The following is a 363,316-nucleotide window of genomic DNA, read 5'->3' as shown; positions in this document are numbered from 1 at the left end:
CCTCCGCCCGGGCCCCAGCCACCACCACCGGGACCCCATCCGCCGGGGCCCCAGCCGCCGGCAACCAGCGTGGGCGAAAGCTCGCCGGCCTTGGCCTGCGTGGCGGGCTGAAGCGCGACGACGCCAATGGCAAGGGCCGCCGCGGCAAGAACGAACCTGGTCTTCATGATCCATCTCCTGTCGGTTTGTGCGTCGGCCCGTTGCCGTCGCTATGTCCGTAGGTTGCGGGGGCGGGACAAAAGGTTCTGTGCGTCACGACACAATTGTGAATTCGGCGGTTCCCAGCGGCATCGGCGGCCTTGTTTCGCCCAGAGGCTTTTGCTACATGACGCGCCGCGCTGGCCGAGCCGGCGTTTGATTTTCGCGGTCGTGGCGGAACTGGTAGACGCGCAGCGTTGAGGTCGCTGTGGGGCAACCCGTGGAGGTTCGAGTCCTCTCGACCGCACCAATCGACAGAAGGGGCGGCTTCGTGCCGCCTTTTTTGTTGTCTTCCCGCAGGCACCTTCGCTGATCAGGCGGGCTCGCCCGGATCAGGTGCTCTGGACCCTCCCGGGCGCGCGACCTAAGGATGGCAGATGGAAACCGAGACACTCGAACGAGAGGTTGAGGAACCCGTCGACCTGGCGGTCCGCGACGAGGAAGGCTCGCTCAACGGCGCGTATGTCGCCGCTGTCGCGGCGGCCGTGGAGGCGCGCGACGGCGAGCGCCTGAGCGAGCTTGCGGGCGACCTGCACGAATCCGATCTCGGCGACATCCTGCAGGCGCTCGACCGGGAAGACCGCGAGCCTTTCATCGAGCTCCTCGGTTCCGATTTCGACTGGACGGCGCTGACCGAGGTCGACGAGGCCGTCCGCGACGAGATCCTGGAAGCCATTCCGAACGCGGCGATCGCGGAGGCCGTCCGCGAGCTCGATTCGGACGATGCCATCGGCATCCTGGAGGACATGGCGGAGGAGGACCGCGAGGAGATTCTCGCCGCCCTTCCGCTGGCCGAGCGCATCGCGCTGGAGCGTTCCTTCGACTACCCGGAAGAATCCGCCGGCCGGCGGATGACGACGCATTTCATTGCCGTGCCGCCCTTCTGGACCGTCGGCCAGACCATCGACTTCCTGCGCGAGGACGACCGGCTGCCGGACGATTTTACCGAAATCTTCGTCGTCGATCCGCGCTTCCGTTTCCTCGGCACCGTGCCGCTCGACCGGCTCCTGCGCACCAAGCGTCCCGTGCGCGTGGAAGAGGTGATGGGCGAGGTGACCCATTCGGTCTCCGCCACGGACGACCAGGAAGAGGTCGCCCGTCTCTTCGAGCGCTACAACCTTCTGTCCGTCGGCGTCGTCGACGAGAACGACCGACTCGTCGGCGTCATCACCATCGACGACATCGTCGACGTCATCGAGGAAGAGGCGGACGAGGACATCAAGCGCCTCGCCGGCGTCGGCGACGAAGAGATCTCCGACACCTTCGTTTCCGCCGTGCGTTCGCGCTTCATCTGGCTGCTGATCAATCTCGGCACGGCGGTGCTCGCCTCCGCCGTCATCGACATCTTCAACGGCACCATCCAGCAGATGGTGGCGCTGGCGGTGCTGATGCCGATCGTCGCCTCGATGGGCGGCAATGCCGGCACCCAGACGATGACGGTCGCCGTGCGCGCGCTGGCGACGCGCGAGATCGAGACGATCAACCCGTTGCGGTTCATCACCAGGGAAGCGCTGGTGGGCCTCGCCAACGGGGTGCTCTTCGCCATCATCATCGGCACCGTGGCGAGCCTGTGGTTCGGCGACTTCCAGCTCGGCGGCATCATCGCCACGGCGATGGTGATCAACATGGTGGCCGCCGGCCTCGCCGGCATCCTCATTCCGCTGACGCTGGAAAAGGTCGGCGCCGACCCGGCGATCGCCTCCTCGGTCTTCGTCACCACCGTCACCGACGTCGTCGGCTTCTTCGCCTTCCTCGGCATCGCCGCCTGGTGGTTCGCCATCTGAGCCGGCCGGCCGGCTCCTGCGCCGTTCGTGCAACGGGAAGGAGAATTCGCGGCGCCCCCCTCGCCATTAACTCCCCGGAAAGGCTAACGCTTCACCAATGGGGCGAACCCGGCACGGGCTTAGGTCATCATCCATATGCAGCGCGCAAACCCTTTTCTCCGCTTCGGCGCGGCCCTTTTGGCGGCCGCCCTTCTGGCCGGCTGCGGCGGGGGCGCGATCGACTATCTGCCGGATGTCGACCCGAATGCGGGGGTGGTGCGGGCGCATCAGATGCCGGTCCAGGGCATCGACATCTCCAAGTACCAGGGCGACATCGACTGGCGGCGCGTGAAGGCGTCGGGGATCCGCTTCGCCTACATCAAGGTCTCGGAAGGCGGGGACCACGTCGACGAGAAATTCTACCAGAACTGGGAAGCGGCGGCGCGGGCGGGCATGCCGCGCGGCGCCTACCATTTCATGTACTGGTGCCGGACGGCCGCCGAGCAGGCGCTGTGGTACCAGCTGGCGGTGCCGCAGGACAAATCCCAGCTTCCGCCGGTGCTCGACCTGGAATGGAACCACCAGTCGGCGACCTGCGGCCACAAGATCTCCAAGGAGGAGGCGCTCGCCAAGATCGACGTCATGCTGGCGGCGATGGAGGCCCATACCGGCAAGAAGCCGATCATCTATACCGACATCACCTTCCACAAGGACGTGCTGGAAGGCCGCTACCGGAACTATCCCTTCTGGCTGAGAAGCGTCGCCGCCGAGCCGAAGGAGCGCTTCAAGGACCGCCCGTTCCTGATCTGGCAGTTCACGGCGACGGGCCGCGTGGAAGGCATTTCCGGCAATGTCGACCGCAACGCCTTCAACGGCTCGGAGCGTGACTTCGAGCGCTGGCTGGCGCGCAGCACCGGAGGCTGAGCGGATGGCACCTGACGTCCGGCCGCTGGCGGAGGCCGACCGCGCTGCCTTCGCGCCTCTCTGGCAGGCCTATCTGGATTTTTACGGCACGCGTCTTGAGCCCGAGGTCACCGACACGACCTGGCGGCGGATCGTCGATCCCACCGGCCCGCTTTGCGCCTTCGGCGCCTTCCTGGAGGGCCGGCTGGCCGGCTTTGCCATCTATTTCTTCCATCCCGGTACATGGACGACGGCGGAGCGCTGCTATCTGGAGGATCTGTTCGTCGCCGCCGAGGCGAGAGGCTCCGGCGTCGGCCGCGCCCTGATGGAGGCGGTCTTCTCGGCCGCCGGCGCAGCGGGTGCGAGCGAGGTCTACTGGCAGACGGAGACGGACAACGCTGTTGCACGCGCCCTCTATGACAGGCTAGGCGAGCTCACCGAATACGTGAAGTACAGGCATACCCTATGAGCCCACGAATCGAAGGCATCCTTGAGACGGCCGTCTATGTCGACGACCTGGAAGCCTCGCACGCCTTCTACGGCGACGTGCTCGGCCTCGAGCGACTGACCGTCTCGCCGCGCATGATGACCTACGAGGCGGGGCCTTCGGAGGTGCTTCTGGTTTTCCGGCGCGGCGATACGACCGAGGATCTGAAGACGCCGGGCGGCGTCATTCCCGGTCACCATTCGGAAGGGCCGGCGCATTTTGCCTTCCGCATCGCCAAGGACGCCTACGGCACGTGGAAGCGGCACCTGCAGGCGCGCCAGATCGCGATCGTGGGTGAGGTGGCATGGCCGAAGGGCGGGCGCTCGATCTATTTCAACGACCCTTCCGGCAATGTCCTGGAAATGGCGACGCCGGGCCTCTGGCCGATCTACTGAGCGCCTGTCAGAGCCAGCGCCGCACGCGCGTCTTGTAGGCGCGGTAGGGCTCGCCGAACCGCGCCTCCAGGTGCTTTTCCTCGCCGCGCACAGCCAGCCTGTCGATCAAGACCAGGACGAAAGGGGCCGTCAGCGCCACCCAGATGCTGCCGAAGGCGAGGCCGAGGCCGAAGATGAGGGCGGTGTTGCCGATATAGATGGGGTTGCGCGAATAGCGGAACGGCCCGTCGGTCGCGAGCGCCGAGGCGGAGCGGTCCGGCCGGACGGTGGTCATGTGCCGCCGGAAGGTGAGGAAGGTCCAGAAGTCGAGCGAGACGGCGCAGCCCATCATCACGACGCCGATCGCGCGCAGAGCCTGTGCCAGGCCCGGTGCGAGCGGGATCGGGACGAGCCAGGAGAGCGCCGCGCCGATGAGAACCGCACCCCCCATGATAAGCGGCGGCCAGGGAATGTGGCTCGGTCGTGCATGGAAATCGGGGGATGGCGTCTGCATCGCTTCCTCTGCCTCCGCCGGGCATGAGCGCCCATGACATTCATGAAACGGAATGCCGAAAGCCGGGGCATGGCGCAATAGGGCTTGCGCTCGGCGCCCGCGCATCTTCTCCTGCGCGAAAGGAAACGCTCAAGGGAAAGCCCATGCTGGCCAACGACCTTCCCGCCCTCAACTTCCAGCTCGGCGAGACCGCCGACATGCTGCGCGACAGCGTGCGCTCCTATGCCGGAGACCGCATCGCGCCGCTCGCCGAGCGAATCGACCGCGAAGACTGGTTCCCGCGCGAGCTCTGGCCGGAAATGGGCGAGCTCGGCCTCCACGGCATCACCGTGGAGGAGGAATGGGGCGGCTCCGGTCTCGGCTATCTGGAGCATTGCGTGGCGATGGAGGAAGTCTCGCGCGCTTCCGGCTCCATCGGCCTTTCCTACGGCGCCCATTCCAATCTCTGCGTCAACCAGCTGCGCCGCTGGGGCACGGACGAGCAGAAGTCCCGCTATCTCGCGAAACTCGTCTCGGGCGAGCATCTCGGCGCTCTCGCCATGTCGGAATCGGGCGCGGGCTCGGACGTCGTTTCCATGAAGCTCTCCGCCGTGAAGAAGGGCGGGCGCTACATTCTCAACGGCTCCAAGATGTGGATCACCAACGGTCCGCAGGCCGATACGCTCATCGTCTACGCCAAGACCGATCCCGAGGCGGGGCCGCGCGGCATCTCCGCCTTCCTGATCGAGAAGGGCTTTGTCGGCTTTTCCGTCGCCCAGAAGCTCGACAAGCTCGGCATGCGCGGCTCGGAGACGGGGGAGCTCGTCTTCGCCGATTGCGAGGTGCCGGAGGAGAACCGGCTCGGAAAGGAAGGCGAGGGGGTGAAGATCCTCATGTCGGGGCTCGACTACGAGCGCGTCGTCCTTGCCGCCGGCCCGATCGGGCTGATGCAGGCGGCGCTCGACATCGTCGTGCCCTATCTTCACGAGCGCGAGCAGTTCGGCCAGCCGATCGGCTCCTTCCAGCTCATGCAGGGCAAGCTCGCGGACATGTATGTGACGATGAATGCGGCCCGCGCCTACGTCTATGCCGTGGCAAGGGCGGCTGATGCCGGACAGACGACCCGCCAGGATGCGGCCGGGGCGATCCTCTACGCCGCCGAGAAGGCGACGCAGGTGGCGCTCGACGCCATTCAGTGCCTTGGCGGCAACGGCTATATCAACGAATATCCGACCGGCCGTCTCCTGCGCGACGCCAAGCTCTATGAGATCGGCGCCGGTACCAGCGAGATCCGCCGGATGCTGATCGGGCGGGAGATCTTCCAGCGCACCGCCTGATTTTTCCGCCCCCAAGAAGAAGTCTCCCCGAAAGGAAAACTCCCCTCATGCTCAAGCTCTACGGCCGCCCGAATTCCATCAACGTGCAGAAGGCCCTCTTCTGCGTGGAGGATCTCGGCATCGAATACGAGCTCGTCCTCGCCGGGCGTGGCCATGGCGTCAGCGACACGCCGGAATTCCTGGCGATGAACCCGAACGGACTCGTCCCGGTGATCGACGACGACGGCTTCATCCTGTGGGAATCGAACGCCATCGTGCGCTACCTTTCGGCCAAACACGGGGCCGGCACGCTCTGGCCGGACGATCTTCCCACCCGCGCCAGCGCCGATCGCTGGATGGACTGGCAGACGACCGGTTTCTCGCCGGCCTACGGCCCGGCCTTCTACACCCTGATCCGTGTGCCGGAGCCGGAGCGCGATCCGGCACAGGTGGAAGCCGGCCGCAAGGCGGGCGAGGCGGCCGCGAAGATCCTCGATAGCTGGCTGGGCGACCATCGCTTCGTGGCGGGCGATACCTTCACCATGGGCGATATCGCCATCGGCGCCGCCGTGCACCGCTGGCTGAACCTGCCGCTCGAGCGCAAGCCGGCCGCCAACCTCGAACGCTACTACGGCGAGGTGATGGAGCGCGCCTCGGCGCAAAAAGCTCTTCCGCTGCCGGTGACGTGAGGTGCCGGCCGTAGCGTTGTGCGAAGAGCGCCCTAGTTTCCGAGCCATGACGATTCGTCCGGTGGAGACACCGTGCTCATAGATATTCGGGGGCTTTTGCGCCTCGAGCGCTGGCGACGGCGCTTCCAGGACATCCTGACAAGCTTCTGGTTCGTGCCGCTCGTCATCGGTGCTGGCGGCTGGGCCGTGGCGCTGGTGGCGCTCGAGCTCGACCAGTGGGAGGCCCTGCGCGATCTGCTCGGCCACACCTTCTTCCGCCGCATCGAGCCCGATACGGCGCGCTCGATCCTGGGCACGATCGCGGCGGCGACGATTTCGGCGACCTCGATCGTCTATTCGCTCTCCCTGTTGATCCGCAATCTCGCCGCCTCCACGCTGGGGCCGCGGCTGGTGCAGGACTTCCGCCAGGACCGGCTGACGCGGCTCGCCCTCGGCATGCAGCTCGCCACCTTCACCTATGCGCTGACGACGCTCTACTATCTCGGCACCTTCAACGAGACGCGGACCATCTCCATCGGCGTCGCCATCGGCTTCGTGCTGGTCGCGCTCTCCTTCCTGGTCGTCTTCGTCAACCACATCTCCGACCAGGTGAGTGTCGATCACATCGTTGCCCGGGTCGCCGGCAACCTGCAGGACGTGCTGCGGAGCAATGTTCGGGAGGCCGAGGAGAACCGGGAGCCGCGGCTGCCGGTGCTGTCGGCTCCGGACGGCGCGACGATCTTCGCCGAGAAGGACGGCTACGTCACTTTCATCAGCTATTCGGCGATCACCAACGGCGCCGATCCGGCGGTCCGCACCGTGGAGCTCCTGGTGCAGCCGGGTGATTTCGTCATCAAGCGCAAGCCGATCGCCCGCATCGATCTCGACGAGCCGCCGGAGGACTTCGCCGGCCTGGTGCGCGATGCCATCATGCTCGGCGCGGCGCGGACCTACTATCAGGACATTCCGGCCCGCTTCCAGCTGTTGGTGGAGATTGCGCTCCGGGCCTTGTCGCCCGGCGTCAACGACGTTTTCACGGCGGTGGCCTGCGCCAACCATATCGGCGCGGCGTTTGCGCTACTGGATGGACGCGACCTCACGCCCCCGATCATCTTCGACGAGAAGCGCGACATCGTTCTGGTGCCGAAGGTGCTGCGCTTCGACGATATCGCCGGCACGGTCTTCCATCCGCTACGCCAGGCGGGGGCGGATGTGCATACGATGAACATCGCGCTCCTCAGCGTGCTCGGCGACCTCGTCACCTCCTCACGCAGCGACAAGGCGCGCGCGGTCTACCTGGAGCATGCTCGCCTCGTCGTGGCCAGTGCCTGCCGCCGTCCCCTGGAGGAGGCGGACAAGGAAATTATCGACAAGCTCTTCGAGCGCGCGCGTGCCGGCATCGCCGAGGCAGGTGCGTTCGAGGAGGAAATGGACGTGGCGGAAGACGACGCGCCAGAAGACGACACGGCAAAAGATGACGCGGCGGAAAAGGACGGCGAAGAAAAGGCGGGCCGGTACGGGCCCTCCTGAGCGATCAGAACGGGATTTCGTCGTCGAGCTCGTCGCGGAAATTGCCGCCGCCGCCAGTATCGCCGCCGCCGCCGCTCCGCTCCATCGGGCCGGAGGAACCGAAATCGGAACGACCGCCGCGATCCGGGGCGTCGTAGCCGCCGCCACCGCCGCCGGCCCGCGTGTCGAGCATCGTCAGCGCCGAGTTGAAGCCCTGCAGCACGACCTCCGTCGTCCAGCGCTTCTGGCCGGACTGGTCCTCCCATTCGCGGGTCTGCAGCTGGCCTTCCAGATAGATCTTGGAGCCCTTCTTCAGATACTGCTCGGCGATCTTGGCGAGGCCCTCGTTGAAGATCACCACGCGGTGCCATTCGGTGCGCTCGCGGCGCTCGCCGGAATTGCGGTCGCGCCAGCTCTCGGAGGTCGCCACGCGCAGATTGACCACCGGCCGGCCGTCGTTCATCCGCCTGATTTCGGGATCGGCGCCGAGATTGCCGATCAGGATCACTTTGTTGACGCTGCCCGCCATCACACTCTCCCTTGTTCCATCTTCGCCGCGCCCCGGTGCCGGGAAGGCTCTCGTGCGCGGCCGAACTTGCGCCCCTTGTCCCCCAAGCGGGCCGCGCCTGCAAACCTCGCTTGCGACGAATTTATGTTCACTGTATGTTCGCCATCGCGACGATGCAAGGGAGCGGATGGATGGAACAGCGCATGAGCGCGGTAACGCTCGGGGTGGACGATCTTTCCCGGGCGCGCCGCTTCTACGAGGAGGGGCTCGGCTGGAAGCGGGGCAATACGGAGGAGGAGATCGCGTTCTACGCGCTCAACGGCCTCGTCTTCGCCCTCTATCCGCGCCACGCGCTGGCCGCCGATGTGGGCATCGACGTTCAGGGGAGCGGCTTTTCGGGGGTCACGCTCTCCTATAACGGGCGCTCGCGCGAGGAGGTGGACGCGGTCTTCGCCAAGGCCGAGGCGGCCGGGGCGCGGATCGTGAAGAAGCCGGAGGAGGTCTTCTGGGGTGGATATTCCGGCTATTTCGCCGATCCTGACGGGCATCTGTGGGAAGTCGCCTTCAATCCCTTCTGGCCGATCGACGCCGATGGCAATGTCAGCCTTTCGGACTGACGCGGAGCCTTTTGAACCTCGGCGCAAAGGCACTAGATAGGAGACCGGCGAGACATTCCGCCGCCATCACCACACGCAGCCGGCGCCACGGCGCCACATCCGGGACGGGCATGAGCGATCCCCTGAAGACGATTTCCGTGCGCGGGGCGCGCGAGCACAATCTGAAGAACGTCGATCTCGACCTGCCGCGCGACAGCCTGATCGTCATGACCGGGCTGTCGGGCTCGGGCAAATCCTCGCTCGCCTTCGACACGATCTATGCCGAGGGCCAGCGGCGCTACGTGGAATCGCTGTCGGCCTATGCGCGCCAGTTCCTGGAGATGATGCAAAAGCCCGATGTCGACCAGATCGACGGGCTGTCGCCGGCGATCTCCATCGAGCAGAAGACGACCTCGCGCAATCCGCGCTCGACGGTCGGCACCGTCACCGAGATCTACGACTACATGCGGCTCCTCTATGCCCGCATCGGCGTTCCCTATTCGCCGGCGACGGGCCTGCCGATCGAGAGCCAGACGGTCAGCCAGATGGTCGACCGCGTTCTCGCCCTGCCGGAGGGCACGCGGCTTTACCTGCTGGCGCCGGTGGTGCGCGGCAGGAAGGGCGAGTTCCGCAAGGACCTTGCCGAATGGATGAAGCGCGGCTTCCAGCGCGCGCGCATCGACGGGACCTTCACCGAGATCGTCGACGCGCCGGCGCTCGACAAGAAGTTCAAGCACGACATCGACATCGTCGTCGATCGTGTCGTGGTGCGCGCGGACGCGGCCTCGCGGCTCGCCGATTCGCTGGAGACGGCGCTGCAGCTCGCCGACGGCATCGCGGTCGCCGAATTCGCCGACAAGCCGGAGAGCAAGGACGCGCCGGACCGGCTCACCTTCTCGGAGAAATTCGCCTGTCCGGTCTCCGGCTTTACGATCTCGGAGATCGAACCGCGGCTGTTTTCCTTCAACAACCCCTTCGGCGCCTGCCCGACCTGCGACGGGCTCGGCTCCGAACTCGGCATCGATCCGGACCTCATCGTCCCCGATCCCGGCATCAGCCTTCGCCGCGGGGCGATCGATCCCTGGGCGAAATCGTCCTCGCCCTATTACCTGCAGACGCTGGAAGCGCTCGCGCGCCACTACGAGTTCAGCCTGACGGAGCCGTTCGAGAGTCTGCCGGAGGCGGCGAAGAAGGCCGTCCTCTACGGCACGGGCCGGGAGAAGATCGCCTTCGTCTACAATGACGGCCTCAGATCCTATCAGGCGAAGAAGACCTTCGAGGGCGTCATCCCGAACCTGGAGCGGCGCTGGAAGGAAACCGATTCGGCGTGGATGCGCGAGGAGATCGGCAAGTACATGTCGACCGCGCCGTGCACGGCCTGCGGCGGCTTTCGGCTGAAGCCGGAGGCGCTGGCGGTGAAGATCGCGGGGCTGCATATCGGCGAGATCTCGCAGTTCTCCATCCGCGAGGCGAACCGTTGGTTTGCCGAGCTGCCGGAAAAGCTCACCGACAAGCAGAGCGAGATCGCCGTGCGGATCCTCAAAGAGATCCGCGAGCGGCTGAAATTCCTCGACGATGTGGGCCTCGACTATCTGACCCTGTCGCGCGGCTCCGGCTCGCTGTCGGGCGGCGAGAGCCAGCGCATCCGGCTCGCCTCGCAGATCGGCTCGGGGCTGACGGGCGTGCTCTACGTGCTCGACGAGCCGTCGATCGGCCTTCACCAACGCGACAATGCCCGGCTCCTGGAAACGCTGAAGCATCTGAGGGACCTCGGCAACACGGTCATCGTCGTCGAGCATGACGAGGATGCGATCCTCGCCGCCGACCATGTCGTGGATGTCGGCCCCGGCGCGGGCATCCATGGCGGCGAGGTGATCGCCGAGGGCAAGCCCGCCGACATCATGGCAAGCCCTTCATCGCTCACCGGCAAGTATCTTTCGGGCGCGCTCGCCATCCCGGTGCCGGAAGAGCGGCGCAAGGCGCGCAAGGGCAAGTGGCTGAAGCTTGCGGGCGCCACCGGCAACAATCTGAAGAACGTCAAGGCGGAGATCCCGCTCGGCACCTTCACCTGCGTCACCGGCGTCTCCGGTGGCGGCAAGTCGACGCTTCTCGTCGACACGCTCTACAAGGCGGTGGCGCGGCGGCTGAACGGCGCGCGCGAGCAGTCGGCGCCCTTTGAGAGCCTCGCGGGGCTGGAACACCTCGACAAGGTGATCGATATCGACCAGTCGCCGATCGGGCGCACGCCGCGCTCCAACCCGGCGACCTATACCGGCGCCTTCACGCCGATCCGCGAATGGTTCGCCGGCCTGCCGGAATCGAAGGCGCGCGGCTACCAGCCGGGGCGTTTTTCCTTCAACGTCAAGGGCGGGCGCTGCGAGGCTTGCCAGGGCGACGGCCTGATCAAGATCGAGATGCACTTTCTGCCCGACGTCTACGTCACCTGCGACGTCTGCCACGGCAAGCGCTACAATCGCGAGACGCTGGAAGTCACCTTCAAGGGCAAGTCGATCGCCGACGTGCTCGACATGACGGTGGAGGAGGGGGTGGAGTTCTTCGCCGCCATCCCGGCGGTGCGCGACAAGATGAAGACGCTTTCGCGCGTCGGCCTCAATTACGTGCATATCGGCCAGCAGGCGACGACGCTCTCGGGCGGCGAGGCGCAGCGCGTCAAGCTCGCCAAGGAACTCTCCAAGCGCGCCACCGGCCGCACGCTCTACATTCTCGACGAGCCGACGACGGGCCTGCACTTCCACGACGTGGCGAAACTCCTGGAAGTGCTCCACGAGCTGGTCGAGCAGGGCAACACGGTGGTGGTGATCGAGCACAATCTCGACGTCATCAAGACGGCCGACCACATCCTCGATCTCGGCCCGGAAGGCGGCGACGGGGGCGGCGAGATTGTCGTTTCCGGCACGCCGGAAAAAGTGGTCGCCGAGCCGCGCTCCTATACCGGCCAGTTCCTGAAGCCGATCCTGGAGCGGGGCAAGACCGCGGCGAAAGAGGCGGCGGAGTAGGAGGCCGGCTGCCGCCGTCTCAGCGCATGCGGCGTCCGAAGCCGGCAGATTGGCCGCGGACGATCTCGCGGGGGCGGGCCGGGTCGTGCCAGGCGCGGTTCCGGTCGACCGTCTCCGGGCGAGGCCTGGCGTCTTCTTCGCCGCCAAGCGCCACTTCGGCCGCTTTCGTCCACATCACCACGCAGGCGAGGGCGACGAGGACGAGCCCGACGCCGATCATGCCGCCGGAATAGAGGTTTCGCAGGAATTCCAGCGTCAGTAGCGCTTGTGCCGGACCGGCGGCATCGGCGATGCTTGCCATCCTTTGCGCCCCGAAAATCTTTTCGGGCAGCCACCGGGAAAGAAGCACGAAGGGGATGCCGTAGAGCCAGGCGAGATTGAGGACGAGCCGGAACATGGCGAAGGGCCGGTCGAGGCCGGGCCGGAAGACCGGGACCTCTGCCGCCTCGTCGGCGCCGGAATGCATCAGCGTGTTGCGCACGGTGAAGATGCCGAGCTGTCCGAGGATCAGAAAGAGGGCGCCGATGACGAAGACGGCACCCAGCAGGCCGAGAGGCCCGCCGAAGGAGAGCGGCATCAGGAGGAGGGCAAGCGGCAGAGCGAGCACACCCTGTGGGCCGCCCTCGGCGACAAAGGCTCCCGAGACATGCAGCAGCCCCCATAGCGCGCCGAGAAGGGCGAAGACGATCCAGCTCGAGCGCAGGGCTACCGGCAGGAGAGGCGAGCGCATCGAGCTGGCGATGCCGCCAAGATAGCTGCCGCGCGCATCGGCGCGTTCCACGATGGCGCGGATCGTCATCACCACGATGACGACCGCAAGGCCCGCGATCAGGAGGTCGAGAAAGCGCTCGGAGGCAAAGCGCAGGAGAAGGCCGACATGCGCATACTTTGCGGCGCGCTCGACCAGCCGGCCCTCGTCGGCGGCCCAGAGGAGGGCGAAGGCCAGGATGAGAGGCATGGCGGCGAGACTCGCGGGCAGGAAGTAGCGCGCGAGATATGCCGCGCCGAGGCGGACGCAGCCGTTGACGAGCGAAGGACGGGCATTTGCCATGCGCCGAGCTTTGACGGCAGAGATTTAAGGGAGTTCTACCCAGGGTCGTGCTGCGCTGATTTGACTTCTTTCTTCGATCGGACCGACACTCGGATCCCATCGAAGTCGCTCGCCATGCCCCAACGCTCCGCCGGCATCGTGATGTTCCGCCGCCCTTCCGGGCGGATCGAGGTGCTGCTCGTGCATCCGGGCGGGCCGTACTGGGCGAGGAAGGACGAGGGCGCCTGGTCGATCCCCAAGGGCGTGGTGCAGCCGGGCGAGGAGCCGCTTGCGGCGGCAAGGCGCGAATTCTTCGAGGAGACCGGCTGCGCGCCCGAGGGCGAGGCGCTGCCGCTCGGTGTGTTTCGCCAGTCGAGCGCCAAGCTCGTCACCGCTTTTGCGGTGGAGGGCGATTTCGATCTCGCCGGCTTTGCCAGCAATGCCTTCGAGATGGAATGGCCGCCCCATTCGGGCGAGATGGCCGCTTTTCCGGAAGCCGACCGCGGGGGCTGGTTCACTCTCAAGGAAGCGCGCCGGAAAATCCTGCCCGGCCAGGCGCCGATCCTGGAGATGCTGGTTGAGCGGCTCGGGGACGATTCCGTGCCCTAGCTGTGCCCCGGCGCCGATCTGTGGCAAGTCTGGCCGATGAGCACCAAGGAGACTGGATCGGCCGCAACGCCCGCGGCCACCGCAGCCGGAGAGGCGCGACCGAAGGCAAGGCGAAGCCCGCCCAAGAAGCCGTCGGGCCTGCGCGCCAGGCTGCGCGCGCTCTATGAGGGCAATTCGGGGGGCGCGCACCGCTTCCGCTATGCGCTTCTCGCCTTCGACGTCTTCACCGTGCTCTTCATCATCGGCACATCCTTCATGCCGCGCTCGCAGACGATCGAATCCATCGACATTGTCTTCGGCGTCGTGATCCTCGCCGACTTCATCTCCCGGATTTACGCCTCCCATAAGCCTTTGCGGGAGTTCCTGCGCCTTTCCACCTGGGCGGATGTCATCTCGATCGTCTCCTTTCTCCTGCCGATCGTGGGCGAGGGGGCGGGCTTCCTCAGGATCCTGCGCACGCTGCGCCTCTTGAGGACCTACCAGCTGATGGAGAGGCTGAGGGCCGATAGCCGCGTCTTCCGCCGCAACGAGGAGCCGATCATCGCGATCGTCAATCTCGCCGTCTTCCTCTTCGTCATGACCGGCCTCGTCTACGAGACGCAGCACTGGCGCAACGAGGCGATCGGCAACTATGTCGATGCGCTCTATTTCACGGTCACGGCGCTGACGACGACGGGCTTTGGCGACATCACGCTCTCCGGCACCGTCGGGCGCCTGACGGCCGTCATCATCATGATCTTCGGCGTAACTTTATTCCTGCGCCTCGTGCAGGTGCTCCTGCAGCCGCGCAAGGTGCGCTTCACCTGCCCGACATGCGGTCTGAAGCGGCACGAAATCGATGCAGTCCACTGCAAGGCCTGCGGCACCGTGCTTGCGATTCCGGACGAAGGTCGCTTCTAGCGTGCAGTTTCCCGCCTGAGGCGAGCTTGATGTGTGAATAAATTGTGCAGGTTGCCCGCTTTTAAGGCATCCCAGCCATGCGTATTGTGCACTGCAAAATCCGCGCGCGCATGGCTATATCCGCCTCGTCAATAACGACACAGTCCGAACGACACTTCTGTCTGATCGAGGTTTATGATGCACACGTCCGCAAAGGGCCTTCTGGGTCGCTTTCGCCGTTGGCGCCGCTATCAGCGCACCGTGAAGGAGCTTCAGGGTCTTTCCGTGCGTGAACTGCATGATATCGGCATCACTCCCGGCGAGATCCGCCGCGTCGCCCGCGAAGCAGCTTTCTGATTTATCTGACTTCGCGGCCCGCAAGGCCGGTTCCAATTCGAAAGCCGCCGGCGGGGCACGCCCCTGCCGGCGGCTTTCGTTTGTCAGGGCATTTTTTGTCGGGGTCCCTTACGAACCGCCGCGCGCGGAAAGCCACTTTTCGAGCGGCATGATCACCGGCGGCTCGGCATTGGCGATCGGCCATGAATCGATGGCGAAGCGCCGCCCGCTCTCCACCTCGGCGACCACCGCCGTCGCATGCGGGTAGCGCCCGTCGAGGAAGAAGCCCCGCGCGACCGGGCTTTCCACGCTGTGGTGCTTGAGGATGCCGCGTTCGGCGAGAAGGATGAGAAGGCTCGTCGTGTTCGTCGCCTCGTCGATGCAGTCCATCTGCGTCGGGTCGCCCCCGCCGATTTTCTCAAATCCGCCCCGGTCGGCCGATGTGCCGATCCGGGCGCCGACGATCTCTTCGTAGATCTGGTCCGCTTTGGAGATCGCCTGGCGCTCCGCCTGCGGCGAGCCCGCGCGCCGGAAGGGCGCCGATATCCGCTTCAGCTCGGCCGGAGAGAAGGTGACCGGGCTCGTCCTCAGGCAGCCGAAGGCATGGCAGACATAGACCTTCTCTCCTTTTGGAGCGCGCGCGCCGCGCGCCGCGTACCAGTCCCCCCATGCGCCGTGCGTGGAGGAGGAATGCGTGGCGCATCCGGCGAGGAGCAAAGCGCCCAGAAAAAGCGGGAAAATCAGTCGCATGCCGTCACGATAGCTGAGCCGGCGAAAGGGAAAAAGACGGAACGTTCGCCGCCGGCCCTCCGTTAACAACCCAAGACAGACGGGCGGGCAATTCGAACAGAAGGAGATTTTCGATGCACGACATCACCGGCAAGAAAGTCGCCATCCTCGCCACCAATGGTTTTGAGCAGTCCGAGCTGGAGGAGCCCCTCAAGCAGCTGCGCGGCGCGGGCGCCGAGGTCCATGTCGTTTCGCCTGAGGAAGGCGCGATCCGTGGCTGGGACAAGAAGGACTGGGGCCGCGAGGTACCGGTCGATCGCAAGCTCGACGGCGTCAGCGCCGACGATTACGACGCGCTCGTGCTGCCGGGTGGCCAGATCAATCCGGATATCCTGCGCGCCAACGACAAGGCCTTGGCCTTCGTGCGCGCCTTCTTCGAGCAGAAGAAGCCGATCGGCGCCATCTGCCATGCCCCGTGGCTCCTGGTGGAGACGGGCATTGCCAAGGGCCGCGACATGACGAGCTACAAGTCGATCAAGACCGACGTCGTCAATGCCGGCGCCAACTGGCTCGACGAGGAAGTGGTCGTCGACGAGGGCATCGTGACGAGCCGCAATCCGGGCGATCTGCCGGCCTTCTGCGCCAAGATGGCCGAGGAGATTTCCGAGGGCCGCCATACGCAGCGCCACGCCGCGTAAGCCCTCAGGAACTGAATCAAGGAAAAGGCCGGCCGCCTTGAGCGGCCGGTCTTTTTTTGTGTCGGCCGCCTTGTGCGGCCGGCCTTTTTCATGCCGGGGCGTTGACGAAGGCGACGATGCCGTCCGCCACGTACTGCACGGCGAGGGCGGCGAGAATGACGCCCAGAAGCCGCGAGATCACCATGCGGCCGGTATCGCCGATCAGCTTCTCGATGCGCTCGCCGAGGGCGAAGACCCCGAAGGTGATGGCCAGGATGGCGGCGATGACGCCGACGAGCTCCGCCTTGCCGGCAAAGCCGGACATCTGTCCCGCCAGAAGGATGGTGGCGGAGATGGCGCCCGGGCCGGCCAGCAGCGGGATCGCCAGCGGAAACACTGCCAGATGGCTCATCTCGTCGGCCGACAGACGCGTCGTCGTCCGCTCGTGGCGCTCGGCGCGCTTTTCGAAAATCATCTCGAAGGCGATGACGAAGAGCAGCAGCCCGCCGGCGATGCGGAAGGCCGGCAGCGTGATGCCGAAAAGGGCGAGGATCGCCGTGCCGGCAAGCGCGAAGAGGACGAGGATGACGAAGGCGATGATCGCGGCCCTGAAGCCGACGCGGCGTCTCTCGCGCGCCTCCATGCCGCTGGTCAGGGCGATGAAAAGCGGTGCGAGCCCGGCCGGGTCGATGGTGACGAAGAGCGTCACGAAGGCGGTGATCAGCTGATCCATGGAGATGGCATACAGGCCGCGCGCGCCTCTGCAAACCGCGTCACGGCCCCGCTATTCGCCCGCAATCGCCCATCGGCGGCGCGTCGATCGCGGCAGCGATCGCGGCCGAATTCGCCTGCCCGGCGCGCCGTGCCGACACCGTTTCGCTAAACTTATCTGTAAGCCGTTGATTTCAAACGTGTATTGATCCCGCGCCTTGCTTGGCTTCGGCGCCGATTCCGGGTAAAACGGGGTTCAACTTCCACAGCAATCGATTCTTTCCTTGGCAGATCCGATTACCCCCTCCGACGGGCGCCGCGGCGGCGATATCCGTTCCATCTCCATCACCGAGGAGATGCGCACTTCCTATCTCGACTATGCGATGAGCGTCATCGTCAGCCGGGCGCTCCCCGATGTGCGCGACGGGCTGAAGCCGGTGCACCGGCGCATCCTGCATTCGATGAACGAGATGGGCATCGCCTCCAACCGGGCATACCGCAAATGCGCGGGCGTCGTCGGCGAGGTCATGGGCAACTACCATCCCCATGGCGACCAGGCGATCTATGACGCGCTCGTGCGGATGGCGCAGGATTTCTCCATGCGCCTGCCGCTCGTCGACGGGCAGGGCAATTTCGGCTCGCTCGACGGCGATCCGCCGGCCGCCATGCGGTACACGGAGTGCCGGCTCGACAAATCGGCCGAGACGATGCTCTCGGACCTCGACAAGAACACGGTCGACTTCCAGGAGAACTACGACGGGCGCAAGCGCGAGCCGGTCGTCCTGCCGGCCCGCTTCCCGAACATCCTCGTCAACGGCGCGGGCGGTATCGCCGTCGGCATGGCGACCAACATCCCGCCGCACAATCTCGGCGAGGTGATCGACGGCTGCGTGGCGCTGATCGAGGATCCGTCGCTGACCAGCATGGACCTGATGGAATATATCCCGGGTCCGGATTTTCCGACCGGCGGCGTCATCATCGGGCGCGGCGGCATCCGCTCGGCCTACGAGACCGGCCGCGGCTCGATCCTGATGCGCGGCAAGGTGGCGATCGAGACGAGCTCTCGCGACCGCGAAGTCATCATCGTCACCGAGGTGCCGTTCCAGGTGAACAAGGCGGCGATGATCGAGAAGATCGCCGAGCTGGTGCGCGAGAAGCGCATCGAGGGCATCAGCGACATCCGCGACGAATCCGACCGGCAGGGCGTGCGGGTCGTCATCGAGGTGAAGCGCGACGCCGTCGCCGACGTCGTTCTCAACCAGCTTTATCGCTTCACGCCGCTGCAGACGACGTTCGGCGGCAATTTCGTCGCCCTCAACGGCGGTCGGCCCGAGCAGCTCGGCCTGCGCGACATCATCGCCAGCTTCATCTTCTTCCGCGAGGAAGTCGTCGGCCGGCGCACCAAGTTCCTGCTCGGCAAGGCCCGCGACCGGGCCCATGTCCTCGTCGGTCTCGCCCTTGCCGTCGCCAATATCGACGAGGTCATCGCCCTCATCCGTTCCGCGCCCGACCCTCAGACGGCGCGCGAGCAGCTGATGGCGCGGGCATGGCCGGCAAAGGATGTCGCCCCGCTGGTGCGCCTCATCGCCGATCCGCGCCACCTGGTGCTGGAAGACGGGACGGTGCGGTTTTCCGAAGAGCAGGCGCGCGCCATCCTCGAGCTTCGCCTGCAGCGGCTGACGGCGCTCGGGCGCGACGAGATCGCCGACGAGCTCAACAAGCTCGCCGAGGAGATCAAGGAATACCTGGAGATTCTGGGCTCGCGCGCCCGCATCCTCGCCATCGTCAAGGAGGAGCTCAGCGCGATCAAGGAAGAGTTCGCCACGCCCCGAAAGACGCAGATCGAGGAAGGCGGCGCGGACCTTGAGGACGAAGACCTCATCCAGCGCGAGGACATGGTCGTCACCGTCTCCCATGCCGGCTACATCAAGCGCGTGCCTCTCGCGACCTACCGGGCGCAGCGGCGCGGCGGCAAGGGACGCTCCGGCATGTCCTTCCGCGAGGAGGATTTCGTCAACCGCCTGTTCGTGGCCAACACGCATACGGCGGTGCTGTTCTTTTCCTCGCGCGGCATCGTCTACAAGCTGAAGGTCTGGCGGCTGCCGCTCGCCGCGCCGCAGGCGCGCGGCAAGGCGCTCGTCAACATCCTGCCGCTGGAAGAAGGCGAGACGATCACGACGATCCTGCCGCTGCCGGACGACGAGAAGGAGTTCGAGCGCCTCGACCTCATGTTCGCCACCACGGGCGGCACGGTCCGGCGCAACTCGCTCGCCGACTTCGTCAACATCAACCGCAACGGCAAGATTGCGATGAAGCTGGAGGAGGGCGACGCGATCGTCGGCGTGTGGACCTGCTCGCAGGACGACGACTGCCTGCTGACCACCGCCTTCGGCCAGTCGATCCGCTTCCCGGTCACCGATGTGCGCGTCTTTGCCGGCCGTTCCTCCGTCGGCGTGCGCGGCATCAGCCTCGGCAAGGGCGACAGGGTCATCTCCATGTCGATCCTGCGGCACTTCTCGGCGACGCCCGAAGAGCGCAGCGCCTATCTGAAGATGCGCCGGGCCGTCGCCGGCGAGCTGGAGAACGGCGAGGCGGAAGATGTCGCCGAGGACGCCGAGGAGATGGCGGCCGAGCCGGGGGCGCTGTCGCCGGAACGCTATGCGCAGATGAGCGCGGCGGAGGAGTTCATCCTCACCGTCTCGCAGAACGGCTACGGCAAGCAGACCTCCTCGCACGAATACCGGATCTCCGGCCGCGGCGGCAAAGGCATCATCGCCATGGTCGTCAACGACCGGAACGGCCCGCTCGTGGCTTCCTTCCCGGTCGAGGACGGCGACCAGCTGATGCTCGTCACCAATGGCGGCCAGCTCATCCGCGTGCCGGTCGCCGGCATCCGCATCACCGGCCGGGCCGCGCAGGGCGTCATTGTCTTTTCGACCGCCAAGGGCGAAAAAGTCGTCTCGGTCGAGCGGATCACCGAGGCGAGCGCGCAGGACGAGATCGCCGAAGTGGACGGCGAGGACGAGGCCGGCCCTCAGGATGAGGCCGGCCCGCAGGACGGGGCCGATCCGCGAGAGGGCCCCGGCGGGCCCGACGAGGAGCCGCCGGCCGAATAGCCCCGTAAAGGAGGGGGCGTGGATGATCGAGCTTTCGACCTTTCTCACCTATCTCGCCGCCTGCATCGCGATCGTCATCGTGCCGGGCCCGACCGTCACGGTGATCATCGCCAATTCCATGCGCCACGGGGCGCGCGCCGGCCTCCTCAACGTCGCCGGCACCCAGGCCGGCCTCGCCATCATGGTGGCGATCCTCGCCTTCGGCCTGTCGGCGGTCGTCGTCTTTCTCGGCGAGGCCTTCTTCTGGCTGAAGCTGGCGGGCGCGGCCTATCTCATCTGGCTCGGCATCAAGCTGTGGCGCTCCGACGGCACGCTCGGCAGCGCCGACACGGCCAGGGCGACGCGCAATTTCTTCCTGCAGGGCTTCATCGTCATCTGGTCGAACCCGAAGGCGCTGTTCTTCTTCGGCGCCTTCATTCCCCAGTTCATCGACCCGGCCGGCAACACGGTCACGCAGATGATGCTTCTCGGCGCCATCTTCATGGCGGTCGCCACCTTCCTCGACAGCATGTATGCGCTCGCCGCCGGCCGCACCGGTCTTCTCCTGTCGCGCCGCAACGTGCGGCTGGTGGAGCTCTTCGGCGGCACCTGCCTCGTCGGCGGCGGCATCTGGATGGCGCTCAGCCGTCGCTGAGCGCCTTTCCGGCGTTGCGGATCGCGGCGCGGAACGATAAGCGAAACGGATGGCGCGCACAGGTCTTTATCCCGGCTCCTTCGACCCGCTCACCAACGGGCACATCGATATCCTGCGCGCGTGCTTCGCGCTGGTGGATCGGGTCGTCGTGGCGATCGGGCGGCATCCGACCAAGACGGGCCTTCTCGACCTCGACACGCGCATCGCCCTCATCCAGGAGGTGGCGGGCCCGCTCGCCGAAACGGAAGGCGTGGAACTGGTGGTCCGGAGCTTCGACAATCTCGTCGTCGATTTCGCCAGCGAGGTCGGGGCGACGATCCTCATTCGCGGCCTCAGGGACGGGACGGATCTCGATTACGAAATGCAGATGGTCGGCATGAACCTGACGATGGCGCACTGGCTGCAGACCGTCTTCGTGCCGGCGAGCCCGCATCACCGCCACATCACGGCCACGCTCGTGCGCCAGATCGCCTTCATGGGCGGCGATATCGGTCCTTTCGTGCCGGCCTCGGCGGCGGACGCGGTCCGCCAGGCCGTTGCGCGCCAGAAGGAATGAGCGCCGTCCGCGCCGAACCAACAAGGATTTTCCGAACATGCTGAAACGCCTCGCCGCGCTCACGCTTCTCGTGGTCGCCTTCTGCGCCGCGCCGCTCGCCGGTTCCGCCTTCGCCCAGAGCGCCGACCCGGAAAATACGCTGCTGCTGCAGCTGAAGGACGGCACCGTCACCGTCCGGCTGCGCCCCGACCTGGCGCCGAACCACGCGGAGCGGCTCAAGACGCTGGCGCGGCAGGGCTTTTACGACGGCGTGCCGTTCCACCGCGTCATCGACGGCTTCATGGCGCAGACCGGCGATCCGACCGGCACCGGCATGGGCGGCTCGGATCTGCCCGACCTCAAGGCAGAATTCTCCAGCGAGCCCTTCGTGCGCGGCGTGGTCGGCATGGCCCGCTCCAGCAATCCGGACAGCGCCAATTCGCAGTTCTTCATCATGTTCGCGCCCGCGCCGGGCCTCGACGGCCAGTACACCGTCGTCGGCGAGGTGGTCGACGGCATGGAATACGTGGACAATATCAAGAAGGGCAGCCGCTCGGCGAACGGCACGGTCGACAATCCCGACAAGCTGATCTCCATGCGCGTGGCGGCCGACCAGTAAATCCAGAAACACCGGGAGAGCGAAATGGCAGAACCAGAAAACACACTCGTCATGGAAACCAGCAAGGGGCAGATCACCATCGCCCTGCGGCCGGACCTTGCGCCGACCCATGTGTCGCGCATCAAGGAGCTGGTGCGCGACGGCTTCTACGACGGCGTCAAGTTCCACCGCGTCATCGACGGCTTCATGGCGCAGACCGGCTGCCCGAACGGCACCGGAACGGGCGGCTCCGGCCAGAAGCTGAAGGCGGAGTTTTCCAGCGAGAAGCACAAGCGCGGCACCGTCTCCATGGCGCGGGCGCAGAGCCCCGATTCCGGCGACAGCCAGTTCTTCATCTGCTTTGCCGAGGCCCCCTGGCTCGACCGCCAGTACACGGTCTGGGGCGAGGTGACGGACGGCATGGACGTCGTCGACCAGATCAACAAGGGCGAGCCGCCGCGCGATCCCGACACCATCACCTCGATGAAGGTCGCGGCCGACGCCTGACCTTCCGGCGCCCGGCCTTCGGCGCCTTTCCTGCCGGCGGCTTCGGGGCGCCCTCAGACGATGCGTGTAGATGCCTTTGACTTTGACCTGCCGGAGGAGCTCATCGCTCTCCGGCCGGCGCGCCCGCGCGATGCGGCGCGGCTGCTCTGCGTGCCCGCCGAAGGCCCTTTCGACGACCTTCAGGTGCGCGACCTGCCGGAGCTTCTGGAGCCCGGCGACCTTCTGATCCTCAACGATACGGCCGTGATTCCCGCAAGGCTCGCCGGGCGCCGGCTGGCGCGCGAAGAGGGCGGTCCGGAGGTGCGCGTGGAGGCGACGCTGATCGAGCGCCTCGACGGGGCACGGTGGCTGGCGCTCGCAAGGCCCGGACGCAAGCTCAGGGTCGGCGACCGGCTGCGCTTCGGCGGGGAGGGCGAAGCGTGCTTCCTCGACATGCTGGAGGCCAGCGTCGAGGCGAAAGGCGAGGGGGGCGCGATCACGCTCGCCTTCGCCTTCGAGGGCTCCGTTCTCGACGAGGCGATCCGGGCGCGCGGGGCGATGCCGCTGCCGCCCTACATCGCGGCAAAGCGCGCCCCGGACGGGGAAGACAGCACCGACTACCAGACGATCTATGCCGCGCATGCGGGGGCCGTCGCCGCCCCGACGGCGGGTCTGCATTTCACCGACGAACTCCTGGATCGCCTCGCCTCGCGCGGGATCGAACGCCGCTTCGTGACGCTGCATGTCGGCGCCGGCACCTTCCTGCCGGTCAAGGGCGAGACGACGGAGGCCCATGTCATGCACGCCGAATGGGGCGAGGTCAGCCCTGAGACGGCCGAGGCGATCAACGAGACGCGCCGGCGGGGCGGCCGGCTGGTCGCGGTCGGTACGACGGCGCTCAGGATCCTGGAGAGCGCGGCCGACGCGAGCGGCACCGTGCGGCCCTTTTCGGGCAAGACGGACATCTTCATCACGCCGGGCTACCGCTTCCGGGCCATCGACCGCCTCCTGACCAACTTTCACCTGCCGCGTTCGACGCTGTTCATGCTGGTCTCGGCCTTTTGCGGTCTGGAGCGCATGCAGGCGGCCTATGCCCATGCGATCGAAAAGCGGTACCGGTTCTACTCCTATGGCGACGCTTCGCTGCTGGCGCCGGCGACGCCTTCCCTGAGACCCGAATGAGCGGCTTTTCCTTTTCCATTCTGGCGCGCGAGGGCAATGCCCGCCGGGGCGTCATCGCGACCCCGCGCGGGGAGATCCGCACGCCCGCCTTCATGCCGGTCGGGACGCAGGCGACGGTGAAGGCGATGTATCCGGGCCAGGTGCGCGAGCTCGGCGCCGACATCGTCCTCGGCAACACCTACCATCTGATGCTGCGGCCGGGGGCTGAGCGTGTCGCCGATCTCGGCGGCCTGCACGATTTCATGCGCTGGCCGTTCCCGATCCTCACCGATTCCGGTGGCTTCCAGGTGATGTCGCTCGCCAAGCTGCGAAAGCTCGACGAGGACGGCGTCACCTTCGCCTCGCATATCGACGGCTCGACGCATCGCCTGACGCCGGAACGCTCGGTGGAAATCCAGCGGCTCCTGGGCGCCGACATCACAATGCAGTTCGACGAATGCCTCCGGCTTCCGGCCGAGGAAGCGGAGGTGAAGCGGGCGATGGAATTGTCGCTGCGCTGGGGCGAGCGCTCGAAGGCCGCCTTCGTGCCGGTCGACGGCAAGGCGATCTTCGGCATCGTGCAGGGTGGCGACATTGCCGAGCTCAGGCTCGCCTCGGCGCGCGGCCTGACGGAGATCGGCTTTGACGGCTATGCGGTCGGCGGTCTTGCCGTCGGCGAGCCGCAGGCGGTGATGTTGAAGGTGCTGGAGGAGACGCTGCCGGCGCTGCCGGAGGATCGTCCGCGCTACCTGATGGGCGTCGGCACGCCCGAGGACATCCTGGAATCGGTGCGGCGGGGCATCGACATGTTCGATTGCGTGATGCCGACGCGGGCAGGGCGGCACGGCCATGCCTTCACCCGTTTCGGCCGGGTGAACCTTCGCAACGCCAGGCACGCGGTCGATCCGCGCCCGCTCGACGCGCAAAGCGACTGCCCGGCGGCGCGCGACTATTCCCGCGCCTATCTTCACCATCTGGTGCGCACGCAGGAGACGCTCGGCGCCATGCTGCTCACCTGGGTGAATCTCGCCTATTACCAGAGCCTGATGGCCGGGGCGCGCGAGGCGATCGGCGAGGGCAGGTACGGCGACTATGTCGAGGGAGTTCGTGAGGGATGGCAAAAGGGCGACGGATGATCCGTCGCCCTTTCGCGAAAAGCCTTGGTCCTAGCGGACGAGCGAGCCGAGGTAGGTCGCGGCTGCGATCAGCGCGGTCATGACCCCGGTGGAGACGATCGCGTAGTGGAAATCACGGGCCTTCGCCTGCATGGCGACCGCCCGAGCGCGGCGTTCTTGCATCAGATCAACACTCCCGGAGCCAGAGACAGCTTGCAATCGACGATCTTCCAGTCGCCCGCATCGTCCTGATAGAGGGCGAAATCCGCTGCCCACTGGATGCCGATGCGATCGCGCACATAGGTGTTCACGCGGGTCAGCTCGCCGTCGGTAAAGACGCTGTCGATCTGGATACGCTTGGCGTGCACCAGCGGCGGATGGATCTTGGAGAAGAAGCTGTAGGCGGCCTCTTCGGTGCCGAAGCGGCTCTGCTCGAACTCGGTGGCGAAAGCCCAGACGACCTTCGGCTCCTTGTTGGACAGACCCCAGACGAAGGTCTCGACGGCGTTCTGCACGGCCGAGCGCTGGTCGTCGTTCAGGGAGGGGGTCTGAGGATGGTAGGAAACGAGGTCGAGCCGATCGGCCTTGGGAGCCGCCTGCGGCAGGTTGTGCGGAAGCGGAGCGTTCAGGGAGTTCACCTGCGCCGTGCCGACGAGCACCGTCGCGGCGAGGCCTGCAATGGCGATCGCTGCGTTGCGCCCCCAACCCCTCGTCAGACTGAACATTGCCTTCGCCTCCGGAAAGTACGCCGGGATAATTCGTTAACCCGGCAGTAAGTTCCGTGCGAAAACGCACAACCGCGAAATTCCCCGAAATGAAAGGTTTCGAAAGCGTAAAGGGCGAGCGGGACAGTTGCTTCAAACAGCTGTCATCGCAGAGGCTTCCGGCGCGTTTGTCGCCGCCGCCCAAGAACTCGTTCACGGATGCGTGTGCATCTCCGCCCCCCGGCGGCGCGCGACGACGAACGACTCGTCGTAGAACCAGAGGCCGCCATACTCGCTGAGGACATCGCGGGTCGCCTTCAGATAGGCCGTGCCGGAGATCGCCTCTTCCAGCCGCTCATCCTCGATCTGCGCCACATAGGTCGCCGCGTTCCAGGCGGCCAGCAGCGTCGAGGTGCCGATGCCGCTGCTCACCTCGCTCGGCAGCGTGTGCATGTCGTAGCGGAAGATCGACCGGCCGTCGGGGTAGGGGAGATATTCAAGGTCCGGATGCCTTTCGCCCAGCTCGGCGCGCAGCGTCGCAAGCAGGCCGTGCCGGGTGGAGCGGAACGGGTCCTCTCCCGGCCAGACGCGGCGGATGATCTCCAGCCCGGGATCGTGGCCATGCGAATGGATCGCCAGCAGCCTGCCGCCCGGCGCCAGCGCCCGTGTCAGCGGCGCGAGCACCTTCTCCACCTTGAAGTCGTCGGGCATGCGGGCGCGGTAGGGCTGCGAGGCGATGACGAGGTCGTAGTCCGCCCGCGCCTCCTCCCGGCGCGGCAGCGCCTGGTCGAGCACGAAACGCTGGTCCTGGCGGTAGAGGACGAGGACCGCCGGGGTGACGTAGACCGGATTGCCGGTCTTCGGGCTGGCCTTCGCCTGCCAGTTCGCCGCGAGCGTCGGCTGCAGGTCCTTGATCTGCTCGTGGAAATCGTGGGAGCTGTCGCCCGAAAGCGCCACCTCGATCCAGCTCAGTTCTTCCTTCGCCCTGTCGGAGCGCGGCGTCAGCCAGGGCGCGGCCGTGTAGGGGAGATTGGTCAGGACGAGGATCGTCGCCGGATGCTCGTGGAAGCGGTCGGGCATCTTTTCCAGGCCGAGCCGCACGTCCTCCAGCGAAATCTCCTTGGCGGCGATAAGGAACGGCACATGCCGGAAGCGGCGGTGCAGCTCGCGCATGACGCTCGTCAGCACGGTGCCGTCGCCCATGCCCGCATCGAAGAGGCGCAGGGCCGGCGGGCGCGGCTCGATATGGTCGATCTCCAGGCCGACCCGCTCCGCCACCGCCCATTTTTCCGAGCAGGTGGTGACGAACATCAGGTATTTCTGACGGTTGTCGTAGAAGCGGAATGCGCCCTGGCGCGCGGCCTCCGGCGCTCCGGGCGGGGCCGTGGAAGACGGAGCGGACCCGTCGATCATGGCCTCGACGCCTCCATTCAGCGAAATGGCCGGCCCGCATCCTTGAAGCGGCAACGTCAGGCAGCGCCGGCCGCGCTATTCTGACGCGCAATCTCAAACCGTCAAACGGAATGCGCGCGATCGGGCGCCATCGCCGCCGGCGCGCACATGCGGCGCGGGGCAGGCTTCCCCAGCGTTTCCAAGGGGTCACAACGGGGCTGTATCATTTTGATACGCATTTGCCCGTCGTGGTTTACCAATGGTGAACCAAATACTGGATTTCGCACGCAGCTTGGAGTGAATTGCCCTCGACACCGGAGGCGTGAGGCTTTGCCTCCGGCGGAAACCCCATGGATATGCTCAGGTCCGCCGCATCTCCTGGGTCCGTGGGGTCGGCCGGTCCGGCTGCGACACGTGGCCTCCTCGAATGTCGCGGCCGGCCGGCCACTCATCTTCCGCTCAAGAGAAGAGAGCGGGCACCAAGCCCAAAAATGAAGGCGCCCCTCGGGGCGCCTCTTTTTTGCTGGGGCCTTGATGCCCCGCAGGCGGTTGCCGCTATTTGATCTTCGCTTCCTTGAAGTTCACGTGCTTCTTCAGCTTCGGATCATATTTCCGCTTCACCATCTTGTCGGTCATGGTGCGGGCGTTCTTGTTGGTGACGTAGAAGGAACCGGTGCCTTCCTCGCTCACCAGGCGAATCTTGATTGTCGTGGCCTTGGCCATCGGTCTCGTCCTTGCATAAGCGCGGGAATTTGAAGGTCAAATGACCGCTTGAGGCTGCGAAGTCAAGGTGCCTCGGCCCAAGCCGCGCGCCTTCATGCCCTGGAGCGCACCAGCCGGGCGGCTGCGACGATGGCGTAAAGGGCGAAAGCGCCGCCGATCACCAGCGGATATCCGGCGGAGGGCATCCGGTCCATCGCCTCGCCGACGCTGAGGGGGCCGATCATCATGCCGAGCGCATAGCAGAAGACGAAGGCGGAATTGGCCGCCGCCAGATCGCCGCCGCGGAAGCGGGAAGCCAGATGCGCAAGGCCGACCGTATAGATGCCCGCCGAAGCGCCGCCCCAGACGAAGAGCACGAGGATGAGCCAGTACCAGCTGTCGGCGACGAAATAGGCAATCAGCATGCCGAAAGCGCCGAAGAGGCCGCAGGCGAGAAGGATGAGGCGCTTGTCCATGCGGTCCGAGACGAGGCCGAGCGGGATCTGCAGGGCGACGTTGCCGAGCGTCATGGCGGAGGCCAGCAGGGGCACGACGGCGGTCGAGTAGCCGAGATGCTGGCCCCATAGCGGCAGGAAGGCGAAGCCGGAGGATTCGGCCATGGCGAAGACGAAGACGCCGATCGTGGAGATCGGCACGGCGAAGATGTAGGAGACGAAGCCCCGCGTCGGGCTCTCGCTGAAATCGGGCGAGACGTCGCGCGCTTTCCAGGCGGGCAATGCGGCCAGAACGAAGAGCCCGGCGCCGATGAAGAAGGGCAGGGGCGTGCCGATGCCGGTCGCGGCGATGATGATCGGGCCGAGGGCGAAGCCGATCGAGAGCACCGTGGCGTAGATGCCCATGATGAGGCCGCGCTTGCCCTCGCGCGTCACCGCGTTGATCCAGAATTCGGAGAGCGCGAAGGAGACCGAAACGCACATGCCGTAGCCGAACAAAAGCACGAAGAGGACGTGCAGATCCGTCACGTAATAGGCGAAGGGAATGAGGCAGGCCGACAGCGGCAGCAGCGCGGCGATGGTGTTGGCCGTGCCGAAGCGCCTGGCGATATGCGGGGCGTAGGGTGTGGCGAAGAGGGCGGAGGCGGCCAGCGCGGCGATCAGAAGGCCGATGGTCCGCTCCGTGATGCCGCGCTCGGCGAGCGTCAGGGCGAGCAGCGGCGAAAGCAGGCTGATGGCGATGCCCACGGAGATCATCGTGGAGATCGCCGCGATCGAGCCCCGGGTCAGGCCCCATCTGACGAGCCGCCGTTTTATGGCGCCGTTGAGGGCCAACCTCCCGCTCCTACAGAATTGCGATTTTGCCCCGTCCGTAATGCATAAAATGGAAGGGAACGCTACCGCCCGGTGAGAGCTCGGGATCGCGTGAGAGGCGGCCGGCTAGATCGGCCAGGACGCGGCGGGTGATGAGGGGAAGATCCGCCTCGTCCACCTCGTCGAAGGTGAGCCATCTGGGATCGAGGAGTTCGCGGTCGGTCGTGGCCACGCGCTCCATGCCGCCATCGTCGAAAAGCACGAAGAAGCGCGCATCGAAGCGGCGCGGTCGCCCCGGCGGGGTGATCGCCCGCGCCACCAGCCGCACCGGCGCCAGATCGGGCAGGTAGCCCGCCTCGTGGAAGGCGCGCCAGGAGGGATGGCGCGAGCGCGGCCGCGCGGCGCGCGTCTTCTCGCCGATCAGATAGCCGGTCTCCTCAAAGGTCTCGCGAATCGCGGCCAGCGCCAGGGCGCGGCCGAGGCCCTCGCCGGCGCGCTTCGTGCCGAGCGCGAGCTTGGCCTCCACCTCTGGATCGAGCTCGCTTGCGGCGGGGGCGCGGTAGTCGGCGCGCTCCACCCGCCCGCCCGGAAAGACCAGCTTGCCCGGCATGAAGACATGGCGATCGGAGCGGCGGCCCATGAGGACGCGCATCGTCGCTCCCTCGCGGCGCAGCACGATCAGCGTTGCGGCGGGTTTGGGGCGGATTGCGCCGTTTCGCTTCTCGCCGACCGGCTCGGAGAAGGAAAAGGGCTTGGTCATTGCCAGGCGCCGTCGACCGACCTGTCGGAGGCTTCGGGTGAATCGGGATCGAAGCCATGCATGCGCAGCGCCCATTGCAGCCCGACCACGGCGCCCTTGAACGGACGCAGGAGGACAAGCGAGAGGAGGAGCGTCAGCGGCAGCCAGAGCACCATGTGCAGCCAGAGCGGGGGATGCATGGCAAGCTCCAGCGCGAGCGCGCCGGCGACGATGACATGGCCGACGACGAGCATGACGAAGTAGGGCGGCGCATCGTCGGCGCGATGATGGTGAAGCTCCTCGCCGCAATGGCTGCAGGCCTCGCGCACCTTGAGGAATCCGGTGAACATCGGTCCCCTGGTGCAGGCCGGGCAGCGTGTCGTCAGCCCCGCCAGGATGGCGGAAAAGACCGGCCGCTTGGTCTTGGTCGCTTCGATTGGCATTTCTATTTCCGTCCCCGTCTTCCGCCGCCCGGCGGGCGCCTTCGCATGGTCGGCCCGCGCACGCGCTTCCTGCCGCCGCCGCCTCCCTTGGTTCCTTCGCTCAGCATCTCCAGCTTCAGGTCGCCGGCAAAGGGCGTCGCCTCCACCAGGCGCACCTCGACCCGGTCGCCGAGACGGTACATCGTGCCGCTGTCGGCGCCGGTCAGGCGGTGCAGGCCCTCGTCGTAGATGAAGAACTCCGAACCGAGCGTGCCGATCGGCACGAAGCCGTCGGCGCCGGTCTCCTCCAGCTCGACGAAAAGGCCGGCGCGGGTGACGCCGCGGATGCGGCCCCAGAAGCGCGCACCGACCTTGTCGGAGAGCCAGGCGGCGACCAGCCGGTCGAGCGTGTCGCGCTCGGCGGCCATGGCGCGCCGCTCGGCCAGCGAGATGTCGGCCGCCACCTTTTCCATCGCCTTCTCGTCCATGTTGCCGAGCCCGCCATCGCCGAAGGAAAGGGCCGAAATGAGGGCCCGGTGGACGAGAAGGTCCGCATAGCGGCGGATCGGCGAGGTGAAATGGGCGTAGCGGCGCAGATTGAGGCCGAAATGGCCGATGTTCTGCGTGGAATAGAGCGCCTGGCTCTGCGAGCGCAGCACCACCTCGTTGACGAGCATGGAATGGGCCGTGTCGGCGACGGTCTTGAGGATGCGGTTGAACTCCGCCGGCTTCAGGGCGCCCTTCTTCGGCAGGTTGAGGTCGAGGGAGCCGAGAAAGTCGCGCAGCGCCTCCAGCTTGTCGAAGGAAGGCTCGTCGTGGATGCGGTAGACGAGCGGGGAGTTCTTGCCTTCCAGCTCCTCGGCGGCGGCGACGTTCGCCTGGATCATGAACTCCTCGATCAGCTTGTGCGCGTCGAGGCGTGGCGGGACGTAAACCCGGTCGATGGCGCCGCTTTCGTCGAGGACGACCTTGCGCTCCGGCACGTCGAGCTCCAGCGGTTCGCGGTCCTCGCGGCCGGCATGCAGCAGCGCATAGGCGTCCCAGAGCGGCTTCAGCACGTCCTGCAGCAGAGGGCCGGTGCGCTCGTTCGGCTCGCCGTCGATCGCCGCCTGCGTCTCCTCGTAGGAAAGGGCGGCGGCCGATCGCATCATCACGCGATGGAAGCGATGGCGCGTCTTGCGGCCCGCCTTGTCGAAATGCATGCGCACGGCGAGCGCCGGCCGGTCCTCGTTCTCGCGCAGCGAGCAGAGGTCGTTGGAGATCCGCTCCGGCAGCATCGGCACGACGCGGCCCGGAAAATAGACCGAATTGCCGCGCTTGAGGGCTTCCTTGTCCATCGCCGAGCCGGGCCGCACGTACCAGGCGACGTCGGCGATGGCGACGGTGACGATGAAGCCGCCCTCATGGTCGGGATCGGGGCGCGCATGGACCGCGTCGTCGTGGTCGCGCGCATCCGCCGGGTCGATGGTGAGGAGCGGCATGTCGCGCCAGTCCTCGCGATGCGCCATGCCGGCGGAGCTTGCCTCTTCCGCTTCGGCGAGGACGCGCTGCGGAAAGACATAGGGGATGTTGTTTTCTTCGAGCGCGATCAGGCTGATCGCCTTTTCGGAGGTCACGTTGCCGATCCGCTCGCTGACGCGGGCGGAGGCAAGGCCGAGCCGGCTTTTAGGCCTCGGCTCGATGGCGACGAGCTCGCCGTCCTCGGCGCCGTCGGCATCGGCCGGCGCGATGACGTATTCGCGCTGCTTGCGGTTGACCGGCACGATGCGGCCGCCGCCGCGCCCGCCCGGATCGGCCCGGAAGACGCCGACCGTTCGTTCGGGAACGCGCTCCAGGAGCTTCATCATCCGGCCCTGGTAGCCGCGCGTGCCCGCCGGCGGCTCGATGCGGGCGAGCACCCGGTCGCCGGGCCCCGGCGCCGGCTTGCCGGCGCGCTTGCCGACCGGCGGCAGGAGGAGGCGCACCCGCGGCGGATCGCCCTCCGCTTCGTCCCATTCTGTCGGCAGGGCGATGAGGTCGCCATCCTCGTCGACGTCGACGACGCGCAAGACCGTCACCGGCGGCAGCGTGCCGGAACGGCGGATCGCCTTTCTCGGCGATGCGATCAGGCCGTTCTCCGCCATGTCACGCAACATGCGCTTCAGGCCGATACGGTCGGCGCCGGTGATGCCGAAGGCGCGGGCGATCTCGCGCTTGCCGACCTTGGAGTCGGCGCTCTGGACGAAGTCGAGGATATCCTGCTGACTGGGCAGGCTGGAAGATGCCTTGGTCTGCTTCTTCTTCGTCAAGTTCAGCCTTCGGATTTGGTCCGGCTCTTGGCCGGCCCCGATTTCGCCTTCGTCGATGCCGACTTGGTCGACTTTGCCTTCGTCGGCTTTTTCGCCGTCGCAGCCTTCTTCGTCGTCGTCTTCTTCGCCGGCGTCTTGCCGCCCTTGGCCGCCTTCGCCTCGATGAGCTCCAGCGCCTCTTCCAGCGTCAGGTTCTGCGGATCCTTGCCCTTCGGCAGGGTGGCGTTGATCTTTCCGTGGTGGACGTAGGGCCCGTAGCGGCCTTCCATCACCTGGATGGCGCCGCCATCGGGATGCTCTCCGAGCCCCTTGATCTCCTTCGCCCCGGTGCGGCCCTTCTTCTTTTCGGCCAGCAGCGAGACGGCGCGGTTGGCGCCGACCGTGAACACCTCCTCGACATTGTCGAGGTTGGCGTATTTGCCCTCATGCGAGACGAAGGGACCGTAGCGGCCGATGCCGGCGGTGATCGGCTTGCCGGTCTCCGGATGCGGGGCGATCTCGCGGGGCAGGGAGAGGAGCTGCAGGGCCTTGTCGAGGTCCATCGCCTCCGGCTCCCAGCCGCGCGGCAGGCTGGTGCGCTTCGGCTTGTCGCCGCTTCCCAGCTGCACATACGGCCCGAAGCGGCCGGAGCGCAGCGTCACAGGCTCGCCCGTCGTCGGATCGTCGCCGAGCATGACGCCCTCGGCCGTCATCGCCTGCTGGCCCAGCGCGCTCTCCGGATCCGGCTCGGTCACCTGGCGGGTGTAGCGGCATTCGGGATAGTTCGAACAGCCGATGAAGGCGCCGTAGCGGCCAAGCTTCAGGGAGAGCTTGCCGTCGCCGCAGCTCGGGCAGATGCGCGGATCGCTGCCGTCCTCGCGCGATGGGAAGACGAAATCGCCGAGGATCTCGTTGAGCGCCTCCAGCACTTCGGAGACGCGCAGCTCCTTGATGTCGTCGAGGTTCGCCTGAAAGTCGCGCCAGAAATCGCGCAGCACCGCCTGCCAGGAAAGCTCGCCGGCGGAGATCATGTCGAGCTTCTCCTCAAGGTCCGCCGTGAAGTCGTACTCCACGTAGCGGCGGAAGAAGCTCTCCAGGAAGGCAGTGACCAGCCGGCCCTTGTCCTCCGGCATGAGGCGGCGCTTGTCGAGGCGGACATAGCCGCGGTCGCGCAGCACCGTCATGGTCTGCGCATAGGTGGAGGGGCGCCCGATGCCGAGCTCCTCCATCTTCTTGATCAGCGAGGCCTCGGTGTAGCGCGGCGGGGGCTCGGTGAAATGCTGGCTCGCCGAGACGGCCTTCTTGTCCAGCGCGTCCCTGGCCTTCACCGGCGGAAGGCGGCCGCCTTCCTCGTCCTCCGGCTCGTCGCGGCCCTCCTGATAGAGGGCGAGGAAGCCGTCGAAGCGCACGACGCTGCCGGTGGCCCTGAGGCCGAGCGTGGCGGCGCCGGAACGGGCCTCGACCTCGATCGTGGTGCGCTCCATCTCGGCGGAGGCCATCTGGCTCGCCATGGTGCGCTTCCAGATGAGCTCGTAGAGGCGGGCCTGGTCGCGGTCCAGCCGGCGCTCGACATCGGCGGGCAGGCGGGCGGGATCGGTCGGGCGAATCGCCTCGTGCGCCTCCTGGGCGTTCTTGGCCTTGGCGAAATAGCGCCGGGCCTGCTCGGGCAGATAGGGCGCGCCGAAATCCGACTGGATGAGGCCGCGCACGGCCGCGAGCGCTTCGGGCGCGATGTCGACGCCGTCGGTACGCATATAGGTGATGAGGCCGATCGTCTCGCCGCCGATATCGACGCCCTCATAGAGGCGCTGGGCGACCTGCATGGTGCGGCTGGCGTCGAAGCCGAGCTTGCGCTGCGCCTCCTGCTGCAGGGTCGAGGTGGTGAACGGCGGCTGCGGATTGCGGCTGTGCGGCTTCGATTCGACGTTTGCGACGGAATAGGAAGCGCCGTCGAGAAGCGTCTTCAGCCGGTTCGCATCGGCTTCGTCGCCGATGGAGAGCTTGGTGAGCTTCTTGCCGTCCTCGGCGACGAGCCGCGCGGTGAAGGTGTCGTGCGAAGGCGTCGCGAGCTCGGCGGCGAGCGACCAGTATTCCTGCGCGCGGAAGCGCTCGATCTCGCCTTCCCTGTCGCAGACGAGGCGCAGGGCCACCGACTGCACGCGGCCGGCCGAGCGGGCGCCCGGCAGCTTGCGCCACAGCACCGGCGAAAGGGAGAATCCGACGAGATAGTCGAGGGCGCGGCGGGCGAGATAGGCCTCCACCAGCGCCTCGTCGATCAGCCGCGGATTGGCCATCGCCTCCTGCACGGCGCTCTTGGTGATGGCGTTGAACACGACGCGCGCGACCGGCTTGTCCTTGAGGCCCTTCTTCGATCTCAGGACTTCCAGCACATGCCAGGAGATCGCCTCGCCCTCGCGGTCGGGGTCGGTGGCGAGCAGGATGCGGTCGGCGGACTTGGCCGCCTCGGCGATGTCGGCAAGGCGCTTCTTGGCCTTGTCGGCCACCTCCCAGGACATGGCGAAGTCCTCGTCCGGGCGGACGGAGCCGTCCTTGGAGGGAAGGTCACGCACATGCCCGTACGAGGCGAGGACCTGATAGTCCGAGCCGAGGTACTTATTGATCGTCTTCGCCTTTGCGGGCGATTCGACAATCACGAGATCCATTGAATGCTACTCCATTGGGCGGGGAAGGGGCGCCGTGCGGTTGCCTCACTTGGATTGCCGGAGCGGCCGGGTCAAGGCCGGCGATCCAAAGCGACGGCATGCGAGCGGCTCGCCGGCCGGCTATCGGCGCCTGCCGGATTCAACTAAAGGACGAGTGTATATACTGATACGCGTGTTACGTGTGCATATGCATGGGCGATTGCCGGGGGAGCGCATTGCGCCAGGAGGTTGCAGAGCGAATTGCCGTGGAGGCAAGTCAGTTGCGGCGGCTGGCTGACGAAGCGGAGCTGCCGTTTCTCAGCTATCTGATCGAGATGGTCGTTCTGGAAGCCTGGAGCGAGGCGACAGGCGAGAATGCCGCGTCGCAGACCGGGGAGAGGGACGAGGCGACAGGCTTCGATCGCTAGGATTTCGGCGCTGGGTCCCGGCAGAAAACCTGGATCCTCCTAGAAAAGCAGGGAGATCCGTCCGCCCGGATGACGCTCCAGCCGTCCCGCCAGTTCCAGTTCAAGCAGGATCACGCTGACGAGGCGGGCCGGCAGGCCGGTCTCCTGGATGACGTCGTCGACCGTGACCGGAACGGGGCCGAGCGCCTCCACGACCCTTGCCCGCTCGCCGCCTTCCGGTTCGACGGGCAGGGGCGGGGGCTTCTCGCCCGGAAGCTCGAAACCCTCCTCCTGCGGCGCCTCCAGCATCGGCGAGAGCGCCTCCAGAATGTCGGAGACCTCCGTCACCAGCCGTGCCCCCTGCTTGATGAGGCGATTGGCGCCGGCGGCGCGCGGATCGAGGGGGGAGCCCGGCACCGCCATCACCTCGCGGTTCTGCTCCAGCGCCAGGCGCGCGGTGATCAGCGAACCGGAGCGCTCGGCCGCCTCCACCACGATCGTGGCGACGCTGATGCCGGCGATGATGCGGTTGCGGCGGGGAAAATCGCGCGCCCGCGGCGTCCAGCCCATCGCCATTTCGCTGATCGCGGCGCCGCGCGCGGCGAAAATGCGCTCCAGCAGCGGCAGGTGCTCGGGCGGATAGACGATGTCGACGCCGCCGGCGAAGACGGCGACGGTTCCGGTGGAAAGAGCCGCCTCGTGTGCCGCCGCGTCGATGCCGCGCGCAAGGCCCGACACGATGGCAAAGCCCGCCTCTCCGAGCCCGTTCGCAAGGCGCGAGGCCATGCGCTTGCCGGCGATGGATGCGTTGCGCGATCCGACGATCGCGACCGCCGGGCGTTTCAGAATACCGGGATCGCCGCGCACGGCGATCAGGGGAGGGGGCTGGTCCGCCTCGCGCAGCCAGGGCGGATAGTCCGGCTCGCCGAGGCCGACGAATTGCGCGCCGGCGCGTGCGGCCGCCTCCAGTTCGCGGTCGACCTCCGCCTCGCTGGCGATGCGGATGGTGCGCCGTGCGCCGCCGCGCTCGGAAAGGCTCGGCAGTGCGGCGAGCGCGGCCGCGGCGGAGCCGAAATGATTGATCAGCGAGCGAAACGTCTGCGGGCCGACATTCTCGCTGCGGATGAGGCGCAGCCAGGCGCGCTTCTGCTCCGGCGTCAGCCGGATGCCGCCCCCATGACCCTCGCCCCCCGGCCCGGTCATTCTACCCGGCGCCCAGCCGGTGCCGGTCGCTCATCGCGGCGGCTCTGTCATTTCTGCCCGATCTTCGATTCGGCGCCTTTCAGGAGCCGGGCGAGATTGGCGCGGTGGCGCAGCCACAAAAGCGCGGTCAGAATCAGGAAAAGCTCGGCGAGCGCCAGATGCCCGGTGACGAAGAAGATGACCGGCACCAGCGCGCTCATCAAAAGGGCGGCCAGCGAGGAGTAGCGGGTGGCGAAGGCCGTGCCGATCCAGATCGCCGCGGCGACCAGCATCGTCGGCCAGGAAAGCCCGAGAAGCACGCCGAAATAGGTGGCGACGCCCTTGCCGCCCTTGAAGCCGAGCCAGACCGGGAAGCAATGGCCGAGAAAGGCGCCGAAGGCGGCCGCAAGGGCCGCCGCGTCGGAGCCGAAGCGCCGCGCCAGGACGATGGCGATCGTCGCCTTCAGCGCGTCGCCGAGAAGGGTGAGCGCGGCGAGCTTCTTGCTGCCGGTCCGCAGCACGTTCGTCGCCCCGATATTGCCGGAGCCGATCGAACGGATGTCGCCGAAGCCGGCGAGGCGCGAAAGGATCAGGCCGGTCGGAAAGGTGCCGAGCAGGTAGCCGAAGAGGAGGCCGGCGAGCGCCGTCCAGGACAGGACCATGTCGATCGGATCGGCCGTCACGGCTCGTCACCCCCGCTGGCGGCGGCGCGATTCGCCTACGTCGCCCGCCCCTCCGCATGTGCATAAGGATAGACGGTCTTTCCGGCAACCAGCGTGCGCTTGACCCGCCCCGAAAGCCGCGCCCCCTCGAAGCAGGTGTTCTTGGAGCGCGAATGCAGCGCGCCCTCCGTCACCACCCAGGGCTCGTCGAGGTCGACGATGGCGAGGTCGGCGAGGGCGCCGGGCTTCAGCGTGCCGCCGGGCAGGCCGAGGAGCGCCGCCGGCCGGGTCGACATCGCGTCCACGAGACGCATCAGGCCGACCTCGCCGGAATGGACGAGACGCAGGGCGACGGCGAGAAGGGTTTCAAGGCCCACCGCTCCGTCCGCCGCTTCGGCGAAGGGACGGCGCTTGCCTTCCACGTCCTGCGGATCGTGGGCCGAGACGACGATGTCGAGCGTGCCGTCGGCAAGACCGGCCACCATCGCCTGGCGCTGCTCCTCGCTTCGTAGCGGCGGCGACATCTTGAAGAAGGTCCGGTAGGAGCCGATGTCGCCCTCGTTGAGGGAAAGATGCGCGATCGCGGCGCCTGCCGTGACGCCGAGACCGCTCTGTTTGGCGCGGCGCATGGCGTTCAGCGAGGCTTCGCAGGAGAGCTGCGCGGCGTGATAGTTGCCCCGCGTCAGCCGCGCGAGCTGCAGATCGCGTTCAAGGACGATCGTCTCGGCCTCCTGCGGAATGCCGGGCAGGCCGAGGCGGGTGGCGATCTCGCCGGCATTCATCACCCCGGCGCTGGCAAGGTCGGCATCCTCGGTGTGATGGACGATGAGCGCATCGAAGTCGCGGGCATAGGTGAGGGCGTTGCGCATCACCTGCGCGCTACGCAGCGACTTGCGCCCCTCGGAGAAGGCGACGGCGCCGGCATCCTTCAACAGGCCGAACTCCGACAGCTCGTCGCCATGGAGCCCCTTGGAGATCGCCGCCATCGGATGGATGTTGACGAGCGCGGAATGGTGCGCCCGGCGCAGGATGAAATCGACGAGGGCGGGATCGTCGATGATGGGGTCGGTGTCGGGCATGGTCACCATGGTGGTGACGCCGCCGGCGGCGGCGGCCCGGCTCGCCGTCTCCAGCGTCTCCAGGTGCTCCGCGCCCGGCTCGCCGACGAAGACGCGCATGTCGACAAGACCGGGAAGGATCGCCTTGCCGCCGCAGTCGAAGACCTCCCAGCCCTCGGGAGAACCCTGATTGGCGGCCTCCGGGCCGGCGGCGACGATGCGTCCGTCGGAGATGACCACGGCGCCGTGGCTGTCGATGCCGCGGGACGGGTCGACGATGCGGGCATTGTCGAGAAGAAGGGGACGAGGCATCGAACGCCCTATCGGTTGGGCAGGTGCTGGGCGAGGGCCTCCAGCACGGCCATGCGTACGGCGACGCCCATTTCCACCTGCTCGCGGATGACGCTTTGCGGCCCGTCGGCGACGAGCGGGTCGATCTCCACGCCCCGGTTCATCGGGCCGGGATGCATGACGAGCGCGCCCGGCGCGGCGAGCGCCAGCTTCTCCTCGTCGAGGCCGTAATAGCGGAAATATTCCCGGATCGAAGGCACGTAGGCGGCGGTCATGCGCTCGCGCTGGAGGCGCAGCATCATGACGACATCGACATCGGCGAGGCCCTTGCGCATGTCGTTGTAGATCTCCACGCCGAAGCGCTCGATCGCCGTCGGCAGGAGCGTGGAGGGCGCGATCAGGCGGATCTGCGCGCCCATCGCCTGCAGCAGGATGATGTTGGAGCGGGCGACGCGCGAATGTCGGATATCGCCGCAGATCGCCACCTTCAGCCCCTGAAGGCTGCCCTTGTGGCGGCGGATGGTCAGCGCGTCGAGGAGCGCCTGGGTGGGGTGTTCATGCGCCCCGTCGCCGGCGTTGATGACCGAACACTCGACCTTCTGGGCAAGTAGCTCCACGGCGCCGGCCGAATGGTGGCGCACGACGAGGATGTCCGGCCGCATGGCGTTCAGCGTCATCGCCGTGTCGATCAGCGTCTCGCCCTTCTTCACCGAGGAGACGGCGACGGCCATGTTCATGACATCGGCACCGAGGCGCTTGCCGGCGAGCTCGAAGCTCGACTGCGTGCGGGTGGAGGCTTCGAAGAAAAGATTGATCTGGGTGCGGCCGCGAAGCGTCTGCTTCTTCTTCTCGATCTGCCTGGATACGGCGATCTCTTCCTCGGCCAGATCGAGGAGGGCTCCGATCTCCAAAGGCGACAGGCCTTCGATACCGAGAAGGTGCTGATGCGGAAAGGGGGGAACACCGGTCATTAAAGGGTGGGCTATAGGAGCAAACGCCAGGGGCGGCAACTCGGCTCACGCATTGGACACGAATTTTCCCCGGGATTGCGACGCACCGGCGAGACGGAGCCGCCGGGCTTGGTGCATGGTGGGTAAATTCGACCGTAAGCTGCCGGCATTGAAATGAAAGCTTGGATGAGATGGCCGACGACCTGAAGCCTGCACGGGAAGGCACGCATGCGGTGTTCAACCAGACGCCGCCGCGCGTGAACATCGACCTGTTCCAGTTGGACCCGCTGCTCGATCTGGAATGTTCCGGCTTTCCGGATGGCGTTCGGGAGGATCTTTCGCGCGTCGGGCGGTTCTGGGGCTCGGAGGAGGCGCGCGAATTCGCCCGGCTCGCCAACAAGGAGGCGCCCGTGCTGGAGCGCTTCGATCCGCAGGGGCGGCGAATCAATCAGGTCGCCTTCCATCCCGCCTATCACGCGGTGATGCGCCGCTCGGTCGCCTCGGGCCTGCATTGCTCGGTCTGGGAGCGCGGCGGCGAGGAGGAGCCGGTGCGTCACCGGGCCCGCGCCGCCCGCCTCTACATGACGGCCCAGACGGAATGCGGACATATCTGTCCGATGACGATGACGAACGCGGCGCTCGCCTCGCTTCGCCATTCGCCGGATCTCCTGACCGAATGGGGGCCGCGGCTTCTGTCGCGCACCTACGACCGCTCCTTCCGCAAGCCCTCCGACAAGCAGGGCATCACCATCGGCATGGGGATGACGGAAAAGCAGGGCGGCACGGATGTGCGCCAGAACCGCACGCAGGCCGAGGCGACCAATCAGGGGTTTTATCGGCTGACCGGCCATAAATGGTTCATGTCGGCGCCGATGTCGGACGCCTTCCTCGTCCTCGCGCAGACGGAAAAGGGGCTCTCCTGCTTCCTGATGCCGCGCATCCTGCCGGACGGATCGGAGAACGCCATCCGGCTCGAACGCCTCAAGGACAAGCTCGGCAATCGCTCCAACGCCTCATCCGAAGCCGAGTTCGAGGGGGCTCATGCCTGGCTCGTCGGCGAGGAGGGCAAGGGTGTCAGAACCATCATCGAGATGGTCACCTATACCCGCCTCGACTGCGCCACGGCCTCCACCGGGCTGATGCGCGCGGGTCTTGCCGAGGCGGTGCATCATTGCCGGCACCGGCACGTGATGGGCTCGGAGCTGATCGACAAGCCGCTGATGCAGCGCGTCCTTTGCGACCTCACGCTCGACCTTGCGGCTTCGGTGGCGCTGACTTTCCGCCTGGCCGAGGCCTTCGACATGCAGTCCGCCCGGCCCGAGGAGGCCGCCTATGCGAGGCTGATCACCCCGGTGGCGAAATACTGGATCTGCAAGAGCGCGCAGCCCTTCCTCGCCGAGACGATGGAATGCCTCGGCGGCAACGGCTACGTCGAGGAGAGCGTCATGCCGCGCCTGGTGCGCGAGGCGCCGGTCAACGCCATCTGGGAAGGCTCCGGCAACGTCATGGCGCTGGATGTCCTGCGCGTCCTGGAGCGCGATTCCGATTGTCTGCCTACGGTGCTTGAAAGCCTGCGAGAGGATCTCGGCCCGAACGGCCGCGCCGCCGTGGAAGTGCTCGCGGCGGCCGCGGACGTGTCGCGCGAGGACGAGGGCAGCGCCCGGATGCTGACGGAACAGCTCGCCCTGACGGCGGCGGCGGCGGCGCTCCGACGCGACTTCCCGCCGGTCTTTGCCGACGCCTTCATCGAATCGCGTCTCGGCCGGCCCTGGCGGGCGACCTACGGCATGCTCGACCGGCGCTTCAACATGAAGGCGCTGCTCGACTACGCTTTTCCCGAGCCGTGAGGGCCGAGCCGGAAGGCAACGCCCCGGTCGCCGGCTCGACATCGGAGACTGTCGTCATGCCAAGGCTCGACCTTGGCATCCATTCCGTTCCGCTACCGGCCCAGCTTGGCCTTGGCGGGCTGCCTTTCGGTCGAAAGGCGCTCGCCCGCTCGGGAGTGGATGGTCAGTAAAATCCGCCTGGGACGACAGTGAGGAGGTTTTCTCCGCTCAGCCGGCCGCCTTGCGACGGAGCATCGCCAGACGGTCGAGCGCGCCCTGCAGGATATAGGCGGCCGCCGCCGCGTCGATCCGCTCGGCGCGCTTGGCCCTTGAAAGATCGGCCGCGATCATCGCCCGCTCGACGGCCATGGTGGACATGCGCTCGTCCCACAGGGCGATCGGCATGTCGGCGAGCGGCTGGAGATTGCGGGCAAAGGCGCGCGTCGCCTGACAGCGCGGCCCTTCGGTCCCGTCCATGTTGACGGGCAGGCCGAGGACGAGCCCGCCGATCTTCTCCCTGGCGCACAGCTCCAGGAGCGCGGCGGCGTCCTTGCCGAACTTCACCCGCCGAATCGTCGTCACGGGGCTGGCGATCGTCTGGCCGGGGTCGGAAATGGCGACGCCGATGGTCTTGGTGCCGAGATCGAGCCCCGCAAGGCGGGTGCCGATGGGGGCGGCGGTGGAAAACTCCTCGATGTCGAGCTCTGGCGGCATGCGATTCGCCTAGCACGGGACGCTGCGATTGTCGCGGCGCCCGCGATCGGTCACATAGGTCCGCATGGGCAAGCAAGTGATTCCGCCTCCGGGCGGCGACGACGGAAACATCGTTCCCGTCAACCTGCGGGAAGCGCTCGAGGAGCGCTATCTCGCCTATGCGCTGTCGACCATCATGAACCGGGCGCTGCCGGATGTGCGTGACGGTCTGAAGCCGGTGCACCGGCGCATCCTGCATGCCATGCGGTTGATGCGGCTTCTGCCGGGCTCCGGCTTCAAGAAATCGGCCAAGGTCGTCGGCGAGGTGATGGGTAATTTCCACCCGCATGGCGACCAGGCGATCTACGACGCGATGGTGCGGCTCGCGCAGAGCTTCGCGGTCCGCTATCCGCTGGTCGACGGTCAGGGCAATTTCGGCAATATCGACGGCGATAACGCCGCGGCCATGCGCTACACCGAGGCGCGGCTGACGGAGGTCGCCAACCTCCTCCTGGAAGGCATCGACGAGGATGCCGTCGATTTCCGCCCGACCTATGACGGCGAGGACGAGGAGCCGGTCGTCCTGCCGGGCGCTTTTCCGAATCTTCTCGCCAACGGCGCCGCCGGCATCGCTGTCGGCATGGCGACCAACATCCCGCCGCACAACGCCGCCGAGCTCTGCGACGCGGCGCTGCATCTCATCAAGCATCCGAACGCCACGCCCGAAAAGCTGATCGAGCTGGTGCCGGGACCGGATTTCCCGACCGGCGGCGTCATCGTCTCGCCGGTCTCCGACCGGCTGGAGGCCTACAAGACCGGACGCGGCACGATGCGGGTGCGCGGTCGCTGGGAGAAGGAGGAAGGCGCGCGCGGCTCGTGGGTCGTCGTCGTCACCGAGATTCCCTACCAGGTGCAGAAGGGGCGGCTGATCGAGCAGATCGCCGGCCTGATCGAGGCGCGAAAGATCCCGCTCGTCGGCGATGTGCGCGACGAGAGCGCCGAGGATGTGCGGATCGTCATCGAGCCGAAGAGCCGCACGGTCGATCCCGACCTGATGATGGAATCGCTCTTCAAGCGCGCCGATCTGGAAGTGCGCTTCTCGCTCAACATGAACGTCATCTCGCAGGGGCGGGTGCCGAAGGTGATGAGCCTTCGCGAGGTGCTCGTGGAATGGCTCGGGCACCGCAAGGAAGTGCTCCAGCGCCGCACGCGCCACCGGCTGGGCAAGATCGCCCACCGGCTGGAGATCCTCGGCGGCTACCTCATCGCCTATCTCAACCTCGACGAGGTGATCCGCATCATCCGCGAGACCGACGAGCCGAAGCCCGAACTGATCAAGGCCTTCGATCTCACCGACGTGCAGGCGGAGGCGATCCTCAACATGCGCCTGAGGGCCCTCAGGAAGCTCGAGGAGTTCGAGATCCGCAAGGAGCACGAGGCGCTGACCGCCGAGCAGGCCGACCTGACGGGCCTGCTGGAATCGGAAGAGCGGCAGTGGAAATGCGTCTCCTTCGAGATCAGCCAGGTGCGCAAGACCTTCGGCCCCGACACCGAGCTCGGGCGGCGCCGCACCTCCTTCGCCGATGCGCCGGAGATCGACGTCGAAGAGATCCAGCAGGCGATGATCGAGCGCGAGCCGGTCACCGTCATCCTCTCCGAAAAGGGATGGCTGCGCACGATGCGCGGGCATCTGGCCGATTTCGGCTCGCTCACCTTCAAGGAGGGGGACCGGCTGAAGATCGCCTTCCCGGCCTACACCACCGACAAGATCGTGCTTTTCTCCACCGCCGGCAAAGCCTTCACGCTGGAAGCGGCCAAGCTGCCCGGCGGGCGCGGCCAGGGCGAGCCCGTGCGCCTGATGGTCGACATGGACAAGGACCAGGACATCGTCACCGTCTTCGTCCACGACCCGGCGGCCAAGCGCCTCGTCGTCTCCGCCTCGGGCAACGGCTTCGTCGTCGCCGAACCGGACATGGTGGCCAATACCCGCAAGGGCCGGCAGGTGCTCAACGTCTCCGGCGCCGACGAGGCGAAGATCTGCGTGCCGGCGGTCGGCGACCATGTCGCCGTCATCGGCCAGAACCGCAAGCTCCTCGTCTTCCCGGCGCGCCAGCTTCCGGAAATGAGCCGCGGCAAGGGCGTGCGGCTGCAACGCTACAAGGACGGCGAGATTTCTGACGTGCGCTTCTTCGAGGGCGAGGAGGGGCTCAGCTGGGAGGATTCGGCGGGCCGCATCCATTCCCGCTCCTTCGGCGACCTGTCGGAATGGCTGGGCGAGCGCGCCCAGGCGGGCCGCATGGCGCCGCAGGGCTTCCCGAAGTCGAACCGCTTCTCGCCAGCGACCTGACCTCGCCCGGCCTAGCGCGGCAGGGCGATCTCGCTGATGACGGGATAGTGGTCTGAGCCGATATAGGGGCCGCGGCGGATGTCGACGGCCCTGAGATCCGCGCCGAGAAACACATGATCGACCGGCATCACCGGGCCGAAAGCCGGCACGGTGGTGTGGCCGCGGAAGGTCGCCTTTTCGGACGGCCAGGTCGGCAGAGCGCGGGTCACGCGCTTCAGCGGCACGCTGGCATCGAAGCGGCGCATGGCGAAGGACCAGGGCGTGGAGTTGAAGTCGCCCGCAAGGATGGTGTTCGGGCCGGCATCGGCCAGCAGCTTCTCAAGGTTCGCGAATTCAAGCTCCTGGTGATAGGCCGGGAAAGGCCACGGCAGGTGGGTCACCCACAGGTCGATCGGCACGCCGTCCTTGACCACTTCGGTGTGGGCGAGCGAGGTCCATTGCATCACCTCCGGATCGTCCGGACCGGCCTGCCAGACAACCGGATCGTGGAGCGGCAACCGGCTCAAGATGGCGAGGTCGCAGCCGATCTTGCCGAAACAGTCGAAGCGGTAGGGCAGGAGCTTCTGAACTTCCTCGATGGTCCGGTTGGCGTTGGGCCAGGCCTCGACGAGGACGAGAAGGTCGGGCTGCTCGCGCTTGACCAGCCGCATGAGCTTGTCGGCGTCGGTGCGCCGGTCGAGCATGTTGAAGCTGATCATCCTGAGGGTCGGCCCCTGCGCGCTGGCGGTGGGCAGGGCGATGATCGGCGAGACCTCGTCGACGAGGTAGTAGGCCTGCACGCCCGCCAGGACGAGCGCGGCGAGCACGATCGGGCGCTGCCGTGCGAACCCCGCCGCAAGCGCCAGGAGCGCGGCGGCGGCGAAGATGAACGGGCGGAAGTGGTTGATGGCGTCGAGGTCGGGGGAGAAATAGCCTGCAAAGCTCAACGCCGACAGGCCTGCCGCGGCGAGGAGCCACAGCCAGATGAGAAACTTCAAGTATAGCGCTCCCAGCCCCGCATCGTCAGACGCTCCTGCGGCCGGAAGCGCGATTTGTACGACATCTTCTTGGATCCCTCGACCCAGTAGCCGAGGTACACATAGGGCTTTCCGAGCCGCTTTGCGCGCTCGATGTGGTCGAGGATGATGTAGGTTCCGAGCGAGCGCTCGCTCGCCTGCGGATCGAAGAAGGAATAGACCATCGAAAGTCCGTCGGCGAGCACGTCGGTCAGGGCGCAGGCGATCAGCTCGCCGTCGCCGCGCTTGCCCGCCGCCGTGTCCGGCGTGCGGCGCCGGTATTCCACCAGATGCGTCTGGGCGTGGCTGTCCTCCACCATCAGCGAATAGTCGAGCACGGTCATCTGCAGCATGCCGCCGCCCGAATGGCGCTCCTCGAGGTAGCGGTAGAAGAGCGAGTACTGGTCGGTGGTGGCCTCATTCTCCTTCCACTCGGAGACGAGGTCGCGGTTGCGCTCGCTCACCCGCTTCATGGAGCGCGTCGGCACGAAGAGGTCGGCGCAGACGCGCACCGACACGCAGGCCGCGCAGCGGTCGCAGGCCGGGCGATAGGCGATCGTCTGGCTGCGGCGGAAGCCGCCCTGGCTCAAAATATCGTTGAGCGCGCCGGCATGCGGGCCGGCGAGCTGGGTGAACACCTTCCGCTCCTGCCGGCCCGCCAGGTAGGGGCAAGGGTTCGGGGCGGTCAGATAGAATTGTTGGGCTTCGGCAACCGGCCGCGTCATGCATCGTCTCCTAGAACCCATAATACCATGGGGCAAAGAGCGAAAATACAATCCAGACAAGAACGGTTAGCGGTGCCCCGGCGAGGAAGAAATCGCGGAAGCTGTAGCCTCCCGGGCCCATGACCAGAAGGTTCGTCTGGTAGCCGATGGGCGTGGCGAAGGAGGCGTTGGCGGCAAAGATCACCGCCATGACGAAGGGCAGCGCCGGCGCGCCCGATTCGGCCGCCGCGGAAATCGCGATCGGGGTGAAGAGGACGGCGGTGGCGTTGTTGGAAAGCACGTTGGTCAGCACGGCCACCAGCGCGAAGAGGGCGGCCAGCAGAATGTGCGGCCCGCCCCCTGCCGTCAGGCGCACGAGTTCGGTGGCGAGGAAATCGGCGCCGCCGGTCTTTTCCATTGCGGCGGCAAGCGCGATCGAGGCACCGATCAGCATGAAGATGCGGCCGTCGAAGGCGCGCTTGGCCTGGCGGACGTTGAGGCAGCCGAGAACCAGCATCAGCAGCGCGGCCGTCAGCGCGGCGATGGCGATCGGCACATAGCCGCTGGCGGCCACGACGACGAGGCCGGCGAAGATCGCGATGGCGCGTGTCGCATCGCGCCGCGCCGGCAGGGGCGCGAAGGATTTTTCCAGCACCAGCAGGTCGCGATTTCCCCGCTGGCGGTCGAAGGCATCGTCGGTGCCGGAAAGAAGGAGAACGTCGCCTTCCTCAAGGCGAATCTCGGAAAAGGCCTGGCGCGACATGCGCCCGCGCCGTTCGACGGCGGCGACGCGCAGTCCCGTGCTCTGCTCGATGCCCGTCTCCTCGGGCGAGCGGCCGATCATGCGCGCGCCCGGGGCCAGGATCGCCTCGGCGAGCGAAAGCGTACCGCCGCCCTCGCCGCGTTCCGCGCCGATGATGCGCAGGCGGGCGAGATCGTCGCGAATGCCGCTCACCACTACCAGGTCGCCGACGCCGAGCGTCACGTCCTCGAAGGGAGGCAGATGCACGTCGTCGCCCCTTTTGACCAGACGGATATTGACGGCCTGCAGGCCGGGAAAGAGGCCCGCCACCGATTGCATGCCGACCAGCGGATGGTTCTCCGTCAGCACGATTTCGGAGATGAACTGCTTGCGGCTCAATGGCTTTTCCGTCTCGGCCGGCACGCCTGCGAACAGGCGCGGCACCACGAAGAGCACGTAGGGCAGGGCGAAGGCGGCGACGACCAGTCCGGGCACGGTCAGGTCGAAGAGATGCAGCTCGATGTCGGCGGAGCGGGCGACCTGCGCGGCGAGCAGGTTGGTGGAGGAGCCGATCAGGGTGGTGGTGCCGCCGACGATGGTGGCGAAGTTGAGCGCCATCAGCATTCTGGCCGGCGAGACGCGGCGCTCGCGCGCCAGCGACATCAGCACCGGGATCATCATCACCACGACAGGCGTGTTGTTGAGGAAGGCGGAGAGAAAGGCGGCGAACAGGATGAGCAGGGCGACGACCGCCCAGGGCTTCAGCCCGCTCACCCTGGCAAGGCCTCGGCTTGGGCGGTCGAGTGCGCCGGTCTGAAAGAGGGCCTGGCCGACGACGATGAGGCTGAGAACCGCGACGAGGGCTGGATTGGCGAATCCGAGGAGAAGATCGGGCAGGTCCAGCGGGCTCGGCACGCCCAGAAGTCCGGGCACCACCACAAAAATCAACGTCAGCGCGACCAGGGCGGCGAGCGCCACCGTTTCGATGGCCAGCCTCTCCAGCGAGAAGCCAATGATCGTCAGGGCAATCACCGCGAAGGTGAGCCACATCTGTAAGTTGGAAACGTCCATGCCACCCCTTTTCGCCGGCACATTAGGCGGGGGGCGGGAGGCTCACAATGCGTCCATTGGAGGGAGAGGCCTTGCGGGCCTCTCCGGATGATAACAGGTGCGGCTCAGACCATGTCGGAGCGCACGACGACGGTGCCGATCGCCATGTCGTGCAGCATCCGCTTCTTCGCCGAGAACAGCGAAACGAGCAGGATGAAGGGCGTCAGGATCGTCACGGAGAACCAGTACAGCGCGGCGTGCACGGCGGCGAGCAGGCTGTACATGCGACCGCCGTCCCATGTGCGCATCTCCACACCGGCCATGCGCATGCCGACGGTCGCCGAGCTCGGGCCGCCGAGCGTGAACATGTTGTAGAGGATCGGCACCACCGGCCAGACGATGGCATAGAGAATGAAGCCGAGGCCGAGGGTGAAGAGGCCGAGGAAGGTGATGACGACGAAGGCGAGCGTCATCAGGGCGAACATGATCACCGCATCGACGAAGAAGGCCAGGATCCGCCGCGTGCGAACATTGTCGTAGAGCTCGGGATGAAGGGCCGGATCGAGATTGGCCGGCCCGCCGGCATCGATGGTGTCGTAGGCTGCGGACATGAAGCGTTCCTCCTGCTGCAAATCAGGTGGGGAGCGCGCCGCGTGGCTTCAAGCTCCGAGCAATCGGCCTTTTCGCGAGAAGCGCCTCGGTCTGTGGGTGCACATCAAGGAAGGATCAGCCTGCCACCGACTCCGCCCGGAACTCTCCGGTCTCTTGGTCAAAGTGCGTGATCCGCATCCGTAATTGCTTTTGGGGAAAACACACCTTGATTGACCGAGGCTTTGCCTGTGGGTCTTCCGCCTCAACAATTACCGCTCGGACGACGCCTCCGAGGTGTTCCAGCGCCCAGCGAATGTTCTCCATTCTTTCCCGATTGCCCGCCTGACTGATCTGCTCTGGCTCCCAGCCAGTGTCGTCGTAGAAAGCCGAACCGGATGAATAGATGAGGGCGTCCTTCCAAAAGGTGAGGACCACCACGCTGCCATCTGGGCTGCGTGCTGACCAGCTCCAAACCGGGTTTGACGCGACCGCGCCAAACTCAGCGAAGGCCGCGGTCTTTGTCCATTCCATGGAGTTCTACTCCCGGCGGCTTGCAAGCTAGCCTAAATGCTAAGTTTCGGCTGAGGCTGTCAGAACTCACACGCGGTCCTTCAGACACTCTCTTTCAGGATCTCGGCGACGCGCGGAGCGAAGTAGGTGAGGATGGAATCGGCGCCGGCGCGCTTGAAGGAGATCAGCGTCTCCATCATGGCCCGGTTGCCGTCCAGCCATCCGTTCGCGGCCGCGGCCTCGATCATCGAATACTCGCCGGAGGTGTTGTAGGCGACCGTCGGCATGCCGAAGGTCTCTTTCAGGCGCGAAATGATGTCGAGATAGGGAAGGCCCGGCTTCACCATGATCATGTCGGCGCCCTCGGCGATGTCGAGCTCGGCCTCGCGCAGCGCCTCGTTCGTGTTCGCCGGGTCCATCTGATAGGTCTTCTTGTCGCCCGACAGCATCTTTCCGGAGCCGACGGCGTCGCGGAAGGGACCGTAGAAGGCGGAGGCGTATTTCGCGGTGTAGGCGACGATCTGCACATGCGTATAGCCGGCCGAATCCAGCGTCTCGCGGATGGCCCCAACGCGCCCGTCCATCATGTCCGAAGGGGCGACGATGTCGCTGCCTGCCTCGGCCTGGACGAGGGCCTGGCGTGCCAGCACCGAGACGCTCTCGTCGTTGACGATCTCCCCCTCGCGCAGCAGGCCGTCATGGCCGTGGCTCGTATAGGGGTCGAGTGCGACATCGGTCAGCAGCCCCACTTCCGGCACTTCCGCCTTGATGGCGCGGCAGGCGCGGCAGATCAGGTTGGCACTGTTCAGCGCCTCGCTGCCGTCATCGTCGCGCCGGCTCGGATCGGTGTTCGGGAAGAGCGCCACGACCGGAATGCCGAGGCTGCGGGCGCGCCTGGCCGCCTCGACCGCGAGATCGACCGAATAGCGCTCGACGCCCGGCATTGAGGGCACGGCCTCGCGCCGGTTCTCGCCCTCGATGACGAAGATCGGCCAGATGAGGTCGTCGGTCGTGAGCCGGTTCTCGCGGACGAGGCGGCGCGACCATTCGGTGCGGCGGTTGCGGCGCATGCGGCGGCGACCCGTGATGCGGTCGATGTCGGGCAGTGCGTCGCTGTGGAAAGAGACGTTCATCGGAACCCCCAGGTTCGGTTGGGCCGACCATAGACCTCGACGCATGTGCCGCCAAGGGAATGGCGGGGCTGTGCCGCGGGGGCGCTGATTGACGCTCATGGAAGCGCCCAATAAAGCTCGATCATGGATTTCGAGCTTTCCGAGGAGCAGCGCTCCTTTCTCGACCTTGCCGAAAGCTTCGGCCGCGACGAAATGGCGCCCCACGCGCGTCGCTGGGACGAGGAAGCGCATTTTCCGGACGATGTCCTCAGGCGAGCGGCCGGGCTCGGCTTCGGCGCCATCTATGCGCGCGAGGATGTCGGCGGCTCCGGGCTCGGTCGGCTCGACGCGGCGCTCATCTTCGAGGGGCTGTCCCGCGGCTGCGCATCGACGGCGGCCTTCATCTCCATCCATAACATGGCGACATGGATGATCGACGCCTTCGGGGCAGAGGCTCAGCGCCAGCGCTTCGTGCCGAAACTCGCGACGATGGAGCATTTCGCATCCTACTGCCTGACGGAGCCGCAGGCAGGCTCCGATGCCGGTTCGCTGCGCACCAGGGCGGTGCGCCAGGGCGAGGAATACGTTCTGAACGGCACGAAGTCCTTCATCTCCGGCGGCGGGCGCTCCGACATCTATGTCGTCATGGCGCGCACGGGCGAGGAGGGGCCTTCGGGCATTTCCTGCATCGTCGTGGAGAACGGCACGAAAGGCCTTTCCTTCGGTGCCCAGGAGGCCAAGCTCGGCTGGCACAGCCAGCCGACGGCGCAGGTGATCTTCGAGGATTGCCGCGTGCCGGCGGACAATCTCATCGGGGCGGAGGGCGACGGCTTCAAGATCGCCATGGCCGGGCTCGACGGCGGGCGCATCAACATCGCCGCCTGCTCGATCGGCGGGGCGGCCGCGTGCCTCGACCACAGCATCGCCTATCTGAAGGATCGCAGCCAGTTCGGCCGCAAACTCGCCGAGTTCCAGGCGCTGCAGTTCCGCCTCGCCGACATGGCGACGGAACTTGAAGCCTCGCGGCTGATGGTGCGGCAAGCGGCGGCCAAGCTCGATGCGAAGGCGCCGGACAGGACGGTCGCGGCGGCCATGGCAAAGCGCTTTGCCACGGATGCCTGCTTTGCCATCGCCAACGAGGCGCTGCAGCTGCATGGCGGCTACGGCTATCTGCGCGACTACCCGATCGAGCGCTTCATGCGCGACCTTCGCGTCCACCAGATTCTCGAAGGCACCAACGAAATCATGCGGGTCATCGTCGCCCGCTCCTTGCTGAAGGACTAGAATTGTCCGAACCCGACATTCATTGCGAGAAGCGCGGCCGTCTCGGCCTCGTCAGCCTCAACCGTGGCCATGCGCTCAACGCGCTCACCCACGACATGGTGCTGGCGATCGCCGCCGCGCTCGACGATTGGGCCAAGGACGATGAGGTCGCCCATGTCGCCATCCGCTCGCGCGACGAAAAGGCCTTTTCGGCGGGCGGCGACCTCAAGGGCCTCTACGATGCGGGGCTGGCGGCAAAGGCCGAGGGCAGGGCGCCGGCGGCTTCCTTCTTCACCGACGAGTACCGGCTCAACCACGCCATCCGCACCTACCCCAAGCCCTATATCGCCCTCATCGACGGCATCGTCATGGGCGGCGGGGTCGGCGTCTCCGTCAACGGCAGCCACCGTGTTGCGGGCGAGAGGATCAGCTTCGCCATGCCGGAGGTCGGGATCGGCTTCTTTCCCGATGTCGGCGGCACCTACATCCTGCCGCGCGTTCCCTGCTTCGCCGGCACCTGGCTGGCCCTGACGGGCGCGCGCATCGGACGTGCCGACTGCCTCTGGGCGGGGCTGGCGACGCAGGCGACGGCGGGCGCGCGCTTTGCCGAGCTGATCGAGGCCCTTTCGGCGGGCGGGGAAACCGACGACATCCTGGAGCGCTTCGCCGAAGACGGCGGGCCATCCGACCTGGAAGACGATGCGGCGCGCTTTGCCGAGGTCTTCTCGGCCGACAGCGTGGAGGAGATCGTGGAGCGGCTGAAAGCGCGGCCGGACTGGGAGCGCGGGCAGAAGGCGCTCGATGCCATCGGGACGAAATCGCCGACCAGCCTCAAGATCGCCCTTCGCCAGATGCAGCTTGGCGCGGAGGCCAATTTTGCCGAGACGATGCGGACGGAGTACCGCATCGTGCATCGGGTGCTCGGCGGCCACGACCTCTACGAGGGCATTCGCGCCCAGATCGTCGACAAGGACCGGGACCCGAAATGGGCCCCGCCGAGCCTTGCGGAGGTCGGCGAGGCCGATATCGACGCCTATTTCGCGCCGCTCGATGAAGAGCTGCCGCTGCCGGAGGCCATATGAGCGACGCCGTCGAATTCGTCAGCGAGAGCGCCTCTGTCGGCCGTGGCACGCGCTACTATCTGCGCTTCGTGGCGCTGATCCTGCTGGCGGCGGGCTTGATGCGCGCCGGCGAGCTGATGGGCGTCTCCTTCCAGGGCGGGCACTTCCTCGCCCTGGAGCCGGCCTGGCGTGTGGCGCTCGTCGTCCTTTGCATCCTCAACCTTCTCGCCGGCGTCGGCCTTTGGATCGGCGCCGTCTGGGGACCGGTGATCTGGGCGGTCGCGGCGATCGCCGAAATCTCCATGTACACGCTCTTTTCCGACATCTACGGCGCGCACCAGAACCGGGTGATCGTGCATCTGGCCTTCTTCGGCCTCTATCTCGTCTTCCTCTTCTCCGACTGGCGCCGCCGGCGCCGGGAGGAATAGCGGGAAAGGAAAGCGAGACCTGGCCGGGAGCACAACAAGACGGGAGGAAACAATGGCCACAATCGCATTTCTCGGCCTCGGCAACATGGGCGCGCCGATGGCCCGCAACCTCATCAAGGCCGGCCATCAGGTGACCGGCTACGATATCAGCGAGAAGGCGGTCGCCGCCTTCGCCGATGCCGGCGGCAGGGCGGCGGGCAGCATCGGCGAGGCCGTGAAGGCGGCCGAGATCGTCTTCACCATGCTGCCGGCCGGCCCGCATGTGGACGAGGCCTACCGGGGCGCCGGCGGCATCTTCGAGAACGCCGCCGCGGGCGCGCTCCTCATCGACTGCTCGACCATCGACGTCGCCACGGCCCGCGCCGTTTCGGCCGCCGCAGGCGAGGCGGGCTTTGCCATGCTCGACGCGCCGGTCTCCGGCGGCACGGTCGGCGCGGAGGCTGGAACGCTCACCTTCATGGTGGGCGGCGAGGCGGCCGCCTATGCGAGCGCCGAGCCGCTTTTTGCGGTGATGGGCAAGACCGTCGTGCATTGCGGCGATGCCGGCACCGGCCAGGCCGCCAAGATGTGCAACAACATGATCCTCGGCATTTCGATGATCGGTGTCTCGGAGGCCTTCGCGCTCGCCGACCGGCTCGGCCTCGACCGGCAGAAGCTCTTCGACGTCTCGTCCAAATCCTCCGGCCAGTGCTGGTCGCTAACCACCTACTGCCCGGTTCCGGGGCCGGTGCCGACCTCGCCGGCGAACCGCGACTACAGGCCGGGCTTTTCCGCGGCGATGATGCTGAAGGACCTCAAGCTCGCCCAGGCGGCGGCCAATCAGAGCGGCGCCTCGATCCCCCTCGGCTCGGGCGCTGCGGCGCTCTACAACCTGTTCTGCACGCAGGGCGGAGGCGATACCGACTTCTCCGGGATATTCGCCTACCTCTCGGGCCAAGTACCTAAACAAATGTGAAAATTTACCATTCTGCGATCAAGGTTTGATTCATCCTGACGCTTAAAGCTCCATTCAAATTGGGTCTCTATCCTGCAAGCAAGGGTGGCAAAAAGAAAACAGCCGCCAGGGAAGCTGACAACGGAGAGGCACCATGTTGCTTGCAGAGAGGACGGCGCTTGCTTACGAGCAGGGCGATGCCGAGCCGGAGGATCTTAAGACCCTCTATCTTGACGCGCTGACGCTGGTGGAGCGCCTGCATCGGCGCCTGCTCGACGTCATCAAGGACGAGTTCGACCGGATGGGGCGGTCGGACGTGAATTCGGTCCAGGCGCTGCTTCTGTTCAATATCGGCGATGCCGAGCTGACGGCGGGCGAATTGCGCACCCGCGGCTACTATCTCGGCTCGAACGTTTCCTACAACCTGAAGAAGCTGGTCGATGCCGGCTACATCTATCATGAGCGCTCGCGCGTCGACCGCCGCTCGGTGCGGGTGTCGCTGACGGAGAAGGGCAAGGACGTCGCCGATATCGTCAACCGGCTCTACGACCGCCACATCTCCTCCATCGAGAAGGTCGGGGGCGTCTCGGAGGACGACTTCAAGCTGCTCAACAAGACGCTGCACCGGCTGGAGCGCTTCTGGACCGACCAGATCCTCTATCGCCTGTAGAAGCGGTTTTCTTGCGGGGGCGGAGCCTCCAGGCCGCTCTCCCTTTCGTGATGGTCTTTTGAAGACGGCTTCGAGCGAAGGGCCCGGTCCGACCGGGCCTTTTGCCGTCTTCGGGGCCGCGCGCGGCGGCCCGCCACCATGGATTGGCCATAAAGCCATGAAAAGGAAGGGGAAGCTGCGGCTTGCCGCCAGTCCCATGAACGGCAGGGCGCCGATTCCGGGTGCTTGAGGGCCGCCACGCATTTGGTGCGGGCGGGCTCACATGGTAAACCGGGATACGGCTTGTTCGCGTTCCTTGCACGACCCGAATAGCGACCGACAAGAGGCACACTTTCCGAAATGAGCGCTTTTTCGCTTCTGCGACCCGTTCTCTGCGCCGCAGCGCTGATCTTTCCCGTGGCCGCCGCCGCGCAGACTTCCATGCCCGTCAACCAGTCGGAATGGGCTGACACCTTCGACAACGGCCCGCGCACCGCGCCGACCGTGGCCACGAACGTGCCGATCCTGTCGCCCTATACGCTGTCGGCCATGGATCAGGCGATCGAGTGGTATCAGGGGCTGGTCGATGCGGGCGGCTGGAATCAGGTTCCCTCCGACCCGGTGCTGAAGATCGGCATGCGCCATCCGAATGTCGTGGCGCTGCGCCAGCGGCTGGTCGCCTCGGGGGATCTCCGCCAGGTGACGGGCGCCAACGATGCCTTCGATTCCTACGTGCAGGCCGCCGTGGTGCGCTTCCAGGAGCGCAACGGCATTCCGGCGGACGGCGTCGTCGGCCCGAGCACTTTCGAGGCGCTCAACGTGCCGGCCTATGTGCGGCTGGGGCAGCTGAAGACGAATCGCGAGCGCATCGCGCAGATGAAGAGCCCGGCCGAGCGCTACCTGATGGTCAACGTGCCGGGCGCGCAGATCGAGGCCGTCGAGAACGGCGTGGTGATCTCGCGCCACACCGCGGTCGTCGGCAAGGTCGACCGGCAGACGCCGCTTCTTTCCAGCCGCATCTACCAGGTCAACTTCAATCCGTACTGGACGGTCCCGCGCTCGATCATCCGCAAGGACCTGATCCCGAAGATGCAGAAGGATCCGCAGTACCTGACGCGCAACCACATCCGCATCTTCAACCAGCAGGGCGAGGAGCTGCCGCCGACACAGGTCAACTGGCAGACGGACGAGGCGGTGAACTACATGTTCAAGCAGGATCCGGGCGATGACAATTCGCTGGGTTCGGTGCGCCTCAACTTCCACAATCCCTATCAGGTCTTCCTGCACGACACCCCGTCCAAGGGTCTTTTCGGCTCCGACTACCGCTTCGAATCCTCCGGCTGCGTGCGCGTCATGAATGTGCGCGAGGTGGTCGCCTGGATCCTGCGCGGCAATGGCTACGACCGCGCCCGGGTCGACCAGGTGATTCGTTCCGGCGAACGTCTCGACGTCGAGGTGGAAGACAAGCCGGCGCTCTATACGGTCTATTTCACCGCCTGGACGACCGGCGACGGCGTCGTCCACTTCCGTCCCGACATCTATAATTACGACCAGGTGACGGGCGACGTCGCCCTCAACCAGCCCTCCGAGCTGATCGGCTCGCCTCTGCCGCAATAAGCGGCACGGCTGGAAGGCGTTCTTTCAGGCCCCGGCGCGAGTGCATTGCGCCGGGGCCTTTCGTTTGCCTGCCGCCTTCCTGCATCCCGCCTTCTTGCGTGGCCTCGGCCGCGGATGTCATCGCGGTGTCGTCTGTCCTTCGCACAATGGTTCCGCTGCGGTTACGCCGCCCTTGCCGGCACCCGGCCCCATTCGTAGCCCCAATTCGTAGCGGAGACAGAATGCGCCTCTTCCTCTCGAGCAGCGTCATCGCGCTCGCCGCGGCCTGCAGCCTGCCGGCGGCAGCCCAGAGCACCGAAATGTTCAACCGGATCGCCACCTTTCCGGTGCTCGCCAACCTCCCGGCCGACCGCGACGCGAAGAAGGCGACCGTCGCGGAGATCATCGCGGCGAGCGAGGACGGCATGACGCTCGTCTATACCGACGCCGAGCAGGAGGCTGTCGGCATCATCGACATCTCCGATCCCGCCGCGCCGAAGCCGGCCGGTTTCGTGGCGCTCCCCGGCGAGCCGACCTCCGTCGCGGTCGCCGCGGGCAGGGCGCTCGTCGCCGTCGTCACGTCCAGGAGCTACACAGAGCCTTCCGGCGAACTCGCCGTCGTCGATATCGCCTCCGGGAAGATCGAGGCGACCTGCGCGCTGCCGGGCCAGCCCGATTCGGTGGCGATGACGGCCGATGGCACGAAGGTCGCCGTCGTCATCGAGAATGAGCGCGACGAGGAGCTTAATGACGGCGAGATCCCGCAGGCCCCGACCGGCCTTTTGGTCACCTTCCCGGTCCGGGACGGCGCGGCCGATTGCGACGGCATGCAGGAGATCGACCTCACGGGCATCTCGAAGATCGCGCCGGACGACGCGGAGCCGGAATTCGTCGACATCAACGAGGCGGGCGAGGCCGTCGTGACGCTGCAGGAGAACAACGCCATCGCCGTCGTCGACATCGCGAGCGGCAAGGTGCTGCGCGGCTATTCGGCCGGCACCGTCGACCTTGAGGGGATCGATACGGAGAAGGACGGGCTTATCCGCCCGGACGGGAATCTCGCCGGGCTCGCGCGCGAGCCGGACGGCGTGCAGTGGATCGACGAGGACCGCTTCGTCACCGCCAATGAGGGCGATTACAAGGGCGGCTCGCGCGGCTTCACCATCTTCGAGAAGGGCGGGGACGTGCTCTTCGATTCCGGCGATGCGATCGAACGGCTCGCCATGCGCATCGGCCATTACCCGGAAAAGCGCTCGGGAAAGAAGGGCACGGAGCCGGAGGGCGTCGAGGTCGGCACCTTCGGCAAGGACCGGCTCATCTTCGTCGGCACGGAGCGCTCCTCCTTCGTCGCCGTCTATCGCGACACCGGGGGCGATCCGGAATTCCTGCAGGTCCTGCCCTCGGGCATCGCGCCGGAAGGCCTTCTCGCCATTCCCTCCCGCAACCTCTTCGTCACGGCGAACGAGGCCGATCTTGTCGAGGATGGCGGGGCCCGCGCCAGCGTGATGATCTATCAGCGCGGCGGCGAGAGCGCCTCCTATCCGATGCTGACGGCCTCCGACGACATAAGGGGCTGGGGCGCCCTTTCAGGGCTTGCCGCCGATCCGGCCGAGGCCGGAAAGCTCTACGGCGTCTCCGACAGCTTCTACGGCGAAGGCCGGATCTTCACGATCGACGCCAACGCCAGGCCCGCCAAGATCGTCTCGGCCGTCACGGTGACGACGGGCGGCGCGCCGACCGAAAAGCTCGACCTTGAAGGCATCGCCGTGCGGCCCGAGGGCGGCTTCTGGCTCGCCTCGGAAGGCAATCCCGACAAGGAGAAGGCCAACCGCCTCCTGCGGGTCGCCGCCGATGGCAGCGTCGAGGCCGACATCGAGCTTCCGGACGCGCTCGCTTCGCAGGCGGTGCGCTTCGGCCTCGAAGGCGTCGCCGTCACCGGCGAGGGCGAGGCCGAGACCGTCTGGCTCGCCGTCCAGCGCGAATGGGGCGACGACGAAAAGGGCATGGTGAAGCTTCTCTCCTACAAGCCGGCGAGCGGGGAATGGGGCGTCGTCCACTACCCGCTCGACACGCCGGAAAAGGGATGGGTCGGCCTTTCGGAGATCACCGCCGCAGGCGCAGATCGCTTCCTCATCCTGGAGCGCGACAACCAGATCGGCGATGCGGCGCGGATCAAGCGGCTTTACGCCGTCTCGCTGGAAGGCATCGCGCCGGCCGCGCCCGGCGAAGCGCCTCCCGTGGTGACGAAGACGCTCGTGCGCGATCTTCTGCCCGATCTCAAATCCACCCATGGCTACGTGGTCGACAAGGTCGAGGGCTTCGCGCTCGACGGCGAGGGCAGGGGCTACATCGTCACCGACAATGACGGCGTCGATGATTCGAACGGCGAGACTCTCTTCATCGCCCTCGACGCGGCCGCGCTCACCCATTGAGGCTTTTTCGGAAGCAAGCCGCGGCGCGGGCGCGCTGCGGTTCCAGATACCGGCGGCCGGCTCTCCCATTGCTTGCGGGAGGGCCGGCCGTCGTGCTTTGCGTCCCCCGGCTTCTGTGTTAATCGCGCGGCCAAAGCCGGACCGGGGTGCGAGGCGCCGCCGGCCGCCGCCAGCCAACGGAAACTCGCCCATGCAAGATGCCGCCCGCGTGACCGCATTGCCGTCCCGCTTCTTCTCCGCTTCCCTTCGCGAGAGCGACCCGGCGATCGCCGATGCCATCAAGGCCGAACTCGGCCGCCAGCGGCACGAGATCGAGCTGATCGCGTCGGAAAACATCGTCTCGCGCGCCGTCCTTGAGGCGCAGGGCTCGGTGCTGACCAACAAATACGCGGAGGGCTATCCCGGCCGGCGCTATTATGGCGGCTGCGAGCATGTGGACGTGGTTGAGAATCTCGCCATCGAGCGCGTCAAGGAGCTCTTCGGTTGCGATTTTGCCAATGTGCAGCCCAATTCCGGCAGCCAGGCGAACCAGGCGGTGCTTCTGGCGCTTGCCGCTCCGGGCGACACCATCCTCGGCCTCAGCCTCGATGCGGGCGGGCACCTCACGCATGGCGCCAAGCCGAATCTTTCCGGCAAGTGGTTCAACGCCATTCAGTACGGCGTCAGGAAGCAGGACGGGCGCATCGACGAGGAACAGCTGGAAGAGCTCGCCGAGACGCACAAGCCGAAGGTCATCATCGCCGGCGGTTCGGCCTACAGCCGCGTCATCGATTTCGCGAAGTTCCGTGAGATTGCCGACCGGGTCGGCGCCTATCTTATGGTCGACATGGCGCATTTCGCCGGCCTCGTGGCCGGCGGGCAGCATCCGAGCCCGTTCCCGCACGCCCATGTCGTCACCTCCACGACCCACAAGACGCTGCGCGGGCCGCGCGGCGGCCTCGTGCTGACCAACGACGCGGACATCGCCAAGAAGATCAATTCGGCCGTCTTTCCGGGGCTCCAGGGCGGGCCGCTGATGCATGTCATCGCCGGCAAGGCGGTCGCCTTCGGCGAGGCGCTGAAGCCGGAGTTCAAGACCTATGCGAAGAACGTGGTCGATAATGCCCGCGTGCTCGCCGAGACGCTGGTGCGCGGCGGCTGCGACATCGTCTCGGGCGGCACGGACACGCATGTCCTGCTCGTGGACCTGCGCCCCAAGGGCCTGACCGGCAAGGCGACGGAAGCCGCGCTCGGGCGGGCCTGGATCACCTGCAACAAGAACGGCGTGCCGTTCGACCCGGAAAAGCCGACGATCACCTCCGGTATCCGTCTCGGCTCTCCGGCGGCCACCTCGCGCGGCTTCGGCACGGCCGAGTTCCAGGAGGTCGGCGATATGATCGTGGAGGTCCTGGACGGGCTGAAGGCGAACGGCGAGGAGGCGAACGGCGCCGTGGAGACGGCCGTGCGCGAGCGCGTTTCGGCGCTGACGGGACGTTTCCCGATCTATCAGGAATAAGGCCGACAGGCCGGACGGACACGGAAAGCGAGGCCCGATGCGCTGTCCCTATTGCGGGGCCGACAATTCGCAGGTGAAGGATTCGCGCCCCAGCGAGGACGGCAACGCCATTCGCAGGCGCCGCGTCTGCGGCGATTGCGGCGGCCGCTTCACCACCTTCGAGCGCGTGCAGCTGCGCGAGCTCACGGTCGTCAAGAAATCGGGCCGCAAGGTTCCGTTCGACCGGGACAAGCTGATGCGCTCCGTGCAGGTGGCGGTGCGCAAGCGCGATGTCGATCCGGACCGCGTCGAGCGCATGGTTTCCGGCATCGTGCGGCAGATGGAATCGCGCGGCGAGGCGGAGATCCCCTCCAGCGACATCGGCGTTCTCGTCATGGAGGGGCTGCGGCGTCTCGACGACGTCGCCTATGTCCGCTTTGCCTCCGTCTACCGCGATTTCCGCGAGGCGAAGGACTTCGAGGAGCTTCTGACGGAGATTTCCGGCCGGGTGCACGAGGAGCGCGATCTCGGCGCGCCGCCCCGCCCGCCGCTCGTCGAAGAGGACGATGTCTGACGGCCGGGAAACCGATTCCCGCTTCCTCGATGCCGCCATCCGTCTCGGCCGGCTCTCGCTTGGCGAGGCCCACCCCAATCCCGCCGTCGGCGCGATCATCGTCAGGGATGGCCGGGTGCTGGCGCGCGGGCGCACGGCGATCGGCGGCCGGCCGCATGCGGAAACGATCGCGATTGCAAAGGCCGGCGAGTGGGCCCGGGACGCGACCATCTACGTCTCGCTCGAGCCCTGCGCCCATCATGGCAGGACGCCGCCCTGCGCCGAGGCGATCGTCGCCGCGGGTCTTTCCCGCGCCGTCGTGGCGCTGGCGGATCCCGATCCGCGCGTTTCAGGTAACGGCATTGCGATTCTTGAAGGGGCGGGTCTTGCCGTGGCCTCGATCGAGACGGCCGAGGCCCGCGCCGCCCATCGCGGTCACGTCTCGCGCATCACGCGGCAAAGGCCTTTCGTTACCCTGAAGCTCGCCGTCTCTTCCGACGGCGCGATCGGCATTGCGGGCAGGGGGCAGGTCGCCGTGACCGGCGAGATCGCCCGCCGGCACGTCCATGCCCTGCGCTCGCGCGTCGATGCGATTCTCGTCGGGGCGGGCACGCTGCGCGCCGACGATCCCGAACTCACCTGCCGGTTGCCCGGGCTGGAGCACCGTTCGCCGCTGCGTCTCGTCCTCAGCGCTTCGGGCGACGTGCCGGCCGGGGCGAAGCTCTTCGGCGCGGGCCCTGCGACCTGGCTCCTCTCGCCGAAGGCGCCGGCGGGCGCGCTGGCCGCCCAAATGGCGCGGCGCGGCGATGCGCTACGCTGGATCGAGATCGAGCCCGGCGCGCACGCCATTCCTTCCGCTCTCGCCGCGCTCGCGCGCGAGGGAATCACCTCGCTCCTCGTCGAAGGCGGGGCGCGGACCGCCGCCTCCTTCCTCGATGCGGACGCCGTCGACGAGGCGCTGATCTTCAAGAGCGCCGCCGTTCTCGGCCCGCGCGGCATCCCGGCCCTTGCGGAGCGGCCGCTTTCGTCCATAACCGCAAGCGAGGCCTTTCTTCGCGCCGCGAGGCGCCGCTTCGGCCCCGACATCCTGACCCGCTACCAAAGAGCTGCCTGATGTTCACCGGCATCATCACCGATATCGGCGAAGTCGTTTCCGCCCACGACCTTGCGGCGGGCAAGCGCTTTCGCCTCGCCACCGCCTACGATCCGGAGACCGTTTCGATCGGCGCTTCGATCGCCTGCGGCGGACCCTGCCTGACCGTGGTGGAGAAGGGGGCGAACGGCAGGCCGTGGTTCGCGGTGGAAGCCTCCAGCGAAACGCTGGCGCGCACCACGATTGGCAGCTGGGAGCCGGGCACGCGCGTCAATCTGGAACGGGCGCTGCGCGCCGCCGACGAGCTCGGCGGCCATCTCGTCACCGGCCATATCGACGGGATCGCGGAAATCCTGGAGCGCCGCTCCGACGGCGACATGGCCGAATTCCGCTTCGCCGTGCCGGATCATCTTTCCCGCTTCATCGCGGAAAAGGGTTCGGTCGGCCTCGACGGCACCTCGCTGACGGTCAATTCCGTCGCGGGGGCCACCTTCACCGTGATGATCATTCCCCACACCCTCACCGTCACCACATGGGGCGAGCGCGTGGCCGGGGATGTCGTCAACCTTGAGATCGACCTCGTTGCGCGCTACCTCGACCGCCTGCGCGGTGGATGAGCGCCCGAACACGAACGGACAATGAGCCATTTTCTGATTATCGAGGCGCGGTTCTACCACGACCTCGCCGAAGAGCTTGCTCGCGGTGCCACCGCCGAGCTCGACAAGCGCGGCATCACATGGGACCGCGTGGCCGTGCCGGGCGTCCTGGAAATTCCGGGCGCGCTCGCCATGGCGCTGATCGCGACCGAGGAAGGAAGGCTGCACTATGACGGCTACGTGCTTCTCGGCTGCGTCATCCGCGGCGAGACCGGCCATTACGACATCGTCGCCGGCGAATCGGCGCGCGCGGTGATGGACCTCGTCACCGATCAAGGCCTGGCGCTCGGCAACGGCATCCTGACCGTGGAGAACGCGCTGCAGGCCTGGGCGCGGGCGGGCGTCGAATCGAAGAACAAGGGCGCCGATGCGGCCGCCGCCGCGGCCGAGATGGCCGAACTCAGAGGAAGGTGGGGCCTTGCCGGAAGCTGAGCCCACGAGCGTATCGAAGGCCGCCAACCAGCGCGGCGCCGCGCGGCTCGCCGCCGTGCAGGCGCTCTACCAGATGGATGTCGGCGGGGCGAGCCTGCCGCGCGTCGTGGCGGAGTTCGAGGCCTACCGCCTCGGCCAAGAGCTGGAGGGGGAGACGCTGAAGGCGGCGGATGCGGCCTTCTTCCGCCTTCTCGTCGCCGGCGTCGTCAAGGAGCAGGGCCTCATCGATCCGATCATCCATACGACGCTGCCCCAGAGCTGGCCGCTCGCCCGCCTCGACGTGACGCTGCGCGCGCTCCTGCGCTGCGGCGTCTACGAGCTGCGCTCGCGCCGCGACGTGCCGGCCCGCGTCGTCATTTCCGAATATCTCGACGTCGCCCATGCCTTCTTCGAGAAGGAGGAGCCGGGCCTCGTCAACGCCGTCCTCGACAAGGTGGCGCACGATCTGCGCCCGGAGGAGTTCGACCCGGCCCTTTCGAGCTAGCCGGCTTGGACGAGCTTTCCCTCATCGACCGCTATCTCCGTCCGCTCGCCGGAAGGGGCGCGCTCGGCCTCCTCGACGATGCCGGCTTTCTGGCGCCGGCGCCGGGCGAGGATCTGGTCCTCACCAAGGACATGATCTCGGAGGGGGTGCATTTCCTGCCCGGCGATCCGCCCGCCTCGGTGGCGCGGAAGGCGCTGCGGGTCAATCTCTCAGACCTTGCCGCCAAGGGGGCGCGGCCGGTCGGCTACCTCATGGGGCTGGCGGCGACCGGCGCCTGCGACGAGGCGTGGCTTGAAGCCTTCTGCGAAGGGCTGAAGGGCGACCAGGAGGCCTACGGCATCGACCTTGTCGGCGGCGACACCGTCGGCTCGCCCGACCGCATCACCGTCTCGGTCACCGCCATCGGGGCGGTTGCCAAAGGCACCATGGTCCATCGCTCCGGCGGCCATGCGGGCGATGCGCTCTACGTCTCCGGCACGATCGGCGGCTCCGCGGTGGGGCTCGCCCTTCTCACGGAACGGGCAAGCGGCGACCTTTCGGCCGAGGAGCGCGACCGGCTCGTCGCCCGCTACCGCGAACCGCTGCCGCGCACCGCGCTCGCCGAGGCCGTGCGCTGCCATGCGAGCGCTTCCATCGACATTTCCGACGGGCTTGCCGGCGACGCCGACAAGCTCGCCGCCGCGAGCGGCCTTGCCGCCACCATCGAGGCCGACGCGATTCCCCTCGATCCGGCCATCGAAAGGCTCGGCGGCTTTTCCTTCGAGGATGCGGTCACGGGCGGGGACGACTACGAGATCCTTGCCGCCATCCCCGCGGCGAAGGAAGAAGCCTTCCGCCGGGCGGCGCGGGAGGCGGGCGTTCCGGTGGCGCGCATCGGCGCGCTGGAACAGGGCGAGGGCAGGGCGCGCCTCGTGCGGGGCGGCGCCGAACTGGCGCTGACGCGCCGCGCCTTCGTGCATGGAGAAGCCTTGTGAGCCATTCGGCCGAGACGACGTCGATCGGGACCGAGGAGGCCGGCATCGGCCAGCCCGTCCTCGTGGACGACCGCACCGCCAAACGCAACGTCATCGTGCTGGCGACAGCCCAGGCGATCGCCGGCGCCGGCGGGCCGATCAATTTTTCGATCTCCTCGCTCGCCGCCCACATGCTGCTCGGCAGCGACAAGTCGCTCTCCACCCTGCCGCTGACGGCCTTCGTCGTCGGCACGGCCATCGGCACGGTGCCGGCGGCGCTGCTGCAGCGGACATTCGGGCGCCGGCTCGGCCTCATCGCCGGCATGCTGGTCGGCGCGGGCGGGGCGCTCCTGGAAGCGACCGCGATGGCCTTCGCCTCTTTCCCGCTTCTGTGCCTCGGCGCCTTCCTGATGGGCTTCACCGCCGCCTTCGTGCAGCAGTTCCGTTTCGCCGCCGCCGATACGGCCAGCCCCACCTTCCGGCCGAAGGCGATCTCGCTCGTGCTCATCGGCGGCATCTTCGCCGCCATCATCGGCCCGCAGACCGTCATCCATACCAAGAATGCCTGGCCGCTCGTGCCCTTCGCCGCGCCCTATCTCGCCGCGGCCGGGCTGATGATCCTGGCGGCCCTCGTGCTCACCACGCTGCATGCGCCGCGCCCCGCCGCCGGACACCGGCGCCATGGCGGGCGGCCGCTGACGGCGATCCTCGTCCAGCCCCGCTTCCTCGTCGCGGTCGCCTGCGCCATCATCTCTTATGCGCTGATGAACCTGATGATGACGGCCGCGCCGCTCGCCATGGTCTGGTGCGGCCTGCCGGAGGAGGCGGCGTTCCTCGGCATCCAGTGGCATGTCATTGCCATGTTCGCGCCGAGCTTCTTCACCGGCACGCTGATCGCGCGCTATGGCTCGGAGCGGGTCGTGGCGGCCGGTCTCATCCTTCTCCTCGTCTGCGCCGCCATCGCGCTGACGGGCATCGATCTCCTCCATTTCTGGGGCGCGCTCGTCGTCCTCGGCATCGGCTGGAATCTCGGCTTCCTCGGCGCCACGGCGCTGGTGGCGACCACCTACGAGCCGGAAGAACGCGAGCGTGTTCAAGGATTTAATGACCTTCTCGTCTTCGGGGCGGTGGCAGTTGCGTCGTTTTCCTCCGGCCGCATCCTGGTTGCGGGCGGCTGGTCGGCCGTCGCCTGGACGGTGATCCCCATTGCGGCCCTGCCTCTGGTCGGCCTGCTTATCCTTCTGGCGGTGCAGAAAAGACGCGCCGTTCGAAGCTAAAGCTGTCCTCCGGCTCAGCTTTCCAGCCCTTGACGGGGCCTGTTCTTTCGTCAATACCCCGCCGCGATAGGTGAGGCTCCAGCGCTTGGCGATGCCGATGTGCAAGGGGCCTCGATTCACGTCCGGCGCTCCGCCGGTCCGCCCTCGGGGGAAACTACATGATCTTGCTTTACGTCGTCATCGCCTGCGGCCTGCTATCCATTGTATATGCGGTCTGGGCGATCCAGTCGGTCATGTCGGCCGATACCGGCAATGCCCGCATGCAGGAAATCGCCGGCGCCATCCGCGAGGGTGCGCTCGCCTACCTGACCCGCCAGTACACCACCGTCGCCATCGTCGGCGTCGTCGTCTGCGCGCTCGCCTGGTACCTGCTGTCGCTCGAAGCGGCGATCGGCTTCGCCATCGGCGCCATCCTTTCCGGCGCGGCCGGCTTCATCGGCATGCTCGTCTCCGTGCGCGCCAATGTCCGCACCGCGCAGGCCGCCTCGATCTCGCTCGGCGGCGGCCTGGAGATCGCCTTCAAGTCGGGCGCCATCACCGGCCTTCTGGTGGCGGGCCTGGCGCTCCTCGGCGTCTCCGGCTACTTCACGGTTCTGACGCAGGTCCTCGGCCACGGCATCACCGACCGCATCGTGGTCGACGCGCTCGTCGCCCTCGGCTTCGGCGCCTCGCTGATCTCCATCTTCGCCCGTCTCGGCGGCGGCATCTTCACCAAGGGTGCGGATGTCGGCGGCGACCTCGTCGGCAAGGTGGAAGCGGGCATCCCCGAGGACGATCCGCGCAACCCGGCCACCATCGCCGACAATGTCGGCGACAATGTCGGCGACTGCGCCGGCATGGCCGCCGACCTCTTCGAGACCTACGTCGTCACCATCGTCGCCACGATGGTGCTCGGCTCCATCTACTTCTCCGGGGCCGACGCCGCGACGCTGATGACCTTCCCGCTCCTGATCGGGGCGAGCTGCGTCGTTACCTCCATCATCGGCACCTTCTTCGTGAAGCTCGGCGCCAACAATTCCATCATGGGCGCGCTCTACAAGGGCTTCATCGCCACCGCGGTCCTCTCGGCCGTGGCGCTTGCCGGCATCGTCATCCTGGTGATCGGCTGGGGCACGCAGTTCTCCACCCCCGCCGGGCTTTCCTTCACCGGCGGCGACCTCTTCTTCTGCGGCATCGTCGGCCTTGCCGTGACCGGCCTCATCATCTGGATCACGGAATACTACACCGGCACCAACTACCGCCCGGTGCAGTCCATCGCCGACGCCTCGGTCACCGGCCATGGCACCAACGTCATCCAGGGCCTGGCGATCTCGCTGGAATCGACGGCGCTGCCGGCGCTGGTGATCATCGGTGGCATCCTGTCGGCCTTCGCGCTCGCCGGCCTCTTCGGCATCGCGATTGCCGTCACCACGATGCTGGCGCTCGCCGGCGTGGTGGTCGCGCTCGACGCTTTCGGCCCGGTCACGGACAATGCCGGCGGCATTGCCGAGATGGCCGACCTGCCGGCCGAGGTGCGCAACACCACCGACGCGCTCGACGCCGTCGGCAACACGACGAAGGCCGTCACCAAGGGCTATGCCATCGGCTCGGCGGGTCTCGGCGCGCTGGTGCTCTTCGCCGCCTATACGGAAGATCTGGCCTTCTTCTCCGCCAATGCGGAGCCGGGCTCGTTCTTCGACGGCGTCTCGGTCAACTTCTCGCTCTCCAACCCGTATGTCGTGGTCGGCCTCCTCTTCGGCGGCCTCCTGCCATACCTCTTCGGCGGCATCGCCATGACGGCCGTCGGCCGTGCCGGTGGCGCCGTGGTGGAGGAAGTGCGTCGGCAGTTCCGCGAGAAGCCGGGCATCATGGAAGGCACGGAGAAGCCGGATTACGGCCGCGCCGTCGACATGCTCACCAAGGCCGCGATCAAGGAGATGATCATCCCCTCGCTGCTGCCGGTGCTGTCGCCGATCGTCTGCTTCTTCGCCATCTACCTGATCGCCGGCAAGTCGAACGGCTTCGCCTCGCTCGGCGCCATGCTCCTCGGCGTCATCGTCACGGGCATGTTCGTCGCCATCTCCATGACGACGGGCGGCGGCGCCTGGGACAACGCCAAGAAGTACATCGAGGACGGCAATCACGGCGGCAAGGGCTCTGAGGCCCACAAGGCCGCCGTCACCGGCGACACGGTCGGCGATCCCTACAAGGACACGGCCGGCCCGGCGGTGAACCCGATGATCAAGATCACCAACATCGTGGCTCTCCTGCTGCTCGCCGTTCTCGCCCACTGAGGACTCTTTTGGGAGATCGGAGCGGCGAAAGCCGCTCCGGCCTGAGAATCACAAACGCCGGTCGGGGAAACCCGGCCGGCGTTTTTTGTGTCTTCGGCGCAGAGGCTCTGAAAGCTCTTCCTCGGAATTCCGCCTGCTCGATCAATGGCGAATGGAGCGGTTGGTGTGGTGAAGATAACACCGGCCCTTGGCCGAGGCGACGAAGGACGAGAAGGGTAAGAGGGATCTGGCGAAGCTTCGGGTGCTGGCTGCGGCGAACGGCGTCTGGAGGCCGGAATACGCCAGTCCTCAATGCTTGGTAGCAGCGCATGACGGTCGGGGACCGAGCGAGGCCGGAAGCGAAGAGAGGAGATAAGCTAACGCGCTAGATGCAACTCACCCTCTATATACGCGACCTTGAACGCGGGCTTTCTTAAGCCGCCCCCCACTACCGTAAAGCGTGATCCAAAGGGCGTTCACGGGCATCCCAACCTGTTCGCTAAATTGACTTGAGCACTGAAGGAGGTGGGCGCTCCCTTCCCGCCTCACGACAAACCCGACTCAGAGACAGAAGAATAGTCGCCTTGGCGTGGTGAGGCCCTCAGCCGATCGGGCGAGGATGACTGAGAGTGTCTGGGAGGCTGAGAGTGCCCTGATTTCCGGGCTTCTAGGGTACTGGCGGAGGGATGGGCCTGATATCCAACCTTCTCCGCTCTAACTGACTGTAATGTTTGATGTTTATGCACAAATCATGGCTACCGGCAGACTCTCTCGAAAACTTCCATCAGTTCCTTGAACTTGCGACGCTGCGCGTCGGGATCTTGTGAGCGGATCGCATCGTCCACACAGGCATCCGCATGATCCTGCAGGATCAGAATTTCGACTTGCGAAAGGGCCGACCGGATCGCCAGGGACTGATTGAGAATGTCGATGCAGTAACGATCTTCTTCGATCATGCGGGCAACCCCACGCACCTGTCCTTCAAGGCGCGCCAGTCGTTGGATGGCTGCTTGCTTTCGATCTTTCATGTCGGACTGATCTCTTCCTGCGATACGGAAGAACCGGCTTGGGTCCGGGAGGGTTCCTCGGAACCTCACACGAAGGAGCGTGTTGAATCCATACCCCCTTGGGGTATCGGGCCGCGTTGCCGAACGCCTGCCAAGTTCTGCGTTTGCAGGTGCGGTCGCCCAGTTGCCCTCAAGCAGATTGCAGAGCGAGCAGGAAGTCGCGACATGTCCTACATCCGTTTCAGCCTGATGATACTCACCTCCACAGTGGTGATGTTCATCCTGATGTACCTCAACACCTACGCTTGGGAGCACGTCTTCTTCTCCGAGACGCGCACCTACATGGCGATCATGATGGGGGCGACGATGGCCGTCATCATGCTTGCCTACATGCTCGGCATGTACTCGAACAAAGCGCTCAACATCGCGATCTTCGCAGGCGCGGTCGTCGTCTTTGCCCTGACGCTCTGGCTGGTGCGCAGCCAGGTCACGGTGTCCGGCCCGAGCTACATGCGAGCGATGATCCCCCACCACTCGATCGCCATCATGACCTCTGAACGCGCGCAAATCCGCGACCCGCGCGTGCGCAAGCTCGCCGACGAGATCATTGAGGCGCAACGGCGCGAGATCGCCGAAATGAGATACCTGATCGCCGAGGTGTCGGACGGGAACGTGGTGGAGAGCATCTACCAGGACCCGCCGGCCGAGCCGGGCAGCGTCGAAGACGCGCTTTCGAATACCCTCGTCGGCACGCTCGACCTTGCGCCGATGCCGGAGGCGGAGGCCGACCGCGTGCTCGGGACGACCGCCCCCTGCACGTTCAACCGCAGCCCGGAGACCGACCCGATCCTCTGGGCCAGCGAAGGCGGCGCGGCCGCGATGAGGCTGAACGGAATCCTGATCTCGCTGGAGGCGGAGGGTGAGCCGCAGGGGGGTGCGGCGACGTTCTCGGCGCCTGGGACCACGATCACCGTGCAGCCTCTCGGCGAGGAGGCCGACTGGCGCCAGAACGCGGAGCTCGTCTTCGAACTCGATGAGGGGCTTAGCGTCGGCTACCGCGGCTTCTACAGTTGCGATGCGGGCTGAGCACCAAGTTGAACGTTTTCGCCGAAGGAGGCACCATGGCGTTGGACCAGAGCGGCAAGACCGCGATCCTCTACAGGATGGTCATGCCCGACCATCTCTGCCCCTACGGGCTGAAGTCGAAGGACCTGCTCGAGCGGCAGGGTTTCACGGTCGAGGACCATCACCTCGAAACGCGCGACGCGACAGAAGCGTTCAAGAAGGAGCACGGCGTCGACACGACGCCGCAGACCTTCATCGGCGGCGAGCGGATTGGCGGCTACGACGACCTCCGCGAGCATTTCGGTCAGGAGGTCAAGGACGAAGGCGAGAACAGCTACCAGCCCGTCATCGCGATCTTCTCCGTCGCCTTCCTCATGGCGCTCGCAGTCAGCTGGTATGCGTTCGGGACCGTGCTCAGCATCCGGGCCTTCGAGTGGTTCATTGCCATCAGCATGTGCCTCCTCGCAGTCCAGAAGCTGCAGGACCTCGAGAGCTTCTCGACGATGTTCCTGAACTACGACCTGCTGGCGCGCCGTTGGGTCCGGTACGGGTACGTCTATCCGTTCGGCGAGGCGCTGGCCGGCATCCTGATGATCGCGGGCACGCTGATCTGGATCGCGGCGCCGGTCGCGCTTGTCATCGGCACCGTCGGCGCGGCCTCGGTCTTCAAAGCCGTCTACATCGACAAGCGCGAACTCAAATGCGCCTGCGTCGGCGGGTCGAGCAACGTGCCGCTCGGCTTCGTCTCGCTGACCGAGAACCTGATGATGATCGCCATGGCGATCTGGATGCCAGCCCGGATGCTTTGGCTAGGATAGCTGTTCCCACTTCGCGTCGGACGGTCGTATTCAGCGGCGGCGTATTGTTTATGAAGGAAATGAGGAATGGCGCTTCTGCTCGGTTTCGTGCTGGTTGCCGCCTTCGGGATGGGCCACCACTACGGCCTTCTGGCCGTCCGCGCGATGAAACCGAACTCCAATGACAGGCCGCAGGCGGCGATCCTGGTTGCGTTTCTCGGTCTGCTGGAGAGCAAGGGATTCGAACCATCGAGACGGCTTTAGCCGTTTTGAGTTGCGCGCTATCTCGAATGGCGCGGAATTCGGCAGTTCAGTGGGCACGGCGAAGCGCCCCACCAAGCGCTAGCCCAGAGCCGCCTGACCGGCGTCTCTTGTAACGCCCAGTGTAGCCCCGAGCGGTGCGTGATGTGTGGAAGGTTGGCTCCCCGGGCCGGACTCGAACCAGCGACCCAGCGGTTAACAGCCGCTTGCTCTACCAACTGAGCTACCGGGGATCGGGGGGCGATATAGCAGATGAAGCGGCCATTGCAAGCGCCGGCGCGCATCCCATTTGTGGCAAAATGACAAACCAGCGATCACGGCCGCCGCGCGCCGGAAACGACAACCGCCGCAATGCCGGCCTGCACCTTTTCGGGCGCTCCGTGCCGCTGCCGCAGAGCCGGCTCCTGCGCGTCGGGCTCGGCGTGCTTCTCGTTCTCGGCGGCTGCCTCTGGTTCCTGCCGGTGGTCGGCTTCTGGATGCTGCCGCTCGGCCTTATCGTCCTTTCCATCGACATCCCGCTGGTGCGACGCTGGCGGCGGCGCTTCGCCGTCTGGTTCCACACCAATTATCCGGGGCTCGCGAGAAAGCTCGACGGGGCGACGCCGAAGGTCGGCCCGCGGCCTTCGCCTTCCGGCACGCAGGCGGCCGCGTCCGCCGCGGCGGGTGCCTCGAGCACCGGCCCCGGGTTCGGGCCGGAGCCAGGACCGGCAGAGCCGGCCTTGCGCCGGCGTGACGATTCGGCATAATTCAAAAATAGGCTCCGGTTCCCGATGACGGCGCAAAGCGCCCGGGGATCAAAAGGGAATGCGGTAGGGACGACCCAAGCAGGGGTCCTCAAACCGCAGCTGCCCCCGCAACTGTGAGCGGAGAGCCCACCCGCGATAGGCCACCGGCAACGGGAAGGCGCGGGCTGGGCGGTGACCCGCAAGCCAGGAGACCTGCCGGAGCAGGACACCAAGCGCCGTCGGTGGGACGGCAGGGAGGGACTATGAACAACACCCAGACGCTCCGCAGGACCGAGGCGGCCGCAGCCGCGCGCTCGGCCATGATGCCCGCGCTCGCCGCGCTCCTCGTGGGCGCCCTCATCGTCGGTACCGCCGGCTTCGCCTGGTCGAGTGTCCTGCACAATTCCACGCACGACACGCGCCACGCCTTCGCGCTTCCCTGCCACTGAGGCAGCCATGTTCCGCAACATCGTGCTGAGCGCGGCCGCGGCCGGGCTCCTCGCGGGGCTTGTGGCGGCGAGTTTCCAGTATTTCGTGTCGACCCCGCTCATCCTCGAAGCGGAGAAATACGAGACCGCTGCCGCCGCCCCCGGGCTTCCCGCCGCGCCCGACGGCGCCGCCGTCGCCATGTCCACGCATGGTGAGGGTGAGGCGCATGATCACGCCGGCGCCGCCTGGGCCCCCGAAGACGGGCTGGAGCGCACGCTCTATACGAGCGCGGCCTCCATCGTCCTTTCCATCGGCTATGCGCTGATGCTCCTCGGCGCCATGGCCGCCTCCGGCCGGCGCATCGAGGCGCGCGGCGCGCTGCTCTTCGGCCTCGGGGCGTTTGCGGCGACCGCGCTCGCCCCGGCGCTCGGCCTGCCGCCGGAACTGCCGGGCTCGGCCGCGGGCGAGCTCGCCGCGCGCCAGCTCTGGTGGGTGGCGACGGCCGCCGCCACGGCGATCGGCCTTGCGGCGATGTTCCTTTCCGGCAACTGGGCGATCCGCATCGTGGGCGTCGCCATCCTCATCGTGCCGCATGTCGTCGGCGCGCCGCCGGCGCCCGAACCGATGAGCGGCGTGCCGGCCGAGCTCGCCGGGCATTTCGCCGCCGTCTCGCTGGTGCTTTCGGCCATCACCTGGTCCGTCATCGGGCTTGCCGGCGGGGCCGTCTACCGGCGCCTTGCGGAAGGGCCATGAGCGCGGGCGCGACGCTCGTCCTCGGCGGCGCCCGCTCCGGCAAGAGCCTTTATGCGGAAAGGATGGTGACGGCGAGCGGCCTTGAGCCGGTCTACGTCGCCACCTACCGGCCCATGGGCGAGATGGGAGAGGATGCGGAGATGGAGGCGCGGATCGCCGCGCACCGGTCGCGCCGCGGCCCGCCCTGGCGCAACCTGGAAGCCCCCGTCGAGCTTGCCGCCACCATCCGGCGGGAAAGCGGCGAGGGCACCTATCTCCTCGTCGACTGCCTTACCCTGTGGCTCACCAACCTTCTCCTCGGCGGCGCCGATCTCGACGCGGCCGCCGTGGAGCTGACCCAGACGATCGGCGAGGCGGGCGGAAGCCTCGTCCTCGTCGCCAACGAGGTCGGCCTCGGCATCGTGCCGGAAAATGCGCTGGCGCGCCGCTTCCGCGATGCGCAGGGCCGCCTCAACCAGGATATCGCCGCCGTCGCGGACACCGTCGTCTTCATGGCGGCGGGCCTGCCGATGGCCTTCAAAGGAAAGCTACCATCATGAGTTCACCGGCCATGAGTTCACCGGCGCGCATCCCCGCCACCATCGTCACCGGCTTCCTCGGGGCCGGAAAGACGACGATCATCCGCCACATGCTGGAAAATGCCGGGGGGCGGAAGATCGCCCTCATCGTCAACGAATTCGGCGATACCGGCTTCGACGGCGGCATCCTTTCCGATTGCGGCAGCCCCGCCTGCGGGGAGGACGACATCGTCGAGCTCGCCAATGGCTGCATCTGCTGCACCGTCGCCGACGATTTCCTGCCCGCCATGGAGAGCCTCCTTTCGCGCGAGAGCCCGCCCGACCACATCGTCATCGAAACGTCCGGCCTTGCCCTGCCGCAGCCGCTGGTGAAGGCCTTCGCCTGGCCCTCCGTGCGCCACCGCGTCACCGTCGACGGCGTCGTCACCGTCGTCGATGCGGAGGCCGTCGCGGCCGGGCGCATGGCGAGCGACGAGGCGCGGGTGCAGGCGCAGCGCGAGGCGGACGCCTCGCTCGACCATGACGATCCGATCGAGGAGCTCTTCGAGGATCAGCTGCGCTGCGCCGACCTCATCATCCTTGCCAAAAGCGACCTCGTCGACGAGGCGGGGATCCTGAAGGTCGAGGCGCGCATCGGCGAGGACAAGCGCCAGCCGGCCTCCGTCATCCGTTCCTCGCGCGGCATCGTCCCGCCGGAGGTGCTGCTCGGCGTCGGCGCCGGCGCGGAGGACGACAGCCACAACCGCCTCAGCCACCACGAGATGGAGGGCGAGGAGCACGAGCACGACGATTTCGATTCCTTCAGCCTTTCCGTCACCGCCGCCGACAAGGGGGAGGCGGAGAGCCGCGTCCAGCAGGCGCTCGCCCTGCCGGGCGTCCTCAGGATCAAGGGGCGCATCGCCATCTCCGGCAAGCCGGCGCCGCTCGCCGTGCAGGCGGTCGGGCAGCGGCTGGAGACCTGGTTCGACAAGCCGAACGGCAATGCCGCGAGCCTTCCGAAACTCGTCGTGATCGGCCTTTCCGATCTCGATCAGGCCGCCGTTGCGGAGGCTCTGGGAGCCTGATTTGCATATCCTGAGGGGGCAGAGCCGCGGGCTCGACGCGGCGGCGGAGGCGGTCGATCTCGGCCAGTCGCCGGGCGACATCGTCGTCCTTTCCGCCGCCGATACGGAGATCGCCGGGCTCGCCGCGGCGGCGAACCGGCTGCCCGTCGATTTTCCGTCGATCCGGCTCGCCAACTGGATGGGCCTTGCCCATCCGTATTCGGTCGACCTCTACGTGGAGAGCGTGCTCGCGCACGCCAGGCTCGTCGTGCTTCGCCTTCTCGGCGGCATCGGCTACTGGCGCTACGGCGTCGAGGAGACGCTCAAAGCCGCGCGGGCGAGCGGCGCCAGGGTCGCGCTCCTGCCCGGCGAGGCGAAATGGGATTTCGAGCTTGCCGCCGCCGGCTCGCTCGGCGCGGACGAAAGCCGGCTCCTGTGGTCCTATCTCGCCGAGGGCGGGGCGGAGAATTTCGATAATTTCCTGCGCTTTGCCGGGCATCTCGCCGGCCATGGGGCGATGCCGAAGCCGCCTGAGGCGCTTCCTGCGTTTGGCCTCTACCGGCCGGAGACCATGCCGCGCGGCGATGGCCGCGCCGCCGCCATCGTCTTCTACCGGGCGCTCCTGCAATCGGGCCAGACGGCGCCGGTCGATGCGCTCGCCGCCGCACTCGCCGCGCGTGGGCTCGATCCCTTGCCCGTCTTCGTCTCCAGCCTCAAGCAGGAGGCCGATTCCCGCTTCGTCGCGGAGACATTTGCGGCCCGCGATCCGGCGCTCGTCATCAACGCCACGGCCTTCGCGCTCGGCAAGGCCGGCGATCCATCCGGCCGCACCGTCCTCGACGATGCCCGCCGGCCGGTGCTGCAGGCGACCTTCGCCGGCGTGCCGGAGGAAAAATGGCGCGAGCATCCGCGCGGCCTCTCTCCCTCCGACCTCACCATGAACGTCGTCCTGCCGGAAGTGGACGGGCGCCTCATCACCCGCGCCGTCTCCTTCAAGGAGGAGGGGGCCTTCGAGCCGCGCACCGAATGCCGGCCGATGACGCACCGCCCGCTCGCCGACCGGGTCGATTTCGTCGGCGATCTTGCCGCTGGCTGGGCAAGGCTGGCGGAGAAGCCGAACGCGGAGAAGCGCATCGGCATCGTCCTTTCCAACTATCCGAACAAGGATGGCCGGCTCGCCAACGGCGTCGGCCTCGACGCGCCGGCCTCCACGGCGAATCTCATTCGCGCCATGGCGGCGGAGGGGTTTGACGTCTCCGGCGCGCCGGAGAGCGGCGAGGCGCTGATGGAGATCATCCTTGCCGGGCCGACGAACGCGCTCGCGGCGATGGACGAGAAGGTCGGCGGCGAACGGCTTTCGCTCTCCGCCTACGAGGCCTTCTTCCAGAGCCTTCCGGCAGGGGTTCGGCGGCAGGTGAGCGAGGCCTGGGGCGCGCCGGAGGCGGATCCCTTCTTCTCATCGCAGGAGCGTGCCTTCCGCCTTGCGCTCCATCGCTTCGGCGGCCTTGCCATCGGCGTGCAGCCGGCGCGCGGCTACAACATTGACCCGAAGACCTCCTATCACGATCCGGCGCTCGTCCCGCCGCATGGCTATTTCGCCTTCTACGCCTGGCTCCGGCGGGAATTTCGCGCCGACGCGCTCGTCCATATGGGCAAGCACGGCAACCTGGAATGGCTGCCCGGCAAGGCGCTGGCACTCTCGGAAGAATGCTTCCCGGAGGCGGCGCTCGGGCCCACCCCGCTCGTCTATCCCTTCATCGTCAACGATCCAGGCGAGGGCGCGCAGGCCAAGCGCCGCGCCTCCGCCGTCATCGTCGACCATCTGATGCCGCCGATGACCCGCGCCGAAAGCCATGGCGCGGCGGCGGAGCTGGAATACCTCATCGACGAATACGCCGCCGCCGACCTTGCCGACCAGCGGCGCGCGAAGGAGGTCGCGGAGAATATCTCCGAGATTGCCGGAAGGCACGGTTTTCTGGAAGACCTCGGCCTCAGGCCCGACGCGGCGCGCGAGGAGATCATCCTGAAGCTCGACGAGCAGATCTGCGACCTCAAAGAGCTGCAGATCCGCGACGGGCTGCATATCCTCGGCGAGAGCCCGGAGGGACGCCTGAGGGCCGATACGCTGGTCGCGCTGGCGCGCGTGCCGCGCGCCAGTTCCGGCAAGTCCGGCGTGGCCGCGGAGGCTTCGCTCCTCAGGGCATTGTCGGACGATCTCGGCCTTTCCTTCGATCCTCTCGATTGCGCCTTCCACGAGGCCTGGGCGGGGCCGCGGCCCAAGGCTCTGGCGCGGCTCTCCGATGTCGTCTGGCGCACCACGGGCGACACGGTGGAGCGGCTGGAGCTTTTGGCGGCGGAGCTGGTGGCGGCCTTGCCAGAAGCTCAGGAGGGCACCCCTCCCCCTTGCGGGGAGGGGCTGGGGGAGGGGTCACTCGATCTTTCGGCGAGTAATCCAAATCCAGTCCCGGGCGACCCCCTGCCTAACCCTCGCCCGCAAGGGGGGAGGGAACAGGCCCTGCCGGTCGCGCAGCCCGGCCCGAAATCGGCTGCCGTCCTCAAAACCATCGCCGGGGACATCGCCCCGCGCCTCGACGCTTCCGGCTCGCGCGAGATCGAAGCGACGCTCGCTGCGCTCTCTGGGAAATTCATACCGCCGGGGCCGTCCGGCGCGCCGACGCGCGGGCGCGACGACTGTCTGCCGACCGGCCGCAACTTCTATTCCGTCGATGTGCGCGGCGTGCCCACCCGGGCGGCCTATGCGCTCGGCCGGCGCTCCGCCGATCTTCTCGCAGAGCGCTACTACGCCGACGAGGGCGAATGGCCGGCGGCGATGGCGCTGACGGTCTGGGGCACGTCGAACATGCGCACCGGCGGGGACGACATCGCCCAGGCGCTGGCGCTCCTCGGCGTGAAGCCGCAATGGGAGCCAGCTTCGGGCCGCGTCACCGGCATCGAGGTGATCCCGCTTAGCGAGCTGATGCGCCCGCGCATCGACGTGACGCTCAGGATCTCCGGCCTCTTTCGGGACGCCTTCCCGCACCAGATCGACCTCTTCCATCAGGCGGTGCTCGCCGTCGCCGAGCGCGACGAGCCGGCCGACGCCAATCCTGTTGCGGCGCGCATCCGCGAGGAGAGCGGCCGGCTTCAGGCCGATGGCCTTTCGCAGGAAGAGGCGCGCCGCGCCGCGGCTTTCCGCGTCTTCGGTTCCAGGCCGGGCGCCTATGGCGCCGGCCTGCAGGCGCTGATCGACGAGGGGATCTGGGAAAAGCGCGGCGACCTTGCCTCGGCCTTCCTGGAATGGTCGTCCTATGCCTATGGGGGCGGCGCGGAAGGCGAGGGCGGGCGCAGCCGCGGCCTTCTGGAGACGCGCCTGAAGGCCACCGACGCCATCGTCCAGAACCAGGACAACCGCGAGCACGACCTTCTCGATTCCGACGATTACTACCAGTTCGAGGGCGGGCTCTCCTCGGCCGTGGAAACGCTGAAGGGCAGCGCCCCGCGCGCCTACCACAACGACCATTCGCGGCCCGAGCGGCCCGTCATTCGCGGCCTCGACGAGGAACTCGCGCGCGTCGTGCGCGGGCGGGCGGCGAACCCGAAATGGATCGCCGGCGTCATGCGCCACGGCTACAAGGGTGCCTTCGAGATCGCCGCCACGGTCGATTATCTCTTCGCCTTCGCGGCGACGACGCCGGCGGTGAAGCACCACCATTTCGACCAGCTTTACGGCGCCTATCTGGAAGACGAGGATGTGCGCGACTTCCTCGCCGAGAACAATGCGCCGGCGCTGAAGGAGATCGCCCAGCGCTTTTCCGAGGCGATCGAGCGGGGCCTTTGGGTGCCGCACCGCAATTCCGTGCACAGGGAGCTGGCGCTTCTCGCCGGCGGGGAGAAACGATGACCAAGGCCGAATTGAGCGAGGAGGAACTGAACCTCCGGCACGCGGAGAAAATGCGCCGCAAAAAGGCCGCGCGCGACAAGATCATTGCCACGAAGACGGTCGAGAAGGGGCTTCTCATCGTCCATACCGGCAAGGGCAAGGGAAAATCGACCGCCGCCTTCGGCCTCGTCTTCCGCGCCCTCGGCAACGGCATGAAGGTCGGCATCGTCCAGTTCGTCAAAGGCAAATGGGAGACGGGCGAGCGTCAGGCGCTGGAAAAGTTCGCCGACCAGGTGACGATGGCGACGATGGGCGAGGGCTTTACCTGGGAGACGCAGGATCGCGGCCGCGACATCGCGGCGGCGCGCGGCGCCTGGGAGAAGGCGAAGGCCATGATCGCCGACGGCGAGCACGACCTCGTCCTCCTCGACGAGCTCAATATCGTGCTGCGATACGACTATCTCCCCGTCGAGGAAGTGCTTGATGCGCTTGCACAAAGGCCTGAGATGAAGCACGTCGTCATCACCGGGCGGAACGCCAAGGACGAACTTGTCGAGGCGGCCGACCTCGTCACCGACATGACCCAGGTGAAGCACCCGTTCCGCTCCGGCGTGAAGGCCCAGCGCGGAATCGAATTCTGAGCCGCAAGCCTCTGTTTTCCCGATGAAAAAGCCTCTCGCCGTGATGATCCAGGGCACCGGCTCGCATGTCGGCAAGTCGCTGATCGTCGCCGGGCTGTGCCGCGCGCTTTCCAATCGCGGCCTGACCGTGATGCCGTTCAAGCCGCAGAACATGTCGAACAATGCGGGCGTGACGGCCGATGGCGGCGAGATCGGCCGGGCGCAGATGACCCAGGCGATGGCGGCGCGTGTCGCCCCGTCGGTGCACATGAACCCGGTCCTGTTGAAGCCCGAGAGCGATATCGGCTCGCAGGTTATCGTGCAGGGAAAACGGATCGGCACGATGAAGGCGCGCGAATATACCGCCCGCAAGGCGGGGCTCCTCCCTCATGTGATGGATAGCTTCAACAGACTCGCAGAAGTTGCAGATATCGTTGTCGTCGAGGGCGCCGGATCGCCGGCCGAAATCAACCTTCGCGCAGGCGATATCGCCAATATGGGCTTTGCCGCGGAGGCGGGCGTGCCGGTCATTCTCGTCGGCGACATCGAGCGCGGCGGCGTGATCGCGAGCCTCGTCGGCACGCATGAAGTCCTCGATCCGGCCGACCGCGATCTCGTTGCTGGCTTCATCGTCAACCGCTTCCGGGGCGACGTTTCCCTGTTCGATGAGGGCGTCAGCGAGATCGAGCGGCGCACCGGCTGGAAGGGCCTCGGCGTCGTGCCGCATTTTGCCGATGCCGACAGGCTGCCGGCCGAGGACGTGCTCGGCCTTCAGGAGGGCCAGAAGGGCGAGGGGGCCTCGGTGAAAGTCGCGGTGCCGCGGCTCGGGCGCATCGCCAATTTCGACGATCTCGATCCGCTCAGGATGGAGCCGGAAGTCGATCTCGTCATCGTGGAGCCCGGCGAGGCGTTGCCGGGCGACGTTGATCTCGTGCTCCTGCCCGGCTCCAAATCCACCATCGCCGACCTTGCTGCCCTTCGCGAGACGGGCTGGGACATCGACCTTGCCGCGCATGTGCGCCGGGGCGGGGCCGTCCTCGGTGTCTGCGGCGGCTTCCAGATGCTCGGCCGGCTGATCGCCGATCCGGAAGGCATCGAGGGTCCGGCGCAGAATGTGCGCGGGCTCGGCCTCCTCGACGTGACGACGCGGCTGACGGCCGACAAGACGACTGTCCCCGTGACCGGCACGCATGCGCCGAGCGGGGCGGCCTTCTCGGGCTACGAGATCCATGTCGGCGCCACCACCGGGCCGGGGCTCGCCGAGCCCTTCGCGCGGCTCGACGGAAGGCCGGACGGGGCGGTGGGCTACGGGGGCAGGGTGATGGGCACCTATGTGCACGGCCTGTTCGGCTCGGACGATTTCCGCCGCGCCTTTCTCAAGGGCCTCGGGGCCGGCAGCGCGCTCTCCTACGAACAGGGTGTCGAGGACGCGCTGGAGACCCTTGCCGCCCATCTTGAGGCGCATCTGTCGATCGAGTTGATCCTGGAGATCGCCGCCGCGCGCTAGCGACCGAGGAGCGTTGCGGAGAAGGCGAGGATGGCCAGAAGGACGAGCCATGCCGCGTCGGCGAGGCGCATGCCGCGGCGGAGCTCTTCAAGCCCGACCTCCTTCTTTCCCTCACCATTGAGCCAGGCGCCGTCGACAATGAGGGTGCCGTAGCGGCGCGGGCCGCCGAAGGCGATGGCGAGCGCGCCGGCCATCGCCGCCTCGGGCCAGCCGGCATTGGGCGAGCGATGCGCGGCGGCGTCGCGGCGCGCCACCTTGAAGGCTTCGCGCGTGTTGCCGCCGACCAAAGGGGCGGCCAGGGCGATGAGGCCGGCCGCCAGCCGCGCCGGCAGGTAATTGGCGAAATCGTCGAGGCGGGCCGCTGCATAGCCGAAGGCCTCGTGGCGCTCGTTCCTGTGGCCGATCATGGAATCGGCCGTGTTCAGCATCTTGTAGGCGAACAGCCCCGGCAGGCCGGCGATCAGGTACCAGACGGCCGGGGCGACGAGGCCGTCGGAAAAGTTCTCCGCCAGCGATTCCAGCGCGGCGCGATTGACGCCCGAGCGGTCCAGCGCGCTGACGTCGCGTCCGACGATGCGCGAGACGGCAAGGCGCGCCGCCTCCAGCCCCTTCTCCTGGCCGGCCACGACGGCGCCGACGTGCTCCAGGAGCCCCTTCTGGGCGAGGAAGACGGAGACGAAGAAGGCCTCCAGCGCGAAGCCGAGCGGCAGGTTCGCGGCGAGCCGGTGGAGGAACCAGCCGGCGAAGAGCGCGATCGCCAGCAGAAGGGCGAGGGCGAGGATGCCCCGGCCGCGCCGCGCGCCGGGCGAGAGCCTCTCGTCGTTGAGGCCGGCATCGAGGCTGGCGATCAGCCGCCCGAACCAGGTGACGGGATGGCCGCTCGCCGCCCATAGCCGGTCCGGATCGCCGAGGATGCGGTCGGCGACGAGGCCGAGGACTAGGATCGCCAGATGGCTCATTTGCCCCTTCCGGCGAGCGCGTATTCCAGAGCCGCCTCGAAGCGGGCGAGCGCCGCCTCGTCGGGCGGCAGGCCGATGCGCAGGCTGTCGGGCCGCTCCTCGAAGCGCCGCGTCCACACGCCCTTCTGGGCAAGGCGGCGATGCAGCACCGTGGCGCCCGGATGGCGCACCAGCGTGAAGAGCGGGCAATTGCCGCGAAAGGCGACGCCCTGCCGCTTCAGCACGGCGCGCAGCATGCCGGCCTGTCCGGCGAGCCAGCCGCGCGTTTCCTGCCGCCACGCACCGTCGGCCAGCGCCGCCGCGCCGATGGCGATCGCCGCCTGCGAGACGGGCCAGTCTCCGAGCCGGCGCTTCAGCTCGCGGATCGGGCCGGCCGCGCCGATGACGAAGCCGAGGCGCAGGCCCGGCAGGCCGTAGAACTTTCCGAAGGAGCGCAGCACCAGAAGATTGGAAGCCGCGCCGGCGAGCGGCAGCACCGAGGAGCGCGGCGGCAGGGCGTCGCAATAGGCCTCGTCGACGACGACGGTGCGCTCCGGCCGCTCGGCGGCAAAGCCGGCGATGGCCTGCTGCGAGAGGAGCCGGCCGTCTGGATTGTTCGGATTGACGATGACGAGGCTTTCTTCCGCGGTGACGTCCGAAAGCTCCTTCACACGCCGCAGCGAGTCGCCATAGGCGGCCGAATAGGACGAATAGGAACTATCCATAAAAGCGACAGGATCGACGATGCCCGGGAGCTGCCGGATGGCGAGCTCGGAGCCCGCCACGGGCAGGATCTGCGCATCCTCGCCGAGGCGGTAGGCGCGCCGCGCCGCGGCGATCAGCGCGTTCGTCTCGCCCGCGGCCGGGAGCCGCTCCAGATCGATCGCTTCTGGGCGGACACGCTCGCGCCATGGCCAGGCGCGCGGATTGATTCCCGTCGAAAGATCGAGCCAGTCGCTGCGCGAAATGCCGTAAAGCGCTGCCCCGGCTGCCGGATCTCCACCGTGCCGCATCCGTCCTCCCATTGCTGCGCCCCCATAGCGCGAAGCGGCTCATTGCACGAGAGGGCCGTCCACCCAATGTGCTGTCCGACTTCCTGCCCAAATTTCACGCCAGCTTGTCGGCTCCCCAAACCTTTGCTACGGGAGCCGCGCCGGCCTCGTGGCGGAGTGGTGACGCAGCGGACTGCAAATCCGTATACCCCGGTTCGATTCCGGGCGAGGCCTCCAGACTTTCCGAAAATCCGTCAAAACCGGGCGCTTGCGCCCGATCGGCGGCGTGGCTGCCCGGCCGTCGCTTGTCTGACGGCGCTGCGGCCGCTAGAGCATCCCCACGAAGAGGCTCCAAGAGGTCGTCTTACGCATGACGGACAACGAAATCCTGCGGCAACGGATGGTGGACAGCCAGGTGCGGACCTGGGACGTGACCGATCGCCCCCTGATCGATGCGTTTCTGGAGATCCCGCGCGAGCGTTTCGTCACCGGCGCGCAACTCCCCTTCGCCTATTCCGACATGGAGCTTCCGATCGACGGCTCCGGGCGCACGCTCGTCGCGCCGGCGCTGCTCGCGCGCATGATCCAGGCCCTGGAGATCGCCAAGGACGAGGTGGTGATGGATCTCGGCTGCGGGCGCGGCTATTCGGCCGCCTTGCTCGGCCGCCTTGCCGAGGCGGTCGTCGCGGTCGAGCCGGACGATGATTTGCGCCATGCCGCCGAGACGAACATGGCGGCCCTCAAGATCGACAACGTCGCGGTCGTGGAAGGCTCCCTCACGGAAGGCTATCCGGCCGAAGGGCCCTACGATGCGATCCTCATCGCGGCCGGGGCGGAGATCGTGCCGTCGGCGCTCTTCGATCAGCTTGCCGAGGATGGCCGGCTCGCGGTGGTTGAGCGCAATGGCGAGTTCGGCCGCATGAAGGTTTTCACCCGCACGGGCGAGCATGTCAGCGGCAGGGCCGTGGTCGATGCGGCGGCGCCCGTCCTGCCGGGGTTCCAGCGCAAGCGCGAATTCGTCTTCTGAGCGGGTGCGGCGCACCCAGGGTGTTGCAGATGGGCCGCAACGCTTTTCAAATCGAATCGGATGCGCGGCAGGACCCACAAACAAAGTGCGGTGGATGCTAAAAGCCTTCACAATTCGATTGGCTAAACCGATTCTATTTATGGTAGACGACGTGCGCGCAAACTCGCTTCATCTCCTTGCCGGCTTGGCCGTCGCCGCCACCTTGGTGGCGCCCGCCGCGCGGGCTGAGAGCATCACCGAGGCGCTGGCCTCCGCCTATTGGAACAACCCGACGATCAACGCCCAGCGTGCCCAGACGCGCGCCACGGACGAAAACGTGCCGATCGCCAAGGGCGGCTATCGTCCGCAGATCTCCGCCTATTCGGAGATCGATCGCACCTATGCCGGCGCCCATTCCTTCGGAAGGCATCCGAGCGATACGACCTCCGACCTCGCGGTCGGCGTGCAGGTGCAGCAGAACCTCTTTCAGGGGTTCCGGGTCCGCAATGCCGTGAGCGGCGCCAAGGCCGGCGTTTACGCGTCCCGCTATGCCCTCGAGGCGACCGTGCAGGACGTGCTGCTCGATGCGGCCGAGGCCTACATGAATGTGCTGCGCGACCAGGCCCTCCTGGAACTGCGTCAGCAGAATCTCGACTTCCTCAACGAGCAGCTGAAGGCGGCACAGGACCGCTTCGACGTCGGCGAGAACACCCGCACGGACGTCGCGCAGACGCGCGCCTCGCTCAGCCTCGCCCAGTCGCAGCTCAGCTTGGCGCAGGCCAACCTCGTCGCCAGCAAGGCCACCTACCGGCAGGTCATCGGCCACGAGGCGGACGGCATCTTCCTGACCTTCCCGTTCCGCAAGGAGCTGCCGTCTTCGCTCGCCGAGGCGATCAATCTCGGGCAGTCGTCGCATCCTTCCATCATCGCGGCGCAGTACTCGATGGACGCCGCCTCCTATGATGTGAAGCAGGTCGAAGGCGAGTTGCTGCCGACGGTCAGCGTCACCGGTACGGCACAGAAGACGATCGGCCTTGGCCGCCCGGACAATTCGGAGGCCGCAGCGATCGTGGGCCGCGTTTCCGTACCGCTCTATCAGGGCGGCATCGTCTCGGCGCGCGTGCGTCAGGCGAAAGAGGTGCTCGGCCAGCGCCGCATCGAGGTGGACGTGGCTCGTGATCAGGTCCGCGCCTCGACCGTGGCGGCCTGGGGCACGCTGGAAGCCACGAATGCGGCGATCCTGGCCGCTACGGCGCAGGTGACCGCCTCCGACATCGCCCTTTCGGGGGTGATCGAGGAGCAGCGTGTCGGACAGCGCACGCAGCTCGACGTGCTGGATTCGCAGAGCACGCTCCTGGAGGCGAAGGTGACCCGCGTCGAAAGCCAGCGCGATCGCATCGTGGCAGCCTTCGCCGTGCTGGCGGCCGTCGGCCGGCTCGACGCCGACGCGCTCAACCTTCCGGTGCAGCGCTACCGCGCGGAGGCCCATTACGAGGCCGTCAAGGACAAGTGGTTCGGCCTGAGGACGCCTGACGGCCGCTGATACCGCCCGGCCCGGCACCCATCTCGGAAGCTCCATCGCGAATCCGCGGATGTACCGTCGGCGGCTGCGCAGGCGTGCTGCCGGTGGCGGCACGGCTTTCGTGCGCCGCCGCCCGGCCGGAAAGCGGCCGGGTGAGGCCCCTTCGCAAGGTTGTGGAGAGGCTGGGGAATTCGCGTGGGAAAGGCAGTTCTGAGGGTTTTCTTAACCCCTGGATGCTCATGTAGAATCCAAACGATTCGTGGTGCTGACGCACCGGCGGCAATCGCAGGGGACAAATAGGGTCATGGGCAATCCGAGTGCGGCGCACGAACCGACGATGGAGGAGATTCTCGCCTCTATCCGTCAGATCATCTCCGAGGACGGCGACAAGGGTCAGGTGAAGGCAGCGAAGTCCTTCCGCGTCCCGCCCGAGGAGGAGCAGGAGATGGCCGACGAAGCCGCTCCCGAAGCCTTTGCCGAACCCGCGCCGGAAGCCGTAGAGGAAGACGACGATTTTCCGGATTTCTCGATGGCCGGGCCGGCCGCCGAAGAGCCGGTCGCCGCCGAGCCTGCCGCTGACGAGCCTGCCCCCTACGAGCCTGTCGAGACGCCCGCGCCCCGGGACGACACCCCGACCAGCCATGCGGCTCCGGCGCAGCCGGAGGCTGCCGCAGTCGAGGATCACAAGGAGCCGGCGCCTGTCCACGACGAACCCGAGCCCGCCCGCGAAGAGCCGGCTCCGGCCTGGGAGCAGCCCGCGCCTCACGCGGGCTTTGCAGCCTTCGAGCAGCCCTCCCGCTCGCCCGAGGCCGCTTCCCATGCCACGGCCCGCGCCAGCGCCGGCGCACAGAATGCCAGCCCGGAAAGGGGCAGCCTCGCCGCCTATCAGGCGCAGCCCTCGCATGAGGATGAACGGCTCCTGTCGCCGGATTCGGACGAAGCCGTCGCGGGCGCCTTCTCCGCGCTCGCCAACACGATCCTTTCCAAGAACTCGCGCACGCTGGAAGACCTCGTCAGCGACATGCTGCGGCCGATGCTGCGCGACTGGCTCGACGAGAATCTGCCTCCGCTGGTGGAGCGGCTGGTGCGGGAAGAGATCGAACGGGTTTCGCGCGGCCGCCGCTGAGCGCCGCGACGATCCTTCACGGGCCGGACTTCCGGTCGCTTTTGGCTGCGGCAGCATGGCCGCTTGGCGCTCGGCCTTGTTGACAGGGGCGCACGGCCCCAGTTTAACCGCCCCGGTTCATGCGCCCGCGTTCGGGCTGACGGTGCGATTTTCCCATGTTGGACAAGACTTTCGACGCGCACAGCGTCGAGCCTCTCATTTCGCGGAAATGGCTTGACGCCGATGCCTTCCGCGCCGGTTCCGGCGCAAGGCCGGATGGCGGCACATTCACGATCGTCATTCCGCCGCCGAACGTGACCGGCTCGCTCCATATGGGGCATGCGCTCAACAACACCCTGCAGGATATCCTCGTGCGCCATGCCCGCATGTGCGGCAAGGACGTTCTGTGGCAGCCCGGCATGGACCATGCGGGCATCGCCACGCAGATGGTGGTCGAGCGCCAGATGATGGAGCGCCAGGAGCCGGGAAGGCGCGATATCGGCCGCGAGGCGTTCGTCGAGAAGGTCTGGCGCTGGAAAGACGAATCCGGCGGCATGATCATCAACCAGCTGAAGCGCCTCGGCGCCTCCTGCGACTGGTCGCGCGAGCGCTTCACCATGGACGAGGGCCTGTCGGCGGCCGTCCTCAAGGTCTTCGTGCAGCTCTACAAGGAAGGGCTGATCTACAAGGACAAGCGGCTGGTCAACTGGGACCCGAAGCTCCTGACCGCCATCTCGGACCTGGAGGTTCAGCAGGTCGAGATGAAGGGCCATCTGTGGCACTTCAAATACCCGATCGAAGGCGAGGAAGGCCGCTTCATCACCGTCGCGACGACCCGGCCGGAGACGATGCTCGGCGATAGCGGCGTGGCGGTCCATCCCGAGGACGAGCGCTACAAGGACCTCATCGGCAAGCATGTCGTCCTGCCGCTGGTCGGCCGGCGGATCCCGATCGTCGCCGACGACTATGCCGATCCGGAAGCCGGCTCCGGCGCGGTGAAGATCACGCCCGCGCACGACTTCAACGACTTCGAGGTCGGCAAGCGCAACGACCTCGCCAAGATCAACGTCATGGACGTCGAGGCGAACATCGTTCTTGAGGACAACGAGGATTTCCTCGCCGGCGTGCCCGAGAGCGCCGAGCTCGCGGCCACCGTCGCGGCGCTGCACGGCCTCGACCGCTTCACGGCGCGCGAGCGCGTCGTGGCGATGATGGACGAGCGGGGCCTCCTGGAGAAGGTCGAGGACCATCTCCATGTCGTGCCGCATGGCGATCGCGGCGGCGTGCCGATCGAGCCCTTCCTGACCGACCAGTGGTATGTCGATGCCGCGACGCTGGCCAAGCCCGCCATCGCCTCGGTGCGCGAGGGCCGCACCACCTTCGTGCCGAAGAACTGGGAAAAGACCTACTTCGACTGGATGGAGAACATCCAGCCTTGGTGCATCTCGCGTCAGCTCTGGTGGGGTCACCGGATTCCCGCCTGGTACGGGCCGGACGGAGAGGTCTTCGTGGAAGCCAGCGAGGAGGAGGCGGAAGCCGCCGCCTATCGCCACTACGACAGCCGCGTGAAGCTGACGCGCGACGAGGATGTGCTCGACACCTGGTTTTCCTCCGCGCTGTGGCCGTTCTCCACCCTCGGCTGGCCCGACGAGACGCCCGAGCTTGCCCGTTACTATCCGACGAGCGTCCTCGTCACCGGCTTCGACATCATCTTCTTCTGGGTCGCCCGGATGATGATGTTCGGCCTGCACTTCATGAAGGAAGAGCCGTTTTCCGACGTCTACATCCACGCCCTGGTGCGCGACGAGCACGGGGCGAAGATGTCGAAGTCGAAGGGCAACGTCATCGACCCGCTGGAACTGATCGACGAGTTCGGCGCCGATGCGCTGCGCTTCACGCTGGCGGCGATGGCGGCGCAGGGCCGCGACATCAAGCTCTCGCCGCAGCGTGTCGCCGGCTACCGCAACTTCGGCACCAAGCTGTGGAATGCCGCGCGCTTCTGCCAGATGAAGGAGTGCCGGCCGGATCCGTCCTTCGATCCGGCCTCGGCCAGGCTCGCCGTCAACCGCTGGATCCTCACGGAGGCCGGGCGGACCGTCACGGCGGTCGGGGAGGGGATTGCCTCCTATCGCTTCAACGACGCGGCGGCGGCGATCTACCACTTCGTCTGGGACACCTTCTGCGACTGGTATCTGGAGCTCATCAAGCCGGTGCTCGACGGCGATGACGGCGCGGCCGCCGCCGAGACGCGCGCCGTCGCGGCGCTCGTCCTTTCCGACATCCTGAAGCTCCTGCATCCCTTCAGCCCCTTCATCACCGAGACGCTGTGGGAAGATCTTGCCGGCGAGGAGGGGGGTCTCCTGGCGCTCTCCGCTTGGCCGCAGGCAAGGCTCTGCGACGAAGCCTCGGCGGAGGACATCAACTGGCTCGTCTCGTTGGTTTCCTCCATCCGCTCGGTGCGTTCGGAAATGAACGTGCCGGCAGGCGCCAAGACGCCGCTCGTCCTTTCGGGCGCCGGCCCGGCGAGCGAGGAGCGGCTGAAGCGCCATGAGACGGCGATCGCCCGCCTTGCGCGCGTGGAAGCCATGTCGCTCGCCGAGCATCCGCCGAAGAGTTCGGCGCAGTTCCTCATCGGCGAGGCGACGGCGGCTCTGCCGCTCGCCGGCATCATCGACTTCGACGCCGAGCGCAGCCGGCTGACGAAGGAGATCGCGCGGGTCGATCAGGAGATATCGCGGCTCGACAAGAAGCTCGGCAACGAGAAGTTCGTCGCCCGTGCCCCGGAAGAAGTGGTTGCCGCAGAGCGCGAGAAGCGCGGCGATTACGTCGCCGACCGCGAGCGGCTTGAGGCGGCTCTCGGCCGGATCGCCGAGACGGCCTGAGCCCCCGAAGCATCGTGTTTCATCCGCGCCTCCCGCGCCCGCGGGAGGCGGTTTTCATGTTGCAGTGCGATGCCGCGCTGCCACATTGTGACCGATCCGCAACAATGCCCGATGACTGGAATGCGTCGCGTTAACCGACGTTAACAGCGCCACGTTTCAGTCATAAACGGAGCGCAGGCGAGAAGTGTGCGGGGGCTCACAGTCTGGCTCCACAAAAGCTGTTCTCATCATGCGGAGAGCAGGGGCCAGCCCGGCGTAAGGTTCTGTTTCGGGATCGATGCCATGGTTTCGCCGGGAGACACGCAACGCATCAGCGTACGGGGCGCGAGAGAGCAGTGGACGCGAAGACTTTCGACCGATCGAAGCTTCCCAGCCGGCATGTGACGCAGGGTGCGTCGCGCGCGCCGCATCGCTCCTACTATTACGCCATGGGTCTTTCCCGCGAGGAGATCGACCAGCCCTTCGTCGGCGTCGCCACCTGCTGGAACGAGGCCGCTCCCTGCAACATCTCCCTGTCGCGTCAGGCGCAGGTGGTAAAGAAGGGCGTTGCGGCCGCGAGCGGCACGCCGCGCGAATTCACCACCATCACCGTCACCGACGGCATCGCCATGGGCCATGCCGGGATGAAGGCCTCGCTGGCCTCGCGCGAGGTGATCGCCGACAGCGTCGAGCTGACGATGCGCGGGCATTGCTACGACGCGCTCGTCGGCCTTGCCGGCTGCGACAAGTCCCTGCCGGGCATGATGATGGCGATGGTGCGCCTCAACGTGCCGTCGATCTTCATCTATGGCGGCACCATCCTGCCGGGTAGCTTCCGCGGCCGGGAGGTTACGGTGCTCGACGTCTTCGAGGGCGTCGGCAAGCATCTGACGGGCGAATATTCCGACGCCGACCTCGACGAACTGGAGCAGGTTGCCTGTCCCTCCGCAGGCGCCTGCGGAGCGCAGTTCACCGCCAATACAATGGCGACCGTCTCCGAAGCCATCGGCCTCGCCCTGCCGTATTCGGCTGGGGCGCCGGCGCCGTACGAATTTCGCGACCGCTTCTGTTTCGCGGCGGGCACGCAGATCATGGACCTCGTCGCCCGCCAGATCCGCCCGCGCGACATCGTCACGCGCAAGGCTCTGGAGAATGCCGCGACCGTCGTCGCCGCTTCGGGCGGCTCGACGAATGCCGGACTTCACCTGCCGGCGATCGCGCATGAATGCGGCATCGATTTCGATCTCTTCGAGGTCGCCAAGATCTTCAAGCGCACGCCCTATGTCGCCGACCTGAAACCCGGCGGCAAATACATCGCCAAGGACCTATTCGAGGCTGGCGGAATCCCGCTCCTCATGAAGACGCTGCTCGATCACGGCTATCTGCACGGCGATTGCATGACCGTTACCGGCCGCACAATTGCCGAAAATCTGGAACAGGTTTCCTTCAACACCGAGCAGGACGTGGTCCGGCCCGCAGACAATCCGATCAGCCCCACAGGCGGCGTGGTCGGCCTCTCCGGCAATCTCGCCCCCGACGGCGCGATCGTGAAGGTCGCGGGCATGTCCAAACTGCACTTCAGGGGTCCTGCGCGGTGCTTCGACACGGAAGAGGAGTGCTTTGCCGCCGTGAGCCGCCGTGAATACCGGGAAGGGGACGTGCTGGTGATCCGCTACGAGGGCCCGAAAGGCGGGCCCGGCATGCGCGAGATGCTCTCCACCACCTCGGCTCTCTACGGCCAGGGGATGGGCAACAAGGTGGCCCTCATCACCGACGGGCGCTTCTCCGGTGCGACCCGCGGTTTCTGCATAGGGCATGTCTCGCCCGAAGCCGCGGTCGGCGGGCCGATCGGCCTGTTGAAGGACGGCGACATCATCGAGATCGATGCGGTGGCGGGCACGATCGAGGTCGAACTGGACGAGGCGGAACTGAACCGGCGGCGCGAGGCGTGGACGCCGCGGCAAACGGACTATCAGTCCGGCGCTCTGTGGAAATACGCACAGACCGTCGGATCGGCGAGGAAAGGGGCCGTCACCCATCCGGGCGGAGCGGCCGAAACGGTGTGTTATGCGGACCAGTAGGGTTCTGTCTGCTGCATTTCTGGCCATGGCGATGACGTCGCCGGCGTTCGCCTTCGATCCTGACATGTCGGCGCGCGACGCGTTCCGCACCGGCTATCTCGCCTACAAGCAAGGCCAGACGGCCGCCGCCATCGAGGCGCTCTCCTACGCCGCCGACAAGGGCCATACGGCCGCTTTGTGGAAGCTTGGCCGCATCTACGCGACCGGAGACGGCGTCAAGGAAGACGACGCGCACGCCTTCCAGATCTTCTCCAAGATCGCCAACGAATATGCCGACGGCAATCCGCGCGGCTCCGATGCCCGCTTCGTGTCAGACGCTTTCGTTGCGCTCGCCGGCTATTTTCGCGATGGCATCGTCGGCAAGGTGGTGGCCGACGAGGGCAGGGCGCGCCGCTTCTACACTTACGCCGCCGCCTATTTCGCCGATCCCGAGGCGCAGTATCAGCTCGGCATGATGTATCTCGACGGCCGCGGGGGCGAGCGCAGCGATCGCCAGGCGGCCCGGTGGCTGAAGCTTGCCGCCGACAAGGGCCATGTTCTGGCGCAGGCCGAATTCGGGCGGCTGCTGTTTGAGGGCGTCGGCATTCGCCGCAATGCGGTGAAGGGCCTTATGTGGCTTTCGATCGCCCGCAACAGCATCCACGGGGACGACGAGATCCAGACGCTGCACGAGCAGGCTTTCGCTGCCGCAAGCGAGAACGATCGCCGGACGGCCATGGCGCTTGCCGAGGACTGGCTTTCCAAGAGCGAGCCCGCGCCGACCAAATAGGCCTCAAGCCTTCCCGGTTCTGCGGCGCTTCCGGGCGAAGGAAGGGCCTTTATCGCGGGTCGAGGTTCAGGCGGGCGCTTTGTACCGGGTGCGGCCAGGTGGCCGGCGAACCGTTCGACGCCGAGGGGCAGGGGGTGTTCAAAAACTTCCACGAGGTGTTGTTGAGCACCTTCTCGCAGCGGGCCATCTGCTGGCCGTTGGGCGTTGCGATGCAGATGGTATCGCCCTCGCGGGCGGTGACGCCGCCTTTCGCGCGACAGGTGCAGTCGCTGCCGGCATGCGCCGCCTCCGCCGCGAGAAGGGAAGCTGCAGACAGGCCAAGGGCGAGTACGAGGCGTTGCCGTGTCACCATGTCTCACCATAGCACGAATTGTGGCGAGCCGGTATCCGGCGGTTCGGTGAGGGGTCGCTGGCGCGCCCGCAAACCCTGACCTCAAAGATCACGTTTTCCATCTTGTGTTTTCGTCCGGGCGAGCCGAAAAGCAGGCTATGCGCTTCTTCCGGCGTCTCCAGGCAGATCGGCTTTCCGGCGGGCTCGTCGCGGCGATCGTTGTCTACACGCTTCTCTTTCAGGGCATCGTCGTTGCCACGGCACATGGCGCCATGGCGAACGGCGCGCCGGTGCCCGATTTCATCCTCTGCTCGCAGCATCGGGTGCAGGCCGACGAGGCAGATGCCGGACGCTCCCGGCTTCCCATCGGGGCTGATCGCTCCTGCTGCGATGCGCTCTGCCAGGCCGCCTGCGCGGTCGGCGCAGCGCTGGCGCCGCACAGTCCGTCCTTCGATGTGCCGTCGATGTCGCGGACACGGAGTGCGGCGCAGCGAATCGTCACGCCGGCCATGCCGGCCTCGCTCGGTCTTGCGGCCGACGCGACCGGGCCGCCCTCCATTCTCCTCTGACGCTCTCAACTCGCCCGCCGCTTGCGCAGCGGGCCTCAAGACATGCTCATTGGAGAAACGACATGCGTATTTTTTCGAAAGTCCTCGCGGCCGCGCTGATCGCCGCCGCCACCCCCGCCCTTGCCGCCGATTACAGCGTCGGCAAGATCGAGATCGACACGCCCTGGACGCGTGCGACGCCGCCCTCGGCCTCGGCCGGTGGCGGATTCCTCAAGATCACCAATACGGGCGATGAAGACGATCGCCTCGTCTCCGCCGCCTCTCCGATTGCCGGGCGGGCCGAGCTTCACACGATGGACATGACCGGCGGCGTGATGAAGATGCGGCAGATGAAGGACGGTATCCCCGTCCCCGCCGGCGAGACGGTCGAACTCAAGCCCGGCAGCCTGCACGTCATGTTCCTCGATCTCTCCGGCCCCATCGCGCAAGGCGCTCCGGTTCCGGTGACCTTGACCTTTGAGAAGGCCGGGCCGCTCGATGTGGAAATGGTCGTCGCTCCGGTCGGCGCGCCCGGTCCCGATGGGGCCTCTACCCACATGAAAATGAAGATGGACGGCTCCGGCGAGGGCATGGAGGCCGGGGGAGACACGAAGTGAGCCGCCTTCGCGTCATCGGCATTGCCGCCGCGCTTGGGGTTGCGATCGGGGCGGCGGGAGCCGTGGGCTTTGCCCTGCTCCAGCCCGGAGCGCCGGAGGGGTTGCGCCAGCAGATGGGGATCGCCGATATCGGCGGTCCCTTCACGCTGACGGACGAGGACGGCAAGACGGTCACGGAGGCCGATCTCCTCGGCAAGCCGACGGTGGTCTATTTCGGCTTCACCTATTGCCCGGACGTGTGTCCGACGACGCTCTACGAGCTGACCGGGCTGATAGAGCGGCTCGGCACGGAGGCCGACAAGCTGAACTTCGTCTTCGTCTCGGTCGACTGGGAGCGTGACAAGCCGGCGGATCTGAAGCGTTACACCTCCGCTTTCGACGCGCGCATCCGAGGCCTGTCGGGCACGGAGGAGCAGATCGAGCAGGTCGCCAAGGCCTACAAGATCTACTACCGGCGCGTGCCGACCGACGACGGCTACACCATCGACCACACGGCCTCAGTCTTCCTCATGGACAAGGACGGCAAGTTCGTCGGCACGCTCGCCTATGGCGAGGATGCCGATACGATGCTGAAGAAGCTGGAGAATCTCGCCGACAAGGCGTGAGGCCGGCTCAGTCGAGGTCGAGGGCGACCCAGACCGGAACGTGGTCGGAGGGCTTTTCCCAGGCGCGGACATGCTTGTCGATGCCCGCGCCCGCGAAGCGATCCGCCGCTTCCGGCGACATCAGCACATGGTCGATGCGGATGCCGTTGTTTTTCTGCCAGGCGCCGGCCTGATAGTCCCAGAAGGTGTAGAGGCCCGGATCGTCGCTGACGGACCGAATGGCGTCGGTCAGACCCGTCGCGAGAAGCTCGCGCCATGCGCGTCTGACTTCGGGCTGGAAGAGGGCATCGTCCGTCCAGCGCTCGGGATGGCGCGCATCCTCCGGCTCGGGGATGATGTTGTAGTCGCCCGCCAGCAGGAAGGGCTCTTCGAGTTCCATGCGCTCGTCGACCCAGAGGCGAAGCCGCTCCATCCAGGCGAGCTTGTAGGCGAATTTCTCGCCGCCGAGCGGATTGCCGTTCGGCATATAGGCGGAGGCGACGCGCAGGACGCCTGACTTCGTTGACACCACCGCTTCCAGGAAACGCGCCTGCTCGTCCGAATCGTCACCGGCGAGGCGGGGCGTCACATCTTCCAGCGGCCGCTTCGACAGGATGGCGACGCCGTTGAAGCCCTTCTGTCCGTGGGTCTGGAGATTGTAGCCGAGCGCCTCGATCGGTTCGCGCGGAAAGGCCTCGTCGACCGACTTGATCTCCTGGAGGCAGACAATGTCGGGAGAGGCCTCCGACAGCCAGGCGGTCAGCGCATCGAGCCGCGCCTTGACGCCATTGATGTTCCAGGTGGCGACCTTCAGCATGCCGGCGCGCCGGCAGCGGCCGGATTCATTTTCGAGGCCGACATCGTCAGAGGGCGAAACTGGTGCCGCAGCCGCAGGACGACGTGGCGTTCGGGTTCCGGATCTGGAAGGACTGGCCCATCAGATCGTCGACGAAATCGATCTCGGCTCCGTCGAGGAAGGGAATGGAAATCGGATCGATGAGCACCGTCGCGCCGTCGCGGGCAAGGACGAGGTCGTCCGCCGCCGGCTCTTCCTGGACGAGATCGTAGCGGTACTGGAAGCCGGAGCAGCCGCCGCCCTCGACGGCAATGCGGAGCGCGGTGCCTGCCGGCTCGGCACTCAGGATCTTGGCGACGCGTCTGGCCGCGCGCTCCGTCAGCACCACCGGGGCGCCGCCCGCAGCGGGCGCCGCGCTTTCCTCAATCGTCGTGTGCGCGTGTTCGGTCATGGCGAATGCCTTGCTCCTGTGCCTCACCGGTAGCTAAGAAGCCCCGGGGTACAAGTCAATTCTACGGACAGATGACGCGGGTTCTGCCGGAACATCTTCTGAGGGGCGGCGCGCGGTGGCGCGCGCCGTATGCGGCCGATCTGGAGGCCGGTGCGCGGCGCGTTCACGAGGAGGCCGCCGATCCGCTGCGCTCGCCCTTCCAGCGCGACCGCGACCGCATCGTGCATTCCACCGCTTTCCGGCGGCTGAAGCACAAGACGCAGGTCTTTGTGCGCCCGGAGGGAGACCATTTCCGCACCCGGCTGACGCACTCGCTGGAAGTGGCGCAGGTCGCGCGTTCCATCGCCCGTCCTTTGGGTCTCGACGAGGACCTGACGGAGGCGATCGCGCTTGCCCACGATCTCGGCCATTCGCCCTTCGGCCATGCCGGCGAAAGGGCGCTCGCCGAGGTGCTGGGGGCGCATGGCGGCTTCGATCACAACGTCCAGAGCATTCGCGTCGTCACCGAGCTGGAGCGCCGCTACCCGCGCTTCGACGGACTCAATCTGAGCCTCGGCACGCTCGACGGCCTGATCAAGCACAACGGCCCCTACCGAAACGACGAGCCGCCGGCCGTCGTCGCCGGGCTGCACACGGCGCTCGCGCTCGATCTCACCGCGCAGCCGCCGGGGGAGGCGCAGGTCGCGGCGATCGCCGACGATATCGCCTACGACGCGCACGATATCGACGACGGCCTGCGCGCGGGGCTTCTGGCGCTGGACGACCTTCGCGAGGTGGAGCTGACAGCCGGCATCCTCGCTGCGATCGAGGCGGAGTATCCCGACCTCGAGCCCTCGCGACAGGCCGCCGAGCTGGTTCGCCGCCTGATCACGGTGATGATCTTCGACGTGATCGCCGAGACCGCGACGAGACTGGAGGACGGAGCGGTCGGGACGCCGGAGGCGGTGGCCGCGGCGCCTTCCTTCCTTGTCGGCTTTTCGGCGGAGGTCGCCAGCAAAGAGAAGGAGCTGAAACGCTTCCTCTTTGCCCGGCTCTATCGCCACCCCGAAGTGATGGCGCGCGTCGAGGCCGGAGGCGAGGTGATCCGTTCGCTCTTTGCCCGCTTCACGAAGGCGCCGCAGCTTCTGCCGGCCGAGTGGCAGACGGGGCTCGGCGAAGGCGACGACCGCCGACTTTGCCGGCGCGTCGGCGACTACATCGCCGGCATGACCGACGGCTACGCACTTGCCGAGCATCGCCGCCTGTTTGACCGAACTCCCGATCTCGGCTAGGCCGCGCATCGACATTTTCGGCGAAAAGCCCGCCGTTCGCGCGGCGATGGAAAAGATCTCGCATGACCCTTTTTGATGATTTTGCGGCGCGGATCCGGTCCGCCCTCGGCAAGGCCGTTCCGGAAGCCGCCTCGCTTGCCGACGACATTCTGGCGCGGATCGTGGTCGAGCCGCCGCGCGATGCGGCGCATGGCGACCTTGCCTCCAACGCCGCGCTCATCCTCGCCAAGCCGCTCGGCATGAAGCCGCGCGATATCGCGACCCGTCTCGGCGCCGAGCTTGCGCACGACGCGGACGTGGAAAGCGCGGAGGTCGCCGGGCCGGGCTTTCTCAATCTGCGGCTGTCGCAGGCCTTCTGGGCGAACCAGCTGGTCGCCATCCTGAAGGCGGGGGATCGCTACGGCTATAGCGTGCCGGACAGCGGAGAGGCGGTGAACGTCGAATACGTTTCGGCAAACCCGACCGGGCCGCTGCATGTCGGCCATTGCCGCGGCGCCGTCGTCGGCGACGGCATCGCCAACCTTCTCGCCGCCACCGGCGAGAAGGTGACGCGCGAATATTACATCAACGATGCCGGCTCGCAGGTCGATGTGCTCGCCCGCTCGGTCTATCTGCGCTACCTGGAGGCGCTCGGCGAGGCCGTCGACGAGATACCGAAGGGGCTTTACCCGGGCGACTATCTCGTGCCGGTCGGCAAGGCGCTGGCGGAAAAATACGGCGAGGCGCTGAAGAGCCAGGACGAGGCCGAGTGGCTGCCGACGGTGCGCGCCTTCGCCATTGAGGCCATGCTGGAAGCGATCCGCGAGGACCTTGCCAGCCTCGACATCCGCCACGACGTCTTCTTTTCCGAGCGTTCGCTGACGGCGAACGGGCGCGACCGGGTGGCGGAGTTCATCGCCTGGCTGGAAGAGCGCGATCTCGTCTACTGGGGCACGCTGCCGCCGCCCAAGGGGCAGGAGGGCGACGACGAGGCCTGGGACGAGCGCGAGCAGCTCCTCTTCCGGGCGACCCAGTTCGGCGACGATGTCGACCGGGCGCTGAAGAAGGCGGATGGCGGCTACACCTACTTCGCCTCCGACATTGCCTACCATTTCGACAAATACGCGCGCGGCTTCAACCACATGATCGATGTGTGGGGCGCCGACCACGGCGGCTACGTCAAGCGCATGACGGCGGCAGTGAAGGCCGTGTCGGAAGGAAACGCGGCGCTGGAAGTGCAACTCTCCCAGCTCGTGCGCCTGTTCCGTGGCGGCGAGCCCGTGCGCATGTCGAAGCGTGCAGGCGACCTCGTCACGCTGCAGGAGGTCGTGGAGGAGGTCGGACGCGACGCCGTGCGCTTCATGATGCTGACGCGCAAGGCCGACGCGCCGCTCGACTTCGACTTCAAGGTCGTGACGGAACAGTCGAAAGACAATCCGGTTTTCTATGTGCAGTACGCGCATGCACGCACGGCTTCGGTGCGGCGGCAGTTCGGCGAGGAACTCCCCGATCTTGCCGGAGATGCCGCGTCGCTGGCGGCCGCCGACCTTTCAAGGCTCTCAGATCCGGGGGAACTTCAGCTGGTCAAGCTTCTGTGCGACTGGCCCCGTCTGCTGCGGGCGGCGGCACAGAGCAGGGAGCCGCATCGGGTCGCCTATTACCTCTACGATCTGGCCAGCGCCTTCCACGTTCACTGGAACAAAGGCAAGGAAGCGCCGCAATTACGCTTCATTAAGCCTGATGATGTAGAAACGTCATATGCCCGGCTCGCACTCGTGACTGCCGTTGGAATGGTGATCCGGGCCGGCCTCGCCGTTCTCGGGGTCGAAGCACCCGAGGAGATGCGCTAAATCCGGCGGGGCGCGACGTTACCGCAACAACGCGTAAGGTTTGCTCGATGGCGGATAATCGCCCGAAGTCTTCCGGAGGAAGCTCGGACCAGGTTTACGGGCCCGGCGAACACGACGAAGACGATCCCCTCGTTGAACTCGCCCGCATCGTCAGCGAGGACGGAGACTATTTCAGCCCGTCATCGAGGGGCAGGGAGCCCACCGCGCAGGAGCGGCGGGAACCGGGCTTCGACGCCTTTTCCTCCGAGCTCGAAGCGGAGCTGATGCGCGAATTCGAGCAGACGAACCGCGAGGAGCCCGCCGAAACGGGCAGGGAGCCTACCGGCCGGACCGAAGAGCGCGCATCCCATTTCGGCGCGCGACCTGAACAGCGCGAGGAGCCGCGGCCGGCGCCCGAGGAGCCGCGCTTCGTCTCCTGGCAGCCCGAAGAGCGGCATGTCATTCCGCCGGTCGAGCCGGAGCCCGAGGCGGCACCGTCCGCCACCTACGACCCACAGGACGCCGACATCCTGGCCGCGCTCGCCGACGAGCTGGAGCGTGACGCCGGCTATTCCACCTCGCGCCAGCCGGCCCCCGAGCCGCGGGTGAGCAGCCGCTACGGGCGGCAGAGCGGGGATGATTTCGAGGCGCTGCTGGGCGGCGGCCTCGGCAACGAGAATGTCGACTGGCACGGCCAGAGACAGCCGCAAGCCCCCGCGGTGCCCCCGACGGAATACGAGACCGCATACGAAGAAGAGACCTACCAGGCGGAAGCCTATGATCGCGAGGCGGACGCCTATGAGCCGGGCGCCTATGAGCCCGAGGCTTATGAGGCCTCACCCTACGAGGGCGAGGAAGCTGCCTATGAGCCGGAGCGCGAGCCCTATTTCGAAGCCGCCGATCCTGATTTCGACGAGCAAGACGACGAGCGCCGGGAGGCCGAGGCTCTTGGCGCCGAATTCCCGTTCCTGACCGACGAAGCGCTGGTGACTCCGGCAGATGCCGACGGCGATGGCTTCGATGGGCTCGCAGCCGAGGAGCGGCCGCACAAGAAGGGCAAACGCAAGGGACTGATGGCGCTTGCGGGCGTTCTCGGCGTCGTCGTCATCGGTGGCGGCGTGTTTGCCATGCTCGGAGGCCAGGAAAACGGCGAGCCCGGCTCCGTGCCGGTGATCAGCGCCGATGGCGAGCCGGTCAAGGTGGCGGTCGAGAATGCCGGAGACAGCGAGGGCGACCAGGTCGGCCAGGCCGTGTTCGACCGCGTCTCGGGCCGCGAGAGCAACACGGACGAACAGCTCGTCGACCGCAATGAAGAGCCGCGGGAAATCGCGCGCATCGTCCTGCCGAATGCGCAGGGCGGCGAGGATGACGGCAAGATCTCCGCGCGCATCTCCGACGACGCGCAGCAACCCGAACTCGGCCCGGAAGTGACTCCGATCGGGCCGAAGAAGGTGCGCACCGTCATCGTTCGCCCGGACGGCACCATCGTTCAGAATTCAGAGCAGCCGGCCGCGGCCGCGTCTTCCGAGCCGACGGAAATCGCCGGTCCGGCGCCCGCGGACGAACCGCAGCCCGTTCGCGTGCAGAGCGTGCGCGTCGGCTCCGACGCGGCGGTGGAATCCGGCAACACGCTCGGCTCCAGCCCGGCGCCGGTTCAGACCGGCAATGAGCTGATGGCGCCGACGCCGTCCGAGACGACGCAGGTCGCAAGCCTTCCCGCACCTCGGCCCACGCCGCCCGCGATGAGCGCGCCGGCTCCAACCACCACGACGACGGCTGCCGCGCCGACCGCCGCGACGCAGCCGCAGATGGCAGCGCCGCAGCCCGCCGCGGCGCCCGCCCAGCCGGCCGTTACGACGGCCGATCCTTCGGGCTGGAAGGTTCAGGTGAGCTCGCAGCGTACCGCCGATCAGGCGCGTTCGGCCTTTTCCAGCCTGCAGCGGCGCTTCCCCTCCCTGCTTGCCAATCAGGAGCCGCTGGTGCGCGAGGCCGATCTTGGCGACAAAGGCGTTTTCTACCGGGTGCAGATCGGGCCGATGGCCGACCGCAATGCGGCCATCTCCCTTTGCGAGAACCTGAAAAGCGCCGGCGGCTCGTGCTTCGTGACGCGCTGAGCCGCGCCGCGACTTTCGCCAGGACCTGAATGCCGGCAAAGGCCTTCATCTGCGGCCTCGCCGGCACGGTGCTCCTGCCCGAGGAGCGCGCCTTCCTCAAGGCCGAGCGGCCCTGGGGCGTCATTCTGTTCGGCCGGAACATCGCCGAGGCGGAGCAGATCCGGCGCCTGTGCGCGGATATCCGCGAAGCGCTCGACGATCCGTCCCTTGCGATCCTCATCGACCAGGAAGGTGGCCGGGTGCAGCGCATCCGGGAGCCGATCCTGCGGCGCTACCCGCCGGCCGCGACCTTCGGCGAGATCTTCGCGTGCGACGCGGAGGCCGGCCTGGAGGCTGCCCGTCTCGGCGCCCAGCTCATCGGGCTCGATCTTGCCGGGCTCGGCATCAATGTCGATTGCCTGCCGCTCCTCGACATTCCTCAGGCCGGCAGCAGCGGCGTCATCGGAGACCGCGCTTACGGGCGCAGCCCCGAGGTCGTGACGGCGCTCGGGCGTGCCGCGATCTGCGGATTGAAGGCGGCCGGCGTCGCTCCGGTCATCAAGCACCTGCCTGGCCACGGGCGCTCGACGCTCGATACGCATCTCGCCCTGCCGGAGGTGGACGCGGCCGTCGAGGAGCTTGCGGCCTTCGATTTCAAGCCTTTCACGGCGCTCGCAAGCGAGGCCGAACTCGGCATGACCGCCCATATCGTCTTCTCATCCGTGGATAGCGCGCGTCCGGCGACGCAATCGCCGGCGGTGATTGCTAGGATCATTCGCGAGCGAATCAGTTTCGACGGCCTTCTGATGACCGACGACATCTCCATGCACGCTCTCTCCGGAGGCTTTTCGGAGCGCTCCCGCCTGGCGCTTCAGGCGGGGTGCGATCTCGTTCTGCATTGCAATGGGGACATGGCGGAGATGCGGGACGTCGCCTGCGCCGCGCCGGAGCTCTCGGGCGCCTCCCTGGCGCGCGCAGCGCGCGCTGCCGAGGCGATGCGTCCGGCCGAGGCGGTCGACCGGGCGGCGCTGGAGGCGCGTTTCGAAGCCCTTCTGGCGATGGGGACCTCGTGAGCGGGAAAGCAGATTTCTTCGAGGAGGATGCCGCGCCCGCTCCCGGCGAGGACGAAGTCCTTCTCATTGATGTCGACGGCTTTGAAGGCCCGCTCGACCTTCTTCTGGCACTGGCACGCAATCAGAAAGTGGATCTCACCAAGATTTCCGTTCTGGCGCTTGCCGAACAGTACCTTGCCTTCATCGAGAGCGTGCGGAGCCTGCATCTCCAGGTCGCCGCCGACTATCTCGTCATGGCCGCATGGCTCGCCTACCTGAAGTCGCGCCTGCTCCTGCCGGATCCGGAGCCGCCGGACGAACCGACGGGCGAGGCGCTGGCCGCAAGGCTGGCGTTCCGGCTGAAACGGCTGCAGGCGATGCGCGAGGCCGCCGCCGAACTGACGGCGCGGGAAAAGCTCGGCCGCGAGTTCTTCGCGCGCGGCATGCCCGAGGCGCTCGCCGGGCCCGGCACGTCGGAGACGCGCTGGCAGGCGGGGCTCTACGATCTTCTCGCTGCCTATGCGGCCAAGCGCGCCCGGCATTTCGCCAGCAGCATCCAGTTGAAGAAGCGCACCGTCATCCCGCTCGCCGAAGCGCGCGAGCGGCTGATGCGCCTCATTGGGCCGAGCACCGCCTGGACGCCGATCGACCAGTATCTCGCCGAGTATCTCGCCCGGCCCGACATGCGCGCCACGGCCCGCGCCAGCGCCCTTTCGGCAAGCCTGGAACTGGTGCGCGAGGGCGAGATCGAGCTGATGCAGGCATCCACCTTCGCGCCGCTCTATATCCGCCGCAAATCGAAGGAGAAGGCGAGTGCCTGATCTCTTCGTCGCTTCCAGCAACGTCACCAGCCTTTCGCCAGAGGACCGGCGGCTGCATCTGCGCATGCTGGAGGCGATCCTCTTCGCCGCCGCCGCACCTCTGAGCGCGGCGGAGCTTGCGGCGAAGATGCCGGAGGGCGTGAAGATCGATGCGCTGCTGCACGAATTGCAGACGGCCTACGCAAGCCGCGGGGTGAACCTGAAACAGGCGGGCGAGGCCTGGGCGTTCCGCACCGCGCCTGATCTCGGCTTTCTCCTCGAGGAGCACCGGCAGGAAGAGAAGAAGCTGTCGCGCCCGGCCCTCGAGACGCTAGCCATCATCGCCTACCACCAGCCGGTGACGCGCGCGGAAATCGAGGAGGTGAGGGGCGTCTCCACCTCCAAGGGCACGCTCGACGTCCTTCTGGAGACCGGCTGGGTGCGGCCAAAAGGGCGGCGCCGCACGCCGGGACGGCCGCTCACCTTCGGCACGACGACGGAATTCCTCGATCATTTCGGCCTGTCGGCGATCAGCGATCTGCCGGGCCTTGCCGAATTGAAGGCGGCAGGGCTGCTCAACGCCACCATCCCGCCAGGCTTCGACGCGCAGCCGCCCTTCGGGGAGCCACCGACCGAAGACTTCCTGGACGAGGACGGGTGAGCACGCGCCGCGAATGACCGCGATGCTTGCGCGTCTGCCGGCAATTCCCTAATCCGGCCGGAATGTCCGCTCCCCAGCCGATGCCGGTCCGCCGCAGGCGCGCCGCCGCAACCATCGCTTCCTCCCTCGGCTTCGAGGGGGTGGAGCGGCATTACGGGCCCGTGACCGCGCTCGATTCGGTCGATCTTCAGATCGGGGCCGGGGAAGTCGTGTCGCTTCTCGGCCAGTCGGGTTGCGGCAAGACGACGCTTCTGCGCATCGCCGCTGGCGTGGAGGCGCCGAGCGCCGGGCGCGTGACCATCGACGGGCGCGAGGTCGCCTCGCCGGCCGATATGCTGCCGCCGGAAAAGCGAAGCGTCGGCCTCGTCTTTCAGGATTACGCGCTGTTTCCGCATCTGACGGTGCTGCACAACGTGATGTTCGGGCTGGCGGCCCTGTCACGCTCCGAGCGCGCCGCCGAAGCCGCCGCCGCGCTGACACGGGTCGGCCTCTCGCATCTCGCCAGGGCGTTTCCGCACGAGATTTCGGGGGGCGAGCAGCAGCGTGTCGCGCTCGCCCGAGCGGTTGCGCCAAGGCCGGGCATCCTATTGATGGACGAGCCTTTTTCCGGTCTCGACTCGCGCCTGCGGGAATCGGTGCGCAGCGAAACGCTGGCGGTGCTGAGGGAGGCGGGAGCCACCGCCCTCATCGTCACTCACGATCCGGAAGAGGCGATGGCGGTGTCCGACCGGATTGCGCTGATGCGGGCAGGCCGCATCGTCCAGGAGGGGCGGCCGGAAGACCTCTACCGGTCTCCGGAAACGCTATTCGCGGCGCGGTTCTTCTCCGCCCTCAACGAGATCGAGGCGACGGTTTCGGCGGGCGAGGCCGTGACCCCGGCCGGGCGCTTTCCTGCCCCCGGGCTCGCCGAAGGGACGAAGGCGGTGGTGGCCATCAGGCCGCAGGGCGTGCGGCTTCGCCCGGCCAACGGCGCGTCCGCCGGCGCGCGCGGCCGTATCGTCAGCCGCCGCTTTCTCGGCGAGGTTCAGCAATTCGATGTGGCGTTGCAGGAACTTGATGCCTATATCACGGCGCGGGCGCGTGTGGAGGAAACGCTGGCGGTTGGCGCCGAGGTGACGGTGGGCTTCGATGCACGGGACGCCCTGGTGTTCCCGCTAGAGGCTGAGCCCGTCGGTTGATGGCCCTACAGCGATTTGCGATAGTCCTTCGCAACCGACAGTGACGAGTTTCGAAAGGTTCAAGCCATGTCTGTAGGCTTCTGGCAGATCATGATCATCGCGGTGATCGTCGTGCTCCTCTTCGGGCGCGGCAAGATTTCCGAGTTGATGGGCGACGTCGCCAAGGGCATCAAAAGCTTCAAGGCCGGAATGGCCGAGGACGAGACGCCCGATCAGCACACGTCAAAGACGATCGAGCACAACGAGGCGTCGACCGTCGAGCCGGCCGAGAAAAAGCAGAACGTCGGCTGATTTCGGCGGCCGCAAGCGGCCTCGGTAGGTTCCATGTTCGATATCGGTTGGACGGAGATCGCAGTTATCGCCGGCGTGGCGATTATCGTGGTCGGTCCCAAGGATTTGCCAGGCATGCTGCGGACTGTCGGCCGCACCATGGGGCAGGTTCGACGGACCGCGAACGATTTCAAGCGCCAGTTCGACGACGCCTTGCGCGACGCCGAGCGACAGGCCGATCTTGAGGATACCAAGAAGACCCTTCAGTCGATCTCCAAGATGAACCCTCTCGCCGACCTGAAGAAGGACGTGGAGAGCGCGGTCAACACGCCTGCCGGCAAATCCGCGAAGCCGGCTGAGCCGCCCGTTCCTTCCGCGCTGACGGAAGCGCCCGAGGCGAGTGTGCCCGCCGCCGCTGCGCCCGAGCCGACTGCGAGCGGAGTGGAAGGCGAAGAGCCGGTCACGTCCGGTAGCGGACCGAAGAGCGACGCTGCATGAACGCCCAGAACCCGGCCGGACCCGGCGAAGACGACATCGAGGCTTCGCGCGCGCCGCTCATCGAGCATCTGATCGAGCTGAGGTCGCGCCTTCTGAAGGTGGTGATCGCGGTGGTGATCGCCTTCATTGTCTGCTTCTATTTCGCCGACACGATCTTCAACCTGTTGATTGTGCCTTATGAACGGGCGGCCGGGACGGAGCGCAACATCCGCCTCATCTATACGGCGCCGCAGGAATATTTCTTCACCCAGATGAAGCTCGCCTTCTTCGGCGCGGTGTTCATCTCCTTCCCGGTGATCGCCAACCAGCTCTACAAGTTCGTCGCGCCGGGCCTCTACAAGCACGAGCGGCAGGCCTTCTATCCCTATCTCATTGCGACCCCGATCCTTTTCCTGATCGGCGCGGCGCTCGTCTATTTCCTCGTCATGCCGCTGGCCCTCGGCTTCTTCCTGTCGATGGAACAGGCGGGCGGGCAGGGGAAGGCCTCGATCGAGCTCCTGCCCAAGGTGAACGAGTATCTCGGGCTCGTCATGACGCTGATCTTCGCCTTCGGCCTCGTGTTCCAGCTGCCGGTGGTGCTGACGCTTCTCGGCCGGGTCGGGATCGTCGATGCCAAGACGCTGAGGGCGAAGCGCAAATGGGCGATCATGCTGGCTTTCGTCGCGGCTGCGGTGCTGACGCCGCCCGATCCGATCAGCCAGATCGGCCTCGCCCTGCCGACGCTCATCCTCTACGAGATTTCGATCTGGGCCGTGCGCCGGGTCGAATTGAAGGGCGCCGCGACGCGCGAGGCGCAGGCGGAACTCTAGACCGCTCTTCGCGGCGAAGGGCGCCGGCCGGACCGCCGGCGCCCGGCGAGGCTTGACCCCGTCACCGGTTGCGTTAGGCCGTTCGCGGCCACACACGATATTTGGACCGTCCGATGGGCGGCCGACCGGAGGTTCCGCAGGACATGCTCGACATTTCGTGGATTCGAAAGGATCCGGAGGCGCTGGACCGCGCTCTCGCCGATCGCGGCGAGGAGCCGGCGGCGGAGCGCCTCATCGCCATGGACGACCGCCGCAAGGCGCATGTGCAGGAGCTGCAGAAGGCCCAGGCGGCCCGCAACGCCGCCTCCAAGGAGATCGGCAAGGCGAAGGCCTCCGGCGACGAGGCCGCGGCGCAGAAGCTGATCGACGAGGTCGCCAAGCTGAAGAGCTTTCTGCAGGAAGGCGAGGCCAAGGAGCGGGAGATCGCAGCCGAGCTTCAGGCCGTGCTCGCGACGATCCCCAACGTGCCGCTGGCCGACGTGCCCGTCGGGCCCGACGAAAGCGCCAATGTGGAACTCAGGCGCTTCGGCGAGCCTCAGGTCAACGCGGATGCGGCCGAGCATTTCGAGATCGGCGAGAAGCTCGGCCTGATGGATTTCGAGGCGGCGGCGACGCTTTCCGGCTCGCGCTTCGTGGTGCTGAAGGGCGAGCTTGCCCGGCTGGAGCGGGCGCTCGGCCAGTTCATGCTCGACCTGCATACTGGCGAGCATGGGTACACCGAGGTGGCGCCGCCCGTGCTGGTGCGCGACGAGGTTCTCTTCGGCACAGCGCAGCTGCCGAAATTCGCCGAGGATCTTTATGCCGTCTCCGCCGCCGAGGAGGGCGGGGCCGGCACGAGCGGGCTGTGGCTGATCCCGACCGCCGAGGTGCCGCTCACCAACCTCGTGCGCGAACGCATCCTTTCGCAAGAGGAGCTTCCGCTGCGCTTCACCGCGCTGACGCCGTGCTTCCGCTCCGAAGCGGGCTCGGCCGGGCGCGACACGCGCGGCATGCTGCGCCAGCACCAGTTCAACAAGGTGGAACTCGTCTCCATCACGACGCCCGAAAAGAGCGTGGAGGAGCACGAGCGGATGACGGCCTGCGCCGAGGCGGTGCTCAAGAAGCTCGGCCTGTCCTACCGCGTCATGGTGCTCTCGACCGGCGACATGGGCTTTGCCGCGCGGCGAACCTATGACCTTGAGGTGTGGCTGCCCGGCCAGAAGGCGTATCGGGAAATCTCCTCCTGCTCGGTCTGTGGCGACTTCCAGGCGCGGCGCATGGATGCGCGCTACCGCCCGGCGGGCGAGAAGCAGCCGGCCTTCGTCCATACGCTCAACGGCTCGGGCGTGGCTGTGGGGCGGGCGCTCATCGCGGTGATGGAGAATTACTGCAACCCGGACGGCACGATCACCGTGCCGGAAGTGCTGAGGCCCTATCTCGGCGGCAAGGAGCGGATCGGCGCATGAAGATCCTCGTCACCAACGACGACGGCATCCACGCCCCGGGGCTGGAAATCGCCGAAAAGATCGCCCGCTCGCTGTCCGACGACGTCTGGGTGGTGGCGCCGGAGACGGACCAGTCGGGCGTCGCCCATGCGCTGACGCTGAGCGACCCGCTCCGCCTGCGCCAGGTGGATGAACGGCATTTCGCCGTGCGCGGCACGCCGACGGATTGCGTCATCATGGGGCTGAAGCAGGTGCTCGGCGAAAAGCCCGATCTGGTCATCTCCGGCGTCAACCGCGGCCAGAACATCGCCGACGACGTCTCCTATTCCGGCACCGTCGCCGGGGCGATCGAGGGCACGCTTCTCGGCATCCGCTCCTTCGCGCTGTCGCAGGCCTTCGGGCGCGAGACGGTCGAGCATCCGCATTTCGACTGCGCGCTCGCCCATGGAGCCGACATCATCCGGCGGGCGCTCGAAGCCGACATCGCGCCGGACGTCCTGATGAACGTCAATTTTCCGGATCGGCCCGCGGGCGAGGTCGCCGGCGTCTCGGTGACGCGGCAGGGAAGGCGGGTGCCGGACTGGATCCGCATCGAGGAGAGGGCCGACGGGCGCGGCCGGCCCTACTACTGGATCGGCTTCAAGCATCAGATCATGGATCCGCCGCCCGAGACCGATCTTGCAGCGCTGGCCGAGGGGCGCATCTCGGTGACGCCGCTGTCGCTCGACATGACGCATGAGCGCACGCGCCAGGAGCTGCTCGACCATTTCGCCTCTCCGCCCGGCAACCGCGCGCAGGCGCCGGGCTCGTGAGCGACATCGTGCCGCCTGAACCGGATCCGGATGCCCGCATCCGGCTGGCGAGCATGATTCTCAAGCTGCGCGAGCTCGGGATCTCCAACAGGCGGGTTCTGGCGGCGATCGAGACGGTGCCGCGCGAAGTGTTCGTGCCGGAGCAATACCGGGGCGAGGCCTATCTCGACCGGCCGCTGCCGATCGCGTGCGGGCAGACGATCAGCGCCCCCTCGGTGGTGGCGATGATGACGGCGGCGCTGGAGGTGGAGGACCGCCACCACGTGCTGGAGATCGGCACGGGGTCGGGCTATCAGGCGGCAATCCTTGCCAAGCTCGCGCGGCGGGTGACGACGCTGGAGCGCTACCGGACGCTCCTGGAAAGCGCCGAGGCGCGCTGGCAGGAACTCGGCATCACCAACATCACCGGCGTCGTGTCGGATGGATCGAAGGGCTGGCCGGCGCAGGCGCCGTTCGACCGTATCCTGGTCACGGCGGCCGCGGCCGCCGCGCCGGCAAAACTCGTCGCCCAGCTCGTCGACGGCGGCATCCTGATTGCGCCGGTCGGGCCGGCCGATAGCGTCCAGCGCCTGACTTTCTTTCGCAAAGAGGGAACGACGGTCGAAACCCGCGATCTCGGCGCGGTGCGATTCGTGCCGTTGGTGGAAGGGGTTGCGCGCAATCTCTAGCTGTTGCGTCTGCCAGATTGCCCGCACTTTCGGTCGGCTCTTAACTCCTTTTCAATGTTAATGCTTTTTGATCGTGGCTGCATTCCATTGGAGTCGCGAGTTTCCTCAATGAGGCAGTATCCCCCGTCCGCCCGTCTTGTCTTCTGGTCCACCCGTATCAGTGCGCTTGCCCTGTTGGCAGGTCTCGGAGCGGGGTGCAGCGCCGACGCGGTGCGTCTGATGGAGCCGGTCTACACCGGCTCTACGGCCAATCAGCGCCAGGTCATCGCCAGCCAGCCGACACCCAGCTACCAGCCGACCCAGCTCGCCAGCGGGGGGGCAGTGCGGTCGCAGCCGCTGCCGCCGCCCTCAGGCTCCTACCAGACCGCCTACAATTACCAGGGGCCGAGCGGAGGCAGTGCGCCGACGCCCTATCCGCAGCAGCAGGCATCCGCACCGCGCGCCTACACGCCGCCGGAGCCCTACGCCCCAAGCGATATGCCCAAGCCTCTGGGAAGGCTGAAGGTCGACCAGAACGGCCGTCCGGTGCAGCGCAGCACCCAACCGGCGGCAAGCGCCCCCGCGGCTCGGCCAGCCGCGCCGCGCCAGCAGCCGGTGACGGCATCGGCCGGAAATTCGGCAGGCGGTTCCTACACGGTGCAGTCCGGCGATTCGCTTTGGACGATCGCCCATAATCACGGCCTGACCACGAGCGAACTCGCCCGCGCCAACAATCTCGACGACGGCGCGATCCGCCCGGGCCAGCGCCTGGTGATTCCGAACGGGGGCAGCACGCAGGTCGCCAGCGTCGATCCGCAGAGCAACCCGGCGCCTCAGGCCGAAGAGCCGCGCCGGCAGGAACAGCCGGCGAGCTATACGCCGCCTTCTTCCGATGCGGGCAATCGCCCGGCTGCGACGCCGGTCTCCACGAACCCGGCCAAACAGCAACCCGCCGCGACGGGCTTCCGCTGGCCGGTGCAGGGCCGCATCATCGCCGAGTTCGGTACCAAGCCGAACGGCGAGCGCAACGACGGCATCAACCTCGCCGTTCCGGAAGGCACGGCCGTCAAGGCGGCCGAGGACGGGACGGTCATCTATGCCGGCAACGAGTTGAAGAGCTACGGCAACCTCGTCCTCGTTCGCCACGAGGGCGGCTGGGTTTCGGCCTACGCGCATAACAGCGCCATCGAAGTGAAACGCGGCGATACGGTCCGCCGTGGCCAGATCATCGCCAAGTCCGGCATGACCGGAAACGTGACCAGCCCGCAGGTCCACTTCGAACTGCGCAAGGGAGCGACGCCGGTCAATCCGGTCGAGCACATGGCCTCGGCCTAGGGCCGAATTTCCATCCAGGGATCGAGACAGGGGCGGCTTCGGCCGCCCCTTTTCTTTGCGCGTTCTTTTTCGCGCTAGAGCCGCTTGCCGACGCGGCCGGCAAGATCCTGGATAAACTGCCAGGCGACCCGGCCCGAGCGCGCGCCACGCGTCGTCGCCCATTCCAGCGCCTGCGGCCGCCATTCCTCCTCCGCGACGCCGAGACCGAAATGCTCCACATAGGCCCGCACCATGGCGAGGTACTTGTCCTGGTCGCAATTGTGGAAGCCGAGCCAGAGGCCGAAGCGGTCCGATAGCGAGACCTTCTCCTGCACCGCCTCCGAAGGGTTGATGGCGGTCGAGCGCTCGTTCTCGATCATGTCGCGCGGCAGAAGGTGTCGCCGGTTGGAGGTGGCATAGAAGATGACATTGTCCGGACGGCCTTCGACGCCGCCCTCCAGAGCTGCCTTCAGCGATTTGTAGGAGGTGTCGTCGGCATCGAACGACAGATCGTCGCAGAAGAAGATGAAGCGCTCCGGTCGGCCGCGAATGAGGTTCATCAGTTCCGGCAGGGTGGCGATGTCCTCGCGATGGATCTCCACGAGCTTCAGGCGCGCTTGCGGGTGCTCGGAAGAAACCTGCGCGTGAGCCGACTTGACGAGCGAGGACTTGCCCATGCCGCGGGCACCCCAAAGGAGCGCATTGTTCGCGGCAAAGCCCTGCGCGAAACGGCGGGTGTTGTCGAGAAGCGTATCGCGGGAGCGATCGATCCCCTGCAACAGTCCGATCTCCAGCCGGTTGACCTTCGCTACCGGCTGGAGGCGCGGCGGCACCGGCTCCCAGACGAAGGCGTCCGCCGCGTCGAGATCGAGCGGTGGGACAGGGTCAGGGGCGAGGCGCTCCAGGGCACTGGCGATCCGCTCCAGGAGCGGGGCGAGCTTCTTCGATGTTTCCTTCGACACGGGACTCTTGCTCTTTCCTGAGAGCCCGTGCGGTTAGCATGTGCCTCGCCGCCGAGGAAGCCATGGCTGCCAGGCGCCAGAAACCGAGGTTCACAGGCGGTTGCAAAGGTGCGCGCCGAAGCTATAGTCCGCGCCGACTTGGACCCCCATCTAAGGGGCCGCAAACATAAAAACCCGAGGCCTTCATGTTTATCACTCCGGCCTATGCCCAGGGCGCAGGCGCCGGCGGCAGCGAGATGCTGATTTCGCTTCTGCCCTTCCTCCTGATCTTCGTGATCATGTACTTCCTCATCATCCGTCCGCAGCGCCAGCAGGCGAAGAAGCGGGAAGAGATGCTGAAGGCGATCCGGCGTGGCGACACGGTCGTCACCGGCGGCGGCCTCATCGGCAAGGTCACGAAAGTGGTCGACGACACCGAGCTGGAACTGCAGATCGCCGAGGGCGTGAAGGTGCGGGCGCAAAGAGGCCTCATTTATGAGGTTCGTGCCAAGTCGGAGCCGGTAGCCGGCTCTGATTCCTAAAGCCCGACACCTCCCGGGACGCCCCGCTTCATGCTTTATTTCGCCCGCTGGAAGGTCACGCTGATCGTCCTTGTCGTCCTTGCCGGCATCGTCATCGACCTTCCCAATCTCTTCCCTGCCTCGACCGTCCAGTCCTGGCCTTCCTTCCTGCAGCGGCAGATCGTGCTCGGCCTCGACCTTCGCGGCGGCGCGCATCTCCTTCTGCAGGTGGAGCGCGATTCGCTGATCAAGGACCGGCTGGAGACGCTGACCGGCGACATCCGGCAGACCCTTCGCGACGAGCGCATCGGCTACCGGAACCTGCGGGGGCGGGGCGAAAGCGTCTCCTTCACGCTGCGGGAGGCCTCCGACGGCGACCGCGTCATGCAGCTCCTGCAGCCGCTGACGCAGCCCATCCAGTCCGGCCTTTTCGGCCAGGGCTCCGTGAGCGAGGTCGATCTCAGCCGGAACGGGGAGACCATCACCGCGACCCTGACGGAAGCGGGCCTGGAAGAGCGCACGCGCTCGGCGGTGGAGCAGAGCCTTTCGGTTCTCAGCCGCCGCGTGAATGCGCTCGGCACGACCGAGCCGACCATCCAGCGCGAGGGAACGGACCGTATTCTCGTGCAGGTGCCGGGACTTGAAGACACGCGCCGGCTCAAGGACGTGTTGGGACAGACGGCGAAGATGACCTTCCATCTGGAATGCCCGGACGGTGACATCGTCTCCGCCGAGCAGGGCCGCCCGCCCGCCGGCTGCGAGATCGCCCAGCCCGCCGATCCGAGCGACGGGCCGATCCTCATCGAATCGCGGGCAAGGCTCTCCGGCGACGACCTTGTCGATGCCCAGCCGGCCTTCGACCAGCAGACCAATACGCCGATCGTCACCTTCCGGTTCAATTCGCGCGGCGGCTCCGTTTTCGGCCAGCTGACGCAGCAGAATGTCGGCAAGCGCTTCGCCGTGGTGCTCGACGACAAGGTGATCACCGCGCCGGTCATCCGCTCGCCGATTCTCGGAGGTTCGGGACAGATTGAGGGCAACTTCACTGTCGAGAGCGCCCAGAACCTGGCGGTCCTTCTGCGCGCCGGCGCGCTGCCGGCCGATCTGACCATCGTCGAAGAACGCACCGTCGGACCCAGTCTCGGCCGCGATTCCATCGCTGCCGGCGAGATGGCCGCGCTTATCGGCACGGCCGCGGTCATCGTGTTTATGGTGCTCGTCTACGGATTGTTCGGCGTGTTCGCCAACATCGCCCTTATCGCCAATATCGTCCTGCTCTTCGCGCTGCTTACGATCCTGCAGGCGACGCTGACGCTGCCTGGCATCGCCGGCATCGTGCTCACGGTCGGCATGGCGGTCGACGCCAATGTGCTCATCTTCGAGCGCATACGTGAGGAATCGCGGCTCGGCCGATCGGCCATCAACGCCATCGAGGCCGGCTTCAGCCGGGCTCTCGGTACCATCCTCGACGCCAACATCACCACGCTGATCGCGGCGTTCGCGCTCTTTGCCCTCGGCTCCGGCCCGATTCGCGGCTTCGCCGTGACGCTCGCCCTCGGCATCCTGACGACGATGTTCACCGCCTTCATCCTGACGCGCTTCATCGTGGCCGTCTGGGTGCGCAACCAGCGCCCTAAAACCGTGCCGATCTGAGCCCAGCCATGCCCATCCGTCTCATTCCCGACGACACAAAAGTCCCGTTCATGCGCTTTGCGCGGTGGGGTTTTCCCGCCTCGCTGATCGCCATGGCGGCCTCGCTTATTCTGTTCTTCGTCGTCGGCCTCAATCTCGGCATCGACTTCAAGGGGGGCACCCTCATTGAAGTCCAGAGCAAGTCGGCGGTCGCCGATATCGCCGACATCCGCTCCAAGCTCTCGCCGCTGGGCCTTGGTGATTTCGAGGTGCAGGGCTTCGGCACCCCCAATGACGTCCTGATCCATCTCGTCACCCAGCCGGGCGGCGAGGAGGCGCAGCAGGAGGCCGTTCGCAAGGTGCAGAACGTCCTGAGCGAGGACGAATATACCTATCGGCGGGTGGAAGTGGTCGGTCCGCGCGTTTCCGGCGAACTCGCCGAGACGGGCACGATCGCCGTGCTCGTCACCATGATCGGCGTGCTCTTCTACATCTGGTTCCGCTTCGAATGGCAATTCGCCGTCGGCGCCATCGCCTCGCTGGTGCATGACGTGGTCCTGACGATCGGCTTCTTCGCGGTCACGCAGATCGAGTTCAACCTCTCATCCATCGCGGCGATTCTCACGATCGTGGGCTATTCGCTGAACGATACGGTGGTGGTCTTCGACCGCGTTCGCGAGACGCTGCGCAAATTCAAGCAGATGGAGATCCACGATCTCATCGATCTGGCGATCAACCAGACGCTGTCGCGCACGCTGCTGACCTCCGCCACGACGCTGATCGCGCTCCTTGCGCTGTTCTTCTTCGGAGGGTCGGTCATCCGCTCCTTCACGGCGGCGATGATCTGGGGCGTCTTCATCGGCACCTATTCGTCGATCTTCATCGCGGCGCCGATCCTCATCTACTTCAACCTGCGCTCCGAGAAGGTCGGCAAGCCGGCGACCGCCGACGAGAGCGCCTCCGGCTGATGGCGGAGGAAGGGCAGGGCGGCGCTCAGCCAGGCGGCAAATTTCCGGGGCGCGCGCCGATCGACGCCTACGGCAATGGCGGCTTCCGTTTCGCCGGCATGTCGCATCGCGGCTCCATCCTGCTCCTGCCGAGCGCCATCCTCGCCTGGTCGGTCACCCGTCCCGAGGAGATCGATATCGGAACGCTGGATCCGCTGTTGCAGGAAGCGCGCGACATTGACGTCTTTCTCGTCGGCACCGGGCGCAACCCGGTGCCGCTCCCACCGGAGCTGAAGAAGCGGCTGATGGATTTCGGCCTTTCGCCCGAAGTGATGCCGACGGGGGCCGCAGCGCGGACCTTCAATATCCTGCTGCAGGAAAGCCGGGCCGTCGCAGCGGCGCTGATCGCCGTCGACGAAGCGTTCTGAGACGCTAGGTCGGCGTGATGGCCGAGCCCGATCCCAATCTCTCCGCACCCGTCAAGGAGCGCGATCTGCCGCGCTACTATTCGGTGCTTTTCGCCCCGGCGCACAAGCGCGAGGACCTTCTGGCGCTCTATGCCTTCGCGGTGGAGGCCGAGCGGGTCGCCGATATCGTCAAGGAGCCGGCGCTCGGGGAAATCCGACTCACCTGGTGGCGCGACGCGCTCGCGACGGGGATCTCCGGCGCGGCGAGCGGGGCGCCGATCATCGACCGGCTGGCGAGCGCCCTCAAGGCTTGCGACCTCGACGAACGGGCGCTTGCGGCGCTGACGGAGGCGCGCCAGGCCGATCTCTATGCCGATCCGCCGGCCGACCGGACGGAACTCGAAGGCCGGCTCGGGGAAACGCAATCGAGCCTCTTTCAGCTCGCCGGCCTGATGCTCGGGGGCGAGGCGAAGGCGCTTGCGGAGGCCGCCGGCCATGCCGGCATTGCCTACGGGCTCGCGACGGGATTGTGGAGGCTTTCGGCGGATCGGGCGCGGGGACGCCTGCTCATACCTCTCGACATGCTTGAAGGAGCCGGTCTTTCGGCGGAGGCGGCCTATCGGGCCGAGCCAGCCCGCCTAGCGGGGCCGATCGAGCAGTTGGCAGCGCTCGCCGAGGCGCACCGGCAGAAGGCTGTCTCAGCGCTTTCCGATGTCGGTCGCGAGGCACGGCCGGCCTTTCTGCCGCTCGCGGCGGCGAGGCTGCTGATTTCTCGGGAGCGGCAGAACCCTGCCGCGTTCGCCAAGGCCGTGCCGAGAGCCCCGGCGCTTGCCATCTTGAGCCGGATCGCGATCGCCGCCCTCAAAGGCTAAGCGGCCGCGGGGCCGAAAGGCCTCAGGCGACCTCTTTCAGGCCATTCCTCTCGATCCAGGCGGCGAAATCGGCAAGGGCGCGGCGGGCGAGGATGCGCTTGCGGGCAAAGCCCCGCTCCTTGCCCTTTATCTTCCTGCCCTCCGCATCGGCCTGCGGCGTCTCGATCTCCGGAAAAAGCCCGAAATTGACGTTCATCGGCTGGAAGTCGGCGTCCGGGTCGAGAAGGCTGCGCCCGGTGATATGGGCGAGGAGTGCGCCATGCGCGCTCGTCTCCGGCGGCAGCGCCGGCTCGGCGCCGCGTGCCTCGGCAACGGCGAAGCGGCCGGCCATCAGCCCGACCGCCGCCGATTCCACATAGCCCTCGCAGCCGGTGATCTGGCCGGCGAAGCGGATATGCGGGGCGGCCTTCATGCGCAGGGAGGCGTCGAGAATTTTTGGCGAGCGCAGAAAAGTGTTGCGGTGGATGCCGCCGAGGCGGGCGAATTCGGCGTTCTGAAGCCCCGGGATAAGCCGGAAGGCCTTCGCCTGCTCGCCGTATTTCATCTTGGTCTGGAAGCCGACCATGTTGAAGAGGCTGCCCTGCCGGTTGTCCTGGCGGAGCTGAACGACCGCCCAGGGCTTTTCGTCCGGCTTGTGGCGGTTGGTGAGGCCGACCGGTTTCATCGGACCGTAGCGCAGCGTCTCGCGGCCGCGGGCTGCCATCACCTCGATCGGCAGGCAGCCCTCGAAATAGGGCGTGTCCTTTTCCCAGTCCCGGAAATCGGCGGTTTCGGCGGCAAGCAGCGCGTCGATGAAGGCCTCGTATTGCGGCCGCGAAAGAGGGCAATTGAGATAGGCGGCGGTGTCGCCGCCTGGGCCCGGCTTGTCGTAGCGCGACTGGAACCAGGCGGTGTCCATGTCGACGCTGTCGCGATGGACGATCGGCGCGATGGCGTCGAAGAAGGCGAGCTGGTCTTCGCCGCTCGCCTCGCGGATCGCGGCCGAGAGCGAATCGCTCGTCAGCGGGCCCGTGGCGATGATGACGCTCTCGCCGGGAGCGGGCAGGGCGTTCACCTCGCCCCGCTCCACGGTAATGAGCGGGTGCGCGGCAATCGCCTGCGTGACGGCGGCGGAGAAGGCGTCGCGGTCGACGGCGAGGGCCGAGCCCGCCGGAAGCTGATGGCTGTCGGCGGATGCCATGACCAGCGAGCCGGCCAGGCGCATCTCCTGATGCAGGACGCCAACGGCGTTGTTCTCGGCATCGTCGGAGCGGAAGGAATTGGAGCAGACGAGCTCTGCCAGCCCGTCCGTCTTGTGGGCGGGCGTCCCGGTGAGCGGGCGCATCTCGGTGAGGATGACGGGAAGGCCTGCCGAGGCGATCTGCCAGGCGGCTTCAGAGCCGGCGAGGCCGCCGCCCACGACGCGGACCGGCTTCATCGCCCGTCTCCGGTGCGACACGTGAAAATGCAACGCTTCATGGTCGGGAATGTTGACGCTCGGGCCTCGGATCGCAAGAGGTGGCAGTCGCAGCACAGAAGGAAAAGCGAAATATGGCGTCGGGTTCGAACAAGGTCATCTATGCCGCGCTCGTGGGCAACGCGCTGATCGCGGTGACGAAGTTCGCGGCTGCGGCCTATACGGGCTCCTCCGCCATGCTCTCGGAAGGCATCCATTCGCTGGTCGATACCGGCAACCAGGGTCTCCTCCTTTACGGTATCCGGCGCTCGAAGCGGCCGGCCGACCGGGCGCATCCCTTCGGCTACGCATCGGAAATCTATTTCTGGGCCTTCGTCGTCGCGATCCTGATCTTCGCGGTCGGGGCGGGCGTTTCCATGTATGAGGGCGTGCAGAAGATCATCGATCCGCACGAGATCAGCAGCCCGATGGTGAACTACATCGTCCTCGTCCTGGCGATGGTGTTCGAGGGTGTCGCCTGGACGATCGCCTACAAGGAGTTCCAGAAGAGCCGCAACGGACGGAGTTTCCTTTCCGCGATTCGCCAGTCGAAGGACCCGACGGTCTTCACCGTGCTCTTCGAGGATACGGCGGCGATGCTCGGTCTTTTCGTTGCCCTGATCGGCGTGACGCTCGCCGCCTATCTGGAGATGCCCTGGCTCGACGGGGCAGCCTCGATCGGCATCGGCCTCATCCTCGGCATGACGGCGCTGCTTCTGGCCATCGAGACGAAAGGTCTCCTCATCGGCGAATCGGCCGATCCGGAGACCGTGCAGGCGATTCGCCAGATCATCGAAAAGCACCGCGCTGTCAGCGCGATCAACGAGATCCGCACGCTGCATCGCGGACCGAACGACATCCTTCTCGCGGTCTCGATCGATTTCGAGAACGACCTCACGGCGGGGGCGGTCGAAGAGGCGATCCACGATCTTGAGATCGAGATCAAGTCGCGCTTCCCGCGGATCCTGAGGCTCTTCATCGAGGTGCAGTCGGCGGAAGACCATCATGAGATGGAGGCGGCCGCTCTTGCCGCCGCCGAGGGGCATCAGAGCTAGTCTCAGTGCTGAAGGGCGTTTTCTGGATGCGACAGAATCGTCCTTCTAGTTTAGAATTGATCTAAGTCAAATCTGACGGCGAGCTGCGGCGCGAGACTTCGCACGCGACCTTGAGGCAATGAGAGGTCGCGAGGATCAGCGGGCGATATACTCCAAACCGCAGCGAAACGGTCGCCGATTCGCGGTTCGCTCGATGTTCTCGCGGCACTCCCTAACCATGGAGAGCGCGATGAACCGCTTGCTGGTCTCGCTCCTGATGGCTGCCGGTCTCGGCACGGCAGCGCAGGCTGCCGACGACCAATTGATGACCCAGGCCAACGAGATTTTCGATCCCATCCCGACGCTGGTCCAGGCGCCGGAACACAATGCGATTACCCGCGAGAAGGTAGAGCTCGGCAAGATGCTCTATTTTGACCCGCGGCTGTCCTCCAGTCACCTTCTGAGCTGCAATACCTGCCACAATCTCGGCCTCGGCGGCACCGATCTGCAGCCGACCTCCGTCGGACACGGCTGGCAGCGCGGCCCGCGCAATGCGCCGACCGTGCTCAACGCGGTCTTCAACATCGCCCAGTTCTGGGACGGGCGCGCGGAAGACCTGAAGGCGCAGGCCGTCGGCCCCATGCAGGCCGCGGTGGAGATGAACTCCACGCCGGAGCGGGTGCTCGAGGTCCTGAACAGCATGGAGGACTACAAGGACCTGTTCGACGTGGCCTTTCCCGGTGACGACGACCCGGTCAAGCTCGACAACGTCGCCAAGGCGATCGAGGCCTTCGAGGTGACCCTCGTCACTCCGGCCTCGCCCTTCGATCAATTCCTCGACGGCAACACGAACGCCATGACCGACCAGCAGAAGGAAGGCCTTGCCCTGTTCATGGACAAGGGCTGCGCCACCTGCCACTCGGGCGTCAATGTCGGTGGTCAGGCATACTTCCCGTTCGGCGTCGTCGAGCAGCCCGGCGCCGACATCCTGCCGCGCGCCGACAAGGGTCGCTTTGCCGTGACCCAGACGGCCTCGGACGAGTACGTCTTTCGTGCAGGTTCCCTGCGCAATGTCGCGCTGACCGCGCCCTACTTCCATTCCGGTCAGGTCTGGAGCCTGCGCCAGGCGGTGGAAGTGATGGCGACCGCCCAGCTGGGCACCGAGCTCTCCGAAGAGGAAGTCGACGCGATCGTCGCCTTCCTGCACGCTCTGACGGGCGAGCAGCCGCAGGTCGAATACCCGATCCTGCCGGCGAGCACGGACACCACGCCCCCGCCGGTGCTGACCCTGCCGGGCCAGGACGGCTGAGGAAACGATCCTTGCGGATGAGAACCGGAGCCGCCCTCGGGCGGCTCTTCCTTTTCCCCGCCGTCCGACCGGATGATGGAACCGCTCCCGCACCGCACCAGTTTTCCGGCCATCATCGGAAACGCCACGAAGGAGCAGCCATGACACTCACCGTATCGGCAAATGGCGCAGAGATCCCGGCCATCGGCTTCGGCACCTGGCGGCTGCGCGACGACGTATGCCGGCATATGGTGGAAGTCGCGCTCGACGCCGGATACCGGCATATCGATACCGCGGCGGCGTACGAGAACGAGGTGGCCGTCGGCGACGCGCTGAAGAATCACGTCACCCCGCGCGACGACATCTTCGTCACCACCAAGGTCTGGTACGACCAGCTGCGCGAGGGAGACTTCCAGCGCTCGGCCGAGGAGAGCCTGAAGCGCCTCGGCCTCGATCAGGTCGATCTCCTCCTCATTCACTGGCCGAGCCCGGACATTCCCTTCGACGAGCAGATCCGCTCGCTCTGCAAGGCGAAGAAGCAGGGGCTGGCAAGGCATGTCGGCGTATCCAATTTCACCGCGCCGCTGCTCGAGGCAGCGATGCGCCACGCCGACGAACCGCTCGTTGCCAACCAGGTCGAGCATCATCCCTATCTCGACCAGCGCGTCGTGCACGCGGCCTGCCGCAAGCATGGCCTTGCCATGACCGACTATGCGCCGATCGCGCGAGGCTCGGTGCTGGAGGAAAAGGTGGTCATGGAAATCGCCGAGGAGAAGGACAGGACCCCCGCGCAGGTCGTCCTGCGCTGGCACGTCCAGCAGGAGGGCGTCATTGCCATCCCGCGCTCTTCAAACGCGGAACGGGTGCGCGAGAACATCGATATCGAGGACTTCGCCCTGACGCCGGAGGAAATGGGCCGGATCTCGGGCCTCGCGCGGCCGGATGGGCGCGAGGTCGATCCCGACTGGGCTCCGCAATGGGACGAGGCGGCCTGAGGCCGCTTTGTCGCCGGTACCGGCCGCGCCGCTTGGCCGGCGCGGCTGAATCGGGCATCGCTTCTTCCCCGCGCGCTTTTTCGAAGGAAGAGCGATGTTCTTTATCGTCTCCAAGGTCGGCGGGTTCTTTCTCGCCCCTTCCAACGCTCTCCTCGTTCTCGCCCTCCTCGGCGGGGCGCTCCTTCTTCTGAGATTCAGGCTTTTCGGCGGGGCGGCGCTCACCACCTCGCTCGTTCTCCTTGCCGCCTGCGGCTGGGGACCGGTGGCAAACTGGCTGATCCTGCCGCTCGAGAATCGCTTCGAACGTCCCTCGGCCGATGCGCCGGCGCCGGACGGCATCATCATTCTTGGCGGCGCGCTCTCCGATCGTGTCAGCTCGTTGCGCGGTTCCGGTCTGGAGCTGACGGAAGCCGGTGACCGCGTGCTCGCGATGATCGAGCTGGCGCGTGCCTATCCGAAAGCGCGGATTGTCTTTTCAGGCGGGACGGGCCTCCTCGTCCTCGACAGCCCGGAATCTGAAGCGAGCCTCATCGGGTCGGTCGCGGAAGACCTCGGCCTTGCGCCGGGTCGCGTGGAGCTGGAGCCCGATTCCCGCAATACCGCGGAGAACGCCAGATTCTCCAAGAGGCTGGTGGAGCCGAAGCCGGACGAGACATGGTGGCTCGTGACCTCCGCCTACCACATGCCGCGCGCCATCGGCTGTTTCCGCGCGGCCGGTTTTCCCGTCACCGCCTATCCGGTCGACTACCGCGCTGCCGCCGATGACTGGCTGCTGCCGTTCTCGCGGATCGGCGCTGGCCTTGAGCGGACCGACATCGCTGCGCGCGAATGGGCGGGGCTTCTCGCCTATCGGCTAACCGGCCGCGTCAGCAGCCTTTTTCCGGGACCGCAGACCGATTAGCGGCCGCCCGTACTCCGGACGAGGGCGAGCCGGGCTGGATCGTCCCTGTCCGCAAGAACGTTAGAGTGTCTCGGTGCTCAAGGAGAGGTAGCGGCTGGTGGAGTGGTTCAAGGAAGCTGAGGTCGCGGCAATGCTCGGCGAGGCTGAGACGGCGCTCTTTCAGTGGATCGGCCTCCTCGTGCGTCCCTGGACGCTGATCCAGATCGCCATCATCGCCGCCGCCGTCGTCGGCAGCCTCCTCCTGGGCCGCATCGTGGAGCGGCGACTTGAGGGGCGGGTGCGCGCCATCAGAGGTCAGCCGCGCCTCCTTCGCTTCCTGGCGCTCGTCCTGAGGCGGACGCGCTGGATCGTCATGTCGCTCGTGCTGCTGGCGATCCTTGTCGTGATGCGCTCGCTTACCTGGCCGAGCCGCACCTACATGGTGGAGATCGCCGCCTCGCTCGTGGGCGCCTGGGTGGTCATCTCGATCGTCTCGCGGCTCATCCGCAACCGCATGCTGGCGCGCTTCGTGGCGGTCATTGCATGGATCTACGTGGCGCTGCGTATCACCGGCTTCCTCGACGAGGCGACCCTGCTTCTCGATTCGGCGGCGCTGCAGCTCGGCACCTTCCGGCTTTCGCTTCTCTTTCTCATCCAGGCCGCGCTGCTCCTCACAGGGCTTCTGTGGGCTGCCGTCGTTGCCGGCAATTTCCTCGAGCAACGGCTGGAGAAGGCGAACGATCTCACCCCCACGCTCAGGGTTCTCCTCGGCAAGGTGGTCAAGTTCAGCCTCGTCGTGGCGGCCGGCGCGACGGCGCTGACGGCGCTCGGAATCGACATCACGGCGCTCACCGTCTTCTCCGGCGCGCTCGGCGTCGGCATCGGCTTCGGCCTGCAGAAGGTCGTCTCCAACTTCATCTCTGGGATGATCATCCTGCTCGACAAGTCGATAAAGCCCGGCGACACGATCTCGCTCGGCGAGACCTTCGGCTGGATCCGCGAGCTTCGGGCGCGCTTCGTCTCGGTGGTGACGCGGGACGGCAAGGAGTTTTTGATTCCGAACGAGGATTTCATCACCCAGCAGGTGGTGAACTGGTCCTTCACCGACACGCTGATCCGGCTCGACGTCCATTTCGGCGTCGCCTACTCCTCCGACCCTCACGAAGTGCGCAAGCTTGCCATCGAGGCGGCCAAGAGCGTGGAGCGGGTGCAGCCGGGGCCGCCGCCCGTCTGCTGGTTGACGGGTTTTGGCGATTCCTCGCTGGATTTCATCCTGCGCTTCTGGATTCGCGACCCGCAGAACGGGCTCACCAATGTGCGCGGGCAGGTGCTGCTCGCCTGCTGGGACGCCTTCAAGGCGGCTGGCGTGTCGATCCCGTTCCCGCATCGCGAGGTGATCTTTCAGGGGCCCTTGCGCACCGAGCCGGCAGGATCCGCGCCCGGCGCGGGGGGAGGGCCGGGCGAGGGCGGCGAAAGTGCGACCGATTAACCTTCACAGGGCGTATCGGTCGGTTTCCGGTCTATCGTAAGCATATGAAATACAACGATATTTCAGGTATTCTTTGGAGGGATATCAGCTATGCCGCGAAGCTGTGGCTGAAGCGCGATCGGTGCTTGCGTTTTGCACTGCACATCGCCACATTCCCGCCGCCTCGGGGCCGCAAGCCTTAAGGCAATCCTACCGGCTCGATGGCGGCCGGCGTAAGCCTCGCATGGCGGTCCGTTCTGCCATGACGGATGTTCTTCACGGACGGATTTTTGTTTTCCCCCAGGCAATGCCTGTGATTCGGCGCTCTTTCGGAGACCGCAGAAATGGGAAACGGAAAGGGCTTTGAAGCGAGACGCAAGCTTCCGGCAAGGATGGGAGCTGAGGCTCAGGAGCCACAACTGGGCCGAATTGGGGCAAATACGCGTCAAAGTGTCTTGAAGGCGTCCGTAACAGTCTGTAATTTTTCGGGAGTTCCGGGGCGCTGAGGAGGCCCTGAACTTCCGGGGACAAAAGGGGATTTGCATGCCCGATTTGAACGAGCCGTCCTGCTGGCGGGCGGCTGTGGTCACTTTTGCGGTCTGTGCGGGACTGCTTCTGGTGATCTCGCTGATCGTCAGTGGTGGTGCTACGGCGGTCGCCGTAAGCTAACTCGTCTGGAAGGCTGTTGAACAAGGCGCGGGTCGCAAGATCCGCGCCTTTTGCTTTGCGGTGTGGGGCTCCGAGGGCAACCCCCGGCGAGTGCCTTTCCTTCGCCTTGCGCGCCGGGCTAATCTCCGCCGCAAAAGCGGGAGGACGCATGGCGCAGACGATCACCAAGGGCTACCGGCAGCTTCTTCAGGATGCCGAAACGTCGATCACCAACCTCACGCCGGAAGAGGCGATAGCGCGACGCGATGCGGGCGAGGTCGTTCTTATCGACCTGCGCGACATTCGCGAACTGAAGCGCGAGGGGACCATCCCGGGCGCCGAGCACTGCCCGCGCGGCATGCTGGAATTCTGGATCGATCCTGAGAGCCCCTATCACAAGCCGGTCTTCTCCGAGGACAAGACCTTCATCTTCTTCTGCGCAGCCGGCTGGCGGTCCGCGCTGGCGACCCGGACGGCGCAGGAGATGGGACTTTCGCCCGTCGCCCATATCGTCGGAGGTTTCGCCGCCTGGAAGGAGGCCGGCGGCGAGGTCGAAGCGCCCGCGCCGAAGCCGCAGAAGGGCGCAGGCGGCGGCGCATGAGCCTGCTGAAGGCGGGCCGACCGCCGGCGGATGCGCAGGGGAACGGCGCGGCCTGGGCCGAGCTTTGCGAGGCGTTTCGGGCTCGCCGCCACGAGGCCGCGCTCGGCGGCACACAAAAGGCGCGCGAGCGGCACGTTTCGCGCGGCAAGCTTCTGCCCCGCGAGCGGGTGGCGCGTCTTCTCGATACCGGCGCGCCCTTCCTGGAGCTTTCGCCTCTCGCTGCAAACGGCATGTACGAGGACGCCATCCACGGCGCCGGCCTCATCGCCGGCATCGGGCGCGTCAGTGGCCGGCTGGTGATGATCGTCGCCAACGATGCGACCATCAAGGGCGGCACCTACTATCCGATGACGGTGAAGAAGCATCTGCGGGCCCAGGAAATCGCCCTGCAGAACCGGCTGCCGTGCATCTATCTCGTTGATTCGGGCGGTGCGAACCTGCCGCACCAGACCGAAGTGTTTCCCGACAGGGAGCATTTCGGCCGCATCTTCTTCAACCAGGCGAACATGTCGGCGAGGGGCATTGCCCAGATCGCCGTCGTCATGGGCTCATGCACGGCAGGCGGGGCCTATGTGCCGGCCATGTCCGACGAGACGGTGATCGTGCGCGGCACCGGCGAGGAAAGCCAGGGCACGATCTTCCTCGGCGGGCCGCCGCTGGTGAAGGCGGCGACGGGGGAGGTGGTCTCGGCCACCGATCTCGGCGGGGCGGAGGTGCATGCGAGAAAGTCCGGCGTTGCCGACCATCTCGCCATCGACGATGCGCATGCCTTGGCAATCGCGCGCGAGATCGTCGCCCATCTCGGCCCGGCCGCGGCGCCGGATATCGCGCTCATCAAGCCGCAAGAGCCCGCCTATCCCTCGAGCGACCTGGAGCGGCTCGTGCCGGTCGACCTCAAGCGCCAGTACGACGTGCGCGACGTCATCGCCCGCCTCGTCGACGGATCGCGCTTTCACGAATTCAAGCCGCTCTACGGGGCAACGCTCGTCACCGGCTTTGCCCATCTTGGCGGCGTGCCGATCGGCATCCTGGCCAATAACGGCATCCTGTTTTCCGAATCGGCGCTGAAGGGCGCGCATTTCATTGAACTCTGCGCCCAGCGGCGGATCCCGCTCCTCTTCCTGCAGAACATCACCGGCTTCATGGTCGGCTCGCAGTACGAGGCCGGCGGCATCGCCAAGGACGGCGCCAAGCTGGTGACGGCGGTCGCGACGGCGGCGGTGCCGAAGATCACCGTGATCATCGGCGGCTCCTATGGCGCGGGCAATTACGGCATGTGCGGGCGGGCCTATTCGCCCCGGTTCCTGTTCGCCTGGCCGAATGCGCGCATCTCGGTGATGGGCGGCGAGCAGGCGGCCTCGGTTCTCGCCACGGTGCGGCGCGACAACATCGAAGCCGAAGGCGGCGCCTGGAGCGCACAGGAGGAAGAGGCCTTCAAGGCGCCGATCCGCGAGACCTACGAGGCGCAGGGCAATCCCTACTACGCGACCGCCCGGATCTGGGACGACGGGATCATCCTGCCTTCGGAGACGCGCGATGTGCTCTCGCTCGCCTTTCATGCCTGCCTGCAGGCGCCCGTGGAAGAAACGCGTTTCGGCGTCTTTCGCATGTAGGCCGGGCTCGGTGGGCGGGTGGGGCCGCCATCGCCCGAACAATCGCGGATCTGCGCGGCCTTTGACGAAACCGAAGCCGGCTTTCCGTGTTGGTGAGCATATCACCGACAGGAGGCACCCTTGGCCGCGACGATCACCGGCATCATCATTGCTTTATTGGGATTAGTGCTCGCCATCGGGGGCGCCTGGCTTATCGCGGTCGGCGGCTCCTGGTATTATCTCATTGTTTCGTTTGGCTTTCTTCTCACCGGCTATCTCCTGTTCAAGCGCAATGTCGCGGCGCTTTGGGTCTATGCGGCCGTCATTTTCGGCTCGCTCATCTGGGCCATCTGGGAAGTCGGGTTCGACTGGTGGCAGCTCGCTCCCCGCGGCGACATCGTCGTCCTGATCGGCCTGTGGCTGATGCTGCCGTTCGTCACCCGCCCCCTGGTGCGCTACGGTGAGACGAAGCCCGCCCCCTGGCGGGGCGCCGGCATCCCGCTCGCCGTGTCGCTGGTCTTTGCGTTCTGTGTCGCGGCCTATGCGCTGTGGACGCCCTCCAACGACATCGCTGGTTCGCTGCCGACGGAAAGGGTGGCGAATGCCGCGGAGGGGCCGGCCGGGGAAGGGCCGGACGTGCCGGACGAAGACTGGCCGGCCTACGGACGTACCGAATACGGCCAGACCTACTCGCCGCTCGCCGAGATCAACTCCGACAACGTCAACCAGCTTGAGGTCGCCTGGGAATATCACACAGGCGACACCAAGCGCGAAGGCGACCCGAACGAAACGACCTACGAGGTGACGCCGCTCAAGATCGGCGACACCATCTATCTTTGCACGCCGCATAATCTCGCGATCGCCCTCGATGCGAAGACCGGCGAGGAGAAGTGGCGCTTCGACCCCAAGGTCGGCGAGGATATCAGCCGCCAGCATCAGACCTGCCGGGGCGTTTCCTATTACCAGGTGCCGGAGGAAGTGGCTTCCGCGGCGAGCGTGACCGGCGGCGAAAACGGCGAGGGTACCGGGACCGCGGTCTCCGAATCTACCTCGGCCGAAAGCGCCGCGCCCTCCGATGCCGGGCAGGCGGAGAGCACGGAAAGTGCCGCACAGTCCGCGCCGTCAACCGCGCAGACGCCGGATGCATCGGCTGAATCCGAGGTGATGGCCGAGAGCGGCACGGCACAGGAGGCAGAGCTTCCGGCTGCCGAATCGGCGATTCCGTCGGCACCGTCACCGGTCGGCGAACCCAACCTCGCGCAAGGCGGAGAGACGCCCCCCGCTGCCGACCAGGCCGCGCCGGCGACGAGCGTGCCGGCCGAGCCGGAGCTGAGCGAATCGGAACGTAAGGCCGCCGCGATGCAGGAAGAATGCCCGCGCCGCATCTACCTGCCGACCGCCGATGCGCGCCTGATCGCCCTCAATGCCGAGACCGGCATAGTCTGCGAGAGCTTCGCCAATGGCGGCCATGTCGATCTGTGGAAGAACATGCCCTACACGCAGCAGGGCTTCTACTATTCGACTTCAGCGCCCACGATCGCCCGCGGTGTCATCATCGTTGGCGGGTCGGTCAACGACAACGTCTCCACGACCGAGCCTTCCGGTGTCATCCGGGGCTACGACGTGGATACGGGCGATCTTCTCTGGAACTGGGATTCGGGCGATCCGGACGAGACGACGCCGATCCCAGATGACGAGACCTACACGGCGAACTCACCCAATTCCTGGACAACGATGAGCGCCGATCCCGATTTCGGCCTCGTCTACGTGCCGCTCGGCAATGCGCCTCCCGACCAGTTCGGCGGCAACCGCACGCCCGAGACGGAACGGTTCTCTTCCTCGATCGTCGCGCTCGACATTGCGACGGGCAAGCTGAGATGGGTGTTCCAGACCGTTCATCACGACCTCTGGGACATGGACGTACCTTCCCAGCCCGCGCTGATCGACCTCAATATCGATGGGGAGACGGTGCCGGCGATCGTCCAGGCCACCAAACAGGCAGACATTTACGTCCTCAACCGGGAGACCGGCGAGCCGATCCTGCCGGTCACGGAGGAGCCTGCCCCCCAAGGTGCCGCACAAGGCGATACCGTGTCGGAAACTCAGCCGACCTCGGCTCTCTCCTTCAAGCCGCCTCTTCTGGAAGAGCGCGACATGTGGGGTGCAACGATGTTCGACCAGCTGGTCTGCCGAATCCGGTTCAAGCAGTACCGCTGGGAGGGTCGCTTCACGCCGCCTTCGGTCAACGGCAGCCTGGTCCATCCAGGCAATTTCGGCGCCTTCAACTGGGGCGGCATCGCCGTCGATCCGGAGCGGGGCATCATGTTCGGAACGCCCTCCTATCTTGCCTTCATCTCGCGCCTGATCCCGCGCGAAAATGACGAAAAGAACTATGTTTCGGATGGCAAGCCGGGGCTGAACGAGAATTACGGCGCCCCCTATGCGGCGGTGCTGAAGCCCTTCACCTCGCCGGTCGGCCTTCCGTGCCAGGCCCCGCCCTGGGGCTATGTCGCGGGCGCGGATCTGACCACCGGCGAGATCGCCTACATGCATCAGAACGGCACGGTGCGGGACCGCGCGCCCGTACCGGTGCCTTTCAACATGGGCGTTCCAGACCTTGGCGGGCCGGTCCTGACGGGCGGCAACCTCGCCTTCATTTCCGGCACGCTCGACTATTACGTGCGCGCCTTCGATGCCACGACCGGCAGGAAGCTGTGGCAAAGCCGGCTGCCCGCGGGCGGGCAGGCGACGCCCATGACCTATGCTGTCGACGGCAAGCAGTATCTTCTCGTCGTTGCGGGTGGGCATGGCTCGCTCGGCACGAAGACGGGCGATTCCATCATCGCCTATGCATTGCCCGACAGCTGATCGGCCGAAACGGCCATGGGCGGCGGAAGTGCATGGCAGCCTCCGCCGCCCTTGTGCTTGATCGGACGGGCGGGACCGCTAGGGTGCGGCCTCACTTGCCGGTGCGCCCTTCGTGCCGGCCCCGAACGGCAGAGCGCGAGGCAGAATGGCCGAGAAGAATTCAAGCGATAACGCCTATGACGTGATCGTCATCGGCGCGGGCCCCGGCGGGTATGTGACGGCGATCCGCGCCGCGCAGCTCGGCTTCAAGACAGCGGTGGTGGAGGCAAGCCATCTCGGGGGCATCTGCCTCAATTGGGGCTGCATCCCGACGAAGGCGCTGCTGCGCTCGGCCGAGATCTTCCACTACATGCAGAATGCCAAGGATTACGGCCTTTCCGCCGACAATGTCGGCTTTGATATCGAGGCTATCGTCAAGCGCTCGCGGGGCGTTGCCGGTCAGCTCAGCCAGGGCGTCGGCTTCCTTCTGAAGAAGAACAAGGTCGATGTGATCTGGGGCTGGGCGAAGCTTTCCGGCAAGGGCGAGGTCGCCGTCTCGCCGTCGAAGTCTCCCGCGCCGAAGGGCGCCAAGGGGGAGGGGACCTATTCGGCCAAGCACATCATCGTCACGACCGGCACGAAGCCGCGGACGCTGCCTGGCATCGAGCCCGACAAGAAGCTGGTCTGGACCTATTTCGAGGCGATGGTGCCTGAAAAGCTGCCGAAGTCGCTGCTCGTCATCGGTTCTGGCGCGATCGGTATCGAGTTCGCCTCCTTCTACCGCTTCCTCGGATCGGAAGTGACGGTCGTGGAGGTGCTGCCGCAGATCCTGCCCGTCGAGGATGCCGAGATCGCCCAACTGGCGCGCAAGCGCTTTGAAAAGCAGGGGATCACGATCCACACCGAGGCGAAGATCACCAAGGTGGAGAAGGGCAAGGACGAGGTCACCGCGACCATCGAAACCAAGGACGGCAAGGCGGTTAAGAAGACCTTCGAGCGGGTCATTTCCGCCGTCGGCGTCGTCGGCAACGTAGAGGGCCTCGGCCTCGACAAGCTCGGAGTAAAGACGGAGCGCGGTCTCATCGTCACCGACGCGTACGGCAAGACGAACGTGGAAGGCGTCTATGCCATCGGCGACGTCTCCGGCCCGCCGATGCTTGCCCACAAGGCCGAGCATGAGGGCGTCGTCTGCGTGGAAGCCATCAAGGGGCTGAAGCCGCATCCGATCGACAAGCTGAAGATTCCGGGCTGCACCTATTGCCAGCCGCAGGTCGCCTCGGTCGGCCTGACGGAGAAGAAGGCGAAGGAGACGGGGCGCGAGATTCGCGTCGGACGTTTTCCCTTCATCGGCAACGGCAAGGCAATCGCGCTCGGCGAGCCCGACGGCCTCGTCAAGACCATCTTCGACGCCAAGACCGGCGAACTCCTCGGCGCGCACATGATCGGCGCAGAGGTGACGGAACTCATCCAGGGCTTCGTGATCGCCATGAACCTGGAGACGACCGAGGAAGAGCTGATGCACTCGGTCTTCCCGCATCCCACGCTCTCAGAGATGATGCACGAGAGCGTGCTTGACGCGTATGGACGCGTTATCCACGTATGAAGCTCGGGCCCGGGGCGGGCTCGGACGGCAACAATGAGGGGAGCTGAACCATGAACGGCATGGGAATTTTGATGTCCATCATCCTCGGCGGCCTGGCGGGCTGGATTGCCGAGAAGCTCATGCGGGCCGATCACGGCCTGCTCACCAACATCGTGCTCGGCATTGTCGGCGCGCTCGCTCTCAACTGGGTGCTGGGTCTCCTCGGAATCATGACGCAGCCGGTGTGGTACGCCCAGCTGGTTGTCGCGATCGTCGGCGCCTGCATTCTCATCTTCCTCTATCGCGCCATTCGCGGGCGCAGCTGAAAGTAGCCCTTGGTCACGCTCATCAACACAATCGAGCCTTCCGGAAGTAGCGCCGCGGAGGTGATGACAGAGAGCCGGCCGGAGCTTGCGGCGCGGCCCCGCCATCCGGAGAAGGCGCGCCGGCCGGATCAGCCGATCCAGCGCAAGCCCGCCTGGATTCGCGTCAAAGCGCCGGTCTCGCGCGGCTATCGCGACACGGCGGAGATCGTGCGTTCCGGCAAGCTGGTCACGGTCTGCGAGGAAGCGGGTTGTCCCAACATGGGAGAGTGCTGGGAGAAGAAGCACGCCTCCTTCATGATCCTGGGCGACACCTGCACGCGCGCCTGCGCCTTCTGCAACGTGCGCACCGGCATGCCGGGACCCGTCGATCCCGATGAGCCGCAGCACCTTGCCGATGCCGTCGCGCAGATGGGGCTGACGCATGTCGTCGTGACCTCCGTCGACCGGGACGACCTTGCCGATGGCGGCGCGTCGCATTTTGCCGCGGTCATCAAGGCGCTGAGGGCGACCACGCCGGAGACCACGGTGGAGGTTCTGACGCCCGACTTCCTGCGCAAGAAGGGCGCGCTGGAGACGGTGGTGGAAGCGCAGCCGGACGTCTTCAACCACAACTTGGAGACCGTTCCGGCGCTCTATCTCACCGTTCGGCCGGGGGCTCGATACTTCCATTCGCTGCGGCTCCTGCAGCGCGTGAAGGAACTCGATCCGCAGATGTTCACCAAGTCCGGCATCATGGTCGGTCTCGGCGAGGAGCGGAACGAGGTGCTTCAGCTGATGGACGACCTCAGAACCGCTGAGGTTGATTTCCTGACCATCGGCCAGTACCTGCAGCCCTCGCGAAAGCACCACCCGGTGAAGGATTTCGTGACGCCCGAAGCTTTCAAGAACTATGAGGCGATCGCCTATGCGAAGGGCTTCCTGCTGGTCTCGGCGAGCCCGCTGACGCGCTCGTCGCACCATGCAGGCGAGGATTTCGAGCGTCTGCGCAAGGCGCGCGCCGCGCTGAGCGACTGAGCCCCATCCGCATGCACCATCACGAGACGTCCCGCATCGTTGAGCATTCCGCGACCGAGATGTTCGATCTCGTCGCCGATGTGGAAAAGTATCCCGAATTCGTGCCGTTCTGCGAAAGGCTGCACGTGCGCGGGCGCAAGCAGATCGAGGGCAGGACGATCCTCGTCGCCGACATGACCGTCGGCTACAAGATGCTGCGCGAGACCTTCACCTCCAAGGTGACGCTCGACCGGCAGGATCTTTCCATCCGCGCGGACTATCTCGACGGGCCGTTCCGCACGATGGAGAATGTCTGGAACTTCGAGCCGCTCGGAGAGAGCCAGTCGAAGATCCATTTCTACATCGACTACGAGTTCAAGAGCCGCACGCTCGCCGCCGTGATGGGAGCGATGTTCGACCGGGTCTTTCGCACTTTCGCTTCGTCCTTCGAACGGCGCGCCGACACGCTCTACGGGCGTGAAGGCGTGGCGCCGACGCGCGCCTGACCCATTTTCAGTGCCGCTTTATCCGGCCTTGCGCGCGAGCCCGGCCAGCATGTCGAGCGCGGTCGCGACGCTTTCGCGGCGGATGCCGGTGCGTCCGAGCGCGGCATCGAAGCGCTTTTCCACGTCGATCACGGTTCCGCTCCTGAGGGCCGCTGCAAAGCAGACGAGGCCGACCGGCTTTGCCGCCGTGCCGCCGCCGGGGCCGGCGACACCCGTGATGGAGAGGGAGAGGCCGGCGTGCGAATGCGCGAGCGCTCCCTCGGCCATGGCGCGCGCCACTTCCGTACTGACGGCACCGTGCCGCTCGATCATCTCCGCCGGCACGCCGAGAAGCTCCATCTTGGCGGCGTTGGAATAGGTGACGAAGCCGCGCTCGAAGACCTCGGAGGATCCGGCGATCTCCGTCAGCACGGCCGCAAGGCCGCCGCCGGTGCAGGATTCGGCCGTGGCGATCATCAGGCCGCGCTGACGGCAGATGTCGAGCAGCGAGGCGGCGCGCGCCTGGAACGAGCTCTCAGGCGCCATCGTCTTCTCCCGGTAGCGCGACGCTCGCCGTCGCCAGGCTCGCAATGCCCTCGCTCCTGCCGGTGAAGCCTAGCTTCTCGCTCGTCGTCGCCTTGACGTTCACGCGGCCGGGCGAGATGCCGAGGATGGCGGCGAGGCGCTCGCCCATCGCGGCGCGGTGCGGGCCGATCTTCGGCGCCTCGCAGACGAGCGTGACGTCGGCGTTGATGATCCGCCCGCCGCGCGCGGCGACGCGCTCGGCCGCGGCGCGCAGGAAGATTTCCGAGGCGGCGCCCTTCCATTGCGGGTCGCTCGGCGGGAAATGCTGGCCGATATCGCCTTCGCCGAGGGCGCCGTAGAGGGCGTCCGTCAGCGCGTGCATGCCGACATCGGCATCCGAATGGCCGAGGAGGGCGCGCTCATGCGGAACCTCGACGCCGCACAGGGTGACATGGTCGCCCGGACAGAAGGCATGGACATCGTAGCCCTGGCCGGTGCGGATTTCGCTCGTGCCCTGAAGCAGGCGCTCAGCGCGGGAAAAGTCGGCGGAGGTGGTCAGCTTGACGTTCCTTTCATCGCCCTCGACGGAGCGGACGGCGAGACCTGCCGCCTCGGCGACCGCCGCATCGTCGGTGAGGTCGCTCCGATCCTTTACCGCACGATGGGCATCAAGGATGGGGGCGAAGGGAAAAGCCTGCGGCGTCTGCACGGCACGGCAGCGCGCCCGGTCGATCGTGGCGGTCACGAGACCGCCTTCGACATGCTTGAGCGTGTCGGAAACGGCAATGGTGGGCACGGCGCCGGTCTTTTCGTCGAGAGCGGCGACGACCCGCTCGATGACGTCCGGGGTAACAAAACAGCGGGCCGCGTCGTGGATGAGAACGTAATCGGGCGCGTCCGCGGCGAGGGCCTCCAGGCCGAGGCGCACGGAGGCCTGCCGGCTGTCGCCGCCGGCGACCGGCTCGCCGAGCTTGTCGATGCCTTCGGCCGCTTCCTCGTAGAGATCGCGGTTGGCCGGCTGGATGACGCAGAGGATCGACGACACGAGCGGGTTTGCCGAAAAGGCGAGCAGCGTCCTTCGCAGCACCGGCATGCCGCCGAGACGCGCGTATTGCTTCGGCAGGGAGAGGCCGGAGCGCGATCCGCTGCCCGCCGCGACGATGAGCGCCGCATAGCTCCGCATTTCCGTCATGCTGCCCCGGTCATTGCCATTCCCCCAAGGCCGGTTTACCCAGCCGGCGCTTATCCCCTTGTCGCACTTGCTCTCGCCACACATCTGATTAGATAGTTGGCAGCAAAGTTTTTGCCGGATTTTTCATCATTGCCCGACGCCGACACCATCACCGATAGCTTGAAGCTCGCCGGCCTGTCGATTCCAAATCGCGGTTTTCTGGCGCCCATGTCCGGCGTGTCGGACCTGCCGTTCCGACGGCTGGCGGCGCGCTTCGGGGCGGGTCTCGTCTTCTCCGAGATGGTGGCGTGCGACGCTGTGCAGCGGCGCAGCGAGGAGGCGCGGCTGCGGGCCGAAGGGGAGGGGCTGCCCGTCCATGTCGTGCAGCTCGCCGCCCGCGACGAAGAGGCGATGGCGGAGGGCGTGCGTGTCGCGGAGGCAGCCGGCGCCGATATCATCGACATCAATATGGGCTGTCCGGCCAAGCGCGTGACGGGCGGTTTTGCGGGCTCGCATCTGATGCGCGACCTCGATCTGGCGCTGAGGCTCGTTGAGGCGGCGGTGGCACATGCAAGCGTGCCGGTAACGCTGAAGATGCGGCTCGGCTGGGACCATGCCAGTCTCAACGCCGCCGAACTGGCGCGGCGCGCGCAGGCTGCCGGCGTTCAAATGGTGAGCGTGCACGGGCGCACCCGCTGCCAGTTCTACAAGGGCAGGGCGGATTGGTCGGCCATCCGCCGCGTGGTGGAGGCCGTCGACATCCCCGTCATTGCCAATGGTGACCTCACGCGCGCGGAAGATGCGCCGGCGATGCTCGCCGCTTCCGGCGCCGCCGGCGTCATGATCGGGCGTGGCGCCTACGGAAAGCCTTGGCTGCCCGGGCAGGCCGGCGCCATCCTCGTCGGCGAAAGGCCGGCTGCCGCCCCCAAGGGCGCCCGGCTGGGCGAGCTCGTTCTGGAGCACTACGACATGATCCTCGCCCATTACGGGACGGTGCCGGGCGTCAGGATCGCCCGCAAGCATCTCGGCTGGTATCTCGATGGACTTCAGGCCGACCGTTCGCTGGCGGCGGCGCGCGCGAAGATGATGCGCGAGGCCTCGCCGGCAAAGGTGCGTGGCGAACTTGCCGCCATCTTCGTCTCCGCCAGCCCCTGTGCCGGGGCCGAGATGCGCGAGGCGGCCTGATGGCCAACAGCGAACGTAACGGACGCGAGGAGGGAGTTCCGGCTCTCGCGATCCTCAACGCGCTTCCCCACCCGATTCTCGTCGTGGGACAGGACAATGCGATCCTGTCGGCGAACCAGGCGGCGGAGATCTTCTTCGGCGCGAGTGCGCCCGTCATGGCGCGCGACGGGCTCGACAGGCTTGTGCCTTTCGGCAGCCCCCTCTTTCCCCTGATCGAGCAGGTGCGTGAGCGCGGGGCGGCGATCACCGAATACCGCGTCGACATGAGCTCGCCGCGTATCGGCTCGGAAAAGATGGTCGACATCTACGCCTCACCGGTCACCGTCACCGACGGCAACGTCTCCCTGATGCTGCTGCCGCGTTCCGTGACGGAGAAGATCGACCGCCAGCTGACCTATCGCGGCGCGGCGCGCACCGTGACGGGGCTTGCGGCCATGCTTGCCCATGAGATCAAGAACCCGCTTTCGGGCATCCGCGGCGCGGCGCAGCTCCTGGAAGGCACGGCCTCGCAGGAAGACCGGGCGCTGACGCGTCTCATCTGCGAGGAAACGGATCGGATCGCCAGTCTCGTCGACCGCATGGAGACCTTCGGCGATGCGCGTCCCATCGAGCGCGAGCCGGTCAATATCCACCGCGTGCTGGAGCGCGTGAAGACGCTCGCAAGTTCCGGCTTCGCGCGCGGGATCCGCATTCACGAGGAATACGATCCCTCATTGCCGCCGGTCCTGGCCAACCGCGACCAGCTCCTGCAGGTCTTCATCAATCTCGTGAAAAATGCCGCCGAAGCCCTGGCGGAACAGGGCGACGGCGAGATCACCTTCCGGACGGCCTATCGTCCCGGCATCCGGCTTTCGGTGCCGGGGGCGCGCTCGCGCGTCAGCCTTCCGCTGGAATTCTCGGTGATCGACAACGGGCCCGGCGTGCCCGACGACCTCCTGCCGCATCTCTTCGATCCCTTTGTCACCTCCAAGGCAAATGGCACGGGTCTTGGACTGGCCCTCGTGGCCAAGATCATCGGAGATCACGGAGGCATTATCGAGTGCGAGTCACAGCCGCGCCGCACCATGTTCCGCATTCTCATGCCGACGCTCGAACAGGCGTCGGACGAGCTGGACCTCAAGGAGGATGGAACCTCGTGACACAGGGCACGATCCTTGTCGCCGACGACGATACGGCGATCCGTACCGTCCTGAACCAGGCGCTTTCGCGGGCCGGCTACACGGTCCGTCTGACCTCCAATGCGGCGACCCTCTGGCGCTGGGTCGCGGAAGGCGAGGGCGACCTCGTCGTGACCGATATCGTCATGCCTGACGAGAACGCCTTCGAGCTCCTGCCACGCATCAAGCGTGTCCGGCCGGAGCTGCCGATCATCGTCATGAGCGCCCAAAACACCTTCATGACGGCGATCAAGGCTTCCGAGAGGGGGGCCTACGACTACCTGCCGAAGCCTTTCGACCTCAAGGAACTGATCGCCACGATCGGAAGGGCGCTGTCGGAGCCGCATTCGCGCATCCAGGCCGAGCGCGACCCTGGAGAGGATGCCATCCCGCTCGTCGGCCGCTCGGCCGCGATGCAGGACATTTACCGTGTGCTCGCGCGGCTGATGCAGACCGACCTCACGGTGACGATCTTCGGCGAGTCGGGCACCGGCAAGGAACTCGTCGCGCGGGCGCTCCACGATTACGGCAAGCGCCGCAAGGGGCCGTTCGTCGCCGTCAACATGGCGGCGATTCCACGTGAGCTGATCGAATCGGAGCTCTTCGGCCACGAGCGCGGCGCCTTCACGGGGGCCCAGCATCGCTCGGCCGGTCGCTTCGAGCAGGCCGAAGGCGGCACGCTCTTTCTCGACGAGATCGGCGACATGCCGATGGATGCGCAGACGCGTCTTCTACGCGTGCTGCAGCAGGGCGAATACACGACCGTGGGCGGGCGGACGGCGATCCGCACGGATGTCCGCATCGTCGCGGCCACCAACAAGGACCTGAAGAACCTCATCCGGCAGGGTCTTTTTCGCGAAGACCTTTTCTTCCGCCTCAACGTCGTGCCGATCCGCCTGCCGCCGCTGCGCGAGCGAACCGACGACATTCCAGACCTCGTGCGCCACTTCCTTGTCGAGGCGGAGCGCGAGGGCTTGCCGGCGAAAACCATCGAGGGCGACGCGCTCGAGGTCATGAAGCGGCATCGATGGCCGGGAAATGTGCGCGAGCTGGAGAACCTCATCCGCCGCCTGACGGCGCTTTATCCACAGGAGACGATCACCGCAGATCTCATCCGCCACGAGCTCGATCCCGTCGGCGATTTCGAAGACAGCGGGCGCGCGCCGGAGGAGGAGAGCCTTTCCAATTCCGTGGCGCGGCACATGACGAACCTGTTCAATGAGTTCGGAGACGCCCTGCCGCCCCCGGGCCTTTATCATCGTGTTCTGCGGGAAATCGAGGTGCCGCTGATCGGGGCAGCGCTTGGTGCAACCAACGGCAATCAGATCCGCGCAGCCGAGCTTCTTGGTCTTAATCGCAACACGCTGCGGAAGAAAATTCGCGACCTTCAAATTCTGGTTGTGAGGGGCCCACGATAAAGTGTTGCTCTTCTGCTGTCAGAGCGTCGTTTTTGTGACATATTAGTCACGTCTCTGAACTCAGACGATCAGCCAGTCCGGCCCTCATTCATGACGCTCGCCACATCCTCCGAACTGCCGCCCGGGCGCGTCCGCCCGGGTCTTCGCGAGCGCAACCGCATCGCGAGGATGGTCGGGCTGCTGGCGGTGCTCCTGGCTCTGACCAGCGCCATCGGTTCCTTTCTCGTTCTGACGGGGCAGACCTCGATCGAGCCGACTCCGGCCGTGGTGAAGGCGGCGGGGCTCCTCAACGGCGTCGTGGTGCTGTTTCTCCTCGGTACCGTCGTCTACGAGGCGACCGGTCTTTGGATCGCCCGGCGGCGGGGCAGGGCGGCCGCGGGCCTGCATGTGCGCATCGTGGCGCTCTTCTCGATCATCGCGGCGCTGCCGGCCATCCTGACGGCCGGAATTGCCTCGATCACCCTCAACAAGGGTCTCGACCGCTGGTTCGCCGAGCGGACCACGGCGATCATCGAGAATTCGCGCGAAGTGGCGCAGGCCTATGTGCAGGAGCACAGCCGCATCCTGGCGATCGACCTGCTTGCCATCGCCAGCGAGTTCAACCGGGTTACGCCGGACCTTGAGCTCAACAAGCAGGCGATTGCGGCCTATTTGTCCAACCAGGCCGAGCTGAGGGGGCTTTCGGCGATCGCGCTCATCCGGCGTGACCGCACGCCGATCGTGGAGGGCACGACGAGCACCAACCTCAAGGTGCCGCCGCCTCCGGCGCAGGTCTTCGAGGATGCCGATCAGGGCCAGCCGGCGCTGATTGCGCCTGGCACGACGAACCTCGTCGGCGGTGTGTTGAAGCTCACAAGCCTCGATGACGTCTATCTCTACCTTGCAAGGCCATTGGACCCGAAAGTCACGCGCCAGGTGCGCCTGACGGAAGAAAGTGCCGCCGAATATGGCCAGCTGCAGCAGAACCGTTTCGGCGTGCAGGTCGCATTCGCGATCCTGTTCGTGGGCATGGCGCTCGTCGTCCTGCTTTCGGCGATCTGGATCGGACTCGGATTCGCGAATCGGCTCGTGCAGCCCATCCGCCATCTCATCGGCGCGGCGAGCGATATCTCCTCCGGCAATCTCGACGTCAGCGTGCCGGTCGAAGAGAAGGCCGGAGACCTCGGCCTTCTCTCGGCGACCTTCAATCGGATGACCGGGCAGCTTCGCTCTCAGCGCAATGCACTTCTTGCCGCCAACAGCCAGCTGGACGAACGCCGCCGCTTCACCGAAGCGGTTCTCTCGGGCGTCTCTGCCGGCGTCATCGGCCTCGATCCGGAGGGCGTGGTGACGCTTGCCAACCATCCGGCCATCGAGGCGCTCGGGGAGGGGGATAGCGGGCTCGTCGGCCGGCAGATCACCGAAGTGGTTCCCGATCTTTCGCGCGTTCTCGATGAAGTCTCGGGCCGCGGCCGGGGCACGGCGCGCGATCAGGTCACCGTCACGCGCGAAGGCGAGCCGCGGACGCTGAACGTGCAGGTGACGGTGGAGCAGTCGAGCGATGCCGAGCGCGACGGTTTCGTCCTGACGCTCGACGACATCACCGACCTCGTCGCCGCGCAGAGGCGTTCGGCCTGGGCGGATGTGGCGCGCCGCATCGCCCACGAGATCAAGAATCCGCTGACGCCGATCCAGCTCTCGGCGGAGCGCATCCGACGGCGCTTCGGCCCGCGCATGGAAGAAGAAAAGGACCGCCAGGTCTTCGATCAGTGCACGGAGACGATCATCCGCCAGGTGGGCGACATCCGCCGCATGGTGGACGAGTTCTCCGCCTTCGCGCGCATGCCCAAGCCGGTGATGGAATCGCGCGACCTGCGCGAGCTCATTCGCGAGGCCGTGTTCCTGCAGGAGGTCGGCAACCCCAATATCGGCTTTGCACTCGACATGCCCGACGAGCCGGTGGAAGCGCCGGTGGACCATCGCCTCGTCACCCAGGCGCTGACGAACATCGTCAAGAACGCCACGGAGGCGATCGAAGGCGCCATCGAGGCGGAGGGCGGCGGCCGCGTCGGCGGCGAAATCCGCGTGCGGGTCACCAACGGCGGCGACCATGCTCTCGTCGATGTGATCGACAACGGCAAGGGACTGCCGGAAGAGGGCCGCGAGAAGCTCTTGGAGCCCTATATCACCACCCGCCAGAAGGGCACCGGCCTCGGCCTTGCGATCGTGCGCAAGGTGATGGAGGAGCACGGCGGGTCCATCGAACTTCTCGACGCCAGGGCTGTTGGCGTCGATGCGCCGGGCGCCTGCGTCCGACTGAAATTTCCGCACAGCAACCAAGCGGCTGCGGCATCGGCAGAAATGCCGGATGAGCGCGCTGTACAGGAGGCAAACTGACGATGTCTACCGACATCCTTGTCGTGGACGACGAGGCAGATATCCGCGAACTCGTCGCCGGCATTCTGGAAGACGAAGGACACGGCACGCGCACGGCGGCCAACAGCGATCAGGCGCTGGAGGTGATTGCAGAGCGGCGACCCGGCCTCATCTTTCTCGACATCTGGCTGCAGGGAAGCCGGCTCGACGGGCTGGCGCTTCTCGACATGATCTACAAGGATCACCCTGATCTGCCGATCGTCATCATCTCCGGTCACGGCAACATCGAGACCGCCGTCTCGGCCATCAAGCGCGGCGCCTACGATTATATCGAGAAGCCGTTCAAGGCCGACCGGCTGGTGCTCGTGGCGCAGCGAGCCCTGGAGAATTCGCGCCTCAAGAAGGAAGTCGCCGAGCTCAAACATCGCTCGGGCGAGAGCATCGATCTCGTCGGCTCGTCCTCCATCATGCATCACCTTCGCCAGACGGTGGAGCGTGTCTCGCCGACCAATTCGCGGGTGATGATTTTCGGCGCCTCCGGCGCCGGCAAGGAGCGGGTCGCGCGGGCAATCCATGCTGGATCGCGCCGGGCGAACGCGCCCTTCGTCGTCCTTTCCTCCGCCAGCATCATGCCGGAGACGATGGAGATCGCGCTCTTCGGCACGGAGGCGGTGAATGGGCAGGGCAGGCGGGTCGGGGCGCTGGAGGAGGCCCATGGCGGTACACTTTATCTCGACGAGATCGCCGACATGCCGCGCGAGACGCAGTCCAAGATCCTGCGGGTCCTCGTCGACCAGACCTTCGAGCGCGTCGGCGGCGGCAAGAAGGTGAAGGTCGATGTGCGCATCCTTTCATCGACGTCGCGCGACCTTGAAAGCGAGATCAAGGAGGGGCGTTTCCGCGAAGATCTCTTCCATCGCCTTGCGGTCGTGCCGATCCGGGTGCCTTCGCTGGCTGAGCGGCGCGAGGATGTGCCCGAACTCGTCGACTACTTCATGGCGCAGCTCGGGCAGACATCGGGCCTGCCGGTGCGGATGATCGCCGACGACGCGATGGCGGTGCTGCAGGCGCATGACTGGCCGGGCAACCTGCGTCAGCTGCGCAACAACGTCGAGCGGCTGATGATCCTGACGCAGGGCGATCAGGAGGCGACCGTGACCGCGGCGATGCTGCCGCCGGAGATCGGCGAGATCCTGCCGGCCACGCCCTCCGACGGCTCGGCGCACATCATGTCGCTGCCGCTCCGCGAGGCCCGCGAGGTCTTCGAGCGGGAGTATCTTTCCGCCCAGATCAACCGTTTCGGCGGCAACATTTCCCGCACCGCCGAATTCGTGGGAATGGAACGCTCCGCCCTGCATCGCAAGCTGAAGAGCCTCGGCGTATAAGGGCGGCGAAACGGGCACCCCCGTCAGGGGCAAGGGACTTTCATGCGTATCATCATCTGCGGCGCCGGGCAGGTCGGCTACGGCATTGCCGAGAAGCTGGCGACCGAGAACAACGACGTCACCGTGATCGACCAGTCGCCACGCCTCGTGAACGCCATCCGCGACACGCTGGACGTGAGGGGCTTCGTCGGCCACGGCTCGCATCCCGACGTGCTCGCGCGGGCAGGCGCGGACGAGGCGGACATGCTGATCGCCGTCACCTTCTCCGACGAAGTCAACATGATCGCCTGCCAGGTGGCGCATTCGCTGTTTTCGCTGCCGACCAAGATCGCGCGCATCCGCTCGCAGACCTATCTCGCCAAGCACTGGTCCAACCTTTTCTCGCGCGATCATCTGCCCATCGACGTGATCATCTCGCCGGAGGTGGAGGTGGGCGAGATGGTGCTGCGGCGCCTCGCCCAGCCCGGCGCGGTGGAGACGATCGCCTTCGCCGACGACAAGGTGACGGTACTCGGGATCGCCTGCGGCGAGGACTGTCCGGTGATCGATACGCCGCTGCGCCAGCTGACGGAGCTCTTTCCTGACCTCAACGCCACCGTGGTCGGTATCTTCAGGGCCGGGCATCTGTTCGTGCCGCGCTCGGCCGACCAGATGATGGTCGGCGACCTCGTCTACGTCATGACCGACACGGGGCGGGTGAAGAGGACGCTGACGATTTTCGGCAAGGAAGACACCCTCGGCTCCCGCGTCGTCATTGGAGGCGGTGGCAACATAGGCCATTACGTCGCCCATCATCTGGAGGAGCGCAATTCGCGCGCCAAGATCAAGGTGATCGAGGCGGACCGCGACCGCGCCGTGCATATCGCCGAGGCGCTCGACCGCACGGTCGTGCTGCACGGCTCGGCGATGGACGAGGTGATCCTGAAAGAGGCCGACATCGCCGACGCCGACACGATGATCGCCGTCACCAACGACGACAAGGTCAACATCCTGTCCTGCGTGATGTCCAAACGCCTCGGCTGCCGGCGCACGCTGAGCCTTCTCAACGACCCGGCCTTCCCGCCGCTGGTGCGCTCGATCGGCATCGACGCCTTCGTCGATCCGCGGGCCGTCACGATCTCGCGCATCCTGCAGCATGTGCGGCGCGGGCGCATCCGCAACGTCCACACGATCCAGAACGGCGCGGCCGAGGTGATCGAGGCGGAGGCGCTGGAAACCTCGCCGCTGGTCGGGCGCCCGCTCAGCGAGCTCGACCTGCCGAAGGGTATCCGCATCGGTGCCATCCTGCATGACGGGGAGGTGATCGTGCCGGGCGGCGCGAGCCAGATCCGCAAGGGCGACCGGCTGGTCATCTTCGCGGCCGCCGACCAGGTGCACCGCGTCGAGCAGATGGCCCGCGTCAGCCTCGAATACTTCTAGGCGAGGCTTCGGACCGCCCCCTACCTTTTCGCGGATCTGGGCGGCGCCAGGGGGCCTTGTTCCGCTCCGGCTTCCGCCCTATTGCCGATGCCTCAGGGCTAGGAGCTGTTTCAATGTCGAGAGTGGCTTACGTGAATGGCCGGTACGTTCCGCACCGGGCGGCGAGCGTGCATGTGGAGGATCGCGGCTACCAGTTCGCCGACGGCGTCTACGAGGTCTGCGAGGTCTACAAGGGCCATATCGTCGACATGACGGGCCATCTGGACCGGCTGGAACGCTCGCTCTCGGAGCTGAAGATCGCCATGCCCATGACGCGCGCGGCGCTGCGGATCGTTCTGCGCGAAGTGGTACGCCGCAACCGGGTCAGGGACGGCCTCGTCTACCTGCAGATCTCCCGCGGCGTTTCTCCCCGCGACCATGTGTTTCCGCCGGCCTCGGTGCGGCCCGCCATCGTGGTCACGGCCAAGGCGGCGGATCGGGCGAAAGCGGACCGGATGGCGGAGGAGGGCACCGCCGTCATCACCGTCCCGGAGAACCGCTGGGAGCGCGTCGACATCAAGACGGTCGGCCTTCTGCCCAACGCCATGGCGCGGCAGGCGGCCAAGGAAGCCGGCGCACGCGAGGCCTGGTTCGTCGATGCCGAGGGCTATGTGACGGAAGGCGCGGCGACGACGGCCTGGATCGTCACGAAGGACGGGGCTCTCGTCACCCGGCCGAACGGCACGGGAATCCTGCCCGGGATCACGCGCAAGACGGTCGAGGAAGTGGCGCGGCGCGACGGCTACCGGATCGAGGAACGCAAGTTCACGCCGCAGGAGGCGAAAGAGGCGAAGGAAGCCTTCATGACGGCCGCCACGACGCTGGTCATGCCCATCGTCTCGATCGACGGGGCGAGCGTTGCCAACGGCAAGCCGGGCTCCGTCACGAGCGCCCTCAGAGCACGATTCCACGAGGTCGCGGAACTGGAAGCGCTGTAAGGCGCTCCTATATTCGAATTGGCCCGTCCAAGGGGTGACAGCTGGCGGCAAAGCAGGCAATCTGCGGCTGCGGCGCAACAACAATAAAGGTCGGAAGAACTTATGGGCGACAAGAACCAAAACCTGCAGGACACGTTCCTGAACCACGTCCGAAAGTCAAAAACACCATTGACGGTATTCCTGATAAACGGGGTCAAGCTTCAGGGCATCGTTACCTGGTTCGATAACTTCTGCCTGCTTCTGCGGCGGGACGGACATTCGCAGCTTGTCTACAAGCACGCCATTTCCACCGTCATGCCGAACCAGCCCGTACAGCTCTTCGAGCCCGACGAGGACAACGGCTAGCCATTGCACCCACAGGACCGCAAGGAACTCGCCGACGAGCGTCCCGAAGGTCGGGGCGACAGCGCCACGGCGCTGGTCCTCCTGCCTGAACTGCGTGGGCCGGAGGAGGGCGGTTCGGTACGCCCGCCGGAAGCGCGCCGGGCCGAGGCGATCGGCCTTGCCGAGGCGATCGGCCTGACAGTGGCGGACGCGCTTTCCATCGCGGTGCGCAAGCCGGTGCCGGCGACTCTCTTCGGTGCCGGCAAGGTGGAGGAGATCGGCGTCGTCGTGCGCACGCTCGAGATCGGCCTCGTCATCGTCGATCATCCGATCTCGCCGATCCAGCAGCGCAACCTGGAGCGCGCCTGGGACGTCAAGATCCTCGACCGAACGGGCCTGATCCTGGAGATATTCGGCGAGCGCGCCCACACCAAGGAGGGCACGCTGCAGGTGGAGCTCGCCCACCTCAATTACCAGAAGAGCCGGCTGGTACGCTCCTGGACGCATCTTGAGCGCCAGCGCGGCGGTTTCGGTTTCCTCGGCGGACCGGGCGAGACGCAGATCGAGGCCGACCGCCGGCAGATCCAGGACCGCATCCGGCGCATCGAGAAGCAGCTCGAGAGCGTGCGCAACACACGCAACGTCCACCGGGCGAAGCGCCAGAAGGTGCCGCATCCCGTGGCTGCGCTCGTGGGCTATACCAATGCCGGAAAGTCCACACTTTTCAATCACTTGACGGGCGCTTCGGTGACCGCGCAGGATCAGCTTTTCGCGACGCTCGATCCGACGATGCGGCGCGTGGCGCTGCCGCACGGGGAGATGCTGATCGTCTCCGACACGGTCGGCTTCATCTCCGATCTGCCGACGACGCTGGTGGAGGCGTTCCGGGCCACGCTGGAGGAGGTGATCGACGCCGACCTCATCGTGCATGTGCGCGACATCGCCTCGCCGGACAGCCAGGCGGAGGCCGAGGACGTGGCCGGCGTACTCGCCGAGCTCGGAATCGAGCCCTCCGATCCGCGCCTCGTCGAAGTGTGGAACAAGATCGACCTTCTGGAGCGCGGCGCCGCCGACGCGCTGCGCAAGAAGGCCGAGGGCAGCCACAACACCGTCGTCGCCTCGGCACTGACGGGCGAGGGGCTCGCAAACCTCCTGGCGCTGCTGGAAGAGCGGCTGTTCGAGGGAAGGGCGGTCGTGGAGGTGATGTTCGAGGCGGCGCGCTCCGGCGAAGCCGCCTGGCTCTACGAAAACGGCGAGGTCCTGTCGCGCCGGGACGACCCGCAGACGGGAACGTCGAGCCTGACCGTGCGGCTGCCGAGCGGCCGGCTGCAGCAGCTGCAGGAACGGGCGCGCGGCGGCGGCGTGCGTCTCATCTCGGTTCCGCGATAGACGCTCGCACCGCTCCGAAGGGCGGCGTCCAATTGTCTATACAATAAGCCTGAACAAGACGCCTGTCGGGGCGGCTAGTCGGCCGGCCTGCGGGGCTTGGCGGCCTGCCAGAGCGCTTCCATCTCCTCCAACGAGGCCTCGCCGAGCGTCGTGCCGGCGGCATTCAGACCGTCCTCGATCGCCGCAAAGCGGCTGCGGAATTTCTCGTTGGTGCGGCGGAGCGCCTTGTCCGGCTCCACCTTCAGCTTGCGGGCGAGGTTGACGAGCGAAAAGAGGGCGTCGCCGATTTCTTCCTCGAGCCGGTCCGGGTCGCAGTTCTCGCCGCCAAGCTCCTGCTCGATCTCGCCAATTTCCTCGTGAAGCTTTTGCAGCGCGCCTGCGGCATCGGGCCAGTCGAAGCCGATATCGGCCGCCTTCGCCTGCAGCTTCAACGCCTGCAGGAGCCCCGGAAACCCGCGGGGCACGCCGGCCAGATGCCCGTGGACGTCCGAAAGCCCGCGCGCGGAGCGGCGGGCGCGGCGCTCGGCCTTCTCCTCGGCCTTGATCTCTTCCCAGCGGACCTTCACCGCGTCGGGCGTGTCGGCATCTGCGGTTGCGAAGATGTGCGGATGACGCCGAACCATCTTCTCGGAGATCGCGGTCGCCACGTCCTCGAAGCCGAACTCGCCTTGCTCCTCGGCCATGCGGGCGTGGAAGACGACCTGCAGCAGGAGGTCGCCAAGCTCGTCGCGCAGGTCCTCGATATCGCCGCGCTCGATCGCGTCGGCGACCTCGTAGGCTTCCTCGATGGTGTAGGGCGCGATGGATGCGAAATCCTGCTTCACGTCCCATGGACAGCCGGTCTCGGGATGGCGCAGCGCCGCCATGATGGCGAGGAGCCGGTCGATCGGTCGGGCATCGGATTGCATGGTTTCGCCTTAGCGCAGGATCCGCCGCCGCGCCATCGGCGGCAGGGCGCTTTCAACAGGGCTGGCCGGCGCGCGGGAAGCGAGATTGTATGGCACATTCTCGGATGAGGGCGCCGCCAGCGCGCCTTGTCGGACAATTTCAGCGGAGACGAGACATGGACCGATTCACCGGCGGCTGCCTGTGCGGGGACGTCAGAATTGTGGCGACCGGACAGCCGGACCGCGTCGGCCTTTGCCATTGCCTCGACTGTCGCAAGCATCACGGCGCGCTGTTCTACGCCGCCGCCATCTTCAACGAAGCCGCGGTGGCGATCGAGGGAGAGACGCGCGACTACGCCGGGCGGCATTTCTGTCCGCGTTGCGGCTCGTCGGTCTTTGCGCGCAGCGGGGGCGAGGTCGAGGTCCATCTCGGGGCTCTGGATGTGCCGAACCAGCTGGTGCCGACCTATGAGCTCTGGACGGTCCGCCGCGAGGCGTGGCTGCCGCCATTTCCGCTCTCAAGACGATACGCGCGCAATCGGGACGCGGCGGGCGGCTCCGAGGCGTAAACGGCCAACGGACGCTCACGCGCCTCGGAGGCGACGGGCACTGCTAAGTGCTGCCACCGGCACGTGCTGCCGGCGGAACGTGCTGCGTCGCCCAGAACGTGATCGCGCTCTGACGACATCGGGGATGGATTTTTGCGCCGTCCTGCATGCGAGGGGACGATGCCTGCGGCTGGCTGCATCCATATCCGTGATTCGCATAAGATGCATTATGGAACGTAATGGACCTACGAAAGCCCGGATTTCCGGGCTTTCGTTTCCGGCCGCATTTTCCTCGTCCTTTTCTTTCGTCGTTCGGGCGCTCGGCCCTTCCACACGGCGCCGTGCCGTGCGGCGATGCCGCCGAGCTAGACGGAGCGCGTCAGTGCGCCGTCGATGCGGATGTTCTGCCCCGTGATGTAGCTGCTGCGATCTCCGGCAAGGAACGCGACGAGGTCCGCGACTTCCTCCACCGTGCCGTAGCGGCCCATCGGGATCCGCTCGCGGCGATCCTCCTTCTCCGGCAGGCTGTCGATGAAGCCCGGCAGGACGTTGTTCATGCGCAGATTGTCGGGCGCGTAGCGGTCGGCGAAGAGCTTCGTATAGGCCGCGAGGCTCGCCCGGAACGCGCCGCTTGCCGGAAACATCGGATCCGGCTCGAAGACGGCGAAGGTCGAAATGTTGACGATCGAGCCCGATTTCTGCCGCTGCATGATCGGCGTGACGAGGCGTGTCGGGCGCACGACGTTGAGGAAATAGACCTCCATGCCTTCGTGCCAGTCCTCGTCCGTGAGCGCCAGGATTTCGCCCTTGGGCCCGTGGCCGGCGCTGTTGACGAGGACGTCGATGCGGCCGAAGGCCTCCATGGCCCCTTCGACAAGGCGCTTCAGGTCGTCCTCGGAGCGATTGGAGCCGGTGACGCCGATGCCGCCGAGTTCTTTCGCAAGCGCTTCGCCCTTGCCGGAGGATGAGAGGATGGCGAGCCTGTAGCCCTCCTCGGCGAGCCTGCGCGCCGCGCCGGCTCCCATGCCGCTGCCGCCGGCCGTGACGACAGCCACCTTATCATCTGCCATGTGCATTCTCCCTTTGCGGCCCGTGTCTTAGGCCTTGCCGGCGCCGCCCGGCAAGCTCTAGCCGAGGTAGATCCGGCTCGGCGGATAGCGCACGCGCGGCGGCACCTTGGTCGCCAGGAAGAAGCCGAGGCTCAAGGGGCCGACGCGGCCGATGAACATGACGGCGATGATGACCGCGCGGCCGAGGCCATCGAGCTCCGCCGTCGCTCCGCGCGACAGGCCGACGGTGCCGAAGGCCGAGGTGACCTCGAATGCCAGATCGAGGAAATCGCCGTCATGCGACAGCGAGATGATAAAGATCGAGGCCATCACCACCATCACGCTGACCATGCTGAGCGCCAGTACCTTCATGACCTCCTCGCGGCCGAGGCTGCGGCCGAAGGCGCTGAGGTTGGGCCGCTGGCGGAAGAACGCGACGGTGGCGAGCATCAGGACGATGAAGGTGGTCACCTTGATGCCGCCGGCCGTGGAGGTGCTGCCGCCGCCGATGAACATCAAGGACATGAACATGAGCGCCGTCGCGTCGTGGATGGCGGAAATGTCGAGCGTGTTGAAGCCGGCCGTGCGCGTCGTCAGCCCCTGGAACCAGCTTGCCATCAGCTTGTCGGCGATGCCCGGATACTGGCCGAGCGTTGCCGGGTTCGACCATTCGAGGACGGCGAAGGCGGCCACCGACCAGAGGATGAGAACGGCCGTCGTCGCCAGCATCAGCTTGCTATGCAGCGTGTAGTGACGCCAGCGCCGCTTCCTGGCGACGTCGGAGATGACGATGAAGCCGATGCCGCCGATGACGAGGAGCGCCGGGATGACGAGGTTGACCAGCGGATCGAGGACGTAGCGCGACAGGCTGTCGGGAAAGAGCGAGAAGCCGGCATTGTTGAAGGCCGAAACGGCGTGGAAGGTCGCCTGCCAGAGCCCTCCCCGCCAGCCGAATTCCGGAACGAAGACGAAGGCCAGGAGCGCGATGCCGACGAGCTCGCAGGCGAGCACGACGCGCAGGATCTCGCGCACGAGGCGCAGGAGATCGGCGAGCGAGGTCTGGTTCAGCTCCTCGCGCAGGAAGACCCGGTGCGACATGCCGATCGGCAGGCCGAGCATCGAGAGGACGAGGACGGCGAAGGTCATGAGGCCGAGCCCGCCCAGCTGGATGAGGACGAGGAGCACGAGCTGGCCGAAGAAGGTGAAATGGCTGCCGGTATCGAGGAGGGAAAGGCCGGTGACGGTCACGGCCGAGGTGGCCGTGAAGACCGCCTCCGCCCAGCTCGTCGGCCCCCTCGCCGCGAACGGCAGTTTGAGCGCCAGCGTGCCGGCGACGACGAGGCCGGCATAAAGGGCCGCCAGCACCGCCGGGGGCGGAAAGGCGATGCTGCGGCGGCCGAAGAGGGTCGGAAAGCCAAGCGCCATGCCGAGCGGTCTCAGAGGCTGTCGCCGAGGGCTCTGAGGTTGTCGCGGCGGCCGAGGAGCAGGAGCTTGTCGTCGGTGCGCAGGATCGTGCCGGCATCGCTGCAGGCATTGTATTCGCCGTTGCGCATCATGCCGAGGCAGCGCACCTCGAACTCCTCGGCGAGCTTCAGCGCGCCGATCGTCGTCTCATCGAGCTGCTCGGGCACGCGCAGATCGACGATGTGATAGCCGTTTCCGAGGCTCACATAGTCGCGCACCAGGGGGTTGTAGAGCATCTGCGCGATATGCTGGCCGATCTCGTGCTCCGCCTGAATGACGCGGTCGGCGCCGAGCTTGGTGAGGATGCGGTGATGGGTGCGGCTCGTCGCCTTCGCCCAGATGGTGGAAACGCCGAGGAGCCTGGCGTTCATCGTGCACAGGACATTGGCCTCGATGTCCTCGCCGATGGCGATGACGGCGACGTCGCAGGCGCCGACGCCGGCCTCGCGCAGCGCCTCCTCGTCGCGGCCATCGGCGATCAGCGCCTCGGCGAGTTCGTCGGCGAGCCGGGCGACGGGGCGCTCGTTGATGTCGATGCCGATGACATGGTTGCCGAAGCGCGCGAGCTCGGAGGCGACGGTGGAGCCGAAGGTGCCGAGACCGATGACGGCAAAGCTTCTATCTTTTCGACGTGGCATGGGCGCCCTTCTCGTTTCTGGCTTGTTGCCGGGTCGGCTCGTTGCTGGCCTCCGCCCGGCGGAGATATCGCTTCCGCGCCGGCAATCCAGGGCTAGGAAGGCCCGTCCACGAAAGGCAGCTCGATGACGAGGCCGTCATGGGCGGGTGCGACATGGGCCGGCAGCGCGCGCTTCAGGGCGTGGTAGTCGAGGTCGACATGCATGTGGGTGAGGATGGCGCGGCGCGGCGCCAGGGACTCGATCATGCCGAGCGCCTCCTCGACGGAGAAATGCGAGGGATGCGGCTTGTAGCGCAGCGCATCGACGATCCAGACATCGAGATCTTCCAGCGCGGCGAGCGCGGCGCCGGTCATCGCCGAGACGTCGGGCGAATAGGCAAAGCTGCCGAAGCGGTAGCCGAGCGAGGGAATGGAGCCGTGCACCTGGGGGAAAGGCAGGGCGGTCAGGGGGCCGCCCGGGCCGTCGATGACGACGGGCGTGCCCGCCTCGATGAGATGGGCGTTGACGATCGGCGGGTATTCGCTGCCCTCGGGCGTCCTGATGCAGTAGCCGAACCCCTCCTCCAGCCGGTCCATGGTCGGCCGGTCGGCGTAGATGTCGACGCGCCGGCGCATGGTCATGACGAAGCCGCGCAGGTCGTCGATGCCGTGGATGTGGTCGGCATGGGGATGGGTGTAGAGGACGCCGTCGAGCTTGGTCAGGCCGGCGGCGAGCGCCTGCTCGCGCAGATCCGGCGAGGTGTCGACGAGGACCTGCGTCGCCTCGCCCGTCGGCCGGATGCGCTCCACCAGGATGGAGCAGCGCAGGCGCCGGTTCTTCGGCTCGGACGGGTCGCATTCGCCCCAGTCGCCGCCGATGCGCGGCACGCCGGGCGAGGAGCCGCAGCCGAGGATCCGCACGCGCAGAATATCGCCCACGTCAGGGCCGCGGCACTTTGGAGAAGAGGCGGAAGAAGTTCGCGCTCGTCGTCTCGCCGATCTCCTCGGCGGAGACGCCCCGGCATTCGGCGAGGATCGCCGCGGTGTTGGCGACGAAGGACGGCTCGTTGCGCTTGCCGCGATGGGGCGTCGGCGCAAGGTACGGCGCGTCCGTCTCCACCAGGAGCCGATCGGCCGGCAGGTCGCGGGCGATGTCGCGCAGCTCCTGCGACTTCTTGAAGGTGAGGATGCCGGAGAAGGAGACGTAATGGCCGAGGGAGATCCCCGTTTCGGCGAGCGCGCGCCCGGATGAGAAGCAGTGCAGGATCGCCGGGAAGGCGCCCTTTTCCGTCTCGTCCTTCAGGATCGCGGCCATGTCGTCGTCGGCGTCGCGCGCATGGATGACCAGCGGCAGGCCGGTCTGGCGCGCCGCGGCGATGTGGCGGCGAAGCCCCCTCGCCTGTCCTTCGCGCGAGGCGTTATCGTAGAAATAATCGAGCCCGGCCTCGCCGATGGCGACCACCTTCGGGTGTTCGGCAAGCCGCACGAGATCGTCGGTGGTGACGTCCGGCTCCTCGTCGGCATTGTGCGGATGGGTGCCGACCGAGCAGTAGACGTCGTCATAGGCCTCGGCGATGGCGCGCACGCGCTCGAACTGACCGACGCGGGTGGAGATCGTCACCATGCGGGCGATGCCGACCCCCCTCGCCCGCTCCACGACCGCGTCGCGCTCGGCGTCGAAATCGGGAAAGTCGAGATGGCAGTGGCTGTCGACCAGCATCAGGCGGCCCCCGCCGTTGCCTCGCCCTCGACATAGCGCGGGAAGACGCCGGCAGGCGGCGGCAGCGCGGTGCCAGGGACGAGACGCCCTGCCTCGCCGAGGCTGGAGAAATCGCGCGATCCGGCCGGCACGCCGAGAAGGTCGAGAAGCCTTTCGGCCGAAGCCGGCATCACCGGCTGGACGAGGATCGAGACCTGGCGCACCACCTCGGCGGTGACGTAGAGGACCGTCGCCATGCGCTCCGGCTCGCTCTTGCGCAGCGCCCAGGGCTCCTGCGAGGCGAAGTAGCGGTTGGCCTCGCCGATGACCTGCCAGATGGCGGTCAGCGCCTGGTGGATCGCCTGCTCGTTCATGGCGGCGCGGCAGCGCTCCAGCAGCGCGTCGGCGGCCGCGAGCATCGCGGTGTCGGCCTCGGAGAAGGCGCCCGGCTTCGGTACGGAAGCGGCGCAATGCTTGGCGACCATCGACAGCGAGCGCTGGGCGAGATTGCCGAGGTCGTTGGCAAGGTCGGCGTTGATGCGCCCGGCGATGGCGTCGTGGCTGTAGGAGCCGTCCTGGCCGAAGGAGACCTCGCGCAGGAAGAAGTAGCGCATGGCGTCGAGGCCGTAATGCTCCACGATGGCGAAGGGATCGACGACGTTGCCGACGGATTTCGACATCTTCTCCCCCTTGTTGAAGAGGAAGCCGTGGGCGAAGACGCGCTTCGGCAGGGCGACGCCCGCCGACATCAGGAAGGCCGGCCAGTAGACGGCGTGGAAGCGCACGATGTCCTTGCCGATCATGTGGATGTCCGCGGGCCAGTAGCGCCAGCGCGGGGCGTTCTCGTCGGGAAAGCCAGCGGCGGTGATGTAGTTCGTCAGCGCGTCGACCCAGACATACATGACGTGGCGCGGATCGCCCGGCACCGGCACACCCCAGTCAAAGGTGGCGCGCGACACCGACAGGTCGCGCAGGCCCGACTTCACGAAGCTGACGACCTCGTTGCGGCGCTCGGCCGGTGCGATGAAGCCCGGATTGGCCTCGTAATGGGCCAGCAGCCTGTCGCCGTAGGCCGACAGGCGGAAGAAGTAGCTCTCCTCCTCGACCCATTCGACGGGCGAGCCCAGCGGCTCGCGACGGACGCCATCCTCGCCCACCGTCGTTTCCTTCTCGTCGAAGAAGGCTTCCTGGCGGACGGAGTACCAGCCGGAATATTTGTCCAGATAGATGTCGCCATTGTCGGCCATGCGCTGCCAGATCGCCTCCGAAGAGCGGTGGTGGCGCGGCTCGGTCGTGCGGATGAAATCGTCATAGGAGACGTTGAGCGCCTTCCACAAATCGCGGAACACCTGCGAATTGCGGGTCGCGAGCTCGGCGGGCGTGACGCCTTCCTTGGCGGCGGTCTGCTGCATCTTCAGGCCGTGCTCGTCGGTGCCGGTCAGGAAGAAGACGTCCTTGCCGTCGAGGCGCTGGAAGCGCGCCAGCGCATCGCATGCCAGCGCCGTGTAGGCGTGGCCGATATGGGGCACGCCGTTCGGGTAGAAGATCGGCGTCGTGATGTAAAAGGTCGGCTTGGCGGTCATCGCTCTGGGTCCGCGATCACATGAAAATGGGGCGGTGGGGATGGCGCGCGGCTTCGGCGACGGTCTCAAAGACGTTGAGCACGAACTGCCTGCGGTCGAGATTGAAGGTTTCCACCTCCGCCGAGCGTCGGGCCACCTTTTCCCATAGCTCCGCCCACCTGGCAAGCGGCAGGGAGGGCGGCGAAGCCCCCTCCTCCGGCTCCGGCAGACGGCGCACGCGCCGGTCGAGATAGCCGCCGACGAGATCGGAGAATTCCGCCCAGGCCGCGCCCCGTGCGGCGGCCGCCTGCTCGGCCACCGCCTGCATGCTCGCATGATCGGTGGCGGCGAAGGCGCGGGCAATGGCGCGGTAGAGGCCGAGACCGTTGCCGGATGCGAGCTCCAGCGCCCGCCGGGCGCTGCCGCCGGCCAGCACGGCGACGGTGGCCAGATCCCCGCCGGAGGGCTTTTCGGCGCCGACCTTTTCGAAGACGCGGGCGATCGCCGCCTCGTCGAGGGCGCCGAGATGAAACGAGCGGCAGCGCGAGCGGATGGTCGGCAGGAGCTGGCCGGGTCGCGATGTGACCAGCACGAAGACCGTCGCCTGCGGCGGCTCTTCCAGGCCCTTCAGGAGCGCGTTGGCGGCGCTGCGGTTCATCTCCTCGGCGCCGTCGACGATGACGATGCGCCAGGCCCCCTCTCCCGCCGTGGTGCCGAGGAAGGGCACGATGCGCCGGATCGTCTCGACCGAGATGACGGTCTTAAAAGTCTTGCGCTTGTCGTCCCAGGGGCGCTGCAGGTGGAGGACGTTCGGATGCCCCCCCTCCCCGACCCGGCGGTGCAGCGCATGGTTCGCCGGAATGGAAAGGTCGGTGATTTCGGCGAGGTCAGGCGCGGCACGGTCCGGATGGGCGAGCAGGAACTTAGCGAGGCGGAAGGCAAGCGTCGCCTTGCCGACGCCCACCGGGCCGGAAAGAAGAAGGCCGTGATGCAGCCGGTTGCCGCGATAGGCCGTCAGGAGCTGCTGTTCCGCTTCCTCATGGCCGAAGAGGAAGGGACTTTCCTGCGGCAGCGGCACGCCCGGCAGGCGGTCGAGCGAAGGACGCTCCTCGGCGGCGGGCTTCTTCGCCATGGCTAGCTCGCCGGCCCGGAAATGCCGAGCCTTTCGCCGACGGCGGCGCGGATGGATGCCGCCACCTCCTCTTCGCCCCGCGAGGCGTCGATCACCACGCAGCGTCCCGGCTCGGCGGCGGCGATGTCGAGGAAGGCCTTGCGGCGGGCCGCATGGATCTCCAGCCCGTCCGCCTCGAAGCGGTCGGCGATGCTGCGCAGGGCGGCGCGGCGAAGCCCCTCGCGCGGATCGAGGTCGAGGATGAGGGTGAGGTCGGGACGCGTCTCGCCGACGGCAATCTCCTCCAGCCGGTCGAGCTTGTCGGAGGAGGCGCCGGCCGTGCCCTGATAGGCCCTGGTGGAATCGGCGAAGCGGTCGGAGATGACCCAGGTGCCCTGCCCCAGGGCGGGCCGGATGACGTTCTCGACATGGTCGCGGCGCGCGACGGCGAAGAACAATGCCTCCGCGTCCGGCCCGAAAGGCTTCACCAGACCGGCGAGAAGCAGCTGGCGTATGGTCTCCGCCTCGGGGCTTCCGCCGGGCTCGCGCGTCATGACGACTTCGCGGCCGGCCTCTTTCAGGAAATCCAGGAGCCGCCAGGCCTGCGTCGACTTTCCGCAGCCCTCTCCGCCCTCCAGCGTGATGAAGAGCCCGCGCTGCGGCCCCGTCAGAGCCATCCGAGGAGGAGTTCCCCGAGCGCGTCGAAGGCCCGCCTGTGCAGCGATCCAACCTCGACCGATTCGGCCGTATAGAGCGGCGTCTCCTGGATGAGGCGGTCGCCCTCCCAGACCTTCAGGCTGCCGACGCGCACGCCTTCCGGGACCGGCGCCTCGATCGGGCCTTCGTAGACGGCCCGCGCCTTGAGCGGCTCGGTGGACGAGCGGGAGACGAGAATGCGGATCGGGCCCTTCGCCTTCAATTCGACGCCGCCCTTGGTGCCGCCGAAGACACTCGCCTCGGCGACCACCTCGCCTTCCTTGAAGGCGGTGATCTGGCGGAAGGAGCGGAAGCCCCATTCCAGCAGCTTGCGGGCCTCGGCGGCCCGCTCGCGCGGGTTCTTGCAGCCGTTGACGACGACGATGAGGCGCTGGGTGTTGGCGACGGCCGAGCCGACGAGACCGTAGCCGGATTCGGAGGTGTGGCCGGTCTTCAGGCCATCGGCGCCGATCCCCTCGCGCAGCAGCGGGTTGCGGTTGCGCTGGGTGATGTTGTTCCAGGTGAATTCCGGCTCGGCGAAGATTTTGTAGAGCTCGGGATAGTCGGCGATGATGTGGCGGGCGAGGATGGCGAGATCGCGCGCCGTCACGCGCATGTCCGGATCCGGCAGGCCCGTGGCGTCGCGGAAGGTGGAGTTCGTCATGCCGATCTCCTTCGCCCGCTTGTTCAGGAGATCGGAGAAAGCGATTTCCGAGCCGGCGATGCCTTCGGCCACGGCCATGGCCGCGTCATTGCCCGACTGGATGATGATGCCGCGCAAGAGATCGCCGAGACTCACCCGCGAGCCGAGCTTGGCGAACATGGTGGAGCCGCCCGAAGAGGCGCCGCCGTAGCGCCAGGCATGTTCGGAGATGACGAACTCGTCATCCATCGACAGCCGGCCTTCCCGGATCTCGTGAAAAATGTACTCGACGGTCATCAGCTTGGCCATCGAGGCCGGAGCCATGGGCTCGTCGGCATTCTTGTCGAGAAGGACCGTGCCGCTGTCGTAATCCATCAGCACGGCGAAGGGCGCGCTGGTGTCGAAATCCTGAGCGGCGGCCTGGAAAGGCAGCGCCAGCAGCAAGAACGTGCCGATCAGGCGAAGAAGAAAGCTGCGTGCCTGCAAGATGATCCCGCGCATTTCCGATTTGTTTCGGTTCCGTCCGCGGCCCTCATAAAGCGCGGCTGGGCGGCAGAATCAACGGCGGGAGGGTCGGCGGGGACGTTTTTGCGCGCGGCGTTGCCTAGCCGCCCTGCCCCATCACGGCATCGAGCGCGGCGAAGGCATCGTCGATACGCGCCTCCGGCAGATAGGAACTGCGCAGCGCCGGACGGGCGGGCGCCGGCTGCGGCAGCACGAAGCTGGCGGCCTGCGGCGCGGGGGTGGCTTCCATGCCGGCCGAGGCCAGCTCGGTGCCGGCGGCGAGCGCGGAATAGGGATCGAAAGGCGTGCCGGCGGCGAGCTCTGTCGGGTCCACCGCCTCGCCGAAGCCTTCGGCGACTTCCTTGGCGTCGGTGGTCGGGGCCTCCGCCGCGTAGGCGACCATCATGTTGGCGGCCGCATCCGCCGGATCCGGGCCGCTCGGCAGCTCCGGCCCGTGATAGGAGGCGAGCAGGAACTCCCTGTCGTCCTTCTGCAGCGGCGCCTGATCGACATACTCCACTTTCACGTTGGCGGTGCCTGCATGCTTGAAGTCGAGCATGTCGGCGGCGCGCTTGGAGACGTCGATGAGGCGATTGGAATGGAACGGCCCGCGGTCGTTGACGCGCACGATGACGGAGCGGTCGTTGTCGAGATTGGTGACCCTGACATAGCTCGGCAGCGGCAGCGTCGGATGTGCGGCCGTCAGCATGGCCATGTCGAAGATCTCGCCGTTGGCGGTGAGCTTGCCGTCGAAGGCATCGCCGTACCAGGAAGCGAGACCCGTGGCGGCATAGGCGTCGTTGTGCCTGGGCTTGTAGACGCGGCCGGCGACCTTGTAGGCCTTGCCGAGCTTGCGCACGGCCCCTGCCCTGAGCGAGGCGAGCACCGTCTCGTCGGGCGCCTCGTCAGCGGCGGCACTCGCGCCGGGGGATTCGGCGAGGCCGAGCGACATGCCCGCCTGCTGCTGTTCGGTCGAAACGCAACCTGCCGAAAGGCCCGAAAGAGCCAGGATGGCGATCGCGATGGTGAGGCGTGGTCGGCGCTTTTGTGGCTCCACCCTGCTCTTCCCCTAAGATCGAGGCCGACGGACGCAACACAGACGCTGCGCCCACCCTGCCTGACACCTCTTCCGCGCCGCCCGGCTTGTCGCCTTTTCGGGGCGCGGCCTTGCCCTGTAAGCTTCGGTCCTCACGCCAGAATATGACAAAGCTGGGGCAGCAGGACCCCCCTCGCCCCATTCGGCGCGGAACTGTGGCAGATCGGCAACCCTTTCCGCGCTGCGCGGAGGGCGCATCGGCCGCGGCCGGAAAGCTGCTTTTGGTTAACCGTAGCCCACGGAAAAGATTGAATAAAATCGGCTGAGCCCGCATCTGGATGATGGGATATACAGCGGGAAAGTGCGGCCATGGCCATGATAGAAGCCGAGACGCGCAAGGCGTCCGGCGAGGTTCTGCCGGGCGTTCAGCGATCGGCTCTCAATCTGGCGGCAGCGCGCGTTGCGGCCAATCTCCGGCATCGGCCGGTTTCGGTGGCCTTCCTCGCCGCCTTCCTGCGCTTCATCGATTTTTCGACGCTGTTTGCGATCGGCGCTCTTATCCACGTTTTCTACGTGGTGCCGAATGTGGGCAACTATGCCCTTCACTACTATCTGCCGCTCGTCGTCCTGCCCGCCCTCACCGTCTCGCTGATCGGCACCTTCAAGGGCTACAACCTCGACGCCTACCGGCGCCCGCTCGGCTATGTCGGCAAGGCCGCCGGGCTTTGGGCGGCCGTGTTCGGCGTCTTCAGCCTCGTTCTCTTCTTCTTCCGCGCGGGCGAGGATTTTTCCCGCCTGTGGCTGGCGGTGTGGTTCATCTGCGGCTTCTGCATGCTCGGCATCGCGCGGCTGATGCTGGCGCGCCTGGTGCGCGAATGGACGCGCAACGGCCTTCTGGAGCGCCGCGCCGTTCTCGTCGGCGGCGGCCCGGAAGCGGTTTCGCTGATCCATGCGCTCGACGCCGAGCCGGACAACGACATCCGCATCTGCGGGATCTTCGACGACCGCGACGGCGAGCGCGCCCCCGCCGTGCAGGAAGGCTTCCCGCGGCTCGGGCGCATCGACGAACTGGTCGAGTTCGGCCGGCGGGCGCAGATCGACCTTCTGATCGTGGCGCTGCCGCTGACGGCCGAGCGCCGGCTGCTGGAGCTGATGAAGCAGCTCTGGGTGCTGCCGGTGGACATCCGCCTGGCGGCGAACACGACGCGGCTGCGCTTCCGGCCGCGCTCCTATTCCTTCATCGGCTCGGTGCCGTTCCTCGACCTCTTCGACAAGCCGATCGCCGGCTGGGATTCGGTGGTGAAGCGGCTCTTCGACATGACGATCGCAAGCCTTGCGCTGATCCTCCTTTCGCCGGTGCTCCTGGCGGTGGCGATCGCCGTCAAGCTCGACAGCCGTGGGCCGGTCTTCTTCCGCCAGCACCGCTACGGCTTCAACAACGAGCTGATCGGCGTCTTCAAGTTCCGCTCCATGTACACGGAAATGACCGACGCCAACGCGGCGCGGCTGGTGACGCGCGACGACCCGCGCATCACGCGCGTCGGCCGCTTCATCCGCCGTACGAGCCTCGACGAGCTGCCGCAGCTGGTGAACGTTCTCAAGGGGGATCTCTCGCTCGTCGGCCCGCGCCCGCATGCGCTGCAGGCCAAGGCCGCCGACCAGCTCTACGAGCAGGTGGTGGACGGCTATTTCGCCCGCCACCGGGTGAAGCCCGGCATCACCGGCTGGGCGCAGGTGAATGGCTGGCGCGGCGAGACGGATACGCAGGAGAAGCTGGAGCGACGGGTGGAGTACGACCAGTTCTATATCGAGAACTGGTCGGTCCTGTTCGACCTCTACATCCTGTTTTTGACGCCCTTCCGGCTGTTCAACGACGAGGCGGCCTACTAGGCGCGCTGCTCAGGAAGGGCCGGGCTCAGCGCAGATCCGCCAGGGTCAGGCGCGGCCCGACCGCCGGGCGCGGCTTTCTCGCCTCGGGCTCGGGCTCGGGCTCGGGGGCCGGGACGGCGGAACGGTAGTTGGCGGCGTTGAAACCCCACAAGATCCCCAGCATCAGCCAGAAATGGCGCCAGTGCTCGCCCTCGTGCAGCGAGGCGCACATCTGCGGGCCGAGATAGCACATGAGGACGGCGATCGCCGCCGGATGGCGGGTGGTGCGGTAGTTGGCGATGCCCAGAAGCAGCGACAGGATGAAGAGGGTGAGGAAGGAAAAGCCCGCCACCCAGCCGTAATTCATGAACGAGCTCAGGAAGATGTTGTGAATGGGCTCGGTGAAGATCTTGTCCTGCTGCAGGATGCCGATGCCGATCGGGTTGTGCAGGATCATCGGGATGGAGCGGGCGTAGCGGCCGTAGCGCCCTTCCCGGCCCTCGTCGTAGGATTCGGCGACCGTGGCGCGCTGCTCGAACTTCTTGGCGAATTCCGGCGAGCTGACGAAGGCGGCAGACATGAGGACGCCGGCGAAGAGGGCGATGGCGAAGCCCCAGGCGACGACCCGCATCAGCTGGCCGCGATTGAGAAACACGATGTAGCCGCTGGCGCAGATGAAGGTGGCGACCGTGGCGGCGCGCGAGAAGGAGACGAGAATGCCGAGGGCGATGATGACCAGCGCCGGGCCGAAGAGAACCGTCCGGCCGATCCGCTGGTTCATCATGTAGAGGCACATGATCACGCCCGGCGACAGGAACGAGGCGTACATGTTGGGATCGTCGATGAAGGCCTTCGCCCGCCCGTCCCACAGGAGCGCTTCGATGCCGAGGGCGAAGCCGACGATGCCGAGGCAGGCCGCGATGACGCAGGAGAGCACATAGACGCGCATGAAGGTGTGGAGCTGGCGCGGACCCCAATCCATGGAGACGTAGCCTGCGGTGACCGCCAGGACGACGACGAAGGTCTTCTTGAAGCCCTCCTGCGCCACTTCCGGCTCGCCGATGAAGGGGATCGAGGCCACCCAGAACGACACGGTCCACAAGACGAGGAGCGTGAAGAAGATGAAGAAGGTGAGCCGCACCTTCTGCAGGACGAAGACGGACAGGACGAGCGAGGACATGAACAGGAAGTCGACCGGCGAAGGCCGGGACAGCGTGTAGTTCATGGCGATGACGGCGAGGAAGAAGACGAAGTTCCTCACCTGGGTCGGATAAAGCCCTGCACGGTCGGCGGCTGCATGCATCGGCCAACGGTCCCATGCGGAAGAAAGACGGCCGAGAGTTAGACGCGGCAATGGTTAATTTTGCCTGATCGGCGGGCGGCGCTGGGGGGCAAAATGGGCCGTCGCACAAGGCATAAAAGCGGCGTTGCAGGAGCCGTTCCGGCCAGCTTGTCGCAGGTGCGGAGCGACAGTTGGAAAAGGGTCTCCAATCGCATTGCGCCGGGGCAGTGCCATCACTATAGTCCGCCGCGCTCGGAGCGTAGCGCAGCCTGGTAGCGCACTTGCATGGGGCGCAAGAGGTCGTGGGTTCGAATCCCGCCGCTCCGACCATCCTGCCCCGACAATTTCCCTAAAGATCCGCAGAATCAGACCGCAGTCTCTCGCGGTTCGACTGGCTCGTTTCGGCTGGCTCGTTTCGACGGGCCCGGTCCGACTGGCTCAGTTCAGCTGGCTGATTGCAGCCGCGGCGGGCTCAGCCCTCGCGGCCGGCTTCCTCAAGGATGCGGCGCGCTTCCTGAAGCTCGCCGAGGATGGCCTTGAGACGGTCGCGGTCGGCGGCGGCGAAAAGCGGCCCCTCTTCTTCCGGGGCCTGCGCCTCGGATGCGGCGCGGGCAGAGGGCGCCTGGGCCGGCGCGGAAGCGGCATCGCCCTCCATGTCGGCCGGGGCGACGGTTTCCACGTTACCGGTCTGGCCGACGGCCACGACGAAGCGCAGCCCCTTTTCCTTCAACAGGCGCTGCACGCCCTTGATGGTGAAACCCTCGCCATAGAGGAGCAGGCGGATGCCCTTCAGAAGATCGACGTCTTCCGGGCGATAGTAGCGCCGCCCGCCGCCGCGCTTCAGCGGCTTGATCTGGGAAAAGCGCGTTTCCCAGAAACGCAAGACGTGCTGCGGAAGATCGAGATCCTCCGCGACCTCGCTGATCGTGCGGAATGCGTCCGGGGACTTCGTGCTCAAGGCGAGGCGCCAGGAAGGCTCAAGGCGTCGCGCCCGGCGCTTCGCCGTCGCCCGCCGTCACGGCATCGCTCGCCGCAAGAGCGTCGTTGATGCGCTGCTTCATGATGTTGCTGGGCTTGAACACCGTCACCCGGCGCGGCGGGATCGGCACTTCCTTGCCGGTCTTCGGATTGCGCCCGACCCTCTGGCCCTTGCTGCGTACCAAGAAGGAGCCGAAGGAGGAGAGCTTCACGGTCTCGCCGCCCACGATCGTGTCGGAGATCTCGGCCAGGACCATCTCGACCATGGCGGCCGATTCCGTCCTTGAAAGACCGAGCTCACGATAGACTGCCTCCGCCAGGTCCGCACGAGTTATCGTACGGCCGCCAGGGCGCGTTTCAGTTGCCTCCACGCAGGCCTCCTCAGCATCTGTGGGCACGGTATTCGCCTGTCCGAATAAGGTCAACATTGCGGCGCGCGGACCTACCAGCGCACCAGGATGGAGCCCCAGGTGAAGCCGCCGCCCATCGCTTCCAGCAGGACGAGATCGCCCTTGCCGATCCTTCCGTCGCGCACGGCGACATCCAGCGCCAGCGGGATGGAGGCGGCCGATGTGTTGCCGTGACGCTCGACCGTCGTCACCACCTTCTGTGGCGCGATGCCGAGCCGTTTGGCGCTCGCATCGATGATCCGCTTGTTGGCCTGGTGCGGGACGAACCAGTCGATCGTCTCAGCGCTCTCGCCGGTGGCGGCGAAGGCATCCTCGATCACGTCGGCGATGGTGGCGACGGCATGCTTGTAGACCTCGCGGCCCTCCATCTTCAGATGGCCGACCGTCTGCGTCGAACTCGGCCCGCCATCGACATAGAGCTTGTCGCGGTGGATGCCGTCGGAGCGCAGGTGACAGGAGAGCACGCCCCGCGCGCCCTCCCCTTCCTGCGCTTCCAGAACGACGGCGCCGGCGCCATCGCCGAAGAGGACGCAGGTGGTGCGGTCGTTCCAGTCCAGGATGCGCGAGAAGGTCTCCGCCCCGATCACGAGCGCGCGCCTGGCGAGACCGGCCTTCAGATGCGCGTCGGCGGTCGCCAGGGCGAAGATGAAGCCGGAGCAGACCGCTTGCAGGTCGAAGGCGTAGCCGTGGTGCATGCCGAGCCGGTCCTGCACGGTGCAGGCGGTCGCCGGGAAGGTCTGGTCAGGGGTGGAGGTGGCCAGCACGATCATGTCGATGTCGGCCGAGGTCATGCCGGCATCGGCGAGCGCCTTCTCGGCCGCCTTCACGGCGAGGTCCGAGGTCATCTCGCCTTCCGCGGCGATGCGCCGCTCGGAAATGCCGGTTCGCTGGACGATCCATTCGTCCGAAGTGGCGACGATGCTTTCCAGTTCGCGGTTTGTCAGGATCCTTTCGGGGAGATGGCTACCGATGCCCGTTACCACCGATTTCATCATGCCGGCGCCACCTGTGTCCCTTCCGCCGCCCTGTCTTCGTCGCTGCCGAAACTCAGGCGGAGATCGGCGGCGATCTGCCGCGTGAGGTCGCCGAGCACCATGTCGCGGCCGAGCTCGACCGCACTTGCAAAACCCTCCGCATCGGTGCCGCCGTGGCTCTTCACCACAAGGCCATTGAGGCCGAGGAAGAGGCCGCCATTGACCTTGCGCGGATCCATCTTCTCGCGCAGGCGCTGGAAGGCGGAGCGCGCGAAGAAATAGCCGATCTTGGCGGCGAGCGTGCGACTCATCGCAGCGCGGAGATATTCGGAAATCTGACGGGCCGTGCCCTCGGCGGTCTTCAGCGCGATGTTGCCGGCAAAGCCTTCCGTGACGACGACGTCCACGGTGCCCTTGCCGAGATCGTCGCCCTCCACAAAGCCGTGATAATGGAAATTCGGATGGTCGAGCTCGCGCAGGATGGCACCGGCCTCGCGCACTTCCTCCACGCCCTTCACCTCCTCGGCGCCGATGTTGAGGAGGCCGACGGTCGGCCGGTCGAGGCCGAAGAGCGCGCGGGCCATCGCCGCGCCCATGACGGCGAACTGGACGAGCATTTTGGCATCGGAGCCGATCGTCGCGCCGACATCGAGGACGATGCTTTCGCCGCGCAGAGTGGGCCACATGGCCGCAATGGCGGGGCGCTCGATTCCCGGCAGCGTCTTCAGGCAGAATTTCGACATCGCCATCAGCGCGCCGGTGTTGCCGGCCGATACGGCGATCGCCGCCTCGCCGTCGCGCACGGCCTGGATGGAGCGCCACATGGAGGACTTCCAGCGGCCGACGCGCAGCGCCTGGCTCGGCTTGTCGTCCATACGGACCGCCACTTCGCAATGCACGAACCTGGAGCGCTGCGCCACTTCCGGATAGCGATCGAGCAGAGGCTTCACCTCGCTTTCCTGTCCATAGAGGATGAAGGAAAGATCCGGCCGGCGCTTGAGCGCAACGGCAGCTCCCGGGATCACCATCCCCGGCCCGGCGTCGCCGCCCATTGCATCGAGGGAAATGGTAATCGGTGTGGGCATCGCCTTATTGTGGTCGTTTCGCGGGCCGCGGGACAATACTCACTCGCCTCTCGATGACAAGCCGTTTGGAGGAAATGGTCGAGGGCTGCGTCAGTTGCGCCGACCCTTGAGCGCCTCGAGCGCGGCAAAGGGCGACTGACGCTCCGACGTGTCCTCGATTCGCTCGCCGAAGGCAGCGCCCTCGGCCCGCGGATACGGATCGAGGCCGAGAGCCACGTACTGGACGAGCAGATCGCCGATGTCGACCTCGTTGCCGAAATAGGGCTCGGCATCCTCCTCGCTGTCCACGGAGATTTCGACCGCCCGGCGCGAGGCGCGCTCGCCGGGCTCGGCCCTGCCCGATTTCTCGTCCGGCCTGCCCGGGCGCAGCGTGACGGCGATCTCCTCGTCGATCGTTTCGGCCACGGGGGCGAGCGTGACGACGCAGCTGCGGGTGGCCTCACCCGTGATGCGCCCGGCGAGCCGGTAATTGTCGCCCGCCATCGGCTTGATGAAAAGCTCGGCGGCGAGGCTCTCCACGGACGGCACGCCGAGCTGGTCGGCGATCTTCAGGAGCTCGGGCGGGCTCGCCTCGGCATGGAGTTCGCGGCCGGCCTGCGGAATCTCGGCAAGCCGCAGGGGCTTTGAGAAGGAAATCCTGGTCATGTCGCTTATTCTTCCTGCACGCTTTCTGGCGGAGTGCCCGCCGGAAGGAGGGTTTCAGGGGCCGGAAACGGCGGCCTGCCCTGCCTGAAGGCGGCGCCCGGCGCGGCTTCGAGCGCGGCGAGCACGCCGCGCAGATAGGCCGCCAGCCGATCCGCCAGAGCGGGATCGGCTTCCGCCTCGAAGATATTGCGTGAAATCGCCTCTTCAAGCGTCTCGCCCTCGCCGGAGAGGGCCGCGCCATAAGCGCCAAGCCGCCCGCCATAGGTGGAGAAGATGGCCTTCATGCGCCGCGGAATGCGCTTGTCGCTGACGCCGAGGTCGCGGAAGGTCGCGTCCATCTCCTGGACGAACACCTCCGCGGTGTCGCGCGCCAGTTCCGGATCGGGGTCCGGCCCGCGCGTCAGGCTGTGGACGCAGGCAAACAGGTGCATCGCCAGCATCTCGAAACGGCCGTCGACGGTATCGGCGACGCCATATTCCTCGTAGAGCGCGCGCTGGCGCGAGGCATTCACGACGGCGGCAAAGAGGGTTTCGGCCGGCGTCTGCCTGGGCGCGGAAAAGCGTGCGAAGAAGCCTTTCATCGCAGATTGCGGGGGAAATGCCCCGCTCCCGAAGGCGCTGCCGCCGTGCCAGGCTCTTGCGAAGGCCATTGCATTGCCGCAATCACCCCGCTAGCAAGCGGGGCTTCAACGGGACGACCATGACCAGAACACACGCTCTCGCTCTCCTTCTTGGCGCCGCTGCCGTTCTTCCGCTCGGCGGATGCATCGGGGAAACCCAGCACCGCGGCTATGTGGTCAACGAGCTGGCGATGGAGCAGGTCCCCGTCGGGGCAAGCCGCGAACAGGTTCTGATCGCGCTCGGGACGCCCTCCACCACCGCCGATTTCGGTGGCGAGGTATTCTACTATATCTCGCAGACCGCAAGCCGGCCCGTGGCTTTCCTGAACCCGCGCGTCACCGACCAGCGCGTGCTCGCCGTCTATTTCGACGAGAACGAGCAGGTGTCCCAGCTCGCCAATTACGGCCTGCAGGACGGGCGCGTGTTCGACTTCGTTTCGCGCACGACTCCGACGGCGGGCAAGGACTTCTCCTTCGTTTCACAGCTTCTCAACGCCGCGGGCCGCGTCGCGCTCTAGGCTTTCCCCTGGGAAATTCGAAGACGGCGGCGCAGGCGGGCGCCGCGAATGCCGCAGCGCGGCCGACAGGGTGGAATTCGCGGCCGGCTTCTGCCATCTCTTGCGCCGATGGATGGGTGGCCGAGCGGTTGAAGGCACCGGTCTTGAAAACCGGCAGGCGGGAGACCGTCTCGTGGGTTCGAATCCCACCCCATCCGCCACCTCGGGTGAAGATTCGCCGGACACTAAGTTAGGACACGATGTTCTTGACGCCCATCTGGCCGGTGGTGCCGTTGCCTTCCGGGGCATGCCGGTAGTTCAGCCGCACAGTGTCGGCGTGCAGAGGTTCGGCGTGATGTGGTGGGGCAGGACTTTTCATATGCACCTCCGTCCCATATCTTTGCGGTTAGGCGATAGTTGCCGCTCACGAAATCATTGTCGAGTTCGAGGGGCGCTTTCGCCTTGGATATACAGCTGCCGAAAGAACACCTGTCAAAGCCATCGGGAACCGTCCTTGAAAGCTACCTTCGCTTTCTGCCCCAACGCTTGTCCCAATGGGCTATTTCACGCATTGCAGTCTGCCGACGCAGGTGCCAGGGTGGGTCCGGCCTAAGGTTTGGTTTCCAATATTGGGAATAGGGCACTGCAAACGAAGCTGCATTTTTTTCCGGGGGGCACGATGACGGTTTCGGTTTCGATGATCAATATGAAGGGAGGAGTTGGTAAAACAACACTCACCTTTAATCTGGCTTGGTATTCTGCATGGCAGGCCGATCTCAAAGTCCTGGCCGTTGACTTAGATCCCCAGGCCAACCTGAGTCAGTACTTCATGGGGGCGGAACGCTATTTGGAGTATTTGAGTAGCGAACGCGCGACGGTTATGGATATTTTTGAACAGTTTTCTTCACCCAAGACCGAAAATGGAGCGCCGACTCCGATAGATCCCGCGAATGTAATACACCACCTGCACAGGTGGAGCGACGGAAGTCTTCTTGACTTAATACCATCTAGACTTGAGTTATCGTGGACGCTCAAAAATCCAACTGAAAAGGCTCACCTCCTTCCCAAATTTTTGGCGAGCGTTAGTAAAAATTATGATCTTATTCTCATAGATTGTGCGCCGACTGAATCCATATTGACAACGGCCGCCTACCGATCAAGCAGGTATGTTGTCGTTCCGGTAAAGCCAGAGTTTTTGGCCACGATCGGTTTTCCGCTTTTGGCTAGGTCTTTACAAGAGTTCAAGTTGATGAATCAGGATCAGCAACTTGATATCTCGAGCGTAATTTTTAACGACATGCGACGCAGTAACACGCCACCTGAGCAAATCAAATCTCGCAGCGACGTAATATCTCTCGCGAATACGTACGATTGGCCCGTATTATCTGATGTTGCCTATCATTCGGATTCTTATCCGGCAGGCTCGCGTTCGGGAAAGCCGATATTTCTTACAGAATATGCTAGAGACTATGTCAAAAGTGAATTTGGGGAAGTAGCAAATAAATTTCTGTTGTCGGTAGGTGTGTTATGAGAAAAGAGCGTGCGGCGGCGCTTAAGATAGCCTTGATCCTAGAAGAATATTCAAAATCTGAATTAAGGCTTGCGGTCAAGATTCTGCGCGGCAGTGGTCGAGAAGGTATTCTTCTGAACTACGTTGAAGACGAGCAGAAACGCCCCTCTCGTGATTCGAAAAGGTCGGAGATACCGTCGACTAGGCAATCTTCGTCTGAAACTAAATCTAGAGCGATTTCGAGACTTGAGAATAGTGATCCGGAGAAATTTGGTATTTTGCGCGAGTTTGAGAAGCTTATTCAGGCAGGCGAGGTTTTAAAAACTAATGAGGCGGTTCGAAATATTGGGGATCTCACCGGTAAGAAATTTGTCGTAAAAAAATCTCGGAAGGAATCGATTGCCGCTCTGCTCGTGGTTCTCGCCGAAAGCAATATTGAGGACATCCGCAATTTCATTAAGGCGGCTATTGCTCCGGAGGAACGTGTGGGCGGTGATCAATATCAGAGGCTCGCGGACTTTTTGATCAAGGGAAAGGGATAATCTCGAACTCGCTTTGGTTCGTTCCCGATGTCGAAAGATTAGATTGAGCTCGTCCATAATGCTAGGCGCGATGTTCGTGCGACCACTCGCGAGAACGAATGTTTCCAGGATAGACAGCTCGCTCTCCAATTGATGATAACAGGGTGCCGAGCTGACGTGCCGGCTTGCCGCCTGGAACTTCCGCTATCGCTCTCTGCGGCGCCAAAGCTGCCTTTCCGGATCGTCCCCAGTTTCCGGACGTCTGCCGGGACCCATGTCGTGCCGGTTTGCGCGCGCTTGCTCCGTCATGGGCCGATCTAGGCCTCGATCTTGACGAAGAATAGGGCTTGCTTCAGACGGGGCCTCGCCTCGCCGCGCCCCGTTTCCATCGGAGGAACCCATGCTGACAAAGACCGATTTCTACATCGACGGCGAATGGGTCGCTCCCGTTGTCGCCCGCCCGTTCGAGCTGATCAATCCGGCCAATGAGATGCCGGCGGCGACGATCTCGCTCGGCAGCCAGGAGGACCTCGACAAGGCGGTGGCGGCGGCAAGGGCAGCCTTTGCGAGCTGGGGGCGGAGCGATCTCGGCCACCGGGTCGGCCTTATCAAGAGGCTTCTGGAAATCTACAAGGCCCGCGCCGGGGAGATGGCGGAGGCGATCACCACCGAGATGGGCGCGCCGATCTCGTTCGCCCTCTCCGACCAGGTCGGCGCCGGCATCTGGCACATGGAAGGCTTTCTCGACGCGGTCCAGGAGATCGAATTCGACCGCCCGCTCCGCCCGGACGTGCCGAACGAGCGCATCCTGCGCGAGCCGGTCGGCGTGTGCGGCCTCATCACACCGTGGAACTGGCCGATGAACCAGGTGACGCTGAAGGTGGTGCCGGCGCTGCTCGCCGGCTGCACGGTCATCCTGAAGCCGTCGGAGATCGCCCCCCTCTCCTCCATGCTCTTCGCCGAGATGATGCACGAGGCCGGCGCGCCGAAGGGCGTCTTCAACCTCGTCAACGGCGACGGAGCCGGCGTCGGCTCGGCGATGTCCGCCCATCCCGGCATCGACCTGATGTCGTTCACCGGCTCGACCCGCGCCGGCATCGCCGTCAGCAAGGCGGCGGCCGATACGGTCAAGCGCGTGGCGCTGGAGCTCGGCGGCAAGTCGCCGAACATCATCTTCGCCGATGCGGAGCTGGAGCGCGCCGTGAAGAAGGGCGTGCGCCACTGCATGGAAAATACCGGCCAGTCCTGCAACGCCCCCACCCGCATGCTGGTGGAGGAGAGCGTCTACGAGGATGCGATCGGCATCGCCAAGGCGACCGCCGAGGGCACCAGGGTCGGCGATCCGGCCGAGGAAGGCCGGCATATCGGCCCGCTGGTCTCGCAGGCGCAGTTCGACAAGGTGCAAGAGCTGATCGAGGCCGGGATTGCCGGCGGGGCGCGTCTTGTCACCGGCGGCGCTGGCCGGCCGCAGGGCTTCAACCGGGGCTACTATGCCCGTCCGACCGTGTTTGCCGACGTGACGCCGGAGATGCAGATCTGGCGCGAGGAGATTTTCGGGCCGGTGCTCGCCATGACGCCGTTCAAGAAGGAGGACGAGGCGATCCGCCTTGCCAACGACACGCCCTACGGGCTCGCCGCCTATCTCAGCACGTCGGACGCCGAGCGGGCGCGCCGCGTCGGCGGGCAGCTCAGAGCCGGCATGGTGCGTGTCAACAATACGGGGCTCGCCAAGGGCAGCCCCTTCGGCGGCTACAAGCAGTCCGGCATCGGCCGCGAGGGCGGCGTCTTCGGCATCGAGGAGTTCCTGGAGACGAAGACGCTGGCGCTCGGCGAGCTCGGCTGAGGAAAGACGCAAAATCGCCTGCTGCCGGCGCGGCGCAACTTGAACGGCGCGCCGGCGATATCCACATATTCGCCGGAACCTATGTGGCCGGTGCGGAGGTCACGGCGTCGGCCACGAGCAGCTGAGAGGTGACGCCATGGATATCAAATCGCTTATCCCGTTCGGCCGCCCAACCGCTCTGGCGCGCGGCGCTGAGACAGACCCCTTCACCGCCATGCGGCGCGAGATGGATCGCGTCTTCGAGGACTTCACCCGCGACTGGAGCCTGCCGGGCACCTATGCCGGCGCGAGCGGCTTCCTGTCGCCGAAAGTGAACGTCGCAGAGACGGAGAAGGGCATCGAGATCACGGCCGAGCTGCCGGGGATCGACGAGAAGGACATCGACCTCGACCTCGCCGACGGCGTGCTGACGCTGAAGGCCGAGCACAGGGCGGAGAAGGAAGAGAAGGACGAGAAGCGCCAGTACCACCTGGTGGAGCGCTCCTACGGCACCTTCATGCGCCGCTTCGCCCTGCCCTTCGAGCCGGATGCCGAGAAGATCACGGCCGGCTTCGACAAGGGCGTCCTGAAGGTGGAAGTTCCGCGCTCGCCCGAGGCCGAGCCGAAGGGCAAGAAGATTACCGTCAACGGCCACTGAGGCGGTTGCCAGGCTCTGACGGAGGGCTTCGGGCAGGCATTCCCGGAGGGTGCGCGCACAAAGGCGGAGGCGCTACGGCGCCTCCGTTCTTGTATCCGCGTGCCGGGCGATCAGCCGGGCGTCATGCCGCGCTGGCGCTCGGAACTCCGACGCAGGAGCTCCATCGTGGACAAGAGCAGGATGGAGATGCCGACGAGAATCGTGGCGAGCGCCAGGATCGTCGGACTTATCTCCTCTCTCAGGCCGGAGAACATGCGCACCGTCATCGGCGTCTGCTCGGGGCCGGCGAGGAAGAGCACGACCACGACCTCGTCGAGCGAGGTGATGAAGGCGAAGAGCGCGCCGGCGATGACGCCCGGCAGGAGCAGCGGCAGGATGATCTTGAAGAAGGTGGTCACCTGGTTCGCCCCCAGGCTCTGCGAGGCGCGCACCAGCTGCTGGTCGAAGCCCGACAGCGAGGCCGTCACCGTGATCACCACGAAGGGCGTGCCGAGCACGACATGCGCCATGATGATGGAGAAGAAGGTGTTGGCGAGGTTGAGCCGCGCATAGAAGGAGAAGAGCGCCGCCGCGGTGATGATCAGCGGCACGATCATCGGCGAGATCAGCACCGCGGTGATGAAGGCGCGGTACGGCATGTTGCGACGGCTGAGGCCGAGGGCGGCGAGCGTGCCGAGGGTGGTGGAGACGATCGCCGAGGATGTCGCGATGAAGAAGGAATTGCGGATCGAGTGCAGCCATTCCTCGCTCGACAGCAGCGCCTCGTACCAGCGCAGCGAATAACCCTGCGGATTGAACGACAGCATCTGCTTGGTGAAGGTGAAGTACGGCTCCGCGTTGAAGGAGAGCGGCACGATCACGATGATCGGCCCGATCAGGAACAGGAAGATGAGCGCGCAGATCACCCGATAGGTGTAGTACCAGACGCGCTCGCCGGTTCCGGCATAGGTCGGAAGTGCCATGAGGATGTCCTTCCCGTCAGCCGAATTTGAGCCGATCGACACCGATCAGCTTGTTGAACAGCCAGTAGAAGACGAGGACCGCGACCAGGAGAATGGTCGCCAGCGCGGAGGCCAGCTTCAGCTGCGCGCTCGAGCCCTGCATGTTCTGGGCGATCAGGTTGGAGATGAAGATGCCGCTCTCGCCGCCGACGAGGGCCGGCGTGATGTAGTAGCCGATCGCCAGGATGAAGACGAGCAGGACGCCCGCCGCCAGCCCCGGGATGGTGAGCGGCATGTAGATCTTCGTGAAGGCGGTGAATTGCGTGGCGCCGAGCGAGCGTGCCGCGCGCATGTAGCTCGGCGGGATGGTCTTCATCACCGAGTAGAGCGGCAGGATCATGAACGGCAGGAGGATGTGCGTCATGGCGATGATCGTGCCGATCTGGTTGTAGATCATGCGCACGCGCCCGTCGTCGCCGACGATATTGGCCCAGACGAGAAGGTCGTTGATCACCCCCTGCTGCTGGAGAAGCACGATCCAGGCCGATGTGCGCACGAGGAGCGAGGTCCAGAAAGGCAAAAGGACCAGGATCATCAGGAGATTGGACTTGCGCAGGGGCAAGGTCGCCAAGAGATGGGCGATCGGATAGCCGAGCAGGATGCACAGGCCGGTGATCGCCATGCTCATCCAGGCCGTGCGCCAGAAGAGGAGCCGGTAGACCTGGTAGACCTCCGGGCGTTCCACGATCTCGCCGCGGGTGTTGTATTCGAAGTCGAGCGCCAGAAGGTAGTAGGCGGGCGTCAGGATGCGGGTTTCGCGCTTGATCAGCCGCCAGAATTCCAGATCCGCCCAGTCCTCGTCCTCTGCCAGAAAGGCGTCCCTGTAGGGCGGCGACATTTCCTCCACATCGCGGGCGGTGCTCATGACGAGGCTGCGGGCGCCGGGGATTTCGCGGTTGATGCGGGCGGCCGCGCGGCCGATGGTGCGGTCTTCCACGCCCGTCTTCATGTCGCGCGCCATGGCGGCGAAGACTTCTTCGTCCGGCACGTCGTCGCCCGACCAGTCCGCGATCGCGGCGGAGGTTTCAGGCAGGTAGTTGGCGACTTCCGGATTGTGGATGGAGCGGAAGGTCATCTGCGCGATGGGCCAGCCGAAGGTGACCACCAGGAAGGCGAGAAGCGGGGCGACCAGATAGAAGGCGCGGCGGCGCTGGCGGGCCTGCGAGCGGCGAAGCGATATCTTGAGGGGCGTGCCGTCGGCCGTCGTCAGGGCCTTGTCCTGCGCCTCGTCCTCTTCGTCGCGCGCGGGTGAATAGCCGTCCGCGGTGATGTCCGCCATGTTCCAATACCCAGTTCCGGCCCAGGGATGACCGGACGCCGAGGGGCGTCCGGCCGGGTCTCAACTCTGGCGCTTACTGCGCGAGCCAGGCGTTGAAGCGCTCTTCAAGCTGGTCGCCGTAATCGGCCCAGAACTCGGTGTTGAACTGCACCGCGGTCTTGAAGTTCTCCGGGTTGGTCGGCATGTGCGGCTTCATGTCGATCTCGGTGCCCTCGAGCATTCCGACCTCGGGCACGGACGACTTGCGAGCCGGCGCGTAGGAGATGTACTTCGCCTGGTCCGCGAGACGCTGCGTGTCCGTGGCGAAGTAGAGATAGTCCTTGATCAGCTTGAGGTTGTCGTCGCCCTGATCGACCGGCACGACCCAGCCATCGACCTCAAACATCTGGTGGTCCCACATGATCTTGAAGGGCTGGTCCTCGTTGACCTGCGCGTTGAAGATGCGCCCGTTATAGGCGGTGGCGATCACCGCCTCTTCGTCGGCGAGCATCTGCGGCGGCTGGGCGCCTTCCGACCACCAGATCACGTTGTCCTTGATCTCGTCGAGCTTGGCGAAGGCGCGGTCCTGGCCTTCCCTGGTCTCCAGCACGTCATAGACCTCGTCGGCCGGCACGCCGTCGGCGATCAGGGCCCATTCGAGGTTCTTCTGCGGGATCTTCTGCAGCGCGCGGGTGCCCGGGAACTTCTCCAGGTCCCAGATGTCCTTCACCGTCTTCGGACCGCCATCGGGAAAGGCGTCGGTGTTGTAGGCGAACATCGTGGCGTAGAGGATCTGCGGCACGAAGCATTCGCCGAGCGTGCCCTCGATGAAGTCGTCGGTCGGCTTGGCGCCGTCCGGACCCGGGGCCAGCCATTCGTCATGCGGGATGCGCATGATCAGGCCCTCGTCGCAGGCGCGCTGGGCATCGGCCTGCAGCATGTCGACGACATCCCAGGTCACGTTGCCCGCCTCGACCTGCGAGCGGATGCCGGCAAGCGCGTTGGCGGACTTGTCCTCGTTGAAGATCTCCGTGCCCGTCTTTTCGCTGTAGGGCTCGTGATAGGCCTTCACCTGGGAATTGGTGTAGGCGCCGCCCCAGGAAACGATGGTCAGCTGGTCGCCTTCGGCGGCAAGGGCCGCGGCGGGTATGAGGGCCGTTGCGGCCAGAATGGGAAGAATACGCTTCATTCGGAACTACCTCCGGTTTGGTTTTGGTCCCGTTTGGGAGCTTGTGTGCGGCAATTGGGGTAACTGCCTGCCGATGGGCAGCGGCGCCACGGTCTGGCGCGCTCTGTCAGGCGTCGAGCGCCCGACAATCCTCGATCGTCCAGCCAAGGCTCGCAGCCTCGCCTTCGCTGAGGCTCGGATGGCCGGACGCATTGGGAATCTTCACGATGAAATCGTCATGTCCCGCCACGGCAAGGCGTGTGCGGATGTGGTCGCCGAGATAGATGACCTCTGCGACCTTGCCCGTCAGGACGTTGGGCATGGAGCCCTCCGGCGGGTTGATCTGAACCCGCTCGGGGCGCAGCGACAGGGTCGTGCGCTCGGTCGAAGCGTCGATGTTGACCGGCAGGGCACGGATCGTCTCGCCGGTCTCCAGCTTGACGCGGATCTCCGTGTCGCTGGTGCGCTCCACCACCTCGCCGAGGAGGCGGTTGTTCTCGCCGATGAACTGGGCAACGAAGGCGTTGTCGGGCGCCTCGTAGAGCACTTCCGGCGTGGAAAGCTGCTGGATGATGCCGTCGTTGAACACGGCGACGCGGTCCGACATGGTCAGCGCTTCGCTCTGGTCGTGCGTGACGTAGACGACGGTCACGCCCAGGCTCTCATGGATATGCTTGATCTCGAACTGCATCTGCTCGCGCAGCTGCTTGTCGAGCGCGCCGAGCGGCTCGTCCATCAAAACGAGGTCCGGCTCGAAGACGAGAGCGCGGGCGACCGCGACGCGCTGCTGCTGACCGCCGGAGAGCTGGGCCGGGCGCCTGTCGCCCATCTGCGGCAGCTCCACCATGGAAAGGACGCGGTTGACGCGCTCCTCGGTCTCGCTCTTGCCCATGCCGCGGACCTTGAGCGGGAATGCGAGGTTTTCCGCCACCGTCATGTGGGGAAAGAGCGCGTAGTTCTGGAAGACCATGCCGATGCCGCGCTTGTGGGGCGGCACGTTGTCGATGCGCTGCTCGTGCAGCCAGATGGCACCGTGGGTGGTCGATTCGAACCCCGCCAGCATCATCAGGCAGGTCGTCTTGCCCGAGCCGGATGGGCCGAGCATGGTCAGAAATTCGCCCCGCTTGATCGCGAGGTTCAGGTTCTTGATGACGAGCGTTTCACCGTCATAGCTCTTCTGAACGTCTTCGAAACGCACGTATGCGCTATCTTCGGCACCGTTTCCGGTGCCGCTGTCATGCTGCATGGATGCCTTTCTGCCTCGTCGGCCTGGCCCTGGAGGAAGCCGCGCCGATCCTGCTGCTGTTCCCGCTTGTTTTTGACGAGATGGGGCCGTTTACCACCTCTTGGCCCACGGCCGCCGTTTCCCCGGCGTGCCGCAGGCAGTGCTTGTTCTATGCCCTCACCTTTCCAAGAAATCGCCTCAAATGCAACCCGCGATGGCCAGAATACCGGGATTCGAACGCCTGCAACCTTTCTGGCCTATGCCATGCGGCTGCGACGTAAGCCTTTCATCTACTTGACGAATAGCTCGCGCGAGAAGGCGCAGAAGGTCTCCGAACCATTCGACGAAATGCGGATCGGCTCCGAAATCTCCATTCCCCAATCGTCCATCCACAATCCGGGCATGAAGTGGATGGTCATGTTGGGCTTCAGGACCGTCTCGTCGCCCTTGCGGATCGACAGGGTGCGCTCGCCCCAGTCCGGCGGATAGTTGAGGCCGATGGAGTAGCCGCAGCGCGATTCCTTGACGATGCCGTGCCGCTCGATGGTGCTGTTCCAGGCGTGCCAGACGTCGTGGGCGGTCGCTCCGGGTCTTGCCACCGAAAGGCCCGCCTCGATGCCCTCGGCCATGATGTCGGCGGCCTCCAGCATCTTCTTCGGCGGCGTGCCGAGGAAGACGGTTCGGCTTATCGGGACATGGTAGCGGTGGCGCACGCCGGCGATCTCTATGGTCGTCGCGGTGCCTGCCGAAAAGGGCTCGTCGCGCCAGGTGATATGCGGACAGGAGGTGCCGACGCCGTTGGGCATCAGGGGGACGATCGCCGGATAATCGCCGCCATAGCCGCCCTCCCCCGGTATGCCGCGCGTGCCGGTCGCCTGGATGATCGCCGCCACGTCGCACTGGCGAACGCCGTCGGCCATGGCCTCGACCGCGGCCTCAATGATTCGCTCGGTGATTCGCGCCGCCTCGCGCATCAGGGCGATTTCGGCCTCCGACTTCACCGAGCGCAGCCAGTTCACGAGGATGCCGGCATCGACGATCTCCGCCTCCGGCAGCTCCTCTTTCAGGACGGCGTCGGCACGGGCCGTGTAGTAGTAGCAGTCGGCCTCCACGCCGATGCGCGCCTTTGCGAGGCCGCGCTCGCGAAGCGCCGCCGCCATCACCTGCATCGGATGCTTGACCAGCGACTGCACATGGTCGTCGGCATAGCCGAGGATGTTCTCGTCGCTGAGGATGGTGGTCAGACGGGCGCCGTTGACGTCCTGGTTGCGGCCGATCCAGAGCGGGGAATCGAGCTCCAGGGCGAGGATGACGGCCTGATGGACGTAGAAGGACCAGCCGTCGTAGCCGGTCAGGTAGTTCATGTTGGCGGGGTCGCAGAGGAGGATGGCGTCGAACCCCTCGCGCCGCATCGCCTCCCGGGCGGCGGCCTGCCGCGCCGCGAACTCGGCCTCGCCGAAGGGGGTGTTGTTCTCACCGAATTGCATCCTCGAACCCTTCTCTCGATCCGCTCACCCGTCTCGCCGGCTGCGTCGCCGGCTTTTGGTCACAGTTCCCGTCCGATGGTCCCACGCAAGGAGCATGCCGGAGCGCAAGGCCGGGCGCCGCGGCTGATGGGGCGTGCGGCGTCCATCCGCGGAGCTTCCTCAGAGGCCGGAAGCGACGCGGTCGACCGCGCGCCTGGTGGCGTTCACCACCTTGTCCACCTCCTCGCGGGAGATGACGAGCGGCGGGGCGAAGCCGAGGATCTCGCCATGCGGCATCGCCCGGGCGATGACGCCCTCCTCCAACAGCGCGCCGGCGACCTTCATGCCGACCTTCAGGGAAGGATCGAGGGGCGCCTTCGTCTGCCGGTCGGCGGTGAATTCGAGCGCCGCCAGGAGGCCGACGCCGCGCACCTCGCCGACGAGCTCGTGGCTCTCGAAGGTCTCCTTCAGCCGCTTGAGGAAATAGGCGCCGGTGTCGCGCGCATTGCCGGTGAGGTCTTCGCGGTCGATGATGTCGAGATTGGCGTTGGCGGCGGCCGCGCAGGTCGGATGGGCCGAATAGGTCCAGCCATGGCCGATGGCGCCGAGCTCGTCGGTGCCCTTTTCCAGCGCCTGCCAGACCTTTTCGCCGACGATGACGCCGGAGAGCGGCAGGTAGGCGGAGGTCACGCCCTTGGCGATGGTGATCAGGTCTGGCTCGATGCCATAGGTGTGCGAGCCGAAATATGCGCCCGTGCGGCCGAAGGCGGTGACGACCTCATCGGCGATGAGGAGGATGTCGTATTTCTTCAGGACCGCCTGGATCTCCTGCCAGTAGTTTTCCGGCGGCGGGATGATGCCGCCGGTGCCCATGACCGGCTCGCCGATGAAGGCGGCGACGGTTTCGGGGCCCTCGGCGAGGATCAGCTCTTCCAGCTCCGCGGCCATGCGCTGCGAGAACTCCGCCTCGCTCTCGCCTTCGCGGGCGAAGCGCCAGTAATGCGGGCAGGAGGTGTGCAGGATGGGCGGGCGCGGCAGATCGAAGGCGTTGTGGAAGAGCGGCAGGCCGGTGAGGCTGCCGGTCATGATGCCCGAGCCGTGATAGCCGCGCTGGCGGGCGATGATCTTCTTCTTCTCGGAGCGGCCGAGGACGTTGTTCACGTACCAGACGAGCTTGATGTTGGTCTCGTTGGCGTCGGAGCCGGAAAGGCCCCAGTAGATGCGCTGCATGCCGAGGCCGACGCGCGAGACGATGCGCTCCGACAGGCGGATCACCTGCTCGTTCGAATGGCCGGCATAGGCGTGATAGTAGGCAAGGTTCTTCGCCTGGGCGTGGATTGCGTCGGCGATCTCGTCGCGGCCGTAGCCGACATTGACGCAGTAAAGGCCGGCGAAGGCGTCGAGGCTTTCCCGGCCGTCGCGGTCGACGATCGTGCAGCCCCTGCCGCCGGTGACGATGCGGCTCGGCGCCTCGCCGCGGGCGAACTGGGCCAGGTGCGTGGAGGGGTGGAAGACATGCGCCCGGTCGAGCGTCTCCAGATCGTTGGCGATGAGGTGCTTGTTCATGACGGGCAATCCTTTCAGGCAGCCTTGTGGGCGGCGCGGAGGTCTTTGGGCTCGGCGAGTCCCTCGATGCGGTGGCCCCTGCCCTCGCGGCGGAGGCCGGAGCGCTTCACCCCGCCGGAGGGGATCGGCGCCGGGACCCGCGGTGGGCGAATGGCGACACCGGACACGGCGCGGTGCGCCGGGTAGATGGCCTCAAGCTGCATTGGCCGAGAGTATCGCCGATGATGTGTACAATAGCGAGATGCGGCCCACGCCAAAGCCCCCCAGGAGACGGCATGATACCGAACCCCATTGCCCCGACCGTCGATTTCGAGGCGGATGGAATCCAGCACGGCTTCCTGCGCCTTCCCTGGAGCCGCAACGAATCGGCCTGGGGCAACCTGATGATCCCGATCACGGTGGTGCGGAACGGGTTCGGGCCGACGGCTCTCCTGACCGGCGGCAGCCACGGCGACGAGTACGAGGGACCGATCGCGCTATCCGACCTGGCGCGCAATATCACGCTGGAGGAGGTCAACGGGCGCATCATCATCGTGCCCTTCCTCAACTATCCGGCCTTCCGCGCCGGCACGCGGCTTTCCCCGATCGACGCTTTCAACCTCAACCGCACCTTTCCGGGCCGCCCGGACGGAAGCGTGACGGAGAAGATCGCCGATTTCGTGCTGCGGGTTCTCGTGCCGATGGCCGACCTCGTGCTCGACTTCCATTCGGGTGGCAAGACGCTCGACTTTCTGCCCTTCGCGGCCTGCCACGTCCTGGAAAACAAGGAACAGGAACGGCGCTGCCGAGAGGCGCGCGACGCCTTCTCGGCTCCCTATTCGATGACGATGCTGGAAATCGACAATGTCGGCATGCTCGACACGGAGGTGGAGGCGCTCGGCAAGATCTTTGTGACGACGGAGCTCGGCGGCGGCGGCACGGCAACCTCAACGAGCGCCGGGATCGCCAAGCGCGGCGTGCGCAACGTGCTGAAGCACATGGAGATTCTGGCCGGCGAGCGGGAGGAGAGCCCCTCCGTCGCGCTCGACATGCCGGGGCCGGAATGCTTTTGCTTCTCCGAGGCGGAGGGCTTCGTGGAGCCGCTCGTCGATCTCGGCGCGAAGGTGAAGAAGGGCGATCCCCTCCTTTACGTGCATCCGGTCGATCGGCTCGACCTGCGGCCCGGCGAATACCGGGCCGGCCTCGACGGCATTCTCGCCTCTCGCCATTTCCCCGGCCTGACGCGGCTCGGCGACTGTCTCGCCGTCGTCGCCGTCCCCGACGGGAGCGTTTGAGCCGCCTTTCGCGCGGCTCTGCCGGCTGTGTGACCGAGCGCACATTTTCCCCGCCTGCCCTCGCCTAGTGTCTTTTCAACGCAGACGAGACGGGCCCGACGGGCCGAGGAGCCAGACAGATGGAAAACCGCATCTTCACCGCCACGGCCCTGGTTTTCGCCACCCTGATGCTGGCGACCGCGCTGATCGTGGCTTCCATGATCCTGCCGAAGCCCGCCTCCGCCGGTTACGGCTACGGCCACAGCGTCACCAAGACGGCCGAGCGTGTGGCCTCCGTCGATCAGCGCGTCGAGCTGGTTGCGCTCAGCGCCTGCGTCAACGGCGAGCCCGAGCACAGCTTCGAAGCGCGCGCCACCTTCCTGACGAAGGCCGCCTGCTGAGTTTTTCGAGAGTTCCTCCCTCCAGTCACTTCACCGGGTCGCAAGGCCCGGTTTTTTTTGGCCTGGAGGCCGCCGGGCCTACGGGACGAGGATCGTCGCGCCCGTGGTGCGCCGGCCCTCGAGCGCCCGGTGCGCCTCGGCCGCGTCCGTCAGGGCGAATTCCTGGTTCACCTCGATCTTCACCACGCCCGAGCCCACGACCTCAAAGAGGTCGTCGGCCATCGCCCGCAGGTTCGCCGGCTCGGCGATGTAGGTGAAGAGGGTCGGCCGGCAGGCGTAGAGCGAGCCCTTCTGGGCGAGGAGCGCCAGATTGAAATCGGCGATCGGGCCGGAGGACTGGCCGAAGGAGACCCACATGCCGCGCGGCTTCAGGCAATCGAGCGAGCCCGGATAGGTGTCCTTGCCGACGGCATCGTAGACGACCTCGCAGAGGCTGCCGTCGGTGATCTCCCTGACCCGCTCGACGAAGTTCTCCTTGCGGTAGTCGATGACGTGGTCGCAGCCATGGGCGCGCGCGAGCTCGGCCTTCTGCGGCGAGCCGACGGTACCGATGACGGTGGCGCCGAGATGCTTGGCCCACTGGCAGGCAATGAGCCCGACGCCGCCCGCGGCGGCGTGGAAGAGGATTGTCTGGCCCGCCTCCACCCTGAAGGTCTGGCGCAGGAGATACTGCGCTGTCAGGCCTTTCAGCATCATGGCCGCGGCGGTGCGGAAGTCGATCCCGTCCGGCAGCCTGACGAGGTTTTTCGCCGCGATCAGGCGCTCGCCGGCATAGGAGCCCGGCGGGCCGACATAGGCGACCCGATCGCCGGGCGCGTAGCCGTCGACGCCCGGCCCGACCGAGACGACGGTGCCCGCCCCCTCGCCTCCCGGGACGAGCGGCAGGCCGTTCGGCGCAGGATAGAGGCCGGAGCGGAAATAGGTGTCGATGTAGTTGAGGCCGATCGCGGCATGGCGGACCTTGACCTCGCCCTCGGCAGGCTCGCCGATCTCGATCTCCTCGACCTTCAGGACCTCCGGTCCGCCGGTCTCATGTATGCGCACGACCGTCGTCATGAGCCACCTCCACCCGATTCCTGGCCCGCCGCCTTTTTCCGGCGCCGCCGAGCCATGACGTTGAAGATCTCGACGCCCGCGGCGAACGCCATGGAAAAGTAGATGTAGCCGCGCGGAATATGGAAGCCCAGGCCGTCGGCGATCAGCGCGACGCCAATCAGAAGCAGGAAGGCGAGCGCCAGCATCTTGGTCGTCGGGTTGTGCTTGACGAAGCTGGCGATCGGCCCGGAGGCCACGTACATGACGGCGATCGAGACCAGGACGGCGGCGATCATCACCTCCACATGCTCGGCCATGCCGATCGCCGTGATGATGGAATCGACCGAAAACACCATGTCGATGACGACGACCTGCGCGATGATGCCGGCGAAGCTCGAGCCGGCCTTGCGGGTAAGGTCCGCTTCCTCGTGCTCGATCTCGTTGTGGATCTCCTTCGTCGCCTTGACGAGCAGGAAGAGGCCGCCGCCGATCAGGATGAGGTCGCGCCAGGAAAATTCCTCGCCGAAGAGGGAGAAGACCGGCGCCGTCAGTCCGATCAGCCAGGAGAGAACGAGAAGCAGCGCGACGCGGAAGACGAGCGCGAGGCCGAGGCCGATCTGGCGGGCGCGCTTGGCCTGCTCTTCCGGCAGCCGGGCGACGACGACGGAGATGAAGACGATGTTGTCGATGCCGAGGACGATTTCCATGACGCACAGCGTCACGAAGCTTGCCCAGGCCTGCGGGTCCGTCAGAAGCTCAAGCAAGCGTGGGGCTCCCGGTCAGAGACGGGCCAGAAGCTGCTGCACTCCGGCGACGCAGAGAAGATAGAAACTTGCGACGAGAAGGACAGTCTCGGCGAAGAAATTGTCGCCGAAGCCGCCGATCAGAAGGATGGTGGCGGCGAGCATCCAGACCACCATCATGACAAGCGTCAGGGTTCGCCATTTCGTCACCCGGACCGGGTGGACGAAGTTGATCGGCAGGAAGGTGGCGACCGCCAGGAGCGCCGTCACGAGCAGCGTCATCCACGGCTCGGGCCGCATGGCGAAGATGACGAAGACCGCCAGGTTCCATGCGGCCGGGAAGCCGCGGAAGGAATTGTCCGGCTCCTTCATGCGCGTATCGGCGAAGTAGAGCGCGCCGGTGACCGCCACCACGCCGGCGGCGAGGATGCCGGAGAAGGTGCCGAGGCCGCAGCCGCTGGCGAGGATGATGGCCGGCACGAAGACGTAGGTCGTGTAGTCGATGACGAAATCGAGGGCGCTGCCGTCCCAGCGGGGCAGATGCGTGCCGACGTCGTATTTGCGCGCGATCGGTCCGTCGAGGGCGTCGACGACGAGGGCGATGCCGAGCCATATGAAGCAGGCGCGCCAGTTGCCCTGGCTTGCGGAAAGCGTCGCCAGGAGCGCCAGCGCGGCTCCGCTCGCCGTCAGAAGATGGATGAGAAACAGCGAGGCACGGCGGCGCGCCTGGTCGCGGTGCTCGCTGGCCCCCACAGGCCTCGTTCCGTTCAAGACACGCGGCTCCTCATCCCCTTGAGATCGGCTTTCCATCGTCCTGCGCCGGAGCTTGCCCAGATGGTTCGCCGAATCCACCCCGCGCGGGAACCCGCAGGCGAGGCATTGCCCTTTTTGCGGGCACAGATGCAAGCTCTTTGCACGGGTGGCACCGCCACACCTCCAGATATCAGGACCTATCTTCAAGGAAAGATGCCTCGGGCGTGGAAGGTTGCCAATTGCGGCAATAAATGATTGCCAAGCGATGCTTTGCGGGAAAACGGACGGATCATGAGAGCGAGAAAGCCACGAAGCGAAAAGTTCGAGGTCTGCGTCGTCGGCGGCGGCGCGACCGGCTGGGCGGCAGCCCTCGTGGCGGCCGCGGCGGGCCGCGAGACCGCGATCCTCGCCCCGCCCGCCGATTTTCCGCTGGGTCGCACGGCGGCCCTCTTTGCCGGCGCCGTCGAGCTTCTGACCTCTCTCGGCGCCATGGAGACGCTCGCCCAGTCAGCCGCCCCGCTCAAGGCGATGCGCCTCATCGACGATACGGGCCGGCTGCTGCGGGCGCCCGAGGTGATCTTCTGGGCCTCCGAGATCGGGCTGGAGGCCTTCGGCTACAACATCGCCAACCGGCGGCTGGTGGAGACGCTTTCCGGCCTTGCCCGCGACAATCCGCGCATCACCCAGTTCGAGGAGCCGGCGGCCGAACTCGCCTTCGGCGAGGACGAGGCGAGGCTGACGACGAAGAGCGGGGCGCATCTGGCCGCCGATCTCGTCCTCGGCGCCGATGGCAGCCGCTCGCTCGTGCGCGAGCGGGCGGGCATCGGCATGCGGCGCTCGCGCATGGCGCAGGCGGCGCTGGTCACGACGCTTTCCGTCGCCTTCGACCACCGCAACATCTCGACGGAGTTCCACAAGGCGAACGGGCCCTTCACGCTGGTGCCCATGCCGGGAGAGAATGTCAGCCTCGTCTGGGTGGAGCGGCCGGTGGAGGCGACGCGTCTAGCCGAGCTGCCCGAAGACGACTTCGTCGCGGCGGCGGAGCGCGCCTCCCATTCGCTTCTCGGCGAGATGCGGCTCACCGCGCCGCGCGCCAGCTATCCGCTCTCCGTCGGGCTCGCCGACCGCTTCGCCGCCTCCCGGGCGATCCTCATCGGCGAGGCGGCGCATGTCTTTCCGCCGATCGGCGCGCAGGGGCTCAATCTCGGCCTGCGCGACGTGGAGGCGCTGCAATCGCTGCTCGTCACCCATCGCGGCCGTCTCGGCCAGGAGACGGCGGAGGAATTCCACCGCCTGCGCCAGGGCGACGTCAGGAGCCGCACGCTCGCCGTCGACCTCCTCAACCGCTCGCTGCTGACGGGCATGCTGCCCGTGCAGGCGCTGCGTGCCGTGGCCCTTTCGGCCGCCGGCGGCTTCGCGCCGTTCCGCCGCTTCCTGATGCATCAGGGGCTGGCGCGCAGCTTCCGGGAGATCTGAGGCTCACTTGCCGAAAGGATTGAGCGGCAGGAGCCCGTTGCTGATCAGGTAGAGGACGACGCTCACCGTCACCACCGAGGCCGCGGTGCCGAGGAGGATGCCCGAAGAGCCCCGCAGCACGTAGGTATGGTACTGCGTGGCGATCACGTAGATCGTCGCGGCGGGCGGCAGCGAGGCCATCAGCACGCCGGTATAGATCCAGGTCGGGTCGAGCCCGCCGATCCAGGTGAGCAGCAGCCAGGCGATCGCCGGATGGACGATCAGCTTGATGGCGATGAGCACCGGAAGTTCGGCCGGCACCCGCTTCAGCGGCCTCAGCGCCACCGTCACCCCGAGGGCAAAAAGCGCGCAGGGCGCGGCGGCGTTCTGCAGAAGCGTCAGAAGCCGGTCGAGCGGCTCGGGCGGGCGGATATGGAAGACGGCGCCGAGAACGCCGACGATCGTCGCCAGGATGAAGGGGTGCAGCAGCACCCTGCGCGGGATGACGAGGAGTGTGCGGCTCAAGGGCTGATCGCTCGCGCCCGACAGCGCCATCATCAGCGGCGCCAGGGTAAAGACCAGCGTCACGTCGAAGCAGAAGACGAGCGCGGCCGGCGCGGCCGCCGCCGGCCCGATCGCCACGAGGGCGAGCGGCGGGCCCATATAGCCGACATTGCCGTAGCCGCCGACGAGGCCCTGCACCGTCGCCTCGGGGATGCGCCCGTCGCTGGTCAGCACCGCATACGCGAAGGCGAAGGCGAAGGCCGTGTAGGTGGCGAAGGTGGTGGCGAAAATGAAGTTCCAGTTCGCCAGCTGCTCGACCGGGGTGCGGGAAATGAGCTGGAAGAACAGCGACGGCAGGGCGAAATAGATGACGAAGATGTTGAGCCAGGCGAGCGCCTTCTCCTCCTCGCGCCAGATGCGGCCGGCGAGGAAGCCGAGGAAGATGAGCCCGAAGAATGGCAGCGCGAGGCCGATCACATTGCTCATCGCGGCGGGCCCCCTCCCCGTTCTGCCTTTGTGACGCTGCCCGTGACGGCGCGGGGCGCCGGCCGGCGCGGTTGCATCCGGTCGCGAGCTTGGGTAACCCTCCGCCTGCCCTGCGGGCTAGACGGTTTGACCCCGCCGCGTCAATTGCAGGTCCTTTCCAGCGGTCCGAGCGATGTCACCCCGCCGATCCACCTCCACGATGCGGCAGCTGCGCTACCGGCTGGAGCATGCCGTGCTGATCGGCGCGGCCTCGATCCTGCGGGCCCTGCCGGCGGAAGTCGCCTCGTCGATGATGGGAAAGCTGTGGGAGATCTTCGCCCCCAGGACCCGCCGGCACGCCCGCGTGTTGAAGAACCTCGCCATCGCGTTTCCCGAAATGAGCACCGCGGAGCGGGAAGAGATCGCCCGCCGGCAGTGGAACAATCTCGGCCGCACCTTTGCCGAAACCTTCAGCGCGGACCGGATCGCCGGCAGCGAGAGGGTGGAGGTGAAGATCGATCCAGAGCTCCTGGAGCGCGTCCGGAGCTCTGGCGAGGGTCTCGTCGTCGTCGGCTCCCATTCGGCGAACTGGGAGATCGCCGCCCTCGCCATCCCGGCCGAACTGGAGACGATGGGCCTTTACCAGGCGCTGAAGAACCCGCTCTCAGACGCCTACATCACGGTCATGCGGCGAAGGGTGTTTCCGGGGGGGCTTCTGTCCAAGACCCACTCCACGCCGCGCCGCGTGATGGCGCATGTGCGCGCCGGCAAGGCCGTCGCCATCCTGGCCGATCACCGCGAGGGCAAGGGCATTCCGGTGACGTTCTTCGGGGCGCCGACGACGGCCAATCCGTTCCCGGCAATGGTGGCACGCCGCTTGCGAGTGCCGATCGTCGCAGGACGCGTCGTCAGAAACGGGGGTGCCCGCTTCACCGTCGAGGCCACCGAGCTCGCCTATCCGGTGAGCGACGATCCGACGGCCGACGTCGCCGTCCTGACCCAGACGATCCAGTCCACCTTCGAAGGCTGGATCCGGGAGAGGCCGGGAGAATGGATGTGGGTGCACGACCGCTGGAAGGGACAGAACGTCGCTCCGCCAGGCGCCTGAGCCCGCAGCTTGACATTCTTGCGGGCCGCACGATGTTTCCGCCAAAGGTTGAGACATGAGCGCTATACGGTCTGCAAAGTTCAATGTCGGGGACGTGGTGAAACACCGCTTCTTCCCCTTCCGGGGCGTCGTGTTCGACGTCGATCCGATATTCAGCAACACCGACGAATGGTACCAGGCCATCCCCGCCGAGATGCGCCCGGCCAAGGACCAGCCGTTCTATCATCTGCTCGCCGAGAATGCGGAGACGGAGTACGTCGCCTATGTCTCGGAGCAGAACCTCGTGCCGGACGACAGCGGCGAACCGGTCCGGCATCCCCAGATCCCGGAGTTCTTCACCTCGTTCGAGAACGGCCAGTACCACATGCGCGAGGCGCCGCACTGAGCCTGCTGCCGGCCATCTAGAGCCCGGGCAGGTCGACCCCGAAGGTCTGCACCAGAAGCACAGCGTTGAGCGAGAGCACGACGATCGAGCCGATGATGGCGGCGGCATCCATCCATGGACGATTGACGAAAGCCCCCATGATCTCGCGATTGCGGGTGAAGAGGACGAGGGCAATCATCGGCACCGGCAGGGCGATGGAGAGGATCACCTGGCTGATCACCAGCGCCTGGGTAGCGTTGACGCCGAGGGCGACCACGACGAAGGCCGGGACCATGGTGACGAGGCGGCGCAGCCAGATCGGGATGCGGAAGCCGACGAAGCCCTGCATGATCGTCTGGCCCGCCATGGTGCCCACGACCGAGCTGGAAATGCCGGAGGCGATCAGGGAGACGAGGAAGACGCCGGCCGCGGCGGCGCCGAGGAGCGGCGTCAGCGTGTGGTAGGCGCTTTCGATCTCCGCCACCTCGCTATGGCCGAGATGGAAGGCGGCGGAGGCCATCATCACCATCGCCATGTTGACGCCGCCAGCGATGGCGAGCGCGACGATCACCTCGCGGTTGGAGTATTTGAGGATCCGGCGGCGATCGTCTTCGGAGCGCGCGACGGCGCGGTCCTGGGTGAGGCCCGAGTGAAGGTAGACGGCGTGCGGCATCACCGTGGCGCCGACGATGCCGACCGAGATGAGGAGCGCCTGGCTATCCGGCATCTGCGGGAAGATGACCCCCCTCCCCGCCTCGCCCCAGTTCACCGGCGCGATGAACATCTCCACCAGGTAGCAAAGACCGATCAGCAGCACGAGCGCGCCGATGATGAGCTCCATCGGCCGGAAGCCGCGCTGGTCGAAGAGGAGGATGGCGTAGGTGACGATGGCCGTCACCGCCATGCCCATGAGGAGCGGCATGCCGAAGAGGAGCGCCAGCCCGATCGCTCCGCCGAGGAATTCGGCGAGGTCGGTCGCCATCGCCGCGATCTCGCTCACCACCCACATGACCATGACGATCGGCAGCGGGAAGCGGTCGCGGCACATCTCCGCGAGGTTGCGGCCGGTGACGATGCCGAGCTTGGCCGAGAGCGCCTGGAAGAGCATGGCGATGAGGTTCGCCATCACGACGACCCAGAGGAGCGTGTAGCCGTAGCGGGCGCCCGCCTGGATGTTCGTGGCGAAGTTGCCGGGGTCCATGTAGGCGATCGAGGCGATCACGGCGGGCCCGGCGAAGACGAGGCTCGCGAACGGGCCCTTGCGCTCGCCGGAAAGCGTCCTGCCGATGGCAAGCCTTGTTCGATCGGTCAGGTTCGGTCGGGACACGGAGATTTCGGGAATGGCCGGATTTAACGACCATGCAAAGAAATGCAGCCTAAGCTAAAAGTCAAGTCTGCCCTTACAGGCGCTGCAGGTCCGCCATCAGAAAGGTGGCCGGGCGGCGCTCCCAACCCGTGACAGAGCGGGAATCGGGTGGCTTGCGGCCGGGGAAAGGCACATCCGGGACGTCCGATCACCACGGAGTTCCGGCGCATGACCTTCCAGATCCACGCTCTTTGCGAAGAGCCGTTCGCAGAGCTGTTCACCCTTTCCGATGCGGAGCTGAGGGCGCGCAACATCCGGCGGATGGTCGTCGATACCTCGCCCGGGACGCCATGCCGTGTGAGCCTTTCCGACGCGGAAGTCGGCGAAACGGTGCTCCTGCTCAACTACACGCATCAGCCCGCCGAGACGCCCTACAGGGCAAGCCATGCGATCTTCGTGCGCGAGGGTGCAAAGCAGGCAACACCGAGACCGGACGAAATCCCCCCGGCCCTCAGCTCCCGGCTGATCTCCATCCGTCTCTTCGACGACGCGCACATGATGGTCGATGCCGATGTGGTGGAGGGCGCGCGGCTCGCAGCCGCCCTCGCCCGCGCCTTTGGCAACGAGGCGGTCGCCTATGGGCATCTGCACTATGCCAAGCCCGGCTGCTTTGCCGCGCTCGTGCGGCGGGCCTGACGCGGGATTTTTTCGCAGGGACGTTTTCCCGCCGGGGACAGGCGGACGCAAAAAGGGCCCTCGCGGCGAACCGCGAGAGCCCGGATATGGCCTTGCCTGCAGGTGCCGCCGAGCGCTCTTCGGCGCCGCGGCGAGCCTCCCCCGCTACTGCTGCTGCTGCGTGCTCTGCTGCTGGCGCTCGATCAGCTGCTTGCGCGCCTCTTCGGCCTTGCGCTTCAGCTCGTCCTCAAGCTTCTGCTGCTCGGCCTGCAGCTCCTTCGGATCGATCGCCGGACCTTCGTAGGAGGCGGTGAAGCCGGAAAGGCTGAGGTCGAAATTCACCGGCTTCGCCTGCTGGTTCAGCGTCGTGATGACGAGCCGGCTGCCCTTCTTCATGGAGGCGATGAATTCGTCGTTCACCTCCGTCTCGGCGAAGCACAGGTTCGGGAAGCAGATCGAGTACTGCACCTTGGTGGCCGTGCCGCCATCGACCTGGACCTGCATGCCGGGTCGCAGGAGCATGCCCGGAGGCACCGCAGAGACCAGGAACTTCTTGCCCTCGGTCTCGCGCAGCGAAACCGCCGCCAGGAGCTGGCCGGTCGCGGCCCGACGCTCGCGCGTCGTCACGCAGACTTCCTGCTTGTTCGCCGGGTTCTCGCTGCACAGCTTCACCCAGTCGGGCTGCTGCGTCTCGCCCGGTGCGGCCTGATCGCCGGCTGCCGGCTGCTGGTCCTGCGCCCAGGCGGGCGAGACCGCAAAGGCCACCAGAAGGCCCGCTGCGATACGTGCGAACCCACGGGTCGATGCCGTCGCCGCCTTAGAGAAATGCATAAAAGATCCTCGCACTGGCTTGGCGCTTTGCGCCTTAATCATTCGTGTCCGGTTGGAAGACCGAAGAATGCGGCGACACCATGTCGGCAGGCCGCTGCAATGTCCAGAGGCCCCGCAATTGCACGCCGACGCCAATTGGCGCAAGGTCCGATTCACAATCCAGCAAACCATCGAACTGCATCGTAAAGAGATATCCGTGACGGAGACTTCTCGCCGCTTCCGCGCCCTTGTGGCCGCGCTTCTGATCGCTTCCCTGCCGCTCGCAGCAGCGACGGCCCGGGCCGAGAGCCCGCAGCCGCAGCATGCCATCGCCATGCATGGCAAGCCGGCCTTGCCGGCAGGCTTTACCCACCTTCCCTACGCCAATCCCGAGGCGCCCAAGGGCGGACGCATCTCCTACGGCATGGTCGGCAGCTTCGACAGCCTCAACCCCTTCATCATCAAGGGAACGGCGGCGCGCGCCCTGTGGGACGAGGAATGGGGCAACAACCTTTGGGAAAGCCTGATGGTGCGCAACCGCGACGAGCCCTTCACGCTCTATGGGCTGCTCGCCGAAAGCGTCACCGTGCCGGACGACCGCTCCTGGGTGGAATTCGCCATCCGGCCCGAGGCGAAATGGGCGGACGGCGAGCCCGTGACGCCGCAGGACGTCGTCTTCTCCTTCCATCTCGTCAAGGACAATGGCCGCCCGAAAGGCTGGTACAAGCGCGTCGCCAACGTGGAGGCGACCGGCGAGCGGACGGTGCGCTTTACCTTCACCGACGACGCCGACCGCGAGATTCCGCTGATCGTCGGGCTAACGCCGATCTTTCCAGAGCATGCGGTGACGAGCGAGGCGTTCGCCAAAAGCAGCCTCGATCCGATGATGGGCTCTGGCCCCTACGAGATCGCCGAAGTGCGCCCCGGCACCTCGGTCACGCTGAAGAGGCGCGCCGATTACTGGGGCAAGAATCTCGCCGTGAAGCGCGGTTTCGACAATTTCGACGAGATCAGCATCGAGTATTTCCGCGATTCCAATACGCATTTCGAAGCCTTCAAGAAGGGCATCTTCGACTACCAGCCGGAGACCGATCCGAGCCGCTGGCAGACCGGCTACCGCTTCCCGGCGGTCGAGGACGGACGGGTGAAGCTGGAGGCCTTCGAGACGGGAATCCCCAAGGGGATGAACGGCTTCATCTTCAACACGCGCCGGCCGGTCTTCGCCGACCGCAAGGTGCGCGAGGCGCTCAGCTATTTCCTCGACTTCGAATGGCTGAACCAGAACCTCTTCCTCGGCGCCTACAAGCGCACGTCGAGCTTCTTCGAAGGCTCTGAGCTCTCGGCTGTCGGGCGCCCGGCCTCGCAGGAGGAGAAGCGGCTCCTCGCCCCCTACCCGGACGCCGTGCTGCCCTCGGTGATGGACGGCAGCTGGCATCCGCCGCGGAGCGACGGCAGCGGCCGGGACCGGGCGAACCTGCGCAAGGGCCTTATCCTCCTCCAGGAGGCCGGCTACGAACGGCAGGGCGACCGGCTGGTGAGCAAGGCAACGGGACAGCCGCTCGGCTTCGAGATTCTCGTCATGAGCCGCGCGGACGAGCGCCTCGCCCTCTCCTATGTCAGCGTCCTCAAGCTCGTCGGCATCACGGTGAATGTGCGCCAGGTCGATGCCAGCCAGTACTGGGAGCGGATAAAAAGCTTCGACTTCGACATGATCCGCTTCAACTACGCCTTCGCCTCGCTGTCGCCCGGCTCTGAGCAGAATTTCCGCTGGTCGTCCAGCGCGGCCGAGACGCAGGGGAGCTTCAACTACGCCGGCGCCTCCAGCCCGGCGATCGACGCGATGATCACCGCCCTTCTCTCCGCACGCGACCGGGAGAATTTCGTCGCCGCGGTGCGGGCGCTCGACCGGGTGCTGATTTCCGGATTCTATGTCGTGCCGCTCTTCCACGCGCCGGCCGAATGGGTTGCCTACTGGACGCGGCTCGCCCATCCCGAAAAGGGCTCGCTCTACGGAGCCGAGCCGACCACTTGGTGGGCGGCGGCGCCCTGACGGGCTGGCGCACGCGCCTATAGATACTATGTTCACGCTATGAACGAGACGATCCTCCCTGGCGCCGGCCTTTCCGTCGACATCGTTTCCGATGTCATGTGCCCGTGGTGCTATATCGGCAAGCGCCGGCTGGAGAAGGCCGCCGCCCGGGCCGAGATGCCCCTCGACATTCGCTGGCGGCCCTACCAGCTCGACCCAACCTTGCCGCCGGAAGGCAAGGACCGGCAGGTCTATCTGTCGGAGAAGTTCGGCTCGCCGGATCGAGCCGAGGAGATCTATGCCAACATTCGCGCCGCCGGCGAGATGGAGAAGATCGCCTTCGCCTTCGAGAAGATCGAGGTCTCGCCGAACACCATCGACGCGCATCGCCTGATCCGCTGGGCGGCGGGCGCGGGCGTGCAGGACGTTGTCGTCGAAAAGCTGTTCTCAGCCTATTTCGTGGAAGGCCGGCGCATCGGCGAAGCGGCGGTGCTCGTCGAGATCGCCCGCGAGGCGGGCATGGATGGCGACCTTGCCGCGAGCCTCCTGGCGGGCGAGGCCGACCGGCAGAAGGTGATGGAAGAGATCGATCTTGCCCGCCAGATGGGCGTGACGGGCGTTCCCACCTTCATCGTCGGCGGACGCTATGCCGTCGTCGGCGCGCAATCCCCGGAGGTTCTCCTGGAAGCCTTCACGGCGGCCGCGGCGGCGCAGAACGCCAACGACAACGTTGCGGCCGAATAGCTTTCGCTAGGCGGCGAGCGCCTCTTCCGCGCGCAGCTCTGAGAGCGCGCCGCGGATCACCGAAAGGGCCGCCTGCAGCGACAGGCACGCCATGCTCGCCGCGACGACGAGATCGGGCCAGGCCGTGCCGGTGCCGAAGACGCCGGCGGCCGCGACCAGAACCACGACATTGCCGATCGCGTCGTTGCGCGAGCAGAGCCAGACGGAGCGCATGTTGCTGTCGCCTCGCCTGTAGGCCCAAAGAAGCATCGCCACGCCGAGATTGGCGAGGAGCGCCAGGAAGCCGACCCAGCCCATGGTGAAGGCGTTCGGAACGCCGCCGTGCAGGACGTGCCAGAGGGTGGCGCCGAGGATCCACAGGCCGAGGAGCCCCATCGTCGCGCCCTTCAGGATCGCGGCCTTCGCCCGCACGGCGAGCGCGGATGCAACGACCATCAGGCTGACGGCGTAGTTGGCGGCGTCCGCGAGGAAATCGAGCGAATCGGCCTGCAGCGACAGCGAGCCGGCGGCAAGGCCCGCCCCGGCCTCCACCAGGAACATCGCCGCGTTGACGGCGAGCGCGATCCACAGGATGCGCGCGAAGCGCCCGTCATCGGGCCGCGCCGGCGCGCTGCAGCTATCGTCGTGGCAGCAATTGCCCATGTCCCCTCCCAACCGAGCAGCAATGGGCCTAGGCTGCACCCTCTAGCGACTATAGGGTCAAGGCATGAACGGGATGAGCATCGGCGAACTTGCCGCCGCAACCGGCACGAAGGTGGTCACCATCCGCTACTACGAGAAGGTTGGGCTGCTTGCGGCGCCACCCCGCAGCGCCGGAAACTACCGGCTCTATGAAGAGGTCCACCGGGAGCGGCTCGGCTTCATCCGCCGATGCCGGGCGCTGGGCTTCACGCTGGACGAGGTGCGCGAATTGCTGGCGATCGCCGCAGACACGGAGCGCGATTGCAGCGCGGTCGATCGCGTGGCGAGCGGCCATCTCGCCGACGTGGAGCGGAAGATCGCAGATCTGGAGCGCCTTGCGGCTGAACTCCGGCGCATCACGGAAAGCTGTCGGGGCGGGACGATCGGCGAGTGCCGGATCATCGAGGCGCTTTCCGGCTAGGCGGCTTCCTTCGCCCCCTCTTCGGCAAGTCTCGCCAGCCGCGTCAGAAGCGCGGCCGAGCCCTTCAGGCGGTCCTCCGGCTGCGGCCAGTCGCGGATGAGGACGATGCGCTGGTCGGGGCGGATCTTCGCCATGGAGCCCTGTTCGCCGATATAGCGCACGAGGCCCGCCGGATTGGGGAATTCGTTGTTGCGGAAGGAGATGACGACGCCCTTCGGCCCGGCGTCGAGCTTTTCGACATTCGCCTTGCGGCAGAGCGCCTTGACGTAGACGACCTTCAGCAGGTGATCGACCTCGTCCGGCAGCGAGCCGAAGCGGTCGATCAGCTCGGCGCCGAAAGCGTCGATCTCGCCGGCGTCGTCGAGATCGGCAAGGCGGCGGTAAAGGCTCATCCTCAGCGTCAGGTCCGGCACGTAGGTCTCCGGGATCATCACCGCCATGCCGACGGTGATCTGCGGCGACCAGCGGCCATCCTGGGCGCCCTCGTCCTCGCCGGCCTTGAGGCTGGCGACCGTCTCTTCCAGCATCTGCTGGTAGAGCTCGAAGCCGACCTCGCGGATATGGCCGGACTGTTCCTCGCCGAGAAGGTTGCCGGCGCCGCGGATATCGAGATCGTGGCTGGCGAGCTGGAAGCCCGCGCCGAGCGTGTCGAGCGACTGCAGCACCTTCAGGCGGCGTTCGGCGGTCGGCGTCATGGCGCGCGTCGCCGGGACGGTGAAATACGCATAGGCGCGGTTTTTGGAGCGGCCGATGCGCCCGCGCAGCTGGTAGAGCTGGGCGAGGCCGAACATGTCGGCGCGGTGGACGATGAGGGTGTTCGCGGTCGGGATGTCGAGGCCCGATTCCACGATGGTCGTCGACAGGAGCACGTCGTACTGGCCATCATAGAAGGCGTTCATCACCTGATCGAGCTCGCTCGGCGGCATCTGCCCGTGGGCCACCGCGACCTTGGCTTCCGGCAGGTTCTGGTCGAGGAACTCCTTGACCTCGGCGAGGTCGGAGATGCGCGGCACGACGTAGAAGGACTGCCCTCCCCGCAGCCGCTCGCGCAGCAGCGCCTCGCGCACGATCAGCGGATCGAAGGGCGAGATGAAGGTGCGGACCGCGAGGCGGTCGACCGGGGGCGTGGCGATCATCGAAAGGTCGCGCACGCCGGTCAAGGCGAGCTGCAGGGTGCGCGGGATCGGGGTCGCCGTCATCGTCAGGACATGGACGGCGGTCCTCAGTTCTTTCAGCCGTTCCTTGTGCTTGACGCCGAAATGCTGCTCCTCGTCGACGATGACGAGGCCGAGATCGCGGAAGGAAATCGACTTCGACAGGAGCGCATGGGTGCCGATGACGATGTCGATGGTGCCGTCGGCAAGGCCTGCCTTCACCCGCGCCTTTTCCGCCTGGCCGACGAGGCGGGAGGCCTGGGCGATGTTGAGCGGCAGGCCGCGGAAGCGCTCGGCGAAGGTGCGGCTGTGCTGGCGGGCGAGAAGCGTCGTCGGCACGAAGACGGCGACCTGCTTGCCCGACATCGCCGCCACGAAGGCGGCGCGCAGCGCGACTTCCGTCTTGCCGAAACCCACGTCGCCGCAGACGAGCCGGTCCATCGGCCGGCCGGAGGAAAGGTCGGCGATCGCCGCGTCGATGGCGTCGGCCTGGTCTTCCGTCTCCTCGTAGGGAAAGCGGGCGGCGAATTCGCCATAAAGGCCCTCGGGGACGACGAGCTTCTCGGCCGAGCGCAGAAGGCGCGCGGCGGCCGTCTTGATGAGCGAATCGGCGATCTCGCGGATGCGCTTCTTCAGGCGGGCCTTGCGGGTCTGCCAGCCGACGCCGCCGAGCTTGTCGAGCGTCGCCTCGGCGCCTTCGGCGCCGTAGCGGGTCAGAAGCTCGATGTTCTCCACCGGCAGAAAGAGCCGGTCGCCGCCGGCATAGACGAGCTCCAGGCAATCGTGCGGGGCGCCCGCCGCCTCGATGGTGACGAGACCCTCGAAGCGGCCGATTCCGTGATCGACATGGACGACGAGGTCGCCGGCGGAAAGGCTCGTCGCTTCCGTGAGAGCGTCGGCGGCGCGCTTGCGGCGCTTGGCCGGTCGCACCAGGCGGTCGCCGAGGACGTCCTGATCGCCGATGACGACGCTGTCGGGTGTCTCGAAACCGGTCTCCAGCGGCAGGACGGCGACGCCCGTCGCGCCCCGGGGCAGGCTCTCCGCCTCGGCCCAGTCCGCCACCGGCTGGAGCTGCTCCATGCCATGGTCGGCGAGAACCTGGATGAGGCGCTCGCGCGCGCCCTCGCTCCAGGTCGCCAGCAGGATGCGCTTGCCGGCCTTGCGCCGGCCGGCGACGTGGGAGACCAGCGCATCGAAGACGTTGACGTCGCCGGAGGCGCGTTCGGCGGCGAAGGTGCGGCCGGCACGGCCCTCAAGGTCGAGGATGTCGGCGCTTTCCTTCGGCGGGGCGAAGGGCGTCAGCGCCGCGGTGCGCTTGTCCTTCAGCGTCTCGTGCCATTCGGCATCGGGCAGATAGAGGCTTTCGGGCGGCGCCGGCTTGTAGGGCGCGGCGCCGGCGACCTTCTGCTCGGCGTTTTCCCGGCGCGCCTCGTAGTGATCGGTGATTTGGGCGAAGCGGTCCTTCAGCGTGTCGGCGACGAGATGGTCGACGGCGAGAAGGCTTCCCTCGGTATAGTCGAAGAGCGTCTGGAGGCCTTCGTGGAAGAAGGCGAGCCAGTGCTCCATGCCGGCGAAGCGGCGGCCGGCGCTGATCGCCTCGTAGAGCGGATCGTCGTTGGTGACGGCGCCGAAGGCGGCGCGGTAGTTCTGGCGGAAGCGCGCGACGACCTCCTCGGAAAGGATGACCTCGCTCGCCGGCAGAAGATCGAGCCGGGGCACCTGGCCGCTCGTGCGCTGGGTCTCCGGATCGAAGGGGCGGATCGTTTCCAGGGTGTCGCCGAAGAAATCGCAGCGGATGGCGCCGGTCTCGCCCGGGGCGAAGAGATCGACGATGCCGCCGCGCACGGCGTATTCGCCGACGGTGCGCACGGTCGGCACGCGCTCGAAACCGTCGGCGGCAAGCCGCTCCACCAGCCCTTCCATCGGGGCGATGTCGCCGGCGGCGGCGCTCCAGACGTTCTTTCGCACCCAGGTGGCGGGCGGCACGCGCTGAATGACGGCGTTCGCCGTCGTCATCAATAGCGCCGGCTCGCGCGGCGCGTCGATCAGGGTGCGGAGCGTCGCCATGCGCCGGGCGACGATATCGGCCTGCGGCGAGACGCGGTCATACGGCAGGCAGTCCCAGGCCGGGAAGGACAGGACCTTCAGCCTGGGAGCAAAGAAGCGCAGGCTCTCGCGCGCCATCTGCAGATGGCGGGCGTCGCGGGCGACGAAGACGACGAGGCCGCGCTCGATGCGCGCCAGATCGGCCAAAACGCGCCCTTCGAGCCCGTCCGGTATGCCGGCGAGGCGGACATGACGGTGCTCGGCGATGAGGTCTTTGAGGCGCGCGGCGCCCGTTTCAGTCGGCATTCGCTTTCGTGCCTTCGCCATGATGGGCGATCAGTGCCCGTATCATCCTGCTGTCGTGGTTCGGCGGAACCTCCTCGCGCCCGAGAATGAAGGCGTAGAGCGAGGGATCCGGCAGGGCCAGAAGCGCCTCGAACTCGTCGAGCTCCGTCTGGCCGCATTCGGGGAGGACTTCGTCGGCGAAGCGGCCGACGAGAAGGTCCATCTCGCGGGTGCCGCGGCGCCAAGCCCGGAAATAGGCACGCCGACGGCGCATGTCGATATCTTCTTCGGCGGAGGCAGGCATCTTCGTTTCCCTCGCTTTGCGGCCGGCCGGTCTTAGAGACTTATCCACCGCAACTGAACCGGCAAGGCGTGCGACTTGCCGAGGGCCGCCATGCGGGGCAGGAAAGGCCATGCGCCCCGCCCTCCTCGACCCCGTCTTCGCCGAGGCCTCCTCGCTTCCCGGCATCGGGCCGAAGGTGGAGAAGCTGATCGCGCGCGTCACGGGCGTCGCCGAAGGTCCGCCGCTGATCCGGGACCTTCTCTTCCACCTGCCCTCCTCGGCGATCGTGCGCGAGCGGATCGAGAGCCTCTCGGAGCTGCCGGAGAGCGGGCATGTGATCTTCGAGGGCGTGGTGGAGCACCACGAGGCGCCGCGACGGAACTCCAGGGCACCGTTCCGCGCGGTGATCGGCGACGGCACGGAGACGGTCGAGCTCGTCTTCTTTCACGCCCGCTCGAGCTGGATCGAAAAAATCCTGCCGATCGGCGAGCGCCGTCTCGTCGCCGGACGGCTCGACCGTTTCGATTACAGGGCGCAGATCGCCCATCCCGACTTCATCGGCAAGCCCGACGAAGCCGGCGAGATCCTCGCCGTGGAGCCGGTCTATCCGCTGACCGAAGGACTGGCCCAACGTACCCTCGCCAAGGCGATCCGGGCGGCGCTCGAAAAGCTTCCGGAGCTGCCCGAATGGGTGACGCCTGCCCTGCTCGCCCGCGAGAAATGGCCGGGTTTTCGCGACGCGCTCATGGCGCTCCACATGCCGCAGGAGGGCGCCGCGCTCGTACCCGAAAGCCCGGCCTGGCGCCGGCTTGCCTTCGACGAGCTTCTTGCCAGCCAGCTCGCGCTTCTGCTGGTGCGCGGAAAGGCCCGCAAGACCGCCGGAAAGGCGCGCCAGTTCACCGGCGGGCAGGCCGAGAAGATGGTCTCGCGGCTCGGCTTCGAGCTGACCGGCTCGCAGAAGCAGGCGATCGAGGCGATCCGGACGGACCTTCGCTCCCCTGAGCGCATGCTGCGGCTGCTGCAGGGCGACGTCGGCTCCGGCAAGACGCTGGTCGCGCTTTCGGCCATGGCCGACGTGACGGAGGATGGTGGCCAGGCGGCGCTGATGGCGCCGACGGAGGTTCTGGCACGCCAGCATTTTGCGACGATCGCCCCGCTTGCCGCGACCGCCGGGCTGAAGGCGGAGCTTTTCACCGGGCGCGAGGGCGGCGGAAACGCCAAGCTGGCGGCGCTCGCCGCCGGTGAAATCGACATCGCCATCGGTACGCATGCGCTTTTCCAGGAAGCCGTCCGGTTCAAGGATCTCGCCCTTGTCGTCGTCGACGAGCAGCACCGCTTCGGCGTCCACCAGAGGATGCTGCTGGCGGCGAAGGGCGCGGCCCCCGACCTCCTCGTGATGACGGCGACGCCGATCCCGAGGACCCTCGTCCTCACGTATTTCGGCGACATGGCCGTCTCGGAGCTGCGCGAGAAGCCGGCGGGGCGGCGGCCGATCGAAACGCGCATCGCTTCCTCCGAAAGGCTCGCAGAGGTGGTGGAGCGCATCCGTGCGGCGGTGGAAAAGGGCGAGAAGGTCTACTGGATCTGCCCGCTGGTGGAGGAATCGGAATCGACGGATGCGGCGGCAGCCGAGGAGCGGCACCGGGAGCTTTCGGCGATCTTCGGCGAGAAAGCTCTCCTCCTGCATGGGCGCATGAAACCGGCCGAGAAGGATGCCGCGATGGCCGCGTTCCGCGCGGCGGCGGGGGCGGTGCTGGTGGCGACCACGGTCATCGAGGTGGGCGTCGACGTGCCGGACGCGTCCATCATCGTGATCGAACATGCCGAGCGCTTCGGCCTTGCCCAGCTCCACCAGCTTCGCGGGCGGGTCGGACGCGGGGAAAAGGCCTCCTCCTGCCTCCTCCTCTACAAACCGCCACTCGGGGAGACGGCACGCGCGCGCCTCAAGGTGATGCGGGACACCAATGACGGCTTTGCCATCGCGGAAGCGGATCTGAAGCTGCGCGGCGAGGGCGACCTTCTCGGCACGCGCCAGTCGGGCATGCCGGGCTTTTCGATCGCAAGGCCGGAATTCCACGGCGAGCTTCTGGAGCTCGCGCGGGCGGAGGCGAAGCTCATCCTCGCCCATCTGGAGAAGGATGGGGGAGGAGCGCCAGAGGCGGTGCGCGCCCTCCTTTACCTCTTCGGGCGCGACGCGGCCGTGCGGCTGATGCGGTCGGGCTGATCGCTACTCGGCGGCCTCGCGGCCGTCGTCTTCCGCGTCCTGTGCCGGCTGCCCGCCCTTCGCCTTCCCTTCCCTGGCCTGGGTGGCGAGCTTTTTCGTCTTCTCCTGATAGTCCGGAGAGACGAGGCCAGCTGAGACGACGAGCTTGGCCGCCTCCTCCACGGTCATGTCGAGGAGGATGACGTCCTCGGCGGGGACGAACAGTAGAAAGCCGGAGGTCGGATTCGGCGTCGTTGGAAGGAAGACGGCGATGGTGTCGCCGGCATTGGGCAGGCGCGCCGGGATTTCGCCCTTTGCCTCCGTGGCGATGAAGACCAGCGCCCAGAGGCCATGGCGCGGATATTCCACGAGACCGACCTGCTGGAAGGAGCGGCTCGACTGGGAGAGCACCGTGGCGAAGATCTGCTTCAACGCCTTGTAGAGGTTGCGCACGACCGGCATGCGCTCCAGCAGGAGCTCGCCCCAGGAAACGATGGTGCGCCCGACCAAGTTGGCGGTGAGAAAGCCGAGGAGGGTGAGGGAAACGATGGCGACGATCAGCCCGACGCCGGGAACCGAGAACGGCAGGTAGTTGTCGGGGTTGTAGGCCCGCGGGATGAGCGGCTTCACCCAGCCGTCGATCCAGGCAATCAGCGCCCATGTGAGATAGAAGGTGATGCCGATCGGGGCGGCAACGACGATACCCGTCAGAAAATAGCTTCGAAGCTTCAGTCCCGCCCGAGAATGCCGGCGGTGCTGCCGGTTCCTCTCCGTCTCAAGATCCTCGACGTCCATTCACGAGCTCCCTCCGGCGAGTGTGCCGGATGGGCTGATCATATCCAGTCAGCCGGAGGCCCGCTCGCAAAAACTTTGTGCGCTACTCAACGGTTACGGACTTGGCGAGGTTGCGTGGCTGATCGACATCGGTGCCCATGATCACAGCCGTATGGTAGGCGAGAAGCTGCACCGGCACGGCGTAGACGATGGGTGCGATCTCCGGCGCGACGGTCGGCATGACGAGGGTCTTCATCGTCTTCACCGAGGCGCGGCGCGCCCCTTCCTCATCCGTCAGAAGAATGATGCGGCCACCGCGGGCGGCGACCTCCTGCATGTTCGAGACGGTCTTGTCGAAGAGGCTGTCATGCGGGGCGACGACGATGACCGGGATGGTTTCGTCGATCAGCGCGATCGGTCCGTGCTTCAGCTCGCCCGCCGCATAGCCCTCGGCATGGATATAGGAGATTTCCTTCAGCTTCAGGGCGCCTTCGAGCGCCAGCGGGAAGGACGTGCCGCGGCCGAGATAGAGAACGTCCTTGACCTTGGAGAGCTCCTTGGCGAGCGCCTCGATTTCGTCTTCCAGCTTGAGGGCCTGGGTCATGTGGCGCGGCACCTCGATGGCCGCCTGGACGAGACGCTGCTCGCCCGCTTCGGACAGCTCGCCCCGCTGGCGGCCGGCGATGATGGCGAGCGAGAGCAACACCGTCAGCTGGCAGGTGAAGGCCTTGGTCGAGGCGACGCCGATTTCCGGACCGGCCAGCGTCGGCAGGATATGGTCCGCCTCGCGCGCGATGGTCGAGCTCGGGACGTTGACGATGGCCCCGATCTCCTGGCCCTCGGCGCGGCAGTAGCGCAGCGACGCGAGCGTGTCGGCCGTCTCGCCCGACTGGGAGATGAAGAGCGACAGCCCGTCCTTCGCCAGCGGCGCCTCGCGATAGCGGAACTCGGAGGCGATATCGATGTCGACCGGCAGGCGGGCGATGCGCTCGAACCAGTACTGGCCGATGAGGCCGGCATAATAGGCGGTGCCGCAGGCCGACATCGCCAGCCGCGACATCTTCGAGAAGTCGATCTTCGCCGTATCCGTCAGGAAGGAGGTGTTGGTGGAAAAATCGATGTAGTGGCCGAGCGTGTGGGCGACCACCTCGGGCTGCTCGTAGATCTCCTTGGCCATGAAGTGGCGGTGGTTGCCCTTGTCGACGAGGAGGCTGGAGGCGACGGACTGGACCGTCGGACGCTTCACGGGGGTGCCCTCGGCGTCGAAGATCTCCATGCTGCGGTGGCGGATCACCGCCCAGTCGCCGTCCTCCAGATAGGTGATGCGATCGGTGAACGGGGCGAGCGCGATGGCGTCGGAGCCGAGATACATCTCCCCGTCGCCATGGCCGATGGCGAGCGGGCTTCCGCGGCGGGCGGCGACGAGAAGGTCGTCCTCGCCGTCGAACAGGATGGCGAGCGCGAACGCCCCTTCCAGCCGTTTCAGCGTGGCGGCGGCCGCCTCGACCGGATGCAGGCCCTTCGCCAGTTCGATGGTGACGAGATGGGCGACGACCTCCGTGTCGGTGTCGGTCTCCAGCTTGCGGCCCGCGGCCCGGATCTCGGCGCGCAGCTCCTGGAAATTCTCGATGATGCCGTTGTGGACGACGGCGACGCTCTCCGTGGCGTGCGGATGGGCGTTGACCTCCGTGGGGGCGCCATGCGTCGCCCAGCGGGTATGGCCGATGCCGATGAAGCCGCCGAGCGGATGTTCGGAGAGCCGCTTCTGAAGGTTGACGAGCTTGCCCTCGGCGCGCAGGCGGCTGAGGCCTTGCGGCTCAAGTGTCGCGACGCCGGCGGAATCGTATCCCCGGTATTCAAGCCGCTTCAGTGAATCGACGAGGCGCTCGGCGACGGGCGCGGTTCCGATGATTCCGACAATGCCACACATGCGTTCGGTGTTCTTCCCCGTTGGTCCCGCCTGAATGTGCCGAAGGCCCATGGGGGACGGAAATCAATTGCGGTATCAGAGTGTGACACCGTTTCGTTCAGACGTCAGGTGCCCGTCACTTCTTCTTCTGGCGTTCGCGAAAGGCCGCCGCCCAGCCCGGCTTTTCCACCTGCCGGCCGCGCGCGACGGCGAGCGCATCGGGGGCGACGTCGTCGGTGACGACGCTGCCGGAGCCGATATAGGCGCCCTCCCCGATCGAGATCGGCGCGACCAGGGACGAGTTGGAACCGACGAAGGCGCCGGCGCCGATATTGGTGCGGAATTTGGAAAAGCCGTCGTAGTTGCAGGTGATGGTGCCGGCGCCGATATTGGCTCCGGCCCCGATCGTGGCGTCGCCGATATAGGTCAGGTGATTGACCTTGGCGCCCTCGCCAATCTCCGCCTTCTTCACCTCGCAGAAATTGCCGACCCGCGCCTTGCGGCCGATATCGGCGCCGGGGCGCAGGCGGGCATAGGGCCCGATGACGGCGCCTTCGGCGACGGTGGCGCCCTCCAGATGCGAGAAGGCCCGGATGGTCGCGCCCGGGGCGACTTCCACGCCGGGGGCGAAGAAGACGTTCGGTTCGATGGTGACGTCCTGGCCGAGACGCGTGTCGTGCGAGAAGAAGACCGTTTCGGGGGCCATCAGCGTGACGCCCGAAAGCATCGCGGCCCGGCGCCGGCCCTCCTGGAAGCGGGTCTCCGCCTCGGCGAGCTGGGCGCGGTCGTTGACGCCGAAGACCTCGTCGAAGCCGATCTCGACTGTCGCCACGGCCAGCCCCTGCCGGTTGGCGAGCGCCACGGCCTCGGTCAGGTAGAACTCGCCCTGCGCATTGTCGTCGCCGATGGCCTCGAGGAGCGCGAGAACGCTCTTCGCGTCGAAGGCCATCAGGCCGCCATTGCAAAGGCCGATCCGCTTCTCGTCCTCGGAGGCGTCCCTGTCCTCCACAATGGCGACGAGCCTGTCGCCATCGGTGAGAAGGCGGCCGTAACCCGCCGGCGAAGGCGGGCGCATGCCGGCGACGGCGACGGCGGCGCCCTCCTCCACGGCTCGGGCGAGCCGGTCGATCGTTTCGGCGGTGACGAAGGGCGTATCGCCGAAGAGGACGATGACCACGCCCTCGGCGCGCTCCAGCACGGGCCTTGCCTGAAGGACGGCATGGGCCGTGCCGCGCCGCTCGTCCTGGACGAAGACCTCGGCGCCCTCGTGTTCGGCGGCGACGAGGGCGCGCACGGCGTCGTGGCCCGGCCCGATCACGGCGGCGATGGTGTCGGCGCCTGCGGCATGCGCGGCGCGGATCGAAAAGCCCAGCATCGGCAGGCCGCCGATCTCGTGCAGCACCTTCGGCCGCGCCGAGCGCATGCGCGTGCCTTCGCCCGCGGCCAGGATGATGGTCGTCAGATGTGACATCGGGATCTGCTCCGCGTTGCCGGCATCTCGTCCGGCGGCTTGTGCAATATTCGCCCGTCCGTTACCGCAGGCCCGCCGAAGCCGAAAGGCCCCCTTTCACAATGTCCGTCTCCGCCGGCCGCCTGCGCGACGCAGCGCTCCTTGCGGTCATGCCGCTGTTTTTCTGCTCCAACCTCGTCATCGGGCGCGCCGCCGTGACGGAGGTGGCGCCGTGGAGCCTCGCCTTCTTCCGCTGGCTGGGCGCTTTCCTGATCCTCCTGCCCTTCGCCTGGCAGGGGCTGCGGCGACACCGCCGGCAGCTGAGGGAGGTGATCGGCCTCGTTTTCCTGCTCGGCTTCCTTGGCATGTGGGTGTGCGGCGCGATGGTCTATTTCGCGCTCCAGCACACCAACGCCACCAATGCGACGCTCATCTACACCTCCGCGGGGGTGATGATCCTGCTGCTGGAATGGATGTTCCGCGGCCGGGCGCTCACCTTCCGGCGCGTCGTCGGCGTCATCATGGCGTTTCTCGGCGTGGCGACGATCGTGCTGCGCGGGGAGCTCGCCCGGCTCATCACCCTCGATTTCAATGGCGGCGACCTTCTGATCGCTCTCTGCGCCTTCTCCTGGGCGGTCTATTCGGTGCTCCTGAAGCGGCCTTCCCTCGACGGCCTGCCGACCATCTCGCTGATCGCCGCCATCTCGGCCGCCGGCTCGGTGGCGCTCCTGCCCTTCGCGCTGGGCGAGATGATCGTGCTTCACGCCGTCCCGACGGGCGCAAGCGCGTGGCTTACGATCGCGGGGCTTGCCCTCCTGCCCTCGGTGCTGGCCTTCGCCAGCTATCAATGGGCCGTCGCGCGCTTCGGCCCCGGCGTGCCGGGCATGTTCCTCTACCTGATGCCACCCTACGGCGTCGGGCTCGCGATCCTCTTCCTCGGCGAGGAATTCCACCTTTACCACGCCGCCGGCCTCCTGCTCGTGCTGCCGGGGCTGATGCTCGCCACCCTGCCCTCGCGGCCGACGCGGTTCGCCCGGCGGGACGGGGCGGGCGAAGCGGGCAAAAGCCGCGGCGGCAAGGCGGGCCGGGCCGGCGAAACGGCTTGACCCTTTTTGGCGGCCTCAATAGGGTCCGCGGCGCTTCGAGGGCCCTTAGCTCAGCGGTAGAGCAACTGACTTTTAATCAGTAGGTCCTGGGTTCGATCCCCAGAGGGCTCACCAGCCTCCCCGACGGTTTTGCGCGTTCTCGCCCACGGCGCGCCTGCGTCCGGACGAGGCATCGTCGCCCTGAATCTCGGCGCTCTCCTCGACGTTGCGCCTGTCATCCCCGCGCATCAGCCGTCCGGTCGCTTCGAGGCGGGCGATCTGGAAGGCCAATGGATCGGCGCTGTCGCGACCCTTGTCGAAAAAGCGGCGGTTCATCGGGTCGAATACCTCGAATTCGGCAGAGCCGTTCGTTCCCCGGTCTTTCATGCGTGCCCCCCGTTGCTGGAATCAAAAGGAAATTTCCACCTGAACTAGAAAACTTTCAGTGAAGAAGAGCTATTTTAGGTGGTATTTGTTCACCGGTGTCCTTCGTTTGCGGACAGCATGAACGCTTGGTTGCGCGAATGCTCCATGGCGAGGTCCACGGGCAGGCCGCGCGGCCAGCTCCGAGGTCCCAACCTGTCAGGATCGATGTTGCTCCCCGTAGATTGAGGCGCGCAGAGGCATTATAAGGGCTGCCCCGCCCGCTTGCCGGGCTGGCAGCCGATGTTCTGATGGTGGTATCGGTGTTGGAGTGCGAGCCTGGCGGCGGCGCGCGATCACGCCATACCGCAATCCGGTAACGACTGCGCGAAAATCGGTACTCGACTGTTTGCTTTTAGCCGCGAAAGCTTTATGTCACCGCCGAGCGGGCGGCGCGGATGCGTGACGCCCGCATTGAGTTTGAGTGCTTCTCTATGTCCCATTGTGTCGACACGAGCTCCCCGTCCGGGAGGGAGAAATCCATGATCGCAAGAGCCGCCCTCGTCGCGCTCACATGCCTTGCCGCCTCGCCCGCAGCCGCCCAGGGAGCCCCCGGCGCCGGAGGCCCGCCTTCGGTCAATGTCGAGCAAGTGAAGCTCGGCGACGTGACCGAGCAGAAGGTCTTCACCGGCCGGATCGAGGCGACCGAAAGCGTCGACGTGCGCGCGCGCGTGCAGGGCTATCTCGGCTCGCGCCAGTTCCAGGAAGGCGGCGAGGTGAAGAAGGGCGACCTGCTCTTCACCATCGATCCGGCCTCCTACGAGGCGGCGGTGACCCAGGCGAAGGCAGCGGTGCAGAATGCCAAGGCGGCGCTGGAGCTCGCCGATCTCAGCTACGAGCGCCAGCAGACCCTGCGCCAGCGCAATACCGGCTCGCAAGCCTCGCTCGACGAAGCCCGCGCCACCCGCGAGCAGGCCGATGCGACGCTTCAGCAGCAGCAGGCGGCGCTTCAGCTGGCCGAGCTCGATCTCGGCTACACCGAGATCCATGCGCCGATCAGCGGGCGCATCGGCGTGGCGGCCTTCTCCGAGGGCGCCTTCGTCGGCCCGGACAGCGGCTCGCTCGCCCGCATCGTGCAGCAGGATCCGATGCGCGTCGCCTTCCCCGTGCCGCAGGCCCAGCTGCTCGACTTCAACAGCAACGGCGCGGCCAAGGACGTGGTGGTGAAGCTGCGTCTCGGCAATGATGCGATCTACGATCAGACGGGCGAGATTCTCTTCGCCAACATCGAGGCCAACGAGGGCACCGATTCCGTCATCGTGCGGGCGTCGATGCCCAATCCGGATCGCCTTCTCTACGACAAGCAGCTCGTCGACGTGATCATCGCCGCCAAGGAGCCCGTCCAGAAGCTGCTGATGCCGCAATCGGCTCTCCTCATCGACCAGCAGGGCACCTACACGCTCGTGGTCAACGGCGAGAACAAGGTCGAGCAGCGGCGCATCGAGACGGGCGAGCAGCGCGAATCCGCCATCGTCGTTACGAACGGCCTTGCCGAGGGCGACCGCGTCATCGTCGCCGGACAGCAGAAGGTCCGCCCCGGAATGGAGGTGGCACCGGAAGACGTGACGCCTTCCAAGCAGGCCTCGGCCGAAGCCTCCGCCCAGTAGCGTCACCGCGCGCCTTTCGAGCACCCATCCATGATCTTCGACGTCTTCATCAAGCGACCGCGACTGGCTTTCGTCGTCTCGATCCTGATCACCCTTGTCGGGCTGATCTCGCTCGCGGTGATTCCGGTCGCCCAGTATCCGGACATCGCGCCGCCGACGATCAGCGTCTCTACGCAGTATGTCGGCGCGAGCGCCGAGACCGTCGAGCAGGCGATCGCGCAGCCTCTCGAAAGCGCCATCAACGGCGTCGAGAACATGCGCTACATGAAGTCGACCTCCAGTTCGGACGGCTCGTACCAGCTCAACGTGACGTTCGAGCTCGGTACCGATCCGGACGTGGCGGCGATCAACGTGCAGAACCGCGTCGCGCAGGTGGAAAGCAAGCTGCCTTCCGAAGTGCGCTCCGTCGGCATCAACGTGACGCGCGCCTCGCAGGACCAGCTGCAGGTCTTTCTCTTCTATTCGCCCGACGACCGCTTCGACGAATTGTTCATCTCCAACTTCGTCTCGCTCAACGTCATCGACGAGCTGAAGCGCGTCAACGGCGTCGGCAACGTCCAGGTGTTCGGCGAGCGCGACTATGCGATGCGGATCTGGCTCGATCCGCAGAAGCTGACCAATCTCGATCTGACGGCGGCCGACATCGCTTCGGCCGTGCAGTCGCAGAACCTCCAGGCCGCGGCCGGCAAGGTCGGTGCCGCCCCGCTCGTCGACCAGCAGCGGCTTGAGCTGACGATCACCACAAAGGGGCGCCTCAACTCCGTCGAAGAGTTCCGCAACATCATCCTTCGCTCCAATCCGGACGGCTCGGTGGTGCGCCTCGGAGACGTGGCGCGGGTGGAACTCGGCGCGGAGAGCTACGGCGTCATCGCGCGCTACAACGGGACGCCGATGGCCGCCGTCGCGACCTATCTGGCGCCTGGCGCCAATGCCGTGACCGTCGCGAACCGGGTGACGGAGAAGCTGGAAGAGCTCGCCCCCCGCTTCCCGGAAGGGCTCCAGTACAAGTACATCTTCAACTCGGCCGAATTCGTCGGCACGATGATCGAGAAGGTGGTCTCCACCCTCATCGAGGCCTTCGCGCTCGTCGCCATCGTGGTGTTCGTGTTCATCGGGCGGCTGAGAGCCACGCTCATTCCGATGATCGCCGTGCCGGTCGCCATCATCGGCGCGCTCGCGATCATGTACGGCTTCGGCTACAGCGCCAACACGATCTCCCTGCTCGCCCTGGTTCTCGCCATCGGCATCGTCGTCGACGACGCCATCATCGTGGTGGAGAACGTGGAGCGCGTGATGGAGGAAGATCCCCATCTCACGCCCAACGAAGCCACCCACAAGGCGATGGGCGAGATCGTCGGGCCGATCGTCGCGATCACGCTCGTGCTGTTGTCGGTGTTCGTGCCGGTCGCCTTCATTCCCGGTTCGTCCGGCGCCCTCTTCCGGCAGTTCGCGGTCGCGATCTCCGCCGCCATGGTCATCTCGGCCGTCAATGCGCTGACGCTGTCGCCCGCGCTGTGCGCCCTCTTCCTGCGCTCGGGCGAGCCATTGCCGTTCATGCGGGCGATCACCCACGGCGTCGACAAGATCGGCCACGGCTACGCCTGGATCATCAGCAAGCTGATGAATGTCGCCGTGATCAGCCTCGTCGCACTCGCCGCGCTCGGCGCGGCGACGGGCTACATGTTCTTCAAGACGCCGGCCGGCTTCCTGCCGAACGAGGACAAGGGCTTCGTCATCGTCATCCTGAACCTGCCCTCCGGCGCCTCTCTCAACCGCACCGATATCGCGGCGAAGAAGGCGGAGGCGATCATTGCGCAGGATCCGGGGGTGGAAAGCATCGGCACGGTGCTCGGCTTCGATCTTCTGGGCGGCGGCGCGGCCTCCAATGCCGGCATCATCTTCCTGGGGCTCAAGCCTTATGCGGAGCGCCAGACCCCGGACCTTTCCATCGGCGCGGTCATCGGGCGGCTTTACGGCGGCCTTTCCACCATTCCGGACGCGCAGTTCATCCCGCTGCAGCCGCCGGCCATTTCCGGCGTCGGCTCGTTCGGCGGCTTCGAGTTCGTGCTGGAGGCGCTGCAGGGCCAGGATCCGGCCGAGCTCGCGGCCGTCATGCGCAGCCTCGTCGTGCAGGCGAACCAGCAGCCCGAGCTCGCCCGCGTCTACGCCAATTTTGAGGCCGAGACGCCGCAGATCAGGCTCGATATCGACCGGACCAAGGCGCAGGCGCTGGGCGTGTCCATCAACGACATCTTCACCGCGCTTCAATCGACGTTCGGCGGCTACTACATCAACGACTTCAATCTCTTCGGGCGTACCTGGACGGTGCGCATGCAGGCGGAGAAGGAGTATCGCAGCAACGTGTCGGACATCTCCGACATCAAGGTGCGCAATTCCAGCGGCGAGATGGTGCCGCTGTCGACCTTCGCGCGCGCCGACCTTGCCGTCGGCCCGCGCAGCCTGACGCGCTACAACAACTATCGCTCCGTCTCGATCCAGGGCTCGCCTTCGCCGGGCTTCGGCGACGGCGATGCGACAACGGCCATGGAGCGGGTCGCCCAGACGCTGCCGTCCGGCTATTCGTACGAATGGACGGGCCAGGCGCTGGAGCAGAAGCAGTCTGCCGGCCAGACGCCCTACGTCCTCGCGGCGGCGGTGATCTTCGCCTTCCTGTTCCTGGTGGCGCTCTACGAGAGCTGGAACGTGCCGATCCCGGTGCTGCTTTCGACGGTCAGCGCCATGTTCGGCGCCCTCCTGGCAATCTGGTATCTCGGCGAGAACTTCAGCCTTTATGCGCAGATCGGCGTCATCGTGCTGATCGCGCTCTCGGCGAAGAACGCCATCCTGATCAACGCCTTCGCGCTGGAAAAGCGTGAGGAAGGCTGGAGCCTGCACGATGCGGCCGTGGAAGGCGCGCGCCTCAGGTTCCGCCCGGTGATGATGACCAGCTTCGCCTTCATCGCGGGCCTCGTGCCGCTGGTGCGGGCGTCGGGGCCGGGAGCCGGATCCATGCAGGCGGTCGGCATTCCCGTCTTCGCCGGCATGATCGGCGCGGCGACGATCGGCATCTTCCTCATCCCGCTTCTCTTCGGCGTCTTCCAGTGGATGCGCGAGAAGACCGGCTGGCGACCGCACACCCATGCGAGCGCCAGGCCTTCCGCCGAGACCACGGACGAAGCGGAGACGAAGCCCGAAGGCTGATCGGCTTGCCGGGGCTCAGGCCCCGGCGGCGACCAGGCGCGGCGTGCGGTAGGATGAAAGACGGTAGCGGTTGACGCTCGTCGCCAGGACGATCTCGCCCGTCTCCGAGCTGCTTGCCAAGCCTTCCTCGACCAGGCCGTCGATGACCCAGGCCGGGAGGGAGCCGCCAGAAAACCGCTCGTAGAGCTCCAGAAGAACCGTCTGGTAGAGAGTGGCATTCAGCATTTCGGTGCGCCCCTTTTCTGCGATCTTCCCCGATCGCCGCAAGCTCACCAGAACATGGTTAATAGATTCTTGCGCAAAGCTTGCTGCAGGGCTGCAACAGGTGGGAAATTCCGCAGCGTCAGGCGAAACCCGCGTCCAGGGGGCTAGGCGGCCGCCTTGACGACGCGGTTGCGCCCGGCAGCCTTCGCCTCATAGAGCGCCGCGTCGGCCCGCTTGATGATTCGATCGGCGTCCTCGCCCTTGCCTTCCAGGCAGGCAAGGCCGATCGAGACGGTGATCGGGAGCTCCAGCCCCGAGCGGGTGACGAAGGGCGCGGCCTCCACATCCCGGCGCAGGCGCTCGGCGATCGGGGCGGCAAGATCGAGGTCGGTATCGGGCATGACGACCACGAATTCCTCGCCGCCGAAGCGGGCCGCCAGATCGATGCCGCGCACGCCCTTCTTCAGCCGGGCGGAAAATTCGCGCAGAACGTCGTCGCCGGCGTCGTGGCCGTAGCGGTCGTTGACCGACTTGAAGAAATCGATGTCGAAGAGGAGCACGGAAACGGGCTTGCCGGCCTCGGCCGAGCGATCGAGCAGCGAGCTCAGATGGCTGTCGAGATAGCGCCGGTTGTGCAGGCTCGTCAGCGGATCGGTGATGGCGAGCTCGACGGCATTCGTCACCATGGCGCGCAGGCGCTCGGTGTAGCGCTTGCGCCGCAGCTGGGTCGTCACGCGGGCGCGCAGCTCCGCCTCCACCAGCGGGCGCACGATATAGTCGTTGACGCCGAATTCGAGCGCCCGGCGCAGCTTGGCGTTCTCGTTCTCGTCGGTGACGATGAGGATCGGAATGTGCCGCAGATGATCGATCGCCTTGATCTGCGAGCAGAGGCGCAGTCCGTCTGCCCCCGTCAGCGACAGGCTGATGATGAAGAGGTCCCAGTTGCCGGTCTCGACGGCCTCCAGCGCCTCCGGGGCGGTCTTGACGAACTCCGCCTCGACCTTGCGGCCGAGCGCCTTGTGGAGGTGACGGATGGAGGTCTCGCGGTCGTCGACGACGAGAATGCGGGCGCCCTTCATCTGCGGGGCGGTGAAGATCTCGCGCGGATCGACGCCGACCGACTGCATGGCGGCGGCGCGCAGGTTGAGCTCGTCGGTGACGCTCTTCAGCCGTACCAGGCTGCGCACGCGGGTGAGCAGCCTGGTACGGCTGACGGGCTTGGTCAGGAAGTCGTCGGCGCCGCATTGCAGGCCCGTCACCTTGTCGGCGGCCGAATCCAGCGCCGTCACCATGACGACCGGCACATGGGCGGTTTCCGGCTGCTGCTTGAGGAGCCGGCAGACCTCGAAGCCCGAAATTCCCGGCATCATCACGTCGAGGAGGACGAGGTCGACGCGCTCGCGGCGGGCTATCTCCAGCGCGTCCTCGCCGTTCAGCGCCGTGCGGACGTCGAAATACTCCGCCTGAAGCCGCGCCTCCAGGAGGCGCACATTGGCGAGCACGTCGTCGACAACGAGGATACGTCCGGTCAAGCCAGCCTCCTAGGCGTCGCCGATATAGCTGCGGACATTCTCGATGAAGGAGGCGACGGAGATCGGCTTCGACAGGTAGCCTTCGCAGCCGCCCTGGCGGATGCGCTCCTCGTCGCCCTTCATGGCGAAGGCAGTCACCGCGATGACGGGAATGTGCTTCAACCCGTCATCCTGCTTGATGATTCGCGTGACCTCCAGGCCGGAGATCTCCGGCAGCTGGATGTCCATGATAATGAGATCGGGCATCTCGGACTTGAGCGTCTCGAGCGCTTCGTAGCCGTTGCGCATCGGGAGAGTCGCATAGCCCTTGGCTTTCAACAGATCGTTGAAGAGCTTCATGTTGAGCTCGTTGTCTTCAACGATCATGACTGTCTTGGGCATCTTCATAGCCTCTTGGGGACGGGTAGCAGCCGCGGTGTTGAGCCCTTCCCTTACCCGGGCCTACTGTGAGGGAAGCCTTTTAAGGAAAGGCAAACACGGCATGATTCAGGCAAAGGGCGTCAGCCGGGAAAAGGCCGAGGACATCGCGGTCTCGGCACTTGCCTATATAGGGTCGTCGGAGAAGCTGTGCGCGCGATACCTTCAGCTGACCGGGCTGACGGTGCAGAGCCTGCGGCGCGCGGCGGGCGAGCCGGGATTCCTGGCCGCCACCCTCGCCTTCCTGACCGCGCACGAGCCGGATCTGATGGATTTCGCCGCCGCGAGCGGGCTGAAGCCGCAGGAGATCGCGAGGGCCGCGGAAGTGCTGGAGCGCGGGCAGGACGATAGCGGGCCGGCGCCACGGCCATGAGCGCCGGGCCCGCCCTCTGCCGCGACTGCCTGACGCGCTTTGAGGGCGCATCGCCGCGCTGCCCGAATTGCGGCGGGCCGAGGACGCTCCGCCATGCCGAGCTCTTTGATTTGTCGATCGCCCATATCGACTGCGACGCCTTCTATGCCGCGATCGAGAAGCGCGACGATCCTTCGCTCGCCGATCTGCCGGTGATCATCGGCGGGGGAAAGCGCGGCGTCGTCTCCACCTGCTGCTACATCGCCCGCATCAAGGGGGTGCGCTCGGCGATGCCGATGTTCAAGGCGCGCCGGCTCTGCCCGGAGGCGGTCGTGATCAAGCCGGACATGGCGAAATACGCCGCCGTCGGGCGCGAGGTGCGGGCGATGATGCTGGAGCTGACGCCGGCGGTGGAGCCGCTCTCCATCGAGGAGGCCTTCCTCGACCTTTCCGGCACGGAGCGGCTGCACCAAGCGCCGCCGGCCGGCGTGCTGGCGGGCTTTGCGACGCGGGTAGAAAAGGAAATCGGCATCACCGTCTCCGTCGGGCTCAGCCACAACAAGTTCCTTGCCAAGATCGCCTCCGATCTCGACAAGCCGCGCGGCTTTTCCATTCTCGGCCGGGCCGAGACGACGGCCTTCCTCGCCCGGCAGAAGGTCTCCATCATCTGGGGCGTGGGCGCGGCGATGCAGCAGCGGCTGGAGAAGGACGGCATCGCCACGATCGGGCAGATCCAGACGATCGAGGAGAGCGTGCTCGCCCGGCGCTACGGGGCGATCGGGCTTCGGCTGGCGCAGCTGTCGCGCGGCCTCGATGCAAGGCCGGTGAAGCCGGAGCGGGCCGCCAAGAGCATTTCGGCGGAAACCACCTTCGAGGAGGATATTGCGAGCGAGGGGGAGCTCCTGCCGGTGCTGCGGCGGCTTTCCGAAAAGGTCTCGGCACGGCTGAAGGCCGCCGGGCTTTCCGGCCAGACCGTCGTTCTCAAGCTGAAGACCTCCGATTTCCGCACGCATACCCGCAGCCGCACCCTGCCCGACCCGACGGCGCTCGCCGACCGCATTTTTCGATCCGGGCGGGAGCTGCTCTTAAAGGAGATCAACGGGACGGCTTACCGCCTTCTCGGCATCGGCGTCAGCGAATTGCAGGACGCAGCGGCCGCCGATCCGGACGATCTGCTCGATCCGGCGGCGGCGCGGCGGGCGAAGGTGGAACATGCGGTCGACGATATTCGCCGGCGTTTCGGGGAACGGGGCGTCGATCTCGGGCTGACCTTCCGGCCCGACGGCACGCGCCGGCATGGCGACCGCTCGCGCGATCCCGCCTGAGGCGTGTTCGGGCCAGAACTCGCGCGTGGCGCGATTTCCTGTGGCTTTCCCGGCAAAGGCAGGCTTTCCTCGCGCACGGTTGCGGCTAGTCTTGTCAGGCCAAGGGAGCCGCAAACCCGCCAAGGAGGAAACGATGCCGCACAAGTTCAAGATCGTCAGCCGCGCCAAGAAGCAGTTCGGCGTGCAGTTCGTCTACAATGCCGAGGTGATCGTCTGGTCGGAGAGCTACACGGAGAAGTCGGCGGCGAAAAACTGCATCGCCTCGTTGAAGAAGAATGCGCCGGACGCGCCGGTCGTCGACCTTGGCAAGGACGAAAAGGGCAAGGGCTACCGCTTCGAGATCGCCCCTTCCAAGGACGGCCAGACCTTCGTGCGCTTTGTGGCCTCGAATGGCGAGACGATGGTCCGCTCGGAGACCTACAAGTCGAAGACCAGCGCCAAGAACGCGGTCAATTCGGTCAAGAAGAACGGCCCGGGCGCGGAGATCGTCGACGAGACGGCCGCTTAAGGCACTCTCAGGACAGACTCAGGACGGGCGCGCCGTGCCGGGCAGCTTCGGGGTGCGGCGGGCCGCCAGCACGAAGGTGGCCACGCCGGCGTGACGCTGCGCCAGATAGGCGAGCGCGGCCGCCCGGCCTGCCTGCGAGGCGACGGTGCCGATCGCCGCGGCCATGATGCCGAGCGAGGGCAGCAGGGCCAGCGTGACGATGGCGTTGAGGAGGAGGCTGCCGACCGCCACGACCAGCGTCGTCTTCTGGTAGCCGAGGACGACGAGGAGGTCTCCCGCCTGCCCCACCGAGGCGCGCGCGAGGAGGCCGAGGGCGAGTACGGCCAGCACGCCGTAGCCGGCGGTGTAGGCCGGCCCGAAGATCGACAGGAGCGGATAGCCGAGCGCGACCAGGCCGCAAACGGTCGGCACGGTGAGCCAGAAGGTCCAGCGTGTCGCCTTGGTGACGCTCGCCTGCAGCTCTTGCGGATCGCGCCGGGCGCGGGCGAGCGAGAACTCGCGGCTCGAGATCAGCATGAAGGCGTAATAGACGTAGCCGGCGAGCGCCATCAGGCGCACGGCGGTGAAGTAGATGCCGACCTGTCCGGGATCGCCGAGAAGGCCAAGAAGCAGGATGTCGGAGACGAGGTAGATTTCCTCCACGCCGTAGACGAGGGTGAGCGGCAGGGTCGCGGCGAGCCAGAGCCGGCGCTTCTTCTGGGGCGCGGTCGGCCGGGTCTGCGTGCCGGTGAACTGCCGGCGGATGCGGGCCCGCAGCATGATCGCCTGGCCGATCGTTACCGCGCCGGTGACGGCAATGGCGGCCGCCAGAGCGAGCGCCGCTTCGACTTCAAAGCCGAGGAGCGCCAGAAGGGCGACGCTGGATGCGAGCAGCACCGGGCGGACGATGAAGGCCGGCGCCGCGGAGAGCACGAAGAGGCCGACGCTGCGGGCGATGCCGTCGAGATAGAGCTCGACCGCCATGAACGGGATGCCGATGAAAAAGAGGGTGAGCAGCATCCAGCGCGGGTCGCCGTCGGGATAGATGGACGGCAGCGCCCAGATGAGGGCAAGGCCGATGGTCGCGATTGCCGCGGATCCGAAGACGACGAAAAAGAAGCCCGTCGTCAGATAGCCGTGCGCGTCGTCGAGGCGCGAGCGCTCCAGGTAGCGCGGCAAGAAGCGGATGACGGAATCGTTGAAGCCGAGAGCCGCGATCTGGCCGGCGAGGATCAGCCAGGTCCAGAAGGTGACGTAAAGCCCGTAATCATCGAGGGGCAGCAGGCGCGCGAGCAGCACCTGCAGGGCAAAGCCGATGCCGGCGCCGCTCATGCGGATGGCGAAGGCGATGCCCGCATTGCCGAGGAAGTCCCCCTCGCCCTCGAGCATGCCTTCCACGCGCCGGCGGATGCCCTGCGGCAGCGGGAGGGCCGCAAGGATGCCTGTGGCTCTGGACTGGAGGCTCACGGTTGTCTGGTTCCCGCCTGGCCGCCCTGGCTCATTTGCGGTCGGTCAGGGCGCCGAGGCGCACGGAGGCTTCCGCCCCCGGAAGGAGCCGGGAGCGCAGCGAAAGAGGCATTTTCTCGAAGCCGCGCTTCAGCGCGGGGCGAAGACGGTCGTGCCAGATGTCGAGATAGGCGCGGCCCTTCAGGGAGGCCGAGGCCTGGTAGGCGAAGATCGGCGTCGTGACGTTGCACCAGTCGATCTTGTAGCTCGAAGGATCGCCGAGGAGGTCATAGACCTCGACGCCGGACTCGATCGACCAGCGTAGCGCTTCTTCAAGCTGCACCTTGCCGGGTGACAGGTCGCGCAGTTCCCAGTCGAAGGCGCCGAGATAGGAATAGAAGCGGCGATGGTGGAGGAAGCCGATCTCGATGGCGATCGGTCGCCCGTCGAGCGTCAGGGCGGCTGCGAGCGCGCCGCCGGCCGGGCTGCCATGCAGGCTCGCCAGAAACTCGACGACATGCGGGAGCTTGAGGGCGCGCGTGCCGCGACCGGTGCGCTGCAGCCAGTCGCGCTTCATGTCGATACCCAGGCCGACGAGGCTCTCATATTCCTTCGAGCCGCCGAAATGGACCTCGTAGGCGAGCGTGCCGAGGCCGGCCAGTTTGTTGCGTCGCTTGTTGCGGGCCCTTCGTGTCGTTGCCTTGAGCGCGGCGCGATAGGCCTCGTAGGAGCCGGCGAAAGGCGTCAGGTCCATGGCGGAGATCACGCCGGCCGCGACGGTGGCGATTTCCTGCCCTTGCGAGAAGGCGGGCGGAAGCGCGCCTTCGGGCACGTTGCCGAGGACAAAGGCGTCGGGCCGCTCGCTCTTCCAGATCTGCGCCCAAGCCGTGCGCAGAACCTCGCCCGTGTCGTTTCCGAGCGCCGGATCGAGGAGGACGTTGCCGTACTGGCCGTGCGGCTCGGTGAGGCCTTCCAGGCGCCGCACGGGCGAACCCTCGCCCGCGAGCATCAAAGGCCACACCATGACGAGGCGCTCGCCTTGCCATGCCGTGAAGATGCGGATTGCCGCCCCCTCGCCCGGCTCGGGCGCATAGAAGGCGCACCAGGCGCGGCACCATTCAAAGCTCTGGAACCAGGTCAGCGGGTCGGCGGCGCGATCCTCAAGGGCGCGCCAGTCGGCGCCGATGGCCTCCATCTCGGCAAGAGAGACGATCCGTCGGATCGACCAGCGGGCCGGCGGTTCCCTCCCATGCGGCCCTTCCTGCCCAATCACGATTCTCCGCCTCTCCGTCCGCCATTTCAGCGGTTACTTCGCCAGTTCGTAAGCTTCGATGTCGCGCATGCCGAAGGGTGCCTTCGGATCGACCCGGAAATCGACCTTGTACGTCAGGCGATTCTTCTTCTGCATGCCGGTGAAGCGATGCGCTCCCGCCAGCGCCAGCTTGGCCCAGAGCGCCGGCCCCGCCTCGGAAATCTGCGGGTTGCTGACGCCGAAGGAGCGGCGAAGGATGCCGTTCGCATAGTGGTTGGCATAGCGGTTGCGCAATGCCGTCGTCCAGTGCTCGGTGGTGAAGGAGATGTTGAGGCAGTCGTAGTTGACGACGCGGTGCGGACCGTTGATCGGCCAGTGCAGCATCTCGCCCGGCTCCAGGTCGACGATCTGCGCGTAGTCGTCGAACCAGGGCTGGTAGGGCGTGTCCTGCTCGTCGGCCTCGTTGAGGACGATCTTCTCCATCGCCTCCTGGCGCAGGAAAGGCGCCGTGTTCGGATAGATGTAGACGCGCTTGCGACCGCGGATCTGCCAGAGCGACTGACCGGGGATATCGCAGTGGTAGTAGACCTGGATCTTGGGCGAGGAGATGAGGATGCTCATCTTCTGCTTGAAGGTCTTGAGGCCCGGGACCTTTTCCTCGAACTCGGCAAAGACCTGGTCGAGCGCCGCCTTGTAGCCCGCATCGACCTCGGCGACCCGCTGCAGAAGCACCCAGATCTTGCCACCCCGAACGGCCGCGAGGACCTCCTCGCCGCTGACGCCGGAGATCTCGCCGTCCCGCCAGCTCGTCGGGTCGTGGAACTCCTGGTTCATCGTGTTGACGTGGTAGTGCTCGCGCGGAATGCGCTCGATGAGGCGCGCGAGCGCCTCGTCGGTGAAGATCGGGGATTCGTGCAGGCGATGCTTCAGCCGGATCATGTGATTGCCGAAGAGTTCGGCGTGCTTGTCCTGCCAGTCGAGAATAATCGGTTCCTGCGCCATTCGAACTCCTCCGCGCCCCTTGGATCGGCGTCTTCATGCGACCTGCGTGCCGCGTAAATTTGAGGAAAGTTGTAGACATCTTCGGGAGAAAAAGCTCAAGCGATGCGGGCGTTTAGCGTTAACGTTTGAATACTTTCAGACCTCTGCAATCCGGTTCCGCAACCGTCTTCAAGGCTTTGCCCCGGCCGGGAGGCGCGAGCCCGGCAAGGCGCTCCCATGCCCGCCCGATCGCCTTGCACCCTGCCCTGCGCGCGCCTAGCTTTCCGGTTCGCGGCGCCGCGCCGAAAGAAGCAGAGGAAACAGCCCATGCCGCCACAGACCGCCGCCTCCGTGCTGGAGACGATCGGCAACACTCCTCTGATCCGTCTCAACCGTGCTTCCGAGGAGACCGGCTGCGAGATCTGGGGCAAGGCGGAATTCCTCAATCCCGGCCAGTCGGTGAAGGATCGCGCGGCCCTTTCCATCGTGCGCGATGCGGAGGCGCGTGGCCTGCTGCGGCCGGGGGGAACGATCGTGGAAGGCACGGCCGGCAATACGGGCATCGGCCTCGCGCTGGTCGCCAAGGCGCTCGGCTACCGGGCCGTCATCGTCATTCCGCAGACGCAGTCGGAGGAGAAGAAGCAGGCGCTCAGGATCGCCGGCGCCGAGCTTCTGGAAGTGCCGGCCGCGCCCTACCGCAATCCCAACAACTACGTGAAGGTCTCCGGCCGGCTCGCCGAGAAGCTGGCGGCGGAGGAAGCCAACGGCGCCATCTGGGCAAACCAGTTCGACAACGTCGCCAACCGCCAGGCCCATATCGAGCATACGGGCCCGGAGATCTGGCGCCAGACGGACGGGAAGGTCGACGGGTTCATCTGCGCGGTCGGTACGGGGGGCACCCTCGCCGGCTGCGGCATCTATCTGAAGGAGCAGAATCCGGCGATCAAGATCGGCCTTGCCGATCCGGACGGGGCGGCGCTCTACAACTGGTTCGCTGATGGCGAGATGAAGTCTTCGGGTTCTTCGGTCACCGAGGGAATCGGCCAGGGGCGCATCACGGCCAATCTCGAAGGCGCGCCGGTCGACATGCCCTTCAACATCCCGGACAGCGAGGCGATCCCCGTCGTCTTCGACCTCGTGGAGCATGAGGGGCTCTGCCTCGGCGGCTCGTCGGGCGTCAACGTCGCCGGCGCGATGCGCATGGCGCGGGAGATGGGCCCCGGCCATACCATCGTGACGATCCTGTGCGACTACGGCTCGCGCTACGCCAGCAAGCTTTTCAATCCGGAGTTCCTGCGCTCCAAGGATCTGCCGGTGCCGGCCTGGCTCGGCCGCCGGCCCGAGATCGACATACCTTTCGAGGAGGTTTGAGCATGAGCGGCTCCAGCGAGCCCCTTTTCCGCGACGACGCCTATCTGAGGAGCTGCGAGGCGGAGATCGTCTCCGTCAACGAGCGCGGCGGCATCGTCCTCGACCGCACCGTCTTCTACGCGACCGGCGGCGGCCAGCCCGGCGATACTGGCCGGCTCGTGCTGAGCTCGCGCGAGATCCCTATCGGCGCCACCGTCTATGGCGAGGACCGCAGCGAGATCATCCACGTTCCCACCCGCCCGGACGACCTGCCGGAGCCCGGCGAGACCGTGACGGCGTTCCTCGACTGGGATCGTCGCAACCGGCATATGCGCATGCACACGGCGCTGCATCTCCTCTGCTCGCTGATCCCCTACCCCGTCACCGGCGGTTCGATCGGCTCCGAGGAGAGCCGGCTCGACTTCGACATCGCCGACGCCGATGCGATCGACAAGGAACAGCTGACGGAGGCGCTCGGCGCGCTGGTCGCGGCCGACCATCCGGTGACGACCCGCTGGATCAGCGACGAGGAGCTGGCCGCCAATCCCGATCTGGTGCGCACGATGAGCGTCAAGCCGCCGACGGGCTCGGGCCGCGTGCGGCTGGTGGCGATCGGCGAGGATGGGTCGGTCGATCTGCAGCCCTGCGGCGGAACGCATGTTCGCTCCACCGGAGAAATCGGTAAGCTCGCCATCGGAAAGGTGGAGAAAAAGGGCCGGCAGAACCGGCGCATCCGCCTCAGGATAGAGGGATAGGATGCCCGAATTGCTGGTGAGCCCGGAATGGCTCCACGAGAATCTCGATGCCGTGCGCGTGGTCGATGCGTCCTGGTACCTGCCGGCGCAGGGGCGCGACGCCAAGGCCGAATACCGCGAGGGCCACATCCCCGGTGCGGTCTATTTCGACATCGACGCGATCGCCGACACATCGAGCGAGCTGCCGCACATGCTGCCGGCGCCGGAGAAGTTCGCCGAGGCCGCAGGCGCGCTCGGCCTTTCGGAGACGAGCACCATCGTCGTCTATGACGGGATGGGGCTCTTTTCGGCGCCGCGCGTCTGGTGGACGCTGAAAACTTTCGGGGCGCGCGAGGTGCGCATCCTCGAGGGCGGCATGCCGGCCTGGAAGGCGGCGGGATATCCGCTCGAGGCGCCCGCGCCCTCGCCCTCGCCCGCACGCTTCACGCCCCGCCTGGATGCGGCCGGCGTCGCCGATATCGAGCGCGTGCGCGGCACGCTCAACGGCAGCGGCGAGCAGGTGGTCGATGCCCGTCCCGCCGCCCGCTTTCGCGGCGAGGCGGCCGAGCCGCGGGCGGGCCTCAAGAGCGGCCATATTCCAGGATCGAGAAATCTTCCCTTCGATGCGCTGTTCGCCGAGGGCGAGCCGCAGCGCCTCGTCGGGCAGGACAGGATCCGAGCGCTTTTCGAGGCGGCCGGGGTGGACTGGCAGAAGCCGGTCGTCACCTCCTGCGGCTCGGGCGTGACGGCCGCGATCCTCTCCTTCGCGCTCGCCGCCGCGGGCAAGGAAGATACGGCCGTCTACGACGGTTCGTGGACCGAATGGGGCGGGCGCACCGACACGCCGGTGGAGCGCGGCGAAGCATGAGCGAGCGCTACGTCGCCACGGTCATCACCGACCTTCAGATGCGCGCGGTGCCCGGACGGCTGCCGCCCCAGCCGAGCGGCTTCAGCCTGGCCCTGATGGGTGTCGAGGACTGTCCGCTGCATTTCTATCGCTATCTCTATGCCACGATCGGGCGCGAGCACGTCTGGGTCGATCGGCTCGCCATGTCGGACGAAGAGCTTTCCGGCGTGATCCACCGGGAGGGAGTCGAGATCTCGGTGCTCTACGGCAACGGGGCGCCGGCCGGCTTTTTCGAGCTCGATTTCTCCAACCGCGAAAAGGTCGATCTCGCCTATTTCGGCCTGATGCCGGAATGGATCGGAAAGCGCCTCGGAGCCTGGCTGCTCGGCGTGGCGGTGAGCGAGGGTTTTTCGCGCGGGGCGGAGGTCATGACGGTCAATACCTGCACCATGGACCACCCCTCGGCGCTGACGCTTTACCAGCGGATGGGATTTTCGCCTGTCGGCAGGCGCGAGCACCGGCTCATCCTGCCGGACGGCTACGAGCTGCCCGGACATATTGAGGCCGCCGTCCTGCCCTGAAGGGGGAACAATTCCCCGGCATTTGATTTTCTTCGTAACCGAGGGGGCTCGGACGAACGGAAGTTTTCAATGAAATTATCGACACTCATGATCAGCACCGCGCTGGTGCTGCCGATCCCGGCCATTGCGGCCGAGGGAGCGATGGCTGCCGACGGGACGATCGTCCTGGCGCAGGCCGGCGCTTCCACCGAATTGCAGGTCGAAGTCGCGCGGCAGAAGCTCGCGGACGCCGAAGCGGCGCTGGAAGCCGCCCGCGCAAGCGGTGAAGGCGTGGAGGCGGCGGAGGCCAATGTCGCGGCCGCGCAGCAGGAACTTGCTGCCGCGCAGGCCGCTGCAGAGAGCCAGCCAGCGGAAGAGCCGCAGCCGGGGGCGGCGGAGCCCGCGCCAGCCGAAGAACCGGCGCCCGCCGAAGAACCGGCGCCCGCCGAGACGCAGGAGCAGCCGGCTGCGGAGGAGGCTCCTCCCCCGCCCGAGGAGACGCAGGAGAGCGCGCCGGGAGCTGCCGAGGCGCCCGCGGCGGAAGAGCCGCAGAGCCCGCCCGCCGAGACGCAGGAAGCCCAGCCGGAGGCCGGCCAGGCCGAGGCGCCGGCCGATCAGACGGCTGAAGAGACACAGCCCGTCGAAGAGACGCAGCCGCAGGTGCAGCAGCAGAGCACGGAAGAGCCGCAGCCCGGTGCCGTGGCTCCGACCAGCTCTGAGACAGAGCAGCCGGCGCCGAAGCCGGCGGAGGAAACCCAGGCCGCTCCCGGCGCGGCGAGCGAGCCGGTGCAGCCGCAGGCGAGCGCGGCTCCCGAGCAGCTTGGCGTCAAGGGCGAAGCGCTCGACCCGCAGGTGCAGGAGCTGCGCCAGAAGCTCGGCCGCGAGCGCAGGCAGGTCGAAGAGCGCAACGACGGCAACGACGCCCTGAGGACCGGCGCGGCCGCCGCCGTCGGCGCGGCCGCGGGCGTGCTTGCCGGGCAGGTCATCCAGAGCTTCGGCGACCGTGTGGTGATCGAACGCGACGGCCAGCGCTACATCCGCTCGGACAGCGAGACGGACCGTCTCTTGCGCCGGGCCCGCGACGTCGATGTGGAGGATCTCGGCGAGGGCCGCACCCGTACCGTCGTCACGCGGCCGAACGGCGCCCAGATCATCACGGTGCGCGACTATGACGGCGAGATCATTCGGCGCACGCGCGTCGGGCCGGACGGCCGCGAGGTCGTGCTGATCGACGATCGCTGGGCCGGGCCGCGCCAGCGCGGACCTCGCGAGCGTTTCGACCGGGACATGCCGCCGGTGCGTTACGACATGCCGCGCGAGCGCTACATCGTCGATATGGGCGGCGCGTCGTCAAACGATCTGGAAGATGCGCTTGCCGCCCCGCCGGTCGAACAGGTCGAGCGGGCCTATACGCTGGACGAGGTGCGCGACAGCTCGCGCCTGCGCGACAAGCTCCGCCGCATCGACCTTGACGCGATCACCTTCGATACGGGCAGCGCCGCCATCTCGCGTAGCGAGATTCGCGAACTTGCCCTCGTGGGACGCGCCATGGAGGATCTGATCGCCCGCAATCCGGACGAGCTCTTCCTGGTGGAGGGCCACACGGATGCGGTCGGATCGGACCTGTCCAACCTGGCGCTGTCGGACCGTCGGGCCGAAACGGTGGCGATCGTGCTGTCGGAGAATTTCGAGATTCCGCCGGAGAACCTCGTCACGCAGGGCTACGGCGAGCAGTACCTCAAGGTGCCGACCGACGGGCCGGAGAGGCAGAACCGCCGCGTGACGGTGCGCCGGATCACCCCTCTCCTGACGGGCGAGGCGCGCCGCTAGGCGCCTCCCCTCGCCTCCTTCAGGCCTGAGACACGGTCGCCGCAAGCCCGCCGGACGGGTTCGCGGCGGCCGTTTTTTCTGCCGGATCCTCCGAAGGCTCCGGCACGAGGACGAGTTCCGGTCCCTCGCCGGCCGTCCGGTAGAGCGCCTCCGCGACGCTGCCGTGGACGAGATCGCCGATATCGCCGCGATGGCGCGTGCCGGCGACGAGGAAACGCACGCCCAGCGCGCGGGCGCGCGCGCGGATCGTCTCGGCAATGCGGGTCGCGGGAGCCTCCAGGATCTCAGCTTCCGGCGCGCCGCCGGCGACCTCCACGCGCGACAGGGCGCGGGCAAGAATTTCGGTCGCCTCGCCCTTCGTCTCGGCCTCGACCGCTCCCTCGTCGATCACCTCCAGCGGGCGGACGTGAAGAACATGCACGCGGCCTACTTGGCCCTGTGCAAGATCGACGGCACGGGCGAGGATCGCCGCATCGGTTGTACCGCCGTCGATCGCGGCGAGCACGGCAACCGGCATCGCCTCGGCGGGTGCTGCCGCCGGCATCGCCCCGGCCGGCATCGGGCCCGCGCCGTAGCGGCCGAGCGTGCGGCTACGCAGGATGAGGACGGCGGGCGCCGCCGCCGCCGCGAGGGCGGCGAGGACGAAGCTCGCCGGGGCGCCGAAATGCTCGGCGATCAGCGGCGCGGCATAGGGCGCGACGACGCCCGCGAACCAGCGCACGAAGTTGTAGCCGGCCGAGGCGACCGGGCGCGGCACGGTGGAGACCTCCAGCGCGATCTCCGTATAGACCGTGTTGCAGACGCCCATGAGGGCGCCGGACAGAACGACGGAGAGAATGACCGCTTCGCGGGGGCCGAAGGCGATGACCAGCAGCAGCGCGGAGAAGATCGCCAGACAGCCGGAGAGCAGCCGCACCGCGCTGAAGCGCGCCTGCAGGCGCGGCGCGACGAGGACGGAGAAGATCGCCAGGAGCACGCCCCAGCCAAAGAAGATGAGGCCGACCGCATGCGCCGACATCTTCAGGACGAAGGGGACGAAGGCGAGGACGGTGAAGAAGGCGTAGTTGTAGAACATGGCGCTGACGGCCGCCGTCTTGAGACCGGGCTCGCCGAGGGCCCGGATTGGCGCGGTCAGTGAAACCTTCTCCTTGGGCTTCGGCTGCTCCGGCAGAAGGACGAAGATCGCCACGAAGCCGATCGCCATCAGCGTCGCGGTGCCGAAGAAGGGATAGCGCCAGGAAAGGCTGCCGAGCGCCGCGCCGAGGAGCGGGCCGGCCGAGATGCCGAGGCCGAGCGCCGCCTCATACATGAGAATTGCCGCCGCCGTGCCGCCGCGCGAGGCGGCGACGATCACCGACAAAGCCGTCACCACGAAGAAGGCATTGCCGAGACCCCAGCCGGCCCGGTAGGCCACGAGACCGGCAACGGAATTTGCCGTGCCGGCGAGGCCGGCAAAGACGACGATGAGCACGGCACCCAGAAGCAGCGTCTTGCGCCCGCCGAGGCGGCTCGACACGAAGCCCGTGACGAGCATCATCACCGAGGTGACGAAAAAATAGCTGGTGAAGAGCAGCGAGACCTGGCTCGGGCTTGCGTTCAGCCCGGCGGCAATGGAGGTCAGGATCGGATCGACGAGGCCGATCGACATGAAACCGACGACACAGGCAAAGGCGGTTGCCCAGACGGCTTTCGGCTGGTCGAAGAAGCGGGCGCGCGCGGCGGTGGACATTGCGGGGACGGATCCTGCATTTCGTTGTATAATGCAGGAAATAGTCGGCATGGCCCCGCCAGGCAAGGTGTATGATGCAGACAGATTCACATGAGAAGTGCAGCTCAGGCCCGCGCCGCGTGCATGACGTGCCCGACGAAATTGCACCGGTGGTGGGCGAGCTGGAGCAGGAATTCGCCTTTCTCGCCCGAGCGCTGGAGGCCGTGCACCGCAAGCGCGCCTACCCGCTGGAGCGAGCGCACTACCTCCTCCTCCTACAGCTCAGGGAGGGGCCGCGTACCATCGGCGATCTCTCGACCGCCCTCGCCCTCGACGATTCGACTGTGACACGGCAGGTCGGGGCGATGCTGAAGCGCAAGCTTGTGCGCAAGCTCGCCAATCCGGCCGATGGGCGAAGCGCGCTGGTGGAACGCACCCCGGAAGGTGCGAGCAGCGCCGAAGAAATGCGCCTTGCACGGCTTCACCGCATTGCCCGCCTCTTCGCGCACTGGAGCGAGACCGACCGGCAGTGCCTGGCGGAGATGCTGGCACGGGTGAATGCGGACCTTTCGGCGTATTCCTCGGCGATCGAAGAGCCGGGAGGCGCCTAGCCTCCCGCCGGCGCCGTTTCGCCTTCTTCCTCATCGGGAAACTGACGCGGGTCGCCGGAGAGGAACTCGGCGAGGGCCGAAAGCTGCGGGATGTGGGTTGCGAAGATTTTCGTCGCCACGAGGAGCGGCACGGCGATGAACATGCCGACGAAGCCCCACAGCCAGCCCCAGAACGCAATGGACAGGAATATCGCGACGGGGTTCACCGCAAGACGCCTGCCGACCACCATAGGGGTGACGAAATTTCCCTCAATGGCGGTGCAGCAGAAATAGATCAGCGGCGGATAGGATGCCTCCCCCAGCGTCGGATAGGTGACGATGCCGACAATGCCCGCAAGGCCGATACCGATGATCGATCCGACATACGGGATGAAGTTGAGGAGCGTCGCGAGAACGCCCCAGAGCACCGGGTTGGGCATGCCGATCAGCCACAGGCCGGTGCCGACGGCGATGCCCAGGCAGGTGTTGATGAAGGTCACGGTGAAGAGGTAGCGCGACAGCTCCCGCTCGATATCGTGCGCGATCCGGAGCGCCCGCTTCTTGTCGCTGAGAGACGACATCGAGCGCACGAGCTTGATGTAGAAGAGCTCCGAATAGGCGAGAAGGAAGAAGAGAAGGACGAGGCAAAGCACGATGCGCGCGAGGATATCGGGTGTCGAGGTTGCCACGTCCGAAAGAAGCCCCGGCTCGCGCAGGACGACCTCCTGGGCCCTGTCCGGGTCGCTCGACTTCGCGTCCGTCAACTTGTCGACTTCCTGCGAGGCCCGCTCCAGCTGCGCCACGGAGCCACGCAGATGCCCGATCTTGCGTTCCAGCTCGCGGGCGATGCTCGGCGCGCGATCGACCCATTCGCCGATCGGATCGGAAAGGACATAGGAGCCGCCGAGCACGGCGGCGAAAGTGGAGGACACGAGGACGATCGCCGTCAGCCATGAGGGGATGGAGCGGCGCGCCAGAACGCGCACGACCGGGCTCAGCATCAGGGCGAAAAGGAATGCGAGCACGACCGGGAGGAAGAAGCCCTTGGCGAGATAGAGGGCGCCGGCGAGCGCGATCAGGAACATGCCGATGATCGCCCAGGAGGGCCCGATCAGCTGTGTCCGCCTTTCCTCCGTCGGTTCGGCCGGCGTGCGGTCGGTGCCCTGGGGCGGCTGCGGCTCGGCACCGGAAGGTGCGATGCCCGCCGCGCCTGCGGAGACCGTACGGCCTGAAGGGCGCTTTTCGCTGTCGTCCGCCTCAGACGAGGAGGCAGGGGTGGAAGTGCTGGAAGGCATCGGGACTCAAGGGCTTGGCCGGCTTGCAGAAGAACGCCGACCGACCTTGCCAGTTCCCTCTGCCCCGCCGGCCTCGCAGCCGTCCGGCGGGCATGGTGAAGAAACCGGTTGCCGATGCCCGCCCGCCTTTGCGGGCCGGCCCTGCAGCTAGTGCAGGATCTGCGACAGGAAGAGCTTCGTGCGCTCGTGCTGCGGATCGGTGAAGAACTTCTCCGGCTCGTTCTGCTCCACGATCTGGCCGGCATCCATGAAGATGACGCGGTTGGCAACCTGACGAGCGAAGCCCATTTCGTGCGTGACGACCAGCATGGTCATGCCGGAGCCGGCAAGGTCGACCATGACGTCGAGCACTTCCTTGATCATTTCCGGATCGAGCGCGGAGGTCGGCTCGTCGAAAAGCATGATGCGCGGGTTCATGCACAGGGCGCGCGCGATGGCGACGCGCTGCTGCTGGCCGCCGGAGAGCTGGCCGGGGTACTTGTTCGCCTGCTCGGGGATCTTCACCCGCTCCAGATACTGCATGGCGACCTCTTCGGCCTGACGCTTCGGCATCTTGCGTACCCAGATCGGCGCGAGCGTGCAGTTCTCCAGGATCGTCAGATGCGGGAAGAGGTTGAAGTGCTGGAAGACCATCCCGACCTCGCGGCGGATCTCGTCGATCTTCTTCAGGTCGTTGGTGAGCTCGATCCCGTCGACGACGATGTCGCCCTTCTGGTGCTCCTCCAGGCGGTTGATGCAGCGGATCATGGTCGACTTGCCGGAGCCGGACGGGCCGCAGATCACGATGCGCTCGCCGCGCTCCACGTGCAGGTTGATGTCCCTCAGCACATGGAACTCGCCGAACCACTTGTTGACGTTCCGCATTTCGATGGCCGGGCCCGATCCGGTGTCGGCGTCAGGGGCGATCGCTGTGGCGGTGTTGTTATCGCTCATGTGGATGGATCCTAGCGCTTATGGCCCGTTCGGAGGCGGTTCTCGGTGAAGATCGAATAGCGGGACATGGAGAAACAGAAGACCCAGTAGACGCAGGCGGCGAAGAGATAGGCCGTCGTCGCCTGGACGGGGGTCGCCCATGTGGGATCGGTGAAGCTCGACTGGATCTGGCCGAGGAAGTCGAAGAGGCCGATGATGAGGACGAGCGTGGTGTCCTTGAAGAGGCCGATGAAGGTGTTGACGATGCCCGGAATGACGAGGGTCAGCGCCTGCGGCAGGATGATGAGGCGCATCTTCTGCCAGTAGGCGAGACCGACCGCGTCCGCGCCCTCGTACTGGCCTTTCGGGATGGCCTGCAGGCCGCCGCGGATGACCTCCGCCATATAGGCCGCGGAGAACAGCGCGACGCCGATCAGCGCCCGCAGCAGCTTGTCGAACGACACGCCCTCGGGAAGGAAGAGCGGCAGCATCACCGAGGACATGAAGAGCACGGTGATGAGCGGCACGCCGCGCCAGAACTCGATGAAGACGACGCAGAAGAAGCGCACGATGGGCATCTGCGAGCGCCGCCCGAGAGCCAGAACGATGCCCAGCGGCAGCGAGGCGGCGATGCCGGTGACGGCAAGAACCAGCGTGACGAGGAGCCCGCCCCAGATCGAGGTCGGCACGACTTCAAGGCCGAAATCGACGCCCAGGACGAGGAGAAGGACGGCCAGCGCGCCCATGATCGTCAGAACGAGCTTGATCGGATCGAGCGGATTCGTTCCGGTTCCGCGCGCCCAGGCATAGGCGATCGCCGCGATGACCAGCGTGATCAGCGCATAATCGATCCAGAAGCCGAGATCGCTGCCGAAGGGCGCGAATTCGGCCCCGATGCCGATGATCGTGCCGTAGTCGAAATCGCCGCCCGACAGGAGGAGCAGAGCCACGGCCGGGAAGAAGACGGCCATGTAGACGAGGTTCACCGCCTTGTAAGGGGCGGTCGGCACCAGGAGCGGCACGAGACCGATCACGAAGAGGACGAAGACGATGTCCACGCGCCAGCGCTCTTCGATCGGATAGCGGCCGTAGATGAACTGGGCGAGGTAGTCGCCGACATAGGGCCAGCAGGCGCCGAACCAGTCGTTCGGCAACTGCCCGCCCTGCTGCATGGTCAGGCAGGCGGTGCGGCCCTCGCCCTGCCAGACGGCGTCGAAGAGGGCGAATTCCAGAAGCGGCGGCACCACGAACCAGATGATGGCGAGGGCGACGATCGTCAGCAGCGTGTTGAACCAGGAGGAAAAGAGGTTCTTGCGCAGCCAGCCGAGAAGGCCGGAATCGCGGATGGGCGGCGGCGCCTCCGCGAGCATCTCGTCGCGGACATAGGTGAGGTCGGTCTCGGCCTGGATGTCGGACATGGCGTTATCTCTCCACCAGGGCGACGCTGCTGTTGTACCAGTTCATGAAGGCCGAGGTGACGAGCGAGATCACCAGATAGGTCGCCATGGTGACGAGAATGAATTCCACCGCCCGGCCGGTCTGGTTGAGCGCCGTCCCGGCGAAGACGGAGACGAGGTCCGGATAGGCGATCGCCACGGCGAGCGAGGAGTTCTTGGTCAGGTTGAGATACTGGCTCGTCAGCGGCGGCACGATGACCCGCATCGCCTGCGGCACCACGACGAGGCGGAGCGTGTGGCCGGGCCGCAGGCCGAGCGAATAGGCGGCTTCCGTCTGCCCGTGCGCCACGGCGAGGATGCCGGCGCGAACGATCTCGGCGATGAAGGAGGCGGTGTAGAAGGAGAGCGCGAAGAGAAGGCCGATGAATTCGGGATAGACGCGCGCGCCGCCGCGGGGGCCGAAGTTGCCTTCGCTGGCATATTCGAGCGACAGCGGCGCGCCCTTCATCAGGATTCCGACGGCGAACCAGCTGACGATGGGCACGGCGATGATGAGGGCGAGCCCGGTCCACAGCACCGGAAACTGCTCGCCGGTCGCCATCTGGCGCTTATACGCCCAGCGCCGGATGATGAAAGTGGCAACGATGCCGAAGATCAGGGCGCTCAGCATGATGGGGAAGCCGGGCCCGTAAATCACCTTCGGGGCATACCAGCCGGCGATGTTGAGAAGGCCGAGCGGGCCGAGATCGATCGCCTCGCGCTTGGGCGGAAGCAGGCGCAGGACCGCGAAATACCAGATGAAGATCTGCAGCAGCAGCGGGATGTTGCGCAGGATCTCGATGTAGACGTAGGCCGCCTTGGCCACGACCCAGTTGGTGGAGAGGCGCGCAATGCCGACGATAAAGCCGATCAGCGTCGCCAGGAGGATGCCGATGAAGGAGACGACGAGGGTGTTGATGAGGCCGACGAAGTAGACGCGGACGTAGGAGGAGGTCTCCTGATATTCGATCAGCGCCTGGTTGATCTGGAAGCCGGCGGAATCGAAGAGGATGTCGAAGCCGAAGCCGATCCCCTGCGCCCTCAGGTTGGCGGCCGTGTTGTGGATGATCCACCAGCCGAAGCTGATGATGCCGATTACCAGGAGAACCTGGAAGATCGCGCCTCGTACGCGCTGATCGTTAAGCGCAGCGAAACCGCCCGAGCCTACGCGGCCCGGCAATGCGTCCTGAACAGCCATGTCCCCTCGGCTTGCATGTTATGTGCCAGTCTGCGCCGTCTTGATGCGGCGATGCACCAGCGAAAAGCCCGGCCGGATGAACCGGCCGGGCTTGTTTTGGATCAGCGCACCGGCGGTGCGTACTGGATGCCGCCATCGCTCCACAGCTTGTTGAGGCCGCGGTCGATGCCGAGCTCGGTGTCGGGCCCGACGTTGCGGTCATACATCTCGCCGTAATTGCCGACGGCCTTGATCGCGTTCGCGGCCCAGTCGGCACCGAGACCGATCGACTCGCCGAAGGAGCCTTCCGTGCCGAGGAGACGCTTCACGGCCGGATTGTCGGACGTCTTCATCTCGTCGACATTGGCCTGCGTCACGCCCAGCTCCTCGGCATTGATGAGGGCAAAGAGCGTCCACTTGACGACGCTGAACCACTGGTCGTCGCCCTGGCGGACGGCGGGGCCGAGCGGCTCCTTGGAGATGATCTCCGGCAGAATGATATGGTCGTCCGGGTTGGCGAGCTTCAGCTTCTGCGCGTAGAGGCCGGACTGGTCGGTGGTGTAGACGTCGCAGCGACCCGCATCATAGGCGGCGACGACCTCGTCGGCCTTCTCGAAGGCGACGACCTCGTAATCCATGTCGTTCTTGCGGAAGTAGTCCGCGACGTTGAGCTCGGTCGTCGTGCCCGTGTTGGTGCAGACCGAAGCGCCGGAAAGCTCCAGGGCGGAGGATACGCCGAGGTCCTTGCGGACCATGAAGCCCTGGCCGTCGTAATAGTTCACGCCCGCGAAGTTGAGGCCGAGATCGGTGTCGCGCGACATCGTCCAGGTGGTGTTGCGGGTCAGCACGTCCACCTCGCCCGACTGCAGAGCGGTGAAGCGCTCCTTGGCCGAGAGCGGCGTGAAGGCTGCCTTCGACGCATCGCCAAAGACGGCTGCGGCGATGGCCTTGCAGGTGTCGACGTCGAGGCCCGACCAGTTGCCCTGCGAATCCGGGTTGGAGAAGCCCGGCAGGCCCTGGCTCACGCCGCACTGAAGAGTTCCCTTGCCCTTGACGTCGTCAAGCGTCGCTGCCGAAGCAGAGACGGCCGTCAGAACGAGGGCCGCCCCTGCCAGGAGCGGAAGAATGGTTTTTTGCATGTGACGATTATCCTGTTCACCGGTTGTTTATCGGACAGTGGCGTGCGGCGTCCTTGCAAAGCGAAACTGAGCGTCTCGCCATTTCCCTGCCAGACGGCGCTTGACGCAACCCCATCCATACGGCCATCGAAAGCCATCTACGGGCCGCGGTCAAGCCTGAGGCGAGGACCAGCGCCTTCTACCATCAGACCGAATTCCCGGCCCAAATCCACCAGAGGCAACGATATGTCGCGGAGAAATCAATGAATTCCGATGAAGGACCGGGTCGCAATCTGAGCGCGAGCGGACGCCGCCCGGCAACGCTTCTTACCCATGCCGGGCGCGATCCCCATTCTTTCCACGGCTTCGTCAACCCGCCGGTGGTGCGCGCCTCCACCGTGCTGTTTGCCTCCGCCGACGAGATGAAGAATCGGCGCACCAGCCGCTATTCCTATGGCCTGACCAACACGCCGACGATCGAGGCGCTGAACGGCGCCTGGACGGAGCTGGAGGGAGCCGCGACGACCGTGCTCGTCCCCTCGGGGCTCGCCGCCGTCACCGTCGCGATCCTTGCAAGCGTTTCTGCGGGCGAGGAAATCCTCGTTCCGGACAATGTGTACGGACCGACCCGCGCCTTCTGCAACGGGACGCTCAAGCGCCTGGGGATCGGCACGACATTCTACGACCCGATGGACCTTGCAAGCCTGAAGGAAGCACTGAAGAATGGGGCGCGCGCGGTCTTTGCCGAGGCGCCGGGTTCACTCACCTTCGAGTTTCCGGACCTTCAGGAGATTCTCGACGCGGCCGCGGCGGCGGACGCCGTCACCATGATCGACAACACCTGGGCGACGCCGCTCATCTACCGCCCGATCGAACACGGCTTCGACCTGTCCATCCAGGCGAGCACGAAATATGTCGGCGGCCATGCCGACCTGATGCTGGGCTCCATCAGCGCTTCCGAGAAGATGGCGACGAGGCTCATGCGCACGCATCGCGAGCTCGGCGTGCAGGCCGGCCCGGACGAAATCTATCTCGGCCTGCGCGGCATGCGCACGATGAAGGTGCGCCTCGAGCAGCATGAGCGGCAGGCGCTGGAGGTGGCCAAATGGGTCGGCGAGCGCGCGCAGGTGAAGCGGCTGCTTCACCCCGCCTTCCCCTCCTGCCCCGGCCACGAGAACTGGCGGCGCTTCTTCGGCCGCTCCTGCGGGCTCTTCGCCTTCGAGCTCGACGGGGACGGGGCAATGGCGGAGCGCTTCCTCGATTCGCTGAAGCTCTTCGGCCTCGGCTTTTCCTGGGGCGGCTTCGAGAGCCTTGCGAGTTACGGCGAACTCACCGAGCAGCGGACCGTGAAGCCGTGGACGGGCGGGCCCGTCGTCCGGCTGCATATCGGCCTGGAAGACATTGCCGACCAGATCGCCGATCTGGAGGGTGCCTTCGCCGCCCTCGCGGAATGAGCAGGCGCTATTCGGTCTTCTCCATCGAGGCCTTGTGCTCATTGAAGATCAGCCAGAGGTTGCGGGCGTAGATGAAGAGCCCCAGCCCCTGGCCGAGAATGAAGACCGGGTCCTGGCGATGCAGGGCGTAGACGAAGAGCAGGAAGCCGCCTGCCACGGAGAAGAACCAGAAGGCGACCGGCACGACCGACCGCCCTGCCCGCTCGCTCGCCAGCCACTGGATGATGAAGCGCATCATGAACAGGAACTGCGCCACGAAGCCGAGCAGGATCCAGAGACTGAACTGATCGACGAAGACCGCCTCGATCCAGTTCCATAGCTCGCTCATCCGATTATTCCTCGCTGATCACGGGCCGCACCTTGCGGCGGGTCGACAGCCACCAGACGCCCAGAAGGTCGGCGATGCCGATCCACAGGCGGTCGAAGATGCCGTATTTCGAGATGCCGTGCCGGCGCTCGCGGTCGACGACATCGACAAGCGCGACGGAAAAGCCCTCGCGCCGCACGAGCGCCGGCAGGAAGCGGTGCCAGCCATCGAAATAGGGCAGCCGCAGAAAGAGCTCGCGCCGGATCGCCTTCAGGCCGCAGCCGGTATCGCGCACCGCGTCGTCGAGCAGGCTTCGCCGCGCCCAGTTGGCGATGCGCGAGCCGTAGCGCTTGGCAAAGCTTGCCTTGCGGCCGACCCGCTGACCGGCCGATGCCCCGGTCTCCTGCCCGCCCGCCGAGAGCGCATCGAGCAGGGCCGGGATATAGGCCGGGTCGTTCTGGCCGTCGCCGTCGATGGTGACGACGACGGAGCCGCGGGCCGCCTCCAGGCCCGTGCGGATCGCCGCGCTCTGACCGGCGCTGCGTGCATGATGGATGAGCCGGACGGTGGGAATGGTCTCGCGCCGCGCAATCGTGACGCGGCCGGTCGCGTCGGAAGATCCGTCGTCGATGACGAGGATCTCGAACCGTCGGCCGGCAAGGGCGGCGGCTATCTCGTCGAGAAGGGAGCCGATATTGCCCTCCTCGTCGCGGCAGGGAACGATGACGGAGACCTCGGGCGGTTCGGCCGCCGTTTGTTGGTTCATGACTTGTCGCTTTCACGGATGCGGCGGCGCTTCAGGCGTCCGTCCCGGTCGAGACGGAAGACGAGGCGCCTTTCGGCAAAGAGGCGTGCGACGATCCAGGCGCCGGCACAGCCGAGGATGATGCCGGCCAGAACGTCCGTCGGGTAATGGGAACGGGTGGCGAGCCGGCTGACGGCAATCCAGAAGGCGAAGACCAGCACGGCGACCCGCGCCTTTGGAAAGAGGAGGCCGAGGGCCATGGCGAGCGCCGCCACGTTGGTGGCGTGGCCGGAGGGAAAGCTCGCCCAGCTCGGCTCGAAGGAAAAGGGATGGAAGGCGGCCAGCCCATCCGTTTCGAAATAGCGCGGGCGGGCGCGTCCGATCCCGTATTTGAGGATGACGGCGAGGAGGCCGGTACCGAGAACGGCAACGAAGATATAGGCCGCCGCGGCAGAAGCGCGGAGCGCGGCGGCGCGCTGGCGCACCCCGTGATAGGAGACGTCGCGGAAGAGCTGGAAGAGAAGAAAGCCGCCGGCCGCCACGAGCATCCAGTCCGATTTGCCGAGATCCGTGACGAAGGTCAGAAAGCCGCGCACCTGGGGATGCATGTCGCGCTGGAATGCGACGAGATAGGGGTCGGCGAGGACGAACACGACGAGGAGGACGGAGACGAGGACGATCGCGACGTTGAAGACGGTGAGCGGTGTCGCCCGCAGCGGCGGCATCAGGGCGTCGCGCCGGCGCCGCAGGACGAAGCGCGAGACGTGCCCTGCCCTCTCCCGGCCTCGGCGGAGCGTGATGCGGGCGGTCTCGTTCCAGCGCTCCGACGGCCTCATCGCTCAGCCTCTGCGGACCGCCTGTAGACGCGCAACGTCACGGCCTTGCCACGCGAATAGTTGAAGCCGGATACCTCGCGGCCCGCCGAGAGCGCGAGATTTTCGTTCGCCGCGGCATCCTGGAAGGCGCTTTCCTGGCGAGCCTCCACGAGCGCGACCTGGCAGCCTTCGCCGGAGAGGAAATCGGCCGCGCCCTTTCCGTCCGTCAGGCGCGTGTCGGTGCCGGCGAAGAAGACGAGGCTCGGCTCCGAATAGCCGGCGGAGGCGATCTGCGGGTCGTCGCAGACGGCATCCTCATGGGCGGCCGCAGCGGCGTGCTCCGAAACGCGGATCGCGCTGAGCGTCGGGAAGCCGAACTGGAAGGCCGCGAGATAGATCAGAGCCGCGGCAACCGTCGCAGCAAGCAAGGCGCTCTCCTCTCGGCCACGGGCGATCGCTCGCGCGCCGATCACGCCGAGGACCGCCGCGCCGATCCCGGCAAGGTCGGTGCCCGCCGGGAGACGCTTTTCCAGCCAGAGCGGCAGGGCGATGGCGCCGATGGCGATAACGATCGGCACGCTGGCGAGGAGGAAGCCCGCCAGGTATCGCCAGGCCTTGCCGGCGAGGAGCATGCCCTCTTCCAGAGCCGCGGCGCTCATCAGCGCCAGCGCCGGATAAAGCGGCAGGACGTAATGCGGCAGCTTGGTCGGCACCGCCTCGAAGACGAGCCAGCTCGGGACGAGCCAGGCGAGCGCGAAGAAGACCGCAGGCCGCTTCCAGACGCCGACGATGAAGGGCGCCGCGAGAAGCGTGAAAGGGGCGAGCGGCCAGGCGGTGGCGAAGAAGAGCGCGACATAGGTGCCGGGCGGCGCGCCGTGCGCCTCCTGCGCGCTCGCCACCTTGCCGAGCATGTCCTGGCCGATGGCGGCGGTGAAGAACGTCCAGTCGGAGCGGATGCCGATGGCGATGAACCACGGCACGGCGATGAGGAGCATCAGGGCGAGCCCGGAGAGCGGCCGCAGGCGCAGGAGTACCGCCGGCGAGCGCGAGGCGATGAGGAGGAGGAGCAGCGTCAGCCCGACGACCATCAGGATGATCGGCCCCTTGACGAGGATGCCGAGGCCCAGGGCCGCCCAGAAACCGAGCGTCAGCGGCAGCGCGAGCGGCGTTGCCGGCGGCGGCGCAAGATTGCGGCCCGCGCCGGAAGTCTCCCTGCCCTCCATCCATGCCCTTGCCAGGACCGCGATGGCGAAGATCGTCAGGGCGGCAAGGACGGCGTCGGTCTTGGCGAGGCGCGCTTCCACCGTGAGGAGGATGGTGGAGGACATGAGAAGCGCGCCCGCGAAGGCCGCGCGCGGTCCGAAGAGGGCAAGACCGGCGAACCAGGTGGCGAGCGCGGCCAGCACCGCGCCGATGAAGGAGGGGATGCGGTAGGCCCAGATCGGCGCGTCCGCTCCGCCGAAGGGGGCCGTCGCCACCGCCTGCAGCCAGTAGATGCCGACGGGCTTCTTGTGGCGGGGCTCGTCCTGGAAGCGGATGTCGATGTAGTCGCCGCTCTCGTGCATCTGCTTCGTCGCCTGGACGAAGCGCGCCTCGTCGCGATCGATGGGCGGCAGGACGCCGATCCCCGGCGCGAACAGGACGATGGCGACGAGCACGACGACGAGCCCGGCGAGCGGAGAAAACCGCGCCGGCGCGCCGATCATCGGCGACTTCTGCCCATCCTTGGAACCCGCAGCCATCGGCCAACAGCCTTTTGTAACTTTGCGCGTGGTGCTAAGCCGGGTCTTGCCGGCGCGCAAGCGTGGCGCGCCGACATTGCCGCCTGTGGATGCGAAGGCGGCAAGGAAAGCGGCGAAAGTGGACGAGCCGAAGGTCTTTCTGAGGGGGCTTTTCGACGCTGCGGTGGCGGCTGCCGATCCGCGGCTGTCGCTGCCGCCGCATCTGCCGCGACCGCCCGCCGGGCGCACCGTGGTGATCGGCGCCGGCAAGGCTTCCGCCGCGATGGCGAGGTCTCTCGAGGACCACTGGCCGGGCGAGATCTCCGGCCTCGTCGTGACGCGCTACGGCCACGCGGTATCCTGCGACAAGATCGAAATCGTCGAGGCGGCGCATCCGGTGCCGGATGCGGCAGGCGAGGACGCCGCCCGGCGCATTGTGGAGCTTGTCTCCGATCTTTCGGCGGACGACCTCGTCATCGCTCTGATTTCGGGCGGCGGCTCGGCCCTGCTGACGCTTCCCGCGCCCGGCCTGACGCTGGCCGACAAGCAGGCGGTGAACCGGGCGCTCCTCCAGTCCGGCGCGCCGATCGGGGCGATGAATTGCGTGCGCAAGCACCTCTCTGCGGTGAAGGGCGGCCGGCTCGCCGCCGCGGCGCATCCGGCGCGCATCCTCACCCTCGCCATCGCGGACGTTCCGGGCGACGAGCCGACCGTGATCGCCTCCGGGCCGACGGTGGGCGATCCGACCAGCGTGCGCGAGGCGCAGAACATCCTGACGCGCTATCAGATCGAGCTCTCGCCGGCCGCGGAGGCCTGGCTCACCTCGCCCGAGGCGGAAACGCCGGAGCCCGGCGATCCGAGGCTCGCCCATGCCGAATTCCGGATCATCGCGGCGCCCGACAAGTCGCTGGAAGCCGCCGCCGCCTGTGCGCGGCGTCTCGGCGTCTTCCCGGTGATCCTCGGCGCCGACCTTGAGGGCGAGGCGCGCCAGCTCGGGGCGGAGCATGCCCGTCTCGTGCGCCGCAAGCTGCACGGGCGCGCCCTGCAACCCCCCTTCGTCCTGCTGTCCGGCGGGGAAACGACGGTGAGCGTGCGCACGCAGGGCCGCGGCGGGCGCAACACGGAATATCTTCTCGGCCTCGCCCTCGCCCTTCAAGGGGAGGAAAGCGTCTGGGCTCTCGCCTGCGACACGGACGGCATCGACGGAACGGAAGACAATGCCGGCGCGGTGATCGGGCCCGATACGCTGGCACGCGCCCGCGACCTCGGCCTCGATGGGGAGGCGGCGCTCGAGGCGAACGACACCTACGGCTTCTTCGAGGCCCTGGGCGACCTCGTGATGACCGGGCCGACGCTGACCAACGTCAACGATTTCCGCGCGATCTTCGTGCCCTGAGGCGGCCGGGAGCGGCCGCCCTGCCCCATCGGCCCGCGCCGTCAGCCGGCCTGGAGCGCGGCGTGAAGCTCCAGCGCCCTGCGCTCGCCGATCTGCTCGATACGCTCGAACAAGGCGCGCCGGGCCGCGACGATCTCGTCGACGCGGGCGCCGAGCTCGGCTTCCAGCGCCTCGAACTGGCGGATGGCGTTGACCTGACTGGTCAGCAGTGAGGCATCGCGCTCGGCATTCTCCTTCCAGGCCTTGAGCGTCTGGGTGAGCGAGATCGCGCCGGCGATGTCGGAATAGTCGGCGAGCGCGGAGAGCGGGTCGCTCGGCACCACGTCGAGCCAGTCGACGGTGCTCCTCAGCATGGTCTTGACGACATTGGCGGAAAAGCCCGTGCGCAGGACGAGGAGCTGACGCTGCACATCGACGAGGCGTGCCTGCGTTTCCATGTAGGCGCTCTTGTAGAGATCGGTCGCGTGCGCCAGCGTTTCGTAGCGCTCGACGCCCGCTTCCGTCGGCAGGCGCACCCAGCTCCAGGCGATACCTTCGGACCGCATGTCGGCGAGATGCGCCTTCAGCTGGCCGATCTGCCGCTCGGCGAGGTCGTAGTTCTGCGCCATGACGCTTTCCTCGATCGCAGCTGCGAAGCGGTTCGCCCGGTCGAGCCCCTCCCGCTGAAAGAAGCCGAGATCGCCGGAAGCCTTAATGTAGGTCCCACCCGCGGCCTGCGGCTCGTCCGCCGCCGCGACCGCGCTTCCCTCGCGGCTGAAGCCGATGGCGAAAAGCAGGACGTCGTTGCCGACATCGGCTTTCATCAGATGGGCGCGGCTGCCGCCCGGCCTTTCGTTCGTCTTGACGATATCGAGGCACACGGTCCGCTCGACGCGGGGCATGTTGTCCGTTTGCTTGAGGAAGGGTTCGCTCGCCCCCGTCCGGTAGGCCTCCAGCGTATATTCCAGCCGAAGATCGAAGCAGCCTCCGCTTGTGAGGGGCGTCACGCTGCCGGCGATGTGCATGAGCGAGAAGCCGAGGCTGCCATCCTCGAAGCGCGCCTTCTCGGCGTCGAGACTCCGGCCGCTGACGACAAGGCTGTCGCCCTGCCGTTCGTAGTGGAGGGAGGTCTTCTTCGGCAGCCCCCCGATGTCGGCGCTCGCCGGAAACCCGGCGGCGGAGAGGCCCTCCGCGGGCTCCATCACGGCGGCGACGGGCACGCCGGCATCGAAGACGACCCAGGGCCAGAAGGCAAAGCCGAAATGGCCGTCGAGACTGCCGGTCACCTTGTCGCCGGTGACGAAGCCGAGCGCCTCCACCTCCTTCGGAACCCGGGCCTTCAAGTCGCTGTAGCCAGGAGGCAGGAAGTAGTTGCCGCTCGCCATTCCCGCCTCGTGATAGAGGGTCGCGCTCAGCACGAAGCGGCCGGTAGGCGCCTCGGCCGCAGCCGGAGACTGAAGGGCGAGGAAGACGAGGAGCGCAGCCGCCAGCGAGGAGGCCGGCCCTCGTTTCGGAGTGTTGCTGTCGGTCATCGGAGGAAGGGCGGTTCTCTCAGGGAAGGAGAATCCTCCCGCCGCGCCCCTCCGCTCTCAAGGCGGGCAATCGCCGCATCGGCGGCCTTTCGGAAAATGGCGACCCCGGCAGGATTCGAACCTGCGACCATCGGCTTAGAAGGCCGGTGCTCTATCCACTGAGCTACGGGGCCTGAACGTCGTCGGCGGAGAAGCTCCGGGACGCCGCGCGCCTCAATGCGTCCAGGGGACCTGGCGATTGTATTTGAAATTGTCCGAATAGGAGATGGTGGCGCGCTTCTTCTCCTTCGGCTCGGAGATCCGATAGGCGATCTTGTTGCGTTCGGCGTAAGCGATCGCCTCCTCGCGGGTCGGGAAGCGCAGGCGCACCTGCGAGCGCATGTCGGAGGATGCGGTATAGCCCATCAGCGGCTCGATGGAGCGCGGCGTCTCCGGCTCGAACTCCAGCACCCAGTCATGCGTCTTCGCCTGGCCGGAGCTCATGGCGGTTCGGGCCGGCTTGTAGATGCGCGCCTGCATTCCGGGTTCTGCCTTCTCGGTGTGCCTGCCCGTTGTCACGGCAGGCGTGTTCCTCGCGTTCCGCTGAAATAATCCGCGCCCGCCTTCATGTCGATACCTTGGTGGGCGCAGGGCGACGCGAAAGAGACCTCATGGCCTGCGGCGCGAGGTGACGTGCGAAGGTGGTGGCGCAAGTGCCCGCCGAGGCTGAAAAAACGCCGAAAGAGGCGGAGCGCAGTCTGGAGCGGCTCTTCAGGCGAGACTCGAGCGTACTTTTAATTATGCCCGTATCACAGTGGCTTATGGTGTATTCCTGATATCGTATATGAGTTCGGTGCCGCTGGATCGCCATGCGTGCGCCGACCCTTTCGGTCAGAGCGCTTCAGTTCCCCTCCAGCAGGCTGCGAAGCTCGGTCTTCAAAACCTTGCCGTAGTTGTTCTTCGGCAGCTCCTCCACGAAGCGGTAGTGCTTCGGCCGCTTGAAGCGGGCGATCTCCTCGCGGCAGAGGGCGTCGAGTTCCTCGGCCGTGGGGGCGTCCTGCTGCGCCACGACGAAGGCGACGACCTCCTCGCCCCATTCCGCGCTCGGCCTTCCGACGACGGAGGCCTCCGCGACGGCGGGGTGGCGTAGAAGCACCTCCTCCACCTCGCGCGGATAGATGTTGGTGCCGCCGGAGATGATGACGTCCTTGGAGCGGTCCATGAGGGTGAGGAAACCATCGGCATCCATGGCGCCCACATCGCCGGTCCACAGCCAGCCGTCGCGCAGCGCCTCGGCCGTGGCTTTGGCGTTCTGCCAATAGCCGGCCATAACGCTCGGGCCGCGCACCAGAATCTCGCCACTCTCGCCGGCGGGAAGCGTGTTGCCGTCGCCATCGGCGACGCGCACCTCCACGCAGGACTGCGCCGTGCCGACGGAGCCGAGCCTTTCGCGCCAGCGCGGATGGCTCCGGTCGGAAACGAGGTCGCGGGAGAGCGCCGTGATCGTCATCGGGCTCTCGCCCTGGCCGTAGATCTGCACGAAGCGCGGGCCGAAAAGGGAGACGGCCTCTTCGATATCGGCGAGATACATCGGCCCGCCGCCATAGACGATGGTGCGGATGCCCTCTCCGTCATAGCCAGTCGCCCTGGCGTGCTGGATGAGGCGGCGCACCATGGTCGGGGCGGCGAAGAAGGAAAGACTGCCGAGGGAGGCAGCGAGCCGGACGATCTCGGCGGCATCGAATCCGCCCGATTCGGGAACGACATGGCGGGCACCGCGCATGACGTGCATGAAGTTGTAGAGCCCGGCGCCGTGGGACATCGGCGCGGCATAGAGCGCGGCGTCGTCCCGGCGCACGTCGTCGACATCGACGAAATAGGCAAAGCTCATCGCCTGCAGATTGGCGACGGAGAGCATGACGCCCTTCGGCCGGCCGGTCGTGCCGGAGGTGTAGAAGAGCCAGGAGAGCGAATCGGAGGCCATGGCATGAGGCTCCGGCAGCGGATCGCCGGCGAGAAGCGCGGCATACGCCGCGCCCGGTGCAGTTAGCAGCCTCGTGCCTTCCGGGACGCGCTGGGCGAGCCCCTCGTCCCCATCGGAGACGAAGACGAGGCGAGCGCCCGCATCCTCGACGATGAAGGCCGCCTCGCGCGGATGGAGCTTGTGATTGATCGGCACGGCCGCGGCGCCGGCCCACCAGATGCCGTAGAGAACCTCCAGATATTCGGGCGAATTCGCCATGAACACGCCGACCCGGTCGCCGGGCGCGACGCCATGCACCTGCCTCAGCGATCCGGCAATGCGCGCGGCCCTTTCGGCGAATTGCCAATAGGTTGCGACGGTGCTCTCGCCGCGCATCAGAGCCGGCGCGTCGGGCAGGCGCCGGGCGGTGCGAAGAAGCCAGTCCGCGAGGTTCATGGCTCAGGCTTTCAGGGGTTCCAGAATGGAGACATAGCTGGCGACCGCGCCGCCGCCCATGTTGAAGCAGAGGCCGAGCTTCGGATCGGCAAGCTGCATGTCGCCGGCCTCGCCGGTGAGCTGGCGCGCGGCGATGACATGCATGGAAACGCCAGTCGCTCCAACGGGATGGCCCTTCGCCTTCAAGCCGCCCGAGCGATTGATCGGCAGCCTTCCGTCCTTCTGCGTGGCGCCCTCGGCGACGAGCGAGCCCGCCTCGCCGGGGCGCGCCAGGCCCATCGCTTCCATGGTCATCAGTTCGGCGATGGTGAAGCAGTCGTGCACCTCGGCGAAGGAAATGTCGTCGACGGTGACGCCCGCCGCCGCATAGGCCTGCCGGAAGGCCTCCGCCGGGCCTTCGAGGCGCGTCAGATCCTTGGCGGAGAGCGGCAGGTAGTCGTTCACCTGGATGCGGGCACGGAAGCCGACGGCCTTGGCGAAATCGCCGGCCCGGTCGGCCCGGCAGACGACGATGGCGGCCGCGCCGTCGGAGACCAGCGAGCAGTCGGTCTTCTTCAACGGTTCGGCGATCATCGGGTTCTTCTCCGACGCCGTGCGGCAGAAATCGAGATCGAGGGGCTTCCGCAGCTGGGCGAGCGGATTGTCGACGGCGTTCGCATGGTTCTTCACCGCGATACGCGCCATCGCCTCGCTCGGATCGCCGTAGCGCTCGCCATAGGCGCGGGCAAAGCGCGCGAAGATTTCGGGAAAAGAGACGCCTGCCTCCTCCTTCTGATAGCTCGCCGCGCCGAGCGAGGCCGTCACCTGCGCGCCCGGCAGATGGGTCATCTTCTCCGCCCCGACGACGAGGGCGGTGTCGATGCGGCCCGCCTCGATGGCGTCGATGGCGGCATAGAGCGCGGCCGAGCCGGAGGCACAGGCGTTTTCCAGCCGCGTTGCCGGCTTGAAGCGCATCCCCTCGTCCGCCCTGAGGACCATCGAGGAGCAGAAGCCGTCCTCGACCATGCCGGCGTTGAAATGACCGAGGAAGGCCGCGCCCACCTCCTCTCCGGTGATGCCGGCATCGGCAAGCGCTTCCGCCGCCGCCGTGCGGATGAGCTCCTCGAAGGAAAGCTCGGATTTGCCGAAAGGCGTGTGGCCCCAGCCGACGATCGCAACGCTCATGCCCGTCTCCTCATTCCAAACCTTTTGCGGGAGGAATATCCCATGTTCTAGCCGCTCGCGAGCGCGGCCGCCGCGCCTGCCCTCAGGAAGGCCTGGTCGGTCTTGACGAGAAAGAAGCTCGCGCCCGCTTCCTCCCAGGCCGGAACCTCCCTGGCGCTGCCGAGGAACATGCCCGTGCGTGCGCCTTCCTGCGAGGCGACGGACACGATTTTCCGGCAGAGATCAGACAGCTCCGACGATCCCGGCTCCAGTCCGCAGGCGACGCCAAGATCGACCGGGCCGACGAAAAGGCCGTCGACGCCGGGCAGCGCGGCGATGTCCTGCGCGGCCGCGGCGCCGTCCGGATCCTCGATCTGGCAGACGAGCACGGTCTCGTCCGCGGATCGTTCAAGATGCTCGGCAACGCTCCGGCGGCCGTAGCCCGCGGCAGGCGTCGAGGGAGAAAAGCCGCGCCCGTTGCGGCCGAAGCGCATGGCGGCGGCGATCGACAGCGCCTGCTCCCGCGAATGCACATGCGGGGCCATGACGCCCGCCGCGCCGCAATCGAGCGCCGTCATCGTCCATTCGGGCGTCGCGACCGGCACGCGCACAATCGTCGGGATGCCGGCGGCGCGCGCCGCCAGCAGGCAGAGATCGATCGCCTCGCGCCCCAGCGCGGCATGCTCGGCATCGAGGACGAGGAAGTCGAGCCCGACCGAGCCCAGAATCTCGACGACCGCCGGGCTCGGCGTCTTGACGAAGGTCCCGACGAGACGCTCGCCTTTCCTCAGGCGCGCCGCAAAGGCCGCGTTCCGCTCCATGCCGGCGCTCAGCTGCCGAAGCCGCCGCCGCCCGGCGTCACCATGAAGACCTCGTCGCCCGGCTGCATCTCCATCTTGCGGGTATCGAGGACCGCCTTGCCGTTGATCTCGAAGCGGCCGGGAGCGCCATCGCCGCCGCCCTTCAGGCCTTCCGGCGCCGTCTTGAGGCGGCTCGGGATGGTGTTGAGAAGCCAGGGCGATTTCGTGCGCATGCGGTAGCCGATGCGCTGGCCGTCGCCGCCGGGCTGCCTGCCGGTGCCGCCGGTGCCGCGCTCCAGCTCCTTGCAGGTGAAGGCGATCGGATAGGAGGCCTCCAGCACTTCGACCGGCACGGCGGCAACGCCCGTCGGATAGCAGATCGCCGAAAGGCCGGGCTTGGTCGCGCGTGCGCCCATGCCGCCGGAATAGTTGAACATGGAGCTGGTGAAGGGCCGGCCATTCGCATCGCGGCCCTGGATCTGCACCGTCCAGACGGCGCCGGAGCCTTCCGCCACGACCCGGTCGGGGGCGACTTCCGCCAGAGCCTTAAGGACCGGGAAAGGCACGTACATGCCGACGACGTGGCGGGCGTTCACCGGCGAGGGGTAGCGTGCATTGACGATGCATTCCTCCGGCAGGGCGAGCTTGATCGGCGCAAGGCTGCCGGCGTTGTTCGGCAGGTCCGGATTGAGCGTGGAGCGCACCGCGAAGGTCGCATAGGCATGGGTGTAGGCCGGCACGACGTTGATGCCGGAGGCGCTCGGCCCGGAAGAGCCGGCGAAATCGATGGTGATCTCGCCCGCCTCGGCATCGACCGTCACGGCGGTCTTCAGTTCGATCTCCTGCCCGCCCGGCACGTCGAACCGGGACATGCCGTGATAGGTGCCGCCCGGAAGTTTGCGGATCGCCTCGCGCATCGCCGTCTCGGAGCGGGAGATGATCTCTTCGGAAAGGGTGGAGATATCGTCGAGGCCGTAGCGGTCGCAGAGCGCGTTGAGGCGCTCCGACGCGATCATGCCGCTCGATACCTGCGCGCCGAGGTCGCCGAGCAGCGCATCGGGCGTCCGGACGTTGCGCTTGATCATCTTAAAGAGCGTCTCGTTCGGCTTGCCGGCCTCGTAGAGCTTCATGACCGGGATCCACAGACCCTCCTCGTGGATGTCCCGCGCGCCGGAGCCGATGCCGTAGCCGCCGATATCCGTGTGATGGATGGTGGAGCCGGCATAGGCGATGATCCGTTCGCCGCGGAAGATCGGCGACAGCACGGTAATGTCGAAGAAATGGCCCGCCGACATCCAGGGGTCGTTGGTGATGAGGACGTCGCCCGGCTTCAGGCTGTCAATGTCGATCTCGCCGAGGAGGTTTTTGGCCGCGGCGGCGAGCGAATTGATGTGCCCGGGAGTGCCGGTGACCGCCTGGGCGACCATGCGGGCCTTCTCGTCGAAGAGGCCGTTGGCGAGGTCGCCCGCCTCGCGCACGATCGGGCTGAAGGCGATGCGCTGGAGAGCGCGGGCCTGCTCGGAGACGATCCCGATGAGATTGCTCCAGAGGATCTGCAGTTCGACGCCGTCCATTATTCGCGGTCCTTTTTCTTGTCGGCAACCAGGCTGCCGGTTTCGTGCACGGCGAGGGTCCAGCCTTCGAGGATGAAGATCGTCGTCTCGCGTTCCTCGATAATGGCGGGACCGGCGATGCGGTCTTCCATGGTGAGTTCGCGGCGCTGGTAGATGGGCACGTCATGGGGCTCTCCGCGGAGCCAGACCTTGCGGGTGGGAACCGCTTCGGCACGCGTGCCGGTGCTCGCGGCGGCCGTCTTGCGTTCCGGCTTCAGGCCGCTGCCCGTGACGCGCCAGTTGACGACCTCGATGGCGATGTCGTCGAGCTTCAGCCCGTACTGGGCCTCGTACTCCTTCTCGAAGATGTCGCGAATGGCCGAAGCGTCCCGCACCGTGCGCGGATCGCCCGGCAAATCGATCCTCAGCTCCGACTGCTGGCCGAGGTAGCGCATGTCGACGGAGAAGGCGAAGCTGAGGTCCTCCTCGCGGATGCCGGCCTCTCTCAAGGCCTCGCTGGCCTCTTCGACCATCGCCTGGAGCGTAGCGTCGACAGCCTGCCAGTCGAGAGCCTCCAGGAGGCAGACGAGACTCTTCACAAGATCGATCTGGGCCGGGGTGACGAGGGTGCCGAAAGCGGAAAGGACGCTCGCCAACGGCGGGTAGATGATCTTCTCGCCATCGACGAGCTCGGCGACCATGCAGGCGTGCACCGGGCCGGCGCCGCCGAAGGCGAGCAGCGGCAGGCCGCGATAATCGATACCGCGGTCGGTGGCGTGGGTGCGCGTGGCGGAGGCCATCTGCTCACAGACCACCTCGAAGACGCCCCAGGCGGCCTTCTCGGCGGACAGGCCCAGCCTTTCGCCGAGCGCGCAAAGGGCCGCGCGGGCGCCATCGGCATCGAGCTTCATGTCGCCGCCGAGGAATCGGTCGGGATCGATGATGCCGAGGACGACGTCGGCGTCGGTCACGCACGGATCTTCCCCGCCGCGACCGTAGGAGACGGGCCCGGGGATGGAGCCGGCGCTTTCCGGACCGGTCTTCAACAGGCCGAGGGAATCGATCGAGGCGATGGATCCGCCGCCGGCGCCGATCTCGATCATGTCGATCGAGGGCACGGTGATCGGCATGCCGGAGCCCGGCTTGAAGCGGTAGCGGCGGTCGACCTCGAAGGTGCCGGTGACGAGCGGCTCGTGGCCCTGGATGAGACAGGCCTTGGCCGTCGTCCCACCCATGTCGAAAGAGATGAGGTCGGGAATGCCGAAGAGACGGGAGAAGTAGCAGGCGACGAGCGCGCCGGCGGCCGGGCCGGATTCGATCATGCGGACGGGGAAGCGCCCTGCCCGCTCGGCGCCGATGACGCCGCCATTCGACAGCATGATCAGCGGCTGCTGGGTGAAGCCGCGCGCATCGAGCTCCTTGATCAGCGCCGTCAGATAGGGCCGCGTGATCGGCACAGTATAGGCGTTGATGGCCACCGTGGAGGCGCGCAGATATTCGCGCATCTGCGGCGCGATCTCGCTGGAGACCGAGACGTAGATCTCCGGGGCCTCTTCGGCGAAGAGGCGGCGCACCACTTCCTCGTTTTCGCCATTGCGATAGGCGTTGAGCAGGCAGACGGCGACGGAGACGATGCCATCCTTGCGGCATTGGGCGATGATCTGGCGCACTTCCTCCGCATCGACCGGGGTTTCGACGGTGCCGTCGGCGAAGATGCGCTCGTCGAGCGTGAAGGTGCGCTCGGCCGGGATCAGCGGTTCTGCGAACTCGATCTGCGGGTCGTACATGTCGTAGCGGTGCTCTTCGCGGATATAGAGAATGTCGCGAAAGCCCTTGGTCAGGACGAGGCCGACGGGTGGGCCCTTGCGCTCGATCAGCGCGTTGGTGACCACCGTCGTGGCGTGGACGACGACGTCGTCGATATCCTTCGGGCCGACGCCGGCGCGCCCGCAGACGAGATCGACCCCGCGGAAAAAGCCCTCCAGGAGGTCGCCATGCGTCGTCAGGGTCTTGTCGACGAAGCTGCGCCCATCGGAGGCCAGCAGAACCGCGTCGGTAAACGTGCCGCCGATGTCGATCGCCAGCGAAAATCGCGTCATCCAATATACTCCGTGCAACCAAGATTGATGGAGATCGAGCGGGCGGCATCGCGCAGCGCCTCGATCTGGGAAGGGTCGGGTTCGGGCAGGATCGACTGGACCGAGCCGACGATGTTGAGCGCGCCGATCATGGCGTTGGTGGCGTCGTAGATCGGCGCGGAGAGCGCGTTGACCCCGGGCAGGACCTCTCCCGGAGCAGCGGCCCAGCCACGGCGGCGGACCTCGGCGACCTCGGCCTGGAGCCGGGCCACATCCGTGTTCGTATCGTCGGTGAGACGGGCGAGCGGGCCCTTGCGCACCTGCTCCCAGAGATCGGGGGCGCCGAAAGCGAGGGCGAGCTTGCCCTGCGCGGAAGCGTGGAAGTTCAGGAGCGCGCCGGGCTTGGTGACGATCTGCACCGGCGTCTCGACGCGGACGATGTCGACGACGCGCATGCCGTCCGCTTCCAGGAGCGAAAGCGTCGTCGTCAGGTGCAACGCATCGCGCAGGCGGATCATGATCGGGCGCGCGACGGTGAGGAGCTGGGTCCCGTCGGCGATCGCCTGGCCGAGATGGAAGAGCTTCAGCGTCAGGCTGTAGCGCTCCGTCTCCGGGTCCTGCTCCACGTAGCCGATGCTGACGAGGGTCTGCAGGAAGCGGTAGATGCGCGGCTTCGGCATGCCGAGGCGGCGGGCAAGGTCGGTAAGGCGAATCCCCTCCCCGAGCGGCGCCATCTCCTCGATGATGCGGAAGGCGACCTGGGTCGACTGGTTGGAGGATTTGTCGAGCTGTTCGGCCATTTTCCTAGTCTCCGAACATGGTCGGCAGTGCGAGGGAGAGCTGCGGAACGGCGGCGATGAGGGCGAGGACGAAGATGCAGATGCCGATCATGGGCAGGGCGGCGCGGCTTACCCTGTCGAGCGGAACGCGCCCGATGACGCTGACGATGAAGAGACAGAGGCCGACCGGCGGCGTGATCATGCCGATCATCAGGTTGAAGACGATCATGACGCCGAACTGCACCGGATCGAGGCCGAGGACCGGGGTGAGCTGGTTGAGGATGGGCATCGCCAGGACAAGGGCGGCGAGCGGCTCCAGGAAGAAGCCGAGAATCAGCAGCACGACGTTGAGAAGGATGAGCAGCAGCGCCGGCGAATCCGTCAGCGCCATCATGCTGGAGGCGATCGCCTGCGGGATGTTCTCAATGCCGAGGATGAAGGACGTCATCGACGCCATGGCGACGACCAGCATGACGCCGGCGGACATGGTCGCCGTCTCGTAGAAGCACTGGGCGACGCGCCGTGGCGACAGCGTGCGGTAGAAGACCATGCCGACGAGAAGCGCATAGACCGCCGCGACCGCCGCCGTTTCCGTCGGCGTGAAGACGCCGCTCCTGATGCCGCCGACGATGATGACGGGGAGGAAGAGCGCCGGCAGCGCACGGGAAATGACGCCGCGGCGCTCTTCCGCCGGCACGGCGGCCGGAAGAGGATGGCCCTCGCGCCGCGCCTTGAGGAGGGCGTAGGCGACGAGGAGCGTGCAAAGCACGAAGGCCGGAAGGATGCCGGCGAGGAAGAGGTCGGCGATCGAGGTGCCGGTGAGGACGCCGTAGAGAATGAGCGAGAGCGAGGGCGGCACCAGCGGTCCGAGCAGCGAGCCGGCCGCGGTCAGCGCTGCGGCATAGGCCGGCGGATAGCCGTCCCGGCGCATGGCCGGGATCATGACGGAGCCGAGCGCGGCCGCCTCGGCGGTGGCGGCACCGGAGACGCCGGAGAACATCATGGAGGCGACGATGTTGACGGCGGCAAGCCCGCCGCGCACCCGCCCGACGAGGATCTGGGCGAAGCGGACGATCTCCTGCGTCAGGTTCGCCGCGTTCATCAGATTGCCGGCGAGGATGAAGAACGGGATCGTGAGGAGGACGAAATTGTCGATGCCGGCCAGCATCTTCTGCGGGAAGGCCATGAGCAGCATGACGTTGCCCGTCGCCACCAGATAGAAGAGCGAGGCAAGGCCGAGCGAAAAGGCGATCGGCACGCCGATGATGAGGAAGAAGAAGAAACCGGCGAGATAAAGGGTCATTCGGCGACCCCCTCCGGCCCGATCGGGCGCAGGTCGCCAACGTCGCCGCCGCTCGCCATCAGGCGGAGATAGTGGACGACGTCGACGAGAAGGCGCACGGCCATGAGACCCATGCCGAGCGGCAGGGAGAAATAGACCCAGAAGACGGAGGGAACCGTGCTCTGCGGCCAGCCGAACGTATCCTCGAAGAGAAAGCGAAGGGCGGGGATCGGCTGCGAGCCGACGAGTTCGGCATAGCGCATCCCGTAATAGACGAGCGCGATGCACAGTGTGGCCGCGGCGAGGTTGGAGAAGATCGCGAGGGCGAGGGCCGCCCGCTTCGGCAGCGCATCGCGCAGCAGCGTCATGGCGGCGATCTCGCCCTTCTCGTAGGCGAAGATGCCGGCGATCAGCGACACCCAGATCAGAAGGTAGCGGCAGACTTCCTCCGCCCAGATGAGCGAGGAGTTGAAGCTGTAGCGCATGACGATCTGCAGGCTCATCACGGCGAGGAGGACGCCGATCAGGAGGACGAGAAAGCCCTTCATCACCGTCTGGAACGCCTTGTGGAATGTGCTGATTGTCATCGTCTTTCGCCGATCGCTTCGGGTTCTGCGGGGTGAGTCTGCCCGTTCCGTCCGGCACGCGCCGGACGGTGATCTCAATGCCGACAGGCTTTACCCGTCAGTCTTTTGCAGTCAGTCGGCGGGGCCGAAGTCGCCTTCCTGGTAGGCGGTCAGGTGGCGGTAGTCGTCCCGCACCGGGGCGAAGACGTCGAGATTGACCGCCACCTCCTCGCCGACCGGCTCGCCGCAATGGACGATATCGGGCGGGATGCGCACCACCTGTCCCGGGCCGACCTCCACCACATCGTCTCCGATGGTAAAGCGCACGCGCCCGGCCAGGATGTAGGCGAGCTGCTCGAAGGGATGGGAATGGGGCTTTACCTCCATTCCCGGCTCCAGCCAGTTCATCACCATCAGGGCGTTGTCGCCGCGGAAGGCCGTCCGGCTGACGCCCTTGCGCACCTCCTCACGCGGAAGCTCGCTCCAGGTGTAGACGCTCGCCTTCGTCATCTCAGCGTTCCGCCTGGACCGCGTCGTAGAATTTCTGGATCAGCGGGTCCTTGCCGAGCCACTCCTCCACCACCGGCTTCGTCCTGGCGCGCATCTCGTCGAGATCGGCCAGCTTGTCGATGGTGACGCCGTTCTCTTTCAGGAAGTCGGCCGTCTCGCTCTCCTGGGCGGCGGCGCGCTCATAGGCTGCGGCGGTCGCCTCGTGGCCGGCCTCGACCATCGCCTTCTGCACGTCCTCCGGCAGCTTCTGCCAGGTCATGTCGGAGACCATGATGACGCCCGGCCAGAAATAGTGACCGGTGAGAGTGACGTGCTTGGCGGCCTCGTAGAGGCTTTCCGACTGGATGGAGGAAAGGTTGATCTCCACCGCGTCGATGGTGCCCGTCTCCAGCGCCGAATAGACCTCGCCATAGGCCATGCCGATGGTGTTGACGCCAATGGCTTCCCAGGTCGCCTTGTGCAGCGGGATCGGAACGATGCGGGTCTTCTGGCCGGCGAAATCGGCCAGCGTCTTGACCTGCTTTTCGCGCGAGAGGAAGTGGCGCTGACCGGCCTCGATATAGCCGAGGCCCTTGATCTTCTTGGCGTCGAGCGAATCGAGAAGCTCCTGCCCGACCGGCTTGGCGAGGACGGAGGCGAGCTCGTCGTAGCTGTCGACGACAAAGGGAAGCTGCAGCGCATCGAAGGCGGAAGCGCCGATGACCAGCGGCAGCGTTGGCGACGAGACCAGAGCGCCGTCGATCACGCCGATCTGCAGGCCTTCCAGGAGCTGCTTGTCGTCGCCGAGCTGGCGGTCGCCGTAGACCTCGATCTTGACGCGGCCATCGGTATTTGCCGCGACGCGCTCGGCGAAATCCTCAAGCCCGGTCTGAAACAGGTGCTTGGACGAGGCGGCATGGCCGAATTTGAGGGTGAATTCCTGCGCATGCGCCGTGCCGGCCAAGAGCAGCACAGCACCTGCAAGGGCTACCAGTCTCTTCATTCATTCCTCCCATAGAGTGTTTCGTTATACGAAACTTAATATCGAAATAAAAAACGATTGGCAGAAATCTGTCAAGCCGAATGCGGCGCCGGGTGCGCTTGACAGCCGCGCGTGGCCCATTCGCTTCGGCGAAAAGAGCCATGCCCGGACACGCAGTCACCGGTGCCCGACAGAGATACGGAGGAGATCAGAGAAAGTTTCGCGCCGGCTTTCCGGTCAGCGATCGGTCAACGCCGACGCGCCCGGGCGCCTTCGGCGTCAATAACCCTTGGTATTTACGGCTGCAATTTGCGTCTATGTCTAGATCTATGACAATAGATATCGTCTCGCGAAAATGTATGAGACGTTTTCGCGTTTAATATATGGACAGTTTAGCTTTCGCGCGTTATTTGCGCTTGCGCGCTAGATTACGAATATCCTCTCTTCTCGGCCATGCCCTCCTCAAAGACAGATCGGTTGCCTGCAGGCGAAGACGCCTCGGTGTGGCAGGTGCTGCTTATAGCGGCCGGTGACGCGCTCGTGGTGATCCTCACCTTCCTCGTCATGTTCATGGGCGTCGGCCAGCTGAGCGCCGAAGCCGGGCTCAACGCGGTGCAGACCGCGCTGATGACGAGCCTGACGGTCGCCGCGCCGGCTCAGGCCGCGGCCATGCAGATCCTCGGCAACGAGGCCGTGGCGAGCGCCGCCTGGGCGGCCGGCGTCGTTGCCGTGATCATCGTCAATCTGCGCTTCATCGTGATGGTGGCGTCGATTCTCTCGCGTCTGCCGGAGACGAGCTTCTGGCGGGGGCTCGGCGGCGTCGGGCTGATCTCGGCGAGCTCCTTCGCCGTCATCCTGCCGCGCCTGATGGACGATCCCCCTCCCCGCCCGATCCTGTATTGCGGCCTTGTCGGATTGATGTGCTCCAGCTCGGCCGTCATCGGCGCCGTCGCCGGCCATCAGCTCGCCGCCTCCGTGCCGGTTCTCGTCGGGGCGAGCCTCGGCGCGATGATCCCGATCTATTTCGCCACCCTGATCGCCAAGCAGCGGAAGAAGCGGCCGCTGATGCTGAACGCCTTCTTCGGTGCGCTGCTGGTGCCTTTCGCGGCGCCCTTCATGGGGTCTTTCGCGCTTCTCGTCCTGCCGCTCGCCGTCGCCGCGATCAGCATGCTCGTCGACCAGAGACAAGACAAAGGCGCCTGACATGTTCTCCAACTGGCAGTTCTGGGCATTGGCGGCCGGCGCCGGCTTGGGCACGCTGGCGCTGCGCATTGTCCCGCTGGTGGCGCGCGATGCGATCGGCGGGGAACGCATCCGCGAATTCTTCGACCGCGCCGGCTACGGCATTCTCGGCGGCATTGTCGCCACGTCGGCGCTCAGGTCGGGCCAGGGCCTCTACGAGGGCGATCCGGTGCTCGGCTCGGTCGTCGCGCTCTCATGCGTTCTGGCGGCTTTCGCGCTCTCCGTATGGAAGGGCGGCACGATCGTGCCGACCCTCCTCGGGCTGGCGGCGTTCGTTGCCGCCGGCTTCCTCTATCTCAAATAGGCAGGCCTCAGGCCGTCCGCTGGATGATCGGGTAGGAGCGCTTCACCGCCATCGCGATGATCGCCGCCAGCCCTGCCTTGACGATGTCGCCAGGAATGAAGGCCGAGGAGGCGATCGTGGTCTTCAGGAGCGGCAGGTCGACGTTGAACGCCGTCCATGGGATGCCGATCGCGTATTCGACGAGGATTCCGCCGATCACGCAGAAGGCGAAGGAGTTCAGGACGTTGAGCCGACGCCAGCCCCATTCGTGCAAGAGGCCGACGACATAGGCCGCCGGGATCCAGCCGACGAGATAGCCGGCCGTCGGGCCGAAGAAGACGCCGAGCCCGCCGCGGCCGCCCGACAGGATCGGCAGGCCGATGGCGACGAGAGCCACGACGAGCAGCATCGACAGCGCGCCGCGCCTGGAGCCAAGGATGGCCCCGGCCAGCATGCAGCCGATCGACTGGGCGCTGATCGGCACCGCGAAGAGGGGCAGCATGATCGGCGGAAAGAGCGCGAGCGCCGCCGTCAGGGCCGCGAAAAGGGCGATGTAGACTATGTCTTTTGTGGAGCTTCCGCGGTCTTGCATGACGTCCTCGTGTTGATTGTGCCGGGCTCAATGACGAAGCGCGGAGGCAGATCGTCATCGTCGCCGTAGGGGTCGCTATAGGGGGAACGGGCGTCGATGGCATCGGCGACGTCGCCGGCCATCTTGAGGGTGCGCAGAATCAGCGGCAGGGCGAGCGCGACGGGGTTGGTGCCGAGCCCCCTCGCCCGCTGCGCGTCGCGGATCTCCTGCGCCTGCTGGCCGATCACCGGGATGAAGCGGAGCGCCAGGGAGAAGGCGAGCCCGACCTTGGCCGGGTTGACGCCGAAACGGCGAAACGGGCCGAGGGCGCCCTCGATCGCGGCGATCAGCGCCTCGCTCCGCGTCGTCAGCGTGACGAGCGCGGCGGCGAGCACGAGCGTGGCGATGCGCAGGACGACAAGGCTCGCCAGCTCCCATGATTGCCACAGGCCTTGAACGAGAAAGAGCAGCACGAGCAGCCACATAAGCGGGCGCAGCTGCTGGAAGGCCTTGCGCTGGGAAATGCCGGCGAGCCGGTAGAGACCGAGCGTGGCGAGAAGGGCGGCGGCCACGAGGCGCCAGTCGCCGATGAGAACGAGGCCCGTGCCGGCGATCGCGAGCGCCATGAGCTTCGCCCATGCGGGCAGCCGGTGGAGCGGCGAGAGGGTGCCGGCTTCCGGGGTCATTGCATGCGCTCCACATAGCGGGCGAGAGCCGCGCCGGGCTCGTCGTCGGCGATCACCCTGCCCTCGTCGAAGACGATGATGCGGTCGAATTCCTTCAGGAGCTGCAGGTCGTGGGTGACGACGATCACCGTCTCCTCCATCTCCTCGATGACCTTGGTGACGTGCCGCGCATTGCGCAGGTCGAGCAGCGTCGTCGGCTCGTCGAAGACGACGCAATCGGGACGGGTGATGAGCACGCCGGCGAGCGCCAGAAGCTGCTTCTGGCCGCCGGAAAGCGTGTGGGACGGATGCTGGCGGAACGGTCCGAGGCCGTAGCGGTCGAGCACCTCCTCGACGAGGGCGCCACGCTGGGCCGCGGGAAGCTTCAGGCCCTTGAGGCCGAAGGCGACATCCTCCTCCACGACGGGGAAGACGATCTGGTTGTCCGGATTCTGGAAGACGAAGCCCACCTTGCGGCGCACGGCCTTGCCGGATCTGGCGGTGTCGAGGCCATCGACCAGTACCTGGCCGGAAGTGGGAACGAGAAGCCCGTTGAGCAGCCGGGCGAAGGTGCTCTTGCCCGAGCCGTTGGAGCCGACGATGCCGATACGCCGCTCGGCGAGGGTGAGGTCGATGCCTCTCAGGGCTTCGAACGTGTCGAAGCGCTGATGCACCCCTTTGACCTCGATCGTCGTCATCTCTCTACTCCGGGCTCTTGGCCGCCGGCGCCCCTTGCGGAGAGCCGGCGGAGGTCAGGCCCGGGCCACTTAGCAGAGAAGGCAGCGCCTTCACATCTTCGTGGCCCGATGCCTCTTGTGCCAACCGATGCTTGAAACACTATGTTTCGTGCGTCATGCTTCGGCCGGTTGCGTGACATCACACTCTGGCTGTTCCTTCGGCAAAAGGTTCAGCCGACCAGAGCAACGATGGCCATGTAACCGATGGACGGGACGACGAGGCAGCCGAAGCCCGTGTAGAACGTCGCCGTCAGTGCACCATAAGGGACCAGTCGCGGATCGGTGGCAGCCAATCCTGCGGCTGTCCCGCTGGTGGTTCCCATCAGGCCGCCATAGACCGCGGCAGCAGCCGGGTTGTCGAGGCCGGCCATCTTGGCCAGGAACGGGGTCAGGATCATCACGGAGATCGACTTCACCACGCCCGCGGCAACGGACAGGGCGATGACTTCCGAAGAAGCGCCGAGCGCCGCACCGGTGACCGGGCCGACGATGAAGGTCGCCGCGCCGCCGCCGATGGTGGCCATGTCGACCGCGCTCGTATAGCCGAACGCATAGGCCGTCGCGGCACCGATCGCCGTCGACAGGATCATCGAGACGATCAGAGCGACCGCGCCCGGCAGACCCGCCTTCTTCAACTCTTCCATCTTCACGCCGAAAGCGGTCGCCACGATGGCGAAGTCGCGGAAGACGCTGCCGCCCATCAGACCGATGCCGGCGAAGATCTCGACGTCGGAGATGCCGTGCTTGCCGCCGGTGTACTTGCCGCCGACGAAGGCCAGGATCAGGCCGATGACGATGGCGATCGCCGAAGAGTGGATGCGGTTGTTGAAGATCTTTCCGATGTAGGTCGAGAGCACCATGATGATGCCGACCACAACAAAAGCAGTGACCAGGGGATATTTGGTGACTGCGTTCAGCAGGATGTCCATGGCTATTTGACCTCCTTCGCGACTTCGGGCACGGCCATGGCCGCGGCGGGAGCCGGGTTATCCTCGGTCAGAGGGGGAAGCGGATCGCTTTTGGCGCTGAGGGCCGCGATCGGCCGGATCAGCAGGAAGCCAGCGAAGACCGCGCCGAGGCCGGCGACGAAGGCGAGAGCGCCCGCATCGAAGGCGGCGACGACGTTCTGGCGGGCGCACATGGCCACCACGATCGGGATGTACATCGCGCTCCAGAACATGATCCCGTCCTGGGCCAGCTTGGAGAGCTGATCCTTGTCCATCAGACGGCGGGAGACGATCACGAGCAGAAGCATCGCGATACCCACGCCACCGACATTCGCATCGATGCCGACCAGATCGCCGATCAGGTAACCGAGACCGGTACCGACGATCATGCATCCGCCCATCAGGGCTAGTCCGTAAATCACCATTTCACTTACTCCAGTGTGTTGGAGCTATCGTTAGCGGGGCGGCGGCGAACGCCGCCCCATTGCACTTTTTCACTCGACAGTCATGAGGACGGCGCCTGGCTTCAGGCGCTCGCCGGCAGAAGCGGCAATCGACTTCACGGTCCCTTCGACCGGCGAAGGCGTGTTGTTCTTCATCTTCATGGCTTCAACGACCGCGAGGTTCTGACCCCTTGTGACGGTGTCGCCGACGGCAACCTCGATCGAAACGACCGTCGAGGGCATTTTCACTTTCACATCCATCATTCACTCCATTGGTTTTGGATGGTTTCGGTGGCCGGGGGCGTGGAATTTGCCCCCGGAAGTGCGGCCCGAAGGGCGCCGTGAGGCCCCCTTCCCTTCGGGCGGTTCTGCAAATCGACTATGTCTATGAGTTCCACTCCCGTTATTGTCTTTGCCAGTATTGTTTCGCGTCCCGAGCAGAACTCGGCGAGCTTGACGCCGCGCGATCCGAAGAATTCGATCTCCGTATCGATCTTCACGCCGATGGCCTGGCCGACGCCCTGAACGGTGCGATGGAATGCCTGGACATCGCCGCCGTGATCGGCATCCACCAGAAGATCCAGATCCGATTGCGGGCGGACGTAGGGAAGGCCCGTCACCGCCGCGAGCGCGGCCGAGCCGATGAGGCCGAGGCGGATGTCGAAGCGGGTGGCGATTCCGGCGACGAGCCGCAGGGCGGCGTGCGGCGGGGGAAAGCGCCTGAGGGCCCGCTCCATCACCTCGTAGGGCGAGATGAAGGAGGCGATCTGATCGGGCTCCACGATCAGCGAGGAGCGCACACGCTCCTCGTTGCGGCGCAGCGGGAAGGAAAAGCCGAGCTGGCCCTGGCCCTCGCCGCAGGCGCGCGTCGGGCGGCAGACGATGCCGGGCACGCCTTCGGTGAGGAAGGTACGCAGGACGAGCGCCTTGGTCTCGATGTCTTGCATGGTGTGCGGCAGGCCGTCGAGCAGCGCCGGCACAAGGGCGTTGCGCGCGTGCGGCTTCAGACGGGCAAGGGTGTGGCGGCGGTCGAGCATGGTCAGCGCCTCTTGATCCATGCCGGGTCCGACTTGGCGGACTTCTGCAGGTCGGCCTGCGCCTCGACCAGGACGTCGAAGAGCCCTGTCTTTTCGGGGCCCTCGAGTTCGACCCCATCCTCCCAGGCGCCGTCGGCGCCGGGCAGGCCCGGAACCAGCCTGAGGCGGGTGGCGGCGGCGCCGGTGACGAGATCGGGCGCGACCTTCACCACGCGGCCCTTGATGCGCAGGATTGTGCGCGCCGCCTTCTCCACCGTGGAGGCCGCGGCCGCCCTGGTATGCGTGACGACCACCTCGTATTCGGGATAGGTGCGCTCGCGCCGGTAGGTGATGATTTCGCCGGCACGGTCGCAGACATGACCGGCGGCGGAGACGATGAAACTGTCGCCCATGGGCAGGCCGCCGACGACGAGCTCGCGAAAGGCGGGGCCGCGCGGCGAGGTAACGAGGGTGATGTCCTCGCGCAGCGGCACGCCGTCGAGCGTCAGCCAGCCGAATTCCTGGCAACCGTAGAGATCGTGGACCTCGTAGCCGAAGCTTTCGGCGACCGGCAGCAGCTCCTCGTCGAGGGGCGTGCCGGCGGTCAGAAGGATGGCGCGCGCCGGCATCTCGGATTTCAGACCGAGCGTGGCGGCCTGTTCGAGGCTGGCGCGCAGGAAGGAGGATTCACCCAGGATGATGCCCGGCTTGTCGCGGCAGGCCGCCACAAGAAGTGCGTCCCGGCTGGAGCGCTTGAGGAAGCCCCAGGTCACGCCGCAGGCCCTCAGGGCATCGGCGGCGAAGACGTTCACGAGCGGCGGATAGGTGACCAGCATCCGCTCGGCAGGCCCGGACCCCAGTCTTTCGAACAGGGTCCGGGCCACCGCGCAGCGGCCGGAAATCTCGCCGTGGACCACGCCGACGATGTTCTGGAACGCGGAAGAGCCCGTCGTGAAGGTGAGGTACGCCAGATTGAAAGGCGTATGCACCTCCTCGATGACATGGGCGGCCGTCGGGCCATCTATCCCCTTGTCCGCCAATGTCCGCCTCGGCATCTCCGCAAGGGTCGGAGCCGTGCCGAATGCGTCCAGAGCTTCTTCGAGTACCGTCAGATCGTCGGACATGATCGTCGTCCCTGTTGGGCCGTCAGCGAGATGGAGCGTATTTCTCGGCGACTGCAGCGAACTCCTGATTCATCAGCTTGATGACCTCAGGCCGGACCGTGCGGCCCTGGCGCTCGGCGCCGAGCTCGCCCCTTCCCCACGGGCCGAGTTCGTCCTGGTGACCCGCAGCCTTGGCGTCGCGGATCGTCTTGATGTGCCGGGCGATCGCCGGCCGCATCCCGTCGAGCTCGCCGACCAGTTCCTCGACGCCGCCGAGGGCGTAAAAGAAGCGCGGGCCAGCGGCGAAGACGGGGTTCGCCTTCGACAGTTCCTGCAGCGTCTCCAGATCCTTGCGGATGATGCGCGAGACGGAGGTGAGCGGCATCACGTGGATCATCGTGCCGAAATTGGCATCGAGCGAGACGATGTGGTCCGCCTGCAGGCCGTGGCAGAGGAAGGCGCCGGAGATCGCCCGGCCGATCACCATGGCGACGATCGGGTGGCCGGCGAGCCGGGCCTCCGCCAGCGCCAGCTGATAGGCGCCGGTGGCCTTGTTCATGCCGAAGATCTCCTCGACCTTGCCGGGCCCGTTTCCGGGGGTGTCGACGATGAGGACGAGGGGACGCTTCTCCTCCGCGGGCTTGTCCGCGTCGGCGGCGAGGGAGGCGTAGACGGCCTGGGCCATCTTGTAACCCTCCTCCATGCCGATGATGCCGGCATAGACGACGGGGAACTTCTCGTTGAAGGCGTTGGCGTCGCTGGCGATGATGGTGACGGTGTCGCCCTCGAGGGATGCGGTGCCGATCACGGCGCCCGGACCGAATTCCGGATCGTCGAAGGTGCTTGCACCGATGGTGCCCTCGGTGAAGGAGCCGGCGTCGACGATCATGTCGATCGCATCCCGGCCTCTTCCCATCATGGTCTCTGTGGCTTCCATGACTGTCTCCTGATTGTCGGGTTCTTGCCGGGGCTCAGACGCTGAGCCGCTTGACGCCGGCGAGGAACTCGCCGAGCGGCATGTCGGTCAGGGCCACGGGGTCGGGATTGCCAGCTTTCGCCCAGACGTCGCGGGCGTCCTTCGGCTGCATCTCGGCGGCAAGCGCGACGCCGCGAAGCTGCCGTTCCACCGCTTCCGGCGAGCCGATACGGCGCAGCTTCTCGAATTCGGCGACCGGCAGGGCGGCGAGTTCGGCCACCGCCTCGCGGAAGGCCGCGATGGTGTTTGCGACGAGCGCGTTGCAGTCGCCCATGATGTATTTGTGGCGGCCGCCCGTGGTGCGGAAAACAAGGGCGCGGTCGGAGGAGTCGAACTCCTCCTTGCCCATCTCCTGCTCGATGACTTCCGGACCGGTCAGGCCGAGGCGGCCGAACTCGCTCATCACGATGGCGTCGGTGGCGGCGGCGACGAAGCCCATGCCGCCGAAGCAGCCGACCTTCGAGCCGATCAGTGCGATGACCGGCACCTTGTGGCGCGCCTTCTGCAGCTGGTCCATGACCTCGGCATGGGCGAGGAGGCCGGCATTCGATTCATGCAGGCGCACGCCGCCGGTCTCGAAGGAGATGACAACGACCGGCTTTTCCTCGTCGGACAGGTCCGGGTATTTCGTCACCAGCTCGTCGTGAAACTCGATGGCGAGCCGGATGGTGTTGACCATCTTGGCGCCGCCGACCTCGCCGATCGAGCCGCCGATGAAGCGGCCTTCCTGGGAGACGACGAAGACCGGGGTCTTGCCGATCTTGCCGACGCCGGCGACCAGGCCGTCATCGAATTCCACGGCTTCCCCGAGGACTTCCAGATGCGGGCTGTAGAAGCGGTCGAACGGTCCGGCGAGTTCCGTGAACGTACCCTCGTCGAGGAGGCCGATGGCCCTCGCCCGGGCATCCGATTCCAGGAAACTCTGTTCCTGAAGATCTTTCCATTTCGGCATGGGATGACTCCTTACTTGCCGGTCGCTTCCGCGAAGCCCTGGCGCAGGCGCAGCAGGACGACGGCGGGCGTCGCGTTGTTGTCGTTGATCTCAAGGTGGACGTTGCCGAGGAGCGTCTCGGAGACGAACTTCTCCACCACACGCTTCCAGAGCTCATCGAAGCCGGCGACCGGGGTGACGATGCGGACCGAGACGGCGCCTTCCAGCTCCTTCGGCTCCATCAGGACTTCCATGTCGCCCGATCCGACCACGCCGAGATGGATCGGCGTGTCGATGGAGTGGGTCACCTCGTCGATCTTGAGGTGGAATTCCAAGGTATTCAAAGCCATGGCTCAAAGGTCCTTTGTCACCAGTTGCGGAACCGGGCGGGCGGGTTGTAGAGGCCGCCAGACCAGGTCACGAGGTCACGGATATTGCGGGCTGCCAGCAGCGAGCGGTCCGCACGGGAGCGGTCGACGCCGAGGTCCTCCGGCGTCTTGACGATGCCGGCCTCGCGCAGCTGCCGGGTCTCGTCCGGCTTCGCCTGAAGGCCGATATCGGTGTAGCCGGCCACCGCGCGGATCGCGGCCATGCGTGCGTCGATGTCGGCGCAGCGGTTGAGGTAGGCGATGCCTTCCTCGGTCACGACGTGGGTGAGATCGTCGCCGTAGATCATCACCGGAGGCAGATCGAGATTGGCGTTCTCGGCGAGCTTCCAGGCGTCCAGCTCTTCCACGAAGACAGGCGCCCTGCCCTCGCCGAAGGTTTCCACGCCCTGGACGACGAGACGCTTGCCGCGGGGCATGTTGCCGATCTGGCGATCGAGGCTCGGCATCTCCTTGCCGACCTTGAGCCAGGCATCCGTCGAATGGCGCCGGCCCTTGGCATCGCAGCCCATGTTCGGGGCGCCGCCGAAGCCGGCGACACGCGTGCCGGTGGCGGTGGAGGAATTGCCGTACTTGTCGATCTGCAGCGTGCCGCCGATGAACATGTCCAGCGCGTAGTGGCCGGCCGTCTGGGCGTAGGCGCGGTTGGAGCGCAGCGTGCCGTCGGGACCGGTGAAGAAGACGTCCGGGCGCGCCGCCACGTACTTCTCCATGCCGAGCTCGCCGCCGAAGCAGTGAATGGTGTCCACCCAGCCCGACTCGATCGCAGGGATCATCGTCGGATGCGGGTTGAGGATCATATGCGTGCAGGCCTTGCCCTTCAGGCCCAGCTCCTCGCCGTAGGTCGGCAGAAGAAGCTCGATGGCAGAGGTCAGGAAGCCGATGCCATGGTTGATCCGCTTCACCTCGTATTCGGCGTAGATGCCTTTCAGGCAGAGCATGGCGAGGAGGATCTGGCTCTCGGTGACGAGTGCCGGGTCGCGGGTGAAGAGCGGCTCGATGAAGAAGGGCTGCGGCGACTGCACGACGGCGTCGATCCAGTCGGCCGGGATGTCGACGCGCGGGAGCTTGTCGACGATCTCGTTCACCTGGGCGATGACGATGCCCTGGCGGAACTTCGTCGCCTCCACGATCGTCGGCGTGTCCTCGGTGTTGAAGCCGGTATAGAGGTTGCCCTGCCTGTCGGCCTTGTAGGCGCAGATCAGCGAAACCTTCGGCGTGAGGTCGAGGAAGTAGCGGCCGAAGAGCTCAAGGTAGGTGTGGATGGCTCCGAGCTCGAGCTTGCCTTCACGGATGAAGGTGGCGACGCGGGCGGCCTGCGGGCCGCCGAAAGCGAAGTCGAGCTTTTTGGCGATGCCATTCTCGAACAGGTCGAGATGGACCGGAAGCGGCACGGCCGACTGCACCATGTGCAGGTCGTGGATCTTCGACCTGTCGACCTTGTTGAGGCACTCGGCGAGGAAGTCGGCCTGCTTCTGATTGTTGCCTTCGATGTTGACGCGATCGCCCGCGTGAATCACCGCCTCAAGCAGAGCGACCGTGTCTTCCGGCTTGAACTGCTTTCCCGGTCCAATGTACCGGGAGGCAGCCGCCAACCTCTCCGCAGTATCAGCGGAGCGGCGGTCCCACTTCTTTTCTGTCGTGTTAGTGGACATGGAACAACCTCTGTTTCCTTCAATTAGCGGGTGAAGGCCGAACTTGCGGGCTTCAGGCTCGCTTCTCCGTAGTAGAAGTGGTGGATGGCACCGCTCCTATCGCGAATACTGAGACTGCCGTCGGAGCCGAGATCGGAGGCGATGCCCGTCAGGCGGGCGTCGCCGGCGTCGAAGTCGAGTTCGCGGCCGATGGTGCAGGAGCGTGCGATCCAGGCCTGGCGGACGGGCTCGAAGCCCTCTTCCTCCCAGCGGCCGATCCACGTCTCCACCTCTTCCAGGATGGCGGAGAGCACGCGGTGAAAATCGATCTGGTGGCCCACCTCGATAGCGAGCGAGGTAGCGGTGGCGGCAAGCGCCGGCGGAAAGTCCGCTTCGGCAAGGTTCACGTTGATGCCCATGCCGGCGATGACGTGGGCCGTGTCGCCTTCCGGCGTGGTGACCAGCTCGCAGAGGATTCCGCAGAGCTTGCGGCCGCCGACGAGAACGTCGTTGGGCCATTTGAGCTCTGCGGGCACCCCTGTCGCACGCCGGATGGCGGCGGCAACTGCAACGCCCAGCACGAGGGTGAGCTGGGAGACCTCCTCCAGAGGCCGCGAAGGCCGCAGGAGCAGGGAGAGAGCGAAACCCTTGCCGGGCTCGGAGAACCACGCCCGCTCCCCCTTGCCCCGGCCGGCCGTCTGGTGGTGTGCCACGACGGCAAGGCCGGGCTTCTCTCCCTTGGCGGCGAGGTCCGCGATCAGCCGGTTGGTCGAGTCCACCTCAGCGAGGTAGTAGACCGGGCCGATCCCGCCGCTCCGGCGCTCCACGCCGCAGCAGGCGGCGAGGTCGGAGGAGGTGGAAGCGAGGGCGAAGAAGGTGGGCATGGTTTTCTGACAGGTTTGGGGTTCAGCTTCGTCTGAGGAGAGACGTCCGGTGCCCGCGGGTTTCGGGGGGCGAGCGAGCACCGGACGCTTCCGTCAGCCGCCAACCAGGCCAATCGTCGAAGCAAAGACGCCGACAGCGATGGCGGAGACGATGACGCCGCAGATCGAGGCACCCATGGCCAGAGGCATGATCATGGCGTAGGGGCTGGCCTCGAAGGCGCACCTTTGGGCGATCTTGGCGGTCGAGGGCATGCAGGAGACGCCGGCGATGCCGATCGCGGGGTTGTACTTTCCCTTCGACAGGAACCAGATCAGCCAGCCGCCGCCGATGCCGCCGAGGGCCGACACGGCGAGCGCCGTGATGCCAAGGACGAGCAGGATGGCGACGCGCGGATCGAGCAGGGTCGAGGCTTCGCACAGGACGCCGAGCACCAGGCCGAGGAAGAGCGTCGATCCGTAGGTGATCGTCTTCTCGAGCAGGTCCTGATAGGGCTCGATCTCGGCTTCCTTGATCGCAACGCCCATGAAGAAGGAGAGGATCAGCGGGGAAGCGACCGGCAGGAGCAGGCAGAGGAGCCCAGCCGCGCAGACGGTGAAGATGAACTTCGCCTTCTGGGAGACTTCCGGGAACTCGATCTCGACTTCCAGACCGCGGTACTCTTCCGGCACCAGCCAGCGCACGAGATAGGGATATCCGGCGTAGCAGAGCGACAGGTAGAGATAGGCGATGATGGAGATCGGGACGAAGAGGTCCTTGGCCATCACCAGCGAGGCGAAGAGGACCATCGGGCCGTCGGCGCCGCCGATCGTGCCCACCGCGGCGGCCTGGCCGGGAGTGAGACCGGCGTAATAGCCGATCACCAGCGTCACGAAGGTGCCGAGCTCGGCGCACACCGCCACCGTGATCGAGGCCCAGGGCCGCGCCAGGATGAAGGAAATGTCCGCCATGGTGCCGATGCCCATGAAGAGCAGGCAGGCAACCAGCGAGTTGACGAAGGTGAAGTTGTAGATCGGCTGCAGGAAGTTGATCTGCATCACGTCGATCAGGGCGGAGGGCTCCGACACCATCGGTGCGATGATGAGGGTGCCGATCTTGCCGGCCTCCAGGAACATGACGCCGGCGTTGACCGCCATCATGCCGAGGCCCATCGGGACCATGATCAGGGGCTCGAGCGTGCGCTTGAAGCCGAAATAGGCGAGCACGAAGCCGAGAACGATCAGCCCCACACGGGAGAAGGCGATGACCGGGTCCTGGACGAACAGGGTCCCGATGCCGGGAAAGATACTGAGAAGTTGCTGTAGCATGGGAGTTCTGCCGGTCTATTCGGAGGGCTGGGAGAGGAACTTGGAGATGCCCACGATCACCCCGATCACCGCGAAAGCGATGACGGCGGTCAGCAGGTAGGCCATCCCGGCGTAGACAATGATGTTCATGAGATCCTCGAAGGGGTTGGGGACTGACTGGCCGTTCGCGGCTGGTCGGAGGGAGCGGCAGGCCGCAGGGCTCCACCGCGCTGAAGCGCATCGACGCCATAGGTCACGGCCAGAAGGTCGGCCGAACCGCCGGGGCTGAGGTTGCGGGCGATGCAATCGGCATCGAGCCGACGGATCGCCGCCATCCCCTCCGCGGTGAGCGCACCGCCGAGACGGAGCACCTCGCGGGCCCGGTTGCGAACGAAGTCGAGCGCCTTGGGACCGCCGCGCCAGAGCACGGTGGTATCTTCGGCGACCGCCATAAGGGCGATCAGCGTGTGGATGAGAGCGGTGTGAAGCGGGGCGCCCTTCTCGAGGGCCGCCTCGAAGGCGGGAAGGCCCGCGACCGCAACCGTCGGGAAGCCCGCCTCCACCTCGCCCCGGATGCCGAGGACGCGGTAGCGGCGGAAGAGCCATTCGCCGGCCGTATGGGGCTCGCGCCCGGCCGCCCCGGTGAGCTCGCGGGCACACAGGCCCTCGCTCATCAGGGCGGCGGTGGCGAAGAGCGAGCCGGTATCGAAGCCGTCGCCGTCACGGCCGAGATGGCCCGCCGCGGCGCTGAGGATGCCGGCCGAAAAGAGGAAGCCGCGCTGGGTGTTGACCCCGCCGGTGGCGGAAAGGAGGAGGCCCTCGTAGCGGCAGCCGATGGCGCGAACCGCCGGCAGGAGCGCGGCGAGCGGGCCGTCATGGCGCAGGCCGGCATCGGCGCATTCGTAGAAGCAGGGGGCGATCGCGGCCGAGGACACCATGAAGGTGCGGATGTCCATGTCGCGATGCGAGCCGTTGGAACGCGGAGTGACGAGGCCGGGCTTGGGATGGGCGGCCACCTCCAAAAGGGTGCCGGCGAGGAAGGCCGAGCCGATCTGCCAGACGAGCGGAGTGAGGGCGCCCTGGGCGCCTTTGGGGCCCTTGGCCCTTTCGCCTGTCGTCTCGCCGAGCTGCTGAACCAGGTACATGATCTCGTTCCCGTCTCACCCCGGGAAGGTCGCAGCGGTGCGGCGGAGGACCGTCGATCGCGCAGAGCCTTTCGAGGCGCTGTGGCCACGTCCGGGCGTCGCTTGTGGCGGCGCGAGGGCGCACGTTCCCGTTGGCGACCGACGCGATGTGCACGCGGAGGCCACGAGGCGAATTCAGAGGTTCACCGACACGGAGAACACTGGGTCACTGGTGAGGAATTGGGTCGAGCGAGGAGGAACGGCTCCACGAAGGGGCACGCTCGGGCTGCTCCGATCACGAGATCACACGCCCCGAAGGGCAGAGAGAGATAGGCACACCGGATTCAACGCTGACGCGTGAATGGGGCGGCCCCTGATCACTGAATCACAGGCTCCCGAAGGAGCAGGACTTCTGCCTCAAAGAGGCGATCACATGGCCCGAAGGCCGGCCGTTGGTCTTTGGCGACCCCCGACTTAAGTCGTATATTTCACCGCGCTCGCCGCGAGTCCAGTTTTTTGTCGGCGCAAGGGTGCGACAAAGTGGCGGGCGTTTGCCGGGCGGATCAATTCGCCGAAGTGAATGAAAACCAAGGGTTTAGCTGCATGGGCGCCGGCGGCGCGCCACCCCTGCCCTACGGCCCGGCCCAATTTCCGCCATCATTGGGGTCGTCGCCGGCCCGGCGCGCGGCCGGATTTTCTGGGCGGGAAGCCGGGCTATCGCGCGATGCAAAACGAGGCGGCGGCAGGCTTCACGACGCCTCGCCGAATGCGACTTAAAGGTGCATGACGCCGAAGCCCATCCGCTCGTGGTTCGTCTCCGGATGGAAGGCGGATTCGCCATGCGCGGCGATGACCAGCCAGCGCCCGTCCGAAACGATCGCCACCTTGAGCTTCAGGCTCGATTCGGCCGCCACATCCGAGCTGACGCCCTTCAGGCATTCCAGCCCGGCATGGATGACGGCGTGAATCTCGTTGTGATGGTGGTGAATGATGTGGCTCTGCAGCGCGCAGGCGACGAGCGACTTGACGAAGCTCTTCGTCACGTCGGTGCGGATGCCGCTGACGAAGGTGATGCCCATCTTCAGGCGCGTGCTGGCAGCCACATACTGCTTGAAGATCTCTTCCTCCTCACGGGAGGAAATGGCGGCGAGGATCGCCACCTTGCCCAAGCGGTCGGGATTGATGTCCATCGGGGGGCCCTTGTGCATAGCTTAACAGCCTGGCCGCGACGGCCGGCGACCGCCACGTCGACACCTTGCCTGTCAAGCCGCCCCCCGAAGGCGTGCAGTCAGGTCATGCCAAGCGCCGCTTCGATAGGGCGTGACGGGTGAGGAGTAAACCCGGAAACGACTGCGGCGCCGGCGAGTTCTCGTTTCCGGCGAGGGGTTTCATCCAGCGGTCGCATCCTGCGGCTCTGCGCGCCCCGCATCGCGAAAGCCGCATTGCAGCCCGCGCTTGCGGCGCCTACGAAACGGGCTCCCTCTCCTTTCCCGTGTGATGCCTCCCGGCGCAGCGGGAAGACCAGAAGCTCTCATTCAGGGATCAGGACGATGAACGGTGCGCACAGCCTCGTCAGGACGCTCCTCCGCGCGGGGGTCGACACCTGCTTTGCCAATCCCGGAACGAGCGAGATGCACTTCGTCGCCGCGCTCGACCAGGTGGAGGGCATGCGCTGCGTGCTCGGCCTGCAGGAGAACGTGGTGACAGGCATGGCCGACGGCTATGCGCGCATCGCCGGCAGGCCCGCCTCGACGCTCCTGCATTGCGGGCCGGGTCTGGCCAACGGCCTCGCCAACCTCCACAACGCCCGGCGCGCCCGGGCGCAGATGGTCAATATCGTCGGCGACCAGGCGACCTATCACCGTCCCCACGACGCGCCGCTGACGATGGATACGGCGAGCCTTGCCCATACCGTCTCCGGCTGGGTGCGTGTCTCCACCTCGGCCGGTGAGGTCGGCCGCGACGCGGCGGCAGCCGTGCAGGCGGCGCGCGCGCTGCCCGGCCATGTCGCGACGCTGATCCTTCCTTCCGACACCTGCTGGGACGAAGGCGGCGCGGTTGCCGAGCCCCTGCCCGCGCTGGAGGCCGAGCCGCTCGATCCGAACCAGGTCGAAAGGGCGGCGCGCGTGCTGCGGGGCGGCGAGGAAACGCTGATCCTTCTGGGAGGAACGGCGCTCAAGGCTCCGGGGCAGGAGATCGCCTGGCGGATCGCAAGCGCGACCGGCGCGAGCATCATGGCCGATTTCGTCACCGGCCATGTGGCGCGCGGGCGCGGACGTCTGCCGATGGCGCGGGTGCCTTACGCGCCGGACGCGGCGCGCGAGGCGCTCGGCCGTTTCCGGCACATCATTCTGGTCTCGGCCAAGCCGCCGGTCACCTTCTTCGCCTATCCCGGACAGCCGTCGATCGAATACGCCGAGGATGCGCAGCTGCATATTCTCGCCCGCAAGGAGCAGGATCCGGTCGCCGCGCTGACAGCGCTTGCCGACGAGCTTGGGGCGCCGCCCGCGGCCATGCCCGATCCGGGCCCCTGCCCGGAGCCGGGGAGCGGGCCGGCAACGCCCGAGGGGCTCGCCCGCACCGTCGCCGCACTGATGCCGGAGAACGCCATCGTCTCCGACGAGACGATCTCCTACGGCCGCGGGCTCTATCAGGAGACCTTCGCGGCGCCGGCACACGACATGCTGCACCTTGCCGGCGGGGCGATCGGCGATGGCATGCCGGTCGCGACCGGGGCCGCCGTCGCAGGCGGCGGGCGGCGTGTCATCAACCTGCAGGCGGACGGCTCTGCGATGTACACGATCCAGTCGCTATGGACGCAGGCGCGCGAGAGGCTGCCGGTGACGACGATCATCCTCAACAACCGCAGCTACAACATCCTCATCGGCGAATATGCCGGCGTCGGTGCCACCCCCGGGCCGACGGCCATCAAGATGCTCGACCTCGGCAATCCCGATCTCGGCTGGGTGCAGATCGCGAACGGCATGGGTGTTGAGGCGGCGAAGGCGAACACGCTCGAGGAGCTTGCCGACCTGTTGCGACAGAGCTTCGCCAGCCCCGTGCCGTTCCTGATCGACCTTTCCATCTGAACGGAAGAACCCGCGGCGCTGACGCCGCGGGCTTCGTCTTCGGCGCTTGCGACCGTCAGCCGACGAGGCTGGCCTCAAGCGTGATCTCGGCCTTGAGAAGCTTGGAGACCGGGCAGCCGGCCTTGGCCTTCTCAGCGATCTCCTTGAACTTCGCCTCGTCGACATCCGGCACCTTGGCCTTGAGCGTCAGGTGGCTGGACGTGATGGTGAAGCCCTCACCTTCTTTCTCGAGCGTGACCGCCGCGGAGGTATCGAGCTGATCGGGCGTCAGGCCGGCTTCCGTCAGCATCAGCGACAGCGCCATGGTGAAGCAGCTCGCATGCGCGGCGGCGATCAGCTCTTCCGGGTTCGAGCCCTTCTGGCCCTCGAAGCGGCTCCCAAATCCGTAGGGATACTTGTCGAGCGCGCCGGTCTCCGTGGAGATCGTGCCCTTGCCTTCCTTAATGGTGCCCTGCCACGCGGCGGAGCCGTGCTTGGTGATCTTCATGTCTGTTCTCCTTGGAACGGATTCTCCGCCGCCGGATGGCGGCTTCAGAGAAAATGGACGGGATGCGTACCTAGATGGGCCATGCGCGCCGCATGTGAAGGTGCCGTGGGGTCAGGCGCCGGCACGGGACGATGGATGCCGACAATGTGAAGTTCCGCGCCAAGACGGGAACGGCCTGGACCTCTACCACTCGCCTCGCCGCCGGCGGTCGCCTGACCACCGCGCCGACCTTAAGGTTGCCTCAATCCTTGGGTCTGGGCCGCCGGTAACCGAAAGACTGGAGAAAAGAATTGTCCCTTCCTCGCGCCGCCCTTTTCGCCGCGCTCGCTCTCGCCCTCGCAGCCTGCACCAGCACCCAACAGACCCAACCCTTCGGTTACGCGCCGGCGAATAGCCCGGCGAACGCCGCCGTTCAGCGCATGTATGGCGCGATGACCGACAAGGGCTGGCATATCCCGGCCGCCGATCCCGCCAAGATGGATCCGCAAAACATCCGCCAGCTGGTCGACGATCCGACGGGCGAGACGCCTGGCACTCTCGTCGTCGATACGCGGAACCGCTTTCTCTATCTCGTCATGGAGCGCGGCAAGGCGATGCGCTACCGGGTCGGCGTCGGCAAGGCCGGCCTCGAATTCGAGGGTGCAGGCATGATCGGACGCAAGGCCGCCTGGCCGCATTGGACGCCGACGGCCGACATGATCCGGCGTGAGCCGGAAAAATACGGCAACCTTCAGGACGGCATGGATGGCGGAATCGACAATCCGCTCGGCGCGCGTGCGCTCTATCTCTACAAGGACGGGCGCGACACGCTCTACCGCATACACGGCACCAACCAGACCTGGTCGATCGGCAAGGCGGTCTCCTCCGGCTGCATCCGCATGCTGAACCAGGACGTGATCGACCTTGCCAGCCGCGTGCCGGCCGGCAGCCGCGTCGTCGTCGTGCAGTAAGACCCGGGAGAGAAAGATGGCCGCAAGACCAATCGACCGGCGGAAGATCCTGAAGCTGCTCGCCGCCGGCTCCCTCGCCCCTCTCCTGCCCGGCCTCGCCCATGCGGCGGGGGAAGTGCTTTCCCGCGAGGCGGTGCTCTTCGACGAGGACATCCCGGTCCTCGGCAATGCGAAGGGCGACGTCACGATGGTGGAGTATTTCGACTACCAGTGCCCCTACTGCAAGAAGTCCCATCCGGAGGTGAAGCGCCTTGTGGCCGAGGATGGCGGCATACGGCTCGTCATGAAGGACTGGCCGATCTTCGGCCCTTTCTCGGCGCGCGCGGCCCAGCTGACGCTCGCTGCCGGCGACGATTACGAGAAGGCGCAGGACGCGCTGATGGCGGCGAAGGGCAAGCTCTCCAATGCGCGCATCGACGAGATTCTCTCGAGGGCCGGTCTCGATCCGGAGAAACTCGCCGATGCCTACCGGCGCGACAAAGGCCGGATCGACGAAATCCTTGCCCGCAATTCGGCGCAGGCGGAGGCATTCGGCCTGATGGGCACGCCCGCCTACGTCGTCGGCACGACGCTCTATCCGGGCGTCCTGGAATATGCCGACCTCAAGGAAGCGGTGGCGAAGGCGCGCAAGGACTGAAGCTGGTCGAACGCGCCCTGGCTGCCCCCAGGCCGGGAGGATGCGCGCAGGCCTATGGGGTCGGGGGAAGCTCGCCGGCTGCGAAGGCGCGCGCGAGTTCGTCCATGCGGATGAAGCCGGCGCCCCTCTCCTTGAGGCCGGCAATCAGCCCCTCCAGAAGCATCATGCGGTGCCCACGGCCCACGACGAAGGGATGGAAGGTGTAGATCAGCGCGCCCCATTCTTCCGTTCTCGCCATGTAGTCGTAGTCGGCGAGGAAATTCTCCAGCACCAGGCGGTAATTGGCGAGGCCCGGCGCCAGCGAGGTCGGCATCCGCAGATACTCGAAATGCGGAAAATCGTCGACTGACCAGCTGACCGGAAGCTCGACCAGCCCGGTGGTCTCGCCGAATTCGATCGGCTCTTCGTCGGAAACGACATCGCCCCGGCGGGCGAAATAGGGCTGGCAGTCATGCCCCATCATGCTGCTGTCGTAGAGGAAGCCCTGCCGGAGCAACAGGTCGACCGTCACCGGGCTCAGATCCCAGGACGGCGAGCGATAGCCCGCCGCCGGCGCGCCGGTGATCTCGGCGATCGCCTCGTTCGTGCGTACCAGCCCTTCCTCTTCCTTCTCCGGGCTGAGGTTGGCGGGAGGGACATGCGTCCAGCCGTGGTTGCCGATTTCGTGACCCGCCTCGAAGACCCTGCGGCAATGGTCCGGATAGGTCTTGATGACGGTTCCGGGGACGAACCAGGAGGACGGCACGTCGGCGGCGGCCAGCGTGCGCAGGATGCGATCGACCGCCACGGCGCCGAACTCGCCCCGCGAGACCGGCGTCGGGGTCTTCAGACCGCGCGCGACCATGCCGGACATGGCGTCGAAGTCGAACGACAGGCAGACGAGGTGCTTGCTCATCAATCTTTCCTCTGTGGAAGGGTGTTCATCCGTCAACCGTCGTGTCCGCCTCGCGCAGGCCTGCCCGCCGCTTGCGGAAGCCGGAGTAGAAGAAGCCGGCGAGAACCGCCGCGGCGACCAGCAGCAGGCCGAGACTGATCGGATGGGTCACGAAGACGGTCGGATCCCCGCGGCTGATGAGAAGCGCGCGGCGCATGTTCTCTTCGATCAGCGGGCCCAGGATGACGCCGAGGAGAAGCGGCGCGGCCGGGCAGCCGAGCTTGGAGAAGATGTATCCGGCGGCCCCGAAACCCGCCAGCAGCAGGATGTCGAAGGTGTTGTTGTTGGTGGCGAAGACGCCGATGCAGATGAAGAGTAGGATGGAGGGATAGAGGATCGCGTAGGGGATCTTCAGCACCCTCACCCAGATGCCGATCAACGGGATGTTGAGGATGAGCAGCAGTAGGTTTCCGATCCACATGCTCGCCATCAGCCCCCAGAAGAGCTCGGGGTTGTCGGTGATGACCCTCGGGCCGGGCTGGATTCCGAAGATCATCAGACAGCCGAGCATCAGCGCCATGATGGCGTCTCCCGGCACACCCAGCGTCAGCGTCGGGATGAAGCCCGCGACCGCAGCAGCGTTGTTGGCCGATTCCGGGCCGGTGACACCCTCGAGCGCCCCCTTGCCGAAGCGTTCGGGCTCACGCGCGACCTTCTTCTCCACCGAATAGGAGATGAAGGAGGCGATGGTCGGGCCACTGCCGGGAAGCGCGCCGAAGAGCGCACCCACGCCGAAGCCGCGGATGATCGACCCGAAAGCCTGGCGGAAGTCGCGCCAGCTCGGCACCAGTTCGCGCCAGGTGAAATCGGAGCCGACCATCTGGGGCTTGGAGTGCGGCTCCAGATTGGCCATCACCTCCGAGACCGCGAAGACACCCATCGCGACGATGACGAAGGAGACGCCGTCGGCTAGATTCCAGCTTCCGAAGGAGAGCCGCTGGGCACCGGAATTCACGTCGATGCCGACGACGCCGATGATGAGCCCGACCAGCACCATGCCGATCCCTTTGAGGAGCTCCCCCTCCGAGAGGATGGCGGCTGCCAGCAACGCCAGCGCCATCATGGAAAAATACTCGGCCGGACCGAAGCGAAGAGCGAACTTCGCGAGCGGCGGCGCAAACTGCATGACGAGGATGATGGCGAGGCTGCCGCCGATGAAGGAGGCGATGGCGCTGCCGACGAGCCCCACAGCCGCACGGCCCTGCTTGGCCATTGGATGGCCGTCGAGGCATATGACGGCCGCCGCCGCATGCCCCGGGATATTGAGCAGGATAGACGTCACGGACGAGCCGAACTGGGCCCCGTAATAGATGCCGGCGAGCATGATGAGGGCACCGATCGGATCGAGCCCGAAGGTGATGGGAAGCAGCATGGAGATCGTCGCCATCGGCCCGATGCCGGGCAGGACGCCGACGAAGGTGCCGACGGTGACGCCGATCACGCAGTAGAGAATGTTGGAGGGGGAAAGGGCGACCTCGAAGCCGAGCGAGAGGTTTGCAATCAGATCCATGATTCAGGCCACAGCTTGATCGGCAGCTTCAGGAACCACCAGAAGATGACAGCCCCGACAAGGGAAAGGGCGGCCGCGAGCAGGAGCGTGCTGCGCCAGTGAAAGGGCCGCGAGGCGTAGCGGCTGATCACGACGAGAAGGAAGGTCGCGGCGACGAGGCCGAGCCTTTCCAGGGCAAAGGCGGCCACCACGATGGAGCCGATGAGAAGCGCCAGTTCGCGCCAGGCGAATTGCGGCACGCGCGGCCCGCCGGCCAGCGCGCCTTTCACGGCGAGGGCCGCCCCGACGAGAATGGTCAGCCCGCCGACCAGCGTCGGATAGTAGCCGGGCCCCATCCGCAGGAGAGAGCCCATGGGATGGCCCTGCGCCTCCACCACGGCGACAAGGCCGATGAGAATGAAAACCAGGCCGGCGACAAGATCCTTGGTCAGGGTCATTCGCTGTCTCCCGTTCACAGCTCCCGGCGGACCCGTCAGTAGGACGAGCGACCGCCATCGGCCTGGATCGTGGCGCCGGTGATCATCCGGGCGCCCTCCCCGGCCAGAAAAAGAACAATCTCCGCCATGTCGGCGGGCTCTCCGACCCAGAAGGGATAGTCGAGCATGCGGCCTTCCGCGTCCTGCGCGTCGTCGAGGCGACCGTTCTCGCCGGGCCTGCCGTAGGCAGAGACGATGCGTTCCGAATAGACCCGGCCCGAGCAGATGGCGTTGACCCTGATGCCGTCGCGCGCATAGCGGCCCGCAAGGGCCCTTGTCAGCGAGAGGATCGCGCCCTTGGCGGCGGTGTAGACATGCGAGGGGCTCGCCCCCCGCAACGCGGCGCCGGAGGACATGTTGACGATCGCCCCGCCGCCGGCCGCGATCATCGGCGGGATGGCGTGACGGCAGGCGAGGAAGGTGCCCCGCAGGTTGAGGTCCAGCGTCTGGCTCCAGACGCGGTCGAGATCGACATCGGTGACGACGTCGTCTTCCACCATGGAGCCGCCGGCGCAATTGACGAGGATAGTGGGCGGGCCGCAACGCGCGAGGCATTCGGCGATCGCCGCCTTGACGCTCGCATCGTCGGTTACGTCGGTCGCAAGGAAGAGAGCCCGGCCGCCGGCCTGCGTGATCGCGGCCGCTGCCGCCTCTCCCGCCTCGATGTCGATGTCGAGGAGAACGGCAGTCGCCCCCTCCGCCGCGAATTTTTCCGCAGCGCTGCGGCCGATCCCGGCCGCAGCGCCCGTCAGGACGGCGATCCTGCCCTCGAACCTGGACAAGCCGGCGTCCCCGACCGCTCGCGGCTTATTCGACAACGATGTGGGCCGTTTCGACGACGTTCTTCCACTTCTTCATCTCGGAGCTGACGCGCTCGCCATATTCCCCGGGCGCGCTGCCGACGGTGAAGAAACCGAGATCGTTAAGCTTCTCGACGACCGCGGGGTCGTTGATCGCCTTGGCGAAGGCATCGGACAGCTTGGCGACGACGTCGTCCGGCGTGCCGGCGGGCGCCCACACGCCCCAGATCGACATCGGGTTGACCTGCGGATAGCCGAGCTCGGCGAAGGTCGGCACGTCGGGCACGGCCGGGTTGCGCTCGTCCCCGGTCACGGCGATGCCGATGATGGCGCCCGATTCCAGATGCGGACGCGAGGCGCTGATGCCGTTGAACATGTACTGGACATGGCCGCCGAGAAGATCGGTCGTTGCCGGGCCGGTGCCCTTGTAGGGAATGTGGATGACGTCGACGCCCGTCTCCAGCTTCATCAGCTCGAGCGCCAGATGGGTGGAAGCGCCGTTACCGCCAGAGGCGAAGGTGAGCGTGCCGGGCTCCGCCTTGGCCTTGGCGACGATGTCGTCCATCGTCTTTGCCTCGACAGAGGGATGGGCGATCAGGATCACCGGGCCGGTGGCGAGGAGCGAGACCGGCGTCAGATCCTTCAGCGTGTCATAGGGAAGGTTGTCGTAAAGGGCCGGATTGACCGTGACCGCCGTGTCGACGGCAAGGAGCGTGTATCCGTCCGGCTGCGCCTTGGTCACGAGCGCGGTGCCGATGGTGCTGCCGCCGCCCGGCCGGTTCTCCACCACGACCGCCTGGCCGAGCGCCTCCTGCAGCGCCGGCTGGAAGGTGCGCACGAGGTTGTCGGTACCGCCGCCAGCGCCGAACGGCACAATGAGGGTGACCGGCCTGGTCGGGAAATCGGATTGCGCGTGGGCCGCGCCAGCCAAGGCCAGCGCGAGAGACGCGATGCCGACGGCCGCGGTGATTCTGGTGAACATGGATAGTCTCCTCTTGGACGTTATTCGTCTTCTCAAAGCGGGTGCTTCAGCAGGAAGTCGCGAAGATCGGCGGCGCATCGCTCGGGCACCGCATCGGTGATGTTATGGGGAAGGCCGTCGTAGACCTTGAAGGTGCAGTCTGGGATCTGCTTCAGGACGTCGTATTCATCGGCGCTCTGGTTGGGATCGCCGCCGGGCACCACCATCAGGGAGGGGCATGAAATCTCCCCGATGCGGTCGGAGAAATCGGTGCCGGACATCAGCGTGACGATGCGCACCAGCATTTCCACGTCGTTGCGCGCCGCTTCCTTGACGAACCAGTCCACGAAGCCCGGCTCGACCTGATCGAGGTCGAAGCGGTCGGCGGCCGTGCGGCGCAGAAACGCCTCGACGCCTTCCGAGCGCATGGAATCGATCCAGTGCTGATAATCGGTATGCCCGGCCGACATCTTGAGGCCGGGGATGGAGGCGTAGGAGGTGAGAGTCGCGACGCGTTCCGGGCGCGTCACCGCCGTCCACATCGCCACGATGCCGCCCGCCGAGGAGCCGGCCACATGCGCCCTGTCGGCGCCGACCTCATCCATCAGTTCGACGACGTCCTGCGCCATCCGGTCGACCGTCAGACCACCTTCGGGCGGGATCTGGGAATTGCCGTGGCCGCGCAGATCGAGCCGCACGAGACGGAAATGGCGGGCGAGCGTCGGCACCCAGGCATACATGCGGTTCATGCTGCCCATGGCAGCATGCATCAGGATGAGGGTGTCGGCCGGGCGCCAGGGATCGGTGAAATCGTCGATGCGATAGGCGAGCTCAACTCCGTCGCTCGCGGTAAAACGTGTCACGGCCGGCGCTCCTTGTGCGTATCGCTATACGATATTGGATATCATCGTCCGACACAGTGCAACACATTTCCGGAGCCTGTCAAACGCCTTAAGCGGCCTATCCGCGCACATCCTGCGCCGCCGCCACGACCTGGGGTCCCATGCGGTCGGCAAATTCCGCCGGATCCCATTCGGCGGTCGAGCCAGCGACATGGATGGCAGCGACCGGCCGGCCTTCGCGGTCGACGATGGGGGCCGCCACGACGAGCTCGCCGAGGCGCCATTCCTCGGCCTGGAAGGCAAAGCCCGTGCGCCGGGCCTTGTCGATCTCCGCCATGATCTGTTCCGGGTCGGTCAGGGTGCGCGGGGTCACCTTGCGCAGGCAGGCGCGGACGATCGCCGCTTGCGCTTCTTCCTGCGGGAGGCAGGAGAGGATCGCCCTGCCCCCGGCGGAGCAATAGAGCGGGACGCGCCTGCCGATCAGCGCGGCATGCAGGGTTTCGCGCTTGGATTGCAGGCGGAAGACATAAAGAACGTCCTCGCCGTCGGGCAGGGTCAGGTCGACGCGCTCGCGCACGGCGCGCCTCAGATCGACGAGGATCGGGGCGGCCCGTTCTATGAGGGTGTTGGAGCGCAGATACTCGTAGCTGAGGTCAAGGACCCGCCGACCCAGGCAATAGTGCCTGGTCGCCTTGTCCTGCTCCAGATAGCCCAGCGTCGTCAGCGTTCTGGTGAAGCGCTGGACGGCACTCTTGTCGAGGCCGGTCGCTTCCGCGATGTCGCCGAGACTGAGGAAGCGGCTTCGTCCGCTGAAGGCGCCGAGGACGACGAAGGCCTTCTCGACCGATTTGACGTTCAAGGAACTGGACGAAGGCATCCGGGCTCCGAGCGCATCGTTTGACACAATTATTCCTCCGATGCATGATTGCGAAATACGACATAGTATATCGCATTGTGATACGTCAACCTGCGGGGTCGTGATCGTGACGAGCTTTACAACTTCTGACGGCGTTCGTCTCGACTATGCGGTCGACGACTTCAGCGACCCATGGAAGCGGTCGGAAACCATCGTGCTTCTGCACTCGGCCATGGGCTGCAAGCAGCGCTTCTTTGCATGGATGCCGATCCTGTCCCGGCATTTCAAAGTCGTCCGGCTCGATCTTCGCGGCCACGGCGCCTCGGAAGTGCCGTCGGCGGACAAGACGCTCGACATCGACCGCCTCGTTGGCGACATCCTGGAATTCCTGAAGGAAGTCGGGGTCGAGCATGGGCATTTCGTTGGCGCTTCGGCCGGCGGCTATCTGTCCATGCGCATCGCCATGGACATGCCGGAGAAGGTCGACAGCCTGTCGCTCTTCGGTTCCACCCCCGGCTTCAAGGGCGGTCAGGCGCAGCACTGGCTGCCGCGAATCCGCCAGGAAGGACTGCGGTCGTTCCTCGCCGACACGATCAGCGACCGGCTGCCCGAAGATGTCGATCCCGAACTGCGCAACTGGTTCCTCGACCAGGCAGGCGGCAACGACGTCGACTACATCACCCGCTTCATCGGCCTCATGGATCAGCAGGACTGGAGCGACGAGGTTTCCAAGATCCGCTGTCCGACCCTGCTCGTCATCCCCGGCCTCGGAAAGATCGGCGACTATTCGCGCTTCGACGTGATGCGCGAGCAGATCGACGACATCACCATCAAGACCTACGAGGGCATGCCCCACAACGTGTGGGACGCGGTCCCCGAACGCTGCGCGGACGACGTGCGGGCGTTCGTGGAAGAGGTGGCTGCCCGCCGCTCCGCGGCGTCCGACGCAGCCTGACGCCATGGCGGCGGCGGCTCAACCTGCAGGAGCCCTGGCGCACCGCGCCGTCATCGTCGGAGGCGAAGGGCGGCTCGGCGCCCGGGTGCGAGAGACGGTTTCATTCCTTTCGCAGGAGACGGTCGAGATATCCTGGCAGGAGGCTGACGCCTCGGCCGGCACCGGCGTCGCGCACATCGTGTTCTTCGCCCCCTGCCCGGCCCCCTCCGGCGTTTCCGATCTCCGGGTCGCCGATCTCATGCAGACGCTCGATACGGCGTTCCTCGGAGCGGCCGACATCGTCCGGGAGGCTTCATCGCGCCACGTGCCGGGTGGGCGCATCCTTTTCCTTCTCGACTGGACCGCGACGGGTCTAGCAGAAGACGGTGCCGCCGCCCTTCTGGAGGCCGGGCTCACGGGTCTGGCGCGGAGCTGGTCGCGCGAACTCGCCGAGTCCGGCTTCACTGCCAATGTCATCGTGACGGGACCGATCGTGGACGCGGCCGTCGAGGTCGCCACGGCCCACGCGGTCGCGTTCTTCCTGCATGCGGGGGCCGAGGCGATCTCCGGTCAGGTGCTCGTCATCGCCGGATCCTCCACCACCGGCATGCTGCCGATATGATAGGCGCGCCCGGCGAAGAGACCGTCCTTGTCACCGGGGTTGCCCATGGGATCGGACGCGCGACGGCGGAGCGGCTTGCCGCCGACGGCTATCGCGTCATCGGCGTCGACATCGAGGCGAACGGCCCGGCCTGTCTTGCCGACTTTCTTCGGATCGACCTCGCCGATCATGGCCCGGCCGCCGAGGCGCTCGGCAGGCTGGCGCGCAGTCAGCCGATCCTGCGCCTCGTCAACAATGTCGGCTCTTCCAAGCGCGAGCTCCTGAAAGATGGCGACGGCTCGGCCCAGCAATGGCTGTCGCGGCTCAATATCGGCAGCGCCCTCCTCTGCCTTCAGGCGCTGCTTCCCGGCATGCGCGCAGCGCGTTTCGGCCGCGTCGTCAACCTGACGAGCCGCGCCAGCTACGGCCGCGAAACGCGCAGCGCCTATGCCGCCACGAAATCGGGGCTCGCCGCGGCGACACGCAGCTGGGCGCGCGAGCTCGCCGGCGACGGCATCACCGTCAACGCCGTTGGCCCCGGCATGATCGATACCGAGCTCTTGCGGCGCAACAACCCCGCCGGCGCACCCGATGTCGACCGGTTGCGCAACAATATTCCCATGAGGCGCGTCGGCGAGGCAGGCGAGGTCGCCCAGGCGGTCGCCTTCTTCCTCGATACGCGCTCCGGATACGTCACCGGCCAGATGCTGATGGTCTGTGGAGGTCTCTCGCTCGGCATCTTCGGGCGACGTGAAGCGGCGCGACAGACGCCGGAAACCGCTCCCCAGGGCGGATAACCACGAGGGTAGACAGCGCTCTAAGATCGGAGATCGACACATGAAGAGAATCCTGCTCGTCCTGGCTGGCGTGCTCAGCCTCGCCATCTCAAGCTCCCTTCCCGCCGCTGCACAGGAATTTCCGGCCGATACATTGACGATCATCGTGCCGCGCGCACCGGGTGGCGGGTCGGACAACATCGCCCGCGTGATCGGGCCGGCGCTTGAGAAACATTTCGGCACGCCGGTGGTTATCGAAAACCGGCCTGACGCGACCGCCGTCGTCGGCGCGGAGGCCGTCGCCCGCTCCAAGCCCGACGGCTACACGCTGTATCTGTCCGACAACGCCTTCTACCAGAACCCGGCGATCATCCCGAACCTGCCCTACGACCCGGTGAAGGACTTCACGGCCGTCACGCTGCTGGCGCGCTCGCCGGTGATCCTGATCGTCAGCCCGTCGCTGAAGGTCGATACGGCAACCGGCCTCGTCGAATACGCCAAGGCCCATCCAGGCTCGCTCACCTTCGGCTCCGGCGGCATCGGCGCGTCCACGCATCTCGCCGGCGTCCAGTTCAACCTGGCGGCGGGCACGGACATCGTCCATGTCCCCTTCAAATCGTCCGGACCGGCGATGACGGCGCTTCTGGGCGGGCATATCGACATGCAGTTCGGTGGCATCAGTTCGGCCCGCCAGCACGTCGAAGCAGGCTCGGTCGTCGCCCTCGGCGTGACCGGCGAGAAGCGCTCCGACACGATGCCGGATGTGCCGACGCTCGCGGAAGCTGGCGTGCCGGGCGTTACGATTACCTCCGTGTGGGGTCTGCATGCGCCGGCCGACACGCCGATCGAAATCCGCAGGACCATCCAGGAGGCGGTCAAGGAAGTCATGGCCGAGCCGGACGTGGCGGAGAAACTCCACTCGCTCGGCTACCAGACCGTCGCCGACACGCCCGAGGAACATCAGGCGGAGACCGAAGAGATGATCTCCTACTGGATCGGGGTCGGAAAGAAGATCGACCTGACGAAGTAGCCCGACAAAAGACCGGGCCCGCCTTTCCCGTCGGGCCCGGTTCTCGCCCATCGCATCTGAAGGAACGATACATGCCCGGTGATCCCGGCAAGCCGACCGCCCGTCGCCTCGACGGCAGGATCGCGCTCGTTTTCGGCGCAGGCTCGATCCTACCGGGATGGAGCAACGGCAAGGCGGCATCCGTCCTCTATGCCCGCCACGGGGCCGTCGTCGCCTGCGTCGACATCGATCTGGAGGCCGCGCAGGAGACCGCCCGTCTCATCGCGGAAGAAGGCGGCAAGGCGGAAGCCCATGCGGCGGACGTCACTTCGGCCAGCGATATCGAACGCGTCGCTGGCGCCGTCGCGGCGCGCCATGGACGGATCGACATCCTGCACAACAACGTCGGCGGCTCGGAGATCGGCGGGCCGGTGGAAGCCAGCGAGGAAAGCTGGCGGCGGGTGATCGACCGCAATCTCACCAGCGCCTTCCTTGCCTGCAAGGCCGTGCTCCCGGGCATGGCGGAACGCCGGAGCGGGGCGATCGTCAACATCTCCTCGGCGGCGGCCATCCGCTACATGGGCTTCGACTATATTTCCTATTACGCCGCAAAAGGCGGCCTCAACCAGTTCACCGTGGGCCTTGCGCTGCAATATGCGCGTTCGGGCATCCGGGTGAACGCCGTCATGCCCGGCATGATGAACACCCCGCTCATCTATCAGCGCCGCATCAGCGACTTTCCCTCGCCCGAGGCGATGGTCGCCGCCCGCGATGCGCAATGCCCGATGGGGCGGATGGGCGATGCCTGGGATGTCGCCCAGGCGGCCCTTTATCTTGCCTCCGACGAGGCCGGATACATCACCGGCGTCTGTCTGCCGGTCGACGGCGGCCTGACGGCGCGCTGCAACTGACCCACCCCGGCCGGATGGCCGAAGAAAAATGCGGAGAGAAGAAATTGAGCCAAGCAACGAGCAGCCGCGGCGTCGATCCTGAGACCGGCATCCTCGAGTGGCTGGACAGCCAGGAAGGCGCCATGCTCGAGCTCCTGGAAAAACTCGTCAACATCGACAGCGGAAGCTACGACAAGGCCGGCATCGACGCGGTCGGAGATGTCCTGCGCGACTTTCTGGAGTCCGCCGGACTCGAATGCACCGTGACGCCGCTGGAAAAGCATGGCGACATCATCCGGGCGACGATTCCGCAAAGCGGCGCCGGAAACCGCAATATCCTGCTGATGGGCCATCGCGACACCGTCTTCGCCGACGGCGAGGCAGGACGCCGGCCCTTCAAGGTGGAGAACGGACGGGCCTATGGGCCGGGCGTCGCCGACATGAAATCAGGCCTGGTGATGAACAGCTTCGTGGCCGCGGCCTTCGCGCGCTTCGGCGGCGCGCCGATGCCCCTCGTGGCGCTCTTCACCGGCGACGAGGAGATCGGCTCGCCCGCCTCGGCGCCGCTGATCATGCAGGAGGCGAGCCAGGCACGCGTCGTCTTCAACTCCGAGCCCGGGCGCGCCAACGGCAATGTCGTGAAGGCCCGCCGGGGCTGCATCTTCGTGCGTATCGAGGTGAAGGGAAAGGCGGCCCATTCCGGCGTCAACTTCGAGGACGGCGCCAGCGCCGTGGAAGAACTCGCCCACAAGATCGTGGCGCTGCGCCAGCTGACCGATCTGGAACGCGACATGTCGGTGAATGTCGGCCTCGTTTCAGGCGGCCAGTCGGTCAATACGACCGCCCCGCAGGCGACCGCCTCGCTGGACATTCGCTACTTCAATCCGGACGACCGGGCGCCGCTGATGGAGGCGATCGAAAAGATCGTCGCGCAGACCAGCGTCCCCGGAACCTCCGCGCGGATGGAGATCTACGGGGAATTCCCACCGCTCTATGGTTCGGACGATTCGGAAGAGCTTCTGGCGACCTACCGCGCCGCCTCGCAGCGCCTCGGTATCGAGCTCGACGGCGAGCTTACCAAGGGCGCCGCCGACTCAGGCTTCGCCTCGGCTGCGGGTGCCGCCACGATCTGCGGCCTCGGCCCCGTCGGTGGCCGGTATCATAGCGACGAGGAATATATGGAGGTCGACAGCATGGTGGCGCGCGCGAAGACGCTGGCGCTGGCGATCCTTTCACTGGACAGGTGAGGCGCGCAGGGGCGCCTTGATCTGGTCTGTTCGGGCGGACCTGATCGGGCCCGTCTCGCTCATCCTGGGCGGGACGGGCCCGTCACAAGCGAGCGAAAAGGGCTCGGGGCAGAAGGGTTCGAAGCTGCGAGCCCCGGCTGCCCAGGAATGCGGTGGTAGGTGGACGAGCCAGGAGGCTCAGCGGACGGCGTAGCGCTCTTCCAGCGCGTCCCATTCGTCCTTCTTCACCATGCGCTGGCGTTCCTCGAAATCGGCGAGGCGGTGCCCGATGCTTTGAAGCGATCCCGTCTCCTTCAGGGAGCCGAGCACCTCGTAGGAGGCGCGCAACGCCGCCTGCAGCGCGGCATTGGCGTAGAGCACCAGCGAAAATCCCATTTCGGCAAGCCGCGCCTGGCCGGGCTCCGGCGTGCGGCCGCCATAGACGATGTTGGCCACCTGCGGCACGCTGAGGTCGCGGCCGATGCGGGCTAGCTCGTCAAGGTCGGTCGGGGCTTCGACGAAGGTCATATCCGCGCCGGCCTCGATATAGGCCTGGGCCCGCTCGATCGCCGGCTCGATGCCCTCGATGGCGCGAGCATCGGTGCGGGCGATGATCTGCAGGTCGGGGTCATGGCGCGCGTCGACGGCGGCCTTGATCTTGGTCACCATCTCCGCGGCCGGCACCACCGCCTTGCCGGAGAAATGGCCACACTTCTTGGGGAAAACCTGGTCCTCGATCTGGATGGCGGCGGCACCCGCCCTCTCCAGCATGCGCACGGTGCGCACCATGTTGAGGGCGTTGCCGAAACCGGTATCGCCGTCGACGATGATCGGCAGCGCGACGGCGTCGGAAATGGCGGAAACCGTCTCCGCCAGTTCCGAAATGGAGGTGAGGCCGATATCGGGCGCGCCGAGATGCATGTTGGCGATGCCCGCGCCCGTCACATAGAGCACGTCGAAGCCGAGATCCTCGATGACGCGGGCAAAGAGCGCGTTGGGAGCGCCCGGCGCCAGCGTGGCCGACCGTCGGGCGGCGATTTCCTTCAGCTTTTCCGTGTTCTTCATCAGGGGCTTTCGCGGATGGGGTGGCGCCGCGACGACGACGCGGGGCGGTTCATACCCATCGAGATAGGCTGAAGCTCATTTCACTGTCAACAATAGACGAAATTACCAGTTTTTCCGGTGGCGCCGCGGCGACCCCCTCGAAATGTCGGAAAATCTTGGGATTGGGCGAGCGTCTGGCGTGGCTTGGCGCAGTCCGCCGACCCTGTGAAAATGTCGACAAAACCCGGCTGTGGCCGTAAGATCGTCCCAGACGCGACGGGAGACCAACTTTGAAACCCCCAGCTTTCGGTGGACGCACGCTCTCCGACCGAGCCTTCGAATGGCTCGAGGAGGCCATTATCAAGGGGGATTATCCGCCCGAGACCAAGCTCGACGAGGCGGAGCTCGCGGAGGCTTTCGGCATCAGCCGCGGCCCGGTGCGCGAGGCCATCCGCCGGCTTGAAGGCAAGAAGCTCGTGGAACGCGTCGCCCATGTCGGGGCCCGCGTCGCCCGCCGGTCGCAGAACGACCTCATCGATCTCCTCTATATTCGCGAAGCGCTCGAAGGCATGGCTTGCCGGCTCGCGACCCAGCGCGTTTCCGAGGCTGCCCTCGACGAACTGGAGAAGCTGCTGGAAGGCCATGCCGCCGAGGAGCCGCTGCAGGCCGGCGCGCATTACTACCAGAAGCCCGGCGATTACGACTTCCATTTCCGCATCATCCAGGAGAGCGGCAACGAGCGGCTCATCGAGATGCTGTGCGAGGACCTCTACCATCTCCTGCGCGTCTATCGATATCGCTCGAGCGCCCGCAAAGGCCGAGCGATCGAAGCCCTGAAAGAGCACCGCGACATCCTCGCGGCCATGCGGGCACGCGATGCCGATCTCGCCGAACGATGCATGCGCCAGCACCTCACGCATGCGCGAATCGCCGCCGAGGAGATGCAGAACAACAGCGTGCGCCCCCCTCGCCTCAAGACGGCCTAGCGGCCCCGGCGGCTACCGGTCGCGCCTCTTCTCATAGCGATTATGGCCGGAGCGCTGCCCGCACAGCGCGCGGGGACAGGTATGTTCGATTCGATATTGTTGACATTCAAATTTCGACGCAGATAGGTTGCGGCCAGTGGAGGAAGCGAAACATGGCGGAAGCGATCAAATGCGTCATCATGCGCGGGGGGACGAGCAAGGCGGTCTTCCTGAAGGAAGCCGATCTTCCCCAGGACGAGGATGCCCGCCGGCGTCTCATTCTGCGCGTCTTCGGTTCGCCTGACCGACGCCAGATCGACGGGCTCGGCGGGGCCGATCCTCTTACCAGCAAGCTTGCCATCATCGGCCCGCCGCCGGCCGACCGCCCCGAGGCGCAGCTCACCTATACGTTCGGCCAGGTCGAGATCGACACGCCGGAGATCGACTGGCGCAGCCTGTGCGGCAACATCTCCTCGGCCGTCGGCGCCTACGCCATCGAGGAGGGCATGGTGGCGCCCAGCCAGCCCCTCACCCGCGTCACCGTCTTCAACACCAATCTCGGCCGCCTTCTCAGCGTCGAGGTGCCGATCACCGACGGGCATCCGGCCGAGCGCGGCGATTATGTCGTTCCGGGCGTGCCCGGCAGCGGCGCGCGCATCTCCGTCGATTTCGCCGATACGGCCGGCGCCGCCACCGGCGCGCTGCTGCCCACCGGCAATCCCGTCGACCGGCTCGACGTGCCGGGGATCGGGTCGATCGAGGCCTCGCTCGTCGATATCGGCAATGCGCATGTCTTCGTGCGCGCCCGCGACCTCGGGCTCAAGGGCACGGAAACGGCCGCCGAGATCGACCAGGACACTGCGCTGCGGGCCAGGCTGGAAGCGATCCGCGGCGCGGGTGCCGAACGCATGGGCATGATCGCCGAGGCCGCGCAGTCGCGCCGGGACAGCCCGGCGACGCCGATCCTCGGCGTGGTCAGCGAACCGGCCGATTACCGCAACGACATCGCCGGCACGACGGTGCGCGCCCATGAGGTCGACCTCGTCTCGCGCCTGCAGTTCATGCAGCAGACCCACAAGACCTATGCCGGCACCAGCACGGTGTGCACGGGGGTTGCGAGCCGCATTCCCGGCACGCTCGTCCACCAGGTGGCGCGCCAGCGCAACGAACCTTCCCTGCGCATCGGCCACCCGGCCGGCGTCATCGAGACGGAGACGGTGGTGGAGCCCGTCGCCGGCGGCTTCTCCGTCCACCGCGCAACACTCGGACGGACGGCGCGGCGCATCCTCGAGGGCACCGTCTACGTGCCCGACGACACGCTGCTGCCGGCCTGACCCGCCACATTAAGGCCCGCCGTTTCTCCGGCGGGCCGGATCTCCTCACGCCCGTGCCGCGCTGACGCCAGAAGCCATGAACGAAAATCTGCCTCGCTACGAGCTCTACGCCATCCGCTACGCCAGCCGCGACGGGCGACGCCCGGAGCATTTCCTGGGCGGCGATCCGCACGACGCCCCGATGCCGATGGATTACTTCGTCTGGGTGGCGGTGAGCCCGCAACGCGCCGTCGTCATCGATACGGGCCTTTCCAGGGAGGTGGCCGACAAGCGCGGGCGCACCTTCCTGCGCTGCCCGATCGAGACCCTCGGAGCGCTCGGGATCGCGCCGCAGGAGGTCGAGGAGGTGGTGCTCACGCATCTGCACAACGACCATGCCGGCAATCTCGGGCGCCTGCCCAAAGCGCGCTTTCACCTGCAGGAGCGGGAAATCCACTTCGCTACCGGTCGGCTGATGCGTTTTGAACATCTCGCCCGGCCCTTCGAGGTGAAGGATGTGTGCGACGTCATCCGCCTCAACTTCGACCAGCGCATGGCCATGCATGCGGGCGCCCACGAAATCGCGCCGGGAATTCGCCTGCATCCGGCCGGCGGGCACTCCCCGGGATTGCAGTTCGTCACCGTGCATACGGCCCGCGGCTGGGTGGTCGTCGCCTCCGACGTGTCGCACTTCTACGAGAACGTGGAGGCGCAGCGCCCTTTCCGTCTCGTCGTCAATCTCGGCGACATGATGGAGGGGTTCGAGGCGCTGACGGCGCTTGCCCCCTCGCCTGCTCATATCATTCCGGGCCACGATCCCCGCGTCATGGAACGCTATCCGGCGGCAAGCCCGGCGCTCGAAGGGATCGCCGTGGCGCTGCATGTGCCGCCGCACGCCTGAACGGGAATAGCGACGCCGCTCCGGGTTCGGAGGCCGCAAAAAAAAGCGCCGATCCGGCAGGATGGGCGCTTTTCTTTGGCGTTGCACTCGGGGCGGAACCGGATCGGGAGGCGTGGCTTTCAGGCCGCCTCTTTCAGCTTCTCGGCGCGCCAGGCGACGAAGCGGGCAATCCCCTCCTCGACACTGACCTGCGGCTCCCAGCCAATCGTCTCGCGGGCCCTGTCGTTGACGAAGTTGAGCTTCGGCGAGCTGAAGGACGTGACGGCGCGCTCGTCGGCGACGAAGTTCGGCTTCAGATCCGTGCGCCCGGCGGCCTTCAGCACCGCCTCCGCGACCTCGGCGAGGGTGGTGTCGACGCCGGTCGAGATGTTGAGGGTCAGGCCGGACCTGTCGCTGGCATAGGCCATCATCAGCGCGCGGGCGCAGTCGGAAACATAGACGTAGTCGTGCACTTCCGAGCCGTCGCCCGGAACGTCGGGCGCCTTGCCGGCGAGGACGCAATCATGCGCCTGGGCGATGAAGTTGGCGTTGACGGCCCGCCAGTGCTGGCGGACTCCATAGACGGAGGAGAAGCGCAGGACGTTGTAATCGAGGCCGTAATTGCGCTGATAGAGGGCGCAGAGGCCTTCGCCGAGAAGCTTGCTGGCGCTGTAGACCATGGAGGCCGGGGTCAGGCCGGCGCTGCGGAAAGCGACCGTCTCGCAGGCTGGATCATCGGCAGAGGTGCCGTAGACCGCCGTCGAGGAGGACAGGAGCACCCGCTTCACGCCGCAATGGCGGCTGGCCTCCAGCGTGTTGGTGAGGCCGACCGAATTGACCTCCGCGCCGAGCGCCGGATCGCGCGACATCGGCAGGGTGAGAAAGGCCGCAAGGGCGAAAACCCCGTCGACGCCCTCACTCGCCCGCAGGAGGTCGGGAAGACGGGTGATGTCGCCACGGATGAGCTTGACGCGCTCGTCGCCAAGGAGGTGCGCGATCGTCTCGGGCGTGCCGAGCGCGAAGTTCTCCAGAAGGCGAACCTCGCGGGCGCCATGCTCCAGCAGGAGATCGGTCAGATGCGAGCCGATCAGGCTCGCGCCGCCGGTGATGAGGAACGTCGCACCATCGATTTTCAGAGCCATTTGTCTTTCCATCCTCCGCCATGCGGGGCCTTGCGGCTCTGGCCGTCCAGGCCCTGCTTTCGTGTCGTTTCAATTGTTGACATTTGACACGCTGCATTGGATTTTTCAACGTCCGCAACGCTTTCTCCAAGTCGCCCTCTTGGGCATTTGAGGGCCAGCCGGAAGTTCCGGTCGGGCGACCACGAGGCCGTATTCCGGTCTTCCGACGAAGCGGACATGCGGCGCCAGAGCGCGCCTCATCGACAGCACCTACAGGCAGGAGTATCCGCCACCATGAACGAAGAGACCCTGGGCTTCATCGGCCTCGGTGTGATGGGCGAGCCCATGTCCGGCCACCTTGCGGAAAAGAGCGGCCGGCCGGTTCTCGCCTTCGACCTTGTCCCCGCAGCGATCCAGCGCTGGCAGGACGCCGGGCGGAAGGCTGCGGCTTCGGCCGCCGAGGTGATGACGAAGGCCGACATCGTCTTCGTGTCCTTGCCGAGCGGCCGGCATCTGGAGGCTCTGTGCCGCGGCGAGGATGGGCTCCTCGCCCATGCCGCGTCGGGCAAGGTCCTTGTCGATCTCGGCACCAGCCCGCCCAGCCTGTCGCGCGCGCTCGCCGCGGAGTTCGGCGAGAAGGGTGTCGCCTATGCCGACGCGCCCGTCGCCCGCACGCGCAAGGCCGCCGAAGAAGGCAACCTTGCGATCACCGTCGGCGCCACGCCGGAGCTTTTTGCCCGCATCGAGCCGCTGCTTTCCTGCTTTGCCTCCGACGTCACCCATTGCGGCGATGTCGGCTCCGGGCAGATCGTCAAGATTCTCAACAACATGGTGGTGGTCGGCACGGTCGTCGCCCTGTGCGAGGCGGCCTCCATCGCCAATGCTTCCGGCATGGAGACGCAGACGCTCTTCGAGGCCTTCTCCAAGGGTTCTGCCGACAGCTTCGCGTTGCGGGCTCACGGCTTCAACGCCGTGATGCCCCAGTCCTTCCCGGAGCGGGTCTTCTCCACGGAATACATGCTGAAGGACGTTTCCTATGCCCTGGAGATGGGCCGCGAGGCCGGCCTTGCGACGAAGGGCGCCTCTCTCGGCGCCGAACTCCTCGGCCAGGCGATCGACCAGGGCTACGGCGACCAGTACTGGCCGGTGATCCTGAAGATCATTGGCGAGAGGACAAGCTAGGGCCTCGCTGCGAGCGGCGGGCCCTCCGCCGCTCGAAACGTCGGGAAAAGCGCCCCTCCCCCATCAGTCCATGTCAGATGCCGAGATAGGCCTTCATTACGAAAGGGTCGTTGAGGAGCTCGCGGCCCTCGCCGGAGCGGATGATGGAGCCCTGCTCCAGGACGCAGGCGTGCTTGGACAGCTGCAAAGCCAGCGTCGCATTCTGTTCCACCAGGACGACGGAAATGCCGGTGTCGCGGTTGATCTTGCCGATCGCCCGAGCGATCTCGGCGACGATCTTGGGCGCGATGCCGAGCGATGGCTCATCGAGCATCAGGATCTTCGGTCGCGCCATCAGCGCCCGTCCGATCGCCACCATCTGCTGCTCGCCGCCGGAGAGAGAGCCCGCCACCTGGCGGCGCCGTTCCCCAACGATCGGAAAGAGCGCGCAAACCTCGTCGAACGCCTGTTTGCGCAGAGCGGCGGAACGCACGACGTGGGCGCCGACCTGAAGGTTTTCCCACACCGTCATGCGGGGAAAGAGCCGTCGGCCCTCCGGCGAGAGGGCGATCCCCATCTCCACCCTTTCGGCCGGGCTCGTCTGGTCGACCTTCTCCCCATCGAGCCAGAGCGAGCCTTCGGCGAGCCGCTCCAGGCCCATCAGGGCCTTCAGCGTGGTGCTCTTGCCGGCTCCGTTGGAGCCGATGAGAGCGAATATCTCGCCCTTATCGACCTTGAAGGAGACGTTGCGCACGGCCTCCAGGAGGCCGTAGCGCACCGTCATGTCCTTCACCTCAAGCGTACGCATAATCAGGCGCTCCGAGATAGGCTTCCACCACTTGGGGGTTGTTGCGGATCTCTTCCGGCGTGCCCTCCGCGATCTTGCAGCCCTGGACGAGGACGACGATGCGCTCACACACCTCCATGACGAGCGCCATGTGATGCTCGACGAAGAGAAGGGTGAGACCGTATTCCTGCCGCAGCGTCTTCAGGAGGCGTCCGAGCTCGGCGGATTCCTCCTGGTTGAGGCCTGCCGCCGGCTCGTCGAGCAGAAGGACGCTCGGCCGGGTGGCGAGCCCGATGGCGACGCCGAGGCGTTTCTGGTGCCCGTAGGCGAGTTCGCCCGCCAGCCGGTCGCGATAGGGCGCGAGGCCCGAGACCTCCAGCACCTTCTCGATCTCCTTGTCGATCTCGGCGAGACGGCGGCGATAGCCGCCGGTGCGGAAGAGCTGGCCCGGGAAGGCCGTGTCGATGTTGGAGATCGCCCCTCTGAAGAGGTTCTCCTTCACCGTGGCGCCGCTGTAGACGGAGGCCGACTGGAAGGTGCGGGCAAGACCGTGGCGCACCACGCGGTCGGGCGGCAGGCCGGTGATGTCACGGCCGGCGAGCCGCACGCTGCCGCTCGTCGGCTTCTGGCTGCCGCTGATGAGATTGAACGCCGTGCTCTTGCCGGCGCCGTTCGGCCCGATCAGGCCGAGGATGGCCCCCTCCTCCACGTCGAAGGTGAGATCCTGGACCGCCTTGAGGCCGCCGAAGGTCTTGGAGAGCCCTTCCACCTGCAATGCTGGCGCCATCAGACCTGCTCCCCTTCGATGCGGCGGAAGAGGCGCAGACCGGCGATCCCCTGGGGCAGGAAGCGCAGGATGAGGATCAGCGCCACGCCGTAGAAGATGTTCTGCGACTGCACTGCGCCGCGGAAGAGTTCCGGCAGCGGCGTCATGATGAAGGAGCCGATCAGCGGCCCGAGGACGGAGTTGCGGCCGCCGACCACGAGCATGATGACGACGCCGATCGAGACCGACGTGTTGAAGGATTCCGGCGAGATGTAGCCGACGTAGCTCGCCAGGAGGGCGCCGGTGAGGCCGGCGAAGCCGCTGCCGACGGTAAAGGCGAAAAGCTGTGTGTTGCGCACGGAGATGCCGGTCGCTTCGGCGAGGTTCGGGTTCTGGCCGGCCGCATCGATGGCATGTCCCTTGGCGGTGCGGAAAAGCGCCAGGAGAAAGGCGAGCGAGGCGAGCGCCACCGCGGCCGCCAGGCAATAGAAGGCCTTTCGGGTGTCGAAATCGAAGCCGAAGATGCTGGCGGACGGGATGCCGGCGATGCCGTTGGCGCCGCCGGTGATGGGCGCCGCCTGCAGCATGGCGAGGCGGAAGAGCTCCCCGAAGGCGAAGGTGATGAGGACGAAATAGACGCCGCGCAGCCTCAGAATGGCGGCGCCGAGCAGGAAGGCGACGAGGGCCGATGCGGCCGCTCCCAAGAGCGCGCTCAGCAGGAAGGGAAAGGCGAAATGCGTTCCCGTCAGCACCGAGACATAGGCGCCGACGCCGACGAAGGCCGCCTGGCAGAGCGACAGCTGGCCGGTGCGGCTCAGCATCAACAGCCCGCTCGCGATGGTGACGTTGAGGCAGACCAGCACCGCCAGATGGATATAGAACGGGCTCGTCATGAAGAGCGGCACGGCGACGATGCCGGCGAACACGATGAGCGCGAGCCAGCGCAAGGGCCCCATGCCGCCCGCGGCCTCGATGTCGGCGCCGGAACCGGCCGGCGCCGCGATGGTCGTCTCTTCCTTCATGATCAGTTCTCCGCCCGGCCGAGGAGGCCGGAGGGCCGTATGACGAGCACCAGGATGACGAGCACGAAGATCATCATGTCGGCGGTGCTGCCGTCGAAGAAGGTGCTGCCGAGGCTTTCCGCCAGGCCGAGAAGCAGGCTGGCGAGCGCCGCGCCGGGAATGCTGCCGAGGCCACCGAGGACGACGACGATGAAGGCCTTGAAGAGCGGCGTGGCGCCGATGAAGGGCGAGACGGAGAAGACCGGTGCCATCAGGGCGCCCGCCGTCGCGGCCAGCGCCACGCCGAGGCCGAAGCCGAGCGGGTAGACGATGTGGGCGTGGATGCCCTGGGCACGGGCGATCTCGATGTCTTCCACCACGGCCCTGAGGGCACGGCCCGAGCGCGTGTGCATGAGGAAGAACCAGAGCAGTGCAAGGACCGCGGCCGAGAAGGCGACGACGTAGAGGCGCGAGAGTGGGACGACGATCGAACCCATCTTGAAGACGCCGGTGACCGTCGCCGGCATCGACTGCGGATCCGGGCCGAAGGAGATCAGAGCGAGGTTCTGAATGATCATGCCGAGCCCGAGGGTGGCGATGAGCCCGTTGAGCTCATCGCCGCGGAATGGCTTGAGAACGACCACCTCGATCAGCCAGCCGAGCACCAGCGCCAGAGCAAAGGCCGCCAGCACCGAGGCGATGTAAGGCAGACCGAGCCATTTCACGGTGATGAACGCCACGAAGGCGCCCAGCATGTAGAACTCACCGTGGGCGAAGTTGGCGATGCGCATCACGCCGAAAACGAGCGTAAAGCCAATGGCCATCAGCAGGTACAGCAACCCGATGACGAGCCCGTTGGTGAGCGCCTGGCCGAGGAGGAATTGGAGGTTCACGATACCATCCTAGGAGGGTTGGATCACTGACAGGAATCGACGGTGCACTTCGCCCGGATGACTTCCTTGCCGTCCTTCACCTCAGAGACGAAGAAGGGCGCGTCGATCTGGTGGTCGATGCCGTAGGTGTCCTTGCCCGTCCAGTTGAGCGTGCCGAGGATACCATCGTAGTCCTTGATGTTCTCCAGGGCGACGCGGACCTTGTCGACGTCCGTCACGGTGCCGGCATCCTGCATCGCCTGGAAGAGCATGTGCGTGCCGTCGTAGAAGGACGGGCTGAAGCCGTTCATGGCCTTGCCGTAGGTGTCCTGGTAGCGCTTGGCATACGCGGCGACTTCCTCGTTGGACGGGTCGATCTGCGTGTAGACGAGCATGCCCTCGACGGTCTCGGCACCGGCGACGTTGACGATCTCTTCCGTGGCCGGGCCGCCGCTGCGGACGAGAAGCCCGGTGAAGCCCATCTCGCGGGCCTGCTTGGCGATCAGGCCGGCGGTTGAGGGCGATATGCCGTTGAGGTCGATCGCGTCGATGTTCTGCGCCATCAGCCGGGTGATCAGAGGCACCATGTCGACACGGTCGCGCTCGAAGGATTCCGTCGCGTGCAGCGGGATGCCGGCGGCCTCGTAGGCCTTGCTCAGCCATTCGTGCTGCTGCTGGCCGGATTCGTCGTTGACGAAGAGCCCGCCGACGCGCTTCACGCCCTTTTCCTGGGCGAGCCATTTGATCATCGGCGTCGCCGTCTCCACCGTCGTCAGGACGGGGCGGAAGGAATACGGCTTGTCCGGGGACAGCGCCTTGTCCGTGAAGGCGAGCATCATGATGATGACGCCGTTCTTCTCGGTGATCGGCTGGATGGCGAGAGCGGGAGCGGAGCCGGTGGTGCCGATGATGTACTTCACGCCGTCTTCGAAGACGATGCGGTTGGCGGCGGTGACGGCCTCGTTCGCCTTGTACTTGTCGTCATAGGCGGTGACGTTGATCTTGTACTTCTTGCCGCCGACCTCCAGGCCGCCATCCTTGTTGACGTCCTCGGCAGCCATCTGCTCGGCGTAGAGCATGCCCTGCCCCCAGGCCGCGCCCGGGCCGGATAGCGTGACGACGGCGCCCATATTGAGCTCTTCCTGGGCCTGTGCGGCTGTTGCGGCCGAGCACATCAGCGCGGCCATGAACATCTTCTTCCACATGGGTATCTCCTCTCAGTGGTGTTTATGACGGCGAGGCCGTCTTTTCGGCGTATCGCCGTTTGGGGTGGCTCGGCTGACGATCGACATCAGCCGGGCCGGAAGGCAGCGGTGGTGGCGCCGTCGATCGGCAGGACGGCACCGGCGATGTAGCTGGCGTCGTCGCTGAGCAGAAAGCGGATGACCGCGGTGACGTCCGGCGGAAACGCCACTCGTCCGAGGGGCGAGGCACCGGAGACCTTGTAGTTCTTGTCGGTGGCCAGTTTCTGCGTCAGCGGCGTGTCGACGGAGGCCGGCGCGATGGCGTTCACCAGGATGGATTCGCCCGCGAGCTCCGATGCCATGACGCGGGCGAGATAGGTCAGCGCCACCTTGGAGGCGGCATAGGCGCCGCCACCGATCTTCGGGCGGATGGCGGCCGCCGAGGAGACCAGCACGACCCGGGCGGGTGCTTCCTTCGTCGCGGCCTTGCGCAGGAGCGGCAGCGCCGAACGCGCGGCAAGCCATGCGCCCTTGGTGTTGATGGCAAAGAGCGCATCGTAATCGGCCTCGCTCATGGTGAGGACCGGGCCGGTGCGGAAAATGCCGGCCGAGCAGATCAGCGCGTCGAGAGCCGGGCTCTCTTTCGCGACCTCTGCAAAGGCGGCTTCGACGGCCTCGGTCTTGGCGACATCGCAGGGATGGGCGATGAAACGGCCCTTGCCCGCCGAGCCGGCTTCCGCGACGGCTTTGAGGCCTTCCGCGTCCAGATCGAGCCCGTGCACCGTCCAGCCGCGGGAGAGGAGATCGCGGCAGCAATCGGCCCCGATGCCCGAGGCCGCGCCGGTGATGACGGCATGTTTCGTCATGGCTTTCTTCCGTTCTCTTGATCGCTTGCGGCCGGTACGGCGACGGCCGCGTGTTCGGCCCAGCGCTGGTACATGGCGAGGAGCGCCACGGCGTCCTTGCCGCGGAAGCCTTCTGCCAGCGCCAGATTGAACATCTCCTTGACGAGGGCGGCGGCCGGGGCCGGCATGCCCTCGGCGCGGGCGAGATCGTCGCCGAGCGCGAGGTCCTTCGCCGCGAGCTCCAGCTTGAAGCGCGGCTCGAAATCGTTCTTCAGCGCATGCGGGAAGCGCTTCGTGAAGGTCTGCGAGCGCCCGCCGCTTTCGGCGAGGACCTCGAAGAGCTTGTCCGGCTCCACGCCGGCCTTGACGCCGAGCGCGAAGGCTTCCGAGGCGATGAGCAGGTTACCCATCGCCATCATGTTGTTGACGATCTTCACCACCTTGGCGGTGCCGACATCGCCGGTGTGGCGCACTGTGGCGCCGAGCGACTGGAGCACCGGCATCGCCCGTTCGATCGCAGCTGCGTCACCGCCCGCCATCATGATAAGCTTGCCGCTTCGCGCCTCGATCGGGCCGCCGCTCACCGGGCAGTCGAGAGCGATGAGGCCGCGCTCCTGCGCGGCGGCGGCGATATCGCGCATCGCCGCCGGCTCGATGGTGGAGAGCTCCATCAGTATCGCGCCCTCGGCAGCATGGGCCACGATGCCATCCTCGCCGAGCCAGGCGGAACGCACGGCATCCGCGTTGGTGAGGCTGGTCAACACCCGCGGACGGCCGGCGAGCGCCTCGCGCGCCGAGCCGGCGACCGCAATGCCGTCGGCGGCGGCGCGCTCGCGCACCGGGGCGGCGATGTCCCACCCCATCACATCAAAGCCGTCGTCCTTCAAATGGGCGGCCACAGCCGAGCCCATCTGTCCGAGGCCGATGACGGCGATCCTCTCAGACATCGACGCTCCTCACGATGCCGCCCCGCGAGGGGCGGCCGGGCTGGTTGCGGAGATTGGGGTGGAATCCATCTCAGGCGGGCGCATTGGCTTTTGTCGTTGCCGCATCGGCGCCGAGCGAGAGAAGCCGCATCAGCTCGCCAACATCGCCAAGCTCCTCGACCGCGGCGATCTTGTCGGCGACCTCGGCGGAACGGGCGGCACCCAGCACCGGGACGGTGAGGCTGTCGAACTTCGCCCGCAGTTCCTCGTCCGACATCGGGTTCTGGATGGAGCCTTTCGGGTAATCGACCTGCGAGACATATTCGGTGCCATCGTCGAGGGTCAGCGTCATCCTGCAGGAAACGCCGCGCGGCAGGCTCGCATCGGGCACGAAGTCCACCATCTCGGAAAGCTTGCGCAGCATCGGCTCGCCGAGACGGGCATTGTTGTACTGGGCGAAGAGCGCCTGGCCGTCGGTCAGCGCCACGGCGACCGAATAAGGCAGGCTCATCTGCGCTTCGTGGTAGGTCCGCGGCTTGGGGTTCTGATGGTAGTGGGCCCAGTCGGGGTGGCGCGCCATGCTGATGCCCACGACCCGGTCGAGATCAGGGTTGTCGCGGCGGCGGATCTCCAGCGCGCAATCGATGGCGTTGTGGATCGGGCGGGCGCAGGAATACGGCTTGAACTCGATATCGAGCTGGTAGGGCTTCGACAAATCGGCGGTCAGCTGGGACGGATCGTTTTCATCGGTGAAGGCGGCGAGGAAGCCGCGCTCGCCCTCGAAAATCGTCGCCGCGCCGGTGAAGCCGTATTTCGCCATGAGGGCCGAGGTGACGCCGTCGCGGGCGGCCGGTCCCGGATTGAAGCGCTTTTGCATCGAGGGGCCGTACATCTCCATCAGGCCGCCGGCCTGGGCGCCGGCCATGCCGAGGGCGCTCACGATCTCCTCCGGCTTCAGGCCGAGAAGCAGCGCCGAGGCGACGGTGGCGCCGAAGCCGCCGCAGGTCGGCGTGGTGTGATAGCCGCGGTTGCGCAGCGAGTTGTTGGCGGCCTTGCTCGCCCGCTCCATCATCTCGCAGCCGGCGGCGAGCGCCGTGAGAAGGTCCTTGCCGCTTCGTCCCTGGCTCTCGGCCGTGGCGAGGGCTGCCGAATAGACCGGCGGGCTGAAGTGGAACAGCGCCAGGACATCGATGTCGTCGAGCTCGACGCTGTGGGAGGATATGGCGTTCGCAAAGGCCGCAAGCGGCGCGGGAATGCGTTTGGTGTCACCGACGAGCGTCGCTTCCTCGTTGCCGCCGGCCGATTGCGCGAAGGTCCGCGCCGCCTTGCCGCTCGCGGTCTGGCTGCCGGCCACGGCCACGCCGAGGTAGTCGAGGAGGAGGCGCTTCACGGCCTTCAGCGTTTCGTCCGGCAGCTTGTCGTAGCGAAAAGCATCGAAATGGGCGGCGAGCGTCTCGGCGATGGTCTCAGGCATTGTGTTCCATGTCTCTGTTCGAAAAGGGCTGGGTTTGGCGGCCGGTTCTGGCGGTCAGTAGGTGGGCTCGGCGTCGAGGCGCGCGACGATGCCCTCAAGCTCGGGCGATGCGGGGGGATAGCGCTCCATCACCAGCGGATCGTGGCCGGGGACGATGTGGCGCCTGCTGTCGGCGAGCTGCTCGAGCGTGTCGTAGCCTTCGAGCGCATCGCCGAGGTTGAACATCGTCGCGAAGAGGCGGCGCTGTTCGAAATGCTCGTAGTAATGGCTGACGTCGGAGGCGAGGACGACCCAGCCGCGCCTTGTGGAGACGCGCACGCATTGCAGGCCGTCGGCATGGCCGCCGACGCGGTGGACGGTGATTCCGGGGGCGAGTTCCGCCTCTCCCCTGTGGAAGGTGACGCGCCGTTCGTAGACGAGCCGCACCATGCCGGTGACTTCGTCGACCTCGTAGGGATGGTTGAGATGCGCGTGCCGCATATAGCGGCCGGTGGCGTAGGCCATCTCATCGTCCTGGAGATGGAACTGCGCCTCGGCGAAGGTATCGAAAGTGCCGACATGGTCGTAATGCATGTGGGTGAGGATGACGTCCTTCACCTTGGCGACCTCGACGCCCATCAGCGCCAGGCCTTCGGCCACGGTCCGCTGCAGCTTGCGGTCGCGCTTGCCGGCGACCTCGTGGCCGAAGCCGACATCGACCACGAATTCGCGATCATCGCCGCGGATCAGCCAAACGAAATAATCCATCGGCATCGGTCCGTCGTGCGGATCGCCGCCGATGAAATTGTCCGTTCGCCGCGCCGGGCGCGTCGCGTAGCGGATGGCGTAGACCTCGTAGTGAGGCAGGGGGGCGGTACTACTCATCAGGCAGACTTTCCAGATCAGGCCGGTACAGGTGACGCTGCGGGCGCGGACGACAGAAGCGCGGTGAAGGATGCCAGCGAAGGCAGGCTCGCAAGCGAGAGGGCGGTGTCGCGGATTTCGGCGGCCGCCGGTCCGTAGACGGCCTCCGCCAGGCGCATGAACTTCTTCTCAAGGTCGGCCGGGCCGACCGGGTTCTCGGGCTCGCCACGGGCGTGGTGGAGGAAAGCCTCCAGCCGGCGGCCGTCGCGCAGGACAAACGTCACGAGCGCCGGGCGCCGGTCCGGATATCCTTCGTCGAGGGCGGCGTCGGCCACGACAGTGGTGCGCGCCATCAGATCCCTGATCGCCGGCTCGGCGAGAAGCGCGTCGGTGTAGCGGGCGGGCATGGCATCGCCCGTCACCAGTCTTGCCGCAATGGAAAAGCCGATGGAGAACTGCGCCTGGTCGCCGTCCTTCGGCTCCTCGATGGCAGCGGCCCGGGTGATGGTATCGACGGCGACCGCGATGTGCTCGATGTCGCCCGGAGCAAGGCCATGGGAGCTGGCCAGCTCGGCGGCCGCATCGACAGGGGCGTGGTTGCCGCGGCAGCCGCCGTGGATCTTCAGATAGGTCTCGCCGATATGCCAGGCTGTGCCGAGGTCCGTGGCGATGCCTTCCAGGCGGGCGTCGTCGGCAAAGCCGCGCAGGTAGCCGTTCTCCAGCGCGAGCGGCGCACCGGTCGCGCCGGCGGCGGCAAAGCGCGCCGCCAACAGGCCGCCTTCGCTGCTGCGCCCCACCTGCAGCGGCTGGCTGTCGGCCGCCTTCAGCGCTTCCTTCAGCCCCGCCCCGTGGCTGCAGGCGATGGCGATCGCATGGCTCGCGCGCTCTTCGGAAAGGCCGTGCAAGACGGCACAGGCCGCCGCCGTCGCCGGCGCCGCGAGGATCGCCGTGCTCTGGAAGCCGCGACGCACGCAGGAGGGATAGATGGCACGGCCGAGGCGAAGGAAGACCTCGTAGCCGGCCGCAATCGCCGTCACGGCGCGGCGGCCGTCGCCCTTTCGGGCGAAGGCCTCGGCGAGCGCCGCCGGAATGAGCGCGGAGGAAGGATGGCCGCCGGTATAGCGCGAGCCGTCCTCGAAATAGGTCGAATGCGAGACGGCGGCGTTGATGATTGCGGCATCGCGGGCCGTGCGATGCTCCGGCGTGCCCCAGATGGGCACCGGGCCCTCGCCGGCCAGAAGCGCCAGGAGCCCTTCATGGTTGCCGGCGAGAATGCCGGCGGCCGAGGCGCCGAGGAGATCGAGCACGCGCCACTCGACCGCTTCGACGACCTCGTTCGGCAGATCCTCAAAGCGGAGCGTGGATACGAAACGGCCGAGCGCGCGGGTGAGCGGGAGCGAAGGGATGGCGTCCACGGCCTTCTCAGACCGACATCGGCGCGCCAACGCCGCCGCATGAGGGCGGCCGCGCGCTGGCGGTGGAAGGAAAGGAAGGGGCTGCCCCGCAAGGGCGCCGGCCTGCCGTCATCTGGATGTCTCTCCCTGGTCGATAAGCTCCCGGATTTGCAGATCCGTGAAGCGAGGGGTCTTGACCGCCCCTGTTGACTGTCGACCAACGTAATTAGACATTCAAAGTTGATCAATCATGCGAACTTCACAATACTATTGATCTGAGTTCATCAATGACGCATCCGATCGAGCCCTGATGGAAAACCTCAACGCCCTGCGCGTCTTCGTGCGCGTCGCCGAGACCCGCAGCTTCACCGCCGCCGCGAAGCGGCTCGGGCTCACCGCTTCCGCTGTCAGCAAGGCCATCACGCGCCTCGAAGAGGAACTGCATGTGCGGCTCCTGCACCGCACCACGCGTTCGGTCGGCCTCACCAACGACGGCGCCAGCTTCTTCCAGCACTGCCAGCAGATTCTCGCCCAGATCGAGGAGGCCGAGAACGGGCTCGACCGGGCCAATGCCTCGCCGCGGGGGCGGCTGCGTGTGCATATGCCGGTCGGCTTCGGCCAGCGTGTCGTCGTTCCCGCCCTCACCGGCTTCGTGGAGCGATATCCGGAGCTCGTCGTCGATGCCGAGCTCAGCGACCGCAGCGTCGACCTCGCCTATGAAGGCATCGACGCGGCCGTGCATATCGGCGAGCTCGCCGACACCACGCTCGTCGCGCGCAAGCTCTGCGATCTGCGCTTCGTCGCCTGCGCCTCGCCGGATTATCTTGCCCGGTATGGCGAGCCGGAGACGCCGGACGATCTCGACCGGCATCACTGCCTCGCCTACGTGCAGATGCACACCGGGCGCTATCGCGAGTGGAATTTCATGAGAGACGGCGAGCGTTTCAGCAAGGCCGTTTCCGGCCGGCTCAATATAAACAATGCCGAATCGCTGCTGAAGGCGGCCATCTCCGGCATGGGCATCGCCATGATGAGCACCTTCATCGCCGGCGAGGCGATCCGCTCCGGCGCGGTGCGCTGCATCCTCGACGGCTACACCGGCATCGGCCCGAGCGTTTCGCTCGTCTACGTGCCGAGCCGGCACCTCTCGCCCAAAGTGCGGGCTTTCGTGGACTTCCTCAAGGAGGCCATTCCCGGCCAAGGCGAATGGGACGCCGTCAGCGCGGACTAGCACGGGGTGGCGAGGGCGGTGTTCAACTTCTCCGCACAAACTCGCTCGTTTAATGTCGACAATCCAAAGGGGCTACCTTAGGGTCCGCCGCCAAATGAAGGCGGAGGAACGCATGCGCCCGCAATCCGGGGACAATCTTTTCGGCGAGGACGGGCGCTCAGCAGCGCCGCGTCTCGGGCGTTCCCTCGTTCCGGCGAGACCGACACGTGCTCTTCCGGAGCGGGTTCAGGCGTGGGTCTACATTAAGTCGTCAACAATCCCACATGTCGGTGTCCGGCATGCTCGATAAGGCTGTCGGGGTCATCGAAGACCTCTTCACATGCGTCGCCGGCCTTGCCCTCTTCGCGATGATGACGATCGTCTTCGTCGACGTGGCGCTGCGCTACCTCTTCAATTCGCCGCTGTCCTGGTCCTATGATCTCGTCTCGCTCTACCTGACCGCGGCCATCTTCTTTCTCGGCCTCTCCGCCTCGGTCCGCAGCGGCTCGCACATCTCCGTCGACCTCGTCTACCGGGCCTTTCCGGCGCGGGCCAAAGCGCTTGCCGACCTGGTCAACGCCGTGCTCGCGCTCCTCCTCTTTTCCGCGCTCTTCTGGTCCGGGGCGAGCCGCACCATCGACGCCTGGCGCTCCGGCGACGTCCTCGCCGGGTCCATTCCCTGGCCGATGTGGGCTTCCGCCATCTTCGTGCCGGTGGGCGCCCTCCTCCTCCTCATGCGCCTCCTCCTGCTTCTGGCCAAGGCGGCGCGCCCGCACGAGGATACCGGGCCGCTTCTCGCGCGCGACCACTCCCCCAGCGAAGAAAGGGGGCTCTGATGCTCGCGCTCGGCATGACGATTTTCCTGATCGCGCTCCTGGCGATCGGCATGCCTGTCGGCTTCAGCCTCGCCGTGGCGGGCACCTGCGGCCTTTATTTCCTCGGCGGAACGGATTTCATCCTCGGCTTCCTGGAGACGGCGCCACTGGCGGCCGTCGGCTCCTACGAGCTCATCACCATCCCGATGTTCCTCCTGATGGCGGAGTTCGTCATCCTCAGCGGCATCGCCACGGAGCTCTTCGCCTGCATCGCCACCTGGGTGGGCCGCATGCCCGGCGGCCTTGCCATCGCCACGGCGCTCACCGGCGCCGGATTCGGTGCCATCTCAGGTTCGAGCACGGCCGCGGCGGCGACATTGTCGGCGACCAGCATTCCCGCGATGCTGGAACACGGCTACGATTCCAAGCTCGCCTGCGGTGTGGTGGCGATCTCCGGGACGCTCGCCATGCTGATCCCGCCCAGCGTCGCGCTCGTGCTCTATGGCCTCGTCGGGGATGTCGCCATCGGCGAGCTGCTGATCGCCGGCATCGTTCCGGGGGCGCTTGTGGCGCTCACCATCATCGCTACCGTCCTCATCCTGATCGCGCTCGATCCGCAGCGGGCGCCGGACCTTCGCCGCTCGTCCCTGTCGGAGAAGCTGCGGTCTCTGCGCGTCGCCGGACCGATGGCGCTCCTGTTCCTGATGGTGACCGGCGTCATCTATACCGGCATCGCCACGCCGACGGAGGCGGCCGGCATCGGCGCCTTCGGCGCTTTCATGCTCGCCCTCCTCTACGGCCGCCTGACACCCCGCTCGCTGCTCACCGCTCTGACGCGCGCCACGAGCACGACGTGCATGGTGATCATGATCATCATAGGCGCCAACATTTTCGGCTACTTCCTGACGCTGACGCGCGCCACGCAGGACATCATCACCTATGTCGGCGACCTGCCGGTCGAGCCCTGGGTGATCCTCGCCGCCGTTCTGGCGGTCTATCTGGTGCTCGGCTGCATCATGGACCAGATCGCCATCATCCTCCTCACGGTGCCGATCGTGCTGCCGCTGATGCGCTCGCTCGGTTTCGATCCGGTGTGGTTCGGCGTCCTTGTGGTGCTGACGGCCGAAGTCGGCATGGTGACGCCGCCGATCGGCATGAACGCCTTCGTCGTCTCGCGATTTACCGGGCGACCTCTGGAGGAGGTGTTCATTGGCGCCGCGCCGCACGTCGTGGCGCACCTCCTTCTGATCGTCCTCTTCGTCGTCTTCCCGCAGATCATTCTGTGGCTGCCGTCGACCATGATGACGCGGTGACGGGAGAGGCGCTCATCCATGGCTGAGAAGAAACTCGCCGTCATCGCCGGCTCGACAGGGGTCATCGGCAACCGGCTCGCCCGCCATCTCGCCGAAACGGGCAGCTGGGAAGTGGTTGGGCTCACGCGCCGCACGCGGCCGGCGGAGGGCGGGGTCCGCTATGTCGCCGTCGACCTTTCCGACGCCCGGGACTGCCGCGACAAGCTCGCCGACCTTGCCCGGCCCGCCCATCTCTTCTACGCCGCCCGCGGCGACAGTGCCCGCACCGGCGAACAGGAGCCGGTGGAGGCCAACGCCGCCATGCTGCGCCATGTGTGCGAGGCGCTCGCGGCGAGCCGGGACGGTCTTGCCCATGTCCATGCCGTGCACGGCACGAAATATTACGGCTCCAACCTCGGCCCGTTCAAAACCCCGGCCAAGGAGGACGATCCGCGCGGCCCGGTCGACAATTTCTACTTCCACCAGCAGGACTATCTTGCCGCCGCCGATTTCGGGCCCGGCTTTACCTGGTCGATCAGCCGCCCGGCGGGCATCCTCGATCCCAGTCTTGGCGAAAGGCGCAGCGCCATCCGCGTCCTCGGCGCCTATGCGGCGATCCTGCGCGAACGCGGCGAGCCGCTGACATTTCCAGGCACGCCCGCGAGCTACCGGAGCCTTTATCAGTTCACGGATGCGCGGCTTCTGGCGCCCGCCATCGCCTTCATTGCCGGCAGTGGCCAATGCGCCAATCAGGCCTTCAACGTCACCAACGGCGACTATTTCCGCTGGGCCAATCTGTGGCCGCGCCTCGCCGCGCATTTCGGCATGGAGGTCGGGCCGGTCCGGCCGATGAAGCTCGCCGATGAAATGCCGAAACACGCCGCGGTTTGGGCCCGGATTTCCGAGCGCGCCGGCCTTGCGGCCGGCGAGCCTGCCGATTTCGTGCTGTGGGGCTACGGCGACTACATCTTCAATGCCGAATACGACGTGATGTCGAGCACGACCCGGCTGAGGAGAGCAGGCTTCTGCCACTGCCTCGACACGGAGGACACCATCCTGGAGCTCCTCCAGCTCTTTCGCGAGCACAGAATTTTGCCATGAAAACCGAAAATCGGAGGAAATCGATGAGACTGAACCTTCCCTCTTGCCTTGCCGCGCTCGCCTGCCTGGTGCCGCTCGGCACCACGGCCTCGGCCGACACGCTCACGCTGCGTGTCGCCGATTCCTTTCCGGCCGGGCATTTCGTTGCCGAGGACGCCACCAAGACCTTCATGGAGACGGCCAAGAAGCTCGGCGGCGGCAAGATCGATTTCGAGTATTTCCCGGCGCAGCAGCTCGGCAAGTCGAGCGACATGCTGCGGCTGACGAATTCCGGCGTCACCGACATCGGCTATGTCGCCCCGGCCTTCATCTCCGACAAGATGCCGCTTTCGGCCGTCGCGGAGCTGCCCGGCAGCTTCTCCACGGCCTGCGAGGGCACCAAGGCCTATTGGAGTCTCGCCAAGGACGGCATCATCGCGAAAGAGGAGCTGGAGCCGAACGGCGTGCGCCTGCTCTTCACCGTGACGCTCCCGCCCTATCAGCTCTTTACCTCCGAGCATCCGATCAAGACGCTCGACGACGCGAAGGATCTGAAGATCCGCAGCTCCGGCGGCGCGATGGAACTCACCGTGAGCTCGATCGGTGCCGTGCCGGTGCGCCTCAGCGGTCCGGAGATCTATGAAGCCCTGTCGCGCGGCACTGTCGATGGCGGCCTCCTCGCCCACAGTTCCATTCTCTCATATAAGCTCGACAGCCTCGTTCACTACGTCACGACGGGCGAGAATTTCGGGAGCTTCGTGGTCAACTACGTGATCAGCGAGGACCGCTGGAACAAGCTGTCGCCGGACGTCCAGGAGATCCTGGAAAAGGCCGGCGAAGAGACGACCATGAAGGCATGCGCGCTGATGGACGAGGCAAGCGAAACCGACGCCACGCGCCTGAAGGATGGGGGCGTGACGCTGGTGGAACTGCCGGCCTCCGACAAGGAGAAGCTCGAGACCATGTTCGGCTCGCTCGGCGAGGAATGGGCCCAGCAGCTCGACGGCCGCGGCAAGCCGGGAACCGAGGTTCTGAAAGCCTTCCACGCCGCGCTCAAGGAATAGCACCGAGCGGCCGGGCGGCACCCCCGCCCGGCCCCTTCTCAAGGACCCTGCCCGACATGTTCGCTCCTCCGCCGGAAATCGAAGCGACCGTTTTCAGCGCCCTGCCGGAGGCGCTGCGGATCAGCGACCGGCGCTCCGACTGGGCTTTCGGCAAGGGCGACAAACCCCTGCACTCCTTCCTGGAAGGGCCGTCCTTCGACCGCGACGGCAACCTTCTTCTCGTCGACGTTGCCTATGGGCGCGTCTTCAAGGTTTCGCCGGCCGGCGAGTGGGAAGTGCTCGCGGCGTATGACGGCTGGCCGAACGGCCTCAAGATCCACCGCGACGGCCGCGTCTTCATCACCGACCACAAGCACGGCATCATGAGGCTCGATCCGGCGAGCGGGACCGTCACGCCCGCCCTCACCCGGGTCCGGCGCGAAGGCTTCAAGGGCGTCAACGACCTCGTCTTCGCCTCCAACGGCGACATGTACTTCACCGACCAGGGCCAAACCGGCCTGCAGGACGCGAGCGGATGCGTCTATCGCTGGCGCGCCGACGGCCAGGTGGATCTTCTTCTCGACGGCGTGCCGAGCCCGAACGGGCTAGTCCTCACGGCGGACGAGAAGACCCTTCTTCTCGCGGTGACCCGCGCCAACCAGATCTGGCGGCTGCCGCTCCATGCCGACGGCACCACCACCAAGGTCGGAGCCTTCATCACGCTTTCCGGCGGGCTTGCCGGACCCGACGGGCTGGCGCTCGACGAAGCGGGGGGGCTTGCCGTCGCCCATTGCGGCCTCGGCTCGGTCTGGCTCTTCAGCCGCCTCGGTGAACCGGTGCTGCGCATTCGCGCCCCGGCCGGCCTGCAGGTCACCAATCTCGCCTATGGCGGCCCCGATCGGCGCACCCTCTTCATCACCGAGGCCGATACCGGCACCATTCTCGCAGCGCGCGTCGAGGTGCCGGGCGCCGCCATGTATGCCCACGCGTGAGGTGCGGCGCTGCCCTCGGTGAAGGCGGGCCCGCGAATCGGGCTGCGGGAATGAAATTCGCACATCGCCGCGCGGAAGAAAGCGGGCGCCTGCGCCCTCGCCTTCCCGAATGCCGGCTAGATCGTAATGAGTTAGATGGTCGGGGCAGCAGGATTCGAACCTGCGACCCCCTGCTCCCAAAGCAGGTGCGCTACCAGACTGCGCTATGCCCCGATGCTGTCAGCCCGCCCATGTCGGCGAGCTTGCGGACGGCCGGAAACTAGGCGGCGGCGGGGCCGGCCGCAAGATGAAAAGCGCGCGGCTCGCGGCCATCAACGCCTCCCTCGATACCTGCCAGACATCGGAGCGCTTGGGGCCCCTTAATGCGCGCAGGGTGTCGCCTCGAGCTGCTCGATGCGCTCAAGCTCGCCGGACAGGACGTAATCACCGTAGTCCATGACAAGATTGCGGGTGACGCCGTTCTCGTAGAGCGTGAAGCTCATCTGGTAGGCGGGCGTCTCCTCGCCCAGGGCGTCCGGATCGTGTTTCCGCTCGTCCTTGAAATAGGCGATCGAGACCGGCCAGTGAACGCCGCTCGTCAGGGGGCTCGCCGGCGCGCCCATTTCGCCGGCCTCCGCTTCCGGCTTGCCGATGATGGCCGTCGCCGTATCGGCGTTCTCGCCGGAGCCGGAGCCTTCGTAGATGGTGCTTGCCATAAAGCGCTGGTCGGCGCGCGCCGCCGTCAGGAGCGCGTTGAGATGCTGGCCGGGGAAGAGCGGCTCCTTCTCGAACTCCACGGTCTTTTCGGCCGGCGTCGTCAGATCGACCACCACGCGCTCGTCCTTGCGGTGGGCCACGCCCTCGACACTTTCGACGACCTGGTCGTTGAGATAGGTGCGCGAGGAAAACCGGTAGAGATGGCCGCTGCCGTCCTCGAAGGTGGAGACGCGAAAGTCGAGAAGCCGGTCGCCCTCCTCGCCGCCGACGAGATTGACGACGAGGCGCTGGCTCATGGTGAAACCCTCGCAGGCATTGCCTGAGACCTCGAAAACCATCCGCCCTTTCGCATCCTCGATACCGGAGGCGCGCGTCGACTTGGCGAGGCTGATATCGTAGACGGCGCGGTGCGGCACGGGCGCGACCCCGGTCTGCGGAGCGGGCATCGGCGTCGCCGCGCTCAGCAGGACAAAGCCCGCAACGGCGGCAAGGGGAGTGAGGATTCGCATCGTCGGCATCTGCGCCTTCAAGATGAGGAGTGCGGCAAAAGCACGACTGGCGCGCTATCTGGCGAAGAATGCCTGCGACTGCAGGAAAATCAACCGGCGTCGCGATCCGGCGACATATGGAGAGAAGATGATGACGATCGAAGAACGGCTGGGCAGGATGGGAATCGCGTTGCCGGAGGCTGCTGCACCCGCGGCCAACTACCTTCCCTGGCGTCGGCATGGCGACATTCTTTACATCTCGGGCCAGCTTCCTCTGAAGGACGGCAAGCTCGCCGTTACCGGCAAGCTCGGTGCCGGCGTCGAGGTTGAGTCGGGACAGGAAGCGGCGCGGCTGTGCGCCATCAACATTCTCGCCCAGGCCAAGGCCGGGCTCGACGGCGACCTTGAGCGCCTCGGCGCGCTGTTGAAGATCACCGGCTACGTGGCGAGCGCGCCGGATTTCACCGAACAGCATCTCGTCATCAACGGCGCGTCCGACCTCCTTGCCGAGGCGCTCGGCGAGCGCGGCCGGCATGCGCGCGCGGCGATCGGCATGGCGTCCCTGCCGCTCGATGCGGCGGTCGAGATCGACGCCATCATCGCGATCGCCTGATGCCTCCCTCCAGCGTGGCGCTCGCCGAGCGCCCCATCGCGCATCGGGGCCTTCACGACGTGGCGGCCGGCCGGCCCGAGAACTCGATCGCCGCCTTCGCGGCCGCGATCGAACACGGCTTTGCCATCGAATGCGATCTGCAGCCGACGGCCGACGGCAGGGTGATGGTCTTCCATGACGAGGACCTTCGCCGCCTCACCGGCAGCGAGGGGCTCATCCGGCAGAAGGCGGCGCGCGACATTTCAGGGCTGCGCCTTCTCGGCAGCGAGGAGAAGGTGCCGCGGCTGGCCGAGCTTCTGGAACTCGTCGCCGGCAGGGTGCCGCTCGTCATCGAGCTGAAAAGCGTCTTCGGCGAGAATGCTGGCTTTGCCGAGATCGTCGCCAAGGGCCTCGCGGGATATCGCGGCGCCCTCGGCCTCATGTCCTTCGATCCCTATCTCCTCAATGATTTGCGGCGGGCGGGCCATGCCGGGCCACTCGGACTGACGCTGATGGGCGACGCGACGGCGGTGAAGAATCACCTTGCCACCATCGCGCGCCTCGATCTCGACTTCGCTTCCTGTCGCGTGGCCGATCTTGCCCATTTCGCGCCAGCCTATCACCGCCTCGATCCGGCGCGCCCCCTCATTTCCTGGACGGTGCGCACGCCGGCGGAAGCGGAGTTGTCCAAGTCGTTCGGGGCGCAAATGACCTTCGAGGGATTCGTGCCGGAGGCGGCGAGCGCATAAAGGCGCCGGAAGGCATTGCGCGGCGGCCGCTGCGCGTTACTTCTTCGGGAGATGCCAGAGGCTTGCCCTTCCCCCGCGGCGACGCTGCGCGTCCTTTCCGGCCTAGGCGAGGTGGAGAGGGCGCAATGGGATGCACTCGCCAATCCGAAGGGGCTGGCCGAGAACCCCTTTCTTTCCTGGGATTTTCTTCAGGCCCTTGAAGAGGCCGGCTGCGCCGCGCCGCGCACGGGATGGGCACCGCGCCATCTGGTGCTCGACGGTGAGGACGGCATCGTGGGGGCGATGCCCTGCTACCTGAAGAGCCATTCGCAGGGCGAATACGTCTTCGATTACGGCTGGGCCGATGCTTTCGAGCGGGCCGGCGGGCGCTACTATCCCAAGCTCCAGGTCTCGGTTCCCTTCACGCCGGTGACGGGGCGGCGCCTTCTCGTCGCGCCCGGGCCGGAAGAAGACAAGCGGCGCATGCTGCTGGCCGCCGGTCTCGCCGAGCTGACGCGCCAGACGGACGCTTCCTCTGCGCATCTCACCTTCCTTCCCGCGTCGGAAGCGGAGGCGCTGGGCGAGCTCGGCTTCCTCGTGCGCACCGACCAGCAGTTCCATTTCGTCGACGAGGGTTTCGGCAATTTCGAGGGCTTTCTCTCCGCCCTCGCCTCGCGCAAGCGCAAGGCGGTCCGCAAGGAGCGCCGCGAGGCGCTTTCGGCAGGCGTCGATGTCGAATGGGTGACGGGCGCCGCCATCACCGAGGCGCACTGGGACGCCTTCTTCGAGTTCTACATGGATACCGGCTCGCGCAAATGGGGCCGGCCCTATCTCAATCGCCGCTTCTTCTCGCTGATCGGCGAGCGCATGGCCGAAAAGATCCTCCTCATCATGGCGCGCCGAAACGGGCGCTATATCGCCGGCGCGCTGAACCTTATCGGCTCCGACACGCTCTATGGCCGCTACTGGGGATGCGTGGAGGACCACCCGTATCTGCATTTCGAGATCTGCTACCATCAGGCGATCGAATATGCGCTGGCGCACGGGCTCGGGCGTGTGGAAGCGGGCGCGCAGGGCGAACACAAGCTGGCGCGCGGCTATCGACCGGTCACCACCTATTCGGCGCACCTCATCGCAGAGCCGTCATTTCGCAGTGCCGTCGCCGACTATCTTGAACGCGAGCGCCAACACGTGGAATTGGAGAACCGCGTGCTTGCCGAGCACGTCCCTTTCCGCAAGGAAGGCGGATAGAGAGATTCCGGGGCCAGAGGGGAGCGCCAGATGAGCCAAGCCGCCTACGACAACGACAACGTCTTTGCGAAGATCCTGCGCGGCGAGATGCCGGCGGTAAAGCTCTACGAGGACGAGGCGACGCTCTCCTTCATGGACATCATGCCCCGCGGCGACGGCCACCTCTTGGTCATCCCGAAGGCGCCCTCGCGCAACCTCCTCGACATCGATCCGAAGGACCTCGCGAAGGTGATGGAGACGGTGCAGAAGCTCGGCCGCGCCGCCATGAAGGCCTTCGAGGCGGACGGGCTGACCATCAGCCAGTTCAACGAAGCGGCGGGCGGCCAGGTGATCTTCCACACCCATTTTCATGTCGTGCCGCGGTTCGATGGCGTGGCGCTGAACCCGCCCTCGCAGGAAATGGCGGACCCGCAGGTGCTTAAGGAGCAGGCGGAGCGGATCAAGGCGGCCCTCGACGAGGGCTGAGCTCTTCCTCAGCCTGCGAAGGCGTAGGAGGCGCCGATCAGCGCCGCCTCCGCGGCGAGAACGCCAATGAGGATTTTCTTGCGGGCGAGGAAGAAGGCCACATAGCCGAAGCCGGCGGCACCGAGGCGGATGGCAAGGGGCACCATCGCGAGCGCCCCGGTCGGGGCGAAGATGAGATTGCCGATGACGCCGGCAACGAGCGCCGTCGCCACCGCCTTCACCCACAGGAGCAGATCGGAATCTTCGACGAGCCGCGCGCCGACGAGAACGCCCAGCCAGCGCCAGATGTCGGTGGCCAGCGTTCCTGCGATGAGGATGAAGATATAGGGCCAAGCTTCCGCGCTCATGCGGCCCCGCGCCGGCGTTCCAGCAGCTTGTGGCCGACGAAGGCGAGCGTGCCGCCGGCGATGCCCGCCCAGAGGAGATCGAGCCCGACATCGTAATAGCGGAGCGCCGGGCCGAGCACGACGCCGATGCCCAGAGCAAGCCGCTCGGCATGGTAGCGCGCCGAGGCTGTGAGCGCGGTGAGGAAATAAACCGGTGTCAGGAAAAAGAGAGCGGCCGCCACGAGCGGCGGCAGGCTCGCCGCGCTGATGTAGCTGAGAGCCGTCACGCAGACATTGACCGTCGTCAGCGTCAGGCCAAAACCGGCGAAGTAGGCCGTGCGCATCGCCGGCGGGGCATTGGGCAGGCGCATGAAGCCCCAGACCCAGGCCGTTACCGCGACGAAATGGGAAAGCAGGAGGAGATGCCATTTCGGCGTGTCGGGCGCCTTGACCAGCGGCACCCAGGCGGCCGTCATCGGCATCAGGCGGATGGCCGAGAGTGCTACCGCGATGGCCGCCACCAGCGTGGACGTGCCGGCCGACATGGCCCCGACGAGCACGAGCTGGCTCGGCAATGCCCAGACGGAGCCGGTCATGAAGACGGATTCGCCGAGCGTCAGGCCGGATTCGCGGCAGAGCACGCCGAAACCGACGAAAGAGGCGATGAGGATGAGGGCGGGGATGGAGACAATGCCGCCCATGCCGCGCAGAAACCAGCGCGCCGCTGTGTCCGTGTCTTCCATCGGTCCGATGATTATCCCTACCACCCGTTGAGGGAAAGGTGCCTCGCGGCGGTCGATGGCAGCCATGCCGAAACGCGATGGCTGCCATGCCTGGGAGCGAAGGCCGTGCCCTGCCCTGCCCGCTCTCAACAAAACGGCGGGCGCCGAGGCGCCCGCCGTGTCGATCGATATGGCTTGTGGCCTATTCGGCCTTCAGCGGCACACTCGGCACCGAACCGCCGCCGCGCTTGGGCGGCTTCTTGCCTGCCGTCTTCGCCGGCGTGCCGCCGGACGGGGTGACTGCCTTGCGCGCCCGCTTGCTCTTCAGGGCCGGTTTCGGCTTCGGCCGGGCGTTCTCGTCCGGGATCGATTCCAGTTTGAGCCCGACCGTGCCGTCTTCCTTCTCGCCGACGGTTACCTTGACGATGCCACCCTTCTGCAACTTGCCGAAGAGCACTTCCTCGGCGAGCGGCTTCTTGATCACCTCCTGGATGAGGCGGCCGAGCGGGCGTGCGCCCATGCGCTCGTCGTAGCCGTGCTCGGCCAGCCAGGACGTCGCCGGCTCGTCGAGCTCGAAGGTGACGCCGCGGTCCGCGAGCTGGGCCTCCAGCTGCAGGATGAACTTCTGCACCACCATGTTGACCACCGACGGCGGCAAGGCGCCGAAAGCGATGATGGCGTCGAGGCGGTTGCGGAATTCCGGCGTGAACAGGCGGTTGATCGCCTCCTCGTCGTCGCCGGAGCGCTTGGAGGAACCGAAGCCGATCGCCGCCTTGGCAAGGTCGGCCGCGCCCGCATTCGTCGTCATGATGAGGACGACGTTGCGGAAATCGACCTGCTTGCCGTTGTGGTCGGTCAGCTTGCCGTGGTCCATCACCTGCAACAGGATGTTGAAGATATCCGGATGCGCCTTCTCGATCTCGTCGAGGAGGAGGACGCAATGCGGATGCTGGTCGATCCCGTCGGTCAGGATGCCGCCCTGATCGAAGCCGACATATCCCGGAGGCGCGCCGATCAGGCGGGAGATGGTGTGCCGCTCCATGTACTCCGACATGTCGAAGCGCAGGAGATTGACGCCGAGAAGGTCGGCCAGCTGGCGGGCAACCTCGGTCTTGCCGACACCGGTGGGGCCGGAGAACAGATAGTTGCCGATCGGCTTTTCCGGCTCGCGCAGACCTGCGCGGGCAAGCTTGATCGCCGAGCCGAGCGCCTCGATCGCCCTGTCCTGGCCGAAGACCACCCGCTTCAGGTTCGATTCCAGATGCTGGAGGACCTCCGCATCGTCCTTCGACACCGATTTCGGCGGAATACGGGCCATCGTGGCGATCGTGGTCTCGATCTCCTTCACCCCGATCAGCTTCTTGCGCCGGCTCTCCGGCAGAAGCTTCTGGGAAGCGCCGCTCTCGTCGATGACGTCGATCGCCTTGTCCGGCAGCTTGCGGTCGTTGATGTAACGGGCCGAAAGCTCCACCGCCGTGCGGATCGCATCATTGGTGTAGCGGACTTCATGGTGCTCCTCGAAATAGGGCTTGAGACCCTTGAGGATATCGACCGTATCCGGGATCGACGGCTCGTTGACGTCGATCTTCTGGAAGCGGCGGACGAGCGCCCGATCCTTCTCGAAGAACTGCCTGTACTCCTTGTAGGTCGTGGAGCCGATGCAGCGGATGTTGCCGGAGGCGAGCGCCGGCTTCAGAAGGTTCGAGGCATCCATGGCGCCGCCGGAAGTCGCACCGGCACCGATCACCGTGTGGATCTCGTCGATGAACATGATGGCACCGTCGATCGATTCCACCTCCTTGATGACCTGCTTGAGGCGCTCCTCGAAGTCGCCGCGATAGCGGGTGCCGGCGAGAAGCGCGCCCATGTCGAGAGCGAAGATGGTGGCGTCCTTGAGGACGTCCGGAACGCTTCCCTCGACGATGCGCTTGGCCAGGCCCTCGGCGATGGCCGTCTTGCCGACGCCGGGATCACCCACATAGAGCGGGTTGTTCTTGGAGCGACGGCAGAGCACCTGGATGGTGCGCTTGACCTCCGGCTCGCGGCCGATCAGCGGGTCGATGCGCCCGCGCAGCGCCTTCTCGTTGAGGTTGACGCACCAGGCATCGAGCGCGCTGCCCGAGCCCGTCTCGCCGTCCTCGTCGGATGCGCCGGGCTTGCCCGGCTGCTCCGGGGCGCCCTTGGTTGGGCGTGGCTCGGACAGGCCCGGCCGCTTGGCGATGCCGTGCGAGATGTAGTTGACCGCGTCATAGCGGGTCATGTCCTGCTCCTGCAGGAAGTAGGCGGCATGGCTTTCGCGCTCGGCGAAGATGGCGACGAGAACGTTGGCGCCGGTCACTTCCTCCCGGCCGGAGGATTGGACATGGATGACGGCGCGCTGGATGACGCGCTGGAAGCCGGCGGTCGGCTTGGAATCCTCGTCCGAATGGGTGACGAGATTTGCAAGCTCGGTGTCGACGTATTCCGTCAGATCGCTTTTCAGTCGTTCCAGATCGACGCCGCAGGCGCGCATGACGGCGGCGGCGTCCTTGTCATCTACGAGCGCCAGAAGGAGATGCTCGAGCGTGGCATATTCCTGGCTCCGCTCATTGGCGGAGGCAAGGGCCCTGTGCAGGGCGAGTTCCAGTGAGCGCGAGAAAGATGGCACGTGTGTGTGACCCTTCCAGTCCGTTGGCTACTTCTTTTCCATGACGCATTGCAGAGGGTGCTGGTTCTGGCGGGCGAAGTCCATCACCTGGGTGACCTTGGTTTCGGCCACCTCGTAAGTGAATACGCCGCATTCCCCGACGCCGTGGTTGTGCACGTGGAGCATGATGCGCGTCGCCGCTTCCTGGTTCTTCTGAAAGAAGCGCATCAGGACGTGCACGACGAATTCCATGGGGGTGTAATCGTCGTTGAGAATGAGGACGCGGTACAGGTTCGGCCGCTGGGTTTTCGGCTTCGTCTTGGTGACGACAACCGTCCCGGTGCCATTCTCGTTGCCGGAATCGTCTCGGTCGTCCTTGGGCATCAGCCGCCTCGTTCTCTCCTGATAACACCCTCCTGCCAGTCCCTATGTAGGTTGGGACAGAGGAAATGTTAGAGCCGTTCGTGGGCGCTGGGTAGGGGCTGGCGAGAACGAAATTCAAAACGCCCGGCGGAAGGCCGGGCAACGGGCCGCGGGCGGGGCTATTGGCACGCCTGGGGCTGGCGCAAAAAAGAAAGCCCGGCGCGGTGGCCGGGCTCTCGCATTCGGATCAGATTGTGAGGAAAGAGCGCCTCAGGCGCGCTTGGCCAGATCCTCGAACGGCTTGGCCATGTCCTTGGCGAGATCGACATAGAGCTCGCCGATCCGCGTCGCCTGAGCGACGGCGCCCTCGTAGCTGGACTTCACGTAGTCGCTCTGCGCCTCGATCGCCTTGTCGAGCGACTTGACGGCCATCATGGACTCCACATGGGCTGCGGTCGTCTCGAAGGACTTCTTGGAAAAATCGGCCGTCTCGACGGCGATCTCCTGCATGCGCTTGGAGACCACGCCAAAGCTCTCCATCGCCTTGTCCATGCCGGACATGCTCATCTTCTGAAAATCGTCAAACGCGTTCATTTGCTTCTCCCCCGTGGTAGAAAGTGTCGGTCAACGTCGGGCGCCACTGTGTCTGGTTGACGCCTTTCGTTTCATGCTTCGAATTATATATGTGCGGCGCACAACGACGCAAGAGGAATTTTGCACTGCAACATAAAAACCCTTGCCCGGGCGTTGCCAACCGCTCGAAAATAGGTGCAAGCATGGGGCCCGTGTTTACCGGCTGGTAACGACGCTCCTCCAAGCTTGGGGCAAGGATGCGCACGGATGATCAGGAGCCGGCGTCATAGGCTACCGTGCAGCTGGCGTCAGTGGGGAAGAGATTGAAACAGGATCGAGCGAACCAGGCGAAGGCGTATGCGCTTTCCGGCGTCTGGACGTTGTTTTCCATCATTTTTCTGTTCGTAGCGACGAGCGGCAGTGCTCTGGCCAACAGCAAGTATGCGGGCTTCGTGATCGACGCGAAGACGGGCGAGGTTCTCTACGAGGATCGCGCCGACGAGCAGCGCTATCCGGCCTCGCTTACCAAGATGATGACCCTCTACATCCTCTTCGAGGAGCTGGATAAGGGTCGCTTCACGCTCAACAGCCAGCTCAAGGCATCTTCCTATGCCGCCTCCAAGCCGCCGACGAAGATCGGCATCCGGCCCGGACAGACGATCCGCGTGGAAGATGCCATCAAGGCGCTCTGCGTGCGTTCGGCCAACGACGTCGCCGTCGTCATCGCGGAAAACATCGAAGGCTCTGAATCGAAGTTCGCCCAGCGCATGACGCGCACGGCGCATGCTCTCGGCATGAGCTCGACCACTTTCCGCAACGCCAACGGTCTGCCGATCTCCGGCCAGCACACCACGGCCCGCGACATGGCGCGCCTCGGCCGCGCCCTGCACGACCGCTTTCCGGCGTATTTCAAGTTCTTCTCCACCCGCACCTTCACCTACAAGGGGCGGACGTACCGGAACACCAACCACCTTCTCGGCAAGGTGCGCGGCGTCAACGGTATCAAGACGGGCTATATCCGCGCTTCCGGCTTCAACCTCGTCACCTCCGTGGAGCGCGAGGGCCGCCACATTATCGCCGTGGTGATGGGCGGGCGTACCGGCGCCTCGCGCAACCGCCATATGGTGGATCTCATCCATCGCTATCTCGACGATGCCAAGCCGGGCATGCGGACGGCGCCGCTGGTCGTGGCCAAAGTCGCCCCTCCCCGCCGTCTTCCGGAGGCCCGCCCGGTGCTCGCCTTTGCGCAGGCGGCGGCCTCCGCCCCCGACGCGCAGTCCGCGATCATGGCCGTCTCGGCGCCGGCCGACGAACGTCAGCAGCTCCAGGCCAAGCTCGCGAGCGGCTACGACCCGATTGCGGCCCGGATCGAAGAGGCGAGCGAGGTCGCTCAACTCGCCTATGTCGGTCAGAGTGCGAATGATCCGATCGCCATCCTGACGCGCCGTGCCGAGGCCAAGGCGGCCATCGTCGCGGAAGAAGCGGCAGAGGATGAAGCCAATGCCGACGCGAAGATCATCATGCCGGAACAGCGTCCGCGGCTCGCCTCCGCCAACGGGAGGAGCGTCCGCTTTGCGGAGCCGAAGGCCCTGCCCCGCGGCTGGCACATCCAGATCGGCGCAGCGCCCAGCGAAGCCGGAGCGCGGAGCCTGCTGGAGCGCGCCCAGAGCGAGGCCGGCAGCGTCATTTCCGCCGCCTCTCCCTTCACCCAGCCGGTGGAGAAGGACGGCGAGACACTCTACCGCGCCCGTTTCGCCGGCTTTGCTGGGAAGAAAGAGGCGCGGGCGGCCTGCGCCAGACTGAAGAAGAAATCCTTCTCCTGCCTGGCCGTGCCCAACTGAGCCAACGGTTCCGATGAATTAGTTCTGCGTACGGAGTTCAGCGGTGTTCCCTCAAAAGCGTTTCCTTAGCCTGATTGATACGGGCAGCCAGAGCAGTGGAGCCGCCGCGGTCCGGATGGACCTGCTTCATCAATCGTCGATGGGCCTTGCGGATTTCCGCCTCGCCGGCGCCCGGCTGAAGCCCCAGCACCTCATAGGCTTCCTGAGGGCTCATTCCGCCCGGGCTAGCCGCCGGGCCAGCCCCCCGATCGGCATCAGTCTCCATGTCGTCTCGCCATCGGGGATGCGCCCTGTCGAGATAACCTTCCAGAAGCCTGAGTGATTCCTCGTCGCCGGCGAGTTCGCCGGCGAGATTCCTGAGCTCCTCGAAGCTCATCTTCGAAAGCTCCCTGCCCTCATGGCGGCCGGCAAGCACCGTGCCGTCGATCTCCCCCGTCTCATGGTCGAGCGTCATTTCCAGCCCGGCGGAGCGGACCGTCGAGCGCTGCGCCGCATTGCCTCGAACCGCCCGTCGCCAGCTGGAGCGCACCAGCCCGAAGCCGATGATCGCCGCCGGGAGCGCGAGGGCGAACTGGCGCGCAAAGCCGAGGAAGACCGCTACCAGAAGCAGCGCGATCCCTAAGCCCATCTTGGCGCCGCTCGCCAGCCGTTCCGGCGAGGCGCTCATCGCCACGCGGATCAGCAGGAACAGCGCCGCAACCGCGGCGATGAGAAGAAACAAAGGACGGATCATCGCCCGCTCATAGCCTTCCGCGGGCTGCGGCCGCCAGCCTCATCTCAGCGAGGGCAGGAGTTTGCGGGCGGCCGGGCTGGCGAGCTTTTCGAGCGCGGCCGTGCCGCCGGCCGCGTAGGTGGCGACGGCGGCAAGCAGTTCCCTCAATTCGTCCGCCGAGGCCGCGTTGAAGGGCAGATAGGCGCCCCGCGTCAGCCTGGCGATCTCGCGGAAGGCGCGCTCGGCGTTCCGGTCCGATCCCTCATGGAACATGAAGGCGCGCACCCCCCTCATGCCGATCTCGCCGGCGATGGCGCAGAGCGCGTCGATATCCTCCTCCACCGCATCGCCGACATAGACGAGGGCGGCGACGGGCCGCTTTTCCGCTTCCTTGCGGGTATGGGCGAGAACCTTGCGGATTTGCGTCTGGCCGCCGCGGCAGCCGATCTTGACCATCAGATCGCGCAGGGCCGCGGTGTCGCCGACCCAGCGGGAGGCCCGGCATTCGCCGAAGCCGCGGAAATAGACGAGCTGGACGGCCAGACCGCCGACATCGCCCGCCGCCTTGAACATCTCGGCCTGCAGCGAGCAGGCGAGATCCCAGCTCGGCTGACGGCTCATCGTGGCGTCGAGCGCGAAGACGAGCCGGCCGCGCGCTGCCGGATCCACCGGGGCGAGCGATTTGGCGCTCTTCAGAAAGGCGTCGATCTCGGTGCGGCTCGACCGTTCCGGCACGGCAGGCGCATCCGTCCGTCCGCCGCGTCCGACGATCTCCTTGCTCTTGCCCATGAAACTCTCCTTTACGGGAAGATGTGGTCGCCGGGAGGACTTGCGCAAGTCGGAGCCTGTCGCTAGCGCTCCCGGCGAGCCCGCCGCCGAAGAGCCAAGAGCCCCGCCGTGCCCGTCGAGACCATTGATACCGTCGAAGAGCTTCGCGCTCAGATCGCCGCCTGGCGGAAGGCCGGCGACAAGATTGCCCTCGTGCCGACGATGGGCGCGCTCCATGCCGGCCATCTGATGCTCGTGGAGGCGGCCCAGGCGAAGGCGGAGCGTGTCGTCGTCTCCATTTTCGTCAATCCGAGCCAGTTCGGCCCGAACGAAGATTTCTCGCGCTATCCGCGGCGCCAGGAAGAGGATCTGGCCGCGCTCGAAAAGCTCGGCGTGCCGCTCGTCTTCGCTCCGAGCGTCGCGGAGATGTACCCGCAGGGGTTTGCGACGACAATCGGTGTCGACGGACCGGCGCTGGGGCTCGAGACCGATTTCCGGCCGAACTTCTTCCGTGGCGTCGCCACCGTCGTCGCCAAGCTTCTCATCGCCGCGCTGCCCGACTTCGCCACCTTCGGCGAGAAGGACTACCAGCAGATGCAGGTGGTCAGGAGGATGGTCGCCGACCTTGCCATCCCGACGACGATCCTGCCCGTTGCGACGATGCGTGAACCCGACGGTCTCGCCCTTTCCTCGCGCAACCTCTATCTCGGCGCAGAGGAGCGACAGACGGCACCCCTCCTCTACCGGGTGCTGACGGAGACGGCGTCGGCGCTGCGCGCCGGAATGGCTCCGGCCGAGACGCTTCAGGCGGCGAATGCCAGGCTCTCTGAGGCGGGCTTCAGGGTGGACTACGTCGCCCTTTGCGACGCGGAGAGCCTTGAGCGGCTGCAGGAGCTGCCGGAAGCGCCGGCGCGGCTCCTTGCCGCCGCATGGCTCGGCACGACACGGCTCATCGACAACATCGCAGTCTAAGCAGTCTAGTCCGGGAAGTTCAGAGAAGGCCGAGTTCGGCAAGCTCGCCCCTGAGCGCAGGCGGCAATTCCGCAAAGCCCTCCGTCTCGGAGCCGAGATCGGCTGGCGCATCTTCCGGCTTGAGGTAGCGCCAGCCCTGGAAGGCGCGGCGCGGCTGCCAGGCCGTCGGTACCAGTTTCGGATCCAGCACCAGCTTGCAGCGGGTAATCCCGTCTTCGCCCCGGAACGTGCGGATGTCGAGAAGGCGCTGGCGCACCTGCACCTGACCGCGGATCACCCAATAGAGCGAACCGCCATTTTCCAGCTCCTCCGCACGGCGGGGCACCATGCGCGTCACGTGCCAGTGCTCTTCCGGCTCGCCGGCGGCGCGCCTGTCCGCCAGCCGTTGCTCGATCCAGACGGAAAGGTCCTCGATCGAGTCCGCGCCGACACAGAGCTTCAGCAGGTGAAGGGCCATCCTTCAGGTCTAGTGCGCTGTGGCGTGGCCGTGAAGGGGAACGGCGTCGCCGTCCCCACGTTCTGCCCCAGCACAACCACCCAGGGAGGTCACCATGTCCGTTGCACGCGTTACCGAAATCACCGCCGCTTCGAAGACGAGCCTTGAAGATGCGATCAAGACCGGCATTGCCCGCGCCGACAAGACACTGAACAACATCAAGGGCGCCTGGGTGCAGGAGATCACCGTCGATTGCGACGACGGGAAGATCAGCGAATGGCGGGTGAACATGAAGGTGACGTTCGTGCTGGACGACTAGAAAGGCTCGGACGCCACCGCGTTGCCGGAATCGGATGGCTCGCCCTCACGGGCGGGCTCGATGCGCATGATCTCCGCCTGTTCCTCCACCTGATCGCCCTCTCTGGCAAGCAGCCCCGCGACACGGCCGGCCGCCGGGGCGGTGACGGAATGCTCCATCTTCATCGCCTCCAGTGTGAAGAGGAGGTCGCCCGCTTCAACGGCAGCGCCTTCCTCTACGGCAAGGCGCGCGATGCGCCCGTGCATGGGGGCGAGGACGACGTTCTCGCCCGCCACCTCGGCAAGCGAGCGATCCAGCGGGTCGGGGAAGGACAGGACAGCCTGGTGCCCGTCTTTCAGAAGGTAGACAGCTCCGCCCGCCTCGATGCTGCCGAGGCCGTCGATCTCTTCGCTTTGGGCTCCATCGGGAGAGACAGGACGGCCGCTTCGCCAGACGAGCGGCACGTCGCGGCCGACGCCGTCGATCGCGCAATGAACCGATAGCCGTCGTTCCAGTCCGCTGATCTCGAAGGCGTCGCTGCGGCTCCAGGGCGAGACCGGATCGCCCGGAGGGGCGCGGCGCATGACCTCCTCGGCGACGAGATCCCAGGCAAGCGGGGCGAGATCCGGCCGAGCCGTCAGGGCGTCGCCCTTCTCCTCCACGAAGCCCGTATCGACGCCCCCGGCCGCAAATTCGGGCGTCCGCAGGATCTGGAGGAGGAAGCCCTGGTTGGTGCGAGGCCCTGCCAGCCGCGTGTCGGCGAGCGCGCCGGTCAGCCGCGCGAGGGCGGCGGCGCGGGTCGGCCCAGTGGCGATCACCTTGGCGACCATGGAATCATAAAAGGGCGAGATGAAAGTGCCCTTCTCCACCCCGCTGTCGACCCTGATCCCCTCGCCTGCCGGAAAATCGGCGGCGACGATGGCACCCGTTCCCGGGGCGAATCCGGCCGAGGGATCTTCGGCATAGAGACGCGCCTCGATGGCATGGCCGGAAAGCGGGATTTCCTCCTGCGCCATCGGCAGCTTCTCGCCGGCGGCAACGCGCAATTGCCATTCGACGAGGTCGAGGCCGGTCACCTCCTCGGTGACCGGGTGCTCCACCTGAAGGCGCGTGTTCATCTCCATGAAGAAGAAGCCGTCGGGTTTAAGGCCGCCGGCCCCGTCGGCAATGAATTCCACCGTGCCTGCACCCTCGTAGCCGACGGCGGCAGCAGCCTTGACGGCGGCCTCGCCCATCGCGGCGCGCAGCTCCGGACTCATCCCGGGCGCCGGCGCCTCCTCCAGCACCTTCTGGTGCCGTCGCTGGACGGAGCAGTCACGCTCGAAAAGGTGCACCACATTGCCGTGCCGGTCGGCGAAGACCTGCATCTCGATATGGCGGGGAGCGGTCACATAGCGCTCGACCAGAACGCGCGGATCGCCGAAGGCGCTCTCGGCCTCGCGCCGGGCGCTGGCGAGCGCGGCATCGAAATCCTTCGCCTTGCCGACGAGGCGCATGCCGCGCCCGCCACCGCCCGAGATGGCCTTGATGAGGACCGGATAGCCCGTCTCATAGGCCTTCTCGCGCAGGAAATCGGCATCCTGTCTCTCGCCATGATAGCCCGGCACGACAGGCACGCCGGCGCGCTGCATCAACGCCTTCGCCTCGGCCTTGGAGCCCATGGCGCGGATGGCCGCCGCCGGCGGGCCGACGAAGACGAGGCCGGCCTCCCTGCAGGCCTCGGCGAAACGCGCATTCTCGGAGAGAAAGCCGTAGCCCGGATGGATGGCCTCGGCGCCGGTTTCGGCCGCGGCGCGCAGGATTTTCTCGATCGAGAGATAGCTGTCGGCGGCCGGGCCTTCGCCGATGAAGACCGCCTCGTCCGCCTCGCGCCAGTGGGGCCATGTCCGGTCGGCCTCGGTGGCGAGCGCGATGGTTCTCAGCCCCATGCGCCGCGCGGTGCGGATGATGCGACGGGCTATCTCGCCGCGATTGGCGATGAGGAGCGAGGAGAACATCGCTCCTTTCTAGGCCCTGTCCGCCGACCCCGCCAGAGCCGGCAGGACCGACCCGCAACTCAGCATTCGATGACGTTGACGGCGAGGCCGCCCTTGGACGTCTCCTTGTACTTTTCGTGCATGTCGCGGCCCGTCTGTCGCATCGTCTCGATGCAGCGGTCGAGCGGCACGAAATGGTCACCCGTGCCACGCATGGCCAGCGAGGCGGCCGTCACCGCCTTCACGGCGCCAAGGGCGTTGCGCTCGATGCAGGGCACCTGGACGAGGCCGCCGATCGGATCGCATGTCATGCCGAGATGATGCTCGAGCGCGATCTCGGCGGCATTCTCGATCTGCGCGTTCGTGGCGCCGAGCGCGGCAGCAAGGCCCGCCGCGGCCATCGCCGAGGCGGAGCCCACCTCGCCCTGGCAGCCGACTTCCGCGCCCGAGATGGAAGCGTTGTGCTTGATGATGCCGCCCACCGCCGCGGCGGCGAGGAGGAAGGTGTGCACCCCTTCCTTCGAAGCGCCGATGCAATGGTCGAGATAGTAGCGCAGGACGGCAGGGACGACGCCGGCCGCGCCGTTGGTCGGGGCGGTGACGATCTTGCGCCCGGCGGCGTTTTCCTCGTTGACGGCCATGGCATAGAGGCTGAGCCAGTCCATCACCCGGTGAGGCTGGAGCGCGTTCGCGCCGGCCTCGGCCGACAGCTTGTCATGCAGCTCGCCGGCGCGCCGCCTGACCTTGAGGCCGCCCGGCAGCTCGCCTTCGCTCGCCAGGCCACGCTCGATGGAGGCCTGCATCTCGCCGAAGATGCGTTCAAGCCCGGAAACGAGCATCTCCGCATCGTTGCCGCGGGCCGCTTCGTTGGCGCGTTTCATCTCGGCGATCGTCAGCCCGGAGGCCTCGCCCATCGCCAGCATCTCTTCGGCGCTCGCGAAGGGATAAGGCACGTCCTCATGACCGGTGACGGGCGAATCGTCCTTGGCGGTGTTCGCCAGTTCCTGCTCGGTGAGGACGAAGCCGCCGCCGACCGAATAATAGACCTCGCGCACGAGGAGGCGCCCGTCGGCCGCGAAGGCGGAAAAGCGCATGCCGTTGGCGTGGCCTGGCAGCGGCTGGGACCGGTCGAAGACGAGGTCGGTATTCGGATTAAAGCGGTAGCGGGGGTGTCCTGGCGGGGTCACCTCGCATTCATCCGCCACCTTCTGCAGGATCGGCTCGATCTCGTCGGGGTCGATGCCGACCGGCGTCTCGCCGGAAAGGCCGAGAATGACCGCCCGATCCGTCGCGTGGCCCTTGCCGGTAAAGGCGAGCGAGCCATGCAGGCTGACGGTGATGTGGGCGGGCTCGACGCCGACAGGGCGCGGCCAGTCGCCGTTCTTCACCAAGTCGAGAAAGCGGGCTGCGGCCACCATCGGACCCATCGTGTGGGAGGAGGACGGGCCGATGCCGATCTTGAAGATATCGAAGACGGAAAGGAACATTGCACCAGCTTCTCCCGCGCCTTGTGCGCGCGGTCAACGGCCGCGGCGAGCCGTGCCGCAAAATCATCGAATTCCGCCGGTCAGCGCAACGCCTTGTTTACCCTCCCGCAACGTCTCCTCCGTACAGTCGGCGCCAGCAACGGAGGTTCGGGATGCGCAGGTTCGCGGTGAAATTTCTGAGAGACGAGCGCGGCACCGCGGCGACGGAATACGCCGTTCTTGTCGCGCTGATCGCAGTCATTGCCGTGACGGGCGTCAAGCTCACCGATCTCAGCCTCGACCGGCTGGCGAGCGAACTTGCCGCCAAGCGTCTGGAAAACAGCATGCAGGTCGCCTCCGATCCCGCCGACGGGCCGATCTATACCGGCTCGATCCGGCGCAACGACCGGTAAGGGCCGCCAACCGCTTCGCCCTTCAGCCGCCCGCCTGCCATTCCCTAACGGCGTCGAGCGGCCACAGAAGCATCAGGACATTGAGGGCAAGGCCGTCCCTGATCTCGGCCATCACCCAGATTTCCAGCGCTACGGCGATCGCCACCGTCAGCCAGACCGGCAGGCGCGAGGCGATCCAGAAACCCACCATCATCGCGCCGATATCGGCGAGCGAGTTGATGACGCTGTCTCCGACATAGTCGGCCGCCATCGTCGCCGCCCGATAGCGATCGATCACCATCGGCGTGTTCTCCGTGATCTCCCAGGCGGCTTCCACCAGGGTCGCCAGGAGGAGGCGGAGGCCGAAGGGACGGAGCGGCGGGGCATAGCGGGCCGCAAGCCACAGCACCCCATAGAAGATGAAGCCGTGGATGATGTGGGAGGGCGTGTACCAGTCGGTCAGATGCTGGGAGTTGCCGGGCCCGTCCGCCCGCCCGTACCAGAGTTCGACGGTGCCGCAGGCGCAGATCGGGATCCGTCCCATGGCAAGCAGCGTCGCTGCCGTGGCCGCAAGAACGAGCGCGATCGCAAATAGGGTGAGAAGGCGCTGCTTGTCGCGCAGCGCCTCATGCATCGGCATGGATGCCCGCCTAGACGAGCATCGACATCGGATTTTCGATGTAGCGCCGGAAAGCCGCGAGGAATTCGGCCCCAAGCGCGCCGTCGACGGCCCGGTGGTCGGTCGACAGCGTCACACTCATGATGGAGGCGATCTTCACCGCGTCATCCTTCACCACGGCCCGCTTTTCGCCCGCGCCCACGGCAAGGATCGTGGCGTGCGGCGGGTTGATGACGGCGGCGAAGTCCTTGATCCCGTACATTCCGAGATTGGAGACGGCCGATGCGCCGCCCTGATACTCCTCCGGCTTCAGCTTGCGCTCGCGCGCCCGGCCGGCGAGGTCCCGCATCTCGTTGGAGATCGCAGAGAGCGTCTTCTTCTCCGCATCGCGCACCACCGGGGTGATGAGGCCGCCGGGAATGGAGACGGCAACGCCGACATCGGACGACTTGTGCTGGAGCATCGCCTCCTGCGTCCAGGTGACGTTGGCGCCCGGCACTTCCTGCAGGGCCATCGCCAGCGCCTTGATCACCATGTCGTTGACGGAAACCTTGTAGAGGGGCTTGTCGTCCCGGACCGGCGCGGCCGCGTTGACCTCGGCGCGCAGCTTCAGAAGCGCATCGATCTCGCAATCGGCGGTCAGATAGAAGTGCGGGATCGTCGTCTTCGCTTCGACCAGCCGGCGGGCGATGGTGCGGCGCATGGAATCGTGCGGTACGACCTCGTAGCTGCCCTCGGCGAACATTTTCCGGATCTGCTCGTCGCCCATCCCGGTCGGGGCCGGCGTCTTCGGCGCCTCGCCAGCAGCGGCGCCCGGAGCCGAAGCGGGAGCTGCCTTACCGGTCCCCTCCTCCACGGCCTTCTCGATATCGTGCTTGACGATGCGTCCGTGCGGGCCGGAGCCGGAAAGAGCGGAGAGATCAAGGCCCTGTTCCTTCGCCAGCCGGCGCGCGAGCGGCGATGCGAAAATGCGCCCGTCATCCTTGCCGTTCGCGCCATTCGCCTTCGACGGCTCGTGCATGCCCTCGCGGGGCTGCGGCTCAGCCTTGTCCGCCTTTTCCGCCGGTGCGGGCGCAAGCGGCGCCTCCTTCTCCTTGGCGCTGGCCTCGGGCTCTTCGTCCTTGGCCGCGCCCTTGGCGGCGGGTCCACCCTCGGCCGGCGCGTCGATCTTCGAAGCATCCTCGCCTTCCGCAGCCAGGATGGCGATCACGTCGTTGACCGGAACGTTCTCCGTACCCTCACCGATGACGATCTTGGCGACGACGCCCTCATCGACCGCTTCCACCTCCATCGTCGCCTTGTCGGTCTCGATCTCGGCGATGACGTCTCCCGCCTCGACGGTATCGCCCTCCTTGACGTGCCATTTGGCGAGATTGCCCTCTTCCATGGTCGGCGAGAGAGCGGGCATGAGGATATTGATCGGCATGGATCTGGGGGTTCCTATTCGTTGTCCAGAGCGGGCGGCGGGATCTCGTTTGCGGCAGAGCGCGATACGCCGGGCGAGAAGTCGGAAGCGCCAAAGGGCGCCGCGGAAACGGTCCGAGCGAGTGCGGCTCCTCTGGCCCGAAAGCGGGTTCCGGCCGCAAGAGCGAAGGCCTCAGAGCCGGCGCCTGACGGGTATCGGATCGCCGGCTCAGCCATGATTCGCGCCCTTTATGCGCGGCTTACTTGGCATAGCTCACGGTCTTCACCGCTTCCACAACCTCGGTCGGATTCGGCAGAGCGAGCTTTTCCAGGTTCGCCGCATACGGCATCGGCACGTCCTTGCCCGTGACGGAAAGGACCGGCGCGTCGAGATAGTCGAAGGCCTTTACCATCAGCTGCGAGGCGATCCAGGAGCCGACGGAATTCTGCGGCCAGCCTTCCTCCACGGTGACGCAGCGGCCGGTCTTCTTCACCGAGGCGATGACGCTGTCGATATCCATGGGGCGCAGCGTCCTGAGGTCGATGACCTCGCAGTCGATCCCCTCCTCCGCCAGCGCCTCGGCCGCCTTCAGGGCGTGCGTCATGCCGATGCCGAAAGAGACGATGGTGGCGTCGGAGCCCTTCCTGGCGATCTTCGCCTTGCCGATCGGCAGGACGAAATCGTCGAGCTTCGGCACCGGGAAGGACTGGCCGTAGAGAATCTCGTTCTCTAGGAAGATGACCGGGTTCGGATCGCGGATCGCCGCTTTCAGGAGGCCTTTGGCGTCGGCCGCCGTATGGGGCTGGATGACCTTCAGGCCCGGCACGTGCGAATACCAGCCGGCGTAATCCTGGCTGTGCTGGGCGGCGACGCGAGCGGCCGCGCCGTTCGGGCCGCGGAAGACGATCGGGCAGCCCATCTGGCCGCCGGCCATGTACAGCGTCTTGGCCGCCGAGTTGATGATCTGGTCCATCGCCTGCATGGCGAAGTTGAAGGTCATGAACTCCACGATCGGCTTCAGCCCTGCAAAGGCCGCGCCGACGCCGAGGCCGGCAAAGCCGTGCTCGGTGATCGGGGTGTCGATGACGCGGCGGGCACTGAACTCCTCGAGGAGACCCTGCGTCACCTTGTAGGCGCCCTGATACTCGGCGACCTCCTCACCCATGACGAGGACATCGCCGTCGCGGCGCATCTCCTCGGCCATGGCATCGCGGAGCGCCTCGCGAACCGTCTGCTCCTCGAATTCGGTCCCTTCCGGCACCTCGGGATCCTCGGGCGGCTCGGCCTTGTCCATCGCCACGAGGACGGAGACGGGGCCGTCGGCCTTGCCGAGCTTTTCGGTGTCGGGCTCGAGCGATTTTGCGGTCGGCTCGGCTTTCGGCCTTTCGTCCGCCTCGGGATGGGCCGCGCCGTTCGACTTCGTCTTTTCCGTCTTCGCGCTTTCCGCCTTCTTGAGGTCGCCCTCGTCCTCCCCCTCCGTCAGGAGAAGCGCGATCGGCGTATTGACCTTTACCGCGTCGGTCCCCTCGCCGACGAGGATCTTGCCGATCGTGCCCTCGTCGACGGCTTCCACTTCCATCGTCGCCTTGTCGGTCTCGATCTCGGCGATCACGTCACCGGCGGCGACCTCGTCGCCCTCCTTGACGGTCCATTTGGCGAGCTTGCCCTCTTCCATGGTCGGCGAGAGGGCCGGCATCAAAATCTCTGTCGGCATCAGGCCCTCACGCTTCTACGTAGATGTCGGTCCAGAGCTCCGAGGGATCGGGCTCCGGATCGTTCTGGGCGAATTCGGCGGCATCGTTGACGACGGAGCGGATCTCCTTGTCGATCTCCTTCACCTCGTCCTCCGACAGCTTGTGATCGCTGAGGAGGCGCTGCTTCACCTGCTCGATCGCATCGTGCTCGGTGCGCATCTTCTGCACTTCCTCCTTGGAGCGGTACTTCGCCGGATCCGACATGGAATGGCCGCGGTAGCGGTAGGTGAGCATTTCGAGAATCATCGGCCCCTTGCCGGAGCGCGCATGTTCGGTGGCGAAATCCGCCGCAGCCTTCACCGCGCGCACATCCATGCCATCGACCTGGTGGCCCGGAATGTCGAAGGACTGGCCGCGCTTGCACAATTCCGTCGTGGCGGAGGCGCGGGCGACGGAGGTGCCCATGCCGTACTGGTTGTTCTCGATGACGTAGATGACCGGCAGGTGCCAGAGCTTGGCCATGTTGAAGCTCTCGTAGACCTGGCCCTGGTTGGCGGCGCCGTCGCCGAAATAGGTGACGGAGACGCAGTCGTTCTCGCGGTAGCGGTTGGCGAAAGCGAGACCGGTGCCGATCGGCACGGAGGCGCCGACGATGCCATGACCGCCGAAGAAGTTCTTCTCGCGCGAGAACATGTGCATCGAGCCGCCCTTGCCGTGCGAGTAGCCGCTGCGGCGGCCGGTGAGCTCGGCCATCACGCCGCGGGGCTCCATGCCGGTGGCCAGCATGTGGCCGTGGTCGCGATAGGTGGTGGTGACCTGGTCGCCTTCCTTCAGCGACAGCTGCACGCCGACGACGACGGCCTCCTGGCCGATATATAGATGGCAGAAGCCGCCGATGAGGCCCATGCCGTAGAGCTGGCCGGCCTTTTCCTCGAACCGGCGCACGAGCAGCATCTCGCGGTACGCCTTGAGGTCCTCATCCTTGGAAAAGACGATCGGGTCGAACGCCGACTTCTCGGCGGTCTCGGTCGCCGGCTTTTCAGCCTTCGCGGCAGCGGAACGCGTCTTGTTCGCGGCCGTCTTGCGGCTAGTGCGCGACGACGATCCCGCACCGGAGCGCGTCGTGGAACGGCCACCCCTCCCCTTGGACGGGGTTTTCGCTTCGGCCATGCATTTCCTCCCGCAAAATCGGCGACACACTATTACGGGAAGATGGAAGGGAAAACCCGTTTCGCAAGCCTGCAAGGCTGCTGCGCACAGGCGTCACAAATCCTGGAAGCATCCCACGCGTGGCGGGATACAGCACTCGCCGTTCAGCGCTTTTGGGGCGCCTCGTAAACGACGATATCGGTAGGATAGGCAAGATCGAGAGCCTGACGCGCCCGTTCGTCGATCATGTCCGGATCGAGGCTTTCAGGCCGCATCAGCGCCACGCGCCGCTCCAGCTTCTGCCGTGCCTGCAGGAGATCGTCGAGCTCGCCCTGGAGCGAGGCCTGACGCTCCTGGAGCTTTGCCAGAGCCTCAAGGCCGAAATTGCCCTCGACCGCATGATAGGAGAAATACGCTAGTACAAGCAGGCAGCCGAACGGAAGGGCGAGCGGCTTCAGTTTCGACTGCTTCTTCTGTCTGGTCGCCATCCGCCGCTCTTCCCCCGACGCTCACTCGACTGGAGGTGACCGGTGAGGACGTACGCAAAACCCTCCCGTCCCCACGGCTTTGGACAGTAGAGGCGCAGGGTAAAGAAAGCGTTTGGCCGGCCGATCCTGGGCGTTTCAATTCGGGTCGGTTTCCTTGCCGTGCCGTTAACGCGCCCGCCCGGGGTCGCCGGCGCCGTCGACAGACCGTCTACCAGCGCGAAAATCCGTTTCCCGCCACCTACATTGGAAGGGAACGGCGTGGCGCCGGCCCGTGGCATGCGGGCCTTCGCGAAAGGAAACCAGGATGACAGAGCCAAAACCCATCGCTCCCGGCACCCGGATCGGTCATGTTCACCTCAAGGTCGCCGACCTGGAGCGCGCGCTCGGCTTTTATTGCGGCGTCCTCGGCTTTGCGCTGACGCAGCGCTACGGAAGCGATGCCGCCTTCGTCGCCGCGGGCGGCTACCACCACCATATCGGCCTCAACACCTGGCAGAGCCGCGGCGGGCCGCCGCCGGCTCCCGGCACCACCGGTCTCTTTCACCTTGCGATCGTCTATCCGAGCCGGGCCGCTCTCGCCGATGCGCTCCGCCGCCTGATCGCCGCCGACATCCCCCTTGAGGGCGCGAGCGACCATGGCGTTTCGGAGGCTCTCTATCTTTCCGACCCGGACGGCAACGGCGTCGAACTCTACTGGGACAAGCCGGAGGCCGAATGGCCGCGCGAAGCGGACGGCAAGCTCCGGATGGTCACGCGGCGGCTGGATTTGCAGGGCCTTCTTGCCGCATAGAAACGCGGCGGCGGGTCAGCCGCTGGAGAAAGAAGAAGCCCCATGTCCGCCACCGAGTCCCAGAACGTCCTGATCGACCGGCAGTTCGGCGCGCAGTCCGACGCGTATCTGAAGAGCGCGGTGCACGCCGCGGGGCCGGATCTTGCCTATGTCACGCAGCGAATCGCCGAGATTTCTCCGGCCGTCGCGCTCGACCTCGGCACGGGGGGCGGCCATGTCAGCTATGCCATGGCCCCGCATGCCGGACGGGTCCTGGCCTGCGACCTGTCGGAGAGGATGCTCGCCACCGTGGCTGAGGCCGCCGCCGAGCGCGGGCTGAAAAACGTCGAGACGCACTGCGCGGATGTGCACCAGCTCCCGTTTCCGGACGGGGCCGTCGATTTCGCCGCCACCCGCTACAGCGCGCATCACTGGACGGATCTGCCCGGCGCGCTGAAGGAGATGCGCCGCGTCCTGAGGAAGGGCTCCCGGGCGATCCTCATGGATATCGTCTCGCCGGGCGTGCCGCTTCTCGACACGCATCTGCAGGGAATCGAGCTGCTGCGCGATCCCTCGCATGTGCGCGATTTTTCAGTCGGGGAATGGCTGGCGGCGCTGGAAGGCGCCGGTTTCGTCCTGAGGAAGGTGGCGACCCACCGGGTGCGGCTTGAATTCCAGTCCTGGGTCGAGCGGATCGGCACGGCCGAGGTGCATGTGGCGGCCATCCGCTCGCTTCAGGGGCAGGCATCCGACAGCGTGGCGGCCCATTTCGCCATCGAGCCCGACGGCTCCTTCACGCTCGACGCCGCTATCATCGAGGCCGAGGCCGCCTGAGGCGGCCTCGCCTGACCGTCGTCTAGTATTTCAGGATCGAACGACCGGCGTAGAAGGCGGAGGGACCGAGTTCCTCCTCGATGCGCAGAAGCTGGTTGTATTTTGCCGTGCGGTCGGCGCGGGCCAGCGAGCCCGTCTTGATGCGCCCGCAATTCGTGGCGACGGCGAGATCGGCGATGGTGGAATCCTCCGTCTCGCCGGAGCGATGGGACATCACCGCCGTGTAGCCTGCGAACTGCGCCATCTCGACCGTCTCGAGCGTCTCGGTCAGAGAGCCGATCTGGTTGACTTTGACGAGAATGGAATTGGCGATCCCCTCATCGATGCCGCGCTTCAGGCGCTTGACGTTGGTGACGAAGAGGTCGTCGCCGACGAGCTGGCATTTGGAGCCGATCTTGTCGGTCAGGATTTTCCAGCCGTCCCAGTCGTCTTCCGCCATGCCGTCCTCGATGGAGACGATCGGGTAGCGGGAAACGAGGTCGGCGTAGTAGTCGGCCATCTCGTCGCTATCCAGCGTGCGCCCCTCGCCTTCCAGCACGTACTTGCCGTCCTTGAAGAACTCCGAGGAGGCCGGGTCGAGCGCGATATAGACCTCCTCGCCCGGCTTGTAGCCGGCCGCTTCCATCGCCTTCATGATGAAGCCGAGCGCCTCGTCGGTCGATGCGAGGCCCGGGGCGAAGCCGCCCTCGTCGCCGACATTGGTGTTGTGGCCGGCCTCGCCGAGCAGCGACTTCAGCTTGTGGAAGATCTCCGCGCCCATGCGCAGCGCGTCGGAAAACCGGTCGGCACCGACCGGCATGATCATGAATTCCTGGAAGTCGATGGGGTTGTCGGCATGGGCGCCGCCATTGACGATGTTCATCATCGGCACCGGCAGGGTGCGGGCGGAGACACCACCGACATAGCGGTAGAGCGGCAGTTCGCGGGTGGCGGCGGCCGCCTTGGCGATGGCGAGCGAGACGCCGAGGATGGCGTTGGCGCCGAGCCGTCCCTTGTTCTCGGTCCCGTCGAGACCGATCATGGTGCGGTCGATGGCGATCTGGGCTTCGGCTTCGAGGCCGCCGATGGCCTGAAAAATCTCGCCGTTGACGGCATCGACAGCCTTGGTGACGCCCTTGCCGCCGTAGCGGGATTTGTCGCCGTCGCGCAGCTCCACCGCCTCGTGCACCCCGGTCGAGGCGCCCGAGGGAACGGCGGCGCGTCCGCGCGAGCCATCCTCCAGGATGACGTCCACTTCCACGGTAGGATTGCCCCGGCTGTCGAGAATCTCACGGCCGATGATGTCGATGATGGCGGTCATGCGCGCTCCCCTTGAAGTCGCCCCCTAAGAGCACGTTCGCGGCCGCAAAAAAAGTCCCTTTGGGCAGGGCAGCCCTGCCGGAAAGCGGGGCCGGCAACGCGCCGTGGCCGCCTTCCGGCAGGATCGAGATGCGGCGCTAGCCGGCGTGCTCCACAGAGCTCGCCATCAGGTTCTTGCCCTGCGTCTCGTAGCTCACCTTGACCTTGTCGCCGATCTTGTAGCCGGCGGAACTCCAGCTGGAGGGGAGAGTGAACACCTTGCCGTCGGAAAGCGTCAGATGATGGCGGGAGGTATCCATCGAACGGACGGTTCCGGTATCGGTCTTGTTGGCCGCGAGAGCTGCGCCCGAGGCGAGAGCTGCGGCGAGCGTTACCGGGATCAGGAACTCACGCATTCAACACTCCTTCTTGGCTGCTGGCGGCCGGAGCGCCTGCTTCGGCCTCAATGACCAGCGGGGCAAAGCTAGACCCGCCTAGAGCGCTGATTCAAATGACGAAAAGATAATTCCGCGCGTCCCGTTTGCCGCCCCAATCGCCGCGGATGACGGTGCTTCGACGCCTTTCGGCCACGCTTTGGAAAAGAAGGCGGCAGGTCTGTTGCAGGCTTCCGGCAGGAAGCGGGCGCAAGCCGATCACGAAAGTGGCGCTCAGGCGGATTTGACGAGCCGGTCGATGGCGACGAGGCGCTCCAGCATCGCCCGCATCTGATCCAGCGGCACCATGTTCGGCCCGTCGGAGGGGGCATTGTCCGGATCCTGATGGGTCTCCACGAAGAGGCCGGCGACGCCGACGGCGATGGCGGCGCGCGAGAGAACCGGCACAAAGCGACGGTCGCCGCCCGAGGCGCTCCCCTGCCCGCCCGGCTGCTGCACGGAATGCGTGGCGTCGAAGACGACCGGCGCGCCGAGCGCGGCCATCTGCGGCAGGGCGCGCATGTCGGAGACGAGGGTGTTGTAGCCGAAGGAAACGCCGCGCTCCGTCAGGAGGAGGTTGGCATTGCCGCTCTCCGTCACCTTGTCGACGACATTCTTCATGTCCCAGGGTGCGAGGAACTGGCCCTTCTTGACGTTGACCACCCTGCCCGTCCGCGCGGCCGCGACGAGAAGGTCGGTCTGGCGACAGAGGAAGGCCGGGATCTGCAGGATGTCGACGACCTCGGCGACCTCGGCGCATTGCTCGCGCTCGTGAACATCGGTCAGGACCGGCAGGCCGAGCTCGGCGCGGATATCGGCAAAGACAGGCAGCGCGCCCTGAAGGCCGATGCCGCGCTGGCCGGAAAGGCTGGTGCGATTCGCCTTGTCGAAGCTCGTCTTGAAGACGAGGCCGATGCCGAGGCTTTCGGCGATCTCCTTCAGCCGGCCCGCCATCTCGAAGGCATGCTCCCGGCTTTCCATCTGGCAGGGACCGGCGATCAGGGCGAAAGGCAGAGAATTGCCGAAACGCACCTTGCCGGCGCCCTCTCCAACTTCGACGATCTCGTTCGGGGCGCTCATGTCGTCTCCACGAATGCAAGGACGGTGCCGAGGCCCGGCGCGGGCGGCACGACGATCCGCCCTTCATGCAGCCTGGCCTGCGGAGCATAGCTTCGCGCCGTCTCAAGGTCGTCCACCGCCACCTCGAAACCGGCGAAGAGGAGACCCTTATCCGGATCGGGCGCGGCAATGCCGTAGCGCGCCCGGAATCCCTGCGGCGTCATGGCGATGAGCTTCTGGGCGCCGAGATCGAGCTCCACGAGGAAGGAATTGCTGCGCAGCTCGCGCTGGCCCGTCGCCGCGGAGAGGAAGATATGGAAGTCTGCCGGGTTCTTTGCGACGAGCACGACGGCGACGACGCCCTCGGCGCCATTCGGGTGGTCGGCGTAGTTGGTTCCGTCGTTCAGCGTCATGCCGACCGGCTCGCAGGCGAAGATGCCGGCCTCCGGCGCGTGCTCGTCGCCGGCAAAAGCAAGGCGCACGCCGTAATCCTGCTCAGCTCCGTCGTCGTCGCGGGCGCGCCCGACGAAGGAGAAGAGTTCGCCTTCGGCAAAGCCTGCCTTGCGGTAGCGCTGCAGATCCTCGGCGGCGTCGTCGGTCTTCAGAGCAAGCATGACGAAGCTTTCCGGCGCGCGCGCCCTGCCCCGCTTCAGCCGCTTCAGGAAGACGAGGCCTTCGCTGATCCCGGTGTCGAAGGCATGGCGGTCGATCGGCGTAATCGGCTCCAGATAGGTCCGGTTTTTGAAGAAGACCCGTGCATTGCCCGTGCCGAAGGGATGGCGCGCGTCCGGCGAGACCTGGAAGCCGAGCCCGGTCAGGCGCCTGCGGGCGGCGGCGAGGTCGGAAACCGGCAGAACGAGATGGTCGATGGGGCGCATGGCGCTATGCCGGCCCGCTCAGACGAGCCGGCTCTGCTCGACCGCCGCCTCGATGAAGGAAGCAAAGAGCGGGTGGGGCTCGAAAGGCCGCGACTTCAGCTCCGGATGGTACTGGACGCCGATGAACCAGGGATGGTCGGGCAGTTCCACCGTCTCCGGCAGGAGGCCGTCCGGCGACATGCCGGCAAAGCGCAGCCCGGCCTTTTCCAGGCGCTCGCGGTAGTCGATGTTGACCTCGTAGCGGTGGCGGTGGCGCTCGGAAATGTCGCGGTGCCCGTAGATCTCGGCGATGCGGCTGCCTTCGGAAAGCAGCGCCGGATAGGCGCCGAGGCGCATCGTGCCGCCGAGATCGCCCTGGGCGGCGCGCTTTTCAAGCTGGTTGCCTTTCAGCCATTCCGTCATCAGGCCGACGACGGGCTGATCGGCCGGGCCGAATTCGGAGGAATTCGCCTCCGTGATGCCCGCCATGTTGCGGGCGGCCTCGATGACGGCCATCTGCATGCCGAAGCAGATGCCGAAATACGGCACCTGGCGCGTGCGCGCGAACGCCGCGGCGGCGATCTTGCCCTCCGCGCCACGCTCGCCGAAGCCGCCGGGAACGAGGATGCCGTTGACCCGCTCAAGCCAGGGCGCGGGATCTTCCTTCTCGAAGATCTCGCTTTCGATCCATTCGAGGTTGACCTTCACCTTGTTGGCGATGCCGCCATGGCTGAGCGCCTCGCTCAGCGACTTATAAGCGTCCTTGAGGCCGGTATATTTGCCGACGATGGCAATCGTCACCTCGCCTTCGGGATTGTGGATGGTGTCGGAGATGTCCTGCCAGCGGGTGATCTCCATGCCGCGGGCATAGTCGATGCCGAAGGCGGCGAGCACCTCCGCGTCGAGTCCCTCGCGGTGGTAGACGAGCGGGACGTCGTAAATGGAGCCGACATCTTCGGCCGTGATCACGGCGCTCTCGCGCACATTGCAGAAAAGGGCGAGCTTGCGGCGCTCGGCGGCCGGAATCGGCCGGTCGCAGCGCACCAGCAGGATGTCCGGCTGGATGCCGATGGAGCGCAGCTCCTTCACCGAATGCTGGGTCGGCTTGGTCTTCAGCTCGCCCGCCGCCGGGATGAAGGGCATCAGGGTGAGGTGGATGAAGATCGCCTGACCGCGCGGCAATTCGTTGCCGAGCTGGCGGATCGCCTCGAAGAAGGGCAGCCCCTCGATATCGCCGACCGTGCCGCCGATCTCGCACAGGACGAAGTCGTACTCCTCGTTTCCGTCGAGGACGAACTCCTTGATGGCGTCCGTCACATGCGGAATCACCTGCACGGTGGCGCCGAGATAATCGCCGCGCCGTTCCTTGGCGATGATCTCCTGATAGATCCGCCCGGTGGTGATGTTGTCCTGCTGATTGGCCGAGCGGCCGGTGAAGCGCTCGTAATGCCCCAGATCGAGATCGGTCTCAGCGCCGTCGTCGGTCACGAAGACCTCGCCGTGCTGATAGGGGCTCATCGTCCCCGGATCCACATTGAGATAGGGGTCGAGCTTGCGGAGGCGGACCTTGTAGCCACGGGCCTGCAGCAACGCGCCGAGCGCTGCGGATGCAAGGCCTTTGCCGAGGGAGGAGACCACGCCGCCGGTGATGAAGATATACCGCGCCATGGGCCTTAACGCTTAGCGAAGCTGGAACGATTCGTGGAGTCGAAAATGACGGTGCGGCGGATAAACCACTGCCGAGTGCCGGCTGGCGCCGGCGAAGGTGCCGGAAGCGCGAAGGCCATCCGGCACCTGCCCGTCATCTACTGGCTGCTGTTCTCGGCCGGCGGCACCTGTGGCCCGCCGGTATTCGTCTGAGGCGCGGTCGCCCCGCTCGAAGCCGGCGCCCCGGAACTCGGTGCCCCGGAACTTGGCGTTGGCGGTGTCGGCGCCGAAGGCGCGCTCGGTGCCGGCGAAGACGGCTGCTGAACCGGCTGACCGGAGGTGCGCGGATTACGCAGCGCATCGAGGACGCCAGGTCCGGCTCCGTTCTCGGTAGTCGGCGGCGTCACCGGAGACGGCTGCGCATCGCCGGAGCCCGCCGGCTCGGCCGGAACGGTCTGCGCCGGTTCCTGCGTCTGCAGGCGCTCGAAGATGTCGCCCGGTCCGGTATCGAGGCGCGCCAGCACCGTCAGGCCGATCGAGGTGAGGAAGAAAGCCGCGGCAAGGATGGCCGTGGAGCGGGTGAGCAGATTGCCGGCGCCACGGCCGGTCATCATGCCCCCGCCCCCGCCGATGCCGAGCGCGCCGCCTTCGGAGCGCTGCAACAGGACAAGGGCGATCATGGCCAGAACCACCATCAGGTGGATGACGATCAGTACGGTGGTCATCTCTATTCGGGTCGATTTTCAGGAATTGGTCGGGCTTCTACACGAGGCAAGAGGCGACTTAAAGGCCGGCTAGCCATTTGCTGCCGTCGCACCCGCCGAAGCGATGGCGAGAAAGCTGTCCGCCTTGAGGCTGGCTCCGCCGACGAGGCCGCCATCGACATTGGCGATTTTCATGATGGAAGCGGCGTTGTCCGGCTTCATGGAGCCGCCGTAGAGGATCGGCACGGTCCGCCCCGGCTGTCCATAACGCGCCTCCAGATGCTGGCGCACCTTCAGATGCATGGCAGCGATGTCAGCCTCCGTCGGCACCCGCCCGGTGCCGATCGCCCAGACGGGCTCGTAAGCGACGATCAGATCTTCGCGCTGCTGCGCGGGCAGAATGTCGGGAAGGGATTCGGCCAGCTGCGCCTCGACGACCGCTTCCGCCTTGCCGGCGTCGCGTTCGGCCTCCGTCTCGCCGACGCAGACGATCGGGGTAAGCCCGGCGCGCCATGCGGCTTCGGTCTTGGCCTTCACCTGCCCGCTGGTCTCCGCGTGGTCCGTGCGCCTTTCGGAATGTCCGAGGATGACGGCGACCGCGCCGGCATCAACCAGCATTTCGGCCGACACGTCGCCGGTATGGGCGCCTGCCTCGGCGGCGTGGCAATCCTGGCCGCCCACCGAAAGCGCGCTGCCGGCGCATTTTTCCGCCATGCGCGCGAGAAGGGTCGCCGGCGGGCAAACCATCGACACGACGCTGGCGCTATGGGCGCCGGCCCCTTCCGCGATTTTGGCCGCTTCCTCAAGGGAGCCGGAGAGGCCGTTCATTTTCCAGTTGCCGATGACCCATTTCACGATGCGTCTTCCTTGCCGGTTGCGGCGGCTCCGGCGCTGTGCTTGGCAGGGCGCGGAGCAACGCTTATGATGCTCGTGCCGGGCCCGCTTTGCCCGGCGTTTTTCTTGCGGCTGAAGGGTTTTTCATGCTCGATCGTATGCGTCAAGCGACAGGCGGATGGACCGCCAAGCTCCTGCTGGGACTTCTCATCGTGAGTTTCGGCATCTGGGGCGTGGCCGGGCGCTTCGGCGGCTACGGATCCGACAGGATCGCGAGCGTCGGCGACCAGGAGGTGACGGCGGCGAAGTTCGACCGGACCCTTCGCATGCGCATGCAGCAGCTCAGCCAGCAGATGAACCGCGGCGTGACGATGGAGCAGGCGCGCTCCCTCGGGCTGCCGCAGCAGGTCCTGTCAGAGCTCGTCGCGCAGGCCGCCCTCAACGACCAGGCGCGGGCCTACAATCTCGGCGTTTCCGACGACAAGCTGGCGGCCGAGATCGCCGCCGATCCCAACTTCCAGGGCCTTGGCGGACGTTTCGATCGTCAGCGCTTCCAGGCGCTGTTGCGCAACGCCGGCCTGCGCGAGCAGGACTATATCTCCGACATACGCCATGAGCTGGTGCGCCAGCAGATGGCCTCGGCGATCGCCAGCGACCTCAAGGCGCCGCAGCCGCTCGTGGAAGCGCTCTACCGCTATCAGAACGAAACCCGCGACGTCTCCTTCCTCACCATCGATGCAAGCGCGATCGAGCCGGTGGGCGAGCCGGACGAGGAGGCGCTGAAGACCTTCTTCGTGGACAATCAGTCGCAGTTCCGTGCCCCGGAATACCGTTCGATCGGCCTCATCGACGTTGATCCGAAGGCGATCGTCGACCCGGCCTCCGTGCCGGAGGAGGACGTGCGGCAAGCCTACGAGAACGAAAAAAGCAGCTTCACCGTGCCGGAGAAGCGCCGCGTCCTGCAGATTCGCTTCCAGGATCAGGCCGCCGCCGAGGCGGCCGCCGCGGCGCTCGATGCCGGCAAAAGCTTTGAGGATATCGCCGCGGAGCGTGGCGTCGCTCCCGCCGATCTCGATCTCGGCATGAAGACCAGGGCCGAATTCATCGATGCGGCCGTCGCCGACGCGGCCTTCGAGGCGCAGAGCGGCGAGACGGCAAAGGTGTTCGATTCCAAACTCGGACCCGCCATCATCAAGGTGGCGGAAGTGGCACCCGGCAGCGTGCAGCCCTTCTCCGAGGTGGAAGGCACGCTGCGCCAGGAGATTGCCCAGCGCCGCGGCAACGACGAGGTGCTGTCGCTCTACGACAAGATCGAGGACGAGCGCGCCGCCGGCTCCACGCTCCAGGAAGCGGCCAACAAGCTGAACCTCACCTATCAGACGGTGCAAAACGTCGCCGCCGACGGCACGGGCATGGACGGCCAGAAGGTGGAAGTTGCGGGCGGCGATGCGGTGATCAACGCCGCCTTCCAGAGCGATGTCGGTCTTGAGAACGACCCGATTCGCAAGAGCGACGGCGGCTATGTCTTCTACGACGTGGAGGAGACCACCCCGGCGCGCGACCGCACGCTCGAGGAAGCGCGCTCGCAGGCCGTCGCCGCCTGGCAGGCGGACGAGACCGCAAAGCGCATCCGCGAGCGAGCGAGCGCCCTCTTCAAGGAGATGGAAGACGGCAAGTCGCTCGCCGACATCGCGGCCGAGATCGGCAAGACGCCCGAGACCGTTTCCGGCATCGGGCGAACCGCAGGGAGCGAGCCTTCCGCGGCGCTCGGCAACAACGCCGTCGCGCAGGCATTCGCCGGCCCGCAGGGACACATCGCCGATGCGGAGGGCAAGCAGGAGCCGAACCGGGTTCTGTTGCACGTCGACAGCGTGTCGACGCCGGCCTATTTCGCCGAATCTGCCTCGGCGCAGCAGCTTCGCCAGGGACTGGCGCAGTCGCTGCAGAGCGACCTGCTGCAGGCCTTCAACGCCCATCTCCTCGACGAGCGGCCGGTCTCGGTCAACCAGTCGGTCTATGCCCAGATCACGGGTCAGAGCCAGCCGCAATAGCCATGCAGGTTGAGCCCGCCTTCGAGGCCTTCGAGCCCCTTTACGACAAGGGCGAGCCGCAACTCGCCTTCACCCGCCTCGTGTCGGATCTGGAGACCCCCGTCTCGGCGTTCCTGAAGATCGCGGCGGGAAGGCCTAACGCCTTCCTGCTGGAATCGGTGGAGGGCGGCGCGGTACGCGGGCGATATTCGATGATCGGGCTCGATCCCGACCTTTTGTTTCGCGCTGACGGCGAGAAGGCGGAAATGGCGCGCGAACCCGCTCTCGACGGGTTCGAAGCGCTTCCGGAGCCCCCGCTCGCGGCGATCCGCAGCCTTCTGGCCGAAAGCCGCATTGAGGTGCCGGCTGGTGTACCGCCCATGTCGGCGGGCGTTTTCGGCTATCTCGGCTACGACACGGTGCGACTTATGGAGAGGCTGCCCGAGGCGCCGCCCGACAGCCTCGAGCTACCCGACGCCTTTCTCATGCGCCCGAAGATCGTCATAGTCTTCGACGCCGTGCGCGACGAGCTGACGATCGTGACCCCTGTCCGGCCGGCCGCGGGCGAGAGCGCCCGGCGCGCCTATGACCGCGCGGTCAACCGCCTGACCGATATCGTCGACGCGCTCGACCGGCCGCTGGAACGCGGTGCGGAGACGGCCGATCTCGACCTTTCGACCGACGTCGTCTCCAACACGACGCCGGAGGCCTACAAGGAGAAGGTCCGCCGCGCCAAGGAGTACATCGCGGCCGGCGACATCTTCCAGGTGGTGCTGTCGCAGCGATTCGAGACCCCCTTTCCGCTGCCCCCCTTCTCGCTCTACCGGGCGCTGCGGCGCGTCAATCCGGCTCCGTTCCTCTACTATCTCGACTTCGGCGGCTTTGCGGTGGTCGGATCGAGCCCGGAAATCCTGGTGCGGGTGCGAGAGGGCAAGGTGACGATCCGGCCGATCGCCGGCACGCGCCCGCGCGGCGCCACGCCCGAAGCGGACAAACAGCTTGGCGAGGAGCTTCTCGCCGATCCCAAGGAACTCGCCGAGCACCTGATGCTCCTCGATCTCGGGCGCAACGATGTCGGCCGCGTCGCGAAGATCGGCACGGTGCGCGTGACGGAGAAATTCTTCCTGGAGCACTACAGCCAGGTCATGCACATCGTCTCCAACGTCGAAGGCGAGCTGCGCGACGATCTCGATGCTCTCGACGCGCTTGTCGCCGGCTTTCCGGCCGGCACGGTCTCCGGCGCTCCGAAGATCCGGGCGATGGAGATCATCGACGAGCTTGAGGAAGAAAAGCGCGGCCCCTATGCCGGCTGTGTCGGCTATTTCTCGGCGGACGGCGAGATGGACACCTGCATCGTCCTCAGGACGGCCGTGGTCAAGGACGGCACCATGTACGTGCAGGCCGGCGCCGGGATCGTCGCCGATTCCAGCCCTGACGCGGAGCAGGCCGAATGCGCCAACAAGGCAAAGGCGCTCTTCCGCGCCGGCGAGGAAGCCCGTCGCTTCGCCAGCCAGGCGCGGCGCGGCCAGTAATCGCCGGTGTCCGGCTCCGGTGCGGCGCGGCAATTTCTTGACCGGCGCCGCCGGCCCGCCTAACCCTTGGCCCTCCAACATGGCCCGGCGCTTCTGATGCTTCTCGTCATCGACAATTACGACAGCTTCACCTTCAATCTCGTCCATTATCTCGGCGAGCTCGGGGCGGACACGAAGGTCGTGCGCAACGACGAATGGACGGCGGAGCAAGCGCTGGCGGCCGATCCGGAAGGCATCGTGCTGTCGCCGGGACCGTGCACGCCGAACGAGGCGGGCATCTGTCTGGAACTCATCGAAAAGGCGCAGGGCGAGGTGCCGATCTTCGGCGTCTGCCTCGGCCACCAGGCCATCGGCCAGGCCTATGGCGGCAAGGTGGTGCGCGCGCCCTCGCTGATGCACGGCAAGGTCTCGACGATCGAGCACGAGGGGGCGGGCGTCTTCCACGGCATCAACGGGCCCTTCGCGGCGACCCGCTACCATTCGCTGACGATCCTGCCGGAATCGATGCCTGCCGAGCTTTCCGTCACCGCCCATACCTCCGACGGGGTGATCATGGGGGTGCAGCACAAGAGCCATCCGGTGCATGGCGTGCAGTTCCACCCCGAGAGCATCGCCTCGGAGCACGGCCATCGCATCCTCGACAATTTCCTGAAGCTCGCGGCGCGCTTCCGGCAGGAGCACGGCCGGGCTTCCAAGAAGGAAGAGGCCCTTTCATGAGCGACCTGAAACCGCTCATCGCCAAGCTCGCTGCCGGCCAGAACCTCACGCAGGCGGAGGCGCAGGAAGCCTTCGACGTGATGATGTCCGGCGAAGCGACGCCGACGCAGATCGGCGCCATCCTGATGGGCCTTCGGGTCCGGGGCGAGACGATCGAGGAGATCGCCGGCGCCGTCACCTCCATGCGCTCGCGCATGCTGCCCGTCGATGCGCCCGAGGGTGCCATCGACATCGTCGGCACGGGCGGCGACGCATCCGGCACCTACAATATCTCCACGGGCGCGGCCTTCGTCGTCGCCGGGGCGGGCGTGCCGGTCGCCAAGCATGGCAACCGCGCCCTCTCCTCGCGCTCGGGCGCAGCGGATTGCCTGACGGCGCTCGGCGTCAATCTCGATCTGCCGCCCGAGGGCATCGCCAGATGCATCCGCGAGGCCGGGATCGGCTTCATGTTCGCGCCGAACCACCATGCCGCGATGCGCCATGTCGGGCCGTCGCGCGTTGAGATCGGCACACGCACCATCTTCAACCTCCTCGGACCGCTCTCCAATCCGGCCCGGGTGAAGCGCTACATGCTCGGCGTCTTCGCCAAGGAATGGGTGGCGCCGATCGCCAACGCGCTGAAAAATCTCGATGCGGAGGTCGCCTGGGTCGTCCACGGCACCTTTGGCGAAAACGCGGGCATCGACGAGATATCCACGACCGGCCGCACCTATGTGGCCGAACTGAAGGACGGGCATGTGCGCTCCTTCGAAATCCATCCTTCGGAATTCGAAGTGGAGGAATGCCAGCCTGAGGATCTGAAGGGCGGAACCGGCGAGGAAAATGCCGCCAAGCTGAAGGCGATGCTGGAAGGCGAGCTCGGCCCCTATCGCGACGTGGTCGTGGCCAATGCCGCCGCCGCCCTGATCGTCGCCGGCAAGACGGATCTGGTGCAGGAGGCCGCCGACATGGCCAAGCATGCCATCGACAGCGGCCAGGCGAAGGAAGCTCTCGATGCCCTCATCCGCGTCTCCGGCGAAGCGGCGGGCGCGGCGTGAGCGACATCCTGAAAAAGATCGAGGCCTATAAGAGGCGCGAGATCGCGGCGGCCGAGGCCGCGCGCCCGCTCGCCGAGCTGAAGGCGCGGCTCGCCGATGTCGAGCCGCCGCGCGGTTTCCTCGACGCGCTCCGCCGAAAGGCCGCGGAGGGCAGGCCGGCGCTCATCGCCGAGATCAAGAAGGCGAGCCCCTCCAAGGGTCTCATCCGGGAAGATTTCGACCCGCCGGCCCTCGCCCGCGCCTATGAGGCGGGCGGTGCGGCGTGCCTTTCGGTCCTGACGGACGGGCCTTCCTTTCAGGGCGCGCCGGAATTTCTGAGCGCGGCACGCGATGCGGTGTCATTGCCGGCGCTGCGCAAGGATTTCATGTTCACGCCGTATCAGGTCTTCGAGGCCCGCGCCTGGGGCGCCGATGCGATCCTCGTCATCATGGCCGCCGTCTCCGACGAAGAGGCTAAGGTTCTCGAAGATGCCGCCTTCGAGCTCGGCATGGACGTTCTCGTTGAAGTTCATGATGAGGATGAAGTCACCCGTGCGCTCACGCTCTCCTCGCCTCTGATCGGCATCAACAACCGCGATCTCAGAACCTTCCAGACGAGCCTTTCGACCTCAGAGAGACTTGCGAAACTGATTCCGCAGAACCGGCTAATGGTCGGGGAAAGCGGGATTTTTTCTCCTTCCGACGTCGCCCGGCTGGAGCGGGCGGGCATCTCCGCCCTCCTCGTCGGGGAGAGCCTCATGCGCCAGGCGGACGTCGCCGCGGCGACGCGCGTCCTGCTTGCCGGCGAGGCGGCGCAGGCGGCCGAATGAGCCCACGGCTCACGCATCTTTCCGAAGATGGCCGCGCCGATATGGTCGATGTCGGCGACAAGGACGTGACGACGCGCAGCGCCACGGCCGAAGGCGCTGTCGCGATGGAAGCGGAGACGCTGCGCCTCATCCTCGACGGCAACATGAAGAAGGGCGACGTTCTCGCCACCGCCCGGCTCGCCGGCATCATGGCGGCCAAGAAGACCTCCGACCTCATCCCGCTCTGCCATCCCCTGATGCTCTCCAAGGTCGGCGTGGAGATCGAGGCCGACGAGGCGCTGCCCGGGCTGCGGGTCACTGCCACGGCTTCCCTGTCCGGGCGCACCGGGGTGGAGATGGAAGCACTGACGGCCGTCTCCGTTGCCTGCCTCACCATCTACGACATGGCCAAGGCGGCGGATCGGGGGATGCGCATCACCGGTATCCGGCTTCTCGCCAAGAGCGGCGGACGCTCGGGCGCGTGGCGCGCCGAATGAGCCTCATCTCCGTCGAGGAGGCGCTGCAGCGCGTCACGGGCGGAATCACCCCGACCGAAGAGGAAGTCGTCCCCCTCGCCCGCTCGCGCGGCCGCGTTCTTGCCCACGACCTTGCCGCACAGCGCGACCAGCCGCCCTTCCCGGCCTCGGCGATGGACGGCTATGCGGTACGCGCGGGCGAAGCCAGGCAAGGCGCGCGGCTGAAGCTTGTGGGGACATCGCGTGCCGGCGAGCGCTTCAGAGGCTCTCTGGGTGCCGGCGAGACAGTGCGCATCTTCACCGGGGCGCCCGTGCCCGAAGGCGCCGACACTGTCCTCATCCAGGAGAATGCGGAGCGCGACGGCGATATGGTCATCGTGCGCGAGGCTCCTGCCCCCGGGCGTCATATCCGCCCGGCCGGCCTCGATTTCTCCAGGGGGCAGACGCTGCTCGCCGCCGGCACAAGGCTCGGACCGCGCGAGATGGCGCTCGCGGCGGCGATGAACCACGGCACGCTTGCCGTGCGCCGCAGGCCGCGCGTCGCGGTGCTCTCCACCGGCGACGAACTGGTTGTTCCCGGCGAGACGCCGGGCCCCGACCAGATCGTTTCCTCCAACGGCGCAGCGGTTACGGCGCTCGCCGAGGCGGCGGGCGCGGAGGCGGTCGATCTCGGCATCGCCGTCGACAGCGAAGATGCCATCGCGGACGCCGCGGCCCGCGCTGGCGATGCGGACATTCTGGTGGTCATCGGCGGGGCCTCCGTCGGCGATCACGATCTCGTACAGCCGGCGCTGGCGAAGAAGGGCATGCAGGTCGATTTCTGGAAGATCGCCATGCGGCCCGGCAAACCCCTGATGTTCGGTGTCCTCGGTCCGACCAAGGTGCTCGGCCTTCCCGGCAACCCGGTCTCGGCGCTGATTTGCGGGATCGTCTTCCTGCGACCGCTGATCGCGGCCTTCCTTGGGCTGGAGATTCGCGACCGTTTCGTCTCCATGGCGCTGGCCGAGGACATTCCCGCCAACAACGAGCGGCAGGAATTCATGCGCGGGCGAAGCGTGGAAACGCCTGAAGGTCCGCGGATTCAGCCCGCCGAGCGGCAGGATTCCTCGCTGCTCGCGACGTTTGCCCGCTCCGACGTCCTTATCCTGCGGCCGGCTCATGCCCCCGCGGCGAAGGCGGGCGAGGTCGTGCCGGTCACCCTTCTGAAAGACGTTCTCGGCTAGTTGCCCCCCGAACGCGGACTTGCGGAACACCACATGAACATGTAGTGTGTTCGTGATTTGTCCAAGCTATATTTGGTCGCTGCTGGCGGCCTCGGGGAATCTCATGCTGACCAAGAAGCAATTGGAATTGCTGCTCTTCATCAACGAGCGCCTGAAGGAATCCGGCGTTCCCCCCTCCTTCGACGAGATGAAGGATGCGCTCGACCTCAAATCCAAGTCGGGAATCCATCGCCTGATCACGGCGCTCGAGGAGCGCGGGTTCATCAAGCGGCTGCCGAATCGGGCGCGCGCCCTGGAGGTGATCCGCCTGCCGGATGCGGTCAATCCGCGGCTCGGGCGCCCGCCGCAGCGCGGTTTCACGCCGAGCGTCATCGAGGGACGGCTCGGACGGGCGCCGCAGCCCGAGGAAGACTGGGAAGAGCCTTCGCATGGCACGAGCATTCCCGTCATGGGCCGGATCGCGGCTGGCGTGCCGATCTCCGCGATCCAGAGCCAGAGCCATTCGATCCCCGTTCCGCCCGACCTTCTCGGAAATGGCGAGCATTTCGCCCTGGAGGTGCGGGGCGACTCGATGATCGAGGCGGGCATCCTCGACGGCGACACGGTGCTTATCCGCAAGCAGGATACGGCCGAAACAGGCGACGTCGTGGTAGCCCTGATCGACGACGAGGAAGCGACGCTGAAGCGGCTGCGCCGCAAGGGCGCCTCCATCGCCCTCGAAGCGGCCAACCCGGCTTACGAAACCCGCATCTTCGGGCCAGACCGAGTGCGTATCCAGGGCCGGCTCGTCGGGCTGATGCGGCGCTATTAGCCGTCGGGACGGGCATCACGGATCGAACGCGGGCGGCCTTCGGGCCGCCTTTTTCGTCTCAGGTGGTCCGCTGCCGGTCCCGTTCCGGAAATCGCCCGCGAAAGCTTATGTTCATGGGCTTTTCCGCAAAGAGTTCAAAAGTCATCCGTTCCGCTCTAGAATTTGTCGAAGAAGGGCGAAGAACGCCCCGTGTCGCGAGACGTCCTGGCCGCGGCTCCTGCAGTGGAAGCCGCGAGGAGAACGGGAGGAACGGGATGAACGTTCGTCAAATGATCAATGAAAAGGGTGGCGAAGTCGTCACTTGCGGGCCGGAAACCAGTGTGAAGGAAGCCGCGGTCTCGCTCGCCGAGCACCGGATCGGCGCCGTCGTCGTCACCCGGAACAAGCGCATCGAGGGCATTCTCTCCGAGCGTGACATCGTCGCAGCGGTGGCCAGTCAGGGCGCTGGCGCGCTCGACAAGTCCGTCACGGCGTTCATGACGCGCCGCGTCGTCACGTGCCGCCTCAACCATTCGACGGACGAGCTCATGGAGATGATGACCAACGAGCGTTTCCGCCATCTGCCGGTGGAGGAAGACGGTCACCTCATCGGCATCGTCTCGATCGGTGATGTGGTGAAGCGGCGGATCGCCGAAGTTCAGCGCGAGGCCGATTCGATCCGCGAATACGTGACGAGCTGAAGCCGGGCGGGGCTTACGCCTTGCTGAGACGGGCCGTGCCCCCCTCGCCTTCCACGATCCGATAGAAGCAGTCGCCGCGACCCGTGTGGCAGGTGTTGGTGCGATCTGTGACCTCGACGCGCGCCAGCAACGTGTCCTGGTCGCAGTCGATGCGAAGCTCGATCACCGTCTGGATGGCTCCGGAGGTTTCGCCCTTCTTCCAAAGCCGCGCGCGTGAGCGGCTCCAGTAGTGCATGACGCCGGTCGAAAGCGTCGCGGAGAGTGCTTCCTCGTTCATCCAGGCGAGCATCAGCACGTCGCCCGTCGCGGCGTCCTGGGCGATGCATGGAAGGACGCCCGCCGAATTGAAACGGGGGCGAAAGGCTGTTGTCTCCTCGATGGTCTCGCCAGAGGAAATCTGGGCAGTCTCGGACATTTTCGGCCTAGCGGGTGGTCGGGCGCACGAGGTTGAGGAACTTCTCGCGCTCGGCCGGCTCCTCGTGGAAAAGGCCGGTGAAGCGCGATGTCATGGTCGAGGAGCCGTGCTTCTGCACGCCGCGCATCGACATGCACATATGCTGCGCCTCTATCATCACGGCGACGCCGCGCGGCCCGAGCGTTTCTTCCAGAGCTTCGGAGATCTGGGCCGTCATGGTCTCCTGCGTCTGCAGGCGGCGGGCAAACGCCTCCACCACACGGGCGAGCTTCGACAGCCCGACGACGCCGTCGCTCGGATAATAGGCGATGTGCACATTGCCGTAGAACGGCAGCATGTGGTGTTCGCAGTGCGAATAGAAGGGAATGTCGCGCACCAGCACCATGTCCTGGTAGCCGCCGACATCCTTGAACGTGCGGGAGAGCAGCGAGGCCGGATCCTGCGCATAGCCCGAATAGAGTTCCTCGTAGGCGGATACAACGCGGCGCGGCGTGTCGAGAAGGCCTTCGCGGGCCGGATCGTCGCCGAGCCATGCAATCAGGGTGCGCACGGCCTCTTCTGCCTCCTCGCGCGTCGGGCGCCTGCCAGGCGTCGCCGCCGCGAAGAGCTTCACCGTGCTGTCCATGTCGCAAATCCTTTCGAAGGCGCCGCCGGGCGTCCTTCCCGCCATTGTCGTGCCGGCCGCCATTGTCGCGCCGGATGCTTGGCCGGGCGGGTGTGACGCCGCCCTCTCGGTCCTATATAAGGCGAAGTAACGAATTTGCCCAAGGGCGGCCAGCCCTTGGCGGAGAATGGACGATGATCGACGACGTCTATAACGCCCGGATCCTCGAATTCGCCGGCAACATTCCGCGCCTCGGCCGTCTCGAAAACCCGGACGCCAGCGCCAAGGCGCATTCGCGGCTTTGCGGCTCCACGGTCACCGTCGACCTGTCGCTCGAAGATGGCCGCGTCAGCGATTTCGCCCATGAGGTGAAGGCCTGCGCGCTTGGGCAGGCCTCTTCCTCCATCATGGCGCGCACCATCGTCGGCTCGACCCCCGAGGAACTGCGGCAGCTGCGCCGCGACATGCTTGCCATGCTGAAGGAGGACGGCGCGCCCCCGCAGGGACGCTGGGAGGATCTGAAGTTCCTGGAGCCGGTCCGCGACTACAAGGCGCGCCATGCCTCCACGATGCTCACCTTCGACGCCGTGGTCGACGCTCTCGACCAGATCGAGCGGGCGGGGTCCCGGCCGGACGCTTCCGCGGCGGCCTGAGCGATGACGAGTTCCGCCGAGCCGGCAGGAGGCGGGAGCCGCTCGCCGGCGGCCCTCGTGCTTCTCGGCATCATCCGGGTCTACCAGCTCACCTTCTCCTCGCTCTTCGGGCGCACCTGCCGGCATCTGCCCAGCTGCTCGGAATATACGAGCGAGGCGATCTCCCGCTTCGGCGCATGGCCGGGAATATGGATGGGGCTTGCCCGCTTCTCGCGCTGCCATCCCTTCGGCTCGAACGGGCTCGACCCCGTTCCCGCCCGCTTGCCCGAGGGCGGGCGCTGGTATAGGCCGTGGCGCTACGGCCTGTGGACGGGCCGGCACATCACCGACCGCTTTTGCGACTGAATACCGATGGAGCGGGCCCGTGGCCCGAACGCTGAGATCATGAGCCGGATCAAACTTCCCGACGGGCAGGAACGCGACCTGCCGGACGGATCGAGCGGAGCAGACCTTGCTTCCGCCATCTCCAAATCGCTCGCCAAGAAGGCCGTCGCCACCGAGATCGACGGCCGGCTCTGCGACCTCGCAGATCCGCTGCCCGACGGCGCGGTCGTCAGGATCGTCACGCGCGAGGATCCGGCGGCGCTGGAACTGATCCGCCACGACTGCGCGCATGTCCTGGCCGAAGCGGTGCAGACCCTCTTTCCCGGCACCCAGGTCACCATCGGCCCGGTGATCGAGGACGGCTTCTACTACGACTTCTACCGCGAGGAGGCCTTCTCGACGGAGGATTTCGCTGCCATCGAGGAAAAGATGCGCGAGATCGTCGCCCGCAACAGCCCCTTCACCAAGGAGGTCTGGTCTCGCGACGATACCAAGCGCGTCTTCGGCGAGATGGGCGAGGAGTTCAAGGTCGAGCTCGTCGATGCGATTCCTGAGGGCGAGGACGTCAAGATCTACCGCCAGGGCGAGTGGTTCGACCTTTGCCGCGGCCCGCACATGCCGGCCACGGGCCAGGTGGGCGAGGCTTTCAAGCTGACCAAGCTCGCCGGCGCCTACTGGCGAGGCGATTCCTCGCGCCAGCAGCTGCAGCGCATCTACGGGACGGCCTTCGCCAGCCGCAAGGAGCTCGACGCCTACCTCACCATGCTGGAGGAGGCCGAAAAGCGCGATCATCGCCGGCTCGGCCGCGAGATGAACCTCTTTCACCTGCAGGAGGAGGCGCAGGGCTCCGTCTTCTGGCATCCGAAGGGCTATGCGGTCTGGCGCGTGCTGGAAGACTACATCCGCCGGCGCCTCGACGAGGACGGCTATGTGGAGGTGAAAACCCCGCAGCTCCTCGATTCTTCCTTCTGGGAAAAATCCGGTCACTGGTCGAAATTCCGCGAGAACATGTTCGTCGTGCCCGACCAGATCCCGGCCACCGAAGAAGGCGGGCCTGTTCTCGCCGACGAGGTCGACACCTGGATGGCGCTGAAGCCGATGAACTGCCCGGCGCATGTGCAGATCTTCCGCCAGGGCATCAAGTCCTACCGCGACCTGCCGATCCGCATGGCCGAATTCGGCTGCTGCCACCGCAACGAGGCGCATGGCGCCCTGCACGGGCTGATGCGCGTGCGGCAGATGACTCAGGACGACGCGCACATCTTCTGCACCGACGAGCAGGTGGTGGGCGAGACGGAGCGCTTCCTGAAGCTCTTCTCTCGCGTCTACACCGATATGGGCCTCACCGACATCCGCTACCGGCTGGCCACACGTCCCGACGTGCGCGCCGGCGACGACGCGACCTGGGATCGTGCCGAGAAGTCGCTTGCCGATGCCCTCAGGGCCTCAGGCATCGATTTTGAGTTCGCGCCCGGCGAAGGCGCCTTCTACGGGCCGAAGCTGGAGTTCCATCTGACCGACGCGATCGGCCGGACCTGGCAGTGCGGCACCTATCAGCTCGATTACGTTCTGCCGGAGCGGCTCGACGCCTCCTATGTGGGAGAAGACGGCGAGCGGCACCGGCCGGTCATGCTGCACCGCGCCGTCTTCGGTACCTTCGAGCGGTTCATCGGCATCATCCTGGAGCATTATGCCGGACGCCTGCCGCTCTGGCTCGCTCCGGTGCAGACCGTCGTCGCGACGATCGTCTCGGAGGCCGACGGCTATGCCGAGGAGGTCGCGGCGAAGCTCAGGGCCGCCGGGCTGCGCACCGTCGCCGATCTCCGGAACGAGAAGATCAACTACAAGGTCCGCGAGCATTCCGTCGGCAAGGTGCCGGCTATGCTGGTCGTCGGCCGCCGCGAGGCGGAAGAAGGCACCGTTTCGGTGCGGCGCCTCGGCCAGAAGGACCAGGCGACGATGCCGCTCGACCAGGCGATCGCAACGCTTGTCGCGGAGGCGACGCCGCCCGATCTGCGGCCGGCCCGCGAAGCGAAGGCGGCCGCTGCCGCCTGACCTTTCCGGAGCGCGCGAAACGAGCGCCGGGCCCTTACTGGGCCTGGCGCTCGCCTTCCGGCTGCACGACATCGCTGAGGCGAACCTCCACGTCGCCGTTGGCACCGGAGCGCACGTCGAAATCGCGCGCATAGGTAATTCCGCCATGGCGCGCGACCGCGGTGTAGCCGCCTTCCGTCAGGATGATGTGCGGGAACGCGCCGACCGATTCGTGGATCGTGTCGCCGCCCTGCGTCAGCACCGACCAGCGCGTATTGGCAAGCGCCTCGCCGCCTTCCTGCTCGACGAGCTTCAGCGTCACCTCCGCGCCCTTGTGATGGATGATGGCCTGCGTTAGCTCGCCGGGCTTCACCTCGATGTCGGCACGAACGACGGCGTTGAGCCCGCCGTAGCGGCTGACGATATTGTAGGTGCCGGCATGCAGGCGCACGATGCGCCCGGCGGGAGCGTTGGGGGTGATGAGCTCGCGCTCTCCGTCCTCGACCAGCCGGTAAATCTCGTAGGTCACCTTGTCGGCGGCGAGAGGGAAGTCGTCGCCGACGACGGCCGAAAGACGAATCCCGCCCGCTTCCAGCACCACCGTCTCGTCAAGCGGCGCTTCGTCGAGTTCGATGCGTTGGGTCGCCCCGGCACGACCGAAAGCGGCATGGACGAGATAGCTGCCGGCCGGGAGAGTGAGCGCGCCCGAGCCGCCCTCGACGCTCTGGATGAGCGGCAGGGCGCCATCGGCGCCGGGCGTGGTATCGAAAATCCGCCAGGTCACCCCCTTCGCCAGCGGTACGCCGTCCTCGGTGAGCTTGGCATGCAGCGTGAGCTGGGTGCCGCCGATCACCGGCTGGCCCTCGCCATTGGTCCCGCCGGGGATGACGATCGTCTCCTCCGGTCCGGGCAGCTGAAAGTCGCTTTCGGGGCCCAGCAGGTCGAGTTTGTGGGGCGTTTCACTCTCATCGGGCGAGGGAGAGGCGCCGAACAGCGGCGGCGGGCCGCCAGGGCCTCCCGGCATCGCCGGCATGGCCGGCCGGCCCGGACCTCCAGGCTGAAAGCCGATTTCGGGGCCGGACGGCGGCTGCTGCGCCAGCGCGGTGCCGGCGGCAAGCAGCCCGGCCAGCAGGATCGCGGGGACGCGCAGGGTCGAAAGGAATGGCCAGGCGAAGCGGATCATCACAGACCGCTGTTTCATCGATGTCATCACGTGGTAAGCCGCCGAGCGTGGCGATTTCAAGATCGGCACAATAGCCCCGCCAGTACGGACAGGCCATGCACGACCTTCTCTCCCACCTGAAGACACGACGAAGCACCCCCAATGTCCAGCTCGGCGCGCCCGGACCGGACGCCCAGGCGCTCTTTGCCATGCTGGAGATCGCCGCCCGCGTGCCGGACCACGGCAAGCTCGCGCCGTGGCGCTTCATCGTCTACGGCAAGCAGGAGCGCGAAATCCTGGCGGAGGCGCTCGCCGCGATCGGCCGGAGCGACCCCGACGCTGCAGAAGCCGAGCGCAAGGCGGCGAAGGCCGCCGCCTTTGCTGAGGCGCCGCTGGTCGTCGGCGTGGTCTCAAGAGCGTCCGAGCATCCCAAAATCCCGATCTGGGAGCAGGAGCTTTCCGCCGGCGCCGTGTGCATGAACCTTCTTCATGCCGCCGCCGCGTACGGTTTCGGGGCGCAGTGGCTCACGCAATGGTTCGCCTATGACGCAGCCGCGCGCGCCGAGCTCGGCCTCGGAGCGGAGGAGCGCATGGCGGGCTTTGTCCATATCGGCACGCCGAAGCTGCCGACGCCGGAGCGCGACCGGCCCGATCTTTCCGCCCTCACCACCTTCTTCTCCAGGTAGGAGCCGACATGCACTATACGCCCGCCGATAAAGACCACGGCCTGCCGCACGACCCGTTCAAGGCGATTGTCGCGCCGCGCCCGATCGGCTGGATATCGAGCCTCGACAAGGACGGAAGGCTCAATCTCGCGCCCTATTCCTTCTTCAACGCCATCTCCGACCACCCGCATATCGTGATGTTCTCCTCCTACGGGGAGAAGGACAGCGCGGCGAACATCGAGGCGACGGGCGAATTCGTCTGCAGCCTCGCCACCTGGGATCTGCGCGAGGCGATGAACCATTCCTCCGCCCCCTACCCGCACGGCGTCAGCGAGGCGGAAAAGGCCGGGCTGGCAATGGCGGAGAGCCGCGTCGTGAAGCCACCGCGGGTTGCAGCGGCGCCAACGGCGCTGGAATGCAGACTGCTGAAGACCGACCGCATCGCAGGCCTCGACGGCCAATGGTCGGGTAACATCGTCGTCTTCGGAGAGGTCGTCTCGATCTATGTCGACGACGCCTTCATCCGTGACGGGCGTTTCGACCTCGCCGCGGCGCGGCCGATCGCACGGTGCGGCTACCGGGACTATGCGGTCGTCACCGGGCTCTTCGAGATGGTGCGACCGGAGCTTTAGTCGTTCCTGCCGGCGCGCTTCAAAAGCCGCTCGGCGAGTTTCAGGTGCGGGCGGTCGATCATCTTGCCGCCAAGACCGACCACCCCGGCGCCACCCGCTTGACGAAAGGCGTCGACGATGGCCTGTGCCTCGCTGATCGCCGCCTCGCTCGGCGTGAAGGCGCGGTTGATCAGCTCGACCTGGTTCGGGTGGATGGCGAGCTTGCCGGCAAAGCCGTCGCGCGCGGCCGCCTCGCATTCGGCCAGCAGGCCGTCAGCGCCCGAAAAGTCGGTATAGACCGTATCGACGGCGTCGACCCCCGCCGAGGCAGCGCCGAAGAGGCAGAGATTGCGTACCAGGCGGTATGGCTCGGTCCACCCGCCATTTGCCTCCTTGGTGGAGAGCGAGCCGATATCGGCCGAAAGATCTTCCCCGCCCCAGGCAAGGCCGGCAAGACGCGGCCCCGCCTCGTCATACGTGCCGAGCGAGAAAACGGCCCGCGCCGTCTCCGAGGCGATCGGCAGGATTCTCGTCGCGCCGTCCTCAATTCCGTGGAGCGCCTCGCCGACGGCGATACGCGAGGATAGAAGCGCCACGTCCGCCCCGCCGGCCGCCTTCGGCAGGACTATGCCGGAGGGGGCGCCGGTCATGACATGCTCGAGGTCGCTCTCCGAAAGCCCGCTGTCGAATGCGTTGATGCGCACGAAGAGCGCCGGTGCCGTCTTGCCGCGATGTGCCAGGAGGAATTCGCTCACCAGCTTGCGCGCTGCGCCCTTGCGGTCCGGCGAGACAGAATCCTCAAGGTCGAGAATCAGCGCGTCGGCGCCCGATGCGAGCGACTTCTGCAATTTGCGCTCGCTGTCGCCGGGAACGAAGAGATAAGAGCGCATGCTCAGGCCTCCGCCGGGCGGCGGCGCATGAAGGCCTGGCGCCGGCAGGAAGCGACAAGCTTGTCTTCCTGGTTATAGGCCCGGTGTTCGAACTCCACGATTCCTGCCTCCGGGCGCGAGCGCGATTCGCGCCGGCCGACCACTTCCGTCTCCACATGGATCGTGTCGCCCTGAAAGACCGGATGGGGGAATTTCACCTCGCTCATGCCGAGATTGGCGAGCGTGGTGCCGAGCGTCGTTTCCTGCACCGAAAGGCCGATCATCAGGCCGAGCGTGAAGAGCGAATTGACCAGCGGCTGGCCCCATTCGCTCTGTTCGGCGAAATGCCGGTCGATGTGGAGCGGCTGCGGGTTCATCGTGAGGGTGGAGAAGAGCATGTTGTCCATCTCCGTCACCGTGCGGCGGATCTCATGGGCGAAGCTTCGCCCGACCTCCAGATCCTCGAAATAAAGCCCGGCCATCGCCTCTCTCCCCAGGTCGTGAACGCAACCGAATGATTGCCGTTTGGTGTGCGCTTATAGTGAACCGATCATTAATCATCACCGTGCACGATCTCCATCAGGAGACTCGCCCACATGATCGTCGAACGCTTTCTCAACTGGATCGGTAGCGCCGCCTCGAAGCGCCGCGCGGAAGCGGCCAGCGCGCTGGCCCGTGCCTTCCTCACCTCGCCGCTCAGCGAGGACGAGCGCGACGGGCTGGAAGCGGCCATGACGATCCTCCTCGACGACCCGCATTTTTCGGTGCGCATGGCGCTCGCCAGCGAGCTCGCTGCGAGCCGCAAGGCACCGCACCACGTCATGCTGGCGCTCGCCAACGACCATGTCGAGATCGCGGCGACGGTGCTCGAAGCCTCGCCGCTCTTCCTCGATGCCGAGCTGGTCGATCTCGTGGCGACTCGCGAGACGAGCGTCCAATGCGCCATTGCCCGCCGCCGTCCCGTCTCGCGCTCGCTCGCGGCCGCCATTGCCGAGGTCGGCGATGTCGATGCCGTGATCGAGCTCCTGTGCAACGAGAAAGCCCATGTGGCGCGCTTCTCGCTCGATCGCATGGTCGCCCGCTTCGGCCATGAGGCGGAGCTGCGCGAGATGTTGCTGGCCCGCGAAGACCTGCCCGCTTCCGTGCGCCAGGCACTCGTGGAAGCGCTCGCCGACAGCCTCTGCGCCTTCGTCACCGAAAAGGGCTGGCTTTCGCCCGAGCGCGCCCGTGCCGCCGCCGATGAAGCGCTGGAAAAATCCGCCCTCGCCATGGCCGAGACGGCAACGCCCGCTGCGCTCGCCCAGCTCGTCTCGCGCCTGATCGACCGCGAGGAGCTGACGCCGACCCTTCTGGTGCGCTCGCTCGTTGCCGGCCAGCTCGGCTTTTTCCAGGAAGCGCTTTCGGCAATCTCCGGCATGCCGCACCGGCGCGTGGGTGCCCTTCTCGCCGCGCCGCGCTCCGCGGCGCTGCATGCCCTGCTGCGCCAGGCCGGCCTGTCGGCCGCGGTTCTGCCCGGCATCGTAGCGGCGCTCGAGGCGATGCAGGATCTGCCGGCCGAAGAGCTCGCCGGTCACGATTATCGGCGCGCCACACGCCTCATCGACGGCATCCTGGAGCGCTATGGCGCATGGCCTTCGCACGAGCTCGACGATCTTCTGGCGCTCCTGCGGCGCCTTGCGCTCGAGGCCAAGCGCGATGCGGCACGCGGCTATGCCCGCCAGTTCCGTATCGCGGCCTGACGGGCCCCCTTTGACTGGGAATCAGTAGCGGAACTGCTCGGCAAGGATGCGTTCGTCCCAGGAATGGTCCGGGTCGAACATGATGTAGCCGGTCGCCTTCTTGTCGGCCTTGATCTCCACCTCCCGAACGCTCTTGAACTCGGTGTGGTCGGCGACGGCGTTGACCGGCCGCTTTTCCGGCTCCAGCACCGTGATCGTGACCGTCACGTGGTCCGGCAGCAGCGCGCCGCGCCAGCGTCGCGGCCGGAACGGGCTGATCGGCGTCAGCGCCAGCAGCGGGGCGTTGATCGGGATGATCGGACCGTGGGCGGAAAGATTGTAGGCCGTCGAACCGGCGGGCGTGGCGAGCAGGATGCCGTCGCAGATAAGCTCGGCGAGGCGCTCGTGGCCGTCGATGACGAGGCGCAGCTTCGCGGCCTGGTAGGACTGGCGAAACAGCGCCACCTCGTTGATGGCCCGGGCCTCGATGGGTTCGCCGCCCTCGGTGCGCACCGTCATACGCAGCGGATGGATCGTGGAGGATTTCGCTTCCTCCAGCCGCTCCATCAGCCCCTCGGGCGCGTATTCGTTCATCAGGAAGCCGACGGAGCCGCGATTCATGCCGAAAATCGGCTTGCCGCCGTCCATATGGGCGTGCAGCGCCTGAAGCATCAGCCCGTCGCCGCCCAGCGCGACGATCACGTCCGCCTCGTCGGGCGGCACTTCGCCATAGGCGGCCCGCAGCACCTCGGCGGCTTCGAGCGCCTCGGCGGAATCGCTGGACATGATGGCGATGCGTGGCATGGTTCGGTCGAAGCAGCCCAATGGAACGTTGGCCCGCCTAGCACGAGGCCGGCCTTCGGCAAAACGGAGTCTTTGGCCATGAGCGCGCGTGACGGCGAGGCGGAGGCGAACCGGCTCGCCCTCCTCTACATCCCCTGCCCCGATCTCGACACGGCCAGGCGCATCGGCGCAAAGGCCGTCGAGGCGCGGCTTGCCGCCTGCGCCAACATCCTTCCCGCCATGATCTCCCTCTATCGCTGGAAAGGCGCGATCGAGGAGGAGAACGAGGCCGTCCTTATTCTGAAGACCGCGCCGGAGCGCGAGGCTGCGCTGCGGAAAGAAGTCGCCGGGCTGCACCCCTACGAGGTGCCGGCAATCCTGACACTGGAAGCGCCGCGCGTGAACGCCGCTTATGCCGACTGGGTGAAGGGTGAGGTTGGGGACTGAGGTTTGGGCCGGACGGAATAGCAGGTGCAGATGAGACCAGATTGCACCTCAGTCTCGCGATGGCCGATGTCGCCAGTCTCCGGGAAGAGCTTCACGCCGCTCCCTGCTCCCACTCCGCCTCCAGCATGGCGCTGATCTCCTCTGCCGGAACCGGCGGCGAGAAGAGGAAGCCCTGCAGCTCGTCGCAGCCGGCGGTGCGCAGATGCTCGCGCTGGCGTTCCGTCTCCACGCCTTCGGCGAGCACCGTCACGCCGAGTGCGTGGCCGAGATCGATGACGGCGTCGATGATCGCCGTCGAGCCGCCCGTCTCGCCGAGGCCCATGACGAAAGAGCGGTCGATCTTGACCTTGTCGACCTTGAGCGTGCGCAGGCGCGACAGGCTCGAATAGCCGGTGCCGAAATCGTCGAGAGCGATGCGGATGCCCGACTGGCGCATCGTCTGCAACTCGGCCTGGGCTCGGCTGTGCTCCGCAAGCAGGAGGCTTTCCGTTACCTCGACCTCCAGTCGCCGGGGATGAATGCCTTCTGCTGACAGGGTCGTGCGGATGCGAGCGGCAAGACCCGGGCGCTCGAAGGAGCGCGGCGAGACATTGACCGCGAGCACGAGGTCCGGCCAGGCGCGGGCATCGCGGCAGGCCTGCACCAGCACCCATTGGTCGAGACAGGAGACGAGGCCCGATTCCTCCGCGATCGGCACGAAGAGCGCCGGCGAGACGAATCCGAGACGCGGGTGCTGCCAGCGGACGAGCGCCTCGACGCCGACGAAAGTACCGTCGCGCGCTGAAAGCAGCGGCTGGTAATAGACGAGGAGCCCCTCGCCGCCCCTGGCGAGCGCAAGGCGCAATTCGTCCTCAAGCTGCCGCCGTGTTCGCATCGCTGCATCCGTCTCCGGCGAGAAGGCGCAGAAGCGCCCGCGCCCTTCGCGCTTGGCGGCATAGAGCGCGACGTCGGCGCGGCGCAGCACCTCGCTGCGGGAAAGCTCCGGCTCCAGCCAGGCGTAGCCGACCGAAACACCGATCGTGGCGCTGCCGCCCGGCACGAGGAAGGGATCGAAGCCGCAGGAAAGGATGCGCGCGGCGAAAGCCGTGACCTCTTCTTCCGAGGCGACGCCGCGCAGGAGGACGGCGAATTCATCGCCTCCGAGCCGGCCGAGCATGTCGACGCCCGAAAGATTGCGCTCCGCCCGCCCGGCAAACTGGCGGATCACCTCATCGCCCGCCTGATGGCCGTAGGTGTCGTTCACCTCCTTGAAGCGGTCGAGATCGACAAACAGGAGGACGGCGCGATCCTCGCCGGAGAAAGGCAGGAGCCGGTCGAGGCGATGGAGAAGGTGAGCGCGGTTCGGCAACCCCGTCAGGCCGTCGTGGTAGGCGAGATGGCGCGCATGCACCTCGCTCGCCTCCAGCGCGGCCGAACTGCGATAGATGTGACGGGCGTAGAGGCCGACCACGAAAAGGACGACGAGGCCGGTGAAAAGGGCGGTCGGCAGGATGGCCTTCAGAAGGTGCTCACCCGGAAGGCGCGGGTCCCAGACGAGATAGGCGACGGGAGCGCCATGACCGCCTGTGACCGGCAGCGCCGTCTCCCAGGCGCGTGCGGTGTTGGTAAGGCGGATGCGGGCATCGGAGAGCGCATAGGCCGAGCGCAGCCGCTGGAGAAAGGCACTGTCGAGAAAGACCGCGGAGAGAAGGACGCCCTCCTCGCCCGGCCGGATCGCAAGGCGAGCGGAGTGCGGAACGATCTGGATCGCGCTGACCACCGCCGGACGGCCGTCGATCAGGGTGATGCCACGCCGGGCGTTCTCCTGCTTTCCTGTCGTGGCACCGCTGCGCAGCGCAGCAAGGTGGGGACCGAAAGCCGCGATCATATCTTCCGCCGGCCCGCCGGCTAAACGGTCGGAGCGCGCCTGCACCAGAATCTCATCCTTCGCGGAGAGGATGATCGTGCGATCGTGCTGGAAGTAGTCGCGCATCCAAAGGCCGATGTTCTCGTGGAGCCATTCGCGGTCATCGGCGCGTACCCGCCTCGCCGCCTCGTCCCATGAGGCGACGCTTTTCTGGTCTTGGGAAAGGCTCGCGACCTCTTCTGCGATGGCGCGGCCGACCAGCATGCGCTGGCGCTCCAACGCATCGGCGTCGGTCTGGGTGACTGCCCGGGCGACGACGAGAAGGGTTCCCGTCAGCGCCAGCAGCGCAAACAGGCTCGTGAGCCACAGGATCTGGGTCGAAAGAGGCTTGGTATACACGTCGTCGTTGCCCGGCCGAGGGGGTGGCGACCATACCTCTCTCCGCGCAAGCCTTTGCGAGGCTGTCCTAGACGAGCCGGGCTCCGCCCTTCCCGCAAACTTGCTTAATCAAGTGCGAGCGCGACCTGCTCTTTGCCCTAGCGCCTCTCCACGTCGGGCCGCAGCCAGAGATAGCCATGAGGCATCAGCTTGGTCTTCTCGCCGGGGCCAAGGGAGGCATAGTCGATAGGACCGGAGAAAACCGGCTTCATGGCCTCTGCCTCCCCGGTCGGGGCCTCCAGCTCGACCTCCTCCCCGGAGAGGTTATGGAAGGTGTAGAGCCGGTTGCCCTGCCATTCGTAGCGCAGGCCCAGGATGCGGGTATCGGTATCGAGAACCTGCCAGTAGCCCCAGCCGATCTCGGGCTCGGCGCGGCGCACGCGCACGAGCTCCTCCATGAAGGTCAGAAGCGAATCCGGTTCGCAGCGCTGGTCCTCGATATTGATCTTCTCGTACCGGAACGGCCCCTTCGAGAGCACCGGACGGACGAGGTCTTCGGGATCGGCGACGGAAAAGCCGCCATTCTTGCGGTTCGACCATTGCAGCGGCGTACGCACGGCATTGCGCTCCTCCAGGCTCTGGTCGTCGCCCATCCCGATCTCCTCGCCGTACCAGATGACCGGCGTTCCGGGCAGCGCGAACATCAGCGCATAGGCAAGCTTGAGGCGGGCGATGTCGCCTTCCAGCATCGGCGCCAGACGGCGCCGGATGCCGCGGTCGTAGACGATCATGCCGGGATCCGGGGCCAGCGCGCCAAAGACCTCCTTGCGCTCCTGCGACGTCAGCCGACCGAGATCGACCTCGTCGTGGTTCCGCAGGAAGGAGCCCCACTGCCCCTCTACCGGCAGGTCCGGCATGATGTTCATGATGCGGCGGATCGGTTCGGCATCGCCGCGCACGAAGGCCAGAAACGTGTGCTGGTTGAGCAGGAAATTGAACACCATGTGCATGCGGTTGCCGTCCGGCCCGAAATAGTCGGCAACGTCCTTCATGGTCACATTGGCTTCCGCGAGCATCACCGATTCCGCCTTCCGCCAGGAAAGGAAGCGGCGCATGTCGGCGAGATAATCCGCCGGGTCCTCCGGCGGCTTTTCCTTCAGCCCGAGATACTCGATGAGGAAGGGCACGGCGTCGATCCGGAAGCCGGAGACGCCGAGCTGCAGCCAGAAGCCCATGATCTTGTCGATCTCCTCGCGCACCCGCGGGTTGGCGATGTTGAGGTCGGCCTGGTGCTTGTAGAAGCGGTGGAGATACCAGGCCTTGGCTTTCTGGTCGTAGGTCCAGATCGCTTCCTGCACGCCCGGGAAGACGATCCCCTCATGGATGTTCTCCGGCTTTTCCTCCGACCAGACGTACCAGTCGCGATAGGGCGAGTCGGGGTCGGAGCGCGCCGACTGGAACCATGGATGATCGATCGAGGTATGGTTGACGACGAGGTCGACGAGCACCTTCAGACCGCGGTCGTTCGCTGCGCGGGTGAAGTTGACGAAGTCGCCGAGCGAGCCGAGGCGCGGATCGACGCCGTAGAAATCTGAGATGTCGTAGCCGTTGTCGCGGTTCGGGCTCGGATAGAAAGGCAGCAGCCAGATGCAGGTCGCGCCCAGCGCCTCGATATGGTCGAGCCGGTCTGCGAGCCCCTTGAAGTCGCCCACACCGTCGCCGTCGGAATCCATATAGGCGTCGACATCGACGCAGTAGATGACGGCATTCTTGTACCAGAGATCGAGCATCCGGCTTCCTTCTTCAGGTTTCCTCACGAGGCGTCCGGCGCCTCCGTCAGGCGGAGAACTCCAGGAGCACGGCTTCGTTGCCTTGCAGGGAAAGAACCTCGCCGACGCTTTCCGCCTCGCGGTTACCGAGAACGGAAAGGACGATGCGCCCGCCGCGCGCCTCCGGCGGCAGGGAGAGGGCCGCCGGCTCGGCGCCAAGATTAAGGGCGACGAGCAAGCGCTCCGTGCCTTCCTCGCGGCAATAGGCGAGCACGTCGCCCTCCGCTTCCACCGGGCGGTAGGCGCCGACGGCGAGTGCCGGGCGCGTGCGCCGCAGATCGAGGAGCCGGCGGTAGAGGCAGAGCATGGAACCCTCGTCCTGCCTTTCGTCGGCGACGTTGCGTTCCGGCTCGCGCATGTCGATGGGGAGCCAGGGCTCGGCCGTCGTGAACCCGGCGCCCTCGCTGGCGTCCCATTGCATGGGCGTGCGGTAGGCGTCGCGATTGAAGCCGAGGCCCGGCTCGTTCTTCTCCCACGGATCCTGCACGCGGTCCGGCGGGATCGGTACGTTCTGCATGCCGATCTCGTCGCCGTAATAGAGCGTAGCGGTGCCGCGCAGCGTCAGCAGCAGCATCGCCGCCACGCGCGCCTGCTCCGTCCCGACACGGCCGGCAATGCGCTGGCGGTCATGGTTGCCGAGCACCCAATTTGGCCATCCGCCTTGGGGCAGCGCGGCTTCGTATTCGCGGATCATGCCGTCGATCTGGCGGGCGTGCCAGGCCGTCTCCAGAAGCTGGAAATTGAAGGGCAGATGGGCGCCCGAGAGATCCTCGCCGTAATAGGCGACGAGGCGTTCCAGCGGCAGGTAGATCTCCCCGATCAGGACGCGTTCGTCGTATTCCTCCAGCACGGCGCGCATCTCGGCGATGATCTCGTGCACCTCCGGCTGGTCGGCGGAATACGCCTGGACGAGGCGGCCGATCTCCGGGTCATTCTCGCTCCAGCCGGGATTGACCGGATTGTCGCGAAATCCGGCATCCTTGATCAGGTGCCAGATGACATCGACGCGAAAGCCGTCGACGCCCCGTTCGAGCCAGAAGCGCAGGACGTCCATCATGGCCGCGCGCACATCGGGATTGCGCCAGTTGAGGTCCGGCTGCTCCTTTAGGAAGGCATGGTAGTAGTACTGGCCGGTGATCTCGTCGAATTGCCAGGCGCTGCCGCCGAAATTGGAAATCCAGTTGTTCGGTGGCCCGCCGCCGGGTGCCGGATCCTTCCAGATGTACCAGTCCCGCTTCGGGCTGGCGCGATCCGACCGGCTCTCGGCGAACCAGGGATGGCGATCGGATGTGTGGTTCGGCACGAAATCGAGGATGACTTTCAGCCCGGCCTCGTGGGCGTCGGCAAGCAGGGCGTCAAAATCGGAGAGGGAGCCGAACATCGGGTCGACACCGCAGTAATCGGCGACGTCGTAGCCGAAATCGGCCATCGGCGATGGATAGAAAGGCGAGATCCAGATCGCGTCGACGCCGAGCCAGGTCAGGTATGGCAGCCGCTCACGGATGCCGGCCAGATCGCCGATGCCGTCGTCATTCGAATCCTGAAAGGAGCGCGGATAGATCTGGTAGACCGTCCCGCGCTTCCACCACAGCATATCTTGCATAAATCCCCTTCGGCTCCAGGCCTTTCTGTTCGGGGGTTCAACTGCCGGGATGGATTTCGGTTCGACCCCATCGGGTCGAACAGGCGGCTTTTTTCCTCGCAGAAGAGAGGCGCCAACATGGTGCCGGCTGAGGGACTCGAACCCCCGACCCCCTGATTACAAATCAGGTGCTCTACCAACTGAGCTAAGCCGGCCCTGCGCCTGTTCGCGCGATGTGGCCCTGCATTTGATGCCGGTCCCGGCGCCCGCGGTCAACTGGCCGATAGCGGCAGTGCTTTTCAGAGGGCCGGTACGCCCTGCCATGGGCGGCGCATCGCCGGGCGGGCTGTCCTTATGTCGCTCTTGGCGGGGCCGGCCGAACCGACCCGAAGCGCGTGCGCGCCCCGCGCGGCCAACCTTTCCCGGTCGATGACGATCGGAGCCCGGCAGCCCGGCGGCGCCGGCAGGGCGGTGACGATCACGTCAGCCTTGTCGCAATCCTCGGCGAAGGCGAGCGGCGAAAGGACGTGGGAAAGGCGCAGGCCGCCCTTCATGGCAAAAAGGCAGGCCTCGCCGTCGCAGAGAAAGCCCTCCGCCAAACCGCCCTCGCCCGCCCTTTCGTTCGTCAGCCACATATCGGCGAGATAGGAGCCGGCGCGCGCGCCCTCGACGCGCAGGATGCCGTCCGCGCCGCGCGCGGCGATCGCCTTGCCGGATTCTTCCACGATGAGATCGGCGTTTGAGGAAAGCGCGGCAGCCAAAAGGGCGCCGACGAGGAGCGGCACGAGGCCGTAGAGCCGCACGGGCGAGCGCCAGAGGCAAAGCCAGAGGAAGCCTGCGGTGGCGATGAGGAGCGTCCAGGCGGGAAACGGCGCGATGGAAAGACTGGAGCCCGGAAGCCCGGAGACCCAGCGCGCGGCGGCGAGGACGAGGTCGATGCCCGTGGTCATGACGGCCAGCGGGAGCGGATCGAGCCCGAAGGGCATGAGGGCAAGCGACAGCAGGCCCGCCGGCATCACGACAAGCGAGACGAGTGGCATGGCGAGGAGGTTGCCGAGAAGGGAATAGGAGGCGAAGCGACCGAAATGGTAGGCCGCGAAGGGCGCGGTGGCGAAACCGGCGACGAGCGTCGTCAGGGCAATGGCGAGCAGCGCCCCGGCGAGCCTGCGCGTCAGACGCCATGGCCAGGAAGGCGGTTCGGCGAGACGATCGACCGGCCGCTCGCGCCAGAGCTCCCAGACGGAGATCAGCGCTGCGACAGCCGCAAAGGACATCTGGAAACCGGGCTCGGCCACGCTCTCCGGCTGAAGCGCGACGACGATGAAGGCGGCGATCGCGAGATTCCGGAGCGAAAGCGCCGGCCGGTCGACGAGAATTGCGGCAAACATAACGCCCGCCATGACGAAGGCGCGGATGGTTGCGACGTTGCCACCTGAGATGGCGAGATAGAACGTGCCGACAGCAAGGGCCGCGATGGCGGCGATCTTCCTGAGCGGCCAGCCGAGGGCGGCGCCTTCCATGAGCGCCATTCCGGCGCGCACCAGCCAGAAGGTGGTGCCGGCCATCAGCATCATGTGCAGGCCTGAGATCGCCAGGATATGCGCCAGGCCGGCGACGCGCAGCGTCTCCGCCGTCTCCTCGCCGATCAGGCCGCGCTCGCCGACCAGAAGCGCGACCGCCACGGCTCCGGCTTCTCCCGGAGAGGCGTCTGCGATGCGGGCAGCGACGCGCTGGCGAAGAGCGGCAAGGATGCCCAGAGGGCGAAACCCGCGCGGCTCCTCAATTACCGTGAAGCTGCCGAAGACGAAGCCGCCGGCGCCGATCCCATCGAAGAAGGCGGCACGCGCCGGATCGTAGCCGCCCGGCATGGCGGGCCCCGGCACGGGCGAAAGGCGCGCCCGGGCGGTGACGATGCTGCCCAGCGGCGGCGGATCGCCCCGGAATGTGAGACGGATCCGCTCAGGCGTCCTTGCCTTACCGATTTTAGCGATCCGCACGCTGTCGAGAACGGCGCGCGGCGCGCGGCCGGCCCGGATCTCGATATCCAGGACGCGCCCGCGCACCTCCCCGCTCATCGTCCGCTCGAGCTGCGGTGCGGTCAGGCTCTCGACCCGGAGTTTCGCTGCGCTTGCGCCGGCGAGAAGCGCGGCGAGGAGGACAAGGAGGCCGAAAGGGCCGCCCCGCCACCAGGAAAGGAAGGCCGCCAGGGCGGCAAACAGCGCCGCGGGAAGGAGCGCGCCGAGAAGCGGTTCGCGCGGCAAAGCGAAATAGACAAGCGCGCCCAGGGCGAAGGCGACGGCGACGAAGAGGAAGAAGCGGCGCTCTTCTAGATCGCGGGCGATCTGCCGCGAGAGGCTCGCCGCATGGGCGGCAACACGCCACCGCAGGCGGCGGAGGGGACCCGGCGCCGAGAATCCGGGAAAAGCGGTGCCCAAAACGGCTGCCCGCCCCTGCGATCGCGCTTGTCTGGCGCCCCCGTCCACCCTTGCAAGCTCCCGGTGCTCTGGCTAGACCAGCGCATCCTAGCTCCGGACCCGCCGCCGACCAATCGCGCGGGCTGGCCCAGGTGATTTCAGCATTCTCAAAGGCCGACGATGCCCTCCCCCGTTACCCGCTTCGCCCCCTCGCCGACGGGCTTCCTGCATATCGGCGGCGCCCGTACCGCCCTTTTCAACTGGCTCTATGCGCGCGGGCGCGGCGGCAAGATGCTGCTCAGGATCGAGGACACCGACAGGGCCCGCTCGACCGATGCGGCGATCGCGGCCATCCTCGACGGGCTTTCCTGGCTCGGCCTCGACTGGGACGGCGAGCCGATCTCGCAGGCCGGCCGCGCCGAGCGCCATGCCGAGGTCGCCTGGCAACTCGTCGAATCCGGCCATGCCTATCGCTGCTACGCCTCGCAGGAGGAGCTCGCCGAGATGCGCGAGAGCGCCCGCGCCGAAGGCCGTGCGCCGCGCTACGACGGCCGCTGGCGCGACCGGGCCCCCTCGGAGGCGCCGGAGGGCGTGAAGCCCGTCATCCGCGTCAAGGCCCCGCAGGAAGGCGAGACGATCGTCAACGATCACGTCCAGGGCCGCGTCGCCTTTCCCAACCGCGACCTCGACGATTTCATCATCCTGCGCTCGGACGGAACGCCGACCTACATGCATGCCGTCGTCGTCGACGACCACGACATGGAGGTCACCCATGTCATCCGCGGCGACGATCATCTCACCAACGCGGCACGCCAGACGATCCTCTACGAGGCGCTCGGCTGGAAGGTGCCGGAATGGGCGCATATCCCGCTGATTCACGGGCCGGACGGGGCGAAGCTCTCCAAGCGGCACGGGGCGCTGGGCGTGGAGGCCTACCGCGCCATGGGCTATCTGCCGGAAGCGCTGAGAAACTACCTCGCCCGCCTCGGCTGGGGCCATGGCGACGACGAGATCTTCTCCAC

General features: G+C 66.5%; 348 protein-coding genes, 9 tRNA genes, 1 pseudogene and 1 riboswitch (1 of these 359 running past the window's edge). Of the genes and pseudogenes, 183 read left to right on the top strand and 175 right to left on the bottom strand.

Annotated features, from left to right (window positions below; all coding sequences use genetic code 11):
• The first annotated feature begins 363 nt into the window (after nucleotides 1–363).
• From CLD20_RS05180 to CLD20_RS05160, 5 genes are all read left to right on the top strand, one after another.
• Nucleotides 364–448, top strand: a tRNA-Leu gene (locus CLD20_RS05180).
• A 127-nt stretch (nucleotides 449–575) separates the two neighbouring features.
• A complete protein-coding gene (gene mgtE / locus CLD20_RS05175) occupies nucleotides 576–1,982 on the top strand; it encodes a magnesium transporter (protein ID WP_224405519.1) in 1,407 nt (468 codons plus the stop codon).
• Between the two features lie 135 nt (nucleotides 1,983–2,117).
• Entirely contained in the window at nucleotides 2,118–2,885 is a 768-nt protein-coding gene (locus CLD20_RS05170; protein WP_224405518.1) for a GH25 family lysozyme, read from the top strand.
• 4 nt (nucleotides 2,886–2,889) lie between these two features.
• Complete coding sequence (locus CLD20_RS05165; RefSeq protein WP_224405517.1) at nucleotides 2,890–3,333, top strand: GNAT family N-acetyltransferase; 444 nt, start codon at nucleotides 2,890–2,892, stop codon at nucleotides 3,331–3,333.
• Complete coding sequence (locus CLD20_RS05160; protein WP_224405516.1) at nucleotides 3,330–3,746, top strand: VOC family protein; 417 nt, start codon at nucleotides 3,330–3,332, stop codon at nucleotides 3,744–3,746. Before CLD20_RS05165 ends, CLD20_RS05160 begins: the two co-directional genes overlap by 4 nt.
• 7 nt (nucleotides 3,747–3,753) lie before the next feature.
• Here CLD20_RS05160 and CLD20_RS05155 read toward each other — a convergent pair whose 3' ends face one another.
• Nucleotides 3,754–4,239, bottom strand: a complete 486-nt coding sequence (locus CLD20_RS05155; protein ID WP_224405515.1) for an isoprenylcysteine carboxylmethyltransferase family protein — start codon at nucleotides 4,237–4,239, stop codon at nucleotides 3,754–3,756.
• 143 nt (nucleotides 4,240–4,382) lie between these two features.
• On the opposite strand from CLD20_RS05155, the gene CLD20_RS05150 reads away from it, so the two are divergent.
• From CLD20_RS05150 to CLD20_RS05140, 3 genes are all read left to right on the top strand, one after another.
• Nucleotides 4,383–5,555 carry an isovaleryl-CoA dehydrogenase gene (locus CLD20_RS05150; protein ID WP_224405514.1) on the top strand — a complete coding sequence of 391 codons (1,173 nt, stop codon included), beginning with the start codon at nucleotides 4,383–4,385 and terminating at the stop codon, nucleotides 5,553–5,555.
• A gap of 47 nt (nucleotides 5,556–5,602) precedes the next feature.
• Nucleotides 5,603–6,223 carry a glutathione S-transferase family protein gene (locus CLD20_RS05145; RefSeq protein WP_224405513.1) on the top strand — a complete coding sequence of 207 codons (621 nt, stop codon included), beginning with the start codon at nucleotides 5,603–5,605 and terminating at the stop codon, nucleotides 6,221–6,223.
• Nucleotides 6,224–6,295: 72 nt separating this feature from the next.
• A complete protein-coding gene (locus CLD20_RS05140; protein WP_224405512.1) occupies nucleotides 6,296–7,732 on the top strand; it encodes a DUF2254 domain-containing protein in 1,437 nt (478 codons plus the stop codon).
• A gap of 4 nt (nucleotides 7,733–7,736) precedes the next feature.
• Here CLD20_RS05140 and CLD20_RS05135 read toward each other — a convergent pair whose 3' ends face one another.
• Nucleotides 7,737–8,240 carry a single-stranded DNA-binding protein gene (locus CLD20_RS05135; RefSeq protein ID WP_255599472.1) on the bottom strand — a complete coding sequence of 168 codons (504 nt, stop codon included), beginning with the start codon at nucleotides 8,238–8,240 and terminating at the stop codon, nucleotides 7,737–7,739.
• 182 nt (nucleotides 8,241–8,422) lie between these two features.
• On the opposite strand from CLD20_RS05135, the gene CLD20_RS05130 reads away from it, so the two are divergent.
• Nucleotides 8,423–8,836: a VOC family protein gene (locus CLD20_RS05130; protein WP_224405510.1), complete on the top strand. Its 414-nt coding sequence runs from the start codon at nucleotides 8,423–8,425 to the stop codon at nucleotides 8,834–8,836.
• Nucleotides 8,837–8,946: 110 nt separating this feature from the next.
• Nucleotides 8,947–11,832, top strand: coding sequence for an excinuclease ABC subunit UvrA (uvrA, locus tag CLD20_RS05125; protein WP_224405509.1), 2,886 nt, complete (start codon nucleotides 8,947–8,949; stop codon nucleotides 11,830–11,832).
• Between the two features lie 19 nt (nucleotides 11,833–11,851).
• On the opposite strand, the gene CLD20_RS05120 is transcribed toward uvrA, so the two are convergent.
• On the bottom strand, nucleotides 11,852–12,883 hold the full coding sequence (locus tag CLD20_RS05120; protein ID WP_224405508.1) for a hypothetical protein: 1,032 nt from the start codon (nucleotides 12,881–12,883) through the stop codon (nucleotides 11,852–11,854).
• Between the two features lie 114 nt (nucleotides 12,884–12,997).
• Here CLD20_RS05120 and CLD20_RS05115 point away from each other — a divergent pair, with 114 nt between their 5' ends.
• From CLD20_RS05115 to CLD20_RS05105, 3 genes are all read left to right on the top strand, one after another.
• On the top strand, nucleotides 12,998–13,471 hold the full coding sequence (locus CLD20_RS05115; protein WP_224405507.1) for an NUDIX domain-containing protein: 474 nt from the start codon (nucleotides 12,998–13,000) through the stop codon (nucleotides 13,469–13,471).
• A 36-nt stretch (nucleotides 13,472–13,507) separates the two neighbouring features.
• Nucleotides 13,508–14,371, top strand: coding sequence for a potassium channel family protein (locus tag CLD20_RS05110; RefSeq protein ID WP_224405506.1), 864 nt, complete (start codon nucleotides 13,508–13,510; stop codon nucleotides 14,369–14,371).
• Nucleotides 14,372–14,548: 177 nt separating this feature from the next.
• Nucleotides 14,549–14,707 carry a DUF1127 domain-containing protein gene (locus CLD20_RS05105; RefSeq protein WP_224405505.1) on the top strand — a complete coding sequence of 53 codons (159 nt, stop codon included), beginning with the start codon at nucleotides 14,549–14,551 and terminating at the stop codon, nucleotides 14,705–14,707.
• Nucleotides 14,708–14,815: 108 nt separating this feature from the next.
• On the opposite strand, the gene CLD20_RS05100 is transcribed toward CLD20_RS05105, so the two are convergent.
• Nucleotides 14,816–15,436: a hypothetical protein gene (locus CLD20_RS05100; RefSeq protein ID WP_224405504.1), complete on the bottom strand. Its 621-nt coding sequence runs from the start codon at nucleotides 15,434–15,436 to the stop codon at nucleotides 14,816–14,818.
• A 113-nt stretch (nucleotides 15,437–15,549) separates the two neighbouring features.
• Between CLD20_RS05100 and CLD20_RS05095 the strand changes: the two genes are divergently transcribed.
• Entirely contained in the window at nucleotides 15,550–16,113 is a 564-nt protein-coding gene (locus CLD20_RS05095; RefSeq protein WP_224405503.1) for a type 1 glutamine amidotransferase domain-containing protein, read from the top strand.
• An 88-nt stretch (nucleotides 16,114–16,201) separates the two neighbouring features.
• Here the strand turns inward: CLD20_RS05095 and CLD20_RS05090 are convergent, their stop codons facing one another.
• Nucleotides 16,202–16,825 (bottom strand): MarC family protein, encoded by a 624-nt coding sequence (locus CLD20_RS05090; protein ID WP_224405502.1) that lies wholly within the window; start codon nucleotides 16,823–16,825, stop codon nucleotides 16,202–16,204.
• Between the two features lie 334 nt (nucleotides 16,826–17,159).
• Between CLD20_RS05090 and gyrA the strand changes: the two genes are divergently transcribed.
• The 7 genes from gyrA to tgt are packed head-to-tail and all read left to right on the top strand — an operon-like array spanning nucleotide 17,160 to nucleotide 24,469.
• The gene (gene gyrA, locus CLD20_RS05085) at nucleotides 17,160–19,919 is read left to right on the top strand and encodes a DNA gyrase subunit A (protein WP_370636812.1); all 2,760 of its coding nucleotides are present in this window, start codon (nucleotides 17,160–17,162) and stop codon (nucleotides 19,917–19,919) included.
• Nucleotides 19,920–19,941: 22 nt separating this feature from the next.
• The gene (locus CLD20_RS05080) at nucleotides 19,942–20,553 is read left to right on the top strand and encodes a LysE family translocator (protein WP_224405500.1); all 612 of its coding nucleotides are present in this window, start codon (nucleotides 19,942–19,944) and stop codon (nucleotides 20,551–20,553) included.
• Nucleotides 20,554–20,602: 49 nt separating this feature from the next.
• Nucleotides 20,603–21,109: a pantetheine-phosphate adenylyltransferase gene (gene coaD, locus CLD20_RS05075; RefSeq protein ID WP_224405499.1), complete on the top strand. Its 507-nt coding sequence runs from the start codon at nucleotides 20,603–20,605 to the stop codon at nucleotides 21,107–21,109.
• A gap of 37 nt (nucleotides 21,110–21,146) precedes the next feature.
• On the top strand, nucleotides 21,147–21,707 hold the full coding sequence (locus tag CLD20_RS05070; RefSeq protein WP_224405498.1) for a peptidylprolyl isomerase: 561 nt from the start codon (nucleotides 21,147–21,149) through the stop codon (nucleotides 21,705–21,707).
• 24 nt (nucleotides 21,708–21,731) lie between these two features.
• The gene (locus CLD20_RS05065; RefSeq protein ID WP_224405497.1) at nucleotides 21,732–22,193 is read left to right on the top strand and encodes a peptidylprolyl isomerase; all 462 of its coding nucleotides are present in this window, start codon (nucleotides 21,732–21,734) and stop codon (nucleotides 22,191–22,193) included.
• A 60-nt stretch (nucleotides 22,194–22,253) separates the two neighbouring features.
• A complete protein-coding gene (queA, locus tag CLD20_RS05060) occupies nucleotides 22,254–23,354 on the top strand; it encodes a tRNA preQ1(34) S-adenosylmethionine ribosyltransferase-isomerase QueA (protein WP_224405496.1) in 1,101 nt (366 codons plus the stop codon).
• The gene (tgt, locus tag CLD20_RS05055) at nucleotides 23,351–24,469 is read left to right on the top strand and encodes a tRNA guanosine(34) transglycosylase Tgt (RefSeq protein WP_224405495.1); all 1,119 of its coding nucleotides are present in this window, start codon (nucleotides 23,351–23,353) and stop codon (nucleotides 24,467–24,469) included. The genes queA and tgt overlap by 4 nt, the downstream gene beginning before the upstream one ends.
• Before the next feature lie 30 nt (nucleotides 24,470–24,499).
• Here tgt and CLD20_RS20170 read toward each other — a convergent pair whose 3' ends face one another.
• The 9 genes from CLD20_RS20170 to topA all read right to left on the bottom strand — a co-directional run bounded on the left by CLD20_RS20170 (nucleotide 24,500) and on the right by topA (nucleotide 34,605).
• Nucleotides 24,500–24,631: a hypothetical protein gene (locus tag CLD20_RS20170; protein WP_255599471.1), complete on the bottom strand. Its 132-nt coding sequence runs from the start codon at nucleotides 24,629–24,631 to the stop codon at nucleotides 24,500–24,502.
• Nucleotides 24,631–25,173, bottom strand: a complete 543-nt coding sequence (locus CLD20_RS05050) for a hypothetical protein (RefSeq protein ID WP_224405494.1) — start codon at nucleotides 25,171–25,173, stop codon at nucleotides 24,631–24,633. Before CLD20_RS05050 ends, CLD20_RS20170 begins: the two co-directional genes overlap by 1 nt.
• A gap of 192 nt (nucleotides 25,174–25,365) precedes the next feature.
• Nucleotides 25,366–26,565 (bottom strand): hypothetical protein, encoded by a 1,200-nt coding sequence (locus CLD20_RS05045; RefSeq protein ID WP_224405493.1) that lies wholly within the window; start codon nucleotides 26,563–26,565, stop codon nucleotides 25,366–25,368.
• A gap of 534 nt (nucleotides 26,566–27,099) precedes the next feature.
• The gene (gene rpmG / locus CLD20_RS05040; protein WP_224405492.1) at nucleotides 27,100–27,267 is read right to left on the bottom strand and encodes a 50S ribosomal protein L33; all 168 of its coding nucleotides are present in this window, start codon (nucleotides 27,265–27,267) and stop codon (nucleotides 27,100–27,102) included.
• 92 nt (nucleotides 27,268–27,359) lie between these two features.
• Entirely contained in the window at nucleotides 27,360–28,535 is a 1,176-nt protein-coding gene (locus tag CLD20_RS05035) for an MFS transporter (protein ID WP_224405491.1), read from the bottom strand.
• 10 nt (nucleotides 28,536–28,545) lie between these two features.
• Entirely contained in the window at nucleotides 28,546–29,274 is a 729-nt protein-coding gene (locus tag CLD20_RS05030) for an NUDIX hydrolase (RefSeq protein ID WP_224405490.1), read from the bottom strand.
• Nucleotides 29,271–29,696, bottom strand: a complete 426-nt coding sequence (locus CLD20_RS05025; RefSeq protein WP_224405489.1) for a DUF983 domain-containing protein — start codon at nucleotides 29,694–29,696, stop codon at nucleotides 29,271–29,273. Before CLD20_RS05025 ends, CLD20_RS05030 begins: the two co-directional genes overlap by 4 nt.
• Nucleotides 29,697–29,698: 2 nt before the next feature.
• On the bottom strand, nucleotides 29,699–31,978 hold the full coding sequence (gene rnr / locus CLD20_RS05020; protein ID WP_370636811.1) for a ribonuclease R: 2,280 nt from the start codon (nucleotides 31,976–31,978) through the stop codon (nucleotides 29,699–29,701).
• Nucleotides 31,966–34,605: a type I DNA topoisomerase gene (topA, locus tag CLD20_RS05015; protein WP_224405487.1), complete on the bottom strand. Its 2,640-nt coding sequence runs from the start codon at nucleotides 34,603–34,605 to the stop codon at nucleotides 31,966–31,968. The genes rnr and topA overlap by 13 nt, the downstream gene beginning before the upstream one ends.
• 260 nt (nucleotides 34,606–34,865) lie before the next feature.
• On the opposite strand from topA, the gene CLD20_RS05010 reads away from it, so the two are divergent.
• Nucleotides 34,866–35,012: a hypothetical protein gene (locus CLD20_RS05010; RefSeq protein ID WP_224405486.1), complete on the top strand. Its 147-nt coding sequence runs from the start codon at nucleotides 34,866–34,868 to the stop codon at nucleotides 35,010–35,012.
• 39 nt (nucleotides 35,013–35,051) lie between these two features.
• On the opposite strand, the gene dprA is transcribed toward CLD20_RS05010, so the two are convergent.
• From dprA to CLD20_RS04990, 4 genes are read right to left on the bottom strand one after another with little or no spacing between them, the layout of a single operon-like run.
• Nucleotides 35,052–36,194 carry a DNA-processing protein DprA gene (dprA, locus tag CLD20_RS05005; RefSeq protein WP_224405485.1) on the bottom strand — a complete coding sequence of 381 codons (1,143 nt, stop codon included), beginning with the start codon at nucleotides 36,192–36,194 and terminating at the stop codon, nucleotides 35,052–35,054.
• A gap of 47 nt (nucleotides 36,195–36,241) precedes the next feature.
• Nucleotides 36,242–36,835, bottom strand: a complete 594-nt coding sequence (plsY, locus tag CLD20_RS05000) for a glycerol-3-phosphate 1-O-acyltransferase PlsY (RefSeq protein ID WP_224405545.1) — start codon at nucleotides 36,833–36,835, stop codon at nucleotides 36,242–36,244.
• A 56-nt stretch (nucleotides 36,836–36,891) separates the two neighbouring features.
• Nucleotides 36,892–38,205, bottom strand: coding sequence for a dihydroorotase (locus CLD20_RS04995; RefSeq protein ID WP_224405484.1), 1,314 nt, complete (start codon nucleotides 38,203–38,205; stop codon nucleotides 36,892–36,894).
• 8 nt (nucleotides 38,206–38,213) lie between these two features.
• Complete coding sequence (locus CLD20_RS04990) at nucleotides 38,214–39,155, bottom strand: aspartate carbamoyltransferase catalytic subunit (protein WP_224405483.1); 942 nt, start codon at nucleotides 39,153–39,155, stop codon at nucleotides 38,214–38,216.
• 170 nt (nucleotides 39,156–39,325) lie between these two features.
• Here CLD20_RS04990 and CLD20_RS04985 point away from each other — a divergent pair, with 170 nt between their 5' ends.
• On the top strand, nucleotides 39,326–40,981 hold the full coding sequence (locus CLD20_RS04985; protein ID WP_224405482.1) for an isovaleryl-CoA dehydrogenase: 1,656 nt from the start codon (nucleotides 39,326–39,328) through the stop codon (nucleotides 40,979–40,981).
• Between the two features lie 207 nt (nucleotides 40,982–41,188).
• Here the strand turns inward: CLD20_RS04985 and ruvX are convergent, their stop codons facing one another.
• Nucleotides 41,189–41,674, bottom strand: a complete 486-nt coding sequence (gene ruvX, locus CLD20_RS04980) for a Holliday junction resolvase RuvX (RefSeq protein ID WP_224405481.1) — start codon at nucleotides 41,672–41,674, stop codon at nucleotides 41,189–41,191.
• Nucleotides 41,675–41,738: 64 nt separating this feature from the next.
• On the opposite strand from ruvX, the gene parC reads away from it, so the two are divergent.
• Entirely contained in the window at nucleotides 41,739–44,000 is a 2,262-nt protein-coding gene (parC, locus tag CLD20_RS04975; protein WP_224405480.1) for a DNA topoisomerase IV subunit A, read from the top strand.
• Nucleotides 44,001–44,011: 11 nt separating this feature from the next.
• Here the strand turns inward: parC and CLD20_RS04970 are convergent, their stop codons facing one another.
• From CLD20_RS04970 to hemB, 6 genes are all read right to left on the bottom strand, one after another.
• Nucleotides 44,012–44,977, bottom strand: a complete 966-nt coding sequence (locus CLD20_RS04970) for an endonuclease/exonuclease/phosphatase family protein (protein WP_224405479.1) — start codon at nucleotides 44,975–44,977, stop codon at nucleotides 44,012–44,014.
• Nucleotides 44,974–45,720: an arginyltransferase gene (locus CLD20_RS04965; protein ID WP_224405478.1), complete on the bottom strand. Its 747-nt coding sequence runs from the start codon at nucleotides 45,718–45,720 to the stop codon at nucleotides 44,974–44,976. Before CLD20_RS04965 ends, CLD20_RS04970 begins: the two co-directional genes overlap by 4 nt.
• A gap of 10 nt (nucleotides 45,721–45,730) precedes the next feature.
• Nucleotides 45,731–47,512, bottom strand: a complete 1,782-nt coding sequence (locus tag CLD20_RS04960; protein ID WP_224405477.1) for an SLC13 family permease — start codon at nucleotides 47,510–47,512, stop codon at nucleotides 45,731–45,733.
• Between the two features lie 104 nt (nucleotides 47,513–47,616).
• The gene (locus CLD20_RS04955) at nucleotides 47,617–48,102 is read right to left on the bottom strand and encodes an RDD family protein (protein WP_224405476.1); all 486 of its coding nucleotides are present in this window, start codon (nucleotides 48,100–48,102) and stop codon (nucleotides 47,617–47,619) included.
• A gap of 115 nt (nucleotides 48,103–48,217) precedes the next feature.
• Complete coding sequence (locus tag CLD20_RS04950) at nucleotides 48,218–48,613, bottom strand: hypothetical protein (protein ID WP_224405475.1); 396 nt, start codon at nucleotides 48,611–48,613, stop codon at nucleotides 48,218–48,220.
• Nucleotides 48,614–48,693: 80 nt separating this feature from the next.
• Entirely contained in the window at nucleotides 48,694–49,725 is a 1,032-nt protein-coding gene (gene hemB / locus CLD20_RS04945) for a porphobilinogen synthase (RefSeq protein WP_224405474.1), read from the bottom strand.
• 123 nt (nucleotides 49,726–49,848) lie between these two features.
• Here hemB and CLD20_RS04940 point away from each other — a divergent pair, with 123 nt between their 5' ends.
• From CLD20_RS04940 to CLD20_RS04865, 16 genes are all read left to right on the top strand, one after another.
• Nucleotides 49,849–50,988: an acyl-CoA dehydrogenase family protein gene (locus CLD20_RS04940; protein WP_224405473.1), complete on the top strand. Its 1,140-nt coding sequence runs from the start codon at nucleotides 49,849–49,851 to the stop codon at nucleotides 50,986–50,988.
• 2 nt (nucleotides 50,989–50,990) lie between these two features.
• On the top strand, nucleotides 50,991–52,049 hold the full coding sequence (locus CLD20_RS04935) for an enoyl-CoA hydratase/isomerase family protein (RefSeq protein ID WP_224405472.1): 1,059 nt from the start codon (nucleotides 50,991–50,993) through the stop codon (nucleotides 52,047–52,049).
• Entirely contained in the window at nucleotides 52,046–52,456 is a 411-nt protein-coding gene (locus CLD20_RS04930; protein WP_224405471.1) for a DUF6163 family protein, read from the top strand. Before CLD20_RS04935 ends, CLD20_RS04930 begins: the two co-directional genes overlap by 4 nt.
• Before the next feature lie 52 nt (nucleotides 52,457–52,508).
• Nucleotides 52,509–53,411 (top strand): 3-hydroxyisobutyrate dehydrogenase, encoded by a 903-nt coding sequence (gene mmsB / locus CLD20_RS04925; protein WP_224405470.1) that lies wholly within the window; start codon nucleotides 52,509–52,511, stop codon nucleotides 53,409–53,411.
• 133 nt (nucleotides 53,412–53,544) lie between these two features.
• A complete protein-coding gene (gene ldtR / locus CLD20_RS04920; protein ID WP_224405469.1) occupies nucleotides 53,545–54,060 on the top strand; it encodes a transcriptional regulator LdtR in 516 nt (171 codons plus the stop codon).
• 339 nt (nucleotides 54,061–54,399) lie between these two features.
• On the top strand, nucleotides 54,400–55,656 hold the full coding sequence (locus CLD20_RS04915; protein ID WP_224405468.1) for a murein L,D-transpeptidase: 1,257 nt from the start codon (nucleotides 54,400–54,402) through the stop codon (nucleotides 55,654–55,656).
• Nucleotides 55,657–55,877: 221 nt separating this feature from the next.
• Entirely contained in the window at nucleotides 55,878–58,067 is a 2,190-nt protein-coding gene (locus tag CLD20_RS04910; protein ID WP_224405467.1) for an esterase-like activity of phytase family protein, read from the top strand.
• Between the two features lie 190 nt (nucleotides 58,068–58,257).
• Nucleotides 58,258–59,562, top strand: a complete 1,305-nt coding sequence (gene glyA, locus CLD20_RS04905; RefSeq protein ID WP_224405466.1) for a serine hydroxymethyltransferase — start codon at nucleotides 58,258–58,260, stop codon at nucleotides 59,560–59,562.
• Between the two features lie 37 nt (nucleotides 59,563–59,599).
• On the top strand, nucleotides 59,600–60,115 hold the full coding sequence (gene nrdR / locus CLD20_RS04900) for a transcriptional regulator NrdR (protein WP_224405465.1): 516 nt from the start codon (nucleotides 59,600–59,602) through the stop codon (nucleotides 60,113–60,115).
• Nucleotides 60,108–61,208 (top strand): bifunctional diaminohydroxyphosphoribosylaminopyrimidine deaminase/5-amino-6-(5-phosphoribosylamino)uracil reductase RibD, encoded by a 1,101-nt coding sequence (gene ribD, locus CLD20_RS04895; protein WP_224405464.1) that lies wholly within the window; start codon nucleotides 60,108–60,110, stop codon nucleotides 61,206–61,208. Before nrdR ends, ribD begins: the two co-directional genes overlap by 8 nt.
• A complete protein-coding gene (locus CLD20_RS04890; protein ID WP_224405463.1) occupies nucleotides 61,208–61,804 on the top strand; it encodes a riboflavin synthase in 597 nt (198 codons plus the stop codon). Before ribD ends, CLD20_RS04890 begins: the two co-directional genes overlap by 1 nt.
• Nucleotides 61,805–61,825: 21 nt before the next feature.
• A complete protein-coding gene (gene ribH / locus CLD20_RS04885) occupies nucleotides 61,826–62,275 on the top strand; it encodes a 6,7-dimethyl-8-ribityllumazine synthase (RefSeq protein ID WP_224405462.1) in 450 nt (149 codons plus the stop codon).
• A complete protein-coding gene (gene nusB, locus CLD20_RS04880) occupies nucleotides 62,211–62,759 on the top strand; it encodes a transcription antitermination factor NusB (protein WP_370636809.1) in 549 nt (182 codons plus the stop codon). The genes ribH and nusB overlap by 65 nt, the downstream gene beginning before the upstream one ends.
• Nucleotides 62,760–62,764: 5 nt before the next feature.
• Nucleotides 62,765–63,733, top strand: coding sequence for a thiamine-phosphate kinase (gene thiL, locus CLD20_RS04875; protein ID WP_224405460.1), 969 nt, complete (start codon nucleotides 62,765–62,767; stop codon nucleotides 63,731–63,733).
• Nucleotides 63,730–64,989 (top strand): MFS transporter, encoded by a 1,260-nt coding sequence (locus CLD20_RS04870; RefSeq protein WP_224405459.1) that lies wholly within the window; start codon nucleotides 63,730–63,732, stop codon nucleotides 64,987–64,989. Before thiL ends, CLD20_RS04870 begins: the two co-directional genes overlap by 4 nt.
• Before the next feature lie 158 nt (nucleotides 64,990–65,147).
• Nucleotides 65,148–67,262 (top strand): sodium-translocating pyrophosphatase, encoded by a 2,115-nt coding sequence (locus tag CLD20_RS04865; RefSeq protein WP_224405458.1) that lies wholly within the window; start codon nucleotides 65,148–65,150, stop codon nucleotides 67,260–67,262.
• Nucleotides 67,263–67,996: 734 nt separating this feature from the next.
• Here CLD20_RS04865 and CLD20_RS04860 read toward each other — a convergent pair.
• A complete protein-coding gene (locus tag CLD20_RS04860; protein WP_224405457.1) occupies nucleotides 67,997–68,269 on the bottom strand; it encodes a metal-sensitive transcriptional regulator in 273 nt (90 codons plus the stop codon).
• Nucleotides 68,270–68,473: 204 nt separating this feature from the next.
• Between CLD20_RS04860 and CLD20_RS04855 the strand changes: the two genes are divergently transcribed.
• The 3 genes from CLD20_RS04855 to CLD20_RS04845 all read left to right on the top strand — a co-directional run bounded on the left by CLD20_RS04855 (nucleotide 68,474) and on the right by CLD20_RS04845 (nucleotide 70,374).
• Nucleotides 68,474–69,334, top strand: a complete 861-nt coding sequence (locus CLD20_RS04855) for a DUF305 domain-containing protein (protein WP_224405456.1) — start codon at nucleotides 68,474–68,476, stop codon at nucleotides 69,332–69,334.
• Nucleotides 69,335–69,369: 35 nt separating this feature from the next.
• Nucleotides 69,370–70,131 (top strand): glutaredoxin family protein, encoded by a 762-nt coding sequence (locus tag CLD20_RS04850; RefSeq protein WP_224405544.1) that lies wholly within the window; start codon nucleotides 69,370–69,372, stop codon nucleotides 70,129–70,131.
• Nucleotides 70,132–70,197: 66 nt separating this feature from the next.
• On the top strand, nucleotides 70,198–70,374 hold the full coding sequence (locus CLD20_RS04845; RefSeq protein WP_224405455.1) for a hypothetical protein: 177 nt from the start codon (nucleotides 70,198–70,200) through the stop codon (nucleotides 70,372–70,374).
• A 154-nt stretch (nucleotides 70,375–70,528) separates the two neighbouring features.
• On the opposite strand, the gene CLD20_RS04840 is transcribed toward CLD20_RS04845, so the two are convergent.
• Nucleotides 70,529–70,604, bottom strand: a tRNA-Asn gene (locus CLD20_RS04840).
• Nucleotides 70,605–70,670: 66 nt separating this feature from the next.
• Here CLD20_RS04840 and CLD20_RS04835 point away from each other — a divergent pair.
• The 8 genes from CLD20_RS04835 (at nucleotide 70,671) to CLD20_RS04800 (ending at nucleotide 79,846) form a co-directional block, all read left to right on the top strand.
• Nucleotides 70,671–71,117 carry a hypothetical protein gene (locus CLD20_RS04835; RefSeq protein WP_224405454.1) on the top strand — a complete coding sequence of 149 codons (447 nt, stop codon included), beginning with the start codon at nucleotides 70,671–70,673 and terminating at the stop codon, nucleotides 71,115–71,117.
• Nucleotides 71,116–71,332: riboswitch (cobalamin riboswitch) on the top strand. (Overlaps the previous gene by 2 nt.)
• A 27-nt stretch (nucleotides 71,333–71,359) precedes the next feature.
• Entirely contained in the window at nucleotides 71,360–71,545 is a 186-nt protein-coding gene (locus CLD20_RS04830; protein WP_224405453.1) for a CbtB domain-containing protein, read from the top strand.
• Between the two features lie 7 nt (nucleotides 71,546–71,552).
• Nucleotides 71,553–72,278 carry a CbtA family protein gene (locus CLD20_RS04825; RefSeq protein ID WP_224405452.1) on the top strand — a complete coding sequence of 242 codons (726 nt, stop codon included), beginning with the start codon at nucleotides 71,553–71,555 and terminating at the stop codon, nucleotides 72,276–72,278.
• Complete coding sequence (cobU, locus tag CLD20_RS04820; protein ID WP_224405451.1) at nucleotides 72,275–72,817, top strand: bifunctional adenosylcobinamide kinase/adenosylcobinamide-phosphate guanylyltransferase; 543 nt, start codon at nucleotides 72,275–72,277, stop codon at nucleotides 72,815–72,817. The genes CLD20_RS04825 and cobU overlap by 4 nt, the downstream gene beginning before the upstream one ends.
• On the top strand, nucleotides 72,814–73,860 hold the full coding sequence (cobW, locus tag CLD20_RS04815) for a cobalamin biosynthesis protein CobW (RefSeq protein WP_224405450.1): 1,047 nt from the start codon (nucleotides 72,814–72,816) through the stop codon (nucleotides 73,858–73,860). Before cobU ends, cobW begins: the two co-directional genes overlap by 4 nt.
• 1 nt (nucleotide 73,861) lies before the next feature.
• Entirely contained in the window at nucleotides 73,862–77,740 is a 3,879-nt protein-coding gene (gene cobN, locus CLD20_RS04810; RefSeq protein WP_224405449.1) for a cobaltochelatase subunit CobN, read from the top strand.
• Nucleotides 77,737–78,360 carry a cob(I)yrinic acid a,c-diamide adenosyltransferase gene (gene cobO, locus CLD20_RS04805; protein ID WP_224405448.1) on the top strand — a complete coding sequence of 208 codons (624 nt, stop codon included), beginning with the start codon at nucleotides 77,737–77,739 and terminating at the stop codon, nucleotides 78,358–78,360. Before cobN ends, cobO begins: the two co-directional genes overlap by 4 nt.
• 43 nt (nucleotides 78,361–78,403) lie before the next feature.
• Nucleotides 78,404–79,846, top strand: coding sequence for a cobyric acid synthase (locus CLD20_RS04800; protein WP_224405543.1), 1,443 nt, complete (start codon nucleotides 78,404–78,406; stop codon nucleotides 79,844–79,846).
• On the opposite strand, the gene cbiB is transcribed toward CLD20_RS04800, so the two are convergent.
• Nucleotides 79,843–80,805, bottom strand: a complete 963-nt coding sequence (gene cbiB / locus CLD20_RS04795) for an adenosylcobinamide-phosphate synthase CbiB (RefSeq protein ID WP_224405447.1) — start codon at nucleotides 80,803–80,805, stop codon at nucleotides 79,843–79,845. The two genes, CLD20_RS04800 and cbiB, sit on opposite strands and share 4 nt — an antisense overlap.
• On the bottom strand, nucleotides 80,802–81,797 hold the full coding sequence (locus CLD20_RS04790; protein WP_224405446.1) for an aminotransferase class I/II-fold pyridoxal phosphate-dependent enzyme: 996 nt from the start codon (nucleotides 81,795–81,797) through the stop codon (nucleotides 80,802–80,804). The genes cbiB and CLD20_RS04790 overlap by 4 nt, the downstream gene beginning before the upstream one ends.
• A 142-nt stretch (nucleotides 81,798–81,939) precedes the next feature.
• Between CLD20_RS04790 and CLD20_RS04785 the strand changes: the two genes are divergently transcribed.
• From CLD20_RS04785 to CLD20_RS04750, 7 genes are all read left to right on the top strand, one after another.
• Nucleotides 81,940–82,013, top strand: a tRNA-Cys gene (locus CLD20_RS04785).
• A 133-nt stretch (nucleotides 82,014–82,146) separates the two neighbouring features.
• Nucleotides 82,147–82,803, top strand: a complete 657-nt coding sequence (locus CLD20_RS04780; RefSeq protein WP_224405445.1) for a protein-L-isoaspartate O-methyltransferase — start codon at nucleotides 82,147–82,149, stop codon at nucleotides 82,801–82,803.
• A 151-nt stretch (nucleotides 82,804–82,954) separates the two neighbouring features.
• Nucleotides 82,955–84,325: a TolC family outer membrane protein gene (locus tag CLD20_RS04775; protein WP_224405444.1), complete on the top strand. Its 1,371-nt coding sequence runs from the start codon at nucleotides 82,955–82,957 to the stop codon at nucleotides 84,323–84,325.
• Nucleotides 84,326–84,608: 283 nt separating this feature from the next.
• The gene (locus tag CLD20_RS20320; protein ID WP_304504349.1) at nucleotides 84,609–85,430 is read left to right on the top strand and encodes a PopZ family protein; all 822 of its coding nucleotides are present in this window, start codon (nucleotides 84,609–84,611) and stop codon (nucleotides 85,428–85,430) included.
• Between the two features lie 155 nt (nucleotides 85,431–85,585).
• Nucleotides 85,586–88,291 (top strand): valine--tRNA ligase, encoded by a 2,706-nt coding sequence (locus tag CLD20_RS04760; protein WP_224405443.1) that lies wholly within the window; start codon nucleotides 85,586–85,588, stop codon nucleotides 88,289–88,291.
• Between the two features lie 335 nt (nucleotides 88,292–88,626).
• Nucleotides 88,627–90,351 (top strand): dihydroxy-acid dehydratase, encoded by a 1,725-nt coding sequence (ilvD, locus tag CLD20_RS04755; RefSeq protein ID WP_224405442.1) that lies wholly within the window; start codon nucleotides 88,627–88,629, stop codon nucleotides 90,349–90,351.
• Nucleotides 90,352–90,382: 31 nt separating this feature from the next.
• Nucleotides 90,383–91,120, top strand: coding sequence for a tetratricopeptide repeat protein (locus CLD20_RS04750; protein WP_224405441.1), 738 nt, complete (start codon nucleotides 90,383–90,385; stop codon nucleotides 91,118–91,120).
• 49 nt (nucleotides 91,121–91,169) lie between these two features.
• Here CLD20_RS04750 and CLD20_RS04745 read toward each other — a convergent pair whose 3' ends face one another.
• Complete coding sequence (locus tag CLD20_RS04745) at nucleotides 91,170–91,472, bottom strand: hypothetical protein (protein ID WP_224405440.1); 303 nt, start codon at nucleotides 91,470–91,472, stop codon at nucleotides 91,170–91,172.
• A 137-nt stretch (nucleotides 91,473–91,609) separates the two neighbouring features.
• On the opposite strand from CLD20_RS04745, the gene CLD20_RS04740 reads away from it, so the two are divergent.
• The 3 genes from CLD20_RS04740 to CLD20_RS04730 all read left to right on the top strand — a co-directional run bounded on the left by CLD20_RS04740 (nucleotide 91,610) and on the right by CLD20_RS04730 (nucleotide 93,221).
• Nucleotides 91,610–92,020: a hypothetical protein gene (locus tag CLD20_RS04740; protein ID WP_224405439.1), complete on the top strand. Its 411-nt coding sequence runs from the start codon at nucleotides 91,610–91,612 to the stop codon at nucleotides 92,018–92,020.
• Nucleotides 92,021–92,082: 62 nt separating this feature from the next.
• Nucleotides 92,083–92,616 carry a copper chaperone PCu(A)C gene (locus CLD20_RS04735; protein ID WP_224405438.1) on the top strand — a complete coding sequence of 178 codons (534 nt, stop codon included), beginning with the start codon at nucleotides 92,083–92,085 and terminating at the stop codon, nucleotides 92,614–92,616.
• Entirely contained in the window at nucleotides 92,613–93,221 is a 609-nt protein-coding gene (locus CLD20_RS04730; protein WP_224405437.1) for an SCO family protein, read from the top strand. Before CLD20_RS04735 ends, CLD20_RS04730 begins: the two co-directional genes overlap by 4 nt.
• 7 nt (nucleotides 93,222–93,228) lie before the next feature.
• Here the strand turns inward: CLD20_RS04730 and xth are convergent, their stop codons facing one another.
• The gene (gene xth, locus CLD20_RS04725; RefSeq protein ID WP_224405541.1) at nucleotides 93,229–94,014 is read right to left on the bottom strand and encodes an exodeoxyribonuclease III; all 786 of its coding nucleotides are present in this window, start codon (nucleotides 94,012–94,014) and stop codon (nucleotides 93,229–93,231) included.
• Nucleotides 94,015–94,063: 49 nt separating this feature from the next.
• Nucleotides 94,064–94,447 carry an iron-sulfur cluster assembly accessory protein gene (locus CLD20_RS04720; RefSeq protein WP_224405436.1) on the bottom strand — a complete coding sequence of 128 codons (384 nt, stop codon included), beginning with the start codon at nucleotides 94,445–94,447 and terminating at the stop codon, nucleotides 94,064–94,066.
• Between the two features lie 71 nt (nucleotides 94,448–94,518).
• On the opposite strand from CLD20_RS04720, the gene CLD20_RS04715 reads away from it, so the two are divergent.
• The 14 genes from CLD20_RS04715 to CLD20_RS04650 all read left to right on the top strand — a co-directional run bounded on the left by CLD20_RS04715 (nucleotide 94,519) and on the right by CLD20_RS04650 (nucleotide 109,105).
• Nucleotides 94,519–95,718: a deoxyguanosinetriphosphate triphosphohydrolase gene (locus CLD20_RS04715; protein WP_224405435.1), complete on the top strand. Its 1,200-nt coding sequence runs from the start codon at nucleotides 94,519–94,521 to the stop codon at nucleotides 95,716–95,718.
• A gap of 62 nt (nucleotides 95,719–95,780) precedes the next feature.
• Complete coding sequence (argS, locus tag CLD20_RS04710) at nucleotides 95,781–97,547, top strand: arginine--tRNA ligase (RefSeq protein ID WP_224405434.1); 1,767 nt, start codon at nucleotides 95,781–95,783, stop codon at nucleotides 97,545–97,547.
• A 47-nt stretch (nucleotides 97,548–97,594) separates the two neighbouring features.
• Entirely contained in the window at nucleotides 97,595–99,640 is a 2,046-nt protein-coding gene (locus CLD20_RS04705) for an SPOR domain-containing protein (protein ID WP_224405433.1), read from the top strand.
• A gap of 29 nt (nucleotides 99,641–99,669) precedes the next feature.
• Nucleotides 99,670–100,692, top strand: a complete 1,023-nt coding sequence (gene nagZ / locus CLD20_RS04700; RefSeq protein WP_224405432.1) for a beta-N-acetylhexosaminidase — start codon at nucleotides 99,670–99,672, stop codon at nucleotides 100,690–100,692.
• A complete protein-coding gene (locus CLD20_RS04695) occupies nucleotides 100,689–101,492 on the top strand; it encodes a ScpA family protein (protein ID WP_370636808.1) in 804 nt (267 codons plus the stop codon). The genes nagZ and CLD20_RS04695 overlap by 4 nt, the downstream gene beginning before the upstream one ends.
• Nucleotides 101,485–102,132 carry an SMC-Scp complex subunit ScpB gene (gene scpB / locus CLD20_RS04690; protein WP_370636807.1) on the top strand — a complete coding sequence of 216 codons (648 nt, stop codon included), beginning with the start codon at nucleotides 101,485–101,487 and terminating at the stop codon, nucleotides 102,130–102,132. Before CLD20_RS04695 ends, scpB begins: the two co-directional genes overlap by 8 nt.
• Nucleotides 102,133–102,194: 62 nt before the next feature.
• Nucleotides 102,195–103,310, top strand: a complete 1,116-nt coding sequence (locus tag CLD20_RS04685; protein ID WP_224405431.1) for an ABC transporter ATP-binding protein — start codon at nucleotides 102,195–102,197, stop codon at nucleotides 103,308–103,310.
• 66 nt (nucleotides 103,311–103,376) lie between these two features.
• Nucleotides 103,377–103,601, top strand: a complete 225-nt coding sequence (locus CLD20_RS04680) for a twin-arginine translocase TatA/TatE family subunit (protein ID WP_224405430.1) — start codon at nucleotides 103,377–103,379, stop codon at nucleotides 103,599–103,601.
• Nucleotides 103,602–103,634: 33 nt separating this feature from the next.
• The gene (tatB, locus tag CLD20_RS04675; RefSeq protein ID WP_224405429.1) at nucleotides 103,635–104,078 is read left to right on the top strand and encodes a Sec-independent protein translocase protein TatB; all 444 of its coding nucleotides are present in this window, start codon (nucleotides 103,635–103,637) and stop codon (nucleotides 104,076–104,078) included.
• Entirely contained in the window at nucleotides 104,075–104,887 is an 813-nt protein-coding gene (tatC, locus tag CLD20_RS04670) for a twin-arginine translocase subunit TatC (protein ID WP_224405428.1), read from the top strand. The genes tatB and tatC overlap by 4 nt, the downstream gene beginning before the upstream one ends.
• Nucleotides 104,888–105,030: 143 nt before the next feature.
• A complete protein-coding gene (serS, locus tag CLD20_RS04665) occupies nucleotides 105,031–106,332 on the top strand; it encodes a serine--tRNA ligase (RefSeq protein ID WP_224405427.1) in 1,302 nt (433 codons plus the stop codon).
• Nucleotides 106,329–107,123: a 5'/3'-nucleotidase SurE gene (surE, locus tag CLD20_RS04660; RefSeq protein ID WP_224405426.1), complete on the top strand. Its 795-nt coding sequence runs from the start codon at nucleotides 106,329–106,331 to the stop codon at nucleotides 107,121–107,123. Before serS ends, surE begins: the two co-directional genes overlap by 4 nt.
• Complete coding sequence (locus CLD20_RS04655; protein ID WP_370636806.1) at nucleotides 107,120–107,791, top strand: protein-L-isoaspartate(D-aspartate) O-methyltransferase; 672 nt, start codon at nucleotides 107,120–107,122, stop codon at nucleotides 107,789–107,791. Before surE ends, CLD20_RS04655 begins: the two co-directional genes overlap by 4 nt.
• 108 nt (nucleotides 107,792–107,899) lie before the next feature.
• On the top strand, nucleotides 107,900–109,105 hold the full coding sequence (locus tag CLD20_RS04650) for a M23 family metallopeptidase (protein WP_224405425.1): 1,206 nt from the start codon (nucleotides 107,900–107,902) through the stop codon (nucleotides 109,103–109,105).
• Nucleotides 109,106–109,179: 74 nt separating this feature from the next.
• Here the strand turns inward: CLD20_RS04650 and CLD20_RS04645 are convergent, their stop codons facing one another.
• Nucleotides 109,180–110,046 (bottom strand): ATP-binding protein, encoded by an 867-nt coding sequence (locus CLD20_RS04645; protein ID WP_224405424.1) that lies wholly within the window; start codon nucleotides 110,044–110,046, stop codon nucleotides 109,180–109,182.
• A gap of 185 nt (nucleotides 110,047–110,231) precedes the next feature.
• Between CLD20_RS04645 and yajC the strand changes: the two genes are divergently transcribed.
• The 5 genes from yajC to CLD20_RS04620 are packed head-to-tail and all read left to right on the top strand — an operon-like array spanning nucleotide 110,232 to nucleotide 114,404.
• On the top strand, nucleotides 110,232–110,567 hold the full coding sequence (gene yajC / locus CLD20_RS04640; protein WP_224405423.1) for a preprotein translocase subunit YajC: 336 nt from the start codon (nucleotides 110,232–110,234) through the stop codon (nucleotides 110,565–110,567).
• A gap of 30 nt (nucleotides 110,568–110,597) precedes the next feature.
• Nucleotides 110,598–112,199 carry a protein translocase subunit SecD gene (secD, locus tag CLD20_RS04635; protein WP_224405422.1) on the top strand — a complete coding sequence of 534 codons (1,602 nt, stop codon included), beginning with the start codon at nucleotides 110,598–110,600 and terminating at the stop codon, nucleotides 112,197–112,199.
• 8 nt (nucleotides 112,200–112,207) lie between these two features.
• A complete protein-coding gene (gene secF, locus CLD20_RS04630) occupies nucleotides 112,208–113,146 on the top strand; it encodes a protein translocase subunit SecF (RefSeq protein WP_224405421.1) in 939 nt (312 codons plus the stop codon).
• Entirely contained in the window at nucleotides 113,146–113,553 is a 408-nt protein-coding gene (locus CLD20_RS04625; RefSeq protein WP_224405420.1) for an Mth938-like domain-containing protein, read from the top strand. Before secF ends, CLD20_RS04625 begins: the two co-directional genes overlap by 1 nt.
• A 17-nt stretch (nucleotides 113,554–113,570) precedes the next feature.
• Nucleotides 113,571–114,404 (top strand): squalene/phytoene synthase family protein, encoded by an 834-nt coding sequence (locus CLD20_RS04620; RefSeq protein ID WP_224405419.1) that lies wholly within the window; start codon nucleotides 113,571–113,573, stop codon nucleotides 114,402–114,404.
• A 22-nt stretch (nucleotides 114,405–114,426) separates the two neighbouring features.
• On the opposite strand, the gene trmFO is transcribed toward CLD20_RS04620, so the two are convergent.
• Complete coding sequence (trmFO, locus tag CLD20_RS04615) at nucleotides 114,427–115,821, bottom strand: methylenetetrahydrofolate--tRNA-(uracil(54)-C(5))-methyltransferase (FADH(2)-oxidizing) TrmFO (protein WP_224405418.1); 1,395 nt, start codon at nucleotides 115,819–115,821, stop codon at nucleotides 114,427–114,429.
• A 113-nt stretch (nucleotides 115,822–115,934) separates the two neighbouring features.
• Here trmFO and CLD20_RS04610 point away from each other — a divergent pair, with 113 nt between their 5' ends.
• From CLD20_RS04610 to CLD20_RS04555, 12 genes are all read left to right on the top strand, one after another.
• Entirely contained in the window at nucleotides 115,935–116,894 is a 960-nt protein-coding gene (locus tag CLD20_RS04610) for a cation diffusion facilitator family transporter (protein ID WP_224405417.1), read from the top strand.
• Between the two features lie 229 nt (nucleotides 116,895–117,123).
• A complete protein-coding gene (locus CLD20_RS04605) occupies nucleotides 117,124–118,182 on the top strand; it encodes a cytochrome-c peroxidase (RefSeq protein WP_304504348.1) in 1,059 nt (352 codons plus the stop codon).
• A gap of 140 nt (nucleotides 118,183–118,322) precedes the next feature.
• Nucleotides 118,323–119,156, top strand: coding sequence for an aldo/keto reductase (locus CLD20_RS04600; protein WP_224405416.1), 834 nt, complete (start codon nucleotides 118,323–118,325; stop codon nucleotides 119,154–119,156).
• A gap of 94 nt (nucleotides 119,157–119,250) precedes the next feature.
• The gene (locus CLD20_RS04595; protein WP_224405415.1) at nucleotides 119,251–120,057 is read left to right on the top strand and encodes a YdcF family protein; all 807 of its coding nucleotides are present in this window, start codon (nucleotides 119,251–119,253) and stop codon (nucleotides 120,055–120,057) included.
• A 97-nt stretch (nucleotides 120,058–120,154) separates the two neighbouring features.
• Nucleotides 120,155–121,525: a mechanosensitive ion channel domain-containing protein gene (locus CLD20_RS04590; RefSeq protein ID WP_224405414.1), complete on the top strand. Its 1,371-nt coding sequence runs from the start codon at nucleotides 120,155–120,157 to the stop codon at nucleotides 121,523–121,525.
• Between the two features lie 796 nt (nucleotides 121,526–122,321).
• Nucleotides 122,322–122,753, top strand: coding sequence for a rhodanese-like domain-containing protein (locus CLD20_RS04585; protein WP_224405413.1), 432 nt, complete (start codon nucleotides 122,322–122,324; stop codon nucleotides 122,751–122,753).
• Nucleotides 122,750–124,366 carry a carboxyl transferase domain-containing protein gene (locus CLD20_RS04580; RefSeq protein WP_224405412.1) on the top strand — a complete coding sequence of 539 codons (1,617 nt, stop codon included), beginning with the start codon at nucleotides 122,750–122,752 and terminating at the stop codon, nucleotides 124,364–124,366. The genes CLD20_RS04585 and CLD20_RS04580 overlap by 4 nt, the downstream gene beginning before the upstream one ends.
• Before the next feature lie 120 nt (nucleotides 124,367–124,486).
• Nucleotides 124,487–127,213, top strand: a complete 2,727-nt coding sequence (locus tag CLD20_RS04575; protein ID WP_224405411.1) for a glucose/quinate/shikimate family membrane-bound PQQ-dependent dehydrogenase — start codon at nucleotides 124,487–124,489, stop codon at nucleotides 127,211–127,213.
• 145 nt (nucleotides 127,214–127,358) lie between these two features.
• Nucleotides 127,359–128,795 (top strand): dihydrolipoyl dehydrogenase, encoded by a 1,437-nt coding sequence (lpdA, locus tag CLD20_RS04570; protein WP_224405410.1) that lies wholly within the window; start codon nucleotides 127,359–127,361, stop codon nucleotides 128,793–128,795.
• A 50-nt stretch (nucleotides 128,796–128,845) separates the two neighbouring features.
• Nucleotides 128,846–129,100, top strand: a complete 255-nt coding sequence (locus CLD20_RS04565; RefSeq protein ID WP_224405409.1) for a GlsB/YeaQ/YmgE family stress response membrane protein — start codon at nucleotides 128,846–128,848, stop codon at nucleotides 129,098–129,100.
• 9 nt (nucleotides 129,101–129,109) lie between these two features.
• Entirely contained in the window at nucleotides 129,110–130,114 is a 1,005-nt protein-coding gene (gene lipA / locus CLD20_RS04560; RefSeq protein ID WP_370636805.1) for a lipoyl synthase, read from the top strand.
• Nucleotides 130,115–130,125: 11 nt separating this feature from the next.
• On the top strand, nucleotides 130,126–130,599 hold the full coding sequence (locus tag CLD20_RS04555) for a type II toxin-antitoxin system RatA family toxin (RefSeq protein WP_224405407.1): 474 nt from the start codon (nucleotides 130,126–130,128) through the stop codon (nucleotides 130,597–130,599).
• 18 nt (nucleotides 130,600–130,617) lie between these two features.
• On the opposite strand, the gene CLD20_RS04550 is transcribed toward CLD20_RS04555, so the two are convergent.
• Both CLD20_RS04550 and CLD20_RS04545 read right to left on the bottom strand, forming a co-directional pair.
• On the bottom strand, nucleotides 130,618–131,124 hold the full coding sequence (locus CLD20_RS04550) for a CinA family protein (RefSeq protein ID WP_224405406.1): 507 nt from the start codon (nucleotides 131,122–131,124) through the stop codon (nucleotides 130,618–130,620).
• Nucleotides 131,114–132,295 carry a bifunctional 2-C-methyl-D-erythritol 4-phosphate cytidylyltransferase/2-C-methyl-D-erythritol 2,4-cyclodiphosphate synthase gene (locus CLD20_RS04545; protein ID WP_224405405.1) on the bottom strand — a complete coding sequence of 394 codons (1,182 nt, stop codon included), beginning with the start codon at nucleotides 132,293–132,295 and terminating at the stop codon, nucleotides 131,114–131,116. Before CLD20_RS04545 ends, CLD20_RS04550 begins: the two co-directional genes overlap by 11 nt.
• Before the next feature lie 129 nt (nucleotides 132,296–132,424).
• Here CLD20_RS04545 and dusB point away from each other — a divergent pair, with 129 nt between their 5' ends.
• The 9 genes from dusB (at nucleotide 132,425) to hflX (ending at nucleotide 143,883) form a co-directional block, all read left to right on the top strand.
• Nucleotides 132,425–133,459 carry a tRNA dihydrouridine synthase DusB gene (dusB, locus tag CLD20_RS04540; protein WP_224405404.1) on the top strand — a complete coding sequence of 345 codons (1,035 nt, stop codon included), beginning with the start codon at nucleotides 132,425–132,427 and terminating at the stop codon, nucleotides 133,457–133,459.
• Nucleotides 133,459–134,598 (top strand): nitrogen regulation protein NR(II), encoded by a 1,140-nt coding sequence (locus CLD20_RS04535; protein ID WP_224405403.1) that lies wholly within the window; start codon nucleotides 133,459–133,461, stop codon nucleotides 134,596–134,598. The genes dusB and CLD20_RS04535 overlap by 1 nt, the downstream gene beginning before the upstream one ends.
• The gene (ntrC, locus tag CLD20_RS04530; RefSeq protein ID WP_224405402.1) at nucleotides 134,595–136,034 is read left to right on the top strand and encodes a nitrogen regulation protein NR(I); all 1,440 of its coding nucleotides are present in this window, start codon (nucleotides 134,595–134,597) and stop codon (nucleotides 136,032–136,034) included. The genes CLD20_RS04535 and ntrC overlap by 4 nt, the downstream gene beginning before the upstream one ends.
• Before the next feature lie 90 nt (nucleotides 136,035–136,124).
• The gene (locus CLD20_RS04525; RefSeq protein ID WP_224405401.1) at nucleotides 136,125–138,410 is read left to right on the top strand and encodes a PAS domain-containing sensor histidine kinase; all 2,286 of its coding nucleotides are present in this window, start codon (nucleotides 136,125–136,127) and stop codon (nucleotides 138,408–138,410) included.
• A 2-nt stretch (nucleotides 138,411–138,412) separates the two neighbouring features.
• Nucleotides 138,413–139,774 carry a sigma-54 dependent transcriptional regulator gene (locus CLD20_RS04520; protein ID WP_224405400.1) on the top strand — a complete coding sequence of 454 codons (1,362 nt, stop codon included), beginning with the start codon at nucleotides 138,413–138,415 and terminating at the stop codon, nucleotides 139,772–139,774.
• A 42-nt stretch (nucleotides 139,775–139,816) separates the two neighbouring features.
• Nucleotides 139,817–141,193, top strand: a complete 1,377-nt coding sequence (gene trkA / locus CLD20_RS04515) for a Trk system potassium transporter TrkA (RefSeq protein ID WP_224405399.1) — start codon at nucleotides 139,817–139,819, stop codon at nucleotides 141,191–141,193.
• 113 nt (nucleotides 141,194–141,306) lie between these two features.
• Complete coding sequence (locus tag CLD20_RS04510; RefSeq protein ID WP_224405398.1) at nucleotides 141,307–142,170, top strand: D-amino-acid transaminase; 864 nt, start codon at nucleotides 141,307–141,309, stop codon at nucleotides 142,168–142,170.
• A 102-nt stretch (nucleotides 142,171–142,272) separates the two neighbouring features.
• A complete protein-coding gene (gene hfq, locus CLD20_RS04505) occupies nucleotides 142,273–142,515 on the top strand; it encodes an RNA chaperone Hfq (RefSeq protein ID WP_224405397.1) in 243 nt (80 codons plus the stop codon).
• A 3-nt stretch (nucleotides 142,516–142,518) separates the two neighbouring features.
• Nucleotides 142,519–143,883 (top strand): GTPase HflX, encoded by a 1,365-nt coding sequence (gene hflX / locus CLD20_RS04500; protein ID WP_370636804.1) that lies wholly within the window; start codon nucleotides 142,519–142,521, stop codon nucleotides 143,881–143,883.
• Nucleotides 143,884–143,957: 74 nt separating this feature from the next.
• Here the strand turns inward: hflX and mazG are convergent, their stop codons facing one another.
• Nucleotides 143,958–144,791, bottom strand: a complete 834-nt coding sequence (mazG, locus tag CLD20_RS04495) for a nucleoside triphosphate pyrophosphohydrolase (protein WP_224405396.1) — start codon at nucleotides 144,789–144,791, stop codon at nucleotides 143,958–143,960.
• A 155-nt stretch (nucleotides 144,792–144,946) separates the two neighbouring features.
• Between mazG and CLD20_RS04490 the strand changes: the two genes are divergently transcribed.
• Nucleotides 144,947–145,339, top strand: a complete 393-nt coding sequence (locus tag CLD20_RS04490; protein WP_224405395.1) for a GFA family protein — start codon at nucleotides 144,947–144,949, stop codon at nucleotides 145,337–145,339.
• A 344-nt stretch (nucleotides 145,340–145,683) separates the two neighbouring features.
• Here CLD20_RS04490 and CLD20_RS04485 read toward each other — a convergent pair whose 3' ends face one another.
• From CLD20_RS04485 to CLD20_RS20315, 10 genes are all read right to left on the bottom strand, one after another.
• Entirely contained in the window at nucleotides 145,684–146,388 is a 705-nt protein-coding gene (locus CLD20_RS04485; protein ID WP_224405394.1) for an SDR family oxidoreductase, read from the bottom strand.
• 57 nt (nucleotides 146,389–146,445) lie between these two features.
• Entirely contained in the window at nucleotides 146,446–147,792 is a 1,347-nt protein-coding gene (locus CLD20_RS04480) for a TrkH family potassium uptake protein (protein ID WP_224405393.1), read from the bottom strand.
• Nucleotides 147,793–147,803: 11 nt separating this feature from the next.
• Complete coding sequence (locus CLD20_RS04475; protein WP_224405392.1) at nucleotides 147,804–148,469, bottom strand: TrkA family potassium uptake protein; 666 nt, start codon at nucleotides 148,467–148,469, stop codon at nucleotides 147,804–147,806.
• A 92-nt stretch (nucleotides 148,470–148,561) separates the two neighbouring features.
• Nucleotides 148,562–149,386 (bottom strand): MBL fold metallo-hydrolase, encoded by an 825-nt coding sequence (locus CLD20_RS04470; RefSeq protein WP_224405391.1) that lies wholly within the window; start codon nucleotides 149,384–149,386, stop codon nucleotides 148,562–148,564.
• Nucleotide 149,387: 1 nt separating this feature from the next.
• Nucleotides 149,388–150,167: a TatD family hydrolase gene (locus CLD20_RS04465; RefSeq protein WP_224405390.1), complete on the bottom strand. Its 780-nt coding sequence runs from the start codon at nucleotides 150,165–150,167 to the stop codon at nucleotides 149,388–149,390.
• Entirely contained in the window at nucleotides 150,167–151,729 is a 1,563-nt protein-coding gene (gene metG, locus CLD20_RS04460; protein ID WP_224405389.1) for a methionine--tRNA ligase, read from the bottom strand. The genes CLD20_RS04465 and metG overlap by 1 nt, the downstream gene beginning before the upstream one ends.
• Nucleotides 151,730–151,745: 16 nt before the next feature.
• A complete protein-coding gene (locus CLD20_RS04455; protein WP_224405388.1) occupies nucleotides 151,746–152,840 on the bottom strand; it encodes a DNA polymerase III subunit delta' in 1,095 nt (364 codons plus the stop codon).
• 2 nt (nucleotides 152,841–152,842) lie between these two features.
• Nucleotides 152,843–153,496, bottom strand: a complete 654-nt coding sequence (gene tmk, locus CLD20_RS04450) for a dTMP kinase (protein ID WP_224405387.1) — start codon at nucleotides 153,494–153,496, stop codon at nucleotides 152,843–152,845.
• On the bottom strand, nucleotides 153,487–154,659 hold the full coding sequence (locus tag CLD20_RS04445; RefSeq protein ID WP_224405386.1) for a D-alanyl-D-alanine carboxypeptidase family protein: 1,173 nt from the start codon (nucleotides 154,657–154,659) through the stop codon (nucleotides 153,487–153,489). Before CLD20_RS04445 ends, tmk begins: the two co-directional genes overlap by 10 nt.
• A 103-nt stretch (nucleotides 154,660–154,762) precedes the next feature.
• Nucleotides 154,763–155,719, bottom strand: a complete 957-nt coding sequence (locus tag CLD20_RS20315) for a septal ring lytic transglycosylase RlpA family protein (protein ID WP_370636802.1) — start codon at nucleotides 155,717–155,719, stop codon at nucleotides 154,763–154,765.
• Nucleotides 155,720–156,067: 348 nt separating this feature from the next.
• On the opposite strand from CLD20_RS20315, the gene CLD20_RS04435 reads away from it, so the two are divergent.
• Nucleotides 156,068–157,588: an undecaprenyl-phosphate glucose phosphotransferase gene (locus CLD20_RS04435; RefSeq protein ID WP_224405385.1), complete on the top strand. Its 1,521-nt coding sequence runs from the start codon at nucleotides 156,068–156,070 to the stop codon at nucleotides 157,586–157,588.
• A 25-nt stretch (nucleotides 157,589–157,613) separates the two neighbouring features.
• Here the strand turns inward: CLD20_RS04435 and CLD20_RS04430 are convergent, their stop codons facing one another.
• Nucleotides 157,614–158,870 (bottom strand): O-antigen ligase, encoded by a 1,257-nt coding sequence (locus CLD20_RS04430; RefSeq protein WP_224405384.1) that lies wholly within the window; start codon nucleotides 158,868–158,870, stop codon nucleotides 157,614–157,616.
• 232 nt (nucleotides 158,871–159,102) lie between these two features.
• Here CLD20_RS04430 and CLD20_RS04425 point away from each other — a divergent pair.
• Nucleotides 159,103–159,179, top strand: a tRNA-Pro gene (locus CLD20_RS04425).
• Nucleotides 159,180–159,321: 142 nt separating this feature from the next.
• Here the strand turns inward: CLD20_RS04425 and CLD20_RS04420 are convergent.
• From CLD20_RS04420 to CLD20_RS04395, 6 genes are all read right to left on the bottom strand, one after another.
• Nucleotides 159,322–159,807 (bottom strand): MerR family transcriptional regulator, encoded by a 486-nt coding sequence (locus CLD20_RS04420; RefSeq protein ID WP_224405383.1) that lies wholly within the window; start codon nucleotides 159,805–159,807, stop codon nucleotides 159,322–159,324.
• 19 nt (nucleotides 159,808–159,826) lie between these two features.
• The gene (locus tag CLD20_RS04415; protein ID WP_224405382.1) at nucleotides 159,827–160,198 is read right to left on the bottom strand and encodes an integration host factor subunit alpha; all 372 of its coding nucleotides are present in this window, start codon (nucleotides 160,196–160,198) and stop codon (nucleotides 159,827–159,829) included.
• A gap of 71 nt (nucleotides 160,199–160,269) precedes the next feature.
• Nucleotides 160,270–161,232, bottom strand: a complete 963-nt coding sequence (locus CLD20_RS04410) for a beta-ketoacyl-ACP synthase III (RefSeq protein WP_224405381.1) — start codon at nucleotides 161,230–161,232, stop codon at nucleotides 160,270–160,272.
• Entirely contained in the window at nucleotides 161,229–162,296 is a 1,068-nt protein-coding gene (gene plsX / locus CLD20_RS04405) for a phosphate acyltransferase PlsX (RefSeq protein WP_224405380.1), read from the bottom strand. Before plsX ends, CLD20_RS04410 begins: the two co-directional genes overlap by 4 nt.
• Nucleotides 162,297–162,386: 90 nt before the next feature.
• Nucleotides 162,387–162,941: a DUF177 domain-containing protein gene (locus CLD20_RS04400; RefSeq protein WP_224405379.1), complete on the bottom strand. Its 555-nt coding sequence runs from the start codon at nucleotides 162,939–162,941 to the stop codon at nucleotides 162,387–162,389.
• Nucleotides 162,942–162,946: 5 nt separating this feature from the next.
• A complete protein-coding gene (locus CLD20_RS04395) occupies nucleotides 162,947–163,522 on the bottom strand; it encodes a ubiquinol-cytochrome C chaperone family protein (protein WP_224405378.1) in 576 nt (191 codons plus the stop codon).
• A gap of 119 nt (nucleotides 163,523–163,641) precedes the next feature.
• Here CLD20_RS04395 and CLD20_RS04390 point away from each other — a divergent pair, with 119 nt between their 5' ends.
• On the top strand, nucleotides 163,642–164,079 hold the full coding sequence (locus tag CLD20_RS04390; RefSeq protein WP_224405377.1) for an outer membrane protein assembly factor BamE: 438 nt from the start codon (nucleotides 163,642–163,644) through the stop codon (nucleotides 164,077–164,079).
• 110 nt (nucleotides 164,080–164,189) lie between these two features.
• Nucleotides 164,190–164,279: transfer RNA gene (locus tag CLD20_RS04385), tRNA-Ser, on the top strand.
• A 29-nt stretch (nucleotides 164,280–164,308) separates the two neighbouring features.
• On the opposite strand, the gene CLD20_RS20165 is transcribed toward CLD20_RS04385, so the two are convergent.
• Nucleotides 164,309–164,437 carry a hypothetical protein gene (locus CLD20_RS20165; RefSeq protein WP_255599469.1) on the bottom strand — a complete coding sequence of 43 codons (129 nt, stop codon included), beginning with the start codon at nucleotides 164,435–164,437 and terminating at the stop codon, nucleotides 164,309–164,311.
• A gap of 300 nt (nucleotides 164,438–164,737) precedes the next feature.
• Here CLD20_RS20165 and CLD20_RS04380 point away from each other — a divergent pair, with 300 nt between their 5' ends.
• From CLD20_RS04380 to CLD20_RS04365, 4 genes are all read left to right on the top strand, one after another.
• Complete coding sequence (locus CLD20_RS04380) at nucleotides 164,738–165,589, top strand: ParA family protein (RefSeq protein ID WP_224405376.1); 852 nt, start codon at nucleotides 164,738–164,740, stop codon at nucleotides 165,587–165,589.
• On the top strand, nucleotides 165,586–166,110 hold the full coding sequence (locus CLD20_RS04375; protein ID WP_224405375.1) for a hypothetical protein: 525 nt from the start codon (nucleotides 165,586–165,588) through the stop codon (nucleotides 166,108–166,110). The genes CLD20_RS04380 and CLD20_RS04375 overlap by 4 nt, the downstream gene beginning before the upstream one ends.
• Before the next feature lie 379 nt (nucleotides 166,111–166,489).
• A complete protein-coding gene (locus CLD20_RS04370) occupies nucleotides 166,490–167,932 on the top strand; it encodes an aldehyde dehydrogenase family protein (protein WP_224405374.1) in 1,443 nt (480 codons plus the stop codon).
• A gap of 136 nt (nucleotides 167,933–168,068) precedes the next feature.
• On the top strand, nucleotides 168,069–168,569 hold the full coding sequence (locus tag CLD20_RS04365) for an Hsp20/alpha crystallin family protein (protein WP_224405373.1): 501 nt from the start codon (nucleotides 168,069–168,071) through the stop codon (nucleotides 168,567–168,569).
• A gap of 110 nt (nucleotides 168,570–168,679) precedes the next feature.
• On the opposite strand, the gene CLD20_RS04360 is transcribed toward CLD20_RS04365, so the two are convergent.
• The 7 genes from CLD20_RS04360 to CLD20_RS04330 all read right to left on the bottom strand — a co-directional run bounded on the left by CLD20_RS04360 (nucleotide 168,680) and on the right by CLD20_RS04330 (nucleotide 176,456).
• The gene (locus CLD20_RS04360; protein ID WP_224405372.1) at nucleotides 168,680–169,531 is read right to left on the bottom strand and encodes an ABC transporter permease; all 852 of its coding nucleotides are present in this window, start codon (nucleotides 169,529–169,531) and stop codon (nucleotides 168,680–168,682) included.
• Between the two features lie 16 nt (nucleotides 169,532–169,547).
• Nucleotides 169,548–170,849, bottom strand: a complete 1,302-nt coding sequence (locus tag CLD20_RS04355) for an ABC transporter permease (protein WP_224405371.1) — start codon at nucleotides 170,847–170,849, stop codon at nucleotides 169,548–169,550.
• Nucleotides 170,850–170,922: 73 nt separating this feature from the next.
• The gene (locus tag CLD20_RS04350) at nucleotides 170,923–172,017 is read right to left on the bottom strand and encodes an extracellular solute-binding protein (RefSeq protein WP_224405370.1); all 1,095 of its coding nucleotides are present in this window, start codon (nucleotides 172,015–172,017) and stop codon (nucleotides 170,923–170,925) included.
• A 106-nt stretch (nucleotides 172,018–172,123) separates the two neighbouring features.
• Complete coding sequence (locus CLD20_RS04345; protein ID WP_224405369.1) at nucleotides 172,124–173,242, bottom strand: ABC transporter ATP-binding protein; 1,119 nt, start codon at nucleotides 173,240–173,242, stop codon at nucleotides 172,124–172,126.
• Nucleotides 173,243–173,511: 269 nt separating this feature from the next.
• On the bottom strand, nucleotides 173,512–174,708 hold the full coding sequence (locus CLD20_RS04340) for a M24 family metallopeptidase (protein ID WP_224405368.1): 1,197 nt from the start codon (nucleotides 174,706–174,708) through the stop codon (nucleotides 173,512–173,514).
• Nucleotides 174,709–174,867: 159 nt separating this feature from the next.
• Complete coding sequence (locus CLD20_RS04335; RefSeq protein WP_224405367.1) at nucleotides 174,868–176,253, bottom strand: aminotransferase; 1,386 nt, start codon at nucleotides 176,251–176,253, stop codon at nucleotides 174,868–174,870.
• 14 nt (nucleotides 176,254–176,267) lie between these two features.
• Entirely contained in the window at nucleotides 176,268–176,456 is a 189-nt protein-coding gene (locus tag CLD20_RS04330; protein ID WP_224405366.1) for a hypothetical protein, read from the bottom strand.
• Nucleotides 176,457–176,528: 72 nt separating this feature from the next.
• On the opposite strand from CLD20_RS04330, the gene doeB reads away from it, so the two are divergent.
• Together doeB and CLD20_RS04320 are read left to right on the top strand one after the other, a co-directional pair.
• Nucleotides 176,529–177,527, top strand: a complete 999-nt coding sequence (gene doeB, locus CLD20_RS04325) for a N(2)-acetyl-L-2,4-diaminobutanoate deacetylase DoeB (protein ID WP_224405365.1) — start codon at nucleotides 176,529–176,531, stop codon at nucleotides 177,525–177,527.
• Nucleotides 177,528–177,646: 119 nt separating this feature from the next.
• Nucleotides 177,647–177,907: a hypothetical protein gene (locus CLD20_RS04320; protein ID WP_224405364.1), complete on the top strand. Its 261-nt coding sequence runs from the start codon at nucleotides 177,647–177,649 to the stop codon at nucleotides 177,905–177,907.
• Between the two features lie 78 nt (nucleotides 177,908–177,985).
• On the opposite strand, the gene CLD20_RS04315 is transcribed toward CLD20_RS04320, so the two are convergent.
• From CLD20_RS04315 to CLD20_RS04305, 3 genes are read right to left on the bottom strand one after another with little or no spacing between them, the layout of a single operon-like run.
• Entirely contained in the window at nucleotides 177,986–178,963 is a 978-nt protein-coding gene (locus CLD20_RS04315; RefSeq protein ID WP_224405363.1) for a quinone oxidoreductase, read from the bottom strand.
• Nucleotides 178,960–179,706, bottom strand: a complete 747-nt coding sequence (locus CLD20_RS04310) for a TerC family protein (protein ID WP_224405362.1) — start codon at nucleotides 179,704–179,706, stop codon at nucleotides 178,960–178,962. Before CLD20_RS04310 ends, CLD20_RS04315 begins: the two co-directional genes overlap by 4 nt.
• A gap of 15 nt (nucleotides 179,707–179,721) precedes the next feature.
• Nucleotides 179,722–180,456 (bottom strand): phosphatidylcholine/phosphatidylserine synthase, encoded by a 735-nt coding sequence (locus CLD20_RS04305; RefSeq protein WP_224405361.1) that lies wholly within the window; start codon nucleotides 180,454–180,456, stop codon nucleotides 179,722–179,724.
• A 273-nt stretch (nucleotides 180,457–180,729) separates the two neighbouring features.
• Between CLD20_RS04305 and CLD20_RS04300 the strand changes: the two genes are divergently transcribed.
• On the top strand, nucleotides 180,730–181,914 hold the full coding sequence (locus CLD20_RS04300) for an FAD-dependent monooxygenase (RefSeq protein WP_224405360.1): 1,185 nt from the start codon (nucleotides 180,730–180,732) through the stop codon (nucleotides 181,912–181,914).
• Between the two features lie 3 nt (nucleotides 181,915–181,917).
• On the opposite strand, the gene CLD20_RS04295 is transcribed toward CLD20_RS04300, so the two are convergent.
• Nucleotides 181,918–182,883, bottom strand: a complete 966-nt coding sequence (locus CLD20_RS04295) for an AEC family transporter (protein WP_224405359.1) — start codon at nucleotides 182,881–182,883, stop codon at nucleotides 181,918–181,920.
• A 172-nt stretch (nucleotides 182,884–183,055) separates the two neighbouring features.
• Here CLD20_RS04295 and CLD20_RS04290 point away from each other — a divergent pair, with 172 nt between their 5' ends.
• Both CLD20_RS04290 and hspQ read left to right on the top strand, forming a co-directional pair.
• Nucleotides 183,056–183,970, top strand: coding sequence for a lysophospholipid acyltransferase family protein (locus tag CLD20_RS04290; protein WP_224405358.1), 915 nt, complete (start codon nucleotides 183,056–183,058; stop codon nucleotides 183,968–183,970).
• Nucleotides 183,971–184,025: 55 nt separating this feature from the next.
• Nucleotides 184,026–184,355 carry a heat shock protein HspQ gene (gene hspQ / locus CLD20_RS04285; RefSeq protein WP_224405357.1) on the top strand — a complete coding sequence of 110 codons (330 nt, stop codon included), beginning with the start codon at nucleotides 184,026–184,028 and terminating at the stop codon, nucleotides 184,353–184,355.
• Nucleotides 184,356–184,371: 16 nt separating this feature from the next.
• On the opposite strand, the gene CLD20_RS04280 is transcribed toward hspQ, so the two are convergent.
• Nucleotides 184,372–185,661, bottom strand: coding sequence for an Nramp family divalent metal transporter (locus CLD20_RS04280; RefSeq protein ID WP_370636801.1), 1,290 nt, complete (start codon nucleotides 185,659–185,661; stop codon nucleotides 184,372–184,374).
• A gap of 207 nt (nucleotides 185,662–185,868) precedes the next feature.
• Between CLD20_RS04280 and CLD20_RS04275 the strand changes: the two genes are divergently transcribed.
• Nucleotides 185,869–186,336: a DUF1203 domain-containing protein gene (locus CLD20_RS04275; RefSeq protein WP_224405356.1), complete on the top strand. Its 468-nt coding sequence runs from the start codon at nucleotides 185,869–185,871 to the stop codon at nucleotides 186,334–186,336.
• A gap of 144 nt (nucleotides 186,337–186,480) precedes the next feature.
• Here CLD20_RS04275 and CLD20_RS04270 read toward each other — a convergent pair whose 3' ends face one another.
• Nucleotides 186,481–187,146, bottom strand: coding sequence for an invasion associated locus B family protein (locus CLD20_RS04270; protein ID WP_224405355.1), 666 nt, complete (start codon nucleotides 187,144–187,146; stop codon nucleotides 186,481–186,483).
• A gap of 196 nt (nucleotides 187,147–187,342) precedes the next feature.
• On the opposite strand from CLD20_RS04270, the gene CLD20_RS04265 reads away from it, so the two are divergent.
• Both CLD20_RS04265 and CLD20_RS04260 read left to right on the top strand, forming a co-directional pair.
• Nucleotides 187,343–189,175 (top strand): extracellular solute-binding protein, encoded by a 1,833-nt coding sequence (locus CLD20_RS04265; RefSeq protein WP_224405354.1) that lies wholly within the window; start codon nucleotides 187,343–187,345, stop codon nucleotides 189,173–189,175.
• Nucleotides 189,176–189,214: 39 nt separating this feature from the next.
• A complete protein-coding gene (locus CLD20_RS04260; RefSeq protein ID WP_224405353.1) occupies nucleotides 189,215–189,898 on the top strand; it encodes a DsbA family oxidoreductase in 684 nt (227 codons plus the stop codon).
• Nucleotides 189,899–189,904: 6 nt separating this feature from the next.
• Here the strand turns inward: CLD20_RS04260 and CLD20_RS04255 are convergent, their stop codons facing one another.
• On the bottom strand, nucleotides 189,905–190,540 hold the full coding sequence (locus CLD20_RS04255) for a cation transporter (RefSeq protein WP_224405352.1): 636 nt from the start codon (nucleotides 190,538–190,540) through the stop codon (nucleotides 189,905–189,907).
• 73 nt (nucleotides 190,541–190,613) lie between these two features.
• Here CLD20_RS04255 and CLD20_RS04250 point away from each other — a divergent pair, with 73 nt between their 5' ends.
• Nucleotides 190,614–191,000: a helix-turn-helix domain-containing protein gene (locus CLD20_RS04250; RefSeq protein WP_224405534.1), complete on the top strand. Its 387-nt coding sequence runs from the start codon at nucleotides 190,614–190,616 to the stop codon at nucleotides 190,998–191,000.
• On the opposite strand, the gene mfd is transcribed toward CLD20_RS04250, so the two are convergent.
• The gene (gene mfd, locus CLD20_RS04245; RefSeq protein WP_224405351.1) at nucleotides 190,997–194,506 is read right to left on the bottom strand and encodes a transcription-repair coupling factor; all 3,510 of its coding nucleotides are present in this window, start codon (nucleotides 194,504–194,506) and stop codon (nucleotides 190,997–190,999) included. The two genes, CLD20_RS04250 and mfd, sit on opposite strands and share 4 nt — an antisense overlap.
• Nucleotides 194,496–194,789: a succinate dehydrogenase assembly factor 2 gene (locus CLD20_RS04240; RefSeq protein ID WP_224405350.1), complete on the bottom strand. Its 294-nt coding sequence runs from the start codon at nucleotides 194,787–194,789 to the stop codon at nucleotides 194,496–194,498. Before CLD20_RS04240 ends, mfd begins: the two co-directional genes overlap by 11 nt.
• A gap of 109 nt (nucleotides 194,790–194,898) precedes the next feature.
• Between CLD20_RS04240 and recG the strand changes: the two genes are divergently transcribed.
• Nucleotides 194,899–196,992, top strand: a complete 2,094-nt coding sequence (gene recG, locus CLD20_RS04235; protein ID WP_224405349.1) for an ATP-dependent DNA helicase RecG — start codon at nucleotides 194,899–194,901, stop codon at nucleotides 196,990–196,992.
• 3 nt (nucleotides 196,993–196,995) lie between these two features.
• Here recG and CLD20_RS04230 read toward each other — a convergent pair whose 3' ends face one another.
• The 3 genes from CLD20_RS04230 to glmU form a co-directional block, all read right to left on the bottom strand.
• On the bottom strand, nucleotides 196,996–197,766 hold the full coding sequence (locus tag CLD20_RS04230; RefSeq protein ID WP_224405348.1) for a DUF502 domain-containing protein: 771 nt from the start codon (nucleotides 197,764–197,766) through the stop codon (nucleotides 196,996–196,998).
• An 82-nt stretch (nucleotides 197,767–197,848) separates the two neighbouring features.
• Nucleotides 197,849–199,675, bottom strand: coding sequence for a glutamine--fructose-6-phosphate transaminase (isomerizing) (gene glmS, locus CLD20_RS04225; RefSeq protein WP_224405347.1), 1,827 nt, complete (start codon nucleotides 199,673–199,675; stop codon nucleotides 197,849–197,851).
• Nucleotides 199,676–199,790: 115 nt separating this feature from the next.
• The gene (gene glmU / locus CLD20_RS04220) at nucleotides 199,791–201,125 is read right to left on the bottom strand and encodes a bifunctional UDP-N-acetylglucosamine diphosphorylase/glucosamine-1-phosphate N-acetyltransferase GlmU (RefSeq protein ID WP_224405346.1); all 1,335 of its coding nucleotides are present in this window, start codon (nucleotides 201,123–201,125) and stop codon (nucleotides 199,791–199,793) included.
• A 101-nt stretch (nucleotides 201,126–201,226) separates the two neighbouring features.
• Here glmU and CLD20_RS04215 point away from each other — a divergent pair, with 101 nt between their 5' ends.
• Together CLD20_RS04215 and CLD20_RS04210 are read left to right on the top strand one after the other, a co-directional pair.
• Nucleotides 201,227–202,210 (top strand): DMT family transporter, encoded by a 984-nt coding sequence (locus tag CLD20_RS04215; protein WP_224405345.1) that lies wholly within the window; start codon nucleotides 201,227–201,229, stop codon nucleotides 202,208–202,210.
• 39 nt (nucleotides 202,211–202,249) lie between these two features.
• A tRNA-Lys gene (locus CLD20_RS04210) sits at nucleotides 202,250–202,324 on the top strand.
• Here the strand turns inward: CLD20_RS04210 and CLD20_RS04205 are convergent.
• A complete protein-coding gene (locus tag CLD20_RS04205) occupies nucleotides 202,319–202,576 on the bottom strand; it encodes a hypothetical protein (RefSeq protein ID WP_224405344.1) in 258 nt (85 codons plus the stop codon). The two genes, CLD20_RS04210 and CLD20_RS04205, sit on opposite strands and share 6 nt — an antisense overlap.
• Before the next feature lie 518 nt (nucleotides 202,577–203,094).
• On the opposite strand from CLD20_RS04205, the gene CLD20_RS04200 reads away from it, so the two are divergent.
• On the top strand, nucleotides 203,095–204,219 hold the full coding sequence (locus CLD20_RS04200; RefSeq protein WP_224405343.1) for an efflux RND transporter periplasmic adaptor subunit: 1,125 nt from the start codon (nucleotides 203,095–203,097) through the stop codon (nucleotides 204,217–204,219).
• A gap of 30 nt (nucleotides 204,220–204,249) precedes the next feature.
• On the top strand, nucleotides 204,250–207,420 hold the full coding sequence (locus CLD20_RS04195) for an efflux RND transporter permease subunit (RefSeq protein ID WP_224405342.1): 3,171 nt from the start codon (nucleotides 204,250–204,252) through the stop codon (nucleotides 207,418–207,420).
• 15 nt (nucleotides 207,421–207,435) lie between these two features.
• Here CLD20_RS04195 and CLD20_RS04190 read toward each other — a convergent pair whose 3' ends face one another.
• The 3 genes from CLD20_RS04190 to CLD20_RS04180 all read right to left on the bottom strand — a co-directional run bounded on the left by CLD20_RS04190 (nucleotide 207,436) and on the right by CLD20_RS04180 (nucleotide 209,537).
• On the bottom strand, nucleotides 207,436–207,645 hold the full coding sequence (locus CLD20_RS04190) for a hypothetical protein (protein ID WP_224405341.1): 210 nt from the start codon (nucleotides 207,643–207,645) through the stop codon (nucleotides 207,436–207,438).
• 143 nt (nucleotides 207,646–207,788) lie between these two features.
• Nucleotides 207,789–209,156, bottom strand: a complete 1,368-nt coding sequence (locus CLD20_RS04185; RefSeq protein ID WP_224405340.1) for a PleD family two-component system response regulator — start codon at nucleotides 209,154–209,156, stop codon at nucleotides 207,789–207,791.
• A 9-nt stretch (nucleotides 209,157–209,165) separates the two neighbouring features.
• A complete protein-coding gene (locus CLD20_RS04180; RefSeq protein ID WP_224405339.1) occupies nucleotides 209,166–209,537 on the bottom strand; it encodes a response regulator in 372 nt (123 codons plus the stop codon).
• A 100-nt stretch (nucleotides 209,538–209,637) separates the two neighbouring features.
• Here CLD20_RS04180 and CLD20_RS04175 point away from each other — a divergent pair, with 100 nt between their 5' ends.
• The 3 genes from CLD20_RS04175 to CLD20_RS20355 all read left to right on the top strand — a co-directional run bounded on the left by CLD20_RS04175 (nucleotide 209,638) and on the right by CLD20_RS20355 (nucleotide 211,758).
• Complete coding sequence (locus CLD20_RS04175; RefSeq protein ID WP_224405338.1) at nucleotides 209,638–209,946, top strand: DUF3572 domain-containing protein; 309 nt, start codon at nucleotides 209,638–209,640, stop codon at nucleotides 209,944–209,946.
• The gene (locus CLD20_RS04170; RefSeq protein WP_224405337.1) at nucleotides 209,943–211,250 is read left to right on the top strand and encodes a DNA polymerase IV; all 1,308 of its coding nucleotides are present in this window, start codon (nucleotides 209,943–209,945) and stop codon (nucleotides 211,248–211,250) included. The genes CLD20_RS04175 and CLD20_RS04170 overlap by 4 nt, the downstream gene beginning before the upstream one ends.
• A gap of 133 nt (nucleotides 211,251–211,383) precedes the next feature.
• The gene (locus CLD20_RS20355; protein WP_370636800.1) at nucleotides 211,384–211,758 is read left to right on the top strand and encodes a YegP family protein; all 375 of its coding nucleotides are present in this window, start codon (nucleotides 211,384–211,386) and stop codon (nucleotides 211,756–211,758) included.
• Nucleotides 211,759–211,776: 18 nt separating this feature from the next.
• Here CLD20_RS20355 and CLD20_RS04155 read toward each other — a convergent pair whose 3' ends face one another.
• From CLD20_RS04155 to CLD20_RS04145, 3 genes are read right to left on the bottom strand one after another with little or no spacing between them, the layout of a single operon-like run.
• A complete protein-coding gene (locus tag CLD20_RS04155; protein ID WP_224405336.1) occupies nucleotides 211,777–213,204 on the bottom strand; it encodes an oligosaccharide flippase family protein in 1,428 nt (475 codons plus the stop codon).
• A gap of 31 nt (nucleotides 213,205–213,235) precedes the next feature.
• Complete coding sequence (locus CLD20_RS20350; RefSeq protein ID WP_224405335.1) at nucleotides 213,236–214,456, bottom strand: GNAT family N-acetyltransferase; 1,221 nt, start codon at nucleotides 214,454–214,456, stop codon at nucleotides 213,236–213,238.
• 33 nt (nucleotides 214,457–214,489) lie between these two features.
• Entirely contained in the window at nucleotides 214,490–215,437 is a 948-nt protein-coding gene (locus CLD20_RS04145; RefSeq protein WP_224405334.1) for a cupin-like domain-containing protein, read from the bottom strand.
• A 306-nt stretch (nucleotides 215,438–215,743) separates the two neighbouring features.
• On the opposite strand from CLD20_RS04145, the gene CLD20_RS04140 reads away from it, so the two are divergent.
• The 5 genes from CLD20_RS04140 (at nucleotide 215,744) to CLD20_RS04120 (ending at nucleotide 220,737) form a co-directional block, all read left to right on the top strand.
• The gene (locus CLD20_RS04140) at nucleotides 215,744–216,787 is read left to right on the top strand and encodes a cysteine synthase A (protein ID WP_224405333.1); all 1,044 of its coding nucleotides are present in this window, start codon (nucleotides 215,744–215,746) and stop codon (nucleotides 216,785–216,787) included.
• A gap of 2 nt (nucleotides 216,788–216,789) precedes the next feature.
• Nucleotides 216,790–217,521, top strand: a complete 732-nt coding sequence (locus CLD20_RS04135) for an alanyl-tRNA editing protein (protein WP_224405332.1) — start codon at nucleotides 216,790–216,792, stop codon at nucleotides 217,519–217,521.
• Between the two features lies 1 nt (nucleotide 217,522).
• Nucleotides 217,523–218,368: a 3-mercaptopyruvate sulfurtransferase gene (sseA, locus tag CLD20_RS04130; protein ID WP_224405331.1), complete on the top strand. Its 846-nt coding sequence runs from the start codon at nucleotides 217,523–217,525 to the stop codon at nucleotides 218,366–218,368.
• A complete protein-coding gene (locus tag CLD20_RS04125) occupies nucleotides 218,365–218,928 on the top strand; it encodes a GNAT family N-acetyltransferase (RefSeq protein WP_224405330.1) in 564 nt (187 codons plus the stop codon). Before sseA ends, CLD20_RS04125 begins: the two co-directional genes overlap by 4 nt.
• Before the next feature lie 69 nt (nucleotides 218,929–218,997).
• Complete coding sequence (locus tag CLD20_RS04120; RefSeq protein WP_224405329.1) at nucleotides 218,998–220,737, top strand: OmpA family protein; 1,740 nt, start codon at nucleotides 218,998–219,000, stop codon at nucleotides 220,735–220,737.
• A gap of 19 nt (nucleotides 220,738–220,756) precedes the next feature.
• Here CLD20_RS04120 and CLD20_RS04115 read toward each other — a convergent pair whose 3' ends face one another.
• A complete protein-coding gene (locus CLD20_RS04115) occupies nucleotides 220,757–222,466 on the bottom strand; it encodes an MFS transporter (protein WP_224405328.1) in 1,710 nt (569 codons plus the stop codon).
• A gap of 128 nt (nucleotides 222,467–222,594) precedes the next feature.
• Here CLD20_RS04115 and CLD20_RS04110 point away from each other — a divergent pair, with 128 nt between their 5' ends.
• Nucleotides 222,595–223,056: a MarR family transcriptional regulator gene (locus tag CLD20_RS04110; RefSeq protein WP_224405327.1), complete on the top strand. Its 462-nt coding sequence runs from the start codon at nucleotides 222,595–222,597 to the stop codon at nucleotides 223,054–223,056.
• Here CLD20_RS04110 and CLD20_RS04105 read toward each other — a convergent pair.
• The 5 genes from CLD20_RS04105 to CLD20_RS04085 form a co-directional block, all read right to left on the bottom strand.
• Complete coding sequence (locus tag CLD20_RS04105) at nucleotides 223,053–224,330, bottom strand: AI-2E family transporter (RefSeq protein ID WP_224405326.1); 1,278 nt, start codon at nucleotides 224,328–224,330, stop codon at nucleotides 223,053–223,055. The two genes, CLD20_RS04110 and CLD20_RS04105, sit on opposite strands and share 4 nt — an antisense overlap.
• A gap of 147 nt (nucleotides 224,331–224,477) precedes the next feature.
• Nucleotides 224,478–225,263 carry an amino acid ABC transporter ATP-binding protein gene (locus CLD20_RS04100; protein ID WP_304504346.1) on the bottom strand — a complete coding sequence of 262 codons (786 nt, stop codon included), beginning with the start codon at nucleotides 225,261–225,263 and terminating at the stop codon, nucleotides 224,478–224,480.
• Nucleotides 225,264–225,274: 11 nt separating this feature from the next.
• Nucleotides 225,275–226,660: an amino acid ABC transporter permease gene (locus CLD20_RS04095; RefSeq protein WP_224405325.1), complete on the bottom strand. Its 1,386-nt coding sequence runs from the start codon at nucleotides 226,658–226,660 to the stop codon at nucleotides 225,275–225,277.
• Nucleotides 226,661–226,664: 4 nt separating this feature from the next.
• Nucleotides 226,665–227,876, bottom strand: coding sequence for an amino acid ABC transporter permease (locus CLD20_RS04090; RefSeq protein WP_224405324.1), 1,212 nt, complete (start codon nucleotides 227,874–227,876; stop codon nucleotides 226,665–226,667).
• 101 nt (nucleotides 227,877–227,977) lie between these two features.
• Nucleotides 227,978–228,994 carry an amino acid ABC transporter substrate-binding protein gene (locus tag CLD20_RS04085; protein ID WP_224405323.1) on the bottom strand — a complete coding sequence of 339 codons (1,017 nt, stop codon included), beginning with the start codon at nucleotides 228,992–228,994 and terminating at the stop codon, nucleotides 227,978–227,980.
• A 242-nt stretch (nucleotides 228,995–229,236) separates the two neighbouring features.
• On the opposite strand from CLD20_RS04085, the gene metC reads away from it, so the two are divergent.
• The gene (metC, locus tag CLD20_RS04080) at nucleotides 229,237–230,427 is read left to right on the top strand and encodes a cystathionine beta-lyase (protein ID WP_224405322.1); all 1,191 of its coding nucleotides are present in this window, start codon (nucleotides 229,237–229,239) and stop codon (nucleotides 230,425–230,427) included.
• A gap of 7 nt (nucleotides 230,428–230,434) precedes the next feature.
• Here the strand turns inward: metC and CLD20_RS04075 are convergent, their stop codons facing one another.
• The 4 genes from CLD20_RS04075 to CLD20_RS04060 are packed head-to-tail and all read right to left on the bottom strand — an operon-like array spanning nucleotide 230,435 to nucleotide 234,036.
• Nucleotides 230,435–230,755 (bottom strand): lipid-A-disaccharide synthase N-terminal domain-containing protein, encoded by a 321-nt coding sequence (locus CLD20_RS04075; RefSeq protein WP_224405321.1) that lies wholly within the window; start codon nucleotides 230,753–230,755, stop codon nucleotides 230,435–230,437.
• A 4-nt stretch (nucleotides 230,756–230,759) separates the two neighbouring features.
• Nucleotides 230,760–231,500, bottom strand: a complete 741-nt coding sequence (locus tag CLD20_RS04070) for a glycosyltransferase family 2 protein (RefSeq protein WP_224405320.1) — start codon at nucleotides 231,498–231,500, stop codon at nucleotides 230,760–230,762.
• Nucleotides 231,497–232,315 carry a phosphatase PAP2 family protein gene (locus CLD20_RS04065; protein WP_224405319.1) on the bottom strand — a complete coding sequence of 273 codons (819 nt, stop codon included), beginning with the start codon at nucleotides 232,313–232,315 and terminating at the stop codon, nucleotides 231,497–231,499. Before CLD20_RS04065 ends, CLD20_RS04070 begins: the two co-directional genes overlap by 4 nt.
• Nucleotides 232,312–234,036 (bottom strand): glycosyltransferase family 39 protein, encoded by a 1,725-nt coding sequence (locus tag CLD20_RS04060; RefSeq protein WP_224405318.1) that lies wholly within the window; start codon nucleotides 234,034–234,036, stop codon nucleotides 232,312–232,314. Before CLD20_RS04060 ends, CLD20_RS04065 begins: the two co-directional genes overlap by 4 nt.
• Before the next feature lie 118 nt (nucleotides 234,037–234,154).
• On the opposite strand from CLD20_RS04060, the gene CLD20_RS04055 reads away from it, so the two are divergent.
• Nucleotides 234,155–235,411, top strand: a complete 1,257-nt coding sequence (locus CLD20_RS04055; protein WP_224405317.1) for a glycerate kinase — start codon at nucleotides 234,155–234,157, stop codon at nucleotides 235,409–235,411.
• Between the two features lie 41 nt (nucleotides 235,412–235,452).
• On the opposite strand, the gene CLD20_RS04050 is transcribed toward CLD20_RS04055, so the two are convergent.
• The 13 genes from CLD20_RS04050 to CLD20_RS03990 form a co-directional block, all read right to left on the bottom strand.
• Entirely contained in the window at nucleotides 235,453–236,922 is a 1,470-nt protein-coding gene (locus CLD20_RS04050; RefSeq protein WP_224405316.1) for a hypothetical protein, read from the bottom strand.
• Between the two features lie 97 nt (nucleotides 236,923–237,019).
• A tRNA-Arg gene (locus tag CLD20_RS04045) sits at nucleotides 237,020–237,095 on the bottom strand.
• A 40-nt stretch (nucleotides 237,096–237,135) separates the two neighbouring features.
• Complete coding sequence (locus CLD20_RS04040) at nucleotides 237,136–237,441, bottom strand: ETC complex I subunit (RefSeq protein WP_224405315.1); 306 nt, start codon at nucleotides 237,439–237,441, stop codon at nucleotides 237,136–237,138.
• Between the two features lie 361 nt (nucleotides 237,442–237,802).
• Entirely contained in the window at nucleotides 237,803–239,320 is a 1,518-nt protein-coding gene (locus tag CLD20_RS04035) for a class I adenylate-forming enzyme family protein (protein WP_224405314.1), read from the bottom strand.
• A 3-nt stretch (nucleotides 239,321–239,323) separates the two neighbouring features.
• Nucleotides 239,324–240,484 (bottom strand): thiolase domain-containing protein, encoded by a 1,161-nt coding sequence (locus CLD20_RS04030; protein WP_224405313.1) that lies wholly within the window; start codon nucleotides 240,482–240,484, stop codon nucleotides 239,324–239,326.
• A 47-nt stretch (nucleotides 240,485–240,531) separates the two neighbouring features.
• A complete protein-coding gene (locus CLD20_RS04025; RefSeq protein WP_224405312.1) occupies nucleotides 240,532–241,284 on the bottom strand; it encodes an HpcH/HpaI aldolase/citrate lyase family protein in 753 nt (250 codons plus the stop codon).
• 8 nt (nucleotides 241,285–241,292) lie between these two features.
• Nucleotides 241,293–242,837: a hydantoinase B/oxoprolinase family protein gene (locus CLD20_RS04020; RefSeq protein WP_224405311.1), complete on the bottom strand. Its 1,545-nt coding sequence runs from the start codon at nucleotides 242,835–242,837 to the stop codon at nucleotides 241,293–241,295.
• Nucleotides 242,837–244,915, bottom strand: a complete 2,079-nt coding sequence (locus CLD20_RS04015) for a hydantoinase/oxoprolinase family protein (protein WP_224405310.1) — start codon at nucleotides 244,913–244,915, stop codon at nucleotides 242,837–242,839. The genes CLD20_RS04020 and CLD20_RS04015 overlap by 1 nt, the downstream gene beginning before the upstream one ends.
• The gene (locus tag CLD20_RS04010) at nucleotides 244,912–245,694 is read right to left on the bottom strand and encodes an IclR family transcriptional regulator (RefSeq protein ID WP_224405309.1); all 783 of its coding nucleotides are present in this window, start codon (nucleotides 245,692–245,694) and stop codon (nucleotides 244,912–244,914) included. The genes CLD20_RS04015 and CLD20_RS04010 overlap by 4 nt, the downstream gene beginning before the upstream one ends.
• 4 nt (nucleotides 245,695–245,698) lie before the next feature.
• On the bottom strand, nucleotides 245,699–246,976 hold the full coding sequence (locus tag CLD20_RS04005; RefSeq protein ID WP_224405308.1) for a TRAP transporter large permease: 1,278 nt from the start codon (nucleotides 246,974–246,976) through the stop codon (nucleotides 245,699–245,701).
• Nucleotides 246,973–247,542 (bottom strand): TRAP transporter small permease, encoded by a 570-nt coding sequence (locus CLD20_RS04000; RefSeq protein WP_224405307.1) that lies wholly within the window; start codon nucleotides 247,540–247,542, stop codon nucleotides 246,973–246,975. Before CLD20_RS04000 ends, CLD20_RS04005 begins: the two co-directional genes overlap by 4 nt.
• A gap of 111 nt (nucleotides 247,543–247,653) precedes the next feature.
• On the bottom strand, nucleotides 247,654–248,031 hold the full coding sequence (locus CLD20_RS03995) for a cupin domain-containing protein (RefSeq protein WP_224405306.1): 378 nt from the start codon (nucleotides 248,029–248,031) through the stop codon (nucleotides 247,654–247,656).
• Between the two features lies 1 nt (nucleotide 248,032).
• Complete coding sequence (locus tag CLD20_RS03990) at nucleotides 248,033–249,013, bottom strand: TRAP transporter substrate-binding protein (RefSeq protein ID WP_224405305.1); 981 nt, start codon at nucleotides 249,011–249,013, stop codon at nucleotides 248,033–248,035.
• A 456-nt stretch (nucleotides 249,014–249,469) separates the two neighbouring features.
• Here CLD20_RS03990 and CLD20_RS03985 point away from each other — a divergent pair, with 456 nt between their 5' ends.
• On the top strand, nucleotides 249,470–250,195 hold the full coding sequence (locus CLD20_RS03985) for an AzlC family ABC transporter permease (RefSeq protein WP_224405304.1): 726 nt from the start codon (nucleotides 249,470–249,472) through the stop codon (nucleotides 250,193–250,195).
• Between the two features lies 1 nt (nucleotide 250,196).
• Entirely contained in the window at nucleotides 250,197–250,538 is a 342-nt protein-coding gene (locus tag CLD20_RS03980; RefSeq protein WP_224405303.1) for an AzlD domain-containing protein, read from the top strand.
• A gap of 7 nt (nucleotides 250,539–250,545) precedes the next feature.
• Here CLD20_RS03980 and CLD20_RS03975 read toward each other — a convergent pair whose 3' ends face one another.
• The 16 genes from CLD20_RS03975 to CLD20_RS03900 form a co-directional block, all read right to left on the bottom strand.
• Nucleotides 250,546–251,109: a biotin transporter BioY gene (locus tag CLD20_RS03975; protein ID WP_224405302.1), complete on the bottom strand. Its 564-nt coding sequence runs from the start codon at nucleotides 251,107–251,109 to the stop codon at nucleotides 250,546–250,548.
• A complete protein-coding gene (locus tag CLD20_RS03970; protein WP_224405301.1) occupies nucleotides 251,076–251,774 on the bottom strand; it encodes an energy-coupling factor transporter transmembrane protein EcfT in 699 nt (232 codons plus the stop codon). The genes CLD20_RS03975 and CLD20_RS03970 overlap by 34 nt, the downstream gene beginning before the upstream one ends.
• Entirely contained in the window at nucleotides 251,771–252,451 is a 681-nt protein-coding gene (locus tag CLD20_RS03965) for an energy-coupling factor ABC transporter ATP-binding protein (protein ID WP_224405300.1), read from the bottom strand. Before CLD20_RS03965 ends, CLD20_RS03970 begins: the two co-directional genes overlap by 4 nt.
• Before the next feature lie 209 nt (nucleotides 252,452–252,660).
• A complete protein-coding gene (madM, locus tag CLD20_RS03960) occupies nucleotides 252,661–253,419 on the bottom strand; it encodes a malonate transporter subunit MadM (protein WP_224405299.1) in 759 nt (252 codons plus the stop codon).
• A 2-nt stretch (nucleotides 253,420–253,421) separates the two neighbouring features.
• Entirely contained in the window at nucleotides 253,422–253,862 is a 441-nt protein-coding gene (gene madL, locus CLD20_RS03955; RefSeq protein ID WP_224405298.1) for a malonate transporter subunit MadL, read from the bottom strand.
• Between the two features lie 69 nt (nucleotides 253,863–253,931).
• Nucleotides 253,932–254,141 carry a biotin/lipoyl-containing protein gene (locus CLD20_RS03950; protein ID WP_224405297.1) on the bottom strand — a complete coding sequence of 70 codons (210 nt, stop codon included), beginning with the start codon at nucleotides 254,139–254,141 and terminating at the stop codon, nucleotides 253,932–253,934.
• Complete coding sequence (mdcG, locus tag CLD20_RS03945; RefSeq protein ID WP_224405296.1) at nucleotides 254,141–254,938, bottom strand: malonate decarboxylase holo-[acyl-carrier-protein] synthase; 798 nt, start codon at nucleotides 254,936–254,938, stop codon at nucleotides 254,141–254,143. Before mdcG ends, CLD20_RS03950 begins: the two co-directional genes overlap by 1 nt.
• Nucleotides 254,920–256,020, bottom strand: a complete 1,101-nt coding sequence (locus tag CLD20_RS03940; RefSeq protein WP_224405295.1) for an acyl carrier protein — start codon at nucleotides 256,018–256,020, stop codon at nucleotides 254,920–254,922. The genes mdcG and CLD20_RS03940 overlap by 19 nt, the downstream gene beginning before the upstream one ends.
• A gap of 22 nt (nucleotides 256,021–256,042) precedes the next feature.
• Nucleotides 256,043–256,936 carry a biotin-independent malonate decarboxylase subunit gamma gene (gene mdcE / locus CLD20_RS03935; RefSeq protein WP_224405294.1) on the bottom strand — a complete coding sequence of 298 codons (894 nt, stop codon included), beginning with the start codon at nucleotides 256,934–256,936 and terminating at the stop codon, nucleotides 256,043–256,045.
• Between the two features lie 34 nt (nucleotides 256,937–256,970).
• On the bottom strand, nucleotides 256,971–257,927 hold the full coding sequence (locus tag CLD20_RS03930) for a biotin-independent malonate decarboxylase subunit beta (RefSeq protein ID WP_224405293.1): 957 nt from the start codon (nucleotides 257,925–257,927) through the stop codon (nucleotides 256,971–256,973).
• 11 nt (nucleotides 257,928–257,938) lie between these two features.
• Nucleotides 257,939–258,256, bottom strand: coding sequence for a malonate decarboxylase acyl carrier protein (gene mdcC, locus CLD20_RS03925; RefSeq protein WP_224405292.1), 318 nt, complete (start codon nucleotides 258,254–258,256; stop codon nucleotides 257,939–257,941).
• A 17-nt stretch (nucleotides 258,257–258,273) separates the two neighbouring features.
• Nucleotides 258,274–259,947, bottom strand: a complete 1,674-nt coding sequence (gene mdcA, locus CLD20_RS03920; protein WP_224405291.1) for a malonate decarboxylase subunit alpha — start codon at nucleotides 259,945–259,947, stop codon at nucleotides 258,274–258,276.
• A gap of 23 nt (nucleotides 259,948–259,970) precedes the next feature.
• Entirely contained in the window at nucleotides 259,971–260,810 is an 840-nt protein-coding gene (locus tag CLD20_RS03915; protein ID WP_224405290.1) for a biotin--[acetyl-CoA-carboxylase] ligase, read from the bottom strand.
• Between the two features lie 93 nt (nucleotides 260,811–260,903).
• Complete coding sequence (madB, locus tag CLD20_RS03910) at nucleotides 260,904–262,115, bottom strand: Na+-transporting malonate decarboxylase, carboxybiotin decarboxylase subunit (RefSeq protein WP_224405289.1); 1,212 nt, start codon at nucleotides 262,113–262,115, stop codon at nucleotides 260,904–260,906.
• A 125-nt stretch (nucleotides 262,116–262,240) separates the two neighbouring features.
• Nucleotides 262,241–263,239: a triphosphoribosyl-dephospho-CoA synthase MdcB gene (mdcB, locus tag CLD20_RS03905; RefSeq protein ID WP_224405288.1), complete on the bottom strand. Its 999-nt coding sequence runs from the start codon at nucleotides 263,237–263,239 to the stop codon at nucleotides 262,241–262,243.
• A gap of 752 nt (nucleotides 263,240–263,991) precedes the next feature.
• Nucleotides 263,992–264,408, bottom strand: coding sequence for a HutP family protein (locus CLD20_RS03900; protein WP_224405287.1), 417 nt, complete (start codon nucleotides 264,406–264,408; stop codon nucleotides 263,992–263,994).
• Between the two features lie 360 nt (nucleotides 264,409–264,768).
• Between CLD20_RS03900 and CLD20_RS03895 the strand changes: the two genes are divergently transcribed.
• Nucleotides 264,769–266,307: an acetolactate synthase large subunit gene (locus tag CLD20_RS03895; RefSeq protein ID WP_224405286.1), complete on the top strand. Its 1,539-nt coding sequence runs from the start codon at nucleotides 264,769–264,771 to the stop codon at nucleotides 266,305–266,307.
• 55 nt (nucleotides 266,308–266,362) lie between these two features.
• Here the strand turns inward: CLD20_RS03895 and CLD20_RS03890 are convergent, their stop codons facing one another.
• A complete protein-coding gene (locus CLD20_RS03890) occupies nucleotides 266,363–266,794 on the bottom strand; it encodes an OsmC family protein (RefSeq protein ID WP_224405285.1) in 432 nt (143 codons plus the stop codon).
• A 290-nt stretch (nucleotides 266,795–267,084) separates the two neighbouring features.
• On the opposite strand from CLD20_RS03890, the gene CLD20_RS03885 reads away from it, so the two are divergent.
• Both CLD20_RS03885 and CLD20_RS03880 read left to right on the top strand, forming a co-directional pair.
• Nucleotides 267,085–267,744: a L,D-transpeptidase gene (locus CLD20_RS03885; protein WP_224405284.1), complete on the top strand. Its 660-nt coding sequence runs from the start codon at nucleotides 267,085–267,087 to the stop codon at nucleotides 267,742–267,744.
• Nucleotides 267,745–267,760: 16 nt separating this feature from the next.
• Nucleotides 267,761–268,381 (top strand): DsbA family protein, encoded by a 621-nt coding sequence (locus tag CLD20_RS03880; protein WP_224405283.1) that lies wholly within the window; start codon nucleotides 267,761–267,763, stop codon nucleotides 268,379–268,381.
• A gap of 52 nt (nucleotides 268,382–268,433) precedes the next feature.
• On the opposite strand, the gene CLD20_RS03875 is transcribed toward CLD20_RS03880, so the two are convergent.
• The 7 genes from CLD20_RS03875 to CLD20_RS03845 form a co-directional block, all read right to left on the bottom strand.
• A complete protein-coding gene (locus CLD20_RS03875; RefSeq protein WP_224405282.1) occupies nucleotides 268,434–269,276 on the bottom strand; it encodes a polysaccharide deacetylase in 843 nt (280 codons plus the stop codon).
• A gap of 25 nt (nucleotides 269,277–269,301) precedes the next feature.
• Nucleotides 269,302–270,825, bottom strand: coding sequence for a tripartite tricarboxylate transporter permease (locus CLD20_RS03870; RefSeq protein WP_224405281.1), 1,524 nt, complete (start codon nucleotides 270,823–270,825; stop codon nucleotides 269,302–269,304).
• The gene (locus tag CLD20_RS03865) at nucleotides 270,816–271,262 is read right to left on the bottom strand and encodes a tripartite tricarboxylate transporter TctB family protein (protein ID WP_224405280.1); all 447 of its coding nucleotides are present in this window, start codon (nucleotides 271,260–271,262) and stop codon (nucleotides 270,816–270,818) included. The genes CLD20_RS03870 and CLD20_RS03865 overlap by 10 nt, the downstream gene beginning before the upstream one ends.
• Nucleotides 271,263–271,297: 35 nt before the next feature.
• Nucleotides 271,298–272,083 (bottom strand): SDR family NAD(P)-dependent oxidoreductase, encoded by a 786-nt coding sequence (locus CLD20_RS03860; RefSeq protein ID WP_224405279.1) that lies wholly within the window; start codon nucleotides 272,081–272,083, stop codon nucleotides 271,298–271,300.
• A 25-nt stretch (nucleotides 272,084–272,108) separates the two neighbouring features.
• A complete protein-coding gene (locus CLD20_RS03855) occupies nucleotides 272,109–273,083 on the bottom strand; it encodes a tripartite tricarboxylate transporter substrate binding protein (protein ID WP_224405278.1) in 975 nt (324 codons plus the stop codon).
• A gap of 32 nt (nucleotides 273,084–273,115) precedes the next feature.
• Entirely contained in the window at nucleotides 273,116–273,925 is an 810-nt protein-coding gene (locus CLD20_RS03850) for an alpha/beta fold hydrolase (RefSeq protein WP_224405277.1), read from the bottom strand.
• Nucleotides 273,926–274,022: 97 nt separating this feature from the next.
• A complete protein-coding gene (locus CLD20_RS03845) occupies nucleotides 274,023–274,781 on the bottom strand; it encodes an IclR family transcriptional regulator (RefSeq protein WP_224405276.1) in 759 nt (252 codons plus the stop codon).
• A 106-nt stretch (nucleotides 274,782–274,887) separates the two neighbouring features.
• On the opposite strand from CLD20_RS03845, the gene CLD20_RS03840 reads away from it, so the two are divergent.
• The 6 genes from CLD20_RS03840 (at nucleotide 274,888) to CLD20_RS03815 (ending at nucleotide 280,217) form a co-directional block, all read left to right on the top strand.
• On the top strand, nucleotides 274,888–275,715 hold the full coding sequence (locus CLD20_RS03840; protein ID WP_224405275.1) for an alpha/beta fold hydrolase: 828 nt from the start codon (nucleotides 274,888–274,890) through the stop codon (nucleotides 275,713–275,715).
• Nucleotides 275,716–275,719: 4 nt separating this feature from the next.
• Entirely contained in the window at nucleotides 275,720–276,316 is a 597-nt protein-coding gene (locus tag CLD20_RS03835) for an SDR family oxidoreductase (protein WP_224405274.1), read from the top strand.
• Nucleotides 276,313–277,092, top strand: a complete 780-nt coding sequence (locus tag CLD20_RS03830) for an SDR family oxidoreductase (RefSeq protein ID WP_224405273.1) — start codon at nucleotides 276,313–276,315, stop codon at nucleotides 277,090–277,092. Before CLD20_RS03835 ends, CLD20_RS03830 begins: the two co-directional genes overlap by 4 nt.
• A 40-nt stretch (nucleotides 277,093–277,132) precedes the next feature.
• Entirely contained in the window at nucleotides 277,133–278,101 is a 969-nt protein-coding gene (locus tag CLD20_RS03825) for a tripartite tricarboxylate transporter substrate binding protein (protein WP_224405272.1), read from the top strand.
• A 71-nt stretch (nucleotides 278,102–278,172) separates the two neighbouring features.
• On the top strand, nucleotides 278,173–278,991 hold the full coding sequence (locus CLD20_RS03820) for an SDR family NAD(P)-dependent oxidoreductase (RefSeq protein ID WP_224405271.1): 819 nt from the start codon (nucleotides 278,173–278,175) through the stop codon (nucleotides 278,989–278,991).
• 122 nt (nucleotides 278,992–279,113) lie between these two features.
• Complete coding sequence (locus CLD20_RS03815; protein ID WP_224405531.1) at nucleotides 279,114–280,217, top strand: M20 family metallopeptidase; 1,104 nt, start codon at nucleotides 279,114–279,116, stop codon at nucleotides 280,215–280,217.
• A 177-nt stretch (nucleotides 280,218–280,394) separates the two neighbouring features.
• Here CLD20_RS03815 and CLD20_RS03810 read toward each other — a convergent pair whose 3' ends face one another.
• On the bottom strand, nucleotides 280,395–281,261 hold the full coding sequence (locus CLD20_RS03810; protein ID WP_224405270.1) for an oxaloacetate decarboxylase: 867 nt from the start codon (nucleotides 281,259–281,261) through the stop codon (nucleotides 280,395–280,397).
• A gap of 269 nt (nucleotides 281,262–281,530) precedes the next feature.
• On the opposite strand from CLD20_RS03810, the gene CLD20_RS03805 reads away from it, so the two are divergent.
• The 3 genes from CLD20_RS03805 to CLD20_RS03795 all read left to right on the top strand — a co-directional run bounded on the left by CLD20_RS03805 (nucleotide 281,531) and on the right by CLD20_RS03795 (nucleotide 284,419).
• On the top strand, nucleotides 281,531–282,226 hold the full coding sequence (locus CLD20_RS03805) for a GntR family transcriptional regulator (RefSeq protein WP_224405269.1): 696 nt from the start codon (nucleotides 281,531–281,533) through the stop codon (nucleotides 282,224–282,226).
• 152 nt (nucleotides 282,227–282,378) lie between these two features.
• Complete coding sequence (locus CLD20_RS03800; protein ID WP_224405268.1) at nucleotides 282,379–283,539, top strand: 2-methylaconitate cis-trans isomerase PrpF family protein; 1,161 nt, start codon at nucleotides 282,379–282,381, stop codon at nucleotides 283,537–283,539.
• 76 nt (nucleotides 283,540–283,615) lie between these two features.
• Entirely contained in the window at nucleotides 283,616–284,419 is an 804-nt protein-coding gene (locus tag CLD20_RS03795) for an N-acyl homoserine lactonase family protein (RefSeq protein ID WP_224405267.1), read from the top strand.
• Between the two features lie 119 nt (nucleotides 284,420–284,538).
• On the opposite strand, the gene CLD20_RS03790 is transcribed toward CLD20_RS03795, so the two are convergent.
• The gene (locus tag CLD20_RS03790) at nucleotides 284,539–285,540 is read right to left on the bottom strand and encodes an NAD-dependent epimerase/dehydratase family protein (protein ID WP_224405266.1); all 1,002 of its coding nucleotides are present in this window, start codon (nucleotides 285,538–285,540) and stop codon (nucleotides 284,539–284,541) included.
• A gap of 216 nt (nucleotides 285,541–285,756) precedes the next feature.
• Here CLD20_RS03790 and CLD20_RS03785 point away from each other — a divergent pair, with 216 nt between their 5' ends.
• Entirely contained in the window at nucleotides 285,757–286,701 is a 945-nt protein-coding gene (locus tag CLD20_RS03785) for an NAD(P)-dependent oxidoreductase (RefSeq protein WP_224405265.1), read from the top strand.
• Between the two features lie 73 nt (nucleotides 286,702–286,774).
• On the opposite strand, the gene CLD20_RS03780 is transcribed toward CLD20_RS03785, so the two are convergent.
• The 10 genes from CLD20_RS03780 to CLD20_RS03735 all read right to left on the bottom strand — a co-directional run bounded on the left by CLD20_RS03780 (nucleotide 286,775) and on the right by CLD20_RS03735 (nucleotide 296,793).
• Entirely contained in the window at nucleotides 286,775–287,488 is a 714-nt protein-coding gene (locus CLD20_RS03780; RefSeq protein ID WP_224405264.1) for an ABC transporter ATP-binding protein, read from the bottom strand.
• Nucleotides 287,475–288,254, bottom strand: coding sequence for an ABC transporter ATP-binding protein (locus CLD20_RS03775; protein ID WP_224405263.1), 780 nt, complete (start codon nucleotides 288,252–288,254; stop codon nucleotides 287,475–287,477). Before CLD20_RS03775 ends, CLD20_RS03780 begins: the two co-directional genes overlap by 14 nt.
• Entirely contained in the window at nucleotides 288,254–289,255 is a 1,002-nt protein-coding gene (locus CLD20_RS03770; RefSeq protein ID WP_224405262.1) for a branched-chain amino acid ABC transporter permease, read from the bottom strand. Before CLD20_RS03770 ends, CLD20_RS03775 begins: the two co-directional genes overlap by 1 nt.
• 2 nt (nucleotides 289,256–289,257) lie before the next feature.
• On the bottom strand, nucleotides 289,258–290,127 hold the full coding sequence (locus CLD20_RS03765; RefSeq protein WP_224405261.1) for a branched-chain amino acid ABC transporter permease: 870 nt from the start codon (nucleotides 290,125–290,127) through the stop codon (nucleotides 289,258–289,260).
• A gap of 23 nt (nucleotides 290,128–290,150) precedes the next feature.
• The gene (locus tag CLD20_RS03760) at nucleotides 290,151–291,311 is read right to left on the bottom strand and encodes an ABC transporter substrate-binding protein (RefSeq protein WP_224405260.1); all 1,161 of its coding nucleotides are present in this window, start codon (nucleotides 291,309–291,311) and stop codon (nucleotides 290,151–290,153) included.
• An 86-nt stretch (nucleotides 291,312–291,397) separates the two neighbouring features.
• Nucleotides 291,398–292,156, bottom strand: coding sequence for an SDR family NAD(P)-dependent oxidoreductase (locus CLD20_RS03755; protein WP_224405259.1), 759 nt, complete (start codon nucleotides 292,154–292,156; stop codon nucleotides 291,398–291,400).
• The gene (locus CLD20_RS03750; RefSeq protein ID WP_224405258.1) at nucleotides 292,153–293,082 is read right to left on the bottom strand and encodes an NAD(P)-dependent oxidoreductase; all 930 of its coding nucleotides are present in this window, start codon (nucleotides 293,080–293,082) and stop codon (nucleotides 292,153–292,155) included. The genes CLD20_RS03755 and CLD20_RS03750 overlap by 4 nt, the downstream gene beginning before the upstream one ends.
• 70 nt (nucleotides 293,083–293,152) lie before the next feature.
• Nucleotides 293,153–294,535 (bottom strand): MmgE/PrpD family protein, encoded by a 1,383-nt coding sequence (locus CLD20_RS03745; RefSeq protein WP_224405257.1) that lies wholly within the window; start codon nucleotides 294,533–294,535, stop codon nucleotides 293,153–293,155.
• A gap of 54 nt (nucleotides 294,536–294,589) precedes the next feature.
• Nucleotides 294,590–295,399, bottom strand: coding sequence for an N-acyl homoserine lactonase family protein (locus CLD20_RS03740; protein WP_224405256.1), 810 nt, complete (start codon nucleotides 295,397–295,399; stop codon nucleotides 294,590–294,592).
• A gap of 17 nt (nucleotides 295,400–295,416) precedes the next feature.
• Nucleotides 295,417–296,793 (bottom strand): MmgE/PrpD family protein, encoded by a 1,377-nt coding sequence (locus CLD20_RS03735; RefSeq protein ID WP_224405255.1) that lies wholly within the window; start codon nucleotides 296,791–296,793, stop codon nucleotides 295,417–295,419.
• 289 nt (nucleotides 296,794–297,082) lie between these two features.
• Between CLD20_RS03735 and CLD20_RS03730 the strand changes: the two genes are divergently transcribed.
• From CLD20_RS03730 to CLD20_RS03705, 6 genes are all read left to right on the top strand, one after another.
• Nucleotides 297,083–298,003: a LysR family transcriptional regulator gene (locus CLD20_RS03730; protein WP_224405254.1), complete on the top strand. Its 921-nt coding sequence runs from the start codon at nucleotides 297,083–297,085 to the stop codon at nucleotides 298,001–298,003.
• A gap of 278 nt (nucleotides 298,004–298,281) precedes the next feature.
• The gene (locus tag CLD20_RS03725; RefSeq protein WP_224405253.1) at nucleotides 298,282–298,818 is read left to right on the top strand and encodes a TRAP transporter small permease; all 537 of its coding nucleotides are present in this window, start codon (nucleotides 298,282–298,284) and stop codon (nucleotides 298,816–298,818) included.
• A complete protein-coding gene (locus CLD20_RS03720; RefSeq protein WP_224405252.1) occupies nucleotides 298,818–300,110 on the top strand; it encodes a TRAP transporter large permease in 1,293 nt (430 codons plus the stop codon). The genes CLD20_RS03725 and CLD20_RS03720 overlap by 1 nt, the downstream gene beginning before the upstream one ends.
• Nucleotides 300,111–300,128: 18 nt before the next feature.
• Entirely contained in the window at nucleotides 300,129–301,190 is a 1,062-nt protein-coding gene (locus tag CLD20_RS03715) for an SDR family oxidoreductase (protein WP_224405251.1), read from the top strand.
• 23 nt (nucleotides 301,191–301,213) lie between these two features.
• On the top strand, nucleotides 301,214–302,233 hold the full coding sequence (dctP, locus tag CLD20_RS03710; protein ID WP_224405250.1) for a TRAP transporter substrate-binding protein DctP: 1,020 nt from the start codon (nucleotides 301,214–301,216) through the stop codon (nucleotides 302,231–302,233).
• Between the two features lie 56 nt (nucleotides 302,234–302,289).
• Nucleotides 302,290–303,204, top strand: coding sequence for an SMP-30/gluconolactonase/LRE family protein (locus CLD20_RS03705; protein ID WP_224405249.1), 915 nt, complete (start codon nucleotides 302,290–302,292; stop codon nucleotides 303,202–303,204).
• 136 nt (nucleotides 303,205–303,340) lie between these two features.
• On the opposite strand, the gene CLD20_RS03700 is transcribed toward CLD20_RS03705, so the two are convergent.
• Both CLD20_RS03700 and CLD20_RS03695 read right to left on the bottom strand, forming a co-directional pair.
• Nucleotides 303,341–303,417: transfer RNA gene (locus tag CLD20_RS03700), tRNA-Pro, on the bottom strand.
• A 146-nt stretch (nucleotides 303,418–303,563) separates the two neighbouring features.
• Entirely contained in the window at nucleotides 303,564–304,418 is an 855-nt protein-coding gene (locus CLD20_RS03695) for a cell envelope integrity EipB family protein (protein ID WP_224405248.1), read from the bottom strand.
• A gap of 118 nt (nucleotides 304,419–304,536) precedes the next feature.
• On the opposite strand from CLD20_RS03695, the gene CLD20_RS03690 reads away from it, so the two are divergent.
• From CLD20_RS03690 to CLD20_RS03675, 4 genes are read left to right on the top strand one after another with little or no spacing between them, the layout of a single operon-like run.
• Nucleotides 304,537–305,001, top strand: a complete 465-nt coding sequence (locus CLD20_RS03690) for a RidA family protein (RefSeq protein WP_224405247.1) — start codon at nucleotides 304,537–304,539, stop codon at nucleotides 304,999–305,001.
• A complete protein-coding gene (locus tag CLD20_RS03685; RefSeq protein ID WP_224405246.1) occupies nucleotides 305,001–305,729 on the top strand; it encodes a glycerophosphodiester phosphodiesterase family protein in 729 nt (242 codons plus the stop codon). The genes CLD20_RS03690 and CLD20_RS03685 overlap by 1 nt, the downstream gene beginning before the upstream one ends.
• 51 nt (nucleotides 305,730–305,780) lie before the next feature.
• Complete coding sequence (locus CLD20_RS03680; RefSeq protein WP_224405245.1) at nucleotides 305,781–306,959, top strand: GNAT family N-acetyltransferase; 1,179 nt, start codon at nucleotides 305,781–305,783, stop codon at nucleotides 306,957–306,959.
• Nucleotides 306,960–306,989: 30 nt separating this feature from the next.
• Nucleotides 306,990–307,424, top strand: a complete 435-nt coding sequence (locus CLD20_RS03675; protein WP_224405244.1) for an HIT family protein — start codon at nucleotides 306,990–306,992, stop codon at nucleotides 307,422–307,424.
• A gap of 8 nt (nucleotides 307,425–307,432) precedes the next feature.
• Here the strand turns inward: CLD20_RS03675 and CLD20_RS03670 are convergent, their stop codons facing one another.
• The 5 genes from CLD20_RS03670 to CLD20_RS03650 all read right to left on the bottom strand — a co-directional run bounded on the left by CLD20_RS03670 (nucleotide 307,433) and on the right by CLD20_RS03650 (nucleotide 312,055).
• Nucleotides 307,433–307,771, bottom strand: a complete 339-nt coding sequence (locus tag CLD20_RS03670; protein ID WP_224405243.1) for an AzlD domain-containing protein — start codon at nucleotides 307,769–307,771, stop codon at nucleotides 307,433–307,435.
• Entirely contained in the window at nucleotides 307,768–308,493 is a 726-nt protein-coding gene (locus CLD20_RS03665) for an AzlC family ABC transporter permease (protein ID WP_224405242.1), read from the bottom strand. Before CLD20_RS03665 ends, CLD20_RS03670 begins: the two co-directional genes overlap by 4 nt.
• Before the next feature lie 181 nt (nucleotides 308,494–308,674).
• Complete coding sequence (clpA, locus tag CLD20_RS03660; RefSeq protein WP_224405241.1) at nucleotides 308,675–311,119, bottom strand: ATP-dependent Clp protease ATP-binding subunit ClpA; 2,445 nt, start codon at nucleotides 311,117–311,119, stop codon at nucleotides 308,675–308,677.
• A gap of 27 nt (nucleotides 311,120–311,146) precedes the next feature.
• The gene (clpS, locus tag CLD20_RS03655; protein ID WP_224405240.1) at nucleotides 311,147–311,482 is read right to left on the bottom strand and encodes an ATP-dependent Clp protease adapter ClpS; all 336 of its coding nucleotides are present in this window, start codon (nucleotides 311,480–311,482) and stop codon (nucleotides 311,147–311,149) included.
• A 249-nt stretch (nucleotides 311,483–311,731) separates the two neighbouring features.
• Nucleotides 311,732–312,055, bottom strand: a complete 324-nt coding sequence (locus tag CLD20_RS03650; RefSeq protein WP_224405239.1) for a phasin family protein — start codon at nucleotides 312,053–312,055, stop codon at nucleotides 311,732–311,734.
• A 302-nt stretch (nucleotides 312,056–312,357) separates the two neighbouring features.
• Between CLD20_RS03650 and CLD20_RS03645 the strand changes: the two genes are divergently transcribed.
• Nucleotides 312,358–313,875 (top strand): D-alanyl-D-alanine carboxypeptidase, encoded by a 1,518-nt coding sequence (locus CLD20_RS03645; protein WP_224405238.1) that lies wholly within the window; start codon nucleotides 312,358–312,360, stop codon nucleotides 313,873–313,875.
• 37 nt (nucleotides 313,876–313,912) lie between these two features.
• Here the strand turns inward: CLD20_RS03645 and CLD20_RS20310 are convergent, their stop codons facing one another.
• Nucleotides 313,913–314,608 carry a J domain-containing protein gene (locus CLD20_RS20310; protein WP_304504345.1) on the bottom strand — a complete coding sequence of 232 codons (696 nt, stop codon included), beginning with the start codon at nucleotides 314,606–314,608 and terminating at the stop codon, nucleotides 313,913–313,915.
• A gap of 39 nt (nucleotides 314,609–314,647) precedes the next feature.
• Nucleotides 314,648–315,376 (bottom strand): VWA domain-containing protein, encoded by a 729-nt coding sequence (locus CLD20_RS03635; protein WP_224405237.1) that lies wholly within the window; start codon nucleotides 315,374–315,376, stop codon nucleotides 314,648–314,650.
• 108 nt (nucleotides 315,377–315,484) lie between these two features.
• Between CLD20_RS03635 and panC the strand changes: the two genes are divergently transcribed.
• Nucleotides 315,485–316,327: a pantoate--beta-alanine ligase gene (gene panC, locus CLD20_RS03630; protein ID WP_224405236.1), complete on the top strand. Its 843-nt coding sequence runs from the start codon at nucleotides 315,485–315,487 to the stop codon at nucleotides 316,325–316,327.
• A gap of 19 nt (nucleotides 316,328–316,346) precedes the next feature.
• Here panC and CLD20_RS03625 read toward each other — a convergent pair whose 3' ends face one another.
• Nucleotides 316,347–316,784, bottom strand: coding sequence for a DUF1489 family protein (locus CLD20_RS03625; protein WP_224405235.1), 438 nt, complete (start codon nucleotides 316,782–316,784; stop codon nucleotides 316,347–316,349).
• Nucleotides 316,785–316,878: 94 nt separating this feature from the next.
• Here CLD20_RS03625 and CLD20_RS03620 point away from each other — a divergent pair, with 94 nt between their 5' ends.
• Nucleotides 316,879–317,082: a dodecin family protein gene (locus CLD20_RS03620; protein WP_224405234.1), complete on the top strand. Its 204-nt coding sequence runs from the start codon at nucleotides 316,879–316,881 to the stop codon at nucleotides 317,080–317,082.
• Here the strand turns inward: CLD20_RS03620 and CLD20_RS03615 are convergent.
• On the bottom strand, nucleotides 317,079–319,058 hold the full coding sequence (locus tag CLD20_RS03615; protein ID WP_224405233.1) for a biotin carboxylase N-terminal domain-containing protein: 1,980 nt from the start codon (nucleotides 319,056–319,058) through the stop codon (nucleotides 317,079–317,081). The two genes, CLD20_RS03620 and CLD20_RS03615, sit on opposite strands and share 4 nt — an antisense overlap.
• Nucleotides 319,059–319,117: 59 nt before the next feature.
• Nucleotides 319,118–320,524, bottom strand: coding sequence for an L-serine ammonia-lyase (locus CLD20_RS03610; protein WP_224405232.1), 1,407 nt, complete (start codon nucleotides 320,522–320,524; stop codon nucleotides 319,118–319,120).
• Nucleotides 320,525–320,691: 167 nt separating this feature from the next.
• Between CLD20_RS03610 and CLD20_RS03605 the strand changes: the two genes are divergently transcribed.
• Nucleotides 320,692–320,916, top strand: a complete 225-nt coding sequence (locus CLD20_RS03605) for a Flp family type IVb pilin (RefSeq protein WP_224405231.1) — start codon at nucleotides 320,692–320,694, stop codon at nucleotides 320,914–320,916.
• Between the two features lie 22 nt (nucleotides 320,917–320,938).
• Here CLD20_RS03605 and CLD20_RS03600 read toward each other — a convergent pair whose 3' ends face one another.
• From CLD20_RS03600 to CLD20_RS03580, 5 genes are all read right to left on the bottom strand, one after another.
• On the bottom strand, nucleotides 320,939–321,535 hold the full coding sequence (locus CLD20_RS03600) for a DUF2585 domain-containing protein (RefSeq protein WP_224405230.1): 597 nt from the start codon (nucleotides 321,533–321,535) through the stop codon (nucleotides 320,939–320,941).
• Between the two features lie 10 nt (nucleotides 321,536–321,545).
• Complete coding sequence (locus CLD20_RS03595; RefSeq protein WP_224405229.1) at nucleotides 321,546–322,940, bottom strand: pyruvate dehydrogenase complex dihydrolipoamide acetyltransferase; 1,395 nt, start codon at nucleotides 322,938–322,940, stop codon at nucleotides 321,546–321,548.
• A 238-nt stretch (nucleotides 322,941–323,178) separates the two neighbouring features.
• Entirely contained in the window at nucleotides 323,179–324,633 is a 1,455-nt protein-coding gene (locus CLD20_RS03590) for a pyruvate dehydrogenase complex E1 component subunit beta (RefSeq protein ID WP_224405228.1), read from the bottom strand.
• 7 nt (nucleotides 324,634–324,640) lie between these two features.
• Nucleotides 324,641–325,783: a pyruvate dehydrogenase (acetyl-transferring) E1 component subunit alpha gene (pdhA, locus tag CLD20_RS03585; RefSeq protein WP_224405227.1), complete on the bottom strand. Its 1,143-nt coding sequence runs from the start codon at nucleotides 325,781–325,783 to the stop codon at nucleotides 324,641–324,643.
• Between the two features lie 143 nt (nucleotides 325,784–325,926).
• The gene (locus CLD20_RS03580; RefSeq protein ID WP_224405226.1) at nucleotides 325,927–326,250 is read right to left on the bottom strand and encodes a septum formation initiator family protein; all 324 of its coding nucleotides are present in this window, start codon (nucleotides 326,248–326,250) and stop codon (nucleotides 325,927–325,929) included.
• A gap of 304 nt (nucleotides 326,251–326,554) precedes the next feature.
• Here CLD20_RS03580 and CLD20_RS03575 point away from each other — a divergent pair, with 304 nt between their 5' ends.
• Both CLD20_RS03575 and CLD20_RS03570 read left to right on the top strand, forming a co-directional pair.
• Nucleotides 326,555–327,040, top strand: coding sequence for a VOC family protein (locus CLD20_RS03575; protein WP_224405225.1), 486 nt, complete (start codon nucleotides 326,555–326,557; stop codon nucleotides 327,038–327,040).
• A gap of 42 nt (nucleotides 327,041–327,082) precedes the next feature.
• Nucleotides 327,083–327,853: a class I SAM-dependent methyltransferase gene (locus CLD20_RS03570; protein ID WP_224405224.1), complete on the top strand. Its 771-nt coding sequence runs from the start codon at nucleotides 327,083–327,085 to the stop codon at nucleotides 327,851–327,853.
• 22 nt (nucleotides 327,854–327,875) lie between these two features.
• On the opposite strand, the gene eno is transcribed toward CLD20_RS03570, so the two are convergent.
• The 7 genes from eno to tpiA form a co-directional block, all read right to left on the bottom strand.
• A complete protein-coding gene (eno, locus tag CLD20_RS03565; protein ID WP_224405223.1) occupies nucleotides 327,876–329,153 on the bottom strand; it encodes a phosphopyruvate hydratase in 1,278 nt (425 codons plus the stop codon).
• Nucleotides 329,154–329,289: 136 nt separating this feature from the next.
• Nucleotides 329,290–329,547 carry a DUF1344 domain-containing protein gene (locus CLD20_RS03560; RefSeq protein ID WP_224405222.1) on the bottom strand — a complete coding sequence of 86 codons (258 nt, stop codon included), beginning with the start codon at nucleotides 329,545–329,547 and terminating at the stop codon, nucleotides 329,290–329,292.
• A 252-nt stretch (nucleotides 329,548–329,799) separates the two neighbouring features.
• Entirely contained in the window at nucleotides 329,800–330,645 is an 846-nt protein-coding gene (kdsA, locus tag CLD20_RS03555) for a 3-deoxy-8-phosphooctulonate synthase (RefSeq protein WP_224405221.1), read from the bottom strand.
• Nucleotides 330,642–331,502 (bottom strand): VOC family protein, encoded by an 861-nt coding sequence (locus CLD20_RS03550; RefSeq protein WP_224405220.1) that lies wholly within the window; start codon nucleotides 331,500–331,502, stop codon nucleotides 330,642–330,644. Before CLD20_RS03550 ends, kdsA begins: the two co-directional genes overlap by 4 nt.
• Nucleotides 331,503–331,520: 18 nt before the next feature.
• Entirely contained in the window at nucleotides 331,521–333,149 is a 1,629-nt protein-coding gene (locus tag CLD20_RS03545; protein WP_224405219.1) for a CTP synthase, read from the bottom strand.
• 137 nt (nucleotides 333,150–333,286) lie between these two features.
• Nucleotides 333,287–333,853 (bottom strand): preprotein translocase subunit SecG, encoded by a 567-nt coding sequence (gene secG / locus CLD20_RS03540; RefSeq protein WP_224405218.1) that lies wholly within the window; start codon nucleotides 333,851–333,853, stop codon nucleotides 333,287–333,289.
• A gap of 69 nt (nucleotides 333,854–333,922) precedes the next feature.
• Entirely contained in the window at nucleotides 333,923–334,690 is a 768-nt protein-coding gene (gene tpiA, locus CLD20_RS03535; RefSeq protein WP_370636810.1) for a triose-phosphate isomerase, read from the bottom strand.
• A 134-nt stretch (nucleotides 334,691–334,824) separates the two neighbouring features.
• Between tpiA and CLD20_RS03530 the strand changes: the two genes are divergently transcribed.
• The 9 genes from CLD20_RS03530 (at nucleotide 334,825) to CLD20_RS03490 (ending at nucleotide 343,960) form a co-directional block, all read left to right on the top strand.
• Entirely contained in the window at nucleotides 334,825–336,717 is a 1,893-nt protein-coding gene (locus tag CLD20_RS03530) for a peptidylprolyl isomerase (RefSeq protein ID WP_255599465.1), read from the top strand.
• 2 nt (nucleotides 336,718–336,719) lie between these two features.
• Nucleotides 336,720–338,228: an anthranilate synthase component I gene (trpE, locus tag CLD20_RS03525; RefSeq protein WP_224405215.1), complete on the top strand. Its 1,509-nt coding sequence runs from the start codon at nucleotides 336,720–336,722 to the stop codon at nucleotides 338,226–338,228.
• 96 nt (nucleotides 338,229–338,324) lie between these two features.
• On the top strand, nucleotides 338,325–338,945 hold the full coding sequence (locus tag CLD20_RS03520; protein WP_224405214.1) for an aminodeoxychorismate/anthranilate synthase component II: 621 nt from the start codon (nucleotides 338,325–338,327) through the stop codon (nucleotides 338,943–338,945).
• Nucleotides 338,942–339,982 (top strand): anthranilate phosphoribosyltransferase, encoded by a 1,041-nt coding sequence (gene trpD / locus CLD20_RS03515; RefSeq protein ID WP_224405213.1) that lies wholly within the window; start codon nucleotides 338,942–338,944, stop codon nucleotides 339,980–339,982. Before CLD20_RS03520 ends, trpD begins: the two co-directional genes overlap by 4 nt.
• Entirely contained in the window at nucleotides 339,979–340,791 is an 813-nt protein-coding gene (gene trpC, locus CLD20_RS03510) for an indole-3-glycerol phosphate synthase TrpC (RefSeq protein WP_224405212.1), read from the top strand. The genes trpD and trpC overlap by 4 nt, the downstream gene beginning before the upstream one ends.
• Nucleotides 340,788–341,267 carry a cyclic pyranopterin monophosphate synthase MoaC gene (gene moaC, locus CLD20_RS03505; RefSeq protein ID WP_224405211.1) on the top strand — a complete coding sequence of 160 codons (480 nt, stop codon included), beginning with the start codon at nucleotides 340,788–340,790 and terminating at the stop codon, nucleotides 341,265–341,267. Before trpC ends, moaC begins: the two co-directional genes overlap by 4 nt.
• Nucleotides 341,264–342,469 (top strand): gephyrin-like molybdotransferase Glp, encoded by a 1,206-nt coding sequence (gene glp, locus CLD20_RS03500; RefSeq protein ID WP_224405210.1) that lies wholly within the window; start codon nucleotides 341,264–341,266, stop codon nucleotides 342,467–342,469. The genes moaC and glp overlap by 4 nt, the downstream gene beginning before the upstream one ends.
• 103 nt (nucleotides 342,470–342,572) lie before the next feature.
• Nucleotides 342,573–343,280 (top strand): transcriptional repressor LexA, encoded by a 708-nt coding sequence (gene lexA, locus CLD20_RS03495; protein WP_224405209.1) that lies wholly within the window; start codon nucleotides 342,573–342,575, stop codon nucleotides 343,278–343,280.
• A 254-nt stretch (nucleotides 343,281–343,534) separates the two neighbouring features.
• Nucleotides 343,535–343,960, top strand: coding sequence for a CBS domain-containing protein (locus tag CLD20_RS03490; protein WP_224405208.1), 426 nt, complete (start codon nucleotides 343,535–343,537; stop codon nucleotides 343,958–343,960).
• 13 nt (nucleotides 343,961–343,973) lie between these two features.
• Here the strand turns inward: CLD20_RS03490 and hisI are convergent, their stop codons facing one another.
• Together hisI and folE are read right to left on the bottom strand one after the other, a co-directional pair.
• The gene (hisI, locus tag CLD20_RS03485; RefSeq protein ID WP_224405207.1) at nucleotides 343,974–344,375 is read right to left on the bottom strand and encodes a phosphoribosyl-AMP cyclohydrolase; all 402 of its coding nucleotides are present in this window, start codon (nucleotides 344,373–344,375) and stop codon (nucleotides 343,974–343,976) included.
• A 7-nt stretch (nucleotides 344,376–344,382) separates the two neighbouring features.
• Complete coding sequence (folE, locus tag CLD20_RS03480; protein ID WP_224405206.1) at nucleotides 344,383–345,000, bottom strand: GTP cyclohydrolase I FolE; 618 nt, start codon at nucleotides 344,998–345,000, stop codon at nucleotides 344,383–344,385.
• A 173-nt stretch (nucleotides 345,001–345,173) separates the two neighbouring features.
• Here folE and CLD20_RS03475 point away from each other — a divergent pair, with 173 nt between their 5' ends.
• Genes CLD20_RS03475 through thrS form a run of 3 tightly spaced genes read left to right on the top strand, consistent with a single transcriptional unit; the run spans nucleotide 345,174 to nucleotide 348,011 of the window.
• Nucleotides 345,174–345,632 carry an iron-sulfur cluster assembly scaffold protein gene (locus CLD20_RS03475; protein WP_224405205.1) on the top strand — a complete coding sequence of 153 codons (459 nt, stop codon included), beginning with the start codon at nucleotides 345,174–345,176 and terminating at the stop codon, nucleotides 345,630–345,632.
• A gap of 3 nt (nucleotides 345,633–345,635) precedes the next feature.
• The gene (yidD, locus tag CLD20_RS03470; protein WP_224405204.1) at nucleotides 345,636–345,977 is read left to right on the top strand and encodes a membrane protein insertion efficiency factor YidD; all 342 of its coding nucleotides are present in this window, start codon (nucleotides 345,636–345,638) and stop codon (nucleotides 345,975–345,977) included.
• A gap of 39 nt (nucleotides 345,978–346,016) precedes the next feature.
• Entirely contained in the window at nucleotides 346,017–348,011 is a 1,995-nt protein-coding gene (gene thrS / locus CLD20_RS03465; RefSeq protein ID WP_224405203.1) for a threonine--tRNA ligase, read from the top strand.
• 34 nt (nucleotides 348,012–348,045) lie between these two features.
• Here thrS and CLD20_RS03460 read toward each other — a convergent pair whose 3' ends face one another.
• On the bottom strand, nucleotides 348,046–349,191 hold the full coding sequence (locus CLD20_RS03460; protein WP_224405202.1) for a hypothetical protein: 1,146 nt from the start codon (nucleotides 349,189–349,191) through the stop codon (nucleotides 348,046–348,048).
• A gap of 77 nt (nucleotides 349,192–349,268) precedes the next feature.
• Here CLD20_RS03460 and CLD20_RS03455 point away from each other — a divergent pair, with 77 nt between their 5' ends.
• Together CLD20_RS03455 and CLD20_RS03450 are read left to right on the top strand one after the other, a co-directional pair.
• Entirely contained in the window at nucleotides 349,269–349,838 is a 570-nt protein-coding gene (locus tag CLD20_RS03455; protein ID WP_224405201.1) for a nitroreductase, read from the top strand.
• A gap of 8 nt (nucleotides 349,839–349,846) precedes the next feature.
• On the top strand, nucleotides 349,847–350,449 hold the full coding sequence (locus CLD20_RS03450) for a flavin reductase family protein (RefSeq protein ID WP_224405200.1): 603 nt from the start codon (nucleotides 349,847–349,849) through the stop codon (nucleotides 350,447–350,449).
• Here the strand turns inward: CLD20_RS03450 and CLD20_RS03445 are convergent.
• Together CLD20_RS03445 and CLD20_RS03440 are read right to left on the bottom strand one after the other, a co-directional pair.
• Nucleotides 350,446–351,318 carry a CoA ester lyase gene (locus CLD20_RS03445; RefSeq protein ID WP_224405199.1) on the bottom strand — a complete coding sequence of 291 codons (873 nt, stop codon included), beginning with the start codon at nucleotides 351,316–351,318 and terminating at the stop codon, nucleotides 350,446–350,448. The two genes, CLD20_RS03450 and CLD20_RS03445, sit on opposite strands and share 4 nt — an antisense overlap.
• 2 nt (nucleotides 351,319–351,320) lie before the next feature.
• Nucleotides 351,321–351,809, bottom strand: a pseudogene (locus CLD20_RS03440) (MaoC family dehydratase); the annotation flags it as partial.
• Between the two features lie 84 nt (nucleotides 351,810–351,893).
• Between CLD20_RS03440 and CLD20_RS03435 the strand changes: the two are divergent.
• Nucleotides 351,894–353,036 (top strand): DUF2336 domain-containing protein, encoded by a 1,143-nt coding sequence (locus CLD20_RS03435; protein ID WP_224405197.1) that lies wholly within the window; start codon nucleotides 351,894–351,896, stop codon nucleotides 353,034–353,036.
• A 21-nt stretch (nucleotides 353,037–353,057) separates the two neighbouring features.
• Here the strand turns inward: CLD20_RS03435 and CLD20_RS03430 are convergent, their stop codons facing one another.
• Nucleotides 353,058–353,819, bottom strand: a complete 762-nt coding sequence (locus tag CLD20_RS03430) for an NAD kinase (RefSeq protein ID WP_224405196.1) — start codon at nucleotides 353,817–353,819, stop codon at nucleotides 353,058–353,060.
• 78 nt (nucleotides 353,820–353,897) lie between these two features.
• On the opposite strand from CLD20_RS03430, the gene cutA reads away from it, so the two are divergent.
• Nucleotides 353,898–354,245, top strand: coding sequence for a divalent-cation tolerance protein CutA (gene cutA, locus CLD20_RS03425; RefSeq protein ID WP_224405195.1), 348 nt, complete (start codon nucleotides 353,898–353,900; stop codon nucleotides 354,243–354,245).
• A 91-nt stretch (nucleotides 354,246–354,336) separates the two neighbouring features.
• Here cutA and CLD20_RS03420 read toward each other — a convergent pair whose 3' ends face one another.
• The 5 genes from CLD20_RS03420 to CLD20_RS03400 all read right to left on the bottom strand — a co-directional run bounded on the left by CLD20_RS03420 (nucleotide 354,337) and on the right by CLD20_RS03400 (nucleotide 362,315).
• A complete protein-coding gene (locus tag CLD20_RS03420; protein ID WP_224405194.1) occupies nucleotides 354,337–356,490 on the bottom strand; it encodes a bifunctional diguanylate cyclase/phosphodiesterase in 2,154 nt (717 codons plus the stop codon).
• Nucleotides 356,491–356,627: 137 nt separating this feature from the next.
• On the bottom strand, nucleotides 356,628–358,259 hold the full coding sequence (locus CLD20_RS03415; protein ID WP_224405193.1) for an alpha-amylase family protein: 1,632 nt from the start codon (nucleotides 358,257–358,259) through the stop codon (nucleotides 356,628–356,630).
• 46 nt (nucleotides 358,260–358,305) lie between these two features.
• The gene (locus tag CLD20_RS03410; RefSeq protein WP_224405192.1) at nucleotides 358,306–359,901 is read right to left on the bottom strand and encodes an alpha-amylase family glycosyl hydrolase; all 1,596 of its coding nucleotides are present in this window, start codon (nucleotides 359,899–359,901) and stop codon (nucleotides 358,306–358,308) included.
• Between the two features lie 118 nt (nucleotides 359,902–360,019).
• Nucleotides 360,020–360,095, bottom strand: a tRNA-Thr gene (locus tag CLD20_RS03405).
• Nucleotides 360,096–360,179: 84 nt separating this feature from the next.
• Nucleotides 360,180–362,315, bottom strand: coding sequence for a ComEC/Rec2 family competence protein (locus tag CLD20_RS03400; RefSeq protein WP_224405191.1), 2,136 nt, complete (start codon nucleotides 362,313–362,315; stop codon nucleotides 360,180–360,182).
• A gap of 159 nt (nucleotides 362,316–362,474) precedes the next feature.
• Between CLD20_RS03400 and gltX the strand changes: the two genes are divergently transcribed.
• Nucleotides 362,475–363,316: the 5' portion of a glutamate--tRNA ligase gene (gene gltX, locus CLD20_RS03395; protein WP_224405190.1), read on the top strand. 574 nt of this gene lie beyond the right edge of the window; 842 of the gene's 1,416 nt are visible here — the first part of the coding sequence; its start codon is at nucleotides 362,475–362,477; its stop codon lies off the right edge, out of view.

The sequence above is a fragment of the Afifella sp. IM 167 genome, assembly GCF_020144925.1.
Classification (GTDB): Bacteria; Pseudomonadota; Alphaproteobacteria; order Rhizobiales; family Afifellaceae; genus Afifella.
The sequence above is the reverse complement of the archived record's forward strand: the minus strand, read 5'-3'. Positions and strand labels throughout refer to the sequence as shown.

Excerpts from the sequence above, each read along its gene's own strand:
- lexA (WP_224405209.1), top strand. The coding sequence starts at position 342,573 with ATGCTGACCAAGAAGCAATTGGAATTGCTGCTCTTCATCAACGAGCGC.
- CLD20_RS04200 (WP_224405343.1), top strand. The coding sequence starts at position 203,095 with ATGATCGCAAGAGCCGCCCTCGTCGCGCTCACATGCCTTGCCGCCTCG.
- CLD20_RS04550 (WP_224405406.1), bottom strand. The coding sequence starts at position 131,124 with ATGGCGCCTGAGAGCTCGTTCCAGGCGCGCGCCGCCTCGCTGCTCGAC.
- CLD20_RS04365 (WP_224405373.1), top strand. The coding sequence starts at position 168,069 with ATGGATATCAAATCGCTTATCCCGTTCGGCCGCCCAACCGCTCTGGCG.
- CLD20_RS03775 (WP_224405263.1), bottom strand. The coding sequence starts at position 288,254 with ATGGCGCCAGCATTGCAGGTGGAAGGGCTCTCCAAGACCTTCGGCGGC.
- CLD20_RS03915 (WP_224405290.1), bottom strand. The coding sequence starts at position 260,810 with ATGCCCACCTTCTTCGCCCTCGCTTCCACCTCCTCCGACCTCGCCGCC.
- CLD20_RS05110 (WP_224405506.1), top strand. The coding sequence starts at position 13,508 with ATGAGCACCAAGGAGACTGGATCGGCCGCAACGCCCGCGGCCACCGCA.
- metC (WP_224405322.1), top strand. The coding sequence starts at position 229,237 with ATGAATTCCGATGAAGGACCGGGTCGCAATCTGAGCGCGAGCGGACGC.
- recG (WP_224405349.1), top strand. The coding sequence starts at position 194,899 with ATGCGCCCCGCCCTCCTCGACCCCGTCTTCGCCGAGGCCTCCTCGCTT.
- CLD20_RS04685 (WP_224405431.1), top strand. The coding sequence starts at position 102,195 with ATGTCCGCTCCCCAGCCGATGCCGGTCCGCCGCAGGCGCGCCGCCGCA.
- CLD20_RS04555 (WP_224405407.1), top strand. The coding sequence starts at position 130,126 with ATGCACCATCACGAGACGTCCCGCATCGTTGAGCATTCCGCGACCGAG.
- CLD20_RS03950 (WP_224405297.1), bottom strand. The coding sequence starts at position 254,141 with ATGGATGTGAAAGTGAAAATGCCCTCGACGGTCGTTTCGATCGAGGTT.
- CLD20_RS03460 (WP_224405202.1), bottom strand. The coding sequence starts at position 349,191 with ATGAAACAGCGGTCTGTGATGATCCGCTTCGCCTGGCCATTCCTTTCG.
- CLD20_RS03970 (WP_224405301.1), bottom strand. The coding sequence starts at position 251,774 with ATGACCCCGGAAGCCGGCACCCTCTCGCCGCTCCACCGGCTGCCCGCA.
- CLD20_RS04345 (WP_224405369.1), bottom strand. The coding sequence starts at position 173,242 with ATGCAGCATGACAGCGGCACCGGAAACGGTGCCGAAGATAGCGCATAC.
- queA (WP_224405496.1), top strand. The coding sequence starts at position 22,254 with ATGCGTGTAGATGCCTTTGACTTTGACCTGCCGGAGGAGCTCATCGCT.
- CLD20_RS04625 (WP_224405420.1), top strand. The coding sequence starts at position 113,146 with ATGGCGGAGGAAGGGCAGGGCGGCGCTCAGCCAGGCGGCAAATTTCCG.
- CLD20_RS04065 (WP_224405319.1), bottom strand. The coding sequence starts at position 232,315 with ATGAGGCCGTCGGAGCGCTGGAACGAGACCGCCCGCATCACGCTCCGC.
- CLD20_RS03725 (WP_224405253.1), top strand. The coding sequence starts at position 298,282 with ATGCTCGATAAGGCTGTCGGGGTCATCGAAGACCTCTTCACATGCGTC.
- trpE (WP_224405215.1), top strand. The coding sequence starts at position 336,720 with ATGCAGGTTGAGCCCGCCTTCGAGGCCTTCGAGCCCCTTTACGACAAG.
- CLD20_RS03620 (WP_224405234.1), top strand. The coding sequence starts at position 316,879 with ATGTCCGTTGCACGCGTTACCGAAATCACCGCCGCTTCGAAGACGAGC.
- trmFO (WP_224405418.1), bottom strand. The coding sequence starts at position 115,821 with ATGAAGCCGGTCCGCGTCGTGGGCGGCGGCCTCGCCGGCTCTGAAGCC.
- mfd (WP_224405351.1), bottom strand. The coding sequence starts at position 194,506 with ATGCCGACTGAAACGGGCGCCGCGCGCCTCAAAGACCTCATCGCCGAG.
- CLD20_RS04375 (WP_224405375.1), top strand. The coding sequence starts at position 165,586 with ATGAGAAAAGAGCGTGCGGCGGCGCTTAAGATAGCCTTGATCCTAGAA.
- CLD20_RS03455 (WP_224405201.1), top strand. The coding sequence starts at position 349,269 with ATGCACGACCTTCTCTCCCACCTGAAGACACGACGAAGCACCCCCAAT.
- hisI (WP_224405207.1), bottom strand. The coding sequence starts at position 344,375 with ATGTCCGAGACTGCCCAGATTTCCTCTGGCGAGACCATCGAGGAGACA.
- CLD20_RS03415 (WP_224405193.1), bottom strand. The coding sequence starts at position 358,259 with ATGCTCGATCTCTGGTACAAGAATGCCGTCATCTACTGCGTCGATGTC.
- topA (WP_224405487.1), bottom strand. The coding sequence starts at position 34,605 with ATGGATCTCGTGATTGTCGAATCGCCCGCAAAGGCGAAGACGATCAAT.
- mdcG (WP_224405296.1), bottom strand. The coding sequence starts at position 254,938 with ATGGATCAAGAGGCGCTGACCATGCTCGACCGCCGCCACACCCTTGCC.
- trpD (WP_224405213.1), top strand. The coding sequence starts at position 338,942 with ATGAGCGACCTGAAACCGCTCATCGCCAAGCTCGCTGCCGGCCAGAAC.
- CLD20_RS04190 (WP_224405341.1), bottom strand. The coding sequence starts at position 207,645 with ATGCTGAATGCCACTCTCTACCAGACGGTTCTTCTGGAGCTCTACGAG.
- CLD20_RS04480 (WP_224405393.1), bottom strand. The coding sequence starts at position 147,792 with ATGGCGCTTGGCTTTCCGACCCTCTTCGGCCGCCGCAGCATCGCCTTT.
- CLD20_RS03560 (WP_224405222.1), bottom strand. The coding sequence starts at position 329,547 with ATGCGTGAGTTCCTGATCCCGGTAACGCTCGCCGCAGCTCTCGCCTCG.
- CLD20_RS03835 (WP_224405274.1), top strand. The coding sequence starts at position 275,720 with ATGGCGGCGGCGGCTCAACCTGCAGGAGCCCTGGCGCACCGCGCCGTC.
- CLD20_RS04390 (WP_224405377.1), top strand. The coding sequence starts at position 163,642 with ATGACCAGAACACACGCTCTCGCTCTCCTTCTTGGCGCCGCTGCCGTT.
- CLD20_RS04565 (WP_224405409.1), top strand. The coding sequence starts at position 128,846 with ATGAACGGCATGGGAATTTTGATGTCCATCATCCTCGGCGGCCTGGCG.
- secD (WP_224405422.1), top strand. The coding sequence starts at position 110,598 with ATGCTTTATTTCGCCCGCTGGAAGGTCACGCTGATCGTCCTTGTCGTC.
- cbiB (WP_224405447.1), bottom strand. The coding sequence starts at position 80,805 with ATGAGCCATCTGGCGATCCTAGTCCTCGGCCTCGTCGCCGACCGCATC.
- CLD20_RS04115 (WP_224405328.1), bottom strand. The coding sequence starts at position 222,466 with ATGTCCACCGCCGCGCGCGCCCGCTTCTTCGACCAGCCGAAAGCCGTC.
- CLD20_RS03880 (WP_224405283.1), top strand. The coding sequence starts at position 267,761 with ATGGCCGCAAGACCAATCGACCGGCGGAAGATCCTGAAGCTGCTCGCC.
- CLD20_RS03715 (WP_224405251.1), top strand. The coding sequence starts at position 300,129 with ATGGCTGAGAAGAAACTCGCCGTCATCGCCGGCTCGACAGGGGTCATC.
- thrS (WP_224405203.1), top strand. The coding sequence starts at position 346,017 with ATGAGCCGGATCAAACTTCCCGACGGGCAGGAACGCGACCTGCCGGAC.
- CLD20_RS04585 (WP_224405413.1), top strand. The coding sequence starts at position 122,322 with ATGGCGCAGACGATCACCAAGGGCTACCGGCAGCTTCTTCAGGATGCC.
- mgtE (WP_224405519.1), top strand. The coding sequence starts at position 576 with ATGGAAACCGAGACACTCGAACGAGAGGTTGAGGAACCCGTCGACCTG.
- CLD20_RS04255 (WP_224405352.1), bottom strand. The coding sequence starts at position 190,540 with ATGGGCAATTGCTGCCACGACGATAGCTGCAGCGCGCCGGCGCGGCCC.
- tgt (WP_224405495.1), top strand. The coding sequence starts at position 23,351 with ATGAGCGGCTTTTCCTTTTCCATTCTGGCGCGCGAGGGCAATGCCCGC.
- CLD20_RS04095 (WP_224405325.1), bottom strand. The coding sequence starts at position 226,660 with ATGTCCGACATCCAGGCCGAGACCGACCTCACCTATGTCCGCGACGAG.
- CLD20_RS04175 (WP_224405338.1), top strand. The coding sequence starts at position 209,638 with ATGATTCAGGCAAAGGGCGTCAGCCGGGAAAAGGCCGAGGACATCGCG.
- CLD20_RS03690 (WP_224405247.1), top strand. The coding sequence starts at position 304,537 with ATGATGACGATCGAAGAACGGCTGGGCAGGATGGGAATCGCGTTGCCG.
- CLD20_RS03600 (WP_224405230.1), bottom strand. The coding sequence starts at position 321,535 with ATGCCGATGCATGAGGCGCTGCGCGACAAGCAGCGCCTTCTCACCCTA.
- CLD20_RS03575 (WP_224405225.1), top strand. The coding sequence starts at position 326,555 with ATGACAGAGCCAAAACCCATCGCTCCCGGCACCCGGATCGGTCATGTT.
- mmsB (WP_224405470.1), top strand. The coding sequence starts at position 52,509 with ATGGCCACAATCGCATTTCTCGGCCTCGGCAACATGGGCGCGCCGATG.
- secF (WP_224405421.1), top strand. The coding sequence starts at position 112,208 with ATGCCCATCCGTCTCATTCCCGACGACACAAAAGTCCCGTTCATGCGC.
- CLD20_RS04070 (WP_224405320.1), bottom strand. The coding sequence starts at position 231,500 with ATGAACCAACAAACGGCGGCCGAACCGCCCGAGGTCTCCGTCATCGTT.
- dctP (WP_224405250.1), top strand. The coding sequence starts at position 301,214 with ATGAGACTGAACCTTCCCTCTTGCCTTGCCGCGCTCGCCTGCCTGGTG.
- CLD20_RS04085 (WP_224405323.1), bottom strand. The coding sequence starts at position 228,994 with ATGCAAAAAACCATTCTTCCGCTCCTGGCAGGGGCGGCCCTCGTTCTG.
- ldtR (WP_224405469.1), top strand. The coding sequence starts at position 53,545 with ATGTTGCTTGCAGAGAGGACGGCGCTTGCTTACGAGCAGGGCGATGCC.
- CLD20_RS04135 (WP_224405332.1), top strand. The coding sequence starts at position 216,790 with ATGAGCGGCTCCAGCGAGCCCCTTTTCCGCGACGACGCCTATCTGAGG.
- tatB (WP_224405429.1), top strand. The coding sequence starts at position 103,635 with ATGTTCGATATCGGTTGGACGGAGATCGCAGTTATCGCCGGCGTGGCG.
- CLD20_RS03755 (WP_224405259.1), bottom strand. The coding sequence starts at position 292,156 with ATGACGAAACATGCCGTCATCACCGGCGCGGCCTCGGGCATCGGGGCC.
- CLD20_RS04850 (WP_224405544.1), top strand. The coding sequence starts at position 69,370 with ATGGCGTTGGACCAGAGCGGCAAGACCGCGATCCTCTACAGGATGGTC.
- CLD20_RS03695 (WP_224405248.1), bottom strand. The coding sequence starts at position 304,418 with ATGCCGACGATGCGAATCCTCACTCCCCTTGCCGCCGTTGCGGGCTTT.
- CLD20_RS03665 (WP_224405242.1), bottom strand. The coding sequence starts at position 308,493 with ATGGAAGACACGGACACAGCGGCGCGCTGGTTTCTGCGCGGCATGGGC.
- lpdA (WP_224405410.1), top strand. The coding sequence starts at position 127,359 with ATGGCCGAGAAGAATTCAAGCGATAACGCCTATGACGTGATCGTCATC.
- CLD20_RS03990 (WP_224405305.1), bottom strand. The coding sequence starts at position 249,013 with ATGAAGAGACTGGTAGCCCTTGCAGGTGCTGTGCTGCTCTTGGCCGGC.
- mdcE (WP_224405294.1), bottom strand. The coding sequence starts at position 256,936 with ATGGAAGCCACAGAGACCATGATGGGAAGAGGCCGGGATGCGATCGAC.
- moaC (WP_224405211.1), top strand. The coding sequence starts at position 340,788 with ATGAGCCCACGGCTCACGCATCTTTCCGAAGATGGCCGCGCCGATATG.
- CLD20_RS04780 (WP_224405445.1), top strand. The coding sequence starts at position 82,147 with ATGACGGACAACGAAATCCTGCGGCAACGGATGGTGGACAGCCAGGTG.
- CLD20_RS03435 (WP_224405197.1), top strand. The coding sequence starts at position 351,894 with ATGATCGTCGAACGCTTTCTCAACTGGATCGGTAGCGCCGCCTCGAAG.
- hspQ (WP_224405357.1), top strand. The coding sequence starts at position 184,026 with ATGAGCGCTATACGGTCTGCAAAGTTCAATGTCGGGGACGTGGTGAAA.
- hemB (WP_224405474.1), bottom strand. The coding sequence starts at position 49,725 with ATGAACGTCTCTTTCCACAGCGACGCACTGCCCGACATCGACCGCATC.
- CLD20_RS05120 (WP_224405508.1), bottom strand. The coding sequence starts at position 12,883 with ATGGCAAATGCCCGTCCTTCGCTCGTCAACGGCTGCGTCCGCCTCGGC.
- CLD20_RS04955 (WP_224405476.1), bottom strand. The coding sequence starts at position 48,102 with ATGTCCGCAGCCTACGACACCATCGATGCCGGCGGGCCGGCCAATCTC.
- CLD20_RS03550 (WP_224405220.1), bottom strand. The coding sequence starts at position 331,502 with ATGCGCCCCATCGACCATCTCGTTCTGCCGGTTTCCGACCTCGCCGCC.
- CLD20_RS03530 (WP_255599465.1), top strand. The coding sequence starts at position 334,825 with ATGCGTCAAGCGACAGGCGGATGGACCGCCAAGCTCCTGCTGGGACTT.
- CLD20_RS04025 (WP_224405312.1), bottom strand. The coding sequence starts at position 241,284 with ATGGAGCGGAACGCGGCCTTTGCGGCGCGCCTGAGGAAAGGCGAGCGT.
- yajC (WP_224405423.1), top strand. The coding sequence starts at position 110,232 with ATGTTTATCACTCCGGCCTATGCCCAGGGCGCAGGCGCCGGCGGCAGC.
- CLD20_RS04605 (WP_304504348.1), top strand. The coding sequence starts at position 117,124 with ATGAACCGCTTGCTGGTCTCGCTCCTGATGGCTGCCGGTCTCGGCACG.
- CLD20_RS20310 (WP_304504345.1), bottom strand. The coding sequence starts at position 314,608 with ATGATCCGTCCTTTGTTTCTTCTCATCGCCGCGGTTGCGGCGCTGTTC.
- CLD20_RS04890 (WP_224405463.1), top strand. The coding sequence starts at position 61,208 with ATGTTCACCGGCATCATCACCGATATCGGCGAAGTCGTTTCCGCCCAC.
- CLD20_RS04455 (WP_224405388.1), bottom strand. The coding sequence starts at position 152,840 with ATGGCGAAGAAGCCCGCCGCCGAGGAGCGTCCTTCGCTCGACCGCCTG.
- CLD20_RS03845 (WP_224405276.1), bottom strand. The coding sequence starts at position 274,781 with ATGCCTTCGTCCAGTTCCTTGAACGTCAAATCGGTCGAGAAGGCCTTC.
- CLD20_RS04290 (WP_224405358.1), top strand. The coding sequence starts at position 183,056 with ATGTCACCCCGCCGATCCACCTCCACGATGCGGCAGCTGCGCTACCGG.
- CLD20_RS05030 (WP_224405490.1), bottom strand. The coding sequence starts at position 29,274 with ATGACCAAGCCCTTTTCCTTCTCCGAGCCGGTCGGCGAGAAGCGAAAC.
- parC (WP_224405480.1), top strand. The coding sequence starts at position 41,739 with ATGGGCAAGCAAGTGATTCCGCCTCCGGGCGGCGACGACGGAAACATC.
- CLD20_RS05105 (WP_224405505.1), top strand. The coding sequence starts at position 14,549 with ATGCACACGTCCGCAAAGGGCCTTCTGGGTCGCTTTCGCCGTTGGCGC.
- CLD20_RS04215 (WP_224405345.1), top strand. The coding sequence starts at position 201,227 with ATGTCCGTCTCCGCCGGCCGCCTGCGCGACGCAGCGCTCCTTGCGGTC.
- CLD20_RS03980 (WP_224405303.1), top strand. The coding sequence starts at position 250,197 with ATGTTCTCCAACTGGCAGTTCTGGGCATTGGCGGCCGGCGCCGGCTTG.
- CLD20_RS04990 (WP_224405483.1), bottom strand. The coding sequence starts at position 39,155 with ATGACCGGTGTTCCCCCCTTTCCGCATCAGCACCTTCTCGGTATCGAA.
- CLD20_RS03580 (WP_224405226.1), bottom strand. The coding sequence starts at position 326,250 with ATGGCGACCAGACAGAAGAAGCAGTCGAAACTGAAGCCGCTCGCCCTT.
- CLD20_RS05145 (WP_224405513.1), top strand. The coding sequence starts at position 5,603 with ATGCTCAAGCTCTACGGCCGCCCGAATTCCATCAACGTGCAGAAGGCC.
- ruvX (WP_224405481.1), bottom strand. The coding sequence starts at position 41,674 with ATGCCGCCAGAGCTCGACATCGAGGAGTTTTCCACCGCCGCCCCCATC.
- yidD (WP_224405204.1), top strand. The coding sequence starts at position 345,636 with ATGACGAGTTCCGCCGAGCCGGCAGGAGGCGGGAGCCGCTCGCCGGCG.
- CLD20_RS03475 (WP_224405205.1), top strand. The coding sequence starts at position 345,174 with ATGATCGACGACGTCTATAACGCCCGGATCCTCGAATTCGCCGGCAAC.
- CLD20_RS03430 (WP_224405196.1), bottom strand. The coding sequence starts at position 353,819 with ATGCCACGCATCGCCATCATGTCCAGCGATTCCGCCGAGGCGCTCGAA.
- CLD20_RS05135 (WP_255599472.1), bottom strand. The coding sequence starts at position 8,240 with ATGGCGGGCAGCGTCAACAAAGTGATCCTGATCGGCAATCTCGGCGCC.
- serS (WP_224405427.1), top strand. The coding sequence starts at position 105,031 with ATGCTCGACATTTCGTGGATTCGAAAGGATCCGGAGGCGCTGGACCGC.
- CLD20_RS04195 (WP_224405342.1), top strand. The coding sequence starts at position 204,250 with ATGATCTTCGACGTCTTCATCAAGCGACCGCGACTGGCTTTCGTCGTC.
- mazG (WP_224405396.1), bottom strand. The coding sequence starts at position 144,791 with ATGCAATCCGATGCCCGACCGATCGACCGGCTCCTCGCCATCATGGCG.
- CLD20_RS03975 (WP_224405302.1), bottom strand. The coding sequence starts at position 251,109 with ATGCAAGACCGCGGAAGCTCCACAAAAGACATAGTCTACATCGCCCTT.
- CLD20_RS04105 (WP_224405326.1), bottom strand. The coding sequence starts at position 224,330 with ATGCCTTCCAGCACTTCCACCCCTGCCTCCTCGTCTGAGGCGGACGAC.
- CLD20_RS04995 (WP_224405484.1), bottom strand. The coding sequence starts at position 38,205 with ATGCCTCGTCCCCTTCTTCTCGACAATGCCCGCATCGTCGACCCGTCC.
- CLD20_RS04300 (WP_224405360.1), top strand. The coding sequence starts at position 180,730 with ATGAGAGCGAGAAAGCCACGAAGCGAAAAGTTCGAGGTCTGCGTCGTC.
- CLD20_RS04485 (WP_224405394.1), bottom strand. The coding sequence starts at position 146,388 with ATGGCAGATGATAAGGTGGCTGTCGTCACGGCCGGCGGCAGCGGCATG.
- CLD20_RS04545 (WP_224405405.1), bottom strand. The coding sequence starts at position 132,295 with ATGACGGAAATGCGGAGCTATGCGGCGCTCATCGTCGCGGCGGGCAGC.
- clpS (WP_224405240.1), bottom strand. The coding sequence starts at position 311,482 with ATGCCCAAGGACGACCGAGACGATTCCGGCAACGAGAATGGCACCGGG.
- CLD20_RS04910 (WP_224405467.1), top strand. The coding sequence starts at position 55,878 with ATGCGCCTCTTCCTCTCGAGCAGCGTCATCGCGCTCGCCGCGGCCTGC.
- CLD20_RS04360 (WP_224405372.1), bottom strand. The coding sequence starts at position 169,531 with ATGGCACTTCCGACCTATGCCGGAACCGGCGAGCGCGTCTGGTACTAC.
- CLD20_RS03490 (WP_224405208.1), top strand. The coding sequence starts at position 343,535 with ATGAACGTTCGTCAAATGATCAATGAAAAGGGTGGCGAAGTCGTCACT.
- CLD20_RS04825 (WP_224405452.1), top strand. The coding sequence starts at position 71,553 with ATGTTCCGCAACATCGTGCTGAGCGCGGCCGCGGCCGGGCTCCTCGCG.
- CLD20_RS03745 (WP_224405257.1), bottom strand. The coding sequence starts at position 294,535 with ATGCCTGAGACCATCGCCGAGACGCTCGCCGCCCATTTCGATGCTTTT.
- CLD20_RS03590 (WP_224405228.1), bottom strand. The coding sequence starts at position 324,633 with ATGCCGACAGAGATTTTGATGCCGGCCCTCTCGCCGACCATGGAAGAG.
- CLD20_RS04760 (WP_224405443.1), top strand. The coding sequence starts at position 85,586 with ATGTTGGACAAGACTTTCGACGCGCACAGCGTCGAGCCTCTCATTTCG.
- CLD20_RS04430 (WP_224405384.1), bottom strand. The coding sequence starts at position 158,870 with ATGCATGCAGCCGCCGACCGTGCAGGGCTTTATCCGACCCAGGTGAGG.
- glmU (WP_224405346.1), bottom strand. The coding sequence starts at position 201,125 with ATGTCACATCTGACGACCATCATCCTGGCCGCGGGCGAAGGCACGCGC.
- CLD20_RS04170 (WP_224405337.1), top strand. The coding sequence starts at position 209,943 with ATGAGCGCCGGGCCCGCCCTCTGCCGCGACTGCCTGACGCGCTTTGAG.
- CLD20_RS04010 (WP_224405309.1), bottom strand. The coding sequence starts at position 245,694 with ATGGCCGAACAGCTCGACAAATCCTCCAACCAGTCGACCCAGGTCGCC.
- madB (WP_224405289.1), bottom strand. The coding sequence starts at position 262,115 with ATGCTACAGCAACTTCTCAGTATCTTTCCCGGCATCGGGACCCTGTTC.
- CLD20_RS03830 (WP_224405273.1), top strand. The coding sequence starts at position 276,313 with ATGATAGGCGCGCCCGGCGAAGAGACCGTCCTTGTCACCGGGGTTGCC.
- CLD20_RS04330 (WP_224405366.1), bottom strand. The coding sequence starts at position 176,456 with ATGCAGCTTGAGGCCATCTACCCGGCGCACCGCGCCGTGTCCGGTGTC.
- doeB (WP_224405365.1), top strand. The coding sequence starts at position 176,529 with ATGATACCGAACCCCATTGCCCCGACCGTCGATTTCGAGGCGGATGGA.
- CLD20_RS03770 (WP_224405262.1), bottom strand. The coding sequence starts at position 289,255 with ATGAAGGAAGAGACGACCATCGCGGCGCCGGCCGGTTCCGGCGCCGAC.
- CLD20_RS03650 (WP_224405239.1), bottom strand. The coding sequence starts at position 312,055 with ATGAACGCGTTTGACGATTTTCAGAAGATGAGCATGTCCGGCATGGAC.
- secG (WP_224405218.1), bottom strand. The coding sequence starts at position 333,853 with ATGACCACCGTACTGATCGTCATCCACCTGATGGTGGTTCTGGCCATG.
- CLD20_RS03855 (WP_224405278.1), bottom strand. The coding sequence starts at position 273,083 with ATGTTCACCAGAATCACCGCGGCCGTCGGCATCGCGTCTCTCGCGCTG.
- CLD20_RS03675 (WP_224405244.1), top strand. The coding sequence starts at position 306,990 with ATGAGCCAAGCCGCCTACGACAACGACAACGTCTTTGCGAAGATCCTG.
- CLD20_RS03800 (WP_224405268.1), top strand. The coding sequence starts at position 282,379 with ATGGCGGAAGCGATCAAATGCGTCATCATGCGCGGGGGGACGAGCAAG.
- CLD20_RS04315 (WP_224405363.1), bottom strand. The coding sequence starts at position 178,963 with ATGACGACGGTCGTGCGCATACATGAGACCGGCGGACCGGAGGTCCTG.
- CLD20_RS04830 (WP_224405453.1), top strand. The coding sequence starts at position 71,360 with ATGAACAACACCCAGACGCTCCGCAGGACCGAGGCGGCCGCAGCCGCG.
- CLD20_RS03750 (WP_224405258.1), bottom strand. The coding sequence starts at position 293,082 with ATGTCTGAGAGGATCGCCGTCATCGGCCTCGGACAGATGGGCTCGGCT.
- CLD20_RS03760 (WP_224405260.1), bottom strand. The coding sequence starts at position 291,311 with ATGTGGAAGAAGATGTTCATGGCCGCGCTGATGTGCTCGGCCGCAACA.
- CLD20_RS03810 (WP_224405270.1), bottom strand. The coding sequence starts at position 281,261 with ATGAAGAACACGGAAAAGCTGAAGGAAATCGCCGCCCGACGGTCGGCC.
- CLD20_RS04435 (WP_224405385.1), top strand. The coding sequence starts at position 156,068 with ATGGCCATGATAGAAGCCGAGACGCGCAAGGCGTCCGGCGAGGTTCTG.
- madL (WP_224405298.1), bottom strand. The coding sequence starts at position 253,862 with ATGGTGATTTACGGACTAGCCCTGATGGGCGGATGCATGATCGTCGGT.
- CLD20_RS20320 (WP_304504349.1), top strand. The coding sequence starts at position 84,609 with ATGGGCAATCCGAGTGCGGCGCACGAACCGACGATGGAGGAGATTCTC.
- surE (WP_224405426.1), top strand. The coding sequence starts at position 106,329 with ATGAAGATCCTCGTCACCAACGACGACGGCATCCACGCCCCGGGGCTG.
- CLD20_RS04295 (WP_224405359.1), bottom strand. The coding sequence starts at position 182,883 with ATGAGCAATGTGATCGGCCTCGCGCTGCCATTCTTCGGGCTCATCTTC.
- CLD20_RS03790 (WP_224405266.1), bottom strand. The coding sequence starts at position 285,540 with ATGGCTCTGAAAATCGATGGTGCGACGTTCCTCATCACCGGCGGCGCG.
- madM (WP_224405299.1), bottom strand. The coding sequence starts at position 253,419 with ATGGACATCCTGCTGAACGCAGTCACCAAATATCCCCTGGTCACTGCT.
- coaD (WP_224405499.1), top strand. The coding sequence starts at position 20,603 with ATGGCGCGCACAGGTCTTTATCCCGGCTCCTTCGACCCGCTCACCAAC.
- CLD20_RS04510 (WP_224405398.1), top strand. The coding sequence starts at position 141,307 with ATGTCGAGAGTGGCTTACGTGAATGGCCGGTACGTTCCGCACCGGGCG.
- CLD20_RS03930 (WP_224405293.1), bottom strand. The coding sequence starts at position 257,927 with ATGCCGAAATGGAAAGATCTTCAGGAACAGAGTTTCCTGGAATCGGAT.
- CLD20_RS20170 (WP_255599471.1), bottom strand. The coding sequence starts at position 24,631 with ATGCAAGAACGCCGCGCTCGGGCGGTCGCCATGCAGGCGAAGGCCCGT.
- CLD20_RS04005 (WP_224405308.1), bottom strand. The coding sequence starts at position 246,976 with ATGACCCTTTATCTCGCCGGTTTCTTCTTCTTCCTCATCATCGGCGTG.
- CLD20_RS04000 (WP_224405307.1), bottom strand. The coding sequence starts at position 247,542 with ATGACAATCAGCACATTCCACAAGGCGTTCCAGACGGTGATGAAGGGC.
- CLD20_RS03890 (WP_224405285.1), bottom strand. The coding sequence starts at position 266,794 with ATGAAGATCACCAAGCACGGCTCCGCCGCGTGGCAGGGCACCATTAAG.
- CLD20_RS03895 (WP_224405286.1), top strand. The coding sequence starts at position 264,769 with ATGAACGGTGCGCACAGCCTCGTCAGGACGCTCCTCCGCGCGGGGGTC.
- CLD20_RS04600 (WP_224405416.1), top strand. The coding sequence starts at position 118,323 with ATGACACTCACCGTATCGGCAAATGGCGCAGAGATCCCGGCCATCGGC.
- CLD20_RS03670 (WP_224405243.1), bottom strand. The coding sequence starts at position 307,771 with ATGAGCGCGGAAGCTTGGCCCTATATCTTCATCCTCATCGCAGGAACG.
- CLD20_RS04060 (WP_224405318.1), bottom strand. The coding sequence starts at position 234,036 with ATGGCTGCGGGTTCCAAGGATGGGCAGAAGTCGCCGATGATCGGCGCG.
- CLD20_RS04410 (WP_224405381.1), bottom strand. The coding sequence starts at position 161,232 with ATGATGAAATCGGTGGTAACGGGCATCGGTAGCCATCTCCCCGAAAGG.
- CLD20_RS04860 (WP_224405457.1), bottom strand. The coding sequence starts at position 68,269 with ATGAAAGATCGAAAGCAAGCAGCCATCCAACGACTGGCGCGCCTTGAA.
- cobU (WP_224405451.1), top strand. The coding sequence starts at position 72,275 with ATGAGCGCGGGCGCGACGCTCGTCCTCGGCGGCGCCCGCTCCGGCAAG.
- CLD20_RS05045 (WP_224405493.1), bottom strand. The coding sequence starts at position 26,565 with ATGATCGACGGGTCCGCTCCGTCTTCCACGGCCCCGCCCGGAGCGCCG.
- CLD20_RS04030 (WP_224405313.1), bottom strand. The coding sequence starts at position 240,484 with ATGAGCGTTGCGATCGTCGGCTGGGGCCACACGCCTTTCGGCAAATCC.
- CLD20_RS04595 (WP_224405415.1), top strand. The coding sequence starts at position 119,251 with ATGTTCTTTATCGTCTCCAAGGTCGGCGGGTTCTTTCTCGCCCCTTCC.
- CLD20_RS03615 (WP_224405233.1), bottom strand. The coding sequence starts at position 319,058 with ATGTTCTCCTCGCTCCTCATCGCCAATCGCGGCGAGATAGCCCGTCGC.
- CLD20_RS04620 (WP_224405419.1), top strand. The coding sequence starts at position 113,571 with ATGGCCGAGCCCGATCCCAATCTCTCCGCACCCGTCAAGGAGCGCGAT.
- CLD20_RS03685 (WP_224405246.1), top strand. The coding sequence starts at position 305,001 with ATGCCTCCCTCCAGCGTGGCGCTCGCCGAGCGCCCCATCGCGCATCGG.
- CLD20_RS03450 (WP_224405200.1), top strand. The coding sequence starts at position 349,847 with ATGCACTATACGCCCGCCGATAAAGACCACGGCCTGCCGCACGACCCG.
- CLD20_RS05100 (WP_224405504.1), bottom strand. The coding sequence starts at position 15,436 with ATGCGACTGATTTTCCCGCTTTTTCTGGGCGCTTTGCTCCTCGCCGGA.
- CLD20_RS05170 (WP_224405518.1), top strand. The coding sequence starts at position 2,118 with ATGCAGCGCGCAAACCCTTTTCTCCGCTTCGGCGCGGCCCTTTTGGCG.
- CLD20_RS03785 (WP_224405265.1), top strand. The coding sequence starts at position 285,757 with ATGCGGCGCCAGAGCGCGCCTCATCGACAGCACCTACAGGCAGGAGTA.
- CLD20_RS04580 (WP_224405412.1), top strand. The coding sequence starts at position 122,750 with ATGAGCCTGCTGAAGGCGGGCCGACCGCCGGCGGATGCGCAGGGGAAC.
- CLD20_RS05165 (WP_224405517.1), top strand. The coding sequence starts at position 2,890 with ATGGCACCTGACGTCCGGCCGCTGGCGGAGGCCGACCGCGCTGCCTTC.
- CLD20_RS04930 (WP_224405471.1), top strand. The coding sequence starts at position 52,046 with ATGAGCGACGCCGTCGAATTCGTCAGCGAGAGCGCCTCTGTCGGCCGT.
- CLD20_RS05130 (WP_224405510.1), top strand. The coding sequence starts at position 8,423 with ATGAGCGCGGTAACGCTCGGGGTGGACGATCTTTCCCGGGCGCGCCGC.
- CLD20_RS03445 (WP_224405199.1), bottom strand. The coding sequence starts at position 351,318 with ATGCGCTCTTATCTCTTCGTTCCCGGCGACAGCGAGCGCAAATTGCAG.
- CLD20_RS04205 (WP_224405344.1), bottom strand. The coding sequence starts at position 202,576 with ATGAAAGACCGGGGAACGAACGGCTCTGCCGAATTCGAGGTATTCGAC.
- tatC (WP_224405428.1), top strand. The coding sequence starts at position 104,075 with ATGAACGCCCAGAACCCGGCCGGACCCGGCGAAGACGACATCGAGGCT.
- CLD20_RS04075 (WP_224405321.1), bottom strand. The coding sequence starts at position 230,755 with ATGAGCGAGCTATGGAACTGGATCGAGGCGGTCTTCGTCGATCAGTTC.
- CLD20_RS03875 (WP_224405282.1), bottom strand. The coding sequence starts at position 269,276 with ATGAGCAAGCACCTCGTCTGCCTGTCGTTCGACTTCGACGCCATGTCC.
- CLD20_RS05115 (WP_224405507.1), top strand. The coding sequence starts at position 12,998 with ATGCCCCAACGCTCCGCCGGCATCGTGATGTTCCGCCGCCCTTCCGGG.
- CLD20_RS04020 (WP_224405311.1), bottom strand. The coding sequence starts at position 242,837 with ATGGACGGCGTCGAACTGCAGATCCTCTGGAGCAATCTCATCGGGATC.
- CLD20_RS03680 (WP_224405245.1), top strand. The coding sequence starts at position 305,781 with ATGCCAGAGGCTTGCCCTTCCCCCGCGGCGACGCTGCGCGTCCTTTCC.
- CLD20_RS03900 (WP_224405287.1), bottom strand. The coding sequence starts at position 264,408 with ATGGACATCAATCCCGACCGCTTGGGCAAGGTGGCGATCCTCGCCGCC.
- CLD20_RS04745 (WP_224405440.1), bottom strand. The coding sequence starts at position 91,472 with ATGGTGACACGGCAACGCCTCGTACTCGCCCTTGGCCTGTCTGCAGCT.
- CLD20_RS03820 (WP_224405271.1), top strand. The coding sequence starts at position 278,173 with ATGCCCGGTGATCCCGGCAAGCCGACCGCCCGTCGCCTCGACGGCAGG.
- CLD20_RS04370 (WP_224405374.1), top strand. The coding sequence starts at position 166,490 with ATGCTGACAAAGACCGATTTCTACATCGACGGCGAATGGGTCGCTCCC.
- CLD20_RS03545 (WP_224405219.1), bottom strand. The coding sequence starts at position 333,149 with ATGGCGCGGTATATCTTCATCACCGGCGGCGTGGTCTCCTCCCTCGGC.
- CLD20_RS04610 (WP_224405417.1), top strand. The coding sequence starts at position 115,935 with ATGGCGTCGGGTTCGAACAAGGTCATCTATGCCGCGCTCGTGGGCAAC.
- mdcA (WP_224405291.1), bottom strand. The coding sequence starts at position 259,947 with ATGTCCACTAACACGACAGAAAAGAAGTGGGACCGCCGCTCCGCTGAT.
- CLD20_RS04335 (WP_224405367.1), bottom strand. The coding sequence starts at position 176,253 with ATGAACAAGCACCTCATCGCCAACGATCTGGAGACGCTCGACCGGGCG.
- CLD20_RS03995 (WP_224405306.1), bottom strand. The coding sequence starts at position 248,031 with ATGACGAAGGCGAGCGTCTACACCTGGAGCGAGCTTCCGCGTGAGGAG.
- CLD20_RS05160 (WP_224405516.1), top strand. The coding sequence starts at position 3,330 with ATGAGCCCACGAATCGAAGGCATCCTTGAGACGGCCGTCTATGTCGAC.
- CLD20_RS04340 (WP_224405368.1), bottom strand. The coding sequence starts at position 174,708 with ATGCAATTCGGTGAGAACAACACCCCCTTCGGCGAGGCCGAGTTCGCG.
- CLD20_RS03610 (WP_224405232.1), bottom strand. The coding sequence starts at position 320,524 with ATGTTCCTTTCCGTCTTCGATATCTTCAAGATCGGCATCGGCCCGTCC.
- cobW (WP_224405450.1), top strand. The coding sequence starts at position 72,814 with ATGAGTTCACCGGCCATGAGTTCACCGGCGCGCATCCCCGCCACCATC.
- CLD20_RS03730 (WP_224405254.1), top strand. The coding sequence starts at position 297,083 with ATGGAAAACCTCAACGCCCTGCGCGTCTTCGTGCGCGTCGCCGAGACC.
- CLD20_RS04050 (WP_224405316.1), bottom strand. The coding sequence starts at position 236,922 with ATGACCGACAGCAACACTCCGAAACGAGGGCCGGCCTCCTCGCTGGCG.
- CLD20_RS04790 (WP_224405446.1), bottom strand. The coding sequence starts at position 81,797 with ATGCGGCACGGTGGAGATCCGGCAGCCGGGGCAGCGCTTTACGGCATT.
- plsX (WP_224405380.1), bottom strand. The coding sequence starts at position 162,296 with ATGCCCACACCGATTACCATTTCCCTCGATGCAATGGGCGGCGACGCC.
- CLD20_RS05150 (WP_224405514.1), top strand. The coding sequence starts at position 4,383 with ATGCTGGCCAACGACCTTCCCGCCCTCAACTTCCAGCTCGGCGAGACC.
- CLD20_RS04520 (WP_224405400.1), top strand. The coding sequence starts at position 138,413 with ATGTCTACCGACATCCTTGTCGTGGACGACGAGGCAGATATCCGCGAA.
- CLD20_RS03815 (WP_224405531.1), top strand. The coding sequence starts at position 279,114 with ATGCTCGAGCTCCTGGAAAAACTCGTCAACATCGACAGCGGAAGCTAC.
- CLD20_RS04145 (WP_224405334.1), bottom strand. The coding sequence starts at position 215,437 with ATGGCGCAGGAACCGATTATTCTCGACTGGCAGGACAAGCACGCCGAA.
- CLD20_RS04800 (WP_224405543.1), top strand. The coding sequence starts at position 78,404 with ATGATCCAGGGCACCGGCTCGCATGTCGGCAAGTCGCTGATCGTCGCC.
- nrdR (WP_224405465.1), top strand. The coding sequence starts at position 59,600 with ATGCGCTGTCCCTATTGCGGGGCCGACAATTCGCAGGTGAAGGATTCG.
- CLD20_RS04525 (WP_224405401.1), top strand. The coding sequence starts at position 136,125 with ATGACGCTCGCCACATCCTCCGAACTGCCGCCCGGGCGCGTCCGCCCG.
- CLD20_RS04015 (WP_224405310.1), bottom strand. The coding sequence starts at position 244,915 with ATGACGCGATTTTCGCTGGCGATCGACATCGGCGGCACGTTTACCGAC.
- CLD20_RS03940 (WP_224405295.1), bottom strand. The coding sequence starts at position 256,020 with ATGTCCGACGATCTGACGGTACTCGAAGAAGCTCTGGACGCATTCGGC.
- CLD20_RS04490 (WP_224405395.1), top strand. The coding sequence starts at position 144,947 with ATGGACCGATTCACCGGCGGCTGCCTGTGCGGGGACGTCAGAATTGTG.
- CLD20_RS04465 (WP_224405390.1), bottom strand. The coding sequence starts at position 150,167 with ATGCTGGTCGACAGCCACTGCCATCTCGACTTTCCCGATTTCGACGCC.
- CLD20_RS04845 (WP_224405455.1), top strand. The coding sequence starts at position 70,198 with ATGGCGCTTCTGCTCGGTTTCGTGCTGGTTGCCGCCTTCGGGATGGGC.
- mdcC (WP_224405292.1), bottom strand. The coding sequence starts at position 258,256 with ATGGCTTTGAATACCTTGGAATTCCACCTCAAGATCGACGAGGTGACC.
- argS (WP_224405434.1), top strand. The coding sequence starts at position 95,781 with ATGACCCTTTTTGATGATTTTGCGGCGCGGATCCGGTCCGCCCTCGGC.
- CLD20_RS04250 (WP_224405534.1), top strand. The coding sequence starts at position 190,614 with ATGAGCATCGGCGAACTTGCCGCCGCAACCGGCACGAAGGTGGTCACC.
- CLD20_RS04715 (WP_224405435.1), top strand. The coding sequence starts at position 94,519 with ATGACGCGGGTTCTGCCGGAACATCTTCTGAGGGGCGGCGCGCGGTGG.
- CLD20_RS20355 (WP_370636800.1), top strand. The coding sequence starts at position 211,384 with ATGCCGCACAAGTTCAAGATCGTCAGCCGCGCCAAGAAGCAGTTCGGC.
- CLD20_RS04720 (WP_224405436.1), bottom strand. The coding sequence starts at position 94,447 with ATGACCGAACACGCGCACACGACGATTGAGGAAAGCGCGGCGCCCGCT.
- CLD20_RS05025 (WP_224405489.1), bottom strand. The coding sequence starts at position 29,696 with ATGCCAATCGAAGCGACCAAGACCAAGCGGCCGGTCTTTTCCGCCATC.
- CLD20_RS03635 (WP_224405237.1), bottom strand. The coding sequence starts at position 315,376 with ATGGGCAAGAGCAAGGAGATCGTCGGACGCGGCGGACGGACGGATGCG.
- CLD20_RS04680 (WP_224405430.1), top strand. The coding sequence starts at position 103,377 with ATGTCTGTAGGCTTCTGGCAGATCATGATCATCGCGGTGATCGTCGTG.
- CLD20_RS04475 (WP_224405392.1), bottom strand. The coding sequence starts at position 148,469 with ATGCCACGTCGAAAAGATAGAAGCTTTGCCGTCATCGGTCTCGGCACC.
- CLD20_RS04400 (WP_224405379.1), bottom strand. The coding sequence starts at position 162,941 with ATGACCAGGATTTCCTTCTCAAAGCCCCTGCGGCTTGCCGAGATTCCG.
- dprA (WP_224405485.1), bottom strand. The coding sequence starts at position 36,194 with ATGACCGGGCCGGGGGGCGAGGGTCATGGGGGCGGCATCCGGCTGACG.
- metG (WP_224405389.1), bottom strand. The coding sequence starts at position 151,729 with ATGACCGCCAAGCCGACCTTTTACATCACGACGCCGATCTTCTACCCG.
- CLD20_RS03825 (WP_224405272.1), top strand. The coding sequence starts at position 277,133 with ATGAAGAGAATCCTGCTCGTCCTGGCTGGCGTGCTCAGCCTCGCCATC.
- CLD20_RS04985 (WP_224405482.1), top strand. The coding sequence starts at position 39,326 with ATGGCCGACGACCTGAAGCCTGCACGGGAAGGCACGCATGCGGTGTTC.
- kdsA (WP_224405221.1), bottom strand. The coding sequence starts at position 330,645 with ATGAGCGCCCCGAACGAGATCGTCGAAGTTGGAGAGGGCGCCGGCAAG.
- glmS (WP_224405347.1), bottom strand. The coding sequence starts at position 199,675 with ATGTGTGGCATTGTCGGAATCATCGGAACCGCGCCCGTCGCCGAGCGC.
- ribD (WP_224405464.1), top strand. The coding sequence starts at position 60,108 with ATGTCTGACGGCCGGGAAACCGATTCCCGCTTCCTCGATGCCGCCATC.
- glp (WP_224405210.1), top strand. The coding sequence starts at position 341,264 with ATGAGCCTCATCTCCGTCGAGGAGGCGCTGCAGCGCGTCACGGGCGGA.
- CLD20_RS03870 (WP_224405281.1), bottom strand. The coding sequence starts at position 270,825 with ATGGATCTGATTGCAAACCTCTCGCTCGGCTTCGAGGTCGCCCTTTCC.
- CLD20_RS04240 (WP_224405350.1), bottom strand. The coding sequence starts at position 194,789 with ATGCCTGCCTCCGCCGAAGAAGATATCGACATGCGCCGTCGGCGTGCC.
- CLD20_RS03740 (WP_224405256.1), bottom strand. The coding sequence starts at position 295,399 with ATGAGTAGTACCGCCCCCCTGCCTCACTACGAGGTCTACGCCATCCGC.
- CLD20_RS05090 (WP_224405502.1), bottom strand. The coding sequence starts at position 16,825 with ATGGATCAGCTGATCACCGCCTTCGTGACGCTCTTCGTCACCATCGAC.
- CLD20_RS03625 (WP_224405235.1), bottom strand. The coding sequence starts at position 316,784 with ATGGCCCTTCACCTGCTGAAGCTCTGTGTCGGCGCGGACTCGATCGAG.
- CLD20_RS04380 (WP_224405376.1), top strand. The coding sequence starts at position 164,738 with ATGACGGTTTCGGTTTCGATGATCAATATGAAGGGAGGAGTTGGTAAA.
- CLD20_RS04915 (WP_224405468.1), top strand. The coding sequence starts at position 54,400 with ATGAGCGCTTTTTCGCTTCTGCGACCCGTTCTCTGCGCCGCAGCGCTG.
- CLD20_RS04100 (WP_304504346.1), bottom strand. The coding sequence starts at position 225,263 with ATGAGCGATAACAACACCGCCACAGCGATCGCCCCTGACGCCGACACC.
- CLD20_RS03795 (WP_224405267.1), top strand. The coding sequence starts at position 283,616 with ATGAACGAAAATCTGCCTCGCTACGAGCTCTACGCCATCCGCTACGCC.
- ribH (WP_224405462.1), top strand. The coding sequence starts at position 61,826 with ATGAGCCATTTTCTGATTATCGAGGCGCGGTTCTACCACGACCTCGCC.
- nusB (WP_370636809.1), top strand. The coding sequence starts at position 62,211 with ATGCGGCCGCCGCCGCGGCCGAGATGGCCGAACTCAGAGGAAGGTGGG.
- CLD20_RS04960 (WP_224405477.1), bottom strand. The coding sequence starts at position 47,512 with ATGGACGTTTCCAACTTACAGATGTGGCTCACCTTCGCGGTGATTGCC.
- CLD20_RS04395 (WP_224405378.1), bottom strand. The coding sequence starts at position 163,522 with ATGAAAGGCTTCTTCGCACGCTTTTCCGCGCCCAGGCAGACGCCGGCC.
- CLD20_RS05080 (WP_224405500.1), top strand. The coding sequence starts at position 19,942 with ATGATCGAGCTTTCGACCTTTCTCACCTATCTCGCCGCCTGCATCGCG.
- CLD20_RS03705 (WP_224405249.1), top strand. The coding sequence starts at position 302,290 with ATGTTCGCTCCTCCGCCGGAAATCGAAGCGACCGTTTTCAGCGCCCTG.
- CLD20_RS04140 (WP_224405333.1), top strand. The coding sequence starts at position 215,744 with ATGCCGCCACAGACCGCCGCCTCCGTGCTGGAGACGATCGGCAACACT.
- CLD20_RS03410 (WP_224405192.1), bottom strand. The coding sequence starts at position 359,901 with ATGCAAGATATGCTGTGGTGGAAGCGCGGGACGGTCTACCAGATCTAT.
- CLD20_RS05050 (WP_224405494.1), bottom strand. The coding sequence starts at position 25,173 with ATGTTCAGTCTGACGAGGGGTTGGGGGCGCAACGCAGCGATCGCCATT.
- CLD20_RS04230 (WP_224405348.1), bottom strand. The coding sequence starts at position 197,766 with ATGGACGTCGAGGATCTTGAGACGGAGAGGAACCGGCAGCACCGCCGG.
- eno (WP_224405223.1), bottom strand. The coding sequence starts at position 329,153 with ATGACCGCCATCATCGACATCATCGGCCGTGAGATTCTCGACAGCCGG.
- CLD20_RS04445 (WP_224405386.1), bottom strand. The coding sequence starts at position 154,659 with ATGCGCGGGATCATCTTGCAGGCACGCAGCTTTCTTCTTCGCCTGATC.
- CLD20_RS04090 (WP_224405324.1), bottom strand. The coding sequence starts at position 227,876 with ATGGCTGTTCAGGACGCATTGCCGGGCCGCGTAGGCTCGGGCGGTTTC.
- CLD20_RS04350 (WP_224405370.1), bottom strand. The coding sequence starts at position 172,017 with ATGAAGCGTATTCTTCCCATTCTGGCCGCAACGGCCCTCATACCCGCC.
- cobO (WP_224405448.1), top strand. The coding sequence starts at position 77,737 with ATGACCAAGGCCGAATTGAGCGAGGAGGAACTGAACCTCCGGCACGCG.
- CLD20_RS03520 (WP_224405214.1), top strand. The coding sequence starts at position 338,325 with ATGCTTCTCGTCATCGACAATTACGACAGCTTCACCTTCAATCTCGTC.
- CLD20_RS04705 (WP_224405433.1), top strand. The coding sequence starts at position 97,595 with ATGGCGGATAATCGCCCGAAGTCTTCCGGAGGAAGCTCGGACCAGGTT.
- CLD20_RS04320 (WP_224405364.1), top strand. The coding sequence starts at position 177,647 with ATGGAAAACCGCATCTTCACCGCCACGGCCCTGGTTTTCGCCACCCTG.
- CLD20_RS04120 (WP_224405329.1), top strand. The coding sequence starts at position 218,998 with ATGAAATTATCGACACTCATGATCAGCACCGCGCTGGTGCTGCCGATC.
- folE (WP_224405206.1), bottom strand. The coding sequence starts at position 345,000 with ATGGACAGCACGGTGAAGCTCTTCGCGGCGGCGACGCCTGGCAGGCGC.
- CLD20_RS04855 (WP_224405456.1), top strand. The coding sequence starts at position 68,474 with ATGTCCTACATCCGTTTCAGCCTGATGATACTCACCTCCACAGTGGTG.
- CLD20_RS04940 (WP_224405473.1), top strand. The coding sequence starts at position 49,849 with ATGGATTTCGAGCTTTCCGAGGAGCAGCGCTCCTTTCTCGACCTTGCC.
- mdcB (WP_224405288.1), bottom strand. The coding sequence starts at position 263,239 with ATGTACCTGGTTCAGCAGCTCGGCGAGACGACAGGCGAAAGGGCCAAG.
- tmk (WP_224405387.1), bottom strand. The coding sequence starts at position 153,496 with ATGGCTCTGACGGGGCCGCAGCGCGGGCTCTTCATCACGCTGGAGGGC.
- CLD20_RS04260 (WP_224405353.1), top strand. The coding sequence starts at position 189,215 with ATGAACGAGACGATCCTCCCTGGCGCCGGCCTTTCCGTCGACATCGTT.
- CLD20_RS04865 (WP_224405458.1), top strand. The coding sequence starts at position 65,148 with ATGATCTTGCTTTACGTCGTCATCGCCTGCGGCCTGCTATCCATTGTA.
- glyA (WP_224405466.1), top strand. The coding sequence starts at position 58,258 with ATGCAAGATGCCGCCCGCGTGACCGCATTGCCGTCCCGCTTCTTCTCC.
- trkA (WP_224405399.1), top strand. The coding sequence starts at position 139,817 with ATGCGTATCATCATCTGCGGCGCCGGGCAGGTCGGCTACGGCATTGCC.
- CLD20_RS03720 (WP_224405252.1), top strand. The coding sequence starts at position 298,818 with ATGCTCGCGCTCGGCATGACGATTTTCCTGATCGCGCTCCTGGCGATC.
- CLD20_RS05095 (WP_224405503.1), top strand. The coding sequence starts at position 15,550 with ATGCACGACATCACCGGCAAGAAAGTCGCCATCCTCGCCACCAATGGT.
- plsY (WP_224405545.1), bottom strand. The coding sequence starts at position 36,835 with ATGGTCCTGTCCTGGACGGCGCTCGCCGGCCTCCTCTTCGGCTACCTG.
- CLD20_RS04750 (WP_224405441.1), top strand. The coding sequence starts at position 90,383 with ATGACGTCGCCGGCGTTCGCCTTCGATCCTGACATGTCGGCGCGCGAC.
- CLD20_RS03865 (WP_224405280.1), bottom strand. The coding sequence starts at position 271,262 with ATGACCCTGACCAAGGATCTTGTCGCCGGCCTGGTTTTCATTCTCATC.
- CLD20_RS04040 (WP_224405315.1), bottom strand. The coding sequence starts at position 237,441 with ATGCAGGCGCGCATCTACAAGCCGGCCCGAACCGCCATGAGCTCCGGC.
- CLD20_RS03965 (WP_224405300.1), bottom strand. The coding sequence starts at position 252,451 with ATGACGACGATCGAGGTCAAAGGGGTGCATCAGCGCTTCGACACGTTC.
- CLD20_RS04035 (WP_224405314.1), bottom strand. The coding sequence starts at position 239,320 with ATGAACCTCGCGGACTGGCTTCTTCGCACCGCCCGGCGCCTGCCCGAC.
- CLD20_RS04180 (WP_224405339.1), bottom strand. The coding sequence starts at position 209,537 with ATGCCCAAGACAGTCATGATCGTTGAAGACAACGAGCTCAACATGAAG.
- CLD20_RS04535 (WP_224405403.1), top strand. The coding sequence starts at position 133,459 with ATGGCCAACAGCGAACGTAACGGACGCGAGGAGGGAGTTCCGGCTCTC.
- sseA (WP_224405331.1), top strand. The coding sequence starts at position 217,523 with ATGCCCGAATTGCTGGTGAGCCCGGAATGGCTCCACGAGAATCTCGAT.
- cutA (WP_224405195.1), top strand. The coding sequence starts at position 353,898 with ATGAGCGCGCGTGACGGCGAGGCGGAGGCGAACCGGCTCGCCCTCCTC.
- CLD20_RS04835 (WP_224405454.1), top strand. The coding sequence starts at position 70,671 with ATGACAAACCAGCGATCACGGCCGCCGCGCGCCGGAAACGACAACCGC.
- CLD20_RS04275 (WP_224405356.1), top strand. The coding sequence starts at position 185,869 with ATGACCTTCCAGATCCACGCTCTTTGCGAAGAGCCGTTCGCAGAGCTG.
- CLD20_RS03780 (WP_224405264.1), bottom strand. The coding sequence starts at position 287,488 with ATGCGTACGCTTGAGGTGAAGGACATGACGGTGCGCTACGGCCTCCTG.
- CLD20_RS20165 (WP_255599469.1), bottom strand. The coding sequence starts at position 164,437 with ATGAAAAGTCCTGCCCCACCACATCACGCCGAACCTCTGCACGCCGAC.
- CLD20_RS04965 (WP_224405478.1), bottom strand. The coding sequence starts at position 45,720 with ATGACGCGGCCGGTTGCCGAAGCCCAACAATTCTATCTGACCGCCCCG.
- CLD20_RS04735 (WP_224405438.1), top strand. The coding sequence starts at position 92,083 with ATGCGTATTTTTTCGAAAGTCCTCGCGGCCGCGCTGATCGCCGCCGCC.
- hfq (WP_224405397.1), top strand. The coding sequence starts at position 142,273 with ATGGGCGACAAGAACCAAAACCTGCAGGACACGTTCCTGAACCACGTC.
- gyrA (WP_370636812.1), top strand. The coding sequence starts at position 17,160 with ATGCGCACTTCCTATCTCGACTATGCGATGAGCGTCATCGTCAGCCGG.
- CLD20_RS04950 (WP_224405475.1), bottom strand. The coding sequence starts at position 48,613 with ATGGAATGGACAAAGACCGCGGCCTTCGCTGAGTTTGGCGCGGTCGCG.
- CLD20_RS03570 (WP_224405224.1), top strand. The coding sequence starts at position 327,083 with ATGTCCGCCACCGAGTCCCAGAACGTCCTGATCGACCGGCAGTTCGGC.
- uvrA (WP_224405509.1), top strand. The coding sequence starts at position 8,947 with ATGAGCGATCCCCTGAAGACGATTTCCGTGCGCGGGGCGCGCGAGCAC.
- CLD20_RS04740 (WP_224405439.1), top strand. The coding sequence starts at position 91,610 with ATGCGCTTCTTCCGGCGTCTCCAGGCAGATCGGCTTTCCGGCGGGCTC.
- CLD20_RS04125 (WP_224405330.1), top strand. The coding sequence starts at position 218,365 with ATGAGCGAGCGCTACGTCGCCACGGTCATCACCGACCTTCAGATGCGC.
- pdhA (WP_224405227.1), bottom strand. The coding sequence starts at position 325,783 with ATGGCCGAAGCGAAAACCCCGTCCAAGGGGAGGGGTGGCCGTTCCACG.
- CLD20_RS04270 (WP_224405355.1), bottom strand. The coding sequence starts at position 187,146 with ATGCATTTCTCTAAGGCGGCGACGGCATCGACCCGTGGGTTCGCACGT.
- CLD20_RS03595 (WP_224405229.1), bottom strand. The coding sequence starts at position 322,940 with ATGCCGATCAATATCCTCATGCCCGCTCTCTCGCCGACCATGGAAGAG.
- CLD20_RS04355 (WP_224405371.1), bottom strand. The coding sequence starts at position 170,849 with ATGGCGGACATCACCGCGGACGGCTATTCACCCGCGCGCGACGAAGAG.
- CLD20_RS04650 (WP_224405425.1), top strand. The coding sequence starts at position 107,900 with ATGAGGCAGTATCCCCCGTCCGCCCGTCTTGTCTTCTGGTCCACCCGT.
- nagZ (WP_224405432.1), top strand. The coding sequence starts at position 99,670 with ATGCCGGCAAAGGCCTTCATCTGCGGCCTCGCCGGCACGGTGCTCCTG.
- CLD20_RS05070 (WP_224405498.1), top strand. The coding sequence starts at position 21,147 with ATGCTGAAACGCCTCGCCGCGCTCACGCTTCTCGTGGTCGCCTTCTGC.
- CLD20_RS05065 (WP_224405497.1), top strand. The coding sequence starts at position 21,732 with ATGGCAGAACCAGAAAACACACTCGTCATGGAAACCAGCAAGGGGCAG.
- CLD20_RS05155 (WP_224405515.1), bottom strand. The coding sequence starts at position 4,239 with ATGCAGACGCCATCCCCCGATTTCCATGCACGACCGAGCCACATTCCC.
- rpmG (WP_224405492.1), bottom strand. The coding sequence starts at position 27,267 with ATGGCCAAGGCCACGACAATCAAGATTCGCCTGGTGAGCGAGGAAGGC.